The 445,260-nt window shown below is 66.4% G+C and carries 408 protein-coding genes, 1 tRNA gene, 1 other RNA gene and 9 pseudogenes (2 of these 419 only partly in view); 236 read left to right on the top strand and 183 right to left on the bottom strand.

The window, feature by feature from the left end:
* A protein-coding gene (locus ACYJP6_RS03125; RefSeq protein ID WP_459473287.1) for a DUF350 domain-containing protein crosses the window boundary here: on the bottom strand, positions 1 to 169 show its start. It extends 236 nt beyond the left edge of the window; the window shows 169 of its 405 coding nt (coding positions 1–169); it begins with the start codon at positions 167 to 169; its stop codon lies off the left edge, out of view.
* A 190-nt stretch (positions 170 to 359) separates the two neighbouring features.
* On the opposite strand from ACYJP6_RS03125, the gene poxB reads away from it, so the two are divergent.
* Positions 360 to 2,084, top strand: a complete 1,725-nt coding sequence (poxB, locus tag ACYJP6_RS03120) for a ubiquinone-dependent pyruvate dehydrogenase (RefSeq protein ID WP_459473286.1) — start codon at positions 360 to 362, stop codon at positions 2,082 to 2,084.
* A 96-nt stretch (positions 2,085 to 2,180) separates the two neighbouring features.
* Here poxB and ykgO read toward each other — a convergent pair whose 3' ends face one another.
* The 5 genes from ykgO to ACYJP6_RS03095 all read right to left on the bottom strand — a co-directional run bounded on the left by ykgO (position 2,181) and on the right by ACYJP6_RS03095 (position 7,457).
* Positions 2,181 to 2,330, bottom strand: coding sequence for a type B 50S ribosomal protein L36 (ykgO, locus tag ACYJP6_RS03115; RefSeq protein WP_459473284.1), 150 nt, complete (start codon positions 2,328 to 2,330; stop codon positions 2,181 to 2,183).
* A gap of 202 nt (positions 2,331 to 2,532) precedes the next feature.
* Positions 2,533 to 3,264, bottom strand: a complete 732-nt coding sequence (locus ACYJP6_RS03110; protein ID WP_459473282.1) for a substrate-binding periplasmic protein — start codon at positions 3,262 to 3,264, stop codon at positions 2,533 to 2,535.
* Positions 3,261 to 5,126 (bottom strand): GGDEF domain-containing protein, encoded by a 1,866-nt coding sequence (locus tag ACYJP6_RS03105; RefSeq protein WP_459473280.1) that lies wholly within the window; start codon positions 5,124 to 5,126, stop codon positions 3,261 to 3,263. The genes ACYJP6_RS03110 and ACYJP6_RS03105 overlap by 4 nt, the downstream gene beginning before the upstream one ends.
* The gene (locus ACYJP6_RS03100; protein WP_459473278.1) at positions 5,123 to 5,863 is read right to left on the bottom strand and encodes a substrate-binding periplasmic protein; all 741 of its coding nucleotides are present in this window, start codon (positions 5,861 to 5,863) and stop codon (positions 5,123 to 5,125) included. Before ACYJP6_RS03100 ends, ACYJP6_RS03105 begins: the two co-directional genes overlap by 4 nt.
* A 73-nt stretch (positions 5,864 to 5,936) precedes the next feature.
* Positions 5,937 to 7,457, bottom strand: a complete 1,521-nt coding sequence (locus ACYJP6_RS03095; RefSeq protein ID WP_459473277.1) for a sigma 54-interacting transcriptional regulator — start codon at positions 7,455 to 7,457, stop codon at positions 5,937 to 5,939.
* Positions 7,458 to 7,543: 86 nt separating this feature from the next.
* Here ACYJP6_RS03095 and ACYJP6_RS03090 point away from each other — a divergent pair, with 86 nt between their 5' ends.
* The 3 genes from ACYJP6_RS03090 to ACYJP6_RS03080 all read left to right on the top strand — a co-directional run bounded on the left by ACYJP6_RS03090 (position 7,544) and on the right by ACYJP6_RS03080 (position 9,637).
* Entirely contained in the window at positions 7,544 to 7,978 is a 435-nt protein-coding gene (locus ACYJP6_RS03090) for a MarR family winged helix-turn-helix transcriptional regulator (RefSeq protein ID WP_459473275.1), read from the top strand.
* 148 nt (positions 7,979 to 8,126) lie between these two features.
* A complete protein-coding gene (locus tag ACYJP6_RS03085) occupies positions 8,127 to 8,543 on the top strand; it encodes an organic hydroperoxide resistance protein (RefSeq protein WP_459473272.1) in 417 nt (138 codons plus the stop codon).
* A 68-nt stretch (positions 8,544 to 8,611) separates the two neighbouring features.
* Positions 8,612 to 9,637, top strand: a complete 1,026-nt coding sequence (locus tag ACYJP6_RS03080) for an alpha/beta hydrolase (protein ID WP_459473270.1) — start codon at positions 8,612 to 8,614, stop codon at positions 9,635 to 9,637.
* Between the two features lie 48 nt (positions 9,638 to 9,685).
* Here the strand turns inward: ACYJP6_RS03080 and ACYJP6_RS03075 are convergent, their stop codons facing one another.
* Positions 9,686 to 10,594 (bottom strand): LysR family transcriptional regulator, encoded by a 909-nt coding sequence (locus ACYJP6_RS03075; protein ID WP_459473268.1) that lies wholly within the window; start codon positions 10,592 to 10,594, stop codon positions 9,686 to 9,688.
* Positions 10,595 to 10,699: 105 nt separating this feature from the next.
* On the opposite strand from ACYJP6_RS03075, the gene ACYJP6_RS03070 reads away from it, so the two are divergent.
* From ACYJP6_RS03070 to nfsB, 3 genes are read left to right on the top strand one after another with little or no spacing between them, the layout of a single operon-like run.
* The gene (locus ACYJP6_RS03070; protein WP_459473266.1) at positions 10,700 to 11,707 is read left to right on the top strand and encodes a zinc-binding alcohol dehydrogenase family protein; all 1,008 of its coding nucleotides are present in this window, start codon (positions 10,700 to 10,702) and stop codon (positions 11,705 to 11,707) included.
* On the top strand, positions 11,707 to 12,855 hold the full coding sequence (locus tag ACYJP6_RS03065) for an L-dopachrome tautomerase-related protein (RefSeq protein WP_459473265.1): 1,149 nt from the start codon (positions 11,707 to 11,709) through the stop codon (positions 12,853 to 12,855). The genes ACYJP6_RS03070 and ACYJP6_RS03065 overlap by 1 nt, the downstream gene beginning before the upstream one ends.
* A gap of 18 nt (positions 12,856 to 12,873) precedes the next feature.
* Positions 12,874 to 13,521, top strand: coding sequence for an oxygen-insensitive NAD(P)H nitroreductase (gene nfsB, locus ACYJP6_RS03060; RefSeq protein ID WP_459473263.1), 648 nt, complete (start codon positions 12,874 to 12,876; stop codon positions 13,519 to 13,521).
* 608 nt (positions 13,522 to 14,129) lie between these two features.
* Here nfsB and ACYJP6_RS03055 read toward each other — a convergent pair.
* On the bottom strand, positions 14,130 to 15,131 hold the full coding sequence (locus ACYJP6_RS03055) for an LLM class flavin-dependent oxidoreductase (protein ID WP_459473261.1): 1,002 nt from the start codon (positions 15,129 to 15,131) through the stop codon (positions 14,130 to 14,132).
* Positions 15,115 to 15,525 (bottom strand): winged helix-turn-helix transcriptional regulator, encoded by a 411-nt coding sequence (locus ACYJP6_RS03050; protein ID WP_145008383.1) that lies wholly within the window; start codon positions 15,523 to 15,525, stop codon positions 15,115 to 15,117. Before ACYJP6_RS03050 ends, ACYJP6_RS03055 begins: the two co-directional genes overlap by 17 nt.
* A gap of 193 nt (positions 15,526 to 15,718) precedes the next feature.
* Here ACYJP6_RS03050 and betI point away from each other — a divergent pair, with 193 nt between their 5' ends.
* The 3 genes from betI (at position 15,719) to betA (ending at position 19,874) form a co-directional block, all read left to right on the top strand.
* Complete coding sequence (gene betI, locus ACYJP6_RS03045) at positions 15,719 to 16,306, top strand: transcriptional regulator BetI (protein ID WP_145008382.1); 588 nt, start codon at positions 15,719 to 15,721, stop codon at positions 16,304 to 16,306.
* Positions 16,307 to 16,568: 262 nt separating this feature from the next.
* Entirely contained in the window at positions 16,569 to 18,041 is a 1,473-nt protein-coding gene (betB, locus tag ACYJP6_RS03040; RefSeq protein ID WP_459473258.1) for a betaine-aldehyde dehydrogenase, read from the top strand.
* Between the two features lie 90 nt (positions 18,042 to 18,131).
* Positions 18,132 to 19,874: a choline dehydrogenase gene (gene betA / locus ACYJP6_RS03035; RefSeq protein WP_459473255.1), complete on the top strand. Its 1,743-nt coding sequence runs from the start codon at positions 18,132 to 18,134 to the stop codon at positions 19,872 to 19,874.
* A 166-nt stretch (positions 19,875 to 20,040) separates the two neighbouring features.
* Here betA and ACYJP6_RS03030 read toward each other — a convergent pair whose 3' ends face one another.
* Positions 20,041 to 20,388, bottom strand: a complete 348-nt coding sequence (locus tag ACYJP6_RS03030) for a hypothetical protein (protein ID WP_459473254.1) — start codon at positions 20,386 to 20,388, stop codon at positions 20,041 to 20,043.
* 118 nt (positions 20,389 to 20,506) lie between these two features.
* Between ACYJP6_RS03030 and ACYJP6_RS03025 the strand changes: the two genes are divergently transcribed.
* Positions 20,507 to 20,582 (top strand) — tRNA-Thr (locus ACYJP6_RS03025).
* 179 nt (positions 20,583 to 20,761) lie between these two features.
* A complete protein-coding gene (locus ACYJP6_RS03020) occupies positions 20,762 to 22,765 on the top strand; it encodes a DUF4214 domain-containing protein (RefSeq protein WP_459473253.1) in 2,004 nt (667 codons plus the stop codon).
* 42 nt (positions 22,766 to 22,807) lie between these two features.
* Here the strand turns inward: ACYJP6_RS03020 and ACYJP6_RS03015 are convergent, their stop codons facing one another.
* Genes ACYJP6_RS03015 through ACYJP6_RS03005 form a run of 3 tightly spaced genes read right to left on the bottom strand, consistent with a single transcriptional unit; the run spans position 22,808 to position 27,298 of the window.
* Positions 22,808 to 24,199 (bottom strand): TolC family outer membrane protein, encoded by a 1,392-nt coding sequence (locus ACYJP6_RS03015; protein ID WP_459473251.1) that lies wholly within the window; start codon positions 24,197 to 24,199, stop codon positions 22,808 to 22,810.
* 4 nt (positions 24,200 to 24,203) lie between these two features.
* Entirely contained in the window at positions 24,204 to 25,523 is a 1,320-nt protein-coding gene (locus ACYJP6_RS03010) for an HlyD family type I secretion periplasmic adaptor subunit (protein WP_459473249.1), read from the bottom strand.
* Positions 25,520 to 27,298, bottom strand: coding sequence for a type I secretion system permease/ATPase (locus ACYJP6_RS03005; protein WP_459473247.1), 1,779 nt, complete (start codon positions 27,296 to 27,298; stop codon positions 25,520 to 25,522). The genes ACYJP6_RS03010 and ACYJP6_RS03005 overlap by 4 nt, the downstream gene beginning before the upstream one ends.
* 71 nt (positions 27,299 to 27,369) lie before the next feature.
* Between ACYJP6_RS03005 and ACYJP6_RS03000 the strand changes: the two genes are divergently transcribed.
* Positions 27,370 to 28,518, top strand: coding sequence for a right-handed parallel beta-helix repeat-containing protein (locus tag ACYJP6_RS03000; RefSeq protein ID WP_459473245.1), 1,149 nt, complete (start codon positions 27,370 to 27,372; stop codon positions 28,516 to 28,518).
* Here ACYJP6_RS03000 and ACYJP6_RS02995 read toward each other — a convergent pair.
* The 7 genes from ACYJP6_RS02995 to ACYJP6_RS02965 all read right to left on the bottom strand — a co-directional run bounded on the left by ACYJP6_RS02995 (position 28,505) and on the right by ACYJP6_RS02965 (position 39,757).
* Entirely contained in the window at positions 28,505 to 29,713 is a 1,209-nt protein-coding gene (locus ACYJP6_RS02995; protein ID WP_459473243.1) for a hypothetical protein, read from the bottom strand. The two genes, ACYJP6_RS03000 and ACYJP6_RS02995, sit on opposite strands and share 14 nt — an antisense overlap.
* Positions 29,714 to 29,843: 130 nt before the next feature.
* Positions 29,844 to 31,640: a capsular polysaccharide export protein, LipB/KpsS family gene (locus ACYJP6_RS02990; RefSeq protein ID WP_459473241.1), complete on the bottom strand. Its 1,797-nt coding sequence runs from the start codon at positions 31,638 to 31,640 to the stop codon at positions 29,844 to 29,846.
* Position 31,641: 1 nt separating this feature from the next.
* Entirely contained in the window at positions 31,642 to 32,493 is an 852-nt protein-coding gene (locus ACYJP6_RS02985; protein ID WP_459473239.1) for a glycosyltransferase, read from the bottom strand.
* Positions 32,494 to 32,696: 203 nt separating this feature from the next.
* Complete coding sequence (locus tag ACYJP6_RS02980; protein WP_459473237.1) at positions 32,697 to 35,075, bottom strand: glycosyltransferase family 2 protein; 2,379 nt, start codon at positions 35,073 to 35,075, stop codon at positions 32,697 to 32,699.
* Complete coding sequence (locus ACYJP6_RS02975; protein WP_459473235.1) at positions 35,068 to 37,548, bottom strand: glycosyltransferase; 2,481 nt, start codon at positions 37,546 to 37,548, stop codon at positions 35,068 to 35,070. The genes ACYJP6_RS02980 and ACYJP6_RS02975 overlap by 8 nt, the downstream gene beginning before the upstream one ends.
* Positions 37,549 to 37,672: 124 nt before the next feature.
* Positions 37,673 to 38,779, bottom strand: coding sequence for a DUF4214 domain-containing protein (locus ACYJP6_RS02970; RefSeq protein ID WP_459473234.1), 1,107 nt, complete (start codon positions 38,777 to 38,779; stop codon positions 37,673 to 37,675).
* 24 nt (positions 38,780 to 38,803) lie between these two features.
* Positions 38,804 to 39,757, bottom strand: coding sequence for a cell wall-binding repeat 2 family protein (locus ACYJP6_RS02965; RefSeq protein WP_459473232.1), 954 nt, complete (start codon positions 39,755 to 39,757; stop codon positions 38,804 to 38,806).
* Positions 39,758 to 40,006: 249 nt separating this feature from the next.
* On the opposite strand from ACYJP6_RS02965, the gene ACYJP6_RS02960 reads away from it, so the two are divergent.
* On the top strand, positions 40,007 to 41,113 hold the full coding sequence (locus tag ACYJP6_RS02960; RefSeq protein WP_459473433.1) for a glycosyltransferase: 1,107 nt from the start codon (positions 40,007 to 40,009) through the stop codon (positions 41,111 to 41,113).
* A gap of 7 nt (positions 41,114 to 41,120) precedes the next feature.
* Here the strand turns inward: ACYJP6_RS02960 and ACYJP6_RS02955 are convergent, their stop codons facing one another.
* From ACYJP6_RS02955 to gmd, 3 genes are read right to left on the bottom strand one after another with little or no spacing between them, the layout of a single operon-like run.
* The gene (locus ACYJP6_RS02955; protein WP_459473431.1) at positions 41,121 to 42,257 is read right to left on the bottom strand and encodes a glycosyltransferase family 4 protein; all 1,137 of its coding nucleotides are present in this window, start codon (positions 42,255 to 42,257) and stop codon (positions 41,121 to 41,123) included.
* Positions 42,258 to 42,262: 5 nt separating this feature from the next.
* Positions 42,263 to 43,159 carry an NAD-dependent epimerase/dehydratase family protein gene (locus tag ACYJP6_RS02950; protein ID WP_459473231.1) on the bottom strand — a complete coding sequence of 299 codons (897 nt, stop codon included), beginning with the start codon at positions 43,157 to 43,159 and terminating at the stop codon, positions 42,263 to 42,265.
* A gap of 14 nt (positions 43,160 to 43,173) precedes the next feature.
* On the bottom strand, positions 43,174 to 44,205 hold the full coding sequence (gmd, locus tag ACYJP6_RS02945) for a GDP-mannose 4,6-dehydratase (protein WP_459473229.1): 1,032 nt from the start codon (positions 44,203 to 44,205) through the stop codon (positions 43,174 to 43,176).
* 118 nt (positions 44,206 to 44,323) lie between these two features.
* Here gmd and ACYJP6_RS02940 point away from each other — a divergent pair, with 118 nt between their 5' ends.
* Positions 44,324 to 44,722, top strand: coding sequence for a GtrA family protein (locus tag ACYJP6_RS02940; protein ID WP_459473227.1), 399 nt, complete (start codon positions 44,324 to 44,326; stop codon positions 44,720 to 44,722).
* Between the two features lie 66 nt (positions 44,723 to 44,788).
* On the opposite strand, the gene ACYJP6_RS02935 is transcribed toward ACYJP6_RS02940, so the two are convergent.
* The 6 genes from ACYJP6_RS02935 to ACYJP6_RS02910 are packed head-to-tail and all read right to left on the bottom strand — an operon-like array spanning position 44,789 to position 53,394.
* The gene (locus ACYJP6_RS02935; protein ID WP_459473225.1) at positions 44,789 to 46,333 is read right to left on the bottom strand and encodes a hypothetical protein; all 1,545 of its coding nucleotides are present in this window, start codon (positions 46,331 to 46,333) and stop codon (positions 44,789 to 44,791) included.
* Entirely contained in the window at positions 46,320 to 47,297 is a 978-nt protein-coding gene (locus ACYJP6_RS02930) for a glycosyltransferase family 2 protein (RefSeq protein WP_459473223.1), read from the bottom strand. Before ACYJP6_RS02930 ends, ACYJP6_RS02935 begins: the two co-directional genes overlap by 14 nt.
* A 7-nt stretch (positions 47,298 to 47,304) precedes the next feature.
* Entirely contained in the window at positions 47,305 to 49,851 is a 2,547-nt protein-coding gene (locus tag ACYJP6_RS02925; RefSeq protein WP_459473222.1) for a glycosyltransferase family 4 protein, read from the bottom strand.
* Positions 49,851 to 51,386, bottom strand: coding sequence for an FkbM family methyltransferase (locus tag ACYJP6_RS02920; protein ID WP_459473221.1), 1,536 nt, complete (start codon positions 51,384 to 51,386; stop codon positions 49,851 to 49,853). The genes ACYJP6_RS02925 and ACYJP6_RS02920 overlap by 1 nt, the downstream gene beginning before the upstream one ends.
* Complete coding sequence (locus ACYJP6_RS02915) at positions 51,383 to 52,603, bottom strand: ABC transporter ATP-binding protein (protein ID WP_459473219.1); 1,221 nt, start codon at positions 52,601 to 52,603, stop codon at positions 51,383 to 51,385. The genes ACYJP6_RS02920 and ACYJP6_RS02915 overlap by 4 nt, the downstream gene beginning before the upstream one ends.
* Positions 52,600 to 53,394 carry an ABC transporter permease gene (locus ACYJP6_RS02910; protein ID WP_459473217.1) on the bottom strand — a complete coding sequence of 265 codons (795 nt, stop codon included), beginning with the start codon at positions 53,392 to 53,394 and terminating at the stop codon, positions 52,600 to 52,602. The genes ACYJP6_RS02915 and ACYJP6_RS02910 overlap by 4 nt, the downstream gene beginning before the upstream one ends.
* 703 nt (positions 53,395 to 54,097) lie before the next feature.
* Here ACYJP6_RS02910 and ACYJP6_RS02905 point away from each other — a divergent pair.
* Positions 54,098 to 55,756 carry a cellulase family glycosylhydrolase gene (locus ACYJP6_RS02905; protein WP_459473429.1) on the top strand — a complete coding sequence of 553 codons (1,659 nt, stop codon included), beginning with the start codon at positions 54,098 to 54,100 and terminating at the stop codon, positions 55,754 to 55,756.
* A 10-nt stretch (positions 55,757 to 55,766) separates the two neighbouring features.
* Here ACYJP6_RS02905 and ACYJP6_RS02900 read toward each other — a convergent pair whose 3' ends face one another.
* The 4 genes from ACYJP6_RS02900 to ACYJP6_RS02885 form a co-directional block, all read right to left on the bottom strand.
* Positions 55,767 to 56,225, bottom strand: coding sequence for an Lrp/AsnC family transcriptional regulator (locus ACYJP6_RS02900; RefSeq protein WP_459473215.1), 459 nt, complete (start codon positions 56,223 to 56,225; stop codon positions 55,767 to 55,769).
* 59 nt (positions 56,226 to 56,284) lie between these two features.
* Entirely contained in the window at positions 56,285 to 57,616 is a 1,332-nt protein-coding gene (hglS, locus tag ACYJP6_RS02895) for a 2-oxoadipate dioxygenase/decarboxylase HglS (protein ID WP_459473213.1), read from the bottom strand.
* 107 nt (positions 57,617 to 57,723) lie between these two features.
* The gene (locus tag ACYJP6_RS02890) at positions 57,724 to 57,972 is read right to left on the bottom strand and encodes a hypothetical protein (RefSeq protein ID WP_459473210.1); all 249 of its coding nucleotides are present in this window, start codon (positions 57,970 to 57,972) and stop codon (positions 57,724 to 57,726) included.
* A gap of 71 nt (positions 57,973 to 58,043) precedes the next feature.
* Positions 58,044 to 58,247 carry a hypothetical protein gene (locus tag ACYJP6_RS02885; protein WP_459473208.1) on the bottom strand — a complete coding sequence of 68 codons (204 nt, stop codon included), beginning with the start codon at positions 58,245 to 58,247 and terminating at the stop codon, positions 58,044 to 58,046.
* A 197-nt stretch (positions 58,248 to 58,444) separates the two neighbouring features.
* Between ACYJP6_RS02885 and ACYJP6_RS02880 the strand changes: the two genes are divergently transcribed.
* The 12 genes and pseudogenes from ACYJP6_RS02880 (at position 58,445) to ACYJP6_RS02825 (ending at position 69,587) form a co-directional block, all read left to right on the top strand.
* The gene (locus tag ACYJP6_RS02880; RefSeq protein ID WP_459473206.1) at positions 58,445 to 60,259 is read left to right on the top strand and encodes a sensor histidine kinase; all 1,815 of its coding nucleotides are present in this window, start codon (positions 58,445 to 58,447) and stop codon (positions 60,257 to 60,259) included.
* A 32-nt stretch (positions 60,260 to 60,291) separates the two neighbouring features.
* Positions 60,292 to 61,734 carry a sigma-54-dependent transcriptional regulator gene (locus ACYJP6_RS02875; RefSeq protein WP_459473204.1) on the top strand — a complete coding sequence of 481 codons (1,443 nt, stop codon included), beginning with the start codon at positions 60,292 to 60,294 and terminating at the stop codon, positions 61,732 to 61,734.
* A gap of 383 nt (positions 61,735 to 62,117) precedes the next feature.
* A pseudogene (locus ACYJP6_RS02870) lies at positions 62,118 to 63,203 on the top strand (cache domain-containing protein); the annotation flags it as partial.
* Between the two features lie 117 nt (positions 63,204 to 63,320).
* A complete protein-coding gene (locus tag ACYJP6_RS02865) occupies positions 63,321 to 64,058 on the top strand; it encodes a methyl-accepting chemotaxis protein (RefSeq protein ID WP_459473427.1) in 738 nt (245 codons plus the stop codon).
* Positions 64,059 to 64,281: 223 nt separating this feature from the next.
* Entirely contained in the window at positions 64,282 to 65,292 is a 1,011-nt protein-coding gene (locus ACYJP6_RS02860) for an SIS domain-containing protein (protein ID WP_459473425.1), read from the top strand.
* A gap of 214 nt (positions 65,293 to 65,506) precedes the next feature.
* A complete protein-coding gene (locus ACYJP6_RS02855) occupies positions 65,507 to 66,121 on the top strand; it encodes a helix-turn-helix transcriptional regulator (protein WP_459473202.1) in 615 nt (204 codons plus the stop codon).
* The gene (gene csgE / locus ACYJP6_RS02850) at positions 66,118 to 66,501 is read left to right on the top strand and encodes a curli production assembly/transport protein CsgE (RefSeq protein WP_459473200.1); all 384 of its coding nucleotides are present in this window, start codon (positions 66,118 to 66,120) and stop codon (positions 66,499 to 66,501) included. Before ACYJP6_RS02855 ends, csgE begins: the two co-directional genes overlap by 4 nt.
* Entirely contained in the window at positions 66,498 to 66,905 is a 408-nt protein-coding gene (locus ACYJP6_RS02845) for a curli assembly protein CsgF (protein ID WP_459473198.1), read from the top strand. Before csgE ends, ACYJP6_RS02845 begins: the two co-directional genes overlap by 4 nt.
* Before the next feature lie 15 nt (positions 66,906 to 66,920).
* Positions 66,921 to 67,760, top strand: a complete 840-nt coding sequence (locus ACYJP6_RS02840) for a CsgG/HfaB family protein (protein WP_459473196.1) — start codon at positions 66,921 to 66,923, stop codon at positions 67,758 to 67,760.
* Positions 67,761 to 67,867: 107 nt separating this feature from the next.
* Positions 67,868 to 68,314 carry a curli fiber surface-exposed nucleator CsgB gene (locus tag ACYJP6_RS02835; protein ID WP_459473194.1) on the top strand — a complete coding sequence of 149 codons (447 nt, stop codon included), beginning with the start codon at positions 67,868 to 67,870 and terminating at the stop codon, positions 68,312 to 68,314.
* Positions 68,315 to 68,337: 23 nt separating this feature from the next.
* Entirely contained in the window at positions 68,338 to 69,258 is a 921-nt protein-coding gene (locus tag ACYJP6_RS02830; protein WP_459473192.1) for a hypothetical protein, read from the top strand.
* Entirely contained in the window at positions 69,255 to 69,587 is a 333-nt protein-coding gene (locus tag ACYJP6_RS02825; RefSeq protein ID WP_459473189.1) for a hypothetical protein, read from the top strand. Before ACYJP6_RS02830 ends, ACYJP6_RS02825 begins: the two co-directional genes overlap by 4 nt.
* Positions 69,588 to 69,619: 32 nt before the next feature.
* On the opposite strand, the gene ACYJP6_RS02820 is transcribed toward ACYJP6_RS02825, so the two are convergent.
* Complete coding sequence (locus ACYJP6_RS02820) at positions 69,620 to 70,573, bottom strand: homoserine kinase (protein ID WP_459473187.1); 954 nt, start codon at positions 70,571 to 70,573, stop codon at positions 69,620 to 69,622.
* A 62-nt stretch (positions 70,574 to 70,635) separates the two neighbouring features.
* Complete coding sequence (locus tag ACYJP6_RS02815) at positions 70,636 to 70,926, bottom strand: DUF2782 domain-containing protein (RefSeq protein WP_459473185.1); 291 nt, start codon at positions 70,924 to 70,926, stop codon at positions 70,636 to 70,638.
* A 111-nt stretch (positions 70,927 to 71,037) separates the two neighbouring features.
* Between ACYJP6_RS02815 and polA the strand changes: the two genes are divergently transcribed.
* A complete protein-coding gene (gene polA / locus ACYJP6_RS02810; RefSeq protein WP_459473183.1) occupies positions 71,038 to 73,785 on the top strand; it encodes a DNA polymerase I in 2,748 nt (915 codons plus the stop codon).
* Positions 73,786 to 74,055: 270 nt separating this feature from the next.
* Here polA and etfB read toward each other — a convergent pair whose 3' ends face one another.
* From etfB to ACYJP6_RS02775, 7 genes are all read right to left on the bottom strand, one after another.
* Entirely contained in the window at positions 74,056 to 74,856 is an 801-nt protein-coding gene (gene etfB / locus ACYJP6_RS02805) for an electron transfer flavoprotein subunit beta (protein WP_459473181.1), read from the bottom strand.
* Positions 74,846 to 76,081 (bottom strand): electron transfer flavoprotein subunit alpha, encoded by a 1,236-nt coding sequence (etfA, locus tag ACYJP6_RS02800; protein WP_459473179.1) that lies wholly within the window; start codon positions 76,079 to 76,081, stop codon positions 74,846 to 74,848. The genes etfB and etfA overlap by 11 nt, the downstream gene beginning before the upstream one ends.
* Positions 76,082 to 76,256: 175 nt before the next feature.
* Positions 76,257 to 78,248 (bottom strand): dimethylglycine demethylation protein DgcB, encoded by a 1,992-nt coding sequence (dgcB, locus tag ACYJP6_RS02795; RefSeq protein ID WP_459473177.1) that lies wholly within the window; start codon positions 78,246 to 78,248, stop codon positions 76,257 to 76,259.
* 184 nt (positions 78,249 to 78,432) lie between these two features.
* A complete protein-coding gene (gene dgcA / locus ACYJP6_RS02790; RefSeq protein WP_459473175.1) occupies positions 78,433 to 80,493 on the bottom strand; it encodes a dimethylglycine demethylation protein DgcA in 2,061 nt (686 codons plus the stop codon).
* Between the two features lie 102 nt (positions 80,494 to 80,595).
* Positions 80,596 to 81,126 (bottom strand): DUF5943 domain-containing protein, encoded by a 531-nt coding sequence (locus ACYJP6_RS02785; protein WP_459473173.1) that lies wholly within the window; start codon positions 81,124 to 81,126, stop codon positions 80,596 to 80,598.
* 187 nt (positions 81,127 to 81,313) lie between these two features.
* Entirely contained in the window at positions 81,314 to 82,291 is a 978-nt protein-coding gene (locus tag ACYJP6_RS02780) for a dipeptidase (protein WP_027597310.1), read from the bottom strand.
* Between the two features lie 131 nt (positions 82,292 to 82,422).
* Positions 82,423 to 83,421: a GlxA family transcriptional regulator gene (locus tag ACYJP6_RS02775; protein WP_459473171.1), complete on the bottom strand. Its 999-nt coding sequence runs from the start codon at positions 83,419 to 83,421 to the stop codon at positions 82,423 to 82,425.
* A 156-nt stretch (positions 83,422 to 83,577) separates the two neighbouring features.
* On the opposite strand from ACYJP6_RS02775, the gene choX (ACYJP6_RS02770) reads away from it, so the two are divergent.
* From choX (ACYJP6_RS02770) to ACYJP6_RS02740, 7 genes are all read left to right on the top strand, one after another.
* The gene (choX, locus tag ACYJP6_RS02770) at positions 83,578 to 84,510 is read left to right on the top strand and encodes a choline ABC transporter substrate-binding protein (protein WP_459473169.1); all 933 of its coding nucleotides are present in this window, start codon (positions 83,578 to 83,580) and stop codon (positions 84,508 to 84,510) included.
* A gap of 16 nt (positions 84,511 to 84,526) precedes the next feature.
* Complete coding sequence (locus ACYJP6_RS02765) at positions 84,527 to 85,414, top strand: beta-keto acid cleavage family enzyme (RefSeq protein WP_459473167.1); 888 nt, start codon at positions 84,527 to 84,529, stop codon at positions 85,412 to 85,414.
* A complete protein-coding gene (locus ACYJP6_RS02760) occupies positions 85,411 to 86,355 on the top strand; it encodes an L-carnitine dehydrogenase (RefSeq protein WP_459473165.1) in 945 nt (314 codons plus the stop codon). The genes ACYJP6_RS02765 and ACYJP6_RS02760 overlap by 4 nt, the downstream gene beginning before the upstream one ends.
* Positions 86,356 to 86,365: 10 nt before the next feature.
* Entirely contained in the window at positions 86,366 to 86,836 is a 471-nt protein-coding gene (locus tag ACYJP6_RS02755; RefSeq protein ID WP_459473163.1) for a thioesterase family protein, read from the top strand.
* A gap of 226 nt (positions 86,837 to 87,062) precedes the next feature.
* Entirely contained in the window at positions 87,063 to 88,217 is a 1,155-nt protein-coding gene (locus tag ACYJP6_RS02750) for a gamma-butyrobetaine dioxygenase (RefSeq protein ID WP_459473161.1), read from the top strand.
* Positions 88,214 to 89,194 carry an alpha/beta hydrolase gene (locus tag ACYJP6_RS02745; protein WP_459473159.1) on the top strand — a complete coding sequence of 327 codons (981 nt, stop codon included), beginning with the start codon at positions 88,214 to 88,216 and terminating at the stop codon, positions 89,192 to 89,194. Before ACYJP6_RS02750 ends, ACYJP6_RS02745 begins: the two co-directional genes overlap by 4 nt.
* 267 nt (positions 89,195 to 89,461) lie before the next feature.
* Positions 89,462 to 89,710: a hypothetical protein gene (locus tag ACYJP6_RS02740; RefSeq protein WP_459473157.1), complete on the top strand. Its 249-nt coding sequence runs from the start codon at positions 89,462 to 89,464 to the stop codon at positions 89,708 to 89,710.
* 13 nt (positions 89,711 to 89,723) lie between these two features.
* Here the strand turns inward: ACYJP6_RS02740 and ACYJP6_RS02735 are convergent, their stop codons facing one another.
* The 3 genes from ACYJP6_RS02735 to ACYJP6_RS02725 form a co-directional block, all read right to left on the bottom strand.
* A complete protein-coding gene (locus ACYJP6_RS02735; RefSeq protein ID WP_459473155.1) occupies positions 89,724 to 90,515 on the bottom strand; it encodes a phosphatase PAP2 family protein in 792 nt (263 codons plus the stop codon).
* Between the two features lie 104 nt (positions 90,516 to 90,619).
* Complete coding sequence (locus ACYJP6_RS02730) at positions 90,620 to 91,489, bottom strand: alpha/beta fold hydrolase (RefSeq protein ID WP_459473423.1); 870 nt, start codon at positions 91,487 to 91,489, stop codon at positions 90,620 to 90,622.
* 10 nt (positions 91,490 to 91,499) lie between these two features.
* A complete protein-coding gene (locus ACYJP6_RS02725) occupies positions 91,500 to 92,585 on the bottom strand; it encodes a tartrate dehydrogenase (RefSeq protein WP_459473153.1) in 1,086 nt (361 codons plus the stop codon).
* 105 nt (positions 92,586 to 92,690) lie between these two features.
* Between ACYJP6_RS02725 and ACYJP6_RS02720 the strand changes: the two genes are divergently transcribed.
* From ACYJP6_RS02720 to ACYJP6_RS02710, 3 genes are all read left to right on the top strand, one after another.
* Entirely contained in the window at positions 92,691 to 93,587 is an 897-nt protein-coding gene (locus tag ACYJP6_RS02720; protein WP_459473151.1) for a LysR family transcriptional regulator, read from the top strand.
* A 267-nt stretch (positions 93,588 to 93,854) separates the two neighbouring features.
* Entirely contained in the window at positions 93,855 to 94,694 is an 840-nt protein-coding gene (locus ACYJP6_RS02715) for an AraC family transcriptional regulator (protein ID WP_459473149.1), read from the top strand.
* A 46-nt stretch (positions 94,695 to 94,740) separates the two neighbouring features.
* On the top strand, positions 94,741 to 95,325 hold the full coding sequence (locus tag ACYJP6_RS02710) for a LysE family translocator (RefSeq protein ID WP_459473147.1): 585 nt from the start codon (positions 94,741 to 94,743) through the stop codon (positions 95,323 to 95,325).
* Here the strand turns inward: ACYJP6_RS02710 and ACYJP6_RS02705 are convergent.
* Positions 95,322 to 96,230 (bottom strand): LysR substrate-binding domain-containing protein, encoded by a 909-nt coding sequence (locus ACYJP6_RS02705; RefSeq protein ID WP_459473145.1) that lies wholly within the window; start codon positions 96,228 to 96,230, stop codon positions 95,322 to 95,324. The genes ACYJP6_RS02710 and ACYJP6_RS02705 overlap by 4 nt on opposite strands.
* A 110-nt stretch (positions 96,231 to 96,340) precedes the next feature.
* Here ACYJP6_RS02705 and ACYJP6_RS02700 point away from each other — a divergent pair, with 110 nt between their 5' ends.
* Positions 96,341 to 96,943: an FMN-dependent NADH-azoreductase gene (locus ACYJP6_RS02700; protein WP_459473144.1), complete on the top strand. Its 603-nt coding sequence runs from the start codon at positions 96,341 to 96,343 to the stop codon at positions 96,941 to 96,943.
* Between the two features lie 527 nt (positions 96,944 to 97,470).
* On the opposite strand, the gene ACYJP6_RS02695 is transcribed toward ACYJP6_RS02700, so the two are convergent.
* On the bottom strand, positions 97,471 to 98,451 hold the full coding sequence (locus tag ACYJP6_RS02695; protein WP_459473142.1) for an aldo/keto reductase: 981 nt from the start codon (positions 98,449 to 98,451) through the stop codon (positions 97,471 to 97,473).
* Between the two features lie 119 nt (positions 98,452 to 98,570).
* On the opposite strand from ACYJP6_RS02695, the gene ACYJP6_RS02690 reads away from it, so the two are divergent.
* Both ACYJP6_RS02690 and ACYJP6_RS02685 read left to right on the top strand, forming a co-directional pair.
* On the top strand, positions 98,571 to 99,002 hold the full coding sequence (locus ACYJP6_RS02690; protein WP_459473141.1) for an OsmC family protein: 432 nt from the start codon (positions 98,571 to 98,573) through the stop codon (positions 99,000 to 99,002).
* 113 nt (positions 99,003 to 99,115) lie between these two features.
* On the top strand, positions 99,116 to 99,244 hold the full coding sequence (locus tag ACYJP6_RS02685; protein WP_459473140.1) for a hypothetical protein: 129 nt from the start codon (positions 99,116 to 99,118) through the stop codon (positions 99,242 to 99,244).
* A gap of 121 nt (positions 99,245 to 99,365) precedes the next feature.
* On the opposite strand, the gene ACYJP6_RS02680 is transcribed toward ACYJP6_RS02685, so the two are convergent.
* From ACYJP6_RS02680 to ACYJP6_RS02670, 3 genes are all read right to left on the bottom strand, one after another.
* Complete coding sequence (locus tag ACYJP6_RS02680) at positions 99,366 to 99,638, bottom strand: cupin domain-containing protein (RefSeq protein WP_459473138.1); 273 nt, start codon at positions 99,636 to 99,638, stop codon at positions 99,366 to 99,368.
* Between the two features lie 171 nt (positions 99,639 to 99,809).
* Positions 99,810 to 100,043, bottom strand: coding sequence for a hypothetical protein (locus tag ACYJP6_RS02675; RefSeq protein ID WP_459473136.1), 234 nt, complete (start codon positions 100,041 to 100,043; stop codon positions 99,810 to 99,812).
* A gap of 65 nt (positions 100,044 to 100,108) precedes the next feature.
* The gene (locus tag ACYJP6_RS02670; RefSeq protein ID WP_459473134.1) at positions 100,109 to 100,525 is read right to left on the bottom strand and encodes a MarR family winged helix-turn-helix transcriptional regulator; all 417 of its coding nucleotides are present in this window, start codon (positions 100,523 to 100,525) and stop codon (positions 100,109 to 100,111) included.
* A 54-nt stretch (positions 100,526 to 100,579) separates the two neighbouring features.
* Here ACYJP6_RS02670 and ACYJP6_RS02665 point away from each other — a divergent pair, with 54 nt between their 5' ends.
* Both ACYJP6_RS02665 and ACYJP6_RS02660 read left to right on the top strand, forming a co-directional pair.
* Positions 100,580 to 101,374 carry a siderophore-interacting protein gene (locus tag ACYJP6_RS02665; protein ID WP_459473131.1) on the top strand — a complete coding sequence of 265 codons (795 nt, stop codon included), beginning with the start codon at positions 100,580 to 100,582 and terminating at the stop codon, positions 101,372 to 101,374.
* On the top strand, positions 101,371 to 102,717 hold the full coding sequence (locus tag ACYJP6_RS02660) for an MFS transporter (protein WP_459473129.1): 1,347 nt from the start codon (positions 101,371 to 101,373) through the stop codon (positions 102,715 to 102,717). Before ACYJP6_RS02665 ends, ACYJP6_RS02660 begins: the two co-directional genes overlap by 4 nt.
* On the opposite strand, the gene ACYJP6_RS02655 is transcribed toward ACYJP6_RS02660, so the two are convergent.
* Positions 102,714 to 103,838, bottom strand: a complete 1,125-nt coding sequence (locus tag ACYJP6_RS02655; protein ID WP_459473128.1) for an aminopeptidase — start codon at positions 103,836 to 103,838, stop codon at positions 102,714 to 102,716. The genes ACYJP6_RS02660 and ACYJP6_RS02655 overlap by 4 nt on opposite strands.
* Between ACYJP6_RS02655 and ACYJP6_RS02650 the strand changes: the two genes are divergently transcribed.
* On the top strand, positions 103,837 to 104,259 hold the full coding sequence (locus ACYJP6_RS02650) for a PA0061/PA0062 family lipoprotein (protein WP_459473126.1): 423 nt from the start codon (positions 103,837 to 103,839) through the stop codon (positions 104,257 to 104,259). The two genes, ACYJP6_RS02655 and ACYJP6_RS02650, sit on opposite strands and share 2 nt — an antisense overlap.
* 34 nt (positions 104,260 to 104,293) lie before the next feature.
* Complete coding sequence (locus ACYJP6_RS02645) at positions 104,294 to 104,725, top strand: PA0061/PA0062 family lipoprotein (protein ID WP_459473124.1); 432 nt, start codon at positions 104,294 to 104,296, stop codon at positions 104,723 to 104,725.
* 44 nt (positions 104,726 to 104,769) lie between these two features.
* Here ACYJP6_RS02645 and ACYJP6_RS02640 read toward each other — a convergent pair whose 3' ends face one another.
* The gene (locus tag ACYJP6_RS02640; RefSeq protein ID WP_459473122.1) at positions 104,770 to 104,946 is read right to left on the bottom strand and encodes a hypothetical protein; all 177 of its coding nucleotides are present in this window, start codon (positions 104,944 to 104,946) and stop codon (positions 104,770 to 104,772) included.
* Positions 104,947 to 105,049: 103 nt separating this feature from the next.
* Positions 105,050 to 105,280: a DUF1161 domain-containing protein gene (locus ACYJP6_RS02635; protein WP_145008314.1), complete on the bottom strand. Its 231-nt coding sequence runs from the start codon at positions 105,278 to 105,280 to the stop codon at positions 105,050 to 105,052.
* A gap of 147 nt (positions 105,281 to 105,427) precedes the next feature.
* On the opposite strand from ACYJP6_RS02635, the gene ACYJP6_RS02630 reads away from it, so the two are divergent.
* Positions 105,428 to 106,096: a hypothetical protein gene (locus tag ACYJP6_RS02630; protein ID WP_459473120.1), complete on the top strand. Its 669-nt coding sequence runs from the start codon at positions 105,428 to 105,430 to the stop codon at positions 106,094 to 106,096.
* On the opposite strand, the gene ACYJP6_RS02625 is transcribed toward ACYJP6_RS02630, so the two are convergent.
* Positions 106,078 to 107,307 (bottom strand): nucleoside recognition domain-containing protein, encoded by a 1,230-nt coding sequence (locus tag ACYJP6_RS02625; RefSeq protein WP_459473118.1) that lies wholly within the window; start codon positions 107,305 to 107,307, stop codon positions 106,078 to 106,080. The genes ACYJP6_RS02630 and ACYJP6_RS02625 overlap by 19 nt on opposite strands.
* Before the next feature lie 127 nt (positions 107,308 to 107,434).
* On the opposite strand from ACYJP6_RS02625, the gene ACYJP6_RS02620 reads away from it, so the two are divergent.
* The 3 genes from ACYJP6_RS02620 to ubiA all read left to right on the top strand — a co-directional run bounded on the left by ACYJP6_RS02620 (position 107,435) and on the right by ubiA (position 109,569).
* Positions 107,435 to 108,004 (top strand): DUF2780 domain-containing protein, encoded by a 570-nt coding sequence (locus ACYJP6_RS02620; protein WP_459473116.1) that lies wholly within the window; start codon positions 107,435 to 107,437, stop codon positions 108,002 to 108,004.
* A complete protein-coding gene (locus tag ACYJP6_RS02615; RefSeq protein WP_459473115.1) occupies positions 107,988 to 108,545 on the top strand; it encodes a chorismate--pyruvate lyase family protein in 558 nt (185 codons plus the stop codon). The genes ACYJP6_RS02620 and ACYJP6_RS02615 overlap by 17 nt, the downstream gene beginning before the upstream one ends.
* Positions 108,546 to 108,621: 76 nt before the next feature.
* Complete coding sequence (gene ubiA, locus ACYJP6_RS02610) at positions 108,622 to 109,569, top strand: 4-hydroxybenzoate octaprenyltransferase (protein ID WP_459473113.1); 948 nt, start codon at positions 108,622 to 108,624, stop codon at positions 109,567 to 109,569.
* Here ubiA and ACYJP6_RS02605 read toward each other — a convergent pair.
* Both ACYJP6_RS02605 and ACYJP6_RS02600 read right to left on the bottom strand, forming a co-directional pair.
* Positions 109,554 to 110,534, bottom strand: a complete 981-nt coding sequence (locus ACYJP6_RS02605) for a DMT family transporter (RefSeq protein ID WP_459473111.1) — start codon at positions 110,532 to 110,534, stop codon at positions 109,554 to 109,556. The genes ubiA and ACYJP6_RS02605 overlap by 16 nt on opposite strands.
* A 384-nt stretch (positions 110,535 to 110,918) precedes the next feature.
* Positions 110,919 to 111,872: a LysR family transcriptional regulator gene (locus ACYJP6_RS02600; protein WP_459473109.1), complete on the bottom strand. Its 954-nt coding sequence runs from the start codon at positions 111,870 to 111,872 to the stop codon at positions 110,919 to 110,921.
* 247 nt (positions 111,873 to 112,119) lie between these two features.
* Here ACYJP6_RS02600 and ACYJP6_RS02595 point away from each other — a divergent pair, with 247 nt between their 5' ends.
* The 4 genes from ACYJP6_RS02595 to ACYJP6_RS02580 are packed head-to-tail and all read left to right on the top strand — an operon-like array spanning position 112,120 to position 116,875.
* The gene (locus ACYJP6_RS02595; RefSeq protein ID WP_459473107.1) at positions 112,120 to 113,622 is read left to right on the top strand and encodes an efflux transporter outer membrane subunit; all 1,503 of its coding nucleotides are present in this window, start codon (positions 112,120 to 112,122) and stop codon (positions 113,620 to 113,622) included.
* 14 nt (positions 113,623 to 113,636) lie between these two features.
* Entirely contained in the window at positions 113,637 to 115,775 is a 2,139-nt protein-coding gene (locus tag ACYJP6_RS02590; protein ID WP_459473422.1) for an FUSC family protein, read from the top strand.
* On the top strand, positions 115,765 to 115,965 hold the full coding sequence (locus ACYJP6_RS02585) for a DUF1656 domain-containing protein (protein ID WP_459473105.1): 201 nt from the start codon (positions 115,765 to 115,767) through the stop codon (positions 115,963 to 115,965). The genes ACYJP6_RS02590 and ACYJP6_RS02585 overlap by 11 nt, the downstream gene beginning before the upstream one ends.
* Positions 115,966 to 115,975: 10 nt before the next feature.
* The gene (locus tag ACYJP6_RS02580) at positions 115,976 to 116,875 is read left to right on the top strand and encodes an efflux RND transporter periplasmic adaptor subunit (protein ID WP_459473103.1); all 900 of its coding nucleotides are present in this window, start codon (positions 115,976 to 115,978) and stop codon (positions 116,873 to 116,875) included.
* 303 nt (positions 116,876 to 117,178) lie between these two features.
* Here the strand turns inward: ACYJP6_RS02580 and ACYJP6_RS02575 are convergent, their stop codons facing one another.
* The 3 genes from ACYJP6_RS02575 to ACYJP6_RS02565 are packed head-to-tail and all read right to left on the bottom strand — an operon-like array spanning position 117,179 to position 117,859.
* The gene (locus ACYJP6_RS02575; protein ID WP_007160206.1) at positions 117,179 to 117,340 is read right to left on the bottom strand and encodes a DUF1328 domain-containing protein; all 162 of its coding nucleotides are present in this window, start codon (positions 117,338 to 117,340) and stop codon (positions 117,179 to 117,181) included.
* Positions 117,341 to 117,369: 29 nt separating this feature from the next.
* Positions 117,370 to 117,594 carry a hypothetical protein gene (locus ACYJP6_RS02570; protein WP_459473101.1) on the bottom strand — a complete coding sequence of 75 codons (225 nt, stop codon included), beginning with the start codon at positions 117,592 to 117,594 and terminating at the stop codon, positions 117,370 to 117,372.
* A 10-nt stretch (positions 117,595 to 117,604) separates the two neighbouring features.
* The gene (locus ACYJP6_RS02565; protein ID WP_007160204.1) at positions 117,605 to 117,859 is read right to left on the bottom strand and encodes a hypothetical protein; all 255 of its coding nucleotides are present in this window, start codon (positions 117,857 to 117,859) and stop codon (positions 117,605 to 117,607) included.
* Between the two features lie 442 nt (positions 117,860 to 118,301).
* Between ACYJP6_RS02565 and algB the strand changes: the two genes are divergently transcribed.
* Both algB and ACYJP6_RS02555 read left to right on the top strand, forming a co-directional pair.
* Positions 118,302 to 119,651, top strand: a complete 1,350-nt coding sequence (algB, locus tag ACYJP6_RS02560) for a sigma-54-dependent response regulator transcription factor AlgB (RefSeq protein WP_459473099.1) — start codon at positions 118,302 to 118,304, stop codon at positions 119,649 to 119,651.
* Positions 119,648 to 121,438 carry an ATP-binding protein gene (locus tag ACYJP6_RS02555; RefSeq protein ID WP_459473097.1) on the top strand — a complete coding sequence of 597 codons (1,791 nt, stop codon included), beginning with the start codon at positions 119,648 to 119,650 and terminating at the stop codon, positions 121,436 to 121,438. Before algB ends, ACYJP6_RS02555 begins: the two co-directional genes overlap by 4 nt.
* A 492-nt stretch (positions 121,439 to 121,930) precedes the next feature.
* Here ACYJP6_RS02555 and ACYJP6_RS02550 read toward each other — a convergent pair whose 3' ends face one another.
* From ACYJP6_RS02550 to ACYJP6_RS02540, 3 genes are read right to left on the bottom strand one after another with little or no spacing between them, the layout of a single operon-like run.
* Positions 121,931 to 123,403, bottom strand: a complete 1,473-nt coding sequence (locus ACYJP6_RS02550; RefSeq protein ID WP_459473095.1) for an FGGY family carbohydrate kinase — start codon at positions 123,401 to 123,403, stop codon at positions 121,931 to 121,933.
* A gap of 35 nt (positions 123,404 to 123,438) precedes the next feature.
* Entirely contained in the window at positions 123,439 to 124,395 is a 957-nt protein-coding gene (locus ACYJP6_RS02545; protein ID WP_459473094.1) for a transketolase family protein, read from the bottom strand.
* On the bottom strand, positions 124,385 to 125,221 hold the full coding sequence (locus ACYJP6_RS02540; protein ID WP_459473092.1) for a transketolase: 837 nt from the start codon (positions 125,219 to 125,221) through the stop codon (positions 124,385 to 124,387). The genes ACYJP6_RS02545 and ACYJP6_RS02540 overlap by 11 nt, the downstream gene beginning before the upstream one ends.
* 335 nt (positions 125,222 to 125,556) lie before the next feature.
* Between ACYJP6_RS02540 and ACYJP6_RS02535 the strand changes: the two genes are divergently transcribed.
* The 7 genes from ACYJP6_RS02535 (at position 125,557) to ACYJP6_RS02505 (ending at position 133,560) form a co-directional block, all read left to right on the top strand.
* Entirely contained in the window at positions 125,557 to 126,552 is a 996-nt protein-coding gene (locus ACYJP6_RS02535) for an ABC transporter permease (protein WP_459473090.1), read from the top strand.
* A 57-nt stretch (positions 126,553 to 126,609) separates the two neighbouring features.
* Positions 126,610 to 127,542, top strand: a complete 933-nt coding sequence (locus ACYJP6_RS02530) for a substrate-binding domain-containing protein (RefSeq protein WP_459473088.1) — start codon at positions 126,610 to 126,612, stop codon at positions 127,540 to 127,542.
* Between the two features lie 188 nt (positions 127,543 to 127,730).
* The gene (locus ACYJP6_RS02525) at positions 127,731 to 129,236 is read left to right on the top strand and encodes a sugar ABC transporter ATP-binding protein (RefSeq protein ID WP_459473086.1); all 1,506 of its coding nucleotides are present in this window, start codon (positions 127,731 to 127,733) and stop codon (positions 129,234 to 129,236) included.
* A 14-nt stretch (positions 129,237 to 129,250) separates the two neighbouring features.
* Positions 129,251 to 130,015 (top strand): SDR family oxidoreductase, encoded by a 765-nt coding sequence (locus tag ACYJP6_RS02520; protein WP_459473084.1) that lies wholly within the window; start codon positions 129,251 to 129,253, stop codon positions 130,013 to 130,015.
* 55 nt (positions 130,016 to 130,070) lie between these two features.
* Positions 130,071 to 130,871, top strand: coding sequence for an SDR family oxidoreductase (locus tag ACYJP6_RS02515; RefSeq protein WP_459473082.1), 801 nt, complete (start codon positions 130,071 to 130,073; stop codon positions 130,869 to 130,871).
* A gap of 174 nt (positions 130,872 to 131,045) precedes the next feature.
* The gene (locus ACYJP6_RS02510) at positions 131,046 to 131,996 is read left to right on the top strand and encodes a sugar-binding transcriptional regulator (protein ID WP_459473080.1); all 951 of its coding nucleotides are present in this window, start codon (positions 131,046 to 131,048) and stop codon (positions 131,994 to 131,996) included.
* A gap of 139 nt (positions 131,997 to 132,135) precedes the next feature.
* On the top strand, positions 132,136 to 133,560 hold the full coding sequence (locus ACYJP6_RS02505) for an MFS transporter (RefSeq protein WP_459473078.1): 1,425 nt from the start codon (positions 132,136 to 132,138) through the stop codon (positions 133,558 to 133,560).
* An 11-nt stretch (positions 133,561 to 133,571) separates the two neighbouring features.
* Here ACYJP6_RS02505 and ACYJP6_RS02500 read toward each other — a convergent pair.
* From ACYJP6_RS02500 to ACYJP6_RS02490, 3 genes and pseudogenes are all read right to left on the bottom strand, one after another.
* Positions 133,572 to 134,168, bottom strand: a pseudogene (locus tag ACYJP6_RS02500) (methyl-accepting chemotaxis protein); the annotation flags it as partial.
* Between the two features lie 309 nt (positions 134,169 to 134,477).
* Positions 134,478 to 135,239 (bottom strand): annotated as a pseudogene (locus tag ACYJP6_RS02495) (MCP four helix bundle domain-containing protein); the annotation flags it as partial.
* Positions 135,240 to 135,300: 61 nt separating this feature from the next.
* Entirely contained in the window at positions 135,301 to 138,771 is a 3,471-nt protein-coding gene (locus ACYJP6_RS02490; RefSeq protein ID WP_459473076.1) for an acyl-[ACP]--phospholipid O-acyltransferase, read from the bottom strand.
* A 269-nt stretch (positions 138,772 to 139,040) separates the two neighbouring features.
* On the opposite strand from ACYJP6_RS02490, the gene ACYJP6_RS02485 reads away from it, so the two are divergent.
* A complete protein-coding gene (locus tag ACYJP6_RS02485) occupies positions 139,041 to 139,250 on the top strand; it encodes a cold-shock protein (protein WP_007160189.1) in 210 nt (69 codons plus the stop codon).
* A gap of 421 nt (positions 139,251 to 139,671) precedes the next feature.
* Here ACYJP6_RS02485 and pap read toward each other — a convergent pair whose 3' ends face one another.
* Positions 139,672 to 141,156 carry a polyphosphate:AMP phosphotransferase gene (pap, locus tag ACYJP6_RS02480; protein ID WP_459473074.1) on the bottom strand — a complete coding sequence of 495 codons (1,485 nt, stop codon included), beginning with the start codon at positions 141,154 to 141,156 and terminating at the stop codon, positions 139,672 to 139,674.
* A gap of 198 nt (positions 141,157 to 141,354) precedes the next feature.
* Between pap and ACYJP6_RS02475 the strand changes: the two genes are divergently transcribed.
* From ACYJP6_RS02475 to ACYJP6_RS02440, 8 genes are all read left to right on the top strand, one after another.
* The gene (locus tag ACYJP6_RS02475) at positions 141,355 to 142,320 is read left to right on the top strand and encodes a CHAD domain-containing protein (protein ID WP_459473072.1); all 966 of its coding nucleotides are present in this window, start codon (positions 141,355 to 141,357) and stop codon (positions 142,318 to 142,320) included.
* A gap of 74 nt (positions 142,321 to 142,394) precedes the next feature.
* Positions 142,395 to 142,658, top strand: a complete 264-nt coding sequence (locus tag ACYJP6_RS02470; protein WP_459473070.1) for a PepSY domain-containing protein — start codon at positions 142,395 to 142,397, stop codon at positions 142,656 to 142,658.
* 114 nt (positions 142,659 to 142,772) lie between these two features.
* On the top strand, positions 142,773 to 143,612 hold the full coding sequence (locus ACYJP6_RS02465; RefSeq protein ID WP_459473068.1) for an STAS domain-containing protein: 840 nt from the start codon (positions 142,773 to 142,775) through the stop codon (positions 143,610 to 143,612).
* 13 nt (positions 143,613 to 143,625) lie between these two features.
* Positions 143,626 to 144,048, top strand: a complete 423-nt coding sequence (locus ACYJP6_RS02460; protein WP_145008415.1) for an STAS domain-containing protein — start codon at positions 143,626 to 143,628, stop codon at positions 144,046 to 144,048.
* Positions 144,049 to 144,052: 4 nt separating this feature from the next.
* Positions 144,053 to 144,406 carry an ATP-binding protein gene (locus ACYJP6_RS02455; RefSeq protein ID WP_459473066.1) on the top strand — a complete coding sequence of 118 codons (354 nt, stop codon included), beginning with the start codon at positions 144,053 to 144,055 and terminating at the stop codon, positions 144,404 to 144,406.
* A complete protein-coding gene (locus ACYJP6_RS02450; RefSeq protein ID WP_459473064.1) occupies positions 144,403 to 145,383 on the top strand; it encodes a SpoIIE family protein phosphatase in 981 nt (326 codons plus the stop codon). The genes ACYJP6_RS02455 and ACYJP6_RS02450 overlap by 4 nt, the downstream gene beginning before the upstream one ends.
* Positions 145,376 to 147,133, top strand: a complete 1,758-nt coding sequence (locus ACYJP6_RS02445) for an ATP-binding protein (protein WP_459473062.1) — start codon at positions 145,376 to 145,378, stop codon at positions 147,131 to 147,133. Before ACYJP6_RS02450 ends, ACYJP6_RS02445 begins: the two co-directional genes overlap by 8 nt.
* Positions 147,126 to 148,238, top strand: coding sequence for a hybrid sensor histidine kinase/response regulator (locus tag ACYJP6_RS02440; protein ID WP_459473061.1), 1,113 nt, complete (start codon positions 147,126 to 147,128; stop codon positions 148,236 to 148,238). Before ACYJP6_RS02445 ends, ACYJP6_RS02440 begins: the two co-directional genes overlap by 8 nt.
* Before the next feature lie 327 nt (positions 148,239 to 148,565).
* Here the strand turns inward: ACYJP6_RS02440 and ACYJP6_RS02435 are convergent, their stop codons facing one another.
* A complete protein-coding gene (locus ACYJP6_RS02435; protein WP_459473060.1) occupies positions 148,566 to 149,663 on the bottom strand; it encodes an FAD-binding oxidoreductase in 1,098 nt (365 codons plus the stop codon).
* 331 nt (positions 149,664 to 149,994) lie between these two features.
* On the opposite strand from ACYJP6_RS02435, the gene gbcA reads away from it, so the two are divergent.
* The 7 genes and pseudogenes from gbcA (at position 149,995) to ACYJP6_RS02400 (ending at position 156,024) form a co-directional block, all read left to right on the top strand.
* Positions 149,995 to 151,287, top strand: a complete 1,293-nt coding sequence (gene gbcA, locus ACYJP6_RS02430) for a glycine-betaine demethylase subunit GbcA (RefSeq protein WP_459473058.1) — start codon at positions 149,995 to 149,997, stop codon at positions 151,285 to 151,287.
* A 178-nt stretch (positions 151,288 to 151,465) separates the two neighbouring features.
* Positions 151,466 to 151,960 (top strand): annotated as a pseudogene (locus tag ACYJP6_RS02425) (MCP four helix bundle domain-containing protein); the annotation flags it as partial.
* Between the two features lie 75 nt (positions 151,961 to 152,035).
* Positions 152,036 to 153,091 carry a methyl-accepting chemotaxis protein gene (locus ACYJP6_RS02420; RefSeq protein WP_459473419.1) on the top strand — a complete coding sequence of 352 codons (1,056 nt, stop codon included), beginning with the start codon at positions 152,036 to 152,038 and terminating at the stop codon, positions 153,089 to 153,091.
* Between the two features lie 156 nt (positions 153,092 to 153,247).
* Positions 153,248 to 154,018, top strand: a pseudogene (locus tag ACYJP6_RS02415) (MCP four helix bundle domain-containing protein); the annotation flags it as partial.
* Positions 154,001 to 154,873, top strand: a complete 873-nt coding sequence (locus ACYJP6_RS02410; protein WP_459473417.1) for a methyl-accepting chemotaxis protein — start codon at positions 154,001 to 154,003, stop codon at positions 154,871 to 154,873. The pseudogene ACYJP6_RS02415 and the gene ACYJP6_RS02410, both read left to right, overlap by 18 nt.
* A gap of 97 nt (positions 154,874 to 154,970) precedes the next feature.
* Positions 154,971 to 155,603: an HAD hydrolase-like protein gene (locus tag ACYJP6_RS02405; RefSeq protein ID WP_459473057.1), complete on the top strand. Its 633-nt coding sequence runs from the start codon at positions 154,971 to 154,973 to the stop codon at positions 155,601 to 155,603.
* A 10-nt stretch (positions 155,604 to 155,613) separates the two neighbouring features.
* Complete coding sequence (locus ACYJP6_RS02400; RefSeq protein WP_459473055.1) at positions 155,614 to 156,024, top strand: DUF2141 domain-containing protein; 411 nt, start codon at positions 155,614 to 155,616, stop codon at positions 156,022 to 156,024.
* Between the two features lie 731 nt (positions 156,025 to 156,755).
* Here ACYJP6_RS02400 and trpA read toward each other — a convergent pair.
* Together trpA and trpB are read right to left on the bottom strand one after the other, a co-directional pair.
* Entirely contained in the window at positions 156,756 to 157,562 is an 807-nt protein-coding gene (gene trpA / locus ACYJP6_RS02395) for a tryptophan synthase subunit alpha (RefSeq protein ID WP_459473053.1), read from the bottom strand.
* Positions 157,559 to 158,767 carry a tryptophan synthase subunit beta gene (trpB, locus tag ACYJP6_RS02390; protein WP_459473051.1) on the bottom strand — a complete coding sequence of 403 codons (1,209 nt, stop codon included), beginning with the start codon at positions 158,765 to 158,767 and terminating at the stop codon, positions 157,559 to 157,561. Before trpB ends, trpA begins: the two co-directional genes overlap by 4 nt.
* Before the next feature lie 92 nt (positions 158,768 to 158,859).
* Between trpB and ACYJP6_RS02385 the strand changes: the two genes are divergently transcribed.
* The gene (locus ACYJP6_RS02385; protein WP_459473049.1) at positions 158,860 to 159,756 is read left to right on the top strand and encodes a LysR family transcriptional regulator; all 897 of its coding nucleotides are present in this window, start codon (positions 158,860 to 158,862) and stop codon (positions 159,754 to 159,756) included.
* 39 nt (positions 159,757 to 159,795) lie between these two features.
* Here ACYJP6_RS02385 and ACYJP6_RS02380 read toward each other — a convergent pair whose 3' ends face one another.
* The gene (locus tag ACYJP6_RS02380; RefSeq protein WP_145008272.1) at positions 159,796 to 160,119 is read right to left on the bottom strand and encodes an ElaB/YgaM/YqjD family protein; all 324 of its coding nucleotides are present in this window, start codon (positions 160,117 to 160,119) and stop codon (positions 159,796 to 159,798) included.
* A 218-nt stretch (positions 160,120 to 160,337) separates the two neighbouring features.
* On the opposite strand from ACYJP6_RS02380, the gene ACYJP6_RS02375 reads away from it, so the two are divergent.
* Together ACYJP6_RS02375 and ACYJP6_RS02370 are read left to right on the top strand one after the other, a co-directional pair.
* Positions 160,338 to 160,553, top strand: coding sequence for a dodecin (locus ACYJP6_RS02375; RefSeq protein WP_007160169.1), 216 nt, complete (start codon positions 160,338 to 160,340; stop codon positions 160,551 to 160,553).
* A 43-nt stretch (positions 160,554 to 160,596) separates the two neighbouring features.
* Complete coding sequence (locus ACYJP6_RS02370; RefSeq protein ID WP_145008271.1) at positions 160,597 to 160,824, top strand: DUF1161 domain-containing protein; 228 nt, start codon at positions 160,597 to 160,599, stop codon at positions 160,822 to 160,824.
* A 39-nt stretch (positions 160,825 to 160,863) separates the two neighbouring features.
* Here the strand turns inward: ACYJP6_RS02370 and hmpA are convergent, their stop codons facing one another.
* The gene (gene hmpA / locus ACYJP6_RS02365; RefSeq protein WP_459473046.1) at positions 160,864 to 162,033 is read right to left on the bottom strand and encodes an NO-inducible flavohemoprotein; all 1,170 of its coding nucleotides are present in this window, start codon (positions 162,031 to 162,033) and stop codon (positions 160,864 to 160,866) included.
* Between the two features lie 130 nt (positions 162,034 to 162,163).
* On the opposite strand from hmpA, the gene norR reads away from it, so the two are divergent.
* Positions 162,164 to 163,702, top strand: coding sequence for a nitric oxide reductase transcriptional regulator NorR (gene norR, locus ACYJP6_RS02360; protein WP_459473044.1), 1,539 nt, complete (start codon positions 162,164 to 162,166; stop codon positions 163,700 to 163,702).
* A 3-nt stretch (positions 163,703 to 163,705) separates the two neighbouring features.
* On the opposite strand, the gene ACYJP6_RS02355 is transcribed toward norR, so the two are convergent.
* The 3 genes from ACYJP6_RS02355 to ACYJP6_RS02345 form a co-directional block, all read right to left on the bottom strand.
* A complete protein-coding gene (locus tag ACYJP6_RS02355) occupies positions 163,706 to 164,623 on the bottom strand; it encodes a choline ABC transporter substrate-binding protein (RefSeq protein WP_459473042.1) in 918 nt (305 codons plus the stop codon).
* Positions 164,624 to 164,639: 16 nt separating this feature from the next.
* Positions 164,640 to 166,148: a choline-sulfatase gene (gene betC, locus ACYJP6_RS02350; RefSeq protein ID WP_459473040.1), complete on the bottom strand. Its 1,509-nt coding sequence runs from the start codon at positions 166,146 to 166,148 to the stop codon at positions 164,640 to 164,642.
* A 119-nt stretch (positions 166,149 to 166,267) separates the two neighbouring features.
* Positions 166,268 to 167,908: a methyl-accepting chemotaxis protein gene (locus ACYJP6_RS02345; protein WP_459473039.1), complete on the bottom strand. Its 1,641-nt coding sequence runs from the start codon at positions 167,906 to 167,908 to the stop codon at positions 166,268 to 166,270.
* Positions 167,909 to 168,072: 164 nt separating this feature from the next.
* On the opposite strand from ACYJP6_RS02345, the gene ACYJP6_RS02340 reads away from it, so the two are divergent.
* Positions 168,073 to 169,008 carry a choline sulfate utilization transcriptional regulator gene (locus tag ACYJP6_RS02340; protein ID WP_459473037.1) on the top strand — a complete coding sequence of 312 codons (936 nt, stop codon included), beginning with the start codon at positions 168,073 to 168,075 and terminating at the stop codon, positions 169,006 to 169,008.
* A 9-nt stretch (positions 169,009 to 169,017) separates the two neighbouring features.
* Here the strand turns inward: ACYJP6_RS02340 and gloA2 are convergent, their stop codons facing one another.
* Together gloA2 and ACYJP6_RS02330 are read right to left on the bottom strand one after the other, a co-directional pair.
* Positions 169,018 to 169,407, bottom strand: coding sequence for an SMU1112c/YaeR family gloxylase I-like metalloprotein (gene gloA2, locus ACYJP6_RS02335; RefSeq protein WP_459473035.1), 390 nt, complete (start codon positions 169,405 to 169,407; stop codon positions 169,018 to 169,020).
* Positions 169,408 to 169,564: 157 nt separating this feature from the next.
* Positions 169,565 to 170,731 (bottom strand): lactonase family protein, encoded by a 1,167-nt coding sequence (locus ACYJP6_RS02330; RefSeq protein ID WP_459473034.1) that lies wholly within the window; start codon positions 170,729 to 170,731, stop codon positions 169,565 to 169,567.
* Between the two features lie 137 nt (positions 170,732 to 170,868).
* Between ACYJP6_RS02330 and ACYJP6_RS02325 the strand changes: the two genes are divergently transcribed.
* Complete coding sequence (locus ACYJP6_RS02325) at positions 170,869 to 171,885, top strand: zinc-dependent alcohol dehydrogenase family protein (protein WP_459473032.1); 1,017 nt, start codon at positions 170,869 to 170,871, stop codon at positions 171,883 to 171,885.
* Here ACYJP6_RS02325 and ACYJP6_RS02320 read toward each other — a convergent pair.
* From ACYJP6_RS02320 to prlC, 3 genes are all read right to left on the bottom strand, one after another.
* Positions 171,882 to 172,346 (bottom strand): anti-virulence regulator CigR family protein, encoded by a 465-nt coding sequence (locus ACYJP6_RS02320; RefSeq protein WP_459473030.1) that lies wholly within the window; start codon positions 172,344 to 172,346, stop codon positions 171,882 to 171,884. The genes ACYJP6_RS02325 and ACYJP6_RS02320 overlap by 4 nt on opposite strands.
* A gap of 349 nt (positions 172,347 to 172,695) precedes the next feature.
* The gene (locus ACYJP6_RS02315) at positions 172,696 to 172,974 is read right to left on the bottom strand and encodes a YheV family putative zinc ribbon protein (RefSeq protein ID WP_459473029.1); all 279 of its coding nucleotides are present in this window, start codon (positions 172,972 to 172,974) and stop codon (positions 172,696 to 172,698) included.
* Entirely contained in the window at positions 172,971 to 175,067 is a 2,097-nt protein-coding gene (gene prlC / locus ACYJP6_RS02310) for an oligopeptidase A (protein ID WP_459473028.1), read from the bottom strand. Before prlC ends, ACYJP6_RS02315 begins: the two co-directional genes overlap by 4 nt.
* A 44-nt stretch (positions 175,068 to 175,111) precedes the next feature.
* Here prlC and ACYJP6_RS02305 point away from each other — a divergent pair, with 44 nt between their 5' ends.
* Positions 175,112 to 175,663, top strand: a complete 552-nt coding sequence (locus tag ACYJP6_RS02305; RefSeq protein ID WP_459473026.1) for a gamma carbonic anhydrase family protein — start codon at positions 175,112 to 175,114, stop codon at positions 175,661 to 175,663.
* Positions 175,664 to 176,051: 388 nt separating this feature from the next.
* Here the strand turns inward: ACYJP6_RS02305 and ACYJP6_RS02300 are convergent, their stop codons facing one another.
* Positions 176,052 to 176,402 carry a MerR family transcriptional regulator gene (locus ACYJP6_RS02300; protein ID WP_459473024.1) on the bottom strand — a complete coding sequence of 117 codons (351 nt, stop codon included), beginning with the start codon at positions 176,400 to 176,402 and terminating at the stop codon, positions 176,052 to 176,054.
* Positions 176,403 to 176,472: 70 nt separating this feature from the next.
* Here ACYJP6_RS02300 and ACYJP6_RS02295 point away from each other — a divergent pair, with 70 nt between their 5' ends.
* Positions 176,473 to 176,898 (top strand): hypothetical protein, encoded by a 426-nt coding sequence (locus ACYJP6_RS02295; RefSeq protein ID WP_459473023.1) that lies wholly within the window; start codon positions 176,473 to 176,475, stop codon positions 176,896 to 176,898.
* Between the two features lie 197 nt (positions 176,899 to 177,095).
* Here the strand turns inward: ACYJP6_RS02295 and aroE are convergent, their stop codons facing one another.
* Together aroE and hemF are read right to left on the bottom strand one after the other, a co-directional pair.
* Entirely contained in the window at positions 177,096 to 177,911 is an 816-nt protein-coding gene (gene aroE / locus ACYJP6_RS02290; protein ID WP_459473021.1) for a shikimate dehydrogenase, read from the bottom strand.
* Positions 177,912 to 177,915: 4 nt separating this feature from the next.
* On the bottom strand, positions 177,916 to 178,845 hold the full coding sequence (hemF, locus tag ACYJP6_RS02285) for an oxygen-dependent coproporphyrinogen oxidase (protein WP_459473019.1): 930 nt from the start codon (positions 178,843 to 178,845) through the stop codon (positions 177,916 to 177,918).
* Positions 178,846 to 178,962: 117 nt separating this feature from the next.
* On the opposite strand from hemF, the gene ACYJP6_RS02280 reads away from it, so the two are divergent.
* Together ACYJP6_RS02280 and ACYJP6_RS02275 are read left to right on the top strand one after the other, a co-directional pair.
* On the top strand, positions 178,963 to 179,940 hold the full coding sequence (locus ACYJP6_RS02280) for an NADPH:quinone reductase (RefSeq protein ID WP_459473017.1): 978 nt from the start codon (positions 178,963 to 178,965) through the stop codon (positions 179,938 to 179,940).
* Positions 179,941 to 180,099: 159 nt separating this feature from the next.
* Complete coding sequence (locus ACYJP6_RS02275; protein ID WP_459473015.1) at positions 180,100 to 183,486, top strand: PAS domain S-box protein; 3,387 nt, start codon at positions 180,100 to 180,102, stop codon at positions 183,484 to 183,486.
* 2 nt (positions 183,487 to 183,488) lie between these two features.
* On the opposite strand, the gene ACYJP6_RS02270 is transcribed toward ACYJP6_RS02275, so the two are convergent.
* The 3 genes from ACYJP6_RS02270 to ACYJP6_RS02260 form a co-directional block, all read right to left on the bottom strand.
* Positions 183,489 to 184,043 (bottom strand): L-threonylcarbamoyladenylate synthase, encoded by a 555-nt coding sequence (locus tag ACYJP6_RS02270; protein WP_145008253.1) that lies wholly within the window; start codon positions 184,041 to 184,043, stop codon positions 183,489 to 183,491.
* A 64-nt stretch (positions 184,044 to 184,107) separates the two neighbouring features.
* A complete protein-coding gene (gene dprA / locus ACYJP6_RS02265) occupies positions 184,108 to 185,193 on the bottom strand; it encodes a DNA-processing protein DprA (protein ID WP_459473013.1) in 1,086 nt (361 codons plus the stop codon).
* Between the two features lie 54 nt (positions 185,194 to 185,247).
* A complete protein-coding gene (locus ACYJP6_RS02260) occupies positions 185,248 to 186,279 on the bottom strand; it encodes a LysM peptidoglycan-binding domain-containing protein (RefSeq protein ID WP_459473011.1) in 1,032 nt (343 codons plus the stop codon).
* A gap of 231 nt (positions 186,280 to 186,510) precedes the next feature.
* Here ACYJP6_RS02260 and def point away from each other — a divergent pair, with 231 nt between their 5' ends.
* The 4 genes from def to ACYJP6_RS02240 are packed head-to-tail and all read left to right on the top strand — an operon-like array spanning position 186,511 to position 189,647.
* The gene (gene def / locus ACYJP6_RS02255; RefSeq protein WP_145008250.1) at positions 186,511 to 187,017 is read left to right on the top strand and encodes a peptide deformylase; all 507 of its coding nucleotides are present in this window, start codon (positions 186,511 to 186,513) and stop codon (positions 187,015 to 187,017) included.
* Positions 187,018 to 187,075: 58 nt separating this feature from the next.
* Positions 187,076 to 188,020 (top strand): methionyl-tRNA formyltransferase, encoded by a 945-nt coding sequence (fmt, locus tag ACYJP6_RS02250; RefSeq protein WP_459473009.1) that lies wholly within the window; start codon positions 187,076 to 187,078, stop codon positions 188,018 to 188,020.
* Positions 188,017 to 189,318, top strand: coding sequence for a 16S rRNA (cytosine(967)-C(5))-methyltransferase RsmB (gene rsmB / locus ACYJP6_RS02245; RefSeq protein ID WP_459473008.1), 1,302 nt, complete (start codon positions 188,017 to 188,019; stop codon positions 189,316 to 189,318). The genes fmt and rsmB overlap by 4 nt, the downstream gene beginning before the upstream one ends.
* Positions 189,319 to 189,329: 11 nt before the next feature.
* Positions 189,330 to 189,647 carry a tetratricopeptide repeat protein gene (locus tag ACYJP6_RS02240; RefSeq protein WP_459473006.1) on the top strand — a complete coding sequence of 106 codons (318 nt, stop codon included), beginning with the start codon at positions 189,330 to 189,332 and terminating at the stop codon, positions 189,645 to 189,647.
* Here the strand turns inward: ACYJP6_RS02240 and ACYJP6_RS02235 are convergent.
* The 3 genes from ACYJP6_RS02235 to ACYJP6_RS02225 all read right to left on the bottom strand — a co-directional run bounded on the left by ACYJP6_RS02235 (position 189,638) and on the right by ACYJP6_RS02225 (position 191,642).
* Positions 189,638 to 189,910, bottom strand: a complete 273-nt coding sequence (locus tag ACYJP6_RS02235) for a PilZ domain-containing protein (RefSeq protein WP_459473005.1) — start codon at positions 189,908 to 189,910, stop codon at positions 189,638 to 189,640. The genes ACYJP6_RS02240 and ACYJP6_RS02235 overlap by 10 nt on opposite strands.
* Positions 189,911 to 190,080: 170 nt before the next feature.
* Positions 190,081 to 190,968 carry a lysophospholipid acyltransferase gene (locus tag ACYJP6_RS02230; protein ID WP_459473003.1) on the bottom strand — a complete coding sequence of 296 codons (888 nt, stop codon included), beginning with the start codon at positions 190,966 to 190,968 and terminating at the stop codon, positions 190,081 to 190,083.
* A gap of 89 nt (positions 190,969 to 191,057) precedes the next feature.
* Complete coding sequence (locus ACYJP6_RS02225; protein WP_459473001.1) at positions 191,058 to 191,642, bottom strand: DNA-3-methyladenine glycosylase I; 585 nt, start codon at positions 191,640 to 191,642, stop codon at positions 191,058 to 191,060.
* A 389-nt stretch (positions 191,643 to 192,031) separates the two neighbouring features.
* On the opposite strand from ACYJP6_RS02225, the gene glyQ reads away from it, so the two are divergent.
* From glyQ to ACYJP6_RS02205, 4 genes are read left to right on the top strand one after another with little or no spacing between them, the layout of a single operon-like run.
* The gene (gene glyQ / locus ACYJP6_RS02220; RefSeq protein ID WP_459472999.1) at positions 192,032 to 192,997 is read left to right on the top strand and encodes a glycine--tRNA ligase subunit alpha; all 966 of its coding nucleotides are present in this window, start codon (positions 192,032 to 192,034) and stop codon (positions 192,995 to 192,997) included.
* A complete protein-coding gene (gene glyS / locus ACYJP6_RS02215; protein WP_459472997.1) occupies positions 192,997 to 195,054 on the top strand; it encodes a glycine--tRNA ligase subunit beta in 2,058 nt (685 codons plus the stop codon). Before glyQ ends, glyS begins: the two co-directional genes overlap by 1 nt.
* A gap of 3 nt (positions 195,055 to 195,057) precedes the next feature.
* On the top strand, positions 195,058 to 195,600 hold the full coding sequence (gene gmhB, locus ACYJP6_RS02210) for a D-glycero-beta-D-manno-heptose 1,7-bisphosphate 7-phosphatase (RefSeq protein WP_459472995.1): 543 nt from the start codon (positions 195,058 to 195,060) through the stop codon (positions 195,598 to 195,600).
* Positions 195,600 to 196,349, top strand: coding sequence for a lysophospholipid acyltransferase family protein (locus ACYJP6_RS02205; RefSeq protein WP_459472993.1), 750 nt, complete (start codon positions 195,600 to 195,602; stop codon positions 196,347 to 196,349). The genes gmhB and ACYJP6_RS02205 overlap by 1 nt, the downstream gene beginning before the upstream one ends.
* A 386-nt stretch (positions 196,350 to 196,735) precedes the next feature.
* Here ACYJP6_RS02205 and gyrB read toward each other — a convergent pair whose 3' ends face one another.
* From gyrB to dnaA, 4 genes are read right to left on the bottom strand one after another with little or no spacing between them, the layout of a single operon-like run.
* Positions 196,736 to 199,156 carry a DNA topoisomerase (ATP-hydrolyzing) subunit B gene (gyrB, locus tag ACYJP6_RS02200; protein WP_074528998.1) on the bottom strand — a complete coding sequence of 807 codons (2,421 nt, stop codon included), beginning with the start codon at positions 199,154 to 199,156 and terminating at the stop codon, positions 196,736 to 196,738.
* Positions 199,153 to 200,262: a DNA replication/repair protein RecF gene (gene recF, locus ACYJP6_RS02195; protein ID WP_459472992.1), complete on the bottom strand. Its 1,110-nt coding sequence runs from the start codon at positions 200,260 to 200,262 to the stop codon at positions 199,153 to 199,155. Before recF ends, gyrB begins: the two co-directional genes overlap by 4 nt.
* 10 nt (positions 200,263 to 200,272) lie before the next feature.
* Complete coding sequence (dnaN, locus tag ACYJP6_RS02190; protein WP_145008237.1) at positions 200,273 to 201,376, bottom strand: DNA polymerase III subunit beta; 1,104 nt, start codon at positions 201,374 to 201,376, stop codon at positions 200,273 to 200,275.
* 28 nt (positions 201,377 to 201,404) lie between these two features.
* Positions 201,405 to 202,874 carry a chromosomal replication initiator protein DnaA gene (gene dnaA, locus ACYJP6_RS02185; protein ID WP_459472991.1) on the bottom strand — a complete coding sequence of 490 codons (1,470 nt, stop codon included), beginning with the start codon at positions 202,872 to 202,874 and terminating at the stop codon, positions 201,405 to 201,407.
* A gap of 526 nt (positions 202,875 to 203,400) precedes the next feature.
* Between dnaA and rpmH the strand changes: the two genes are divergently transcribed.
* The 22 genes and pseudogenes from rpmH (at position 203,401) to ACYJP6_RS02075 (ending at position 224,337) form a co-directional block, all read left to right on the top strand.
* Complete coding sequence (rpmH, locus tag ACYJP6_RS02180; RefSeq protein WP_007160134.1) at positions 203,401 to 203,535, top strand: 50S ribosomal protein L34; 135 nt, start codon at positions 203,401 to 203,403, stop codon at positions 203,533 to 203,535.
* 12 nt (positions 203,536 to 203,547) lie between these two features.
* Positions 203,548 to 203,949: a ribonuclease P protein component gene (gene rnpA, locus ACYJP6_RS02175; RefSeq protein ID WP_459473415.1), complete on the top strand. Its 402-nt coding sequence runs from the start codon at positions 203,548 to 203,550 to the stop codon at positions 203,947 to 203,949.
* Positions 203,942 to 204,190, top strand: a complete 249-nt coding sequence (yidD, locus tag ACYJP6_RS02170; RefSeq protein WP_459472989.1) for a membrane protein insertion efficiency factor YidD — start codon at positions 203,942 to 203,944, stop codon at positions 204,188 to 204,190. Before rnpA ends, yidD begins: the two co-directional genes overlap by 8 nt.
* A gap of 2 nt (positions 204,191 to 204,192) precedes the next feature.
* Positions 204,193 to 205,908 (top strand): membrane protein insertase YidC, encoded by a 1,716-nt coding sequence (gene yidC / locus ACYJP6_RS02165; RefSeq protein WP_459472987.1) that lies wholly within the window; start codon positions 204,193 to 204,195, stop codon positions 205,906 to 205,908.
* Positions 205,909 to 205,971: 63 nt separating this feature from the next.
* Positions 205,972 to 207,333, top strand: a complete 1,362-nt coding sequence (mnmE, locus tag ACYJP6_RS02160; protein WP_144961076.1) for a tRNA uridine-5-carboxymethylaminomethyl(34) synthesis GTPase MnmE — start codon at positions 205,972 to 205,974, stop codon at positions 207,331 to 207,333.
* A gap of 444 nt (positions 207,334 to 207,777) precedes the next feature.
* The gene (gene mnmG, locus ACYJP6_RS02155) at positions 207,778 to 209,670 is read left to right on the top strand and encodes a tRNA uridine-5-carboxymethylaminomethyl(34) synthesis enzyme MnmG (RefSeq protein ID WP_459472985.1); all 1,893 of its coding nucleotides are present in this window, start codon (positions 207,778 to 207,780) and stop codon (positions 209,668 to 209,670) included.
* A complete protein-coding gene (gene rsmG, locus ACYJP6_RS02150) occupies positions 209,670 to 210,314 on the top strand; it encodes a 16S rRNA (guanine(527)-N(7))-methyltransferase RsmG (protein ID WP_459472983.1) in 645 nt (214 codons plus the stop codon). Before mnmG ends, rsmG begins: the two co-directional genes overlap by 1 nt.
* An 8-nt stretch (positions 210,315 to 210,322) precedes the next feature.
* Entirely contained in the window at positions 210,323 to 211,117 is a 795-nt protein-coding gene (locus ACYJP6_RS02145; protein WP_459472982.1) for a ParA family protein, read from the top strand.
* A gap of 9 nt (positions 211,118 to 211,126) precedes the next feature.
* Positions 211,127 to 211,999, top strand: a complete 873-nt coding sequence (locus ACYJP6_RS02140) for a ParB/RepB/Spo0J family partition protein (RefSeq protein WP_459472980.1) — start codon at positions 211,127 to 211,129, stop codon at positions 211,997 to 211,999.
* Positions 212,000 to 212,145: 146 nt separating this feature from the next.
* Positions 212,146 to 212,550: a F0F1 ATP synthase subunit I gene (locus ACYJP6_RS02135; RefSeq protein WP_459472978.1), complete on the top strand. Its 405-nt coding sequence runs from the start codon at positions 212,146 to 212,148 to the stop codon at positions 212,548 to 212,550.
* Between the two features lie 16 nt (positions 212,551 to 212,566).
* Positions 212,567 to 213,430: a F0F1 ATP synthase subunit A gene (atpB, locus tag ACYJP6_RS02130; protein ID WP_459472976.1), complete on the top strand. Its 864-nt coding sequence runs from the start codon at positions 212,567 to 212,569 to the stop codon at positions 213,428 to 213,430.
* Between the two features lie 139 nt (positions 213,431 to 213,569).
* Positions 213,570 to 213,827 carry a F0F1 ATP synthase subunit C gene (gene atpE, locus ACYJP6_RS02125; RefSeq protein ID WP_003097235.1) on the top strand — a complete coding sequence of 86 codons (258 nt, stop codon included), beginning with the start codon at positions 213,570 to 213,572 and terminating at the stop codon, positions 213,825 to 213,827.
* A 55-nt stretch (positions 213,828 to 213,882) separates the two neighbouring features.
* Entirely contained in the window at positions 213,883 to 214,353 is a 471-nt protein-coding gene (locus ACYJP6_RS02120; protein WP_058761368.1) for a F0F1 ATP synthase subunit B, read from the top strand.
* Positions 214,354 to 214,365: 12 nt separating this feature from the next.
* Entirely contained in the window at positions 214,366 to 214,902 is a 537-nt protein-coding gene (locus ACYJP6_RS02115; RefSeq protein WP_007160121.1) for a F0F1 ATP synthase subunit delta, read from the top strand.
* A gap of 18 nt (positions 214,903 to 214,920) precedes the next feature.
* Positions 214,921 to 216,465 carry a F0F1 ATP synthase subunit alpha gene (gene atpA / locus ACYJP6_RS02110; protein WP_145008227.1) on the top strand — a complete coding sequence of 515 codons (1,545 nt, stop codon included), beginning with the start codon at positions 214,921 to 214,923 and terminating at the stop codon, positions 216,463 to 216,465.
* Positions 216,466 to 216,513: 48 nt separating this feature from the next.
* Positions 216,514 to 217,377, top strand: a complete 864-nt coding sequence (gene atpG / locus ACYJP6_RS02105) for a F0F1 ATP synthase subunit gamma (RefSeq protein WP_059228661.1) — start codon at positions 216,514 to 216,516, stop codon at positions 217,375 to 217,377.
* 30 nt (positions 217,378 to 217,407) lie between these two features.
* Positions 217,408 to 218,784 carry a F0F1 ATP synthase subunit beta gene (gene atpD / locus ACYJP6_RS02100; protein ID WP_140219704.1) on the top strand — a complete coding sequence of 459 codons (1,377 nt, stop codon included), beginning with the start codon at positions 217,408 to 217,410 and terminating at the stop codon, positions 218,782 to 218,784.
* Positions 218,785 to 218,822: 38 nt separating this feature from the next.
* Entirely contained in the window at positions 218,823 to 219,248 is a 426-nt protein-coding gene (locus ACYJP6_RS02095; protein WP_007160117.1) for a F0F1 ATP synthase subunit epsilon, read from the top strand.
* A gap of 155 nt (positions 219,249 to 219,403) precedes the next feature.
* A complete protein-coding gene (gene glmU, locus ACYJP6_RS02090) occupies positions 219,404 to 220,771 on the top strand; it encodes a bifunctional UDP-N-acetylglucosamine diphosphorylase/glucosamine-1-phosphate N-acetyltransferase GlmU (RefSeq protein ID WP_459472970.1) in 1,368 nt (455 codons plus the stop codon).
* Between the two features lie 45 nt (positions 220,772 to 220,816).
* Positions 220,817 to 221,596: pseudogene (locus ACYJP6_RS02085) on the top strand (DeoR/GlpR family DNA-binding transcription regulator); the annotation flags it as partial.
* Positions 221,597 to 221,663: 67 nt separating this feature from the next.
* Positions 221,664 to 223,499: a glutamine--fructose-6-phosphate transaminase (isomerizing) gene (glmS, locus tag ACYJP6_RS02080; protein WP_459472968.1), complete on the top strand. Its 1,836-nt coding sequence runs from the start codon at positions 221,664 to 221,666 to the stop codon at positions 223,497 to 223,499.
* Between the two features lie 202 nt (positions 223,500 to 223,701).
* On the top strand, positions 223,702 to 224,337 hold the full coding sequence (locus tag ACYJP6_RS02075; protein WP_459472966.1) for a LysE family translocator: 636 nt from the start codon (positions 223,702 to 223,704) through the stop codon (positions 224,335 to 224,337).
* Positions 224,338 to 224,379: 42 nt separating this feature from the next.
* On the opposite strand, the gene ACYJP6_RS02070 is transcribed toward ACYJP6_RS02075, so the two are convergent.
* On the bottom strand, positions 224,380 to 224,730 hold the full coding sequence (locus ACYJP6_RS02070; RefSeq protein ID WP_459472964.1) for an NADH:ubiquinone oxidoreductase: 351 nt from the start codon (positions 224,728 to 224,730) through the stop codon (positions 224,380 to 224,382).
* A 51-nt stretch (positions 224,731 to 224,781) separates the two neighbouring features.
* Here ACYJP6_RS02070 and ACYJP6_RS02065 point away from each other — a divergent pair, with 51 nt between their 5' ends.
* Together ACYJP6_RS02065 and ACYJP6_RS02060 are read left to right on the top strand one after the other, a co-directional pair.
* A complete protein-coding gene (locus ACYJP6_RS02065) occupies positions 224,782 to 225,738 on the top strand; it encodes a CobW-like GTP-binding protein (protein WP_459472962.1) in 957 nt (318 codons plus the stop codon).
* A gap of 164 nt (positions 225,739 to 225,902) precedes the next feature.
* Positions 225,903 to 226,841, top strand: coding sequence for an energy transducer TonB (locus ACYJP6_RS02060; RefSeq protein WP_459472960.1), 939 nt, complete (start codon positions 225,903 to 225,905; stop codon positions 226,839 to 226,841).
* Here ACYJP6_RS02060 and ybaL read toward each other — a convergent pair.
* The 5 genes from ybaL to ACYJP6_RS02035 all read right to left on the bottom strand — a co-directional run bounded on the left by ybaL (position 226,838) and on the right by ACYJP6_RS02035 (position 231,441).
* On the bottom strand, positions 226,838 to 228,559 hold the full coding sequence (ybaL, locus tag ACYJP6_RS02055; protein ID WP_459472958.1) for a YbaL family putative K(+) efflux transporter: 1,722 nt from the start codon (positions 228,557 to 228,559) through the stop codon (positions 226,838 to 226,840). The two genes, ACYJP6_RS02060 and ybaL, sit on opposite strands and share 4 nt — an antisense overlap.
* Before the next feature lie 74 nt (positions 228,560 to 228,633).
* Positions 228,634 to 229,116, bottom strand: coding sequence for an acyl-CoA thioesterase (locus ACYJP6_RS02050; protein WP_459472956.1), 483 nt, complete (start codon positions 229,114 to 229,116; stop codon positions 228,634 to 228,636).
* A gap of 61 nt (positions 229,117 to 229,177) precedes the next feature.
* Positions 229,178 to 229,936 (bottom strand): SDR family NAD(P)-dependent oxidoreductase, encoded by a 759-nt coding sequence (locus ACYJP6_RS02045; protein ID WP_145008217.1) that lies wholly within the window; start codon positions 229,934 to 229,936, stop codon positions 229,178 to 229,180.
* Between the two features lie 68 nt (positions 229,937 to 230,004).
* Complete coding sequence (locus tag ACYJP6_RS02040; protein ID WP_145008216.1) at positions 230,005 to 230,406, bottom strand: SMI1/KNR4 family protein; 402 nt, start codon at positions 230,404 to 230,406, stop codon at positions 230,005 to 230,007.
* 177 nt (positions 230,407 to 230,583) lie between these two features.
* Positions 230,584 to 231,441 (bottom strand): Tim44 domain-containing protein, encoded by an 858-nt coding sequence (locus ACYJP6_RS02035; RefSeq protein ID WP_459472954.1) that lies wholly within the window; start codon positions 231,439 to 231,441, stop codon positions 230,584 to 230,586.
* A 270-nt stretch (positions 231,442 to 231,711) separates the two neighbouring features.
* Between ACYJP6_RS02035 and ACYJP6_RS02030 the strand changes: the two genes are divergently transcribed.
* On the top strand, positions 231,712 to 233,472 hold the full coding sequence (locus tag ACYJP6_RS02030) for a cation:proton antiporter (protein ID WP_459472952.1): 1,761 nt from the start codon (positions 231,712 to 231,714) through the stop codon (positions 233,470 to 233,472).
* 426 nt (positions 233,473 to 233,898) lie between these two features.
* Here the strand turns inward: ACYJP6_RS02030 and ACYJP6_RS02025 are convergent, their stop codons facing one another.
* A complete protein-coding gene (locus ACYJP6_RS02025; RefSeq protein WP_459472950.1) occupies positions 233,899 to 234,327 on the bottom strand; it encodes an EamA family transporter in 429 nt (142 codons plus the stop codon).
* A gap of 2 nt (positions 234,328 to 234,329) precedes the next feature.
* Positions 234,330 to 236,498 carry a DNA helicase II gene (gene uvrD / locus ACYJP6_RS02020; RefSeq protein WP_459472948.1) on the bottom strand — a complete coding sequence of 723 codons (2,169 nt, stop codon included), beginning with the start codon at positions 236,496 to 236,498 and terminating at the stop codon, positions 234,330 to 234,332.
* Between the two features lie 270 nt (positions 236,499 to 236,768).
* Here uvrD and hexR point away from each other — a divergent pair, with 270 nt between their 5' ends.
* Positions 236,769 to 237,638, top strand: coding sequence for a transcriptional regulator HexR (hexR, locus tag ACYJP6_RS02015; RefSeq protein ID WP_459472946.1), 870 nt, complete (start codon positions 236,769 to 236,771; stop codon positions 237,636 to 237,638).
* 74 nt (positions 237,639 to 237,712) lie between these two features.
* On the top strand, positions 237,713 to 237,934 hold the full coding sequence (locus ACYJP6_RS02010) for a PA3496 family putative envelope integrity protein (protein WP_459472944.1): 222 nt from the start codon (positions 237,713 to 237,715) through the stop codon (positions 237,932 to 237,934).
* Here the strand turns inward: ACYJP6_RS02010 and ACYJP6_RS02005 are convergent.
* Entirely contained in the window at positions 237,864 to 238,838 is a 975-nt protein-coding gene (locus ACYJP6_RS02005; RefSeq protein WP_459473413.1) for a LysR family transcriptional regulator, read from the bottom strand. The two genes, ACYJP6_RS02010 and ACYJP6_RS02005, sit on opposite strands and share 71 nt — an antisense overlap.
* Positions 238,839 to 238,976: 138 nt before the next feature.
* Between ACYJP6_RS02005 and ACYJP6_RS02000 the strand changes: the two genes are divergently transcribed.
* From ACYJP6_RS02000 to ACYJP6_RS01965, 8 genes are all read left to right on the top strand, one after another.
* The gene (locus ACYJP6_RS02000) at positions 238,977 to 240,392 is read left to right on the top strand and encodes an acetyl-CoA carboxylase biotin carboxylase subunit (protein WP_459472942.1); all 1,416 of its coding nucleotides are present in this window, start codon (positions 238,977 to 238,979) and stop codon (positions 240,390 to 240,392) included.
* 13 nt (positions 240,393 to 240,405) lie between these two features.
* Positions 240,406 to 242,211 carry a sodium-extruding oxaloacetate decarboxylase subunit alpha gene (oadA, locus tag ACYJP6_RS01995; protein ID WP_459472940.1) on the top strand — a complete coding sequence of 602 codons (1,806 nt, stop codon included), beginning with the start codon at positions 240,406 to 240,408 and terminating at the stop codon, positions 242,209 to 242,211.
* Between the two features lie 159 nt (positions 242,212 to 242,370).
* Complete coding sequence (locus ACYJP6_RS01990; RefSeq protein ID WP_459472938.1) at positions 242,371 to 242,493, top strand: hypothetical protein; 123 nt, start codon at positions 242,371 to 242,373, stop codon at positions 242,491 to 242,493.
* 203 nt (positions 242,494 to 242,696) lie between these two features.
* Positions 242,697 to 243,587: a metal ABC transporter substrate-binding protein gene (locus ACYJP6_RS01985; protein WP_459472936.1), complete on the top strand. Its 891-nt coding sequence runs from the start codon at positions 242,697 to 242,699 to the stop codon at positions 243,585 to 243,587.
* Entirely contained in the window at positions 243,584 to 244,354 is a 771-nt protein-coding gene (locus ACYJP6_RS01980) for a metal ABC transporter ATP-binding protein (protein WP_459472934.1), read from the top strand. The genes ACYJP6_RS01985 and ACYJP6_RS01980 overlap by 4 nt, the downstream gene beginning before the upstream one ends.
* Positions 244,354 to 245,208 (top strand): metal ABC transporter permease, encoded by an 855-nt coding sequence (locus ACYJP6_RS01975; RefSeq protein WP_459472933.1) that lies wholly within the window; start codon positions 244,354 to 244,356, stop codon positions 245,206 to 245,208. Before ACYJP6_RS01980 ends, ACYJP6_RS01975 begins: the two co-directional genes overlap by 1 nt.
* Positions 245,208 to 246,053, top strand: coding sequence for a metal ABC transporter permease (locus ACYJP6_RS01970; RefSeq protein ID WP_459472931.1), 846 nt, complete (start codon positions 245,208 to 245,210; stop codon positions 246,051 to 246,053). The genes ACYJP6_RS01975 and ACYJP6_RS01970 overlap by 1 nt, the downstream gene beginning before the upstream one ends.
* A gap of 66 nt (positions 246,054 to 246,119) precedes the next feature.
* Complete coding sequence (locus ACYJP6_RS01965; protein WP_459472930.1) at positions 246,120 to 246,554, top strand: CBS domain-containing protein; 435 nt, start codon at positions 246,120 to 246,122, stop codon at positions 246,552 to 246,554.
* Between the two features lie 76 nt (positions 246,555 to 246,630).
* Here ACYJP6_RS01965 and ACYJP6_RS01960 read toward each other — a convergent pair whose 3' ends face one another.
* From ACYJP6_RS01960 to ACYJP6_RS01950, 3 genes are read right to left on the bottom strand one after another with little or no spacing between them, the layout of a single operon-like run.
* The gene (locus ACYJP6_RS01960; protein ID WP_459472928.1) at positions 246,631 to 247,311 is read right to left on the bottom strand and encodes a GNAT family N-acetyltransferase; all 681 of its coding nucleotides are present in this window, start codon (positions 247,309 to 247,311) and stop codon (positions 246,631 to 246,633) included.
* Positions 247,308 to 247,757: an N-acetyltransferase family protein gene (locus ACYJP6_RS01955; RefSeq protein ID WP_459472926.1), complete on the bottom strand. Its 450-nt coding sequence runs from the start codon at positions 247,755 to 247,757 to the stop codon at positions 247,308 to 247,310. The genes ACYJP6_RS01960 and ACYJP6_RS01955 overlap by 4 nt, the downstream gene beginning before the upstream one ends.
* Positions 247,758 to 247,771: 14 nt before the next feature.
* Positions 247,772 to 248,404 carry an FMN-binding negative transcriptional regulator gene (locus ACYJP6_RS01950; protein WP_459472924.1) on the bottom strand — a complete coding sequence of 211 codons (633 nt, stop codon included), beginning with the start codon at positions 248,402 to 248,404 and terminating at the stop codon, positions 247,772 to 247,774.
* A gap of 92 nt (positions 248,405 to 248,496) precedes the next feature.
* Here ACYJP6_RS01950 and pdxR point away from each other — a divergent pair, with 92 nt between their 5' ends.
* Positions 248,497 to 249,966 (top strand): MocR-like pyridoxine biosynthesis transcription factor PdxR, encoded by a 1,470-nt coding sequence (gene pdxR, locus ACYJP6_RS01945; RefSeq protein WP_459472923.1) that lies wholly within the window; start codon positions 248,497 to 248,499, stop codon positions 249,964 to 249,966.
* Here the strand turns inward: pdxR and ACYJP6_RS01940 are convergent.
* Both ACYJP6_RS01940 and ACYJP6_RS01935 read right to left on the bottom strand, forming a co-directional pair.
* Complete coding sequence (locus tag ACYJP6_RS01940; RefSeq protein WP_459472921.1) at positions 249,914 to 250,720, bottom strand: amino acid ABC transporter permease; 807 nt, start codon at positions 250,718 to 250,720, stop codon at positions 249,914 to 249,916. The genes pdxR and ACYJP6_RS01940 overlap by 53 nt on opposite strands.
* Entirely contained in the window at positions 250,717 to 251,544 is an 828-nt protein-coding gene (locus tag ACYJP6_RS01935) for an ABC transporter substrate-binding protein (RefSeq protein WP_459472919.1), read from the bottom strand. The genes ACYJP6_RS01940 and ACYJP6_RS01935 overlap by 4 nt, the downstream gene beginning before the upstream one ends.
* A 100-nt stretch (positions 251,545 to 251,644) precedes the next feature.
* On the opposite strand from ACYJP6_RS01935, the gene ACYJP6_RS01930 reads away from it, so the two are divergent.
* The gene (locus tag ACYJP6_RS01930) at positions 251,645 to 252,547 is read left to right on the top strand and encodes a homocysteine S-methyltransferase family protein (protein WP_459472917.1); all 903 of its coding nucleotides are present in this window, start codon (positions 251,645 to 251,647) and stop codon (positions 252,545 to 252,547) included.
* 66 nt (positions 252,548 to 252,613) lie between these two features.
* Here ACYJP6_RS01930 and ACYJP6_RS01925 read toward each other — a convergent pair whose 3' ends face one another.
* Positions 252,614 to 253,366 carry an SDR family oxidoreductase gene (locus ACYJP6_RS01925; protein WP_459472915.1) on the bottom strand — a complete coding sequence of 251 codons (753 nt, stop codon included), beginning with the start codon at positions 253,364 to 253,366 and terminating at the stop codon, positions 252,614 to 252,616.
* Positions 253,367 to 253,465: 99 nt separating this feature from the next.
* Between ACYJP6_RS01925 and ACYJP6_RS01920 the strand changes: the two genes are divergently transcribed.
* The 4 genes from ACYJP6_RS01920 to ACYJP6_RS01905 all read left to right on the top strand — a co-directional run bounded on the left by ACYJP6_RS01920 (position 253,466) and on the right by ACYJP6_RS01905 (position 258,686).
* Positions 253,466 to 254,407 carry a LysR family transcriptional regulator gene (locus tag ACYJP6_RS01920; RefSeq protein ID WP_459472913.1) on the top strand — a complete coding sequence of 314 codons (942 nt, stop codon included), beginning with the start codon at positions 253,466 to 253,468 and terminating at the stop codon, positions 254,405 to 254,407.
* A gap of 242 nt (positions 254,408 to 254,649) precedes the next feature.
* Positions 254,650 to 255,984 (top strand): CitMHS family transporter, encoded by a 1,335-nt coding sequence (locus ACYJP6_RS01915; RefSeq protein ID WP_459472911.1) that lies wholly within the window; start codon positions 254,650 to 254,652, stop codon positions 255,982 to 255,984.
* Positions 255,985 to 256,097: 113 nt separating this feature from the next.
* Positions 256,098 to 256,850, top strand: coding sequence for a TerC family protein (locus tag ACYJP6_RS01910; RefSeq protein ID WP_459472909.1), 753 nt, complete (start codon positions 256,098 to 256,100; stop codon positions 256,848 to 256,850).
* A gap of 165 nt (positions 256,851 to 257,015) precedes the next feature.
* The gene (locus ACYJP6_RS01905) at positions 257,016 to 258,686 is read left to right on the top strand and encodes a Na/Pi cotransporter family protein (protein WP_459472907.1); all 1,671 of its coding nucleotides are present in this window, start codon (positions 257,016 to 257,018) and stop codon (positions 258,684 to 258,686) included.
* A gap of 288 nt (positions 258,687 to 258,974) precedes the next feature.
* Here ACYJP6_RS01905 and ampC read toward each other — a convergent pair whose 3' ends face one another.
* Positions 258,975 to 260,135 (bottom strand): class C beta-lactamase, encoded by a 1,161-nt coding sequence (ampC, locus tag ACYJP6_RS01900; protein WP_459472905.1) that lies wholly within the window; start codon positions 260,133 to 260,135, stop codon positions 258,975 to 258,977.
* A gap of 171 nt (positions 260,136 to 260,306) precedes the next feature.
* Between ampC and ACYJP6_RS01895 the strand changes: the two genes are divergently transcribed.
* The gene (locus ACYJP6_RS01895; RefSeq protein ID WP_459472903.1) at positions 260,307 to 261,209 is read left to right on the top strand and encodes a D-hexose-6-phosphate mutarotase; all 903 of its coding nucleotides are present in this window, start codon (positions 260,307 to 260,309) and stop codon (positions 261,207 to 261,209) included.
* A 586-nt stretch (positions 261,210 to 261,795) separates the two neighbouring features.
* On the opposite strand, the gene ACYJP6_RS01890 is transcribed toward ACYJP6_RS01895, so the two are convergent.
* Entirely contained in the window at positions 261,796 to 262,779 is a 984-nt protein-coding gene (locus tag ACYJP6_RS01890; protein ID WP_459472901.1) for an asparaginase, read from the bottom strand.
* Positions 262,780 to 262,866: 87 nt separating this feature from the next.
* Positions 262,867 to 264,321 (bottom strand): alanine/glycine:cation symporter family protein, encoded by a 1,455-nt coding sequence (locus ACYJP6_RS01885; RefSeq protein WP_459472899.1) that lies wholly within the window; start codon positions 264,319 to 264,321, stop codon positions 262,867 to 262,869.
* Between the two features lie 214 nt (positions 264,322 to 264,535).
* On the opposite strand from ACYJP6_RS01885, the gene ACYJP6_RS01880 reads away from it, so the two are divergent.
* A non-coding RNA gene (locus ACYJP6_RS01880) (sX9 sRNA) lies at positions 264,536 to 264,611 on the top strand.
* A 125-nt stretch (positions 264,612 to 264,736) separates the two neighbouring features.
* Positions 264,737 to 265,525 (top strand): helix-turn-helix domain-containing protein, encoded by a 789-nt coding sequence (locus ACYJP6_RS01875; RefSeq protein ID WP_459472897.1) that lies wholly within the window; start codon positions 264,737 to 264,739, stop codon positions 265,523 to 265,525.
* Here the strand turns inward: ACYJP6_RS01875 and ACYJP6_RS01870 are convergent.
* The 3 genes from ACYJP6_RS01870 to ACYJP6_RS01860 all read right to left on the bottom strand — a co-directional run bounded on the left by ACYJP6_RS01870 (position 265,522) and on the right by ACYJP6_RS01860 (position 268,625).
* On the bottom strand, positions 265,522 to 266,730 hold the full coding sequence (locus ACYJP6_RS01870; protein ID WP_459472895.1) for a GGDEF domain-containing protein: 1,209 nt from the start codon (positions 266,728 to 266,730) through the stop codon (positions 265,522 to 265,524). The genes ACYJP6_RS01875 and ACYJP6_RS01870 overlap by 4 nt on opposite strands.
* Positions 266,731 to 266,874: 144 nt before the next feature.
* Positions 266,875 to 267,093: a hypothetical protein gene (locus ACYJP6_RS01865; protein ID WP_459472893.1), complete on the bottom strand. Its 219-nt coding sequence runs from the start codon at positions 267,091 to 267,093 to the stop codon at positions 266,875 to 266,877.
* 98 nt (positions 267,094 to 267,191) lie between these two features.
* Positions 267,192 to 268,625 carry an aspartate ammonia-lyase gene (locus ACYJP6_RS01860; protein ID WP_459472891.1) on the bottom strand — a complete coding sequence of 478 codons (1,434 nt, stop codon included), beginning with the start codon at positions 268,623 to 268,625 and terminating at the stop codon, positions 267,192 to 267,194.
* Between the two features lie 154 nt (positions 268,626 to 268,779).
* Here ACYJP6_RS01860 and ACYJP6_RS01855 point away from each other — a divergent pair, with 154 nt between their 5' ends.
* The 11 genes from ACYJP6_RS01855 (at position 268,780) to ACYJP6_RS01805 (ending at position 278,166) form a co-directional block, all read left to right on the top strand.
* Complete coding sequence (locus ACYJP6_RS01855; protein WP_145008175.1) at positions 268,780 to 269,682, top strand: LysR substrate-binding domain-containing protein; 903 nt, start codon at positions 268,780 to 268,782, stop codon at positions 269,680 to 269,682.
* A 110-nt stretch (positions 269,683 to 269,792) separates the two neighbouring features.
* The gene (locus ACYJP6_RS01850) at positions 269,793 to 270,731 is read left to right on the top strand and encodes a 4-hydroxyproline epimerase (protein ID WP_459472889.1); all 939 of its coding nucleotides are present in this window, start codon (positions 269,793 to 269,795) and stop codon (positions 270,729 to 270,731) included.
* Positions 270,728 to 271,843, top strand: coding sequence for an NAD(P)/FAD-dependent oxidoreductase (locus ACYJP6_RS01845; RefSeq protein WP_459472887.1), 1,116 nt, complete (start codon positions 270,728 to 270,730; stop codon positions 271,841 to 271,843). The genes ACYJP6_RS01850 and ACYJP6_RS01845 overlap by 4 nt, the downstream gene beginning before the upstream one ends.
* Positions 271,837 to 272,073, top strand: coding sequence for a (2Fe-2S)-binding protein (locus tag ACYJP6_RS01840; protein WP_459472885.1), 237 nt, complete (start codon positions 271,837 to 271,839; stop codon positions 272,071 to 272,073). Before ACYJP6_RS01845 ends, ACYJP6_RS01840 begins: the two co-directional genes overlap by 7 nt.
* Positions 272,070 to 273,305, top strand: coding sequence for an FAD-dependent oxidoreductase (locus tag ACYJP6_RS01835; RefSeq protein ID WP_459472883.1), 1,236 nt, complete (start codon positions 272,070 to 272,072; stop codon positions 273,303 to 273,305). Before ACYJP6_RS01840 ends, ACYJP6_RS01835 begins: the two co-directional genes overlap by 4 nt.
* Positions 273,302 to 274,093: an AraC family transcriptional regulator gene (locus tag ACYJP6_RS01830; protein WP_058762282.1), complete on the top strand. Its 792-nt coding sequence runs from the start codon at positions 273,302 to 273,304 to the stop codon at positions 274,091 to 274,093. Before ACYJP6_RS01835 ends, ACYJP6_RS01830 begins: the two co-directional genes overlap by 4 nt.
* Positions 274,090 to 275,010, top strand: a complete 921-nt coding sequence (locus ACYJP6_RS01825; RefSeq protein WP_140219800.1) for a dihydrodipicolinate synthase family protein — start codon at positions 274,090 to 274,092, stop codon at positions 275,008 to 275,010. Before ACYJP6_RS01830 ends, ACYJP6_RS01825 begins: the two co-directional genes overlap by 4 nt.
* 491 nt (positions 275,011 to 275,501) lie before the next feature.
* Positions 275,502 to 275,996, top strand: coding sequence for a 5-(carboxyamino)imidazole ribonucleotide mutase (purE, locus tag ACYJP6_RS01820; RefSeq protein WP_027598658.1), 495 nt, complete (start codon positions 275,502 to 275,504; stop codon positions 275,994 to 275,996).
* Positions 275,993 to 277,075: a 5-(carboxyamino)imidazole ribonucleotide synthase gene (locus tag ACYJP6_RS01815; protein WP_459472880.1), complete on the top strand. Its 1,083-nt coding sequence runs from the start codon at positions 275,993 to 275,995 to the stop codon at positions 277,073 to 277,075. Before purE ends, ACYJP6_RS01815 begins: the two co-directional genes overlap by 4 nt.
* Positions 277,076 to 277,204: 129 nt before the next feature.
* Complete coding sequence (locus ACYJP6_RS01810) at positions 277,205 to 277,453, top strand: GlsB/YeaQ/YmgE family stress response membrane protein (protein ID WP_459472879.1); 249 nt, start codon at positions 277,205 to 277,207, stop codon at positions 277,451 to 277,453.
* Positions 277,454 to 277,617: 164 nt separating this feature from the next.
* The gene (locus ACYJP6_RS01805; RefSeq protein WP_459472877.1) at positions 277,618 to 278,166 is read left to right on the top strand and encodes a DUF3299 domain-containing protein; all 549 of its coding nucleotides are present in this window, start codon (positions 277,618 to 277,620) and stop codon (positions 278,164 to 278,166) included.
* A 110-nt stretch (positions 278,167 to 278,276) separates the two neighbouring features.
* Here the strand turns inward: ACYJP6_RS01805 and ACYJP6_RS01800 are convergent, their stop codons facing one another.
* Positions 278,277 to 278,654 (bottom strand): glutaredoxin family protein, encoded by a 378-nt coding sequence (locus ACYJP6_RS01800; RefSeq protein ID WP_459472875.1) that lies wholly within the window; start codon positions 278,652 to 278,654, stop codon positions 278,277 to 278,279.
* A 140-nt stretch (positions 278,655 to 278,794) separates the two neighbouring features.
* Here ACYJP6_RS01800 and ACYJP6_RS01795 point away from each other — a divergent pair, with 140 nt between their 5' ends.
* Positions 278,795 to 279,478 (top strand): uracil-DNA glycosylase family protein, encoded by a 684-nt coding sequence (locus ACYJP6_RS01795; protein WP_459472873.1) that lies wholly within the window; start codon positions 278,795 to 278,797, stop codon positions 279,476 to 279,478.
* Positions 279,479 to 279,499: 21 nt separating this feature from the next.
* On the opposite strand, the gene radC is transcribed toward ACYJP6_RS01795, so the two are convergent.
* Complete coding sequence (radC, locus tag ACYJP6_RS01790) at positions 279,500 to 280,174, bottom strand: RadC family protein (protein WP_459472871.1); 675 nt, start codon at positions 280,172 to 280,174, stop codon at positions 279,500 to 279,502.
* 137 nt (positions 280,175 to 280,311) lie between these two features.
* On the opposite strand from radC, the gene coaBC reads away from it, so the two are divergent.
* From coaBC to argB, 4 genes are all read left to right on the top strand, one after another.
* On the top strand, positions 280,312 to 281,535 hold the full coding sequence (gene coaBC / locus ACYJP6_RS01785; RefSeq protein ID WP_459472870.1) for a bifunctional phosphopantothenoylcysteine decarboxylase/phosphopantothenate--cysteine ligase CoaBC: 1,224 nt from the start codon (positions 280,312 to 280,314) through the stop codon (positions 281,533 to 281,535).
* The gene (gene dut, locus ACYJP6_RS01780; RefSeq protein ID WP_459472868.1) at positions 281,528 to 281,983 is read left to right on the top strand and encodes a dUTP diphosphatase; all 456 of its coding nucleotides are present in this window, start codon (positions 281,528 to 281,530) and stop codon (positions 281,981 to 281,983) included. The genes coaBC and dut overlap by 8 nt, the downstream gene beginning before the upstream one ends.
* 1,212 nt (positions 281,984 to 283,195) lie before the next feature.
* A complete protein-coding gene (gene algC, locus ACYJP6_RS01775; RefSeq protein ID WP_459473411.1) occupies positions 283,196 to 284,590 on the top strand; it encodes a phosphomannomutase/phosphoglucomutase in 1,395 nt (464 codons plus the stop codon).
* A gap of 74 nt (positions 284,591 to 284,664) precedes the next feature.
* Complete coding sequence (gene argB, locus ACYJP6_RS01770; RefSeq protein ID WP_459472866.1) at positions 284,665 to 285,567, top strand: acetylglutamate kinase; 903 nt, start codon at positions 284,665 to 284,667, stop codon at positions 285,565 to 285,567.
* Between the two features lie 60 nt (positions 285,568 to 285,627).
* Here the strand turns inward: argB and ACYJP6_RS01765 are convergent, their stop codons facing one another.
* The 4 genes from ACYJP6_RS01765 to pyrE form a co-directional block, all read right to left on the bottom strand.
* A complete protein-coding gene (locus ACYJP6_RS01765) occupies positions 285,628 to 286,479 on the bottom strand; it encodes an urea carboxylase-associated family protein (RefSeq protein ID WP_459472864.1) in 852 nt (283 codons plus the stop codon).
* Between the two features lie 15 nt (positions 286,480 to 286,494).
* A complete protein-coding gene (locus tag ACYJP6_RS01760) occupies positions 286,495 to 287,160 on the bottom strand; it encodes a GntR family transcriptional regulator (protein ID WP_459472862.1) in 666 nt (221 codons plus the stop codon).
* A gap of 277 nt (positions 287,161 to 287,437) precedes the next feature.
* On the bottom strand, positions 287,438 to 288,034 hold the full coding sequence (locus ACYJP6_RS01755; protein ID WP_459472860.1) for a DUF4124 domain-containing protein: 597 nt from the start codon (positions 288,032 to 288,034) through the stop codon (positions 287,438 to 287,440).
* Positions 288,035 to 288,050: 16 nt separating this feature from the next.
* Positions 288,051 to 288,692 carry an orotate phosphoribosyltransferase gene (gene pyrE, locus ACYJP6_RS01750; protein ID WP_459472858.1) on the bottom strand — a complete coding sequence of 214 codons (642 nt, stop codon included), beginning with the start codon at positions 288,690 to 288,692 and terminating at the stop codon, positions 288,051 to 288,053.
* Between the two features lie 80 nt (positions 288,693 to 288,772).
* Here pyrE and ACYJP6_RS01745 point away from each other — a divergent pair, with 80 nt between their 5' ends.
* Positions 288,773 to 289,552: an exodeoxyribonuclease III gene (locus ACYJP6_RS01745; RefSeq protein WP_459472856.1), complete on the top strand. Its 780-nt coding sequence runs from the start codon at positions 288,773 to 288,775 to the stop codon at positions 289,550 to 289,552.
* A 58-nt stretch (positions 289,553 to 289,610) separates the two neighbouring features.
* Here ACYJP6_RS01745 and ACYJP6_RS01740 read toward each other — a convergent pair whose 3' ends face one another.
* The 3 genes and pseudogenes from ACYJP6_RS01740 to ACYJP6_RS01730 form a co-directional block, all read right to left on the bottom strand.
* Entirely contained in the window at positions 289,611 to 290,039 is a 429-nt protein-coding gene (locus tag ACYJP6_RS01740; RefSeq protein ID WP_459472854.1) for a universal stress protein, read from the bottom strand.
* A gap of 81 nt (positions 290,040 to 290,120) precedes the next feature.
* Positions 290,121 to 290,597 (bottom strand): annotated as a pseudogene (locus ACYJP6_RS01735) (methyl-accepting chemotaxis protein); the annotation flags it as partial.
* A 111-nt stretch (positions 290,598 to 290,708) separates the two neighbouring features.
* A pseudogene (locus tag ACYJP6_RS01730) lies at positions 290,709 to 291,479 on the bottom strand (PAS domain-containing protein); the annotation flags it as partial.
* Positions 291,480 to 291,694: 215 nt separating this feature from the next.
* Here ACYJP6_RS01730 and glyA point away from each other — a divergent pair.
* From glyA to purU, 6 genes are all read left to right on the top strand, one after another.
* Positions 291,695 to 292,948, top strand: a complete 1,254-nt coding sequence (gene glyA, locus ACYJP6_RS01725) for a serine hydroxymethyltransferase (RefSeq protein WP_459472852.1) — start codon at positions 291,695 to 291,697, stop codon at positions 292,946 to 292,948.
* Positions 292,949 to 293,026: 78 nt separating this feature from the next.
* Complete coding sequence (locus ACYJP6_RS01720) at positions 293,027 to 294,277, top strand: sarcosine oxidase subunit beta family protein (RefSeq protein WP_459472850.1); 1,251 nt, start codon at positions 293,027 to 293,029, stop codon at positions 294,275 to 294,277.
* Positions 294,278 to 294,288: 11 nt separating this feature from the next.
* A complete protein-coding gene (locus tag ACYJP6_RS01715; RefSeq protein WP_459472848.1) occupies positions 294,289 to 294,588 on the top strand; it encodes a sarcosine oxidase subunit delta in 300 nt (99 codons plus the stop codon).
* The gene (locus ACYJP6_RS01710; RefSeq protein WP_459472847.1) at positions 294,585 to 297,605 is read left to right on the top strand and encodes a sarcosine oxidase subunit alpha; all 3,021 of its coding nucleotides are present in this window, start codon (positions 294,585 to 294,587) and stop codon (positions 297,603 to 297,605) included. The genes ACYJP6_RS01715 and ACYJP6_RS01710 overlap by 4 nt, the downstream gene beginning before the upstream one ends.
* Before the next feature lie 14 nt (positions 297,606 to 297,619).
* Positions 297,620 to 298,249, top strand: coding sequence for a sarcosine oxidase subunit gamma (locus ACYJP6_RS01705; protein WP_459472845.1), 630 nt, complete (start codon positions 297,620 to 297,622; stop codon positions 298,247 to 298,249).
* A gap of 99 nt (positions 298,250 to 298,348) precedes the next feature.
* A complete protein-coding gene (gene purU / locus ACYJP6_RS01700) occupies positions 298,349 to 299,206 on the top strand; it encodes a formyltetrahydrofolate deformylase (protein WP_459472843.1) in 858 nt (285 codons plus the stop codon).
* A gap of 799 nt (positions 299,207 to 300,005) precedes the next feature.
* Here the strand turns inward: purU and choV are convergent.
* The 4 genes from choV to choX (ACYJP6_RS01680) all read right to left on the bottom strand — a co-directional run bounded on the left by choV (position 300,006) and on the right by choX (ACYJP6_RS01680) (position 304,350).
* The gene (choV, locus tag ACYJP6_RS01695; protein ID WP_459472841.1) at positions 300,006 to 301,238 is read right to left on the bottom strand and encodes a choline ABC transporter ATP-binding protein; all 1,233 of its coding nucleotides are present in this window, start codon (positions 301,236 to 301,238) and stop codon (positions 300,006 to 300,008) included.
* A gap of 3 nt (positions 301,239 to 301,241) precedes the next feature.
* Positions 301,242 to 302,084: a choline ABC transporter permease subunit gene (choW, locus tag ACYJP6_RS01690; protein ID WP_459472840.1), complete on the bottom strand. Its 843-nt coding sequence runs from the start codon at positions 302,082 to 302,084 to the stop codon at positions 301,242 to 301,244.
* A gap of 116 nt (positions 302,085 to 302,200) precedes the next feature.
* The gene (locus ACYJP6_RS01685) at positions 302,201 to 303,139 is read right to left on the bottom strand and encodes a choline ABC transporter substrate-binding protein (RefSeq protein ID WP_459472838.1); all 939 of its coding nucleotides are present in this window, start codon (positions 303,137 to 303,139) and stop codon (positions 302,201 to 302,203) included.
* Positions 303,140 to 303,408: 269 nt separating this feature from the next.
* The gene (gene choX / locus ACYJP6_RS01680) at positions 303,409 to 304,350 is read right to left on the bottom strand and encodes a choline ABC transporter substrate-binding protein (protein ID WP_459472836.1); all 942 of its coding nucleotides are present in this window, start codon (positions 304,348 to 304,350) and stop codon (positions 303,409 to 303,411) included.
* A gap of 468 nt (positions 304,351 to 304,818) precedes the next feature.
* Here choX (ACYJP6_RS01680) and gbdR point away from each other — a divergent pair, with 468 nt between their 5' ends.
* Complete coding sequence (gene gbdR, locus ACYJP6_RS01675; RefSeq protein WP_145008112.1) at positions 304,819 to 305,916, top strand: choline metabolism transcriptional regulator GbdR; 1,098 nt, start codon at positions 304,819 to 304,821, stop codon at positions 305,914 to 305,916.
* A gap of 15 nt (positions 305,917 to 305,931) precedes the next feature.
* Here the strand turns inward: gbdR and ACYJP6_RS01670 are convergent, their stop codons facing one another.
* From ACYJP6_RS01670 to ACYJP6_RS01660, 3 genes are all read right to left on the bottom strand, one after another.
* Positions 305,932 to 306,717, bottom strand: a complete 786-nt coding sequence (locus ACYJP6_RS01670) for an N-acetylmuramoyl-L-alanine amidase (protein WP_459472834.1) — start codon at positions 306,715 to 306,717, stop codon at positions 305,932 to 305,934.
* Between the two features lie 24 nt (positions 306,718 to 306,741).
* Positions 306,742 to 308,508, bottom strand: a complete 1,767-nt coding sequence (locus ACYJP6_RS01665) for a diguanylate cyclase (protein WP_459472833.1) — start codon at positions 308,506 to 308,508, stop codon at positions 306,742 to 306,744.
* Positions 308,509 to 308,685: 177 nt separating this feature from the next.
* Positions 308,686 to 309,315, bottom strand: a complete 630-nt coding sequence (locus ACYJP6_RS01660) for a thiol:disulfide interchange protein DsbA/DsbL (protein WP_145008106.1) — start codon at positions 309,313 to 309,315, stop codon at positions 308,686 to 308,688.
* 202 nt (positions 309,316 to 309,517) lie between these two features.
* On the opposite strand from ACYJP6_RS01660, the gene yihA reads away from it, so the two are divergent.
* Entirely contained in the window at positions 309,518 to 310,156 is a 639-nt protein-coding gene (gene yihA / locus ACYJP6_RS01655; protein WP_459472831.1) for a ribosome biogenesis GTP-binding protein YihA/YsxC, read from the top strand.
* 187 nt (positions 310,157 to 310,343) lie between these two features.
* Here the strand turns inward: yihA and argC are convergent, their stop codons facing one another.
* Positions 310,344 to 311,297: an N-acetyl-gamma-glutamyl-phosphate reductase gene (gene argC, locus ACYJP6_RS01650; protein ID WP_459472830.1), complete on the bottom strand. Its 954-nt coding sequence runs from the start codon at positions 311,295 to 311,297 to the stop codon at positions 310,344 to 310,346.
* A gap of 260 nt (positions 311,298 to 311,557) precedes the next feature.
* Here argC and ACYJP6_RS01645 point away from each other — a divergent pair, with 260 nt between their 5' ends.
* From ACYJP6_RS01645 to ACYJP6_RS01625, 5 genes are all read left to right on the top strand, one after another.
* Positions 311,558 to 311,767 carry a DUF1127 domain-containing protein gene (locus ACYJP6_RS01645; protein ID WP_459472829.1) on the top strand — a complete coding sequence of 70 codons (210 nt, stop codon included), beginning with the start codon at positions 311,558 to 311,560 and terminating at the stop codon, positions 311,765 to 311,767.
* Between the two features lie 73 nt (positions 311,768 to 311,840).
* On the top strand, positions 311,841 to 312,161 hold the full coding sequence (locus ACYJP6_RS01640; RefSeq protein ID WP_145008100.1) for a DUF2388 domain-containing protein: 321 nt from the start codon (positions 311,841 to 311,843) through the stop codon (positions 312,159 to 312,161).
* 100 nt (positions 312,162 to 312,261) lie between these two features.
* On the top strand, positions 312,262 to 312,561 hold the full coding sequence (locus tag ACYJP6_RS01635; RefSeq protein ID WP_145008098.1) for a DUF2388 domain-containing protein: 300 nt from the start codon (positions 312,262 to 312,264) through the stop codon (positions 312,559 to 312,561).
* 34 nt (positions 312,562 to 312,595) lie between these two features.
* Positions 312,596 to 312,916 (top strand): DUF2388 domain-containing protein, encoded by a 321-nt coding sequence (locus ACYJP6_RS01630; RefSeq protein ID WP_459472826.1) that lies wholly within the window; start codon positions 312,596 to 312,598, stop codon positions 312,914 to 312,916.
* On the top strand, positions 312,913 to 314,874 hold the full coding sequence (locus tag ACYJP6_RS01625) for a DUF7844 domain-containing protein (protein WP_459472824.1): 1,962 nt from the start codon (positions 312,913 to 312,915) through the stop codon (positions 314,872 to 314,874). Before ACYJP6_RS01630 ends, ACYJP6_RS01625 begins: the two co-directional genes overlap by 4 nt.
* Positions 314,875 to 315,249: 375 nt before the next feature.
* Here ACYJP6_RS01625 and ACYJP6_RS01620 read toward each other — a convergent pair whose 3' ends face one another.
* Positions 315,250 to 316,710, bottom strand: coding sequence for a YdgA family protein (locus tag ACYJP6_RS01620; protein WP_459472822.1), 1,461 nt, complete (start codon positions 316,708 to 316,710; stop codon positions 315,250 to 315,252).
* A gap of 274 nt (positions 316,711 to 316,984) precedes the next feature.
* Here ACYJP6_RS01620 and ACYJP6_RS01615 point away from each other — a divergent pair, with 274 nt between their 5' ends.
* Entirely contained in the window at positions 316,985 to 317,668 is a 684-nt protein-coding gene (locus tag ACYJP6_RS01615) for a nucleoside/nucleotide kinase family protein (protein WP_459472820.1), read from the top strand.
* Between the two features lie 42 nt (positions 317,669 to 317,710).
* On the opposite strand, the gene ACYJP6_RS01610 is transcribed toward ACYJP6_RS01615, so the two are convergent.
* The 3 genes from ACYJP6_RS01610 to ACYJP6_RS01600 are packed head-to-tail and all read right to left on the bottom strand — an operon-like array spanning position 317,711 to position 320,526.
* A complete protein-coding gene (locus ACYJP6_RS01610; protein ID WP_459472818.1) occupies positions 317,711 to 318,883 on the bottom strand; it encodes an MFS transporter in 1,173 nt (390 codons plus the stop codon).
* A gap of 51 nt (positions 318,884 to 318,934) precedes the next feature.
* Positions 318,935 to 319,699, bottom strand: a complete 765-nt coding sequence (locus tag ACYJP6_RS01605) for an SDR family oxidoreductase (protein ID WP_459472816.1) — start codon at positions 319,697 to 319,699, stop codon at positions 318,935 to 318,937.
* Between the two features lie 26 nt (positions 319,700 to 319,725).
* Positions 319,726 to 320,526, bottom strand: a complete 801-nt coding sequence (locus ACYJP6_RS01600; protein ID WP_459473409.1) for an SDR family NAD(P)-dependent oxidoreductase — start codon at positions 320,524 to 320,526, stop codon at positions 319,726 to 319,728.
* Between the two features lie 97 nt (positions 320,527 to 320,623).
* On the opposite strand from ACYJP6_RS01600, the gene ACYJP6_RS01595 reads away from it, so the two are divergent.
* Positions 320,624 to 321,571, top strand: coding sequence for a GlxA family transcriptional regulator (locus ACYJP6_RS01595; protein WP_058763110.1), 948 nt, complete (start codon positions 320,624 to 320,626; stop codon positions 321,569 to 321,571).
* 27 nt (positions 321,572 to 321,598) lie between these two features.
* Here ACYJP6_RS01595 and ACYJP6_RS01590 read toward each other — a convergent pair whose 3' ends face one another.
* Positions 321,599 to 322,132 (bottom strand): DUF924 family protein, encoded by a 534-nt coding sequence (locus ACYJP6_RS01590; protein WP_459472814.1) that lies wholly within the window; start codon positions 322,130 to 322,132, stop codon positions 321,599 to 321,601.
* Positions 322,133 to 322,405: 273 nt separating this feature from the next.
* On the opposite strand from ACYJP6_RS01590, the gene ACYJP6_RS01585 reads away from it, so the two are divergent.
* Both ACYJP6_RS01585 and ACYJP6_RS01580 read left to right on the top strand, forming a co-directional pair.
* On the top strand, positions 322,406 to 322,720 hold the full coding sequence (locus tag ACYJP6_RS01585; protein ID WP_459472812.1) for a type II toxin-antitoxin system RelE/ParE family toxin: 315 nt from the start codon (positions 322,406 to 322,408) through the stop codon (positions 322,718 to 322,720).
* Between the two features lie 5 nt (positions 322,721 to 322,725).
* Positions 322,726 to 323,013, top strand: a complete 288-nt coding sequence (locus ACYJP6_RS01580; protein ID WP_459472810.1) for a helix-turn-helix domain-containing protein — start codon at positions 322,726 to 322,728, stop codon at positions 323,011 to 323,013.
* Positions 323,014 to 323,218: 205 nt separating this feature from the next.
* On the opposite strand, the gene ACYJP6_RS01575 is transcribed toward ACYJP6_RS01580, so the two are convergent.
* Both ACYJP6_RS01575 and ACYJP6_RS01570 read right to left on the bottom strand, forming a co-directional pair.
* Positions 323,219 to 323,977: an SDR family oxidoreductase gene (locus ACYJP6_RS01575; RefSeq protein WP_459472808.1), complete on the bottom strand. Its 759-nt coding sequence runs from the start codon at positions 323,975 to 323,977 to the stop codon at positions 323,219 to 323,221.
* Positions 323,978 to 324,208: 231 nt separating this feature from the next.
* The gene (locus tag ACYJP6_RS01570; protein WP_459472806.1) at positions 324,209 to 324,844 is read right to left on the bottom strand and encodes a glutathione S-transferase family protein; all 636 of its coding nucleotides are present in this window, start codon (positions 324,842 to 324,844) and stop codon (positions 324,209 to 324,211) included.
* 76 nt (positions 324,845 to 324,920) lie between these two features.
* Here ACYJP6_RS01570 and ACYJP6_RS01565 point away from each other — a divergent pair, with 76 nt between their 5' ends.
* The 3 genes from ACYJP6_RS01565 to ACYJP6_RS01555 all read left to right on the top strand — a co-directional run bounded on the left by ACYJP6_RS01565 (position 324,921) and on the right by ACYJP6_RS01555 (position 326,974).
* Positions 324,921 to 325,511: a TetR/AcrR family transcriptional regulator gene (locus tag ACYJP6_RS01565; RefSeq protein WP_459472804.1), complete on the top strand. Its 591-nt coding sequence runs from the start codon at positions 324,921 to 324,923 to the stop codon at positions 325,509 to 325,511.
* Between the two features lie 37 nt (positions 325,512 to 325,548).
* Positions 325,549 to 326,034, top strand: a complete 486-nt coding sequence (locus tag ACYJP6_RS01560) for an N-acetyltransferase family protein (protein ID WP_459472802.1) — start codon at positions 325,549 to 325,551, stop codon at positions 326,032 to 326,034.
* Positions 326,035 to 326,104: 70 nt separating this feature from the next.
* A complete protein-coding gene (locus ACYJP6_RS01555) occupies positions 326,105 to 326,974 on the top strand; it encodes a LysR family transcriptional regulator (protein WP_459472800.1) in 870 nt (289 codons plus the stop codon).
* Positions 326,975 to 327,026: 52 nt separating this feature from the next.
* Here ACYJP6_RS01555 and ACYJP6_RS01550 read toward each other — a convergent pair whose 3' ends face one another.
* From ACYJP6_RS01550 to ACYJP6_RS01515, 8 genes are all read right to left on the bottom strand, one after another.
* Positions 327,027 to 328,253, bottom strand: coding sequence for an aspartate aminotransferase family protein (locus ACYJP6_RS01550; RefSeq protein ID WP_459472798.1), 1,227 nt, complete (start codon positions 328,251 to 328,253; stop codon positions 327,027 to 327,029).
* Between the two features lie 27 nt (positions 328,254 to 328,280).
* Complete coding sequence (locus ACYJP6_RS01545; RefSeq protein WP_459472797.1) at positions 328,281 to 329,567, bottom strand: TRAP transporter large permease; 1,287 nt, start codon at positions 329,565 to 329,567, stop codon at positions 328,281 to 328,283.
* Positions 329,564 to 330,058 carry a TRAP transporter small permease gene (locus ACYJP6_RS01540; protein ID WP_459472795.1) on the bottom strand — a complete coding sequence of 165 codons (495 nt, stop codon included), beginning with the start codon at positions 330,056 to 330,058 and terminating at the stop codon, positions 329,564 to 329,566. The genes ACYJP6_RS01545 and ACYJP6_RS01540 overlap by 4 nt, the downstream gene beginning before the upstream one ends.
* Positions 330,059 to 330,061: 3 nt before the next feature.
* Positions 330,062 to 331,063 (bottom strand): TRAP transporter substrate-binding protein, encoded by a 1,002-nt coding sequence (locus tag ACYJP6_RS01535; RefSeq protein ID WP_459472794.1) that lies wholly within the window; start codon positions 331,061 to 331,063, stop codon positions 330,062 to 330,064.
* A 108-nt stretch (positions 331,064 to 331,171) separates the two neighbouring features.
* Positions 331,172 to 332,050 (bottom strand): alpha/beta hydrolase, encoded by an 879-nt coding sequence (locus ACYJP6_RS01530; RefSeq protein ID WP_459472792.1) that lies wholly within the window; start codon positions 332,048 to 332,050, stop codon positions 331,172 to 331,174.
* Positions 332,051 to 332,184: 134 nt separating this feature from the next.
* Positions 332,185 to 332,487 (bottom strand): HigA family addiction module antitoxin, encoded by a 303-nt coding sequence (locus ACYJP6_RS01525; RefSeq protein WP_459472790.1) that lies wholly within the window; start codon positions 332,485 to 332,487, stop codon positions 332,185 to 332,187.
* A gap of 85 nt (positions 332,488 to 332,572) precedes the next feature.
* The gene (locus ACYJP6_RS01520) at positions 332,573 to 332,851 is read right to left on the bottom strand and encodes a type II toxin-antitoxin system RelE/ParE family toxin (RefSeq protein ID WP_459472789.1); all 279 of its coding nucleotides are present in this window, start codon (positions 332,849 to 332,851) and stop codon (positions 332,573 to 332,575) included.
* Between the two features lie 211 nt (positions 332,852 to 333,062).
* The gene (locus tag ACYJP6_RS01515) at positions 333,063 to 333,398 is read right to left on the bottom strand and encodes an I78 family peptidase inhibitor (protein WP_459472787.1); all 336 of its coding nucleotides are present in this window, start codon (positions 333,396 to 333,398) and stop codon (positions 333,063 to 333,065) included.
* Between the two features lie 404 nt (positions 333,399 to 333,802).
* On the opposite strand from ACYJP6_RS01515, the gene ACYJP6_RS01510 reads away from it, so the two are divergent.
* Genes ACYJP6_RS01510 through ACYJP6_RS01495 form a run of 4 tightly spaced genes read left to right on the top strand, consistent with a single transcriptional unit; the run spans position 333,803 to position 338,300 of the window.
* Complete coding sequence (locus ACYJP6_RS01510; RefSeq protein WP_459472785.1) at positions 333,803 to 335,266, top strand: alginate export family protein; 1,464 nt, start codon at positions 333,803 to 333,805, stop codon at positions 335,264 to 335,266.
* Between the two features lie 10 nt (positions 335,267 to 335,276).
* Entirely contained in the window at positions 335,277 to 336,509 is a 1,233-nt protein-coding gene (gene mhpT, locus ACYJP6_RS01505; RefSeq protein ID WP_459472783.1) for a 3-(3-hydroxy-phenyl)propionate transporter MhpT, read from the top strand.
* Positions 336,502 to 337,053 (top strand): DUF3237 domain-containing protein, encoded by a 552-nt coding sequence (locus ACYJP6_RS01500; RefSeq protein ID WP_459472782.1) that lies wholly within the window; start codon positions 336,502 to 336,504, stop codon positions 337,051 to 337,053. The genes mhpT and ACYJP6_RS01500 overlap by 8 nt, the downstream gene beginning before the upstream one ends.
* A 23-nt stretch (positions 337,054 to 337,076) precedes the next feature.
* Positions 337,077 to 338,300, top strand: a complete 1,224-nt coding sequence (locus ACYJP6_RS01495; protein WP_459472780.1) for a thiolase family protein — start codon at positions 337,077 to 337,079, stop codon at positions 338,298 to 338,300.
* A 159-nt stretch (positions 338,301 to 338,459) separates the two neighbouring features.
* Here ACYJP6_RS01495 and ACYJP6_RS01490 read toward each other — a convergent pair whose 3' ends face one another.
* From ACYJP6_RS01490 to ACYJP6_RS01470, 5 genes are all read right to left on the bottom strand, one after another.
* Positions 338,460 to 339,854 (bottom strand): sensor histidine kinase, encoded by a 1,395-nt coding sequence (locus ACYJP6_RS01490; RefSeq protein WP_459472778.1) that lies wholly within the window; start codon positions 339,852 to 339,854, stop codon positions 338,460 to 338,462.
* The gene (locus ACYJP6_RS01485; RefSeq protein WP_459472776.1) at positions 339,851 to 340,528 is read right to left on the bottom strand and encodes a response regulator transcription factor; all 678 of its coding nucleotides are present in this window, start codon (positions 340,526 to 340,528) and stop codon (positions 339,851 to 339,853) included. Before ACYJP6_RS01485 ends, ACYJP6_RS01490 begins: the two co-directional genes overlap by 4 nt.
* A 79-nt stretch (positions 340,529 to 340,607) precedes the next feature.
* Positions 340,608 to 341,159, bottom strand: a complete 552-nt coding sequence (locus ACYJP6_RS01480; protein ID WP_459472774.1) for a chorismate mutase — start codon at positions 341,157 to 341,159, stop codon at positions 340,608 to 340,610.
* A 797-nt stretch (positions 341,160 to 341,956) separates the two neighbouring features.
* On the bottom strand, positions 341,957 to 342,247 hold the full coding sequence (gene zapA, locus ACYJP6_RS01475) for a cell division protein ZapA (RefSeq protein WP_459472772.1): 291 nt from the start codon (positions 342,245 to 342,247) through the stop codon (positions 341,957 to 341,959).
* On the bottom strand, positions 342,244 to 342,534 hold the full coding sequence (locus tag ACYJP6_RS01470) for a hypothetical protein (protein WP_459472770.1): 291 nt from the start codon (positions 342,532 to 342,534) through the stop codon (positions 342,244 to 342,246). The genes zapA and ACYJP6_RS01470 overlap by 4 nt, the downstream gene beginning before the upstream one ends.
* A gap of 298 nt (positions 342,535 to 342,832) precedes the next feature.
* On the opposite strand from ACYJP6_RS01470, the gene arnB reads away from it, so the two are divergent.
* Genes arnB through ACYJP6_RS01425 form a run of 9 tightly spaced genes read left to right on the top strand, consistent with a single transcriptional unit; the run spans position 342,833 to position 353,306 of the window.
* Positions 342,833 to 343,981 (top strand): UDP-4-amino-4-deoxy-L-arabinose aminotransferase, encoded by a 1,149-nt coding sequence (gene arnB / locus ACYJP6_RS01465; RefSeq protein ID WP_459473407.1) that lies wholly within the window; start codon positions 342,833 to 342,835, stop codon positions 343,979 to 343,981.
* Positions 343,978 to 344,967 (top strand): undecaprenyl-phosphate 4-deoxy-4-formamido-L-arabinose transferase, encoded by a 990-nt coding sequence (gene arnC, locus ACYJP6_RS01460; protein ID WP_459472769.1) that lies wholly within the window; start codon positions 343,978 to 343,980, stop codon positions 344,965 to 344,967. The genes arnB and arnC overlap by 4 nt, the downstream gene beginning before the upstream one ends.
* Before the next feature lie 14 nt (positions 344,968 to 344,981).
* Positions 344,982 to 346,961: a bifunctional UDP-4-amino-4-deoxy-L-arabinose formyltransferase/UDP-glucuronic acid oxidase ArnA gene (arnA, locus tag ACYJP6_RS01455; RefSeq protein WP_459472767.1), complete on the top strand. Its 1,980-nt coding sequence runs from the start codon at positions 344,982 to 344,984 to the stop codon at positions 346,959 to 346,961.
* 11 nt (positions 346,962 to 346,972) lie between these two features.
* Complete coding sequence (gene arnD, locus ACYJP6_RS01450) at positions 346,973 to 347,854, top strand: 4-deoxy-4-formamido-L-arabinose-phosphoundecaprenol deformylase (protein ID WP_459473405.1); 882 nt, start codon at positions 346,973 to 346,975, stop codon at positions 347,852 to 347,854.
* Entirely contained in the window at positions 347,851 to 349,494 is a 1,644-nt protein-coding gene (gene arnT, locus ACYJP6_RS01445; protein ID WP_459472765.1) for a lipid IV(A) 4-amino-4-deoxy-L-arabinosyltransferase, read from the top strand. Before arnD ends, arnT begins: the two co-directional genes overlap by 4 nt.
* Entirely contained in the window at positions 349,491 to 349,832 is a 342-nt protein-coding gene (locus tag ACYJP6_RS01440; RefSeq protein ID WP_145008420.1) for an EamA family transporter, read from the top strand. Before arnT ends, ACYJP6_RS01440 begins: the two co-directional genes overlap by 4 nt.
* Positions 349,829 to 350,230 (top strand): 4-amino-4-deoxy-L-arabinose-phosphoundecaprenol flippase subunit ArnF, encoded by a 402-nt coding sequence (gene arnF, locus ACYJP6_RS01435; RefSeq protein ID WP_459472763.1) that lies wholly within the window; start codon positions 349,829 to 349,831, stop codon positions 350,228 to 350,230. The genes ACYJP6_RS01440 and arnF overlap by 4 nt, the downstream gene beginning before the upstream one ends.
* Positions 350,227 to 351,624 carry a UDP-glucose dehydrogenase family protein gene (locus ACYJP6_RS01430; protein WP_459472761.1) on the top strand — a complete coding sequence of 466 codons (1,398 nt, stop codon included), beginning with the start codon at positions 350,227 to 350,229 and terminating at the stop codon, positions 351,622 to 351,624. Before arnF ends, ACYJP6_RS01430 begins: the two co-directional genes overlap by 4 nt.
* Positions 351,625 to 351,635: 11 nt before the next feature.
* A complete protein-coding gene (locus ACYJP6_RS01425) occupies positions 351,636 to 353,306 on the top strand; it encodes a glycosyltransferase family 39 protein (protein WP_459472759.1) in 1,671 nt (556 codons plus the stop codon).
* Between the two features lie 21 nt (positions 353,307 to 353,327).
* Here the strand turns inward: ACYJP6_RS01425 and ACYJP6_RS01420 are convergent, their stop codons facing one another.
* The 3 genes from ACYJP6_RS01420 to ACYJP6_RS01410 all read right to left on the bottom strand — a co-directional run bounded on the left by ACYJP6_RS01420 (position 353,328) and on the right by ACYJP6_RS01410 (position 356,793).
* Positions 353,328 to 354,194 (bottom strand): SMP-30/gluconolactonase/LRE family protein, encoded by an 867-nt coding sequence (locus ACYJP6_RS01420; RefSeq protein ID WP_459472757.1) that lies wholly within the window; start codon positions 354,192 to 354,194, stop codon positions 353,328 to 353,330.
* Between the two features lie 110 nt (positions 354,195 to 354,304).
* Positions 354,305 to 355,486 (bottom strand): M20 aminoacylase family protein, encoded by a 1,182-nt coding sequence (locus ACYJP6_RS01415; RefSeq protein ID WP_459472755.1) that lies wholly within the window; start codon positions 355,484 to 355,486, stop codon positions 354,305 to 354,307.
* 11 nt (positions 355,487 to 355,497) lie between these two features.
* Positions 355,498 to 356,793 carry an MFS transporter gene (locus ACYJP6_RS01410; RefSeq protein ID WP_459472753.1) on the bottom strand — a complete coding sequence of 432 codons (1,296 nt, stop codon included), beginning with the start codon at positions 356,791 to 356,793 and terminating at the stop codon, positions 355,498 to 355,500.
* 266 nt (positions 356,794 to 357,059) lie between these two features.
* Here ACYJP6_RS01410 and ACYJP6_RS01405 point away from each other — a divergent pair, with 266 nt between their 5' ends.
* The 7 genes from ACYJP6_RS01405 to ACYJP6_RS01375 all read left to right on the top strand — a co-directional run bounded on the left by ACYJP6_RS01405 (position 357,060) and on the right by ACYJP6_RS01375 (position 365,892).
* Positions 357,060 to 358,031: a PstS family phosphate ABC transporter substrate-binding protein gene (locus ACYJP6_RS01405; RefSeq protein ID WP_459472751.1), complete on the top strand. Its 972-nt coding sequence runs from the start codon at positions 357,060 to 357,062 to the stop codon at positions 358,029 to 358,031.
* A 94-nt stretch (positions 358,032 to 358,125) separates the two neighbouring features.
* Positions 358,126 to 360,411 (top strand): ABC transporter permease subunit, encoded by a 2,286-nt coding sequence (locus ACYJP6_RS01400; protein WP_459472749.1) that lies wholly within the window; start codon positions 358,126 to 358,128, stop codon positions 360,409 to 360,411.
* A complete protein-coding gene (gene pstA / locus ACYJP6_RS01395; RefSeq protein WP_459472747.1) occupies positions 360,398 to 362,110 on the top strand; it encodes a phosphate ABC transporter permease PstA in 1,713 nt (570 codons plus the stop codon). The genes ACYJP6_RS01400 and pstA overlap by 14 nt, the downstream gene beginning before the upstream one ends.
* A 193-nt stretch (positions 362,111 to 362,303) precedes the next feature.
* A complete protein-coding gene (gene pstB, locus ACYJP6_RS01390; RefSeq protein ID WP_459472745.1) occupies positions 362,304 to 363,131 on the top strand; it encodes a phosphate ABC transporter ATP-binding protein PstB in 828 nt (275 codons plus the stop codon).
* Positions 363,132 to 363,189: 58 nt separating this feature from the next.
* Entirely contained in the window at positions 363,190 to 363,915 is a 726-nt protein-coding gene (phoU, locus tag ACYJP6_RS01385) for a phosphate signaling complex protein PhoU (RefSeq protein WP_145008430.1), read from the top strand.
* Between the two features lie 72 nt (positions 363,916 to 363,987).
* Positions 363,988 to 364,917, top strand: a complete 930-nt coding sequence (locus ACYJP6_RS01380) for a response regulator (protein ID WP_459472742.1) — start codon at positions 363,988 to 363,990, stop codon at positions 364,915 to 364,917.
* A gap of 75 nt (positions 364,918 to 364,992) precedes the next feature.
* A complete protein-coding gene (locus tag ACYJP6_RS01375) occupies positions 364,993 to 365,892 on the top strand; it encodes a peptidoglycan DD-metalloendopeptidase family protein (RefSeq protein WP_459472739.1) in 900 nt (299 codons plus the stop codon).
* A 205-nt stretch (positions 365,893 to 366,097) separates the two neighbouring features.
* Here ACYJP6_RS01375 and ACYJP6_RS01370 read toward each other — a convergent pair whose 3' ends face one another.
* Positions 366,098 to 366,898: a helix-turn-helix domain-containing protein gene (locus ACYJP6_RS01370; protein ID WP_459472738.1), complete on the bottom strand. Its 801-nt coding sequence runs from the start codon at positions 366,896 to 366,898 to the stop codon at positions 366,098 to 366,100.
* Between the two features lie 348 nt (positions 366,899 to 367,246).
* Between ACYJP6_RS01370 and ACYJP6_RS01365 the strand changes: the two genes are divergently transcribed.
* Both ACYJP6_RS01365 and ACYJP6_RS01360 read left to right on the top strand, forming a co-directional pair.
* Positions 367,247 to 368,134 (top strand): M23 family metallopeptidase, encoded by an 888-nt coding sequence (locus ACYJP6_RS01365; protein WP_459472736.1) that lies wholly within the window; start codon positions 367,247 to 367,249, stop codon positions 368,132 to 368,134.
* A 187-nt stretch (positions 368,135 to 368,321) separates the two neighbouring features.
* Positions 368,322 to 370,223 (top strand): sensor domain-containing diguanylate cyclase, encoded by a 1,902-nt coding sequence (locus ACYJP6_RS01360; RefSeq protein ID WP_459472734.1) that lies wholly within the window; start codon positions 368,322 to 368,324, stop codon positions 370,221 to 370,223.
* A 12-nt stretch (positions 370,224 to 370,235) separates the two neighbouring features.
* Here the strand turns inward: ACYJP6_RS01360 and ACYJP6_RS01355 are convergent, their stop codons facing one another.
* Together ACYJP6_RS01355 and glcC are read right to left on the bottom strand one after the other, a co-directional pair.
* Positions 370,236 to 371,600 (bottom strand): hemolysin family protein, encoded by a 1,365-nt coding sequence (locus ACYJP6_RS01355; RefSeq protein WP_145008436.1) that lies wholly within the window; start codon positions 371,598 to 371,600, stop codon positions 370,236 to 370,238.
* A gap of 146 nt (positions 371,601 to 371,746) precedes the next feature.
* Positions 371,747 to 372,514 (bottom strand): transcriptional regulator GlcC, encoded by a 768-nt coding sequence (gene glcC / locus ACYJP6_RS01350; protein ID WP_459472731.1) that lies wholly within the window; start codon positions 372,512 to 372,514, stop codon positions 371,747 to 371,749.
* 208 nt (positions 372,515 to 372,722) lie between these two features.
* On the opposite strand from glcC, the gene glcD reads away from it, so the two are divergent.
* The 8 genes from glcD to ACYJP6_RS01310 all read left to right on the top strand — a co-directional run bounded on the left by glcD (position 372,723) and on the right by ACYJP6_RS01310 (position 382,415).
* Complete coding sequence (gene glcD, locus ACYJP6_RS01345; RefSeq protein ID WP_309758524.1) at positions 372,723 to 374,222, top strand: glycolate oxidase subunit GlcD; 1,500 nt, start codon at positions 372,723 to 372,725, stop codon at positions 374,220 to 374,222.
* On the top strand, positions 374,222 to 375,268 hold the full coding sequence (gene glcE / locus ACYJP6_RS01340) for a glycolate oxidase subunit GlcE (RefSeq protein ID WP_459472729.1): 1,047 nt from the start codon (positions 374,222 to 374,224) through the stop codon (positions 375,266 to 375,268). The genes glcD and glcE overlap by 1 nt, the downstream gene beginning before the upstream one ends.
* 12 nt (positions 375,269 to 375,280) lie before the next feature.
* Complete coding sequence (gene glcF / locus ACYJP6_RS01335; protein ID WP_459472727.1) at positions 375,281 to 376,513, top strand: glycolate oxidase subunit GlcF; 1,233 nt, start codon at positions 375,281 to 375,283, stop codon at positions 376,511 to 376,513.
* Positions 376,514 to 376,527: 14 nt separating this feature from the next.
* Positions 376,528 to 376,932 carry a heme-binding protein gene (locus tag ACYJP6_RS01330; RefSeq protein ID WP_027598097.1) on the top strand — a complete coding sequence of 135 codons (405 nt, stop codon included), beginning with the start codon at positions 376,528 to 376,530 and terminating at the stop codon, positions 376,930 to 376,932.
* A 30-nt stretch (positions 376,933 to 376,962) separates the two neighbouring features.
* On the top strand, positions 376,963 to 379,137 hold the full coding sequence (locus ACYJP6_RS01325; RefSeq protein WP_459472725.1) for a malate synthase G: 2,175 nt from the start codon (positions 376,963 to 376,965) through the stop codon (positions 379,135 to 379,137).
* 156 nt (positions 379,138 to 379,293) lie between these two features.
* Complete coding sequence (gene rpoZ, locus ACYJP6_RS01320; protein ID WP_007161465.1) at positions 379,294 to 379,566, top strand: DNA-directed RNA polymerase subunit omega; 273 nt, start codon at positions 379,294 to 379,296, stop codon at positions 379,564 to 379,566.
* 3 nt (positions 379,567 to 379,569) lie between these two features.
* On the top strand, positions 379,570 to 381,729 hold the full coding sequence (gene spoT, locus ACYJP6_RS01315; protein ID WP_459472724.1) for a bifunctional GTP diphosphokinase/guanosine-3',5'-bis pyrophosphate 3'-pyrophosphohydrolase: 2,160 nt from the start codon (positions 379,570 to 379,572) through the stop codon (positions 381,727 to 381,729).
* 305 nt (positions 381,730 to 382,034) lie between these two features.
* Positions 382,035 to 382,415 carry a RidA family protein gene (locus tag ACYJP6_RS01310; protein WP_271653379.1) on the top strand — a complete coding sequence of 127 codons (381 nt, stop codon included), beginning with the start codon at positions 382,035 to 382,037 and terminating at the stop codon, positions 382,413 to 382,415.
* A 426-nt stretch (positions 382,416 to 382,841) separates the two neighbouring features.
* On the opposite strand, the gene katE is transcribed toward ACYJP6_RS01310, so the two are convergent.
* The gene (gene katE / locus ACYJP6_RS01305; protein ID WP_459472723.1) at positions 382,842 to 384,971 is read right to left on the bottom strand and encodes a catalase HPII; all 2,130 of its coding nucleotides are present in this window, start codon (positions 384,969 to 384,971) and stop codon (positions 382,842 to 382,844) included.
* A 287-nt stretch (positions 384,972 to 385,258) separates the two neighbouring features.
* Here katE and ACYJP6_RS01300 point away from each other — a divergent pair, with 287 nt between their 5' ends.
* The 4 genes from ACYJP6_RS01300 (at position 385,259) to ACYJP6_RS01285 (ending at position 388,741) form a co-directional block, all read left to right on the top strand.
* Complete coding sequence (locus ACYJP6_RS01300; RefSeq protein WP_145008446.1) at positions 385,259 to 386,266, top strand: methionine ABC transporter ATP-binding protein; 1,008 nt, start codon at positions 385,259 to 385,261, stop codon at positions 386,264 to 386,266.
* The gene (locus ACYJP6_RS01295; protein ID WP_007161460.1) at positions 386,266 to 386,931 is read left to right on the top strand and encodes a methionine ABC transporter permease; all 666 of its coding nucleotides are present in this window, start codon (positions 386,266 to 386,268) and stop codon (positions 386,929 to 386,931) included. The genes ACYJP6_RS01300 and ACYJP6_RS01295 overlap by 1 nt, the downstream gene beginning before the upstream one ends.
* Positions 386,932 to 386,970: 39 nt before the next feature.
* Complete coding sequence (locus tag ACYJP6_RS01290) at positions 386,971 to 387,750, top strand: MetQ/NlpA family ABC transporter substrate-binding protein (RefSeq protein ID WP_459473403.1); 780 nt, start codon at positions 386,971 to 386,973, stop codon at positions 387,748 to 387,750.
* A gap of 214 nt (positions 387,751 to 387,964) precedes the next feature.
* Entirely contained in the window at positions 387,965 to 388,741 is a 777-nt protein-coding gene (locus ACYJP6_RS01285) for a MetQ/NlpA family ABC transporter substrate-binding protein (protein WP_459472721.1), read from the top strand.
* Positions 388,742 to 388,806: 65 nt separating this feature from the next.
* On the opposite strand, the gene ACYJP6_RS01280 is transcribed toward ACYJP6_RS01285, so the two are convergent.
* Positions 388,807 to 389,955 (bottom strand): MFS transporter, encoded by a 1,149-nt coding sequence (locus ACYJP6_RS01280; RefSeq protein ID WP_459473402.1) that lies wholly within the window; start codon positions 389,953 to 389,955, stop codon positions 388,807 to 388,809.
* Between the two features lie 166 nt (positions 389,956 to 390,121).
* Here ACYJP6_RS01280 and ACYJP6_RS01275 point away from each other — a divergent pair, with 166 nt between their 5' ends.
* Complete coding sequence (locus ACYJP6_RS01275; protein ID WP_310121872.1) at positions 390,122 to 390,289, top strand: rubredoxin; 168 nt, start codon at positions 390,122 to 390,124, stop codon at positions 390,287 to 390,289.
* 91 nt (positions 390,290 to 390,380) lie between these two features.
* Here the strand turns inward: ACYJP6_RS01275 and ACYJP6_RS01270 are convergent, their stop codons facing one another.
* The 3 genes from ACYJP6_RS01270 to ACYJP6_RS01260 form a co-directional block, all read right to left on the bottom strand.
* The gene (locus ACYJP6_RS01270; RefSeq protein ID WP_145008453.1) at positions 390,381 to 390,656 is read right to left on the bottom strand and encodes an HU family DNA-binding protein; all 276 of its coding nucleotides are present in this window, start codon (positions 390,654 to 390,656) and stop codon (positions 390,381 to 390,383) included.
* Between the two features lie 417 nt (positions 390,657 to 391,073).
* Positions 391,074 to 392,633 (bottom strand): SulP family inorganic anion transporter, encoded by a 1,560-nt coding sequence (locus tag ACYJP6_RS01265; RefSeq protein WP_459472718.1) that lies wholly within the window; start codon positions 392,631 to 392,633, stop codon positions 391,074 to 391,076.
* A 211-nt stretch (positions 392,634 to 392,844) separates the two neighbouring features.
* Entirely contained in the window at positions 392,845 to 393,555 is a 711-nt protein-coding gene (locus tag ACYJP6_RS01260) for a carbonic anhydrase (protein WP_459472715.1), read from the bottom strand.
* Positions 393,556 to 394,155: 600 nt separating this feature from the next.
* On the opposite strand from ACYJP6_RS01260, the pseudogene ACYJP6_RS01255 reads away from it, so the two are divergent.
* Positions 394,156 to 394,992, top strand: a pseudogene (locus ACYJP6_RS01255) (MCP four helix bundle domain-containing protein); the annotation flags it as partial.
* A complete protein-coding gene (locus ACYJP6_RS01250) occupies positions 394,978 to 395,850 on the top strand; it encodes a methyl-accepting chemotaxis protein (RefSeq protein ID WP_459473400.1) in 873 nt (290 codons plus the stop codon). The pseudogene ACYJP6_RS01255 and the gene ACYJP6_RS01250, both read left to right, overlap by 15 nt.
* 245 nt (positions 395,851 to 396,095) lie before the next feature.
* Here ACYJP6_RS01250 and ACYJP6_RS01245 read toward each other — a convergent pair whose 3' ends face one another.
* From ACYJP6_RS01245 to gloA, 3 genes are all read right to left on the bottom strand, one after another.
* The gene (locus ACYJP6_RS01245) at positions 396,096 to 396,218 is read right to left on the bottom strand and encodes a hypothetical protein (RefSeq protein ID WP_260856084.1); all 123 of its coding nucleotides are present in this window, start codon (positions 396,216 to 396,218) and stop codon (positions 396,096 to 396,098) included.
* Positions 396,219 to 396,365: 147 nt separating this feature from the next.
* Positions 396,366 to 397,994, bottom strand: coding sequence for a methyl-accepting chemotaxis protein (locus ACYJP6_RS01240; RefSeq protein WP_459472712.1), 1,629 nt, complete (start codon positions 397,992 to 397,994; stop codon positions 396,366 to 396,368).
* Positions 397,995 to 398,181: 187 nt separating this feature from the next.
* A complete protein-coding gene (gene gloA, locus ACYJP6_RS01235; protein WP_459472710.1) occupies positions 398,182 to 398,706 on the bottom strand; it encodes a lactoylglutathione lyase in 525 nt (174 codons plus the stop codon).
* 245 nt (positions 398,707 to 398,951) lie between these two features.
* On the opposite strand from gloA, the gene ACYJP6_RS01230 reads away from it, so the two are divergent.
* Positions 398,952 to 399,143 (top strand): CsbD family protein, encoded by a 192-nt coding sequence (locus tag ACYJP6_RS01230; protein ID WP_007161448.1) that lies wholly within the window; start codon positions 398,952 to 398,954, stop codon positions 399,141 to 399,143.
* A 52-nt stretch (positions 399,144 to 399,195) separates the two neighbouring features.
* Here the strand turns inward: ACYJP6_RS01230 and ACYJP6_RS01225 are convergent, their stop codons facing one another.
* Positions 399,196 to 399,927 (bottom strand): glutathione S-transferase, encoded by a 732-nt coding sequence (locus ACYJP6_RS01225; protein ID WP_459472707.1) that lies wholly within the window; start codon positions 399,925 to 399,927, stop codon positions 399,196 to 399,198.
* 360 nt (positions 399,928 to 400,287) lie between these two features.
* Between ACYJP6_RS01225 and ACYJP6_RS01220 the strand changes: the two genes are divergently transcribed.
* The 4 genes from ACYJP6_RS01220 to ACYJP6_RS01205 all read left to right on the top strand — a co-directional run bounded on the left by ACYJP6_RS01220 (position 400,288) and on the right by ACYJP6_RS01205 (position 404,371).
* Complete coding sequence (locus ACYJP6_RS01220; RefSeq protein WP_459472706.1) at positions 400,288 to 401,394, top strand: glycosyltransferase; 1,107 nt, start codon at positions 400,288 to 400,290, stop codon at positions 401,392 to 401,394.
* The gene (locus ACYJP6_RS01215) at positions 401,387 to 402,424 is read left to right on the top strand and encodes a hypothetical protein (protein ID WP_459472704.1); all 1,038 of its coding nucleotides are present in this window, start codon (positions 401,387 to 401,389) and stop codon (positions 402,422 to 402,424) included. The genes ACYJP6_RS01220 and ACYJP6_RS01215 overlap by 8 nt, the downstream gene beginning before the upstream one ends.
* On the top strand, positions 402,421 to 403,263 hold the full coding sequence (locus ACYJP6_RS01210; protein WP_459472702.1) for a glycosyltransferase family 2 protein: 843 nt from the start codon (positions 402,421 to 402,423) through the stop codon (positions 403,261 to 403,263). The genes ACYJP6_RS01215 and ACYJP6_RS01210 overlap by 4 nt, the downstream gene beginning before the upstream one ends.
* Positions 403,264 to 403,390: 127 nt before the next feature.
* A complete protein-coding gene (locus tag ACYJP6_RS01205; protein WP_459472700.1) occupies positions 403,391 to 404,371 on the top strand; it encodes a YihY/virulence factor BrkB family protein in 981 nt (326 codons plus the stop codon).
* A gap of 627 nt (positions 404,372 to 404,998) precedes the next feature.
* On the opposite strand, the gene gpmA is transcribed toward ACYJP6_RS01205, so the two are convergent.
* The 3 genes from gpmA to ACYJP6_RS01190 all read right to left on the bottom strand — a co-directional run bounded on the left by gpmA (position 404,999) and on the right by ACYJP6_RS01190 (position 407,452).
* Positions 404,999 to 405,745 carry a 2,3-diphosphoglycerate-dependent phosphoglycerate mutase gene (gpmA, locus tag ACYJP6_RS01200; protein WP_058772319.1) on the bottom strand — a complete coding sequence of 249 codons (747 nt, stop codon included), beginning with the start codon at positions 405,743 to 405,745 and terminating at the stop codon, positions 404,999 to 405,001.
* Between the two features lie 128 nt (positions 405,746 to 405,873).
* On the bottom strand, positions 405,874 to 406,101 hold the full coding sequence (locus ACYJP6_RS01195) for a hypothetical protein (RefSeq protein ID WP_145008465.1): 228 nt from the start codon (positions 406,099 to 406,101) through the stop codon (positions 405,874 to 405,876).
* A gap of 361 nt (positions 406,102 to 406,462) precedes the next feature.
* On the bottom strand, positions 406,463 to 407,452 hold the full coding sequence (locus ACYJP6_RS01190; RefSeq protein WP_459472697.1) for an aldo/keto reductase: 990 nt from the start codon (positions 407,450 to 407,452) through the stop codon (positions 406,463 to 406,465).
* A gap of 101 nt (positions 407,453 to 407,553) precedes the next feature.
* Between ACYJP6_RS01190 and ACYJP6_RS01185 the strand changes: the two genes are divergently transcribed.
* Positions 407,554 to 408,468, top strand: coding sequence for a LysR family transcriptional regulator (locus tag ACYJP6_RS01185; protein WP_459472695.1), 915 nt, complete (start codon positions 407,554 to 407,556; stop codon positions 408,466 to 408,468).
* A 1-nt stretch (position 408,469) separates the two neighbouring features.
* Here ACYJP6_RS01185 and ACYJP6_RS01180 read toward each other — a convergent pair whose 3' ends face one another.
* The 5 genes from ACYJP6_RS01180 to ACYJP6_RS01160 form a co-directional block, all read right to left on the bottom strand.
* A complete protein-coding gene (locus ACYJP6_RS01180; RefSeq protein ID WP_459472693.1) occupies positions 408,470 to 410,059 on the bottom strand; it encodes a gamma-glutamyltransferase family protein in 1,590 nt (529 codons plus the stop codon).
* A 13-nt stretch (positions 410,060 to 410,072) separates the two neighbouring features.
* Complete coding sequence (gene oxlT, locus ACYJP6_RS01175; RefSeq protein ID WP_459472691.1) at positions 410,073 to 411,338, bottom strand: oxalate/formate MFS antiporter; 1,266 nt, start codon at positions 411,336 to 411,338, stop codon at positions 410,073 to 410,075.
* Positions 411,339 to 411,777: 439 nt separating this feature from the next.
* Positions 411,778 to 413,142: a c-type cytochrome gene (locus ACYJP6_RS01170; protein WP_459472689.1), complete on the bottom strand. Its 1,365-nt coding sequence runs from the start codon at positions 413,140 to 413,142 to the stop codon at positions 411,778 to 411,780.
* An 11-nt stretch (positions 413,143 to 413,153) separates the two neighbouring features.
* On the bottom strand, positions 413,154 to 414,941 hold the full coding sequence (locus ACYJP6_RS01165) for a GMC family oxidoreductase (protein WP_459472688.1): 1,788 nt from the start codon (positions 414,939 to 414,941) through the stop codon (positions 413,154 to 413,156).
* A complete protein-coding gene (locus ACYJP6_RS01160) occupies positions 414,941 to 415,672 on the bottom strand; it encodes a gluconate 2-dehydrogenase subunit 3 family protein (RefSeq protein ID WP_459472686.1) in 732 nt (243 codons plus the stop codon). The genes ACYJP6_RS01165 and ACYJP6_RS01160 overlap by 1 nt, the downstream gene beginning before the upstream one ends.
* Positions 415,673 to 416,243: 571 nt before the next feature.
* On the opposite strand from ACYJP6_RS01160, the gene gabP reads away from it, so the two are divergent.
* Together gabP and ACYJP6_RS01150 are read left to right on the top strand one after the other, a co-directional pair.
* Complete coding sequence (gabP, locus tag ACYJP6_RS01155; protein ID WP_459472684.1) at positions 416,244 to 417,632, top strand: GABA permease; 1,389 nt, start codon at positions 416,244 to 416,246, stop codon at positions 417,630 to 417,632.
* Between the two features lie 358 nt (positions 417,633 to 417,990).
* On the top strand, positions 417,991 to 418,200 hold the full coding sequence (locus tag ACYJP6_RS01150; RefSeq protein WP_145008474.1) for a DUF1127 domain-containing protein: 210 nt from the start codon (positions 417,991 to 417,993) through the stop codon (positions 418,198 to 418,200).
* A gap of 129 nt (positions 418,201 to 418,329) precedes the next feature.
* On the opposite strand, the gene ACYJP6_RS01145 is transcribed toward ACYJP6_RS01150, so the two are convergent.
* Positions 418,330 to 418,557, bottom strand: a complete 228-nt coding sequence (locus ACYJP6_RS01145) for a hypothetical protein (RefSeq protein WP_027598123.1) — start codon at positions 418,555 to 418,557, stop codon at positions 418,330 to 418,332.
* A gap of 346 nt (positions 418,558 to 418,903) precedes the next feature.
* Between ACYJP6_RS01145 and ACYJP6_RS01140 the strand changes: the two genes are divergently transcribed.
* The 10 genes from ACYJP6_RS01140 (at position 418,904) to garD (ending at position 433,091) form a co-directional block, all read left to right on the top strand.
* Complete coding sequence (locus tag ACYJP6_RS01140) at positions 418,904 to 419,971, top strand: efflux RND transporter periplasmic adaptor subunit (protein WP_459472681.1); 1,068 nt, start codon at positions 418,904 to 418,906, stop codon at positions 419,969 to 419,971.
* Positions 419,968 to 421,038, top strand: coding sequence for an efflux RND transporter periplasmic adaptor subunit (locus ACYJP6_RS01135; RefSeq protein ID WP_459472679.1), 1,071 nt, complete (start codon positions 419,968 to 419,970; stop codon positions 421,036 to 421,038). The genes ACYJP6_RS01140 and ACYJP6_RS01135 overlap by 4 nt, the downstream gene beginning before the upstream one ends.
* A complete protein-coding gene (locus ACYJP6_RS01130; protein WP_459472678.1) occupies positions 421,035 to 424,085 on the top strand; it encodes an efflux RND transporter permease subunit in 3,051 nt (1,016 codons plus the stop codon). Before ACYJP6_RS01135 ends, ACYJP6_RS01130 begins: the two co-directional genes overlap by 4 nt.
* A gap of 213 nt (positions 424,086 to 424,298) precedes the next feature.
* Entirely contained in the window at positions 424,299 to 425,240 is a 942-nt protein-coding gene (locus ACYJP6_RS01125; RefSeq protein ID WP_459472676.1) for a LysR family transcriptional regulator, read from the top strand.
* A gap of 116 nt (positions 425,241 to 425,356) precedes the next feature.
* Complete coding sequence (locus tag ACYJP6_RS01120; RefSeq protein ID WP_186309238.1) at positions 425,357 to 425,527, top strand: hypothetical protein; 171 nt, start codon at positions 425,357 to 425,359, stop codon at positions 425,525 to 425,527.
* Positions 425,528 to 425,647: 120 nt separating this feature from the next.
* Entirely contained in the window at positions 425,648 to 427,459 is a 1,812-nt protein-coding gene (locus ACYJP6_RS01115; RefSeq protein WP_459472674.1) for an aminopeptidase P family protein, read from the top strand.
* On the top strand, positions 427,456 to 428,496 hold the full coding sequence (locus ACYJP6_RS01110; protein WP_459472672.1) for a threonine aldolase family protein: 1,041 nt from the start codon (positions 427,456 to 427,458) through the stop codon (positions 428,494 to 428,496). The genes ACYJP6_RS01115 and ACYJP6_RS01110 overlap by 4 nt, the downstream gene beginning before the upstream one ends.
* Before the next feature lie 454 nt (positions 428,497 to 428,950).
* A complete protein-coding gene (locus ACYJP6_RS01105) occupies positions 428,951 to 429,988 on the top strand; it encodes a LacI family DNA-binding transcriptional regulator (protein ID WP_459472671.1) in 1,038 nt (345 codons plus the stop codon).
* A gap of 166 nt (positions 429,989 to 430,154) precedes the next feature.
* Positions 430,155 to 431,513, top strand: coding sequence for an MFS transporter (locus tag ACYJP6_RS01100; protein WP_459472668.1), 1,359 nt, complete (start codon positions 430,155 to 430,157; stop codon positions 431,511 to 431,513).
* A 21-nt stretch (positions 431,514 to 431,534) separates the two neighbouring features.
* Positions 431,535 to 433,091 (top strand): galactarate dehydratase, encoded by a 1,557-nt coding sequence (gene garD, locus ACYJP6_RS01095; RefSeq protein ID WP_459472666.1) that lies wholly within the window; start codon positions 431,535 to 431,537, stop codon positions 433,089 to 433,091.
* Positions 433,092 to 433,176: 85 nt separating this feature from the next.
* Here garD and ACYJP6_RS01090 read toward each other — a convergent pair whose 3' ends face one another.
* The 3 genes from ACYJP6_RS01090 to rph all read right to left on the bottom strand — a co-directional run bounded on the left by ACYJP6_RS01090 (position 433,177) and on the right by rph (position 435,855).
* Positions 433,177 to 434,469, bottom strand: coding sequence for a hypothetical protein (locus ACYJP6_RS01090; RefSeq protein ID WP_459472664.1), 1,293 nt, complete (start codon positions 434,467 to 434,469; stop codon positions 433,177 to 433,179).
* A 286-nt stretch (positions 434,470 to 434,755) separates the two neighbouring features.
* Positions 434,756 to 435,118 carry a DUF4870 domain-containing protein gene (locus tag ACYJP6_RS01085; RefSeq protein ID WP_145008484.1) on the bottom strand — a complete coding sequence of 121 codons (363 nt, stop codon included), beginning with the start codon at positions 435,116 to 435,118 and terminating at the stop codon, positions 434,756 to 434,758.
* Positions 435,119 to 435,132: 14 nt separating this feature from the next.
* Entirely contained in the window at positions 435,133 to 435,855 is a 723-nt protein-coding gene (gene rph, locus ACYJP6_RS01080; RefSeq protein ID WP_058791176.1) for a ribonuclease PH, read from the bottom strand.
* Between the two features lie 171 nt (positions 435,856 to 436,026).
* Here rph and ACYJP6_RS01075 point away from each other — a divergent pair, with 171 nt between their 5' ends.
* From ACYJP6_RS01075 to ACYJP6_RS01065, 3 genes are all read left to right on the top strand, one after another.
* Complete coding sequence (locus ACYJP6_RS01075; RefSeq protein WP_459472662.1) at positions 436,027 to 436,887, top strand: YicC/YloC family endoribonuclease; 861 nt, start codon at positions 436,027 to 436,029, stop codon at positions 436,885 to 436,887.
* Between the two features lie 10 nt (positions 436,888 to 436,897).
* Positions 436,898 to 437,518 carry a guanylate kinase gene (gene gmk, locus ACYJP6_RS01070; RefSeq protein ID WP_007161416.1) on the top strand — a complete coding sequence of 207 codons (621 nt, stop codon included), beginning with the start codon at positions 436,898 to 436,900 and terminating at the stop codon, positions 437,516 to 437,518.
* Positions 437,519 to 437,713: 195 nt separating this feature from the next.
* On the top strand, positions 437,714 to 438,766 hold the full coding sequence (locus ACYJP6_RS01065; RefSeq protein WP_459472660.1) for a hypothetical protein: 1,053 nt from the start codon (positions 437,714 to 437,716) through the stop codon (positions 438,764 to 438,766).
* Between the two features lie 42 nt (positions 438,767 to 438,808).
* Here the strand turns inward: ACYJP6_RS01065 and ACYJP6_RS01060 are convergent, their stop codons facing one another.
* The 6 genes from ACYJP6_RS01060 to ACYJP6_RS01035 form a co-directional block, all read right to left on the bottom strand.
* Positions 438,809 to 440,302, bottom strand: a complete 1,494-nt coding sequence (locus ACYJP6_RS01060; RefSeq protein WP_459472659.1) for an aldehyde dehydrogenase — start codon at positions 440,300 to 440,302, stop codon at positions 438,809 to 438,811.
* A 103-nt stretch (positions 440,303 to 440,405) separates the two neighbouring features.
* Positions 440,406 to 441,017, bottom strand: coding sequence for a hypothetical protein (locus tag ACYJP6_RS01055; RefSeq protein ID WP_459472657.1), 612 nt, complete (start codon positions 441,015 to 441,017; stop codon positions 440,406 to 440,408).
* Positions 441,018 to 441,097: 80 nt separating this feature from the next.
* The gene (gene pelG / locus ACYJP6_RS01050) at positions 441,098 to 442,468 is read right to left on the bottom strand and encodes an exopolysaccharide Pel transporter PelG (RefSeq protein WP_459472655.1); all 1,371 of its coding nucleotides are present in this window, start codon (positions 442,466 to 442,468) and stop codon (positions 441,098 to 441,100) included.
* A 1-nt stretch (position 442,469) separates the two neighbouring features.
* Positions 442,470 to 443,993: a GT4 family glycosyltransferase PelF gene (pelF, locus tag ACYJP6_RS01045; protein WP_459472654.1), complete on the bottom strand. Its 1,524-nt coding sequence runs from the start codon at positions 443,991 to 443,993 to the stop codon at positions 442,470 to 442,472.
* Positions 443,990 to 444,979 carry a tetratricopeptide repeat protein gene (locus ACYJP6_RS01040; protein WP_459472653.1) on the bottom strand — a complete coding sequence of 330 codons (990 nt, stop codon included), beginning with the start codon at positions 444,977 to 444,979 and terminating at the stop codon, positions 443,990 to 443,992. Before ACYJP6_RS01040 ends, pelF begins: the two co-directional genes overlap by 4 nt.
* On the bottom strand, positions 444,957 to 445,260 hold the end of the coding sequence (locus tag ACYJP6_RS01035; RefSeq protein WP_459472652.1) for a PelD GGDEF domain-containing protein. Its footprint extends 1,070 nt past the window's final position; 304 of the gene's 1,374 nt are visible here — the last part of the coding sequence; its start codon lies off the right edge, out of view; it ends in the stop codon at positions 444,957 to 444,959. The genes ACYJP6_RS01040 and ACYJP6_RS01035 overlap by 23 nt, the downstream gene beginning before the upstream one ends.

Here is a 445,260-nt window from a genome sequence, read left to right as displayed (position 1 = left end):
GGCTGCCACCGAAGGCCAGGGCCGCGGCGGGCACGTCGGCGCGGATCAGCTGCCATTCGCGGTGCGGCGTGAGCCATGCATAGAGCACGCAGAACAGGCCGAGCAGGGCCAGGGACAGCAGCAGGTAGAGCAGAAAGGCGGGAAAGCCGCTGAGGTAGGCGGACAGCACGGAGACGCTCCTTGTCGATGCAAGCCGGCCGCGATTATCGCCCTAGCGGAGAGGGGCGTGCCGACCGTTCACCCGGCGAAACGGCGAGGCGGTCGCGAACTTCCGCCCCGCTTCGTCGGCCCAAGAGAGCACAACAAGACCTCTACCAAGCGGCTCTGCCTTCCCCCATCCCTTGCCTGGAGTCTTTGTCATGGCTGTGAAAACCGTTGCCGATCTGCTCGTCGCCACCCTCGAAGCCGCTGGTGTGGACACCATCTGGGGCCTGCCGGGCGATTCGCTCAACGGCCTCACCGAAAGCCTGCGCAGCCGGGGACGCATCCGCTGGCGCGGCGTGCGTCACGAAGAAGCCGCGGCCTTCGCCGCCAGCGCCGCCGCCGATACCAGCGGGCGCCTGGCGGTCTGCGCCGGCTCCTGCGGCCCGGGCAACCTGCACCTGATCAACGGCCTATTCGACGCCCAGCGCAGCGGCGCGCCGGTACTGGCCATCGCCGCCCAGATTCCCTCCAGCGAGATCGGCCTCGGCTACTTCCAGGAGACCCACCCGGAACGCCTGTTCCGCGACTGCAGCGATTTCTGCGAGGTGGTCTCCCACCCCGAGCAATTGCCGCGCATCCTCGAGACGGCCATGCGCTCGGCCATCCTCAATCGCTCGGTATCGGTGGTGGTGATTCCCGGCGACGTGGCGCTGGCCGAGGCGCCGATCAAGGAGGTCCAGTGGAGCGAGCCGGTACGCCCGGTGGTGGTACCGCCGGACGCCGAACTGGACGCCCTGGCCGAATTGCTGGCCGGCGAGAAGCGCATCACCCTGCTCTGCGGCGCCGGTTGCGCCGGTGCCCATTCCCAGGTGGTGGCCCTGGCCGAGCGGCTGCAGGCGCCGGTGGTCCACGCCCTGCGCGGCAAGGCCCATATCGAGTATGCCAACCCCTATGGCGTGGGCATGACCGGGCTGATCGGCTTTTCCTCCGGCTATCACGCGCTCAAGGAGTGCGATCTGCTGCTGATGCTGGGCAGCAACTTCCCCTATCGCAACTTCTTCCCGGACCACGGCCGGGTGGTGCAGATCGACCTGCGCGGCGCCCACCTGGGCGTGCGTACCCCGCTGCTCAAGGGGCTGGTGGGTGACGTCCGCGCCACCCTCGATGCCCTGCTGCCGAAACTCCAGCCCAACAGCCACAGCCGCTTCCTGGAAAAGGCCCAGCAGCACTACCGCAAGACCCGCGCCGAATTGGACGACCTGGCCACCGCCACCGCCGATGGCGAGCCGCTGCATCCGCAGTACCTCACCACCCGCGTCAGCGAACTGGCCTCGGCGGATGCCCTCTTCACCTGCGACGTCGGCACCCCCACGGTGTGGGCCGCACGCTATTTGGCGATGAACTTCGAGCGTAAGCTGGCCGGCTCCTTCACCCACGGTTCCATGGCCAACGCCCTGCCCCAGGCCATGGGCCTGCAGGCGGCCTTCCCCGACCGCCAGGTGGTGGCCCTGGCCGGCGATGGCGGCCTGTCCATGCTGCTGGGCGAACTGGCGACCCTGGCCAGCGAGCAGCTGCCGGTCAAGGTCATCGTCTACGACAATGCCACCCTGGGCTTCGTCGCCATGGAGATGAAGGCCGCCGGCATGCTCGACGAGACCACCGACCTGGGCGCCGTCGACTTCGCCCAGGTGGCCGAAGCCTGCGGCGTGCGCGGCTGGAAGGTGGAATCGGCGAGCCTGCTCGACGCTACCCTGGAAGAAGCCTTCGCCCATCCCGGCCCGGCGCTGGTGGATGTGCGCATCGCCAAGCAGGAATTGTCGCTGCCGCCGAAGATCCAGGCCGCCCAGGCCAAGGGCTTCAGCCTCTACATGCTGCGGGCGGTGATGAGCGGCCGTGGCAGCGAGGTGGTGGACCTGGCCAAGACCAACGTGCTGCGCTGAGGGCGCCCCTGAAGACGGCGGCGCGCACCTTTTGACGAGGCGCGCTGCCCGGTACACCCCACCCAGCGCCATGAGATGCCAGGCGCCGTCGCCCGCTCAGCCCTTGCGGCGATTCTTGGCGTTGCCCTGGCGGGCCTTGAAGCGGGGGTTGCTCTTGCAGATCACATAGATCCGCCCGCGGCGCTTGACCACCTGGCAGTCGCGGTGCCGGCGTTTGGCCTGTTTGAGCGAGGCGAGGACTTTCATGAGGCGGCACTCCCTTTTGATATGTAATAACGTTACGTTAATACGAATCAGTCGCAAGGGGAAGTCTTGGCAGAGGAGGATTTGCCGCCGGGTTGTCCTGGCCAACCGGCTGCCTCGCGAGCCGGGGCCACTGATAGCCTTCGGCTGCTGGGGACCAGACGATGCCGTGCGACCGGGCCAGGTCGCACGGCACTAGCGACGACTAGGGCTCGCTCGACTGCTCCAGCAGCCGCGCGACTTCGCCGCTGGCCTTGAGCCTGTCGAAGGCCTCGCGCAGGCGCCCTACCAGGGGGGCCGGGGTGGTCGCGCTGAACGCCATGTACAGCGGCGTATCGAGGTCTTCCAGGGCTGCCAGGCGCTGTAATCCGGGACAGGCGTCGCCAGCGGCCTGACAGAGGTGGGCGGCATCCAGTTCGGGCAGGAGCAAGGCATCCACCTGGCCGCTGAGCAGCCGGCTGAAGTTGTCCTGCTGCTGGCCGGACACCACCAGCCGCTGGAAGCCGAGCGTCTGCAGGTACTGGTGGCGCACGTCGTCCCGCATCACGCCGAGGCGATAGGGCCGCGCGTCGTCGAGACGCTCGATACGGACATCCTCGCGCGTCTTCAGCCGATAGAAGTAGTAGCGCAGGCGCAGCACCTCCCCCACCCACTGGAAGTGGGTTTCGCGGGCCGGGGTTCGGGCGATGAGGTAGATCAGCACCCCCGGCTCGTGCAGCGCCAGATCATAGGCGCGGGCCCAGGGATAGAGTTCCACCCGGTAGTCATCGATACCCGCCTGCACCAGGGTGCGCTCCACCACCGCGGTCGCCGGTCCGCCCACCCGACCGTCGACGATCCGGCTGAAGGAGGTGTCTTCGGTCACCGCGCGGACGGTGGCCGCCTCCACGCTTTGGCCCAGTAGCACCAGCAAGGCGAGCAACACGGGATGCCTCATAGGGATACCTCCTCCTGCAGGTGACAGCTGCGATTGCGTCCCAGGCGCTTGGCCTGGTAGAGCGCCCGGTCGGCAGTACCCATGAGGGTGGCGAAATCGGGAATGTCCGCGTTCAACGCGGCATAGCCAATGCTCAGGGTGACCTGGCCGGCGGCCGTCGATCCGGCATGGACGATCCCCAGCGCCAGCACGGCCCGGCGCAGGCGCTCGGCCATTTCGCCGGCGCCCTCCAGGTCGGTCGCCGGCAGCAGGACCGCGAATTCCTCGCCGCCGATCCGCGCCACGAGATCGCCGGCACGCACCACGACCTGGCGCATGGCGGTGGCCACCTGCCGCAGGCAGAGGTCGCCCTGGGCATGGCCATAGGTGTCGTTGTAGGGCTTGAAGAAGTCGACGTCGCAGACCAGCAGCGAGAGCGGCAGACCGGAGCGCTGGGCGCGGCGAAACTCCACGTGCTCGGTTTCGTCGAAGCAGCGTCGATTGGGCAGTCCGGTGAGCGGATCGCTGAGCGACAGCTCTTCCAGCCGCGCATTGGCGCTACGCAGGGCCTCCTGGGAGGCCAGCAGGTCGCGCAGCTGCGCCTGGTGGTGGGAGGCGTGCAACAGCAGCTGGGTGGTCATGTTGATCAGGGCGCGTTCATCGGTGCGCCAGTCGCCCGCCAGGTCACGCCCGAAGAGCAGCAGCCCGTACTCGTCGTCGGCGGTGCGCAGGTGGACCAGGCCCAGGGCTTCGTTGCCCAGCGCCAGCAAGGGCGCCGCCGCCTCACCGAGGGCGGTGGCCAGCGCTGCGCGACTGGCGAAGATACCGGGTACCTCGGGCTCCAGCAGGGTCTCCAGGCGCTCGCCGCAGTGGGTCGGCAGCGTCATGCCCAGCGCCGGCTCGGCCGCGCCGGACCAGCCCTGGTATAGCCGATACACGGCATCCTGGGCGTGGCGCTTGAACCAGAAGGCCTGCCGCGCGCCCAGGCGCTGGGCCACCTCCTGCAGGCAGACCTGGCAATGCCGGTCGAACTGGTCGCAGGGCGCATTGATCAGCTGGTTGGACAACCCAAGGATGGTCTGCTGGGCCGTCGCCAGCGCCTCGAGCTCCGCGGTTCGCTCGCGCACCCGGTCCGCCAGGCGATCGCGATGGGCGGCCAGCTCTTCCTCGTGACGATGCTGCTGGGCGAGGTAGCCCGCCAGGTTGCCCTGCAGCGTATTGATGCCGCTCACCAGCAGGTCCAGTTCGTCGTGCCGGGCCGGCCGCTGCAGGGCCAGGGGCGCGGCGAGGGTGGCAGCCGTCAACCGCGACAGGTGCCGGGCGATGCGCCGGACGTGCAGGGTCACCAGCCGATTGAAGGCCAGGCTGACCAGACCGGCGAGCAGCAGGGCCAGGATGACCTGGGTCAGCAGGGTGCCGGCCACGCTGTCGCGCAACTCCTTCCAGAGCAGGGGCTCGTTGCCCTGGATGAGCAGGTCGCCGAGCACCTCGCGCCCGCCGGGATAGGGGCTGTAGATCAGCTCGCAGTGCCGACTCGGCGCCAGGCTCGAGGCCACCCAGTCGTCACGCTGGCGGGCCTGGACCTCAACCTCCTTGCCGTGCCCGGCCAGCCGCAGTTCGATGCGCCCTACTGAGGCGACGCGCAGGGCGCCGTCCAGGTGCGCCTGTACCGCGGGCTTGTCCAGTTCCCAGATGGCCTTGGCCAGGGTCGACTGGTACACCTGCTCCAGCAGTTGCAGTTCGGCCTCCATGCCGACACGGTTCTGCTCCCAGATGTTCCAGGTCCGCAGCCCCGCCGTGACCGCGGAAAACAGCAGGCAGAACACCACCGTCATCAGCGCCAGGCGATTACCCAGCGAGCGATGCGTGCGCACGCCGCTCATAGCCAGCGCCGCTGCAGTGCGTCCAGCGTCCCGTCCTGCTGCAGGCTGGCGAAGGCCGCCCGTAGCCGCGCCAATAGCTCGGGCGAGGTATTCAGGCTGGCCGCCAGGTACAGGGGATAGGGTGGCACGCAATAGGCCTGCACCAGATCCCGCCTGGGCTCGTAGCCGGCCTGGCGGGCCAGGTAGTTGGCCACCGCCCGGTTGGCGATCCACAGGTCGACCCGCCCGCCCTTGAGTTTCTCCAGGTTGAGGCTGTAGTGCGCGCTGGACTGCAGCTCGCGCCCGACGGCGAACCCCTGCGCCAGCAGGATGCGCTCGCCGGCATCGCCATTGACCGTGGCGATCTGCCGACCGCGGGCGGCCTCCAGGCTGGCGAAGGGCGGGACGCGCCCCTGCCAGCTGAACAGGCAGAGATTGGTCTCGGTGAGGGGTACCACCCAATCGAACAGCGCCTCTCGCTCGGGCAGCCGCGCCATGGAGAAGATCAGTACGCCGGGGCGTTCCTGGGCCTGGGCGAAGGCGCGGGCCCAGGGCATGACCTGCGGCTCGCCGGCAAGCTCCGCCCGGGCCAGCAGCAGGCGCACCAGTTCGACCGAATAGCCGGTCACCCGGCCATCCGGCTGGACCAGGCTGAACGGTGGATAGTCCTCGGTCACCACCTGGACTTCGCTCGCACGAACAGCCGTGCAGGCCAGCATCAGACCGAGAAATAAGCATTGCAGGAAGTTGCTCGCCACGAAGCCCTCCCGTCCGAGCACGACGTGATCTGAGCTTTATCGGGCTGCACCGATGAAACTTGAAGCCGCCGCGCTAGTCTCGCCGTGGAATGCCGTAGCGGCGCAGGCGCATGGCGATGGCCGAGTGGGAGGTCTGCAGGCGCGCGGCCAACTGGCGGCTGGAGGGATGCTGGGTATAGAGCCGTTCCAGCAGGGCGGCTTCGAAGCCCTGCACGGCCGCCTCCAGGGTACTGACCTCGGTCTCCACCTGCCCCGCCACCGCGGTGCCGGCCAGGTCCAGGTCGTCGACGTCGATCTGGCCGCTTTCGCTGATGGCGGCGGCGCGGAAGAGGATGTTCTGCAACTGGCGGACGTTCCCCGGCCAGGCGTTGCCCAGCAGCACGCCATAGGTGGCCGGGGCCAGCCGACAGGGCGGGCGGCCGATCTGGGCGCAGGCCTGCTGCAGGAAGTGCCGCGCCAGCAGCAGGATGTCCTGGCCGCGCTCGCGCAGCGCCGGCACCTGCAGGCTGAGTACGTTGAGGCGGTAGAAGAGGTCTTCACGAAAGGTCCCGGCGGCCACCATGGCCTGGAGGTCACGATGGGTGGCGGCGAGGATGCGCACGTTGACCTGGGTCTCGTGGGCCCCGCCGACGCGGCGGAAGGTGCCGTCGGAGAGGAATCTCAGCAGCTTGGCCTGCAGGTAGGGCGACATCTCGCCGACTTCGTCGAGGAATACCGTACCCTGGTCGGCCAGCTCCAGCAGCCCCGGCTTGCCGCCGCGCTGGGCGCCGGTGAAGGCGCCTGGGGCGTAGCCGAACAGCTCGCTCTCGGCCAGGCTTTCCGGCAGGGCCGCGCAGTTCAGCGCCAGGAAGGGGGCGTCGCGACGGGCACTGGCGGCATGGCAGGCGCGCGCCACCAGCTCCTTGCCGGTGCCGGTCTCGCCGAGGATCAGCAGGGGGGCTTCGAGGGCCGCCAGGCGCTGCGCGCGGGCCTTGAGGGTGCGGATGGCGGCGCAGTCGCCGAGCAGCGAATCGAAGCCCTCGGGCGTGTCGTGGCGCAGCGCCGACAGCCGGCCGCCGATGCGACTGGGCGCATAGAGAGTCAGCAAGCCGCCGGCCAGGCCGCCCACGGGTTCACCGATGGGGGTGGCGTCCAGCAACAGTGCCTGGCCGCGCAGCACCACCTCGCGCAGCGGCAGGCGAAAGCCCTGGGCCAGCAGTTCGGCGGGCAGCTCGGCATCGTTGAAGAGTTCGGCGAGTGTGTTGCCGGCCCCTTCGCCGGCCAGGGCGGCGAACGCCGGGTTGGCCAGCAGGATGCGGCCCTCGCCATCCACCGCCAGCACCGGATCGGCCATGGCCGCGAGCAGCGCATCGAGCTGCAGGGTGCGCCGCTGGCCGGGCAGGATGTCCACCACCCGGACCGCCTCGACCCCCACCACGGTCAGCAGGGCGGCGCGCAATTCCTCCAGCACCGCGGCGCTCAGGGTCGGCGCATCGATGTAGACGTTGGGCGGCACCATCTCCACCGCGTCCAGGTTGAGGTTGCGCGCACCGAGCAGTGCCAGGACCTCCTGGGTGATACCGACACGGTCGATGAAAGTCACATGGATACGCATGAAAACCGCGGGGTCTGAAGGCGAAAGGCTATGCTACCCAAATGCTCGGGGTAGAATCATTTCTCATTTGCCGTGACGAGACCTCCATGACCAGCAAAGACCCGCTCCTTCTCGATCAGCAGCTCTGCTTCGCGCTGTACTCCACCTCATTGGCCATGACCAAGGTGTACAAGCCGCTGCTCGAGGAGGTGGGCCTGACCTACCCGCAGTACCTGATGATGCTGGTGCTCTGGGAAAACGACCATCTACCGCTCAAGGAGCTGGCGCGCCGGCTGCACCAGGACTCCGGTGCCCTGACCCCGGTCCTCAAGCGCCTGGAGGCCGAAGGCTACGTGACGCGCCAGCGCAGTGCCGAGGACGAGCGCAACCTGTCCATCGAACTCACCGCGCAAGGCCGAACCCTGCGCGAGCGGGCGCGCAAGATCAACGGCACCATCGGCGGCTATTGCGCGCTGGGTGATGCGGAGATGACCGAACTGCGCGAGAACCTCATGGCGCTGCGTTCCAAGCTGGAGCGGTAAAAGCCCGCCACTGCCATTGGTCGCCTGGGCCAAAAAATGTATTTGCGCGATAATAAATATCGCGATAACTTAATTCCGTACCCGGGCCTCCCCTCTCGGTTAACGCCCGACCATTCAGTTATCGCGATACCTAACCCAGGAGCTTGCCATGAACATCCTCTACACCGCTTCCGCCACCAGCACCGGCGGCCGTGACGGCCGTTCCATCAGCAGCGACAAGGCCCTGGACGTGCAGCTGTCCACGCCCAAGGAGCTGGGTGGCGCCGGCGGTACCGGCACCAACCCCGAGCAACTCTTCGCCGCCGGCTATTCGGCCTGCTTCATCGGCGCACTCAAGTTCGTCGGTGCCAAGGAAAAGATCGCCGTCCCGGCTGACGTCAGCGTGACCGCCCAGGTCGGCATCGGCCCGATCCCCACCGGCTTCGCCCTGGACGTCGAGCTGACCATCAGCCTGCCGGGCCTGGAGCGCGCCGTGGCCGAAGACCTGATCGAGAAGGCCCACCAGGTCTGCCCCTACTCCAACGCTACCCGCGGCAACGTGGACGTGCGCCTGACCCTGGCCTGAGGGTCGCGCGCTCCCGGCGCCTCGCCCCGAGGCGCCCGGTCTTTCCCAGTTCGAGGAGTCATCCCGCGATGCGTACCTTCTCTCGTCTGCTCGGTCTTTCCGCCCTCACGCTGGCCCTCGGCAGTGCCTACGCCGCTCCCCAGCCCGACCCGGCCCTGGAGCGCACCACCCAGGGTTTCGTCGACACCCTCAACGCCAGCGGTGGCAAGCCCATCGAGACCCTGACGCCCCAGGATGCCCGCGCCGTCCTGGCGGGTGCCCAAGCCGGCGTCAAGGTCGATCTCTCCGGCGTGAAGACCAGCGAGAAAACCATCCAGGTCGACGGCAAGCCGCTGCAGCTGACCATCGTCCGTCCGGCCAACGCCAAGGGCCAGACCCCCGCCTTCATGTTCTTCCACGGCGGCGGCTGGGTGCTGGGCGACTTCCCCACCCACCAGCGCCTGGTGCGTGACCTGGTGGTGGCCTCCGGTGCCACGGCGGTGTTCGTCAACTACACCCCGAGTCCGGAAGCCCACTTTCCGGTGGCCATCGACCAGGCCTATGCCGCGACCCGCTGGGTCGCCGAGCACGGCAAGGACATCGACGTCGACGGCAGCCGCCTGGCGGTGGCCGGCAACAGCGTCGGTGGCAACATGGCCGCGGTGGTGAGCCTGATGGCCAAGGACCGGGGCACGCCCAAGCTGCGCTATCAGGTGCTGCTGTGGCCGGTGACCGATGCCAGCTTCGACAACGCCTCCTACCAGGCCTATGCCGAAGGCCGCTTCCTCACCCGCAACATGATGAAGTGGTTCTGGGACAACTACACCACCCGCGAAGCCGACCGCGCCAACGTCTACGCCTCGCCGCTGCGCGCCTCGGAGGCACAGCTCAAGGGCCTGCCGCCGGCCCTGGTGCAGACCGCCGAGAACGATGTCCTGCGTGACGAGGGCGAGGCCTATGCGCGCAAGCTCAATGCCGCCGGGGTCGACGTGGTCCAGGTGCGCTACAACGGCATGATCCACGACTACGGACTGCTCAACGCCCTGGCCAAGGTACCCGAGGTCCAGGCCGCCCTGACCCAGGCTGGCCAGCTGCTCAAGCAGCACCTGCAGTAAGGCTCAACGCACGACCCAAGGGCGCCCATAGTGGCGCCCTTTTGCGTTTCAGCCCGGCTCACCGAGGGCGGCGAAGCGTTCCGCCAGCCAGCCGTGCAGCTGGCGAACCGCGGGCGAGAACTGCCGCCGGTGCGGACAGAACAGCTGCAGCGGCAGCGGCTCGCCGGGCTGCTCGGGCAGCAGCCGTACCAGCCGGCCAGTCTGGAGATCGTCGCGCATGTCCATCCAGGACTTGTAGACGATGCCCTCCCCGGCGACGGCCCAGCGTCGTACCACCTCGGCATCGTCGCTTTGCAGGGGTCCGCTGACGGCCACCTGGCGCAGGCCGCCGTCGACCTGCGGAAAGCTCCATTTGTCGTAGGTGCGGCCATGCAGCTGATAGAGCAGGCAGGCGTGCCCGGCCAGGTCGTCCAGGCTGCGCGGCGTACCCTGGCGGGCCAGGTAGGCCGGTGCCGCCGCCAGCAGGCGGTGGTTGTCGGGCGCCAGCGGCAGGGCCACCAGGCTGCCGTCCTGGCTGCGCCCGTAGCGGATGGCGATGTCCACCGGATCGCGATAGACGTCGGCTTGCTGGTCGGAGACATACAGCCGCAGGGTCAGGCCCGGATGGCGCTGGCGAAAGTCCGCCAGCCAGGGCAGCAACAGGTTGCGTCCCAGGTCCGAGGGCGCCGCCACCTGCAGCACGCCACGCAGCTCCGGGCTCTCCCCTTGCAGGCGTTCACGCCCCTCGCGCAGCGTCTCCAACACCTCCCGGGCATAGGGCAGATAGGCCTCGCCCTCGGCGGTGAGCCTCAGGCTGCGGGTCGAACGGGCGAACAGGCGGATGCCCAGGTCGCGCTCCAGCCGGCCGATGGCGGCGCTCACCTGCCCTGGCAACAGGTCTGCCTCGCGGGCCGCGCGGGAAAAGCTGCCGAGGGCGGCGGAGCGCACGAAAAGGCCGAGGTCGTCGAAGCGGATCATTTTCACTCCCATGGTGAAGCTGCTATCCGATTCTGCCGCTTTTTCCGGCACAGAATGAAGACGACCATGGTCCCACGTCTTCTTATCGTACAAAGGAACCCGCCCATGAAAGCCATCGTCCACGGTGACACCAGCCTGCCCGCCAGCGATCCCCGCGCCCTGCAGGACGCCGTGCTGCCCGATCCCACCCCGGAAGCCCATGACCTCCTGGTGGAAGTCCGCGCCGTCTCGGTCAACCCGGTGGACACCAAGGTGCGCCAGGGCCTGGTGCAGCGCGAGTCCAAGGTACTGGGCTGGGACGTCTCCGGCGTGGTTCGCGCGGCAGGCAGCGCGGTCAGCCGCTTCGCCGTGGGTGACGAGGTCTATTACGCCGGCGAACTGTTCCGTCCCGGCTGCAACAGCGAGCTGCACCTGGTGGACGAGCACCTGGCCGGCCACAAGCCCAGGAGCCTGGACCACGCCCAGGCCGCGGCCCTGCCGCTGACCGCCATCACCGCCTGGGAACTGCTGTTCGACCGCCTGGGCGTGGCCGAGGGCGGTGGCGCCGGCCAGCAGTTGCTGGTGATGGGCGCGGCGGGCGGCGTCGGCTCCGTGCTGGTCCAGCTGGCCCGCCAGCTGACCGAGCTGACGGTGATCGGCACCGCCTCGCGCGCCGAAACCCAGGACTGGGTACGGGAGCGTGGCGCCCACCACGTCATCGACCACCACCAGCCGCTGCGCCCCCAGCTGGAAGCCCTGGGCCTGGACGGCGTGACCCTGGTGTCCAGCCTGACCCATACCGATGTGCATTTCGCCCAGTTGGTCGATGTCCTGCGGCCCCAGGGTCGCCTCGGGGTGATCGACGATCCGGCGCAACTCGACGTGGTGCCGATGAAGGCCAAGTCGCTGTCGCTGCACTGGGAACTGATGTTCACCCGCTCGCTGTTCCAGACCCCCGACAAGGTGCGCCAGCACGAGATCCTCGAACGGGTCGCCCAGCTGATCGACCAGGGCACCCTCAAGACCACCCTGGGCGAACACCTGGGCCGCATCGACGCCGCCAACCTGCGCCGTGCCCATGCCCAGCTGGAAAGCCACCAGGCCCGCGGCAAGCTCGTACTGGAGGGCTTCTGATGTCCAGGTTCCACGCCCTCGCCCTGGCGGTCGCCCTAGCCGCGGGTAGCCTGACCGCCCAGGCCGCGCCCCTGCCGCAGGAGCGCAGCCTCGGCCAGTTGGAGCAGGTCTTCGCCTTCCAGGACGCCATGCCCACCGGCGTCACCGTCAGCGAGACCGGCCGGATCTTCGTCAACTACCCGCGCTGGGGCGACCAGGTGCCCTTCACCGTGGCCGAACTCAAGGACGGCCGGGCGGTGCCCTACCCCGACGCCGCGCTGAACGTCGAGACTCCCGGTCAGCCGGCCAAGGGCTTCATCAGCGTGCAGAGCGTGGTCGCCGACGGGCGCGGCCACCTCTGGGTGCTGGACACCGCCGCCCCCGGCTTCGCCGCGCCCAAGGCCGGCGGCGCCAAGTTGGTGGCCATCGACCTCAAAACCAATAAGGTGGTGAAGACCCTGGTCTTTCCGGCCGCGGCGCTCGAACCCAAGAGCTACGTCAACGACGTGCGCTTCGACTTTCGCGTCGGTCGCGCCGGGGTCGCCTATGTCACCGACTCGGCGCCTCCGGGTGGACTCATCGTCCTCGACCTCGCCACCGGCCAGGCCCAGCGCCGCCTGACCGGCGCGCCCCAGGCCAACGTCGATCCCAGCTTCGCCCCGGTGGTGGAAGGCGAGCCGCTGCTGATCCGGCAACCCGACGGCAGCACCAGCCGCCCGGCCATCGCCAGCGATGGCATCGCCCTCGCGCCGGACGGCGGCACCCTCTATTTCAGCCCGCTGTCCAGCCGCCACCTCTATGCCGTGCCCACCGCCCTGCTGCGCGATCCCGCCGCCAGCGAGGCCCAGGTCCGCGCCGGCGTGCAGGACCTCGGCGAGAAAGGCGCCTCCGACGGCCTCGAAGCCGATGCCCAGGGCCGCGTCTATGCCGGTGACTACGAGCACAACGCCATCCGCCAGCGCCAGGCCGATGGCAGCTGGAAGACCCTGGTGCACGATCCCCGTGCGCTCTGGCCCGATACCCTGAGCATCGGCCCGGACGGCTACCTCTACTTCACCGCCAACCAGCTCCACCGCCAGGCCCTGTTCCATAACGGCCAGGACCTGCGCGAAAAACCCTACAGCCTGTTCCGCGTCAAGGTCGACGCGCAGCCGGCCCCTACCCACTGATCCGATCAGGAGTTACCCATGCAGCTGTCCCAGATCGCCCGTACCCGCTACACCACCAAGGCCTTCGACGGCTCCCGCAGTATCCCCGCCGAGCAGGTCGAGGAATTGCTGGAGCTGCTGCGCCAGGCGCCGTCCTCGGTCAACTCCCAGCCCTGGCACTTCGTGGTCGCCGCCAGCGCCGAGGCCAAGGCGCGCATCGCCCAGGGCATGCAGAGCCCCTATAACGAACCCAAGGTGCTACCGGCCTCCCACGTCATCGTGCTGTGCACCCGCCTGGAGATGACCGAAGGCCACCTGGCCCAGGTGCTGGAGCAGGAAGCCCAGGACGGCCGCTTCGCCAAGCCCGAGGCGCGCGCCGCCCAGGACGGCACCCGTCGCCACTTCGTCGACCTGCATCGCCACGAGCGCAAGGACGTGCAGCACTGGATGGAGAAGCAGACCTACCTGGCCCTGGGCACCCTGCTGCTGGGCGCCGCCGCCCTGGGGATCGACGCCACCCCCATGGAAGGCTTCGACGCCAACAGCCTGGACAAGGAACTGGGCCTGCGCGAACAGGGCTACAGCGCCCTGGTGGTGGTCGGCCTGGGCTATCGCGGCGAGAGCGACTTCAATGCCGCCCTGCCCAAGTCCCGCCTGACCCGCGAGCAGGTGTTCACCTTCCTGTAAACCGCCCAGCCTTGTAGCGTGGATAACGGCGCAGCCTTATCCACAGTGCGAACCAGCAGCCGCCAGTGGAAAACGCTGCGCGGTTTTCCACGCTACATACGCGTAGGTTGGGCTGAGCACAGCAAAGCCCAACAAAGGGCAGCAGCCGCCTTCCTGCAGACATGAAAAAGCCGACCGCAAGAAAAGGTCGGCTTTTTCATTTTCGGCCTGTTGGGCTTCGACAATGATGCCGTCTCAACCCAACCTACGGGCTCGCGTAGGTTGGGTTGAGCGCAGCGAAGCCCAACAAAGGGCACAAGCCGCCTTCCTGCAGACATGAAAAAGCCGACCGCTACAAACGGTCGGCTTTTTCGTTTGGACCTGCTGGGCTTCGACGATGGAGCCGTCTCAACCCAACCTACGGGCTCGCGTAGGTTGGGTTGAGCGCAGCGGCGCCCAACAAAGGGCAGCAGCCGCCTTCCTGCAGACATGAAAAAGCCGACCGCTACAAACGGTCGGCTTTTTCGTTTGGACCTGTTGGGCTTCGACGATGATGCCGTCTCAACCCAACCTACGGGGCTCGCGTGGGTTGGGTTGAGCGCAGCGAAGCCCAACAGGCCCGGCTCCCATCAACCGCCCTTCAGATCCGCCAGGATCGAGAAGGCGCGCAGGCGATCCGCCTGTTCGTAGACGTCGCAGGTGAAGATCAGCTCATCGGCATCGGTCTTCTCCAGCAGCAGCTCCAGGCGCTCGCGCACCTTGTCCGGTCCGCCGATCACCGCCATGCCGAGGAAGCTCGATACCGACTCCTTCTCATGGGGCAACCACACCCCATCCATGCTGCGCACCGGCGGTTGCAGGCGCATGGTGTCGCCACGGAACAAGGCCAGGATGCGCTGATAGACGGTGGTGGCCAGGTAGTTGGCCTCGTCGTCGCTATCGGCGGCCACCAAGGGCACCCCGAGCATCACATAGGGCCGGTCGAGCACCTTGGACGGCTTGAAGTTCTCGCGATACAAGCGGATCGCCTCGTGCACGTAGCGCGGCGCGAAGTGCGAGGCGAAGGCATAGGGCAGCCCCTTGGCCGCCGCCAGCTGGGCGCTGAACAGGCTGGAACCCAGCAGCCAGATCGGCACCTCGGTACCCGCACCGGGCATGGCGATCACCGCCTGGCCGGGCTGCTGCGGGCCAAAGTAGTGCTGCAGTTCCTCCACGTCCCGCGGAAAGTCGTCGGAGCTGCCCAGCCGATCGCGGCGCAGGGCGTAGGCGGTGCGCTGATCCGAGCCAGGGGCGCGGCCCAGGCCGAGCTCGATCCGCCCCGGGTACAGCGAGGCCAGGGTGCCGAACTGCTCGGCCACCACCAGGGGCGCATGGTTGGGCAGCATGATGCCGCCCGAGCCCAGGCGCAGGGTGCTGGTGCCCGCGGCCAGATAGCCCAGCAGCACGGCCGTCGCCGAACTGGCGATGCCATCCATGTTGTGGTGCTCGGCCACCCAGTAGCGGGAGAACTTCAGTTGCTCGACATGGCGCGCCAGGTCCAGGGCATTGTGCAGCGCCTGGGCCGCATCGCCATCGTCGCGGATGGGAGCGAGGTCGAGGACCGACAGGGCGGTCTTAGAGAGACGGGTCATCAGGGATCTCCTCGGCGGCCTGATCGTAGGCCGCCCTGTGGCGCTGAATGAGAGGCTGCTTCGCGGAGGCCCAGGTGGCCAGGGCGCCCACCGGCACCATCAGGCTCTGGCCCAGCTCGGTGAGAGCGTATTCCACCTGGGGCGGCTTGGTCGGCGTCACCGTGCGGGACACCAAGCCATCACGCTCCAGCTGGCGCAGGGTGACGCTGAGCATCCGCTGGGAAATGCCGTCGACCCGGCGGCGCAACTCGTTGAAGCGCAGCGGGCCGGGCTCCAGGGTGAAGAGCGTCAATAGCGACCAGGCATCGCCGATCCGGTCCAGCACGTCCCGGATGGGACAGGCATGGGCATGCAGGCGGCGGCGACTGGAGATACGACTGACCACGGCGTCCATGGCGATCCTCGAAGCAGAACTGACTCCAGCCTACGCCTTCCGGGCAGTTATTAAAAGTAACCACCTGTCAGGACTGGTACTGCCGCGCCACCCAGGGCACAATCCAGGAGGCAGTGACCGTTTTTATTGATTGAACGTTCAATAAAAAACAGTTACCCTCGGAGGCTCCTTCCGCCTTCTCAGGAGATGCCCCGTGCCCAAGGTCGGGATGCAGCCCATCCGCCGCTCGCAGCTCATCGCCGCGACCCTCGAAGCCGTCGACGAAGTCGGCATGGGCGACGCCAGTATCGCCTTCATCGCCCGCAAGGCCGGCGTTTCCAACGGCATCATCAGCCACTACTTCCAGGACAAGAACGGCCTGCTCGAAGCCACCATGCGGCACCTGATGAATGCCCTGCGCCAGGCCGTGCGCGAGCGCCGCGCCGCCCTGCCCGGTGACGACCCCGCCGCCAACCTGCGCGCTATCATCCAGGGCAACTTCGACGACACCCAGGTGAGCGGTCCGGCCATGAAGACCTGGCTGGCGTTCTGGGCCACCAGCATGCACCAGCCCAATCTGCGGCGCCTGCAACGCATCAACGACCTGCGCCTCTACTCCAACCTCTGCTGGCAATTCCGCCGCCTGCTGCCCCACGAGCAGGCCCGGGCCTCGGCCAAGGGCCTGGCCGCCATCATCGACGGCCTCTGGCTGCGCGGCGCCCTCTCCGGCGACACCTTCGACACCCAGCAGGCCCTGCAGATCGCCTACGACTACCTGGACCTGCAACTGGCCAAGGCCTGACCCCACTCCCGCCGCTACTGCCCCCTGTCGGCTGACACCGGCGGGGTTCTTCTCCCATCCCTCCCGTTTGCCCCTCCCTGACCGAACCGCTCTGGACCGCCCATCGGCGCGTCTCGCGACGTCCGCGAATTTTTCATTGATTGAACGTTCAATAAAAATTAAGTAGACTGGTTTCATCGCTGGAGCAGAAAGCCTTCGCCTTTCGCTCCCCCTGTGTTCCTCGCGGGTGCCACGGCGCCCGCCCCGTCTTGGGAGATCGTCCATGGCCCGTTTCGCCGAACAGCAGCTGTACATCGGTGGCCGCTATGTCGCCGCCACCGGTGGTGCCACCTTCGAAACCCTGAATCCCGCCACCGGCGAGGTGCTCGCCGTGGTGCAGAGCGCCAGCCGCGCCGACGTGGCCAAGGCGGTTGAAGCCGCTGCCGCCGGCCAGAAGGTCTGGGCCGCGATGACCGCCATGCAGCGCTCGCGCATCCTGCGCAAGGCCGTGGACATCCTTCGTGAGCGCAACGACGAGTTGGCCCTGCTGGAAACCCTGGACACCGGCAAGGCCCTGTCCGAGACCCAGGCCGTGGACATCGTCACCGGCGCCGACGTGCTCGAGTACTACGCCGGCCTGGTCCCGGCCCTGGAAGGCGAGCAGATCCCGCTACGGGAGACCTCCTTCGTCTATACCCGCCGCGAGCCGCTGGGCGTGGTCGCCGGCATCGGCGCCTGGAACTACCCGATCCAGATCGCCCTGTGGAAATCCGCCCCGGCCCTGGCCGCCGGCAACGCCATGATCTTCAAGCCCAGCGAAGTCACCCCCCTGACCGCGCTGAAGCTGGCCGAGATCTACACCGAGGCCGGCTTGCCCGATGGCGTCTTCAACGTGGTGAATGGCGTGGGTCCCGAGGTCGGCGTAGCCCTGACCGAGCACCCCGGCATCGAGAAGATCTCCTTCACCGGTGGCGTCGCCACCGGCAAGAAGGTCATGGCCAGCGCCGCCGGCTCGACCCTCAAGGAAGTCACCATGGAGCTGGGCGGCAAGTCGCCGCTGATCGTCTGTGACGACGCCGACCTGGGGCGCGCCGCCGACATCGCCGTCATGGCCAACTTCTTCAGTTCCGGCCAGGTCTGCACCAACGGCACCCGGGTCTTCGTGCCACAGTCGCTCAAGGCCGACTTCGAGGCCAAGGTGGTGGAGCGGGTCAAGCGCATCAAGCTGGGCGATCCCCTGGCCGCCGAGACCAACTTCGGGCCACTGGTCAGTACCCCGCATCTGGAAAAGGTGCTGGGCTACATCGCCCAGGGCCAGGCGCAAGGCGCCCGCCTGCTGATCGGCGGCGAGCGCGTCAGCCAGGGTGAACTGGCCAAGGGCAACTTCGTCGCCCCCACCGTCTTCACCGACTGCCGCGACGATATGGCCATCGCCCGCGAAGAGATCTTCGGCCCGGTCATGAGCATCCTGGCCTACGCCGACGAGGACGAGGTGGTGCGCCGCGCCAACGACACCGAATTCGGCCTGGCCGCCGGCGTGGTCACCCGTGACCTGGCCCGCGCTCACCGGATCATCCATCGCCTGGAAGCCGGTATCTGCTGGATCAACACCTGGGGCGAATCGGCGGCCGAAATGCCGGTGGGCGGCTACAAACAGTCCGGCGTCGGTCGTGAAAACGGCCTCACCACCCTCGGCCACTACACCCGCATCAAGTCGGTGCAGGTCGAGCTGGGCGACTACGCCTCGATCTTCTAAGCCGCTCACGCAGCGCTTTTCTCCCCTCTCCGCTGGAGAGGGCCCGGGGATGGGGTGACCACCCCACCCACCGTCAGGAGGAGAACTTTCATGGCACACGAATTCGACTACATCGTCATCGGCGCCGGCTCGGCCGGTAACGTCCTCGCCACCCGGCTGACCGAAGACAAGGACGTCACCGTCCTGCTGCTGGAAGCCGGCGGGCCCGACTACCGCCTGGACTTCCGCACCCAGATGCCGGCCGCCCTGGCCTTTCCGCTGCAGGGCAAGAGATACAACTGGGCCTACCAGACCGAGCCCGAGCCGCACATGGACAACCGCCGGATGGAATGCGGCCGCGGCAAGGGCCTGGGTGGCTCCTCGCTGATCAACGGCATGTGCTACATCCGCGGTAACGCCCTGGACTACGACCAGTGGGCCCAGCTCGACGGTCTGGAAGACTGGACCTACCTCGACTGCCTGCCCTACTTCCGCAAGGCCGAGAAGCGTGATGCCGGTGCCAACGACTGGCACGGCGGCGAGGGCCCGGTCTCGGTGACCACCGCCAAGCCGAACACCAATCCGCTGTTCGAAGCCATGGTCGAGGCCGGCGTTCAGGCCGGTTATCCGCGCACCGAAGACCTCAACGGCTACCAGCAGGAAGGCTTCGGCCCGATGGATCGCTTCGTCACCCCGAACGGTCGTCGTTCCAGCACCGCGCGTGGCTATCTGGATCAGGCCAAGGGTCGCCCGAATCTGACCATCGTCACCCACGCCACCACCGATCGCATCCTCTTCGAGGGCAAGCGCGCCAATGGCGTCGCCTACATGAAGGGCGATTCCCTGGAAGCCATCAGCGTGCGCGCCCGTCGTGAAGTCCTGCTCTGCGCCGGCGCCATCGCCTCGCCGCAGATCCTGCAGCGCTCCGGTGTCGGCCCCGCGCCGCTGCTGCGGCGCTTCGACATCCCGCTGGTCCACGACCTGCCCGGCGTCGGCCAGAATCTGCAGGACCACCTGGAAATGTACCTGCAGTACGAGTGCAAGCAGCCGGTCTCCCTGTACCCGGCGCTGAAGTGGTACAACCAGCCGCAGATCGGCCTGGAATGGATGCTCAAGGGGACCGGCCTGGGTGCCAGCAACCACTTCGAGGCGGGCGGCTTCATCCGCTCCAGCGAAGAATTCGACTGGCCCAACATCCAGTACCACTTCCTGCCGATCGCCATCAATTACAACGGCACCAACGCCATCGAGGCCCATGGCTTCCAGGCCCATGTCGGCTCCATGCGTTCGCCCAGCCGTGGCCGCATCGAACTGACCTCGCGCGATCCGCGCCAGCACCCCAGCATCCTGTTCAACTACATGAGCACCGAGCAGGACTGGCGCGAATTCCGCGACGGCATCCGCCTGACCCGCGAGATCATGCAGCAGCCGGCGCTGGACCCCTATCGTGGCGACGAGATCAACCCGGGCCGCGACTGCGTGACCGACGCCCAGCTGGACGCCTTCGTGCGCTCCCACGCCGAGACCGCCTACCACCCGTCCTGCTCCAACAAGATGGGTACCGACGACATGGCAGTGGTCGACGGCGCCGGGCGCGTGCATGGCCTGGAAGGCCTGCGCGTGGTGGACGCCTCCATCATGCCGATCATCGCCACGGGCAACCTCAACGCCCCGACCATCATGATCGCCGAGAAGATCGCCGATAAAATCCGCGGCCGTGCCCCGCTGCCGCGCAGCAACGCCGCCTACTACGTCGCTAACGGCGCCCCGGTCCGAGGTACCCCGCTACGCGACGTCAACGGCCAGCGCGCCGCCGAGCCGGTTCCGCAGCGCCGCAACCAGCCGGCCGCCTGATCCCAGGCAGCCGAACGCAAGAAGGGCGCCCATGGGCGCCCTTCTTCTATCTAGCTTTCTGACTGGCCGCGCTAGCCTGGCCAAGCCAAGCAGCTGCCGGCAGCCCGCTCTTCCCCCCTCTTCCCCTGGGAGAGGGTCGGGGTGAGGGACCGCCCAACGCCTCACCTCACAGACAATCCTTCACCGCCGTCAGAATGGTCCGCGGCCGCAGCGGATTGTTGGCCATCTGCTCGCGCAACTCCACCCGCGTTCCACGTGACGCCGACCCTATATCGATGATCGCCGCCGTAGCGCCCGGCACCTTGCTGTCCACCAGCACGCGCTGGCCACTGTTGCCTTGCGGCTGGACCACCACATGGCGGCCATCCTTCTCCAAGCCGCTCACCAGGCAGGTGCGATAGTCCTCAGCACTCTTGCCCGTGCGCAACTCCATCGGCGGATTGCGCTCGAGGTTCGCCTGGCTAGTACAACCCGCCAGGGCAGCGGCCAGGATGGCCAGGGTCTTCGTTCTCATCAGCGGCTCCTCGCAAGCTCTTCGCTTCATTCTAACCGCCCCTGGCTTACGCCAGCCTTAACCGCCGCACATCCTTGGTTTACAAGGGCTTTTCCATGGCTATAATGGCCTCCCCCTTGCCGGTATAGCTCAGCTGGTAGAGCAACTGACTTGTAATCAGTAGGTCCCGGGTTCGACTCCTGGTGCCGGCACCATCCCATTCCCACGCTAGAATTGCGGATTGCCACCACCGTTAGACTCGGTGACGGGCGAATAGCCTTTCTCTGGCAACCGCCCAGCGGCGCTCTCTACAGGACGAAAGACGGCGGTTCAGGTCTCTGACCTCGCATAGCTCCGTTATTATCTGTAGTAACAGATAACCGGTGGTCACAGCATGAACGTCATTGCCAGTCGTAGCAGCAGCCTGTACCAGCAAATTTGCTACGTCCAATCGGTATTCCCCGACGGCACGGTGATCCGTGGTTCGGGTAGTGTCGTGGGAAGCAATGATGTGCTGACTGCACTCCACGTGGTCTATGACGATGCATACGGAGGCTGGGCAACCCAGGTGAATGTTGTCCCTGGTGCCTACGTCAACTCCACAAGCTTCGCTGCACCCTTCGGCAGCTATGCCGCTTATAGCTGGAGTGGCTACTCGAACAACTGGGACAAGGACGGCAATGGTATTCCGAGCGCGGCGGAATCCAGCCACGATCTGGCATTGCTCAACATGGATGTGAATCTGGGCAGTCTGGTCGGTACGCTCGGCGTATCCACAGCTACCAACGACTTCAATGGAACGCTGCTAGGGTACCCTGCACGAGGAACGGGCTTGATGCAGGATCAAGGGGCCAGTTACTACTATGGTACCGACCCCTATTCCTTCTACTACGTCGGCACTTCTCTCGGACCTGGCGCTTCCGGCGGCCCAATGATCGATACCAGCAGCGGTACGCCTCTACTGCGGGGTGTCCTTTCGGCAGGTGACGCCAGCAATTACAGTTTCTCGTGGTATGCAGCAGTCACCGGCTCCAATGCTGATTGGCTGGCACAAACGGCACAATCCAATGACAGCCTGTTGGGTCAGGCTAGCGCCTACAAACCCCTCGGTGCGGGTATTGTCAGCGGCAGTGGCGCAAGCGATATGTTCTACGAAGGCCGGCTTTCCTACGTAGCGAGTCACACCACTGTCTACGGATACCAGGGGTTGGACACACTCGTCCTGGCTGGCAGCTATGGCGAATACCAGCTGCAAAACCTTACGGGCGGGGCGGGCCTGGAGGTGCAGGACACGATCGCCGGGGTGAGTCTCTCACTTTATGACGTGAACGTTCTGCAATTCACTGATCGTACCCTGTATGTGGTGGACCCGGATCAAGCACAGGTGGCGCGGCTCTATACGGTCTTTGGACGGACCCCGGATACTCAAGGGTTGAATTCTTGGTTGACGAACCATGCCGAGGGAGCCTCGTTCGAGCAGATCGCCAATAGCTTTTACCACTCCCAAGAATTTTCCGGTCTGTACGGCAGCTTCGGTAACCAAGCCTATGCCGCGGCCCTCTATACCACGGTATTAGATAGACAAGCGGATGGAAATGGCCTGGCGTTCTGGACTCAGCAGCTGAACAGTGGCATGGGTCGAGACCAGGTCATGGTCCAATTCACCAACTCAGCGGAAAACATCGATAAAACCCAGGGCAGCACGGGCTTCCTGCACTTACTCGACAACAACGCCTGGACGTCCTCGGATCTGGTCATCCAGCCTGGCTTGGTGCTTGGTAGCAACAACGCCGAGCATCTACAGGAAAGTGCCATAGTGCTGGATGGTAATCGTTCCAGCCAGGTGTTCGGCTATGGCGGTGGCGACGTGCTGACGCTTAATCAGTCATCGACGCATTACGATCGTAGCCTCGCCTCGGGAGATACCACCCTCGTCCTGTCCAATACGGATACCGGCGAGAATCTGTATCTGCACGATATCAACCAGCTTGCCTTTGCCGACCGAAATGTCTTTCTGTTGACCGCCGAACAGGCACAGGTCGCTCGCCTCTACAGCACCCTGGATCGACAGGCCGATTTCGATGGGCTTCAGCATTGGCTTCTTGAGCATAAGGATGGCGTTCCACTCAGCAGCATCGCCAATGCCTTCATGCAGTCCCCTGAGTTTGTCGCCCACAACTCGGCTAGCGACAACAGGACATTTGTCGATCAGCTGTACCACACGATCCTCGATCGAGGTGCAGACGACCAGGGGCTAGCGTCTTGGACAGCCCAGTTGGATCATGGCCTTAGCCGTACCGATCTGGTGCTCGCGCTATGCGAATCGGTCGAGAACCAGGATCTCACTGGCGGAACTCAAGGCTATATCCAGCTGGTGGGGCAGAGTGATTGGGTGTGAAAAGCCGGTCGGGCTCTAAAGGGAGCCCGACGTCCTCCTTGACTAGCCCTTGCTGACCTCTCCCTCCTTCACGCCGGTCTTGCGTTCCTCTCCTGGCATCGGTACCGCGAGCCAACCGTTGATCTTCTGTATGTCGGTATCCCGGAAGCCTCCGCTCCAGCGCAGTAGCACCAGCTGATTGGTGACGAAGTCGTATTGCGCCTGCAGATAATCCCGTCTGGCGCTGTACTCCTGCTGCACCGCGTTGAGTACATCCACAGCGGTAGCCACGCCCAGACCGAGCGAGCGCTCACTGGCGGCGCGCGACTTTATCGCAGAGTTCAGGGCATTGCGCGAAGAGCCGATCTTCGCCAAGTCTGCGGCACTTTTCATATAGGCCGTGCGCGTTTCCTTGACCACTTGCCGGCGGATCGATTCATAGTCCTCTTCAGCGGCATCGCGCGAGCCGTAGGAACTGGCAACACGGGCACTGGTCGAGCCGCCGCTATAGAACGGAATCTGGACGCTGATGGTGGCGGAGTAGGTATTGATCGCGGATGAAGCGATGACATTCTCATAGGCAAAGTCGCTACGTTGTGCGCCAAGACTGAAGTTGATGGTAGGCAGATGTCCTCCCTTAGCCTCGGCAATTCCGTAGTTCGCAGCATCCACAGCGCGCTGTTTCGCTTGAAGAGCCGGATTATTCGCCACCGCCGAGTTTACCCATTGCTCTTCATCACCCTGAGGCATCGCCAATTGAGCGCTTTCGTTCAGTCGCTTGAGCGGCTGATAGACGGCCCGTCCGATCAACTCGGCCAGGGCTTCACGCGTGACCTGAATCTGGTTGCGTGCCTCGATCTCCTGGGTCTTGAGGCTGTCTACCTTGGCTGAAATCTGCAACACGTCGGTGACCGTGCTCATCTGTTTGTCGAACAGGGCCTGGGCACGCTCCAGGTTGCGCTGCGTCGCCTTGCGCTCAGCGGTAACCAGCTCGAGACTGTCTTCCGCCGCCAAGGCGGCGAAATATCGCTGCACGAGATCCGCGGCAGACTGGTTCTTGGCATCCTCGTATTGGGCGCGGTACTGCTCGGTGAGTTGCTCGTAGCGCTTGAAGCCACGCCAGGCAGCGGCGTTATACAGAGCCTGGCTAAGCGTGAGGTTATAGCTTTCTCCGTTGTATCTTAGTTTTTGGGCAGCCTCTTCACGGCGTACCCGACTCGTAGATGCACCACCACTCAACTGCGGCAGCAGTTGACCGAAAGCAGCACGCTCTTGACCCTCTAGATTCTTCACCTCCGCCTCAGCGCCACGGATGCGTGGATCGGAAACCGCGCTGTCCTGGTATAGCTTCCAGAGGTCCACGTAATCCTGGGCACGCGGAGTATCAGCGGTTTGCGCAAGAGCGATACCGCTCCAAGCCAGGACCAGTACGAGGGGAAAGGCTTTAACGATCATTGGCCTATTCCTCGATCATGGAGCGAGCCATTGCATTGCGTGCCGGCTTGAGCAGGTATTGCAGCATGGTGCGAGAGCCCGTATTGATCAGTACGTCCGCAGGCATACCAGGTACCAATTCACGACTACCCAGATCCTTGGCGCCTTGGTCCGTGAGCTTGACCCTACCCAGGTAGTAAGGCGTGCCATCCCGGTCGTTGGTCAGGCGGTCCGCCGACACATAGATCAACTCGCCCTCGATGATGGGCGTGGTGGCATGGCTGAATGCGCTGAAACGCACCTCTGCTTTGCTACCTACCGCTACGCGGTCGATATCCTTGGGCTCGATGTGAGTCTCGACGATCAGCTTGGCGGCATCTGGCACGATATCGAGCAGGTTGGTGCCAGGCTGGACCACACCCCCGATGGTATGTACCGCTAGCCCCATGACCATGCCACTTACCGGCGCCTTGACCTCGGTGCGGTTGAATCTGTCTTGCAATGCGGCCAGGCGCTCACGAGCCTCATAGACCCTTGATTGGGACTCGGCCAGCTTGCTCGCGACGTCCGACTTGAATTTTTGCGTGGTCTGAAGAATCTGCAGGCGCGTCTCACCGATCTGCACCTTGGCCCGCGCGATGGATGATCGATGATCGGCGATCTCCGCCTGCAGCCGAGACAGGTTGCGCTCCTGATCGCGCAGGCGTTCATTGCTGACGAAGCCTTCCTTGAGCAAGGAGCTGAGATCCTTTATCTCGTTGGCATAGGACTTGGCCAGGCTTTCCTTACTGGCGATAACCTCATTGTAGCCGCGAATCTGTTGCTCCAGTTCGGCAGCGCGATTCTTCAATACATCGACCTCACCACGGCGTGCATTGCGGCCAGCGAGAAAAATCTGGCGTTCGCTGGCACGGGCTTCCTGCACCCGCTTGTCCGTGGTGGACAGGTCGCTATCCTTGAAAACCACGTCATCGGCATCATCGCGTTCGGCGATCAGACGGGCCTCCTGGGCCTGAGCCGCAACCAGCTGACTGCGTACCGCTTCCAGCTCCGAAGACGTCTGCGTTGGATCCAGCACCAGCAATACATCGCCAGCGCTCACATCCTGGCCATCATGGACGCGTACCTCGCGAACGATGCCGCCCTCCAAATGCTGTACCGTCTTTCGATAGCTCTCCACTGCCACCTGACCCGAGGCATAGACGGCGCTGTCCAAAGGGGCCAGGGCGGCCCAACCTCCGCCGATACCGAACACCACGAAGAGAATAAGAAACCCCAATCGACGCACGGGCGCATCATCGACCTTGAGGCCCGCCGCCGCGGCTTCTGCATAGACGTCCTTCATGCCGACGTCCCTCCCGATTGGCCTGCGTCTGACTTGGGCGGCAGCGGCGGCGTAGCAGCCGGGGAACCGGCCACTGCTTGAGGACCACCACTTTGCTGGGCCTTGAGCTGGGCCAAGACCTGGTCACGGGCGCCGGACATTACGATCTGCCCCTCGCTCAACACGAGGAGATTATCCACATATGCCAAGGCACTGACTCTGTGGGTAATAATGAACAGCGTCGTGCCCTTCTGCTTGAGCTTGATCAACGCCTCACCCAAGGCTCGCTCGCCGACATCGTCCAGATTGGAATTGGGTTCATCCAGAACTACCAGCTTTGGATCGCCATAGAGCGCTCGGGCCAAACCGACTCTCTGACGTTGGCCACCGGACAAGGCGCCACCTTGCGCGCCAATGACGGTGTCATAGCCTTGGGGTAGGCGGAGAATCATGTCGTGCACACCTGCTAGCCTGGCTGCATCAACGACCTTCTCCGCATTCACCTCGCCAAAGCGCGCGATGTTGTCTGCAATGGAGCCTTCGAAGAGTTCGATGTCTTGAGGGAGATAGCCAAGATGAGGACCAATCGCCGCTCGATCCAACTGGAACATGTCTGCACCATCTAGGCGCACCTTGCCACTCTGAGCTGGCCAAATCCCCAGCAATGCACGAGCTAAAGTAGATTTACCAGCGGCGCTCGCCCCAAGAATTCCCACAGATGCACCAGAGGGAGCTCGGAAAGAAACTCCTTTTATTACAACGTTGTTACTGCCGGGAGGCGTTACTACCACATTTTCGAATGAAAGTTCGCCTTTGGGACTAGGAAGGGCCATCCGCTCAAAGTCCGCAGGGATCTGTGTAAGTACTTCAGAAAGTCGTGAGTATTGACCTCTCGCTGCGACAAAACCCTTCCAATTAGCGATCATTTGATCCACAGGCGCTAATGCTCTACTAGTCAATATAGAGGCAGCTGTCATGACGCCTGCGGTTATTTCGTTGTTTATCACAAGATAAGCGCCTAAACCTAGCATAAAAGACTGCAATAAGAGCCGCCAAGTTCGTGAGGTGGTACCTACTGCCCCCCCCAACTCACTAGCACGAGCTTGCAGAGCAAGAACGCTATAGACTTTTCCCCTCCATCGCGATAAGAGATTAGGTAGCATTCCCATTGCGGATATGATTTCGGCATTACTCAAACTTTTGCTAACAATATTTAGAACTGCGGCATTTTCCTTGTTAGCCATTGCCAAACGGGAACTGGTTAGCTTTTCGTTTGCTAAAGCAAAAATTAAAGAAATTACCGTCCCTAAAATTATCAAATAACCAAACCAAGGATGAAAAAAAAACATGACAGCTATATAAATAGGAATCCAAGGTATATCAAAAAAAGCGAGCAATCCGCTACCCGTAAGGAACTGTCTAAGCGCTGTAAGGTCTGACACTGGCTGAGATGATAAACCTGCATTTCCGGTATAAAGGGCCTGCTTAAAGCTTGCATTGAATACGCGCTTATTCAGTATTATATCAAAACGCATTGAAACCCTAACTAGAACTCTCGACCTGATCCAATCAAGCAATCCATAAGTCACCATCAAGACCACTATGATAATTGTCAACATCAATAGCGTTGTTATACTTCTGCTACTTACTACACGGTCATAAACCTCGAGCATATAGAATGATGGAACTAAAAGTAAAATATTTACGAAGAAGCTAAAAAGCCCAACATAAAAGAAGCTCCTTTTGAATTCTTTTAAAATTGAAAAAAGCTCTGATTTTTCAGGCCTTCCCCTCATAAAGCATCCCCAGACAAAGCTATAAATAAGATTGACAAGAAAAGTGCAAATACATAGAGGTAAATGCATAAATGAAAAAAGAAATAACCGGATTCTTCATCTTCTCCGCCATTACGATGACGAGTCAAGCTACAACTTTTACATCTGTCGAGCAACCCATAAATGAGGCTCAAGCCTGCCTATTACCACCAAAAATCGATGGAAGGATAAGTCTAAAACCAAACTGCACGTATATTGGGTCTTTAATTGTCGACGGCCCAGTCTCATCCTTGGACTGTAGGAACTCCAAAATCTTGGGAAACAAGGATCTTACATACGGCATAACTGTAAACATAGATAGCCAAACAAAGAATATTGAAATTAAAAACTGTAACATCGAGAAATTCCCCAAGAGCGGCATCCTGATAAAATCAACTAATAGTAGTGAAGCACATGTTGAAGAAAATACATTCCCCATTGTCACTGTAAAAGATTCTACTATTAGGTTCAACGGAGACGTTGGTGTATTTTTAGGCAAAGGGGTCAGCAATGTGCTCGTTAAAAATAATGAAATCCTAGGCAATAGAGGGCCAGGTATTTATTTAGAATATGAAAGCAAAAATAATACCATACTAGAAAATAAAATATACAATAATGGCTTGGACCCTAAAGGAAGAAATGAGTGGCCTTATATAAGAGAAGGCATGTCCATAGATTCGTCTGCATATAATTTGATAAAAGGAAATATGTTTTCTAAAAACGGCTATGGTGCAATTTTTTTATACAAAAACTGTGGGGAAAGAAACGGTCCTGCGAGAATCCAGCCCTCTCAGCAAAATTTAATAATATCGAATAAAATTGAAAATGAAATAAATGGCATCTGGGTTGCGCAAAGACAAAGCCAAGATCTGTCGAAAATGCGCTGTAGCGATGGATACTATGCTGAAAATAAATATGCATTGGATAAAGCTCCCAACAACAAAATCATCAAAAATTTAATCGCCGCCACCATAAATCCGATCATCGTAGAAGACGACGATAACGAAGTCGCAGAAAATGAAATTTTCTCAACCGGAAAATTTTGCATAAAAGTTGGAGCAATATACAGGTATACTTATCTTAATCATCCTGTTCAAAACACAATAATCACAGCGAATAAATGCACTTTGGAAAATAATTTACAGGGGAATAACGGCTTTTTGCTAGAGAAAAGTTCCAGCAGTACCATTATAAATGAATAGGCTCCTTTTTAGACAGCGCGACCTCTATAATAAAAAACAGACCCTGTACGGTAGGCATTAATAGTTCACCTATATCAAAATATCTATCCATGCTATCGAACTCTTTAGTCAAAACAGGACTGAGCGATACAGACGCTATCCAGTTTTCGATATTAACAATTCCTGGATCATATTTCGCCAAGGCTGCATGTCTTTTTGATATTACATAGCCTGCCATTAATTCCCAAGGTAGAATTCTTACTTTGTCTTTTAATACCTCAAAGTTCTCTCTGAAATTTAAAAGCGCATAGCCATCAGTAGAAAATAGATTTCTTTTAGTGACAAATAGTATATCGTTAATATCTCCTTCCTTTAGCATAAGGTTTATATTAGAAAAGGACTTATGTTCTATGCGAACACCGTGATCACATAACTTTTTCAGGTTATCCTCTCCCAATATTCTTATTAAGATCTCGAGTGCTATCGAGTCACCACAGATCAAAATATTGCGGCCCTTTTTACTCTCTAATTTTTCTTTTAAAAAAATATCTAGATTCGACTCAAAATCTTTAAATGCCTTATCGGCAGCCGTCACCCAGTTATTCTTAAGCACTAAATTTTTTATAAATTCAAAACCAATAGAAGACGGATGAAGATCCTTGTCTATATATAGCCTTCTAAGATTTTTCAAATCTCCGGAAAAAATATCCATATCGCTTTCAGCACTTGGAATTATTTCCAGAACCAACTCTCTTACATCATAAAGTGGATAACTGTAAGCGTTTTCTTCTAAATATCTTCCGTGAAATCTATCTTCGGCTTGTCGCAGCATAAGAGACCATGGAATTATTACTAACGATTCACCAAAAATAACTTTCCACTTTTTAATGTTCTCTATGCTATGGTTAACCAGCTTTAAATCGTTATGATCTGATATTAACGGCTTTTCAATATTGAGGATATCAGGATAAAAAGAACCGTCTAAATCTTTGTCCTGTACTAAAACTCTATTCCCAAATCTAAAGTCTCCTAAAATTAAAATCACCTGATCGCCAGGAATATATTCCTTCATAAGTCGATCAAAGACATTCTTATTCCAGACTGGTGCACCTCCCAAGCCTATGAAAACCGTAGAATCAAACGGATAGTCCAACCCAGAATTAACAGCATGCTGCCATCGAACAACATGCGAAGGTCCTACAATTATACTTTTCATCACAAAACATCTCTCGAAAAAATTTATGCAAACTCAGTCAATAACATCCATACCTCAAATCAAAAAACATCTCTATCAATTAAGATGTTTCTAAATAAGTATAGAAAACTAGAAAATACCATCCACAGCTTTACTCTTCGTGTATTGCGCCCTCACGCACGACTAGCTTCTTAACAAGGTTTTCGCTGGAGAGTAAATACAAGCATACATCTTCAGAATTTTCCGATATGTCAGCCTCAAATTGGAAGCCACAACGTTCCACTGGTGTGCCTTTCAGCTTCCCACTGAAGCTCGATTTAAGAGACTCACAAACATCTCTTCTAGAGATTACCAAACGGTGTATAGATCGGAAATTTCCGTTTACAGAAACGATAACTCCTACAGGCGGAGTTAAATTTTTATCCAGCGCCCATCCAATGATCTTTGCTTTTTTGTTTTCGCCATAAACTATCTTATCAATGAAACCAAAAAAAGCAGTCTCGTCTATCTGAGCCTGAACCGAAATATCGTCTCTTCCGAGCTTTCCAAAAAACACCACAGTGCCATTTTCTTCCAATATCTCTGCCTTCTGAGACTTTAGATATTCGACACTTCCTACAATATTCGCCAATTCAAATTTTGATGCAATTCGCCTTATAATCAAATCGTATCCAGGCCTAAAGTTGGATAACCAAGCCGACCAAAAATCGCCCGTAGAACCATGGTCTATTCTATTCTCAAAATGAAATTTCAAAATCCTGAACAAGGTATCACCGGACACCAGCTCTGACTTGGGAAAAAGATAGTGCCCGGACATCAAAGAGACCAATCGATCTCGTAGCGACGGATCTACCTCATAAGAATCTATTCTTGAGATATCATCTAAGCTGGCTTTTAAATGACCACCCACATCATATGCAGCATCCCCCATTAAAAATACTTTTTTGCCCATGAGCAAGGCCTCATAGCCTACAGAACTATTTATAGTGCAGACAGCATCTGCATGTACCATAAAGTTCAATGCTCGGGTAGTATTGACCGCCCTATCAAGGACTATAACTCTTTCCCCATATGCTTTAACCATTTTCAGAGCTCTAGACTCCAAGGATAAGTTATGTGCTCTGCTGATTGATCCCGGATGAGGCTTTATAACTACCCCATATCCCTGATCGAGAATACGTGGAACAACTTTTTCTAAAAAATCTACTGGGCCTTTAAACGCGGAATGCTGAAGCGTATTAAGATCATCTGCCAATTGGAGGGGAATGTATACATAGGGCGTCTGAGTCGCGAGTGAATATTCATCTACAACTAAAGTATAAGGAGAGTCTATTATCCCCTTTTTCTTAGGATCGTTTTCTTTTGCCCCCTTGGTGCAAATCCAGGTTTCAGGAGGAACAATATCAACTTTTTCATAAAGATTTTCTGGGAACTTTGTTATTGATGCATTTCCATTTGTTCCTTTAGCATCGAAGTAAATGGTTTCTTCAAAAGGCGGACGAGTTGGACCCAATTCGCCATGTACTACTGCAATATTATGAGCCTCGCAGAATTTTCGTACAGCCCCATTCTCCGCCCACAAAAGAACGAGATCAAACTTATAGAAACCAAATATTCTTTCCAGAATATTATAATATGTATGAGATGCTGCCCCTTGGCCTCTAGTCAATTCTAGCCATTCTTGAATGCTCGATTCATCCCAGCCTCTAGCATAGCCCTCTATCTCAGCACTTTCTGCTACGGTAGGTCTTATACACAGTGTTGATAAATTAGGTTGCTCACTAACCAGCCTGTCTACCACATGATTGTTTGAAAAAAGCCGCAGATTAAATTTAAAGTCGGCCGCTTTCTCGTACAATATATTCCCGAGAAATCCTCCAACACTATAGAACTCCTCATAACTATCCCTAAGAGGATGAGCCTCAATATAAAGCAATATATTTTTCATATTAATTTAAAAACCCATTCACCCAAGATTTTGCTTGTATAGAGATACATGTTTGTTCTTTCACAGCATTTACTGCATCATTCAAAACAGATTGCGACATACCGAGACCACTCATCGAAAAAGCCTCATACCACTGCATCTCGCTTCTACACTTTATCAATAACGGCGATTCGAATTTATCTATATCCGGTATTGGGGAAGCAATTACTCGACAGCCAACCAGCGCCGCTTCAAAAAACTTCAAACCGCTTTTGCAGTCGCTGAAGGCATTGTCTACCAGCGGTGCTAAAACTGCTTCCGCAGTAGCCATTAGCTTTGGGAGTTCATGAAAGCTTACATAATCTACTTTTCTTATTTGGGCTGAATACGGCTGCAATCTCTTAGGTATGGCAATAGGACCCGCCAACAGTAGTTTTGCCTTTGAGTCATCTTGTAGTGCCTGTGCTAATGCATTCTCTATCATTGCGAGATCTGGGTTGTGAGAAGCCGTACCAGGAAAATATGCGAATTTATATTGACGCTTTTTACCCTTCAGTGCTTCGTATACTTGACTACAGATCCCAGCAAATCCTGGATCTACCGCGTTATATATAACCTGACTATTGTTTGGCGAAAATTTTATTTTAACGTGGTCGGAAAGTGGAACAGTAGATGAGCTAAACTGATCAAAACAACCTGCAGCGCCAGCTATCTGGGATAGCGACTTCCTAACCTTTACTACTTCCTCGCCTCTACATTGCACCGCTGGGGTATCAGCGGCATATTCGACTCTAAAATTAAGATCGTCAAAATCTGCAATAATCTTATTTGACTTATAGTTATCACTTAAAAAGTCTACGATATTAGGCGTCATAATTGGTCTATGGAAAACGTAGCGATCGTAGCTCCCTAGACTATCTATGTTGCTTTGAAAAAAGACTTGTGAGGTGCAGTCTGTACGATACCCCATTTTGGAAAGCTCTTGCGCCAAATTAAAGCATCTATAACGTGTAGAAGGATCGAAGAAAGGACGATCTAGCCGCGAGGTGTTGGAAATGAATAACACTGACTGCTTTTTCACAATATTTTCCACCGAATAGATGACGACATTTTCAGCCCCCCATATGGACCGCACGCCCAGTCTGTACTTAGGAATGGGCTGTAAAATTTATCTGGATCTTTCACCGAGCCCCAGTTTTGAAAAAGCGCTCTTTGCTCCCGCATTGCTCTTGCTACCTTTTCAGTAGTCCCATCCTTACCCCTACTCGCCGACTCCGCGTGAATCAATTCCACAAACGGCGTCCAGAGAATCTTCAATCCGAGTTCATTGATGCGCAGGCACATGTCCACGTCGTTGAAGGCGACGGGATGGCGGATTTCGTCCATGCCACCGATCTGCAGATAGAGGTCGCGTCGCAGGATTAGGCAGGCGGTAGTGCAGGCGCTCTGACGACGAGTGAGGTGGTTGAAGCCCAAGTAGCCCGGATCATTGCGCATCCAGTTATTGCCGGTATGGGCGGCCAGGCCGTTGATGCCGATGACGACACCGGCATGCTGGACCATGTCGTTCTTCCACAGCAGCTTGGCGCCTACGGCGCCAACGTCGGGTCGTACGGCCAGGCTTAGCATTTCCTTGAGCCAATCCGGATGCAGGATCTCGATATCGTTATTGATGAGCCCTATGTATTCCCCTGTGGCAAACTCCACACCGACATTGTTCAAGGTGGCGTAGTTGAAGGGATAGGGATGCGGCAGGATGCGTACGCCGCGCCCCTTGAGTTCGTCGAAGTAGGCGAGCGTTTCGGGATCGCTGGTTTGGTTGTCGACGATGATGAGTTCCAGGTCCGGGTAGTCGGTCTGGGTTAGCAGACCCTCCATGCAGGCATGCAGGAGCTTGTAGGCATCCCGGGTAGGGATGATCAGGCTTACCCTGGGCAGACGCTCGGGCAGTGGCCAGTGGGTGCGTAGCGCACCGGCCAGCTTCGGCTGGCGACTCACTCGTGCACCGGGACGCAACTTGTCCACCAGCCAGGCAAGACGCTCCAGACGCTCGGGCTTGCAGAAGTCACACTCGGCAGGAGTAGCTGGGCTGCTGGCACTGCGATGGCTGAGCACTTGGGACACACGGGCGACGGGCAACTCGTCTTGAGCGGTCGCAAGGATCAATGCAGCTAGGACGCCTTCGATATCCCGTGGCAGTTCGGGCGCCGCGTTTAGCAGCCGAACGGCGCGCTGAATGACGTCGCGACCGAACAGGGCACCGGCAGTGAAGAGGTCAGCGCCCAAGTAGAGGTCAAGGTCCCAGCTCGGCTTGAACCAAGGGTTGCTACGCTGGCCATCCGTACCATCCTGATCGCTATCGGCGAAGGCCCAAGCAGCCTGCTTGCCTACCTCTTCCGGCTGCAGAGCCAGCGTCAGTTGATCGAGGGTATGGGGCAGCAGTCGGCTGTCCAATGGCTGGAGCAACACGGCTTCGACCCCCTCCTCTAGTAGCAGCTGCAAGGAGGTAGATACGTCCTCGGGATCGGCGACGGCCTGAGTGAAGGGTCGCAGACGTTGTTGGCTCAGGCTGTCCAGGCAAGCCTGCCGCTCGGTTTCACTGGCTTGCCCATGGAGCAGAACGGCGATCCTGCTACCCGTCACGGCTTGTGGGTACTCAGGTGCGCGCTGGTAGTGAGCGAACCACTCGGGGTAATGGCCGAAGCCGGCGCTACGCGGACAGCGCTGGTCGTAATCGCGCGCCAGGCGAATGAGCAGGTCGCGGGGTGCCGGGTCGGCTTGCTCCGGCCAATGGGCGGCTACCAGGGCGCCGAGTCCTTCGGCATGGCAACACACAGTAATGGGGCTACCCTGCAAGGGGCGGCCCTGATCGTCTTCGATATGCACCTCACGGCGCTCGCCGTCGCCGAACTGCCAGGGCAGTTCCAGGCTGTAGCCGTGATCGGCATCGGCGCGATAGATGAGGGCGGGGTGATGCAGGTCTGCCTGGCACCGGGCGACGATCTGATCGCCCAGGCGAGCTCGAACCTCGACATGACGGCCCGGGGTGGTGTCATCCCAGACCCAGCCGGCCACGACCAAGCCGCCGCCATACCAGACCTGACTGCCCGGTACCTGAGCCTCGGCCTTGCGCGGCTTTTCGTTGGGCAGTACCAGAGCCTCGCCAATCCAGGGACCCTCGTTGGCCAGGCGGATGGCGATACGTCGAGCCCCACTGAGCCAAGCTGGTTGCAACTGGAGGGCGAAGCCGTGAAAGCCGTCACCGGCTAGCGGGTGATGCTGATAGGCATCCGCGCGCACCAAGGCTACGTAAGCCCCATCGATGACTACGTCCAATGCCAGACGCAGGTCAGGCTGGCTAGGATCGAAGGCCCAGCCCTCGAGCACGTTGCCGTGAAGACCCTGGATCTGGCCTTGCACGGTGACCAGGGCGATAGGTTGGGGGAGTTCAGTCATGGAGAAACCTGTCGGGAAGGGCGTCGCTTAGCAGGGCATTCAAGGGCGCGGGCAGCAGACCGAGGGGATGGGCGCCTGCTTCGGTCGCGACCACACCTGCGGGTGCATATAGAGGCAAGGCGGTGTGCCGGGCAATCTGAGGCGCAAACCAGGCACTGGCCGGTGCTGCCTCGAGGCTCAAGGCCAGGGTACAGCCTGCCAAGGCAGGTATCCTGGACCGGGCGATACCAGGTAACTCGATCAGGGGGCTGACATTGCCACTGGCGAGCAGGCTCTTTTCCCAAGGCGTGCGCTCGAGGAGCAGGAAGCGACAGGCCAGCCCCTGCCGGCGACTCAGGCGAACCAGCTGCAACCAGGCCTGGGCGAGGCCTGGATCCGCCAGGGAGTCAGCGATCAGGATATTGCCCAGGCGCGAGGTCGGTGGCTGGTCGAGCGACGCAAAAGGCGCACCCGCCGCCACAGGGACCTGGGGATTGCTCATCAGCAAGGTAGTGGTGAGCGCGGCGAAGGTCACGCGCTGCTCGCTAGCTGCCTCGCGGAAGCCAGTGGCTGGGGAGCAGGTATCGGCGCCCGGATCGATCAGGCGATAGGGCACGCCAAGCCGCGCGGGCAGGGTCTGCAGCGACACAGGACAGCGCTCGGGCTGAATGTAATCCAAGGCTCTAGGCCGCAACCGTTGCAGGTCCGCGATCAGTTGCTCCACGTCTCCGGGTAGACGGTAGTCCAGGAGCACGGGCAGCCCCTGGCCGTGAACCTGCAGGCTGACCTCCAGCTCGGCATCCGTCTGCCGAAAGGCCAGTGCAAAGGCAGGTTCGTCGCCGCCCAGCGCCGCGAGAAGATCGAGCCGGTCGGCCGCGATGATCGTCACGCTGATGTTGGCTGACGCCAGTTGTGCACCGAGTTCGGGGAGTCGCTCGCGCTGCAGGCGCTGACGGTAGGGCTTGAGCGGATCGTGACGATAGAAGCGCTCGAAAGCACGCTCTGCACCGGGATAACGCTGACGCAGGATGGCGTTGTTGAAGGCTACTCGTTCGAGCTTCTCGGCACCGAAGGAAACACCACCCCGATGCGCAACGAAAGCCCGCTGTGCCGCCACGTGCCGCCAGCCCTGGGCCTTGGCTCTGAGGCACCAATCGGTTTCCTCACCGTAACCGCGCTTGAGCTGGATCTCGTCGAGCAGGCCGACCTGCTCCAGCGCGCGACGCTTGATGTAGAAGCAGAAGCCACACCCCACCTCGATCTCGGGCGGCGCCGAGAGGTCGCTGGCGGCCTGGCGATGCAGGACGCGCTGTTCGTCCAGCGTGGGCATGACGTGGCTCTTGCGGCTTTCCGGAAAGCTGAGCAGCTCGCCGTTGTTGCTAAAAGGCGTGGCGGTGGCGACATCGGCTGCGGAGTAGGCCGCTTCGCGCAGCCTGTCCAGCCAGTCATCGCAGACCCGCGCATCGGCGTTCAACCACACCACATCGCGCCCGCGATGCAGGGCCATGCCCCGATTCATGTTACGGATGAAGCCCAGGTTGGCCGGGCTGCGATGGAGCACGATTCGACCCGCCTCGGCCAATTTGCGCAGCGCCTGGCTCAACTCGGCCTCGGGGCTTTCGTCGTCCAGCACCACCACGTTCATCGGGGTCCGATTGGCGTCCAGGCTATCGAGCACACCCTGGATACAGGCAAGCGATGCCTCGCGCCCGCGGTAAATGGGAATAAGCACATCCACGACGGGGTCGATGGATGCTACCGGCGCGTCAACCGGGATAGGCCTTAGGGGTTCAACGGCTGCCAGAGGGCTGCCCAGAACCTCGCTGCCATCCGCCCAGTACAGGCGCACACGCCCGAGCGGAGCAGGCAGACGGAGGCGAATGCCACCATGACGCCCGCCATTGATCGACTTGGCCAGCAGTGGACTGGGTAGGTTGGCGACGATGGTCTTTTGGCGATCACCCAGTTTCAAGGTGAGCTTGACCGGCGTTTGTGGATGCCGGGTATCCAGCGCCCAGCCACGAATTTCCTTGGTGGCAGGATCGAACTCTACGTGCCCCCAACGCCGCGGCGACAGTTGCTGCAATAGCACGGCCAGTTCGTCGGCGCTGCTGACGTAGGGTAGTTGCTCGACCAGTCGCGCCGGTTTGATCCCAGGTAGCGCGATGAGCGCACGCAAGCGCAACAGTCGAACCGCAGGGGTATTACGGGCAGGATTGGCCGGGTCGGCGAGAAAATCGTAGGCCGCTTGGGACTCGCCCTTTTGCAGGAGCACGTGGGCGAGCAGTGCCGCCGTTTCGCCCTGCCGCGCCAAGCTGGCGTTGGCCTCGGCCAAGGCCAGGAAAGCCTGATCCAACGCGCCTCTATTGAGCGCCGCAAGACCGGCAGAGACCAGCGCTACCGGGCGCTGATCGGGAATCTGAAGTGCCAGTTCGAGACGGCGTTGGGCCTCGTCTGACTGTCCGGCCTGGAGCAGAGCCTGATAGTGCTCCATGAGTGTCGATTGGCTCATGGGCAGCGGTCTCCGCGAAAAGCCAGGTGGATCAAAATTACTACCGTTTCAAAAAAGACTTCCGGCCCTAGGGCCGGAAGTCTCGTCTCAGATCAACGAAATATCGTTAGACCTGGCCGGTGATGACGATGACACCCGTGTCAGTGGTTTGAGCTTCGGTAGAACCGATGATGCCAACCGCGACATCGGCACGGCTGTGGCCGGTGGCCAGCTGCTGTGCCCAGAACACCAAGCCTTCGCTGTCCGCGCCACGATCCAGCACGCCTTGGTAGAGGCTCTGGATAAAGGCCGCGTCCGACTGCGAGCCACTGGCGGCGGTGTACTCAGTGGAATTGAGGAAGGACTGGGCGACCTGAGTAACGGTGGCGCCGCCGCTCAGTTGGGCTGTCCATGCCTGGAACCCACTGGAATCCACGTCACGGCCCAGCAGGCCTTCGTAGAAGCGCATGACCGTTGCTTCGTCCTGAGACGCCACTACGGAAATGTTGCCCGCGGAGGTCTCGACCAGCTGGACGTTGGTCAGAGTGGTGGTAGTGGCATCACCATTTGCATTGGTTCCGGTGAAGACCACACTACCGTTGCTTACGGCAGCGGTATAACCGGTACCGGACAGCTGGACTACGTCGAAACCAGTGCCACCGTCAATTTTATCCATGCCCGAACCGGCGTGAATCACATCGTCGCCCGCACCGGTTTTGACGATGTTTTCACCGCCATTCAGGATGATGGTGTCATTGCCACCAGCGGTCGTGATGGTGTCATTGCCAGCCGCAGCATCGATGTGAGTGTTGACGTTGTCATTGACAGTGATGTTGTCATCGCCGGTACCCAGAACGATTACCCGTCCCGCCGCCGCACCCTCGGTGGTAGCACTGGTAGTGGTGGCAGCAGAGCCGAAGGTCGCAGTGACGTTAGCGGGGGTATCGAAGATGAAGGCCGAGGTATTGGCCAGCACCGTCGGGATAGTAACGGTCACATTGGTGCCATCCGCGCCTAGATCGGAGAAGTAAGCCACATCCGGAGTCACGATGTTGCCATTCGAATCGAAGTTCACCGACAGGTTCTTGCCGTTGGAAGTCGACGTAGCGAGCGTGGTGGTGGAGTCATCCAGGTTCAGGATCGACGAAATGGCATTGATGGTCGTGGCGCTCAGAGCGGAGTTCACCAGAGTAGCGTTCAGACTGGCTGCAGAAATGGCGGCATCGTATTGCATGAAGAGAATCTCCTGGGTCGCGCGTCAGCTTGTAACTTGCGCGGATTGAAGCGGGATTTGGGTGAGATCTTCCCTAGGAGACTGGTAGCGGGCAGCGTTCATCTCGATGCGGGCGGTGATCGATACATGTAGAGCGACTAGCTTGGCCTGCCCCTGTTGGGCAGTAACTTCCTGGCCGTCCACGAGGTCTTGCGGAGCACATCCGGCAAAGACCGCCTGGGCATTCAGAACGTATTCGGCGCGGCGCGGCCCGACCAGAGCCATGGCCACCGCGGTGATGGGCGCGCGCTTACCGCGCGACCCTAGAAAATTGCCGCTGAGCACAGCGGGCTGCAACACATCGGCGACCTTGCAGCTATAGGCGATATCCACGCCTTGCGGCTTGTTGGGCCAGATCACAGCGAAGCCTTCGAGACGGGCGTCCTGCTCGACGTTGCCAACCCATTCGTTGGCGGTGACGTCGCCTTGGGCTTGAACGTGGCCTATGAGCTTGATTACGACGGGACTACCGTGGCGCTCCGCACGGGATGCCGCTTCCAGCGCCTTGCTGGCCACGACGGGAGCATGGTGTTGTTCGGAGCGAATGATGTCAGCTGAGGTATCGATACGATCAACGCGCAGATCAACCTTACGTACCGGCAGATCCGCACGCTGATACTCGGTGATGAGCAGGGTACCGGCGCCATTCTTGACGCGCACGATCAGGGTATCGCCGAGACGGGAGAGGGTATTACGGACGACGGTTTCCCCAGGAAAGAAATCAACCGAGCTCTTGCCGATAGGTGCAGGCTGCAGGCTGATGAGGCAGGGCTCCTCCGCGCTATCCTGGGATGCGTATCGAACGATATACATTCCAGGCTCAAGGGTGAGCAGCCGAGTCTTAAATGTGAAGGGTGAATCGTCCATAAGATCCATTCGTTCGTGACCGATGTCCTTGGAAGCCCGGAATAAACACTTCTGGGCCTTGGTCAGGTGCAAACCCTATCACACATTCTGTGTGACCGCGCCAGCTTCTTGACGAGGTCAGGATAAAAGAAAATCACTGAATCTCAACGTCAAATCGTAGCCCGGACACTACCGTTCGGTAGAAAAGTTCAATCGAATTGATAGCAAAAAGCCATGAAAAGGATCGATTAGCGCACAGATCATTGATTCCTAGCATCTAGGTTAAGAACTGCCTACTAGACAGCTGTGCTAGTGTGCCTTCCTTTTGGGTTCGCCTTCGCCATGCGCATTTTGCATGTCTTCAAGACCTATCTGCCCGACACCCATGGCGGCATCGAACACGTCATTCGCCAGATGTGCCTGGCTACGAAAGGCTTCGGAATCGATCATCGAATTCTGACGCTCAGCAAGCATCCCGTCCCGGAACGCGTGGAGGTGGATGGCATTCCTGTCCGGCGTGTCAAACAGGATCTCGACCTGGCTTCGACGGGTCTTTCCTTGAGCGCTTTCCGGGTTTTCGCCGAGGAGACCCGTGCGGTCGACCTGATTCATTTCCATTTTCCCTGGCCGTTCATGGACGTCCTGCAGCTGGCGATACGGCCAGGCAAGCCCTATGTGGTGAGCTATCACTCGGACATCGTCAAGCAGCGCCATCTACTCAAGCTCTATTCACCACTGATGCAAGGCTTCCTGGGCAAGGCGGCCCGCGTGATAGCGGCGACCGAGCCCTATCGCCGGTCCAGCCCCACCCTGCAACGCCTGGGGAGTAAGGTAAGGGTGATTCCCTATGGCCTGGATCCAGCCAGCTATCCCGAGGCGGATCCGCAGCGCATGGCAAGCTGGCGCGGGCGTCTCGGACCGCGCTATTTGCTGTTCGTGGGGGTGTTGCGCTACTACAAGGGACTGCACCTGCTACTCGAAGCGTTACAGGGGCTCGACTATCCGCTGGCCATCGTTGGCGACGGGCCGGAAGGCGAAGCCCTTCGCGCTCAGTGCGAACGGTTGGGCTTGAAGAACTGCCATTTCCTGGGACGTCAGAGTGAAGAAGACCTGGCAGCGCTTTATGCCGGCTGTGAAAGCTTCGTCTTCCCCTCGCATCTGCGCTCCGAGGCCTTTGGCATGGCGCTGCTGGAAGCGGCCATGTACGGCAAGCCCATGCTCAGTTGCGAGATCGGCTCGGGCATGAGCGAGATCAACCTCGACGGTCAGACGGGGATAGGCGTGCCACCGGAGCCTGCGGCTTTGCGCGAGGCGCTGATGACACTGTGGGAGGATGCCGAGCTACGGTCGCGCTACGGGCAAGCCGCCCGGGCACGCTTCGAGGCACATTTCCGCAGCGAGATCATGGCCAGCAAGCTCATCGAGGTCTATCGCGAGGCCCTGGCCTGAGCAGGGCCTAGCGCCCTTGCAGGGCGAGGCGATAAACCTCTAGCGTCCGAGCAGCGCAGGCGTCCCAGGTGTAGTGACGAGCCCGGCGTTCGCCCTCTTCCACTCGCTGGCTCACAGCTAGAGGATCGTCGAGGACTTCGAGCATAGCCTGGGTTATGGCCTTGGAGCCCTGTGGATCGGCTTGCAAGGCCGCCTCGCCGACCACTTCCGGCAGCGACGTGGTGTTGGAGCAGATCACGGGACACCGCGCGGCAAAGGCCTCGATGGCCGGTAGCCCAAAGCCTTCGAACAGCGACATGAATACCAGGGCTGCCGCACTCTGGAGCAAGGCAATGACGTCTGCCTGCGGTAGATATTCCAGCCACTTGCCCTCTCCTCTGGCTTCCAGCGCACGCAACTCCTCGACCAAGGTTTCGGCACGCCAGCCGTTGCGTCCTACCACAACCAGGGGATGCCGCTTGCGCAGTGTCTCTGGTAGTTGGGCATGGGCAGCCAGGACGGCCGCGAGGTTCTTGCGCGGCTGCAGCGTGCCGACGAACAGGAAGAAGCCAGGCTCCAAGCCGTGCTTGCGCAACACCTCCTGGCGCGTGAGCTCGGGTTGCCGAACGAAATACTGGGTATCGACGCCAAGCGGAGTGACATGGACCCGTTCTTCCGCGATGCCGAGCAGCCTGACGATATCTCTCTTGCTGTACTCCGAGATGGTGATGACCTGATCGGCCCAGCCCACACTCTGATTGAACAGCCAGTTCTTCAAGCGGCGCAGCTTGAGCGTGACCCATTCGGGGTGGATCTGCGGAATCAGATCCATCACGCTGGCCACCATGGCGACATTCTTGAGCCGAGGGATATGGTGGTCGGGCGCGTGGAAAATATCGACGTCGCTTGCCAGGCGTTGGTCGACCTTGGAATCGGCACCCAGCAGCGCGTTCTTCAGGACGAACTTGGGGAAATGGGGCGCAAGACTGACCGGCAGCCCGCACTCCAGCGTCGGTGTATGGATGCCGAAGGTGTAGGGCTTGACCTCGACATTTGCGACCGCGGTCAATCCTTTGGATAGCGACTGGGTATAGATACCGATGCCATCGAGATGACCTTTGGCTACACCGGAAGACCAGACCGTAGTGCCCAATCCGACTTTCAAGGCCGTCAACGAACGCCCCCCAGGGCCGCGTAGAGATCCTGGAGCGTCCGCTCCAGAGGAATCAGGTCCCTGCTCCCCACTACCTCGCGCAGGCGTGCGTCACTACCACGGAGCGTAGGAATTTCATTGGCCCGCACAAAGGCCGGATTGACCCTGACTTCTATGGAGTAACCCGCAATGCGCTCCATCATCTCGACGATGATCCGCAGCGCCGTCGCGTTGCCGGAGCAGACATTGACGGGGTTCGAGCGGTAGTCGCTGTCGAGCAATCCCAGATAGGCCTGGGCCAGGTCGCGGACGTCCGAAAAGTCTCGGCTCACATCCAGATTGCCCAGCTCGATCACCCGCTCGCCGCGGGCGAAATGACCGACGATCTTGGGGATGAGGAAGCGCTCATCCTGCCCTGGCCCGGTGTAGTTGAACGGCCGGGTGATGACGATGGGCAGGCGGTCGTACCAGGTGGCGACCATGTGCTCCATGGCCAGTTTGCTGCACGCGTAGTGGTTGACCGGCGCCGGGCAGACCGACTCGTCGATCACCTCGATACCAGGGGTACCATAGATGTTGGCACTACTTGCGATAAGTACCCGCTGTGGTTGACGCTCGAGTGCGCCGAGCGCCTCCAACAAATTCAACGTGCCGAATAGGTTCACCCGGTAAAAGGCTTCCTGATCGGCATGGCCAACAAAGGCCAGTGCCGCCAGATGGATGACCCAATCCGGCTGCGCCTGCGCCACGGCGGCGGCGACGGCCGCCTTGTCGGTGAGATCGCATGCCACGGTGACATCCGCATCGGTAGTACCACTACCGAATCCGACTACCTTGAATCCTCGCGCCTTGAGCGCCTGGATGAGATAGCGTCCTGTGAAACCCGATGCGCCTGTGACCAGAGCGGTTGGCATGCCTATCCCCTTGGTTAGAACGAGAAGCCTTGTTCGTTGCGACGCAGGTCAGCCTCGACCATCATCTGGCACAGTTGTTCCAGGGTCGTCTTGGGCTCCCAGCCCAGCTCACGCTTGGCCTTCTCGGGGTTGCCGATCAGCAGGTCCACTTCGGCGGGGCGGTGGAATTTGGGATTCACGGCGACGATCTTCTTGCCGCTGCGGGTGCAGTAGCCTTCTTCCTTGTCCGCTTCGCCCTTCCATTCCAGCTGGATGTCCACGGCTTTGGCCGCCAGGCTGACGAAGTCCCGTACGGTTTCGGTACGGTTGGTGGCCAGCACGTAGGTGTCGGGCTTGTCGGCCTGCAGCATGCGCCACATGCCCTCGACGTATTCCTTGGCGAAGCCCCAGTCACGCTTGGCGTCGAGGTTGCCCAGCTCCAGCACGTCCAGCTTGCCCAGCTTGATCTTGGCGATGCTGTCGGTGATCTTGCGGGTCACGAACTCACGGCCGCGCAGCGGGGATTCGTGGTTGAAGAGGATGCCGCTGGTGCCGAAGATACCGTAGGACTCGCGGTAGTTGATGGTCATCCAGTGGGCATACAGCTTGGCCACGCCATAGGGGCTGCGCGGATAGAAGGGAGTGCTCTCGATCTGCGGGATGGCCTGGACCTTGCCGAACATCTCCGAGGTGGACGCCTGGTAGAAGCGGATCTTCGGATTGACGATACGGATGGCTTCGAGCAGGTTCACCGGGCCAACGCCGGTGATCTCGGCGGTGGTCACCGGCTGGTCGAAGGACACGCCCACGAAGCTCTGGGCGGCCAGGTTGTAGACCTCGGTGGCTTCGGTGGTCTGCAGCAGGCGGATGCTGGCGGAGAGGTCGGTCAGGTCATACTCGACCAAGTGTAGGTTGGGATGGCCAGCGACACCGACCTCTTCGATACGCCAAAAGTTGACCGAGCTGGTACGGCGGTAGGTGCCATAGACGGTGTAGCCTTTTTCCAGCAGCAGCTGTGCCAGGTAGGCACCGTCCTGACCGGTGATGCCCGTTATAATCGCTCGCATGTTGCCCTTCCGGTGATCGATAAAGTGAGAATGGAGTAGTCTAATACGCTGCTCTTATGACGACAAACCAGCCATAGCGCCGGTATCCGGCGACCATACAACTGACAGAGTCATACGCATGCGCTTCAAGGAAATTTTTGTATTTGGCTTGGTCGGCACTCTGGGATTTCTGGTCGATAGCGGCATTCTCTATTTGCTCAAGGAGCATTGGGGAGTCTACCTAGCGAGGTTGGCCTCCTTCGCTTGCGCCGTTTTTGTGACCTGGGTCTGCAATAGACGTATTACTTTTGGCTCTCGACACAGCGGGAAGAGCCTGCCCAGAGAATTTGCGGAATATCTTGCCTACATGTTGCTGGGCGGAGCCTGCAACTACGGTATCTATTCGGCGCTGGTCGCCAGCTCTGCCGTGGCTCATGAGTACCCGATCCTAGGTGTAGCCGCCGGCAGCCTGGCTGGCATGTTCATAAACTTTTTCAGCGCAAAGTTTTTTCTCTTCAGAAACGCCAAGGCGATGTGACTCCCGTCCTGATCGAGGGTTCCCGGGCGGGGCGTTCTCCAGGCGCCATCGAGCTTCGTCGACCACTCAATCATGACGCAGGCGCGGACTGCCGAGGGTAAAGCCATAACTGGCAGCCCTTACCGTAGTGAGGCTACTCGGAATTGCCACTCTCGGGTCCAACTCCAGTTGTAAACGCCCACCAGGTTGAGTTTGGTTGAAGAGGAGACGAACCCCACCGGGTGCAGGCAGCAAGCGAAAATCACGAATCTTGCGCAACGGCTTATCATCCATCCAGACCTGATGCTCGCCAAAGTACACCGGATTGAAATCTCCCGTGGCCGGCAGGTCGATGAAGTCCACAGGTTCTGACGGCAAAGCCAAAGTCAAACGTTGACCGGCCTGGGCGACTACCGGCACGGTCTCGAATGCAAGCGAAAAGCGGAGAGCGCTGACCAGGAGCGCGACGAAAAGGATCACCGCTGTATGCAGGACGCATTTGCGCCACTGCCCTTCAATTGCCGGCTTCAGAATGGCCTGTAGTGCCAGCCAAGCGAAAAGACCCAGGAAAGGAACGGTCCATTTGAAGTAGTGAATGTTGAGATAGCGCCAGACGCCGTTCGGCAACAGATCTCCGTAGGGAATGTAGAGCGAGAACTGCACCACTACCGCCAATACGACGGCCCGAAGGAGCAGGTCGCCACGCAACAGTGCAAGGACCATTCCGCCAAGGGACAGTAATAACCAAGGATAATGGCTGATTAGCGAGGCACGGGGTTCTAGATAGAGAGACTTCGAATCCACCAGCAGCGACATGGCCTTTTTCGGGAATTCGAGCAGAAAATAACCACTGGCATTAGCGGTAGCGTTGAAGTAGCCACCAAATGGACTACCAAAGACGACATCGTTGAAGCGCAGAAAAAGCCCGACCGACACCAGGGGGCCGACCAGCAGGATGAGGGCCACCAAGACAATATCCACCAGTCGACGACTGACGGCTTGATCTGGCTGCTTGCACCAAGCCAGTAGCAAATAAGCCGGAAAGAATATCCCAGCCAGCAAGGCATCCAGTGGCCGAGCAAGACCCAGGGCACCAAACGCCAGGCTCAACACCAAGCCAAAGCCAAGCAGTGTTCGTCGCGAGCAGAAAGATTGACGCTGTATCCACGACAGTACCAATACCGCGGTAGCGACAGCCGTAATCGTACAGGCGGTAGTCCAAGGAATAACGAAGTTTTCCATGAGCGCCTTGTTGCAATAGACGCTCACCACCAAAATCGCGCAAGCCAATCCGTTGCTTACGTAACGTCGAGCAAAGACGACGAAGCCCAGACAGAACAGTACGAAGGCGAAAAGGTTGATAAAAAAGAAAGGATGGACAGGTAGGAAGCCAAAAAACAGGGAGCCTAGGTAAGGATATAACGGTGGGTAATAGTGATTTCCAGGACTTAGGTTGCCCACGGCAAAGGCCTTGACGGCCAGCATGTACTGTCCTTGGTCGAACCATTCCCACCAACCCAGGGGATGGGAGACATTGTTACCCGGCAGCGATTGATTAGCGAGATAGAACAGGCAGTAGACCAGAACGGCGCTGAGTATCAGCCAGGCATCGAGACGGCTAGACGTTCGCATGAGTAGCCTGTTCCTGAACGGCGCTCGGTGACTTTGCAAAGACAGGAGCCGGGTGGTGAAGATAGGTCAGGCGTTTCAACTCTCGGCGCCCCATGGTCACGGTTTCCAAGATCAGCCCTGCGATGAAGAAGATCATGCCGTTGAGAACCAATCCGGTAGACAGCAGCGCCGTCGGGATACGAGGTACCAGACCCGTCCTCAGGTATTCCGAAAGCAGCGGTGCGGCCAGAATCACGCCTAGGGACATCATCAAGGCCGCCAACAGCGTATAGAACAAGATGGGCCTTTCTACGGCGTAAAGCTTGATTATGGTCCTGAGGATACGAATGCCATCACGATAGGTGTTCAACTTGCTGAACGAGCCCTCGAGACGGGCAAAATAAGGGGTCACGCATTCGCCATAGGGCATGCGCAACTCTAGAGCGTGTACCGTCAACTCCGTTTCGGTCTCAAAACCCGTAGCCAATGCCGGAAACGATTTGACGTAGCGCCGCGAGAACACTCGATATCCTGAAAGCATGTCGCTGAATTTACCGCCGAAGATCCTCCTGACGCAGCCGGTGAGCAGTTTGTTGCCCCAGGTATGACCTGCACGATAGGCCTCTTTCTGCTCGTGCTGACGAACACCTACCACCATATCGAGACGCAACTCCAAAAGTTGGTCGATCATCCTGACCGCACTCTTGGCGTCATAAGTCGCATCGCCATCGACCAATACGTATATGTCGGCATCGATATCGGCAAACATCCGGCGTATGACGTTGCCCTTGCCTTGTAGCGGCACGCTGAAGACCTGCGCTCCGGCTTTGCGTGCCACCTCGATGGTATTGTCCTTGGAATTGTTGTCGTAGACGAATATTTCCGCCTTCGGCAGATAGAGCTTGAAGTCTTCCACGACCTTGCCGATGGATATTCCTTCGTTATAGCAAGGTACCAATACGGCCACCTTGGGATCGCTATGCATACCCACGTCACTGTGCTCCAAAACGCTTATCGTCATTGTGATCTACTATCCAGCGCTTGACCTGTTCGGCACTTTCCTTCCAAGTCAGCCAAGGTAACTTGCTCGAGTCCGGAACTGGCATTTGGGCACCCTTCAGTTGGAGCCAAGTAACGATGCGCTCGGCCAAGGCATCGCCACTTTCCCCCTCGAAATAGAATGCATGGTTGCCAGCAATTTCGCGGAATACGGGGATGTCGCGGGCAATGATAGGCAAGCCGTGCTGAGCTGCTTCGATTAGCGGAAGGCCAAAGCCCTCCCCCTTGGAGCTGAAGATCAGGCTGTCCGCCGTACTGTAGATATCCGTCAGATATTCGTCGCTTATCCCTTTCAGCCAGAACAGCTTGGCCCCCCTCATGGGGTGGGACTCGAGTCGCTCGATGAGAGCATCGACGTTCCAGCCCGCCTGTCCCACCAAAACCAGGTTTACGTCTACACCGCGCTGCCAAAGCACCTCAAAGGCAGCAAGGGTCTGATCGTGCCCCTTGCGTGGTTCTATGGTGCCCACCGACAAAAAAGTCGGTCGCTCACGCAGCCGCGCGAGAACACTTTCGGCATCCTCAGGATAGCCTCGCGTCGGGATGGAGCCTTCCACGTCGGCTCCCAAGTGGAACCAGCCAACCTCCGGTCGTGGGCATCCTTCGGGCAAGTGCTGCGCGAGCCACCGCTGCATGTCGTCAGCCACCGCCGCAGAGATGCAGAGCAGTCCATCATTCTGGGCGATAGCGGTCAGCCAATCCTGATGCAACTCGCCAATGAAGTCGCGGAACACTTCAGGCATGGTGATGGGTAGCAGGTCGTAAACGACGAAGACGACCTTTACGCCAGCATTGCGCATGGCCAGGTGCTCTTCTTGCTGGCGCATCACGACGTGATGCTGCAGGTCCAGACCGAAGAAGACATCGCCGGCCCCGTAATCAATGGCGGTATCTTCGCTGGAATCCAGAGATACGAATTCCGCGAGACTTTCCTTCACGAAGGCATTGGCATGTCGATAGCCACGACTATCCATGGTCGCATATACAGGCTTGACCTCGTATCCCACGGGTGGTGCGACCAGCAACTCTTTGAGAATGCTACGGACGACTCGCTGGATGCCGCTTTTCGAGTCGACGTGGACGAGTTGCGAGATATCCACGAACAACTTTCTGTTCGACCGGGATTGGAAGTTCCTGGCCATGGCGACGGCACAGGCCTTGAGGTCGTCATAGGTAGGCACACCGGTCTCGATGGCAACAACCCGTTCCCGCAGCAGGGACAACGGAGACTCCGACGCCAGCTGCACCGACGTTTCCGCAAGAGTAGCTAACTGCTCGAGCGCATGGATGCAGCGATTGGCAGTAAGGTCCCAGGAAAAACGACCAGATTGCTCAAGACCGCGGCGGATCAATTCTTGACGGAAAATCTCGTCATCCATGACGCGCTCTATCATCTCGGCCATACCCGTCACGTCCAATGGATCGAACAGACTCTCTGGGTTGCCGATAACCTCAGGAATACTAGACCTGTTAGAGCCTATGACGGGCGCACCGCAGCTCATGGCCTCAAGCGCCGGCAATCCGAAACCCTCATGCCAAGAGGGAAACACGAACACCTTACATAAGGTGTAAAGTCCTATCAGCTCATGATCGGTGATGTAACCAGTGAAGATGAGTTCGTGCTCGGCGATGCCAACCCGGGCAGCATGAGCCTTGAATGCGGCGATGCTCTGCTCGGGCATCTTGCCAGCGAGTACCAATTGGTGCGCAGCTCTAGACGGTGCCGACAGGCGAGCATAGGCCTCGATCAGACGCTCAAGGTTCTTGCGAGCATCGGCTCCTCCGGTATAGAGGGCAAAGTCCTTCTGGATGGAGAACTTCTCCAACAGCAACGCCCGGCGCTCAGGCTCCAACACCTGAGGGGCGAATTGCGGATCGGCAGCGGTGGAGATGTTGAATAGGCGCTCCTGCGGCAACCCGATGATCTCTCGTCCCTCACGGCAGGAAGACTCGGAAATACCGAGCCATCCGGTTGCGGCCTGCAGCTGCTCGATCTTGTCCAGATAGAAGTTCTTGAATACCGGGTGGGGATCCAGGTACTGCTCGGGATTCATGAGCGGAATCAGATCATACAGGATGACCGCGGTAGGACAGCTGGGCTGAAAGCGATCGAGGCTAACGATGGCATTGTCCGCCGTACCTTCGAAAAGACTGCAGATCAGCACGACATCCGGCTCTAGGGTAGCAATGAACGCTTCCCTGAGCAGTTCCGCAGCTGCACGTCGCCACTCGTTCCCAGGTAGGCAGGCTGCGGTAGGTTGTGGGCCGTACCAGACCTGGATGGCCGAAGCAGGTAACAAGTCCCTGAACTGCAGGCGGATGGGAAGTATGGTGTCTGCAAACTGTCCGTTGAGCAGCAGGATGAGTTCATGCTCTCCGCGGTTACGGGCGATTCCCTGGGCAAGGGAAAGGCAATAGCGCCCGATGCCCCGGTAGCGGCTCTCGGTCTGGGCGCCCTGCAGATCGAGTACGATGCGCATCAGTTGCTCTCCTTTGGAGGCTTGTTTTCCAGCGCCGACTTGAGGAACTGGTAGTGCTCGCGCGCAGCTACGCTCATCTCTGAAAGATCGGGCTCCAATCCCTGGATATAGTGGTGGGGATCGTGGGGTGGCTGAGAGGCGCGCTGAACCTCATGCAGGAGGTTGTCCCGGGTGGCCATAGCAGCAAGGCGTGCATAAAGTCCCGGGAAACGCCGCAGCAGCGCCGAGGCGCGCTGACGCTGCCCAGGGCGGACCAGCACCTGACGCATCAATCGCATCAACCAAGGACGAAGGGTCTTCTTGGCCGCCAGCCTCAGACCTCCCGGCCGTTGACGAAGGCGCAGTACCTGGTGCCGGGCCTCGCGTAGCGGTCGGGTCAGTCGCCAAGACTGGCTGGCGATCAGCCGCTGATATCGGGCCTGCGCGTCCAACTGCTCGGACCTGTAGCGGGCCAGCTCAGCACTTAGCTGGCGAATGCTTCCAGCGATGTCTCGGTCAGGAGATACCAGCGTCGGGAAGCATTCGCTGAAGATTTGGCGCACGCCTAGTAATTCTTTATCACTCTGCTCCAATTGCGCGAGTTTGAGACCGGATTCCGCCAGCTGTGCCTCTGCACTCTCCAGTCTATGCCTGAGCGTTTCCTGGCCCAGTAAGGACTTCTGTTGCTCTAGCTGGGCCTTCAAATACTCGTTTTCCAAAGCAACGATCTTGATACTCACATCCACATTGCGTTGCTCGGCGTCAGCCAGAGCTTGGGCAAGCTCTTTTCCCTGCTGGGCAAGTTCTTCGCCCCGACGGGCCAACTCGTGGCACCTGTGCGACAGCTCGCCAACTTGCTCCATCACGCTCAAGTGAGCGATTGGCAAGTAGTCATCGAAGACATTGGGAGGGGCGTCGAAGTGGCACTCCAGCTCCGCGCGCTCATCCGCCAGATAAAAGCGATTCAAACCATCGAAATAAACGAACGTGTAACCTTGATTCGTGACGAGATCTTCCCATTCCTCGTGATTCCGCCGCTGCGATAGGGGCTCGGTCGACTCGACCAGGATGATCCAAGGACGAAGTCGCGTGAGGTCGAGGCCAAGCAGGACCTCACGTTCCGCACCCTCGACATCGATCTTGAGGAAATGCACCTCGTCGATTTCCCAGAGGCTGCAAAGGTGCCCTAGGGTATCGACCTGCACTTGCGTCACGCGATGATCGAAGCCCTTTTCTCCATGCCGATCGGCTACGAGCTTGCTGGATGTAGACAGGCCACTGTCAGCCACCTCGTAGAGAGTCATGACACCCTCACGGGAGCCGGCGGCGACCTGCAAATTGATATCGCGCGGACGTGCCTCGCGTAAGCGGTCATGCCACTGCTGCACGGGCTCGACATTGAGGCCATGCCAGCCACGATCGTAGAACGCCTTGGTCACGGAGTGCTCGACCGGATCGTTGGCCCCCACATCTATGTAGAAACCCTTTTCCAGATGTCCGAGCGCGCGCCAAAGAACGACGTCTTCCCGGTTCTGTGCGAATGAAATGAAAGTCATGCCTTGGAAATCTCGATATCCGGATTGAGCCAGTTGCAGCCAGCGAAATAAATCTTGTCGAAGTTAGATACGGTGAATACCAAGGCCAGATCACGCCACTCGTAGTTCGCCGTCAGATGGGTTTCCTTGTCCACCAGCGCCGTCTGCACGGAATAGCTTCCCGGCCCCAGATTTGCCTTGAAGAGGATATCGAAAGTGTAGAGATCCCCTGCGCGGGGCTGCTCGATCGACTGCTGGGTGTACCAGGTATTGGTCCCGTGCATGACTTGGCCGAGACGATCCTTGATGCCATAGCCCAGAACCAAACTGTCCAGATTTCGGTAGACTTTCACCTTGATCTGTAGACGCGCGGGCTCCCCAACATTCAGATGTTCAACTGCCTGGCCTGCTTCGTTATAGAGCGCGATATGCTCAACACGTGCTTCGCCGGTACCAGAGCTGACCTGTACCTTGCCATCTTCGAGCGTCTTGAGCTGTACCGTCGAGTTTTCCTTTTCGGCGATCAGGGCATTGTAGAAATCCATGACCTCTTCCGGGGCGCCATCCTTGATAATGCCCCCTCGCTCCAGCAGGATCGCACGATCACAAAGCGCCTGGATCGAGTCACGGTCGTGGGAAACGATCAGCAGGGTCGTACCCTGCTGCTGGAATTCTCGGATCTTGGCGAAGCTCTTATGTTGAAAATAGCTATCGCCGACCGACAGGGCCTCGTCGACAATAAGAATTTCCGGACGAAACGCAGTAGCCACGGCGAAAGCAACTCGCATCTGCATACCGCTGGAATAGGTGCGAACAGGTTCGTCGAAATAGTCACCTACCTCCGCGAAGGCCTCGATGTTACCCATTTCGCGCTGGACTTGCTCGCCACCGAATCCCATGAGGCCTGCAGCATGCATCACGTTCTGCCGACCGGTGAGTTCGGGGTTAAACCCCATGCCCAGCTCCAAAATGGCAGAGATCCGACCATTGAGCTGGATGCTACCTTCGGTAGGCTGAAGCGTTCCGGTAATCATCTTGAGCAGAGTGCTCTTGCCTGCCCCGTTTTGTCCGACGATGCCGATCGCTTGGCCAGGCTCTACGGTAAAGCTGATGTTGCGCAGCACCCACTTTTCTTCGAGTACTCCACCTTTGAAGCCAAACCAGCGAGCAAAGCGAAACCATTCGGATGCATAGGTCCGATAGGACTTTCCGAGTCCCGATATTTTAAGCAGGCTCATAGTGCATCCACCATCTCTGGACTGGCTCGCCGAAAGACAAACAGGCCAATTAACAACAGCAGACTGGCCACGCAGACCACGGTTAGCAATGCCAGGGAATCGGGCGCGCTATTGAAGACCAGTACTTGGTGATAAGCCTCGATGACGGGTACCAATGGATTCCAGCTCAGATAGGGGCGCAACGTTTCAGGAATGATGCTGGCGGGATAAACAATGGGAGTGAACCAGAATAGCAGTTGCAGGATGATGGGCACGACCTGGCCCACATCCCGTACGAAGACATTTAATACTCCCAGTAGCAAACCGACCCCAGTGGCAAGGGCAATGACAACGAGTGTAAGGGGTAACAACCAAAAGACATTCCATCCCGGATAATGCCCCATCAACAGGAAGACTACCAAGGCTGAAATAAGCAACAGAATATTGTTTAGGGTTGCACTCCCGACGACGATAACCGGCAGAGCTATCTTCGGAAACCTCATTTTCTTCATCAAGTTGCCTTGGTCGATGAAGAGAGTCAGACAGCGCCCTACAATTTCTGAAAACAACGTCCAGCCAAGCGTTCCAGCGACTAGATAGATCGCGTAGGCATACTTGTTCTGAATACCAGGCAGCTTGGCCGAGAGAACGTTCGACAGAATGATGGCATAGATAGCAACCTGGACTAGCGGATTGATAATCATCCACAGGCCACCCAATTTGCTACGAGAAAAGCGAGTCAGGAATTCATTTCGGATAGAAGAAAGGATGAATTCCCGATAAGCGATGACGCTCCTGAACATGCCAAGCATCAATTACCATCCAAATTAGGTTCTGAGTGATGGGAAAACGCATCGTCGCGCCGAGTGATCACTCGCGGCCATCCAGACGTAATGGCTGCGGTCGGCGGCGTGGAGGGAGATAGAGCAGAATGACTGCCATAGGTTCTACCGAACGCTGATCCGACCACCCCTTGATGGTCAGATAGCGGCTCGCGATGCCGACGGTACCCCGCCATGAAGCCGCTGAGGCGGAGGCAGTGAGGTGCAGTTGAAGTGAACATGAGCTCCCTGAAATGCGGATAGGCCTCTGTACAGCCCGGTAGCCTGCATCTAGAGGCTCGGTGGCACCTAAATAACGCGGCGCGTGATGTTAACCCATAGCGTTGGCACTGACCTCCTAAGGGATCGCGCTTTGCGTATTTTCCCCTACGGATTGGCTAGACGTAGCACACGCAGTGGCTTCGGCCCTGCCTGCTCCTACTGCGGTAAGGAGCCGTGGAGTAGCGCACCGTCCATTCGTCGAGCAAGGCTCAAGAAAGCTCCGGTACCAGCAGATATCTCGCTGGTCAGCCCATCACTCCGGTATCTCGCGCCGCAGACTTGCGTGTCGGCGAAGTCGGCCCCCGTGTCGACGCTCGATTCCAGACGTGGCCATGACATTCCAGAATTGACATGGCAGCCCCCACCGATGAGTTATTCGAAGCTCTTGTGCAGTACCCTGGCCATCATCTGCATGGCCAGCGCCCTATGCGCCAAGGTCAAGGCCGAACAGGTCTCGCTGGTCGGCCTCAACCTTTCCGGCGCTGGGTTTGCCTCCCAGGTGCTGCCAGGGATAAATGGCACGAACTATATCTTTCCGGTAGAAGCTCACTTCAGCCAATGGAGCGGCCGGGGAGTGAAACTCATCCGCTTTCCCATCCTATGGGAGCGTCTGCAGCCAACACTGGGTAGCTCATTCGATCCGACCTATGCGGCACTTATTGACCGTACGTTCGGTTACGCCAATAAGTACGGTATGAAGGTCGTCTTGGACGTCCACAATTACATGCGCTATCGCGGCGTGGTGATTGGCACTGGCAATGTCTCCTATGCCGCCTACCAGGACGTCATGGCACGTATTGCCCAGCGCTGGAGTGCTCAGCCTTCGCTGTATGCCTACGACATCATGAACGAACCTCACGACGCCGTGGCTCAATGGTCTGTAGCCGCCCAGTACGGCATCAACGGCGTTCGCTCAGTCGATTCGACCCGGCCGATCATGATCGAAGGCAATGGTTGGGCGGAAGCGACCCGTTGGCCACAATGGAACGACTCCCTGCTTGCCTTGAAGGATCCGGCCAACAATCTGATCTTCCAGGCGCATACCTACTTCGATGGCGAAGGGGGCGGTGGTAACTACGCGGTGACCAGTGCCAGTGCCTATCCGGACGACTACGGTGTCCAGCGGGTGAAGCCTTTCGTCGACTGGCTAAAGAAGAACGGCAAACGCGGCATGATCGGTGAATTCGGGATCCCGGACAGCGATCCGCGTTGGAATGTGATCATGGGCCGGATGCTGGCCTACCTGAAACAGAATTGCATACCAGCGACCTATTGGGCGGCCGGCCCAGGCTGGGCCAATTACAATCTTTCCGTTGAGCCTATCAATGGCGTGGATCGCCCCCAATGGGCCACCCTGAAGGCCTATCTGGATGATTCGAGCTGCACGCAGATCGGCCCCCTATCAAGCACGAATGAAACTGCCACGGCAGTCGACAGCTCCAGCTACGCCAGTACCGTCGCGGGCGTTTATCGTGATTATCTGGGACGAGAGGCCGACCAGGCCGGCCTGACTTTCTGGTCTACCCAAATGGCCAATGGCAGCATGACTCTGGCTGGTGTCATCAATGCCATCGCGGCTAGTGCTGAATATCAGAATCGCGTGACCGTGGAGCGACTTTACCAAAGCTACCTGGGCCGTAGCGCCGATAGCGCAGGTCTTGGCTATTGGGCAGGTCAACTGAACAGTGGCGCCATGACGGTCAATTCCATCGCTGCAGCTTTGATTGGCAGTACCGAGTATCAAGGGAATCTGCAGAATACGGTCAATCAGCTTTACGTCTCCTACCTGGGACGCAATGCCGACCCGTCGGGCCTGAGCACCTGGGCGAAGCAAATTTCTGACGGAGTGATGACCATTGCAGCGGTAAAAGCCTCCATCGCCGGCAGTTCGGAAGGCCAGGGTTACGCTCAATCAAGGATCCAGCAGCTTTATCGAAACTACCTGAGCCGAGAGGCGGACGTGGGTGGACTGAATAATTGGATGTCCCAGGTCACCAGCGGTGCCATGACGCTGGACGATGTTGCCACAGCCATCAAAGGCAGCGCCGAATACCGTAGCCGACAATCCTGACAGAGCTTGCTTAGGCAGCCCCTGCCCCACCCCGCCGATCGATCTTCCGATTTAGGATGATCGACGTCTGCGTCTGCTTCACCCCCTCGAGGTTACCGATGCGGTCGAGCAGCTCGTCGAGCTTTTCGTGGGTGGTGCAGCGCAGGAAGGCCAGGTAGTCGAACTGGCCGCTGACCGAGGAGACTTCCTCTACCTCGATCATCTTTTCCAGCGCGCGGATGATGCCGGCGGTGCTACGGGGCAGGACGCTGATGGCGCAGTAGGCGCGCACGGCGGCCTGTTCCAGTTCGGAGCCCAGGCGCAGGCCGTAGCCCTGGATGATGCCTTCGCGCTCCAGGCGCGCGAGGCGGGTGACTACCGTGGTGCGCGCCAGGCCCAGCTGGCGGGCCAGGGTGGCGTTTGAGGCGCGGGCGTTCTGTTGCAGCAGGTGGATGAGCTGCCAATCGGTCGGATCGAGTTTGGTGAACATCGTGGCTGCCTGCCAGGGGCGGGCGTCGGCGGCTGGCCGCCGACGCGGGAGCCGTCATTCTAGGCGGGTCGGCCGAGGGCAGCCAGGGCGGCGTCCAGGGATTGCTGCTGCTGGCGCTCGTACAGCGCCATCTCGTCGAGCACCGGCGCGCCTAGCGCAGCTTCGAAGACGGCGCGATTGCCGCCGCTCTGGTATTCCTGCTGACTGCCAGCGCCCAGGTTGGACTGGAAGATGCCCGCGGCGCTGACCGGCAGGAAATCTTCGTAGGTGATGGGATCGGCGATGAGCTGGCCAGCGGCGATCAAGGCGTCGGGATCGGCGGTATCCATGGCTGGGTGATTTGCCGTCGCAACGCGATAGCGGAACCAGGCCAGGCCTTGGCGGCGCAGTTCGTCCCAGTCATCCGGCAGATCCTGGAACACTTCCGCTAGGACGGTCGCGTAATCACTGCCGGCCGCCTTGCTGCGCTGGCGGACTTCCTGCAGCAGTTCGTCGTAGCGCTGGCGGCCGGCCGGGGTGAGGGCCACGCCGCGCTGTTCGATCTCGCCGAAGCGTGCCGTGTGCGAACCCTGGACCTCGCGCTGGAACTGGATAGGCTCTTCCAGCGCCTTGAAGCTGGTCTGGCGTAGCAGGATGGGGCACTGGCGACGGGGCGGGCCCTCAATGGTTTCCTTGGGCGCGATGCCGCGGGCGGGCATCTTGGCCTGGACGGCGTCGATGTCGAGGGTGCGCGGGGTCAGGTGGTTGATGTGCGGGCCCTTGAAGCAGACCACGTCGGCGATCAGCCGGTGGGCGTCGTGCAGGCGCTGATACAGACCCGCGTCGACATTGGCTTCGCGGTGCCAGCGGAAGGTCTCCAGGGCTTCCTGGACGAAGACGTCGGCCTCGGCGTCATCCAGGCCACCCTGGGCTTCGGCGCGTTCGATCAGTTCCAGCGCGCCCGGCGTGAAGATACGCCGCTCGGCCAATACCCTTTCGGCCAACTGGCGCAATTCGACGTCCTCGATCAGCTCCAGGCGCAGCAGCGAGGTGAAGACGCGGAAGGGATTGGCCTGCAGGGCCTCAGGCGCTACGGGGCGGAAAGCGGTGGAGTGCACGGGTACGCCGGCCACGCTCAGGTCGTAGTAGCCGACCGGCTGCATGCCCATCACGGCGAATAGCCGCCGCAAGGTGGCCAGCTCTTCGGCCGTACCGACGCGGATGGCGCCATGACGTTCCAGATCCAGGCGTTGCGCAGAGTCCTGGGCGAAGCCCGGTTGGCCGGCATTCACCTCGGCGACCAGCTCCAGCAGGGTGCCGTACTGGGGGACCTCCTGGCGGTACATCGCCGACATCGCCTGGGAGAAACGGGTGCGGATGGCGTCCGGGGAAAGCAGCGATGCGGCGGTCATGGGAGCGGCTCCTGGCTCAGGCTAGAAGCCGATTTCGACATGGCCGCCCGCGCGGCTCAAGCGATCTTTGCTCATCGGATCATTCCCCGGGGGAATGGGCAGATGCCTTAGTGATCCTTGTGCTGGCTCTTGGGCTTCTTCACGTGGTCGCTGCCGGTATCGCTGCCGGAGCCGCCACTGGAGCCATTGTCGGCCGCACCGACGCCGGTGCTAGGCGCCTTTTCCAGGCCATGGGTGCTGGTGGGATCGGGACGCGCGGGCGTCGCCGGAGGGTTGGTCGGGCTGGTCTGGGCCAGGACGGCGCCGGACAGGCCGAGGCCCAGGAAGAGAGCGGGAAGCAGCAGGGTCTTGCGCATGGGACGATTCCTCGACAGCGGATTCACCCCTGTTTAGGCACCTCCCGCCCGGGGAGGTGCCGCGCCGCAGATCAGCTGCCGCTGGTGGTGGCCTTGTGGACGTTCTTGTGCGCCACCTTCTTGTGGTGGGTGGTGGCCTGCTTGCCGGTCTTTGCAGCGGGGGCGCTGGTGCTGGCCCCTGGTGTCGCGGCGGGATCGGCGGGCGCCGTCTGGGCGAAGGCGGCCGAGGTGGCCAGGAGGCCGGCGAGGGTCAGGCAGAGGGTGGTGCTTTTCATGGAAGTCACTCCGTCATTGGCTGATTGCGGAGTCAGTTAGCCGCCTTTCGCCGGAGAAAACCGTGTCCTCCTCCACAGGCGAGACCATTGGTAACAAGATATTTCGGTCGACTGCCAAGGCGTTAACAGTCTGCCGCCCCTTCGCCCGGCGGCGGCCTTGGGCATAATGCAGCGAGTCCCCCTTATCGTAGCCGCGCATGTCCAAAAGCCCTCACCTTCCCAAGCGCCCCCGCTGGAGCAGCCTGCTGCTGCTGGCGCTGGGCCTGACGCTGCTGCTGATCCCGCTGCGTTATGCCGCCCAGCATTATTACGAGGCGCAACTGGCCGAGCAGAACGGCCAGACCCTGGACCTCTACGTCGCCAACCTGCTGGGCACCCTGAGACGCTACGAGGTGCTGCCGGACCTGCTGGGTGATCTGCCGGTACTGCGCAACGCCCTGGAACGCCAGGGGGACCGCAGCGCCCAGGACGCCGCCAGCCAGATGCTGGAGGACATCCGCCAGCGCACCGGGGCGGACGTCATCTACCTGATGCAGGACGATGGCACCTGCCTGGCCAGCTCCAACTATCGCCAGCCAGACACCTTCGTCGGTCGCGACTTCTCCTTCCGGCCCTACTACAAGGCGGCCATGCAGGGGCAGCCCGGGCGCTTCTTCGGCCTCGGCACCACCTCGAGCAAGCGTGGCTACTACTTCGCCGCTGCCGTGCGCGACGGCGAGCGCGCCACCGGCGTGGTGGTGGTCAAGGTGGATCTGGACAGCGCGGAAAAGCTCTGGGGCAACGCGCCCGAGCAACTTCTGGTCACCGACGACCTCGGCGTGGTCATCCTCACCTCCCACGACGCCTGGCGCTTTCGCGCCACCCATCCGCTGGACGAGCGCCAGCGCGAGCAGGTCAACGCCAACCGCCCCTATCCCACCACCAATCCCGCCCCCCTGAGCCTGGCGCCCAACGACTGGCTGACCCAGACCCGGGCACTGGACGAGGTGGGCTGGACGGCGCAGATCCTGGCGCCGCGGGAAATGGCCGAGCGCCAGGTGCGCAGCGCCCTCTACGTCGGGGCGGCGACCCTGCTGGCGCTGCTCCTGCTGCTGGTGGTCATGACCCTGAGACGCCGCCACTTCATCGAGCGCCTGGCGCTGGACGCCCGGGCCAAGCGCGACCTGGAGCTGAACGTGGAAGAGCGCACCCGCGACCTGCAGACGCTCAACGCCCGCCTGCAGCAGGAGGTACACGACCGCGAACAGGCCCAGCGCGAACTCATGCGCGCCCAGGACGAAGCCGTGCAGGCCGGCAAGCTGTCGGCGCTGGGCACCATGTCGGCCAGCATCAGCCACGAACTCAACCAGCCGCTGGCGGCCATCCGCAGCTACACGGAAAACGCCGTCGTATTGCTCGACCATGATCGCCTGGACGATGCCCGCGGCAACCTCAAGCTGATCGGCGAGCTGACCACGCGCATGGCCAACATCATCGCCCACCTCAAGGCCTATGCCCGCGGGGCCCGCCGGGCGCCGGAAAGCGTGGTGCTGCAGGGTGCCCTGGAAGACGCCCTGGCGCTGGTCGCCGCCCGTCGGCGGGCGATGCAGGTGGAGCTGATCCGCGACCTGCCCGATGCGCCACTGTGGGTGCAGGCCGGGGAAACCCGCCTGCGGCAGATCATCAGCAACCTGCTGAGCAACGCCCTCGACGCCCTGGCGGAAAAGACCAGCACCCGCCGCCTGTGGCTGACCACGCGCCTGGACGAACGCGGCGTGACGCTGATCCTGAGGGACAACGGCCCCGGCTTCTCCAGCGAGGCCCTGGCGCGCGCCCACGAACCCTTCTTCACCACCAAGGCCACCGCCCAGGGCCTCGGCCTGGGCCTGGCGATCTGCGATAACCTGTTGCGGACCCTGGGCGGCCACCTGCACCTGTCCAACCATGCCGACGGTGGCGCCGAGGTACGCCTCTACCTGCTGCACGGCAAGCCGGGAGTCGCCTCGGTGCCCCAGGAAGAAGTCCGCGGATGACCGCGCAGCCCCTCTACTCTTAGGTCTTTGTCATGAGCGCCCTGCCCCCCTTCGATCCCGCCAGCCAGATCCTGCTGATCGACGACGACGCCCACCTGCGCCTGGCGCTGAGCCAGACCCTCGACCTGGCCGGCTTCAAGGTGACCGCCCTGGCCGATGCCCGCGAGCTGGAGATGGCCGGGGTGCGCGACTGGCCCGGGGTGGTGGTCAGCGACATCCGCATGCCCGGCATCGATGGCCTGGAATTGCTGGCCCAGCTGCACCAGCGTGATCCCGAGTTGCCGGTGGTGCTGATCACCGGCCATGGCGACGTGCCCCTGGCGGTGCAAGCGATGCGCGCCGGGGCCTACGACTTCCTGGAAAAACCCTTCGCCAACGATGCCCTGATCGACAGCGTGCGCCGCGCCCTGGGTGCCCGCCACCTGGTGCTGGAAAACCGCAGCCTGCGCCTGGCGCTGGCCGAGCGGCAGGAATTGCAGACCCGGCTGATCGGCCAGACCCCGGGCATGGCCCGGCTGCGCGACCAGATCGGCGCCCTGGCCGCGACCCAGGCCGATGTGCTGATCCATGGCGAAACCGGTGCCGGCAAGGAAGTGGTGGCCCGTGCCCTGCACGACCTGTCGAACCGTCGCGACGGTCCCTTCGTCGCCATCAATGCCGGCGCCCTCGCCGAGTCCGTGGTGGAGAGCGAACTCTTCGGCCACGAACAGGGCGCCTTCACCGGCGCCCAGAAGAGACGCATCGGCAAGTTCGAATACGCCAGCGGCGGCACCCTGTTCCTCGACGAGATCGAGAGCATGAGCCTGGACGTCCAGGTCAAGCTGCTGCGCCTGCTGCAGGAGCGCAAGGTCGAGCGGCTGGGCTCCAATCAGCAGATCCCGCTGGACATCCGGGTGGTCGCCGCCACCAAGGAAGACCTGCGCCAGGCCGCCGACCAGGGCCGCTTCCGCGCCGACCTCTACTACCGGCTGAACGTCGCCACCCTGCGCATTCCCGCCCTGCGCGAGCGCAGCGAAGACATCCTGCCGCTGTTCGGTCACTTCGCCCGGGCCGCCGCCGAACGCCATGGCACCCCAGCGCGCGACCCCGATGCCGAGCAGCGCGCTGCCCTGATCGCCCACCGCTGGCCCGGCAACGTGCGCGAATTGCAGAACGCCGCCGAGCGCTTCGCCCTGGGCCTGGACCTGGCCCTGGACAACAGCGCCTATGCCCCCCTGGCGCCCCTGGGGGCGCCACCGGTGGTGCTCGCAGCGGCCCTACCTGCGCCGCCGCCGACGACGGCTGGGCAGGCCGCCGGCCTCGGCGAACAGGTCGAGGCCTTCGAGCGCGACCTCATCCAGCGCGAACTGGCCCGGCCCCACGCCTCCCTGCGCAGCCTCGCCGAAGCCCTGGGCCTGCCGCGCAAGACGCTCTCCGACAAGCTGCGCAAGCACGACCTGCAATTCACCGGCGGCGCGGCGGACGAAGGCGACTAGCGTCGGGCGTTACGCCCTGGGTGCCTCCGGTGTGATCGCTCTGGAGCGCCTCGCGGCTTAGGTCGAGCACATCTCGGTACCCGAGCATCCGAGCGCCCAAGACGGCCCTCGGAAGTGGCCTTGCCCTGCGCCCTACGGGCCCGGTCACCCAGTGTCTCCGGCATGAAGCAGTACCCCGATGTCATCTGGCCACAATATCGGTCACCTCGGGCAAGGCTGCACTGACTTGGGGCCGCTCGAATGGCGGCGCGCTGGCCGCCACCGACGGCAAGGGACCCAGCACGGGGCTTGGACCTCGGCTTCAGACGCTGGCACGACTTTTGTTCAAGGATGAAAAGTTGTCCAAACGGTCATGTTTTTTCGTCTGATTCCCGGGGTTTGTCATGCAGCGCTGGCGCAAGAGTATCCAATTCCAACTGACGGCCAGCATGGGGGCGGCCCTGCTCATCAGCAGCCTGATCATCATCGCCCTCTATGCCTTCGCCCTGAACCGGCTCAGCGATCGCTACCTGGTCGAACAGGCCATGCCGGCCAGCGTCGAGGCCATTCGCAACGACCTGGAGCGCTTGCTCGCCGCTCCGCTGAACGCCGCCACGGCCATCGCCAGCAACACGCTGGTCAGCGACTGGCTCGCCGCTGGGGAAGCGGCCAGCCAGCAAGCGGCCTTCATCCGCTACCTGGCCGACATCAAGACCCGGCAGCAGGCGCTTTCCACCTTCATCGTCGCCAAGGACAGTGGCCACTACTTCACCGACCAGGGCCTCAATCGCACTCTCCTGAGCGGTGCGCCGGAGAATCGCTGGTTCTACGACTTCCTCGACAGCGGCAAGGCGCAGACGCTGGACATCGATGTCGACCAGAGCACCAAGGTCCCGACCCTGTTCATCAACCAGCGCATCGAGCGAGACGGGAAAGCCCTGGGCGTCGCCGGACTCGGCTTCAGCCTGAGCACGCTGTCCGAGCTGATCCGCGAATTCCGCTTCGGCAGTCAGGGACGGGTGTTTCTGGTGAGTGCCGATGGCCGGATCAAGATCCATCCCCAGGCGAGCAGGAACGACGTCACGACCCTGGCCGAGCTGACCGGCGCGGCGCCGGCCCAGGCCCTGCTGAAGGCCGGTGCGGGCCAAGGGGAAACCCTGCAGTTCAGCCGCGACGGCGAAGACTATCTGGCGCTGAGCCGGCCGGTGGCCTCGCTGGGCTGGGTGCTGGTCGGCGAGATTCCCGCGGCCGAGGTGTACGGCCCGGCGCGCCAGACCCTGACGCTCATCGGGGCCATCAGCCTGGCGATCGTCCTGCTCTTCCTGCTGTTCATGGCCTGGATCGCCCGCGGCATCGTCCGGCCGATACGCCAGGTGACGGCGGCGCTGGTGGACATCGGCGGCGGCCAGGGCGATCTCAGCCGGCGCCTGGACGAGCAGCGCGAAAACGAGCTGGGTGACCTCGCCCGCGGCTTCAACCGCTTCATCGAGAGCCTGCGGCAGTTGATCGGCGATGCCCTGCAGACCAGCGAAGAGTTGCGGCGCAGCGTCCGGGGCGTGGCCCAGGTCGTCGACGGGACCGCGACCCGGGCGGTGCGCCAGCAGGAGATGACCGAGACGGTCGCCACCGCCGTGCACGAGATGGGCCTGACGGTCCAGGAGATCGCCCGGAATGCCGCCGAAGCCGCGGAGGTGTCGCACGACACCCAGCAGGAAGCGAGTTCCGCCAGGGCGGTGGTGGGGCAGTCGATCGCCACCATCGAGGGCATGTCGCGGGACATAGGAGCCTCCGCCAGCGTGGTGGAACAGCTGGCTGAGCAGATCACCACGATCGAGCGGATCGCCACCACCATTCGCGGCATTTCCGACCAGACCAACCTGCTGGCCCTCAATGCGGCGATCGAGGCCGCGCGCGCCGGCGAGAGCGGGCGCGGCTTCGCCGTGGTCGCCGATGAGGTACGGACCCTGGCGGGCCGTACCCAAGGCGCGACGGGGGAGATCCAGGCCATCATGGGCCAGTTGCGCACGGGCGCCGCCCAGGCGGTCGCCTCGATACGGGCCGGCCAGGCGGCCACCAGCACCGGCGTGAGGTCCAGCCAGCAGACCGGTGAGTCGCTGAACCGGATCGCCGACCAGGTAGCGGCGCTCGCGGACCGCAATCAACAGGTGGCCACCGCCACCGAGGAACAGAGCTCGGTGACCGAGGACATCAATGTCACCGTCCAGGGCATCGCCGATCTGGCCAAGTCCACCGTCCGCGACGTCCAGGCATGCCATCAGGACTGTCAGGCGCTGAACCGCTACGCCGAGCATCTCGCCACCCAGATGGCGCGCTTCAAGCTCTAGCACGCCGCTCTTCCGGCGGCGCCGATCCGGAGCGCTGCCGGAGAAAGGGCGTGAGCGGAGGATGTTGTCGACGGCCTCGCCACGGGGAAGAGCCTGAACGTCCGTCGCGCGCCGCGAGGGCATCCTAGACCTGGCGGCTCCGCGGCGCTGGTCGGCGACGGGACGGAATGGCAGAGTGGGCAGCATCAGGCCCTAGCTGCAGGAGACCCTCTTGACCTCGCTCATGCTCGAAGAAGCCGCCGCCAGCGGTGCGGCGGTCGCTCGTCAACTGGCGACCATCGACCAGGCCCTGGCGGCGCTGGCCGACGATCTCCGGGCCGACCCGCCGCAACTGGCGCTGACCGTGGCCCGTGGCAGCTCGGACCATGCGGCCAGCTACTTCGCCTACCTGGCCATGGCCCATCTCGGCCTGCCGGTGCTGTCCCTGCCGCCTTCGTTGGTCACCCTGCGCCAGGCGCCGCTGCGCGTCGAGGGCCAGCTCGCCCTGGGCTTTTCCCAGTCGGGTCGCAGTCCGGACCTGATCGAGACGCTCACCGCCCTGGATCGCTATGGCGCCCGTACCGCGGCCCTGGTCAACGAGATCGACTCGCCACTGGCGCTGGCCTGTCGCCACGCCATCGGCGTCCAGGCCGGGCCCGAACGGAGCGTCGCCGCCACCAAGAGCTTCATCGCCACCCTGGCCGCCGCGGCCCGGTTGATCGCCCACTGGCAGCAGGACGAGGCGCTGCTCGCGGCCGGCGTGGCCCTGCCTGCGGCCCTGGATGGCGCCGCGGAGCTGAGCTGGGCGCCGGCCCTGCCGGTACTGCGCGACGCCGAACGCTGCATGGTGGTCGGCCGCGGGCCCGGCTTCGCCATCGCCCAGGAGGCGGCGCTCAAGCTCAAGGAAACCTCGGCGCTGCAGGGCGAGGCCTTCAGCGGCGCGGAATTGCAGCATGGCCCGCTGGCCCTGGTGGAGCGTGGCTATCCGCTGCTGATCTTCGCCCTGCGCGGCCCCGAGCAGGCCGGCCTGCTGCAGCTGGCCCAGGACCTGCGCGGTCGGGGTGCGCGGGTGCTGCTGGCAGCGCCGGACGAGGTCGCCGAACGTGACCTGCCCCTGGCCGTCGCCGGTCATCCCGACCTGGACGGCCTCCTGGCAATCCAGAGTTTCTACCGCATGGCCGCGTTGCTGGCCGAGGCCCGGGGCCAGGACCCGGACCAGCCGCGCCACCTGCGCAAGGTCACCCTGACCCGCTGACGGCGACCGGCGCTCCACCCCAGGGGCGCCGTGGCTCCATCCTTGGAGCTAAGCTCTTGGAGCTAGCAGCGAAACGCCAAGCGGGTGGCAATCTGCCAAGCGGTCCACAGAGCCGTTAAGTCGCTGGAAATCGGTCAATTTTTTCTTGTCGCCCTGCGCGATTTGTCTCAGCGTTCGCGCAACGGATGATGAGGCAGCACATATGGACATGCGCATGGAACCGGCGAGCAAGGTCCGCCTGACGACGGAAAACGTCCTCCTGGCGGAATTGCTCAAACCCTTCCTGGAAGAACGCCACGGTATCGAACTGGCCTGCGGCCAGGCGCTGGATGCGGCCGGCGAGGCCAGCCTGGTGCTGGTCGACCTCGGCAGCGTGCCGGAGGCGCCCCTCGAGCGCTGGCTGGAAAGCCTGGCGCCAACGGTGACGGTGGCCTTTCTCAATGCCACCCACGACCAGGCCCTGCCCTGGATCGAACGCTTTCCCGCCATCCAGGGCGTGTTCGCGCCCCAAGCCAGCCGCGAGCAACTGCTGCAGGGGCTGGGCGCCCTGCTGGCCGGCGAGGACTGGCTGCCCCGCGCCATCCTCGCGCACCTGCTGCGCCGCTCGCGGGAACGCACCAGCAACTCGGCCGATGGCCTGACCCGCCGCGAACGGGAGATCCTGCGGCTGGTAGGCCGTGGCCTGTCCAATGCGGCCATCGGCGAGGCGCTCTGCCTGAGCACCCACACCGTCAAGAGCCACATGCACAACCTGCTGCGCAAGACCGGCGCCGCCAACCGGGCCGAGGCAGCGCTGCGCTTTCATGCCGGCCAGGACCTGCCGGGATGAAGGCGGCCTGGCTGCTGTTCGGCCTGCTGCTGGCCGGACCGCTGCGTGCCGAAGGCGACCTCATCCAGGGGCTGCTGGTGGACAACACCATCTCGCGCTTCGGCCACGACTTCTATCGCCATTTCGCCGACCGCCTCACCGATACCACCGACTTGGACTTCAACCTGGTGGTCCGCGAACGGCCCTCGGCGCGCTGGGGCAGCCTGGTCTGGGTCGAGTACGAGCAGCGGCTGCTGTATCGGCAATTCATTCCGCCGAACAACAGCGAACTCAAGGATGCCGCCTATGCCGCCGCGGACCAGGTCCACGAGGGCATCACCCGCCGTCGCCTGGAAAACCTGCTGCAGGACACTTTCGACATGGATAAGGACGAATTATGACCACGCACGCCTGGCAGGCCCTGCCACTGCTCTGCACCCTGGGGATCGCCTCGGCCACCGCGACCGAGCTGGTCTACACCCCGGTGAACCCGTCCTTCGGCGGCAATCCGCTCAATGGCAGCTACCTACTGAACAACGCCACCGCCCAGGATCGCCACAAGGACCCGGACCTGCGCAGCAGCGCCAGCAGCCAGTCGCCGCTGGAGCGCTTCACCAGCCAGCTGGAATCGCGGCTGCTGTCCCAGGTGCTGACCGACATCAAGGACGGCAACTCGGGCACGCTCTCCACCGACCAGTTCATCGTCAACATCGTCGATGACTCCGGCAACCTCACGGTGCAGATCACCGACCGCGGTACCGGGGAGATTTCGGAAATCTCCGTCAATGGCTTCAACCAACCCTGAGCACGGATGCCGCCCATGAACGCCTCTTCGCTGATCGCGCTCCTCACCGCCGCCCTCGTCCTGGCCGGCTGCGTGCGCGATCCCATGCCCGCCGAACAGAACGCCGCGCCGACCCTGACGCCACGCGCCTCCACCTACTACGACCTGCTGGCGCTGCCGCCACCCAAGGGTCCGCTGGTGGCGGCCGTCTATGGCTTTCGCGACCAGACCGGGCAGTACAAGCCCAATCCGGCCAGCTCCTTCTCCACCGCCGTCACCCAGGGCGCCGGCAGCATGCTGGTGGACGCCCTGCAGGCCAGCGGCTGGTTCGTGGTGCTCGAACGCGAGGGCCTGCAGAACCTGCTGACCGAGCGCAAGATCATCCGCGCCACCCAGAACAAGCCGGACCTGCCGGAAAACCTGCAGCAGGCGCTGCCCTCGCTGCAGGCCGCCAACCTGCTGCTGGAAGGCGGCGTGGTGGCCTACGACACCAACGTGCGCAGCGGGGGCGAAGGGGCGCGCTACCTGGGCATCGGCCTGTCCGAGGAATACCGGGTGGACCAGGTCACGGTGAACCTGCGCGCCATCGACACCCGCAGTGGGCGGGTGCTGGCCAATGTCATGACCTCCAAGACCATCTACTCCATCGGCCGCCAGGCCGGGGTCTTCAAGTTCATCGAATTCAAGAAGCTGCTCGAAGCCGAGTCCGGCTACACCACCAACGAACCGGCGCAGCTGTGCGTGCTCTCGGCCATCGAAGCGGCCGTCGCCCACCTGATCGCCCAGGGCGTGGAGCGGCGCCTGTGGTTGGTGGCGGACGGCCGCGATGCGCGCGATCCGGCGCTGACCAAGTACCTGGAGCCGACCCGGCGCTAGGGCTTAAGCCTGGCGTCGGGCGGGTTTCACTCCCTGGAGCGATAGCGATGGGCCACGCGGCTCCGGACAATGCTTCGCGGAGAATCCATGCAATGACGGTGACAGCCATGCGCAGCCCCTTCGACGGCCTCGCCGTGATCCTCGCCCTGGCGCTCGGCCTGAGCGCGGGCGCATCTGCTGCCGATCTCATGGAAACCGGCGACCTGGGGCAGTTGCCGGTCGCCCAGCGCGACGCCGCCATCCGCCAACTCGGCGTGGGCAACCAGGCGCTCATCGACCAGCGCGGCAGCGCCCTGCTCGGCCATATCGTCCAGAGCGGCGCCGCCCAGGAAGCCAGCCTGCTGCAGGACGGCAGCGACCTGAGCGCCACCATCCTCCAGGGTGGCTACGGCAACCTCGCCCGTATCGAGCAGGTCGGCAGCGGCAACCAGGCCGACATCCTGCAACTGGGCGTCCAGGGCAACGCCCGCATCGAACAGCACGGCTCGGGCCTGTCCAGCCGCATCGTCCAGTACGGAAGCAACCAGAACACGGTGGTACGCCAGTACCGCTGATGGCACTCATGGAGATCAGACAGATGTTTCTACTCAGGCCCCTGGCCGCCCTGACGCTGGCCCTCGTGGCCGCCAACGCCCTCGCCCAGAACAGCACCGCCACCGTCCAGCAGGACGGCAACAGCGGTACCCTCAGCCTCGACCAGAGCGGCCCCGGCAATAGCGCGGCCCTCTATCAGCTGCAAGGCGAAAGCAACCAGATCAGTGTGGTCCAGACCGGTGCCAGCAGCGCCACCGTCACCCAGGGTGGCGATGTCTACGGCTATGCCCAAGGCAACGTGGCGAGCCTGCGCCAGGAGGGCGGCAGCAGCGTCCATACCCTGACCCAGGACGGCTTCGGCAACCAGGCCAGCGTCACCTCGCTGGGCAGCAACAGCGGCACCCTGGTCCAGGCGGCGTCGAGCGCCCAGCTGACCCTGGAGCAGACTGGCGACAACAACCAGGTACGGGTCGACCAGAGCGGCGATGGCGCCGTGGCCACCCTTACCCAGCAAGGCACTGACAACCGTATCGAGTTGACCCAGCAGGGCTATCCTGGTGGCGTGGCCGAGTTGACCCAGCGTGGCCAGGGCAACCTTGCCACCGCCGTCTCTTCCGGCAAGTTCAACGAGCTGTCCTTCACCCAGGACGGCAACCGCAATGAGCTGAAGGTCGACCAGTCGGGTCGCGGCAACCACAGCACCGGCAGCTCCACCGGTGATGACAACCTGGCCAGCTTCAGTGTCCAGGGCGACAGCAACACCACCAGCATCGTGCATAACGGCAATGGCAACGAGGCACGCCTCGACACCAACAGCGCCTACAGCACCGCCACCATCGACCAGCGTGGCGACAGCAACCGCGCGACCATCCTGCAGGCCTCGGCCAACTTCAACAGCTACAACGACAGCGCGCGGATCTCGCAGAACGGCTTCGGCAACAGCGCTATTATCAACCAGCGGTGAAACTCAGCGCCTGGCTGCTCGCGGCCCTTCTGCCCCTCGCGGGCGGTGCCGCGGCCAGCGCCCGTCTGGAGCTGCAGCCGCAACCGGCGGGCGCTCAGGTGGAGCTGTGCTTCGCTGGCGAAGACGCGCCCCTGCGCTACGAACTCATCGTCGAAGTGCACGGCCCGGGGGGCGTCGCCCGCACGCGCCAAGCCGGCGAGGCCAGGGGTGATGGCTGCCCGGTCACCACGCGCCTGGGCGCCGCGCCGGGCAGCCTGATCGAGGCAAGGCTGAGTTGGCAGCGGCACGGCCAGGCGCAGCCGGCCATCGAGCGACGCTTGCAGCTGTAGCTCGGCGCAGAGGTTCCACGTGGAACCCCAGGCTACAGGGTCAGCGGCAATTCCAGGACGACCTGCTGACGCGCAGCCAGACGCTGCTGGAATTCGGCCGGGTCGTGGATCAGTACGTCCTGACCGGCGAAGGCCTGGGCGGCGATCAGCCGCGACAGCCAGAACCTCACGCAGGCGACCCGCAAGAGCACCGGCCACAGCTCGGCTTCCCGCGGCGTGAAGTGGCGGTCGGCGGCATAGGCCGCCAGCAACGCCCGGGCGCGGGGTAGATCCAGCGCGCCGCTCTCGGTGGAGCACCAGTCGTTCACCGTGATGGCGAGGTCATAGAGCATCCAGCCGGAACTGGCGTTGTAGAAGTCGATGACGCCCGACAGCCGCGGGCCGTCGAACATTACGTTGTCGCGGAACAGATCGCCATGCAGGTTGGCTTCGGGCAGCGGCGGCTGCTCGGCCAGCAGGCTGCGAATCTCCGCTAGGGTGCGTTCCAGCAGCGGCTGGGCGGTCGCGTCCAGGGTCGGCGCCAGGCGCTCGCCCTCGGCCAGCATCCAGGCCAGGCCGCGGTCACTGGCGCGTTCGATGCGTTTTTCACCCGCGGTAGCCCGGTGCAGATGGCCCAGCAGGTGGCCGACTTCGCTGCAGTGATGGGGATTGGGCGCACGCTCGTGGCGACCGGCCAGGCGCGGTTGCAGCAGCGCCGGCTTGCCGGCCAGTTCGCGCAGGGCCTGGCCATCCTGGGTGCGCACCGCATAGGGCACCGGCAGGTCGGCGTCGTGGAGGACGTCGAGCAGTTCGATGAAGAAGGGCATCTCCGCCACCGGGCCACGCTCCACCAGGGTCAGGACGAATTCGCCGCCTTCCAGGCTGATGAAGTAGTTGGTGTTTTCCGACCCCTCGGCGATCCCCCGGAAATCCCGCAGCCGGCCCAGGCCATAGGGCGCGAGAAAGGCTTCGAGGGTGGAGCGATCGAGGGGCGTGAAGACGGACATGACGGGGCCTGGCGGAGGAATGTGCGAGCGGCGCGCAGTTTACCGGTCCAGGCGCCTTGCGCCTACCAGCTGAACAGCCGCCAGCTGGGAACGTGCAGGGTCGGCTTGTCGTTGGCGGCGGTGCTGCTGCCGTCGGCGGGCACCAGCTCGTAGGGCGCGCCGTGCTTGGGGATGACGCGGGTGGACTGCAGCACGCCGCGGATCCGCGTTTCCTCGATGGTCTGCTCGCCGGCCTGGTAGCGGATCACCTTGATCTCGTCAGGCAAGGGCTTTTCCCCGGGCGGCAGCGGTTCCGCGGCCTGCACCAGCGGGGCCAGCAGCAACGCGGCGAAGAGGAAGCGACGAGCACCCATGGTAACCTTTGACCTTTTGAACGGAGCGAGTGGTCGATTCTAGAACCCGGCCTTGCCGTCGTCGAGACTGGCCGGACAGACGCCGCACACGCCACGACAAAGGTCCAGACCATGAGCCACGCCCCTCTCGTCCTGGTGGACGGTTCCTCCTACCTCTACCGCGCCTTCCACGCCCTGCCGCCGCTGATGACCTCCACCGGCAAGCCGACCGGCGCGGTGAAGGGCGTGCTGAACATGCTGCTGTCCCTGCGCCGCCAGTACCCGGACAGCCTCTTCGCGGTGGTCTTCGACGCCAAGGGCCCGACCTTCCGCGACGAACTCTTCGCCGACTACAAGGCCCAGCGCCCGGCCATGCCCGACGACCTGCGCAGCCAGGTCGAGCCGCTGCACGCCTGCATCCGCGCCCTGGGCCTGCCGCTGCTGGCCATCGAGGGGGTGGAAGCCGACGACGTCATCGGCACCCTCGCCCGCCACTGCGCCAGCGCCGAGCGCCCGGTGGTGATCTCCACCGGCGACAAGGACATGGCCCAGCTGGTCTGCCCCTACGTCACCCTGGTCAACACCATGAGCGGCAGCGTGCTGGACGTGGAGGGAGTGAAGACCAAGTTCGGCGTGGGTCCGGAGCTGATCATCGACTATCTGGCGCTGATGGGCGACAAGATCGACAACATCCCCGGGGTGCCCGGGGTGGGCGAGAAGACCGCCGCCGGCCTGCTCAATGGCATCGGCGGTGGCCTGGATGTCCTCTATGCCAACCTGGAGGCCGTGGCCGCCCTGCCCCTGCGCGGCGCCAAGTCCCTGGCCGCCAAGCTGGACCAGCATCGCGAGCAGGCCTACCTGTCCTACCAGCTGGCCACCATCAAGCTGGACGTACCGCTGGACCTGACCTTCGACGAACTCAACGTCGGCGAGCCCCATGTGGAAGCCCTGATGGCGCTCTACCAGGAGCTGGAATTCAAGTCCTGGCTGGACGAGCTGATCCGCGACACCAAGCGCCAGGGCGCGCCCCTGCCATTGGCCGAGGACGCCGCCACCACCCAGGTGGAGACCCACTACGACACCGTGCTGGAACAGGCCGACTTCGATGCCTGGCTGGCGCGCCTGCAAGCCGCCGACTGCTTCGCCTTCGACACCGAGACCACCAGCATCGATGCCCAGCGTGCCGACCTGGTCGGGCTGTCCTTCGCCGTGGCGCCGGGCCAGGCCGCCTATGTGCCCCTGGCGCACAGCTACATGGGCGCGCCGACCCAGCTCGATCTGCAGGGGGTGCTGGACGCGCTCAAGCCGCTGCTGGAAGACCCCAAGAAGCTCAAGGTGATGCAGCACGGCAAGTACGACCTCAATGTGCTGGATCGCTACGACATCAGGATCCAGGGCATCGCCTTCGACACCATGCTCGAATCCTATGTACTGGACGCCACCGCCACCCGCCACGACATGGACAGCCTGGCGCTCAAGTACCTGGGCCACAGCACCATCCGCTTCGAGGACATCGCCGGCAAGGGCGCCAAGCAGCTGACCTTCGACCAGATCGCCATCGAGCAGGCCGGCCCCTATGCCGCCGAGGATGCCGACGTCACCCTGCGCCTGCACGAGACCCTCTGGCCCAAGCTGGAGGCCGTGCCGGGCCTGGCGTCGGTGCTGCGCGACATCGAGATGCCGCTGGTGCCGGCGCTGGCACGCATCGAGCGCAACGGCGCCCTGGTCGATTCGGCGCTGCTTGGGGTCCAGAGCCGCGAGCTGGGCGAGAAGATGATCGCCCTGGAAAAGGAGGCCTATGAGCTGGCCGGCCAGGAATTCAACCTGGGCTCGCCCAAGCAGCTGGGCGAGATCCTCTTCGTCAAGCTGGGCCTGCCGGTGGTCAGCAAGACCGCTTCCGGCCAGCCGTCCACCGCCGAGGCGGTGCTGCAGGAACTGGCCGACCAGGACTTCCCGCTGCCCAAGGTGCTGATGCAATACCGGCAGATGAGCAAGCTCAAGAGCACCTATACCGACAAGCTGCCGCAGCAGATCAATCCGCGCACCGGCCGCATCCACACCAGCTACCACCAGGCGGTGACGGCGACCGGCCGGCTGTCTTCCAGCGACCCGAACCTGCAGAACATCCCGATCCGCACCGCCGAGGGCCGGCGCATCCGCCAGGCCTTCGTCGCGCCCCAGGGCTATCGTCTGCTGGCGGCGGACTATTCGCAGATCGAGCTGCGCATCATGGCCCACCTGGCCCAGGACGAGGGCCTGCTGCACGCCTTCCAGAACGACCTGGACGTGCACCGCGCCACCGCCGCCGAGGTGATGGGCGTACCCCTGGAAGAGGTCAGCAACGAAGACCGCCGGCGCGCCAAGGCCATCAACTTCGGCCTGATCTACGGCATGAGCGCCTTCGGCCTGGCCAAGCAGATCGGCGTCGGCCGCGCCGAGGCCCAGGCCTATATCGACCGCTACTTCCAGCGTTATCCGGGCGTGCTGGCCTATATGGAGCGCACCCGCGCCCAGGTGGTGGACCAGGGCTATGTGGAGACCCTCTACGGCCGCCGGCTGTACCTGCCGGACATCCATTCCAAGAACCAGGGTCTGAGACGCGCCGCCGAACGAGCGGCGATCAACGCGCCCATGCAGGGCACCGCAGCGGACATCATCAAGCGCGCCATGATCGCGGTGGATGCCTGGCTGCAGGCGACCCCGGAGCTGGATGCCCGGGTCATCCTGCAGGTGCACGATGAACTGGTGCTAGAGGTGCGCGAAGACCAGGTGGAACGCTTGCGCGAAGGCCTACTGCCGCTGATGAGCGGCGCAGGCGAGCTGGACGTGCCGCTGCTGGTGGAGTCGGGCGTGGGCGGTAACTGGGATGAGGCGCACTGATCAGTGCGCTGAAGGTTGGGCGTGTTGGGCTTCGCAGGGCTCAGCCCAACCTACGGGTCCTGCACGTCGTGGTAGCTCCGTAGCGTGGAAAACGGCGCAGCCTTTTCCACCTGAGGCTTGGATACCGGGGCTTCCCTCACCCTAGCCCTCTCCCAGAGGGAGAGGGGATGGTTTGGAACGTGGCTTCAATATCGTAGCGTGGAAAACGGCGTAGCCTTTTCCACCTTGGGCTCAGGTGCCAAGGGCGCCTTCACCCCAGGGGTTATAGCTTCAGCGCACCACACCCTCCTCGCGCAGCACCTTGAGAATGGCAGCGGCCGCGGCTTCGGGAGCCAAATCCTTTAGGACCTGGCCGCCATCGCCGGAGGCCTTGGCCGTGGCGGCCTTGAAGCGGTCGGCGGCGGTCTTGGCCTTGATCACCTTGAGACGCTTGGGACGGGCCTTGGCCGGTTGCAATTCGCCGTCCTCGAACAGACTGTCCTGCACCACCTCGGTGGTCTCCACCTGCAGCTCGCCACGGCGCGCGGGGCCGAAGGCGCTTTGCCGGGGTGCCGGGGCGGCGCTGTCGACGCTGGCGACGAAGGGCAGGCGTACCCGCAGCCGTCGGCGCTGGCCACGCGGCAGGGCTTGCAGCACGGTCGCCTGGCCACCTTCCACGGCTTCCACCGCGGCGAGGCCGACCACCAGGGGCCAGCCCAGGGTTTCCGCGAGAAGATAGGGCAACAGCCCGGAGCCCTCGCCCGTCTCCGCCTGGCTACCCGTCAGCACCAGGCCGGCACCGATCTCGCGCAGGGTGTCGCCGAGGGCCGGCAGGGCATCGTCGCCCGCCGGCTGCTCCAGTACATGCAAGGCCGGTACGCCCATGCCCAGGTAGCCGCGCAGGGCTTCCTCGGCGGGATCACCGGCGTGCAGCACGCGCAGGCGTGCACCAACCAAGCGCAGGCCGAGTTCCACCGCGCGGGCATCCTGCTCCGCTCGCCGCGCCCGCCCGGAGGTGGGATGGGCACCAACGGAGACCAGAGCGACGACATTGACACCGTCCAGCGACGGCAGCTGCTGCTCAAGCGACATCCTGCAACTCCCCTGCCCGCTGTTGTTCGACCAGCCGCGCCAGCGCCGCGAGGATGGCGTCGCCATCGCCGATCACCGAGAGATCGGCGCGCTTGACCATGTCGCAGCCCGGATTGGTATTGATGGCGATCACCTTGTCGCAACTGGCGATGCCCTGCAGGTGCTGCACGGCGCCGGAGATGCCCACGGCCAGATAGACCCGGGCGGTGACCCAGGTACCGGTGGCGCCGACCTGGCGGTTGCGCGGCATATGGCCGTCGTCCACCGCCACCCGCGAGGCGCCTTCGGTGGCGCCCAGCAGCGCCGCGGTGCTGTGGAACAGGTTCCAGTCACTGATGCCGTTACCACCGGAGAGGATGAATTCGGCCTCGCCCAGGGGGATCTGCATGGGGTCGACAGCGACCGGACCGAGATCCTCGATGCGCGGCAGATGGCGGGCGATGCCGCCGCTCAGCTGCACCGGCAGGACTTCGTGACGGGTCTCGCCGACCGGCTCCGCGCATTCCGGCAGGGCCAGTACCAGGCGCGGCAGTGGCTGCTGCAGATCCTGGCGACCGGCACCGGCACGGCCGGTGGCCAGGCCGTCCTTGACCTGCCAGACCCGGGTGGCGGGCCGTTCGTGCAGGGCCGCGCCCAGGCGCCGGCCCAGTTCGCCACCGCCGCTGCGGCTGTCGGGCAGCAGCCAATGACGCGGCTGCAGTTCGCCATTCACCGCGCGCAGGGCCAGCACCCGCTGCTCGGGGGCATAACCCTGGAACTGTTCGCCCTCCAGATGCAGCAGGCGGTCCACGCCCGCGGTGTCGAAGGCGGTTTCCTTGACCTCGCCGAAGACCACCGCCAGCACGGCGCCCTCGGCACCAGCCAGTTGCCGGGCCAGGCCCAGCAGGTCGCGGTCGTGAGCGGTCAGGCGACCGCTGACCAGGTCGGGGACCACGGCGATGTAGAAGGCCGGCTCGGCGATCCGGTGCAGCGGCAGTTGTTCTTCCACGGCCTGGGACGCGCCACGGCGGCCACCGCCCTGCTGGGCGCCGCTGCGGTCGATCCGCTTGACGCCCTGGGGCCCGACGAAGCCGGCAGCCGCGGCATGGGGATTCTTGCGGACCAGGCCGTTGGGGCCCAGCCAGCGGACTTCGGCATCGGCACTGCTGGCGAGGCTCGCGTGCAGGGGATGCAGACGGTTGCGCGCGATCCACTCGCGGCGCGGATCGCGACGGATGATGCTCATGCTGGGCGCTCCGTTTGGAAATGGCAGGTGAGGTGCGCGGTAGGCCCCTCACCCCAGCCCTCTCCCCCGAGGGGAGAGGGGGTAAAAGCGGTGAACATCGGGACTTGTCTGGCACACCTGATCATCCCCTCTCCCCTCGGGGAGAGGGCTAGGGTGAGGGGGCCATACACCGCGCTCACGACAAGGCCTCCGCCACCGGCCGCCGAGTCGCGGCCGGCTTGCTTTCGACGGGCGCCTCGACGATGGCCTCGGCCACCAGCTCGGCGATGTCCTTGATCTCCGGGCGCGGGGCGACCACGCCTTCCAGCATCAGGGTGCACTGGGGACAGCCCACGGCCACCAGCTCGGCGCCGGTTTCCTTGATATCGGCCATGCGCATGTCGGGGATCCGCTGCTTGCCGGGGATGTCGGTGATAGGGGCGCCGCCGCCGCCGCCGCAGCAACGCGAGCGGAAGCCGGAACGCTCCATCTCCTTGACCGCGATGCCCAGCGCCTTGAGCACCGCGCGCGGCGCCTCGTATTCGCCGTTGTAGCGGCCCAGGTAGCAGGGATCGTGATAGGTGATGGTGGCGCCCTGCTCGGCCAGGGCATGCTGCCCGAGGTGCAGGGTGCCGCGGCTGAGCAGGGTCTCGATGAAGGTGCTGTGGTGCTGCACCTGGTAGTGGCCACCCAGGGCGCCGTATTCGTTCTTGAGCACATGGAAACTGTGCGGATCGCAGGAGACGATGGTCTGGAAGCGATATTTGCTCAGGGTCTCGATGTTGCGCTTGGCCAGTTGCTGGAAGGTCGCCTCGTCACCAAGGCGGCGGGCCACGTCACCGCTGTCGCGCTCCTCCAGGCCGAGCACGGCGAAGTCCACCTTGGCCGCCTTGAGCACCTTGACGAAGGCGCGCAGGGTGCGCTGGTTGCGCATGTCGAAGGCGCCGTCGCCGACCCAGAACAGCACCTCGGCCTGGCCCTTGTCCTTCATCAGCGGCAGATCCAGGTCCGCGGCCCAGTTCAGGCGGCCACCGGGGGCGAAGCCGCCGGGGTTGTCGGTGGCGATGAGATTTTCCAGCACCTCGGCGCCCTTGTTCGGCGTCTCGCCGCGCTCCAGGGTCAGGTGCCGGCGCATGTCGACGATGGCATCGACGTGCTCGATCATCATCGGGCATTCCTCGACGCAGGCACGGCAGGTGGTGCAGGACCAGAGGGTCTCGGCGTCCACCAGGGCCTTGCCCTGACGCGCTACGATCGGCAGGTGCGGCCCTCCGGCATGCTCGCCGACCGGCTTGCCCGGGTAAGGCGAGCCGAAGTAGCGGGCATCGCTGCCGCCCTTGAGGCCGACCACCATGTCCTGGATCAGCTTCTTGGGATTGAGCGGCTGGCCGGCGGCAAAGGCCGGGCACATGGCTTCGCAGCGACCACACTGGACACAGGCGTCGAAGCCGAGCAACTGGTTCCAGGTGAAGTCGGCGGGTTTTTCCACGCCCAGGGGCGCCTGGGGATCGTGCAGGTCCAGCGCCTTGAGGCCGCTGGAGCGCGCGGCGCTGGCGTTGTGCGGGGTGCTGAAGCGCTCGGCGCGACGGTGCCAGGCCAGGTGCAGGGCACCGGCGAAGGCGTGCTTGATGGGGCCGCCCCAGGTCATGCCGAGGAACAGTTCGGACACGCCCCAGGCGACGCCGACCGCCAGTACCGCGGCGAGAATCCAACCACCGAAGTCCGGCGGCAGGATGCCGGCGACCGGCAGGGTGGCGATGAAGAAGCTCGCCGCGAAGGCCAGCAGACTCTTCGGCAGACGCATCCAGGGGCCCTTGGACAGCCGCGCCGGCGGGTTGCGGCGGCGCTTGGCGACGAACAGGGCACCGGTGAACATGCAGACGGTGGCTGCCAGCAGCGCCCAACCGAGGATGCGGCTGTGCAGGCCGAAGCCATGCACCAGGATGGCCAGCAGCGCCGCCAGGACGAAACCGCCGGCGGTGGCCACGTGGGTCTTGGAGATGTACTTGTCGCGGTCGACCACGTGGTGCAGGTCCACCAGGTAGCGGCGCGGCATCTTCAGCAGCCCGCCGACCCAGTCGACCTCGGCCGGACGGCCCTGCCGCCAGAGGCTGAAACGCCGTACGGCACCGATCACGGTGAGGGCCAGGGCGGCGAAGAGCAGGATGGGGAGGATGGTACTGAGCATTGCGAGTCTCCCTACGGGACCTCGGGTGGCGGCGGATCACCTCCTCTCCCTGGGGAGAAAGCCGAGATGGGGAGCCCGCATTCACGCCAAGGCGTCAGCTGGGGCCCCTCACCCCCGCCCTCTCCCTCAGGGAGAGGGGGCTGTCCGTGCCGACCGGACGTTGCGAACCCTCACGGGGCGTGTCTTAGAAGTCCTTGCACAGGCGCAGGGCGTCGTAGATGGCGGCGTGGGTGTTGCGCTGGGCCACGCAATCGCCGATCCGGTAGAGCAGGTAGCCGTTGCCGGCCTCGTTCAACGCCGGCTGCGGCTCGATGGCGAACAGCGCCTCGATGTCCATCTGGCCCTTGTTGCGCGAGTCTTCCTTGAGGGCGTAGTAGAGGCCCTCGTCCGGGCGCACGCCGTTCTCGATGACGATCTGGTCGACCACCCGTTCTTCGCGGGCACCGGTGTATTCGTTCTCCAGCACCGCGACCTTCTTGTCGCCCTCGGCGTAGACCTTTTCCAGCATCAGGTCGCCGGTCATGATCACTTCCTTGGGATAGAGGCTGCGGTAGTAGGTCGGGAAAGTGGTCCCGCCGATGGCCACGCCCGGCTTGATGTCGTCGGTGACGATCTCGACCTGGGCGCCCTTGTCGGCCAGGTAGTCGGCCACCGACATGCCGGTGAATTCGCAGATGGTGTCGTACACCAGCACGTTCTTGCCCGGCTCGACCTTGCCCGAGAGGATGTCCCAGCTGCTGACGACCAGGCCGTCGGCGGCATGCCAGTGGTCGACCTGTTCCAGGAAGGGATGACCGCCGTTGGCCAGGATGACGATGTCCGGGCGCAGGTCGAGGATGGTCGCCGGATCGGCGGCGGTGCCCAGGCGCAGGTCGATGCCCAGGCGCGCCAGTTCCAGCTGGTACCAGCGGGTGATGCCGGCGATCTGGTCGCGCTGCGGGGCGCGGGAGGCCAGGGTGATCTGGCCGCCGAGTTGCTCCTGCTTCTCGAACAGGGTGACGTCATGGCCACGCTCGGCCGAGACGCGCGCCGCTTCCATGCCGGCCGGACCGCCGCCGACGATGACCACCTTGCGCTTGGGCCCGGTGGACTTCTCGATGATGTGCGGCAGGCCCATGTATTCGCGGCTGGTGGCGGCGTTCTGGATGCACAGCACGTCCAGGCCATTGTACTGGCGGTCGATGCAGTAGTTGGCGCCGACGCACTGACGGATCTGGTCGATCTGGCCCATCTTGATCTTGGTGATCAGGTGCGGATCGGCGATGTGGGCGCGGGTCATGCCGACCATGTCGACGTAGCCGCCCTCGAGGATACGGGTGGCCTGGTTCGGGTCCTTGATGTTCTGGGCGTGCAGCACCGGCACGTTGACCACTTCCTTGATGCCCGCGGCCAGGTGCAGGAAGGGCTCCGGCGGATAGGTCATGTTGGGGATGACGTTGGCCAGGGTGTTGTGGGTATCGCAGCCCGAGCCGACCACGCCGATGAAGTCGAGCATGCCGGTGTCGCTGTAGTACTTGGCGATCTGCTTCATGTCGTCGTGGGACAGGCCGTCCGGGTGGAATTCATCCCCGGTGATACGCATGCCCACGCAGAAGTCATCGCCTACTTCGGCGCGCACGGCCTTGAGCACCTCCATGCCGAATCTCATGCGGTTCTCGAAGCTGCCGCCCCACTCGTCGGTACGCTTGTTGACGCGCGGCGACCAGAACTGGTCGATCATGTGCTGGTGCACGGCGGATAGCTCGACGCCGTCCAGGCCGCCGGCCTTGGCGCGACGGGCAGCCTGCGCGAAGTTGCCGATCACCCGCCAGATCTCTTCCGGCTCGATGGTCTTGCAGGTGGCGCGGTGCACGGGCTCGCGGATGCCCGACGGCGACATCAGGGTCGGCCAGTGGCCGCCATCCCAGCGCGAACGGCGACCCATGTGGGTGATCTGGATCATGATCTTGGCGCCGTGCTTGTGCATGGCGTCGGCCAGATTCTGGAAGTGCGGGATGATGCGGTCGGTGGAGAGGTTGACCGAACTCCACCAGTGCTGGGGGCTGTCGATGGCGACCACCGAGGAACCGCCGCAGATGGCCAGGCCGATGCCGCCCTTGGCCTTCTCTTCGTAATACTTGACGTATCTCTCGGTGGTCATGCCGCCGTCGGTGGCATAGACCTCGGCGTGGGCCGTGGAGAGTACGCGGTTGCGGATGGTGAGCTTGCCGATCTGGATCGGCTGGAACATTGCTTCGAAGGCCATGACCTTCTCCTCGATCGGCTGGTGCGTGGTCTGGGCCACGCTCTTGCTCTGGGTGTCGCTGAGGAGGACACGGCCGGGCCGCGGTCCTCCTACGGGCTGTCTTTACAGCGGGCGGGTGACGAACAGGCCGTCGTCATGGCCCTCTTCGGAGCCGCTGTATTCCTGCACGGTGACGGTACGGATGGCGCTGCCCTTGGCGGCCAGGATCTGGTCGATGGCGCCGGAGAACCAGCCGGTGAACATGTAGTCCACCTTGCGGTTGACCTTGCCGTAGACGTAGACGAAGGCGGAGTGCTTGAGCTTGACCTCGGCGTGACCGGTTTCCAGGTCGAGCTTCTGGGTCTCGAACAGGCCCCAGCCGCGTTGCGACAGGCGCTTCATGTAGTGCTCGAATACCGCGGCGCCCTGGAGACCATGGCATTCGGCTTCCTTCTCGCACCAGTGCCAGGCGGACTTGTAGCCGGCCTTGTAGAGGATCTCGGCGTACTTGTCGGCGCCCAGGACTTCTTCGATACCCATGTGGTTGTTGACGAAGAAATGCCGGGGTACGTACAGCATCGGCAGGGCGTCGGTGGTCCAGACGCCGGTTTCGTCGTCGACCTGGATGGGCATTTCGGGGGCGTGGCTGGCCATGTGTGGGGCTCCGATTCGCTAATACGTATCTAAAAAAGGTGTGGGTGAATGCCTGTGGAGCCGTAGCGAGCGCGCCGCTGGCAAGGAGACCCGCAGCGCCAGGTGAGAGCAGTACCGAGGTACGGCGAACCTGGCGCGAGGACGCGACGCCGCTAGCGGTGTGCGCAGTAGGCTCCGGAGGTATTCACTATTCGCCCCAGACTTCGCCGAGGATGCGCATCCAGTTCTCGCCCATGACCTTGCGCACGGTGCGCTCGGGCATGCCGCGCTTGAGCAGGGTCTCGGTCAGGTTGGGGAATTCGCCCACGGTACGGATGCCCAGCGGGTTGACGATCTTGCCGAAGTTGGTCAGGCGGCGGGCGTAGCCCTTGTCGTGGGTCAGCCACTCGAAGAAATCGTGGCCATGGCCCTGGGTGAAGTCGGTGCCAATGCCGATGGAGTCTTCGCCGACCAGGTTCATCACGTACTCGATGGCCTCGGCGTAGTCGTCGATGGTCGAGTCGATGCCCTTGGCCAGGAAGGGGGCGAACATGGTCACGCCGACGAAGCCGCCGTGGTCGGCGATAAACTTGAGTTCCGCGTCCGACTTGTTGCGCGGATGCTCTTTCAGGCCGGACGGCAGGCAGTGGGAGTAGCAGACCGGCTTCTTGGACTCGAGGATGACTTCCTCGCTGGTCTTGGAGCCGACGTGGGAGAGGTCGCACATGATGCCGACGCGGTTCATCTCGGCGACGATCTCGCGACCGAAGCCGGACAGGCCGCCGTCACGCTCGTAGCAGCCGGTGCCCACCAGGTTCTGGGTGTTGTAGCACATCTGCACGATGCCCACGCCGAGCTGCTTGAAGATCTCGACGTAGCCGATCTGGTCTTCGAAGGCATGGGCGTTCTGGAAGCCGAACAGGATGCCGGTCTTGCCCTGGGCCTTGGCCTGGCGGATCTCGGCGGTGGTGCGCACCTGGACCACCAGGTCGCTGCACTCGCGGATCAGTTTCTGGCTGGCGGCGATGTTGTTGACCGTGGCCTGGAAGCCCTCCCACACCGAGACGGTGCAGTTGGCGGCGGTCAGGCCACCCTTGCGCATGTCTTCGAAGAGTTCGCGGTTCCACTTGGCGATGATCAGCCCGTCGATAACGATGCTGTCGGCGTGGAGTTCGGTGGCATTCATGACGGGCTCCGGCGGAAGTCTTGCGCCGGAACGGGTGCCGGCGATTCGAGGCCAGCATAGCCCCGGGGTTCCAGCCGACCGGATGCAAAAACGACAGGGGTATCACCAGAAGCGTCAGCGCCGGGGTCGTCCTAGGCCGGCGGGAGGGCCACGGCCGTCGCCAGGGCGTCCGCCGGCGACGAGCGGCCGGGGTCGCGGCGAGGCCGGTCCTCGCGCGGGCTCAGGCCGAAGCGCTGGCGGTAGCAGCGGGAAAAATAGGAGGCGGATTCGAAACCGCAGGCCAGGGCGACCTCCAGCACGCTGGCGTCACCCTGCTGGAGGAGCTGGCGCGCCTGGTCCAGGCGCAGCTGTAGATAGAAGGTCGAGGGCGTCGTATCCAGATAGAGACGGAACAGTCGCTCCAGCTGGCGGCGGGTCACCTGGATGCCGGCCGCCAGCTCCAGGGTGCCCAGGGGCGTCTCGGTATGCCGCTCCATGCGCTCCACCACGCGGATCAGCTTGCGGTTGGCGATGCCGTAGCGCTGCGCCACCTGCAGGCGCTGGTGCTCGCGTGGGGGTCGGATGCGGCCGAGGACGAATTGCTCGGAGACCTGCACCGCCAGGTCGCTGCCATGGCTGCGCCCGATCAGCTCCAGCAACAGGTCGAGACTGGCCGTGCCGCCGGCGCAGGTGATGCGGCCCCGGTCGATCTCGAACAGCTCGCCGGTGACCTCCAGCTGCGGCCAGGCTTCGCGAAAGGCGGCAACCGCTTCCCAGTGCAGGGTGACTCTATGGCCGTCCAGCAGGCCGGCGCGGGCCAGCACCAGGGTGCCGGTGTCGATGCCGCCCAGGGGATGGCCGTGGCGGGCGACCTGGCGCAGCCAGCTGGCGAGGCCGTCGTCGTAATGGGCCAGGGCCTCGAAGCCGGCCACCACGAACAGGGTGGTGCCGGGGGCCAGGGTCTCTAGTCCGCCATCGACATTGACCGACATGCCGTTGCTGGCGGTCACGGCGGCGCCCTCGCGCCCGAGGATACGCCAGGCATAGCTTCCCGGACGAAAGCGATTGGCCACCCGCAGGGGCTCCAGGGTGGCGATGAAGCCCAGGGCGGAAAAGCCGGGCAGCAGCAGGAAGGCGAAAGACTGCGGCATGGGAGGAGCCTGCTCGGTAACGATTGGCTACTGGCAAGCAAGAAGGTCGCCAGGATGCAAATTCCGGTCGTCGGGCTGCGCATGGTCGCCGAGCGAGGCGCCTAGGGTAGAAGGCACCGGCAGTCATCCTCGGCAAGCCGCCACCAGGAGTTCGCCATGCCTCCCAAGACGCTTTGCTCCACCCTCCTCGCCTGCGGCCTGCTGGCCGCCACCCTCGGCAGCGCCCGGGCCGCCGAGCCCGACAGCTGCCAGACCGTGCGCATGGGCATCGTCGGCTGGACCGACGTGGTCGCCACCAGCGCCCTCGCCGAGGTCATGCTCGAAGGCCTCGGCTACGGGGTCAAGCCGACCACCGCCTCGCAACAGATCATCATGGCGGGCATGGGCAACAAGGACCTCGACGTCTTCCTCGGCTACTGGCAGCCGACCATGCAACCGGTGGTGCAGCCCTTCGTCGACAAGGGCCAGGTCAAGGTGCTGGCCCCGCCGCTGCTGGCCGATGCCCAGTCCACCTTCGCGGTGCCCGACTACGTCTACGAAGGCGGCCTGAAGACCTTCGCCGACATCGCCCGCTTCAAGGACAAGCTCGGCGGCAAGATCTACGGCATCGAGCCGGGCAGCGGCGCCAATCGCGCCACCACCGAGATGATCAAGACCAACAGGTTCGGCCTCAAGGACTTCCAGCTGGTGGAATCCAGCGAGGCAGGCATGCTCAGCGCCGTGCGCCGGGCCGAGAAGCGCCAGGAATGGGTGGTGTTCTTCGGCTGGAAGCCGCACCCGATGAACCTGCAGATCAAGATGCACTACCTCAGCGGCAGCGAGGACATCTTCGGCCCCAACGAAGGCCAGGCCACCGTCTCGGTGGTGACCACCGCGGAATACCCGCAGCGCTGCCCCAATGTCCAGCGTCTGCTGGCGAACATGCACCTGGACAGCGCCGAAGTCAGCGCCGTGATGGCGCCCATCCTGGAGCGCACCGCGCCCAAGGACGCCGCCCGCGCCTGGCTCAAGGAGCATCCGCAGCGTCTCGACGCCTTCCTGCAAGGCGTTACCACCCATGCCGGCCAACCCGCCGCCGTCAAGCTCTGATCGCCAAGGAAAGACCATGAACACCGATGTCATCATTACCTGCGCCCTGACCGGCGCCGGTGATACCGTAGGCCGCAATCCCCATGTTCCCGTTACCCCGGCGCAGATCGCCGAGGCCGCCCTGGAGGCCGCCCGTGCCGGCGCCACCGTGGTGCACGCCCATGTCCGCGATCCCGCCACCGGCAAGCCGAGTCGCGACGTGGCGCTCTATCGCGAGGTGGTCGAGCGTATCCGCGAGGCGGACGTCGACATCATCGTCAACCTCACCGCCGGCATGGGCGGCGACCTGGAGATCGGCCCGGGCGAAACGCCCACCGAATTCGGGCCAGGCTCCGATCTGGTCGGCCCGCTAACCCGCCTGCTGCATATCGAAGAGCTGCGCCCGGACATCTGCACCCTGGACTGCGGCACCCTCAACTTCGGCGATGGCGACTTCATCTATGTCTCCACCCCCGCGCAACTGCGCGCCGGGGCCAAGCGCATCACCGAGCTGGGGGTGAAGGCCGAGCTGGAGATCTTCGACACCGGCCATCTCTGGTTCGCCAAGCAGTTGCTCAAGGAAGGCCTGCTGGAAGACCCGCTGTTCCAGATCTGCCTGGGCATTCCCTGGGGGGCGCCGGCCGACACCACCACCATGAAGGCCATGGTCGACAACCTGCCAGCGGGCGCCTGCTGGGCCGGCTTCGGCATCGGCCGCATGCAGATGCCCATGGCCGCCCAGGCCATGCTGCTGGGCGGCAACGTGCGGGTCGGCCTGGAAGACAACCTCTGGCTGGACCGTGGCGTCCACGCCACCAACGGCAGCCTGGTGGAGCGGGTGACCCAGATCATCGAGCGGCTGGGCGGGCGGGCCCTCAGCCCGGCCGAAGGGCGTCAGAAGATGAAGCTGGGAGGTGCCCGATGAGCGCCGTCTTCGCTGCCCTCGGTACCGGCGTGATCGGTGCCGGCTGGATCGCCCGAGCGCTGGCCCGGGGCCTGGACGTGCGTGCCTGGGACCCGGCGCCCGGTGCCGAGGCCGCCCTGCGTACCCGGCTGGCCAATGCCTGGCCGGCCCTGGAAGCCCAGGGCCTCGCACCGGGTGCCAGCCTGGACCGCCTGACGTTCCATACCGACCTGGAAGAAGCCGTAGCCAGCGCCGACGTCATCCAGGAGAGCGCGCCCGAGCGCCTGGAGCTCAAACGCGATCTGCATGCCCGGGTCAGCCGGGCGGCGCGTGCCGACGCCCTGATCTGCTCCAGCACCTCGGGTCTGCTGCCCAGCGACTTCTATGCCGATGCCGAGCACCCCGAGCGCTGCCTGGTGGGCCATCCCTTCAATCCGGTCTACCTGCTGCCGCTGGTGGAAGTGGTGGGCGGGACCCAGACCTCGGAGGCCAATCTGGCGCGCGCCGAAGCCTTCTATCGCGAGCTGGGCATGCGGCCGCTGCGGGTGCGCAAGGAGGTGCCCGGTTTCATCGCCGACCGCCTGCTCGAAGCCCTGTGGCGCGAGGCGCTGCACCTGGTCAACGACGGCGTCGCCACCACCGGCGAGATCGACGACGCCATCCGCTATGGCGCCGGCCTGCGCTGGTCGTTCATGGGCACCTTCCTCACCTACACCCTGGCCGGCGGCCCGGCGGGCATGCGCCATTTCATGCAGCAATTCGGCCCGGCGCTGAAGCTGCCCTGGACCTACCTGGAAGCCCCGGAGCTGACCGACGGCCTGATCGACGCCGTGGTCGAGGGCACCCAGGCGCAACAGGGCGACCTGGAACTGGCCGCCCTCGAGCGCTATCGCGACGACTGCCTGCTGGCGGTGCAGGCGGCCATCACCGAGTGCAAGGCGCGCCACGGCATCCGGGACTAGGAGAAAGGTCATGTTGATCCATAGCACCACCGTCGCCCCGGATTGGGTCGACTACAACGGCCATCTGCGCGATGCCTACTACCTGCTGATCTTCAGCCACGCCACCGACGCCCTGATGGACGCCATGGGCCTGGACGCCGCCGGCCGCGAAGCCAGTGGGCACTCGCTGTTCACCCTGGAGTGCCATCTCAACTTCCTCCACGAGGTGAAGGCGGATGCCCGGCTGGAAGTACGGGTGAGGTTCCTGGCCCTGGATGCCAAGCGCCTGCACCTGCACTTCGGGCTGTATCGCGAAGGCGAGACCGAGCTGTTGGCCGCCTCCGAGCAGTTGCTGCTGCACGTTGACCTGGCCGGCCCCAAGTCGGCGCCCTTCGCGCCCGCGGTGCACGATTGGCTGGCGACCCGGTTGGCAGCACAGCACGACGAGTCCTGGCCGGAGCACGTGGGGCGGGTCATCGGCCTGCCACCCGCGAGAAAATGACCGGCAGCCCTTGGCGCCTGTTCAAAATCTGCTGCGCGTCGGCCAAACTGCGTTGAAAATGCCCTGGAAGGCCAGCCCCGTCGGAATGCTCATTTACCATTCGTAAACTCGAGCGCGAGTCCGATCCGCTTCCTCAGCCATTTTCGTGGGGCCGCCTAGGCCTTGTTTAGCTCTAGCTCGCGAGATTTTGAACAGGCTCTTAGCAATCCAGCGGAGTCACAGTGACATGAGCGCCATCGCCGACTTCAGTACCTATAAAGTCATCAGCCCGATAGGCAGTGCCCGAGGCGACGATACTCATGTCACCGTTCACTGGCTGGATGGCCGAACCAGTCCTTACCATCTGCTCTGGCTCAGGGACAACTGCCCCTGTCCGCGCTGCGTTTATAGCGTTACCCGCGAACAAATCTTCGAGATAGTGGATATCCCCGAAGATATTCAGGCATCCCGGGTAACCCTCAAGGAGGACGGCAGCCTGGAGATCCTCTGGCACGATGGACACGTCAGTACGTACGACGCTGGCTGGTTACGCGCCCACGCCTATGACGAAGAATCCTTGGCTGAGCAGGAAAGGCTGAGGCCCCGGAAAAAGCTCTGGGACAGCAGCCTGCAGGTGCCCTCCTTCCAGTACGCCGAGATAATGACCGACGATGCAGCGCTACTGTCCTGGCTGATCGAGGTGAGGGACACCGGCCTGTCGCTGCTGCATGGCGTGCCTGTGGAAGAGGGATCTCTGGCCGCGGTGGCGAGACGGATTTCCTTCATCCGGGAATCCAACTTCGGCACGATCTTCAATGTGCAATCCAAGGCCGAGGCGGACAGCAACGCCTACACCGCCTTCAACCTACCGCTACATACCGACCTCCCGACCCGGGAGCTGCAACCGGGGCTGCAATTCCTGCATTGCCTGGTCAACGACGCAAAAGGCGGCAGCAGTACCTTCGTGGACGGCTTCAAGCTCGCTGAAGTCCTGAGAGAAGAGGATCCCGAGTCCTTCGCGATACTCACCACGATACCCGTCGAATTCCGCAATCGCGGGAAGTCTTCCGACTATCGCTATAAGGCACCCATCATCGCCCTGGATGAAAACCAGGAAGTGTCGGAAATTCGCATGGCGAACTTCTTGCGCGGCCCTTTCAGTACCAGCCAGAAAACCATGCCGCTGCTCTACCGCGCCTACCGGCGCTTCATCGCCATGACCCGGGATGATCGCTTCCGCTACCGGCACCGTCTCGCGGCGGGTCAGCTGTGGTGCTTCGACAACAGGAGGGCCCTGCATGCCCGGGATGAATTCGACCCCACCAGCGGCGCGCGTCATTTCCAGGGCTGTTACATCGACCGGGATGAGCTGCATTCCAGAATTCGCGTGCTGCAACGATGAGCCAGCCACCGCTGTCGGCGGACATGGCCGCCTTCGTCCAGGCCAGCCAGGCCTTCGCCACTGACGATCCGGACATCGACGCCCAGCGCCAGGCCTACGCCCGGCTCTGCGCCGCCCTCGCGCCAGCGGACTACCAGGGATTGGCGGTCAGCGATCACCGGGCCGGCGGAGTACCGCTGCGGCTGGTAGCGCCGCAAGAGTCCACCACCGACCGCCCCGCCCTGCTCTATCTGCACGGCGGCGGCTGGATGCTCGGTGACCTGGACTCCCACGGCTTTCTCGCCGCACGCCTGGCGCGGCGGCTGGGGCTGGCCGTCTTGCTGGTGGATTATCGCCTGGCCCCGGAGCATCCCTACCCGGCGGCCCTGGAGGACGCTCTCCAGTCCTGGGATTGGCTGCTGCAGGAGGCCCGCGCGCTGGGGCTGGACGAGATGCGGCTGGCGGTGGCCGGCGACAGCGCTGGTGGCAACCTGGCCGCGGCGCTGTGTCTGGCGCTGCGACAGCAGGGTCGCACCCAGCCCAGGGCGCAGGCGCTGATCTACCCGGCGCTGACGGATCGACTGCTGCCCAGCGAGCGCCGCCAGGCCCGGGCGCCGCTACTCAGCGCCGCCGACTGGCGCGCCTGCCTGAACGGCTATTTGCCCCGCCTGGAGGATCGCCACGATCCCCGGGCGCTACCGCTGCGGACGACGGATTTCACCGGGCTGGCGCCCTGCTTCGTCGCCGTCGCCCGCCGTGATCCCCTGGCCGACCACGGCCGCGCCTACGCCGCGGCCCTGCGCGCGGCGGGCCGTTCGTGCGAGCTATGGGAGGGTGCCGGTCTGCTGCATGGCGCCTTGCGCGCCAAGGGCCCGCGTGCCGAGGCCCTGCGCCTCGCACTGGAGACCTTTCTCGCTCGCCGACTGGCGGCCACTGGATGGCTAGAAGACAAAAAAAAACCTCAACCGCTGGAGACGGAAGAGGTTCAAACGCCCTGATGGGCCTCAGTGTGTAACCTGTGGATTGCACGCTCTGGCAGCGAACAACCCGAAAATGTCGAGGATTGGCGCTATTCTATCGGCGATCCTTCAGTTTGACCCTGCGGCAGATTGTCCGGGCCAGATGTAGTAATAAACCTACATTGCCTGGACGCCGATCGTGCTGCTGTCCAAAAGCGACATCTGGCTATGCACCGACGCCAGACCGGCTTGCCGTCTGCGGTGCCAATGGGAGAATCCCGGCATTCCACCGGAGAGGACAGTGCCATGATGATCGCCGACTTGATCGACCAGGACGACTTCCGCGACCGCCTGCGTGCGCTGGGTTTCAACGTGATGCCCCAGGCAACGGCGGACGAGGCCTGCCGCCAGGCCGTGACGGGACTCAATCAGGAGCGCGCCCAGGCCCTGCGGCAACTGATCCAGGAATTGCTCTCCGGCAGCGCCGCGCTGCTACCGGCGGTACGCCAGGCCATCGACCAGCAATTGCTGCCGGCCCTGGCCCAGTCGCGCTAGAGGTGGCCTGGAACTAGGCCTGCAACAGGCTCAGGCGGCCAAGCAGCGGCAGCCGCGCCAGGCCGCGCAGCGGTGGCGTCAGCAGCCGGTCACCCTGGCGGGCGAACCAGGCGGCCAGGGGCGTGGACAAGCCCAGGCTGGTGACGCTCAGCGCCAGCGCCAGGCCGCCCACATAGTCATCCGAACCCCAATGGGCACCGGCCACCAGGCGCGGCAGCATGAACAGCACCGCCAAGGCGGCGACCAGCAGTCGGCGTCCGCCGCGGGTGAAGTGGGCCATGAACAGGGCCCAGAGCAGCAATACCGAGGCATGGTCGCCGGGAAAGCTGGCACCGGATCTGTCCTTCAATTCCCAACCGTGTTCCAGCCAGGGAAAGCGATCGCTGAGCAGATAGGCGCCCGGCAGCACATCCGATGGGCTGGCGTGTTGCAGGCCCTGGGCCTCGATGCCCTTGGTCAGCAGGGTCCGCACGATCAGCAGGACCACCAGCAGGCCGATGAAAGCCGCCAGCGCCGGCCGTACCTGGGCCGCGGGATAGGCCCAGCCACCCCGGATCAGCAAGGCCAGCAGCACCAGCCCTACCAGGGCATCCACCGGTCTCAGGCTGAAGAAGGTCCAGAGATAGAGCCAGGCCGCGGAGTGTGCCAGGGGAGCGTTGAGCGCGTGGAACAACCCTGCATCGAAGGCCAGCAACTGGGTACGCACGGCGGGCAGCAGCCAGAGCAGTAATAGGCCCATGGCCAGGCCCTGACCCACGGCCAGACGGCGCCAGTGCCAGGTGGAAGTGAAGAGTGGGGCGTCCATCGGGTCCTCGTTTCACGAAAATTTCACGAATAGACCCGCTTTTCCGCTACTACGTCACGTTTTGTTACAACCAGATGACGCAACACTCCTTTGCAGCAGCTGATTCAACCGAGGAACGCCAGGGCTTCCTCCAGCACCAGATCCGGCAGTTCCTCTGCCAGGTAATGCCCGCCCGGCAAGGCCCGGCCACTGACCTGGGTGGCCACCTGGCGCCACTCGGCGAGGGGATCGAAGCAGCGGCCCACGGTGCCCTCGGCACCCCAGAGCACGCGCAAGGGTAATTCCAGGCAGCGGCCGGCATCCAGGTCGGCCTGGTCGTGGGCCAGGTCGATGCCGGCACTGGCGCGATAGTCCTCGCAGATGCCACGGGCCGTACCTGGCAGGCTGAGACAGCGCAGGTACTCGGCCAGCACCTCCGGCGGAAAGGGCGCCAGGCCCGCACTGCGGGTGCCCATCACCCCTTTCAGATAGCCTTCCGGATCGGCCTCGATCAGCCGTTCCGGCAGCGGCGCCGGGCGGATCAGGAAGAACCAGTGCCAGTAGGCGCGGGCGAAGGCCTCGTCGGTCTGGCGATACATGGCCAGGGTCGGGGCGATGTCCAGCAGCATCAGTCGCTCCACCGCCTGCGGATGGTCCAATGCCAGGCGATGGGCGACCCGGGCGCCACGGTCGTGGGCCAGCATGGCGAAGCGCTCATGTCCCAGCAGGCGCATCAGCTCGACGTTATCCCGCGCCAGGGTGCGCTTGCTGTAGGCCTCTTCGCCCGCGGCCGGCTTGGCGCTGTCGCCATAGCCACGCAGGTCGGCGGCCACCACGGTGAAGCGCTCGGCCAGCCGCGGCGCTACCCGATGCCACATGACGTGGGTCTGGGGATGGCCATGGAGCAGCAGCAGCGCCGGGCCGCTGCCGCCAACGCGGCAATTCAACTCGACGCCGTCGACGTCCAGCCGGTGCTGGGCGAATCCCGGAAACAGGCCGTCCATCTCAGGCCAGGGCCGCGGCGATGGCCTGGCCCAGACTCTCGGTGGTGCCCTGGCCGCCGAGGTCGCGAGTCAGGGGCGCCTGTTCCGGGCCCTGGCTCAGCACCGCCTCGATGGCCGCTACCACCGCTGCGCCAGCCTCGGCATGGCCGAGGTGCTCGAGCATCATGGCGCCGCACCAGATCTGGCCAATGGGATTGGCAATGCCCTTGCCGGCGATGTCCGGCGCCGAGCCGTGCACCGGCTCGAACAGGCTGGGGAAATTGCGCTCCGGGTTGATGTTGGCCGAGGGGGCGATGCCGATGGTGCCGGTACAGGCCGGACCCAGGTCGGAGAGGATGTCGCCGAACAGGTTGCTGGCCACCACCACGTCGAACCAGTCCGGGTGCAGGACGAAGTTGGCGGTGAGGATGTCGATGTGGAACTTGTCCACCGCCACCTCGGGATAGGCCTTGGCCATCTCTTCGACGCGCTTGTCCCACCAGGGCATGGTGATGGCGATGCCGTTGGACTTGGTGGCCGAGGTCAGCTTCTGGCGTGGTCGCTGCTGGGCCAGGTCGAAGGCGAACTTGAGGATGCGGTCAGTGCCCTGGCGGGTCATCACCGTTTCCTGGATCACCACCTCGCGCTCGGTGCCTTCGAACATGATGCCACCGACGCTGGAATACTCGCCCTCGGTGTTCTCGCGCACCACATAGAAGTCGATATCGCCCGGCTGGCGATTGGCCAGGGGCGCCTTGACCCCGGGCATCAGCCGGCAGGGCCGCAGGTTGACGTACTGGTCGAAGCGGCGCCGGAACTGCAGCAGCGAGCCCCAGAGGGAGATGTGGTCGGGCACCACGTCCGGCCAGCCGACCGCGCCGAAGTAGAGGGCGTCGTAGCCCTTGAGCGTCTCGAACCAGTCGTCCGGCAGCATCTTGCCGTGGGCCTGGTAGTAGGCAGCGCTGGCGAAATCGAAGTGGTCGAACTGCAAGGCGATGCCGAAACGGCGGGCGGCGGCTTCCAGCACGCGGATACCCTCGGGCATGACTTCCGTGCCGATGCCGTCACCGGCGATGACCGCGATCTTGTGGGGCTGGGACGCTTGCATGGGGATTCTCCGGCAGTTCGAGTGAGAGGGCCCCAGTGTAGTCTCGCGCCGGAGGCGTACAATCCCGCCCCAGGGAAAGCCATTGTTAACCTGGAATCAAGAATCTTGTCTGCCGACGATCTCGCCTTCTTCGTCCGCCTGGCCGGTCATCCCAGCCTGACCGCTGCCGCACGGGAGCTGGGGCTGTCCCTGGCGGCGGTGAGCAAGAGACTCACCGCCCTGGAGCGCCGCCTGGGCGTACAACTGATCCGCCGTACCACGCGGCGGCTGGACCTGACGCCGGAAGGCCTGCGCTATCTGGAAGGTGCCCGGCCGCTGCTGCGGCAGCTGGAGGATCTGGAGGCAGAGGTCGGCCGCCCCGATGCGCCCCTCAGCGGGACGCTCAATCTCAACGCCACCTTTGGATTCGGCCGGCGGCACCTGGCGCCGCTGCTGTCGAATTTCGCGGCGCGCCATCCCCAGCTGGAACTCAATCTGCACCTCTCCAGCCATCCGGTGAATCTGTTGGAAGGCCCGTTCGACCTGGATATCCGCGTCGGCGAGCCGCCGGATGCCCGGGTCATCGCCCATCGCCTGCTCGACAATCGCCGCCTGCTCTGCGCCGCCCCGGCCTACCTGGCCCGCGCCGGGACGCCGGCAAGCGTGGCGGACCTGGCGCGGCACAACTGCCTGGTCTTGCGCCAGGACGCCGGTGACTACGCCGTGTGGCGCTTCACCAAGGCCGGCCAGCACTTCGCCCAGAAGGTGCGCGGCAGCCTGAGCAGCAACGACGGCGAGGTGATGGTGCGCCTGGCGCTGGACGGCCATGGCCTGATCCTGAGATCGGAATGGGACGTGGCCGAGTTGATCGCCAGCGGCGCCCTGGTGCCGGTGCTGACCGATCATGCAGCGCCGGCGGCGGCCATCTATGCGGTGCATCGCCAGCAGCGCCACGTACCGCGACGGATCTCCGAGCTGATCCGCCATCTGGCGCGGGAACTGCCCGCCCGGCTGGGGCGCTAGTGTGGTGTTTCAGACGTTCGCGCAAAAATTGGCGAGTGATTTTTTGACGGTTCGGCGTTCCGACGGTTCGGCGCTCCGCTTGGGCTAGGCGCCGCGACGAGTCATAGCAGGGCTATGGCGAGGAGTGGCAACGCCGCTCAAGCCGAAAAAGCACCGGCAAAATTGTGTAGTCAACTTCTGAAACACCGCACCAGGCTGCACGAATCTTCCAGACCGGCATCAGGTCAGTAACTAGACTGAAAGGCCCGAAAGCCCCCCTCTCTCGCCATGGCCGACGATCACTGGATCCAGCTGCAGCAAGATGCCGAGACCGGTATCGAGACCCTGCGCGCCCATTTCGAGGGCCATGCCTACGATCCGCACTGGCACGACGCCTACCTGGTGGGCTACACCGAGCAGGGCCTGCAGCAATTCCATTGCCGTGGCCAGCGTCATCTGAGTACCCCGGGGCAGGTCTTCCTGCTGGAGCCCGGCGAGTTGCACGACGGCCAGGCGCCGGAGGCCGAGGGCTTCACCTATTCCATGCTCTATCTCGATCCGCAGTGGCTGGGGCGCGAGCTGCAGGGCTTGCATGGCGACGGCCGGCCCCTGGGCGAACCCGGCTTCGCCCGGACCCTGGTGGAGCAAGCCGAGCTGCATCGCGCCGTAGCCTGGGCCCATGAGGTCCTGAGTCGTCCGGAATTGCGCATCGTCCGCCAGAGCGCGCTGGATGCCCTGCTGCTGCGCCTCCTGCCGCAACTGCAATGGCGCGCGCCCCAGGCCGGCGATCCGCGGCTGCCCCAGGTGGCCCTGCGCGCGCGGGACGTCCTGCACGCCTACCATCACGAGGACATCGGCCTGGAAGAACTGGCGCGGGCCTGCGGGGTGGACAGATTCCGCCTGACCCGCGCCTTCAAGGCGGCCTTTGGCCTCGCGCCCCACGCCTATCTGGTGCAACTGCGGCTGTCTCGCGCCCGCCGCCTGCTGGCCGATGGCCTGTCGCCGGCGGACACCGCCGCCGCCCTGGGCTTCGCCGACCAGAGCCATCTGGGTCGCTGGTTCCGCCGCGCCTACGGCCTGACGCCCGCCGCCTACCGCGCGCGCTGCTCGAATCTTCCAGACCGCTAGCGCCGGGGAGGCGACGCTGGAGACTCAGTCCTTCCAGGAGTCCCCCATGTCCCTGTTGCCCTTCCTACTGTTCGCCCTGGTCGCCTCCATCACCCCGGGGCCGACCAATGTCCTCATCCTCGGCCACAGCGCCCGTCATGGCGCCCGGGCCAGTCTGCCGCTGGTGCTGGGCGGCAGCCTGGGCGCGGTGGCCCTGGTGCTGGTGGTGGGCTTCGGCCTTGGCCAGACCCTGGCCCGGCATCCCGACTGGCAACGCGGCCTGGCCTGGGCCGGGGTGCTCTGGCTGAGCTGGCTGGCCTGGCAACTGGCCCGCGCCGGGGCACCGGAAGTGGCGGACGATAGCGCCCGCCTGGGCTTCGGCGGCACCGCCGGCCTGCAGCTGCTCAACCCCAAGAGCTGGAGCATGGCGCTGGCGGTGGTGACCGTCTACGCCGAACCCGGCGTCGATTTGTGGCAGCAGGTGCTAGTGCTGGCCCTGGTGTTCCTGCTGGTGTCCGTGCCCTGCCTGGGCCTCTGGGCGCTGCTCGGCCGGGCCGCAGCGCGCCGCCTGAAATCCACCCGGGCCTGGCGCGGTTTCAACCTGGGGATGGCCGGCTTGCTGCTCGTGTCGGCCTGGGCGACGGTGGTCTAGACCGGTGCTCCGCCGTGAATCTTGAGGCTGGCCTCCAGGTGCTCCAGCCAAGCGCGCACGGCCGGCAACTGACCCCGGCGGTGGGCATAGGCGGCCTGGAGGTGACCGCTGGGGACGGACCAGGCCGGCAGCAACCGCTGCAGGCGACCCTCGTCCAGTTCGGCCTGACAATAGATCAGCGGCAGCGCGGTATAGCCGAGGCCGGCCAAGGCGGCGGTCTTGCGGACGCCGAAGTCATCGATGCCCAGTCGGGCTTCCAGGATCAGCTCGCGCCGTTCGCCCTGGGGGCCCACCAGGCGCAGATGCACCTTGCGATCCACTTCGAGGGCGCCGAGCAGCGGGAGGCCCAGCAGGGCCTCCGGTGAATCCAGGGATCGCCCGGCGAGCAACCCGGGGGTCGCCACCAGCACTACCGCAGCCTGGCGCAGTCGCCGCACTACCAACCCCGGTTCCTCGTCATCGAGGTCCCGTACGCGCAGGGCGACGTCCACCCCTTCGTTGATGATGTCCACCCGCCGGTTCACCAACAGCAGGTCCAGCTGAACCTGGGGATAGCGTGCGAGGAACTGCGTCACCACCTCCGGCAGGTACTGCTGCGCCAGGGCCACCGGGCAGGACACCCGCAGCGGGCCCCGCGGTTCGCTGGACAGGCTGGCGGCGGTTTCGGCGGCACTCTCCGCCTCGCGCAGCAGCGCCTGGCAGTGCACCAGGTAGCGTTCGCCCAGGGTGGTGAGGGTCAGGGTACGGGTGGTGCGCTGCAGCAGGCGGGCACCCAGACGCGTCTCCAACTCGGCGATGCGCCGCGACAGCCGCGACTTGGGAATGCCCAGTAGCCGGCCGGCGGCAGCGAAGCCCCCGGCTTCCACCACCTTGGCGAAGTAGGCGAGATCATTGAGGTCTTGCATGGGCGATTGTCCTATCCATGGGACGATGCATCACATTCTACGGGACTAATCGAGTATTCGACTTATCGCTAGTCTGGACCCATCTCTTCGAACCCTAGAGGACCGTCGCCATGAAACTCCTGCACATCGATTCCAGCATCCTCGGTGATCACTCCGCGTCCCGCGCCCTGAGCGCCAAGGTCGTCGCCGCGCTCAAGGCCAGCCATCCGGAGCTGGACGTGACCTACCACGATCTCGCCCACGATTCGCTGGGCCACTTTTCCGCTGCCAGCCTGGCCGCCGGTGCTACTCCGGCCGAGCAGCGCAGCGCCGAACAGCGCGACGAAGCCGAGCGCAATGCCCGCGCCCTGCAGGAATTCCTCGCCGCCGACGTGCTGGTGCTAGGCGCGCCCATGTACAACTTCACCATCCCGACCCAGCTGAAGGCCTGGATCGACCGCATCACCGTGGCCGGCACCACCTTCCGCTACGGCGAAGCCGGCCCGGAAGGCCTGTGCGGCGGCAAGAAGGCGATCATCGTCGCCACTGCCGGCGGCATCCATGCCGGCAAGCCTACCGGCATCGCCCACGAGGACTACCTGAAGCTGCTGCTGGGCTTCCTCGGCATCACCGACGTCCAGATCGTCCGCGCCGAAGGCCTGGCCTATGGCGACGAAGCCAAGGGCGCCGCCCTGGCCAGCGCCGAGCGCCAGATCGCCGAGCAGTACGCCTGAGTCTGGGCGGCCCTCACCCCCGGCCCCTCTACCCGCGGGAGAGGGGAGCTGACGGCTCCTCGCCCTAGGAGTAGGTGCGGTCCACGAAGTCGGGGTCCGAGTGAAGCGGCCCTCACCCCCAGCCCTCTCCCTAAGGGAGAGGGGAGCTGACAGCTCCTCGCCCTAGGGACAGGTGCAGTCCGCGAAGTCGAGGTCAGAGTGAAGCGGCCTTCACCACCGCCTCTCTCCCTAAAGGAGAGGGAAGCTAACAGCTCCTCGCCCTAGGGACAGGTGCAGTCCGCGAAGTCGAGGTCCGAATGAAAGGGCCTTCACCCTCGTCCCTCTTCCTGAGGGAGCGGGGAGCTAGCGCCCAGAGGTCGAGCTTCGTAGGCACTTGGCTCAGGGGCCTAGCCAAGGCACCGCCCGGCTTTTCCCGTCAGCAGAAGGCCGAGCCTTGTCGGCCCTGGCACCGATATTCATCCAGAGCACCATCCCGCTCCTCCCCCTCTCCCTCTGGGAGAGGGCTGGGGTGAGGGCGACACCACTCCTCAGCTGAATCCCACCACCGGATGCGGCACATAGGGCGCTTCCAGGGCAGCGATCTCTTCATCAGTCAGCTGCAGCTCCAAGGCCGCCACCGCATCGTCCAGATGCTGCGGCTTGGACGCCCCGACGATGGGCGCGTCGATCCCCGGCTTCTGCAGCAGCCAGGCCAGGGCCACCTGGGCGCGGGGTACGCCGCGGGCTTCGGCGATGCGTGCCACGGCCTCGACGATCTGCCGGTCGGAATCCTCGCTGGCGGTATAGAGCGTCTTGCCGTAGGCGTCGCTTTCGGTGCGCGCCGTGCTGGCGTCCCAGTCGCGGGTCAGGCGACCGCGGGCCAGGGGACTCCAGGGAATCACCCCGATGCCGGCATCGCGGCACAGTGGCAGCATCTCCCGCTCCTCTTCGCGATTGAGCAGGTTCACGTGGTTCTGCATGGTGGCGAAAGGCGTCCAGCCGTGGCGCTCGGCGGTATGCAGCGCCTTGGCGAACTGCCAGGCATGCATGCTGCTGGCACCGATGTGCAGCGCCTTGCCGGCCTTGACCACGTCGTGCAGGGCTTCCAGGGTCTCCTCGATGGGTGTCTGGTAGTCCCAGCGATGGATCTGGTAGAGATCGACGTAGTCGGTACCCAGCCGCTGCAGGCTGGCGTCGATGGCGGCGAAGATGGCCTTGCGCGACAGGCCGCCGACGTTGGGCTTGTCGCGCAGCGGGAAGTACACCTTGGTCGCCAGCACGATCTCCTCACGCACGGCGTTGGCCTTGAGGAAGCGGCCGACGATTTCTTCGCTGGTGCCATCGGAATAGCTGTTGGCGGTATCGAAGAGGTTGATCCCCAGGTCCAGCGCCTTCTTCAGCAGCGGCAGGCTCTCGTCTTCCGGCAGGGTCCAGGGGTGGTTGCCCCGTTCGGGGACGCCATAGGTCATGCAGCCGAGGCAAAGGGGCGAAATCTTCAGGCCGGTCCGGCCGAGGTTGCGGTACTTCATGGGGGCCTCCAGAGGTTGTCGACAAGGGTTGACCACGCAGGTCTCGGATCGACTGCAACGAACTTCCCAGCTGCCGTCTGGTTCTAGATGGATTCTCTATCCACAACCGGAGACGCTCCATGACGAAGAAATATGCTTCCGCGGTTTGGCAAGGCGGTCTGAAGGATGGCAAGGGCCATATCAGTACCGAGAGCGGCGCGCTCAAGGACAATGCCTACGGCTTCAACACCCGTTTCGAGGATACCCCGGGGACCAACCCCGAAGAGCTTATCGGCGCGGCCCATGCGGGCTGCTTCTCCATGGCCTTCTCCATGTTGCTGGGCCAGAACGGGCTGACCCCCGAGCGGATCGAGACCAAGGCCGACGTGACCCTCGATAAGGTTGGCGACGGCTTCGAGATCACCACCATCGATCTGACCATGAAGGCCAAGATCCCTGGTGCCACCCAGGAACAGTTCACCACCATCGCCAACCAGGCGAAGGAAGGCTGCCCGGTGTCCAAGGTGCTCAAGGGCGCCAAGATCAACCTGAACGCCACGCTGGAAGGCTAAGGGTCGGGTACTTGCCGGTGCCACCCAGGCACCGGCAATATCGCGTCATGAAGACCGCCAGCACCAGCCTGCCCAGCGGTTAAACTGCTCCGACCCTGCCCTCGGAGACCCAGATGAACGACTCCATCTTCATGGCCCTCTTTTCGGTCCTGGCCCTCCTGCTGCTCGGTGGCGGCGTCTACGGCTGCGTCATCCTCAACCGGCAGCGCAAGGACATCGAGAAGAACGACAGCGAAGGCTGATCCGGACGATACTCAAACGTCCTGACTTCAGCCGCCCAAAGAGTTCTGCGATCCCTCTGCCGCGGTGACCCACAGCAGTGACATCCGGGAGCCGTAGGCCTCAGGCGGTGTCATGCTCCATTCAGGGCTTTCGCCGACCCGCGAGATAGCGCACGCCCTCGGCACCGAACACCTCGGAGTGAGGCTCGTGGGCGGCCAGGTGGAAGACGTCGCCGACGCGATAGAGGCGTTCGCCCTGCTCGGTACGAATGCGCAGGTCCCCGGCGATGACCAGGGCCTTAGCTTCGAAGTCATGAGCATGGGAATCCAGACGGCCATAGGCTTCGCGCTCCACCAGAACCGGCGGCTGGAAGCCCTCACGGGCAAGCTGTTCGCTGAAGGTGGCTCGATCCAAGACAGACTCCGGTCGTGACGGTGGTTGCCTCAAGACTAGAACGGCGGCGCGCTGGCGACCATTGAAAGCCCTCTATCACGGGCCACCGCATAGGCTATGGGCGCCAGCACACCCTGGATAGAGGCTGGGCAGACGCTGGAACCTCGGTCACCCGAGGTTCCACGTGGAGCATCACCGCTCCAGCTTGCGCTCGACCTCGGCGGTCTTCTGCTGGAGTTCTTCCGCCTCCTGCTCCTTGGTCTTGATGTCGGTCGGGGTGATGACCTTGTCGATGCCATCGGTCGGACTCGACTCCGGCTGCTGGATATCCTTCTTCACCACATCCACCGGCCGGCCCGCTTCATCGACGGCGGGTTCGTTGGGCGGGGGCTTGCCCAGATGGGCATCGGAACGCTGGTCGCTCATGGCAACAACTCCTCGGTAGGTTCTCAGATTCGAGCCCAACGACCACCACGGAGTTCGCCAACCACTCAGCGGGGTGTCCGGACCCGCTCCAGGTAGGCCAGCAATTGTCGCTGCTCGGCTGGCGCCAGGGGTGCGAAAACCGCTTCCAGGGCCTGTTGGCGCGGTACCTGGGCGTGCTCCAGCGCCTTACGACCCTGGTCGGTGAGATGCACCAGCAGCGCCCGGCGATCCTGGGGATGGGGTTCGCGCCTGACCAGGCCGTCACGCTCCAGGGCATCGAAGGCATCGGTCAGGGTACGGGGGGCATGGCGCAGCTGTTCGGCGACCTCACCCGGACGGCAGGGCCCCAGTCGTTCCAGCACCATCAGTACCTTATAGCGGGCGAAGGACAGACCGGAGGCCTTGAGCGTCTCATCCAGTTGTTGGCGCATCTGCCGTTTGAGATCCAGCAGGGCCTCGGCGATGGCGGCAGCGGTTGACATACAGATTTCTTGCCTCGAATATAGTGAGGAACCTCAATGAATGGTACCTCTGCAATGGCGACATCTTTTCACAGCCCTGAGGGCGATGCCAGTGCCCGCCACCTATTCCAACGCGTACGCTTCGACCTCAAGCGGCGTTGGGCCACCGTCGTCCGTCGCGAAGATCTGGGCGGCGACCTGCTGCGCCTGACCTTCGGCGGCAGCGACCTGGCCGATTTCCAAAGTGCGGCCTTCGACGAACACGTGAAGCTGTTCGTCCCCGCCGACACCACCCCCATCCGCGCCGCCAGCCCCGAGCAGCTGGTGGGCCGGCACTACACGCCCCGTCACTACGACGCTGCCCGCGGCGAGCTGGCCATCGACTTCTACCTGCATGAAGCCGGGGTGCTGACCACCTGGGCACGCCAGGCGCAGCCCGGTGCCGAGCTGATCATCGGCGGGCCCAAGGGTGCCCTGGTACCGCCGGAAGACTTCGACTGGTATCTGCTGGCCGGCGACGAGACCGCCCTGCCTGCCATCGCCCGGCGCCTGGAGCAGCTGGCCGCTGGCGTACGCGTTCTGGTGATCGCCGAAATCGCCCGACCGGGTCTGGAGATCGCCCTGCCGACCGCGGCGGCGGTCGATCTCCGCTGGGTCTATCGTGAGCAGCAGCCCGAGGCCCTGGTGCAGGCGCTGGAGAATCTGGAACTGCCCACCGGTGAAGGCTATGCCTGGATCGCCGGTGAGGCCGCGCAGGCGCGGGCGGCGCGCCAGGCACTGCTGGCCAAGGGGCTGCCGCGGGACTGGGTCAAGGCCGCCGGCTACTGGAAGCTCGGCGAAAGCGACCAGCACGTGAAGGTCGAGGATTGAGCGTCAGCGCCCCCCTCGCCGACGGCCTGCCACCGCCACGCCGTTACCGTGCGGTCGCCGCCCTGCTGCTGGCCATCAGCATGACGGTGCTGGACAGCGGCATTGCCAACCTGGCGCTGCCCAGCATCGCCGAGGCACTCGACGTCTCGGCCGCGGCGGCGGTCTGGATCGTCAGTGCCTACCAGTTGAGCCTCGTCGCCCTGCTCTTCCCCCTGGCCTCAGTGGCCGAGCGCCTGGGCTTGCGCCCGGTGTTCGCCGCGGGCGTGGGGATCTTCGGCCTGGCCTCTCTGGGCTGCGCCCTGGCCCCGGGCCTTGGCGGGCTGGTGGCGGCCCGCGCCCTACAGGGCGTAGGCGCTGCCGCCATCATGTGCGTCAGCGCGGGGATCGTGCGGCTTTCCTACCCGCGGGATCGTCTGGGTCGCGGCATCGCCGTCAATGCCCTGTGTGTCGCCCTGGGGTCAGCGGCCGCGCCCAGCCTGGGCGCGGCCATCCTCGCCCTGGGCGGCTGGCCCTGGCTGTTCGCGGTCAATGTGCCGGTCGCGCTGCTGATCGGCCTGCTGGTACGCAACCTGCCCGACAGCCCGCGGGCGCACCGGCGACTCGACCCTGTCAGCGTGCTGCTCAATGCCCTGTTGTTCTGCGCGGGCATCGGCGGTCTCGAACGCCTCGGCGGGGCCCCGCTGCAAGGCCTGGCCCTGCTGGTGCTGGCGGCAGCCAGTCTGCTGCTGCTGATCCGCCGCGAACGGGGCTTGGCGGCGCCGCTGCTGCCGGTCGACCTGCTGGGCTTGCCGGCCATGCGTCACTCGGTGCTGGCCTCGGTCTGCTCCTTCGCCGCGCAGATGCTCTGCTTCCTCGCCCTGCCCTTCTATCTGCAGCACCAGTTGGGCCTGGTGCCCCTGCAGGTCGCCCTGCTCATGCTGGCCTGGCCGCTCACCGTGGCGGTGTCGGCGCAGGTGGCCGGACGGCTGGCCGACCGCTATCCACCGCAACGGCTGTGCATGCTGGGCGGCCTGGGGATCGCCCTCGGACTGGCGGCCGCTGCGGTGATGCCGCTGGAACGCTCGACCGCCCTGCTGATCCCCTGCCTGATCGTCGGCGGCATTGGCTTCGGCTTCTTCCAAGTGCCCAACAACAGGATCATGCTCACCGCCGCCCCGGCGGGTCGAAATGGTGCTACCGGCGGCGTCCAGGCCACCGCGCGCCAGACCGGCATGGCCCTGGGCGCCGCGGCCCTGGCGCTGCTGCTGCACCTGGACGCCGGCCTGGCGCCACGGCTGGGGCTGGCCCTGGCGGCGACCCTGGGCCTGGTCGCGGCCTGGTCCAACTGGCGGGCGCCGCGCTAGGGCTGAGCGTTGCGGTCTGCCGCGAGCAGCGCCTGGAGCGCTCGTTCGCGTTCCGCGGCGGGGCGCTCGCCCAGTTGCTGGACTCGGTGGAAGAACGCCGGCCAGTTACCCGGATGCTGGGCATAGAGCGCGGCGAAGGCCGGCACCCACTGCTCGTACAGTCCATAGGGCACCAGCCGGGCATTGTTGAGCGGCTGGCTCATCCAGCCATCGAACCGGCGATCTCCCTGCCAGGCCGGGGTGGCGCGCAGGCGCTGGTAATCGGCCCGCAGTTGCTCGAAGCGGCGTGCCTTGGCGGTACGCATGAGCGCTGGCGGCAACGGGCGGGCATAGAGCCTGGCCAGGTCCTCGCGGGTGCCCAGCAACAGGTCGCGAAATTGCTGGTAGCGGGTCTCGCGTCCCGCATCCGGGGGCGGCAGGCCGCGGCTGGCGCGCCATTGCCTCAGGCCTTCCTGTTCGACGAAGGTGGCATAGGATTCGTTGAAGGCGGTATCGCCCGGCAGATAGAAGCGCTGGTGCGCCAGCTCGTGAAAAATGGTGGCGGCCACCTGGTCGTCGTCCCAGCGCAGCATGCTGCTGAGCAGCGGATCGCTGAACCAGCCCAGCGTCGAATAGGCCGGCACACCACCGACATAGGTGTCCTGGCCCTGGCGGTGCAGGTCGTCGGCCGCCGCTTTGGCCGCGGCCTCCCGGTAGTAGCCCCGATAGGCCACGCAGCCGGCGATGGGGAAGCAATGGGTGGTGGGCCGGGTGGAAAACTCGGCGGTGGCGAAGACATTCCACAGCACGAAGGGCCGCTTGAGTTCGACGAAGCTGCGATAGCTGGCATTGTCCGGCAGGGCCAGTTTGGCACTGGCGAAGCGCCGGGCCGCCGCCGCGGCGGCGAGGCGCTGGCGCAGGACGGCCGGGCGCGACGGATCCGCGATGACCGTCGCAATGGGCTCGCGATCACGGATCAGCGCCCCCTGGCCCTGTACCATCTGGCCGTAGTACCCGACCGAGGTACAACCGCCCAGTCCGATCGCCAGGGACAGCAGCGCCAGCCAGCGGCCGAAGCGTTGCGCAGGCGGGGTGCCTGACTGGGTGGCGCGCCCTTCCCTGCCCGGAGTTGTAGCCGTCATGCGTAGACTGTGCCTGCTGTTGCCTGTGCTGTTCCTAGGTGGCTGTTCCCTGTGGCCCTTGCCCAAGCCCGATCCGGCCCAGGCCTGGATCGATCTGGACAGCGACGGCAAGGCCAAGCTGGAAGCCTTGAGCGCCGATCGCAAGGCACTCGAAGACAAACGCTACTTCCAGGTCTGGCCAGGGAGCCACGACCTGCAGGTACGCTACCAGTTCGAGGTGCAGCCCACCAACATCGGCGCCCAGGTCGCCGATCCGCTCGCGCGCACCTGCCTGGTGACCCTCAACTACAAGGCCTTCGCCGCGGGCGAGCGCTATCGCCTGGAAGCCGGCCAGACCGGTTGGCGGCCCTGGGCGCGCCTCTATGACGAGCACAACCAGGAAGTGGCGCGCAGCACTGCCAGCCGTTGCGGCGACGTGTAGACTCGGCTGATCTTCCCTTCGCGAGTCGCCGTCCATGCGCCTGCGCTTGCTGGCTATCACGCTGCTGCTCGGCGGCTGTACCACCCCACTGCCGCCCGTCGATCCACAGCAGGCGTGGATCGACCTGGTGCTTCGCGAGCCCGCCGTGGGCGCTTCGCTGCTGGCCGAATCCCAGGATGGTCGCCGGCTGGACGACGGCCGCTATTTCCAGCTCGCGCCCGGCCGCCACAGCCTCAAGGTGAGCTATCGCTACGAACTCTATGGCGGGGGCGGCTTCGGCCCACGCTTCGGCTGGAACGAGCCCCTGCAGATCCAGTGCTACCTGGAACTCGACTATGGCGATTTCCAGGCCGGCCGGCGTTATCGCCTGGAAGCCGAGCACACCTTCGGCCAGGGCGAGATCAGCCTCTACGACGGCGAGCGCGAGCTGGTCAGCTCAGAGCGCGGCATCTGCTCGCCCTTCTAGCTGGCCGTGGCCTGCACGTCAGCCGGCTCGGCCTAGCCGGGTGACTAGGCCGGCACGCTGAGCCAGTCGTCCTGGCTTCTGTCCAGGGTGCGGACCGGCGCGGGGCGCCCCTTCTGCTCCCGCAGTTGCCGACTCAGGCGCAGGAAATCCTCGCGTTCCATCCAGCGCGGCGCGGGCTGGGCAAGGGACAGAGCTTGGCGAATCCGGGCGAACGGCGACATGGCATTACCCTCTTGGCTAGATACTGTATGCGCAGACAGTACTAAGCCAAGCGGAACTGTACAAGTATCCAGCGGATAAACGGTCCGCTCGCTGCGCCGAGGCTCAGTCGTTGCGCTGGTAGATGATCTTGTGGGTACCGTTGGCGCAGCTGCCGACCACCATGTTGGGATCCCGCACCTCGGCGTTGGGTACCGCTTCGAGGGTATAGGCGGTCACCCCGGCCGACTGGATCTTCACCTCGATGTCGGCCTTGAGCTGTTCACAGGACAGTGGCTCGGCCAGCACGGACGCGCTCAGCAGGGCGGTGCAGCACAGTAGCGATAGACGCAGCATGGCGAATTTCCTTGGCGTGAGGACCTCCTAGGCTTGGACGCCTGAGCTGTGGCGATGTTCTCAGGGCGGCCCTTTGGCCAGCGAAGCGGTGGAACCCGGCACCCGAACGGTCTTTCCGATGGACATCCCGTCCCGTGAAGAACCTCCATGTTCCAGTGGTTGAAAGACAATTCCCAGGTGCTCACCCTGTTCGCCCAATGCTGCACCCTGGGCGTCTGGATCCTCTATGCCCAGTTGCTGCTCAACAACTACAAGCGCCAGCGCCAGCCCCGGCTGATCATCAACCGCGGTGCCGGCAAGGGTGTGGGGGCCCTCTGCCTGCTGTCGAACATGAGCGCCGAACCGGTGTTCATCAACCAGCTGACGGTGATCCTCAAGACCAATCGCGAGACGCTCTACACCGATGTCACCGACATCCGCGAAAGCGGCCAGGATGACTTCGATCCCGATCTGGTGCTGGGCCAGGCGACCCACCAGGGGCCGCTCAATACCGGCGACTTCACCCACATCGGCACCTTCCAGGGCCTGATCCGCCGGGCCGCCGAGCACAATGGCCTGACCCTGGACAACCATCGCCCACCGGAGGGCTGGGTGTTCGAGGGCATGGAGATCCGCGCCGTGGCCTTCTACGGCTCGGACCACGACCCCATCGGGGTGCGCCGCCGCTTCCGCCTCGGCCAGCACGATGGCGAGTACTGCGCGCTGATCGCCGAGGACTGGCAGACCCAGCAGCTCACCTCACGCCGCCAGCGGCGCATGGTGCAGGACGACTGGATGCGTGAACCGGAGCACCGGACTCAGCCGAAGAACCAGTAGCAGACCAAGATCGACGCCGTCACCCCGGTGAATTCCGCCAGCAGGGCGCACCCCACCGCGTGGCGCGCACGCTGGATGCCCACCGCGCCGAAATACACCGCCAGCACATAGAAGGTGGTCTCGGTGCTGCCCTGGATGGTGGCCGCCACCAGCGCTGGGAAACTGTCCACGCCGTGGGTCTGCATGGTCTCAATCAGCAGGGCGCGCGCGGCGCTGCCGGAGAAGGGCTTGACCAGGGCGGTGGGCAGGGCCTCGACGAAGCGGGTGTCCCAGCCCAGCCAGGTCACCGCGTGGCGGATGCCTTCGAGGATCGCCTCCAGCGCCCCGGAGGCGCGCAGCACCCCCACCGCGCACAGCATGGCCACCAGGTAGGGTAACAGCGACTTGGCGACGTCGAAGCCCTCCTTGGCGCCTTCGACGAAGGCTTCGTAGACCGGCACCTTGCGCAGGGCGCCGAGGATCATGAAGGCCAGGATGATGCCGAACAGGGTCAGGTTGCCGAGCAGCGACGACAGGCCCGCCAGCGCCGTGGCGGTCAGGGTGAAGAGAAAGGCGACGAAGGCGCCGAAGGCCAGGGCGCCACCGCCAATCCAGGCCAGCACCACCGGATCCAGCAGCTTGAGGCGCTGCATGAAGGCCACCGACAGCAGCCCCACCAGGTTGGCGCAGCTGTGCGCCAGCAGGATCGGCAGGAACACCAGGGTCGGATCCGTGGCGCCCTGCTGGGCGCGGTACATGAAGACCGTCACCGGTAGCAGGGTCAGTGAAGAGGCGTTGAGGACCAGGAAGAGGATCTGCGCATTGCTCGCCGTGGTGCTGCTGGGATTGAGCTCCTGCAGGGCGCGCATGGCCTTGAGGCCGATGGGGGTGGCGGCGTTGTCCAGGCCCAGGCCATTGGCGGCGAAGTTGAGGGTGATCAGCCCCAGCGCCGGGTGACCGCGCGGCACCTCGGGCATCAGCCGGGCGAACAGCGGGCCGAGCAGCCGCGACAGGGCATCCACCAGCCCGGCCTTCTCGGCGATGCGCAGGATGCCGAGCCAGAGGGTCAGGGTACCGAACAGCAGCACCATGACCTCCACCGACAGCTTGGCCATGGCGAACAGGCTTTCCACCATGGCGGCGAAGACCCCGGCGTTGCCGGCCACCAGCCACTGGCCGAGGGCGCTGATCGCGGCGACGATGAAGAAGCCCAGCCACAACCCGTTGAGCATCTCTGTTCTCCCGGCAAAACGGCGATGATAACCGTAGCGCCGGGTCCCTGCAGGGACGCCGTTCAGTCTGCGGTCATCGCCGCCGGGTTATCCTCTGGGCTTTCGAGAAAATCGCTGGAGCCCACTCATGCGTCTGCCCGTCCTCACCCTGCCCTTGGTGCTCGCCGCCAGCCCGGTGTTCGCCTTCAACCTCAACGACGCCGTCAACGCCTACAACAGCGCCAATGGCAACAACAACGCCAAGGCTACCGCCGCGGCCGCCGCCACACCCCAGGCCCAGGGCCTGCTGCAGGCGCTGACCACCCAGCTCAAGGTCACCCCGCAACAGGCGGTGGGCGGCACCGGCGCCCTGCTCGGCCTGGCCAAGAACCAGCTGGTGGGCAACGACTACAGCCAGCTGGCCAAGGCCGTGCCGGGCCTGGACCAGCTGGCCGGGGCCAACGCCGCCGGGGGCCTTGCGCAACTCGGCGGCCTGGGCAACCTGCTCGGCGGCGGTGGCCAGGACGCCAAGCAGAGTCCGCTGGGCAGCCTGCTGGGCAATGTCGACAGCCGCCAGGACGTCAACAAGACCTTCAACGCCCTGGGCATGAACAGCGGCATGAGCACCCAGTTCGCCCAGGTGATCCTGGGCTACCTCGGCAAGCAAGGCACCCAGCCGTCCCTGCTGAGCACCCTGGGCAATGTCTGGGGCCTGTGAGCCACAACCGCGCTGGCTGACCCGCGAGGCGGCCAGCCGGGAGGCGGACTATGCCGCGGCACCGCTCGACTGGCTCTACGCCGACCGCGGCTCCCTCACCGAGCGGCTCACCGCCCTCAGCGACGATCGCTTCGCCGTCGAGGTGCTCGCCGAGGGCTGGCAGCCGTTGCGCGCCGATGAGTGCCAGGCGCTGGACGTCCCGCCGGCCAGTCCGGGCTGGGTCCGCGAGGTCTGGCTGCGCGGCCGGGGCGAGGCCTGGGTGTTCGCTCGCAGCGTGGCGGCGCGCAGCGCCCTGGAAGCGGCCGATTTCGACCTGGCCGCCCTGGGCGACCGGCCGCTCGGCCACTGGCTGTTCCAGGCGCCGGCCTTCGTCCGCGGGCCGCTGGAAGCCTGTCGCTATCCGCTGGCCTGGCTGCCCGACGATGCCGAGCGACGTGCCTGCTGGGCCCGCCGCTCGGTGTTCCGCCGCGGGCCCCTGGCGATCCTGGTGAGCGAGGTCTTTCTGCCGGCCTTCTGGCCGCATACCCGACGCGAGTCCTAGCCAGGATCGTCACGACGGCAGCGGCAAGGCGATCTCGCCCTTATAATCGCCGGGCCCTTCGCCATGCAGCCGTCCGATGAAAAAGAACGCTTCCCGCCCTCGTGATCGCCGTCCCGCCGCGCCCCGCAGCCCCGCGCCCAGTGCCCGGGTCATCGCCACGCGCCCCCGTAGCGAAAGGCTCAAGGATTTCATCCAGCTCACCCGGCTGGATCGCCCCATCGGCATCTACCTGCTGCTCTGGCCCACCCTCTGGGCCTTGTGGATTGCCGCCAAGGGCATGCCGAGCCTGAAGAACCTGGTGATCTTCGTGCTCGGCGTGGTGCTGATGCGGTCGGCTGGCTGCGTGATCAACGACTTCGCCGACCGCAACTTCGATGGCCACGTCGCCCGTACCAAGAATCGGCCCCTCGCCACCGGCCGGGTCACGCCCCGGGAGGCGCTGATCCTCTTCGCCGCCCTGGTGCTGATCAGCTTCGGCCTGGTGCTCTGCACCAACGCCACCACCGTCTGGCTGTCCTTCGGCGCCCTCGGCGTGGCGGCGCTCTATCCCTTCATGAAGAGATACACCTACTATCCCCAGGCGGTGCTGGGGGCGGCCTTTTCCTGGGGCATGCCGATGGCCTTCACCGCCGAGACCGGCCAGCTGCCGGCGGAAGCCTGGCTGCTGTTCGTCGCCAACGTGATCTGGACGGTGGGCTACGACACCTACTACGCCATGGCCGACCGCGAGGACGATCTCAAGATCGGGGTGAAATCCACCGCCATCCTCTTCGGCGACGCCGACCGGGTGATCATCGCTACCCTGCAGGGCCTGACCCTGCTCTGCCTGGCGCTGGCCGGCGGCCGCTTCGGCCTAGGCCTGCCGTTCTACCTGGGCCTGGTGGTGGCGGCCGGCTGCTTCGCCTGGGAATTCCACGTCACCCGCGGGCGCGACCCGCAGGTGTGCTTCAAGGCCTTCCTGCACAACCACTGGGCCGGCCTGGCGATCCTGCTGGGGATCATCGCGGACTACGGGCTGCGCTGAGCGGGGGCGCCCGCGGCGGCGTCGGCGACCACCTCCGGCACTGCCTCGGGCTGCGGCGCCGGCACCGCCTTGGCCTTGGACGCCTTGCGGCTCTGCTGCCAGGCCACCGCCAGGCCACTGGCGCAGATGATGAGGATGCCGATCAGCGCGCCGCCGTCCGGCACGTGGCCGAAGACGAAAAAGCCGATGATGCCGGCGGTGACGATCTGCCCGTAGCTGAAGGGCGCCAGCAGCGCCGGCGGCGCATAGCGGAAGGCCTGGGTCAGCAGCAGGTGGCCGGACATGCCGAAGAAGCCGAGCAGCGCCAGCATGCAGCCGTGGCCGAGGGTGGGGATCTCCCAGAAGAAGGGCACCACGCTGCTCAGCACCAGGGTATTGATGATGCCGGTGAGGAAATTGCTGGTGGTGGGGCTGTCGATGCCGCTGAGCAGGCGCGTCAGCAGCTGGTAGAGACCGAAGCAGACCGCCGAGCAGACCGGCAGCAGCACCGCCGGGGTGAACAGCTGGCCACCCGGCCGCACGATGACCAGCACCCCGATGAAGCCAGCCAGCACCGCCGCCCATTGGCTGCGGGTGACGGTCTCCTTGAGCAGCGGCACCGACAGCGCCGTCACCATCAGCGGGGCGAGGAAGTTGACCGCCGTGGCCTCGGCCATCGGCAGGTAGCGCAGCCCGGTGGTGAAGAACAGGCTGCAGCCGATCAGGCACAGCGCCCTGAGCACCTGCAGCCCGGGCCGCTTGGTACGGATCACCGCCAGTCCCGAGCGCGGGATGAAGATACCCATCATCAACAGGGTATGGGAGAGGTAGCGGGCCCAGACCACCATGACCACCGGATAGAAGCCGGACAGGTACTTGGAAAGGGCATCGTGGGAGGCGAACAGCCAGACCGCGAGGCAGATCAGGGCGATGCCCTTGAGCGGCTGGTCGGCGAATCTCAGAGTGGGTCCTGCTGGGGCGCTCATTGGACTCCCGTGGCGCTTGGAGTCTGTCCAAAGTCTGCTGCGCGTCGGCCAAACGTCGTTGAAAATGCCTTCGGAATGCTCATTTACCCTCGTAAACTCCGCTTCCTCAGGCATTTTCGCCTAGTTTGTCTCTAGCTCGCGAGACTTTGCACAGACTCTGACGGCGGTCCCTGACCGCCTGCATGATCCGGCCGTCCTGCACGGCGGTCCGTCGACGTCACCGCCGACTCGGGACATGGACCTCATCGACCGCCAAGCGTGCCGGGAGGAAGCCATCCTGTCGCCCTCGGGACCGCGATACCGGGCGATATTTCAATAGCTTACTAACTATGACCAGGCGCGAGGCGCCGGCTCCCCGAGCTTAGTCCAAGCACCCCGCCAACCTCAATGCGCAGGTCCGCCGACTTCGCTGGCGGCGCGCACGAAGGCTTCGTCGGCGGCCAGCGCCCCGGGGATCTGTTCGCGCAGGTAGGCCACCCAGGTGCGGATCTTGGCATCCAGGTACTGCCGCGAGGCATAGAGCGCATAGGCGTTGAGCCGCTGCAGGCGATAGGCCGGCAGCACCCGCACCAGGCTGCCGTCGCGCAGGCCGTCCACCGCCGAATAGATCGGCAGCACGCCGATGCCGAGGCCTTGGCGCAGGGCCTCGGTCATGGCGTCGCCGGTGTTGACCTGGAACGGGGTCTCGCCGATGCGGAAGGTCTCGGTGCCATCGGGCCCCTCGAATTGCCAGCGATCGAAGGACACCACCGGGCTGATGAATCTCAGGCAGGCGTGGTCGGCCAATTCCGCCGGCGTCCGCGGCTGGCCGTGCTCGCCCAGGTAGGCCGGCGAGGCGCAGAGGATGCTGTAGGTCTGGCCGATCTGCTGGGACACGAAGCCGGAGTCGGGCAGTTCCGCCGCCACCACGATGGCCAGGTCGAAGCCCTCTTCCAGCAGATCGGGAATGCGATTGGCCATGGTCAGGTCGAAGCGCACCTCCGGGTGCAGCTGGCGATAGCCGGCGATGGCGCGGATCACATAGTGCTGGCCGATGCCGGTCATGCTGTGCACCCGCAGCCGACCTTCCGGCCGCGCCTGGGCGTGCCCCGCCTCGGCTTCGGCTTCCTCGACGTAGGCGAGGATCTGCTCGCAACGGGCCAGGTAGCGCTGGCCGGCCTCGGTCAGGGCGATGCGTCTGGTGGTGCGGTGCAGCAGCCGGGTGCGCAGGTGGGTTTCGAGATGGGCCACCGCACGGGAGACGTGCGCGGTGGTGGTCTGCAGCGTCTGGGCCGCGCCGGTGAAGCTGCCGCTCTCCACCACGGCGACGAAAACGCGCATGTTGTGCAGGGTGTCCATGCCGCCTCGAGGATCCGGAAAACCGTCATTCTCCATATTATTTCAGTATGTGAAACAAAGATTCGCGGGTTGGCGCGCTAATCGATTACCGTGGAATTTTATAGAATCGTTAGCAGCCTAATGGTAACGTCCATCGATCGCCCGATCCGGTAGGCGTCCTCTTTCAGTTCCAGCTCATCTCGCCGACCCCACGCCGCCCCTCCAGGCGCGAACTGGCGGTATGGCCCTGTTGCATACGGACCCCCACGTGTCGCCTTTCTCTTGCAGAGCCTGGCCTGGGCTCTCGGTGGTCGCCCTGGCGACCCTGCTGGCCGGGTGCATAGGTACCGGTCACAACGCGCCCCAGGCGCAGCGTCTCGACGATCAAGCGCTGGCCACCGACGCCGCCATCCGCGCCGCCGCCGGCCAGGCCGCCTGGCCCGCGCGCCAGTGGTGGCGCGCCTATGGCGATGCCCAGCTGGATGCCTGGATCACCGACGCCCTGGCGGACAACCCGCGCCTGGCCACGGCCGCCGCCCGGGTGCGCCGCGCCGAGTCTCTCGCCGGCCTCGCTGAATCCCGCGAAGCCCTGCAGGTCGAGGGCAAGGGCGCCTTCAAGCGCTACAGCTGGCCCACCGACGGCTTCTACGGCCCCGGCGAACTGGCCGATCGCACCACCTGGAACAACAACGCCGAGCTAGGGCTGAGCTATGCCCTGGACTTCTGGGGCCGCGAGCGCGACGCCAGCGCCCAGGCGCTGGACCAGGCGCACCAGGCCGCCGCCGAGGTCCGCGCCGCCGAACTGGAGCTGACCGGCAACATCGTCCGCACCTACATCGGTTTCGCCCTGCACCACGACCAGCGCGATATCCTCGCCGCCACCCTGGAGCAGCAGCGCCAGCTGGCGCAGTTGGCCCAGCGGCAACTGGACGGCGGCCTCGGTACCCAGTTCGAGGTCAGCCAGGCGCGCGCCCTGCTGCCCGAGACCGAGCGCCAGCTGGAAGCCCTGGACGAGACCCTGGCGCTGGATCGCAACCAGCTCGCCGCCCTGGCCGGCAAGGGCCCGGGTGCCGGCGCCGGTCTGCAGCGGCCGCGGCTGACCCTGGGCGCGGCGCCGCGCCTGCCCAGCAGCCTGCCCCTGGAACTGGTCGGCAAGCGGCCCGACGTGGTGGCGCGCCGCTGGCAGATCGCCGCGGCGGCCAAGGGCGTGGACGTCGCCCGCGCCAGCTTCTATCCCAACGTCGACCTGGTGGCCAACGTCGGCCAGTTCCTCACCCTGGGCCGACTCAGCGAGATGCTGACCCACGCCAAGACCGGCTCCTTCATCGGTCCCGCCTTTTCCTTGCCGATCTATGACGGCGGCGCCCTGCGCAGCCGCCTCGGCGCGGAATCGGCGGCCTACGACGTGGCGGTCAGCGCCTACAACCAGACCCTGGTGGACGCCCTCAAGGAGATCTCCGACGCCCTGATCAAGGCCGACTCGGCCGCCAAGCAGGCCACTCTCGCCGACCAGGCCAGCCAGGAGGCGCAGCGTACCTACGACATCGCCCGCGAGGCCTTTCGCCGCGGCCTGACCGACTACCTGCACGTGCTCGACGCCCAGACCCGGCTGTTCGCCCAGCAACGCGTCACCGCCCAGGTGCACGCCCTGCGCCTGGCCGCCCAGGCCGGCGCCCTGGTCGCCCTCGGTGGCGGCGCGGACCTCGAACGCGGACCGGCCGACCGAGACCTGGTACCGGCGCGCGTCGCCGTCGAGCGGGCGGCCCGGTGAGCAGTACCGGCGCCATGGCGGCACCGCTGCGCCAGGCCTTTGGCGCCTGGGCGCGCAGCGACGGCAGCCTCTGGCTGTACCAGGCCAAGATGCTGCTCGCCGCCAGCCTGACCCTGTGGCTGGCCATGCGCCTGCAACTGCCGCATCCCAGCTCGGCGGTGATCACCGTCTTCATCGTCATGCAGCCGCAGAGCGGCCAGGTGCTGGCGAAGAGCTTCTACCGGGTCATGGGTACCCTGCTGGGGCTGGCGGTAATGCTGGTACTGATCGGCCTGTTCGCCCAGGAGCGAGTGCCCTTCCTGATCTGCCTGGCGCTGTGGATCGGTCTCTGCGTGGCCGGCTCCGCGCGCTACCGGGACTTTCGCAGCTACGCCTGCATGCTGGCCGGCTACACCGCCGCCCTGATCGGCATTCCCGCCGCGCTCAACGCCGACACCGCCTTCATGTCGGCGGTGATGCGGGTGCTGGCCATCACCCTGGGGGTGCTCTGCAGTGGCGCGGTGAGTGCGGCGGTCTTTCCGCAGACCAGCGCCACCGCCATGCGCGCGGCGCTCTATCGACGCATGGGGGGCTTCGCCGGCCTGGCCGCCGACGTGCTGCGCGGCCGTCTCGACCGCGCCACCCTGGAAGCCGCCGGCGTCCGCCTGGCCGCCGAGGCGGTGGGGTTGGAGAACCTGCGCAGCGCCTCGGCCTTCGAAGACCCGCACATGCGCATGCGCAGCGGCCGCCTGGCGCGGCTGAACGCCGAATTCATGGGCCTGACCACCCGTCTGCATGCCCTGAGCCGGCTGCTCATGCGCCTGCGCGAGCGTGACGCCCAGCTGCCGCTGGCGGCGCTCGAACGACTCTGGGCGCCGTTGCTCGAGCTGTTCGAGGACTGGCGTGGCCAGGCCCTCGACGAAGGTGCCGCGGCAGCCGCCGCCGCGCGCCTGGATCTCCTGCATCAGGGCCTGAGACCGCGCATTCGCGCCCTGCGCGCCGAGTTGCCGCCCTTGGACGAGGTCGATCGGCGGGACTTCGAGACCGCGGTGGAGCTGCTTTTTCGCTTCACCGGTGAATGGCACGACTATCTGCAGACCCACGCCTCCCTGGCTGCCGCACGGCATAGCCGCGAGCAATGGAAGCCGCGTTTCGTCGCCAAGGCCAACGCCCTGGGCGCGGCGGTCACCGGCCTGCGCAGCGCCTTTTTGGTACTGGTGCTGGGCGCCTTCTGGGTCGCCAGCGCCTACCCCAGCGGTGGCATGCTGGCGCTCAACGCCGCGGCCGTCTCGGCGCTGGCCTCGGCCTCGCCGGATCCCAAGCGCACCGCCATGCAGATGGCCGTCGGCGCCGGCGGCGGGGTGCTGCTGGGCTTCTTCCTGACCTTCTTCGTCTTTCCCTGGATCACCGGCCTGCCACTGCTGCTGCTGACCCTGGCGCCGGTGTTCATGCTCGGTACCTGGATCTCCCTGCGGCCGGGCTGGATGGGCTATGGCCTGGGCTGCCTGGTGTTCTTCTGCTTCACCTCGATCCCCGACAATCCGCCGGTCTACGACGCCTATGCCTTCATCAACAACGGCATCGCCGTGGTGCTGTCGATGGTGATCACCGCGGCGGTCTCGGCGGTGCTGCTGCCGCCCAACAGTCCCTGGCTGTGGCGGCGCCTGGAACGCGACCTGCGCCTGCAGCTGGTGCGGGCGGTGAGCGCGCCCCTGCCGCATCTGGCCCCGGCCTTCGAGGGCCAGACCCGCGACCTGCTGAACCAGGCCTATGGCGTCAGCGCCAGCCAGGGCGAAGCCCAGCGCCGCCTGATCGGCTGGGCCTTCTGCGTGCTGGAGATCGGCCATGCGGTGATCGAATTACGCGAGTTGCAGGCGCGCCTGCCCGAGGCGCCGCGCTATGCCGAGGGCAGCCCCTGGCGCCAGGCCATCCGCGTGGTCGGCCGCGCCCTGGTGCGCCTGTTCCTCAAGCCCGGTACCGAGAACCTGCGCCGGGCCCTGGCCGCGGTGGACGCCGCCCTGGCCACGGTGGCGGCGGTGGCCGAACCGCCGCAGCTGCCCTATGACGAGTCGCCTCTGCGCCAGGTGCAGAGCGACCTGCACTTCATCCGCAGCGCCCTGCTCGATCCCCAGGGACCGCTGGCCCGCTACCTCGAGATCCCCCATGCCGCGTGAAATCGCCTTCCATGGCCTCTACCTGCCCACCGTGACGGTGCTGTTCCTGGTCGCCGCCCTGCTCGCCTGGGCGCTGGACCGGGTCCTGGCCGCGGTCGGCCTCTATCGCGTCGTCTGGCATCCGGCGCTGCTGCGCCTGGCCCTCTTCACCTGCCTCTACTGCGCCCTGGCGCTGTGCGTCTATCGCTAGGATTCCTGCCATGATTCTCAAGAAACTCTTCGGCGTGCTCTTCACCCTGCTGGTGGTCTGCCTGGCCCTGAGCCTCGGCCGCCTACTATGGGTGCATTACATGAACGACCCCTGGACCCGGGACGGCCGGGTGCGCGCCGAGGTGATCACCATCGCTCCCGATGTGGCCGGCCTGGTCACCGAGATCGCCGTGCGCGACAACCAGTGGGTCAACAAGGGCGACCTGCTGCTGCAGATCGATCCCGAGCACTACGAGATCGCCGTGCATCAGGCCGAAGCCTCGGTCGCCGCGCGCAAGGCCACCCTGGCCATGCGCCAGCAGAACGCCCGCCGCCGCGCCGACATCGACAGCCTGGTGGTCTCCCGGGAGAATCGCGAGGATGCCAGCAGCGCCGCGCTGGCCGCCGAGGCCGACCTACGCCAGGCCCAGGCCCAACTGGAATCGGCACGGCTCAACCTCAAGCGCACCCGGGTGCTGGCCCCGGTGGACGGCTACGTCACCAACCTGTCGGTGTTCAAGGGTGACTACGCCGCTGCCGGCGCACCCAAGCTCGCCGTCATCGACGCCCACTCGTTCTGGGTCTATGGATATTTCGAAGAGACCAAGCTGCCCCATGTGCAGGTCGGCGCCGCGGCCGAGATGCGCCTGATGAGCGGCCAGGTGCTGCATGGCCACGTGGAAAGCATCGCGCGGGGCATCTACGACCGGGACAATCCCCAGAGCCGTGAACTCACCGCGGACGTCAACCCCACCTTCAACTGGGTCCGCCTGGCCCAGCGCGTACCGGTACGGATCGCCCTGGATCCGGTGGCTGACGGGGTATTGCTGGCGGCAGGCACCACCTGCACCGTGGTACTCGAGGACGCCCGTGGCGAGCGCTCCTGGTGGGATGCCTTCTGGCAGGGCTGAAGGATTTCCTCGGCCCAAAAACGACGACACCCCTGACGCCGGCCGGTATCTCCTATTGGGAATACCTTTCGAATTCAGGGGTGTAATCGTAACCAGCCCAGTCCGCCGCGAGTGCGAAAGTACTCCCTGTACTCTTGGAACCCTCCCGATACGGCAGAGCGTCCCGACCATGTGGCCATCGCGTCCCGTTGTGCGAGACGACTTCGAGGATGCTATTGAACCGGCCTAAGGCTGCAGTTCGATGACAGAGCCTCGGCCGCCGGTCTTTAAGACCGGCGACCCGTTGCGCTCACAGGTTTGGCGTCAGGGACGACGGCGACCCATGAAGAACGACACCACGAACAGCACCAGGAACAGCACGAACAGGATCTTGGCGATACTGGTGGCGGTACCGGCGATACCACCGAAACCCAGGACGCCTGCGATGATCGCGATGATCAGGAAAGTGATAGCCCAGCTCAGCATGGTGTTTCTCCTATGTATTGCAAGTGCACTCAGCGGACGACAGCACCTGTCCAGCGAGCAGTGGTTTTATTAGCGAAATCCTGGGTGTCCAGACTCGCCATCCGTGGTTCCACAGCGGTCAGATCAAGATCCAGACCGTTGAGGTTGTGCGTCTGATTGAGCGCACGACCCATCATCAAAGCACTGAGCAACATCCCCATGCTCACGACCGCAGCTGCAACGAACAACGACATCAACAGCAGCATCCACATCATGGTCGCGATCTCAGAATACCCAGCGGGTCTGCTTCACCAGGCGGTCACCATTGGACTGTGCCGGGATGGCTTTGAGTTCCCCGCGACCTTGGCTGGCCAACGGCTTGGCTGCCGGCACCATGGCCTGGGCAGCGATCCGAGTGGACGCGATGAGTGCCTGTTCGCGGCTGACGTCCTGCCCCTGCGGGGCGGCGACGGCAGCGCTGGCGAAGCAAGCGAAGAGCGCAGTACCTACCAAGTGCTTGCGAAGGGTCTGGCTGATCATCGGGTCTCTCCTGCAATCCGTTGGCCCTAAGGCCGGCTTGCCAAGGAGATTGCAGACTGCGTGCCAGCTTTTCGAAAAGAATTTTTACTATAAAAAACAATGACTTAGTATTTATCGAGAGAGCAGACAGACATGCACCTTGCAAGGTGCAACGCCCGACGCATTGCGTTTTGCATGATGGCCAGGGGCGCTGGCGCCGTCGCCACTGGCCGTTGCTGACCGGTGCAGCGGCAAGAAAGCCCTCGTCGCCCCCTCCTGCTCGGGCAAAAGCCACCTTTTCGGACGATTCCACCAGGCGGATTGCGAACTGCACGATGCCGCCATTCCCCCTGCCGGCTTTCCCATCGGTCCTGCGGATTGCAACTTGCACGATGTATGATGGACTAACTGCCAGCTCGGTCTTTTAGCGCGTTTCGGCCTTTCGGCCTGGAGTCTCTCCGTCATGGAACAAACCAGCGGTCGCATCCTGCTCGTGGACGACGAAGCCGCCATCCTGCGTACCTTTCGCTTCTGCCTGGAGGACGCCGGCTATAGCGTCGCCACGGCCAACAGCGCGGCCCAGGCCGAAGCCCTGCTGCTCCGGCAGGTCTACGACCTCTGCTTCCTGGATCTGCGCCTGGGTGCGGACAACGGCCTGGACGTGCTGCAGCAGATGCGCATCCAGGCGCCCTGGATGCGCGTGGTGATCGTCACCGCCCACTCGGCCATCGACACCGCCGTGGATGCCATGCAGGCCGGCGCCGCCGACTACCTGGTAAAGCCCTGCAGTCCGGACCAGCTGCGCATGGCCGCCGCCAAGCAGCTGGAATTCCGCCAGCTCTCCGCGCGGCTGGAAGCCCTCGAAGGCGAGGTGCGCAAGTCCAGCGCCGGCCTCGATTCGCGCAGTCCGGCGATGATGGGCATCCTAGAAACCGCCCGGCAGGTCGCCACCACCGATGCCAATGTACTGATCCTTGGGGAGTCGGGCTCGGGAAAGGGCGAACTGGCGCGCGCCATCCATGCCTGGAGTCGCCGCGCCAAGAAGACCTTCGTCACCATCAACTGTCCGTCGCTCTCCGCCGACCTGATGGAAAGCGAGATGTTCGGCCATACCCGCGGCGCCTTCACCGGGGCCAGCGAGAGCACCCTCGGCCGGGTCAGCCAGGCGGATGGCGGTACCCTCTTCCTCGACGAGATCGGCGATTTCCCCCTGGCGCTGCAGCCCAAGCTCCTGCGCTTCATCCAGGACAAGGAATACGAGCGCGTCGGCGATCCGGTGACCCGCCGCGCCGACGTGCGCATCCTCGCCGCCACCAACCGCAACCTGGAACAGATGGTGGCGGAAAACGAATTCCGCGAAGACCTGCTCTATCGCCTCAACGTCATAGTGCTCAACCTGCCGCCGCTGCGTGAACGCAAGGAAGACATCGTCGACCTGGCCGAGCGCTTCCTGGCCCGCTTCGTCAAGGACTACAACCGGCCCGCCCACGGCTTCAGCGAGGCGGCGCTGGAAGCCCTGCGCAGCTACGGCTGGCCGGGCAACGTCCGCGAGCTGCGCAACGTCATCGAGCGCGCCAGCATCATCTGCGGCCAGGACCTGGTGGACGTCAATCACCTGGGCCTCGGCGATGGCCCGGCCACTGCCAGCGCCGCCAGCGCGCCACGGGTCGGCGAGGCGCTGAGCCTGGAAGCCCTGGAGCGGGCGCACATCGCCGCGGTGATGGCCACCAGCGAGACCCTCGACCAGGCGGCCAAGACCCTGGGTATCGACGCCTCCACGCTCTATCGAAAACGCAAGCAGTACGGGCTATGAAACTGCCGATCAAGCTGCACACCCGCCTCTTCCTCAGCATCTCCGCCCTGATCGCCGTGGCTCTTATCGGGCTGCTGGTCGGGCTGGTGAGCGTCCTCCACCTGGCCCGCGAGCAGAGCGTCCAGACGCGCAGCAACCTGGACTTCATCAACCTGACGCTGAACATGCGTCAGGAGCTGAGCAACAGCCTGTTCCAGATGCTCGACGGCGCCCCGGATGCGCAGTCCCTGGCGGCGGCCCAGCAGCGCTTCGAGCAGTATCTGCAGCTGGTCCAGGGCGAGATGCGCAAGCCCGAGCAGCTGGCCGTGCTGGAAGACGTCAAGCGTCGCTACGAGCGCTTCGCTGCCTACCTGCAGGCTCCCCCTAGCGGCTATGCCCAGCTGCGCGCCGACCCGGGCTTCCAGGAAACCCTCAACGAGCTGCGCAACCGCATCTACGACCTGCAAAAAAGCTATGTGGTGACCCTGGAACGCATGCAGGACGAGGCCCACGACCGCGCGGTGATCATCGCCCTGCTGCTGGCCATGATCGGCGTAGCCATTCTGGTCACCGGGGTGGTGACGGCCAACGGCATCGCCAAGCGCTTCACCGGGCCCATCGACGGCCTGGCCAAGGCCGCCGAGCGCATTAGCCAGGGCAACTTCGACGTCCAGCTGCCGACCTCGCAGATTGCCGAGTTCACCCTGCTCAGCCGCCGCTTCGGCAACATGGCCCAGGCGCTGCACCGGCTCAGCCAGACCAACGTCGAGGCCCTGGTGGCCGGCCAGCGGCGCCTGCAGGCGGTGCTCGACAGCATCGACTATGGCCTGGTGATCCTCGATCCCCAGGGCAACATCGAGCACGCCAACCCGGTGGCCTGCCGCCAGCTCGGCTGGAACGAGAACCACCTGGGCGAATCCCTGATCGCCGCCCTGGAGCGGCCGGAGATCGAGGCCAGCGTGCAGCGGGTGCTGGCTGGCGGTGCCCTGGATGCGGCGCCCGAAGACCTGGAGATCCGCGTCGACGATGAGATTCGCCTGCTGGCCTGGAGCCTGACGCCGGTGAACCACGCCGATGGCCGTAGCGTCGGCGCGCTCATGGTGCTGCGCGACGTCACCGAGCAGCGCGCCTTCGACCGGGTGCGCAACGAATTCGTCCTGCGCGCCTCCCACGAACTGCGCACCCCGGTCACCGGCATGCACATGGCCTTCGGCCTGCTGCGCGAGCGCCTCAAGGTGGCGCCGGAATCCCGCGAGGCCTATCTGCTGCAGACGGTGGACGAGGAAACCCACCGCCTGGTGCAGCTGATCAACGACCTGCTGGACTATTCGCGCCACCAGAGCGGCCTGCAGCGCCCGGAAAAGCTGCCCAGCGAGATCGGCGACCTGCTGGAAGAAGCCCGCGCCCGCCATGCCGACGAGGCCCGCGAGCGCGATGTCGAATTGAGCGTGGAGTTGCTGCACACGCCGCTGCCGCGGGTCAGCCTGGACCCCAAGCAGCTGGCGCGGGTGTTCGACAACCTGCTGAGCAACGCCCTGCGCCATACCCCGGCAGGCGGGCGGATCGTCATCCAGGCGCTACGCCAGAACGACCAGTTGCTGATGGCGGTGCAGGACAACGGCGAAGGCATCGCCTACGCCCAGCAGGGTCGGGTGTTCGAACCCTTCGTGCAGATCGGCAGCCAGAAAGGCGGCGCCGGCCTGGGCCTGGCGCTGTGCAAGGAAATCATCCGCCAGCACGGTGGCCGCATCGGCGTGGTATCGCGCCCCGGCCAGGGAACGCAGATCTTCATGACCTTGCCGACTTGAGCTAGGCCATACAGGGCCGCCGTAGGTTGGGTTGAGCGCAGCGAAGCCCAACAGTGCCTGAGCGTTTGCCAGCGTTGGGCTTCGACGATAGAGCCGTCTCAACCCAAGCTACGGTCTAGCCCCCTCTCCCTCGGGGAGAGGGTCGGGGTGAGGGCGCCCCTCGCCACGGTATCCCCGTGGAAAAGGCTGCGCCGTTTTCCACGCTACGTGGCCCCTAGGTTGGGCTGAGCGCAGCGAAGCCCAACGGTGTCTCAGCGTTTGCCAACGTTGGGCTTCGACGATAGAGCCTTCTCAACCCAACCTACGGTCTAGTCCCCTCTCCCTCGGGGAGAGGGCAGCATCTAGTCACGATGCCCCAGTGGAAAAGGCTGCGCCGTTTTCCACGCTACGTGGCCCGTAGGTTGGGTTGAGCGTAGCGAAGCCCAACATCAGCCCTAGCGCCGGCCCTGTTGGGCTTCGGCGATGGAGCTGCCTCAACCCAACCTACAGTGTTTACCGCAGCGTCCGCTCCAGCGCCTGGCGCCAGCCGGCATAGAGTTCCAGCACGGCGCTGGCCCGCGGCTCGTAGCGGCGCCGCGGCCGCTCGAGATCGCCGAGCGCCGCGGCGTCCTGCCACCAGCCCAACGCATGGCCGGCCAGGTGGGCGGCGCCCAGGGCTGACACTTCCGGCGAGAGGCTGCAGATCACCGGGCGCTGCAGGAGATCGGCCTGGAATTGCAGCAGCCATTCGTTGCGCGTGGCGCCGCCGTCCACCCAGAGCTCCTCCAGGGGTGTCGGGCTGTCCTGCTGCATGGCATCGAAGACATCGCGGATCTGGTAGGCGATGGCTTCCAGGGCCGCACGCATCAGGTGCGCTCGTCCGCACTTCTCGCTGAGACCGCAGAACAGCCCCCGCGCCTCGGCGCGCCAATGCGGCGCACCGAGCCCCCCGAGTGCCGGGACGAAGTAGACGCCACCGTTGTCCGGCAGCGCCGCGGCTTCGGCGACCAGGGCCTCCAGCTCGCCGGCGCCGCCCAGCAGGCGCGCCGTCCAGCCCACCGCGGCCCCGGTGTGGACGATATTGCCTTCCAGGGCATAGGTCGGGGTGTCACCCAGGCGCCAGGCCAGGGTGGTGGCCAGGCCATGGGCCGAGACCACCGGCGCGGCGATGGGGGTCATCAGCGAGGAACCGGTGCCCAGGGTGGCCTTGACCTTGCCGGGAACGAAGCCACCCTGGCCGAACAGCGCCGCATGGGAGTCGCCGATCATCGCCAGGATCGGCAGGCCACCCGGCAACGGGCCCTGGGCCCGGGTCTCGCCGAAGCAGCCGGCACTGGGCCGGATCTCCGGTAGCGCCGCGCGCGGAATACCGAACAGGGCCAGCAACTGCGGGTCCCAGTCGCCGCCGCGCAGGTCGAGCAACTGGGTGCGGGCGGCGTTGGCCGCGTCGATGAGGAAGCTAGTGCCGCCGCTGAGTTGCCAGAGCAACCAGCTGTCCACGGTACCCAGGCAGATTTCCCCTGCGGCGGCGCGGGCCAGGCCGTTGGGGACCTGGTCGAGCAGCCAGCGCCACTTGCCGGCGGAAAACATCGGGTCCAGTGCCAGGCCGCTGCGCTGCCGGATCAGCTCGCCATGGCCGGCGGCCTGCAGAGCCTCACATTGCGGTTGGGATCTCTTGCACTGCCAACTCACCAGCGGGCCGAGCAGCTGGCCGCTGGCGCGCTCCCAGGCCAGCGCGGATTCGCGCTGGTTGCTGATGGCGATGGCCGCCAGGGGCGCGTCCGTCTGGACCAGGCAGTCACCGATGGCGCCCTGCAGGGCCTGCCAGATGGCCAGGGGATCCTGCTCGGCATAGCCGGCGTGCGGATGCTCGACGGTGAGTGGCCGGGAGCCGCGGGCCACGACGCGGCCGGCGCGATCCACCAGGATCGCCTTGGCATTGGTGGTGCCCTCGTCGAGGGCGAGGATCAGCGGCTCGGCGGCCATAGCAGCTCCTTGTTATTGTTCCGCTACCGCCCGGCTCAGCGCAGGCGCTGTACCGCAGCGACGATACCAGCGGCATCGATGCCGTGCTTGGCGCGGGTCGGCCCGCGGGCTCCAGCGGAGGCGTATTCACCGTCGGCGATGCCCAGGCGGATCAGCGGAATCCCCAGCGCCGCCTCGGCCATCACCTCGGCCACCAGGCTGCCCGCGCCACCGTTGGCATTGTGCTCTTCCACCGTGACCACGCCACCGCGGGCGGCGCAGAGGGCCTCCAGCAAGACCTCGCGCTGCAGGGGGCGGATCGACGACAGGTTGATCACCTGGGCGCTGACGCCCTGCTCGGCCAGCTGGCGGGCGGCGTCCACCGCCTCGTGCACCACCGAACCCAGGGCCACCAGGCTGACGTCATGACCCTGGCGCAGCACATCGACCTGGCCGGGTACGAAGCGATAGTCGGGACCGTGCAGGTCGGGCAGCGCCTTGCCGTCCAGGCGGATATAGACCGGGCCGTCGTGGGCCAGGGCATGCTCGACGATCTGCCGGCATTCGCTGCCATCGGCCGGGGCATAGATCTCGACGTTGCCGAAGCCGCGCATCACCGCGATGTCGTCCAGGCTGTGGTGGGTGCTGGCCAGGGGACCGTAGCTGGTCCCGGCGTTGAGGCCGAACATCTTGACGTTGGACCTGTTGTAGCAGACGTCCACCTTGACCTGCTCGTTGGCGCGGGAGATCAGGAAGGGCGCGGCGTTGCAGGTCACCGCCACCTTGCCGGCGAGGCCCAGGCCGGCGGCCACCCCGACCAGGGTCTGCTCGGCGATGCCGACGTTGACCAGGCGCTCGGGGAAGCGTTTGACGAAGGGGCCGATCTTGGCCGTGGAGGTGGAATCGCTGACCACCGGCACCAGGTCGACGCCGGCGTCCACCGCAGCGATGAAGGCCTCGACCATGACGCTGGCGAGATGGGCTTCGCCCGGGGTCTGGGTATCAGTGGCCATGGTCGAGCTCCTTCAATGCAGCGGCGATCTCGTCGCCCTTGGGCACCCGGTGGTGCCATTCGGGTTTGCCCTCGATGAAGGAAACCCCCTTGCCTTTCACGGTGTTGGCGATCAGTACCTGGGGTTGGCCGCGGTGCTCGCGCAGGGCCTCCAGGTGTTCAACCAGTTGGGCGACGTCGTTGCCATCGCACTCGACCACATGGAAGCCGAAGGCGCGCCATTTCTCGGCCAGGGGCTCCAGCGGCAGGATCTCGGCGGTCGGGCCGGCCAGTTGCAGGCGGTTGTGGTCGACGATCACCGTCAGGTTGTCCAGCCGGTACTTGGCGGCGGTCAGCGCCGACTCCCAGTTGGAGCCCTCGCCCAATTCGCCGTCGCCGGTCAGCACATAGACGCGGCGCGGACTGCCGTCACGCTGAGCGGCCAGGGCGATGCCGGTGGCCACCGGCAGGCCATGGCCGAGGGCACCGGTGTTGAGTTCGATGCCCGGGGTCTTCTGCCGGACCGGGTGACCCGGCAGGTGGGAATCGAAGTGCTGGTAGGTGTCGAGCCATTCCGGCGGAAAGTAGCCGGCTTCGGCCAGGCAGCAGTAGAGCCCGCCCACGCCGTGGCCCTTGCTCTGGATGTAGATGTCGCGCTGGGGATCGGCGAGGCGCTCCGGGGCGACGTCGAGCAGGCGGAAATAGAGGGTGGCGAGGATGTCGGTTTCCGACAGGTCCGCCCCGGTATGACCGCCCGCGGGAGAGGCGGCGTTGAGCTGGATGACGCGCCGGCGGATCAGCCGGGCCTTTTCGCGAATCTGCGCGACGTCGTACTGGAACGGATTCATCAGGCGACCCCCTCGGGTATCCGAAGCTGCGATGGAGCAGACGCCTGCCGAGGTTTCAGTGGGCGTCTTATGAATATTTATTCGTCACTGAAAATATATTTATCATTTAGACCCCAATCCGAAAGGCCGTCAATAGGCGAAAATGGCGCCCAGGGCTTCGCCGCCAGACGGAAATACCTGTCTGGCTAAGGTTTGCTGAGCGATAGGCATTCGGCGACGCGGCAATGAAAAGGCGCTTGACTTCCATCTGGAACAGGCGGAGTCTGAATTAAAAATCAGGCACGCATAAATATTCAGGCGGCCTTACACAAGAACAATAACCCCAGGAGAAGCTCGTGGAAGCCAAAGCCCCGACTGCCTCGCCACCCGCCAAGCCCCTCGCTCGCCTGGCGCTGCGCCTGCCACGCAACGTCGGCGGTCCGCTGATCGGCCTGGCGCTGTTGATCGCCGTGTTCTCCTTCGCCTCGGAGTATTTCTTCTCCGTGCGCAACGCCCTCAACATCCTCGATCAGGTGACGGTGCTCGGCATCCTCGCCATCGGCATGACCCTGGTCATCGTCATCGGCGGCATCGATCTCTCGGTGGGCTCGGTGCTGGCCTTCTCCATGATGCTGCTGGGCTGGCTCTACCAGGACATCGGCTGGCCGCTGGGCCTGGCGATTCCGGCTGCCATCCTCGGTGGCCTGGCCTGCGGCCTGGTCTCGGGGCTGCTCATCGCCCGGGCGCGGCTACCGGCCTTCATCGCCACCCTGACCATGATGTCGGTGGCCCGCGGGCTGGCCAACATCCTCACCGACGGTCGCCAGATCGTCGGCTTCCCGGACTGGTTCACCAGCCTGGCCACGGTGCGGCACTTCGGCTTCCTGTCGGTGACCGTTGGCCTCTTCCTGCTGATGCTGCTGGTGGCCTGGGTCTTCCTGCGCTTCCGCGCCGGCGGCCGCAATCTCTACGCCATGGGCGGCAGCGCCGAGGTGGCGCGCCTTTCGGGCATCAAGGTGCGCACCATCACGATCTGGATCTACGCCCTGAGCGGCGCCCTGGCGGGCCTCGCCGCGGTGGCCATGGCGGCACGCCTGGATTCGTCCCAGCCCAGCGCCGGCCTGTCCCTGGAGCTGGACGCCATCGCCGCAGTGGTGATCGGCGGAGCCAGCCTCAGCGGCGGTGTCGGCAGCGTCGGCGGCACTCTGGTGGGCGTCCTCATCATCGGCGTGCTGCGCAACGGCCTGAACCTGCTGGGGGTCTCGCCCTTCGTGCAGCAGGTGATCATCGGCATCGTCATCGCCCTGGCCGTCACCCTGGATACCCTGCGCCGCCGTAGCGGGCAGCGTTGAGTCAGAACCGCATCGACATCGACACCGCAGTACAACAATAACAACGGAGTGCTTTCCATGCTGACCCCCAAGAAGCTGTTGCTCGGTACCCTGTTCGCCGCCATGACCTGTGCCGGCGCGCTCAATGCCCAGGCCAAGGAACTCACCGTGGGCCTGGCGGTGGCCAACCTACAGGCCGACTTCTTCAACCAGATCAAGCAGGCCGTCGAGGCCGAGGGCAAGGCCAAGGGCATCAAGGTGATCACCGTGGACGCCCAGGGTAATTCGGCGACCCAGGTCAACCAGATCCAGGACCTGATCACCCGCCAGGTCGACGCCCTCATCTACATCCCGGCCGGCGCCACCGCCGCCGGCGTTCCGGTCAAGGCCGCCAAGGCCGCCGGTATCCCGGTGGTGGCGGTCGACCGTAACGCCCCCGATGCGCCCGGCGACACCTTCATCGCCAGCGACAGCGTCGCGGCTGCCCGCACCCTGGCCGAATACGTCGGCAAGGTCACCGGGGGCAAGGGCCGTGTCGCCATCCTCCAGGGCCAGATCGGCACCACCCCGGAAAACGACCGCGCCAAGGGCTTCGCCGAAGGCCTGGCCACCTTTCCCGAGCTGAAGGTGGTCGCCCAGCAGCCCGCCGAGTGGGCCCAGGACAAGGGCTTCGCCGTGGCCCAGGACATGCTCCAGCGTGACCCCAACATCAACGTCTTCTTCGGTCGCGCCGACGCCATGGCTCTGGGCGCCGCCCAGGCGGTCAAGGTGGCCAACCTCGATCATCCGGTGACCATCGTCGGCTTCGACGGCGATGTGGCCGGTCTCAAGGCGGTGGCCGCCGGCACCCTGTCCGCCACCATGACCCAGCAGACCCGCAAGATGGGGCGCATGGCGCTGGAATCGGCGGTGGCGCTCAAGGAAGGCAAGCAGGTGCCCAAGGAACAGCTGCAGGAGGCGATCCTGACCACCAAGGACAATGTCGCCCCCTTCATCGAGAACCATCCGTAACCACGATCTGCTGCGCGACGGCCAGCTGGCATCGACCCCTTCTTCGGACTGCTCATTTACCACTCGTAAACGCCGCGTCCGCAGAGGGGTTCAACGCCGCTTGGCTCTAGCTCGCGAGATCCTGTTGGCTCCTGCACCCGGTGCTTTCCCCGCGGAAGCACCGCGACCGATTCCCCCTCGGAGGCCCCATGTCCGCCGTCATGCCCCTGGAACAGCCCGCGGCCCTCAGCCTGAGAAACATCGGCAAGAAATACGCCGGCATCGAGGTGCTGAGCGGGGTCGACGTCGACATCCAACCGGGTGAGGTCCTGGCCCTGCTCGGTGAGAACGGCGCCGGCAAGTCCACCCTGTCGTCCATCATCGCCGGCCTGGTGCCGCCCGAGGCGGGTGGCCGCATGACTTGGCTCGGCCAGGACTACACCCCGGACTCCCCCGGCGCGGCCCTGGCCGCCGGCATTGGCCTGATCCACCAGGAGATCCGCCTGCTGCCGGAGCTGACCATCGCCGAAAACATGTTCGTCGGCCGCCTGCCCATGCGCGGCGGCCGGATCGACCGCACCTTCATGGAAACCGAGGCCCAGCGCCAGCTGGATCGCCTCGGCCTCAAGGTTCCGGCCACCCGCACCGTGGCCGGCCTCAGCGTGGCGGCCCAGCAACTGGTGGAGATCGCCAAGGCGCTGACCCTCAAGGCGCGCCTGCTGATCCTCGACGAGCCGACCGCGGCCCTGGGTGGCGAGGAGACCGAACTGCTGTTCGCCCAGGTCGAGCGCCTCAAGGCCGAAGGCGTGTCCTTCATCTACATCAGCCATCGCCTGGAAGAGATCGCCCGCATCGCCGACCGGGTGCTGGTCCTGCGCGACGGCCGCCAGATCGCCTTGCATGCCACCGCCCAGGTGCCGGTGCGGCAACTGGTAGAGGAGATGGTCGGGCGCAGCGTCGAGCGCATCTTCCCGGCCCTGGCCACGCCCGGCACGCGCGAGGTGCTGCGGGTGAAAGACCTCAGTTGCCGCGAGATGCCGCTCAAGCACATCGATTTCGCCGTGCGCGCTGGCGAGGTGTTCGGCGTGGCGGGCGTGGTCGGTGCCGGGCGTACCGAACTGGTTCGCGCCATCGCCGGCGCCGCCGAGCAGGTGACCGGCGAGCTGGTGCTGGAAGGCCAGGCCTGCCGTTTCGCCAGCCCCTGCGAGGCGATCCAGGCCGGCATCGTGCTGGTGCCCGAGGATCGCAAGCAGCAGGGCGTGGTGGTCGACCATGCCATCGAGGAAAACCTCATCTATGGCAACACCGACCTGCTCGCCGCCGGCGGCTGGGTCTCGCCCGGCGGCCTGCGCGCCTTCGCCCGCAAGGCGGTGGCCCGCCTCGGCGTCAAGGGCCAGCCGGAACAGGCCATCGCCGCCCTGTCTGGCGGCAACCAGCAGAAGGTGATCATCGCCAAGTGGCTGGCGCGCAATCCCAAGGTCTTCATCCTCGACGAGCCCACCCGCGGCATCGACGTCGGCGCCCGCGCCGCCATCTACCAGGTGATCGCCGAGCTAGCCGCCACCGGCATGGCGGTGATCGTGGTCAGCTCGGATCTCGACGAGGTCCTCGGCCTGTCGCACCGGGTCATGGTGATGAGCCGTGGCCAGCAGATGGGCATTCTCGAACGTGAACAGGCCACTCCGGTGGCCGTGATGGAATTGGCTACCGCCTGACTAGGAGTTCTCTCATGCGTCTCTTCGATCTCGGCGGCCAGACCGCCTTCGTCACCGGTGCCGGCAGCGGCATCGGCCAGGCCATCGCCGTCGGACTCGCCGAGGCCGGCGCCGATGTCGCCTGCTTCGACCTGCCCGGCAGCCGCGACCTGGTCGGCACCGTCGCGCGCATCCAGGCCCATGGCCGCCGCGCCCTGGCCCTGGAAGGCTCGGTGACCAGCGCCGCCGACCTGGCCACCGCGGTGGCGCGTGCCGAGGCCGAACTGGGTCCGCTGAGCCTGGCGGTCAACAGCGCCGGCATCGCCAACGCTCAGCCCGCCGAAGAGCTGGAACTGGAGCGCTGGCAGCGCATGCTCGACATCAACCTCACCGGGGTGATGCTCAGCTGCCAGGCCCAGGCGCGAGTCATGCTGCCACGCGGCAAGGGGGCCATCGTCAACATCGCCTCCATGTCCGGCAGCATCGTCAACCGTGGCCTCCTGCAGGCCCACTACAACACCTCCAAGGCCGGGGTCATCCACCTGACCAAGAGCCTGGCGATGGAATGGGCCGAGCGTGGCATCCGGGTCAACTGCATCAGCCCCGGCTACACCGCCACCCCGATGAACACCCGCCCCGAGGTGGCCGACCAGGTGAAGATCTTCGAGCAGACCACCCCGCTGGGCCGCATGGCCGAGGTGGAGGAAATGGTCGGCCCGGCGATCTTCCTCTGCAGCCCGGCAGCGTCCTTCTGCACCGGGGTGGATCTGATCGTCGACGGTGGTTTCGTCTGCTGGTAACAGTCCGCTGGCGATCACGCACATCGGGTCGCCCATCGTTCTAAGGGGGTTTCACGTGGAACGTCGCTTCGCAGGTCAAACCGTGGTCATCACCGGCGGCTGCCGGGGTATCGGCGAGGGCATCGCCGAGCGCTTCGGGCGCGAGGGCGCCAACCTGGTGCTGGTGTCCAATGCCGAGCGGGTGCACGAGACCGCCGCCCGGCTGGCCGCCAATACCGGTGCCGACATCCTGCCGCTGGTGGTGGATATCACCGACGAGGCAGCGGTCGCCGATCTCTATGCCCAGGCCGAGGCGCGCTTCGGCAGCGTCGACGTCTCGGTGCAGAACGCCGGCGTCATCACCATCGATGCCTTCGACCAGATGCCACGCGCCGACTTCGATCGCATCCTGCAGGTCAATACCACCGGCGTCTGGCTGTGCTGCCGCGAGGCAGCCAAGCGCATGGTCGCCGCCGGGCGTGGTGGGCGCCTGATCAACACCAGCTCCGGCCAGGGTCGCCAGGGCTTCATCTACACGCCGCACTATGCGGCGAGCAAGATGGGCGTCATCGGCATCACCCAGAGCCTGGCCCACGAGCTAGCGCGCCATGGCATCACGGTCAACGCCTTCTGCCCGGGCATCATCGAGAGCGAGATGTGGGACTACAACGACCGGGTCTGGGGCGAGATACTCTCCACCCCCGAGAAGCGCTATGGCCAGGGTGAACTGATGGCCGAGTGGGTCGGCAACATCCCCATGAAGCGCGCCGGCACCCCGGCCGACGTCGCCGGCCTGGTGGCCTTCCTCGCCTCCGCGGACGCGGCCTACATCACCGGCCAGGCGATCAATGTGGACGGCGGCCTGATCATGTCCTGATCGGCATTGGCAGTGCCAAGGGCGCAAAAGCCTTGGCGCTGAGGGGAAGGCTGAGCAAAAATAGCGGGAAAATGCGCCTTTCTAACAGGTACGTGCGTGCTTTTCGGTAGTTCGTCGCGGTCAGGCCGCGCGGCGACCCTGGGCCCGACGTATCCGCTGGTACCGGGAATCTGGATGAGTAACCTCGAAGAACAACGCCTGCTGACCAAGATCGCCTCGCTCTACTATGAGGAAGGGCTCAAGCAGTCGCAGATCTCCGCCCAGCTCGACCTGTCCCAATCCTTCGTCAGCCGCGCCCTGAGCCGCGCGCTCAAGGACGGCATCGTGCGCATCTCGGTGCAGCGGCCACGCAATTTCCACCTGGAGCTGGAGCGCCAGCTGCAGCAGCGCTACGGCATTCGCCAAGCCATCGTGGTGGAGCCCACCGGCGGCGACGAAGAAGCCATCAAGCAGGCCATCGGCTCGGCCGCCGCCCACTACCTGGAAACCAGCGTTACCGAGCGCGACCACATCGGCATCTCCTCCTGGAGCTCCACCATCCGCGCCATGGTCGGCCACATGCACCGTGGCAGCAGTCGCCAGGGGGCGACGGAAGTGGTGCAGCTGCTCGGCGGGGTCGGCAACAAGGGGGCCTTCGAGGCTACCCTGCTGACCCAGCAACTGGCCAACCTGCTCGGCTGCCCGGCCTACCTGCTGCCCTCCCAGAGCATCGAGCAATCGCCCGAGAGTCGCCAGCGCATCCTGCAGCTGGACGAGGTCCGCGAGGTCACCGAGCGCTTCGCCCGGCTGACCGTGGCCCTGGTCGGCATCGGCGAGCTGGAGCCCTCGCAACTGTTGCGCAACAGCGGCAACTACCATGGCGAAGCCATGCTGGAGGTGCTCGCCGCCCGCGGCGCCGTGGGCGACATCTGCCTGAGGTACTTCGACGCCCAGGGCCGCCCGGTGCTGGACGAGAGCGAAGAGACCGTGGTCTCGGTGGACCTGCCGCAACTGCTCAAGATCGATCGCGTCGTCGGTCTCGCCGGTGGTCTGCGCAAGGTCAACGCCATTCGTGGCGCCTTGCAGGGCGGCTATCTGGATGTACTGGTCGTCGATCTGCGCACGGCGCTGGCGCTGATACCCTGATCCGCGCAATCAGCTACCAAGCCAAGGCCTGCAGACGCTGGATCCTGCCGCGCAGAAGCCAAAACAGGGAAATATTTGGCAACATCCACCGGGACCCGAGTCGTAAGCTGTAGGACGACCGTTCCCTGGAAAGCGTCCCATGACCTCCGCTCCACCAGCGTCTTCCGACACTCCCGCCCTGCCCGCTTCCCCACGCGCCGCCGCCCTGTCGGCGCGGCTCGATCGCCTGCCGGCCACGCGCAGCCTGTGGCGCCTGGTAGCCCTACTGTCCATCGGCGGCTTCTTCGAACTCTACGATCTGTTCCAGACCGCCTACATCAGTCCCGGACTGCTGCGCGATGGGCTGTTCCAGACCGGCGCAGCGGGTGTCTTCGGGGTCTCCGACCAGGCGGCCTTCGCCGCGGCCACCTTTCTCGGGCTGTTCGTCGGCGCCAGCGTGCTGAGCCCCTTCGCCGACCGCTACGGACGCCGGGCGGTGTTCACCTGGGCGCTGATCGGCTACACCCTGGCGACCCTGGCCATGGGCCTGCAGACCACGGCGCTGGGGCTGATCGCCCTGAGGTTCGTGGTGGGCATCGGCCTGGGACTGGAGCTGGTCACCATCGATGCCTATCTGTCGGAACTGGTGCCCAAGGCCATGCGCACCTCGGCCTTCGCCTTCGCCTTCTTCATCCAGTTCCTCTCGGTACCGGCGGTGGCCTTGATGTCCTGGTGGCTGGTGCCCCAGGCCCCCCTGGGCGTCTCCGGCTGGCGCTGGGTGGTGCTGTCCAGCGCCCTGTTCGCCCTGTTCATCTGGTGGTTGCGCCAGCGCCTGCCCGAGTCGCCGCGCTGGCTGGCGCAACAGGGTCGGCTGGACGAAGCCGAGCGCGGCGTGGAGCGTCTGGAGGCAGCCTGCCGCGCCGATAGCGGCCAGCCGCTGCCCGCGCCCCAGGAGACGCCGCTGGAACGCCCGGTGGCCGCCGGCTTCGCCGCACTCTGGCGACCGCCCTACCGGCGACGGGTCCTGATGCTGATCGTCTTCAACCTGTTCCAGGCCATCGGCTTCTTCGGCTTCGGCAACTGGCTGCCGGCGCTGCTCTCCGGGCAGGGCGTGAGCCTGACCCACAGCCTGGGCTACGCCTTCGTCATCACCCTCGCCTATCCGCTGGGCCCGCTGTTGTTCGTGCGCGTGGCCAACCGATTCGAGAACAAGTGGCAGATCGTCGGTTCCGCCCTGGGTACCGTGGCGTTCGGCAGCCTCTTCGCCCTGCAGCAGGGCGCCGTGGGACTGATTCTCTGCGGCGTGGGCGTCACCTTCTGCAACGCCTGGCTGACCTTCGCCTTCCATTCCTACCAGGCCGAGCTGTTTCCCACCGCCATCCGCGCCCGGGCGGTGGGCTTCTGCTATTCCTTCAGCCGGCTATCCACGGTCTTCAGCAGCCTGCTGATCGGCGCCCTGCTGGAGCACCTGGGTACGCCCGGCGTGCTGGCGTTCATCGTCGCCAGCATGCTGATCGTGGTGCTGACCATCGGCCTGTTCGGTCCGCGCACCCGCAACCGGGCGCTGGAGGACATCGCCCGCTAGCCCGGCCGGGGTCACAGTCGGAACTGCTGCACCGCGCCGTTCAGGTCACCGGCGAGACGCGCCAGGTCGTTGCTGGCGGCGGCAGTCTGCCCGGCGCCCGCGGCGTTCTGGGTGGACAGGTCGCGGATGCTGGTGAGGTTGCGGTCCACCTCGCGGGCCACCTGGGCCTGCTCCTCGGTGGCGGCGGAAATGCTCAGGTTGCGCTCGGTGATCTGCACGATGTTGCGGCCGATCTCGGCCAGGGCCTCACCGGCGGCGGCGGCGACCTCCAGGCAGGCGCTGGCCTGCTGGTTGCTGGTGGCCATGGCGTTCACCGCCTTGCCCGCCCCGCCCTGGATGGCGCCGATCATGTCTTCGATCTCGCCGGTGGACTGCTGGGTGCGGGCGGCCAGGGCGCGCACCTCGTCGGCGACCACCGCGAAGCCGCGTCCCGCCTCGCCGGCGCGGGCGGCTTCGATGGCGGCGTTGAGCGCCAGCAGGTTGGTCTGCTCGGCGATGCCGCGGATGACGTCGAGCACACCGCTGATGCGCTGGACCTGCCCGGCCAGGCCGTCGATCTCGGTACCGCTGGTGGCCACCGCGGCGTGCAGCGCATGGATGGTCTGCAGGGTCTCCTCGACCCGGTGCTGGCCCAGGTCAGCCGAGACACGGCTGTCCTGGGCGGCGGCGCTGGCGGCGGCGGCGTTGCGGGCTACCTCCTCCACGGCGGCGGTCATCTGGTTGACCGCGGTGGCGGCCTGGGCCAGCTCGTCGTTCTGCCGCTGGATGCCACGCAGACCGCTGGCGGTCACCGTCGACAACTCCTCGGAGGTGGAGGCCAGGGTGTTGGAAGACAGGTTCAGCCGCTCCAGGGTGCCGCGCAGGTTGTCCTGCATGCGCGCCATGGCGGCCAGCAGGCGGCCGGGCTCGTCGCGGCCATCCTGTTCGACCGGACGGCTGAGATCGTTGCTGGCGATGCGCTCGGCCACCGCCAACGCCTTGGCCAGCGGCCCGGTGAGACTGCGGGTGAAGCGCCAGGCCAGCAACAGGGTGCCGGCCAGGGCCGCCAGCATGGCCACCACGGTGATGGTGATGGCAGTGCGGTAGCTGTCGGTGGACGCCGCGGCGAGGCGCACGACCTTGCCGTCGACCAGCGCGGCGAGCTCGGTGACGGTCGCGCTCAGGGCGTCGCCACTGCGGGCCATCTCGCCATCCTGGCCGGTGAGCTTGAGCAGCTCGGCGTCGTTCTGGTCGTCCAGTGCCTTCAGGTAACGCGCCTGGTTGTTCAGGTAGGTGGCCAGCTGGGCCGTCAGCCGCGCATAGGCTTCGCGCCCCTTATCGGTGATCAGCAGCGTCTCGAACTGGCGCACGTGCTTTTCCAGGGTGGCCTTGCCCTCGTCGAGGCTCTTGTGCACGGCCTGGGTCTCGGCATTGGAGGAGGCCAGCATCAGGCCCTGGTTGTGCATGCGCAGGCTCAGCAGGTCGGCGCGGATCTGGCCGATAGTCTGCACGCTCGGAATCACGTTGCCGATGATCTGCTCTTCGCTCTCCTTGATGATGCGATTCTGGCCGAGGGAGAACAGGCCGAGCCCTATGACCAGCAGGGCGAAGAAGCCAAAGGCGACCAGCGCGCGGGGGGCGATGTTGAGAGAGCGTAGCTTCACCGGGGGACACCTCGAAAAGATGGATAGCCCCCTCATGATCGGCAGGACCGCGCCAGGCTTTAGAGCTCTTCCGACGACAGTCCTGTGATCTATTGCCTCAGCTAGACACCTCCTCCGCCAGTTGCTCCTGCGCCAGCCGCTTCGCACCGGCCACGTCCGCCTTGCCGGTGCCCAGTTTCGGCAAGACGTCCACCGCCAGCCAGGCGGAGGGCAACAGCAATCCGCCCACCCCCTGGGCCAGCAGCGTCTTCTCCACCGCCGTGCTGTCCAGCGTGCCGGTGTGCAGCACCACGATGCGCTCGCCCTTCCTTGCATCCGGCAGGTTGACCGCCAGCACCTCGATCTCCGGATCGGTCACCGCCCGTCCCAGGGCCTGCTCCACGGCGCCCAGGCTGACCATCTCGCCGCCGATCTTGGCGAAGCGCGAATAGCGGTCGACGATGGTGAGGAAGCCGTCCTCGTCCAGGCGACCCTGGTCGCCGGTCACGTACCAGCGTTCGCCCTCGATTTCGCGGATGGCCTTGGCGGTGCGCTCGGGATCGTTCAGGTAGCCCTGCATCAGCTGCGGCCCGCCGATCAGCACCATGCCCGCCTCACCGCTGGGCAGTTCGACGAAGCTTTGCGGATCGACGATCTTGAAGCCGGTCCCCGGCAACGGCATGCCCACGGTGCCCAGCTTGCCGCCGCGCTGCACCTGCAGGTAATTGACATCCAGGGCGTCCGGCAGGTTAACCGAGGCCACCGGCGCGGTCTCGGTGGCGCCATAGCCCTCGTAGATGTCCTGGTTGAACTTGAGCTTGAAGGCCTCGCGCACCGTCGGGTCGAGACGCTCGGCGCCGGCCACCACGATACGCAGGCTTTCCAGCATCAGCGGATGCACCTTGGCGTTGCGCACGAACAGGCGCAGGAAGGTCGAGGTGCCACAGAGCACCGTGGCGCGATGGGTGGCCACCGCCTTGGCGATGCCGGCCACGTCGGTCGGATCGGCCTGGCAGGCCACCGGCAGGCCCTCGATCAGCGGCAGGAACTGGGTGACGGTGAGGCCGAAGGCGTGGAACAGCGGCAACGAGGCCATGAAGACATCGTCGTCCTGGGTGTTGAGCACGTCCGAGGTCTGCTTGAGATTGGCCATGATGTTGCGATGGCTGAGCATCACCCCCTTGGGCGTGCCCTCGCTGCCACTGGAGAACAGGATGGCAGCGGTGGCCTCGGGATCATGTGCGCGACTCACCAGCACCTGCAGCATGGCGGTGGGCAGCAGCCGCACCGCCAGCCAGGTGGCGATCAACTCGGCCTTGCCGATGCCAGCGCGGAGCGCCTCCAGATCCACCACCTCGCGTCCGGCGAGCAGCTCGTCCACCGGCAGGCCGCGTTTGCGCAGGCGCTCGAGAAAGCGGCTGGAAGTGTAGACGGTGCGGATCCCCGCCTGGTCCAGCCCCGAGCGCAGCGCCTCGGGGGTCGCGGTGTAGTTGAGATTGACCAGCGTCTTGCCGGCCAGCAGCACCGCCATGTTGGCCAGCATGCCGCCGCTGCTGGTGGGCAGCAGCAAGCCGAGATTGGCCTCGGGACATCGACGCATGCGCCGCGCCAGGCAGGCGGCGCCGGTGAGTGCCTGGGCGGCCTTGAGCGGCGCGCCGAGGTCGTCCATCAGCGCCAGGCCACCGGGCCGCCGCTTGACGCTGGCGACCCAGGCGTCGGCCAGGGACGGCAAGCTCTGCATGTAGCGCTGCCAGGAGCGGATCGACAACTCGAAGATGCGCCGCTTGAGCACATCAGCCGGGGTGTCCTTGGCCAGCGCCTTGCCGAAGGCCACCACCACCTCGCGGTGCAGCGGACTGTCGCGCAGCTCCTTGAGCTTGCTGGAGGAGCGCGAGAACTGGCTGCCCCAGAGCCCACGCAGGTAGAAGGGCACGATCCGCACCTCGGGACCGACCTGCTCGCAGGCCTTTTCGTAGCCGCGCCGGAATTCGCCGAGCTGGCCGGTGCGGCTGATCGCCCCTTCCGGGAACAGGCAGACCACCTCGCCGGCGCGCAGCAAGGCGGCCACCTGCTCCAGCGCCGCCCCGGCGCCACTGCCCTGGGCGATGGGCAGGCAGCCCATGGCCTTGAGGAAGGGCGTCAGGTACCAGCGCTCGTAGATCGATCGGAGCATCACGAAGCGCACCGGCCGCGGGCTGGCGATCTGCACCATGGCCCAGTCGACCCAGCTGATATGGTTGCCCAGCAGCAGGACGCCGCCCTGGGCCGGCAGGTTCTGCAGGCCTTGGACCTGGATGCGGTAGTGGCGGGTGACCATCAGCCCCAGCAGGAAGCGCACCAGGCTCTGCGGCAGCTTCCACACCGTGTAGGCGCCACCGACCAGCGCCACGGCGGCGATCAACAGCAGCAGCCAGCGGCTGTCCAGGCCGAGCAGGGCGATCACCGCGGTGAGCACCAGGAAGCTCAGCATGGCGACGTTCTGCACCCAGTTGTTGGCGGCCAGCACGGTACCCAGCTGGTCCTCGCGGGCATGGAACTGGATCAGCGCATTGAGCGGCACGATGAACAGGCCGCCCATCAGGCCGATGAAGATGAAATTGAGCGCGTGCATCCAGGCCGCGCTGGGCGCCGGCAGCCACCAGAGCCCCAGGGCGATGCCCAGGGCGCCCACCGGGATCAGCCCGGTCTCGATGCGTCCGCGGGATGCGCGGCTGGCCAGCGCCGAGCCGAGGGCGATGCCGATCCCGGCACAGGCCAGGATGCCCTGCAGCAGCAAGACGTTGTCGATGCCCAGGTGGTCCTTGGCATAGGCCGGAAAGCTCGCCAGCAGCACCTGGCCCACCGACCAGAACACCGCGAGGCCAACGATCGACAACCGGATCACCGGATTCGCGCCGATCACCGCCAGGTTGTCCCGGGCGCTGCGCAGCCGCACATAGGCCTGCCAGTCGAAGGGGACCTGCGCCCTCGGTTCCTCGAGCAGCGGCAGCCGATAGAGCAGCGCCACCTCGGCCAGGCTGCAGAGCACCAGCAGCCAACCCAGCGGGGCGATGTCCTGCAGGATGGCGTGGGGCGTGGCCTGGCCCTCGCCCAGGTGCAGCTGGAAGAAGGCGGTGAACACCACGGTGCCGGCGAGGATGGCGATGATGGAATTGGCCTGCACCAGGCCATTGCCCTCGGCCAGCCGCTGCTTGCCGAACAGCGCCTTGATGTAGCCGTACTTGGCCGGCGAGTAGAAGGTCGCCTGGATGGCCAAAAGCAGCGTCATGGCGAAGGCCAGCTCGAACCAGCCGGCGTAGTAGGCCAGGGTGATGCCGAGGGTGATGGCGACCGCCGCCCAGCCACCGAGGCGCAGCACCCGGACCTTGGCGAAGCGATCGGCCACGTGGCCGGAAGGACTGAACAGCAGGATGAAGGGCAGCAGCATCAGGCCGTTGACCAGCGCGGTCAGCACCACCTGGGTGGTGCCGTCGTAGACCTTGAACACGGTGTTCTGGATGACGATCTTGTGACCGAGATCGACGAAGGCGTTGAGAAACACGGCGATCAGGTAGGGCCAGGCCCCCTTGATCCGGTGCAGCTTGTCCATGCGGAGTCTCTTTCGAGCAGGGGAATCCGTAGCCTGAGTGAGACGCCCGGGCAGCGCAAGCCGTGGCCGCCGATCAGCAAATATGCAAATCAGGGCTATACAAGCGCGCGAAAGCGCGTATGGTGTAGGCACTGCTACTGCAATAGTTACTCGATACCTGCTTGATGTTGCTTCATTTTCATCTCCTGGCTCGTCTCACTCTCGCATTACAGTCCCGTTCGCGAATGTCTCGCTGACGTGGTTGTTCCCCCTACATCCTGGAGATACTCATGTCCAATCGTGAAAATGGCACCGTCAAGTGGTTCAACGATGAGAAAGGCTACGGCTTCATCACCCCGGAAAGCGGCGCCGACCTGTTCGTGCACTACCGCTCCATCGAAAGCGCCGGCTTCAAGAGCCTGAGCGAAGGCCAGAAGGTCACTTTCGTGGCTGTCAAAGGCCAGAAGGGTATGCAAGCTGACCAGGTTCAAGTCGTCTAACGACTGATCCGGTTGCAGAAAGGCCCCGCTTCGGCGGGGCTTTTTCGTTTCTGGGGTTTGGGTTTTGCGGAATGGCTCATCGCTCCGCCACAAGGACGATAGCTGCTCAAACCACCTGAAGTCTCAGGCGCGCCCAATGCCCCTTCCAGCAGGGCGAACGCAATCGTTGCGTAAGGGGTCGAGCGGCATGGATGCCGCGAGAGCCGCGAGGGCCATGGAAGGCCCTTCGCGGCGGGCCCCTGGAGCGACGATGGAGAGAGCGGACCCCGGCGCAGCCGGGGCCGGATGGAGGGGCAAGCGTTTTTGCTTACTTTTGTCCGGGGCGCGCAGCCGCGATTGAAAAAAGTGAGTCGCTCGGCGGGGCGAAACCGGGGTGTCCACAAAGCACGACAGTGAGCTGAGCGGCCGCTCCTAGCCCAAATCACCCCTTGTCGTACGCCCGCTCCAACGCCTCATTGAGCGTTCGCAACACCTTCACCCGCGCGAATCTCTTGTCGTTGGCCTCCACCAGCGTCCAGGGCGCGATGGCCGTGCTGGTCTGCACCACCATGTCGTTCACCGCCTGGCTGTAGAGCTCCCACTTGTCGCGGTTGCGCCAGTCGTCCTCGGTGATCTTGAATCTCTTGAAGGGCGTTTCCTCCCGGGCCTTGAACCGCTCCAGCTGGGTGTCCTGGTCGATGGCCAGCCAGAACTTGGCCAGCACGATGCCGGCGTCGCTGAGCTGCTCCTCGAATTCGTTGATCTCGCCGTAGGCGCGTTGCCAGTCGGCCACCGGCGTCAGTTCCTCCACCCGCTCCACTAGCACCCGGCCGTACCAGGAGCGGTCGAAGATGGTGAAGTCGCCCTGCCGCGGGATATGCCGCCAGAAGCGCCAGAGATAGGGCTGGGCCAGTTCCTCGTCACTGGGCGCGGCGACCGGGACGATGCGGTACTGCCGCGGGTCCAGGGCGCCGGTGACGCGGCGGATGGCGCTGCCCTTGCCGGCGGCGTCGTTGCCCTCGAAGGCCGCCACCAGGGCATGGCGGCGATACTTCTTGTCGCGCAACAGGCGGGCCAGGCGCGCCTGTTCGCGGAGCAACTGGTCCTCGTAGTCGCCCTTGTCCAGGCGCTGGCCCAGGTCCAGGGCTTCCAGCACGCCACGGCCATCCACCGGCGACGAGAGGACGGCGGCGGCCTTGCGCTGCTTGCGCGGCTTGCTGGCCAGGGCACGCTGCAGCGCCTTGAGCAGCACGGTACCCACGGTCAGGCTACGAAAGCGCTCGTCGAAGCCGGGTACCACGTGCCAGGGGGCGTAGTCGTGATGGGTCCGCCGTACCACCCGCTCGCCCTGCTTGACGAAGCGGTCGTAGACCTTGGCCTGGCGCCAGTCCAGCGGACTGAGCTGCCAACCCAGGCGTGGATCGTTCTTGAGGTGCTTCAGGCGCTGCTTGAGCTGGTCCTTGGACAGATGGAACCAGAACTTGAGGATCAGCGCGCCCTCGTCGGCGAGCATGCGCTCGAAGCGCTCGGCCTGGTCGATGGCCGCGTCCAGCTCGACCCGGGAGAGTTCCTTGTTGACCCTGCCGTGCAGCATCTGGCTGTACCAGTTGCCGAAGAAGACACCGATCCGGCCCTTGCCCGGCAGGCGTTGCCAGTAGCGCCAGGCGGGCGGATGCAGACGTTCCTCGGCGGTGGGCTGCAGGAAGGTCTCGACGCGGATGAGCCGCGGATCCATCCATTCGTTGAGCAGCTTCACCGTCTCGCCCTTGCCGGCGCCCTCGATGCCATTGATCAGCACGATTACCGGGAAACGGCCCTGCGCCTTGAGTTCGTACTGGGCGGCCAGCAAGGCCTCGCGCAGCTTGGGCAGCTTGGCGTCGTAGGTGGCCTCGTCGAGCAGGTGTTCGTTCTCGGCGGCTTCGAACATCCGGATCTCCTCATGCAGGTGGTCGGGCCACTATAGCCCTTCTGACCGGCCGAGCGGCAGGCGGTGCCCGGCGCGAATTTCCATGACGGCAATATGACGATTAAATGAAATTTGGCATCAACCGCTGTCGTAGCGGTCTTCCCACCGTTACGCTCCCGCGCAATGCGGGTCTGCAGTCCACCTATTGAGGAGAGTTCGATGGCCTTTCGTTTCGATGCGCGGCAACCGGCTGACGAAGAAGTCCGCCGAGTGGTGACGGATCGTCTGGTCCAGGCTGAAGCGTCCCTGGCGAGCGGTACCCCCAAGGGCGTGCACGAGACGCGCAAGCGCCTCAAGGAGTTGCGCGCCCTGCTGCGGCTGCTGCACGGCGCCCTGGGCAAGCGTGCCTTCGCCAGTCGCAATCGGCGCCTGCGCGACCTTGGCCGCGAGCTGTCCTCGCTGCGCGACAGCGCCGCCCTGGTGGAGAGCTGGGACAAGCTGGGCGAATCCGACCGCAAGCGCTTCGCCTCGCCGGCCATGAAGCGCGTGCGCCAGCGGCTGCAGGAGCGCGCCGACCAGCAGACCGCCGCGGCCAGTGGCCATCCTGAATTGCTCGAGGAGCTGGCCAGCCTGCGCGCGGACGTGGCTGGCTGGAAACTCGCCGGGCAGGGTTTCGCCCTCTTCGCCCGCGGCCTGGAAGACAACTACAAGGCCGGGCGCCAGGCGCTCAAGACCGCCCGCGACAAGCCCACCGACGATACCCTGCACGACTGGCGCAAGCGGGTGAAGGACCACTGGTATCACACCCAGCTGCTGGCCGCGGCCTGGCCGGCGGAATTCAAGCAGCGCCAGAAGAGCCTCAAGCGCCTGGCGGAATACCTGGGCGACGATCACGACCTGGCGGTGATGCAGCAGCTGCTGGCGGACGAGCCGGCGCTGTTCGGCGCCAGCAATACCCGCCTGGCCATCGGCGAAAGCCTGGCCCAGCAGCGCGAGCGCCTGCAGCTCAAGGCCTTCGCCCTGGGCCTGCGCCTCTACCTCGACAAGCCCACCGCCCTCGCCGAGCGCTGGCGGGACCTCTGGCGCCTGGCCAGCCGGCCCTATGTGCCGCGCAAGGCCAAGGCCAAGGGCAAGCCGGCGCCCGCCGGGCTGCTGCCCCACCTGGTCGAGGACACGCCGGCCTGATCCCGGGCGAAGCGGGATTTGTCGCGCGTGGTGGTGGTCCAACCCAGGATCCACCACCACGACGAGGTCTCGCGATGAAAGCCACCCTGCTCGCTTCCCTGTTTGCCTGTTCCGTCCTGGCCAGCACCGCCGCCCTGGCCGACCAGCCCGGTGCCGACTGGATGCCGATGAACGACGTCAAGGCCAAGCTCATGGAGCAGGGCTATACCTCGATCAGCAAGATCGAAGCCGATGATGGCCAGTGGGAAGGCGAAGGCATGAAGAAGGACGGCATGAAGTACGACTTCCATGCCGACGCCAAGACCGGCAAGATCACCAAGGAAAAGATGGACATGTGATCACCAGTCGACCGCGCTGTCCCGGCGGGTCGCTGCTGACATCCTCCCTCCCGGTCAGCCCCTCCGTCAGGTCGGCCCGTTCTGGGCCGACCTCGCCGTCATCTAGGAAACCCAATGTACAGTACCGCCCTGGTCGAGTTGCTACGTACCCACGAGCGCACCCTGCTCGACGCCTGGATCGGCGCCCAGCGCGCCGCCGGCATGCGCATCGACCTGCTCGACGAAACCACCATCCTGGCCAATTCCGCCGAGTTGCTGCGGCGCATCACCGTGGCCATCGCCCAGGGCCTGGGCGACCTGCACGAGCCGCACTGGCAGCCGGTGCGGGCGCTGCTGGAGCGCTTCTCCTTCGACCAGAGCCGCGTGGGCCTGACGCCCTCGCAGACGGCGACCTTCGTCTTCTCGCTCAAGGAGCCGCTGTTCACCCTGATCCAGAACGAATGCGACGACCCCCTCGCCGAGATCTGGGCCGCGACCCGGCTGATCGACGGCCTCGGCCTGTACAGCATGGAAAGCTACATGACCGGCCGCGAGACGGTGATCCGCGAGCAGCAGGAAAGCATGCTGGAACTCTCCACCCCGGTGGTGGAGCTGTGGGACGGCATCCTCGCCATCCCGCTGATCGGCGCGCTGGACAGCAACCGCACCCAGGTGGTGATGGAGTCGCTGCTGGAGAAGATCGTCCAGACCGAGTCGGACATCGCCATCATCGACATCACCGGCGTGCCCACCGTGGACACCATGGTCGCCCAGCACCTGCTCAAGACCGTGACCGCCGCGCGGCTCATGGGGGCCCAGTGCATCATCAGCGGTATCCGTCCGCAGATCGCCGCCACCATCGTCCACCTGGGCGTGGAACTCGGCGACGTCATCACCAAGGCCTCCCTGGCCGACGCCTTCCGCCTGGCACTGCGCGAGCAGGGTGTGCGCCTGGCCGCCCCGACCAAGCGCTGAGGACGCCGCCATGATCGACCGGATTCCGATCCTCAAGCTAGGCCCCTTCCTGCTGCTGAGCATCCAGGTGGACATGCACGACCAGCTGGCGCTGGACCTGCAGGAAGACCTCACCGAGCAGATCGTCCGCCACAAGGCCAAGGGCGTGCTCATCGACATCTCGGCGCTGGAGATCGTCGACTCCTTCATCGGCCGGATGCTATCCCACATCGCCCAGGTCTCGCGCATCCTCGACGCCAAGGTGATCGTGGTCGGCATGCAGCCGGCGGTGGCCATCACCCTGGTGGAGCTGGGGCTGTCACTGGAGGGCATCGCCACGGCGCTGAACATGGAAAAGGGCATGCGCCGGCTCGAAGCCATGGTCGCCGCCGACGAATCGCTGGAGGAGTCAGAGGGTGCCGAAGACACAGACGCTTCCCCTCCGCCAGGAGACTGACATCGTGCTGATCCGCCAACAGGTGCGCAAGGTCGCCGAAGCCATTCGCCTGGGGCTGATCTCCCAGACCAAGATCGTCACCGCAGCCAGCGAGATCGCGCGCAACGGCCTGGTCTACGGGCTGGGCGGCGAATGCCTGATCGAGGAGACGGTACGTGCCGGCAAGCCGGCGATCCGCCTGGTGATCCGCGACAACGGCCCGGGTATCGCCGATCTCGAGCGCGCCATGGTCGACGGCTACACCTCGGGCAAGGGCCTGGGGCTGGGGCTGTCCGGCTCGCGCCGGCTGGTGGACGACTTCCACATCGACAGCCGGCCCGGCCAGGGCACCACCGTCGAGCTGTGGAAGTGGCGATGAGCGAGCAGCCGTGCAGCCTGGTGCTGCCGGTCACCACCAGTGTCCATGTCGACGCCGCGCGGCGCGCCCTGGTCCGGCTGGCGAGCACCGTCAGCACCGATGAAACCCTGCTCGGGCGACTGACCATCGTCGCCCAGGAGCTGGGCTACAACCTGGTCCGCCATGCCGGCCACGGCGAACTCCTGGCCACCCTGGGCAACGACGGCGTGCTCGATGTCCTGGCCGTGGATCACGGCCCCGGGATGCATGACGTCGCCCGCTGCCTGACCGACCACTACAGCACCGCCGCCACCCTGGGCGCGGGCCTGGGTGCCATCCGCCGGCAATCCGATGTGTTCGACATCCATTCCCGGCCCGGCCAGGGCACCGTGGTACTGGCGCGCTTTCACCTCGCCGGCGCGCCGCACACCCGGCTGCAGCATGGCGCCCTCTGCACCCCCTATCCCGGCGAACAGGTCTGTGGCGACAGCTGGGCGGTCTCCGGTCGGCGCCTGCTGGTATGCGACGGCCTCGGCCATGGCCAGCAGGCCGCCGCCGCCAGTCGTCGCGCCCGGGAGTTGTTCCTGCACCATGGGGCGCACCTGCCGCTGCAACGGCTGATGGAGAACCTGCACCAGGCGCTGATGGAAACCCGCGGCGCCGCCCTGGCCCTGGCCGAGCTGGACCCCGACCAGGGCCAGGTGAGCTTTTGCGGCATCGGCAACATCGCCGGTCGGTTGCTCGGCGCCAGCGCGCGCAGCCTGGTGTCCAACAACGGCACCCTGGGCTACCGGATCGGCCGGATCCAGACCTTCACCTACCCCTGGACGCCAGGCTCCCTGCTGGTGCTGAACTCCGATGGCCTGACCTCCAAGGTCGGACTGGGCGAGCACAGCGGGTTGGGCGCGCGCCATCCGGCGCTCATCGCAGCGCTGCTGCATCGTGATTTCCGGCGTCCCTCCGACGATGCCACCGTCCTGGTACTCAAGCATGTTTGACGTCTTGCCCCTGCTGACCCTCGCCCTGCGCAGCGAGCAGGACATCGTGCATTGCCGCCAGGCGGCCAAACGCCTGGCCGCGGCCCTGGAGTGGCCGGTACTGGATCAGATCCGCCTGGCCACCGCGGTATCGGAACTGGCGCGCAACATCCACCAGTACGCCGGCAGTGGCCACTTCGACTTCGCCCTGCTGACCGATCCTGACCAGCGGCTGCGCGGCCTGCAGATCCGCGCCCTGGACCAGGGTCCGGGCATCGCCGAGCTGGACGCCATCCGCGCCGGCAGCTATCGCTCCAACACCGGCATGGGCATCGGCCTGCGCGGCGCCCAGCGCCTGTTCGACGACTTCGACCTGCAGACCTCCTCCGCCGGTACCCGGATCACCGCCTGCAAGTACCAGGCGCCGCGGCCGCTGCCCGAGCAGGCCCAGCTGGCCCCGCTGATCGCCGAGCTGCAGGGCGGCGCCGCGCCCGATCCCTACCAGCAGATCCAGTTGCAAAGCGAGGAGCTGTTGCTGACCAACACCGAGCTGCAGCTGCGCCAATCGGAGCTGGAGGTCACCAACAAGGAACTGGAGAACACCAACCAGGGCGTGGTGGCGCTCTACTCGGAACTGGAAAAGGCCACCCAGGAACTCAAGGAGGCGAGCGAGGCGAAGACCCGCTTCTTCTCCAACATGACCCACGAGTTCCGCACCCCGATCAACATCATCGAGAACGTCGCCAAGCTGCTCGCCAGCGGGGTGGACGGCGCGCTCAATACCGAGCAGCAGCGCCAGGTACGCTTCATCAGCGATGCGGCGCTGGAACTGGCCAACCTGGTCAGCGAGCTGCTGGCCCTGGCCGAGGTGCAGTCCGGTCGACTGACCATCGTGCCCCAGCCGTTCCCGCTCGCGCCCTTCATCGAGCGACTCAATCAGTTCGCCACGGCCCTGGCGCCGCGCTATCCCCAGGTCAGCTTCAGCGTCGCCCCGGGGCCCGGCGAGGTGCTGCTGGACACCGACGAGAGCCGGCTATTCCAGGTGCTGCGCAACCTGATCGCCAATGCCTTCAAGTACACCCCCCAGGGTCATGTGCGCATCCAGGTGTTCCAGCCCGACGACGCGACCCTGGAATTCCTGGTGGAGGACAACGGCATCGGCATCGCTGCCGAGGACCAGCAGAAGATCTTCGAGGAATTCGAGCGTATCCGGTCGCCGCACCTGACCCACATCGAAGGCACCGGCCTGGGCCTGCCGCTGGCGCAGCGCCTGGCCGTGCTGCTCAGGGGCGAGCTGACCCTCGACAGCGAAGTCGGTCGCGGCAGTCGCTTCACCCTGCGCCTGCCCCGCCACTACGCCAGCCAGGCGGACACCGGGCAGGAACTCGACCTCAGCGGCCTCACCGTACTGGTGATCGAAGACAACGACGCCGATCGCTACCTGGTCCGGCGCACCCTCGAGCGTCTCAACCCGGTCCTGCTGGAAGCCAACAGCGCCCGCAGCAGCCTGGATCGCCTCAACGCGGTGCGCCCGGACATCATCATCCTCGACCTCGACCTGCCCGACATCAATGGCGAGGACCTGCTCGCCAGCATGGACTGGAGCATGCATCGCCGGGTGCTGATCAACACCGCCCAGCCGCTCGACGCGGCCAGCCAGCAGCGCCTGCAGGACTACTGCCACGCCATCCTGTTCAAGCACGCCCCCGACCACGCCGAGCGGCTGCTCGCCGCGGTCTGCACCCTGGCGCGGAGCCTGACCGATGACTGACGCCCTGCGCCGCATCGTCATCATCGACGACACCGAGGCCAATCGCTACGTCTTGCGCAAGATCCTGGCGACCCAGCCCCACTACCAGGTGCTCGAAGCGGCCAGCGGCGCCAGTGGCTTGCTGTTGATCGACGATGACGTCGAGCTGGTGATCATCGACGTCAACCTGCCGGACACCACCGGCTTCGAGCTGATCCAGGCCATCGAAGGCAAGCGTGGCTGGGGCCGGCTGCCGGCCATCATCAACATCTCGGCCACCTTCGTCTCGGGCAAGGACAAGGCCCAGGGCTTCAACACCGGCGCCCAGGCCTACCTGACCCATCCGATCAACCCGGAAGAGGTACTGGCCACGGTCGGTGCCCTGCTCAAGGCCAGTTCCCGGGTCGGGCACATGGAACAGCAGCGCAACTCGGCCATCGCTCGCAGCGAAGACCTGCAGGCGGAAAAGGTCATGCTCGAGCGCTTCATGAGGTCCCTCAACCACGACCTGCGCTCGCCACTCACCGCCGCCACCATGGTGGTCAACCTGATGCAGCGCAACCCGGCGCGGCGCACCGACGACCTGCTGCAGACCCTGCACGACAACCTGCAGCGCATGAACCAGATGATCACCGATGTCCTCGACATCAGCCACATGAGCCTGGGCGGCGGCGTACGCCTGAGCGGCGATCCGCTGGTGCTGGGCCCGTTGCTGGAAGAGGCCGCGGCCAACCTGCGGCTGCAATTCGGCAACCCGCTCGACCTGCAGCTGGAGACCCCGGGGCTGGAGGTGCTGTGGGACAGATACGCCTTCCTGCGTATCTTCGACAACCTGGTGCTCAACGCTGCCAAGCATGGCCAGACCGGCACACCGATCCAGGTCCGCCAGCGGCTGGTCGATGAGCGGGTGGTGCTGGAGTTGCGCAACCTCGGCCAGTTTCCGGACGAGGTCCTGGCCAACCTGGCGACGCCCTATTTCATCTCCACCCGCAGCGACAAGCGCGGCTGGGGCCTGGGCCTGCCCATCGTCAAGGCGCTCAGCGAGAGCTTCGGCGGCGAGGCGCGCTTCGCCAATGGCGCCGGTGAGGTGGTCATTACCCTGCTCCTGCCGACGCAGATCGCCTAGTACGCCGTAGGTGGGGTTGAGGCGACTTCCTCGCCGAAGCCCAACAGCGCGCAATTGATCTTGGCGATGCTGGGCTTCGCTATGCTCAGCGCCAACCTACGGGAAGTCTCGTAGGTTGGGTTGAGGCGACTTCATCGCCGAAGCCCGACAGCGTGAAATTGATCTTGGCGATGTTGGGCTTCGCTATGCTCAGTGCCACCCTACGGGGAGTCTCGTCGTAGGTTGGGTTGAGGCAGCGCCACCGCCGAAGCCCAACGATACGGGGTTGATCTGGGCAGCGTTGGGCTTCGACGATGAAAACGTCTCAGCCCAACCGACGTCACTCCATCAGAACTCGATCTGCACATCCCCTTGCGGGATGCTGCAGCAAGACAGGATGTAGCCTTCGGCCTCGTCTTCCTCGGTGATGCCGCCGTTGTGGTCCATGACCACCTCACCGCTCTTCTTGAGTACCTTGCAGGTGCCGCAGATGCCCATGCCGCAGGCCTTGGGAATGTGCAGGCCGAGCTTGGCCGCCGCGCCGTGGATGGTCTCGCCGGGGCCGATGCTGACGCTCTTGCCGCTGTCGGTGAAGGAGATCAGGCACTGCGCCTCGAGCGGGATCGGTGGCAGGTCCGCCGCGGCCTCGGCCTGTTCCGCCGCCTCCACCTTGGCTTCCGGCGGCGTCGCGCCGAAGGATTCCTCGTGGTAGCGCGCCATGTCGAAGCCCAGCTCGCGGAGCATGGCCTTGACCGCGTTCATGTAGGGGGTGGGGCCGCAACAGAAGATCTCGCGCTCGCGGAAGTCCGGCGCCATCAGCTCCAGCATGCGCCGGTCGAAGTAGCCGCGGTAGCCGGCCCAGGACTCGCCGTGCTCGGTACGCTCGCACACCATGTTGAGCACGAAGTTGTCGATCCGCGCGGCCATGTGTTCCAGCTCGTGGCGGTAGATGATGTCGCGCGGGGTGCGGGCGCTGTGCACGAAGACCATGTCGACGTTGGCGTTGGTGTCGTAGAACCAGCGTGCCATGGACATCACCGGGGTGATGCCCACACCGCCGGACAGGTAAAGTACCTTGTCGGCGGGATAGTCGATGGCGTTGAACAGCCCGACCGGGCCGTGTACCGCCAGGTTGTCGCCGACCTTCAGGTTGTCGTGCAGCCAGTTGGACACCTGGCCACCCGGCACGCGCTTGACGGTGATGGAGAAGCTGTAGGGCACCGAGGGCGAGCTGGAGATGGTGTAGGAGCGCATCACCTGGCGGCCGCCGATCTCCAGTTCCAGGGTGACGAACTGCCCCGGCTTGAAGAAGTACATCAGCGGGATTTCGGCCGTGAAGCAGAAGGTGCGCACGTCCCAGGTTTCCTGGATGACCTTGACGCAGCGCACGGGGTGGCGGCCATTGGTCCAGGTCTGGGTGGTTACGGGGTTGATGAAGGTATTCATGGCGCACCTCGACTGCCGCTGGGGGCTATTGGCGGCGATTCTGGGAGCGACATCCGACCGTCACTTTCCCAATCGCGACATCCACATGCCGATGGCGACCGGCCCAGCAGTGGCAAGGGCTGGGGCGTCGTGAACAGCGTTGGCCATGTCGCCCATGAGCAAGGCACCCTCCCGGCTCCGGCCCCACACTCCGCCCCAAGCCGAACCCGAAACAGCGCACGACGGGCAACTCTCCGGGTCATTCGGCGGCCCCGCCCCGTCGGCCGACACGCCTTGCAATACCGTGACCAACCACTTTTCGCCACCCGCCGGGTGGCCACGAGGATGTACGATGGACGTCAGCACCTTGAGTTTGGGCGACCCTCTCGATCCGGCCCGCAAGGCCACGGCCGAGATGCTGCGCACCCGCGAGCGCACCTATTCCCTGCCCCAGCCTTTCTACAACGACGAGCGCCTGTTCCAGATCGACATGCAGGAGATCTTCGGCAAGGAATGGCTGATCGCCGGCATGACCTGCGAGATCCCCACCAAGGGCAACTACATCACCCTGCAGATTGGCGACAACCCCATCCTGGTGGTGCGCGGCACCGAGGGCAAGGTCCACGCCTTCCACAACGTCTGCCGCCACCGCGGTTCGCGCCTGTGCGTGAGCGACAAGGGCAAGGTCGCCAAGCTGGTCTGCCCCTACCACCAGTGGACCTACGAGCTGGACGGCCGCCTGCTGTTCGCCGGCACCGAGATGGGCGCCGACTTCAACATGGCCGACTTCAACCTCAAGCCGATCCACGTCAAGACCGCCGGCGGCTACATCTTCATTTCCCTGGCCGACGAACCGCCGGCCATCGACGACTTCCTGCGTACGCTCGAGCACTACATGGAGCCGTACGACATGGAGAACGCCAAGGTCGCGGTACGCACCGACCTGGTCGAGCAGGCCAACTGGAAGCTGGTGCTGGAGAACAACCGCGAGTGCTACCACTGCAGCGGCTCCCACCCCGAGTTGCTGAACACCCTGCTGGAATGGGACGACGTCACCGATCCGCGCGCTTCCCAGGCGTTCAAGGACCAGGTCGCCGCCTGCACCACCCGCTGGGACGCCGACAAGATCCCCTACGCCCACGCCAGCTTCGGCCTGCGCAACCGCATCGTGCGCATGCCGCTGCTCGCCGGTACCGTGTCCATGACCATGGACGGCAAGCCGGGCTGCAAGAAGCTCATGGGGCGGATCACCGATCCGGACCTGGGCTCCATGCGCATCCTGCACCTGCCGCACTCCTGGAACCATTGCATGGGCGATCACATGATCGTCTTCACCGTCTGGCCGCTGGGTCCGACCCAGACCGTGGTGACCACCAAGTGGCTGGTGCACAAGGATGCCGTGGAAGGCGTCGACTACGATCCGGAGAACCTGCGCAAGGTGTGGGATGCCACCAACGACCAGGACCGTCGCCTGGCCGAGGAAAACCAGCGCGGCATCAATTCCAAGGCCTACCAGCCCGGCCCCTACTCCAAGACCTACGAGTTCGGCGTGATCAACTTCATCGACTGGTACAGCGAACGCCTGCTCGACAACCTGGGCGAGGAGCAGCCGGCCACGCACCTGCGCCAGGTCAGCGGCGACTGACACCCGGCTCGTCACCCAGCCCCACCTGAAGCCGCGAGGGCTCCAGGTGGGGCGCCCTCGTCCTGTCGTTTCTCCGCTGCGGTCTTATGCCGCACCCGTCCTAGAGCCTTTTCTTCAAATCTTCATCCAGCGTCGCGACCCTGTTGGCATTCTGCCGTCTTTTCACCTGCAGGCCGTCATGACCCTACGTTCGCTGTCCATCGCTACCCGCAATCTGCTGTGCTTCGGCATCCTCGCAGCCCTTGTCGCCGCTCTCGGCCTGTTCGGCTGGTTCCAGCTGGCGCAGATCCGCGAACTGGGGCACCAGGTGGAACAGCGCCATGTCCCTACCCTCATCGAAACCAACACCCTGAGTCTGCTGTTAGCGCGGACCCGCATCGAGACCCTGCGCCTGCTGGCCATGCCCGATGCCGACAGCCTGGCCAGCACGCGCGCACGCCTGGAGGGCCTGGATACCCAGGTCCAGGCCGTGTTCGAGCATTACCGGCAGGGGGTGCTGTCGCCGCAGAGCCGCCAGGCGCTGGACGAGTTGCGCCAGGTGCACCGGCAATACATGCAGGGCGTACAGCAGCTGGCTACCCTGGCCGGGGCCGGCCAACTCGCCGAGGCGCGACAGGTGGTCCAGCAGAGCATGGCGGCGCTGGGTGGCCGGATGAATACCGGTATCGACACGCTGGGCAACGCCGTCCAGCAGGATATCCGCAGTGCCAGCGCCAGCGCGGATGCCGCCTATGCCCGCTCCACCACCGTGACCTGGCTGGCGATCCTGCTGGCACTGGTCCTCACCGCCCTGCTCGCCTGGCGCCTGACCCGCAGCCTCGCCGGCCCCATCGCCCAGGCCGTGGCCGCCGCGCGCACCATCGCCGCTGGCGACCTGACCCAGCCGCTGGACAGCCGCGGCCACGATGAGGCAGCCCAGTTGCTGCAGGCCATGCAGCAGATGCAGGGCCAGCTGCGCGAGACGCTCGGGCATATCGGCGACTCGGCCGGCCAGCTGGCTTCCGCCGCCGAAGAGATGACCGCGGTCATGCAGGAAAGCGCCCAGGGCCTGCAACAGCAGCACAACGAGATCGAACAGGCGGCCACCGCCGTGACCGAGATGAGCCAGGCGGTCGAGGAAGTCGCCGGCAATGCCGGGTCCACTTCCAGCGAATCGCGGCAGGCGGCGCAGACGGCCGTCCAGGGGCAACGCCAGCTGGGCGATACCCTGGACGCCATCGAGGCCCTCACCGAGCAGGTGCTGAGCGCCAGTCGGCAGGCCCGGGACCTGGAAACCCAGACCCGCGGCATCAGCCAGGTGCTGGACGTCATCCATTCGGTCGCCGAACAGACCAACCTGCTGGCGCTCAACGCCGCCATCGAGGCCGCCCGTGCAGGCGAGGCGGGTCGTGGCTTCGCGGTGGTGGCCGACGAGGTGCGCGCGCTGGCCCAGCGTACCGGCGACTCGACCCGCGAGATCGAGAAGATGATCAGCAGCATCCAGCAGGGCACCGGCCAGACCGTCGATGCCTTGCTGACCAGCGCCGACCAAGCACGTCAAACCCGGGAGCAGGCCCAGGCGGCCAACGCCGGCCTCGCCGCCATCGCCGGGGCGGTCTCCGGCATCGACGCGCGCAACCTGCTGATCGCCAGCGCCGCCGAGCAGCAGGCCCAGGTGGCCCGCGAGGTGGATCGCAACCTGGTGCGCATCCGCGACCTGTCGGTGCAGACCGCCGCAGGCGCCGAGCAGACCCGCGGCGCCAGCCAGCAGCTGGCGGACCTGGCGACGACCCTCAGTGGCCAGGTCCGCCGCTTCCAGTTCTGAAGCCCGCGAAGGCTCTCGACCCGGTGCCTGAAACGTCGCCGGGATACCAGGTCGGCAGCCATCGTTGCATTAGTAATATTTTAAGACGAATGACCTTAAAGTCGCGGCGCGCCTAGCCGTTACAGGGGGCCTCCAATCTCCATCGGGGCTGCCGCCGTGACTTTTCGTTCCTTCTCCCTCGCCATCCGCAGTGTGTTGTGCTTCGGCCTGCTGGCCATCATCGTGGCCAGTCTGGGTCTGTTCGGGCTGCTGCAATTGTCGCAGCTCCGTACCCAGAGCCAGGTGATCGAAACCAACAACGTGCCCAGCATCGTCGAAGCCGACAACCTCGCCCTGCAGCTGGCCCGTACCCGGGTCGAGGTGCTGCGCCTGCTGGCGATCCCGGACGCGGCCACCGTCGCTGCGACGCGCAAGAAGATCGACAGCATAGGTGCCGACGTCGAAGCCGGTTTCGGCCGCTACGAGCGGCTGCTCAGCGGTGATCGCGAGCGCCAGGCCTTCGATGCCCTGCGCCAGATCCATCGCGACTACGGCCGCTACATCGTCCAGCTCGCCGACCTCATCGGTGCCGGCAAGCTCGAGGAGGCGCGCAGCCTGATCCAGACCAACATGGCCCAGCTCGGCGTGCAGATGAACGAACGCACCGAAGCCCTGCGCAAGATCAACCAGGAAGACATCACCGCGGCGTCCCAGCGGTCGGGTGCCACCTATGCCCAGGCCACCTCCATCACCTGGATCGCCATCGGCCTGGCCCTGGCCCTGACCGTGCTGCTGGCCTGGCGCCTGACCCTGAGCATGACCCGCCCCATCGCCGAGGCGGTCCTTGCCGCCCGCACCATCGCCAGCGGTGACCTGACCCAGACCCTGGACACCCGGGGTCATGACGAAGCCGCCCAGCTGCTGCAGGCCATGCAGCAGATGCAGACCAACCTGCGCGACACCCTTGGGCACCTGGGCCACTCCGCTACCCAGCTGGCCTCCGCTGCCGAGGAAATGACCGCGGTGATGCAGGAAAGCGCCCACGGCCTGCAACAGCAGAACAGCGAGATCGAGATGGCCGCCACCGCCGTCACCGAGATGAGCCAGGCGGTGGACGAGGTGGCCGGCAATGCCACCTCGACCTCGACCGAATCGCGCCAGGCCGCCGATACCGCGCGCCAGGGCCAGCGTCAGCTGGGCGATACCCTGGGCGCCATCGAGGTGCTCACCGAGAACGTACTGGGTGCCAGCGAACAGGCGCGCCAGCTGGCCGAGCAGACCCGTAACATTAGCCAGGTGCTGGACGTCATCCGTTCGGTCGCCGAGCAGACCAACCTGCTGGCGCTCAATGCTGCCATCGAAGCCGCCCGCGCCGGCGATGCCGGTCGTGGCTTCGCCGTGGTCGCCGATGAAGTCCGCGCCCTCGCCCACCGCACCGGCGAATCCACCCGCGAGATCGAAGGCATGATCGGCAGCATCCAGCAGGGCACCGGCCAGACCGTCGATGCGCTGCTGACCAGTGCCGACCAGGCGCGCCAGACCCGCGAGCAGGCGCAGTCGGCCAACGCCGCCCTGGCCGCCATCGCCCAGTCGGTATCGGGCATCGACGAGCGCAACCTGGTGATCGCCAGCGCCGCCGAGGAGCAGGCCCAGGTGGCCCGCGAGGTGGACCGCAACCTGGTACGCATCCGCGACCTGTCGGTGCAGACCGCCGCGGGCGCCGAGCAGACCCGCGCCGCCAGCCAGCAGCTTTCCGAGCTGGCCGTGGAGCTGAACGGGCAGATCCGCCGCTTCCGCGTGTGATCTGGCCGGCAGGGACGCCGCTCCTGGCCCTGGACGCGGTGGCAAAACCGGGAGGCGCCCGCTACGCTGGCGCCTTCGCCGGCCGCGTCTTCCCTGCATGAGCTACCGCTACGTCATCTTCGACTTCGACGGCACCCTCGCGGACAGCCTGCCCTTTCTGCTGAGCTGTCTCGGCGAGCTGGCGCGAACCCATGGCTTTCGCCAGCCCGCGCCGGAGGAGTGGCCGCGCTTGCGCGCCGGCTCCCTGACCGGCCTGCTCGACAGCCTGGGCATCCGCCTGTGGCAGGTACCGCGCATCGCCCGCCACTATCGACGCCTGCTGGCCGAGCGCGGGGACCAGGTCGCGCCCTTCGCCGAGATTCCCGCGGCCCTCGCTCGGTTGCAGGCCAGCGGGCTAGCCCTGGGCCTGGCAACGTCCAACTCCGCCGCCGCCGTCCACCAGGTGCTGCCCCAGGCCGGGCGCCTGTTCGGTGCTGGCGAATTCGATATCCCCCTGCTGGGCAAGGCGCGCCGCCTGGCACGCCTGGTCCGGCGCCAGGGTATCGCGCCGGCCGACGCCCTCTATGTCGGCGACGAGCTGCGCGATCTCCAGGCCGCGCGCCACGCCGGGCTGGACTGCGCCGCCGTGGCCTGGGGCTATGGCTGCCCGGCGACACTGCGGGCGCAGCGCCCCGATCTCTTCTTCGAACAGCCGGCCGAGCTGCTGCGGCTGACGCCTCCCTCTTGCTGAAGGAATGCCCATGAAGTCTCTGTTGCTGGTATCCGGTCTCTGTCTGAGTGGTTTGCTGCACGCCGCCGAGTTGCAGGTGCGGGTCGAGACGGTCGACGCCTCGGGTGGCCAGCTGCTACTCGCCGTGTTCGCCAACGAAGAGGCCTGGAAGGAGCATCGGCTGCCGGTCGCCCAGGCCCACCTCGCCGCACAGCCGGGCGCCCAGGAACAGCGCTTCGACCTGCCGCCCGGGCGCTATGCGGTGTCGGTCATCCACGACAGCAACGGCAACAGCACGCTGGACACCAATTTCATCGGCATGCCCACCGAGCAATACGGCTACAGCAACAATCCTCCCTTGCGCATGCGCATGGCCACCTTCGAGGAATGTGCCTTCAACCTACCGGCGGAAGGACTGCGACAACAGGTGACCTTGCGCTAGCCGCAGGCTTCGTACACAGGCTTCCCAACAGAAAATCAACAGAATTATCCACAGCCGCTTTTAGCGCCCATAGGTGAGTCAGCCGTTGAGCAAGAGTGGATAACTCCCTGGTGCCACTCAGGAAAGTCCTTGACTCACCGATCCGGGGCCAGATTGATCATTATTTGATCTATTCTCTGCAGGCCGCGTCATTGCTGGGTTTCAGCACTGAGCGAACATCCTATCCACAGGCCTATGCAGTTCTATTGTGGGTTGTGGAAAACAGTCCATTAAAGATTGATCATTTTTTATACGATCTTCCGCAAGCCTTGCCAAGCCTGGCCTGCAGGTCGAGTCCCACATCTTTTCCACAGGCGCGCACACAGTAGATGTGGGAAAACCAGGCCTTCACCCTCCCGTCTGGTCCCCAAGACGACCCCGTCAAATCTGCTCAATTTTTGAGCAGATTTCGTCTGGCTGTCGCCTAGGAGGTTGCTGACACCTTGCTCAGGGCTTATCCACAGCCTTTACGTTCCAGGCAAGGACGCCGGACTCCGCCGTCGTTCGTCTTTTGACCCCGACGTCCTGTCATCGAGGATTCGATCAACAAGCATCTTGTCCGTGCAAACCTGCTAGGGCAGGCCTTTGCGCCGGAAGCGAACAGACTTTCCACAGGGTTATGCACAGGCTGTAAAGAATCCATACATGAAAAAGGACCGCCTGGGCGGTCCTTTTCGGTGCATCGCCTGGATTCAGCGCGCGGTGCGGACACTCGCCGACAATTGCTTGCACAGGCCGAGCACGCCGTCGATGGCGGCGTCGCTGGATTCGGCCTTGGCGATCTGGTCGACGAAGGCCGAGCCTACTACCACGCCGTCGGCAAGCCGGGCGATGACGCGCGCCTGCTCCGGGGTGCGGATGCCGAAGCCTACCGCCAGGGGCAGGTCGGTGAAGCGGCGCAGGCGGGCCACGGCGGCTTCGACGTGCTCGGTGGTAGCCGAACCGGCACCGGTCACGCCGGCGACGGAAACGTAGTAGACGAACCCCGAACTGGTGTTGAGCACCCGCGGCAGGCGGGCGTCGTCGGTGGTCGGGGTAGTCAGGCGGATGAAGTCGATGCCGGCGGCCTGGGCCGGCAGCGCCAGCTCGGCGTCATGCTCGGGTGGCAGGTCGACCACGATCAGGCCATCCACCCCGGCTTCGGCCGCTTCCGCCAGGAAGCGCTCCATGCCATAACGATGGATGGGGTTGTAGTAGCCCATCAGCACCAGCGGCGTTTCCCGCTCGTCACGGCGGAAATCACGCACCATCTCCAGGGTCTTGGCCAGGTTCTGGCCGCCCTGCAGGGCGCGCAGCGCGGCGGCCTGGATGGCCGGGCCGTCGGCCATGGGATCGGTGAAGGGCATGCCCAGCTCGATGACGTCGGCACCGGCGGCCGGCAAGCCCTTGAGGATGGCCAGGGCAGTGGCGTAATCCGGATCGCCGGCGGTGGTGTAAGTGACCAGGGCGGCGCGGCCCTCGGCCTTCAGCGCGGCGAAGCGGGTTTCCAGGCGGCTCATAGCTTGTCTCCCAGGTGGCTCATCACGGTCTGCATGTCCTTGTCGCCGCGGCCCGAGAGGCAGATCACCATCAGGTGGTCCTTGGGCAGGTGCGGAGCGCGCTTGTAGGCCTCGGCCAGGGCGTGGGCGGTTTCCAGCGCCGGGATGATGCCTTCCAGACGGCAGGTCTGGTGGAAGGCCTTGAGCGCCTCGTCGTCGTTGATCGGCACGTATTCCACGCGCTTCACGTCGTGCAGGTGGGCATGCTCCGGGCCGATGCCGGGATAGTCCAGGCCGGCGGAGATCGAGTGGGCATCGATGATCTGGCCATCGTCATCCTGCAACAGGAAGGTGCGGTTGCCGTGCAGCACCCCCGGGACCCCGCCGTTGAGGCTGGAGGCATGCTTGTCGGTGTCCACGCCGTGACCACCGGCCTCGACGCCGACGATGGCCACCTCGGTGTCATCGAGGAATTCGTGGAACAGGCCCATGGCGTTGGAGCCGCCACCGACGCAGGCGATCAGGCTGTCGGGCAGACGGCCTTCCTTTTCCAGGATCTGGGCGCGGGTCTCGCGACCGATCACCGCCTGGAAGTCACGGACCATAGCCGGATAGGGATGCGGACCGGCCACGGTGCCGATCAGGTAGAAGGTATCGGCGACGTTGGTCACCCAGTCGCGCAGCGCCTCGTTCATGGCGTCCTTGAGGGTGCCGGTACCGGACGTGACCGGAACCACCTCGGCGCCCAGCAGCTTCATGCGGAAGACGTTGGCCTGCTGGCGGTCGATGTCGGTGCTGCCCATGTAGATGACGCAGGGCAGGCCGAAGCGCGCGGCGACGGTCGCGGTGGCCACGCCGTGCATGCCGGCGCCGGTCTCGGCGATGATGCGGGTCTTGCCCATGCGCTTGGCCAGCAGGATCTGGCCGATGCAGTTGTTGATCTTGTGCGCGCCGGTGTGGTTCAGCTCTTCGCGCTTCAGATAGATCTTGGCGCCCCCGAAGTGCTCGGTCAGGCGCTCGGCGAAGTACAGCGGATTGGGCCGACCCACGTAGTCGCGCTGGAAATAGGCCAGCTGGTCGAGGAACGCTGGATCCTGCATGGCGGTTTCGTATTCGTGCTGCAGATCGAGGATCAGCGGCATCAGGGTTTCGGCGACATAGCGGCCACCGAACTGGCCGAACATGCCCTGGGCATCGGGGCCCTGGCGATAAGCGGTCTGGGTCATGGGATTCTCCTGCGAAGATGGAGCTACCTTACCTGCTTGAGTGCCGGTGATAAATCGATAAGATCGCACTGACCCATCAGGAAAACTCACAGATGAGCGATCCCCACGATTTGCCCCCGCTGAACGCCCTGCGCGCCTTCGAAGCCACTGCTCGCCTGGGCGGCATGAGTCGCGCCGGCGACGAGCTGCATGTCACCCATGGCGCCGTGAGTCGCCAGATACGTGCACTGGAGGAACAGCTGGGCGTGGCACTGTTTCGCCGCGAAGGCCGCGGCCTGGCCTTGACCGAAGCCGGCCTGCGGCTGCGTGACGTGAGTGCCGAGACCTTCACCCGACTGCGCGAGGTCTGCGCCGAACTCAAGGCCGGCAGTCGCCAGGGGCCTTTCGTGCTGGGTTGTCCGGGCAGCCTGGTGGCGCGCTGGTTCATTCCGCGGCTGGATCGCCTCAATCGGGACCTGCCGGACCTGCGCCTGCACCTCTCGACCCGTACCGACGATACGCCGCTGGCAGCCGCTGGCCTGGATGCTAGCCTGCTGTTCACCGAGACCGCGCCGCCGCTGGACGTCACTCCCTACCACCTGGCGCCCGAGCGCATCGGTCCGGTGCTGAGTCCCTATTGTCCCGCCTATCTGCACCTCAAGGACGGCGACCTGTCGGCGCTGCTGGCGGAGCCGCTGCTGCACACCCTGTCGCGGCCCCAGGCCTGGCCGCAGTGGTTCGCCACCCAGGGACTGGGACGCCCGGCGCTGACCTACGGGCAGGGCTTCGAGCACCTCTACTATCTGCTGGAGGCGGCATTGTCGGGTTTGGGCGTGGCGATCGCGCCAGAGCCATTGGTAGCGGCGGACTTGAAGGCGGGGCGACTGGTGGCGCCTTGGGGCTTCGCGGCGACCGGTGCGGAGCTGGCGCTGTGGGCGCCGGGTCGACTGGCGGATGAACGGGTGGAGCGGTTGGCGGCCTGGCTCAGGCGGGAGCTGGCCGAGGCCTGATGCCAAAGGCATCCCGCAGGATGCCTTTGCCGGGTGCTATCAGTGGTCGCCGCGCAGCAGCGCCCAGCCGACCAGGATGGTCACGCCCGCAGCGATGCCAACGGTCGCCCAGGGATGTTCGCGAGCTACGCCGCTGGCGGCACGACCGTACTGACGGGTCAGCCGGCGAACGTCGTCATAGACCTCTTCCAGCGAATCGCCCGAATTGTGGAAGGCTTCGCGAGCGGTGCTCTTGAGGGAGCTCAGACCACTGCGGGACTCACGCGCAGCGTTCTTCTTCAGGGATGCCAGCGAGTCGAGCAGGCTGTTGATTTCGTTCTCGATGCTGGCGATGGACGCCTGGTAATCGGTGTTACGGGCCATGACAACCTCCTGGATGGACGGATTCAGGGAATGTGACTACCGAGCCGGTGGAAAGTGCAGCAAAGCCTCGCCCGAGAGCCTGGCCAGTGAACTTATCGGGGCATTCCGCGGCCTGAAATGTCAGTAGCACCCTTCCCGGCGAGTCGACCGCGACACCGGTCAACGCGTTGCCGGCCACCGGCTGCAACGCTCGTCATTGCTGACCCAGGAGACTGTTCATGTCCGATCATCACACCTACAAGAAGCTGGAAATCGTTGGCTCCTCCACCACCAGCGTCGAGGACGCCATCAACAATGCCCTGGCCGAGACCGCCAAGTCGGTGAAGAACCTCGAATGGTTCGAAGTAGGCGAGATCCGCGGGCACATCCAGGATGCCAAGGTAGCCCACTACCAGGTCACCCTGAAGATCGGCTTCCGTATCGAAGCCAGCTGAGTAGATACTCCAGACTTCACCCCTTCGCAAAAGGACAGGCAAGATGCGTAGAGTCGTGATCACCCTCGGTTTGTTGGCCCTGAGCGGCGGCGCCTTCGCCGCTGGTACCTCCTGCGACACGGTCAAGGCCGATATCGATGCCAAGCTGCAGGCCAAGCAGGTCGCTCACTACAGCCTCGAGGTTGTGGACAAGGGCAGCGCCAGCGCCTCCGCCAAGGTGGTGGGCAGCTGCGAAGGCGGTAGCAAGGACATCGTCTACCAGCGTCGCTGACAGGTCTCCCGCTGCCGTCTGGCAGCGGGCCTTGCTGCTCTAGAGATCCGCCGCGGGTCCGAAGAACTCGTGGCGGATCTGTCTTTCCGGTACACCCAACGCCAGCAGATCGCGGCGCACCTGCGCCATGAAGGGTTGTGGACCGAGCACATAGGCGTCCAGGTCGCGCGACTTGGGCAGCCAGCGCTGCAGGCGCACGCGATCCAGCCGTGAGGCGTAGGCTTCTTCGATTCGGGGTTCGCTGTAGCAGAAGTACAGTTGCAGCTGCGGATGATGGGCGGCCTGCTCCTCCAGCCAGTGACCAAAGGCCTGCACCCCGGCGTGCCGGGTGCAATGGATCAGCTGGATCGGCCGTCCGCTGGGCAGCGCTGCCGATACCATGGGCAATAGCGGCGTGATGCCCACGCCACCGGCGATCAGCAGCAGCGGTTTGGACGAGGCTTGCAGGACGAAGTCGCCGGCCGGCGCGAACACCTGGAGCACCAGGCCCTCATGGGCGTCGGCATGCAGGAAGCGCGAGACCACCCCACCCGGTTGCTGCTTGACGCTGATGCGATAGCCACGCCCGAGGCTGGCCGCCGAGATCGAATAGTTGCGCCGGTACTCGATGCCTTCCAGGGTCACGCTCAGCCCCAGATACTGGCCAGGCTGGGCGATGCTGGTCGGCCGGCCATCCACGGGCTCCAGGTAGAAGGAGCTGATTTCCTCGCTTTCCGGCTCGATGCGGGCGATGCGGAACGGCCGGGCTCCGCGCCAGCCGCCCGGCGCCTCGGCCTGGGCCGCATAGCGCTGCTCCTCGGCGCCGATCAGCAGGTTGGCCAGCTGACCGTAGGCCGCCGCCCAGGCCGCGATCACCGCATCGGTCGCCACCTCCGCCCCCAGCACCTCGCGGATACTCTGCAGCAGGGCGATCCCCACCAGTGGATAGTGGTCCGGCTGGACCTGCAAGGAGACGTGCTTGTTGACGATCTGCTCCACCAGCGGCCCCAGGCTTTCCAGGCGGTCGATATGGCGGGCGTACATCAGCACCGCCCGCGCCAGCGCCCGCGCCTGGGCGCCACTGGCCTGGTGGGCGCCGTTGAACAGCGGACGGATCTCGGGATGATCACCCAGCAACTTGGCGTAGAAGTGGCGCGTCAGGGCTTCCCCGCCGGTTTCCAGCAGGGGGACGGTGGCCTTGATGATGGCTCTTTGCTCGGGTGACGGCATGCAGACTGCTCCAGATGGCACTGCCTTGGCCGTATCACGAGTCGTGCCAGCCAAAAAACTGCCCTAGATCAGGCTTTTACCGACGCGACAAGTCATAATGACCAGGTCCGAATGACTTGCCGAGGTCAAATTGACTATCCCAACCCTGCTCGAGGTGATGGTCCCGCTGGTGGCCGATCTGGCCCGGGATCTGCCGGATCAGCAGCGCTATGCCAGCCTCCTCGCGGCCCTGGGCAAGCTGCTGCCCTTCGATGCGGTGGCGCTGTTGCGTCTGGAAGGCGAGGTGCTGGTGCCCCTGGCGGTCCGCGGGCTGAATGCCGACACCTTGGGCCGGCGCTTCAAGGTGGCCGAACACCCGCGCCTGGCGCTATTGCTGGCCAGTCGCACCCCTACCCGCTTCGCCGCCGATTGTGACCTGCCCGATCCCTACGACGGCCTGGTGGAAGGGGTGCACGGACACCTGGAAGTCCACGACTGCCTGGGTTGTCCGCTCTATGTGCAGGATCAGCTCTGGGGCCTGCTGACCCTGGATTCGCTGCGGGCGCAGGATGCCCGCGCCGAGGACCTCACCACCCTCGCCGCCTTCGCCGGGCTGGCCGCCGCCACCGTGGCCGCCGCCGAGCGCATCCGCCAACTCTCGGCGCGCATCGTCAGCGAACACGAGCTGACCGTCGCCTACCAGCAATCGGTGGGTCACCAGCGGCCGCGCGAACTCATCGGCCAGAGCCCGGCCAGCCTGAGGCTACGCCAGGAGATCGAGACCGTGGCGGCCAGCGACCTGACCGTACTCATCACCGGCGAGACCGGCGTCGGCAAGGAGCTGGTGGCCGAAGCGGTGCACGGGCGCTCCCTGCGTCAACAGCGGCCGCTGATCAGCCTCAACTGCGCGGCCCTGCCCGAGGCGCTGGTGGAAAGCGAGTTGTTCGGTCACGTGCGGGGCGCCTTTTCCGGCGCGGTCAGCGAGCGCCGTGGGCGCTTCGAACTGGCCGACGGCGGCACCCTGTTCCTCGACGAGGTTGGCGAGCTGCCCTTGACGGTACAGGCCAAGCTGTTGCGCGTACTGCAGAGCGGTCAGCTGCAGCGGCTGGGCTCGGATCGCGAGCTCACCGTCGATGTGCGCATCCTCGCGGCCACCAATCGCGACCTGGCCGAGGCAGTGCGCGCCGGGCGCTTTCGCGCCGATCTCTATCATCGCCTGAGCGTCTATCCGCTGGCGGTGCCCGCCCTGCGCGAGCGCGGTCGCGACGTGCTGCTGCTGGCCGGCTTCTACCTGGAGCAGAACCGCGCCCGGCTCGGCCTGCGCGGGCTGCGGCTGACCCCGGCGGCGCAGCGAACCCTGCTGGCCTACGACTGGCCGGGCAACGTGCGCGAACTCTCCCACCTGATCAGCCGGGCGGCGCTCAAGGCCCATGCCGGCAGCCAGGAGCGCGGCGGCATCCTGACCCTGGACAGCGATCAGCTCGGCCTGCCCCTCGACACCCTGCCCCTGCCCACTGACGAACCCGCGGTGCTCGCCCCGTCGCTGCGCGAGGCGACCGACGCCTTCCAGCGCCAGACCATCGCCCTGACCCTGGAGCAGCACGGCCAGAATTGGACGCTGGCCGCCGCCGCCCTGGGGCTGGATCGCGCCAACCTCGCCCGCCTGGCGCGCCGGCTCGGGCTCAGGTAGCCATCAGAGCGCCTGCTGTACCGCCGGCAAGGCGGGCTGGCCCTCGCGGGTGGTGACCCCCTGCAGCCAGGGCTCCAGCACCTGGGGATGGGCCTTGAGCCAGGCCTTGGCGGCGGTGTCGTAGCTACCGCCCTTGTCCCGCGCGGCGCTCATGACGGCGTTTTCCATGTCCAGGGTGAACTTCAGGTTGCTCAGCAGCCGGGCCGGATTGGGACACTGCTCGGCATAGCCCTTGCGCGTTAGGGTGTTCACCGTACCGGCGGTGCCGAAGTACTTGTCACCCCCGCTGAGGTACTTGATCGGGTAGTCGACGTTCATGGGATGGGGCGTCCAGCCCAGGAAGACCACCCACTTGTCGCGCTTCACCGCCCGCCCGACCTGGGACAGCATGGCCTGCTCGCTGGACTCCACCAGCTGCCAGCCACCGAGGCCGAATTCGTTGCCCTGGATGATCTTCTGCAACGACTGGTTGGCCGGCGCGCCGGCGCCGATGCCGTAGATCTTCTTGTCGAACTGCTCGGCATGCTTCGCCAGGTCGGCGAAGCTCTTCACCCCGCCGTCCCAGACATAGGTGGGGACCGCCAGGGTGAATTCGGTCCCGGTCAGGTTCTGCGCCAGCTCGGTGACCAGGCCGCTCTTCACGAACTGGTCGTAGTGCGCCTGCTGCGCCGGCATCCAGTTGCCGAGGAAGGCGTCCACCTGCCCATCGCGCAGGCCACCGTAGATGATGGGCACCGCCAGGGTCTCGACCTTGCTCTGATAGCCGAGCGCGCTCAGGACCGCGCCAGTGAGCGCATTGGTGGCGGCGATGTCGCTCCAGCCCGGGTCGGCCAGGCGAACGGTGCCGCAGGCCTGCTCCTCGGCCTGGGCCGACAGGCTGACCAGGGCCAACGTGAACGTAGCGAAGATTCCAGGTTTCATGGCCGTGTTCCTTGGTTCAGGGTTGAGGGAAGCGGGCGCGGCGTTCCAGGTCGTCGAGGTCTATATGGTTGCGCATGTATTGCTGGCTGGCGTCGACGAAGGGCTGGTGATCCCAGCTGGTCCGCTCGCCCTGCGCCAGCGCCGCGGCGACGAAGCGCCGCCGCCGCTGGCTGGCCAGGACCTCGCCGTGCAGGCGCTCGAGGTCCCAGCGCTGGCGCACCTCCGCCTGGAAGGTGGCGAGCAGCTCGGCATAGTCGGCGCTGGCGGCCAGGTTCTCGCGCTCCAGCGGATCGTTCTGCACATCGAACAGCAGCGGCGGATCCAGCTCGCAGTGGATGTACTTGTAGGGACCGCGGCGGATCATCAGCAGCGGGCTGACGGTGCCCTCGGCCAGGTATTCGCCGATGACCTCGTCGTGCCCCTGCCCTCCCTCCAGGTGCGCCAGCAGGGAGCGCCCGTCCAGCGGCAGCTCCGCGGGCAGGCTGCCGCCGGCCAGCTCGACGAAGGTCGGCAGCAGATCCATAGTCGACACCGAGGCCTTGACCCGCGCCGGGGCGAAATGCGCGGGCGCATGGATCAGCAGCGGGACGCGGGCGGCCATCTCGAACCAGTGCATCTTGTACCAGAGTCCGCGCTCGCCGAGCATGTCGCCGTGGTCGCCGGAGAAGACGATCACCGTGTCCTCGGCGAGGCCGCAGTCTTCCAGGGTCTTGAGCAGCTGGCCGATCTGGGCGTCGACGTAGCTGCAGGCGCCGTAGTAGGCCTGGCGGGCATCGCGGATCTTGGCCGCGGGCAGCGGCTTGTCCCAGAGATCGATCACCTTGAGCAGGCGCTGGCTGTGGGGATCCTGCTCGGCCTGGGGGATGGTGGCATCGGGCAGGGGAATGTCGGTCTCGTCATACAGGTCCCAGAATTCCCGGGGGATGGTGTAGGGATCGTGGGGATGGGTCAGGGACACGGTCAGGCAGAAGGGCTTGGCGTCGCCGCGCCGCACATGGTCGTAGAGGTACTGGCGCGCCTTGAAGACCACCTCCTCGTCGAAGTCCAGCTGGTTGGTACGCACGCACGGCCCGGCCTGCAGCACCGAGGACATGTTGTGGTACCAGCTCGGCCGCACCTCGGGTTCATCCCAGTTCACCGCCCAGCCGTAGTCGGCCGGATAGATGTCGCTGGTCAGGCGCTCTTCGTAGCCATGCAGCTGGTCCGGGCCACAGAAGTGCATCTTGCCCGACAGCGCCGTGCGATAGCCGAGGCGGCGCAGATGATGGGCATAGGTGGGGATGTCGGCGGCGAAATCGGCGGCGTTGTCGTAGGCGCCGATCTTCGACGGCAGCTGGCCACTCACCAGGGTGAAGCGCGACGGCGCGCACAGCGGGCTGTTGCAATAGGCCGAGTCGAACACCACGGCCTGTTCAGCCAGGCGTTGCAGGTTCGGCAGCTTGATCGGCGAGGCGGCGTCGTACAGCGGCAGGATGGGCGCCGCCATCTGGTCGGCCATGAGGAAGAGAATGTTGGGCTGCTGCACGAGGGTCTCCTGCCGGGATCAAGTTGACTTATGGGTCCCATGATCGGTAGGAGCTATGACGCGGTAAAGGTCAGCCATGCTGATGCCTCGGATAAGCCAGGCTTATCCGAGGCCGGCCCTCACAGCTGGAAGCGGGCGACCAGCTGGTTGAAGGAGGTGGCCAGGCGCGAGAGGTCCTGACTGGACGCGCTGGTCTGGTTGGCACCGGCGGCGGTCTGGGTCGAGAGATCCTGGATGTTGCTCAGGTTGCGATCCACCTCGCGGGCTACCTGGGCCTGCTCTTCCGCGGCGCTGGCGATCACCAGGTTGCGCTCATTGATGCTGGCCACCGCCTCGGTGATGCGTGCCAGCGCCTGATCGGCGGCCTGGGCGCGCTCCTGGGTGGCCTGGGCCCGGCCCTGGCTGCTGTCCATGGCGCGCACCGCCTGGTCGGCGGTCTGCTGCACGGTGCCGATGATGCCTTCGATCTCGCCGGTGGAGGTCTGGGTCCGGGCGGCCAGGGCGCGGACCTCGTCGGCCACCACGGCGAAGCCGCGGCCCTGCTCGCCGGCGCGGGCCGCTTCGATGGCCGCATTGAGCGCCAGCAGGTTGGTCTGCTCGGCGATGCTGCGGATCACGTCGACCACCTTGCTGATGTCCCTTACCTGGTCGGCCAGCTGCTGCACGGTCTGACTGGAGCTGCCCAGTTCCGCGGTCATCGCGTCGATGGCACCCACCGCCTGCTGTACCTCGCGGCGGCCGGCCTCGGCTTCCTCGGTGGTGGCGTGGGAAGCGGCGGAGGTGGACGCGGCGTTGCGCGCCACTTCCTCGACGGCGCTGGTCATCTGGTTCACTGCGGTAGCCGCCTGCTGGATCTCGTCGTTCTGCCGCACCAGGCCGCGCGAACTCTCGTCGGTCACCGCGGTGAGCTCTTCGGCCGCCGAGGCCAGCTGATCGGAGGCCCCGGCGATTTCCTGCAGGGTATCCTTGAGGTTGCGCTGCATGCCCGCCAGGGCGTCGAGCAGTTGGCCCGGTTCGTCGCGGCGCTGGTTGACCAGGGTCTGGGTCAGGTCACCCGCGGCGATGCGGCGGGCGCTGGCCACGGCCTGGCCAATGGGACCGGTGATGGAGCGGGTGATGAGGATGCCCAGGGCGATGGCCACCACGAAGGCGACCACGATGCCGGAATAGAGCATGAAGTTCGCCTGGTAGGCACTGACGTCGGCTGCCTGGGCCCCTTCGCTGATCTGGCGGTTGTTGGAATCCACCATGATCTTGAGTTCATCCAGAACCCGCTGGTAATTGGTCTGGACCTCGCCATTGAGGAGTTCGTTGACGTGGGCCATGTCGCCCTGCTGCAGGAGCGCCAGGGCCCGCTGGATGCTGGCCTGGTACAGCGGCCAGTCCTTTTCCATCTGATCACCGGCCAGCCGCTCGTCGTCTTCCAGCGGCGTGGCACGGTAGGTGGCGAAGGCCTTCTCGCTGGCCAACTGGTTGGCCTGCATGCGCTCGCGCGCCTGGGCCTGCTGGTTGGCATCGGCACCCACCGCGGCCAGGGACACCAGCCGATAGAGGTCACGATTCTGGGCCACCGCATAGGTGGTGGCAGCATTGGTATTGCTTACCGAGACCAGGTTGTTGGAAAAGGTCAGCTTCAGGCTGTCGGCCAGGGTAGAAACGCCCTGGACACCGAGAAAACCGACGACCAGGGTGATGCAGGCACAGGCAACGAAGGCGGTCAGCAACTTGACCGCCAGACTGGCATTGGCGAATCCATTCATAGCAAGCTCCTGAAATGGATAAGAAAGTAAGGAAAAGGGATCAGCAGCGGATGCTAGAGCGGTTTTATGTGAACTGGTTCACTATTTTTTGTAACAGCTAGCGATGGCTAACGCCTCGATTACCTTTTTCTATCGGCAGCTGATCGAGGATATTTAGGCCGCCCATGACTAACCCTTCGCTGGATAGCCTGCGGATCTTCGCGACCGTGGCCCGCCACCTGAGCTTCACCCTGGCCGCGGTGGAGCTGGGTACCACCCAGCCGGCGGTGAGCCAGCAGATCAAGCGGCTGGAGGCCCAGCTGGATACGCGGCTGTTCGACCGTATCCATCGCGGCATCGCCTTGACCGCGGCCGGCCAGTTGCTCCAGCAGCATGTCGAGGCGGGGCTGGCCAGCATCGATGAGGGCTTGCGCGCCATCACCGCACAGCCTGCCCATGAGGTGCTGCAGGTCGCCACCGACTTCGCCTTCGCGGCTTACTGGCTGCTGCCGCGGCTGCCGCGCTTCCATGCGCGCCATCCCCAGCTCGACGTCAGCCTGATCACCAGTGATCGGCTACCCGTGCTGGGGGCGGAAGTGGATGTGGCCCTGACCTTCGGCGATGGCCGCTTCAAGCACGGCGAGGCCTGGCCGCTGTTTCGCGAGGAGGTCTTTCCGGTGTGCAGTCCGCGGCTGCTGGCGGATCGTTCGGTACCCCTGAGCCACACCCAGCTGGCGCACTGGCCGCTGCTGCACCTGAAGGCCGCGCCCAACAGTCGCTGGTACGACTGGCCAGCCCTGCTGGCGGCGCTCGACTGTCCTGCGCCGGCCAGCAACCAGAACGGCGCCGTGCTCAGCTTCGACAACTACACCCTGGTGATCCAGGCGGCCATCGCCGGCCAGGGCGTGGCCATCGGCTGGCGACACCTGGTCGATGATCTGCTGGCCCAGGACCTGCTGTGCCGGCCGTGCCCGGGCTCGGCGACCTCGGGCTACGGCTATTACGCGGTGTTGCCGCAGCGCAAGCGGCGGCAACGGCTGCTGCAGCCCTTCCTCGACTGGCTGCTGGAAGAGCTGGCAGCGCCGCGCGAGTCCCTGGCCGGGGTACGGCTGGCGACCTGAGCGCAGCGCTCAACGCTCGTAGACTTCCAGCGGCAGATCGTCAGGATCGGCGAAGAAGGTGAATCTCTTGCCGGTCAGCTCGTCGGTGCGGATCGGCTCGGTGACCACCCCATGCCTCTGCAGGTGAGCGACGCAGGCGTCCAGGTCGGCCACGGCGAAGGCCAGGTGGCGCAGGCCCTGGGCCTCCGGGCGCGACGGCCGTGGCGGCGCGTCGGGGAAGGAAAACAACTCCAGCTGGGCGTGCTCGCCCACCGCCAGGTCCAGCTTCCAGGAGCGCCGGGCTTCGCGGTAGGTCTCGGCGATCACCGGCAGGCCGAGGATCTCGGTATAGAAATGCCGGGAGCGTTCATAGTCGGCGCAGATCAGCGCCACGTGGTGCAGACGGTCGAAGAGGGTCATAGGAAGCTGTTCACGATCTCGCGAGCTAGAGCCGAACAGGGCCTCGGGCCCTGCAAAAACACCTGAAAAAGCGCGGTTTACGCGCTGAATGTGCATGACGACCGGCCCGCCGATCCAGGGCGTTGCTGACGCAGGGTGGCCGATCGTGAACAGCTTCTCAGGGTACCGCGACGAATTTGAGGTCAGCCGGCGCGCCCACGTCCAGGCTCTGCAGTTCGTCGCCGAGCTTGCCGCTGTCGGGATCCCGGGCGAAGACCTTGAGCTGGTTGGATTTCTGGTTGGCGACCAGCAGGAAGCGGCCGGACGGATCGATGGCGAACTCCCGCGGCGACAGGCCATTCACCGGATGCCGCTCGACGAAGGTCAGGGTGCCATCGGCGTTCACCGCGAACACCGCCAGCTGGTTGTCGGTGCCACGGCTGGCGACGTAGAGGAAACGGCCATCACCGGACAGGTGCAGCGCCCCGGCGTCACGCTCGCCGGCGAATTCCTGGGGCGTCAGGCTGTAGCTCTGCAACTGGCGCAGCATGCCGTCCTGGTGGGCGAAGGCCATCACCTGGCCGACCAGCTCCAGGGTCAGGTAGGCGTAGCGGCCATCGGCGCTGAACACCAGGTGGCGCGGGCCGCTGCCTTCCGGCACCGGGACGAAGGGGGTCTCCGCCGCCACCAGCGGACGCTCCGGCTGTTGCGGCAGGTAGCGATAGACGAACACCTTGTCGGCCCCCAGATCCGGGGCGAAGACGAAGCGTCCATCGGGGGTGGTGACCGCGGCATGCACATGGCTCGACTGCTGGCGGGCGTGCTGTTCGCTGGGCTGGTGGAATTCGATCTGCGCCACCGGGCTGAGCACCCCGCCGTCCTGGATCGGCAGCACCGCCAGGGAGCCTTCCGGCAGGCTGGAGTAGTTGGCCACGAACAGGTACTTGCCGTCGGTGCTCAGGCTGGAATGAGTCGGCTCGTCACCCAGGCTCTTCACCTGGCTAATCTGCTGCAGCCGGCCATTGCCCGGCTCGAAACGATAGGAGGTGACGCGGCCGATGGTGTCGCCGGTCGAGCCGCGACCGTTCTCGTTGACCGCGAACAGGGTGCGGCCATCGCGGGACAGGGTCAGGAAGGACGGATTGGAGGCCTTGAGAATGCGCAGCGGGCCGTCGATCTGGCCGTTGCGGCTGTTGAAGCGATAGACGTACAGCCCCTGGCTGCTGCCCGAGGTGTAGCTGCCGACCAGCAGGTTGAACAGACCGGGTTCGGCACGGGCGGCGGCGCCGTACCCCAGGAGCAGGGCGAACAGAGCCAGCGGCAGCAGACGGGGCAGAGCTCTCATGGAAAATCCTTGGCGAGCGATTGGCGTTGAGACCGATGGAAGGCGGTCCGGTTTCGTGTCCGCCGGGGAGCACGGCGGGACGCGCGCGGTCGCTATTCTACTGAAAACTGGACTGGCACTGTGCCAGGGAGGTTGCCATGCGTGTCTACATCCTGTCCCGCCCCACCGGCCCCGATGGGCTCGTGCAGGTCGAACGGCCCATTCCAGAGCCTGCCCGCGGCCAGGTGCTGGTACGCATGAAGGCGGCCTCGCTCAACTACCGCGATCTGCTGGTCGCCGAGGGGCGCTATGGTCGCGGTGAGCTGCCGCGGGACCTGGTACCGCTCTCCGACGGTGCCGGCGAGGTGGTCGCGGTCGGCGAGGCGGTGACCCGGGTGGCGGTCGGTGACCGGGTCGCCGGTCTCTTCATGCAGGGCTGGCTGGCCGGCGCCCTGGCGCCCGAATACGCCGGGACCGCCCTGGGCGGAGTACTGGATGGCGTGCTGGCCGACTACGTGCTGTTCGATCAGCAGGGCCTGGTGCGGCTGCCCGAGCACCTGAGCTACGTCCAGGGCGCCACCCTGCCGTGCGCCGCCGTCACCGCCTGGCATGCACTCTTCGCCAGCGCGCGGCCGCTCACCGCTGGCCAGCAGGTACTGCTGCTGGGCACCGGCGGGGTGTCCATGTTCGCCCTGCAGTTCGCTCGCGCCGCCGGCGCCCAGGTGATCCTCACCTCGTCCAGCGATGCCAAGCTGGCCCGGGCGCAGGCCGTGGGCGCCCACGCCACCATCAACTACCGCACCCATCCCGAGTGGCAGGACGAGGTGCTCAGGCTGACCGGTGGGCTGGGGGTCGACCATGTGGTCGAGGTCGGCGGCGCCGGTACCCTGCAACGCTCGGTGCGCGCCACCCGGCCAGGGGGCGCGGTCCATCTGATCGGCGTGCTCAGTACTGGCGACTTCAATCCCATCGCGGTGATGCAGCGCGGCCTGGTCCTGGATGGCATCTTCGTCGGCTCGCGGGAAATGTTCGAGGCGATGAATCGGCTGCTCGCCACGCAACGCCTCGAACCCCTCGTCGATCGAATCTTCGCCTTCGACGAGGCCGCGGCGGCCTATCGCTATCTCGCCGCCCAGCAACACCTTGGCAAGGTGGTGATCAGCCTGGAGGACTAGTCCAGCACGCCCTGCAGGATGGCATAGACCAAGCCAGTGCCGACGGCGATCAGCACCACGTCGGTACCCAGCTGCCGCCACTGGTAGCCGGGATATTCCGGTAGTTGCTGGACGATGCCGGGCGGCAGGGGCCTGCCGTAACCCGCTGGCAGCGGACGCCCGCGTTCCAGGCGCAGCCCCGGCGGCAGGGCCTCACCGCGGCCGATCTGGCCACGCAGGGCCTGGATGCGCTCGCGAGCCGGGCCCAGATCCGGCGGACCGCCCGCACCCGGTCGGGCATCCGCGCGACCTGGCCCACGCGGGTCGTGACCGGGCCCCTTGCCCTGGGGACCACCCGGCCCCTGCCAGGCCGGCCCTCGCGGGCCATGATCCTCGGGACCACCAGGGCCCTGGTCCGGCGGCGCAGCCAGGGCCAGGTTGCCGATCAGACAAAGCGCCACGGCGAGGGGGCGGGTGCGCATGGGGTTCTCCTCATGAGGGACTTCCGGGTCGATTATTCCCTTGGAGTCTGGATAGAGCGAAAAGACTTCCACCTGACTGAGGATTTACCTCTGTGGATAAATCCGGGATAAAAGCGGTATAAATCAGTGCAGAGCCGCCAGGCCTCTTCAGACTCCGAATAAAAATCCTTTATTTTCAACAAATTAAAAAGATGATCGGCTGGCTATCGAATCCAGATTTTGTGGATAACACTTTAGACCCCCCGGCCCGCCAGTCCTGTTTGGCAGCTCATCGAGGGTGAAATTTACCTACCCATGACAAAGCGCCCGCGCCCGGTGGATAACCCGGCGCGGGCGCTTGGACGACCGCTTACTCCTGATCCGGCTTCTTCAGCTTGGGATTGGGAAAGAACTGCACCGGCTGCACCTTGGGATCGGGCTTCTTCGGCTTGAGCGCACTGATGTTGACCCGCGTGGGCAATTCCTTGGGGACCGAATTGCCGCGTTCGTCCAGGGTGTCGCTGTAGCCGCAGGAGACGCATTCGCGATGGGGCGTGCCGGCCTCGGTCCACATCTTCAGGGTGTCCTGCGCCTGGCACGCCGGGCACACGGCGCCGGCGATGAACCTCTTGCGGATCGGCTCGCTCACGCCGCCTCCTCGCTCAGCCCGGAATGGCGGAGCAGGGCATCGATGCTGGGCTCGCGCCCGCGGAAGTCGACGAACAGCACCATCGGCGCCTGGGAACCGCCGCGGGCCAGGATGGCTTCACGGAAGGCCCGTCCGGTCTCGGCGTTGAAGACACCTTCTTCCTCGAACTTGGCGAAGGCATCGGCGGACAGTACCTCGGCCCACTTGTAGCTGTAGTAGCCCGCGGCGTAACCGCCGGCGAAGATGTGCGCGAAGCTGTTGGGGAAGCGATTGTAGGCCGGCGGACGCACCACCGAGATCTCGTCGCGGATGCCTTCCAGCACCTCGCGCACGCTGCGGCCATCGCCATGGCTGGCATGCAGCTCGAAGTCGAACAGCGAGAATTCCAGCTGGCGCAGCATCATCAGGCCGGACTGGAAGTTCTTCGCCGCCAGCATCTTGTCCAGCAGCTCCTGGGGCAGCGGTTCGCCGGTCTCGTAGTGACCGGAGATCAGCGCCAGGCCCTCGGGCTCCCAGCACCAGTTCTCCATGAACTGGCTGGGCAGCTCCACCGCATCCCAGGCCACGCCGTTGATGCCGGAGACGCTGGCATGCTCGACGCGGGTCAGCAGGTGGTGCAGGCCGTGGCCGAATTCGTGGAAGAGGGTGGTCACCTCGTCATGGGTGAGCAGCGCCGGCTTGCCGGGGCTGGCCGGGGTGAAGTTACACACCAGGTAGGCCACCGGATCGATCAGCCGACCCTGGGCATCGCGGCGCTTGTCACGGGCGCCGTCCATCCAGGCACCGCCACGCTTGTTGGCGCGGGCATAGAGATCGAAATAGAAGCGGCCGATGGAGGTGCCGTTTTCCTTGATTTCGAACAGGCGCACGTCCGGATGCCACTTTTCGAAGTCGCGCAACTCGGCGATCTCGATGCCATAGAGCTTCTGCACCGTGGCGAACAGGCCGGACAGCACCTTGTCCACCGGGAACCAGGCACGCACCTCTTCCTGGGACAGCGCATAGCGCTGCTGACGCAGCTTCTCGGCAAAGTAGCCGGTGTCCCAGCTCTGCAGATCCGCCACGCCCTGTTCGGCGGCGAAGGCGCGCAACTCATCCAGATCGCGCTGGGCGAAGGGCTTGGAGCGCACGGCGAGGTCGCGCAGGAAGCCCAGCACCTGGTCGCTGCTCTCGGCCATCTTGGTGGCCAGCGACAATTCGGCGTAGTTGGCGTAGCCCAGCAGGCGCGCCAGCTCCTGGCGCAGGTCGAGCAACTCTTCCATCACCGGGCCGTTGTCGAACTGGCCGGCATTGGGGCCTTGCTCGGAAGCACGGGTGGCATAGGCGGCGTAGACCTCTTCGCGCAGGGCGCGGTCATCGGCGTAGGTCATCACCGCGTAGTAGCTGGGGAATTCCAGGGTCACCAGCCAGCCGTCCAGCTCCTTGGCCTGGGCGGCGGCGGCCAGTTGCGCCTTGGCCGATTCGGGCAGGCCGGCCAGGGCCGCTTCGTCGGTAAGGTGCTTGGTCCAGGCTTGCGTCGCATCGAGCAGCTGGTTGGAGAACTTGCTGCCCAGCTCGGACTTGCGCGCCTGGATGGCGGCATAGCGCTGCTGCTCGGCCGGCGGCAGGTCGATGCCGGACAGGCGGAAGTCGCGCAGGGCGTGTTCCAGGGTGGTCTTCTGACCGACGTCGAAGCCCTTGGCTTCTTCGCTCTCGGCCAGGCGGCTGTAGGCCTGGAACAGGTCCTTGTTCTGGCCGATCTCAGTGGAATAGGCCGACAGCTTGGGCAGGCAGGCCTCGTAAGCGGCGCGTAGCTCGGCGCTGTTGCAGACGGCGTTGAGGTGGCCGATGGGGCTCCAGGCCTGGCCCAGGCGATCGTTCAGCTCGTCCATCGCCAGCACCAGTCCGGCCCAGGTGGGCTGTTCCTTCTGGGTCTCGAGCAGCTTGGCCAGGGCCGCGCGGTTCTCGGCGAGGATGGTGTCGATGGCCGGCTCGACGTGCTCGGGCTTGATGGCGGAAAAGGGCGGCAGGTCGTAGGACTGAAGCAGCGGATTGCTGGCGCTCACGGCGTTCCCCTCGGGGCGATGGCTTTGACAGGTATATATGGAGCCCATCCTAATAGGTCTCAAGACCCTTCCGACGAGAAAAGGTATCTATCGTGACCATAAGGACCTTCCAGGGTAAGACCCCGCAACTGGGCGCAGGCGCCTTCGTCGATGCCACGGCCGTGGTGATCGGCGACGTGACCCTCGGCGCCGACAGCTCGGTCTGGCCGTTGACGGTGATCCGCGGCGACATGCATCTCATCCAGATCGGCGCCCGCACCAGCATCCAGGACGGCAGCGTGCTGCACATCACCCACGCCAGCGCCTTCAATCCGGACGGCTATCCCTTGTTGATCGGCAACGACGTCACCGTCGGCCACCAGGTGACCCTGCACGGCTGCAGCATTGGCGACCGGGTGCTGGTGGGCATGGGCAGCATCGTCATGGACGGCGCCGTGGTGGAAGACGACGTGGTGATCGGCGCCGGCAGCTTGGTGCCCCCAGGCAAGCGGCTGGAAAGCGGCCACCTCTACGTCGGTCGCCCGGTGAAGCAAGTACGGCCATTGGAGGAAAAGGAACGGGCCTTCTTCACCTACAGCGCCGGCAACTACGTGAAGCTCAAGGACCAGCACCTGGCGGAGGGCTATGGGGAGGAGGGGGCTTAGCGTTTGATCGCGGCCATGGCGGTTGCCGATGCGGCCGCTCCTGCGGGTGTGACGCTGTGCTGTCTCATCGCGGCCATGGGCCGCTCCTACGGGGATATACAGCTTCTGTAGGAGCGGTCGCTACGGCGCACCGGTATGGCCGCGATTGACCGTAGGTTGGGTTGAGCGCAGCGAAGCCCAACAGCGTCGCGAACCTAGTGCCGTAGCGTGGAAAACGGCGCAGCCTTTTCCACTCGAGACTTCGGGACGCGAGGCTCGCCCTCACCCCAACCCTCTCCCCGGGGGAGAGGGGGCTATCAGCACGAGTGGTCATCCCCCGCATCTCCAGTCCGATCACGATCAGCCGTTATAACCCAGCCCCAGGAGCGGTCGCGTCGGCCGCGATCTGCTACCCCCGCAGCGGACAGGTCTCCCCCAGCCTTGCCTGGAGCACCCCACGCAACGCCTGCAATTCGTCGATGCGCGCCTCTATGACGCCAAGCTTGTCGCGCAGTAGCTCTCGCAGGTAGGCGTCCGGGTCGGACGCGTGCTCGACCTCGTGCAGGTTGGCAGCGATCTCCTGCAAGCTGAAGCCCAGCCGCTGGGCGGTGCGGATGTAGCCCAGCCATTCCACGGCCTCGGGTGGATAGTCGCGATAGCCGTTGGCCCGCCGCCGCGCCTGGAGCAGTCCCTGGCGCTCGTAGAATCTCAGGGTGTCGCGGCTCAGGCCGGTGGCCTGGGCGAGGGTGCCGATACGCATCCGTTCTCCTTGACCCTGGACCTTACTCCAGGGTCGACACTGGGCTTCCCTCATTCAAGGAAGTCCGTCCATGTGGAAGCTTGCGCCCTATCTGCAGCTGGTCCGGGCCAGCGCCCTCTATGATCTGCTGGTCACCGCGCCCTTCGCCACCCCCTGGAGTCTCGCCTGGCTGTTGCGCCAGCTCGACGCCCTCGGCCAGGCGCTGGGACTCGCACCGCTGCCCGTGTTCCCCCCGGAAGCCCTGTTGCTGGGCAATCTGCTGGGTTCCGTGGTGTGCGTCTGGTCGGTGCTCCGCCTGGCCAGGCCTTCGCTGCTGCTGGGGCGCCACGATGCCGTCGCCAGGGGCCTGTTCGCCCTGTGGATGACTTGGGCGCTGTACCAGGGCGCCAGTCCCTTGCTGGCGGCCTTCCTCGTAGTCGAAATCGGCTTCGGCATCGCCCAGGCGTGGCCCGTCTCTCCGACTTCGCGCAGAAGCCAGCCCCAGTTGGCGGGCTGACCGCGGTCCGTTGGGCTCCGGCGATGGAGCCGCCTCAACCCAACCTACAAGTGATCGCCATGGCTGTCCGCCGATGCGGCCGCTCCTACGGAATACACAGCCTCTGTAGGAGCGGCCCATGGCCGCGATAGCAGCTCACGGCCGCAAACGACCGTAGGTTGGCGCTGAGCGCAGCGAAGCCCAACAGCGTCGAGGGCCTACCCCAACTGCCGCCGCAACTCGGCCAGCACCGGCGCGCTGTCCGGACGCACCCCACGCCAGAGTTCGAAGGCCTCGGCCGCCTGTTCCACCAGCATCCCCAGGCCATCGAGGCTATGGAAGGCACCTTCGTCCAGGGCCCAGCGGTTGAAGGGGGTGAGATCCTTGCCGTACATCATGTCGTAGGTCACCGTCTGCGGACCTATCACCGCCTCCGACAGCGGCGGGCGACCGCCGCCGAGACTGGCCGAGGTGCCGTTGATGATGACGTCGAAGGGCGCTCTCAGGGTGGAGAAGGCCGCCACCTCGATCGTCCCCAGTTCGGCGAACTCCCGCGCCAGTTGCACCGCCTTGAGTTCGGTACGGTTGGCCAGCACCAGCTGGCCGGGGTTGCAGGCCAGCAGCGGCTCCAGCACGCCACGCACGGCGCCGCCGGCGCCCAGCACCAGGACGCGCTGACCGGCCAGCTGCAGACCGGCGTTGACCGTGAGATCCCGCACCAGGCCGGCGCCGTCGGTGTTGTCGCCGAGCAGGCGGCCGTTGGCCTGGCGCTTCAAGGTATTCACCGCCCCGGCACGGCGCGCGCGCGGGGTGAGTTCATCGCACAGCTGGTAGGCCTCTTCCTTGAAGGGCACCGTGACGTTGGCGCCCAGGCCGCTTTGGAAGAAGCTGCGCGCGCTTTCGCTGAAGCCGTCCAGCGGTGCCAGCAGCGGACCGTAGTGCAGGCGCTGGCCGGTCTGGTCGGCGAACAGGCTGTGGATCAGCGGCGACTTGCTGTGGGCGATGGGGTTGCCGAAGACGGCATAGCGATCCATGGGGCTATCCTGCGGACGAGGGTTCGAGCGCGAGCCAGTCGCGGTCGGTGAGGAAGAAATCGGTCAGCCGCGCCTCGGGCGAACCCGGTTCGGGTTTCCAGTCGTAGCCCCAGCGCACCTGCGGCGGCAGCGACATGAGGATGGACTCGGTGCGCCCGCCGGATTGCAGGCCGAACAGGGTACCGCGGTCATAGACCAGGTTGAATTCGACGTAGCGGCCGCGGCGATAGGCCTGAAATTCCCGCTCGGCTTCGCTGTATGGCTGATGACGCCGGCGCTGGACGATGGGCAGGTAGGCCTCGACGAAGGCATCGCCGATGGCGCGCTGGAAGGCGAAGCAGGTATCGAAGTCCCAGTCGTTCAGGTCATCGAAGAACAGCCCGCCGATGCCGCGCGGCTCGCCACGGTGCTTGAGGTGGAAATAGCGATCGCACCAGGCCTTGTAGCGCGGATAGACGTCGGCGCCGAAGGGCGCGCAGGCGTCATGGCAGACCTGGTGCCAGTGCACGCAGTCGGCCTCGTTGCCGTAGTAGGGGGTCAGGTCCAGGCCGCCGCCGAACCACCAGACCGGCGCCTCGCCGGGCTTCTCGGCGAGGAAGAAGCGCACATTGGCGTGGGCGGTGGGGATGTGCGGATTGCGCGGATGCATGACCAGCGAGACGCCCATGGCTTCGAAACTGCGTCCGGCCAGTTCCGGCCGATGGGCGCTGGCCGAGGGCGGCAGGCTGTCGCCATGGACGTGGGAGAAATTCACGCCGCCCTTTTCCAGCACGGCGCCCTCGGCGATCACCCGGGTACGGCCACCGCCGCCGGTCGGCCGGGTCCAGGCGTCTTCGACGAAATGCGCCGCGCCATCCTCGGCTTCCAGTGCGGCGCAGATGCGCTCCTGCAGAGCGAGCAGATAGGCCTTGACGGCCTCCAGGGAGGGATTCATCGCAAGGATTTCCACAACAGGCGGGGAGGGGGAGAGCATAACACTCGCATCCGACCGGTTGACGTGGCCCGCGGTTGCGGCTTGGATGGAGGATCACGCCAACAAGGAACCGACAAGATGGCCCAGCGCATCCAGTTCAGCCGCACCGGTGGTCCCGACGTACTCGAACTCGTGGATTTCGAACCCGCCGCCCCCGGTCCCGACGAGGTGCGGGTGCGCAACCATGCCATCGGCCTCAATTTCATCGAGACCTACTACCGCAGCGGCCTCTATCCACCGCCGTCGCTGCCGTCGGGCCTGGGCACCGAGGGTGCCGGGGTGGTGGAGGCGGTGGGCAGCGGCGTGCAGCGCTTCAAGGCGGGCGATCGGGTGGCCTATGCCACCGGTCCGCTGGGCGCCTATGGCGAGGTCCATGTCCTGCCCGAGCGCCACCTGGTCCACCTGCCGGAAGCGGTGTCCTTCGAGCAGGGCGCCGCGGTCATGCTCAAGGGGCTGACCGTGCAGTACCTCTTGCGCCAGACCTATCCGCTGCAGGCCGGCGATACCGTGCTGTTCCATGCCGCCGCGGGCGGGGTCGGCTCCCTGGCCTGCCAGTGGGCCAAGGCCCTGGGCGTACGCCTGATCGGCACCGCCGGCTCGCCGGAAAAGCTGGAGAAGGCCAAGGCACTGGGCGCCTGGGCGGTGATCGACTATCGAAAGGAAGACGTCCCGGCGCGGGTGCGCGAATTGACCGACGGCGCCAAGGTACCGGTGGTCTACGACGGTGTCGGTAAGGACACCTGGGAGATGTCGCTGGACTGCCTGGCCCCGCGCGGTCTCATGGTCAGCTTCGGCAACGCCTCGGGCGCGGTCACCGGGGTCAACCTGGGCATCCTCTCGCAAAAGGGCTCGCTCTACGTGACCCGCCCGACCCTGGCCACCTACGCCGCCTCGCCCGAGGCGCTGCAGGACATGGCCGATCAATTGTTCGAGCTGATCACCGATGGCCGCATCCAGGTGGACATCGGGCGGCGCTATCCGCTGGCCGAGGTGCAGGAGGCGCATCGGGCGCTATCAGGTCGTGAGACCAGCGGCTCGACCATCCTGCTGCCCTGAGGGACGACCTCTGGGCCGCCGCTTCGGCGAAATCGTGACGGCCATTAAGTTTCCTCAAGCAAGGCGGCACGACGAGGGTAAACGCCGGTCTATCTCGGACAGTCGAGTCCTCACGGACCCGGCGCCCTTCCAAGAATCGGCCGGATCGCTGCCCTCGCCATGCCTATCTCCAGCCCCCTCGCCAGCCTGCTCGACACCGCCACCCACACGGCGTTGATCACCCTGACCGCCGATGGGCGGATCGGGCAGTGGTGTCCGGCCGTCGCCCGGCTGCTCGGCTGGACGGCGCAGGACCGGCTCGGCGAGTCCATCGTCGGCCTGCTGGTACCCGAGCCTCCCGCCGACCAGTGGCTGGCCGCGCTGGAACGCTGCCAGACCCAGGGTCTGCGCCACCGCGATGGCCAGGTGGTGCGTCTCGACCTGCATCTGGTCCCCCTACGCCGGGGCGAAGTCGCGGTGGGCTGGCTGCTGCACGTCTGGCAGGCGCCCGCGACCCGGACGCGCTTTGCCGCTCGGCGCAGCGCCGAGCGGGACCTGCCCCAGCGCCTGCAGGCGCTGGGCGAATGGTCACGCCGGCTGAACGGCACGACCGACCTGGGCGCCTTGCGCCTGTGCGCCACCCAGGCCCTGCGCGATCTCGCCAACGATCCCCAGGCGCGGGTGCTGGGGGCTACGGACGGCGGCGACCCGGCCGCCGATTCGTCACTCATCCCGCTGGGCCCGCCGGCCCAGCCCCTGGGCTATCTGCAGCTGAGCGCGCCGGCCGGCGATGCCGATACCCGCCTGCTGCTGGAGCCCTTGGCCCTGCTGCTCGGCACGTTGCTGGAACGCCAGCGCCAGCGCGATCAGCTGCAGCACCTCGAACAGCGCCTGTCGCTGGAGCAGGGCCTGCTGGCCAGCGTGCTGCAACAGGCGCCGCTGGGGATCTCCATCACCGAAGCGGGCAGCGAGAAGGCGGTGATGCTCAATGACCGCGTCGATGTCCTCCTGGGCAGGTGCCCGGAAGGGGAGACCCTGGACGAGCGCTACCAGGCCATCGGCGCCCTGCACGCCAACGGCCAGCCCTATGCGGTGGACGACTATCCCACGGTACGGGTGCTGCGCAGCGGCCAGGCGGTGGCTCCCGAGTTGATGCGCTACCGTCGTCCCGACGGCAGCATTCGGCTGCTGGAGGTGTCCAGCGCGCCGGTGCGCTCCTCCCATGGCGAAGTCATCGCCTCGGTCACCCTGTTCGATGACGTCCAGCAACGGGTAGACGCCGAGAATGCCCTGCGCGAGCACAGCGCGCGCCTGGCCAGCCTGATCAACCAGGCCGCGGTAGGCATCTGCCAGACCGACGCCTGCGGCCGTATCCTGCTCGCCAATCGGCGCTACTGCGAGCTGCTCGGCCGCAACGAGGTCGGGGTGCTGGAGCAGAGTCTGCAGGCCCAGACCCATGCCGACGACCGAGCCGCGCTGGAACGCAGCCTGGCGACCCTGCGCGACCGGGGTGACAGCTTCAAGCTGGACCAGCGCTTCCTGCGGCCCGACGGTTCGGTGGTCTGGGTCAGCCTGCACGGTTCACCACTGCAGTCGGAGCTCGGCCAGGAACTCTCGGTGAGCCTGGTGGTGGTCGACCTCACCCAGCGCAAGCAGGCCGAGGCGGCGCTGCACCTGTCCAACCAGCGTTTTCGTAATGCCGTGGAAGCGGTCCAGGGGGTAGTCTGGACCACCAACGCCCAGGGTCATCTGTTGGGCGAACAGCCCGCCTGGAGCGCCCTGACCGGCCAGAGCTACGCCCAGTACCAGCGGGAAGGCTGGGCCGACGCCCTGCATCCCGAGGATGCGTCGCGATCCCTGCGCCGCTGGCGCCTTGCCGTGCAGCAACAGGTGAATTTCCACGACGAGCATCGGCTGCGCTGCCGCGACGGCCAGTGGCGCACCTTCAGCGTGCGCGCCCTGCCGATCCGCGAGAACGGCGTGGTCTGCGAATGGGTCGGGGTCCACACCGACGTCAGCGAGATCCGCATGGCCGAACATCGCCTGCGGCGCCTGGCCGAGCTGCTCGAACAGCGCGTCCACGAACGCACCGTCGAACGCGACCGCATGTGGCGGGTGGCCGACGACCTGCTCGGGGTGATCCAGGGCCAACGCTGGCTCAGTCGCAACCCGGCCTGGAGCCGCACCCTGGGCTGGGACGACGAGGAATTGCGCCATCAGCCGCCCACCTCGCTGGAACACCCCGAGGATCCCCCGGTATTCCCGCGCCTGGCCGCGCTGCGCCATGGGGAAGTGCTCAGCGACCTGCCCGGTCGCCTGCGTACCCGCGGCGGCCAGTGGCGCCACATGATGTGGAAGGCCACCGCCGATCACGATGGCCGCATCTATGTGTTCGGCCGCGACATCACCGTCGAGCACGACGCCGCCCTGGCCCTGCAGAATGCCGAGGCGGCGCTGCGCCAGGCGCAGAAGATGGAAGCCATCGGCCACCTCACCGGCGGCATCGCCCATGACTTCAACAACCTGCTCACCGGTATCAGCGGCTCGCTGGAATTGCTCCGCCGGCGCCTCGACCAGGGCCGCCATGACAACCTGCAACGCTACCTGGACACCGCCGAGCAGTCCGCTACCCGCGCCGCCGCCCTGACCCATCGGCTGCTGGCCTTCGCCCGCCGGCAGACCCTGGACCCGCGCCCGGTGGACGTGAACGACCTGATCCTGTCGCTGGAAGAACTGTTCCAGCGCACCCTCGGCGAGCGGATCACCCTGCGCAGTCGTCTCAGCCACCAGCTACCGCCGGCCCGCACCGACACCAACCAGCTGGAGAATGCCCTGCTGAACCTGGTGATCAACGCCCGCGACGCCATGCCCGACGGTGGCCGCCTGACCCTGGAAACCGCCCTCGATCGCCTCACCGACCTGGCCGCCGAGCACGAATTGCCGCCCGGCGACTACGTTCGCCTGACCATCGCCGATACCGGCAGCGGCATGCCGGCCGAGGTGGTGGACCGCGCCTTCGATCCCTTCTTCACCACCAAGCCCATCGGCCAGGGCACCGGCCTGGGCCTGTCCATGCTCTATGGCTTCATCAAGCAATCCGGCGGCCATGTCACCCTGGAAAGCGCACCGGGCATGGGGACCAGGGTCAGCCTGTGGCTGCCCTGTGCCCAGCCCGAGACGCCGGCCGCGGCCACGGAGCCCCAGGCGGCCATCGCCCAGAGCCGCGGCGAACGGCTGCTGCTGGTGGAGGATGATGTCTCGGTACGGTTGCTGCTGCGCGAGATGCTCACCGAGCTGGGCTATCGCGTGCGCACGGCCGCCAGCGCCTCGGCGGCGCTGACCCTGGTCGAGGGTGACCAATCCTGTGATCTGCTGATCACCGACCTCGGCCTGCCGGATCTCGATGGCGCCGAGCTGGCCGAACGCCTGCGCGAGCGCTGGCCGGGGCTACCGGTGCTGTTCGTCAGCGGCCACGTCGAGCGCCCGACGCCCAATGGCGAGCCCTCGCTGGCCAAGCCGTTCCAGATCGATGCCCTGGCGCGGCAACTGCGCCTGTTACTCGACTGAGATCAGGGACGAAAGACCTTGCCGGTCACCAGGTCGCGGATCACGCTGGGATTCTTGCGACCGCCCAGTTCGCCGGTGAGGATGCCGTCCAGGCCGCCCGGGAAGTATTGCTGGACCCTCAGCCGCGTCCGCGCGGCCGGACGGCCGGCCGGGTTGGCCGAGGTGGAGATCAGCGGGCCGGTGAGGGCGCAGAGTTCGCCCACCAGCGGATGCTCGGACACCCGCAGCGCCACGGTGGCGTGGGCACCGGTGACCCAGCCGGGCAGGCGGTTGTGGTGGGGCACCAGCCAGGTGTTCGGGCCTGGCCAGGTGCTGGCCAGCTTGGCCAGGGCCTCTTCCGGCAGGTCGTGGAGCAGGAAGTCGAACTGGCGAATGTTGTCGGCGACCAGGATCAGGCCCTTTTCCATGGGCCGCCGCTTGAGCGTCAGCAGGCGATAGACCGCGGCCTGGTCCCAGGGATCGCAGCCCAGGCCCCAGACGGCCTCGGTGGGATAGGCCAGCACGCCCCCCTCGCGTACGATCCGCGCCGCCTGTCGCACCTGCCAGCTGTTGTGCATCGCCTTGCCTCCGGTAAATCCCTGAAGTCTACCCGAGCCCGTGGCCGATGCCAGTCGTCCGCTCCTAGCCGAGACGACTCCAGCTGCCCTGCCGTGCGGCCACCCGGCCCTCCAGCTCCAGATCGGTCAGACGCGCCAGCACCGCGGGCAGTGGCTGGCCGCTGAGCCGGGCCAATTCCTCGCTGTTGAGCGGGCCGGCAGCCAGATGCCGCAACAGGGGATCTTCCTCCACGGGTGCGAGGGCTGGCGTCGCCGGTAGGCTACGCCAGCCCTGCAGGGCCTCGAGGATGTGCTCCACGCTTTCCACCAGCTGGGCGCCCTCGCGGATCAGCTGGTGGCAACCCCGGGCACCCGGATGATGGATGGAGCCGGGAAGGGCGAACACCTCGCGGCCCTGTTCGGCGGCCAGCCGGGCGGTGATCAGCGAACCGCTGGACGGACTGGCCTCCACCACCAGGGTACCCAGGCTGAGGCCGCTGATGATCCGGTTGCGCCGGGGGAAGTTGGCCGCCTGGGGCGTGCAGTCCAGCGGCAACTCCGAGACCAGCGCCCCGCCTTCGGCCAGCAGCCGCCGGGCCAGGCCCAGGTGTCGCCGGGGATAGAGGTGCAGCAAGCCGGTGCCCAGCACGGCGACCGTGCCGCCGCCGGCATCCAGCGCGCCCTGGTGCGCCGCACCATCGATACCCAGCGCCAGGCCGCTGGTCACGCAGAAGCCGGCCGCCGCCAGGCTATGGGCGAAGCGCCGGGCATTGTCCAGGCCCTGGGCGCTGGCCTGGCGGCTGCCGACCAGGGCCAGCTGGGGCCGCTCGAGCAACTCGGCCCGGCCTTCGACGAAGAGCAGCGGGGGCGGATCGGCGATCTCGGCGAGCAGGGCTGGATAGCGGTCGTCACCCAGGCAGAGCAGCTGGCGCTCGGGCCCGTCCAGCCAGGCCAGGGCGCAGGCGGCGCGCTCGCGGGTCTCGGCGCTGCGCCGGGCATCGGCGGCCACCGCCGGCAGCCGGAGGGCGCGCCAGGCCGCAGCGGGCGCACTCAGCGCCGCGGCGGCACTACCAAAGGCATCCAGCAGCAGGCGCTGGCGTTGGCCGCCGATTTCCGGCAGGGCATGCAGGCGGAGCCGAGCTTCCTGCTCGGCGGGAGAGAGGCTGGCCATGACGGTCGTCCTTGCGCGTGGCCGGTCGCCGTCCTGGCGACCCGGAAGGGGAGGTTAGGGGTTGCGCACCTTGTCCATGATCGCCAGCTGGCGGGTGGCGGTCAGGATCAGGCCGTAGCTGATCTTGTCGTAGGTACGAAAGACCATCAGCAGCCCGGCGCGCTCGTCGGGGATCTTCACCAGCTCGCCGGTGATGCGATCGCGCACCGTCTCGCCGGTCTTGTACACCGCCAGCACATTGCCCTCGGTCAGGCCGTCGCGGGCGCCTTTGTTGAGGGTGACCACGTCGAACTGGCCGACCTGGGTGACACCCCGGGGTACGTCGAGGATCAGGCCGTTGAGCTCGCGGGCCGGTGCGCTGGGCATGAAGGTGGAGTTCACCAGTCGCTCCTCGGTGGGGAACAGCCGGTCGCCCAGGCGGACCTCCTGGGTGGTGCGGGTCAGGCGCAGGGTGGCGATGTCGCCTTCCTGGGCGACCAGGTCGGCGCTGCCGATGAAGTCGCCATTGATGCCGAGGAAGGCGCCGGTCTTGGGATCGACGTAGGTCTTGCCCTGGCGGTAGATACCGAAGGCCGAGACACCCGGCTGCAGCTTGCCGCGCACATAGATGCGATCGCCAGCGCCGCTCACCACGCGCTCGGCGTTGCCGGCCACCACATAGGGCGCCGCCTGGAACTGTTCGGCCGAATCGATGGCGCGGTTCTGCAGCAGGAAGCTGTTGACCGCCTCCAGCGGAATGGCCGGGATGGCTTCGGCGATGGGCGTGCTGCGCACCGTGGGCGACAGCTTGACCGTGCCGCGCGAGGCGCCGCGGTTGAGCTGCAGCCGCGGCTGGCCGTCGACGTAGCTCAGCACCAGGGTATCGCCGGGATAGATGAGGTGGGGATTCTTGATCTGCGGATTGGCCTGCCAGATCTCCGGCCATTCCCAGGGCTTGCTGAGGAATTTGGCGGAGATGTCCCAGAGGGTATCGCCGCGGACCACCGTGTAGCTTTCCGGATGATCCTGGCGCAGGGTAACCGCCGCGTACGCCGACTGCAGGGCGCCCGCTGCGACCAGCAGCAGGGCGAACAAAGATTTCCTCATGCGCCGAATCCCTTTACACTCTTAGCCTTGAAGAACCGTCTTCACGCGAACGTCGGGGAATCGCCCCAGTCGTGCCCTGATCGCCACGTTCGTCGGCACCAGGCAGCGCAGGCGCTCATCCCCGTCGACCGACCTCATCCACCGTGCGGAGCTGCTCCGTGTCGGGTGGATACAACGCTGCGGCATCTTAGCAGCGCCCCTTGACTGTATTCCACAAGTGCCCTCAACGCCATGGCGATCCTAGACATCCTCGAATTTCCCGATCCCCGCCTGCGCACCGTCGCCAAGCCCATCGACACGGTCGACGACGCCCTGCGCCAGACCATCGACGACATGTTCGAGACCATGTACGAAGCGCCCGGCATCGGCCTGGCCGCCACCCAGGTCAACGTCCATCGGCGCCTGGTGGTGATCGACGTCAGTGAAGATAAGAGCGAGCCGCTGGTCTTCATCAACCCGGAAGCCGAGCCGCTCACCCAGGAACTGGGCGAGTACCAGGAAGGCTGCCTGTCGATCCCCGGCTTCTATGAAAAGGTCTGCCGCCCCGAGCGGGTCCGGGTGAAAGCCCTCGACCGTGACGGCCAGCCCTTCGAGCTGGAATGCGACGGCCTGCTGGCGGTGTGCATCCAGCACGAGATCGATCACCTCGACGGCAAGCTGTTCGTCGACTACCTGTCGCCGCTCAAGCGTGATCGCATCAAGAAGAAGCTCGAAAAGCAGCAGCGCCACAAGGCCTGATCGCCCTGGCGGACGGCGTCATCGGCGTCCGCCGCTCGCCCTTTCCGCCAGGTCCGCCATGTCCAGATCCCTTCGCCTCGTCTTCGCCGGAACCCCGGAATTCGCCGCCGTGCACCTGCAGGCGCTGATCAGCGCCGGCTATCCCATCGCCGCCGTCTACACCCAGCCCGACCGCCCCGCCGGGCGCGGCCAGAAGCTGGCCATGAGTCCGGTCAAGCAGCTGGCGCTGGCCCACGGCATCCCCGTCGAACAGCCGCCGACCCTGCGTGATCCCGCGGCCCAGGCCACCCTGGCGGCGCTGGAGCCCGACCTGCTGGTGGTGGTGGCCTACGGCCTGATCCTGCCCCAGGCGGTGCTGGACATCCCGCGCCTGGGTTGCATCAACAGCCATGCCTCGCTGCTGCCGCGCTGGCGCGGCGCGGCGCCCATCCAGCGCGCGCTGGAGGCCGGCGATGCCGAATCCGGGGTCACCGTGATGCGCATGGAAGCCGGCCTGGATACCGGGCCGATGCTGAGCAAGGTGACGACGGCGCTCACCGCCGAAGACACCGGCGGCAGCCTGCATGACCGCCTGGCCGCCCTGGGCGCCGCCGCCGTGGTCGCGGCGTTGCCCGGTCTGGCCGATGGCAGCCTGGCGGGCGAAGTCCAGGACGATGACCTGGCCACCTACGCCCACAAGCTGAACAAGGACGAGGCCCGGCTGGATTGGGAACGTCCCGCCGTGGAGCTGGAGCGGCGCATCCGCGCCTTCGATCCCTGGCCGCTGTGCCATACCGCCCTGGCCGGCGAACCGCTCAAGGTCTGGGCCGCCGAGCTGGCCGAAGGCCAGGGCATCCCCGGCATGGTGCTCGATGCCGACCGCCACGGGCTGCTGGTGGCCTGCGGCGAGGGCGCGCTGCGCCTGACCCGGCTGCAGCTGCCGGGCGGCAAGCCGCTGGGCTTCGCCGATCTCTACAACGCCCGCCGCGAGCGCTTCGCGCCCGGCCAGGTGCTGGGCCTATGAATCCCCGGCTGGCGGCGACCCGCGCCCTGGCGGCGGTACTCGCCGGCCGCGCCTCCCTGGGCAGCAGCCTGCCCGAGCAACTGGCCAAGGTGGAGCCGCGCGACCGCGCCCTGGCCCAGGACCTGGCCTTCGGCACTGCCCGCTGGCAACCGCGGCTGTCCCTGCTGGCGGAAAAGCTGTTGCAGAAGCCCTTCAAGGCCGGCGACCGGGATCTCGAAGCCCTGCTGCTGATCGGTCTCTACCAGCTGTTCTACACCCGCATTCCGGCCCATGCCGCCATCGGCGAGACGGTGGGCTGCGTCGACAAGCTGAAGAAATCCTCGGCCAAGGGCCTGCTCAACGCCGTGCTGCGCCGCGCCCAGCGCGAATACGACAGCCTGCTGCCGGCCCTGGAGCACGACCCGGCGGCGCGCCTGGCCCATCCGCGCTGGCTGCAGAAAGCCCTCAAGGCGCGCTGGCCGGAGCACTGGGAAGCCATCGCCACCGCGAACAACCTGCATCCGCCGCTGATCCTCCGGGTCAATCGGCGCCAGGGCGGTCGCGACGCCTATCTGGCCGAACTGGCTGCCGCCGGTATCGCGGCCGTGCCCTGCACCTTCAGCGCCGACGGCATCCGGCTGTTGCAGCCCCAGGACGTCACCGCCCTGCCGGGCTTCGCCGCGGGGCGCCTGAGCGTGCAGGACGAAGCCGCCCAGCTGGCGGCCGAGCTGCTGGAGCTGGCGCCCGGCCAACGGGTACTGGACGCCTGCGCGGCACCGGGTGGCAAAACCTGTCACCTGCTGGAGCGCGAACCGGGCCTGGCCGAGGTGGTGGCGCTGGACGCCGACGCCGGCCGGCTGCAGCGCGTCGAGCAGAATCTTGCCCGCCTGGGTCTTGCGGCCCGTACCCTGGCCGCCGATGGCCGATCCGTGGCCGACTGGTGGGACGGCAAGCCCTTCCAGCGCATCCTGCTGGACGCCCCCTGCAGCGCCACCGGGGTGATCCGTCGCCATCCGGACATCAAGCTGACCCGCCAGGCCGAAGACATCCCGCCGCTGGTGCAGCTACAGGGCGAATTGCTCGACGCCCTCTGGCCGACCCTGGCGGTAGGCGGCATCCTGCTCTATGCCACCTGTTCGGTACTGCCGGAAGAGAACAGCGACAACCTGGCCGCCTTCCTCGCCCGTACCCCGGGCGCCCGCGAGCTGGACATCCCCGCGCCCTGGGGGATCGCCCAAGCCCATGGCCGCCAGTTGCTGCCCCAGGCGGAAGGCCACGACGGCTTCTATTACGGCAAGTTGATCAAGATCGCCAAGTAGGAGGCTTCGCCATGCTCGAATCCCTGGAAAAGCTGCTCGCCCGCGGCCAGGACAATGCCCTGCTGAGGTTCGGCCTGGGCAAGGGCTACCTGGACGCCGGCGAGCCGGCGCGGGCCATCGAGCACCTGGCGCGCTGCGTGGAATTCGATCCGGCCTATTCGGCGGCCTGGAAGCTGTTGGGCAAGGCCCATGAAGGCAGTGGCGACCTGGCCAGTGCCGCGGCGGCCTGGACGCAAGGCCTGCAGGCAGCGCAAGCCAAGGGCGACAAGCAGGCGGAGAAGGAAATGACGGTATTCCTCAAGCGGCTGGCGCGCCGCGCTCAATCCTGATCGCGCAGGAATTTGAGACCGGCGCCTTCGCCATCGGTACGCATGACCTCCATGTTCACCTTCGGCGCCTCCATCGGCAGGTCGAGCACCTGGCCGATCACCCGGGTGCCGCGCGGTAGCCGGCTCAGCTCGGGATGCACCACATAGACGCCGCCATCGGAGAGATCGCGCGTCTCGCCGACGATCTCGCCATCCGGATAGGAGATCCACAGCCGGCACTTGAGCGGGGTACGGGTATGGTGGCGCTGATCGCGCGAATTCATCGCCTGACTCCCTGGATAGGCGCTCCTTGCAGTCCCCGCAGCTTCCGGCAAAGCCGGGCGCCTGTCAGCCGCGCGCCGACCGAACGGTCCAGGGGATCAGCTGAGCGATCCGGCGCGCAAGGCCGCGCACAGCCAGTCGTCCAGGGCAGAACCCGGGCGTGGCTGGGCGTCTAGTACCACTTTTCCTCGCCCTCCGGGCGATTCTTGAATCTCTTCATGCTCCACATGTACTGGGTCGGATAGCGCCGCACGTAGCCAGCCAGCACCTCGCTCATGGCCGCTACCGAGACCTGCGGATCCGGGTCGTACATGGCCGGGGGCGCGGCTTCCAGGATCACCTTGTAGCCACTGCCATCTTCCAGGCGCACCGCATGGAAGAACACCCCGCGCGCCTTGCCCCGGGCCAGCAGCGAGGGGACGAACTTGCTGGTCAGGGCGGTGGTACCGAGGAAGGGCACGAACAGCCCGGCGCTGCGGCTCGGCTCGGGATCGGCGGGAATGCCCACCGCGCCGCCACGACGGACTTCCTTGATCACGCTGATGATGCCTTCCGGGGTCGAGGGCGCCACCCGGTTGCCCAGTTGCACCCGCTGGCGCTTGAGCAACTCGTCCACCGCCTTCAGCTTGGGCGGCCGGTAGAAGATGATCGGCTTGGCATGGGAGCAGTAGAAGTGGTTGAGCAGCTCCCAATTGCCCAGGTGGCTGGTGATGCCCACCACGCCATCGCCGGAAGCCAGGGCTTCCTGCAGCACATCCATGCCTTCCACCTCGCGCACCAGGCGCAGCGAGCGCTGGGGCGACCAGATCCAGGCGCAGGCGCTTTCGGTCAGGGTCTTGCCAATACCGCGCAGGCACTCGCGCGACAGCCGCTCCAGGCCGGCGGCATCGAGTTCGGGAAAACAGTGGGCGAGATTGATGCGGGTGACGGTGCTGGCGCGAGTCGGCAGCTTCCACATGCACCAGCCGATGAATCCACCCAGGCGCTGAACCATCCGCCAGGGCAGCAGGGCGAAAAGGCGCAGGAAGGCGATCATCAGCGCGCCTTTGAATCTTTCCAAGAGAGGGCTCCTGTCTGAATGCGCCGACAGTTTACCGTCTACGAGCCCCGGAAACGTTAAGAAAGCGTAAGGTTCAGGTTAACCGGCTGCTATACATTCAGCTTTTCATGCAGCTCTGCCGACGGACGGGCCAGGTCGGCGTACCGGTCGCAATCGAGGGTGTGGTCCATCACCAGCCCCATGGCCTGCATGAAGGCATAGCAGATGGTCGGCCCGACGAAGGTGAAACCCGCCTTCTTGAGCGCCTTGCTCATGGCCTCGGCCTCCGGGGTGATCGCCGGGACCTCGCTGCGCTCGCGGAAATGATTGATGCGTGGCGTGCCACCGACGAAGGACCACAGCCAGCCGGCGGGATCTTCGAGCCGGAGCCAGGCCTGGGCATTCTGCCGGGCGGCACGCAGCTTGGCGCGATTACGGATGATGCCCGGGTCCTGCAGCAACGCTTCGATCTCCACATCGGTCAGGCGCGCCAACCGCTCCGGGTCGAAGCCGTGCAGCACCTCGCGATAGCGTTCGCGCTTCTTGAGGATGGTGATCCACGACAGGCCCGCCTGGAAGCCTTCCAGCAGCAGGAATTCGAAGAGCACCGCCGGATCACGCTGGGGCACGCCCCATTCGTGGTCGTGGTAGTCGATGTACAGTGGATCGACGGTACACCAGTAGCAACGCGGCATGGCGAAGACTCGGTCGAGAAGGAAAAGCCTCACCTTAGCGCATTGCCGGGCGGAGGAGACGAGTCCAACAGCCTCATCGGCGGCTACTCCTACAGCGGGTGAGGCTTTTGTAGGAGCGGCCGCATCGGCGGACCGCCCTGGCCGCGATTAAGCGTGATAAAGGCCAGACCCTAGGTTGGGTTGCGACGGCGCTATCGTCGAAGCCCAACATCGCCGGCGCCCCGAGACACTGTTGGGCTTCGCTACGCTCAACCCAACCTACGCCGGACCAGGGTCGCGATAACGGGAGCAGGCACTTTCCCGCCAGGCAGCCCCAAGCCCCCATGCGGTCACCACCGGCTTTCGGCTATACTCCCCGGCTTTTCGTCGCAGCCGAACGGGTATTTTTCGTGAGCCAGTCCAAGCCCACCGTGCGCACCTTCCAAGACTTGATCCTGGCCTTGCAGCAATACTGGGCCGAGCAGGGCTGCGTGGTACTCCAGCCCTATGACATGGAAGTTGGCGCCGGTACCTTCCACACCGCCACCTTCCTGCGCGCCATCGGTCCGGAGACCTGGAACGCAGCCTATGTGCAGCCCAGCCGTCGCCCCACCGACGGCCGCTACGGCGAGAACCCCAATCGCCTGCAGCACTACTACCAGTTCCAGGTGGTGTTGAAGCCCAACCCGGACAACTTCCAGGAGCTCTACCTGGGCTCCCTGGCCGCCATCGGCCTGGATCCGCTGGTGCACGACGTGCGCTTCGTCGAGGACAACTGGGAATCGCCCACCCTGGGCGCCTGGGGTCTCGGCTGGGAAGTCTGGCTCAACGGCATGGAAGTCACCCAGTTCACCTACTTCCAGCAGGCCGGCGGTCTCGAGTGCTATCCGGTGACCGGCGAGATCACCTATGGCCTGGAGCGCCTGGCCATGTACCTGCAGGGCGTGGATTCGGTCTACGACCTGATCTGGGCCGACGGTCCCTTCGGCACCGTGACCTACGGCGACGTCTTCCACCAGAACGAGGTGGAGCAGAGCACCTACAACTTCGAGCACGCCAATGTGCCCAAGCTGTTCGAACTGTTCGACTTCTACGAGTCCGAGGCCAATCGCCTGATCGCCTTGGACCTGCCGTTGCCCACCTACGAGATGGTGCTCAAGGCCTCCCATACCTTCAACCTGCTGGACGCCCGCCGCGCCATCTCGGTGACCGAGCGCCAGCGCTACATCCTGCGCGTGCGTACCCTGGCGCGCAGCGTGGCCCAGGGCTACTTCAAGGCCCGGGCCCGGCTGGGCTTCCCGCTGGCCACCCCTGCGCTGCGTGACGAGGTCCTGGGTCGCGACGATGTCCAAGCGCTGCTCAAGGAGGGCGAATGATGAGCGATTCCCTGGATTTCCTGGTCGAGCTGGGTACCGAAGAACTGCCACCCAAGGCGCTCAAGACCCTCGGCGACAGCTTCCTCGCCGGCATCGAGAAGGGCCTCAAGCAGGCTGGTCTTGGTTACGCCAGCGCCCGCGCCTATGCCGCGCCACGCCGCCTGGCGGTGCTGGTCGAGGCCCTGCAGACCCAGCAGCCCGAACGTAGCGTCAACCTGGACGGCCCGCCGCTCCAGGCCGCCTTCGGCGCCGACGGCCAGCCGACCCAGGCGGCCCTGGGCTTCGCCCGCAAGTGCGGCGTCGACATCAGCGCCATCGACCGTAGCGGTCCCAAGCTGAGATTCTCCCAGAGCATCCCCGGCCAGCCGGCGGCCAGCCTGCTGCCCGGTATCGTCGAAGCCTCCCTGGCCGAGTTGCCGATTCCCAAGCGCATGCGCTGGGCCGCCCGCCGCGAGGAATTCGTGCGTCCGACCCAGTGGCTGGTGATGCTGCTGGGTGACGAGGTCATCGACTGCGAGATCCTCACCCGCCGTGCCGGCCGTGAGTCCCGCGGCCACCGCTTCCATCATCCCGATGCCGTGCGCATCAGCGCCCCGGCCCACTACGCCGCCGACCTGCGCGCCGCCCATGTGCTGGCCGACTTCGCCGAGCGCCGCCAGCTCATCGAATCCCGCGTGGCCGAACTGGCCGCGGCGGAGCAGGGCAGTGCCGTGGTGCCGCCCGCGCTGCTGGACGAGGTGACCGCCCTGGTGGAATGGCCGGTGCCCCTGGTCTGCGCCTTCGAGGAACGCTTCCTCGAGGTGCCCCAGGAAGCCCTCATCACCACCATGCAGGACAATCAGAAGTACTTCTGCCTGCTGGATGCCCAGGGCAAGCTGCTGCCGCGCTTCATCACCGTGGCCAACCTGGAGAGCAAGGACCCGGCGCAGATCGTCAGTGGCAACGAGAAGGTGGTGCGCCCCCGTCTCACCGACGCTGAATTCTTCTTCAAGCAGGACCAGAAGCAGCCGCTGGAAAGCTTCAACGAGCGCCTGAAGAACGTGGTCTTCCAGGCCCAGCTCGGCACCGTCTACGACAAGGCCCAGCGCGTCGCCGCCCTGGCCGCCTTCATCGCCGAGCGCATCGGCGGCGATGCCGAGCGCGCCCACCGCGCCGGTGTGCTCGCCAAGTGCGACCTGGCCACCGAGATGGTTGGCGAATTCCCCGAGATGCAGGGTATCGCCGGCTACTACTACGCCAAGAAGGGCGGCGAAGCCGAGGACGTGGCCCTGGCGCTCAACGAGCAGTACATGCCGCGCGGCGCCGGCGCCGAACTGCCGCAGACCCTGACCGGTGCCGCCGTGGCCCTGGCCGACAAGCTCGACACCCTGGTCGGCATCTTTGGCATCGGCATGCTGCCCACCGGCAGCAAGGATCCCTTCGCCCTGCGTCGCCAGGCGCTGGGCGTGCTGCGCATCCTCATCGAGAAAGGCTTGGAGCTGGACCTGCCGGCCGCCGTGGCCTTCGCCATCGCCGGCTACGGCGAGCGGGTCAAGGCCGCGGGCCTGCAGGAACAGGTTCTGGACTTCGTCTTCGATCGCCTGCGTGCCCGCTACGAAGACGAAGGCATCGACACCGCCGCCTACCTGGCCGTGCGTGCCCTGCGTCCGGCCTCGGCGCTGGACTTCGACCAGCGCGTCCAGGCCGTGCAGGCCTTCCGCCGCCTGCCCGAAGCCGAAGCCCTGGCTGCCGCCAACAAGCGCGTCTCCAACCTGCTCGGCAAGTTCGAAGGCACGGTCGCCACCCAGGCCGATGCCGCGCTGTTCGAGACCGATGCCGAGCGCACCCTGGCCGCGGCCATCGCCGCCGCCGAACGGGACGCCGCGCCCCTCGCCGCGGCCCGCCGCTATCGCGAAGCCCTGGAGCGCCTGGCCAGCCTGCGTGCGCCGGTGGATGCCTTCTTCGACGAGGTGCTGGTCAACGCCGAGGACGAGCGCGTCCGCGCCAATCGCTATGCGCTGCTCGCCCATCTGCGTGGCCTGTTCCTCGGCATCGCCGATATCTCGGTGCTGGGCTAGGGTATGAAGTTGATCGTGCTGGACCGCGACGGTGTCATCAATGTCGATTCCGATGACTACGTGCGCAGCGCCGAGCAGTGGCAACCGCTGCCCGGCAGCCTCGCGGCCATCGCCCGGCTGAAGCGGGCCGGCTGGCAGGTGGCCGTGGCCACCAACCAGTCGGGCCTGGCGCGCGGTTATTTTTCCGCCGAGGAGCTGGCGGCCATGCACGAGAAGCTGCAACGCCTGCTGGCGGAGGAGGGCGGTCAGGTCGACCTGATCCTGCACTGTCCCCATGGCCCGGAAGCCGCCTGCGACTGCCGCAAGCCGCTGCCCGGCCTGTTTCGCGCCATCGCCGACCACTATGGGCGCAACGATCTGGCCGGCGTCCCGGTGGTGGGCGACAGCCTGCGTGACCTGGAAGCCGGTGTGGCCCTCGGCTGCACGCCCTACTTGGTGCGTACCGGCAAGGGCGAACGTACCCTGGCCAAGCCCTTGCCATCCGGCACCCAGGTCTTCGCCGACCTGGCCGCGGTGGCCGACCACCTGCTCGAGGAAGCGCCCTGATGCGGTTCTTGCGTACCCTGTTGTTCTATCTGCTGCTGGGCACCAGCGGCATCCTCTGGTCCTGCGTCAGCCTGCTGATCGCGCCCTTCCTGGCCTATCGCGCCCGCTATCGGCTGGTGGTCAAGGCCTGGACCGGCTTCGCCGTCTGGCTGGCCAAGGTCGTCTGCGGCATCCGTTACGAGATCGAAGGGCTGGAGAACGTCCCGGCGCAACCCTGCGTGATCGTGGCCAACCACCAGAGCACCTGGGAAACCTTCTTCCTCTCCGCCCAGTTCGAGCCCACCTCCCAGGTGATCAAGCGCGAATTGCTGCGGATCCCCTTCTTCGGCTGGGCCTTCTCGCTGCTCAAGCCCATCGCCATCGACCGTGACAACGGCAAGCTGGCCCTGCAGCAGCTGACCGAACAGGGCGGCCGCTACCTGGCCCAGGGCTGCTGGGTGCTGATCTTTCCCCAGGGCACCCGCATCGATTATGGCCAGATGGGCAAGTTCTCCCGCGGTGGCGCCGCCCTGGCCTGCAGCCTGAACGTGCCCATCCTGCCCATCGCCCACGACGCCGGTGCCTATTGGCCCAATCGTTCCTGGATCAAGTCGCCGGGTACCATCAAGGTCAGCATCGGTCCGCTGCTCCATCCCCAGGGCCAGGATCCGCGTGCCATCGTCGATCTCAACAATCGCTGCTTCGCCTTCATCGAGCAGGCCCTCGCGCCCAAGCCCGACACCCCCTCCAGTCAGCGCTGCGTAGCCTGATCGCCAGGCCGCAAGGGCCTGGCGTTTCCCCCGGTTTTCCTCCGATTTCCCACAGACTTATCCACAGCTCATGAGCAGGCTTTGCGCTGAGCCGCTTAAGGGTCTCTTGCGCCAATACCGGGAATTCCACAAGTACCGACAAGCTTATTCCCAGGCTTATCCACAGGCACTTTCGTTATACCCTGTGCCTCTATGCCGCATGGCACGGCCTCTTTGCACACTTTTATGGCATTGCCGAAAAGACACTTAGCAAAACTATCCACAAAACCTTCAGCTATAAGATGAATGGCAACACCCGTCGTGGAACGAAACGGCGAGGCCACCTAGCCAGAATGTTTTCCACAAAAAAGCCCCGCATGGCGGGGCTTGTGCATAACAGCTCTCGATCAGACGTCGAGGTTGGAAACCGCCAGGGCGTTGCTTTCGATGAAGTCGCGACGCGGCTCCACCTGATCGCCCATCAGGGTATTGAAGATCTGGTCGGCGGCGATGGCATCCTCGATGGTCACCTTGAGCATGCGACGCACGTTCGGGTCCATGGTGGTCTCCCACAGCTGATCCGGATTCATCTCGCCCAAGCCCTTATAGCGCTGGATGTTGAATCTCTTGCTGGTCTCGTTCATCAGCCATTCCCAGGCTTCCTTGAAGGTACTGACCGGGCGCCGACGTTCGCCGCGCTTGGCGTAGGCACCTTCTTCCAGAAGATTGTCCAGCTGGGCGGCCAGCTCGGTCACCAGGCGGTAATCGTTGCTGCCGAAGAAGTCCCGGTTGAAGGTGACGTAGCTGGACAGGCCATGGGCGCGGGTCTCGACTTCCGGTAGCCACAGGCTGCGCTCGCGATCCTCGCGCAGGCTGATGGTATAGGTGGTGCCGTTGCGCTCGGCGGTCTTCAGGCGTGCCTCGAAGCCGGCCAGCCACTGGCGCATGGCGGCCTCGTCGCCCAGTTGCTCCAGGCCCACGCGGGGCAGGTACAGCAGGTGCTCGCTGATGTCGGCCGGGTAGAGGCGCGACAGACGCTTGAAGGTCTTCATCACCTGGCGGTAGTTGTTCACCAGCTTCTCGAGTTCCACGCCGGACAGGCCCGGGGCGTTCTCGTTGACGTGCAGGCTGGCTTCCTCGAGGGCGGTCTGGGTCAGGTATTCCTCCATCGCCTCGTCGTCCTTGATGTACTGCTCCTGCTTGCCACGCTTCACCTTGTACAGCGGCGGCTGGGCGATGTAGATGTAGCCACGCTCGATCAGCAGCGGCATCTGGCGGAAGAAGAAGGTCAGCAGCAGGGTACGGATGTGCGAACCGTCCACATCGGCATCGGTCATGATGATGATGTTGTGGTAGCGCAGCTTGTCGATGTTGAATTCTTCGCGGCCGATGCCACAGCCCAGCGCGGTGATCAGGGTGCCCACTTCCTGGGAGGAAAGCATCTTGTCGAAGCGTGCCTTCTCCACGTTGAGGATCTTGCCCTTCAGCGGCAGGATCGCCTGGGTGCGCCGGTTGCGGCCCTGCTTGGCCGAACCACCGGCGGAGTCACCCTCCACGATGTAGAGTTCGGACAGCGCCGGATCCTTCTCCTGGCAGTCCGCCAGCTTGCCCGGCAGGCCGGCGATATCCAGGGCGCCCTTGCGCCGGGTCATCTCCCGCGCCTTGCGCGCCGCTTCACGAGCGCGCGCAGCGTCGATCATCTTGCCGACCACTGCCTTGGCTTCGTTGGGGTTCTCCAGCAGGAAGTCGGAGAAATGCTTGCCCATCTCCTGTTCCACCGCGGTCTTCACCTCGGAGGAGACCAGCTTGTCCTTGGTCTGGGAGGAGAACTTAGGGTCCGGCACCTTGACCGAGATGATGGCGGTCAGGCCTTCGCGGGCATCATCACCGGTGGTGGCGACCTTGAACTTCTTCGCCAGGCCCTCGGCCTCGATGTAGTTGTTCAGGTTACGCGTCAGCGCCGAGCGGAAGCCGGCCAGGTGGGTACCACCGTCGCGCTGGGGAATGTTGTTGGTGAAGCAGAGGATGTTCTCGTTGAAGCTGTCGTTCCACTGCAGGGCCACTTCCACGCCGACGCCATCGTCTTCGCGCTGCACCTGGAAGTGGAATACCTGGTTCACCGCGCTCTTGTTGGTGTTCAGGTAGTCGACGAAGGCACGCAGGCCGCCTTCGTACTTGAACAGCTCTTCCTTGCCGGTGCGCTCGTCGCGCAGCAGGATGCCGACGCCGGAGTTGAGGAAGGACAGCTCGCGGATGCGCTTGGCCAGGATGTCCCAGCTGAACTGGATGTTGTTGAAGGTCGCGGCGGACGGCTTGAAGTGCACCTGGGTACCGGTGCTGTCGGTCTCGCCGATCACCGCCAGGGGGGCCTGGGGCACGCCGTGCACATAGACCTGCTCCCACACCTGGCCGGCGCGGCGAATGGTCAGCCGCAGCTCTTCGGACAGGGCGTTCACCACCGAGACACCTACGCCGTGCAGGCCACCGGAGACCTTGTAGGTGTTGTCGTCGAACTTACCGCCGGCGTGCAGCACGGTCATGATGACCTCGGCCGCCGAGACGCCTTCTTCCTTGTGGATGTCCACCGGGATGCCGCGGCCGTTGTCGCGCACGGTGATGGATTCATCCATGTGGATGGTGATGCTGATCTCGCTGCAGAAACCGGCCAGGGCCTCGTCGATGGAGTTGTCCACCACCTCGAAGACCATGTGGTGCAGGCCGGTGCCGTCATCGGTGTCGCCGATGTACATGCCGGGGCGCTTGCGCACGGCATCCAGTCCCTTCAGCACCTTGATGCTGGAAGAGTCGTAGGTATTGGTCTCGCTCATGCTTGGCTCCCGCTAGTGTGGGTCTGCTTGATATGGCCGTGTTCCACGTGAAACACGCTGACCTCTGTCTCCGGCCGCCAGGCGGCCTGTAGCGTCTCGCGCTCGACACAGGTGATGAAGACTTGGCACTCTAGTGCCTCCAGCAGCCGGCACAGGGCCAGCCGGTGTCCCTCGTCCAGTTCCGAAGGCAGGTCGTCGATGAGATAGACGCACTGGCCTCGCTTGACCTGGTTGACCAGCCGGCCCTGGGCGATGCGCAACGCGCACACCACCAGCTTCTGCTGGCCGCGCGACAGGATGTCCGCCGCATTGTGATTGCCGATGCGAATCCGCAGATCGGCCCGCTGCGGTCCGGCCTGGGTATGCCCCAGCTGCAGGTCCCGCGGCAGACTGTCCGCCAGCACCTCGCGCAAATCGCGCTCGCGATCCCAGCCGCGGTAGTAACTCAGGGTCAGGCCGTCGAGCTGGATCAGCTCGCCCAGCACCGCGGTGAATTCCGGCTTCAGGCGCTGGATATAGGCCTGGCGAAAGCCATCGATCTCGCCGCTGGCCAGGGCCAGTTCCTGATCCCAGGCGGCCTGCGCCGCAGGGTCGATTTTACCACGTCTGAGCCAGTGATTCCGCTGTCTGAGCGCCTTTTGCAGGCGTTGCCACAGCGGCAGAAAACGCTGTTCCTCGTGGAACACGCCCCAGTCGAGAAACTGCCGTCTGATCTTTGGGCTGCCTTCGAGCAGCCGGAAGCCATCGGGGTTGATCAGCTGCAGCGGCAGCACCTCGGCCAGTTGCGCCGCGCTGCGGGCATTCTCGCCATTGATGCGGATCTGGTAGTCGCCCCCACGCTCGCGCTGGATGCCCAGGTTGCAGTCCTGGCCGCCGGGCAGCCGTACCTGGCCGAATACCGTGCAACTGGCCTGCTCGTGCTGGATGACCGGCGCCAGCTTGGTGCTGCGAAAGGAGCGCGCCAGGCCCAGCAGGTGGATGGCTTCCAGCAGGCTGGTCTTGCCGCTGCCGTTGGCCCCGTGCAGCAGGTTGACCCGCGGCGAGGGTTGAAGCGCGACCGCCTGCAGATTGCGCAGGCGGTCGGCGTTGAAGCGGATCAGCGTCATCGAGCGGCGATCAGAGGCGCATCGGCATCACGACATAGGAGGAATCGTCGTTGCCCGCCTCCTGCAACAGCGCACTGCTGCTGGAGTCGGACAGGGTAATGCGCACCTGGTCGGTGGTCATCACGCCGAGCACGTCGAGCAGGTAGCTGACGTTGAAGCCGATCTCCAGGCTGCCACCGTCGTAGTCGACCTGCAGTTCTTCCTCGGCCTCTTCCTGCTCCGGGTTGTTGGCCTGGATCTTCATGAAGCCGTTTTCCAGCTGCAGGCGGATGCCACGGTACTTCTCGTTGGAGAGAATGGCAGTGCGGCTGAAGGCCTCGCGCAGGTGCTGGCGTTCGCCCAGCACCAGCTTGTCGCCATGGCGCGGCAGGACTCGCTCGTAGTCGGGGAACTTGCCGTCCACCAGCTTGGAGGTGAAGGTGAAGTCGCCGGTGGTGGCGCGGATGTGATGCTGACCCAGCACCACGTTGACCGGCTCTTCCGGTTCGGTGAGCAGGCGCGACAGTTCCAGGATGCCCTTGCGCGGCACGATGACCTGGTGCTTCTCGGCTTGGTCGACCTCGGCCTCCAGCATGCACATGGCCAGCCGGTGACCATCGGTGGCCACGGCGCGCAGGCGCCCGGTGCTGGCTTCCAGCAGCATGCCGTTGAGGTAGTAGCGCACGTCCTGCTGGGCCATGGCGAAGCCGGTGCGCTCGATCAGGCGGCGCAGGCGACCCTGGGGAATGCTGAACTTCAGCGAGCCCGGGCCTTCCTCCACGGTGGGGAAGTCATTCGCCGGCAGGGTCGACAGGGTGAAGCGGCTGCGTCCGGAGCGGATCAGCAGCTTCTGCTCCTCGGTGCGGATGTCGATCAGCGCATCGGGCTGCAGGCTCTTGCAGATGTCCATCAGCTTGCGCGCCGGCACGGTGATCTCGCCGGCCTCGGCGGCTTCTTCCAGCTCGACCCGGCCAACCAGCTCGACTTCCAGGTCGGTACCGGTCAGCGACAGCCGCTGGCCTTCCACGACCAGGAGTACGTTGGACAGCACCGGCAGCGTTTGCCGACGTTCCACGACACCGGCCACCAGCTGCAGCGGTTTCAACAGGGCTTCGCGTTGAATGGTGAAATGCATGGTCAGGTCCTTGCCAGGGCCGCGTCCGTCAGGTCGTCAGGGTACGCAGCAGGTTCTTGTAATCCTCGCGAATATCCGCGTCGGATTCCCGAAGTTCGGCGATCTTGCGACAGGCATGCAACACCGTCGTGTGATCGCGTCCGCCAAAGGCGTCGCCGATTTCCGGCAGGCTGTGGTTGGTCAATTCCTTGGACAGCGCCATGGCAACCTGCCGCGGCCGGGCCACCGAACGCGAGCGGCGTTTGGACAGCAGATCGGCGATCTTGATCTTGTAGTACTCGGCCGCGGTGCGCTGGATATTGTCGATGCTGACCAGCTTGTCCTGCAGCGCCAGGAGATCCTTGAGCGATTCGCGGATCAGTTCGATGGTGATGTCGCGGCCCATGAAGTGGGCATGGGCGATCACCCGCTTGAGCGCGCCTTCCAGCTCGCGCACGTTGGAACGGATGCGTTGGGCGATGAAGAAGGCGGCGTCGTGGGGCAGGTCGACCTTGGCCTGGTCGGCCTTCTTCATCAGGATCGCCACCCGCGTCTCCAGCTCCGGCGGTTCCACCGCCACGGTGAGACCCCAGCCGAAGCGCGACTTGAGTCGCTCTTCCAGGCCATCGATCTCCTTGGGATAGCGGTCGCTGGTGAGGATCACCTGTTGTCCACCTTCGAGCAGGGCATTGAAGGTGTGGAAAAACTCTTCCTGCGACCGCTCCTTGCGAGCGAAGAACTGGATATCGTCGATCAGCAGCGCATCCACCGAACGGTAGAAGCGCTTAAATTCGTTGATGGCGTTCAGCTGCAGCGCCTTGACCATGTCGGCGACGAAGCGCTCCGAATGCAGATAGACGATCTTGGCGTTCGGATTGCGCTTGAGCAGGTGATTGCCCACCGCGTGCATCAGGTGGGTCTTACCCAGACCCACGCCCCCATAAAGGAAGAGCGGGTTGTAGCCGTGCTTGGGGTTGTCCGCCACCTGCCAGGCCGCGGCGCGGGCCAGCTGGTTGGACTTGCCCTCGACGAAATTCTCGAAGGTGAAGGTGCGGTTGAGGTAGCTGGTGTGCTTGAGCGCGCCCTCCACCTGCACGGTGCGTTCGGTCCTGACCGCCGGCTCGTCGGCCTCGGCCAGTTCCGCCGTCACGTCTTCCAGGGCGACGCCCGCGGTGACGATATCCGACTGGATAGGTTGCGGCGCCTGCACCGGCGGCGGCAGCGGCGTGCTCTGGCTACTGGGCATCTGCGCCGGACGCGGCTTGTTGCTGCGCTTGCTGCCGATCAACAAGGACAGCACCGGCGCGATGCCGTCGTCGGCATGCTCCTCGAGCAATTCGAGGATTCGACCCAGGTACTTCTCGTTGACCCAGTCGAGCACGAAGCGGTTGGGCGCGAACACCCGCAGCTCATCCCCTTCCGCTTCCACCTGCAGTGGCCGGATCCAGGTATTGAATTGTTGCGAAGGCAGTTCGTCGCGCAGCACATCCACGCAACGTTGCCAGAGTTCGACCGACACAGCGTCTCCCAAGAACTGGAGCGGCCCGGGCGGGCCATGAGCAAACGCCCATTGTATCCCTCCCCACCCGGGTTATCCACATGGTCGCGCAGTTTCCCGGCGAGCAGCTGGCTGGGCAACGAGGCTCGACCCCACGACCGCCAGCTCTGTGGATAACGCCGTCTGACCTCTCTGGACATCCCAGGGCTTTTCGCTGTGGATAATCCTGCTGTGCGTAACAGCCTCGCTTATCCACAGGCTCCACGCAGGCTAGCCACCCCGATCCCACCTGTTGGAAACAACCTTTCCATCCACGCTCGGATCAGGCCCTGTCTGGGCTGCCTCGATCTATCCACAGAAATCGGCTTCACCATACATATTCACTTCAACAGTCTTTTAAAACCTTCTGACCTGTTGATTTTATTTGCCTGGTCGCCGGTCAGCGGGTGTTGGTTGGAAATTGACCTGTCCCCCGGCTTTCTCTAGAATCCCCGGTCTCTTTGCGCGGGGCACTCATGCCTTGCCGCTTTCACCTAGGTAAAAGTCCATGAAACGCACCTTCCAACCCAGCACCCTGAAGCGCGCCCGTGTCCACGGTTTCCGTGCTCGTATGGCAACCAAGAACGGCCGTCAGGTTCTGTCCCGTCGCCGTGCCAAAGGCCGCAAGCGTCTGGCGATCTGATTGCCCGGTCAGGTGGTGAGTCAGGGTTTCGGTCGGGACAGGCGCTTACTGAGCTCCCAACAGTTCCAAGCGGTCTTTGACTCTCCCACCCACAAGGCATCCGGCAAGCACCTGCTGCTGCTCGCCCATGCCAATGGGCTCGACCATTCCCGCCTCGGGCTGGTCATCGGCAAGAAGAGCGTCAAGCTTTCTGTCGAGCGCAATCGCATCAAGCGGGTCATCCGGGATTCCTTCCGTCTGAATCAGGACCGCCTGGGCAGCTTCGATCTGGTCTTCGTCGCCCGCAAGGGACTTGGCGAAGTCGACAATCCCGAATTGCACGATCAGCTGCTGCAACTGTGGAAACGTCTCAATCGCCAGGCGAGCAAGGCCGTTGCCCACCCAATCGACAGTCCCGACGGTGCTCATGCGTAAACCGGCCCTGCTGCTGATTCGCTTCTACCGTTTTGCCATCAGCCCCATGATGGCCAGTCACTGTCGTTTCTATCCGACCTGTTCCGGTTACGCCCTCGAAGCCATCGAGCGCCACGGGCTGCTGCGTGGTGGCTGGCTGACCACACGGCGACTGTGCCGGTGCCATCCCTGGCACTCAGGCGGATATGATCCCGTTCCTCCCGCAAAGAACCCAGCCCCGACCTCTTCGATGGCCGAGTAAACATGGATATCAAGCGCCCGCTACTCATTGCCGCCTTGGCGATCGTGTCCTACACCCTGGTTTTCCAGTGGAACAAGGATTACGGCCAGGCCGATCTGCCCACGGCCAAGACGCAGACCAGCGTCCTGCCGGGCGATACCCCCAACGTGCCCACCGACGTACCGGCGGATGCCAAGGCTGCCGCCCCGGTGGATAACACGGCCGCCCAGCCGAGCACCGCGCTCATCAAGGTGCGTACCGACGTCCTCGACCTGGCCATCGATCCGCGCGGTGGCGACATCGTCCAGCTCGGACTGGTGCAGTATCCCCAGCGCCAGGACCATCCCGACGTTCCCTTCATGCTGTTCGACAACGGCAACGAGCGTCTCTACCTGGCCCAGAGCGGCCTGACCGGCGCCAACGGTCCCGACGCCAACAGCGCCGGTCGCCCGCTGTACAGCTCGGCCAAGTCCAGCTACGTGCTCGCCGATGGCCAGCCGCAGCTGGTGGTGGATCTCAAGTACCAGGCCAATGGGGTCGACTACACCAAGAGATTCACCTTCCACCGTGGCCTGAAGGTCGACTGCTCGGACGCCGAGAAGGCGCAGAAGAAGATCACCTGCATCAACCCGGACGCCTACCAGATCCAGGTCAGCTACCTGATCGACAACCAGAGCGCCAGCGCCTGGAACGGCGTGCTCTATGCCCAGCTCAAGCGGGACAAGAGCGGCGATCCCTCGGCCACCACTGCCACCGGCGTGTCCACCTACCTGGGCGCCGCGGTCGGTACCCCGGCCGAGCCCTACCGCAAGGTGTCCATGAGCGACATGGACAAGAACCGCCTGCAGGAATCCGTGCAGGGCGGCTGGGTCGGTTGGCTGCAGCACTACTTCGTCACCGCCTGGGTGCCGAACAAGGACGAGCAGCACCAGATCACCACCCGCAAGGATGCCCAGGGCAACTACATCGTCGGCTTCACCGGTCCGCAGCTGAGCGTGCCGGCCGGTGGCAAGACGGAGACTTCCCTGACCCTCTACGCCGGTCCGAAGATCCAGGAGCACCTCAAGACCCTGTCCCACGGCCTGGAACTGACCGTCGACTACGGCTTCCTGTGGTTCATCGCCCAGCCGATCTTCTGGCTGCTGCAGCACATCCACAGCATCCTGGGTAACTGGGGCTGGTCGATCATCGTCCTGACCATCATCATCAAGATGCTGTTCTTCCCGCTGTCCGCCGCCAGCTACCGTTCCATGGCGCGCATGCGTGCCGTCGGCCCGCGGCTGCAGGCGCTGAAGGAACAGCATGGCGATGATCGCCAGAAGATGTCCCAGGCGATGATGGAGCTGTACCGCAAGGAGAAGATCAATCCGCTGGGTGGCTGCCTGCCCATCGTGGTGCAGATGCCGGTGTTCCTGGCGCTGTACTGGGTGCTGCTGGAAAGCGTCGAGATGCGCCAGTCGCCCTGGATGTTCTGGATCACCGACCTCTCGGCCAAGGATCCCTTCTTCATCCTGCCGATCATCATGGGCGGCACCATGCTGGTCCAGCAGATGCTCAACCCCGCGCCGCCGGATCCCATGCAGGCCAAGGTGATGAAGATGATGCCCATCGTCTTCACCTTCTTCTTCCTGTGGTTCCCGGCCGGCCTGGTGCTGTACTGGATCGTCAACAACTGCCTGTCGATCCTGCAGCAGTGGTACATTACCCGGAAGATCGAGGCGGCCAGCAAGAAGGCCTGACCCCGCTCACGTTATCCACACGACGCCCCTTGATTGGGGCGTCGTGCTTTCTGGAGGATCGTCATGTCCCTGCCTTCCGACAGCATCGCCGCCATCGCCACCGCCACCGGGCGCGGCGGGGTCGGCATCGTCCGCGTCTCCGGGCCGCTGGCGGCGCCCCTGGCGCGTGCGATCTGCGGCCGCGAACTGCCGCCGCGGCATGCGCACTACGGTAACTTCCTCGCCGCCGACGGCAGCGTGCTGGACGCCGGCATCGCGCTGTTCTTTCCCGGGCCGAATTCCTTCACCGGCGAAGACGTGCTGGAGCTGCAGGGCCATGGCGGCCCGGTGATCCTCGACCTGCTCCTGCGCCGCACCCTGGAAGAAGGCGCACGCCTGGCCCGCCCGGGTGAATTCAGCGAGCGCGCCTTCCTCAACGACAAGCTCGACCTGGCCCAGGCCGAAGCCATCGCTGATCTCATCGAGGCCAGTACCGAACAGGCGGCACGCAATGCCCTGCGCTCGCTGCAGGGCGAGTTTTCCCGGCGGGTGGAAAGCCTGGTCGAGCAGCTCATCCGCCTGCGGATCTACGTCGAGGCGGCCATCGACTTTCCGGAAGAGGAGATCGACTTCCTCGCCGATGGTCGGGTCCAGGGCCTGCTGGAGGGCGTCCAGGCCGAACTGCACCAGGTCCAGCGCGAAGCCAACCGCGGCGCCCTACTGCGCGACGGCATGACCGTGGTAATCGCCGGCCGCCCCAATGCCGGCAAGTCCAGCCTGCTCAATGCCCTGGCCGGGCGTGAGGCCGCCATCGTCACCGACATCGCCGGCACCACCCGCGATGTCCTGCGCGAACATATCCACCTCGACGGCATGCCGCTGCATGTGGTCGATACCGCCGGCTTGCGCGACACCAGCGACCGGGTCGAGCAGATCGGGGTCCAGCGCGCCCTGGATGCCATTGCCGGCGCCGACCGGGTGCTGCTGGTGGTGGACGCCAGCGCTCCGGAAGCCCGGGATCCCCAGGCGCTCTGGCCGGAACTGCTCAGCACCCGGCCGCCGCTGGACAAGCTGACGGTGATCCGCAACAAGGCCGACCTCACCGGTGAGCCCACCGGGCTGCTGGCGACCGAGCCGGTCGAGATCAGTCTCAGCGCCACCGATGGCGCCGGTATCGAAGCCCTGCGCGAGCATCTCAAGGCCTGCATGGGCTTCGAACAGACCACCGAAGGCGGCTTCAGCGCCCGCCGCCGCCATCTGGATGCCCTACAGCGGGCCGCCAGCGCCCTGGACCACGGCTATCGCCAACTCACCCTGGCCGGCTCCGGCGAGCTGCTGGCCGAAGACTTGCGCCAGGCCCAGCAGGTGCTTGGCGAGATCACCGGCGCCTTCAGCTCCGACGACCTGCTCGGGCGCATCTTCTCCAGCTTCTGCATCGGCAAATAGCCTCCCTTCCGCCGTTCCCGGCCTGTGCAACGCAGGCCTTGGCTGTCCTCATCTCCCCTTTCCAGAGCCCTGTTGATAACCCTGCCTGAGGTCTGCCCATAAATCGGTGCACGAACTGTCCATGACTGGCGTTGTGGATAAGCGGGTAAAGGGTCCACAGGATGCTGAGAGCTTGTATTCATCCACAGCACAGGACACACACCAGGTTCAAGTTGTCCCCAGGTCAGGGCTGCCAAGGGCTGCAAAGGCTTATCCACAGCGAAGGGCCTGCATATACATAAGCTCTATATCAGTCCTTTTAAACATTTCTTCCCTATTGTTTATATTGAGCGTCTGCGCTGCCGACTGGTCATTTTTTGGCCAGGACCTCTTCTGCAAGCGGAGTCCAAGCCTTATACTTGCCGGCTTTCCTTCGAATTCCTGCCAACAGGCACGAGGTGCGTGGTGGACTTTCCTTCCCGTTTCGACGTCATCGTGATCGGCGGCGGCCATGCCGGTACCGAAGCGGCCCTGGCGGCCGCTCGCATGGGTGTGCGCACCCTGCTGCTCACGCATAATGTGGAAACTCTCGGCCAGATGAGCTGCAACCCCGCCATCGGCGGCATTGGCAAGAGCCATCTGGTCAAGGAGATCGATGCCCTGGGCGGCGCCATGGCCGCGGCGACGGATCTCGCCGGCATCCAGTTCCGTATTCTCAACAGCCGCAAGGGACCTGCCGTCCGCGCTACCCGCGCCCAGGCCGATCGCGTGCTGTACAAGGCGGCCATCCGCTATACGCTGGAAAACCAGCCGAACCTGTGGATATTCCAGCAGGCCTGCGACGATCTCATCGTCGAGGGCGATCGCGTCGCCGGCGTGATCACCCAGATGGGCCTGAAATTCCATGCGGACAATGTGGTACTGACTGCCGGGACCTTCCTCGGTGGTCTTATCCACATCGGCCTGCAGAACCACAGCGGTGGACGCGCGGGTGATCCGCCGGCCATCGCCCTGGCCCAGCGCCTGCGTGAATTGCCGCTGCGCGTCTCGCGGCTGAAGACCGGCACGCCGCCACGCATCGATGGCCGTTCGGTGGATTTCTCGGTGATGACCGAGCAGCCGGGGGACACGCCGCTGCCGGTGATGTCCTTCCTCGGCAATCGCGAGCAGCATCCGGCGCAGGTCAGCTGCTGGATCACCCACACCAATGCGCGCACCCACGACATCATCCGCGCCAACCTGGATCGTTCGCCCATGTACTCGGGCGTGATCGAAGGGGTAGGGCCGCGCTACTGTCCGTCCATCGAAGACAAGATCCACCGCTTCGCCGACAAGGACAGCCACCAGGTCTTCCTCGAACCCGAGGGCCTGACCACCCACGAGCTCTATCCCAACGGCATCTCCACCTCGCTGCCCTTCGATGTGCAGCTCGAGGTGGTGCGCTCCATGCGCGGCATGGAGAACGCCCATATCCTGCGACCCGGCTACGCCATCGAATACGACTTCTTCGATCCGCGGGATCTCAAGTACAGCCTGGAGACCAAGGTCATTGCCGGCCTGTTCTTCGCCGGCCAGATCAATGGCACCACGGGTTACGAGGAAGCCGGTGCCCAGGGCCTGCTGGCCGGCGCCAACGCCGCGCTGCGCGCCCAGGGCCGCGAGGCCTGGTGTCCGCGCCGCGACGAGGCCTACCTCGGCGTGCTGGTGGACGACCTCATCACCCTGGGCACCCAGGAGCCCTACCGGATGTTCACCTCGCGTGCCGAATACCGGCTGATCCTGCGCGAGGACAACGCCGACCTGCGCATGACCGAGAAGGGCCGCGAGCTGGGCCTGGTGGACGATCAGCGCTGGGCGCTGTTCGAAGCCAAGCGTGAAGGCATCGCCCTGGAAGAACAGCGCCTCAAGGCGACCTGGATCCGTCCGGGCACCCCCCAGGGCGCCGCGGTGGCCGAGCGCTTCGGCACGCCGCTGAACCACGAATACAACCTGCAGAACCTGCTGGCCCGGCCGGAGATCGATTACCCCGGGCTGATGGCCGCGGTGGGCGAGACGCCGGCCGAGGCCCAGGTCGCCGAGCAGATCGAGATCAAGACCAAGTACGCCGGCTACATCGATCGCCAGCAGGACGAGATCCAGCGGCTGCGCGCCAGCGACGCCGTGGCGCTGCCGGCCGAACTCGACTACGCCAGCATCTCCGGCCTGTCCAAGGAGATCCAGCACAAGCTGAGCCAGGCCCGTCCGGAAACCCTGGGCCAGGCCTCGCGCATTCCGGGGGTGACCCCGGCGGCGGTCTCGCTGCTGCTGATCCACCTGAAGAAGCGCAGCGCCGGCCGCAGCCTGGAGCACAGCGCCTGATGGCCAGCGCGATCCAAGCCAAGGAACTGCGCCAGGGCGCCGAGACCCTGGGGGTGGCGCTGTCCGCAGTCGTGGAAGAGCAACTGCTGGGCTACCTGGACCTGCTGGTCAAGTGGAACAAGGCCTACAACCTCACCGCGGTGCGCGATCCGGGCGAGATGGTCTCGCGACACCTGCTGGACAGTCTCAGCATCGTCCCCCACGTGGTGAACGGACGCTGGCTCGACGTCGGCAGCGGCGGCGGCATGCCGGGCATTCCCTTGGCGATCCTCTTCCCCGACTCGCGCTTCACCCTGCTCGATAGCAACGGCAAGAAGACCCGCTTCCTGACCCAGGCCAAGATCGAGCTGGGCCTGGACAATCTCGAGGTGGTCCACGCCCGCGTCGAGGCCTTCCAGCCGGCCACGCCCTTCACCGGCATCGTCTCGCGGGCGTTCAGCGCCATCGACGACTTCGCCAACTGGACGCGGCACCTGGGCGACGACCAAACACAGTGGCTGGCGATGAAGGGGCTGCACCCCGACGACGAGCTGGCCAAGCTACCAGCGGATTTCCGGGTTGCGGCGGCGCACGTCCTCGCGGTTCCCGGTTGCCAAGGCCAGCGGCACTTGCTGATACTGCGCCGCACGATTGGAGAGGGGTAAGGCGGTACATGGCCAAGGTTTACGCGATAGCCAACCAGAAGGGCGGGGTGGGCAAGACCACGACGTGCATCAATCTCGCCGCTTCCCTGGCCGCCACCAACCGGCGCAAGGTGCTGCTGATCGACCTCGATCCCCAGGGTAACGCCACCATGGGCAGCGGGGTGGACAAGCACGCCCTGGAGCATTCGGTGCTCGACGTCCTCACCGGGGCCTGCGGCCTGCTGGACGCCATGCACTTCTCCGAGCACGGCGGCTACCAGCTGCTGCCCTCGAACCGCGACGTCACTGCCGCGGAAGTCGAGCTGCTGGAATTGCCCGGGCGCGAAAGCCGCCTGCGCGACGCCCTGGCGCCGGTGCGGGACAACTACGACTACGTGCTGATCGACTGCCCGCCGTCGCTGTCGATGCTGACCATCAACGGCCTGGTCTCCGCCGATGGCGTGATCATCCCCATGCAGTGCGAGTACTTCGCCCTGGAAGGCCTGACCGACCTGATCGGCAGCATTCAGCACATCGCCCAGCGGCTCAATCCGCAGCTGAAGATCGAAGGCCTGCTGCGCACCATGTTCGATCCACGCATCGGCCTGGCCAACGACGTCGCCGCTCAGCTCAAGCAGCACTTCGGCGACCAGCTGTACGAAACCATCATTCCGCGCAACGTCCGTCTGGCCGAGGCGCCCAGCTACGGGATGCCCGCCCTGGTCTACGACAAGAGTTCCAAGGGGGCCGCGGCCTACCTGGAGCTGGCCAGCGAGCTGGTCAAACGTCAGCGCAAGGCGGCTCGCACCGCCAAGACTGCCTAAGGAATCCCCATGGCTGTGAAGAAACGAGGACTGGGCCGCGGCCTCGATGCCCTGCTCGGCGGTGCCAGCGTCAAGGTCCTGCAGGAGCAGGCCGCCGCCACACCGGTCAGCGAGCTGCAATCGCTACCGGTGGACATCATCCAGCGCGGCAAGTACCAGCCGCGCCGGCACATGGATCCGGCCGCCTTGGAAGAGCTGGCCAACTCCATCCGCGTCCAGGGGCTGATGCAACCCATCGTGGTGCGCGCCATCGGCGAGGGTCGCTACGAGATCATCGCCGGCGAGCGCCGCTGGCGTGCCAGCCAGCAGGCGGGGCTGGACCGTATCCCCGCCCTGGTCCGCGACGTGCCCGACCAGGTCGCCATCGCCCTGGCGCTGATCGAAAACATCCAGCGGCAGAACCTCAACCCGCTGGAAGAGGCCATGGCCCTGCAGCGGTTGCAGGACGAATTCGAGCTGACCCAGGCCCAGGTGGCCGAGGCGGTCGGCAAGTCGCGCTCGGGTGTGACCAACCTGCTGCGCCTGCTGGCCCTGGCCGAAGAGGCCAAGGAACTGCTGGCCAAGGGTGAGCTGGAAATGGGCCATGCCCGGGCGTTGCTCGGCCTGCCCAAGGCCCGCCAGGCCGAAGGGGCGCGGCACGTTGTCGCACGGGGGCTGACGGTCCGCCAGACCGAGGCCCTGGTCCGCCAGTGGCTCAGCGGAGCGGAAGCGGGCGAGAAGGCCGCGGTGGTGGATCCCGACATCAGCCGGCTGGAGCAGCGTCTGGCCGAACGTTTGGGCGCCAACGTGCAGATTCGCCATGGCGAGAAGGGCAAGGGGCAACTGGTGATCCGCTATACCTCTTTGGACGAACTTCAAGGCGTACTGGCGCACATTCGCTGACACAAATGCCTGCAAGGCTGGGCGGCAATCTGTCCGGGGTGGCTTGAACCCCTCCGGACGCGCCCCTATACTTTGCCCGCTTTTTGTCGGCACAAAGCATGCCAGTGAAAACAACTATTAAGCCGACACCAGAGGACTTCGAGCCGATGGAGCGCCGCACGCCCAAACGCCTGCCCTTCCATCACCAGCCTGCCTTTCGCCTGCTGCTCGTCCAACTGGCCGTCGCGTTGTGTGCCGCCGTTGTCTTGTCTTGCTTCGTCGGTAAGGTCGCCGGGTATTCCGGATTGTTGGGCGGGCTGATTGCCTGGCTGCCCAATCTGTATTTTTCGTTCAAGGCGTTCCGCTATCGCGGCGCCCATGCCGCCCAAGCCATCGTCCGCTCTTTCTACGCGGGCGAGGCGGGCAAACTGATTCTCACGGCAGTGCTCTTTGCACTGACGTTTGCCGGGGTAAAACCGCTTTCGGCTCCTGCACTGTTCGGCGTCTACCTGTTGACGCTGATGGTCAATGCCGGCGCGCCCCTGCTACTGAAAAAACCGACTAGACCTTAAGGCATTCGAGGCACACATGGCAGCAGACTCCGCTTCGGGCTACATCCAGCACCACCTGCAGAACCTGACCTATGGTATGCACCCGGTGAACGGCTGGAGCTTCGCCCACACCCCCGCTGAAGCTAAGGAAATGGGCTTCTGGGCCTTCCACCTGGATACCCTCGGCTGGTCGGTCGTGCTGGGTCTGATCTTCCTGGTGCTGTTCCGCAGCGTCGCCAAGAAGGCCACCAGCGGTCAGCCCGGCGGTCTGCAGAACTTCGTCGAGGTGCTGGTCGAGTTCGTCGACGGCAGCGTCCGTGACACCTTCCATGGCAAGAACGCCCTGATCGCGCCCCTGGCCCTGACCATCTTCGTCTGGATCTTCCTGATGAACCTGATGGACCTGGTGCCGGTGGACTGGCTGCCGTCCTTGGCCGGCATGCTGTTCGGCGAGCACACCTACTTCCGCGTGGTGCCGACCACCGACCCGAACGCCACCCTGGGCATGGCCCTGTCGGTGTTCGCCCTGCTGATCTTCTACAGCATCAAGATGAAGGGCATCGGCGGCTTCTTCGGCGAGCTGACCCTGCACCCCTTCAGCAGCAAGAACATGCTGCTGCAGATCATCCTGATCCCGGTCAACTTCCTGCTCGAATTCGTCACCCTGATCGCCAAGCCGATCTCGCTGGCGCTGCGACTGTTCGGCAACATGTATGCTGGCGAGCTGATCTTCATCCTCATCGCCATCATGTTCGCCAATGGCGTGGCGCTGGGTGGCCTGGGCATCGTGCTGCAGTGGGCGTGGGCGGTGTTCCACATCCTCATCATCACCCTGCAGGCCTTCATCTTCATGATGCTGACCATCGTCTACCTGTCGATGGCGCACGAAGAAAGTCACTAAGGAATGGCCCCCGGGCGCTGCTGACGGCGCCCGGAGGCGGTTCTGCCGTGAGTCCCGGCGGGCCCTGTCCGCCGGGTAACTTGGGAAAACTTTTTCGCTTCAACCTTAACCAAGACGACTAAAAAAGTCGGGAGGAAAGATGGAAACTGTAGTTGGTTTGACCGCGATCGCCGTTGCTCTGCTGATTGGCCTGGGCGCTCTGGGTACCGCCATTGGCTTCGGTCTGCTGGGTGGCAAGTTCCTCGAAGGCGCCGCTCGTCAGCCGGAAATGGTTCCGATGCTGCAAGTCAAGATGTTCATCGTCGCCGGTCTGCTCGACGCCGTGACCATGATCGGTGTTGGTATCGCCCTGTTCTTCACCTTCGCTAACCCCTTCGTTGGTCAGATCGCCGGCTGATCACCCTCCCGGGTGTAGGCAGGACTGATGGACAACGAACGAGCGAGGTGTTGGCGTGAACATTAATGCAACCCTGATAGGCCAGTCCGTTGCCTTCTTCATCTTCGTGCTCTTCTGCATGAAGTACGTGTGGCCGCCGATCATCTCGGCGCTGCGTGAGCGTGAGAAGAAGATTGCCGATGGCCTTGACGCTGCCAACCGCGCGGCTCGTGATCTGGAAGTGGCACAGCAGCAAGCCAACCAGAAAGTGAACGAAGCCAAGGGCCAGGCAGCCGAGATCATCGAGCAAGCCAACAAGCGTGCCGCTCAGATCGTCGAGGACGCACAGGCCAAGGCCCGTGCCGAAGGCGACCGGATCAAGGCGCAGGCTCAGGCGGAAATCGAGCAGGAAATCAACAGCGCGAAGGACGCCCTGCGTGCTCGCGTCGGCGTGCTGGCCGTGGCCGGCGCCGAGAAGATCCTCGGATCGACCGTTGATGCCAATGCTCATGCCCAGTTGGTCGACCGACTGGCAGCGGAAATCTAAGCGAGGCCACCAATGGCAGAACTGAACACGCTGGCCCGGCCCTATGCCAAGGCGGCTTTCGAGTTCGCACAGTCCCAGCAGCAGCTGACCCAATGGTCGGCCGCGCTCGGACTGCTCGCCGCGGTATCCCAAGATGGGACCGTGCGCCAGCTGCTTCAGCAGCCGCAGTTGACTGCGGACGCCAAGGCCGGATTGCTCATCGACGTATGTGGCGATCAGCTGGATGCACAGTCCCAGAACTTCGTTCGGACCGTGGCAGAAAACAACCGGATCGACCTGTTCCCGGCCATCGCCGAGATCTACGAGGCGTACAAGGCCGAGCAGGAAAAATCCATCGAGGCGGAAGTCACCAGTGCTTTCGCCCTGAGCGACGAACAGCAAGACAAACTCGCCAAGGCTCTCAGCGCAAGGCTAGGTCGACAAGTGCGACTAAATGCATCCGAGGATGCGAGCCTGATCGGTGGTGTGGTTATCCGCGCCGGCGACTTGGTAATCGATGGCTCCGTTCGCGGCAAGCTCGCGCAACTGGCCGAAGCGTTGAAACCTTGAGTTTGAAGGGGCAGTAGCATGCAGCAACTCAATCCTTCCGAAATTAGTGAAATCATCAAGGGTCGCATCGAGAAACTCGACGTGACCTCGCAAGCCCGCAACGAAGGCACCATCGTCAGCGTCTCCGACGGTATCGTGCGGATCTTCGGTCTGGCCGACGTCATGTACGGCGAAATGATCGAATTCCCCGGCGGCATCTACGGCATGGCACTGAACCTGGAGCAGGACTCCGTCGGCGCCGTGGTCCTGGGTAGCTACCTGGGTCTGGCCGAAGGCATGAGCGCCAAGTGCACCGGCCGCATCCTGGAAGTCCCGGTCGGTCCGGAACTGCTGGGCCGCGTCGTCGACGCCCTGGGCAACCCCATCGATGGCAAAGGTCCGCTGAACGCCAGCGCCTCCGACGCCGTCGAGAAGGTCGCACCGGGCGTGATCTGGCGTCAGTCGGTCGACCAGCCGGTGCAGACCGGCTACAAGGCCGTCGATGCCATGATCCCGGTTGGCCGCGGTCAGCGTGAGCTGATCATCGGTGACCGTCAGATCGGCAAGACCGCCATGGCGATCGATGCCATCATCAACCAGAAGAACAGCGGCATCCGCTGCGTCTACGTCGCCATCGGTCAGAAGCAGTCGACCATCGCCAACGTGGTGCGCAAGCTGGAAGAGAACGGCGCTCTGCACAACACCATCGTGGTGGCAGCCAGTGCGTCCGAATCGGCGGCCCTGCAGTTCCTGGCACCCTACTCGGGTTGCACCATGGGCGAATACTTCCGCGACCGCGGGGAAGACGCCCTGATCGTCTATGACGATCTGTCCAAGCAGGCCGTAGCTTATCGCCAGATCTCCCTGCTGCTGCGTCGTCCGCCGGGCCGTGAAGCCTATCCCGGCGACGTGTTCTATCTCCACAGCCGTCTGCTCGAGCGCGCCTCCCGCGTCTCCGCCGACTACGTCGAGAAGTTCACCAACGGCGCCGTGACCGGCAAGACCGGCTCGCTGACCGCGCTGCCGATCATCGAGACCCAGGCCGGCGACGTGTCCGCCTTCGTTCCGACCAACGTGATCTCCATCACCGACGGCCAGATCTTCCTGGAAGCCGGCCTGTTCAACTCGGGCATCCGCCCGGCGGTCAACGCCGGTGTCTCGGTATCCCGTGTGGGTGGTGCGGCCCAGACCAAGATCATCAAGAAGCTGTCCGGCGGTATCCGTACCGCGCTGGCCCAGTACCGTGAACTGGCGGCCTTCGCCCAGTTCGCCTCGGACCTGGACGAAGCCACCCGCAAGCAGCTCGAGCATGGTCAGCGCGTCACCGAGCTGATGAAGCAGAAGCAGTACGCGCCCATGTCCATCGCCGAGATGTCCCTGAGCCTGTACGCTGCCGAGCGTGGTTTCCTGAGCGACGTGTCCCTGGACAAGATCGGTAGCTTCGAGCAGGCCCTGATCGCCTACTTCAACCGCGATCACGCCGACCTGATGGCCAAGATCAACGTGAAGGGCGACTTCAACGACGAGATCGACGCCGGCATCAAGGCGGGAATCGAGAAGTTCAAGGCCACGCAAACCTGGTAAGCCGCGACGGGGGCGCCAGCCCCCGTTTGCCAACCCGATAGGTGTCACATGGCAGGCGCAAAAGAGATTCGCGGCAAGATCGCGAGCATCAAAAGCACACAGAAGATCACCAGCGCCATGGAAAAGGTTGCGGTCAGCAAGATGCGTAAGGCCCAGGCCCGCATGGCTGCCAGCAAGCCTTATGCCGAGCGCATCCGCGCTGTGATCGGCCACCTGGCCAACGCCAACCCCGAGTACCGCCATGCCTTCATGGTGGAACGCGAGGTCAAGCGCGTCGGTTACATCGTGGTCAGCTCCGATCGGGGTCTGGCCGGTGGTCTGAACACCAACCTGTTCAAGGCTCTGGTCCGCGACATGAGCGACCAGCGCGGCAAGGGTGTGGAAATCGATCTGGCGGTGATCGGGGCCAAGGGTGCCTCCTTCTTCCGCAGCTTCGGCGGCAACGTGGTCGCGGCCATCAGCCACCTCGGCGAAGCCCCGGCGATCGGCGATCTGATCGGCAGCATCAAGGTGATGCTGGATGCCTACCTGGACGGCCGTATCGACCGTCTGTACGTGGTGTCCAACGTCTTCGTCAACACCATGACCCAGAAGCCGACCATCCAGCAGCTGGTTCCGCTGGTGCCGACCGAGGGCGGTGAGCTGCAAGGCAAGCACTGGGACTACCTCTACGAGCCCGACGCCAAGACCCTGCTCGACGGTCTGCTGGTGCGCTACGTGGAATCCCAGGTGTACCAGGCCGTGGTCGAGAACGCTGCCAGTGAACAGGCCGCGCGGATGATCGCGATGAAGAACGCCACCGACAACGCCGGCGATCTCATCAAGGAGCTGCAGCTGGTCTACAACAAGGCTCGCCAGGCTGCGATCACCCAAGAAATTTCGGAAATCGTCGGCGGCGCCGCCGCGGTCTGACGGACAGCTTAAACATTCGAGGAACGCGAAATGAGTAGCGGACGTATCGTACAAATCATCGGCGCCGTGATCGACGTGGAATTCCCGCGCGACGCGGTACCGCGCGTCTTTGACGCCCTCAAGGTGCAGGGTGCCGAAACCACCCTGGAAGTCCAGCAGCAGCTGGGCGACGGCGTGGTCCGTACCATCGCCATGGGTAGCACCGAAGGCCTCAAGCGTGGCCTGGACGTGGGCAACACCGGCGAGGCCATCAAGGTCCCGGTCGGCGTCAAGACCCTCGGCCGCATCATGGACGTGCTGGGCAACCCCATCGACGAAGCCGGCCCCATCGGCGAGGAAGAGCGTTGGGAAATCCACCGCAAGGCCCCGTCCTATGCGGAGCAGGCCGGTGGTAACGATCTGCTGGAAACCGGCATCAAGGTCATCGACCTGGTCTGCCCCTTCGCCAAGGGCGGCAAGGTCGGCCTGTTCGGCGGCGCCGGCGTGGGCAAGACCGTCAACATGATGGAGCTCATCCGTAACATCGCCATCGAGCACAGCGGTTATTCCGTGTTCGCCGGCGTGGGCGAGCGTACCCGTGAAGGGAACGACTTCTACCACGAGATGAAGGACTCCAACGTTCTGGACAAGGTCGCCCTGGTCTATGGCCAGATGAACGAGCCGCCGGGCAACCGTCTGCGCGTGGCCCTGACCGGCCTGACCATGGCCGAGAAATTCCGTGACGAAGGCCGTGACGTCCTGCTGTTCGTCGACAACATCTACCGCTACACCCTGGCCGGTACCGAAGTGTCCGCGCTGCTGGGTCGTATGCCGTCCGCGGTGGGCTACCAGCCGACCCTGGCCGAGGAGATGGGTGTCCTGCAGGAGCGCATCACCTCCACCAAGCTGGGTTCGATCACCTCCGTCCAGGCCGTCTACGTACCTGCGGATGACTTGACCGACCCGTCCCCGGCGACCACCTTCGCCCACCTGGACGCCACCGTGGTTCTGTCCCGTGACATCGCCTCCCTGGGTATCTACCCGGCGGTCGATCCCCTGGACTCCACCTCGCGCCAGCTGGACCCGAACGTGATCGGCCAGGAGCACTACGACACCGCTCGCGGCGTCCAGTACGTGCTGCAGCGCTACAAGGAGCTGAAGGACATCATCGCGATCCTGGGCATGGACGAACTGTCCGAGTCCGACAAGCAGCTGGTATCCCGCGCTCGTAAGATCCAGCGCTTCCTGTCCCAGCCGTTCTTCGTGGCCGAAGTCTTCACCGGTTCGCCCGGCAAGTACGTGTCCCTCAAGGACACCATCGCCGGCTTCTCCGGGATTCTGCGCGGTGACTACGATCACCTGCCGGAGCAGGCGTTCTACATGGTCGGCAGCATCGACGAAGCCATCGAGAAAGCCAAGAAACTGTAACTGCCGCGCCCGGCGACGGGCGCTCTTAGAGGCACGCTATGGCCAAGACAGTCCAATGCGACATCGTCAGCGCGGAAGGGGAAATCTTCTCCGGCGCGGTGGAGATGATCATCGCCCACGGCCACCTGGGTGATCTGGGTATCGCCCCGGGCCATGCGCCGCTGCTCACCGATCTGAAGCCGGGCCCCATTCGCCTGGTCAAGGCCGGGGGTGCCGAGGAGGTGTTCTACATCTCCGGCGGTTTCCTGGAAGTGCAGCCGAATGTCGTCGAAGTGCTGGCCGATACCGCCAGCCGCGCCGGTGACATCGACGAGGCTGCCGCTCTGGAAGCCAAGCAGCGCGCCGAGGCAGCACTGAGCGACAAGGGCACGGAGTTCGACTACACCGCTGCCGCCACTCAGCTCGCCGAAGCCGCCGCCCAGCTGCGCACCATCCAGCAGCTCAAGCGGCAGGCCAAGCGCTAAGCGCAAGGTCAGGCTGTAACGACAAGGGTAGCTTCGGCTACCCTTTTCTTTTGTCGCCCGAAAAGTGGCGCGAAACATTCCGCATGGTCGTCGCACCTGGGTGCTTGTTGCCCTCGCTCGCCGGCCCCTCTCTTTCTCCTGTCTCCGAGGTTCCGATGTCCCTGGAAATCGTCATCCTGGCTGCTGGCCAGGGCACCCGCATGAGATCCGCTCTACCCAAGGTGCTGCATCCCGTGGCCGGTCGCAGCATGCTGGGGCATGTCCTCGACCGCGCCCGCGAGCTGGCGCCAAAGGGTATCCACGTCGTGATCGGCCATGGCGCCGACCAGGTTCGCCAGCAGCTGGCGGCGGACGACGTGAGCTTCGTGCTCCAGGCCGAGCAGCTCGGTACCGGGCATGCGGTGGCCCAGGCGGCGCCGGCGCTGACGGCGGAGCGGGTGCTGATCCTCTATGGCGATGTGCCGCTGATCCAGACCGAGACCCTGCAGCGCCTGCTGCAGCAGGTGGATGACCAGCATCTCGCGCTGCTGACCGTGGAACTGGACGATCCCACCGGCTATGGCCGCATCCTCCGCGACGGCGAGGGGCGGGTGACCGCCATCGTCGAGCACAAGGACGCCAGCGAGGCCCAGCGTGCCATCCGCGAAGGCAACACCGGTATTCTCGCCGTCCCCGGTCACCGCCTGGCGGATTGGCTGGGCCGGCTCTCCAACAGCAACGCCCAGGGCGAGTACTACCTGACCGACGTCATCGCCCTGGCGGTGGCGGACGGCCTGACCATCGCCACCAGCCAGCCGGCGGATGCCATGGAAGTCCAGGGTGCCAACGATCGCCGGCAACTGGCGCAACTGGAGCGTCACTACCAGCTGCGCGCTGCCGAGCGCCTGATGTTGCAGGGCGTGACCCTGCTGGACCCGTTGCGCTTCGACCAGCGTGGCCAGGTCGAGGCCGGGCGGGATGTCTCCATCGACATCAATGTCATCCTCGAAGGCCGAGTGGTGCTGGAAGACGGCGTGGTGATCGGCCCGAATTGCGTGATCAAGGACAGCGTCCTCAAGCGCGGTGCCCTCATCAAGGCCAACAGCCATCTGGACGGCGCGGTGGTCGGGGAGGGCGCCGACGTCGGTCCCTTCGCCCGGCTGCGTCCTGGCAGCGAGCTGGGCAGCAAGGCCCATGTGGGCAATTTCGTCGAGTTGAAGAACGCCCATCTGCAGGACGGCGCCAAGGCCGGCCATCTCACCTACCTGGGCGACGCCAGCATAGGCGCGGGCAGCAACATAGGCGCAGGCACCATCACCTGCAACTATGACGGGGCCAACAAGTTTCGAACCGAAATTGGCGCGGATGTTTTCGTTGGTTCCAACAGCTCGCTGGTGGCTCCGGTCACCTTGGGTGAAGGGGCTACCACGGCGGCAGGATCGGTCATCACTGCCGATGTTCCGGCGGCCGCGCTGGCGCTGGGCCGTGCCCGCCAAGTCAACAAGGTGGGTTGGCAGCGCCCGAAGAAGGCACCCAAGGCTTGACGAATGTCTGCTATTAGGTTTTGATTCGATCCATTATCTTTCGAATCGAAATTTATGACCCGTCGCAATACTGCTCAGCGTCGCCATGCCATCCTCGCCCAGCTCCAGCAGCAGGGCGAGGTCAGCGTCGACGAACTGGCCCGCCAGTTGGAGACCTCCGAGGTCACCATCCGCAAGGACCTGGCCGCCCTCGAGCGCAATGGCCTGCTCTTGCGTCGCTATGGCGGCGCGGTGGCCATGCCCCAGGAATTGCTGGCCGAGGCGCCACCCCAGGCCTCGCCCTGGAAGCAGGCCATCGCCCGGGCCGCCGCCCAGCGTCTGCGTGAGCATGCCCGGATCATCATCGACTGTGGCAGCACCACGGCAGCGCTGATTCCCCAGCTCGACCGTCGCCCCGGGCTGGTGGTCATGACCAATTCCCTGCAGGTGGCCACGGCCCTGCGCGAGCTGGAACAGGAGCCCATGCTGCTGATGACCGGCGGGACCTGGGATCCGCATTCGGAATCCTTCCAGGGCCAGGTCGCCGAGCAGGTGCTGCGTTCCTACGACTTCGACCAGCTGTTCATCGGCGCCGATGGGCTCGACCCCGAACGCGGTACCACCACTTTCAACGAGCACCTGTCGCTGTCGCGCGTCATGGCCGAGGTAGCCCGTGAAGTGGTGGTCATGGCTGAGGCCGATAAGCTGGGCAGGCGGATTCCGAATCTGGAACTACCTTGGGAAAGAGTGGACGTGCTCATCACCGATGAACGCCTCCCGCCTGAGGCGGCCCAGGCGATCGCCAAGCGGGGTGTGCAGGTCGTGCGTGCGGCTGTGGAAAACTAGACAATCAGCTCATCCACAGGCGGCACCGAAAGGTCGCTGTGGATAAGACAGGCAACGGGAGGTAAGCATGTGTGGAATCGTCGGCGCCATTGCCGAGCGTAACATCACCGCCATTCTGGTCGAGGGCCTCAAGCGCCTGGAATACCGCGGCTACGACAGCGCCGGTCTGGCGCTGCTGGATGCCCAGGGCGAGCTGCAGCGGCTGCGCCGCATCGGCAAGGTCAGCGAACTGGAAGCCGGTTTGCTCGCCGATCCCCTGGCGGGCCGCCTGGGGATCGCCCATACCCGCTGGGCCACCCATGGCGCACCCACCGAGGCCAATGCCCACCCGCATTTCTCCCGGGGTGACGTGGCCGTGGTCCACAACGGCATCATCGAGAACCACGAGGCCCTGCGTACCCAGCTCAAGGCCCAGGGCTATGTCTTCACCTCCCAGACCGACACCGAGGTCATCGTCCACCTGTTGCACCTGAAGTTGCAGGACAGCGGCGACCTGACCACGGCGCTCAAGGCAGCGGTCAAGGAGTTGCACGGCGCCTATGGCCTGGCGGCGGTCTGGCGCCAGCAGCCGGATCGCCTGGTGGCGACCCGCAGCGGCAGCCCCCTGGTAATCGGCCTGGGCCTGGGCGAAAACTACCTGGCCTCCGACCAACTGGCCTTGCGCCAGGTGACGGATCGCTTCGTCTACCTGGAGGAGGGCGACGTCGCCGAGATCCGTCTGGATCAGGTCAAGCTCTGGGACGTGAACGGAGCGCCGGTCCAGCGCGAGACGGTGCAGTACCACGAGGGCAGCGAGGCCGCCGACAAGGGCGCCTATCGCCACTTCATGCTCAAGGAGATCCACGAGCAGCCCAGCGTGGTCCAGCGCACCCTGGAAGGGCGCCTGGGCGATGGCCAGGTCCTGCCCGAGGCCTTCGGTCCGTCCGCCGCCGAGCTGTTCGCCAAGGTTCGCCAGGTGCAGATCGTCGCCTGTGGCACCAGCTTCCATGCCGGCTCGGTGGCGCGCTACTGGATCGAGGAGTACGTGGGGATTCCCTGCCAGGTGGAAGTGGCCAGCGAATTCCGCTATCGCCGCGTCGCCGTCAGCCCGGACACCCTGTTCGTCACCATCTCCCAGTCCGGCGAGACGGCCGACACCCTGGCCGCCCTGCGCATGGCCAAGCAATCCGGCTACCTGAGCAGCCTGGCGATCTGCAACGTGGCGACCAGCTCCCTGGTGCGCGAATCCCAGCTGAGCTTCCTGACCCAGGCCGGTCCCGAGATCGGCGTGGCCTCGACCAAGGCCTTCACCACCCAGCTGGTATCGCTGCTCCTGCTGACCCTGAGCCTGGGGCGCTGCCAGCAGCGGCTGGATGCCGGGATCGAGGCCGAGCTGGTAGCGGAGTTGCGCCGGCTGCCGGCGCGGCTGGACGAAGCCCTGGCCATGGACAAGACCGTGGAGAAGCTGGCGGAGTCCTTTGCCGAGAAGCATCACACCCTGTTCCTCGGGCGTGGCGAGCAGTACCCGGTGGCCATGGAGGGCGCGCTCAAGCTCAAGGAGATCTCCTACATCCACGCCGAGGCCTATCCGGCCGGCGAACTCAAGCATGGTCCCCTGGCGCTGGTGGATGCCGACATGCCGGTGGTGACGGTGGCGCCCAACAACGAGCTGCTGGAAAAGCTCAAGTCCAACCTGCAGGAAGTGCGCGCCCGGGGTGGCCAGCTGATCGTCTTCGCCGACGAGCGTGCCGGCTTCGAGCAGGGCGAAGGCACCCGTATCGTGCCCATGCCGCACATCCACGATGCCCTGTCGCCGATCCTCTACACCATCCCCTTGCAGCTGCTGTCCTACCACGTGGCGGTGTTCAAGGGCACCGACGTCGACCAGCCACGCAACCTGGCGAAATCGGTGACCGTGGAATAAACCCAGGTTCCACGTGGAACGCCTGCAGAGCCAAGCCAGTGCGGGGGCCGGTAAGCCGAGGGTACCGTCCCTGGCATGGCCTCCGAGCAAGCTGGGCTCCAGGCACTGGTTGAGGTGTACAGTAGGTCCGAGGGTAGGCGTCCCTGCCTGAGCGCAGGCTACCCCGGTGATTCAAGGAAAGTTGTCCAGGCGAGGTGAAGGGATGTTGCTCCACGATTGGTTGGGTTTCGTCGCAGTCGCCCTGCTGGTTACCCTCACGCCGGGTCCCGGAGTGATCATGGCGCTCTCCAACTCGGTGGCCTACGGGCCGCGGCGGGCGATGCTCGGCTCGATCGGCAATGCCCTTGGCTTGCTGGTGATCTCGACCGCCACCAGTGCCGGGCTGGGGGTGCTGCTGCAAGCCTCGGCTAGCGCCTTCCTGCTGCTCAAGGTACTGGGCGCGAGCTACCTGATCTACCTGGGCTTCCGGCAATGGCAAAGCCGTACCAGCGCCTTTGACGGCCTCGAACAGCCGGCAAGGCGGACGCTGTCCAACCGCAGACTGCTGTTCAACGGTATCCTGGTGGCGCTGACCAACCCCAAGGCGATTCTGTTCTTCGCCGCGTTCCTGCCACAGTTCATCCGCTCGGGCGGTGACTCGCACGCCCAGTTGGGCATTCTCGTCTTGACCTTCGCCGCCTGCTCGATGCTTTCCCATGGCTGCTATGTGATCCTGGCCCGGGTACTCCGGCGCCAGCTCGCCGCGCCCAGTCATGCCCGCCTGATGAACCGACTGTTCGGCGCTTCCTTCGTGGCCTTGGGGGCGAGTTTGTTCACCGTTCAGGCAAAGGTAGCCTGAGTAACGCTCCGGGCTCTCCCCGGCGCTGGATGCTGGAATCCGTCAGGGTACCCGCCAACTGCCCCGGTTCTGCTGGACACAGGCGACGGCGAGGAAACGCCCGTCGCCGGGTTCGCCGTAGTAGTGGATATCCTGTCGATAGGGCACACCCGGGCTGCGGGCACCCTGGCAGATGCCGATCTCGCCCACCGGGCACCGCGCGACGAAGCGGACCTCGGTCTGCTGGCCCTTGAGCTGGGGTTGGCAGAAGCCCTCGTGGAACAATTGGGCGGGGATGTCGATGTTGCTCTGGCAGACCTGCACGTCCACACTGCCCTGGCGACTGCGGATCACGCAGGCATCGGCGAGCGCCAGTGACGGCAACAGGGCCAGGGTAATCAACAGTCGCCGCATTCCAGCCAACCTCCCAGACGAAACCGCCACTCTAGCATTCGACCTTTCGCCATGCGCCTAGCCGATATCAAGACCCATGTGATCGCCGGTCCCCTGGGCGCCGGCAAGACGACCCTGATCCGCCAGCTGTTCGACCAGCGTCCCGATGACGAGCGCTGGGCCATCCTGGTCAACGAATTCGGTCAGATCGGCCTTGATGCAGCGCTCATGACCACCACTGACGACGGCCTAGCCATCGCCGAGGTGCCGGGTGGTTGCCTGTGCTGCGTCCAGGGTGTGCCCCTGCAGGTGGCCCTGACCCGCCTGCTGCGGCGGGCCCGGCCACAGCGGCTGTTCATCGAACCCTCCGGCCTGGGGCATCCGGCCAGTCTCTATCGCCAGCTCCAGGCGCCGCCCTGGGCCGGGGTGCTGACCTTGCAGCCGCTGGTCTGGGTGGTGGATGCCCGGCAACTGGTCGGCGGCCAGCCACTGGCGGCCGACCAGCAACAGGCCCTGAAGCTGGCCGGCCTGCTCGTGCTCAACAAGAGCGAGGACCTGGATCGCACGATGCTGCCTCCGTCGCTGCGCGACCGGCCGCTGTACTGGACCTCGGGGGGCAGGATCACCCTGGAAGACCTGCCAGGGACGACCGCCACCGCGCCAGGAAGCGGTGAGCTACCCGAGCCGGTCGGCACCATGCCACCTCAGGCACTGTTGCTGCCCGGTCGACCGCTGAGATTCAGCCATACGCAGGAAGGGCAGCATGCCCTCGGCTGGCGCTGGCATCCGAGCCATAGCTTCGCAGGTCCCGCGCTGCTGGCCCTGCTGGCGGAGCTCCCGGGTCTGCTGCGGTTGAAGGCCTGCCTGCAGTTGGCAGACGGCTGGCAGGCCTACAACGGGGTCGCCCAGGAGGGACGCTGGGAGCCGACCCTCTGGCGCAGGGACAATCGGTTGGAATTGATCCTGGCGGAAATGCCAGACCTAGAGGCCCTCGAAAAGGGGATACGCGGGACCATTCGCGACATTTGAGGTTGCCAAATTTGTTCGGTTAATGATAATGATTATTAAATTGACTTCCTCTGCGTATAGTTCCCATGGCTCCGACGCCCCTTGCCCGACCTGAACCGACCGTAGTCGCTGAGCGTTCCGACGGCGAACACGTCGAATCCATCCAAGGACCCAACAGGGCCGCCATGGTGGGCGATGTGGAACCGGTCGCCGGGGTCAACGCCAACCGTGGCGAGTCTTCCGCCACCATCCTGTCGTTCCGGATGCCGGAGCGAAACGAAGAGATCCTCACCCCAGCCCTCACCTCGGTTGGGGCCGCCGAGCCGGGTGAACAGCCGCCACGTGGCCGTGGTTGGGGCACTGCCTCTGCCCTGTCGCTGATCATGCATGCCAGCATGGCCGCGGCGCTGTTCCTGGTGGTTCAGACGCCCCCGGAGCTGAAGATCGCCAAGGGCGACGAGCCCATGCAGGTCAGCTTCATCCAGCTGCCCAAGCCGGTGCCGGAGCCACCCGCGCCCACACCGGCACCGCCCGCGCCACCGCCGCCACAACCCGAACCGCCGCCGCCGGAGCCGCCCAAGCCCGTGGAACCGCCGAAACCGCCGAAACCGGTGGAGCCACCCAAGCCGGTGGTGGAAAAGCCCAAACCCAAGCCGAAGCCCAAGCCGGTCGAGCACAGCCAGCAGAAGCCGCTGCCGAAGAAGGTCGAGCCCACGCCTGAACCCGTCGCCGAGGCGGCACCGACACCGGCACCCGCGCCGGCCACCACGGCGGCACCCAGTCAGCCGACACCGGCGGCCGCGCCTCCCGGTCCGCCGAAGACGGCGGGCCTGCCGACCGGTAGCATCGATGACGCCGACATTCGGCCGATCAAGATGACGCCACCGGAGTATCCGGAAATCCTGCGTCGCCGTGGGGTAGGGGGCGAGGTGCGGGTGATGTTCACCGTGACCGCCGACGGGCGCCTCGCCGATATCCAGGTGCTGGAGGCCTCGAATAAGCAGCTGGAACGCGCCGTGCTCGACGTGCTCGGCGAATGGCGCTTCGCGCCGCGGGTATCCGGCGGCCAGATCGTGCCGCGCAAGGCCACCAAGACCTTCAACTTCAAGATCCAGCGCCGCTAGGCCGCGGAGCCTTCGGGCTCCGCCTCGGCCTCGCCGGGCCGTTTCAGGCCCAGGTAGCGGAACATGCCATGGGCGATTTCACGTTCGCCCATGATCACCTCGTCCACGCCATGACTTTCCAGATGCCGGATCTCGTCGTCGTGGTGCGCGCGGGCGAGGATGTGCAGGTCCGGGGCGAGCTCCCTAGCCCGACGGGCGATCTCCGCCGCTTCGAAGCCATTGGGTATCGCCAGCAGCAGCGCCCGCGCTTCCTTGAGTTTGGCCCGGGCCAGCACCTTGTCCTGGGTCGCATTGCCCAGGATGGCCTTGAAGCCCTGCTGCCGTAAGGCCGTGACGTGGTCGGGCTCGTCGGCGATCACGATCAGGGGCGGACCCTCGCCATTCAGACGGTCGCAGATATAGCGTCCCACCCGGCCATAGCCCACCAGCACCAGATGCCCCCTGTGCTGCACGGGATCGGGCTCGTCGTCGTCCAGCTCCGGGGCATGCTTGCCCTTGGCATTGATCAGCCGGCGGCCTTCGCGGCGCTCCATCCAGGGCTGCAGCAGATCGATGCCGTGGAACAGCAGCGGATTGAGGACGATGGAAATGATGGCGGCGGCCAGGATCAGGTCGTGGGCGCCTTGGTCGAGCAGCTTCAGCGACAGCCCGAGGCTGGCGAGGATGAAGGAGAATTCACCGATCTGCGCCAAGCTGGCGGCGATGGTCAGGGCCACGCTGAGCGGACGGCGATAGGCCAGGACGATGAGCGTCGCGGCGATGGATTTGCCGAAGACGATGACCGCCACCGTCGCCAGTACCGCCCAGGGTCGTTCCAGCAGGATCTCCGGATCGAACAGGCAGCCTACCGAGAAGAAGAACAGCACGGCGAAGGCCTCGCGCAGGGGCAGCGAGTTTTCCGCGGCATCGTGGCTGAGCTCCGATTCGTTGAGGACTATGCCGGCGAAGAAGGCACCCAGGGCGAAGGAGACGCCGAACAGCGAGGCCGAGCCATAGGCGATACCCATGGCGATGGCCAGGGTCGCCAGGGTGAAGAGTTCGCGCGAACCGGTGCGCACCACCCGCGCCAGCAGCCAGGGGATGAATCGCCGGCCCACCAGCAGCATCAGGGTGATGAAGGCACCGACCTTGAGCGCGGTGAGGCCCAGTTCCAGCCCCAGACTCTGACCGGGCTCCTCGCCGCCGTCGCCACCCAGGGGCCCGGCCAGGGCCGGCAGGATCACCAGGGCCAGCACCATCAGCAGGTCTTCCACGATCAGCCAGCCCACGGCGATGCGCCCGCGGCGGCTCTCCACCATCTGGCGCTCTTCCAGCGCCCGCAGCAGCACCACGGTACTGGCCACCGACAGGGACAGGCCGAAGACCAGGCCGCTTCCCAGCCCCCAGCCGAGGACATGGCTCACGCCCATGCCCATGAGGGTGGCCACGGCGATCTGGACGATGGCACCGGGGATGGCGATGCGTTTGACCGCCAGCAGGTCCTTGATGGAGAAATGCAGGCCCACGCCGAACATCAGCAGGATGACGCCGATCTCGGTCAGCTCCCTGGACAGTTCAGGGTCGGCGACGAAGCCCGGCGTATAGGGGCCGGCAATGACCCCGGCGAGCAGATAGCCGGCGATCGGTGGCAGCCGCAGGCGAGTGGCCAGGGTGCCGAAGACGAAGGCCAGGACCAGGCCGATCGCCAGGGTGGAAATGAGCGGGGTGTCGTGCGCCATGCGGGCTCCAGGGATTTGGATTGCCAGATCCTGGAGCCGCTGCCGTCGAACGACGGCGACCTAACCGGCAAAACTCAATAGGTTTCCTTGAGTGCCTGATAGCGCTCCTGAAGTTCCCGGCGGATCTGCCGGCGCTGCTGAGCCTGCACGCAACGACGCTTCTCGTCCGCCGTCACCGGTTCGAGCTGGGGAACCGGGCAGGATTTGCCGTTCTCGTCCACCGCTACCATGGTGAAGAAGCAGCTGTTGGTGTGGCGGACCGAACGCTGCTGGATGTTCTCGGTGATGACCTTGACGCCGATTTCCATCGAGGTGGTCCCGGTGTAGTTCACCGAGGCCAGGAAGGTCACCAGTTCACCGACATGCACCGGCTCGCGAAAGATCACCTGGTCCACCGACAGGGTCACCACATAGCGTCCGGCATAGCGGCTGGCACAGGCGTAGGCCACCTCGTCGAGGTGCTTGAGCAGGGCACCGCCATGGACATTGCCGGAGAAATTGGCCAGGTCCGGCGTCATCAGGATGGTCATGCTCAACTGGTGGTTGCCGGCTTCCATGGATGAATCCTCGAGGATAAAAGCGGTAGACGGCGCGCTGGCGCCGTCTGTCACAGCGGGATCAGCGGCCGGCGGACAGGCCGAAGTCGATCGGCAGGTCGGCACCCGAGATGGCGGCGGCCTGGGGTTGGCAGAGGAAATAGACGAACTCGGCCACTTCCTCGGGTTGGATGAAGCGTGCGGTATCACCCTGGGGATAGCGGTTAAGCAGGTTGCGCCGGTAGCCCGCGGGATCGCCGCTGCCATAGTGCGCCGCCTGGAAATCCAGCATGGGGGTATCGATGTCGCCCGGCGAGACGGCATTGACCCGCACGCCGTCGCGGGCGAGCTCCACCGCCAGGTTCTGGCTGAAGAAGCGCACCGCGGCCTTGGCCGCGCCATAGGCCGCCGCACCGGCGATGGGTTGGCGGCCGGCTCCGCTGGCGACGTTGATGATGACGCCGCGGTTTTCCTTGAGGAAGGGGATGGCGGCCGAGCACATGAAGAAAGTGGCCTTGAGGTTGACCGCCATCACCAGGTCGTAGTCCTCCTCGCTGAAGGTCTCCACCTCGCCCTCGCGCCAGATGCCGGCGGCGTTGATCAGGGCATCCAGCCGCCCGGTGCGGGCCAGCACCTTGCTCACCAGCGAGCGGCAGCCCTCGGCGCTGGAAATGTCGGCGGTCACGCTGGAATCCAGGCCCACGATGCCGTTGAGTCCGTGCAGGCCTTCAGCATCGCGGTCAGCCGCGGCGACCCGCCAGCGGCTCTGGGCGAAGCGTTGCGCCAGGGCGCGGCCGAGGCCGCCCGCGGCGCCGGTGATCAGGACGACGGGAGTGCTCATGGGGCATCCTCCAGAGTGATGGCCTTATCCAGACCCAGGCCAGGCGGGGTCGTTCAGTAGCGGCGGCATCAGCTTTCCAGCCAGACGTCGCGGGCCCAGATCCACACCGAATCCCAGGATTCGTCGGTCAGGTCGCCATCTTCCCACAACAGTACCTCGCCTTCCTGGCTGACGCAGTAGTAGCCGTCATCGCTGGCGCAGAGCGGGATGTACTCGCGCGGCAGGCCTTCGTCCCAGGCGGTGGCGGCGACTTCCGGCAGATAGGTATGGGATTGGGGATCGGTGACTGTCACCGGCTCGATGCGGCCGTACACCACATCGCTGACGGTCAGCAGGAATTCGCGGAATTCCGGCGGCAGGCTGATGAGCAGTTCTTCCTCGATTTCGACCAGCAGGTCTTCGTCGGGCAGCTCCAGGGGCACGGGAACGGTTTCGTTTTCTTCACGCAGGCGTTCGATGACGTCTTCCATAGCAGGCCTCTCTCGAAATGCGCACCGGATGGGAAAAGAGGCGCGCAAGGTTAGCAGTTCAGTCCGGGATAACGGCAGCTTCCGCGCGGACTTGATAGCGGTTTCGAGAGATGGTCGGCATCGGCCCGAGACGAAAAAGCCCGGCTTAGAGCCGGGCTTTCGAAGGGTACGCCCGCATCAGGCGTTCTGGCGGATACCGGCCAGCAGCCAGGGCTGGTTCTCGCCCGCCATGCGCTCCATGCGCCAGCTTTCGCTGAACGGCTGGCCCTGGTCGAAGCGCGATTCCTTGGATACACCACTGAAGGTGATGGTGGCGATGGTCTTGCCTTGCAGGTCCTCGACCCCGTCCAGGGTGGCGTTCAGGTTCTCGATGTAGGTGGACTGGAAGCCTTCACCCAGGGCAGCGCGCTCGTCACGCAGCCACTGCAGCATCTGCGGGGTGACGAACTCGGCGATCTTGTCCATCTCGTTGGCGTCCCAGTGCTGCTGGAGGCTCATGAAATGATCGCGACCGGCCGCGACGAAGCGCTCGGCATTGAACCAGCTCGGTGCATTGATCACCGGTGCGGCCCCTGCGGCGGCACCGCCGAACAGACCGCCATTGTTGGGCTGGTTCGGCATCTCGCGCTGCATCGGCGCATGACCGGCAACGGCGGGCTGCGGACCGGCCTGCTGCTTGCGGCGGGCGAGGAGGCGGAAGATCACGAAGGCGATGAGCGCCAGGATCAGGAAGTCGAAGAACTGGAAGCCTTCGAAGCCGTCACCCATGAACATCGAGGCCAGCAGGCCACCGGCGGCGATACCGGCCAGCGGGCCGAGCCAGCGCGAAGCGCCACTGGGACGGGCAGCGGCAGCGGCGCCAGCACCGGCGGCAGGGGCAGCCATGCCCGGCTGCTGCGTCGGCGCGGCCTGGCGGGTCTGGTGGATGGGCGCGGCGCCAGCGGACTTGCCGGCGCCCATGCGTTTGGCATTGGCATCCAGGCTGAGCGTGAGGCCCAGGCACAGGATCATGAAGATGCTCATCAGGCGTTGCATGTGGTGTTCTCTCTGTGAAGAGTCTGGTGTTGGATACATCTTGCGCTGCCCGGTCAAGTACAGCCAGCGTGAATTGTTTCGGTATTTTGCCCTGTCGCGACTCCGGCAAGAGGCCGGAAGCGTCCCCCAAGCGCTCGAAATTTTCCAAGTACATCAATCTATTACAGATTTTTGCAAAATCCGTCACACCGGCGTGCAGGTGCTAGTCTTGGACTCCAGTCAGCGCAGGTGTCGGGAGCCTACCCGGCCCGTCATAGGAGGGCCCGGCCGATGCATGCTCTAGCTTTCATCCAGGACATGGCGGTCATCATGCTGGTGGCCGGGGTGGTGACCATCCTCTTCCACCGCCTCAAGCAGCCCGTGGTCCTGGGTTACATCCTCGCCGGCTTCATCATCGGACCCCACACCCCGCCCTTCGGTCTGATCCACGACGAAGAAAGCATCAAGACCCTCGCCGAGGTGGGGGTCATCTTCCTGATGTTCAGCCTCGGCCTGGAGTTCTCCCTGCGCAAGCTGTTCCGGGTCGGCGCCACGGCCTTCATCGCCGCCTTCCTGGAGATCAGCCTGATGCTCTGGCTGGGCTATCAGGTGGGCCAGCTGTTCGGCTGGTCGCACATGGATTCGCTGTTCCTCGGCGCCATCCTAGCCATCTCCTCGACCACCATCATCGTCAAGGCGCTCAACGAGCTGAAGATGAAGCACGAGCGCTTCGCCCAGCAGATCTTCGGCGTGCTGATCGTCGAGGACATCCTCGGCATCGGCATCATCGCCCTGCTGTCGGGCTTGGCGGTGAGCGGCTCGGTGGAGCCGGGCGCGGTGGCCGCGACCCTGGGCAAGCTGAGCCTGTTCATGATCGTCGCGCTGGTCATCGGCATCCTGCTGGTGCCGCGCCTGCTGGCCTACGTGGCGACCTTCGACAGCAACGAGATGCTGCTGATCACGGTGCTGGGGTTGTGCTTCGGCTTCTGCCTGCTGGTGGCCAAGCTGGAGTACAGCGTGGTATTGGGCGCCTTCCTGATCGGCGCCATCATGGCCGAGTCGCGTCAGCTGCTGAAGATCGAGAAGCTGGTCGAGCCCCTGCGCGACATGTTCAGTGCCATCTTCTTCGTCGCCATCGGCTTGCTGCTCGATCCCAAGGTGCTGATCGAGTACGCCTGGCCGATCACGGTGATCAGCGTCGCCGTGGTGCTGGGCAAGATCCTCGCCTGCAGCCTGGGTACCCTGATCGCCGGCAACGATGGCCGTACCTCGCTGCGGGTCGGCATGGGCCTGGCGCAGATCGGCGAATTCTCCTTCATCATCGCCACCCTGGGCATCACCCTGGGCGTCACCAGCCACTTCCTCTATCCGGTAGCGGTGGCGGTCTCGGCGATCACCACCCTGCTGACGCCCTACCTGATCAAGGCAGCCGATCCCCTGGCCCTGTGGATCGCTCGCTGGCTGCCCCAGCCCCTGCAGCGGGTGCTGGGCATCTATGGCGAATGGCTGCGCAGCATCCAGCCCCAGGGCGAGAAGGCGGTGCTGGCGGGCATGATGAGGCGCATCCTGCTGCAGGTCGGCATCAACCTGTCGCTGGTCATCGCCATCTTCCTCGGCGGCGCCTACTTCGCCAGCGGCCTGGCGGGCTGGCTCAGTACCTGGATCGCCGATCCCGACCAGCAGAAGGCCTGCATCTGGGGCGGGGCGCTGCTGCTGTCGCTGCCCTGCCTGATCGCCGCCTACCGCAAGCTCAAGGCCCTGGCCATGCTGATGGCCGAACTCAGCGTGCGGCAGAACCAGGCCGGTCGCTACACCCAGCCGGTGCGGCGTCTGGTCAGCGAATTGATCCCGCTACTGTCGCTGGCCGGCATCCTGGTACTGCTCGCCGCCCTGAGCAGCAGCATCCTGCCGCGCGGGGAATGGCTGCTGCTGATCGGGCTGGTCGCGGTGGGCGTGATCGCGGTGCTCTGGCGCTGGTTCATCCGGGTGCACTCGCGGCTGCAGATCGCCTTCATCGAGACCCTGGAGCAGGACAAGGGCGGACAGCACTAGGCCGCGTTTCCGCGATCCGAACATTGCCGTGCAGGGATCGACGCGGCAGAATCGCTCTAAGTCGGCCGTTTGAATGAGCGGATCGATGGCAAGGGAATGCGCAATGCAGGAAATGGGCTTGGCCGCTTTCTGCCGTCCGGCAATCTCCCACCGGTGGCCAGGCCCGTTTCCTGCGCCCTTTAAGAGTCTATGCAAAGTTTCGCGAGCTAGAGCAAAACAAGGCGAAACGACCAGCGGGAGTAACAGCCAACGGCTGGCCCGAAGGGTGAGCGCTAGCGAATCAAAGACCCGAGGAAGCGGATCGGACTCGCGCACGAGTTTACGAATGGTAAATGAGCATTCCGACGGGGCCGCCTAGGCGGAGCTGGCCTTCCAGGGGCTTTTCAACGCAGTTTGGCCGACGCGCAGCAAACTTTGTATAAGCTCTCAGGGCCTCCAGGCCAGCAGCAGTACACCCCCGCCAATGGCCGCGATGCCGCACCACTGGCGCAGGTCCAGGCGCTCACCCAGCAGCGTCACGCCGAAGATCGCCACCAGCACCACGCTCAGCTTGTCCACTGGCGCCACCAGCGAGGCTGGCCCCAGCTTGAGTGCCCGGTAATAGCACAGCCAGGACAGCCCGGTGGCCACGCCCGAGAGCAGCAGGAACAGGTAGGTACGGCCGCCGATGCTGGCCAGCGGTTGTGCCTGGCCGGTGGCGGCGACGATGGCCGCCAGTACCACCACGACCACCAGGGTGCGCAGCAGGGTGGCGAAGTCGGCGTTGACGTGAGCCACACCCAGCTTGCCGAAGATGGCGGCGAGGGCGGCGAAGCCCGCCGCCAGCAGCGCCCAGAACAGCCAGGAGGTGGTCATGGCTAGAGCGGTTCGAGCTTGGCGTAGCTCACCATCAGCCACTTGCTGCCTTCGGACTTGAAGTTCACCTGCACCCGCGCATGGGCACCGGAGCCCTCGTAGTTGAGGATGACGCCCTCGCCGAACAGGGCATGCCGCACCGGCTGGCCGAGACTGAAGGTGGTTTCCGGCACCGGCGCCTGGGCGAAGGGACTGGGGCGGCTGCCGGCAAAGGGTTGCTTGACCGCATTGGACAGCCGTACCTCTTGGATGAGGCCGTCCGGTACCTCGCGCACGAAGCGCGAGACCTTGTTGTAGGTCTCGCTGCCGTAGAGCCGACGGGTCTCGGCATAGCTCATCACCAGGCGGCGCATGGCGCGGGTGATGCCCACGTAGGCCAGGCGGCGTTCCTCTTCCAGGCGGCCGGGTTCTTCCAGGCTCATCTTGTGCGGGAACAGGCCTTCTTCCAGACCGGCGAGGAACACCAGGGGGAATTCCAGGCCCTTGGCGCTGTGCAGGGTCATCAGCTGGACGCTGTCCTCGTGGCTGTCGGCCTGGGTGTCGCCGGATTCCAGGGCGGCATGGTCGAGGAAGGCCGCCAAAGGCGTCATCTCCTCGTCACCGCTGAAATCGAAGGAGCGCGCGGCGCTGACCAGTTCTTCCAGGTTCTCCACCCGGGCCTGGCCCTTCTCGCCCTTTTCTTCCTTGTGGAAGGTGACCAGGCCGGTCTGCTCGATGATCTGCTGCACCAGGTTGTGCAGGGACAGGTCCTCGGCCTTGAGCGCCAGGGTGTCGACCAGCTCGACGAAGGCATTGAGCGCCGAGGCGGCGCGACCGGAGACGGCGCGGGCGCCGACCAGGTCGTGCAGGGCCTGCCACAGCGAGGTGTTCTGGGCACGGGCGGCGCTGCGCAGCGCTTCCACGGTCTTCTCGCCGATGCCCCGCGGCGGCACGTTGATCACCCGCTCCAGGGCGGCGTCGTCGTGGCGATGCTGGATCAGCCGCAGGTAGGCCATGGCGTTCTTGATCTCGGCGCGCTCGAAGAATCTCAGGCCGCCATAGATGCGATAGGGGATCTTCTCGCGCAGCAGGGCCTCTTCCAGCACCCGCGACTGGGCGTTGGAGCGGTAGAGGATGGCCATCTCGCTGCGCCGGATTCCCTTCTTGAATTCGCTCTCGATGGTCTCGACGATGTAGCGCGCCTCGTCGTGCTCGTTGAAGCCGGCATAGAGAGTGATGGCGTCGCCTTCGCCGGTGTCGGTCCACAGCTCCTTGCCGAGCCGGCCGAAGTTGTGGGCGATCAGGCCGTTGGCGGCCTTGAGGATGGTGTCGGTGGAGCGGTAGTTCTGCTCCAGGCGGATGATCTCCGCCGAGAAGTCCTCGTTGAACTGCTGGATGTTCTCGATCTTGGCACCGCGCCAGCCATAGATGGACTGGTCGTCGTCGCCCACCACCATGAGGCTCGCGCCATTCTGGGCGAGGTGCTTGAGCCAGGCGTACTGGACGGCGTTGGTGTCCTGGAATTCGTCCACCAGCAGGTGCTGGAAGCGCCGCTGGTAGTGTTCCAGCAAGCTGGGGTTGTTGCGCCAGAGGTCCAGGGCGCGCAACAGCAGCTCGGAGAAGTCGATCACCCCGGCACGGGCGCAGGCCGCCTCGTAGGCTTCGTAGATGCTGCGCATGGTGCTGAGGAAGAGGTCGCCGGCGGCCTGGATGTGCTGCGGCCGCAGGCCCTCGTCCTTCTGGCCGTTGATGAACCACTGCGCCTGGCGCGCCGGCCAGCGCTGCTCGTCGAGGCCCAGCTCGCGGATCACCCGCTTGACGATGCGCTGCTGGTCGTCGCTGTCGAGGATCTGGAAATTCTGCGCCAGGCCCGCTTCCTGCCAATGGGCGCGCAGCAGCCGGTGGGCGAGGCCGTGGAAGGTACCGACCCACATGCCCTGCGGACTCATCCCCAGCAATTGCTCGATGCGGTGGCGCATCTCGGCGGCGGCCTTGTTGGTGAAGGTCACCGAGAGGATGGAGTGCGGCGAGGCGCGCTCGACCTGGATCAGCCAGGCGATGCGGTGCACCAGCACCCGGGTCTTGCCCGAGCCGGCACCGGCCAGGACCAGTTGGCGACCCAGGGGCGCGGCCACGGCCTGGCGCTGGGCATCGTTGAGGGAATTGAGCAGCAGGGAGATGTCGTCATTCATCGCCGCATTCTACCGATGCGGCGAAAGGAGCGCCAAACCAGACGGATAGGAGGCGAGGGCAGGCGGGACGGCCGTATACCACCGCCCAGGACCTGGCGTAGGTTGCCTGGGCGCGCTCCCTGGCCGGGTAGTCGGCAGTGTGGACGACTACCGAAACGCCTGTGACGAGGCCGAAAAAGCCGTGCTGAATCGTAATGACCAAGAGCCTGGCCGACCGTTATGTAGTATAAGTACGACGCACTACATCCGCCCGCTAGCCGAGATACGCCTGTGAACCTCATGCAACACATTGCTCAATCCCGCCACCTGCTGCGCAAGTCGGAGCTCAAGGTCGCCGAGCAGGTCATGGTGGATCCGGCGGCGGTCATGCACAGCTCCATGGCCGATCTCGCCCATAACGTCGGCGTCAGCGAGCCTACCATCGTGCGCTTCTGCCGGGCGATCGGCTGCGACGGCTTCCAGGACCTCAAGCTGCGCCTGGCGCAGAGCCTGGCGGCGGGGGCCAGCTTCGGCCAATTCGCCATCCACGAGAACGATGCGGTGGAGGACTTCAGCCTGAAGATCTTCGACACCACCCTGCATACGCTGATGGACGTGCGCGAGCGGCTGGACATGCGGGCGCTGGAAACGGCCATCGAGGCGATCGCCAAGGCCCAGCGGGTGATGTTCTACGGCTTCGGCGCCTCGGGTTCGGTGGCCAACGACGCCCAGCACAAGTTCTTCCGCCTGCAACTGAGCGCCACCGCCTATTCCGATCCGCACATGCAGGCCATGTCGGCGGCGACCCTGACGCCCTCCGACGCGGCCATCTGCATCTCCCAGTCGGGGCGTTCCAAGGACCTGCTGATCACCGCCAACCTGGTGCGCGACAACGGCGCCGCCCTCATCACCATCTGCCCGGGGCAGACGCCGCTGGCCGACTTGTCCACGGTGAACATCGCCATCGACGTCCACGAGGACACCGACATCTATGTGCCCCTGACCTCGCGCATCGCCCACCTGGTGGTGATCGATGTGCTGGCCATGGGCGTGGCCATGTCGCGCGGGCCGGCGTTGGTCGAGCACCTCAAGAGCGTCAAGCGCAGCTTGCGCAGCCTGCGGCTGTCGTCGAAGTCGAGCAAGCACAGCGACACCCAATAGTCGTCGCGCTGTCGCCAAACCGTCACCTGTTAGGGGGAAGCTGCCCATTCCGATCCCAGCCCGGAGGAATAGGCATGACCGCTCTCGTCCAGGAATCCAGCGTCCGTCTCGACAGCAAGACCCGCAGAAAGCTACAGGATCAGCGGCGGATGAAATTCCGCCGCGCCATCGAGGCCCGTGCCGAGGAGCAGCGGCTCGCCGTGGAGCTCGATGAACTGCTGTTCCTTAATCCGTTGCTGGACGAGCGGCAGGCGCAGCGCCTGCAGCAGGCTCCAGGGCGATACCTAACGCATTGATCAGGCTGCGCTGGCTACGCAGGTAGTCGACGAAGGCCCTGGCCACCGGCGAGAGTGGCTTGCCGCGCGGATGGACCACGCACCAGGAGCGCCGCAGCGGCAGCTCGGCGACGTCCAGTTCGACCAGGCTGCCGGCGACGAGCTCGCTGCGAATGGCCTGGCGCGGCAGCAGGGCCAGGCCCAGGCCGGCACGGACCGCCTCGCGTTGCGCCTCGAAGGCGCCGATTTCCAGCTGCTCGGCGAAGTGTGCCCGTTTCTGCTTGAGATAGTCCTCGCAGGCCTGGCGCGTACCCGAGCCCACTTCGCGCACCAGCAGTGGATAGGCGGTTAGGTCACGCAGGCTCAGGCCGCTGCGTCCCGCCAGGGCATGGCCCGGGCGCGCCACGGCGACGATGGCGTTGTCCAGCAACGGCAGGAATTCCAGGTCCGCGTTGCCCGGCACCCCGGACATCAAGGCCACGTCTTCGCGACTCTCCGTCAGCCGCCGCAGCACCCGCGCATGGTTGCCCACGGTCAGTGCCAGATCGACCTGGGGATGACTGCCGCGAAACTGGCTGAAGAGGTGCGGCGCCAGGTACTGGGCACTGCTCTCCACCCCCAGGCGCAACTGGCCGTGCAGGGCGCCACGCAGGTTCGACAGCTGCATGTCGAGGCTGCCCAGGCGGGCGAAGAGATCGCGCCCGGTCTGGCGCAGCGCCTCGCCGGCCTCGGTGAGGTAGAGGGTGCGGTTGAGGTAGTTGAACAGCGGGGCACCCACCAGCTCCTCGAGCTGGCGCACCTGCAGGCTCACCGCCGGTTGGGTGAGCGCCATGATGTCGGCGGCTCGGCTGTAGGAGCGGGCCTCGCAGACGGCCTCGAATACCTGCAGTTGGCGAAAGGTGAGCCGCATCAACGGCTTGCGCATGGGCATCGACAGCATCCATAAGTGATAACTTATGGAGTATCCAACAATTATTTATTTTCCATAAGGGAAGGCCTGACGTAGTTTCGAGGCACCGGCAATAACAAGCGGCTGCAGACCGCAGCAGACAAGGAGCCAGGTGTGATCAAGAAGATACTCATCGCCAACCGCGGCGAGATCGCCGTGCGGATCGTCCGGGCCTGTGCCGAGATGGGCATTCGTTCGGTGGCGGTCTATTCCGATGCCGATCGCCAAGCGCTCCACGTGAAACGTGCCGACGAAGCCCATGGCATCGGCAGCGATCCGCTCGAGGGCTATCTCAACCCGCGCAAGCTGGTGAACCTCGCCGTGGAGACCGGTTGCGACGCCCTGCATCCCGGCTATGGCTTCCTATCGGAGAACGCCGAGCTGGCGGAAATCTGCGCCCAGCGCGGCATCCGCTTCATCGGGCCGTCCGCCGAGGTGATCCGGCGCATGGGCGACAAGACCGAGGCCCGGCGCAGCATGATCGCCGCTGGAGTGCCCTGCACCCCGGGCACCGAGGGCAACGTGGCGGATCTCGCCGAGGCCCTGCGCGAAGGCGATCGCCTCGGCTACCCGGTGATGCTCAAGGCCACCTCCGGCGGAGGCGGGCGCGGTATCCGCCGCTGCAACTCCCGCGAAGAGCTGGAACAGGCCTATCCGCGGGTGATCTCCGAGGCGACCAAGGCCTTCGGCTCGGCCGAGGTGTTCCTCGAGAAGTGCATCGTCAATCCCAAGCACATCGAGGCGCAGATCCTCGCCGACAGCCATGGCAACACCGTGCACCTGTTCGAGCGCGACTGCTCCATCCAGCGGCGCAACCAGAAGCTGATCGAGATCGCCCCCAGCCCCCAGCTCACTCCCGAGCAGCGCGCCTACATCGGCGACCTGGCGGTGCGCGCGGCCAAGGCGGTGGGCTACGAGAACGCCGGTACCGTGGAATTCCTGCTCGCCGAGGGCGAGGTGTATTTCATGGAGATGAATACCCGGGTGCAGGTGGAGCACACCATCACCGAGGAAATCACCGGCATCGACATCGTTCGCGAGCAGATCCGCATCGCCTCCGGCCTGCCACTGTCCTTCGCCCAGGAAGACGTCCAGCACCGCGGCTTCGCCCTGCAATTCCGCATCAACGCCGAGGATCCGAAGAACAACTTCCTGCCGAGCTTCGGCAAGATCACCCGCTACTACGCGCCGGGTGGTCCGGGCGTGCGCACCGACACCGCCATCTACACCGGCTACGTGATCCCGCCGTACTACGACTCCATGTGCCTGAAGCTGATCGTCTGGGCGCTGACCTGGGAAGAAGCCATGGATCGTGGCCTGCGCGCCCTGGACGACATGCGCGTGCAGGGGGTGAAGACCACCGCGCCCTATTACGAGGCCATCCTGCGCGATCCCGAATTCCGCAGCGGGCGCTTCAATACCAGCTTCGTGGAAAGCCATCCTGAGCTGACCCAGTACTCGATCAAGCGCAACCCGACGCACCTGGCCATCGCCATCGCCGCCGCCATCGCCGCCCACGCCGGTCTGTAAGGACGACAGAACAATGAAAAGCATCCAGATCACCGACACCATCCTGCGCGACGCCCACCAATCGCTGCTGGCGACCCGCATGCGCACCGAAGACATGCTGCCGATCTGTGCCAAGCTCGACCAGGTCGGCTACTGGTCGCTGGAAGTCTGGGGCGGCGCCACCTTCGACGCCTGCGTGCGCTTCCTCAAGGAAGATCCCTGGGAGCGCCTGCGCCAGCTGCGCAAGGCCTTGCCCAATACCCGCCTGCAGATGCTTCTGCGTGGCCAGAACCTGCTGGGCTATCGGCATTACAGCGACGACGTGGTCGAGGCCTTCGTCGAGCGCGCCGCGGCCAATGGCACCGACGTCTTCCGCATCTTCGATGCCATGAACGACGTGCGTAACCTGGAAACCGCCATCCGCGCGGTCAAGGCCACCGGCAAGCACGCCCAGGGCACCCTCTGCTACACCACCAGCCCGGTGCACAGCGTGGCGGCCTTCGTCGACCAGGCGCGGCGCATGGCCGACCTGGGCGTGGATTCCATCGCCATCAAGGACATGGCCGGCCTGCTCACGCCCTATGCCACCGGCGATCTGGTCAAGGCACTCAAGGAGGCCCTGGCGCTGGACGTGGTGGTGCATTCCCACGACACCGCCGGCGTGGCCTCCATGTGCCAGCTCAAGGCGGTGGAGAACGGCGCCGACCGCATCGAGACGGCGATCTCCAGTATGGCTTGGGGCACCAGCCATCCGGGGACCGAATCCATGGTCGCCGCGCTGCGCGATACGCCCTACGACACCGGGCTGGACCTGGAGCTGCTGCAGGAGATCGGGCTGTACTTCCATGCGGTACGCAAGAAGTACCACCAGTTCGAGAGCGAATTCACCGGCGTCGACACCCGGGTGCAGGTCAACCAGGTGCCGGGCGGCATGATCTCCAACCTGGCCAACCAGTTGCGCGAGCAGGGCGCCCTCAATCGCATGAACGAGGTGCTGGAAGAGATTCCGCGGGTGCGCAAGGACCTGGGCTATCCGCCCCTGGTGACCCCGACCTCGCAGATCGTCGGCACCCAGGCCTTCTTCAACGTGCTGGCCGGCGAGCGCTACAAGACCATTACCAACGAGGTGAAGCTCTATCTGCAGGGCCGCTACGGCAAGGCGCCTGGCGAGATCTGCGAGCAGCTGCGCAAGCAGGCCATCGGCCAGGAAGAGGTCATCGACGTCCGCCCCGCCGATCTGCTCAGCCCGGAACTGGCGCGCCTGCGGGCCGACATCGGTGACCTGGCCCAGAGCGAAGAGGACGTCCTGACCTTCGCCATGTTCCCCGACATCGGGCGCAAGTTCCTCGAGGAACGCGCCGCCGGCACCCTGGTGCCGGAAGCCTTGCTGCCCATCCCCAGTGCGGATGGCGTGGCGGCAGTGGGTGGCCAGGGCGTGCCGACCGCCTTCAGCGTGGACGTGCATGGCGAGACCTACCAGGTGGACATCACCGGCATCGGCCTGAAGACCGAGGGCAAGCGGCACTTCTATCTCTCCATCGACGGGGTGCCGGAAGAAGTGGTGTTCGAGGCCAGTGGCGATTTCGTCGCCGAGGGTGGCCAGCGGCGGCGCCAGGCGGAGCGTCCGGGTGATGTCAGCACCACCATGCCGGGCAACATCGTCGAGGTACTGGTGAAGGAGGGCGATCAGGTAAAGGCCGGGCAGGGCGTGCTGGTCACCGAAGCCATGAAGATGGAAACCGAGATCCAGGCGCCCATCGCCGGCACCGTCATCGCGGTACGAGTGGCCAAGGGCGACCGGGTCAATCCGGGTGAAGTCTTGATCGAAATCGAAGGCTGAGATCACTTCGATTTCCCTCGGGGGCCTTTAGGCCCCCTTTTTTATGGGGACTCTCTATCCGTTCGATTGAGAAAAAGCACTAACACCTTCCGATAGGGTCTGCTATTTAATATAGCCATGGCTATAACGATCCCCGGAGGATTCGCGATGCTTAAAGACATGAAGAGACGTGCACTGCAGGGCCTGCTGGACAAGCTGCTCGACCCACGTGCAGAGCGGCGGGTGGCGGACGCCCCGGCAGAACGACCTGCCGCCCCGCTGCGTGGCGCCTTGGCCCTCTGAGCCGCGACGCCGCCTGCCCGCAGGCAATTTGATCCTTCCCCCTCTGCTGATGACGTTCAGGCTCCGCTGACGTCATCACGCCCGTTTTCCCTGACCTTCGCCCCAGACCAGCCTCATCCGCGGTTACAAAGTCTCCGCGCACTCTCGATAGGTTGTGCTATCTAATTTAGCCAAGGCTATACATTTGGCGAGAGGCGAAGCGGATGTTGAAGAACACGAGACGCTGGGCACTGGCGGGCCTGCTGGGCTTGTTGCTCGGCCAGGCCCAGGCCGCCGAGCCGTTCAAGGTGGTCACTACCTTCACGGTGATCGCCGACATGGCGCGCAACGTGGCGGGGGATGCCGCCCGGGTGGAATCCATCACCAAGCCCGGTGCCGAGATCCACAACTACCAGCCCACCCCGGGCGATCTGCTCAAGGCGCGGGATGCCCAGCTGGTGCTGTGGAACGGCCTGAACCTGGAGCTGTGGTTCGAGCGCTTCTTCAGTCGCATGAAGGACGTGCCCAGCGCCGTGGTCTCCCAGGGCATCACACCCATCGCCATCGCCGAGGGGCCTTACGCCGGCAAGCCCAATCCCCATGCCTGGATGTCGCCCACGGCGGCGCTGATCTACGTCGACAACATCCGCGATGCCCTGGTCAAACACGATCCGACCCATGCCGACACCTACAGACGCAACGCCGAAGCCTACAAGGCGCGCATCACCGCGACCCTCGAACCCCTGCGCCAGCAATTGCAGGCGATTCCCGCGCCGCGTCGCTGGCTGGTGTCCAGCGAGGGCGCTTTCAGCTACCTGGCCCGCGACCTGGGGCTCAGGGAGCTCTATCTCTGGCCGATCAACGCCGATGGGCAGGGCACCCCGCAACAGGTACGGCGGGTGATCGAGACGGTACGCGCCGAGCGCATTCCGGCGGTGTTCAGCGAGAGCACGGTGTCCGCCGCGCCGGCCGAGCAGGTGGCGCGGGAGAGCGGCGCGCGCTACGGCGGGGTGCTCTATGTGGATTCCCTCAGCGCCGCCGACGGCCCGGTCCCCACCTACGTCGATCTGCTGCGGGTGACTACCGAGACCCTGGTGCAGGGGTTGGCGCCATGATCGCCCTCGAAGGGATCAGTGTGACCTATCGCAATGGCCATACCGCCTTGCGCGACGCCAGCCTGGTGGTGCCGGGTGGCTCCATCACCGCCCTGGTCGGGGTCAATGGCAGCGGCAAGTCCACCCTGTTCAAGGCGATCATGGGGTTCGTGCCCATCCGCAGCGGCCAGGTGCGGGTCGATGACTTGCCCGTCGCCCAGGCACTCAAGCGCAATCGGATCGCCTACGTCCCCCAGAGCGAAGACGTCGACTGGGACTTTCCGGTACGGGTGGAGGACGTGGTGCTCATGGGGCGTTACGGCCGGATGAATTTCCTGCGCCTGGCGCGGGCTGCCGATCACCAGGCGGTGGACGCCGCCCTGGCCCGGGTAGGGATGACCGAGCTGCGCAAGCGGCAGATCGGTGAACTCTCCGGTGGCCAGAAGAAGCGCGTCTTCCTCGCCCGCGCCCTGGCCCAGGACAGCCGGGTGATCCTCCTGGACGAGCCCTTCACCGGGGTGGACGCTACCTCCGAACGGGCCATCATCGAGTTGCTCCAGGCGCTGCGTGCCGAGGGCCGCGCCATGCTGGTCTCGACCCATGACCTGGCCAGCATCGAGCGCTTCTGCGATCGCACCGTGCTGCTCGACCGTACCGTGCTGGCCCAGGGGCCGACCGCGGAGGTGTTCACCCGGGAAAATCTGGAGCGCACCTTCGGCGGCGCCCTGCGCCTGTTCGATGGCGGCCGCCCGGCGTCGCCAACGCCGCAGTGGCGGGAGCGGGCCTGATGGAAGGGCTGCTCGAACCCCTGGCCTACGGCTACATGAGGAATGCGCTGGGCGCCGCCGCTCTGGTGGGCGGACTCTGCGCCTTTCTTTCCGCCTACCTGATGCTCAAGGGCTGGTCGCTGATCGGCGATGCCCTGTCCCATGCCGTGGTGCCGGGCGTGGCCGGCGCCTACCTGCTGGGGCTGCCGCTGGCCCTGGGCGCTTTCGTCGCCGGCGGCGCGGCGGCGGGGGCCATGCTCGGGCTACGGCAATACACCCGGCTCAAGGAGGACGTCATCATCGGCCTGATCTTCAGCGCCTTCTTCGGCGGCGGCCTGTTCCTGGTGTCCCTGGCGCCGGTGGCGGTGGACATCCAGACCATCGTCTTCGGCAACATCCTGGCCATTACCCCGGAGGCCAGTCGCCAGTTGCTGATCATCGCTGGGGTGTCCCTGCTGGTGTTGCTGCTCAAGTGGCGCGATCTGCTGCTGGTGTTCTTCGACGAAGGCCAGGCACGGGCCTGCGGGCTCAACCCCACCGGGTACCGACTGCTGTTCTTCACCCTGCTGGCGCTGAGTACGGTGGCGGCCATGCAGACGGTGGGCGCCTTCCTGGTCATCGCCCTGGTGGTGACGCCCGGCGCCACGGCCTATCTGCTCAGCGACCGCTTCGCGCGGGTGGTACTGATCAGCGTGGCCATCGGCGTCGGCAGTGGCCTGCTGGGCACCTACCTCAGCTACTTTCTCGATGGCGCCACCGGTGGCTGCGTGGTGGTGCTGCAGACGCTGATCTTCCTGCTGGCCTTCGTGCTGGCGCCACGGCATGGCCTGCTGGCCAACCGGCGGCGGGCGCGGCAGACGGCGGAGGAAGGCTGATGGACTGGCTGCTGCTGACCCTGGACATCGACTTCATGCGCCAGGCGCTGCTGATGGCCGTGCTGGTGGCGATACCCACGGCGCTGCTGTCCTGCTTTCTGGTACTCAAGGGCTGGGCGCTGCTGGGCGATGCCATCGCCCACGCGGTGTTTCCCGGCCTGGTGCTGGCCTCGGCGCTGGGCGCGCCGCTGGTGGCCGGTGCCTTCGTCGCCGGCTTGGGCTGTGCCCTGGCCACCGGTTACCTGAAGCGCCACAGCCGGGTGAAGCAGGACACCCTGATGGGCGTGGTCTTCTCCGGCATGTTCGGCCTGGGGCTGGTGCTGCACGCCCGGCTGGCCACCGACCTGCACCTGGACCACATCCTGCTTGGCGACCTGTTGGGGGTGACGCCAACGGCCTTCTGGCAGATGGCAGTGATCGCCACCCTGGTGGTGCTGGCACTGGCCTGTCGCTGGCGCGACCTGCTGGTGCTGGCCTTCGATGCGGCCCAGGCGCGGGCCCTGGGCCTGCGGGTGGGTCTACTGCACTACGGATTGCTCGGCCTCATCGCCCTGACGGTGGTGGGTGCGCTGCAGGCGGTGGGCATGGTGCCGGTGGTGGCGCTGCTGATCGCACCGGGCGCCACGGCCTTTCTGCTGACCCGCTCCTTCGGCCGGATGCTGCTGGCGGCCACGGCACTGGCGGTGACGGCCGCCCTGGGCGGGGTGCTACTGAGCCTGGCCTGGGACAGCGCGCCGGCGCCGACGATGGTGCTGCTGCTGACGGCGGGCTTCGTGCTGGCCCTGGCATGGCGCCTGTGGCGGGATCGACGTCGCTCGGGCGATAAGGGTGTTCAATCGGCCTGATGTAATCGGCTGACTGGCCCTGCCAGGCGTTCCCGGTCACGCTCGCCTACCCTCAGGAGAACAATCATGAAAACCGTCGCCCAGTTGCTCGCCGCCAAAGCTCAGCAAGACGTCTACACCACCACGCCGGAAGCCTCGGTGCTCGAGGCGCTGCAGCTGATGGCGGACAAGAACGTCGGTGCCCTGCCGGTGGTGCGGGGTAACGAACTGGTCGGCATCGTCAGCGAGCGCGACTATGCGCGCAAGATGGTGCTGCAGGGACGCTCCTCCTATGCCACCCCGGTGAGCACCATCATGACCGCCGCGGTGATCATCATCCTGCCGCAGCAGACGGTCGCCGATTGCCTGGCATTGATGACCGAGCACCGCCTGCGCCACCTGCCGGTGATGGGTAATGGCCGCCTGATCGGCCTGCTGTCCATCGGCGACCTGGTCAAGGAAACCATGATCGAGCAGGCTGCGCTGATCCGCCAGCTGGAAGGCTATATCCGCGGCGAATGAGCCGGCACCAGGCCAGCGCTGAGCGGCGCTGGCCTTCTCCAGGGTAATCCTCGGCTCGCTTGGGCAGCCTAGCGGCCTAGACGGCCGACGCGGCGGCTACGGCCAGGGCGTTGCGTTGCCGGCCCTCGGCATCGAAATTCTCCGCCGCCAGCCAGCGCTGGAAGCCTGCGTCCACGGCGGGCCATTCCCCATCCAGCAGGCTGAACCAGGCGGTGTCGCGATTGCACCCCTTGACCACCCGGTGCTGGCGGAACAGGCCTTCGTAGCGGAAGCCCAGGCGCTCGGCGGCCCGTTTCGAACGGGCGTTGGCGGCGTTGCACTTCCATTCCAGGCGGCGATAGCCGAGGGCGAAGGCTTCCTGCATCAGCAGGTGCACGGCCTCGGTGGCCAGCGGCGTGCGCTGCAGGCGCCCACCGAAGGCGACATGGCCGATCTCGATGCTGCCATGGTCGGGCACGATGCTCATCAGGCTGAGTTGGCCCAGGGCGCGGCCGTCGCGGGGGTCGACCACGGCATAGAACAGCGGATCATCGCCCGGGGCCAGGCTCGCCAGCCAGGTCTGGAAGGCCGCCTGGTCGGCGAAGGGGCCATAGGGCAGGAAGTCCCAGAGCGTCGGATCGGCCTGCTCGCCGGCTTGCAGGGCCTGCCAGAGATCTGCGCCATGGCGCGCCGGATCGAGGGGCTCCAGGCGCACATGGTGGCCTTGCAGTGGGCGAGCCTGGGGTACTCGGGCAGGGGTCCAGGCGAGGTGGGTCATGGGCGCTCTCCCAAGAGCTGACGGTACTGGATGAAGCCGGAGCGCGCAGCGATACGATCGTAGAGCTGGCGCCCCGGATAGTTGGTCTCCTGGGTCAGCCAATGCACCCGGTCGCAGCCGTCCGCTTCGGCACGGGCATAGACGTGTTCGATTAGGGCACGCCCCAGGCCACCGCCACGATGGCCCGCGGCGACATAGAGATCCTGCAGGTAGCAGTAATCGGTCTCGGTCCAGCAGGAGCGGTGATAAATGAAATGCACCAGTCCTAGCGGCCGCTCACCGTCCCAGGCCAGGGCGCCATGGATGGGCTCGTTCGAATCGAGCAGGCGATGCCAGGTACTGGCATAGGTGGTCTCCGGCAGGACGGTCTCGTAGAAGGCCAGATAGGCCTGCCAGAGGTCGTGCCAGACGGCGTGGTCGGCTTCGGCCAGGGGGCGGATGGTCATGGATGGCTCCAGGGTCAGGCGGGAGAGGTGATCAGGGCGGCCAGGGCCTGGTCGCCGGGTACAGGGCTGGCGGCCAGGCCCTGGCGGACGCCCGCGCGGTCGGCGGCGTTGCGATTCTGGCTGAGCTTGGCGATGCCCTGGAGGCTGTCGAGGGGCAGGCGCAGGCCACGAATGGCGCGCAGCAGGCCCTGCAGGTAATCCGCGGGGGCATCCGCGACCTGCCAGGGTTGCGCACGGCCGGCTTCATGCTGGTTGGTGAGCCGCTCCAGTAGCGGCAGCAGGCGCTCGGGCTCGTCGAACACCTCGACGCTGCCGCGGGCGTGCACCGCCTGGTAGTTCCAGGTCGGCACCACCCGCCCATGCTCGGCCTTGCCGGGATAGAAGGAGGGGCTGACATAGGCCTGGGGGCCCTGGAACACCGCCAGTACCCTGCCGGCCCCTGCCAGCGCCTCCGCCTGGGGATTGCTGCGCGCCAGATGACCGTACAGGGTGCCATAGGGACCTTCGTCAGGATCCAGCCAGAGCGGCAGATGGCTGACCAGCGGACCGGCCTCGGTCTGGCTCACCAGCAGTGCCAGGGCGTGTTCCCGCAGGTGCTGGTGCAGCCTGGGCAGGTCGTCGAGACGGAAGGCGGGATTGGGGTACATGGGCGCTATCTCTCCAGCGGCGTCTTGCCATGCTAAGGTCGACTTTGGCTCCCTGTAAGAGCCAATTTTCATGACTTTCAGGGTGCCAATCCATGCTGGGATTCGATCCCTCGGGTCTGCTGCTGAAACCCGGCCAGGGCCTGGCACGGCAGCTTTACCAGGGCCTGCGCGAGCGCATCCTGACCGGTGAGTTGGCCGCCGGAGTGCGCTTGCCGGCCAGTCGCGAACTGGCGCGGTTGCTCGGTATCTCGCGCAATACCGTGACTGCCGCCTACGAGCAACTGCTGGCCGAGGGCTTTCTCGACAGCCGCCTGGGCGACGGCACCTACGTCGCGCCCGTGGCCCAGGCGCTGGTCGCTCCCGGTGATTCGGCCGGGATGACAGCTGCACTGCCGGTCAGCGTGCCGCCGGGAGCGCCGTGCGCCTTTCGGGTCGGCCTGCCGGCGGTGGATCTGTTTCCCTTCGCCACCTGGGCGCGGCTGCAGCAGCGTTTCTGGCGTCAGCCGGAGCCGGCGCTGCTGGGCTATCGCGAACCCGGCGGCGAGCCACGGCTGCGGTGGCTGCTCTGCGCCTATCTGCGCCAGGCGCGCGGCCTGGTCTGCACGCCCGAGCAGATCCTCATCACCACGGGCGCCCAGCAGGCCATCGAGCTGTGCGCCCGGCTGCTGCTGGCGCCCGGGGTACAGGCAGCCATGGAAGACCCCGGCTATCGCGCCGCGGGCCTGGCGTTGCAGAGTGGTGGAGCTCAGCTACAGGGCGTGCCGGTGGATGCTGCCGGGCTCCAGTTGGATCGCCTGGCTGACCATCCGGACTGCCGGCTGGTCTATGTCACCCCCTCGCACCAGTATCCCACCGGCGCGGTACTTTCGCTGCCGCGACGGCTGGCGCTCTTGGACTGGGCGCGGCAGACGGATGGCTGGATCGTAGAGGACGACTACGATGGCGAATACCGCTACCAGGGTGCGCCGCTGGCGCCCCTGGCCGCGCTGGATCGCCATGGCCGGGTGCTCTATGTCGGCACCTTCTCCAAGATCGCCTTTCCCGGCTTGCGGCTGGGCTATCTGGTGGCCCCGCCGGCCCTGGTGCCCGAACTGCTGGCCTTGCAGCGGGCCGGCATCCGCCATCTCGACAGCGCCACCCAGACGGTCATGGCCGACTTCATCGAGCAGGGTCACTTCCAGCGCCACATTCGCCGCATGAGACGCGCCGCGCGCAGTCGCCGCGACGCCCTGCTGGCCGGCTGGCCTACGGTAGCCGGCTGCGCCACGCCGGGCGTCCCGGTTGCCGGCCTGCACCTCTGCCTGCCGGTGGCGAGCCTGGCCCGCGAAGCCGAGCTGGTAGAGCGAGCGGCCGCGGTCGGGGTGGAGCTCAATCCCCTGTCGCGCTATTGGCTACCCGAAGGCCCGACCCCGCCCGACGCCCGCGCCGGACTAGTGCTGGGCTTCGCGGCGGTGCCGGAGGAGCGGATCGGCGAGGCGCTGGCCAGGCTGCGAGGGGCCTGGTCTGACCCTAACGCCCCCGATACGCCTTCCCATAGTGCCTTTCCAGGCGCGACTGCATGAATTCCATCGCCAGCGACAGCAGCCAGTAGAGCACCGCCGCGGTGGTGAGCATTTCCAGGTAGCGATAGCTGGAGCGGCCATAGGACTGGGCGAGGAACATGACTTCCCAGACGCCCATCGCCGAGACCAGGGAGGAATCCTTGAGCATGGAGATGAACTGGCTGGTGGTGGGCGGGATGATGCTGCGCATGGCCTGGGGCAGGGTGACGCGCAAGAAGATCACCCGTGGCGCCAGGCCAAGGGCCAGGGCTGCCTCGCGTTGACCGGCGGGGACGCCGAGCAGGCCGGCGCGGAAGATCTCGCTGAGGTAGGCGCCATAGTTCAGCGACAGGGCGAGGATGCCGGCGCTGATGGCGCCCGGTACTACGCCGATCTGCGGCAGGCCCAGGTAGATCAGCAGGATCTGGATCAGCAGCGGGGTGCCGCGGAAGAAGGAGGTGTAGAAGGTGGCCACGCCGTAGGCCAGGGCGCTGGACGACAGCCGCCCCAGGGCCGCGGCGAAGCCCAGCAGTACCGATACGGCGATGGAGCAGAGACTGAGGAACAGCGTCAGGGCTGCGCCCTGCAGGAAGCCGTTGGGGCCCAGGCGCCAGCCCACCAGGTTGGGCAGGCGCGGCCAGACGCTGGCGAACTTGAGATCGAAACCCAGCACGAAGACCACGCCCCCGGCCAGCAGCGCCAGCCAGGTCAGCCAGACGCGGGTACGAAAGCTCAGCAGGGGGCGGCGCTGGGGCGGCGGTGGGAGGTCACTCATTGGGCTTGGGTGATGTCGGCGCCGATCCACTTCTCGGAGATGCGCTTCAGGGTGCCGTCCTGGCGCAGGCCGTCGATGATCTCGCGCAGCTTGGCGGCGAATTCCGCATCACCCTTCTCGATGGCCACGGCGTTAGGCTCGGCATAGAGCGGGGCGCCGGCCAGCTTGAACTTGCCGTCCTGGGCGATGCGCGGCTGGGCGGTCACCAGGTTGGTCAGCACCGCGTCCAGACGCTTGCCGGTGCCCAGGCCCAGGTCCTGGAAGGCGACGTTGTCGTCGGGGTAGGGCACCACCTGGACGTTGTCGAAGGGATAGCTCAGCGGCTGGTCTTCCTGGCCCTCGATGGTCAGGTCCTTGTTCAGGTAGCTCTCGTAGGAAGAGGCGCTGGTGACGCCGACCTTCTTGCCCGAGAGATCCTTGGCGCCCTGGATGCGGTCGTCACCGGCGTTGACCACGATCACCGCCGGCGAGGCGTAGTAGTTGACCGGGAAATCGAACACCTGGGCGCGCGCCTGGCTGGGGGTCATGGAGCAGATGCAGACGTCGTAGCGACCGCTCCAGCGACCGGCGGCGATCACGTCCCAGGACGGCGTCTCCAGGCGCAGCTTGACGCCCAGCTTGTCGGCCACCGCCTTGGCCACGTCCACGTCGAAGCCTTCCAGCTGGTTCTGGGCATTGAGCTGGGAGAAGGGCGGATAGCTTTCCATGAGCACGTTGACCAGCTCGCCCTTGGCCTTGATGCGATCCAGGGTGGCGCCGGCGGTGGCCGAAGTGGCGACCAGCGCCAGGGTCAGGCCTAAGGCCGATAGCAGAGCGGTTCTCATGAGGGCGTCCTTTGCAAAGGTAGACAGGGCCTGGTATTAGAGAGATATGAGAACCAATATTGAACTCTGTTTTAGTTATAAGGAAAAGTGAAATCCCTCTATGGCCAAGATGAATCTCGTTCTTCTCGATGGTGGCATGGGGCGCGAGCTACAGCGGCGCGGGGCGCCTTTCCGGCAGCCGGAGTGGTCGGCCCTGGCGCTGAGCGAGGCGCCGGAGCAGGTGGAGGCGGTGCATCGCGCCTATATCGAGGCTGGCGCCCAGGTGATCACCAGCAACAGCTATGCGGTGGTGCCCTTCCATATCGGCGAGGCGCGTTTCGCCGCCGAAGGTGAAGCCCTGGCCGCGCGGGCCGGGCAACTGGCGCGGCAGGCGGTGGTGGCCAGCGGTCAGCCGGTGCGGGTGGCGGGATCCCTGCCGCCGCTGTTCGGCTCCTATCGGCCCGACCTGTTCGAGCCGGCGCGGGTGGACGAAGTCCTGCAACCGCTGATCCGCGGCCTGGCGCCCCATGTCGATCTCTGGCTGGCGGAAACCCAGAGTTCGCTGGCGGAGGTACGCGCCATCGCCGCCGGGCTGCCGGACGATGGCAAGCCGCTGTGGCTGTCCTTCACCTTGAAGGACGAAGACGTCGACGAGGTGCCGCGGTTGCGATCCGGCGAACCGGTGGCCGAGGCCGCGCAATTGGCCGTGGAACTGGGCGCTGGAGCCTTGCTGTTTAACTGCAGCCAGCCCGAGGTGATGGCGGCGGCCCTGGATACCGCACGCCAGATCTTCGCTGCGGCAGGTATCGAAATTCCCTTCGGCGCCTATGCCAACGCCTTCCCGCCCCAGCCGGAAGAGGCCACCGCCAACGACGGCCTCGACCCGCTGCGCCCCGACCTCGACCCGCCCGGCTACCTGAGTTTCGCCCAGGACTGGCAGGCGCGTGGCGCGAGCCTGATCGGCGGCTGCTGCGGCATCGGCCCGGAACACATCGCCGTGCTCGATCAGCGGCTGCGCGACTGACGCCAGTCGTAAAAAGCGGACAGCGCCCTGGGCCCTGTCCGCTTTTTTCTTGCCACCACGCGCCGCTCAGACCTGCGCCTGGCCGCCGTCGGCGAACAGCTCGGCACCGTTGACGAAGCTGGAATCGCTGGACGCCAGGAACAAGGCGACCTGGGCGATTTCCTCCGGCTCGCCGACCCGGCCCAGGGGGATCTGGCTGGCCAGGTGGTCCAGCAGGCCCTGTTGCTGGGCGGCATCCGGGCCGGCCAGTTCCACCAGGCCCGGGGTGCGGGTGGCGCCGGGGCTGAGGGTGTTGATGCGGATGCCGCGCCCCTGCAGCTCCAGGATCCAGTTGCGCGCGAAGGCGCGCACGGCGGCCTTTGACGCGGCATAGACGCTGAAGGCCGGGGTGCCGGTGCTGGCGGCGGTGGAACCGGCGAGGATGACCGAGGCCTGGTCCGCCAGCAGCGGCAGGGCCTTCTGCACGGTGAACAGCGTGCCCTTGACGTTGCGGTCGAAGGTATCGTCGTAGTGGGCCTCGGTCACCTCGGCGAGCGGCAGCAGGCTGCCACCCCCGGCGTTGACGTAGAGCACGTCGAGGCGACCGTGCTCGCGGCGGATGCGCTCATAGAGGGTATCGAGCTGGTCCAGTCGCGAGGAGTCCACGGCGATGCCGGTGGCGTTGCCGACCTGGGCGACGGCGGCGTCCAGTTCCGCCTGTCGCCGCCCGGTCAGGATGACGTGGGCGCCTTGCTGGGCGAAAAGCTTGGCGGTGGCCAGGCCGATACCGCTGGTGGCGCCGGTGACGAGGGCGATCTTGTCTGCAAGCTTGAGGGTCATGTCGATTCTCCACGAGGTTGTGTTCAGGTGGAATCAGCCTATCGACCCGCTGATCTTTGCAAAATAGAATGATTTGAAAGTCATCGTTGCAGAAATGAAATGAGCAGATTGCCGGATTTCGAGGGCTTAGCGCTGTTCGCCAAGGTGGCCGAGGAGGGCTCCTTCGCTGCCGCCGCTCGGGTACTGGGGGTATCGGTGGCCACCGTCTCGCGGGCGGTAGCACGGTTGGAAGAGCGGCTGGGCAGCCGCTTGCTCAATCGCACCTCGCGTCAGCTGTCGCTGACCGAATTCGGCCGCGAACTGGCCGTCCGGGCTGGCGAGCTCTATTGCCAGGCGGAAGCGATGGAGAGCGAAGCCCAGGCGCGCGCGGTCCAACCACGTGGCCAGGTACGCCTGGCGGTGCCCATGGCCTTCGGCCTGCGCTGGGTCGCGCCGCTGTTGCCCGACTTGCTGCGCCGCTATCCGCAGCTGACGGTGGATCTGCACCTGTCCGATGCCACCGTCGACCTGGTGGCGGAGGGTTTCGACGCCGCCCTGCGCATCGCCGCCTTGCCCGACTCCTCGCTGGTCGCCCGGCGGCTCTGCGCGGTCAGTCAGCTGCTGGTGGCGGCGCCGGCGTATCTGGCGCACCGCGGCCACCCTGGCCATCCCGCCGAGCTGACCGAGCATGCCTGCCTGAGCTACGCCTACCGGGCGCGCAGCCAGGTATGGCGCTTCACCCACGCCGACGGTCGCGAAGAAAGCGTGCTGCCCCGCGGCCCCTTGCGCGTCACCAATTCCGAGGCCTTGCTACCGGTATTGCTGGAAGGCCTGGCCATCGCCGAGTTGCCGGAGTTCATTGCCAGCGAATACCTGGCCGACGGCCGCCTGGTGCGGTTGCTGCCGGACTGGCACCTGACCCGTGGCGGACTCTATTTCGTGACGCCCTCGGCGCGCAGCCGGCCCACCAAGATCCAGGTGCTCCTGGATTTCTTCGTCGAGCACCTGAGTGCACCCCGCTGGCAGCTGGACGAATCGCACAGGTCCGTGGCGGCTTCGTGACAGCCCGCACCCTCCGCTGGCCACCACGCAAGGCTGGCGAAAGGTTGACCTCTTAGGATCCTCGCAAGACCCGCCCCCGTGAGCGGGCGACGTGCCTACAAAAATAACCAGGATCCTTGCCATGTCGTACCTGTCCCCCCGGGCGTCGCTGCACGCCTCCGTCCCCTGGATTTTCGCCCTCACCGCGCCCCAGCGCCGCGGCTGAACCCTCTCCCTTTCGCGAAATTTCCAGAGGTATTCCCATGCTGACTTTCCTCGGCTTTGCCATGGTCATGACCTTCATGTACCTGATCATGACCAAGCGCCTGTCACCCCTGATCGCCCTGACCATGGTGCCGATCGCCTTCGCCGTGCTGGCCTGGGCGCTGTCCAGCGAATTCGCCAGCCTCGGCCACGTCAAGCTCGACGCCCTCGGCCCGATGATGCTCGACGGTATCCGCAAGCTGGCGCCCACCGGCGTGATGCTGCTGTTCGCCATCCTCTATTTCGCGGTGATGATCGACACCGGCCTGTTCGATCCGGCGGTGCGCTGGATCCTTAAGCTGGTCAAGGGCGATCCGCTTAAGGTGGCCCTGGGTACCGTGTTCCTGACCCTGGTGGTGTCCCTGGACGGCGACGGCTCGACCACCTACATGATTTGCGTGGCCGCCATGTTCCCGCTGTACAAGCGCCTGGGCATGAATCCGCTGATCATGACCTGCCTGATGCTGCTCTCCAGCGGGGTGATGAACCTGACCCCCTGGGGTGGCCCGACCGCCCGCGCCGCCAGTGCCCTGCACGTGGATCCGGCCGACGTCTTCGTGCCCATGATCGCGCCCATGCTGCTGGCCATCGCCTGGCTGTTCTTCCTCGCCTATCTCTACGGGCGTAGTGAGCGCGCGCGCCTGGGCATCCTGCAGATCGGCGATACCGAAGGCGCCAACGTCACCGTGTCCCAGTGCGAGGAAGCCCGCCGGCCGCAGCTGCGCTGGTTCAACGGCCTGCTGACCCTGGCCCTGATGGCAGCCCTGGTGACCGGGGTGCTGCCCATGCCGGTACTGTTCATGATCGCCTTCGGCATCGCCATGATCGTCAACTACCGCTGCCTGAACATGCAGAAGCAGCGCATCGCTGCCCATGCCGAGAACGTGCTGGCGGTGGTCTCGCTGATCTTCGCCGCGGGCATCTTCACCGGCATCCTCTCGGGGACCGGCATGGTCGACGCCATGTCCAAGGGCCTGCTGGCGGTGATCCCGGACGCCCTGGGCCCGTACATGGCGGTGATCACCGCCCTGGTCAGCCTGCCGTTCACCTTCTTCATCTCCAACGATGCCTTCTACTTCGGCGTGCTACCGGTGCTGGCCGAGGCCGCCGCAGCCTATGGCATCAGCCCGGTGGAGATCGCCCGGGCCTCCATCGTCGGCCAGCCCGTGCACCTGCTCAGTCCCCTGGTGCCCTCCACCTACCTGCTGGTAGGCCTGGCCAAGGTGGAATTCGGCGACCACCAGCGCTTCACTCTGAAGTGGGCTACCGTGACCTGCCTGTGCCTGTTGGTCGGAGCTTTGTTACTGGGTGTGTTTCCGCTGTACAGCCGCTAGAGTTTTACCCACTGGACGACTAGCCTTGCCGGCTGTTCGAAAACGGCGTGTCGCCCGACACGCCTTTTCCATTAGAGCGTGCCCTAGACACGCCTTCTACGAGAGGATTTGCAATGGAGTGGTTGACCAACCCGGAAATCTGGGTCGCCTTCTTTACCCTGACGGCCCTGGAGATCGTCCTGGGCATCGACAACATCATCATGATCTCCATCCTGGTCAGCCGCATGCCCAAGCACATGCAGGCGCGGACCCGCTTCTTCGGCCTGGCCCTGGCCATGGTCACCCGTATCCTGCTGCTGCTGTCCATCACCTGGGTGATGCGCCTCACCGCCGACCTGTTCTTCGTCTTCGGCCAGGGCATCTCCGGCCGTGACCTCATCCTCTTCTTCGGTGGCTTGTTCCTGCTGTGGAAGAGCAGCGCCGAGATCTACCACGGCCTGGAAGGCGAGGAAGAGCAGGACGAGGACGCGCCGGCGAAGAAGGGCAGCGGCTTCATCGGCACCATCATCCAGATCGCCATCATCGACATCGTCTTCTCGCTGGACTCGGTGATTACCGCGGTCGGCATGGTCAGCCACGTCCCGGTCATGGTCGCGGCGATCATCGTCGCGGTGCTGGTGATGATGCTGGCGGCCGGGGCCATCAGCACTTTCATCGACAAGCACCCGAGCCTGAAGATGCTGGCGCTGTCCTTCCTGATCGTGGTCGGTACCGTGCTCATCGCCGAAGCCTTCGAGGTTCACGTGCCCAAAGGCTACGTCTACTTCGCCATGGCCTTCTCGCTGGCGGTGGAAGCCATCAACATCCGCCTGCGTGGCAAGGCCAAGGCGCGCGAGGCGGTCAAGCTGCGCAAGGAACAGATCTGAGCCCAGCGGCGGAACCCGACCGGGTCTCCGCCGCCTAATCCAGCAGGTCCCCCGCGAGCCCGAAGGTGCCTCATCTTCGGGCTCGTGCGTCTGTGCAGAACGGTCATTACGATTTTGTGACAAGCTCGCCAGGAGCTCTTGGACACGCGCCGGGAGGGCGCCACGATGCTGACACTGCTCAACCTGCTATCCGCCGTGGCCCTGCTGGTCTGGGGCACCCATATCGTGCGTACCGGCATCCTGCGGGTGTACGGCGCCAGCCTGCGCCGTGTGCTCAGCCGCAGCATGCAGCGCATGCCACTGGCCTTCCTCTCCGGCATCGCCGTCACTGCCCTGGTGCAGAGCAGCAACGCCACCGCGCTGCTGGTGACCTCCTTCGTCGCCCAGGGCCTGGTGCCGCTCACCCCGGCGCTGGCCATCATGCTCGGCGCCGATGTGGGTACCGCGCTGATGGCGCGGGTGCTGACCTTCGACCTGTCCTGGCTGTCGCCGCTGCTGATCTTTCTCGGCGTGGTGTTCTTCCTCGGTCGCAAGCAGACCCGCGCCGGCCAGCTCGGCCGGGTCGCCATCGGCCTGGGCCTGATCATCCTGGCGCTGCAGCTGATCGTCGAGGCGGCCTCGCCCATGACCCACGCCGCCGGGGTTAAGGTGCTGTTCTCCTCGCTGACCGGCGATGAACTGCTCGACGCCCTGACCGGCGCGGTCTTCGCCATGGTCTCCTATTCCAGTCTGGCGGCGGTGCTGCTGACCGCCACCCTGGCCGGCTCCGGGGTCATCTCGCTCAAGGTGGCGCTGTGCCTGGTGGTGGGCGCCAACCTGGGCAGCGGCGTGCTGGCCTTGATGGGCGCGGCCAAGCAGGGTGTGGAAGCGCGGCGGGTGGCGGTGGGCAGCCTGCTGTTCAAACTCGCTGGCTGCATCCTGGTACTGCCCTGGATCGGCCTCTTGGCCGACTGGCTGCAGGGCTACGACTTCAACGAAGCCGAGGTGGTGATCGGCTTCCACGTTGCCTACAACCTGGTGCGCTGCCTGCTGTTCCTGCCCCTCACCGGGCCCCTGGCGCGCTTCTGCACCGCCATGCTGCCGGCCAAGGACAGCGCCGAGACCATCCTGCGCCCGCGCCACCTGGACACCGCGGCGCTGGACACCCCGGCCCTGGCGCTGACCAATGCGTCGCGCGAGCTGCTGCGCATGGGTGATGTCATCGAGCAGATGCTGCAGCACCTGCTGGTGCTGATCAACGCCGGCGACAAGCAGCTGGCTCGGGAGGTGCGCCGCCTCGACGACGACGTCGACGCCCTCTACACGGCGATCAAGCTGTACCTGGCGCGCATGCCCCGCGATGACCTGGACGAGCGCGACAGCCGGCGCTGGGCCGAGACCATCGAACTGGCGATCAATCTGGAGCAGGCCGGCGATCTCATCGAACGCATGGCCAGCGACGTGGAGAGCAAGAAGATCGCCGCCCGGCGTTCCTTCTCGGCCTCCGGCGTGGACGAACTCGCCGCCCTGCACCGGCTGCTGGTCGACAGCCTCAAGCTGTGCCTGTCGGTATATCTGTCCGGCGACCTGGACGCGGCGCGCCGCCTGCGCCGGCTCAAGCAGCGCTTTCGCCTGCTGGAACGGCGTTACGCCCATGCCCACGTCGAGCGGCTGCACCAGCAGGTGGTGGAAAGCTTCGAGACCAGCTCCCTGCACCTGGGTTTGCTCAGCGACATGCGCCGGGTCAACTCGCTGTTCTGCAGCATCGCCCACGGCGTGCTGGAGGCGGCCGATGCCGGTTACGCCACCGAGCACGAATTGCCGGTGGAAGGGCGGGAAGAGGCGGGTGAGGCCTGAGGTTGGGGTCCGTGGGTGAGGCTACGCCGTCATTCACGCTACTGATCTGATCTTGTCAGCGCCAATGAAGTTGAGCGCCACTTCGGATGGCCCCCTCTCCCCTGGGGAGAGGGCTGGGGTGAGGGAGCCCCCTGCTGCGAACTCCCAGTGGAAAAGGCTGCGCCGTTTTCCACGCTACGGTACTGTGCGCCTAAGCCTTATCGCGGGCATGGCGGTCCGCCGATGCTGCCGCTCCTGCAGGGACTCGACGCTTTCGTAGGAGCGGCCCATGGCCGCGATTGGGGTACCTCACTGCACCCTGCTATCGAGCTGCTGCAAGATCCGCCACGCTGCCTCGATCCGCGCCGGGATCGGATAATTGCGATTGGCCAGGATCACCACGCCGATCTGGCGCTCCGGAATGAACAACGCATAGGCGCCGAAGCCGTTGGTGGAGCCGGTCTTGTTCAGCAGCCGTGCGCCGCTGGCAGGCAGCGGCGGATGCTGCCACTCCACTGGCTGCGGTTCCAGCGCCATCGCCGGGGTGTTGCCGGCCAGCAACTGGGTCTTGGCCAGTGGATAGGTGTAGGCCTCCCAGCCCAGGCCCTGGGTCAGGGGGCCGCTGCGGTAGTAGCCCTGCTGGGTGGTGGTGATCGCCTGGGCCAGGGATTTCGGCAAGCGCGAGGGGTTGAGGTTGGCCTCGACGAAGCCGAGCAGATCGCCCGCAGTGGTCTTGATGCCGTAGGCCTCTTCGGCATAGACCCCGGGATTGACCCGCAGTGGCTCGCCGTTCTTGCCGTGGCCCCAGGCGTAGTGCGCCTGTTCGGCCGTCGGCACTTGCAGATAGGTGTGGCTGAGGCCCAGGGGCGTCAGGAGGTGGCGCTGCACCGCCGTGGCGAAGGGCTCGTCCAGACGTTGAGCGGCCAGGGCACCGAACAGGCCGATGCTGGGGTTGGCGTAGAGACGTCGGCTGCCAGCAGGGAAGGGCGGCTGGAAGTCACGGTAGAAGGCAATGGCCTGGTCTTCGCGGGTGACGCTGTCGGGAAACTGCAGCGGCAGACCGCCGGCGCTGTAGGTGGCCAGCTGCAACAGGCTGGCCTGGCCGATGGCACTGCCGGCCAGGGCCGGACGTACTTGCGCCGCCGACTCGTCCAGGCGCAGGCGACCGGTCACCGCGGCATAGGCGCCCAGGGTCGCGGTGTAGGTCTTGCTCAGGGAGCCGATCTCGAACAGGGTGGCGGCGTCCACCGGCTGACCAGTGCGGCGGTCGGCCGTACCGAAGTAGTAGAGCCGGCGCAGGCCGGGCGCGGTGACGCCCACCGCCAGGCCCGGGATGTCCTGCTCGGCCATCACCGTTTTGACGGCTGCCCGTACCCCGTCGTCGAGGCCGGAGACGGCCTGGGCCAGGCCGGGCAAGGCCAGTCCAAGGAGCAGACCGAACGAAAGGTGAGCGCGAGGGAGACGCGACATGGTCAGTCAGTTCCTGAGGGGAAGGGCCTGGCAGTCTAGCCGACCGCTACGCTCGCGGCCTGAGAAGCAGCTAGCTGTGCGAGATTTTGCCCAGGCTGCGGTCTATGCCTGGCTGGAGCCCGGTCATGGACTGGACTACAGTCGCCTCTCACCTTTTCCAGGAGTCATCCCATGTCCGCTGCCCCCCTCGTCGAACAGATCCAACTGGGCCAACTGCCCGTCTGGCGCATCCGCGTCGGCCAGGCCGAAGCCCTGGTGGCCTGCCAGGGCGCCCATGTCCTGCGCTATGGCTTCGACGGCGAGCCGGACATCGTCTGGGGCAATCCGGAAGCCGTGTTCGAGCCCGGCACCCCGATCCGCGGCGGTATCCCGGTCTGCTGGCCCTGGTTCGGCGACCTGCTGAAGAATCCGGCCGCGGTCCAGGCCATGTGCACCACTACCGAGGACGCCCCGGCCCATGGCCTGGCGCGTCAGGTGGCCTGGCAGGCCGGGGGTGTCGAGGTGGACACCCACCGGGTGCGCCTGGACTTCCACCACCGCACCTCCGCCGAGACCACCCCCGGCTGGCCCCATGCCACCGAATTGACTCTGAGCCTGAGCGTCGGCGAGCGCCTGGAGCTGACCCTGAGCGTGCGCAACCTGGAAGATCATCCGCTGGTGGTGAGCCAGGCGCTGCACACCTATTTCGCCGTGAGCGACGTGCGCGAGGTGGGCATCGAGGGCCTGGCCAACGCCGACTACTACGACTGCCTGGACGGCTGGACCCGCAAGCGGCAGAACGGCGAGCCGACCATCACCGCCGAGACCGACCGGGTCTATGTCGGCCTGCCGGCACGCCTGGCGATCCGTGATGCCCAGTGGCAGCGTCGGCTGTTCGTCGAGACCCGCAACAGTCATTCGGCGGTGTTGTGGAATCCCTGGATCGACAAGGCGGCGCGCCTCAGCCAGTTCGCCGACGACGCCTGGCCCGGCATGCTCTGCATCGAGACCGCGCGGGTGATGGACGACGTCCTGACCGTGGCGCCAGGGGCCACGGCCGAGATGGCGGTGAGCCTGTGGCGCGAGGCGCTGTAGGGGCTGGTTAGGCGCTAGGGGCTGCCCTCACCCCGGCCCTCTCCCAGGGGGAGAGGGGGCGTTCAGGGAGAGTTTGGTGCGAAGGGCTGTTGGGCTTCAAGCGCACTCTCACCCGGCATTCTCGCTGAGGGAGAGGAGGCGCGCAGGGGGAATTTGGTGCGCAGGACTTGGGGCTGTCAGGCTTCAAGCGCGCCCTCAACCTGGCCCTTTCCCGGAGGGAGACGGGGCACGCAGGAGGAATTTGGTGCGCAGGACTTGGGGCTGTCAGGCTTCAAGCGCGCCCTCAACCTGGCCCTCTCCCGGAGGGAGAGGGGGCGCGCAGGGGGAGTTTGGTGCGCAGGACTTGGGGCTGTCAGGCTTCAAGCGCACCCTCACCCTGGCCCTCCCTCAGAGGGAGGGGGGATGCTCCGATAGAGGTTGGCGCGGGGTGATGATCGTATCGAGGGCAAGCCTGGATCCAGGCCAGGATGAAGCGGGCGAGTGTGCGGCAGAGGTCACACAGGAGCCCGCACGAAGCCGACCCAAACGCCCCCTCTCTCCCTGGGAGAGGGCCGGGGTGAGGGGGCAGCCGGCACCTAGCCGACGCTCACAACTCCTCGCACAGATTACGCCCGACCCACTCGGCTGCCGCAGCCCGGTCCAGACCGGCGCCGAGCAGGGCGTGCAGCTTGCCCAGGGCCGCCTCACGAGTCATGCCGCGACCCGAGATCACCCCTGCATCGGCCAGGCCGCTGCCAGCGGCATAGGTACCCAATTCCACCGTACCGCGCGCGCCCTGGCTGATGGCGACCACCAGGGTACCCGCGTCGCGTAGCTCGGCGAGGGCGGCGAGAAAGTCGGCGTCGTCCGCCGGGCCGGTGCCGCTGCCGTAGCATTCCAGCACCAGCCCCTGTACGCCACTGCCCATCAGACCGCGCAGGACCGCGCCATCGACACCCGGAAACAGCGGCAGCACCGCCACCCGCACCGGCTGGCGCGGCTGGTCGAAGCGCAGCGCGGCAGGTGCGGCGACGAGGGCGTCACCGCTGCGCGGCCGGGCGCTTGCCACGAAGGCTTTCCAGCCGCTGCTGGCCTGCTTGGTGCAGCGCGCCGCGGGCAGGCGTTCGCCATGGAATTGCACCTGGACTCCCGGCGCCAGTCCGCTGGCGAAGGCGGCGAAGCTGTCGGCCAGGTTGCCGTCGGCGTCGCTGTCCGCCACGCCGGCGGGCAGCATGGAGCCGGTCAGCAGCACCGGAATGGTCAGCCCCAGCAGACGGAAGGCCAGGGCGGCGGCGCTGTAGGCCAGGGTGTCGGTGCCGTGCAGCACCAGCACGCCGCGGCAGGCTGTATCGGTAGCCGCCGCCATGATCGCCTGGGCCATGCGCTCCCAGGCGGCGGGGGTCATGTTGGCGCTGTCGATCAGCGGCAGCAGTTCCTGCAGTCGCCAGGCCGGATTCCCCAGCTCCGGACGGCTGGCCAGCAGGGCCTGGATGCGCGCCTCGAAACCGGCGGCCGGAGCCAGGCCGGCGGCGGTCGCCTGCATGCCGATGGTGCCGCCGGTGTAGAGGATGTGCAGGTAGGGTGAGCTCATGAGGGACTTCCTGATAAGACTGCCCCCACACGGGGTGGGGGCAAGAAAGCGGTCGCGGTCCGGGTCAGGGCGACCCGGTGGCGGCGGTCAGTGCGCCTGGCGAGGCTGGGCGGCGCGGGCTTCGGCGACGGTGTCTTCCAGGCGATCCAGCGCCGGCCAGGCTTGGCGATCAAGGTCCAGGTCGCGGAACTGCTCGGCGTCGAACACCGGCTGGTCGACACCGGCGCGGCGCTGGGCATCGTAGTCGTTGAGCACGCGCATGCCGACCTTGATCAGCAGGGCCAGGGCGATCAGGTTGACGAAGGCCAGGCAGGTCATGGTGATGTCGGCAAAGGCGAACACCGTGGTCAGGTTCTGCATGGAGCCCCAGCAGATCAGCACCAGCACCAGGCCGCGATAGCCGAGCAGCACGGCCTTGCCGCGGCCGAGCAGGTAGCGCAGGCCGTTCTCGCCCAGGTAGATGTTGTAGAGGATGCAGGTGAAGACGAACAGCGACAGCGCCACGCTGATGAAGATGCGGCCCCAGTCGCCGACCACCGCGGCCAGGGAGTTCTGGGTCAGGACGATGCCGTCGCCTTCGAAGCCCGGGGTATAGAAGCCCGACAGCAGGATCAGCAGGGCGGTACAGGTGCAGATGACGAAGGTATCGAGGAAGACACTGAAGGCCTGCACCACGCCCTGGGCGGCCGGGTGCTTGACCGCGGCCACAGCGGCGACGTTGGGCGCCGCGCCCAGGCCTGCTTCGTTGGCGAAGACGCCACGCTTGACGCCCATGGTGATGGCCGCGCCGAGCAGACCGGCGAAGGCCGGCTCCAGGCCAAAGGCGCTCTTGACGATGGTCAACAGGGTGCTGGGCACCAGGTCGATCTGGGTGACGATCACATAGAGGGTGACGGCAATGTAGGCCAGGGTCTTGACCGGCACCAGGATGTCCGAGACCGCGGCGATGCGCTTGATGCCACCGATGAACACCAGGCCCAGTAGCACGGCGAGGGCGATCCCGGTGTATTGCACCGGCAGGCCGAAGGCGTTCTCCAGCGAATGGGTCACGGTGAAGGATTGCAGGCCGACGAAGGCGAAGCCGTAGGTCACCAGCAGCAGGCCCGAGAAGATCAGCGCCATCCAGCGCTTGTTGAGGCCATGCTGGATGTAGTACGCCGGACCACCCACATAGAGGCCGTCGCCGTCGGCGCGCTTGTAGACCTGCGCCAGGGTGCACTCGAAGAAGCTGCTGGCCATGCCCACCAGGGCGGTCACCCACATCCAGAACACCGCACCGGGGCCACCCAGGGTCACGGCCAGGCCGACACCGGCGATATTGCCGGCACCCACGCGGCCAGCCAGGCTGAGCATCAGCGCCTGGAAGGAACTCAGGCCGTCGCCGCTGTTGCGCAGGGATTCCTTGAACACGGTGAACATGTGCGGGAAATGGCGGACCTGCACGAACCGCGAGCGCAGGGTGAAATAGCTGCCCAGGCCGACGATCAGCACGATGAGCACATGGCCGGACAGGAAATCATTGAGCATTTCTAGGTAGTGCATGGAAAATCCTCGAGCATGCTAGTGATGCCCCAAGGCCGGCTCGCACGCCGTGGGGCTATTATTGTGGGATAACCATGCCGGAGCCGGTTCCCGTCATGGGGAGACGACAGGAACGGGCTCTGGCATGGATCGGTCCGCGCGGATCGGGCAGTCGGAGCAGCAACAAAACTACTGCGCGTCCGCCAGGCGGGCGCGTGCAGTGCTCGGAATCCTCATGTACCACTCGTACACTGCGGTTCCTGCGCGCCGCGCGCACCCGCCTGGCAATCGCTCGCTACGTTTTGTTCACTGCTCCGAATCGGACCGGGTGCCTAGGTTCGGCTATCCCACCGGCGTGGACAATTCCGCGCCTCGCTTCAAAATGGCGCGACTTGATGCTAGTTTTCCGGCCGTCTGTCAAGTTCGGGCAGGGTTCATGAGCGACTTTTCCGCCAATCTACAGCTGCTCTGCCAGCATCACCGCTCGATTGCCGCCGTCTGTCGCGCCGTCGGCATCAACCGCGCCCAATTCAATCGCTACCTCAACGGCCAGAGCCGTCCATCGCCCTACAACCTCCAGCGGCTGGCCGCCTTCTTCGCCTTGCCGGTGGCCGATCTGCAGCTGCCGCACCGCCAGTTCGAGGCGCGGCTGGGCGAGCCGGCCGGCCGCGAGGCGGGCTGGGCCGGGCAGACCCTGGCGCTGCTGGCGAGCCGCCAGGAAGGCCTGGCGCGCTACCAGGGCTACTACCTCGAGTACTACCCCTCGTTGTCCACGCCGGGCATGGTGCTCTGCGGCCTGGTACGGCTGTTCGAGGAGCAGGGGGTCTTTCGCTACGTGCGCTTCGAGCGCCTGCGCCGCCAGGGCGAGTCCACCAGCCAGGCGCGCTTTCGCTACCTGGGCCTGGCCATGAGCCTGGAAAGCCGGCTGTTCTTCACCGACTACGAGTCCCTCACCGGCAACGAACTGTCGCAGACGGTGCTGCTGCCCAGCGCGCGCAACCGTATCGACCGGCTCAACGGCCTCAAGCTGGGCGTCAGCGCCTCCGACCGGCGCGAGCCGGCCTGCACCCGGGTGGTCTGGGAGTTTCTGGGCCTGCGACCACAACGCGGCCAGGCCTATGGCCGGGTCGGCCTGTACGACTGGCAGGATGCCCGGCTGGACGACGACCTACGCCAGCGCCTGGGCAGCGCCACGCTGGTCGAGCGGGTCTATCGCCTGGGCTAGGACCGCTCGGCGAGCCTGGTCGGCAGGCGCTTGCCGTCCTCCAGGCAGGCGCGGTCGCGACCGGACTGCTTGGCCCAGTAGAGTTGTCGGTCGGCGGCCTCGATGAGGGCCCCGGCGCAGTCCTGACCCAGGCTGCCGCAGGCACCGCCGATGCTCACGGTTACCCGGGCACCGCCGTCGAGGTTGCCCGGATGGGGAATCTCCAGCTGGCGTACCGCCTTCAGCAGGCGCTGGGCCAGGCGCTCGGCAGTCTCCTCGCAGGGGTGCCGACAGAGAATGGCGAACTCCTCGCCGCCGTAGCGGGCCAGGCAATCGTCCGTGCGCAGCTCACCGGCCAGGGCGGTGGCAACCTGCTGCAGGCAGCGATCCCCGGCCGGATGCCCGTAGCTGTCGTTGAACGCCTTGAAATGGTCGACGTCGATCATCAGCAGCAGCGCTGGCTGGGGCTGATTGCGCGGCGGCGCCGTGGTGAGGGCCTGCATCAGCGCCCGGCGATTGGCCACCCCGGTCAGGGGATCGGTGGCGGATTGCTGTTCCAGGAAGCGATTGGCGGCGGCCAGCTCCTCGTTGCGCAGCCGATCGCGCAGGATCAGCAGATAACCCTGGCGACGGGCCCTTTCCATCCAGAAGTTGGCGAGCAGGGTGAAGACCACGGTGGCGAAGGCGAGGGTGAACACCAGCGAGGCTTCCTCCGTGTTCAGCCGGTGTACCTGGGTCGCCGCCCCTATGGCCAGCAGGGCGACCACGCTGTGCACCGAGGCCTGGCGCAGGGGAGGCGCGATGCAGCTATTGGTGTAGAGGGTCATCAGCGGCAAGGTGGCCAGCCAGAGGGCACGATGGGCCGCGTCGGTGGTGACGATCTCGAACAGCGGTGGCGCATAGGCCAGCAGGCTGGGCAGGATGCCCAGCCACTCGCGCGACGGGTGCTCGGCCGGCATCAGCTTGAGCGCCAGCAACACGGCACCGCCACCCACCACGACCAGGGCGCTGAGCAGGCTGATGACCCAGAAGGCCTCGGTCATCAGGATCCAGTCCCAGACCGAGAAGCTGGCGTAGGCCAGGATGGCGACCGTCAGGCTGATGCGCAGGTGGCGCCGGCGCGAGCGGGCGATATCGCGCTGGTAGTGGCGTTCCAATAGCGGCTCGAAGCGCAGCGCCCAGAACGGGCGAGTCAGCGCTCGGTCCAGCGAGAGAATGAGGGGCATCGTGCCGTACCTGGCAGAAGGATCCGATGGGTCACTTGAGCACAATCAGTCTCTTAGCGCGATAGATGGTTCCCGGAAGGAGAAGAGGAGGCGCCGAATGGTAGCCCTTGGCTACCATTCGGTCCGTTGTGGACCTTCTGGCTTTCAACCTCCGGACTTGATACGACTCCAGGCGCGGGTACGGACCCGCTCGATGGGCCAGGCCACTTGGTGGTTACTCTGCCCTTTATCGACGGAAGCAAGGGACCGGTAGGGCGTCAGCGCCTGGGCCATCAGAGGAACGGCCCGGGCGGGCGTGTCGGCACCCAACTGCTGGAGCACCAGGGACACCAGGTTGAGATTGATCAGACCGGATTGACGCATGCGAACACTCCCCGGGGCGGTGGCAGCCTTCCAAGCAAGAAGGATACCGCGCCCGCGGGGAGTTGCCGGGGTTACCGCTCAGGTCTGGCGTGCGGGGTTCAGACCTTGGCTTTCAGTGGCACCAAACGCGGCGCGATCATGTTTTCCGGGCGCAGGATGTCGTCCAGGGTCGCCTCGTCCAAGAGGTTCTCCTCGCGCACCAGTTCCAGCACGCCGCGACCGCTTTCCAGTGCCGTCTTGGCGATGCGGGTGGAAGTCTCGTAGCCCAGGTAGGGGTTGAGCGCGGTGACCAGGCCGATGGAGTGCTCCACCTGGCGGCGGCAGTGCTCGACGTTAGCGGTGATGCCGGTGATGCAATGCTCGCGCAGCATGTCCATGGCGCGCTGCAGGAGACGGATGGAGTCGAAGATCTTGTAGGCGATCAGGGGCTCCATGACGTTGAGCTGCAGCTGGCCACCCTCGGCCGCCAGGGTCAGGGCCAGGTCGTTGCCGATGATCTCGAAGGCCACTTGGTTGACCGCCTCGGGGATCACCGGATTGACCTTGCCCGGCATGATGGAGCTGCCCGGCTGGCGCGGCGGCAGGTTGATCTCGTTGATGCCGGTGCGCGGACCGCTGGAGAGCAGGCGCAGGTCGTTGCAGATCTTCGACAGCTTCACCGCGGTGCGCTTGAGCATGCCGGAGAACAGCACGAAGGCGCCCATGTCCGAGGTGGCCTCGATCAGGTCGGCGGCCGGCTTGAGCGGCTGGCCGCTGATCTCTGCCAGGCGCTGCACGGCGAGGAGCTGGTAGCCGGGGTCGGCGTTGATGCCGGTGCCGATGGCGGTACCGCCCAGGTTGACCTCGGTGAGCAACTCCGGCGCCAGGCTCTTGAGGCGCGCCAGGTCCTCGCCCAGGGTGGTGGCGAAGGCATGGAATTCCTGACCGAGGGTCATGGGCACCGCGTCCTGCAGCTGGGTGCGACCCATCTTCAGCACCTCGGCGAACTCCACACCCTTGGCGGCGAAGGCGGTGATCAGGCTGTCCAGGCTGGCGAGCAGGGCGTCATGACCGAGCAGCAGGCCCAGGCGGATGGCGGTGGGGTAGGCGTCGTTGGTCGACTGCGCCATGTTGACGTCGTTGTTCGGGTGCAGGTGGCGATACTCGCCCTTGGCGTGGCCGAGGATCTCCAGCGCCACGTTGGCGATCACCTCGTTGGCGTTCATGTTGGTCGAGGTGCCGGCGCCGCCCTGGATCATGTCCACCACGAACTGGTCGTGGAATTCGCCGCGGATGATGCGCGAGCAGGCTTCGTTGATCGCCTGGTGCTTTTCCGCTGGCAGGTGGCCGAGACGGTGGTTGGCGTCGGCCGCGGCCTGCTTGACCATGGCCAGGGCTACCACCAGCTTCGGATAGTGCCCGAGCGGCACGCCGGAAAGGCGGAAGTTCTGCACGGCGCGCAGGGTCTGGATGCCGTAGTAGGCCTCGGCGGGGACGTCGAGAGTACCGAGAAGATCTTTTTCGAGGCGGACGGGTGATGCAGAGTCGGACATGATAGCGTTGGGCTTCGATCAGGCGGCGGGCGCCGCGATGCCTAAGAATCTAGGCCTGCCAGCCGATCTCGGCCAATGCCGATCCGCCAAGCCTCATGCCGGATCGGCATAACTTCCGTTGTGACCTCGTGAGATCCGACGACGTATGGGTGCCATGAACATCGAATTCAAATGGCTGGAAGACTTCGTCGCCCTGGCGGCTACCTACAGTTTTTCCCAGGCCGCCGAGAAGCGCTTCGTCACCCAGCCGGCCTTTAGCCGGCGCATCCGCGCCCTGGAGGAAAGCGTCGGCCTGACGCTGGTGGACAGATCCCACACCCCGGTCAGCCTCACCGAGGCCGGGCAACTGTTCCTGGTCACGGCGCGCAGCGTGGTGGAGCAGCTGGGTGAGACGGTGCGCCACCTGCACCACCTGGAAGGCGGGCAGGGCGAGGTACTGCAATTCGCCGCCGCCCACTCCCTGGCGCTGGGCTTCTTCCCGCAATGGATCGCCGGCCTGCGTGGCCAGGGCCTGGCGCTGGCCAGCCGGCTGGTGGCCACCAACGTCGGCGATGCCATCCACGCCCTGCGCGACGGCGCCTGCGACCTGATGCTGGCCTTCCACGATCCCGACGCCGCCCTGCAGATGGACCCGGAGCTGTTTCCTTCGCTGCACCTGGCGCACACCGCCATGTTGCCGGTCTGCGCCACCGACGGCGAAGGTCGGCCGCTGTTCCAGCTGGACGGGGAGGGCAGCGTGCCGCTGCTGGCCTACAGCGCCGGCGCCTTCCTCGGCCGCTCGGTGAACCTGCTCTTGCGCCAGCGCAAGCTGCGCGCCGTCACTCTCTACGAAACCGCCATGGCCGACAGCCTCAAGACCATGGCGCTGCAGGGCCTTGGCGTGGCCTGGGTGCCGCAGCTGTCGGTGGCGGCCGAACTGGCCCGTGGCGAACTGGCCATTTGCGGCGACGCCGCCTGGCAGGTCGGCCTGGAGATCCGTCTCTACCGTTGTGCCCTGTTGCGCAAGCGGCTGGTGCAGCAGGTCTGGCGCCATCTGGAGAACCAGGGCCGCAGCTGAGGTTTCCGAAGTCACAACTATGCTGATTTCGGCATTTCAATTGCCGACGTCCTGCAAGCCTTTTCGCCGCGCCTGAGCCACACTGAGGACCTCTCTCACGGAGGTCCGCCATGCAGCGCATCCGCGTCATCGACTCCCACACCGGGGGTGAACCCACCCGCCTGGTACTGGACGGTTTTCCCGCTCTCGGCCAGGGCAGCATGGCCGAGCGCCGCAGCCGCCTGGCCAGCGAGCACGATGCCTTCCGCCGCGCCTGCATGCGTGAACCGCGCGGCAACGAGGTGCTGGTAGGGGCGCTGCTCTGCGCGCCGGTATCGCCCGCGGCCAGCGCTGGCGTGGTGTTCTTCAACGAGGTCGGTTACCTCGGCATGTGCGGCCACGGCACCATTGGCCTGGTGGTGTCCCTGGCCCACCTGGGCCGGATCGGTCCGGGCGACCACCTGATCGAGACGCCGGTGGGCGACGTCACCGCCACCCTGCACGAGGACGGCAGCGTCAGCGTGCGCAATGTGCCGGCCTATCGGTTTCGCCAGAGCGTGCAGGTGGACATCCCCGGCCACGGCCTGGTCAGCGGCGACATCGCCTGGGGCGGCAACTGGTTCTTCCTCTGTGCCGATCACGGCCAGCGCATCGCCGCCGACAACCTGGATGGCCTGCTCGCCTTCAGCCTGGCCCTGCGCGGTGCCCTGGAAGCCGCCGGCATCACCGGCGCGCAGGGCGGCCATATCGATCACATCGAACTCTTCGCCGACGACCCGGACGGCGCCGACAGCCGCAGCTACGTCCTTTGTCCGGGCCGCGCCTACGATCGTTCGCCCTGCGGCACCGGCACCAGCGCCAAGCTGGCGTGCCTGGCGGCCGACGGCGATCTCGCCCCTGGTGCCGTCTGGCGTCAGGCCAGTGTCATCGGCAGTCGCTTCGAGGCCCATTATCAGCCCGGTGATGAAGGCCGCATCCTGCCGGTGATCCGCGGCCGCGCCCACGTGATGGCCGAGGCGACCCTGCTGCTGGCCGAAGACGATCCCTTCGCCTGGGGTATCCCGGGGTGAAGCCGGTGGCGGACGTCCTCGTCGTCGGCGGCGGCATCGTCGGCGCCAGTTGCGCCGCGGCCCTGGCCGCGCGCGGCTGCCGCGTGCGGGTGCTGGACGCCGGCCTGCCTGGCGCCTCCGCCGCGGGCATGGGCCACCTGGTGGTGATGGACGACGACCCCGCCGAATTGACCCTGAGCGCCCGCTCCCTGGCGCTCTGGCGCGAGCTGGTGCCGCAGTTGCCGAGCGCCGCTGACTACCGCAACTGCGGCACCCTCTGGCTGGCCCGCGATGCCGCCGAACTCGACCTCATCGAGCAGAAGCGCGCCCGATTGGATGCCCAGGGCATCGCCAACCAGCCGCTTGACGCTGCGGCGACCGCCGCCGCCGAGCCGGCGCTGACCGCCCTGGCCGGTAGCCTTGAGGTATCCGGCGACGGTCTGCTCTATGCCCCGGTGGTGGCCGCCTGGCTGTTGCAGCGCTCGCCCCTGATCGAATTCCAGCGCGCCCGGGTGACCGCCGTCGAAGGCTCGCGCGTGCGCCTGGACGACGGGCGCTGGCTGGCCGCCGACGCCGTGGTGCTCGCCGCCGGTTTGCAAGCCGCCAGTCTCTGCCCGGAGCTGCCGCTGGTGCCCAAGAAGGGGCATCTGCTGATCACCGACCGCTATCCAGGGCAGGTCCGCCACCAGCTAGTGGAGATCGGCTACGGCGCTAGTGCCCACGCCAGCAGCGGTGCCTCGGTGGCCTTCAACGTCCAGCCGCGACCCACCGGCCAGCTCTTGATCGGCTCCTCGCGGCAATTCGAGCGCCCGGATAGGGACGTTGAGCCCGCCGTGGTCGGCCAGTTGCTGCGCCGCGCCCTGGACTTTCTGCCGGGCCTCGCTCATACCAGTCTGATCCGTGGTTGGACCGGCCAGCGTGCCGCCAGCCCCGATGGCTTGCCCTTGATCGGCGCCCATCCCGACCAGCCTGGACTCTGGCTGGCGGTCGGTCACGAAGGCCTGGGCGTCACCACTGCGCCCGCTACTGCGGAAGCCCTAGTCGCCAGTCTGTTCGGCGAACGGCCTGGGTTCCACGTGGAACCCTTCGCGCCCGGTCGTTTCGCGCCCCCCTCGAGGAGCCAGGCATGCTGACCCTCTTCATCGATGGCGAACGCCTGAACGTCCGCCCCGGCAGCCTGCTCACCGCCGCCTTGGCCAGGAGTCGCGATCCCGCCGCGCGCCGCTCGGTAGGCGGTGAAGCCCGGGCGCCCTTTTGCGGCATGGGCGTCTGCCAGGAGTGCCGGGTGCAGGTCGATGGCGTACGCCGCCTGGCCTGCCAGACCCCTTGCCAGGACGGCATGCAGGTGGAGCGACTGCCATGACGACTCAACACTGCGACCTGCTCATCATCGGCGCCGGCCCGGCCGGACTCGCCGCCGCTCGCGCCGCCAGTGGTCGCGGTCTGACCCTGGTGCTGCTGGACGACAATCCCCTGCCCGGTGGCCAGATCTGGCGCGCCCGGGCGGGTCAGGTTGCCGCTGAGGTCGGCCAGCTGCCGGCCGACGTCACCCTGCTCACCCAGACCCGCGTCGCCGCGGTCCTGGGCTCGCACCAGCTGCTGCTGGAAGACGCTCACGGCAGCCGTACCCTGAATTTTGACACCCTGATCCTCTGCACCGGTGCCCGCGAATTACTGCTGCCCTTTCCCGGCTGGACGATGCCCGGCGTGACCGGGGCCGGCGGCTTGCAGGCCTTGATCAAGGGCGGCATGGAGGTCGCCGGTGAGCGCCTCGTCGTCGCCGGCACCGGGCCTTTGCTGCTGGCCAGCGCCGCCACGGCGCGCCAGGCCGGCGCACGAGTAGCCCTGGTCGCCGAGCAGGCCAATCGCCGCGCCGTGCTCGACTTTGGCCTGGGGCTCTGGCGCTGGCCGAACAAGCTGCGCCAGGCGCTGACCCTGGCCACCCCCCGCTATAGTCCCGGCACCTGGGTCGAAGCCGCCCTCGGCACCGACCGCCTCGAAGCCGTGCGCCTGCGCCAGGGCGAACGGCGTTGGGAGATAGCCTGCGACCGCCTGGCCTGTGGCTATGGCCTGGTGCCCAACGTCGAACTGGCCCAAAGCCTGGGCTGCACCACCCTGGACGGCGCCGTGGCCGTGGATGACCTGCAGCGCACCGCTCAGCCGCACATCCTGGCTGCCGGCGAATGCACCGGCATCGGCGGCAACGAACTGGCCCAGGCCACCGGCCGCATCGCCGGCCTGGTCGCCAGCGACCAGCTCGATGCCGCCCGCGCTGCGCAGCCCGAAGCCCGCGCCTGGCGCCGCTTCGCCGCCCAACTGGCTCGCACCTTCGCCCTGAATCCGGCCATCGCCCGCCTGCCCCAGCCGGACACCCTGGTCTGCCGTTGCGAGGACGTCGCCCTCGGCGCCCTGGTCGGCCATGCCGACTGGACCCAGGCCAAGCTGCGCAGTCGCTGTGGCATGGGCGCCTGCCAGGGCCGCATCTGCGGCCAGGCCACCCGCGTCTTGCTCGGCTGGACGCCGCCGGTCCCGCGCTTTCCGCTGCAACCCACCCGTATCGACAGCCTCCTGACCCTGACCGAGGACGACGCATGAACGCCGCCGCCCACCTGGACGCCCTGAGCCGCGCCCGCCCCGCCGACCTGCCCGCGCTGCTCGCCAGCCTGAGCCTGGTGGCGCCGCTGCTCGACGCCATCCCCGGCGTGGTGTTCTTCGTCAAGGACCTGGAGGCGCGCTATGTACTGGTCAACCTGACCTTGGCCCAGCGCTGCGGCTGCGAGAGCGTCGCCGAGTTGCTCGGCAAGACCGCCGAGGAAGTCTTTCCCGCGCCCCTCGGGGGCGCCTATGCCGAACAGGATCGCCGCGTGCTGCGCGAGGGCCTGGCGCTGGACGACCAGCTGGAACTGCACCTCTACGCCGGTCGCACCCCCGGCTGGTGCCTGACCCGCAAGCTGCCGCTGCACGACGCCCAGGGCCGGCTGATGGGCATGGCCGGCATCTCCCACGATCTCCAGGCACCGGCCGCCGATCATCCGGCCCACGCCAAGGTGGCCGAGGTCGATCGCTATCTGCGCGAGCACTATGCCCAGCCGCTTTCGGTGGGCGAACTGAGCCAGCGGGTGGGACTGTCGGTCTCCCAGCTGGAGCGCCAGTGCAAGCGCATCCTGCGTCTCACGCCCCAGCAGCTGCTGCACAAGGCCCGGCTCGACGCCGCCTCGCGCCTGCTGGCCCGCGACCTGCCCGTCACCGAGGTGGCCCTGGCCTGTGGCTACACCGACCACAGCGCCTTCAGCCGCCAGTTCCGCCGTCTCACCGGCCTGTCGCCCCGGCAATACCGCGACTCTCTCAAGCCCCGTTCCCGTCTGGAGGAAACCCCCGCATGAGCACTCCCCGCGTCAACTGGAGCGGCGTCTTTCCCGCCGTCACCACCCAATTCAACGACGACTTCTCGGTCAACCTGGAGAAGACCCACGGCGTGATCAGCAACCTGGTGCGCGATGGCGTCTCCGGCCTGGTGATGTGCGGCACCGTGGGCGAGAACACCTCCCTGACCCTGGAAGAGAAGATCTCCCTGGTGGAAGTGGCCAAGGACGCCGCCGGCGGTCGCGTGCCGGTGATCTGCGGCGTGGCCGAATTCACCAGCCTCAATGCCACCCGCACTGCCCAGGCGGTGGGTCGCGCCGGCGCCGACGGCATCATGCTCATGCCGGCCCTGGTCTACTCGGCCAAGCCCCACGAGACCGCCGCCCACTTCCGCAGCGTGGCCAGCGCCCTCGACCTGCCGCTGATGGTCTACAACAACCCGCCGATCTATAAGAACGACGTCACCCCGGACATCCTCATCTCCCTGGCCGACGTCGACAACATCGTCTGCTTCAAGGATTCCTCCGGCGACACCCGTCGCTTCATCGACGTGCGTAACGAGGTGGGCGACCGCTTCGTGCTCTTCGCCGGTCTCGACGACGTGGTGCTGGAAAGCATCGCCGTGGGCGCCGAGGGCTGGGTCTCGGGCATGTCCAACATCTTCCCCACCGAAGGCGAAACCATCTTCCGCCTGGCCAAGGCCGGCCGCTTCGCCGAAGCCATGCCGCTCTACGAATGGTTCATGCCGCTGCTGCACCTGGACGCCCGCCCGGACCTGGTGCAGTGCATCAAGCTCTGCGAAGAACTCGCCGGCCGCGGCAGCGCCCTGACCCGTCCGCCGCGCCTGGCCCTGCCGGAGGCGGATCGCACCTTCGTCGAACGCCTGATGGCCAAGGCCCTGGAAACCCGTCCGACATTGCCGGACGTGGGGATCTGAGGCGAGCACTGCTCGCGGCCATGGCGGTCCGCCGATGCGGCCGCTCTGTAAACCGCCATGGCCGCGATAGACCGTAGGTTGGGTTGAGACGGCTGCATCGTCGAAGCCCAACGTTGCCCGGGTTCCAAGACGCCGTTGGGCTTCGCTGCGCTCAACCCAACCTACGGTGGCCTGTAGGAGCGGTGGCAACAGAGAACCAAGGGCCGCGATAGACACCCAAGCCCTTATTCCACGCCGATCCATCCCTTCTCCCGCTTGCGGGAGAGGGCTGGGGGGAGGGCGCTCTTCCCCCAATCCCACCTCATTCACCCAATATCTGCCCGCGTTTTTCGCCTTGGATCGCCGTCCATCTCAAAGACGTCACGTTCGGTCTTCCAGCCGACAGGAGTTACCCCTGGCAAGGCGCTCTCCGCCCCGCTTTGGGCTATACTGCCCCGCTCATTTCCCAAGCCACGTCCGCCGCGTGGCTTCTTCATTTCAGAGGCACGACGATGAGCGCACTCGTAGGCGTGATCATGGGCTCCAAGTCCGACTGGTCCACCCTGAGCCACACCGCCGACATGCTGGACAAGCTGGGCATTCCCCACGAAGTGAAGGTGGTCTCCGCCCACCGCACCCCCGATCTGCTGTTCCAGTATGCCGAAGAGGCCGCCGGTCGCGGGATCGAGGTGATCATCGCCGGAGCCGGTGGCGCCGCCCACCTGCCGGGCATGTGCGCCGCCAAGACCCACCTGCCGGTGCTGGGCGTGCCGGTGCAGTCGTCCATGCTCTCGGGCGTCGATTCCCTGCTGTCCATCGTGCAGATGCCCGCCGGCGTACCGGTCGCCACCCTGGCCATCGGCAAGGCTGGCGCCATCAACGCCGCCCTACTGTCCGCCAGCATTCTCGGCGGCAAGTACCCCGAGTACCACGAGCGGCTGAACGCCTTCCGCGAAGAGCAGACCCGCACCGTGCTGGACAACCCCGATCCGAGGGAGCAGGCATGAAGATCGGCGTCATTGGTGGCGGCCAGCTGGGCCGCATGCTCGCCCTGGCCGGCACGCCGCTGGGCATGAACTTCGCCTTCCTCGATCCGGCCCCGGACGCCTGCGCCGCGGCGCTCGGTGAGCACCTGCGCGCCGACTATGGCGACCAGGATCACCTGCGCCAGCTGGCCGACGAGGTCGACCTGGTGACCTTCGAATTCGAGAGCGTCCCGGCCGAGACCGTGGCCTTCCTGTCGCAATTCGTGCCGGTCTATCCGTCCGCCGAAGCCCTGCGCATCGCCCGCGATCGGCTGTTCGAGAAGTCCATGTTCCGCGACCTGGGCATCCCCACCCCGGCCTTCGCCAACATCCTCTCCCAGGCCGACCTGGACGCCGCCGTGGCCCGTATCGGCCTGCCGGCGGTACTCAAGACCCGCACCCTGGGGTACGACGGCAAGGGCCAGAAGGTCCTGCGCCAGCCGGAAGACGTCACCGACGCCTTCGCCGAGCTGGGCAGCGTGCCGCTGCTGCTGGAAGGCTTCGTGCCCTTCAGCGGCGAGGTCTCCCTGGTGACCGTACGCGGTCGTGACGGCGAGGTGGCCTGCTACCCGCTGGTGCACAACACCCACGAGAGCGGCATCCTGCGCCTGTCGGTGGCCAGTTCCGACCATCCGCTGCAGGCCCTGGCCGAAGACTATGCCCGCCGCGTGCTGGAACAGCTCGACTATGTCGGGGTGCTGGCCTTCGAATTCTTCGAGGTCGAGGGCGGCCTCAAGGCCAACGAAATCGCCCCGCGGGTGCACAACTCCGGGCATTGGACCATCGAAGGCGCCGAGTGCAGCCAGTTCGAGAACCACCTGCGCGCCGTGACCGGCCTGCCGCTGGGCTCGACCGCCAAGGTCGGCGAGAGCGCCATGGTCAATTTCATCGGCTCGGTGCCGCCGGTGGCTGCCGTCACTGCCCTGGAAGACTGCCACCTGCACCACTACGGCAAGGCCTTCAAGGCTGGACGCAAGGTTGGCCATGCCACCCTGCGCAGCGCCGATGCCGCGACCCTGCAGACCCGCATCGCCGCCCTGGAAGCGCTGATCCAGGACTGATGCCAGACGGCTTCCGCTGCAGGAAGCCGTTTTCCCCTGAACCTCGGCGGATCACCGGTGGTCGGAGAGTACAACGACGCCTGCTGACCGGCGCCGTCCTTACCAGCACTCAAACAGGGGATTCTTCACATGGGCATCATCGCAACCATCATCATCGGTCTCATCGTCGGCCTGGTTGCCCGCTTCCTGAAGCCGGGCGACGACAGCATGGGCTGGATCATGACCATCATCCTGGGCATCGTCGGCTCCGTGGTCGCCACCTACCTGGGCCAGGCACTGGGCTTCTACCAGGCAGGTCAAGGTGCAGGCTTCATCGGTGCCGTGATCGGTGCCATCATCGTGCTGTTCATCTACGGCATGATCACCAAACGCCGCTAAGCAGCGGCTTCGCTGCGGCGAAGCCCCAGTAGCACAGCGTTTCCGCCCTCGGCGTCGCCAGTCGACCCGGGGGCTTTTTTATGGGCGTTGCGCGCGCAGGCATCGCCAGACTGGACCCCTGGGCCGCCGCGTCGCACACTCGGCCTTTTGCGCCGTACCTGCCCATGCCCAGACTGCTCCTCACCCTGCTGCTCGCCAGCCTGCCGCTGCTGACCCACGCCGCCAAGGGCGAACCGCCGGAAACCAACTGGCTGGACCTGCTCACCGCGGAAGACCGCCGGGCTCTGGAAACCATGCCCGAGATCACCCACAACAGCCCCGAAGCACCCGGCGGCTTCGGTGCACCGGGCGGACTCAAGCAGAAGGACCGGCGCCTGCCCGCGGTGATGCATTCCACCCGTACCGTTGCGGCCCTGAACGGCAAGACCGTGCGGCTGGGCGGTTTTCCGGTACCCCTGGAAAACGACGCCAAGGGCAACTTCCACCAATTCTTCCTGGTGCCCTATCCGGGCGCCTGCATTCACGTCCCGCCACCGCCGCCCAACCAGATCGTGCTGGTGCGCTATCCCAAGGGCGTGCCGCTACCGGACATCTACGAGCCCTACTGGGTCATCGGCACCCTGCACACCGAGGCGGTCGACAACGACCTCGCCCAGGCGTCCTACACCCTGGACGCCAGCAAGGTGCGCAAGGTAGAGGAGAGCGATCTCTGATGCCATAGGTTGGGCTAAGACAGCTCCACCGTCGCAGCCCAACAGCCAGAGGCAGCACCTTAGGGTGGACAACGGCGCAGCCTTGTCCACCAACGATCACACGCTAGACCCTAGGCCGACTGCCGCTCGCCGTAGCGCTGCTCCAGATAGGCGATGATGTCGTCCGACTCGTACATCCAGACGCTCTGATGGCCTTCATCGATGCGCAGGCAGGGCACCTTCACCCGGCCACCGCCCTGTTCCAGCTCGGCGCGCAGCTGCGGGTCCTTCTTGATGTCCTTGAGGCGGATCGGCAGGTTCAGTCGATGCAACGCCCGGCGCGTCTTCACGCAGAAGGGGCAGGCCTGGAATTGATAGAGCGACAGGTTCGCCAGCTCCGCCTCGATGGCTGCCTGGGCCGGCTCGCTGCGCTTGAGCTTGCGTGGCCGGGTCAGCAGATCCAGGCCGACGATCACCTGGCCGAGGCCGTTGCGTAGCAGATTGATCAACGGGATTCACCTTGAGGGTCGTTCGAGCCGGGCAGTCTACCCTATCGCCCCGAGGCTGCCCTCCCGCCAGTCGTTACGGAACGTCACCCGCAGGGCAGGGCTCTACAGCAGGGATTAATTCCTCGATGAGGACCTGTTGCATGCCGCTGTCTTCCGCAGAGCGCGACGCCTTTCGCCAGCTCGCCGCCGATCTTCCGGGTATCGATCTTCCGGTCTATGAACAGTTTGCCAAGGACCCGCTGGACCCCATCATCGGCCTGGGCGATCCCGCGGCCCCGCTGGGCTTCTTCGGCCGCGATCCGGGGCGCGACGAGGTGAAGTACGGCGAGCCCTTCATCGGCAGCGGCGGCCAGATCGCCCGCAAGGTGCTCTATCAGCACCTGTATGGCCAGCCCCCGGCCGACTTCGAGGCCAGCCGCAGCCTGAGCCAGCAATTCTTCTGGGCCAACACCGTGCCCTACAAGCCGCTCGGCAACAAGGCCTGGTCGGAACGGGTGAAGAAGACCTTCCACCCCCTGATGCGTCGCCTGCTGGTGGAGCATTGGCACGGCACCCAGCTCATCACCCTCGGCCGCGAAGCCTTCCTCTGGTTCGGCATCGGCCAATCCAAGGACGAACGCGCCCGCCTGGAAGCCTTCTGGAAGAGCGACCAGCGCTTCGACAGCAGCCTCGAGGTCACCCTGGAAACGGAGGAGGGCAGGCGCAAGACCATGACCCTCTATCCGCTGCCGCATCCGTCGCCGTTGAACCAGACCTGGTACACCAGGTTTCCGGGGTTGCTGGAGCAGCGCCTGGCGCACCTGGAGGTCGGCCTCGGGCATTGAGGCACGCCCTGGCGGCTTCGCTCACAACCAGCCGTATTCCGCCATGGAGACCGGTTCTTCGTCGCCGACGATGAAATGATCCAGCACCCGCACATCCACCAAGGCCAGGGCTTCTCGCAATCGCGCCGTGAGCAGGCGATCGGCCTGACTGGGTTCGGCGACGCCGGAGGGATGGTTGTGGGTGAGGATGACGGCCGCGGCGTTGTGGGCGAGGGCGCGCTTGACCACCTGGCGGGGATAGACGCTGGCGCCGTCGATGGTGCCGTGGAACAGCGCCTCGAAGGCCAGTACCCGGTGGCGGGTGTCGAGGAACAGGCAGCCGAAGACTTCGTGGGGTTCGTGGCGCAGGCGCGCCTTCAGGTAGTCGCGGACCTGTTGCGGGCTTTCCAGCGCCGAATCGCGCCTGAGCCCTTCGGCCAGATGACGACGAGCCATTTCCAGCACGGCCTGCAACTGGCTGAACTTGGCCGGGCCGAGGCCGAGGTGGGTACTGAAGGCGGCGAGATCGGCCTCCAGCAGGGCCCTGAGGCCACCGAATTCACCCAGCAGCTGACGGGCGAGGTCCACCGCGCTGCGACCGGCCACCCCGGTACGCAGGAAGATCGCCAGCAACTCGGCGTCGGTGAGGGCCTGGGCGCCCTGTTCCAGCAGTTTCTCCCGTGGCCGTTCCTGGGCCGGCCAATCCTTGATGCTCATGGGCGCTCCTTGTCTGGCGAGGCGCCTGCGTCCTGCAGGCGCTGTGCTATCTTAACCGCATCATTCGCGGGTGCACGCAGGCCTCGATTGGCCGCGTGAATCCTGCTCTAGACGGTTCGAAAACGGAACAAGGCAATATGCAGCGGCTCCATCGTAAACGCATCGTGCTGGGCGTCGGAGGTGGCATCGCCGCTTACAAGAGCGCCGAGCTGGTGCGCCGACTCAAGGACCAGGGCGCCGAGGTGCGCGTGGTGCTGACCCGCGGCGGGCGTGAATTCATCACGCCGCTGACCCTCCAGGCGCTGTCCGGCCTGCCGGTGCACCTGGATCTGCTGGACCCGGCCGCCGAAGCCGCCATGGGCCACATCGAGCTGGCCCGCTGGGCCGACCTGGTGCTGGTCGCGCCGGCCACCGCCGACGTCATGGCGCGCCTGGCCCAGGGCGTGGCGGACGACCTGCTCACCACCCTGGTGCTGGCCACCGATGCGCGGGTCGCCCTGGCGCCGGCCATGAACCAGGCCATGTGGCGCGATCCGGCCACCCAGGCCAATGCCGAGCTCCTGCGCAGTCGGGGTATCAAGTTGTTTGGCCCGGCCAGTGGCAGCCAGGCCTGCGGCGATGTCGGCCCTGGCCGGATGCTGGAGGCCACCGAGCTGGCCCAGCTTGCCGCGGATTGCTTCCAGCGCCTGGACCTGACCGGTCGCCATGTGGTCATCACCGCCGGCCCGACCCAGGAAAACATCGATCCGGTGCGCTACATCACCAACCACAGCTCCGGCCGCATGGGCTTCGCCCTGGCGGAAGCGGCGGCGGAAGCGGGTGCCCGGGTCAGCCTGGTGAGCGGCCCGGTGCACCTGCCCACCCCGGACCGCGTCGAGCGCATCGACGTGGTCAGCGCCCGCGACATGCTGGCCGCCTGCGAGGCGCTGATGCCCTGCGACGTGCTCATCGCCTCGGCGGCGGTGGCGGACTATCGCCCCGAGGTCATCGCGCCGCACAAGCTGAAGAAGGATCCCACCCGCGGTGATGGCCTGCTGCTGGAGCTGGTGCGCAACCCGGACATCCTCGCCACCCTGGCGGGGCGCCCGGATCGCCCCTTCAGCGTCGGCTTCGCCGCGGAGACCCAGAATCTGCTGGAGTACGCCCAGCGCAAGCTGCGCGACAAGAACCTCGACCTCATCGTCGCCAACGACGTGGCCAACCCGGCCATCGGCTTCAACAGCGAAGACAACGCGGTCACCGTGATCGACCGTGGCCTGCACGAGATCCGCTTCGAGCAGACCAGCAAGGGCAAGATCGCCCGCCAGCTCATCGCCCTGATTTCCACCCATTTGAAAGACACCGCCCAGACCCATGCATAGCCTTCAAGCCAAGATCCTCGACCCGCGCCTGGGGCGCGACTTCCCGTTGCCATCCTATGCCACCCCCGGCTCGGCCGGCCTCGACCTGCGCGCCATGCTGCAGGAGGACCTGGTGCTGGAACCCGGGCAGACCGCGCTGATCCCCACCGGGCTCGCCATCCATGTCGCCGACCCGTCGCTGGCGGCACTGATTTTGCCGCGCTCGGGCCTGGGTCATAAGCACGGCATCGTGCTGGGCAACCTGGTCGGCCTGATCGACTCGGACTACCAGGGCGAACTCATGGTCTCCTGCTGGAACCGCGGCCAGACCACCTTCACCATGAGCGTGGGCGAACGTATCGCCCAGCTGATGCTCGTACCTGTGGTCCAGGCGCACTTCGACATCGTCGACAGCTTCACCGAGACCGAGCGGGGCACCGGCGGCTTCGGCCATTCCGGAACCCGCTGACGCCAGGCACGCAAGGCACGCCGTGACATAAAGGAGAAGAGCGGCATGGCAAGGGGCAAGAACGGCAAGGATGTGCGGAAGGCGGCCCCCCGGGTCGCCGCGTTGCCCGGCATGGGGCCTGGCCTGCTACTGGCGCTCGCCGGCCTGCTGCTGGCGGCGCTGCTGCTGTGGTTCCTGGTGTTGCAGCCGCAGGGCGTGCGCAACCAGGAGCAGCAGGTCGACCAGGCGCTGCAGACCCAGGCCACCTCGCTCAACCAGGTACTGGTAGCCCTCACGCGGCGCCTGCAGGGCGTGGCCGGGGATGCCCTGGTGCTGCAGGCCCTGCAGGGCGACGATCCCGCCGCGCGGACGGCGGCGGAAACCCAGTTGCGCGAGCGACTGGGCGTGGTCGATGTGCTGGTGGTGCCGGCCGGCATGCGCCAGATCGAGGACGATCGCCCCGGCCCCCTCAACTATGCCGTGCTCGACCTGCTCAAGCGCCTGGAAAGCGGCCAGCGCACCCCGCCCGAGGCCTATCGGCTGGGGGATCGCTGGCTGGTCTACAGCGCCCAGCCCATTCGCCGCGGCGATCAGCTGCTGGGCAGCGCCGTGCTGGTGGAAGAACTCTCCGCCGTGCTGCAGAACTGGACGCCGCCGCCGGCCAACGTCGGGCAGTGGCGCCTGCTGCAGCAATTCCCCGGTGGCGGTAGCCAGGTACTGGCCAGCGGCGGTAATCCCGGTGATCCCGCCCTGGCGCGCCGCCTGGGCACTGGCAGTCCGCTCTGGACCCTGGAGTTGGCACCCGCGGCCACCGCCGGGGCGGAGACGCCGCTGGTCGCCCCGCTGGTCGCGCTGCTGCTGGCCCTGTTCGGTCTGCTGGCGGGCTTTTGGCTGTTTTCCCGGGAGCTGTCACGACGGCTCCGTGACGACGTCCGCACTCTTGTGGCCTATGCCGAGGAACTTGAATCCAATCGGATAGCCAAAAGCCCGGCCTTACGCCTGACGCTAATGGAACCCCTGGCCAAGGCGACGGCCCGATTGGCCAGCCAATCGGCCGGGTCGTCGCCGGACCTCTATGCCACGGCCCCCAGTGATGCCGTGGCCAAGACCCTGGCGGAGTTTGCCGACAGAGGCCGCCCTACCCAGAGCGAGCCGCTGTTCCAGACCACCGACATCCTCGATATCAGTATCCTCGACGAAGACCAGGATCTCCTGGGATTGGAGAAACCCCCGATGAGCACTACCCCGCAAGCCCCCCAACTCAACGCCAGCATCTTCCGCGCCTACGACATCCGTGGCGTGGTCGGTGACTCCCTGACCGCCGAAGCCGCCTACTGGATCGGGCGCGCCATCGGCTCGGAGAGCCTGGCACGTGGCGAGCCCAACGTGGCCGTCGGCCGTGACGGCCGGCTGTCCGGCCCGGAACTGGTCGCCCAACTGATCAGGGGCGTGGCCGACAGCGGCGCCAATGTCAGCGACGTCGGCATGGTGCCGACCCCGGTGCTCTACTACGCCGCCAATGTGCTCGAAGGCAAGTCCGGCGTCATGCTGACCGGCAGCCACAACCCGCCGGACTACAACGGCTTCAAGATCGTCATCGCCGGCGAGACCCTGGCCAACGAATCCATCCAGCGCCTGCGCCAGCGCATCGAGACCGGTGACGTGGCGAGCGGCCAGGGCCAGATCCAGCAGGTCGATGTGCTCAAGAGCTACGCCGACTACATCCGCAACGACGTAGTGCTGGCCAAGAAGCTCAAGGTGGTGGTGGACGCCGGCAACGGCGTGGCCGCGGTCAACGCGCCCCAACTGATCGAATCCCTGGGCTGCGAGGTCATCCCGCTGTTCTGCGAGGTGGACGGCAACTTCCCCAACCACCATCCGGATCCGGGCAAGCCCGAGAACCTCGAAGACCTCATCGCCAAGGTCAAGGTAACCGGAGCCGACCTGGGCCTGGCCTTCGACGGCGACGGTGACCGCGTCGGCGTGGTGACCAACGAAGGCAAGATCATCTACCCCGACCAGCTGCTGATGCTGTTCGCCAAGGACGTGGTCTCGCGCAACCCGGGCGCCGACATCATCTTCGACGTCAAGTGCACCCGTCGCCTGAACAACCTCATCGCCGGCTACGGCGGTCGTCCCATCATGTGGAAGACCGGCCACTCGCTGATCAAGAAGAAGATGAAGGAAACCGGCGCCCTGCTGGCCGGCGAGATGAGCGGCCACGTGTTCTTCAAGGAGCGCTGGTTCGGTTTCGACGACGGCATCTACAGCGCCGTGCGTCTGCTGGAGATCCTCAGCCAGGAGAAGGGCAGTGCCCAACAGGTGTTCGATACCTTCCCGGTAGACATCTCCACCCCGGAGATCAATATCCAGGTGACCGAAGAGAACAAGTTCGGCATCATCGAAACCCTGCAGCGCGACGCCCAGTGGGGCGATGCCCAGATCACCACCCTGGACGGCGTCCGCGTCGATTACCAGAACGGTTGGGGCCTGGTGCGTGCGTCCAACACCACGCCGGTGCTGGTGCTGCGCTTCGAGGCGGAAACCCTCGAGGAGCTGGAGCGCATCAAGACGGTGTTCCGCAAGCAGTTGCTGGCGGTGCAGCCGGATCTGAACCTGCCGTTCTGACCCCTGGTCAGCGGTAGCACAGAGGGCGCCTAGGCGCCCTTTGTCTTTTCTATGTCGACCTTGAGAGGTGAGCCATGACCCTGAGCCGCGAGGATGCCTCGCACGTCGCCGAGGTGCTGTCCGAGGCGCTGCCCTATATCCGCCGGTTCGTCGGCAAGACGCTGGTGATCAAGTACGGCGGCAACGCCATGGAGAGCGACGAGCTCAAGGCCGGCTTCGCCCGCGACATCGTGCTGATGAAGGCGGTGGGCATCAACCCGGTGGTGGTGCACGGCGGCGGCCCGCAGATCGGCGACCTGCTCAAGCGCCTGTCCATCGAAAGCCACTTCATCGATGGCATGCGCGTCACCGACGCCCAGACCATGGACGTGGTGGAGATGGTGCTGGGTGGCCAGGTCAACAAGGACATCGTCAACCTGATCAACCGCCATGGCGGCAAGGCCATCGGCCTGACCGGCAAGGACGCGGGCCTGATCCGCGCCACCAAGCTCAAGGTCAGCCGGCAGACGCCGGAAATGACCAAGCCGGAAATCATCGACATCGGCCATGTCGGCGAGGTCACCGGGGTCAACACCGACCTGATCAACATGCTGGTACGCGGCGACTTCATCCCGGTCATCGCCCCCATCGGCGTGGGTCAGGACGGCGAATCCTACAACATCAACGCCGACCTGGTGGCGGGCAAGGTGGCCGAGGCGCTCAAGGCCGAGAAGCTGATGCTGTTGACCAACATCGCCGGCCTGATGGACAAGCAGGGCCAGGTCCTCACGGGGCTGTCCACCGAGCAGGTCAATGGCCTGATCGCCGACGGCACCATCTATGGCGGCATGCTGCCGAAGATCCGTTGCGCCCTGGAAGCGGTGCAGGGCGGCGTGCAGAGCGCCCACATCATCGACGGCCGGGTACCCAACGCGGTGCTGCTGGAGATCTTCACCGACATCGGCGTGGGCACCCTGATCACCAATCGCAAGCGCTGATCCTGCCTCTCGCTAGACCGAAACGGCGCCCCAGGGCGCCGTTTTCATTGTGGCCCGGTCTCACGACTCCCAGCTGGCCTTGGGCAGGGTCAGGCCATGCTGGCCGTCGTAGGCCGCCCGCCTGGGCGACTCCCAGCCTTCCAGCAGGCTGTCCTCGACACGGTAGATCTCCACCCCCAGCGGGCGGCAGACCCGCAGCGGGTCCTCGGCCTCGGGGCCCCACATCGCCAGCGACAGGTCGCCGCCCGGGCAGGTGGACAGGGCGCAGAGCACGTCGATCTCGGCGAAGAATTCCAGGTAGTCGCCGGGCTTGGCCGGGCAGGCCTTCATGAAGTAGAGGTCGTCGTGATTCAGGCCGGTGCACTGGAAGATGTTCAGCACGTCGTGCACGTCGAATTCGGTGAGGCCATGGGGCAGCACCGCGCGGGTCAGGTTCGAGTGGCAGTGGTGGTGGAAATCCTCGCCGGTGAGCATCTTGTTGACGTAGGGGTCGCAGCGGGTGCCGAGCAGGTCGTGCAGGCGGCCGCCGTGTTCGTCGATGCCATAATCCGCCAGGCTGTCGTCGGTGATGGTCAGCAGCGGGCGCAGGAAGGGCAGGTTCGACCAGAGCCGGTCGTAGGTACTGACATGGGCACCCTGCAACTGGCGGGTGCGCGCGGCCCACAGCCGCTCGCGCGGATCGTGGGCGTTCCACACGTTGAAATCACCGACCTGGGGGCCGTGCGGGGCGGTGACGCGGAACAGATGGCCGGCCGGGACCTTCCAGGCGCGGCCGGTGCGGATCGGGACCTCGAACTGCTCGATCAGGGTGCGGGCGTCCTGGCGTTCGCGCAACCGGGCGTAGAAGGCCTGGTCGACCTGCAGGGCGGAACCCTGGGTAGCCTGGTAGGCGGCGGGGTAGTCCTTGTACATGGAAGATCTCCTCGGTCAGAGTGGCTGGGTTGAGCCCAGCAGGTCCAGCAGCTGGTTTTCGGAATCGTCGAGATAGCTGGCCATGGCCTCGGCCGCGTCCTGCGGTCGCCCGGCACTGAGCAGGTCGTGGATCTCGCGGTCGCGCGCTATCCAGGGTCGCTGGAAGTGCGCTTCATCGGGGGCGAGGGAAAACAGCAGGCGCATCTGGGCGGCGACCGTGGCGAAGAATTCGTCGAACAGCGGACTGCGCAGCAGGCCGACGAGGTGCCGATGGAATTGCAGGCTGTGGGTGCCACAGGCGCGCCAGTCTTCGCGGGACTGGGCCAGTTCGGCGGCCTCCAGGGCGTCCAGCATGGGCCCGGACTGAGCGTCGCGCAGCGGCCGGCTGCCGCGGATGGCCTGCAGCTCCAGGGTGCGGCGCACCAGGAAGAGGTCGCGGACCTCAGCCAGGCCCAGGCGGCGCACCATCACGCCGCGGTGGCGGACATAGGTGGCCAGGCCCTCGCGATCCAGTTGGTGCAGGGCCTCGCGAATGGTGTTGCGCGAGGCGTTGTAGGCCTTGACCAGCTCGTTCTCGACCAACGGCGTGCCGGGCAGCAGGCGCCCGCCGATGATGTCTTCGCGCAGCTCGAGCAACAGCTGCGCACCCAGGGCCAGTCCGCCCGTTTCCTTGCCACTCATGGAGAGTCCTTGCCGATCCCCGGCCTGGCGATTCCGCAGGGCAGGAACCGTGCGGATCCTGCCGAGCGACCAGGGCGATGGTCAGATTGTTCAACAATGAATGGCAGAAGCCCTAGCACGGGGCATGCCAGACAGCCGAGCGATTGCCCGGATCAGCTGTCCACGCGTGCCTGGAAAGCCATGGGGCCTTCGAAGGTACCCCTGGTAGAGCTGATCGGGACAGAGACCCGGCACTGTGGAGGACTGGTTGCTCCTACCCAGGCGGGCGTCGGCAGGGCTAGGGGCTCGTATCCTGTGCGGCATCCAGCCGCTGCATGCGCAGCCGATCGGCGTCGAAGGCGGTGCTGGTGCTGCGGCGCAACTCGGCGTAGCGCTGCAGATCGGCCTGGAGCCGCAGCAGATCGGCGGCGGCGGCGTCGAGGCGCGCCCGCAGGTCGTCGGTGAGCGCCTGGCCATTGCGCTGCTGCACCGCGGCCTGCTCCATCAACTGGCCTTGCAGGTGCCGCGCCGACTCCAGGTTGGCCTTCTTGATCTGCATCAGGCCATCCAGCTCCGCCAGCTTGCGCGCCTTGGCCCGGTCGACATCCTCGACGTTGCTGTAGAGCTTGCGCAGCTGGCCATCGGCGACGGCCTGTTGCCGCTCCTGTTGCTGGCGGTCGAGCTCCGCGGCGGGCAACGCCGGCGCGACCCGGCGGATCACCCGGCCCTGTTCGTTGAGCACGTCGTAGCCCTTGCCCGCGTATTCCGGCGGCACGCCCTGGCGGTCGATCACCAGGGTGCCGTTGCGATCCAGATAGCGATACAGCTCGACGGCCTGGCCGGCCAGCGGCAGGGCGAGCAGCAGGAGGCTGGCAGCAGCGCGGCGTACGACCATGGCCGTCTCTCCTCGGCTAGATGCCGTATTGGGCGCGATAGTCCTGCACGGCCGGCAGGTAACGCTTGAGCTCGGCATCCTCGGCCAGGTATTCGAGCACCTGGTCCAGGGCCACGATGCTCAGCACCGGAATGCCGTAGTCGCGCTCGACTTCCTGGATCGCCGACAGCTCGCCGCGCCCACGCTCCTGGCGATTGAGGGCGATGAGCACCCCGGCGGCGCTGGCGCCCTGCGCCTGGATGATCTGCATGACCTCGCGGATGGCGGTGCCGGCGGTGATGACGTCGTCGATGATCAGCGCCTTGCCGGTCAGGGGGGCGCCCACCAGCAGGCCACCTTCGCCGTGATCCTTGGCTTCCTTGCGGTTGAAGCACCAGGGCGTGTCACGGCCATGGTGCTCGGCCAGGGCCACCGCGGTGGCGGCCGCCAGGGGGATGCCCTTGTAGGCCGGGCCGAACAGCACGTCGAACGGCAGGTTGGCCGCGACCAGGGCATCGGCGTAGCAGCGCCCCAGCTCGGCCAGCGCCGAACCGCTGTTGAACAGGCCGGCATTGAAGAAATAGGGGCTGATACGACCCGATTTCAGGGTGAATTCGCCAAAACGCAGAACTCCGCGCTCGATGGCGAAACGAATGAAATTACGCTGATACGCCTGCATATAAGTCCTTGCGCGGCTTGTATTTAGCTAAACCGGTTTAGCTCGGGTATCATACATCCACGATTTTTTGGGGGCCATTTATGCGGATCATCAGCTTGAACGTCAATGGTATTCAGGACGCTGTCGAGCGGGGCCTGTTGCCCTGGCTTAAGGCGCAGAATGCCGACGTGATCTGCTTGCAGGATACCCGCGCCTCTTCCTACGACATGGACGATCCGGCCTATGCGCTGGACGGCTACATCCTCTATGCCTGCGATGCCGAAGTGCCGTCCCAGGGTGGGGTCGCGCTCTATACGCGGGTTCAGCCGAAGGCGGTGATCAGCGGCCTGGGCTTCGAGTCGTGCGATCGCTTCGGCCGTTACCTGCAGGCGGACTTCGACAAGGTCAGCATCGCCAGCCTGTTGCTGCCCTCGGGCAAGCGTGGCGACGAAGACCTGAACATGAAGTTCAAGTTCATGGACGACTTCACCCACTACCTGAACAAGCAGCGCCGCAAGCGTCGCGAGTACATCTACTGCGGCTCGCTGTACGTGGCGCACCAGAAGCAGGACGTGAAGAACTGGCGCGACTGCCAGCAGATCCCCGGCTTCCTCGCCCCCGAGCGGGCCTGGATGGACGAGGTGATCGGCAACATGGGCTACGTGGATGCTCTGCGCGAAGTCAGCCGCGAAGGCGACCAGTTCAGCTGGTGGCCGGACAGCGACCAGGCCGAGCACCTTAACCTGGGCTGGCGCTTCGACTACAACATCCTCACCCCGGGCCTGCGCCGCTTCGTGCGCTCGGCGCGGCTGCCGCGGCAGCCACGCTTCTCCGCGCACGCGCCGCTGATCGTCGACTACGACTGGACCCTGAGCATCTGATCCGCGCGGTATCCGGAAACGAAAAAACCAGCCCGCGGGCTGGTTTTTTGTTGGGCGGCTATTTCACCAGGATCACCGGCAAGGGCACCTGGTGCACCACGCGCTGGGCCACCGAGCCGAGCAGCAGGCCGCTGAGCGAGCCCAGTCCGCGGGTGCCCATGACCAGGGTATCGACCTGCAGCTGCCGCGCCATCTCGCCGATGGTCTTGGCGATGTCGCCGAAGCCGACGTGGGTCTGGGCCTCGATACCGGCTTCCTGCAGTGCCGGGCGGGCCCGCACCAGGAGGTCCTCGGCCTTGTCCCTCAGGCTGCCGCGCCACTCGCGCAGGATGCGCTCGTCGAAGGGCGCGCCGTAGATCTCCGGCTCGTTCTGGACGTTGAGCAGGTGCAATTCCAGCGTCAGACCGGCCTGCACCAGGTCGAGGACATAGCGCAGGGCATTGTCGGCGCTGGGGGAACCATCGTAGGCGACCAGGACAGTGTGCATGGGACTTCTCCACGAGCGGGGTATGTCTTCATGCTAGACCCCGGCTGTCAGAGTCGCTTGATCCCGATCAAGCCCGCGCGCTCAATGCCCCACCCAGTTGCGCGCGCCCTTGGGAATCACCTCGGATTCGTCCAGCTTGCTGGCGAACATGCTCACCGCCTCGACGGCATCGCTGGCGCCGTCGCGGATCTGCACGATCACCGCCCCGGCCTGGTCCGCCAGCTCCACACCCTTGACCGCCCGGCCCTGGGTGCTTTCCATGCTGGCGACGGCCTGCTGGGTTTCGCCGAGGATGCGGCCGATCATCTCGGCGATTTCCGCCGTGGCGCTGCTGGTGCGCCCCGCCAGCTGGCGGACCTCGTCGGCGACCACGGCGAAGCCCCGGCCCTGGTCGCCGGCGCGGGCAGCCTCGATGGCCGCGTTGAGCGCCAGCAGATTGGTCTGGTCGGCGATGCCGCGGATGGTGTTGACGATGGCGGTGATCTGCTCGGAACGCTGGCCCAGCTGGCCGATCACCTCGGCGGACTGGCTGACGTTCTGCGCGATCTCGCGCATCTCGCTGGCGGCGGCCTGGATGATCCGGGTGCCGTGCTCGGCGACCTTCTCGGTCTCGGCGGAGATGTGATAGGCCCGTGAGGCGCTGCGGCCGTCGCTTTCGTGCTTTTCGACCCGCTCGCTGATGTCGCTGGCGTACTTGACCACCTTGTACAGCCGGCCGCTGGCGTCGTACACCGGGTTGTAGCTCGCTTCCAGCCAGACCACCCGGCCGTGCTTGCCAAGGCGCTTGAACTGGCCGCGGAAGAATTCGCCGGCATTGAGGCGGCGCCAGAAGTCGCCGTATTCGCTGCTGTTGACCAGGCCGGGTTCGCAGAACAGTCGATGGTGCTGGCCCTGGATCTCCTTCAGGCTGTAGCCCAGGGTGGCCAGGAAGTTGTCGTTGGCGGTGAGGATGCGTCCCTCCAGGTCGAATTCGATCCGCGCCAGGGCCCGGTCCAGGGCCTTGAGGTTGCTCTGCGCCTCGCTGTCGCGCTCTACCTGCCGGGTGACGTCGAGGGCGTACTTCACCACCTTGGCGATCCTGCCGCTGGCATCGGGCACCGGGTTGTAGCTGGCTTCGAGCCAGAGCGTCCGGCCCTGGGCGTCAAGGCGCTGGAAGGTGCCGGAGACGAAGTCGCCGCGCCCCAGGCGCGCCCAGAAATCGCCATAGTCGCGACCCTGCGCCACGGCGACGGGGCACAGGCGACGGTGATGCTGGCCGACCAGGGCGTCGGCGCCATAGCCGGTCAGCCTGAGGAAGTTGTCGTTGGCGCGCAGGATCGTCCCGTCGAGATCGAACTCGATCACCGCCATCGAGCGTTCCAGCGCCTGGGTCAGGCCCTGGCTGGCGTGCACCTCGGCCTCCAGCCGAGCGATGGTCTTCTTGTGGCGCGCATTGAACATGGCAGAACTCGCTGGCGGGGGGATTGAATGGTCAATCTATCGGCGCGAATCGAAGCGGCTTGATGACGACCGGCGAACGGCATCGTCCGCCGGCTGGATGGCTGTCGCAAACGCGCCGGCCCGGGGCGTAAACAGGCATCTTGGGGGTTGGGGCCAGGCCTACCATCGCCGCCAAGGGGGTGGTTTTCACCGCCACAGACTTTAGGAGCGCCGCGATGTTCAGCAAGCAGGACCAAATCCAGGGCTACGATGACGCGTTGTTCGCCGCCATGGGCGAGGAAGCGCGGCGCCAGGAACATCACCTGGAGCTGATCGCGTCGGAAAACTACACCAGCCAGCGCGTCATGGAAGCCCAGGGCAGCGTGCTGACCAACAAGTACGCCGAAGGCTATCCGGGCAAGCGCTACTACGGTGGTTGCGAGCACGTCGACAAGGTCGAGCAGCTGGCCATCGAGCGCGCCAAGCAGCTGTTCGGCGCCGACTACGCCAACGTCCAGCCGCACTCCGGCTCCCAGGCCAACTCGGCGGTCTACCTGGCGCTGCTGCAGCCGGGCGACACCATCCTCGGCATGAGCCTGGCGCATGGCGGCCACCTGACCCACGGTGCCAAGGTCAGCTCTTCCGGCAAGCTCTACAACGCCGTGCAGTACGGCCTGAACACCGACACCGGCCTGATCGACTACGACGAGGTCGAGCGCCTGGCCCAGGAGCACAAGCCCAAGATGATCGTGGCGGGCTTCTCCGCCTACTCCAAGACCCTGGACTTCCAGCGTTTCCGCGACATCGCCGACAGCGTGGGGGCTCTGCTGTTCGTCGACATGGCCCACGTGGCCGGCCTGGTCGCCGCCGGGGTCTACCCGAACCCGGTGCCCTTCGCCGACGTGGTCACCACCACCACCCACAAGACCCTGCGCGGTCCCCGCGGCGGCCTGATCCTGTGCAAGGCCAACGCCGACATCGAGAAGAAGCTCAACGCCGCGGTGTTCCCGGGCGCCCAGGGCGGCCCGCTGATGCACGTCATCGCCGGCAAGGCAGTGTGCTTCAAGGAGGCCCTGGAGCCGAGCTTCAAGACCTACCAGCAGCAGGTGATCCGGAACGCCCAGGCCATGGCCGGCGTGTTCAAGGCCCGCGGCTTCGACGTGGTCTCCGGCGGTACCGACAACCACCTGTTCCTGGTCAGCCTGATCAAGCAGGGCATCACCGGCAAGGACGCCGACGCCGCCCTGGGGCGCGCCTGCATCACCGTGAACAAGAACGCCGTGCCCAACGATCCCCAGTCGCCCTTCGTGACCTCGGGCCTGCGCATCGGTACCCCGGCGCTGACCACCCGCGGCCTCGGCGTCAGCGAGAGCGAGCGCGTCGCCGGCTGGATCTGCGACATCCTCGACCACCTCGGCGATGCCGACGTGGAAGCCCAGGTGGCGCGCCAGGTAGCCGACCTGTGCCGTGACTATCCGGTGTATCGCTAACCGCCGCGCGTCCGGCCCACCCCTATCCAACCCCTTTCCCCGCCGCGGGGAAGGGGAGTCGTCTGCAGGAGTCTCCAGATGCAACGTTATTCCGGCTTCGGCCTCTTCAAGCACTCCCTGAGCCATCACGAGAACTGGCAGCGGATGTGGCGCACCCCGACGCCCAAGCCGGTCTACGACGTGGTCATCGTCGGCGGTGGCGGCCATGGCCTGGCCACCGCCTACTACCTCGCCAAGCAATTCGGCGTGAAGAACGTCGCGGTGATCGAGAAGGGCTGGCTGGGCGGCGGCAACACCGCGCGCAACACCACCATCGTCCGCTCCAACTACCTGTGGGACGAGTCGGCGCATCTCTACGAGCACGCCATGAAGCTGTGGGAGGGCCTGTCCCAGGACCTTAACTATAACGTCATGTTCTCCCAGCGCGGCGTCTACAACCTCTGCCATACCCTGCAGGACATGCGCGATTCCGAGCGCCGGGTCAGCGCCAACCGCCTCAACGGCGTGGACGGCGAACTGCTCGACACCCGCCAGGTGGCCGAAGAGATTCCCTACCTGGACTGCAGCAAGAACACCCGCTACCCCATCCTCGGCGCCACGGTGCAGCGCCGGGGTGGCGTGGCCCGTCACGACGCCGTGGCCTGGGGCTTCGCCCGCGCCGCCGATGCCCTGGGCGTGGACCTGATCCAGCAGACCGAGGTCACCGGCTTCCGCAAGCAGGATGGCAAGGTGATCGGCGTGGAGACCAACCGTGGCTTCATCGGTGCCCGGCGCGTCGGCGTGGTCACCGCCGGCAACTCCGGGCACATGGCCAAGCTCGCCGGCTTCCGCCTGCCGCTGGAATCCCACCCGCTGCAGGCGCTGGTGTCCGAGCCGATCAAGCCCATCATCGACAGCGTCATCATGTCCAACGCGGTACACGGCTACATCAGCCAGTCCGACAAGGGCGACCTGGTGATCGGCGCCGGTATCGACAGCTGGGTCGGCTACGGCCAGCGCGGTTCCTACCCGGTGATCGAGCACACCCTGCAGGCCATCGTCGAGATGTTCCCGATCCTCTCGCGGGTGCGCATGAACCGCCAGTGGGGCGGCATCGTGGATACCTGCCCGGACGCCTGCCCGATCATCTCCAAGACGCCGGTGGAAAACCTGTTCTTCAACTGCGGCTGGGGTACCGGTGGCTTCAAGGCCACCCCCGGTTCGGGCAACGTCTTCGCGGCGTCGCTCGCCTCCGGCGAGATGCATCCGCTGGCCAAACCCTTCTCCATCGACCGTTTCCACACCGGTGCGCTGATCGACGAACACGGCGCTGCGGCCGTCGCGCACTAAGGAGCCCGAGCATGTTGTACATCCGTTGCCCCCACTGCGGGGAGTTGCGCTCCGAAGAAGAATTCCACGCGGCCGGCGAAGCCCATATCGCCCGCCCCCTGGACCCCGAGGCCTGTAGCGACGCGGAGTGGGGCGACTACATGTTCTTCCGCACCAACCCGCGTGGCCTGCGCCACGAGCTGTGGGTCCACGCCTCGGGTTGCCGCCAGTACTTCAACGCGACCCGCAACACCGAGACCTACGAAATTCTCGAAACCTATCCGATCGGCGAGCGACCCCGCTTCACCGCCGAGCGAGGAGAGCGCACATGAGCCAGGTCCATCGACTCACCCAGGGCGGTCGCCTGGACCGCAGCCAGGCCATCACCTTCACCTTCAACGGCCAGACCTACCAGGGCTTCAAGGGTGACACCCTGGCCTCGGCGCTGCTGGCCAACGGCGTGGACGTGATCGGGCGCAGCTTCAAGTACTCCCGGCCGCGCGGCATCGTCGCCGCCGGTGCCGAAGAACCCAACGCCATCATGCAGATCGGCGCCACCGAGGCCACCCAGGTGCCCAACGTGCGGGCCACCCAGCAGGCGCTGTACCAGGGCCTGGTCTCCGCCAGCACCAACGGCTGGCCGAGCGTGAACAACGACCTCATGGGGATCCTCGGCAAGGTCGGCGGCAAGATGATGCCGCCCGGTTTCTACTACAAGACCTTCATGTATCCGCAGAACCTGTGGATGACCTACGAGAAGTACATCCGCAAGGCCGCCGGCCTCGGCCGGGCGCCGACCCAGGTCGATCCGGACACCTACGACAACTTCAACCAGCACTGCGACGTGCTGGTGGTGGGTGGTGGTGCCGCCGGTCTGGCCGCGGCCCTGGCCGCTGGCCGCAGTGGCGCCCGGGTGATCCTCGCCGACGAGCAGGAAGAATTCGGTGGCAGCCTGCTGGACAGCCGCGAGCGGCTCGATGGCGCCCCGGCGGCCGACTGGGCCGCGAAGGCCGTGGCCGAGCTGCAGGGCCTGGACAACGTGGTGTTGCTGCCGCGCGCCACGGTCAACGGCTACCACGACCACAACTTCCTCACCATCCACGAGCGGCTCACCGACCACCTGGGTGATCGCGCGCCCCATGGCCAGGTGCGTCAGCGCCTGCACCGGGTCCGCGCCACCCGCGTGGTGCTGGCCACCGGCGCCCACGAGCGGCCGCTGGTGTACGCCAACAACGACCTGCCGGGCAACATGGTGGCCGGTGCCGTCTCCACCTACATCCGCCGCTATGCGGTGGCCCCTGGTCAGCGCCTGGTGCTGTCCACCAACAACGACTACGCCTACCGCGTGGCCCTGGACTGGCTCGAAGCCGGTCGCCAAGTGGTGGCCGTCGCCGATGCGCGACCCAATCCGCGCGGCGCCTGGGTCGAGGAAGTGCGCAAGCGTGGCGTGCGCGTGATGGGCGGTACCGCCGTGAGCGAAGCCCGCGGCAATACCCGGGTGACCGGCGCCAAGATCGCCACCATCGACCTGACCGCCTTCCGTACCCTGGGCGGCGGCGAGTGGCTGGACTGCGATCTCATCGCCACCTCCGGCGGCTACAGCCCGGTGGTGCACCTGGCCTCGCACCTGGGCGGTCGTCCACTCTGGCGTGACGACATCCAGGCCTTCGTGCCCGGCCCGGCGCCGCAGAAGCGCCTCTGCGCCGGCGCGGTGAACGGCGTCTTCGCCCTGGGCGACGTCCTCGCCGATGGCTTCGAGGCCGGCGCCACCGCTGCCGCCGAAGCCGGGGCCCAGGTGGTCAGTGGCGAACTGCCCCAGGCCGAATACCGCCAGGAAGAGCCGACCCTGGCCCTGTTCCAGGTGCCCCACGACAAGCCGTCGTCGCGGGCCCCCAAGCAATTCGTCGACCTGCAGAACGATGTGACCGCCGCGGGCATCGAGCTGGCCTGCCGCGAGGGCTTCGAGTCCATCGAGCACGTCAAGCGCTATACCGCCATGGGCTTCGGTACCGACCAGGGCAAGCTGGGCAACATCAACGGCCTGGCCATCGCCGCCCGGGTGCAGAGCAAGGCCATCCCGGAAGTCGGCACCACCATGTTCCGCCCGAACTACACCCCGGTTACCTTCGGCGCCATCGCCGGTCGCCACTGCGGTGCCCTGTTCGAACCCAAGCGCTACACCGCGCTGCACGCCTGGCACCTGAAGCAGGGTGCGCTGTTCGAGGACGTCGGCCAGTGGAAGCGCCCTTGGTACTTCCCCAAGGCGGGCGAGGACCTGCATGCCGCGGTCAACCGCGAGTGCCTGGCCGTACGCCGCAGCGTCGGCCTGCTCGACGCCTCCACCCTCGGCAAGATCGACATCCAGGGCAAGGATGCGCGGGAATTCCTCAACCGCGTCTACACCAACGCCTGGACCAAGCTGGACATCGGCAAGGCGCGCTACGGCCTGATGTGCAAGGAAGACGGCATGGTCTTCGATGACGGCGTCACCGCCTGTCTCGCCGACAACCACTTCCTGATGACCACCACCACCGGCGGCGCGGCACGCGTCTTCGAGTGGCTGGAGCTGTACCACCAGACCGAATGGCCGGAGCTGGAGGTGTACTTCACCTCGGTCACCGACCACTGGGCGACCCTGACCCTGTCCGGCCCCAACAGCCGCAAGCTGCTGGCCAAGCTGACCGACATCGATCTGGACAATGCCGCCTTCCCCTTCATGGCCTGGAAGGAAGGCCAGGTGGGTGGCGTGCCGGCACGGGTGTTCCGCATCTCCTTCACCGGCGAGCTCTCCTACGAGATCAACGTGCCGGCCAACTACGCCATGGGCGTGCTGGAGCAGGTGGTCGCCGCGGGCAAGGAGTTCGACCTCACCCCCTATGGCACCGAGACCATGCACGTGCTGCGCGCGGAGAAGGGCTTCATCATCATCGGCCAGGACACCGATGGTTCGGTCACGCCGCAGGACCTGGGCATGGGCTGGGCGGTGAGCCTGAACAAGAGCTTCTCCTTCATCGGCAAGCGCGGCATGCACCGCCAGGACTGCGTACGAGAGAACCGCAAGCAGCTGGTCGGCCTCAAGCCCCTGGATGCGCGGGATGTCCTGCCGGAAGGCTCGCAGCTGGTATTCGAACGCAACCAGCCGATCCCCATGGACATGGTGGGCCACGTGACCTCCAGCTACCACAGCGCGACCCTGGGTTATGGCATCGCCATGGCCATGGTCAAGGGTGGCCTGGGCCGCATGGGCCAGACCGTCTACGCCCCGCTGGCCGATGGCCGCTACATCGCTGCCGAGATCGTCTCGCCGGTGTTCTACGACCCCAAGGGTGAGCGGCAGAACGTCGCCTAACGAGGAAGCGCCCCATGAACGACATCAATGTGTACGACCAATACTCCGCCAAGGCGCGCGCCGAATCCCCGCTGTTCCACGCCGAGCTGAGCAAGCTCGCCGGCCGGGGCCCGGCCACCGCCGGGGTGACCCTGCGCGAGCGGGCCCTGCTGGGGCACCTGGTGCTGCGGGGCGACGCCCATGACGAAGGCTTCACCGCCGCCGTGCAGGGCGTGGTCGGCCTGGACGTACCCGGTCCGCTGGCGATCACCCAGAAGGGCGAGACCTCGCTGCAGTGGCTCGGCCCGGACGAGTGGCTGCTGGTGGTCCCCGGCGGCACCGAGTTCGCCACCGAGCAGGCGCTGCGCCAGGCCTTGGGCGAGCGCCATGTCGCCATCGTCAACGTCGGTGGCGGCCAGACCCTGGTCGAGCTGAAAGGCCCCAAGGTCCGCGAGGTGCTGATGAAGTCCACCTCCTACGACGTCCACCCGAGCAACTTCCCGGTGGGCAAGGCGGTGGGGACGGTATTCGCCAAGTCGCAACTGGTGATCCGCCACACGGCCGAGGACACCTGGGAGCTGGTGGTGCGCCGCAGCTTCGCCGACTACGTCTGGCTGTGGCTGCAGGACGCGAGTGCCGAGTACGGACTGCGTATCGAAGCCTGATCACGGCTCGCCTCGGTCCCGCTCCAGCGAACCCGACCTGCGTGATGCGCAGGTCGGGTTTTGCAGTTCTGGCTTCATCTTCATGCACAGGAATTCAACATGAGCCGCACGCCCGATACCTGGATTCTCACCGCCCAGAGCCCGAGTCGCCTCGGCACCGTGGACGTGGTCACGCGCTACCTGTTCGAGCAGGGCTGCTACGTCACCCAGCACCACAGCTTCGATGACCGCGAAGCCCAGCGCTTCTTCATCCGGGTGGAATTCCAGGTCCCTGCCGACTTCAACGAGGGCCTGTTCCGCGTTGGTTTGGACCTGCGCTTCACGCCCTTCGACATGACCTTCGAGCTGACCCCGCCGGCCTACCGCGCCAAGGTCGCCATCATGGTCTCCAAGGCGGACCATTGCCTCAACGACCTGCTCTATCGCCAGCGCATCGGCCAGTTGCCCATGGACGTGGTCGCGGTGATCTCCAACCACCCGGACCTGGAGCCCCTGGCCGCCTGGCATGGCATTCCCTATCACCACTTCCCGCTGGACCCGCAGGACAAGCCGGCCCAGGAGGCCAAGGTCTGGCAGGTGCTGCAGGAGACCGGTGCGGAGCTGGTGATCCTCGCCCGCTACATGCAGGTGCTGTCCCCGGAACTGTGCCGCCGCCTCGACGGCTGGGCGATCAACATCCACCACTCGCTGCTGCCGGGCTTCAAGGGCGCACGGCCCTATCACCAGGCCTATGCCAAGGGCGTGAAACTGGTGGGCGCCACCGCGCACTACATCAACAACGACCTCGACGAAGGCCCGATCATCGCCCAGGGCGTCGAACCCGTGGACCACGCCCACTATGCCGAGGACCTGGTCGCCAAAGGGCGGGATATCGAATGCCTGACCCTGGCGCGGGCCGTGGGCTATCACCTGGATCGACGTGTCTTCCTCAATGCCGGGCGCACGGTGGTGCTGTAGGAATCTGTTCACGATCTGCTGCGCGGCGGCCAAACGGCGTTGAGCAGGCCCTGGATCGCCAGCCTGGGCCGGGCGGCCCGGTCGGAATGCTCCTGTACCCCTCGTAAACTCGCGCGCGAGCCCGGTCGAGCGCGAGTCCGGTCCGCTTGTTCAGGCAGTGGATTCGCTAGCGTTCACCCTAGGGGCCAGCCGTTGGCTGTTACTCCCATTGGTCGTTGCGTCTTGTTTGGCTCTTGCTCGCGAGATCCTGAACAGGCTCTTAGCGCGACCATGGCAGTCCCCCCCACTGGGTAGGTGTTGCCATGACCGTAGCGTGGAAAACGGCGCAGCCTTTTCCACTGGCGGCCCTGCGGCACGCCCTCACCCCAGCCCTATCCCAAGGGGAGAGGGGACTAGCCGAGCAGGCATTCATCTCCAGCAGCACCGGCAAGATCATGATCGATCATCGTGCCGCCACCTTGGGAGCTACTATCCTTGCGCGACCGTGGCACGGTCCGTCGCGGTGACCGCTCCTACGGCTACGGGGCGCGCCTGTAGGAGCATCTGCCTCAATCGCGTATCGCGGCCATGGGCCGCTCCTAAGCGCTCGATGTAACCGTAGCAGCGGCCGCATCGGCGGACCGCCATGGCCGCGATAAAGACAGTGGCTACTACAGGTAGATCATATGGCAAGCGCCGGGGGTGGGGTCGTGACCCTGGGGCGTGGCTGTGGGCGCGAGAGCAGGGCGTTGTGGTGGCCGGCAGGAGAGAGGGCCCGGCACCCGCGTCTTTCCAGTAGACGGGGTGCCGGGGCGTGATATCAGCCCGCCTGGGACAGCGTCGAGCGGGCGGCGGGCGGGGCGACGTCTTCGCCGGCCTTTTCCAGATTCTTGCCCAGCAGGGCGTGGTAGAGCTCCTTGTCACCGAGGATGCCGACGGCGCGGCCATCGGTTTCCAGCACCAGCTTGTGGCCGGTGTGATAGCGAATCTCCAGGGCGTCGCGCATGCGGATATCGGCCGGTGCCAGGGTCGGCTGACGTTGCAGGCTGGTGACCGGCATGCCCGGGGTCCAGCGTTGCAGCGCCAGGCTCTCGCCGCCGCGGCGCAGGGCCTTGACCGTCTGGCCATCCAGGGCCAGCCAGATGTCGTGGCTGCGCTCCAGGCAGATCTCGTTGCCTTCGCGGCCGCACTTGTCCAGCCCGCGCATCAGGCTGTAGCCGCTGAGCACGTTGAGCGGGTTGGTGTGGGCGACGAAGGTACGCACGTATTCGTCCGCCGGATTGAGCACGATGTCCTCGGGGCGACCGTGCTGGATGATGCGGCCGTCCTTCATGATGGCGATGTTGGTGCCGATCTTCAGCGCCTCGTCGAGGTCGTGGCTGACGAAGACGATGGTCTTGTTGACCTTGGCCTGCAACTGCAGCAGTTCGTCCTGCAGCTGCTGGCGGATCAGCGGATCGAGGGCGGAGAAGGGCTCGTCCATCAGCAGGATGTCGGCGTCCATGGCCAGGGCGCGGGCCAGGCCGACGCGCTGCTGCATGCCGCCGGAGAGCGAATCGGGCTTCTTGTTGCGCCACTGGGTCAGGCCGACCAGCTCCAGCTTCTCGTCGACCAGCTTCTTGCGCTCGGCGGCCGAGCGGCCCTGCATCTCCAGGCCGAAGCCGACGTTCTCGGCCACGGTCAGCCAGGGCATCAGGGCGAACTTCTGGAACACCATGGCGATGCGGGTGGTGCGCATGTCCTTGAGCACGGCGGGCGAGCAGTTGGCGATGTCCACCTGGCTACCCTGGTGCTCGATCAGCAGCTTGCCACGGCTCACGGTGTTGAGGCCGTTGATGCAGCGCAGCAGGCTGGACTTGCCGGAGCCGGAGAGGCCCATCAGCACGCAGATCTCGCCCTTCTGGACTTCCAGGCAGGCGTCCTCGACGCCCAGCACCTGGCCGGTCTCCTGGAGGATCTCGCTGCGGCCCTTGCCCTGGTCGAGCAGCTCCAGGGCACGCTTGTTCTGCTTGCCGAAGATGACGTCGACGTGTTCGAAACGTATGGCGGTCATGACTTAGTTAACCTCGCGTGGGGCGGGTTGCTTGCACACCCGGTCGAGCAGGATGGCGATCAGGACGATGGACAGGCCGGCTTCGAAGCCCAGGGCGATGTCCGCGGTGTTGAGGGCGTTCACCACCGGCTTGCCGAGGCCATCGGCGCCCACCAGGGCGGCGATCACCACCATGGACAGCGAGAGCATGATGCACTGGGTGATGCCGGCGCCGATGCTGGGCATGGCGTGGGGCAGCTCGATGCGGGTCAGCAGCTGCCAGCGCGAGCAGCCGAAGGCCTTGCCGGCGTCCATCAGCTCGGCGGGGACGTCCTGGATGCCCAGGCAGGTCAGGCGGATCGGTGCGGCCACGGCGAAGACCACCGTGGAGATCAGACCGGGCACCACGCCCAGGCCGAACAGGGTCAGGGTCGGAATCAGGTAGACGAAGGTCGGGACCGTCTGCATCAGGTCCAGGACCGGGCGCAGGCCGGTGTAGAACCAGGGCTTGTGCGCGGCGAGGATGCCCAGCGGCACGCCGATGGCGATGCACACCAGGGTGGCGAAGACCACCTGGGCCAGGGTTTCCATGGTTTCCTGCCAGTAACCCAGGTTGAGGATCAGCAGCAGCGAGGCGAGGGCGAACAGGGTGAGGCCGATGCTACGTTGCAACAGATAGACCCCCACCACGACCAGGCCGATGAAGGCCAGCGGATTGAACCACATCAGGCCGGCGGTGAGGCCGTGGATGAGGCCGGACAGCACGTCGGAGATCTTGTCGAAGACCCCGGCGCCATGCAGCGTCAACCAGTCGATGAAGTCGGCGATCTGCTGGCCGAGAGGGAGTTTGTGGTCTGTGAGTAACATAACGGTGCCCGTCAGGTAGGGGTGGACAGGTCGAAGCACGACGGAAGCCGAGTCGTGCTTCGGCTGTGGCAGTACCCGCCCGAACCGGCGCGGGACAGTCGAATGTTATTGTTCTGTCAGGGTGCCAGGGCGGCCTTGGCCGCTTCCACAGCGGGCTTGCCGTCGCGTGTGGTCACGCCGGCCAGCCACTGGTCGAGCACCTGCGGATGGGCCTTGAGCCACACCTTGGCGGCGGCGCTCGCGGCTTGTTTTTCGTTGAGGACCTTGTCCATCAGCTGGTTTTCCATGTCCAGGGTGAAGGACAGGTTGGTCAGCAGCTTGCCCACGTTGGGGCATTCCTGGACGTAGCCCTTGCGCACGTTGGTGTAGATGGTGGCGCCGCCGTAGTTGGGGCCGAAGACGTCGTCGCCGCCCTCGAGATAGGCCATCTTGAAGCGGGTGTTCATCGGATGGGGTTCCCAGCCGAGGAAGACCACCCACTGCTGGCGCCGCTCGGCGCGCTGGATCTGCGAGAGCATCCCCGCCTCGCTGGATTCCACCAGCTTGAACTTGCCCAGGTCGAAGGTGTTCTTGTCGATCATGCCCTGGATCAGGCGGTTGCCGTCGTTGCCCGGCTCGATCCCGTAGATCTTGCCGTCGAACTTGTCGGCATGCTTGGCGAGGTCGGCGAAGCTCTTGACCCCGGCGTCGTAGACGTACTGGGGCACGGCCAGGGTGTACTTGGCGCCCTCCAGGTTGGCGCGTACGGTCTCGACGCTGCCATTGTCCGCATAGGGCTTGATGTCCGCCGCCATGCTCGGCATCCAGTTGCCGAGGAAGACGTCGATATCCTTGTTCTGCAAGGACTTGTAGGTGACCGGCACGGAGATCATGTTGGTCGTGGTCTGGTAGCCGAGGGCGTGCAGCACCTCGCTGGTCACGGCCGTGGTCACCGTGATGTCGGTCCAGCCGACATCCGCGAAGCGAACCTTGGCGCAGGAAGCCGGCTCGTCTGCCTGAGCAACGAGCGGAGCCAACAGCGCAACACTCAAGAGCCAACGGGAACAACCTTTCATGGACACCTCTCCTTGCGGTTGGCGGGGTACCTTTCGGTGCGCCCCGCGTGTATTTATCTGTAACCCATCCCCCCAGGCTCGCCTACCGCCTGCGTCGCTACCAGTGTACGCGGCGTCGTAACCAGAAGCGGAAATGTCGCATCCAGCGTGAGCCCGGGGGAGGCCCCGGCGAGCGGTAGGCCGTGCCGGCCTGGCCGGGCGGGCCGGGGCTCGTCCGGCGCCCGCTGGTGCCGGCCAGAGGGCCGGAGGCGTGATGCCGAGGCGGGCGCTCAGTTGGCCAGACTGGCCTTGACCGCGGCGCTGCCCGGGGCTCCGCCGGGGGTGGCGACGCCCTTGAGCCAGGCCTCGAGCTGCTCGGGATGTTGCTTGAGCCAGTTGCGCGCGGCGCGGCGTGGGTTGTCCTTTTCGTTGAGCACCCGGTCCATCAGCTGGTTTTCCATAGCCAGGGAAAACACCAGGTTGCCCAGCAGGCGGCCCACGTTGGCGCACTGCTGGGCATAGCCCTTGCGGGTCAGCGTATAGACCGTCGCGCCGCCCTGGTTGGGGCCGAAGTAGTCGTCGCCACCATCGAGGTAGGCCAGCTTGTGGCGGATGTTCATCGGATGCGGCTCCCAGCCCAGGAAGACGATCCACTGGTTGCCCAGCAGTTCCTTCATCCGCACCTGGGTCAGCATGCCTTGCTCGCTGGATTCGTTGAGGGTGAAACCGCCCAGGCCGAAGGCGTTGGTGGCGATCATCTTCTTCACCAGGGCGTTGCCGTCGTTACCGGGTTCGATGCCGTAGAGGGTGTTGCCGAAGCGCTCCGCATGGGTGGCGATGTCGGCGAAGCGCTTGACCCCGGCATCGTAGACGTACTGGGGAACGGCGAGGGTGTAGCGGGCACCCTCCAGGTTGACGTGCAGTCGTTCGACACTGCCCGCCTCGACGTAGGGCTGGCTGATCTTGGTCTGGGCCGGCATCCAGTTGCCGAGGAAGACGTCGGCATCGTTCTTGGCCAGGGCTTCGTAGGTCGCCGGCAGGGGCAGCTTGAGGACCGTGGTGTCGTAGCCCAGGGCGCTGAGCAGGTAGCGGGTCATGGCGTTGGTGACGTCTAGGTCGGACCAGCCGACATCGACGAGGCGGACCTGGCGACAACTCTCGGGCTCTTCTGCCGCCTGCACCGTCGCGCTCAGCAACAGGCCGGACAACCACAGCGCTTGGGCGATCTTCATCCTGGACTCCAAGGGTTCGAGCGGGCTGGGGCCCTGCGCGTTGCACGTACCGGTCCGTTCGGCCGGCGCCGTCGTGGCTTTTCGCCATAAGTGGCCAGAAGGGCGACGGGCGGTCGGCATGACTGACCTACAACCGTGCCGGCTGAGTCGCCTTGCCACATTTTGGCGCGCGTCGGTTACGTCCAGGTGTTACCGCGGGATCGATTCCGGGGCGGGGCCGGGGCCGACAGGTCGGTCTCGGATCAGCGAGGTCGCAATCAAAAACCCCATCTAATCAACGCCATTGGCGGCCACCGAGTGGATGGCGCGTCCCAGACAGCGAGGTTGCGTCGGGGTTCACACAGTTTCGGCATGGGAATTGCGACATGACTTACGTGTCCGCGACACATTTTTCGTTCAGTGTCGTCTGCGGGATTTCATTAGAGCCCAGAAAAAGGGCCTCCAGCCTGCGTGAAGGAGATTCCCACCATGTCGCCCATTCCCACCTCGTCACCGGCCCGTGCGATCCAGTCCATCGGCTTCCTGCTGCTGGACAATTTCACCCTCATCTCCCTGGCTTCGGTCGTGGAGCCGCTGCGCATGGCCAACCAGTTGTCGGGGCGGGAACTGTATCGCTGGTGCACCCTGAGCCTGGACGGCCGGCCGGTACGGGCGAGCGATGGGCTGCAGATCACTCCGGACAGCGCCGTCAGCGCCGCCCCGGCGATGGATATGGTGATCGTCTGCGGCGGCGTGGGCATCCAGCGCAGCGTCTCGCGCGAGCACTGCACCTGGCTGCAGAGCCAGGCGCGCCAGGGGCGCAAGCTGGGCGCGGTGTGCACCGGCAGCTGGGCCCTGGCCCGTGCCGGGCTGCTTGATGGCTACGATTGCAGCGTGCACTGGGAAACCCTGGCGGCGTTGCAGGAAGCCTACCCGCGGGTGGTGCTCAGCACCCGGCTGTTCACCATCGACCGCAACCGCTGCACCGCGTCTGGCGGCACCGCGCCGATGGACATGATGCTGCACCTGATCGGTCGCGAGCACGGCCGCGAGCTGTCGGCCGCCATCTCGGAAATGTTCATCTACGAGCGCATCCGCAACGAGCAGGATCATCAGCGCGTGCCGCTCAAGCACATGCTCGGTACCAATCAGCCCAAGCTGCAGGAGATCGTGGCCTTGATGGAGGCCAACCTCGAAGAGCCCATCGACCTCGACGAGCTGGCGGTCTACGTGGACGTGTCCCGGCGCCAGCTGGAGCGGCTGTTCCAGAAGTACCTGCACTGCTCGCCGTCGCGCTACTACCTCAAGCTGCGCCTGATCCGCGCCCGGCAGCTGCTCAAGCAGACCACCCTGTCGATCATCGAGGTAGCCTCGGTGTGCGGTTTCGTTTCCACCCCGCACTTCTCCAAGTGCTACCGCGAATACTTCGGCATCCCGCCGCGCGACGAGCGCCAGGGCCCGACCATCCAGCAGCCCATCGCGCTAATGCCGCTGTCCCAGGAGCTGTCGCTGATGCCGGCCTCCTCGGCGCTGGCGGCCTTGAGCCAGGCGCAGGGCGAATCGACGTTCGCCAGCGTGCGGCTGTAAGCTGCCTCAGGCCGCCTAGCGCCCGCTGGGCAGGCTGAGCAGCAGCGCAGCCGTCTGCAGATCCGGTTGGCCGTCGAAGCGGCCCGGCCGGTATTTCATCTGGAAGGCACCGATCACGTCGCGGGTGGCCGGGTCGAGTGCCCCGGTGCGGGGTACCGCGTAGCCGATCCGGGCGAGTTGATCCTGGAACCAGGCGGGTGGCGGCAACACGCCGCCCAGGCTGGCCTGGCGCTGGGCGACCACCGCCGGGTCCGGCCAGTTGATCAGCCCGGCAGCGGCCAGGCGTGCCCAGGGGAACAGCGGCCCCGGATCCTGCTTGCGACCGGGCGCTATGTCGCTGTGACCGACGATGGCGCGTCTATCCAGCCTATGCCTTTGCTCGATGTCCTTGAGCAACGGAATCAGCGCCTGGATCTGGGCTTCGCTGAAGGGGTACCACTGGCGTCCGGCCGGGGTCTCGCGGAATCCCAGGTTGACCATCTCGATGCCGATGGAGGTTGAATTCAGCCAGGTACGGCCTTCCCATTCACTGGCGCCGGCGTGCCAGGCGCGGCGATTCTCGTCCACCAGACGGTAGATGGTGCCGTCGGTATCGATCAGGTAGTGGGCGCTGACGCCGGCCTGGGTCAGCAGCTTGAGCGACTGCTGGGAGCCGGCCGCGGTGTAGTGCAGCACGATGTACTGCACGCGGCTGTCCTGGTCGCGGGAGGTGTAGTCGTCGTTGATCCGCGGGCCGCTGGCGCAGCCGGCCAGCAGCAGGCCGCAGAGTAGCCAGGGGAGGAGCTTGAGCAGGTTTCGCACGGGTACCTCGCGAGGATGAAGGAGTCAGGTCACTTCCAGGCGATCGCGTCCGGCGCGCTTGGCGCGGTAGAGCGCCTGGTCGGCACGCTCGAACACGGTATCGGCATCCTCGCCCGGCGCAAAGGCCGCAAGACCGGCGGACAGGGTGACCACCACGCGCTCACCCTTGAAGTGGAAGGGGCAGGCCGCCACCGCGGCGCGCAGCTGCTCGATCAGGGTGGCGCCGCCCGCCAGGGGCGTCGCGCCCAGCAGGAGGACGAATTCCTCGCCGCCGAAACGGGCGATGAAGTCGGTCTTGCGCAGCCGCCGCTGCAATTCGCTGGCGATGATCTTGAGCACCTTGTCGCCGGCCAGGTGGCCGTAGCCGTCGTTGATGCGCTTGAACAGGTCCACGTCGAGCACCGCCATGAGCAGGTCGCCGCCATGGCGTTGCCAGCGCGCCACCTCCAGGTCCAGCCGTTCGCTCCAGGCGGCGCGGTTGGGCAGGCCGGTGAGCGGATCGCACAGCGCCTTCTGCCGCTGCTCTTCCAGGTGACCGCGATACTGCTGGGCCTCCCGTTCCATGCCCGCTACCCGCTCGGTGAGGGCGCTGAGGTGCACGCTGGCTTCCTGTTCGCGGGTCTCGCGCTGGGCCTGCTGCTCCGCCAGGCTGGATAGCAGGCCCTCCAGGCGGGCATCCAGCGACAGCTTGAGGCCGTCGAGGTCGGTCGCCTCCTGCACCTCCGCCTGCAGCTCGTTCACCTGGCCGCGCAGGGCATCGCCAAAGGCCCGTTCCTGGGTCTGGCCATCCGCGCGCTGTACGTGGACGTCCTGCAGGCCGGTCTGGAAGGCGGCGAGGCGCTCGTTGAGCCGCCGCAGGTAGTGCTGGAATTCGCTCTGCCCGGAATGATTGAGGGCCAGTACCAGCACCGACAGGTCGTCGAGCACCGGGACCAGTTCGTACCAGTTCAGGCTGCCCTGGATCCGCTGGCGCAGGTGTTCGGCCTGGGGCTTGTGGCTGTCGGGCAGGGCCAGGTCGTCGAGCAGCCGCAGCAGGGTCGCCTCCAGGTGCGGCGCGATGGCGCTGTAGCCAGGCTCGGGCACCGGGGGCAGGGCATAGGCCGGATCGGCTGGCGTGGCCGGCGCCTCGGCGGCCGGTGCCGCGGGGGTAGGGTCCGGTGGCGACAGCAGGGCGGGCGTCTCCAGCGCGTCTGGCGCAGCGGCCGCCGCCGAGGTGGTGGCTGGCTGAGCGGACCCGGGTGCCGGAGTAGCCTCTTCCGCGGCCTCGCCGCGCCCACCGAGCAGGCGCTGCAACAAGCCGGGGCGGGCCGGTTGCTCGGGGTGCAGCTGGGCCAGGGCCTGTTGCTGCAGGCGGCTGAATTCACCGAGCAGCGCGGGTAGCTCGCCCGGCTGGCCGGCGGCCGCCTGGGCGCGCTTGGCGAAGCCCTTGAGTGTCTTGCGCTGTTCCCGCGGCAACTCCAGGGTCAGCAGCAGGCGGCAGAGTTCGGTGAAGGCCTCGGCCACCTGGCGGGTGCGCGCTTCGCGGCGCTGCTCGGAGTCGAGCACGGTGCGCTCCAGGCGCGGAATCAGCCTGGCGAGCTCGGCGTCGCTGTCGTCACGGCGGAGGATGTCACGCAATTCGACCAGGCAGGCGTCCACCGCCACGTCGTTGCCTTCGGCGGCCAGACTGCTGCGCACCAGGCCGCGGCGCACCAGGTCCAGGCGGTTTTCCCACCGGTTTTCCAGGCGTTCCAGGGTTTCCAGGCTTTCCAGGTACTTGTTTTTCCAGCGTTCGACGTCCGCGCGCTCCATCCGCCTGCTCCAGAGGCTCGAGGGTGGCTGGTAGGCAGGCACGCCGAAGCGGCCAGCCGACCTGATAGTCGCTAGGGTATCGGCCGGGGTGGGGAAAGTTTGAGCAGGACGACCGGAGGCCGCTTGGGCGGGACGAGCTGAGGAGGCGCCGCCGCTGGACGCGGCGGCGGCGAGGGCTTACTTGGCAGCGCGTTCCTTCTGGATCAGGAAGTCGGCGACCTTCAGGGTCTCGTCCGGACCACCCGCGGAGCCCAGGTCGAAGCGGTACTTGCCGTTGACCACCATGGTCGGCACGCCGGTGATCTGGTAGGCCATGGCCAGCTTCTTGTCCTTTTCCACCTGGCCCTTCACGGCGAAGGAGTTGTAGGTGCTGAGGAACTTGTCGCGGTCCACGCCCTGGGTGGCGAGGAAGTCGGCCATCTCCTCGGGAGTGGCCAGCTTCTTGTGTTCCTTGTGGATGGCAGCGAAGACGGCGTCGTGCACCTTGGCTTCCACGCCCATGGCCTCGAGGGTCACGAACAGCTGGCCGTGGACGTTCCAGACGCCCCCGAACATGGCCGGGACGCGCTTGAAGGCGACGTCGTCGGGCAGCTTCTTGGCCCAGGCGTTGAGGGTGGGCTCGAAGGCGTAGCAGTGAGGGCAGCCGTACCAGAACAGCTCAACCACTTCGATCTTGCCGGATTCGGACACCGGAACCGGACTGCTCAGTTCGGTGTACTGCTTGCCGGCCTGGATGTCGTCGGCATGGGCAGCCGCGCCGAACAGACTGGCGGCGGCGAACACGGCGGAGAAAAGCAGGTTGCGCATGGGGCTACTCCTGGAGGATGACACGCCCACCAACCGGGCGTTACGGATTGCGGGCATTGTAGCCGGGTGCAGGGCCGCGCCTAGTCGCCAGGTCGTCGTACGCCGGCCATGTTCAGGCTTCGTTCAGGTTGCCGGCGGGCGCGGTCCTGACCCGGCGCATCCGATATACTGCTGGCTTTGCCGCGCGGTCGCGAGTACGCCCATGTCCAGCTTCAAGAATCCCATCGTCGGTCTATGCCAGCAGGCGTCCTTTCTCATCAGCGCCGCCAAGGTCGACCAGTGCCCGGCCGACAGCGGCCGCGAGGTGGCCTTCGCCGGGCGATCCAACGCCGGCAAGTCCAGTGCGCTCAACACCCTGACCCATGCCAACCTGGCGCGTACCTCCAAGACGCCGGGGCGCACCCAGTTGCTCAACTTCTTCTCCCTCGACGACGAGCGACGCCTGGTGGACCTGCCCGGCTACGGCTACGCCAAGGTGCCGATCCCGCTCAAGCAGCACTGGCAGGAGCATCTGGAAGCCTATCTGAGCAGCCGTCATTCGCTAAGTGGCGTGGTGCTGATGATGGATATCCGCCACCCGCTGACCGAGTTCGACCGCCTGATGCTGGAGTGGGCCCAGGCTAGCTCCATGCCGCTGCACATCCTGCTGACCAAGGCCGACAAGCTGGCCTTCGGCGCCCAGAAGAACGCCCTGCTCAAGGTCCAGCGAGACCTGCGCCAGGGCTGGGGCGAGACGGCCAGCATCCAGTTGTTCTCGGCGCCCAAGCGCCAGGGCGTGGAAGACGCCCAGCGGGTGCTGGCCGCCTGGCTGGGCCTCGACGAGGCCGTTGCCGAGGCATAAAAAAACTCCGGACTTCCATCGGGGGAGGGGAGAAGTCCGGAGTTCAAGACTGGACCGCAAAGGTGGGTCCAGCATCTGCCAACACTAAACAGCAAAGGAGCAGAACGGCTATCCAAGCCATTCAGCAGTTCAGACGGGGCGCCTTGGAAAAGGTTCGCGCCGGCCGAACAGAAAGCCTGCGCCCTGACTAGCGGCCGCTGTTCAGCCCCAGACCCTCGTCGACACCCAGGTGCACGTTCATGCACTGGACCGCGGCGCCGGCGGCGCCCTTGCCCAGGTTATCCAGCCGCGCGACCAGCGTCAGGCGCTCGGCATTGCCGAAGACGAAGAGGTCGGCGCGGTTGGTGTCATTGCTGGCCTGGACATCGAAGAAGCCGTTGTCCAGTTCTTCCTCGGCCGCGACCGGCGCGACGCGAATGAAGGCTTCGCCTTCGTAGTGACGGGCCAGGGCGGCCTGCAGGTCGGCGGCGGTGGTACCCGGGCGCAGCTGGCTGGTGTGCAACGGGATGGTCACCGCCAAGCCCTTGAGGAAGGGGCCGACGATGGGGCTGAATACGGGTGCGGCGGCCAGGCCGCTCTGCACGCGCATTTCCGGCAGGTGCTTGTGGCCCTGGCCCATGGCATAGGGGCGCGGGCTCTGCAGGCGCGCATCGCCACCCGCTTCGTAGGCGGCGATCATCTGCTTGCCGCCACCGCTGTAGCCGGTCAGGGAAAAGGCCGCGAGGGGCGTCTCCGGCGGCAGCAGGCCGGCATCTACCAGCGGGCGGGCCAGCAGGATGAAGGCGCTGGCGTGGCAGCCGGGGTTGGCGATGCGCTTGCTGGCGCGGAGGGCCTCGCGCTGACCCGGGGCCAGCTCGGGCAGGCCGTAGGTCCAGCCGCTGTCGGTGCGGAAGGCGGTGCTGGCGTCGATGATGCAGGTGTTAGGGTTGGTCACCAGGCCGACCGCTTCGCGGGAGGCCGCGTCGGGCAGGCAGAGGAAGGCCACGTCGGCGGCGTTGAGGAAGCGTGCGCGCTCGGCCGGGTCCTTGCGCTTGCTTTCGTCGATGCGCAGCAGCTCGATGTCCGAACGGCCGGTCAGGTAATCCAGCAGGCGCAGGCCGGTGGTACCTTCCTGGCCGTCGACGAAAACTTTGAAGCTCATGGCGGTGCCTCTCGCGGATGGGCGCTGAAAAGCCGATTGTAGCGATTCGGGCAGTTCAGGGGTACGCCGCCCGTGAGGGATACAGCTGGGTTGTCGGCGACCGGCGCAGCGGGATGCGTCAGAGCGGTTCCCTCGCTCCTGAGGGGTACAGATGTATTGATAGCTGTTTTGTACGGGTACAGTAATGCCTGTCTGTAGGTGTTCCGTCCTCCGGTGAACGGCGAAGCTGGGTGCTCCCTGCTGCTCAGCTGGACATCGCCATGGATCACCTCTCCCTCGTTACCCTGCCCAAGCCTCTGCGTAAACGTCACTCCCTACTCGTGCGGTTGCTCGCCCTGTTGGTCCGCTGGCATTTGCGCGCGCGGGGTCGTCGGCAACTGCAGCAGCTGGATGGCCGAGCGCTGGCCGACCTGGGGCTCAACCAGGCGGATCAGTACCGGGAGGGGAGCAAGCCCTTCTGGCGCGAGTGAAATTCCGCGGCGAGGTGCGACTTCCTCGCGTTGGCGGTAGTCTCACTCAAGCCTATCCAGACGGGAGTCACCCATGAAAAGCCTGCACCTGGGCGCCGCTGCGGCGCTGTTCTGCCTGTCCACCGCCGCCTCGGCGTCGAGCTTCTACGTCACCACCGACATCATCGTCAACGCCATCGACGCGACGTCCGATGCCACCTCGGCCATCACCGGATCCTTCAAGAACGACAAGCTGGTGCTCGAAGCCCGCGACGACGCCGCCAGTTTCGTCGGCAGCGCCGGCGATATCCGCGGGGTACGCCTCGAGGCGGCCCTGGACCATTTGCGCAGCCAGGCGCCGGAACTGCGCCAGGCGAGCGATGCGCAGCTGGCGCAGGCCATCGTCGCGCTCTAGATCGGCCTGCCGTGAAACACCCCGCGCGCCGTGCCTGCTAGCCCGGAGCGGGGGGCTGCGTTAGCCTTGGCGACCAACTGCCACCGGAGGGTCGCCATCCATGTATTTCCGCCGTTCTGCCGGGTTGCTGCTCGGTCTCTGCCTCGCCACGCCGGTCCTGGCGTTCGATTCCACCACCGAGGGTCTGGTCAAGACCATCTACAGCACCAGCCAGCTCACCACCGGCCCCTTCCAGAACAAGCTGGTCCTGGCAGCGCGCGACGATGCGGCGGCCTTCGTCGCCACCGATGGCGCCCTGCGTGGCGCGCAGCTGGAAGAAACCCTGAGGGCCCTGCGCGCGGCCGATCCCGGGCTGCACGCCTCCGATCGGGAACTCGCCCAGGCCATTCTGAGTCAGTAGTCCGTTTCAATTCCGTGACATCCCTGGAGTATCCATGCGCCGTTCCCTGCTTATCGCCGCTGCCCTGACCCTGGGCCTTTCGAGCCTGGCTCAGGCCCAGACCCTGGTGGCCACCAGCAACATCGTGGTGCGGGCGCTGCAACGCAGCATCGACTTCACGTCCGATACCACCACCTCCATCCGCGACGCCAAGATGATCCAGGCGGCCCGTGGCGACGCCGCCAGTTTCGTCGCCAGCAACGGCGACATCCGTGGCGTCCAGCTGGAAGAAGCCTTCCGCAGCCTGCGCGACCAGCTCCCGGCCGCCCGTCAGGCCAACGACCTGCAGCTGGCCCAGGCCATCCTCGCACTGTGAGCGGCCGCGCTGGCCGGCTGTGGTTATGGCTGGCCGGCCTCGCCGCCGGCCTGACCCTTGGCGGGGCTCAGGCCGCCCTGCAGCTCGAACTCGATACCCAGGGCCTGACGCCCGCCCAGATCCAGGCGACCCAGCAGCTGCTGGACGAAGCCCAGGCCCTGCTGCCGCCCAAATTCAAGGCGGCGCTGGACGAGCGCATCCCGGTGCACTGGAGCGACAAGCTGCTGGAAGAAGCCTACGGCGAGGCGGATCGGCGCGACCTGTTGCTCAACCGCAAGCTGCTGGCGAGCCTGGTGGACGGCAGCGACACCCGGATCCAGACCGGGCGGCCCCATGGCACCCAGCACCGCGAGCTGCTGGCGACGGTGCTCCATGAACTGACCCATTTCTACGATCGCGAGCGCGTCTGGACCCCCGCACAGCGCCAGCTGATCCTCTCCTGTGGCGGCCTGGGCCTGACCTCCGACCAGTTGCCGCTGAAGTGCCAGGGCCAGGCGGGGCGCAGCTATACCCTGTCCGACGATCCGCGGCTGCTGGACCTGGCCGGCTGGCAGGTGAAGACCCGCAAGCACGGCAATCGCGAGTCGAAGAACCTGTTCATCGCCCGCAGCCCGGATCTCTACGAAGTCACCAACCCGAAGGAATTCGTGGCGGTGAACATGGAGTACTTCCTGCTCGATCCCAGCTATGCCTGTCGGCGACCGGCGCTGCAGCGCTACTTCGCCGAGCATTTCGGCTGGTCGCCCAAGCACGACGCCTGTCCCGGCCGTTACCCCTATCTCAACGCCGGCAACGACTTCGGCGAGGCGCCCCTGGGCTGGCTGGATCCGGAGCGGGTCTATGCGGTGGACTACCTGCTGGCCGAGGGCAACGAGAAGGTCATGAGCCGCTGGGGCCACAGCATGCTGCGCCTGGTGGTCTGCGCCCCCGGCCGCCCGCGTGGCCCGGATTGCCGGTTGGACTTGCAATACCACCTGGTGCTGTCGTTCCGCGCCTTCGTCAACGACGTCCAGCTCTCCAGCTGGCGCGGCCTGACCGGCTCCTATCCGTCGCGGCTGTTCGTGCTGCCGCTGGCCCAGGTGGTGGACGAGTACACCAAGGTGGAGCTGCGCGGCCTGCAATCCGTCCCGCTCAAGCTGACCCGTCCGGAGATCGCCGACTTCCTGGAGCGCACCGCCCAGGTGCACTGGAGCTATGACGGCCAGTACTACTTCGTGACCAACAACTGCGCGGTGGAGACCTTCAAGCTCCTGCATGACGGAGTACCGCGGCTGGCCGAGGCCCAGCTCGACGTCATCACCCCCACCGGACTGATGGATGCCCTGAAGATCAAGGGCCTGGTGGACACCTCGGTACTCGACGATCCGCGTGAGGCCCTGCGCCTGGGCTATCGCTTCGACAGCTTCCGCGAGCGCTTCCAGGCGATGTTCAAGGTGGCCAAGGAGCGCCTGAACCTGCCCCAGGCCGATGTGGAGGCCTGGCTGGCGCTGACCCCGCAACAGCGCCGCGAGCAATTCCAGCGCGCCGACCTGCGCGCCAGCGCGGCGTTGCTGCTCCTGGAGCAGGCAGCCTATCGCCGGGCGTTGCTGCAGGCGCAGACCGAGCTCAAGGATCGCTACCTCGGCCAGGACGCGGTGGACAAGGCGCGCTTCGGCAAGGCCGGTGGCGCCCTGGAGCAGATCCTCAAGGACAGTGGCTACCTGAGCCGCCCGGCCGAGTTGCTCGGCACCCAGGGCTACGGCCTGCCACAGCCGGGCGAATGGGAGCAACTGACCGCCGAGAGCCAGAAGCGCCAGGCCCACCTGCGCAGCCTCAGGGATACGCTCAACAACGAGGTCCGCCAGTTGCTCTCGCCCGAGGCCCGCGATGGCCTGGACCTGACCGAAGCCAACCTCGACCTGCTGGGCAAGCACCTGCGCGAGCTGAACAAGGCGAGTGGTGGGCTGGAGCTGAAGTAGGGCGGTTGGGGTGTTGTTGGGCTTCGCTGCGCTCAACCCAACCTACGGACCTGCGTAGCTTTGGGTTGAGACGGCTCCACCGTCGAAGCCCAACGGGGAGGGCGTGTTGGGCTTCGCTGCGCTCAACCCAACCTACGGACCTGCGTAGGTTGGGTTGAGACGGTTCCATCGTCGAAGCCCAACGGGGAGGGCGTGTTGGGCTTCGCTGCGCTCAACCCAACCTACGGACTTGCGTAGGTTGGGTTGAGACAGTTCCATCGTCGAAGTCCAACGGGGAAGGCGTGTTGGGCTTCGCTGCGCTCAACCCAACCTACGGACCTGCGTAGGTTGGGTTGATACGGCTCCATCGTCGAAGCCCAACGGCCCCAGCATCCGCTAGCGCTTCGGCGCCTTGCCCTGCGGTGGCGTGGGTGCCGGCGGCTGCGGGCGCTCCAGCAGGGCCAGCAGCCGCTCTGGCGGGACTTCCTGGCCGTTGAGGGTCAGGCGGCCCGCCGCGTAGGCCAGCGTGGCCACCAGATCGTCGCCCTCGGCCTTGAGCAGGCCGCTGTTCAGGCCAATGCTGGCCAGGGCTTCGGCGGTGGCACGGGCCTGCTGCTGCAGCGCCGGCTGCGCACTCCCAGCGCCGGCCTGGAACAGGACGGCATCCACCAGGCTGCTGCGCGCCACCGAGAGCTGCGCGTCGAGACGGGACACCATCTGGGCCCCCAGCTGCTCAGGCGTCAGCTCGAAGGTCGCGGGCTTGTCCAACGTCAGGTCCAGGCGCAGATGGTTGCTGCCACTGGGCGTGTCGAGGCGCAGGTCGTCGATCACCAGCTGCGGCCGGGCCGCGAGGACATCGCTGAGGTGCTGCTGCAGGGTCGCCTGGGTGGTCGGATCCAGTCCGGTTTCGGTATCCACCTGCAGGTGCTGCAGCAGGGTATTGAGCTGGGCGAGGGCCGGGCTGTCGAGGTTGGCATAGCGTCCGCTCAGGCTGGCCTTGCCCAGGGTCTGGCCGGCGACGTCGACCCTGCCGAGGCTGGCCGCGAGCGTGCCGGACAGCTGCTGGCCTTGCTGCTGGGTATCGCTCTGCAACTGCAGATCCTGCAGCGCGACCGTCGGCTTGCCGGGCATGGCCACCAGCAGGCGCGCCAGGCGCAGCTGGCCCGGGCCGAGCCAGAAGCCATCGGCGTTGCGCCTGTTGTCGCCGGTCAGGGCGAAGCCTTCCGTCTCCAGCTTGGCCCACCCCTCGGGAGTACGGACATTCAGACTGAATTGTCCCACCGCGCCGTCCAGGCGCAGCTGACGTGCCTCCAGATCGGTACGGAAGGTGGCGTTCAGCCCGGAGAAGGCCACGGCCCCCTGGGGCTGGTCCAGGTGCAGCGCGGCCAGGGCCAACTGGCCGTCGACGCTCTGATCGTAGCCCAGGGTGGCGTCGAGCCGCACGGGTTCGACGCCCTTGGCCAGGGTGAAGAGGTCGGCGGTGAGCGGCGTGCGCGCCAGGGTGAAGCGATTTACCGCCATGACGGGTGCCAGCTGCAGGGAGCTGAGGCGGGTCAGCGGGAAGGGCCCGTGCTGGATAGCGTCCTGCACCTGCAGCACCTCGACGGGCGGACGATCCTCGGCCTGCACGGTTACGCTGAAGGTGGCGGTGCTGCTGAACAGCCCGCGCTGCAGGTCGGCCAACTGGACCTGCAGCGGGTACTCGGGCAATTCCGCCTGCAGGGCCACCTGCGCCTGGCTGGCGGCCTGGCGCAACTCGCCCTCCAGCCGGCTGCCGGTGTACCAGGCGCCACCGACGCCGATGCCGACGGCCACCAGGGCCAGGCCGGCGAGGGTGGTGAGTAGCGGTTTCTTCATGGCGACAAGTCCCTTTGTAGGCATCGCGGGGTGGCCCCCGACGGATCGGAAGCGGAGTGTACGAGAGCGCCGGGCGGATGCCGAGGGGGTGCCCGGCCCTTGGCCAGGTGGCTGGTGGCGGACTGTGACCCCTTTCCGGTGCCGCGGGTCACGAGTCGACGGCTGCGCTGGCGGGTGCTAGCGTGCCGCGATTCCATTCTGCCGGAGAAGGCCCCATGACCGTCCCTGTTCGCTCGCCCGCCAGCCCCTTGGGTTCCTTGCCGAGGACGCCGGCATGAGCAGTCAGCGTCCGGTCGCCGGCCTGCAACTGCCCGCCGAACTCCTGGCCCGCGCCGAGGCGCTGCTGGCCCAGGGTGGTCGCCGCCTGCTGGGCATCGCCGGCACCCCGGGCGCGGGCAAGTCGACGGTGGCCGAACTCCTGGCGGCAGCCTTGGGCGAGCGCGCCGTGGTGGTCCCCATGGACGGCTATCACCTGGCCAACCAGGAGCTGGCCCGCCTGGGTCGGGCCCAGCGCAAGGGTGCGCCGGATACCTTCGACGCCCGCGGCTATCGCGCCCTGCTGCAGCGCCTGAAAGATCCGGTAGCGGGAGAGACCGTCTATGCCCCGCTGTTCAACCGCGAGCTCGAAGAGCCCATCGCCAATGCCATTCCGGTCCACGCCGAGACACAGCTGGTGATCAGCGAGGGCAACTACCTGCTGCTGACCCAGGAACCTTGGCACGATGTGGCCGAGGTGTTCGACGAATGCTGGTACGTGCGCGTCGACCCCGAGGAGCGCCGCGAGCGCCTGATTGCGCGGCACATGCACTTCGGCCGCAGTCGCGCGGACGCCGAGGCCTGGGTGGAGAGTACCGACGAACCCAATGCGCGCCTGATCGACGGGGATCGCGCGCGGGCGGATCTGGTGGTGGAGTGGCGAGATGGGGCGGCCAAGGGAGACGTTCCGCTCGCCGGATGAAACCCCAAAAGGCCCCACGCAGGGGCCTTTTGGCTGGGCCGGTCATGCCGGCTGCGAAAGAGGGACCGCGGCTCGATTGGAGCGCTGCAGGCTGAACAGCGCCAGCAGCAGGAAACCCAGCGATGTCAGCAGCAGCCCTTGGAGGCCGTGACGGGGATACACCTGGCCGGCGACGAAGGTGCCGACGCCGATGCCGCAGAACATAAAGGAGGCAGTCAGCGCCAGGGCGATGCCCCGTACCTCGGCGAGCTGTTCGAGGATGCGTCTTTGCTGGGACGGCCAGAGGATGTCGGTGGCCAACGCCCAGACCACCAGGCCCAGGAGCAGCGCCACGAAGCGGCCCTGGCCAAGGGCCAGGATCGAGAGCGCCAGGGCCAGTAGCAGGAGGCCGCCGAGCAGCAGTCGCTCGGCACTGAAGCGGCGGGCGGCGCGGATCACCAGCAGGTTCCCCAGTACCCCGGCGACCCCCAGCACCGCGAGTGCCAGGGAGACAGCGGCGGCGCTGCCGTGGAAGTCCTGGCGCACGATGGGGGTGAGGAAGGCGTAGGTGGAAAACACCCCGGCGGCGATGAAGAACACCACCAGAAAGGCGTGCAGCGAGTGGGCGGTGGTCAGCAGTCGCGCGACCACGGCCGGGGCGATGCGCTCGCCCGGGACCCGGTCGGGCACCTGCCGGAAGATCAGCCAGGCGGTGAGCAGCCCCAGTCCGCCGATGCCGGCGAACAGCGGGCGCACGCCAAGGGTGGTCGCGACCCAGGCACTCAGCGGCAGACCCACCAGGCTGGCCAGGCTCAGCCCCAGCAGCACCGTGGCGATGGCGCTGCCCTGTTGCTCGCGGCTGACCAGACCGGCGCCCAGCGCGCCCAGCACCGGACCGATGAAGCCGGCGCCCACGCCCATCAGCACCCGGCTGACCAGCAGAATCGGGTAATTGGCTGCGCAGGCGAGCAGCAGGGCGGCCAGGCTGAACAGCAACAGCCCGCCGAGCACCTGGGTCCGCCGCGCCCAATGGCCCAGCAGCATCTGCAGCAGGGGCGCCGCCAGGGCGAAGGTGACACCGAAGAGGCTGAGCAGGTAGGCACTCTGGCTGTCGCTGAGCTGCCACTCGCGGGAAATCGCCTGCAGGCAGCCGACCACCGACAGCGCCCCGACCGCCTGGACGAAGTAGGCCAGGCTCAGGGGCCGCAGGGCCCCGGGCAAAGGAGATGAGGACATGGGAGGCTCCAGGGTGCACGCCGACCGCAGGAGGCGGCCGGCGTGTCGAGGTCAGGCGACGGGGATGGGATTCTCGACCAGCGAGAGGTTGAACTGGTTGATCAGCGCGTGCTCCTGGGGACCGGGGTTGGCGCGCAGCGGCACCACGCGATCCACCAGCACCTCGGTCTCGGCGCTAGCCAGCTTGTCCAGGGTCTCGGCGATGAAGTCGTCGAGGGGCATGGCGCGGCTGTCGCCACTCTTGTGGACCAGGTCGGTGTCCACCCACGGCGGGGCGATCTCCAGCACCTGCACCGAGGTGTCGCGCAGCTGGAAGCGCTGGGACAGGGTGTAGGAGTGCAGGGCCGCCTTGGTGGCCGAGTAGAGCGCCGTGGCCGCCAGCGGCAGGAAGGCCAGCACCGAGGTGTTGTTGATCAGGGTGGCTTCCGGCTGCCGCTTGAGGTGCTCGATGAAGGCGGCGCTCACTCGTACCGGGCCGAGCAGGTTGGTGGTGACCAGCTGCACCGCCTGGGCATCGTCCAGGTTGCCGGCGCCGGCATCATCGAAGGGCATGATGCCGGCGTTGTTGATCACCACGTTCAGACCGGGGTGACGGGCGATGACTTCGGCGGCGACCGCCTTGATCTGCGCCGGGTCGCCGATGTCGAGCAGCACGGTATCCAGGCCGGGATTGGCGGCGGCGATCTCGTCGAGCAACGCCTGGCGGCGGCCGGCGACGATCACCTGGTTACCGCGACGGTGCAGAGCCTCGGCCAGGGCGCGGCCAATGCCGGAGGTGCCGCCGGTGATGAAGACGGTGTTGTCGGTCAGTTTCATGGGGTGTGCTCCTCTCAGGGTCAAGATCAATGGGCGGTGTGATAACGGGGGGCGAGCTGGCGGCTGGACAACTGGTCGGCCATGGCCAGGCGACTGGCTTCGTAGGTCTCCCAGCGAGACAGGTCGTGCAGCGAGGGGATCGAGATGGCGACCTCGCGCTCGAAATCGGCCAGGGCGGCGGCGACCAGGTCGGCCGGGCTCATGACGATGGCGGGATCGAGGTGCTCCAGCGGCAGGCCGCCGCGCTCCCAGAAGTCGGTGGCGGTGGCGCCGGGCAGCACGGCCTGGGCGCGCACGCCGGTCCCGGCCAGCTCGCGCTGCAGGGATTGGGTAAAGGCCGTGACATAGGCCTTGCTGCCGCCGTAGACGCCGTTGAGCAACTCCGGCGCCAGGCTGACGATGGAGGAGATGTTGATGATGGCGCCGTGACCGCGGGCGACGAAGGCCGGTACGGCGGCATAGGTCAACTGGGTGAGGGCGGTGACGTTGAGGGCGATCATCCGCTGCATCTGCGCCGGATCGCTCTGCAGCAGCGGCGTGTGGGTGCCCATCCCGGCGTTGTTGACCACCAGGGTGAGGCTGGCGTCTTCGCGCAGGGTGCGCTCGACCTCGGCGAGGGCGGCGGGGTTGGCCAGGTCGGCCGGCAGGACCTGGACACTCTGGCGGGTGGCGTCGGTCAGGCGCTGGGCGAGGGCGTCCAGGCGCTGGCGATCCCGGGCGACCAGGATCAGGTCGTAGCCACGCTGGGCCAGTTGTTCGGCGTAGTGGGCACCGATGCCGGACGAGGCGCCGGTGATCAGGGCAGTACCTTGCGGGGAGCGGGTCATCATCAGGTCTCCGGGGTGGGTGTGAGGCCATGATGAGCGCGCTGGTCGATGGCGCAAATGACGCTTATAGTCATGTTTTAGGACATGAGACCGGGTCATGCATCGGATCGGCTATGTATTGGGCGAGCGCTTCCAGGTGATGGCGCTGGCGACCCAGAGCGTCTTCGAGTTCGCCAATCTGGTCTTGGGCGAGCCCTTCTATACCCAGGCGATCTTTTCCGAACGGGGCGGTCCGGTGCGCTCCTCGCAGCAGCTGCTGGTGGAGACCGAAGCCCTGGGCACGCCGGGCCGCGCCGATACCTGGTTCATCGTCGGCAACCTGACGCCGCTGGCCACCGAGCCATCGCCGACGCTGCTGGACTTCGTGCGCCAGGCCGGCGCCCAGGCGCGCCGCACCGCGGGGATCTGTACCGGTGGCTTCGCCCTGGCCGCGGCCGGCCTCCTCGATGGGCGCCGGGCCACCACCCACTGGTCCTTCGCCCGGGCTATGCAGGAGCGCTATCCACAGATCCGCGTCGAGGAAGACCGCATCTTCATCGTCGATGGCCCGGTATGGACCTCCGCGGGCATGACCGCCGGCCTGGACCTGGCGCTAGGCATGGTGGAAAAGGACCTGGGCATGGAGGTGGCGCGCTCGGTGGCGCACCGGCTGGTCATGCAGCAATTCCGCTCGGGCGGCCAGACCCAGCATTCGGAGCTGCTGGCCCTGGCGCCCAAGTCGGATCGCATCCAGACGGCCCTGGCCTATGCCCGCCAGCACCTGAACCGTGCCCTGAGCGTCGAGGAGCTGGCCGAGGTGGCTCATCTGAGTCCGCGGCAATTCAGCCGGGTATTTACCGCGGAGACGGGGCAGTCACCGGCCAAGGCCATCGAGGGACTGCGCCTGGAGGCGGCGCGGCTGATGATCGAGCAGACCCGTCATTCGCTGGAAACGGTCGCCCGCGAGACCGGCTTTCGCGATCGTCGCCACCTGCGCGAGGTGTTCGTGCGCGGCTTCGGCGTGCCGCCCCAGATGATCCGCCGCGATGCCCGCCGCCTGGCCTGAACGGCGGGCATCGCTCCGCTGGTCTGTCTAAAAACCGCCGCCCGCCTCCAGCCAGGCCTGCTCGTCCGGCGTATCCAGTCTGCCCAGTGCCCGGTTCCGATGGGGAAAGCGCCCGAAGCGAACGATGACCTCCAAGTGCGCCTGGGCATAGCGGCGGTAGTGCTCGACGCCCAAGGCCTCGAACAGGGCGAGAGAGCGCTGCTGATCGGCCAGGACTTCGGAGTGCTCGAGGGGCAGATAGAAGAAGGCACGCAGCTCGGGGTCGATCTCCAGGTCCAGGCCGGCCTCGATCGCCTGGTGGGCATAGTGCAGGGCCAGGCCATCGCTGGCGAAGGCGTGACCGCTGTGGCGAAAGATATTGCGCGGGATCTGGTCGAGCAGCAGGCACAGCGCCAGGGCCCCTTCGGCACTATCCAGCCAATTCTCGAACTCGCGGCGACTGGCGGCGAAATGTGCGGCTTCGAAGCGCGTGCGGCATTCGGTGTCGAAGGCGGGGCCGCCCTTGAACCACTTACGGCGGCCGGCGGCGCGCCAGAAGGTCACGAGTTCCTGTGGTTGCATGGTGTCTTTCTCCAGTCGATCCAATAGTGCCTGGGCGGCGGTACAGCCCTATGTCAAAGCCTAGATAAAAGAGCCAGGCTGTCGTCGCGGCGTTTCCAAAAGCTAGAAGCCATACGTTTCGGATTTCTCAAGAAATCTATCAGCAGCTCGGCCAGCTCCCGTGCATTCGGGTACGGCGGTTTGAGAACGGCTTGCGAGCGAAGAGGGTACGTCATTGACTCATATGGCCAGCGCTGTATGATCGCAGTACGTCAATGGCGCAGGGATCGCGACATGATCTTCATCGAAACCCCGGTGTTCACGAGGCTCGTCAAAGAGTTGCTTGAGGATGATGCCTACGCTGCCTTCCAACGCGAGCTGGCGCAGAACCCGGCGGCAGGCGATGTCATCAGGGATACCGGCGGCCTACGCAAAATCCGTGTCGCCAGCGGTGGCCATGGCAAGCGTGGCGGCTCTCGGGTGATCTACTATCACTTCGCTGCCGATGCTCGGATTGCCCTGCTACTGATCTACCCCAAGAGCGAGAAGGACGACCTCTCCGTCGAGGACCGAAAAGCCTTGAAGGCCATGATCGAAAGGTGGAGATAAACAGCATGACCAAGTTCCTAGATGACCTCATGGAAAGCGTTACCCAAATGGACGAGATCGTCCGGGGTGAGCGGCAACCTTCCCGTGAGTTCCACGTCGATGCCCTGCAGATCAAGCAGATCCGCAAGAACACCGGACTGAGCCAGGCGCAGTTCGCCAAGAAACTTAATATCGACGTCGGTACGCTGCGTAACTGGGAGCAGAGCCGGCGTGAACCCACTGGGCCGGCGAAGGCCCTGTTAGTGGCGCTCAAGAACGACCCTGTGCATGTACTGGCGGCGCTGGGGGCTTAGTCCGTCGCCGCTGGGTTTGAACTGCCTAAGCGGCAGTAAGTAGATGTCGTAGATAAATGTGGAATGCTGGGATTTCTAAGCCGCTACACATAGTGAGCACTGGGCTCGCCGGTGCGATGCAGACGCTACCTTTCTGAGCTGCTTTGCGCGCGCGGTCTTACCAATTTTTTTGTACCCCATGGCCTACGGCCGTTCCACGTGAAACCTATCCACGCCCCACAAACGGCATCTTGGTCGCCATCACCGTCAGGGTCTGGACGTTGGCGTCCAGCGGCAGGCTGGCCATGTAGCGGACGGCGTCGGCGACATGTTTGACGTCCATGCGCGGTTCCACCGCGGTGCTGCCGTCGGCCTGCAGGACGCCGTTGGCCATGCGTTCGGTCATCTCGGTGGCGGCGTTGCCGATGTCGATCTGACCGCAGGCGATATCGAAGGCGCGGCCGTCCAGGGCCAGGGCCTTGGTCAGGCCAGCCACGGCGTGCTTGGTGGCGGTGTAGGGCGCGCTGAAGGGTCTTGGCGTATGGGCCGAGATGGAGCCGTTGTTGATGATGCGACCGCCGCGCGGGGACTGCTCGCGCATCAGGGCGAAGGCGGCGCGGCTGCAGAGAAAGACGCCGGTGAGATTGGTGTTGACCGCCCGGTGCCAGGCGTCCAGTTCCAGTTCATCGATGGGCACCGCCGGAGCGCCAACGCCGGCATTGTTGAACAGCAGGTCGAGGCGTCCGTAGGTGGCGCGGATGCGGTCGAAGAGCGCCTCGACGCTAGCGGCATCGGTGACATCGCAAGGGACCGCCAGGGCTTCACCGCCCTGCTGGCGGGCTTCTTTCACCAGGGCCTCCAAGGGCTCGGCGCGGCGGGCAGCCAGGACCACGCGAAAGCCGTCCTGCAGCAGGCCGAGGGCGACGGCGCGACCGATACCCTGGGAGGCACCGGTGACGAGGGCGATGGGGCGGGCGGTGGTCATGGGCGATCCTGGTGGCGGATGGGGTGCCTCAAGGCTAGCAGGTCGGGAGGAGATGAGGCAGGCGTCTGGCCGGAGTCTTGGGTGGCCCTCACCCTAGCCCTCTCCCAGGGGGGAGAGGGGATGGTTAGGGTGTTCAGGGTAAGGTTGGTAATCGGGCGGGGAATATGGCGCGTCGATAGTCTTGCCAGCGGCAGCGCGAAGTGATTGCCGCAAGGACAGGGTTCGACTGCCTCAACGTAGCGTGAAGTCGGCCGGTACCAGGATTGCCTGGCCGGACGGTCGCTCCCGCAGGCGGATGAGGTAGGCGGTGAGGCGTGGCCAGGCGGCTAGCCAGCGAGGTTCCGGCAGGCGCTCCAGGTAGTCCAGCATCGGTGCCAGTAGGGCATCGGCGAGGCAGAAGTCGGGCCCACACAGAAAGGCGCTGCCGCCCAGCTGGCGATCGAGCACCGCCAGGGTCGCGCTGACCTCGGCGGCGGCGCGTTCATGTTCTGCATCCGTGAACTGGGGATCCGGCCGGGGCCCGGCGACACGCAGCAGATAGCGGCGGATCAGCCGGGTATCCACCGTGGTAAGCAGAGCACTGGCCCAGGCGTCTTGTTCGGGATCATCGAGGGTATCGGCTGTGGATAGCAGGTGCCGGTCGAGGTAGTGGCAGATGGCAAGGGTCTCGAAGACACGGCGTTCACCGTGCAGCAGCACCGGGACCTGGCCGAAGGGATGCAGCGCCAGATGGGCGTCGCTGCGCCAGGCGACCGGTTGCCCCGCGGGCGCGAGACCACAGGGCAGGTCCAGTCCCCGTTCCAGGCTATAGAGGCGCACGCTGCGTACCAGACTGCTGAAGGCGGGACCGAAGAGATAGGGTGGCATGGGATAGGCTCCTTGCAAAGAAGGCTGCATGCTGGCAAAGGGGACCTTATGTTCAAGAACATAATCTGGAGCAGCCATGGCCTGGCCCCTTGATCAACGCGAGCAGACCCGCCAACGCATTCTCGACAGTGCCGCCCGCCTGTTCGCCCTGAAAGGCTTCGATGCCGTCGGGCTCGACGAGCTGATGGCCGACGCCGGTCTGACGCGCGGCGCCTTCTATCATCACTTTCGCACCAAGACCGACGTCTACGACCAGGCCATCGGCCACGCCGCGCGGGTAGGCAGTGCCCGGCTCGAAGGTCTGGGTAGCGAAGGCCTCGGGCAACTGGTCGAGCATTACCTGAGTCGCGAGCATACCGAGGGCGAAGCGCTGCGTTGTCCGCTGGCCTTTCTGGCGGCGGACGTCACCCACCGGGAGGTCGCCATCCGCGGCAGCTACACGCGCTTTTTCGAAGGCTTCGTACGGCGGCTGGAGCAGGATCTGCCCGGCTCATCGGTACAGCGCCGCAGCCGGGCGCTACAGCTGGCCACCACGCTGATCGGCGGCGTGGCCCTGGCACGGGTGCTTAATGACGAGGGCTTCGCCGAGGAGCTGCTGGCGGCCTGTCGCCAGGGGGCTCACGACGTGCTGGCCGCCGACGTGGATTTGGCAGGCTCGGCGGGCTAGGCGACACTGGTACCTCGCCTCTCAGCCGGAGTCACCCATGCAGATTCGCCCCTTGGCAGCCGCCGATTTCGACCAGGTCTGGCCGCTGATCCAGCAGGTCGTCCAGGCGCAGGAAACCTATGCCTACGATCCCGATATGACCCGCGACGATGCCTGGCGCCTCTGGGTGGAGCTGCCGCGGGCGACCTTCGTCGCCGAGCGCGACGGCCAGATCCTCGGCAGCTACTACCTCAAAGCCAATGCCATGGGCCCAGGCGACCACGTCTGCAACTGTGGCTACATGGTCGCCCCCGCCGCCCGCGGCCAGGGCGTGGCCGGCGCCCTTTGCGAGCACTCGCTGCAGGTGGCCCGCGAGCTGGGCTTTCAGGCCATGCAGTTCAACTCGGTGGTGGCCAGCAACAGCGTGGCGGTACGGCTGTGGCAGAAGCATGGCTTCGAGATCGTCGGCACCCTGCCCAAGGCCTATCGGCATAGGAGCCTGGGGCTGGTGGATTGCTATGTGATGTATCGCTGGCTGGACTGACGACGGCGCGTCACAACGGAACGCAATTTGCCTGACAGAGCCTATCGCCCCGTTATCACGAGTTAGCGCCATGCGCCATTTCGATACCGATGCCCTCGCTACCTTTATCGCGGTGATCGATCACGGCGGCTTCACGGCGGCGGCCGAGCGGATCGGCAAGACCCAGGCGGCGGTGAGTCTGATCGTCAGCCGGCTGGAGGAGCGGGTGGGCAAGCGGCTGCTGGAACGTAGTCGCAAGGGGGTGAGCCTGACCGCCCACGGCGAGATCCTGATGGGCTATGCGCGGCGGATGCTGATCCTGGAAGACGAGGCGCTGTGCGCCCTGGAGTGCAAGCTGGAGGCGACGCGGGTGCGCATCGGCATGCCCGACGACTACCTGGACAGCCTCGGCGCCTGGCTGCTGCAGACCTTCGCCGCGCAGCACCCGGAAATCCAGGTGGAGATCCTCTGCGATTTTTCCAAGCGCCTGGAGCCCCAGGTGCAGGTAGGGGATCTGGATCTGGCCATCGTCACCCGGGAAGCGGGTCGCCCCGTGGGCGAACTGCTCTGCGCAGAAGCCCAGGTATGGTGCAGCGTGGTGGGAAAACGTCCGGAACGGGAGCAGGTGTTGCCGCTGTCGCTATTTGCCGACAGCTGTCGCGCCCGACCGGGCATCCTCGCGGCGCTGGACGAGGCCGGGCGACCCTGGCGCATCGTCTCGTCTTCGTCGCACCTGCCCGGGGTGCTCGCCGCGGTGCGCCTGGGCGCGGCGGTGACGGTGCTGCCAGCGTCGGTGGTTCCCGAGGGCTGGCGGGTGCTGGGGGCGTTCGAGGACTTGCCGCTGCTACCGCACCTGGAGCTGGCGCTGCTGGTACCGTCCGGGGCGCGGCTGAGCACCCGGCGGCTGGCCAATTTCATCCGCGATCGCTATCAGGAGCGGCAGCGCGCTGCGATCGCCTAGGCGTTGTCCGAACAGTCGCCGGGCGCAGGCACCGTTCGGACAAGTCCCATCCCTATGCCCAGGTCTGGGCCACCTCCGTAAAGGCCGCTTCCAGTTCCGCCAGGACCTCATCGTCGTGGGCGAACGTCAGGTACAGGCGGCCGTAGGCGACCGGCATCATCAGGACGCCGCGGGCACGCAGGGCGAAGTGCAGGGCGCGGGTCCATTCGGCATCGACGCTGACCTCTGCCTGGGCGTAGTCGCTGGGCGCCTGGTCGCAATCCCAAGGAGTGAAGACGCTGCCATAGCCGCTGCTGGAAAAGGTCAGACCCTGGGCGGCGAAGGTACTGGCCAGCCGGGCGCGCAGGGCGTCGCCGCGGGCCAGCAGGGCGAAGTAGTCCTGCTGGACCAGCAGCTCCAGGGTGGCGAGCACTGCGGCGCAGGCCGGCGGATTGCCGCTGTAGGTACCGGCACGTATCACCTGGCCACGCTCGAACAGCGCCATGATGGCCGGCTTGCCGAGCAGGGCGGCGACCGGGATACCGCTGCCGATGGCCTTGCCCACCGCCGCTAGGTCGGCGTCCACGCCCAGGTAATGCCCGGTGAGGCCGGCGTGCAGGCGGAAGCCCATCAGCACCTCGTCGAGGATCACCAGGGCGCCATGGCGATGGGCGCGGTCGGTGACGTACTGCAGATAGCCGGGGGCTGGTTCCAGGCAGCCGGCGTTGGCCAGCACCGGTTCCATGAGGATGGCGGCGATGTCGTCGTATTCGGCGAACAGTCGCTCCACGTCGGCGAAGTCGTTGTAGCGCAGCAGCAGCATGCCGTCGCGCTCGGGACGGGCGCCGGTCATGCGCGCGGCCGGTGACTGGGTGTTGCCGAAGGCCACCGGGTCGTACCAGCCGTCGTAAGCCGCGGCGAACTTGACGATGCGGCCGCGGCCGGTGGCGATGCGCGCGGTGCGGCAGGCCAGGTGCACGGCCTCGCTGCCGGTATTGAGGAAGATTACCTGCGACAGGTCACCGCAGCGAGCGGCCAGGGCGGCGGCTGCTGCTTCCTCGCGGGCATGGGCGAAGGAGGGCATGGGGCCTTCGGCCTGGGCCTGGGCGACCGCCTCCAGTACCGGGGGCGGGGCATGGCCGAGCAGGGTGGCGCCAAAGCCCATGGCGGTGTCGAGATAGCGTTGGCCGCGGTCGTCCCAAAGGTAGGCACCCGCGGAGCGGGTGACCCGGAAGGCGTGGCCCTGGAGATCGGGCAGGGCGCGTCCTGCGCTGGAGATGCCACCCACGAGAAAGGTCATGACAGGGGTACTCGGATTGCGGGTTGATCAGTAACCGAGCAGGCGGGGCAACCAGCCGCTCAGGGAAGGGAAGAGCACGAGCAGAGCGACGGCCACGGCGGTGGCGATCCAGAAGGGCACCAGGCGCCAGGACACCTCGCCGATGGACAGCCGGGCGACGTTGCAGACCACGAAGATATTGGTGCCGATCGGCGGGGTGAACAGGCCCCAGCCGAGGGTCACGGTGAAGATCAGGCCGATCTGATAGGGCTCGAAGCCGGCGGCCTTGGCGATGGGTACCAGGATGGGCGCGAGGATGATCATGGCCGGGCCGAGGTCGAGCCAGAAGCCCACCACCTTGAGCGCCAGCACGATCAGCAGCATGGTCAGCAAGGGGCCGGTGTGGAGGTCGACGATCCAGCCGGCCACGGTGTGGGGGACCTGCTCGACGGTGAGGATCCAGCCGAAGGGCATGGCCACCGCCATGATGATCATCACCGAGCCGGTGGTGATCACCGCTTCGTGGAGCGCCGGCAACAGATCGCGCCAGCGCAGTTCGCGATAGACCAGGGCGCCGGCGGCCAGGGCGTAGAGCACCGAGACGGCGGCGGCCTCGGTGGCGGTGGCGAAGCCGCTGACGATGGCGCCGAGCACCAGCACCGGCATCAACAGCGCCGGCAGGGCGTAGCCGAGGTCGCGCAGCAGCTCGCGCAGCGGCAGGCGCTCGTCGACCTTGGGGAAGTTCTCGCGCACCCCGACCACATAGGCGGTGACCATGAAGGTCAGTGCCAGCAGCACCCCAGGGATCAGGCCGGCGACGAACAGGCCGCCGATGGAGGTGTTGGTCAGCACGCCATAGAGGATGAGGATGACGCTGGGTGGCACGATGATGCCCAGGGTGCCGGAGGCGGCGGTGACCGCAGCGGCGAAGGCGCGGGGATAGCCACGTTCTTCCATGGCCGGAATCATCACCTTGGCCACCGCGCCGGTGTCGGCGGTGGCGGAGCCGGTCAGGCCGCCGTAGACGAAGGCGGTGGCCACGTTGACCAGGCCCAGGCCGCCGCGGAAGCGGCCGAGGAAGTGTTCGGCGATGCGCATGATGCGCCGGGTCAGGCCGCCGCGGTTCATCAGCTCGCCGGCCAGCAGGAACAGCGGGATGGAGCTCAGGGTGGCGGAGTCGGCGCCGCGGATGGTCTGCTGGGCGAGCCAGGCCAGGGGCATGCTCAGGTCGCCCACCAGCAGGGCGACGATGCTGGCGCCGGCCATGGCCCAGACGATGGGGATGCCGGTCAGTAGCAGCACGATGAAGGCGAGGAACAGCGCAAGGACGGTCATGCCTGGGGCTCCCGACGGACGAGAACGCGCCATAGCCGGAGCAGGGCGATGACGACGAGCAGGGCGGCGGCGCTGACCAGCGCCAGGGTCATCAGGCCGGAGGGCCAGCGCAGCACCGGAGTCGGTACCCGTCCGGAGCGCTCCAGCACCGCCCAGCCGCTGGTCAGCAGCCAGAGGCTGACCCCCAGCAGCACCAGGCAGCCGAATACCTGCAGGGCGCGCTGGCCGGCCGGCGGCAGGAGCAGCAGGACGCCGACGAAGCGCACGTTCTCGCCACGCAGCTCGGCCAGCACGCAGCCGATGAAGGTGACCCAGACGAAGCTCAGGGCGGCGATCTCGAACGACCACTCGAAGCCGGGCAGGTGGAAGTAGCGCGCCACAACCCCGCCGGTGATGGCGCCGAAAGTAGCGAGGAACAAGAGGACGCCCACGGCCTGCAACAGGCGCTCGGGCCGCGAGGGACGGTGCGGGACGTGGGTCGGATCGCTCATGACTCAGCGGGCCTCGCGCGCGGCGCTGCGGGTCTGGTCGACGAAGGCCTGGCCCCATTCACCGGCGAAGCGGGTGTAGACCGGATCGACCAGGGCCTGGAAGGGCGCGCCGTCGACGCTGTTGACCTGCACGCCCTTGGCCTTGAGTTCGGCGAGGACCTTGGCGTAGGTGGCGTCCAGCTGGCCGCGATACCAGGTCACGGTGTCCTGCGCCGCCTTGCGCAGCGCCGCGCGCTGGGGCTCGCTCAGGCCGTCGTAGGTGTCCCTGTTCATGAACCAGTAGTTGGCCGACCAGATGTAGTTGGACAGTGACAGGTACTTGGCCACCTCGAACCACTTCTGGTCGTAGAAGTCGCGCATTTCCGGCTCGACGCCATCCACCACGCCGGACTGCAGGGCGCTGTAGACCTCGCCGAAGGGGATCGACTGGGCCAGGGCGCCGAGTTGCTTGAGGGTGGCGAGGATCACCGGATTCGGCGGCGTGCGGATCTTCAGGCCGGCGAGGTCGGCCGGGGCGACGATGGGATGCTTGCTGTTGGCGAACTGGCGGAAGCCCGAATCCAGGGCGCCCAGCAGCACGTAGCCGTGGTCCTGGCCGAGGTCTAGCAGGGCCTTGCCCTGGGCACCATCGAGGAAGGCGTGGACGTTGGCCGCGTCGCGGAACAGGAAGGGCAGGGAGACCACGTTGAGGCGTGGATCGATGGCATCCACCGCACCGCCCAGGCCGATGTCGATGGAGCCGTTGCCGACACCTTCGGCGATGGGACCTTCGTCGCCGAGCTGGCCATCGGGGAAGACCTTGACGGTCAACTCGCCCTTGGACTCGGTCTTGAGCTCTTCGGCGAAGCGCTGCACCGCCTGGTTGATCAGGCTGTCGCTGCTGGAGGCGTGGGCCAAGCGCAGGGCGCGGGCGGCGGAGGCGCTCTGCAGGTCGAGCAGACCCAGGGTGGTGGAGAGGGCGATGGCGAGCCAGCTGAGGCGCGCCCGGATCCGGCGTTGCGGCATGGTGCTGCTCCTGAAGGAGGGTGCCGGAAGTGGCGCCCCTGTTCAGGGATACTGCCAAGCTTTGCCGCGGCGCTGGATAAAGATGCGTAATGCTGGGATAAGCGGACCTCAGAAGGTCCCGTGCTCCACCACCCAGCGCAACGAGGCCGGCAGCATGGGGCCGTGGCCGAGGCCCGGGAGGGTCTCGAAGCGCACCTTTAGGCCTGGAACGCGGGCCAGGCGCTCGGCCAGGCGCGGGGTGGCGTCGGCCGGGACCTCGCTCTGGAATTGCGCGGGCAGGTCGTGCTCGTTGCCGCCTTGCAGCAGGGTGAGTTCGGCGGGGTGGCCGCGCAGGCGTTGCGCCAGGGCCTGGTCGTCCTGGGGCAGGGCGTCGGGACTCCACCACAGCGAGGGGCTGACGGCATAGCCGCGGGCGAAGGCGTCCGGCCGGTTGAGCAGGGCGTGGAGCACGAACAGGCCACCCAGGGAGTGTCCCCAGAGCGCGCGCTGGCGGCGGTCGAGGGGTACCTGGCGCGCCACCGCCGGCTCCAGGCGGTCGAGCAGCCAGGCGAGGAAGACGTCGGCGCCGCCGGTGGGCATCTCCCGAAAGCGTTCGCTGGTGGGCCGCGTGGCCGTGTAGTCGAGGACCCGTCCCGGACCATAGATGCGCTTGCCGCCGGCATAGCCCACCGCCACCAATACCGGCGGACGCGGGCGGCGGGCCAGTTCGTCGAGCAATTCGGCGTTCAGGCCACCCAGGGCGGCATTGCCGTCGAGCAGGTAGAGCACCGGATAGCCCGCCGCCGGTGCCGGGGTGGCGGGCCGGGCGATCCATACCTGGTAGTGGCGGGCGCCATCGACGGAGTCCAGCTGTACTTCGCTGAAGGCATAGCTGTGGCCGGGGTGCTCGAGGACGCTGGCGTCCATCGGCTGATCGATGGGGCGGGCCTGGCCTGGAGCGGCCAGGGCCAGCAGCAGCGGCAGGGCCAGCCAGGCAGGCAGGGACATGAGGCGGAGCGAGAGCGACAGCAGGGACATCGGCGAACAAGACTCATTCCAGGTAGACCAAGCAGCCTACCGGGCTCCGCCCGTGGTCGCCATACTGGCGAGGTGTCTTCGCGGCAAGATCAACCGGCCCTCGGTCAGGCGACCTTCAGGGGTTTTACCTGCGCACGAATCTGCTCCCCCTTCGCGATCTCCGCCACGCGCAATTCATAGGTAGCCTGCAGGCCTACCCAGAAACCAGGGGTAGTCTCGAAGGCCGCGGCGAGCCTTAGGGCCATATCGGCAGTCACCCCGCGACGTTCAAGCACGACGTCATTCACCGTGGGAGCCGAGACGCCGAGGGCTCGAGCCAGGGCGGATGCGCTGATACCCAAGGGAGCCAAGTACTCTTCCCGCAGGATCTCGCCGGGATGAACCGGGCGCATTCCGTTGGTCAGCATGACGTTACCTCCATTCATTGTTAGCGAGAGCGGCTTGTGACGCTTGCATCTGCTTGCACCCTTAGCCGGCACGTGGCCGACGATCCTAGTGATAGTCGACTATTTCCACATTGATCGGCCCCTGCGCGGTCCACTCGAAACAGAGGCGCCACTGGTCGTTGATACGGATGCTGTACTGGCCTTTGCGGTTGCCATCCAACTGCTCCAAGCGATTGCCAGGCGGTGACCTGAGGTCTTGCAGCGCTAACGCCTCATTCAGCATCGCCAGCTTGCGCGTCGCTACCTTGGCTATCTGGCTCCACTGCCGATTTTGCCCTGTCGTAAACAGCTCTTCGGTATCGCCGCAGCGAAAACTTCGAATCATCTCGCCTCCTTGCGCGACTCATCGAAAGGCATCTTAACGAGTAACGTTAAGCGTTTCAATTGCTGGCCAAGAAAGGAGAGACCACCGCGGCGCCTGCCTTTCGATCACCTGCTAGGACGGTGCGACTGGCTCGGTAACTGGGTAGGTCTAGGGACGCGACGAGCGATAAGTGCAGGCCATCAGCTCGTCGCGGCACCGGGCATGGACTGGATCAGCCGCAGGTAGCGGTCTGGACGACCAGGCTGGCGCTGGTGGTGATGGTCAGGCGCTGGGAATTGAAGTCCATGGTCATGGGGTCCTGCGGACGGACCACGCGAACGACCTGGGCGCCGGCACGCTGACGGCCTTCCTCGGCCAGCGCCGGGGAGAGCGCCTTGCCGACCAGATCCTGGACCGCATCGGAGTTGCAACGGCCGCTGCTGCTGACGGCGCCACTCGAGGTCGAGGGAGCCGCGGCCGGACTGTCCTGGGTTTCGTGCGAGCCGCAGCCGGCCAGCAGGGTGAAGAGGGCGGCGCCGGCCAGCAGGAAAGGGGTCTTGAAGCTCATGAGTTCGCCTTATCGATCGTGAGAGGAGGAACCTTAACCCGTACGGGCCTCTGCATGGACCCCTCAAGGGCGGGCATTGTTACAAATCGCGAGCCAGCCGACCTTGGTGGTCGAAGACGACCAGCTGTAGTTCGACAACAAAGTTAACAACTATAACGTTCGGTAATCGGCCAAATCCGGGTGGGGAGGCTTGATCCATTTTGGCCATGGACCATCATCGGACCAGGGCCGCATGGCCTCCCACGGTGACGACAACAACAAGAAAGGAACACCTGTCATGACTTCTCGCTCCTTGCGCTACCCGCACGCCCCCAGCTCCCCACCGACCGTCCGATCCGCGCCCATTCAGCACTGATCCCCGCGCCCCGAGGCGCCTTTTTCCTCTTTGCCAGGACGGTCACTCCATGTCTCTTTCGCGCTCGCCCCAGGCCTGCGCACGGGCTCGCTCGTGCCTCGCCTTCGCTTCCCTTGCCTCCCTGCTGGCCAGCCAGGAGGTGCTCGCCGCGCCTTCCACCACCCTGGAAAGCGCCCGGCCCAAGCCGCTCAACAGCCTGGAGGCGGCCCGTCCCTTGCCGCCGGGGCCACCGCGCTGGGCTGAGGACTATCGCTTCCTCGACGATCCGCAAAAGCGCACCGATCCCTTCGATGAGTTGCGCTACCAGCGCCTGGGGGATTCGGCCTGGCTGCAGACCGGTGGCGAGGCGCGCTATCGCTTCGACACCATCCGCAATCCGGTCTTCGGCCGGCGCGGGGTGAATACCGATCACTACATCCAGCAGCGCCTGCAGCTGCACGCCGACCTGCACCTGTTCGACGACGCCCTGCGTACCTTCGTCCAGCTGGAGAACACCCGCGCCTGGAACAAGGCGCTCTATGGCCCCTATGACCAGAGCCGCACCGAGCTGCACCAGGCCTTCATCGACCTCAACACGCCGCTGGCCGGCGGCAAGCTGATGACCCGGGTCGGGCGGCAGGAACTGGGCTATGGCAACCAGGCCTTCGTCACCTACCGCGACGCCCGCAACATCCGCCTCAACTTCGACGGGGTACGCCTGGCCTGGACCCGGCCGGACGGCTACCGACTGGATGCCTTCGGCCTGAGACCCGTGGTGACCGGCGAGGACAGCTTCGACGATGGTTCCAACAACGCGGTCAAGTTCTACGGCCTCTATGGCACCCTGCCGCTGGCCGGGCCGCTCAAGCTGGATGTCTACGGCTTCGGCCTGGAGACCGACCAGCGCACCCTCGATGGCCTGACCGGTGCGGAAAAGCGCTATACCGCCGGCATCCGCCTGTTCGGCAGCGCCGGCAACTGGGACTGGACCTGGGACCTGGCCGGGCAGGGTGGTCATCTGGCCGGGGCGCAGATCCGCGCCTGGGGCCTGAGCAGCGAGACCGGCTATCGCCTGGGTGGCGCCTGGAAACCCCGGCTGGCGCTGCGGGTGGACGCGGCCAGCGGTGACCACGGCCTGGGCGATGACCGCGTCGGCACCTTCGATCCGCTCTATCCGAAGAACGGCTTCTATGGCGACTCCGGCCTCACCACCCTGGCCAACCTCTATCTGGTCGGCCCCTTGCTGACCCTGGCGCCACGGCCGACCCTGCAGCTGGAGAGCGGCCTATTCGGCGTCTGGCGGCAGAGCACCGAGGATGGCGTCTACCTGCCGGGCATGACCACGGTGCCGGGCACCGTCGCCAGTTCGGCGCGCAAGACCGGTACCCTCTGGCGCAACAACCTGCGCTGGATGCCCACCGCCAACCTGACCCTGGACCTGGAGTACAGCTACTTCGAGGCTGGCGCCGCCGTGCGCCAGGCCGATGGCGACGACACCAGCTTCCTGATGGTCGCCACTACCTTCCGCTTCTGAGGAGTCCGCCATGCGCCTGCTTTCGACCGCCCCGCCCGGGGCCCGCCTGACCCTCGTGCTGTGCTTCATCGTCGCCCTGCTGGAAGGCATGGACCTCCAGGCCATGGGCATCGCCGCCCCGGCCATGGCCAAGGTCTTCGGCTTCCAGCCGGGACAGATGGGCCTGGTGTTCAGCGCCAGCATCCTCGGCCTGCTGCCCGGGGCCTTCATCGGCGGCTGGTGCGCCGATCGCATCGGTCGCAAGAAGGTGCTGATCGCCTGCGTGCTGATCTTCGGCGTCTTCTCGGTGGCCACCGCCCACGTCTGGAGTCTGGAGAGCCTGCTGCTGGCGCGGCTGCTCACCGGTATCGGCCTGGGTGGCGCCTTGCCGAATTTGATCGCGCTATCCGCCGAATCGGTGGACGAGCGCGCCCGGGCCACGGCGGTCAGCCTGATGTACTGCGGCGTGCCCCTGGGCGGCGCCCTGGCGGCGGTGGTGGGGCTGCTGGACGTCGGCCGCTGGCAGACGGTGTTCTATGTCGGCGGCCTGGCGCCGCTGCTGGTGGCGCCGCTGCTCGGCCGCTACCTGGTGGAGACCGCCGGCTTTCTCCGTGGCCGTGGCGCCGCACCGGCGGGTGGAGCGGGCAGGGCCTGGCTGGACGCGGTGCCGCTGTCGACTACCCTGCTGTTGTGGCTGGGCTATTTCTTCACCCTCACGGTGATGTACATGCTGCTCAACTGGCTGCCCTCGCTGCTGGTGGGGCAGGGCTTCAGCCGCGGCCAGGCGGTAGGGGTGCAGATCCTTTTCAACCTCGGCGGCGGCATCGGCTCGGTGCTGTTCGGCCTGCTCATGGACCGCTGGCGGCCGCGGCTGACGGTGCTGGCCATCTACTTGGGCATCCTGCTCGGCCTCGCCGGGCTGGGCTTGGCCAAGGCCTATCCGCTGGTGGCCCTGGCCGGTTTCGCCGCCGGGCTGTTCGTGGTCGGCGGTCAGCTGGTGCTCTATGCCCTGGCGCCGCAACTCTATCCGGCGGCGGTGCGGGCCACCGGCACCGGCGCGGCGGTGGCCGTGGGTCGCCTGGGTGCCATGGCCGGTCCCCTGCTGGCCGGCCAGGTGCTGGCCCTGGGCGGTGGCGCGGCGACCCTGGTGGTGGCCACTACCCCGGCGGTGCTGGTGGCAGCGGGCGCGGTGCTGGCCCTGCTGCAACGCCGCGCGCCGGCCCCGGCGGCCACGCCCAACGCGGAGGCACCCGGCCATGCGTAGTCTGCTGCTCGTCACCCTGTGGCTGCTGAGCGGCCTGGCCCGGGCGGCCGCGGTGGACGGTGATCCGGCCACCGCCACGCCGCCACCGCTGCAACTGGAGCCGTTGGCGCGCTTCGAGGTGGCCCTCGACGCCCCGGTGTGGGAATTGGGCCAGACCAGCGACCTGGGCAAGCGACGCATCATCCCCATCACCGGCGGTCGCTTCGACGGCCAGCGCCTGCGCGGGCGGATCCTCAACAACGGTGCCGACTGGCAGGTGGTGACCGCCGATGGCCTGGCCATCATCGACACCCGCTACCTGCTGCAGACCGACGACGGTGCCCTGATCTACCTGCAGACCAAGGGCTATCGCTACGGCCCGCCGGAGGTGATGCGCGAGCTGGCCGCCGGCAAGCCGGTGGATCCGCGGCGCTACTTCTTCCGCGTCACCCTGACCTTCGAGACCGCCGCCCCGGCCTATGCCTGGCTCAACCGCGCCCTGGGCGTGGGCAGCGCCATGCGCCTGGGCAAGGCGGTGGTCTACGACGCCTATCTGTTGCACTAGCGGAGCGCCCGATGCCGATTGGAATGAGTGCCTTGTACGAGGACGTGCTGCTGCTGGACGGCGTGCGCACGCCCTGGACCGACCTGAATGGCGCCCTGGGCCAGGTGTCGCCCACCGACCTGGGCATCGTCGTGGCCCGGGCGCTGCTGGCGCGGGGGCACGAGGCCGCGGCGGTGGACTCGGTGCTGGCCGGCTGCGTGGCCCAGGCCAGCTTCGATGCCTATCTGCTGCCGCGCCACATCGGCCTCTATGCCGGGGTGCCCGAGTCGGTGCCGGCGCTGCTGGTGCAGCGCGTCTGCGGTACCGGCCTGGAGCTGCTGCGCCAGGCCAGTGACCAGTTGCAGAGCGGCCAGGCCAGTCGGGTGCTGTGCGTGGCGGCCGAGTCCATGACCCGCAACCCCATCGCCGCCTACACCCACCGCAACGGCTTTCGCCTCGGCGCACCGGTGGAGTTCCACGATTTCCTCTGGGAGGCACTGAAGGATCCGGCGGCCGGGCTGGACATGCTCGGTACCGCCGAGCGGCTGGCGCAGCGGCATGGCCTGGACCGGGAGGCCGTGGATGCCTGGGCGCTGCGCAGTTTCGAGCGCGCGCTGGCGGCCCAGCGCCAGGGCTGGTTTCGCGAGGAAATCGTGCCGGTGGCGGCAGCGCGTTTCGCACCCGCCGGCCTGGCCCCACGGGAGTTGCGCCTGCCGCGGGGCTGCGCGGTGGTCGAGCGCGACAGCCATCCCCGCGAGACCTCGCGGGACGCCCTGGCGCGCCTGACGCCGGTACACGAGGGTGGCGTCCAGACCGCTGGCAACAGCTGCGCGGTCGCCGATGGGGCAGCGGCCGTGCTGCTGGCGCGGGGTACGGACGCCGCACCGGAGCGGGCGCTGGCCTGGGTGCGGGGGAGCTGCGTGGTGGGGGTGGCGCCCGAATTCATGGGCAGCGGTCCGGTGCCGGCCATCCAGGGCCTGCTCGACCGCGCCGGCCTGCCGCTGGCGGCCATCGACCGCCTGGAGATCAACGAGGCCCAGGGCGCCCAGCTGCTGGCGGTGCAACGTACCCTGGAGCTGGACCCGGCACGGTTGAACGTACATGGCGGGTCCATCGCCCTCGGCCATCCGCTGGCGGCTACCGGCCTGCGCCTGGCCATCACCCTGGCCCGGCAGCTGCGCGCCGAGGGGCTCAGGTATGGGGTGGCGGCGGTGTGCATCGGCGGCGGGCAAGGCATGGCGGTGTTGCTGGAGAATCCGGGGCGTTAGGGGGGAGGCTGGGCCTGTTGGGCTTCGCTGTGCTCAGCCCAACCTACGGGGGGGCAGGGTGCGCCGGATTACCCCCTCTCCCTTGGGGAGAGGGTTGGGGTGAGGGTGGTGCGCAGGTCTGGCCGCAGCCTGTTGGGCTTCGCTGCGTTCAGCGCCAACCTACGAGGCCTCCGCCGGCGGCACGGCCAGCGGCGGGAAATGGATGGCCACGCGCAGGCCGCGCCCGCTGGTGGCAGTCGCCAACTCGATGCCGGCGTCGTGGGCGGTGGCGATGTCGCGGACGATGGCCAGGCCCAGGCCGGTACCGTGGATGCCGCTGTCGAGACGGTAGAAGCGCTCGAAGATGCGTTCGCGCTCGGCCTCGGGGATTCCCGGACCATCGTCTTCGACTTCGAGGACGGTCGCGCCGGCCTGGCCGTGCAGCCGTACCGTGACCTGGCCGCCCCTGGGGGTATACCTCAGGGCGTTGTCCACCAGGTTGTCGAGCAGGTCGCGCAGCTGGAAGGCGTTGCCCAGTACCGTCTGCGGCTGCAGCTCGTAGCCCAGGTCGATGCCGTGGCGGTCGGCCTCGGCCAGCTGGCTGGGGATGGCTTCGCCGATCAATTCGTCCAGGCGCATGGGCGCACGGGGTGGACTTTCCAGCCGGGCGGTGGCGGCGCGGGCCAGGGTCAGCAGCTGGTTGGTCTGGCGCGTCATGCGCTCGGTAGCGGCCTGGAGTTGCGCCAGGGCGGCGGCGCTTTCGGCATCGCCGGCGTGGCGCTGGCGCAGCCATTGGGTCAGGGTGCTGATACCTGCCAGCGGGGTGCGCAGCTGGTGGGCCATGTCGTCGAGGAAGGCTCGCTGGTTGCGCGCGCCCTCGCGGATACGCAGCAGCAGGCCGTTGAGTGCGGTGACGAAGGTGCCCAGCTCACGCGGCGCGCCTTCTTCACGCAGGGGGGCGAGGTCATCGTAATGACGGCTGTCGAGCTGGCGCTCCAGGCGCTCCAGGGGTCTCAGGCCGCGCCGCACCGCCCACAGCAGCTGGGCGGCGATGAGCAGGGCGACGAGGATCTGTACCACCACCAGAGTCAGCACCATGCGCTGCAGGGCTGCGGTGTGGCGACTCAGGGTCTGGGCGACGCTGGCCACCACGGGCTGGCCGGCGACGTTGCCCAGGCGGCCGACCATGAACACCGAGCGGTCGTTGATGCGGCTGCGCAGGGCGGTGGTGTGGCCGTCACGCATCTCCTCGGTGATCTCCTGGACCGGCATGGCGGCATCGCCGAACAGCAGCCGGCCGTCGAGGGTGCGGACGGCCAGCCAGACGTGGTCATGGCTGTTGTGGCGCAGCAGGTAGTCCACCTCGGTGGGCAGCCACAGCTTGCCGTTGCCATCCATGTACAGCTGTTCCAGCAGCAGGATCGCGGAGTCGGTGAGGTCGCCATCCAGGGCGCTGAACGCCGGCTTGCGGGCGAACTGATAGCTGATCACCGCGCCGCCGAGGTTGACCAGGAGCACCGGCAGCACCAGCCATTTCAGCAGACGCCGGCGCAGGCTGGGCGCGGTCGGCGTCATGGCGCCGCCTCCTCCAGGCGATAGCCGAAGCCGCGCACGGTGCGGATGCCGACGCCGGAGTCGGCCAGTTTCAGGCGCAGGCGCGAGACATAGACCTCCACGGCGTTATGGGTCAGGTCCTCGCTGCCCCAGGGGGCCAGGGCGTCGATGATCTGCTGCTTGGAGACCACCTTGCCGGCCTGGCGCAGCAGGTGTTCGAGTACCGCCCACTCGCGGGCCGAGAGGTCCAGCGGGGTTTCGCCGAGGCGCGCCTGGTGGGCGGCGGTGTCGAGGCGCAGCGTGCCGAGGGCCAAGTCGGCGGTGTTCTGGCCACCGGCGCGACGGGCCAGCGCCTTGATCCGCGCCACCAGCTCGGGCACGGCGAAGGGCTTGACCAGATAGTCGTCGGCGCCCACCTCGAAACCGTGCACCCGGTCGTCGATGGCGTCGCGGGCGGTGAGCAGCAGCACCGGCTGGTCGCTGCCGCGCTGGCGCAGGCGCCGCACCACCTCGAAACCGTCCAGCCCACCGGGCAGGCCGATGTCCAGCACCACCACGGCGAAGCGGGTGGTACGCAGCCAGGCGTCGGCCTCGGCGCCGCTGCGCAGCAGGTCGACCTGCATGCCATGGCCTTCCAGTACGCGGCGGATGCCATCGGCCAGGGTGGCATCGTCCTCGACGAGCAGGATGTGCATGGGAGTGTCCTTAGCGCCTGGCGATCCAGGTCAGTTGCAATGCAGTGTGGCCGATGCGCAGCCGATTAGGTACCGACGCTCAGTGGGGCAGGGCGCAGAAATCGCCCAGCGCCCGCAGCAGCGCCAGGCGGTGGAGGTCGTCGGGCTTGGCCGTGACGAGGTGAGCGCTCAGGGCGCGGTCGAGCTGGGCGGGGCAGTCCTTGGCCGCACGCAGGTCGCCGGTGGCGGCGAGCCCGGCGAGCAGCTGGGTCTGCAGGGTGTCGAGGCGGGTCCTGAGTCCGGCCAGGTCCGGCGTGGTGGCCGGTAGCGGTCGGGTACCGCGGCGCCAGGCGTCGAGCAGGCCGTATTGCACCAGCTTGTTGGCTTCCATCTGGGCGGCGAAGAAGGTCTGGGCGGTGGCTGGATCGAGGGCGGCACCCTGGGCGGCCTGGCCGACGCTGTCGAGCACCTGGCGCTCGCGGACCTCGTCCAGCACCGGCTTGCCCGAGTCGTGCTTGCTGCGGGCGACCTGGTCGGCCACCGCCAGCCGCTGGGCCATGGCATCCAGCAGCGCGGGCAGGGGCGCCGGGGCGGCCTGGGCACCCAGGGCGAGACCGAACAGCGGAATGGCGAGCCAGCGAACACCCGACATGACGAGCTCCAGGGCAGGGGAAAGGGTTCCGAAGCTCGCACGGGGCGGCGAAGGGGTCAAGATGGCCGGGGCAGGGCGGTTGGTTGGGTGGTGTGGGGTGGGCGCGGTGTAGGTGGGTGGAGACGGCTCCAGCGTCGAAGCCCAAGGCAGTGGAGGCGAATGCACGTGGGCGGTTTCAAGCAGGGTGGTCCCCTCACCCCAACCCTCTCCCAAGGGGAGAGGGGGAGGAGCGGTGTGGCATGGGGATGCGGGGGTAGGTTGGGTTGAGACGGCTCTATCGTCGAAGCCCAACGTAGGGGAGCCGAATGCATGCTGGTGGGCGCGAGCGGAGCGGTACCCTCACCCCAGCCCTCTCCCAAAGGGAGAGGGGGCGGAGAGGTGTGGCATGGGGATGCGGGGGTAGGTTGGGTTGAGACGGCTCTATCGTCGAAGCCCAACGTAGGGGAGCCGAATGCATGCTGGTGGGCGCGAGCGGAGCGCCAGCCCTCTCCCGAAGGGAGAGGGGGCGGAGCGGTGTGGCGTGGGGATGCGGACGTAGGTTGGGTTGAGACGGCTTCATCGTCGAAGCCCAACGTAGGGGAGTCGAATGCATGCTGGTGGGCGCGAGCGGAGTGGTCCCCTCACCCCAGCCCTCTCCCAAGGGGAGAGGGGGTGGAGCGGTGCGGGTGCCGTGCCGCCGTGGATGAGGCTACGCCGTCATCCACCCTACGGCTCCCGAGGGGGGGAACGGAGTGGTGGGGGAGTTGGGAGCGCTTCCCTCACCCAGGCCTCTCCCGGGGGAGAGGGGCCAGGAGCCGCTAAGCGTCCTGCGCCGCGCGGACTTCGGCGGTGAGGGCCTGGAGGCGGGTGTCGAGGGCGCTCAGGGCGCCGGCGTCGGCGGCGGTGTCCAGGCTCAGGCGCAGGGCGGCGAGGACCAGCAGTTCGGTGGCGTCACCGCGGCGGCGGTCGCCCTGGATGGTCACCAGTTCGTCGCGCAGGCGGGCGGCGGCCTGTTGCAGGGCCGCGCGGTCGCCTTCGGCCACCTTGAAGCGGTAGCGGCGACCGAGCACCTCCACCTCGTCGTCGGCGCCCGGGCTGGCGGTCTTCACTCGACGCTGGCCGCGTGGCGCTGCGCGGCGTCAGCGGCCACCGCCTGCTCGGCGGACGGTGCGGCCGGCGCTCCGGCGGACAGCAGGGCCAGCAGGCTTTCCACCCGCTGACGGGTACTGGCGCCAGCCTCTTCCTGTTCCATCAGGCCCAGTTGCAGGGTGTCGTTTTCTTCGCGCGCGGCTTGCAGGGCCTGTTCCAGTTCCTGGGTCCGGGCGGTCAGGCGCTGGTTGCGTTGCAGCAGGTCGCGGATCGCGGTTTCCAGTTCGCTCAGGGTCTTGTCCAGCATGGGCGCGGTCGTCTCTCGTGTCAGGTTCGGGGCTGCCGCGGGCGGCAGGGGCTGCATTCTAGGCTGCCGGGCGACCATCGGCACCCCCTACGTCGCGCGCTAACCCGTTGTTTTGCCAAGGGGTTCACGAGGGTGACCGGTGAGCCGACCGGCTGTCAGGCAGTTGTCAGGTTGCGCTAAGGGGGCCGTAAGGCAGTCCCCCTTAGCCTGGGCTCATCGCGTCGGGTGTCCATGCCGGCGCCCCCTCTCCGGATGAGCCGCCATGACCGATCTGTCCCAGAGCTCCGCCCCGCGTCAGCTGGATGAGCCTTTCCTGCCGTTCTCCCGCCCGAGCATCGGTGCCGAGGAAGTCGCCGCGGTGAGCCAGGTGCTCACCTCGGGCTGGATCACCACCGGGCCCCAGGCCAACCTGCTGGAAGAGCGCTTCGCCGCCTCGGTGGGCGCCGCCCATGCGGTGGCCCTGTGCTCGGCCACCGCCGCCATGCACGTGACCCTGCTGGCGCTGGACATCGGCCCGGGCGACGAGGTGATCACCCCCTCGCTGACCTGGGTGTCGACCGCCAACATGATCACCCTGATCGGTGCCACGCCGGTGTTCGTCGATGTCGACCGCGATACCCTGATGGTCTCGGCCGATCAGGTGGCCGCCGCCATCACCCCGCGCACCAAGGCCATCGTCCCGGTGCACTACGCCGGCGCCAGTTGCGACCTGGCGCCGCTGCGCGCCCTGGCCCGCAAGCATGGCGTGGCGCTGATCGAGGACGCCGCCCACGCCGCCGGCACCCGCTACCAGGGCGAGCCCATCGGCCAGCGCGGCACGGCCATCTTCAGCTTCCACGCCATCAAGAATCTGACCTGCGCCGAAGGCGGCATGCTGGTGACCGACGACGCCACCCTGGCCGAGCGGGTACGCCGGCTGAAATTCCACGGCCTGGCGGTGGATGCCTTCGACCGTCATGCCCTGGGCCGCAAGCCCCAGGCGCAGGTGCAGGAGCCCGGCTTCAAGTACAACCTCTCGGACATCCATGCCGTCCTGGCGCTGGTGCAGCTGGACCGCCTGGGCGACATCAACAGCCGCCGCCGGCTGCTGGCCCAGGCCTACACCCAGCGCCTGGCCGCCCTGCCGGTCGCGCCTCTGGCGCTGCCCGACTACGCCCAGACCCACGCTTGGCACCTCTACATCCTGCGCATCTGCCCCGAGCGCTGCGGGCTGGATCGCGAGGCCTTCATGGCCGGCCTCAAGGCGCGCGGCATCGGCACCGGCATCCATTTCACCGCCACCCACCTGCACCCCTGGTACCGCGAGCGCTGGCCCGAGCTGGCGCTGCCCAACAGCGAATGGAATTCGGCACGGCTGTGCTCCATCCCGCTGTTCCCCGACATGACCCTCGCCGACGTCGACCGCGTGGTCGGCGCCATCGAAGACCTGCTGGAGAAAGGCGCATGAAGCCCTATGCCATCGACCGGGTATCCGTGGTGATCCCCGTCTACAACGAAGAAGCCAGCCTGCCGGAACTGCTGCGGCGTACCCGCGCCGCCTGCCGCCTGCTGGATTGCCAGGTGGAGATCATCCTGGTCGACGACGGCAGCCGCGATCGCAGCGCCGACCTGCTGCGCCAGGCCGCCAGCGAGCCGGACAGTCCCGTCGTCGCGGTGCTGCTCAATCGCAACTACGGCCAGCACTCGGCGATCCTCGCCGGCTTCGAGCAGGCCAGAGGCGACCTGATCATCACCCTGGACGCCGATCTGCAGAATCCGCCGGAAGAGATCCCGCGCCTGGTGCATACCGCCGCCCAGGGCTACGACGTGGTCGGTACCGTGCGCCAGCAGCGCCAGGATTCCTACCTGCGCACCTTGCCGTCGCGGCTGATCAATCGCGCCGTGCAGCGCTCCACCGGCGTCGCCATGCGCGACTACGGCTGCATGCTGCGCGCCTATCGCCGCCAGGTGGTGCAGTCGATGCTGGCCTGCCATGAGCGCAGCACCTTCATCCCGATCCTGGCCAACAGCTTCGCCCGCCACACCACCGAGATCGAGGTGGCCCACGCCGAGCGCGAGCACGGGGATTCCAAGTACGGCTTCCTCAAGCTGATCAACCTGATGTTCGACCTGCTGACCTGCATGACCACCACCCCGCTGCGGCTGCTCAGCCTGTTCGGCGGTGGCCTGGCGCTGTTCGGCTTCGCCTTCGCCGCCCTGCTGCTGTTCCTGCGCCTGACCCATGGCGCCGAGTGGGCGGCCGACGGCGTGTTCTCGCTGTTCGCCATCTTGTTCATCTTCACTGGCGCCCAGTTCGTCGGCCTCGGTCTGCTCGGCGAGTACCTCGGCCGGGTGTACCACGACGTCCGTGCCCGCCCCCGGTTCCACGTGGAACAAGTGGTGAGCGCCGCTACCGTTTCCCCTTCGCCGGCGCCGCTGCGCCAGGTCCAGTAACAGGAAAGCCCCTGATGAAAACCGCCATCGTCTTCGCCTACCACGACATCGGCTGCGCCGGCCTCGCCGCGCTGATCCAGGCCGGCTATCCCATCGCCGCCGTCTTCACCCATCCCGACGATCCGGGCGAGAACCGCTTCTTCGGCTCGGTGGCCCAGCTCTGCGCCCGCCACGGCATCCCGGTGCACGCTCCGGAAGACGTCAACCACCCGCTGTGGGTAGAGCGCATCCGCGCCCTGGAGCCGGACTTCATCTTCTCCTTCTACTACCGCAACCTGCTGTCCGAGGACGTGCTGGCCTGCGCCAAGCGTGGCGCCTACAACCTGCACGGCTCGCTGCTGCCGCGCTACCGCGGTCGCGCCCCGGCCAACTGGGTGCTGGTCAACGGCGAGAGCGAGACCGGCGTGACCCTGCACCGCATGGTCAAGCGTGCCGACGCCGGCGCCATCGTCGCCCAGCAGCGCGTCGCCATCGCTGCCGATGACACCGCCCTGACCCTGCATGCCAAGCTGCGCGAAGCCAGCCAGGAGCTCCTACGCGATGCCCTGCCGGCGCTGGCCGCCGGTACCCTGGAGGAGCGCGAGCAGGACGAAAGCCAGGCCACCACCTTCGGCCGCCGCAGCGCCGCCGATGGCGAGCTGGAGTGGAGCCGTCCGGCCGTGGAACTGGGCAACCTGGTGCGCGCCGTGACCCAGCCCTATCCGGGCGCCTTCGGCTGGATCGGCGATCGCAAGCTGATCGTCTGGAGCGCCCAGGCGCGCCAGGAAAGCCATGCCCAGACCCCGGGCAGCGTGCTGAGCCTGGAACCCCTGCGCATCGCCTGCGGCGAGGGAGTCCTGGAAATCCAGGCCGGCCAGCTGGGCGACAACGGCCTGTATCTCGCCGGTCCTCAGCTGGCCCGCGAAGCCGGCCTGGTGGCCGGTGCCCGCCTGCATCGCCAGGATCGCCGCGCCAAGCGCCGCACCCGGGTGCTGATCCTCGGCGTCAACGGCTTTATCGGCAACCACCTCTCCGAGCGCCTGCTGGCTGACGGCAACTACGAGGTCCATGGCCTGGACATCGGCTCCGATGCCATCGAGCGGCTCAAGACCAACCCGCATTTCCACTATGTGGAAGGCGACATCTCCATCCATACCGAGTGGCTGGAATACCACATCAAGAAGTGCGACGTGGTGCTGCCGCTGGTGGCCATCGCCACTCCCATCGAATACACCCGCAACCCGCTGCGCGTGTTCGAGCTGGATTTCGAGGAAAACCTCAAGATCGTTCGCCACTGCGTGAAGTACGGAAAGCGCGTGATCTTCCCGTCCACCTCCGAGGTGTACGGCATGTGCCAGGACGAGCGCTTCGACGAAGACCGCTCCAACCTGGTGGTCGGCCCGATCAACAAGCAGCGCTGGATCTATTCGGTCTCCAAGCAGCTGCTCGACCGGGTCATCTGGGCCTATGGCGCCAAGGGCCTGAAATTCACCCTGTTCCGTCCCTTCAACTGGATGGGCCCGCGCCTGGACCGCCTGGATTCCGCGCGCATCGGCAGCTCCCGCGCCATTACCCAGCTGATCCTCAACCTGGTGGAAGGCACCCCGATCAAGCTGGTCGACGGTGGCGCCCAGAAGCGCTGCTTCACCGACGTCGACGACGGCATCGAGGCGCTGTTCCGCATCATCGAGAACCAGGGCGGTCGCTGCGACGGCCAGATCGTCAACATCGGCAACCCGGACAACGAAGCGAGCATCCGCGAGCTGGCCGAGGAGCTGCTGGCCCAGTTCGAGGCCCATCCGCTGCGCCACGAGTTCCCGCCCTTCGCCGGCTTCCGCGAGGTGGAGAGCAAGAGCTTCTATGGCGACGGCTACCAGGACGTGGCCCACCGCAAGCCCAGCGTGGAGAACGCCCGCCGCCTGATCGACTGGCAGCCGACCACCGCCATGGCCGCCACCGTCGGCAAGACGCTGGACTTCTTCCTGCGCGAAGCCATGGCGCAGCGGGAGGCCTGATGAAAGCCCTGATCCCGGCCAGCCTGCGCATCGACGTGGACACCTATCGCGGTACCCGCGAAGGGGTACCGCGGCTGCTCGACCTGCTGGACGAAGCCGGGGTCAAGGCCACCTTCTTCTTCAGCGTCGGTCCGGACAACATGGGGCGCCACCTGTGGCGCCTGGTGAAGCCCACCTTCCTGTGGAAGATGCTCCGTTCCAAGGCCGCCAGCCTCTATGGCTGGGACATCCTGCTGGCCGGCACCGCCTGGCCGGGTCGGCCCATCGGTCGCGACCTCGGCCACCTGATGCGCGAGACCCGCGCGCGTGGCCATGAGGTCGGCCTGCACGCCTGGGATCACCACGCCTGGCAAGCCCACACCGGCAGCTGGAGTCTGGAGCGCCTGGGCGAGGAATTCGGCCGCGGCCTGCAGGCGCTGGAAGACATCCTCGGCGCCAAGGTCGACTGCTCCGCCGCCGCCGGCTGGCGCGCCGATCCGCGGGTGGTGCTGGCCAAGGAAACCTTCGGCCTGCGCTACAACAGCGATTGTCGCGGCAGCGCCCTGTTCCGCCCGCGGCTGGGCAACGGCGGCCATGGCACTCCCCAGGTGCCGGTGGACATGCCGACCTTCGACGAGGTGGTCGGCCCCGAGCTCGCCGCCGCCAACTGGAACGACTACCTGCTCAAGCTGTTCCGCCCCGGCGCGCTGAATGTCTACACCCTGCACGCCGAGGTGGAAGGCATCGCCTTCGCCGAGGACTTCCGCCGCCTGCTCAAGGCCGCGCAGGAGCAGGGCGTGCTCTTCCTGACCCTCGGCGATCGCCTGCCGACCGATCCGCGGCAACTGCCGGCGGGCAATCTGGTCCGCGGCAGCCTGGCCGGGCGCCAGGGTTGGCTGGGCGTGCAAGCATGACCAGGCGCCGCCTGCTGATGCTGTTGCCGCTGGCGCTGCTGGCCTATGTGCTGCCGCTGGGCTGGCGCGGCCTGTGGATCCCGGACGAGTCGCGCTACGCGCAGATCGCCCAGGAACTCTGGCGCCGCGGCGATTGGGTGGTGCCGCACTTCCTTGGCCTGCCCTATTTCGAGAAGCCCATCGGTGGCTACTGGACGCAGGCCATCGCCCAGGCCTGGCTCGGCGATTCCCTGCTCAGCGTGCGCCTGGTGCCGCTGCTGGCCAGCCTCGCCACCGCCGCCCTGGTGGTGCGCCTGACCCGGCTGATCTGGCAGGACCGCCCCCTGGCGCTGCTGGCCGGGGTGCTCTATCTCTCCTGCGTGGCCGTGGCCGGCCTGGCCACTTACGTGACCCTGGATGCCCAGTTCGCCTTCTGGATGGCCCTAGCGCTGCTCGCCCTCTGGCAGGCCCAGGCCGCCGAGAGCCGGGGCGCAGCCCTGGGCCAGTGGGCACTGCTGGGGCTGGCCTGCGGGTGCGGCCTGCTGACCAAGGGCTTTCTCGCCCTGGTGTTGCCGGTGCTGCTGGCCGTGCCCTTCTTCATCCTGCAAGGCCGCCTGGGCGAATTGCTCTGCCGTGGCCCCCTGGCGGTGCTGGTGGCGGTGCTGGTAGTGGCGCCCTGGGCGCTGCTGGTGGCCCATCGCGATCCGGACTTCTGGAATTTCTTCTTCTGGCACGAGCACATCCAGCGTTTCGCCGGCCAGGACGCCCAGCACGAGCGGCCGTTCTGGTTCTACGGCCCGGTGCTGCTGCTGGCCATCCTGCCCTGGGCGGGGCTCCTGCCGCGCACCCTGGGGCGCACCTGGCAGGAGCGGCGTCACCGCGGGACCGCCTTCCTCGGCATCGCCGTGGTCGGCCAGCTGCTGTTCTTCAGCCTCAGCCGCGGCAAGCTGCCCACCTACCTGCTGCCGACCCTGGCGGCGCTGGTGCCGCTGCTGGCGCGCACCCTGCTGGAGGCCCAGCGCCGCGGCGCCACCGGTGCCCTGCGCCTGAACGGCCTGTGCAACCTGCTGCTGGGCCTGGCCGGCCTGACGGCCCTGCTGGTCTATGGCGGCCGACTCTATGAGGCCGGCGAGGGCCTGACTCGCGCCCTGGCCCTGCTGGCACCCCTGGCCCTGCTGCTGGCCGGGCTGGCCGCCTTGGTCTGGCCGCGCCGTACCCTGCTGGCACCGGCCCTGGCGCTCTGGGTGCTGCTGCCGCTGCTGTCCATCGCCCTGCCCAACGGCATGGTCGACAACAAGCTGCCGAGCACCTTCATCCAGGCCCAGCTCGGTCATTTCAAGAGCGCCGGCCTGCTGGTCAGCAACGACCTCGGCGTGGCCGCCAGCCTGGCCTGGGCCACCCACCGCGACGACGTGGTGCTGGTCGGCGGTCCGGGCGAACTCAAGTACGGCTTCGCCCGCGAGCCCGCCAGCGGTCGCCTGATCGAGGAACGCGACCTGGCCGCCTGGCTCGCCGCCCACCGCGACGCCGGCCCGGTCGCCATCCTGCTGCGGGTGGACGGTCCCAGCGATCGCCAGCTGCTCGACAGCCTGCCCGAGCCCGGCGAGAGCATCGCCAGCGAGCGGCTGGTGCTGCTGGTCTATCCGAGGCTGACACCGTGAGCGCCGTCGACGGGCTGCTGATCGCCCTGGTGATCCTGCTCACCAGCGCCGGCCAACTGGGCCAGAAGCGCGCGGTGGCCGCCGGCAACGCCCTGGCCGCGCGCCTGCGCTCGCCCTGGCTGTGGGGTGCCCTGGTCTGCCTGGGGCTGGCTCTGCTGGTGTGGTGCGCGGTGCTGCAGCGGGTGCCGGTGGGCGTCGCCTATCCCTTGCTGTCGCTCAACACCCTGGCGGTGACCCTGCTGGCCCGGCTGGTGTTCGGCGAAGTGGTGGACGGCCGCGCCTGGTGCGGCTGCCTGTGCATCGTCGCCGGCGCGGCGCTGCTGGGCGGCCAGCTATGAACGGCCTGTTCCCGCTCGGCCTGAGCATCCTGCTCACCACCCTGGCGCAACTTTCCCTGCGCGCCGCCCTGGTGCGGCTGCCGGCCATGGCCAGCTGGATCGGCGCGCCCGAGTCGCTGCTGAGTACGGCCGGCCTGCTGCTGGGCCTGGGCATCGCCTGCTACGGGTTGTCGCTGCTGGCCTGGCTGGCCGCCCTGGCGCGCCTGCCGCTAGGTCGCGCCTATGCGGCGCTCGGCCTTTCCTACGTCTTCGTCCACCTCGGCGCGGCCTGGCTCCCGGGCGCCGCCGAATCCTTCACCCCCTGGAAAACCCTGGGCGTCGCGCTGGTCGTGGCCGGCGTCGCCCTCGTCGGCGGGCCCCGGCCCACCGCTGCTCCCACCTTGAGGAATACCCTATGAACATCAGCGTTTTCGGCATCGGCTACGTGGGCCTGGTGCAAGCCGCCGTGCTGGCGGAAGTCGGTCACCAGGTGGTGTGCATGGACATCGATCACGCCAAGATCGAGAAGCTCAAGCGTGGCGAGGTGACCCTCTACGAGCCGGGCCTGGAAGAACTGGTGCTCAGCAACCTGGCCGCCGGCCGCCTGGTGTTCACCCATGACGCCGCCGAGGCCGTGGCCCATGGCGCCGTGCAGTTCATCGCCGTGGGCACGCCGCCGGCCGCCGATGGCTCGGCCGATCTGTCCGCCGTCTTCGCCGTGGCCGAGAGCATCGCCCGGCTGCGGCGCGAGCCGCTGATCGGCCAGCCGGTGTCGCGCGATCCGCTGCTGGTGGTGAACAAGTCCACCGTGCCGGTGGGCACCGGCGACCGCGTCCGCGCGCTGATCCACGAGGTGCTGGCGGAAGAGGGCCGGACCCTGCACGTGGAGGTGGTCTCCAACCCGGAATTCCTCAAGGAAGGCGCCGCCATCGCCGACTGCAAGAAGCCCGACCGCATCGTGGTGGGCACCGACTCGCCGGTGGCGCGCGACGTGATGCGCGAACTCTATGCGCCCTTCAACCGCAACCATGACCGCATCCAGTGCATGGACCTGCGCAGCGCCGAGCTGGCCAAGTACGCCGCCAACAGCCTGCTGGCGGTGAAGATCAGCTTCATCAACCAGATCGCCGAGCTGGCCGAGCGCGTCGGTGCCGACATCGAGGCGGTGCGCCAGGCCATCGGCGCCGATCCACGCATCGGCCACCACTTCATCTACCCGGGTTGCGGCTACGGCGGCTCCTGCTTCCCCAAGGACCTGCAGGCGCTGATCCGCACCGGCGAGGAAAACGCCGTGGAGCTGGACCTGCTGCGCGCCGTGGAAGCCATCAACGTGCGCCAGAAGACCAAGCTGTTCGAGCGCATCCACACCTACTTCGACGGCGATCTCAAGGGCCGCACCTTCGCCCTTTGGGGCCTGGCGTTCAAGCCCAACACCGATGACATGCGCGATGCGCCCAGCCGGGTGCTGATGGAAGCCCTTTGGGCGGCCGGGGCCAAGGTCCGGGCCTTCGACCCGGTGGCCATGGCCGAGGCCCAGCGCCTCTATGGCCACGACGAGCGCCTGGCGCTGATGGGCACGCCCGAGGCCGCCCTGGTCGGGGCCGATGCCCTGGTGATCTGCACCGAGTGGCAGCAGTTCAAGGCGCCGGACTTCGACCTCATCGCCCGCCAGCTCAACCAGCCGGTGATCTTCGACGGTCGCAACCTGTTCGATCCCGAGCGCATGGAGCGCCGCGGCTTCGAGTATTTCGCCATCGGCCGCGGCGCCGCCCTGAGCGGTCCCCAGGTCACCCGCCGCGTGGACGCCGCCTGATGGTCTCGCCCATGCCCCTGGCCCCGCGCAGCACGCCGCTGGCCGCCCTCCCGGCGGCCAACCGGTTGCGCCGGGAAAGCCTGCTGCTCGGCCTGGTCGCCACGCTGCTGTTCACCCTCGGCATCTGGAACCAGGCGCCCCAGGGCTTCGACGGCCGCTGGGCGGTGTTCCTCAATGAAATGTTCCGCCATGGCCCGAGCTTCTTCGCTACCACCTATGGCCAGCCCTACCCGGACTATCCCGGCACCGCCACCTGGCTGAGCTGGCTGGCGGCGCGGGTGATCGGCGCGCCCAACCACCTGGCCAATGTCCTGCCCACCGCCCTGGCCTCGGCCGCGGTGCTGGCGCTGACCTACCGGCTGTTGGCCGACACCCGCCGCGCCTGGGCGCTGCTCACGGTGCTGCTGGTGGCCCTGACCCCGCAGTGGCTGGAAAAGGCCCGCGCGGTCTGCCTGGACCAGCTGGTCGCCCTGGTGGTGCTGCTGTGCTTCTACCTGTTGTACAGCGCCGATCGCGACGCTCGCCCGCTGCGCCGCCTGCTGGTGCTGCCGCTGTTCGCCCTGGGCTTCGCCATCCGCGGCCCGCTGGGCCTGATCGAACCCTGCGGGGTGGTCTGCCTCTACTGGCTGGTGGTCGCCTGGGGCGAGCCGGCGCGCCGCGCCTTCGCCCTGCAACGGCTGGTCGGCTATGGCCTGGCCGGCCTGGCGCTGCTCGCCCTCAGCTGGTGGTCGCTGATGCAGCTGGCGCATTACGAGGGCGGGGCGGACTTCGCCGCCGAGGTCTGGCACATGCAGGTCACCGGGCGCCTGGACGAGAGCGGCAAGCCGTTCTGGTTCTATCTGCAGCTGGGGCTGTATCGCTACCTGCCGGTGCTGCCGCTGGCACTGCTGGTGCTGGTGGCCGAGCGCCGCCACCTGCTGGCCTGGCCGCACACCGCCCAGCGCCGCCTGCTGCTGGGCCTGGCCGGCAGCGGCCTGCTGATCCTGGTCGGGCTGTCGATCCCGCACTTCAAGCGCGCCTACTACGTGGTGCCCATGGTGCCCTTCCTGGCCGCCATCGCCGCCCATGGCCTGCTGCGCGCGCAAGGCTGGTTCCGCCGGGTCGTTCCGGTCTATACGGGGCTGGTACTGGCGCTGCCCGGGTTGGCCCTGGTGGCCCTGCTGGTCTGCCGGCACCTCTGGGAGCGCCACGGCTACTGGCCGGACGTTTCCCTGGCGCTGCTGGTGCCGCTCTTCGTCGCCCTGCAGCTCGCCGCCCTGGTCGGCTGGCGGCGCCTGACCGGCACCCGCCGGCTGCTGACCCTGAGCGCCCTGGCGCTGGCGGCCCAGTGGCTGATGCTGATGGCGGTGGTGGAGCCGGCCCAGGACCTGCAGTACGACACCCGTGGCTTCGTCCAGCAGGTGGAAGGGCTGCGCCAGGCGCAGCCGGGACCGCTGGTGTTCTTCGGCCTCGGCCAGGACAGCTGGGCGATCCGCTACATGATGAACCTGGACCACGACGAGCAGCCGCTCTTCGTCGCCCGGCCGCAGGCCGCCGACCTGGCCCACCTGCCGGCCGGTGCCTGGGTCATCCTGGCCCGCGAAGACCGTGGCCTGCTGGCCGGCACGCCCTTGGCCGATCGGCAACCGGTGCTGGAACGCCGCCTCAACGGCAACCCCTGCCTGGTGTACCAGCTGCCGTGACGACTCCGGGGCCGACCGCTGTCAGCGGTCGGCCCCGGGTTGCCGATAGAGTTCGAGAATCCGCTTGCGCCCCTGTTCGGCGACCAGATAGTGACCGTCGCCGCGGGCGATCAGGGTCTGCGCCGAGCGCAGGTGCGCGAGCACCGTGACCAGGCGCCCGTTGGGTTGCAGCAGCAGGACGCGGGCGCCGTGGGTGGCGTCCTCGGTGATCCACAGGCCGTCGGCCGAGCACTGCACGAAGCCCGGCGCGTCGAGACCCGAAGCGACCAGGGTATCGGTCCCTCCGGGCTGCCACTGCCTGACCCAGCCCTTGGCCTTTTCGGTGTAGAACAACCGGCCATCCGGGCAGCGCGCCACCCCTTCGCCTTCCTCCAGGCCCTCGCGCAACACCTGCAGTTCCCGACGTTCCGGCTGGTAGCTGAGCAGGCGGCCGCGGGGCAGGTCCTCGATGGCATAGAGGGTCTGGCCGTCGGTGGCCACACCCTCGACGTCATTGCCGTCGAACAGCGGCTCGGCATGACCATCGCGCAGCCAGAAGACCGGGAAGCTACCGCCTTCCTGGCTGACCACCAGCCCGCCGTCGAACAGCACCAGGCCATCCGGCTTGGACAGTTCGCCCAGCACCGGCTGGCGTTCGCCCGTGGGCAGTAGCCGCAGCAGGCTGCCGCGGCGGCTGGAGAATTCCTCGGTGACGAACAGGCTGCCATCGGCCGCCAGGGCCAGGGCGCTGACCATGGGGATGTCCGTGGCGAACTCGCGATAACCCCAGCCCTCGGCGGCGCTGACCGGGTGGAAGTGCCGCCAGGCCGGATAGGCGAAGCCGAACGCGACCACGGCGACGCCCAGCGCCAGGCCCTGGCGCCAGCCTGGGCGCGGAATACGTCGCATGGCGACCTCTTTGACCTAAGGAGACAGCCGCGCAGCCTAACCGGCGGCGCGTGAAGATTCCGTCACTGGCGCGCCCTCGGCAGGGCGGCCAGCGGGGCAGGGCAGCGCCATCAGGCGATGAGGAAGGCCTCGGTCAGCTTGACCCAGTAGCGCGCGCCGACCGGCAGCAGGGCGTCGTTGAAGTCATAGGCCGGGTTGTGCAGGTTGGCGCTCGGGCCATTGCCGACGAACAGGTAGCAGCCGGGTACCTGCTGCAGCATGTAGGCGAAGTCCTCGCTGGCCGGGATGGGCGCGAAGGGGTACAGGGCGTCGGCGCCGAAGTGGTCGATGGCCACCTGGCGGGCGAAGGCGGTGGGGCCGTCGTGGTTGACCAGTACCGGATAGCCGCGCTGGTAGTCCAGCTCGGCGGTGGCGCCGAAGCTTTCCGCCTGGGCGCGGACCAGGGCGCCGATGCGCTGCTCCAGCAGGTCGCGGGTGCTGTCCTGGAAGGCGCGGATGGTCAGTTTCATCTCCACCGTGTCGGGGATGACGTTGGAGGCCTCGCCGCCGTGGATGCTGCCCACGGTGATCACCGCCGTATCCAGCGGCGCCACGTTGCGCGAGACAACGGTCTGCAGCGCCATCACCGTGGCCGCGCTGGCGACGATGGGATCGACCGCCTTGTCCGGCACTGCGCCGTGGCCGCCCTGGCCGCGGATGCGCAGGAGGGCGGTGTCGGACGAGGCCATGGCGGCGCCGTCGACAAAGCAGAACTTGCCCGTCGGCACGCCGGGCATGTTGTGCAGGCCGAACACCTGGTCGCAGGGAAACAGCTCGAATAGGCCGTCCTGCATCATCTTCAGGGCGCCGCCCAGGCCTTCCTCGGCCGGCTGGAAGATCAGGTGCAGGGTGCCGTCGAAGGCACGGGTCTCGGCCAGGCAGCGAGCGGCGGTGAGCAGGGTGGTGGTATGGCCGTCATGACCACAGGCGTGCATACGGCCGGGATGCTGGCTGGCGTAGTCGAGCCCGGTGGTCTCCAGGATCGGCAGGGCGTCCATGTCGGCGCGGATGCCCAGCACCTTGCTGCCACTGCCGGCGCGCAGGGTGCCGACCACCCCGGTGCCGCCCAGGCCGCGATGGACCTCGTAGCCCCAGCCGGCGAGGGCGGCGGCCACCAGGTCGCTGGTGCGCTGTTCCTGGTAACCCAGTTCGGGATGGCGATGGATGTCGCGGCGCAGGGCGACCATTTCCGGCAGGTAGCCGGCGATATGACGGGCGGTGGCGTCTTGATCCGCAGCGGTGGCGAAACTCATGGCGGTCTCTCTCAATCCAGGTGGCGTTCGGGATAACTCATCAGGGCCAACCATCCTATCAGCAGCATGGCGATCAGGTACCAGGCCGGGGCGAGCGGACTGCCGCTGGCCTGGATCAGCCAGGTGGCGATGAACTGGGCGGTGCCGCCGAATAGCGTCACCGCCAGGGCGTAGGTCATGGCGAGGCCGGTGGCGCGCACCGGGCGCGGCAGGCCGGCGAGGATCAGCAGCAGCCCGGCGGTCATGTTGACGCTCATGGCGGTGATCACCACGAAGCGGGCGGCGAAGGCCAGGCCCTGGGTGGTGGGGTCGTTCAGCCAGACGAAGGCCGGATAGATGCCCAGCACGGCCACCGCCAGGCTGACCAGGGCCACCGGCTTGTAGCGCCCGTAGCGGTCCAGCAGCAGCCCGGCGGCCAGGGCGGCGACCATCTGCACGGCGCTGGAGGCCACCCCGGCGAGGTAGGCGCTGGTGGCCGGCAGGCCGACGATGCGGGTCATGTAGGTGGGCATGTAGAACTGCATCAGGTAGGTCAGCAGGGTGGCCGACATCACGATCAACAGCCCCAGGCCGAAGCGCCGCGGGTGCTCGCGCAGGAAGGCCCGCACCGGACCGCCTTCGGCCGCGCCGGCGCCGCTCCAGGTCTCGTCCACCTGGCGGCGGATATAGAGGCCGACCGGGATGATCAGCAGGCCGACCAGGAAGGGGATGCGCCAGCCCCAGGCGTGCAGGTCGGCTTCGGACAGGCTGCGGGTGAGCAGGGCGCCCAGCGCCGCGCCGAGCAGGGCGCTGCCGCCCTGGCTGATGACCTGCCAGCTGACGTGGAAGCCGCGGCGGCCGGGGCTGGCCGCTTCCAGCAGTAGGGTGGTGGCAGCGCCGATCTCGCCACCCGCCGAGAAGCCCTGCAGCAAGCGGCCCAGCAGCAGGATCAAGGGCGCGGCCAGGCCGATCTGGGCGTGGGTCGGGGTGAGGGCGATCAGGGCGCTGCCCAGGCCCATCAGCGAGATGGTCAGCAGCATGGCCTGCTTGCGGCCGTGACGGTCGGCGTAGGCGCCCAGCACCATGCTGCCCAGGGGCCGCATGACGAAGCCGACGCCGAACACCCCGACCGCCATCAGCAGCGAGCCATAGGGCGTATCCGAGGGGAAGTACAGCTGGCCAATGATGGCGGCGAAGAAGCTGAACACGGTGAAATCGAACATCTCCAGACCGTTGCCGAGGCTGGCGGCGGCGATCAGCCGGGCGCGCGAGGGCGCGGCGACCGGCGCGGCGGTCGGGGTGGCGGACGTCGGAAGGGCCTGGGCCATGGTGCGTTCCTCTGGTTCAGGTGAATGCTTAGCTATGCAAGTAGTGGTCCGGCCCGGCCAGTCCCTGTGCCAGAGGCGTCGGGAGGCAACGAGTGGCGGGTCCTTGCGCCAGCCTAGTGCACGGCGCTCCTGTCTGCCGCCTGACTGAACGCCTTCCCGCGGCTGGCGAGCCTTCATAAATCCGTCACAATGCCCGCCTAAAGTGCCAGCTCGCGCCTGAGCGTCGCCGGCCAGGCCCGTCTTTTCCATCCCGCGAGGAATCCGGCATGCATCTCAAAGGCCCGCTGACCGCGCTGGCGCTCGTCCTGGCCCTGGGCGGCCCGACCGCCCGCGCCGCAGGCGTCGACCCGGCCATCCCCGAGTATCAGCCGGTGAGCGGGGTCTCCGGCAACCTGTCGAGCGTGGGCTCCGACACCCTGGCCAACCTGATGACGCTCTGGGCCGAGCGCTACAAGCGCGCCTACCCCAATCTCAACATCCAGATCCAGGCGGCCGGCTCGTCTACCGCGCCACCGGCGCTCACCGAGGGCACCGCCAGCATCGGGCCCATGAGTCGCAAGATGAAGGATGCCGAGCTGCAGGCCTTCGAGCAGCGCTTCGGCTACCCGCCCACCGCCGTACCGGTGGCCATCGACGCCCTGGCGATCTTCGTGCACAAGGACAATCCGTTGCAGCGCCTGACCCTGGAACAGGTCGATGCGATCTTCTCCAGCACCCGGCTGTGCGGCGGCCCGCACGAACTCAAGACCTGGGGCGACCTGGGCCTGACCGGCGACTGGGCCAGGCGCCCGATCCAGAGATTCGGCCGCAATTCGGTATCGGGTACTTACGGCTACTTCAAGGAGGCGGCGCTCTGCCGCGGCGACTTCCGCGCCAACGTCAGCGAGCAGCCGGGTTCGGCCTCGGTGGTCCAGGCCATCAGCCAGTCCCTGGGCGGCATCGGCTACTCCGGCATCGGCTACCAGACCGCCAGTGTTCATACTCTGGCCCTGGCCCGCCAGGGCACCACCGACTACGTCGAGGACAACCAGGAGAACACCCTGTCCGGCCGTTATCCCCTGGCACGTTACCTCTACGTCTATGTGAACAAGGCCCCCAACCGGCCGCTCAATCCGCTGGAAGGCGAATTCCTGCGGCTAATCCTCTCGCGCAGCGGCCAGGAGGCGGTGATCAAGGACGGCTATATCCCCTTGCCGACCGCGGTGGTGCAGCAGTCGCTGAAGACCCTGGGCTACTGAGCGGCAGGCGCCCTGCGCCCGTCGCCGGCGTAGCGCCGGCGGCTGCCCATTCGCTGTAACCTTTCTGTCACACGACGTGATTAGGCTCTGCGCCATGAAACCCCCGGTACCCCCGTCCCCGCCCGATCCTCGCGGCCCCGCTCGGCTGGACTTCAACACGCCTGCGCTACGCCGGCGGCGCCGGTGGCGGGCCCTGCAGGACCGGCTGGTACGCTCCTCGGTGCTGGTCGGGGGGCTCGCCGTGCTGGCGACCATCACCCTGATCTTCTTCTACCTCGCCTATGTGGTGCTGCCCTTGCTGCGGGGCGCCAGCCTCCAGGCGCAGCCCTTGCCCCAGCCCACCTGGCTGGCCGCGGCCGGTGCCCCGCTGCTGCTGGGCATCGACGAGCAGAATCGCCTCGGCCTGCACCTCTCCCAGTCCGGCGAGGCGGTGTTCTTCACCCTGACCGACGGCCAGCCGGTGATGCGCGAACGCCTGCCGCTGCCGCCCGGGGTGACCATCACCAGCCAGGCCCAGGATGCCCCGCGCGGGTTGCTCGCCCTGGGCCTCTCCGACGGGCGCGTGCTGGTGGCGCACAAGCGCTACGTGTCCCGCTATCCCCAGGGCACCCGGGTCATCACCCCGGAGCTGGACTTCCCCTATGGACGGGCGCCCCTCGACCTGGGCGCCGAGCCCGTCGCCCTCGATCGCGTGGCCATCGTCGGCGACGACGACCAGCTGGTGCTGGCCGGCGCCCAGGGCAATCGGGTGACGGCCCTGCGCCTCGCCGGCCTGGCGCCCGCGGTGAGCGGTGGCGAAACCACCCGAGTACGCACCTCGACCGTGCTCGGTCCGCTCAACGCCGCGGCCAAGGCGATCTACCTCGATGGCCGCGGCCGCTGGCTCTATGCCCTCAACGGGCGCGCCCAGGTGGATGTCTTCGACCTGCGCGATGGCAGCCTCAACGGTCACTACAAGCTGCTCGAGGCGGCCGACGACGAGGTCACCGCCAGCGCCCAGCTGCTCGGTGGCGTGTCGCTGCTGGTGGGTACCGCCAAGGGCGGGATCGCCCAGTGGTTCCTGGTCCGCGGCCAGGATGGCGAGCCGGTGCTGAGACATATCCGCAGCTTCCAGCTGGGCGCGGCCCCCATCGTGCAGCTGGTTCCCGAACAGCGGCGCAAGGGCTTCCTGGCGCTGGACGCCGCCGGCGAGCTGGGGGTCTTCCACAGCACCGCCGGACGCACCCTGCTGCGCACGCAGATCGCGGCGGGGCCCGGGATGCTGGCGCTGTCGCCGCGCGCCGATCGGCTGCTGCTGGAAGCCGACGGTCGCCTGCTCGGCTTCACCCTGGACAATCCGCACCCGGAAGTCTCCTGGGCGGCGCTGTGGGAGAAGGTCTGGTACGAGAACTACGAGGCGCCGGCGCGGGTCTGGCAGTCCAGTGCGGCGACCGCCGATTTCGAGCCCAAGCTGAGCCTGGCGCCGCTGACCTTCGGTACCCTCAAGGCGGCCTTCTACGCCATGCTGTTCGCCGCGCCCCTGGCCATCGCCGCGGCCATCTACACCGCCTACTTCATGGCGCCGCGCATGAGGCGCACGGTCAAGCCGGTGATCGAGTTGATGGAGGCCCTGCCCACGGTGATCCTCGGCTTCTTCGCCGGGTTGTTCCTCGCGCCCTTCGTGGAAAATCACCTGCCCGGGCTGTTCAGCCTGTTGCTGCTCCTGCCGCTGGCCATCCTGGGCGCCGGCTACGGCTGGTCGCGGCTGCCGCTGACCCTGCGCGAGCGGCTGCCCGAGGGCTGGGAAAGCCTGCTGCTGCTGCCGGTGGTGCTGCTGACCACGGCCTCCGCCCTGGCGCTCAGCCCCTGGCTGGAGAGCCTGCTGTTCGCCGGCGACCTGCGCCTCTGGCTGAGCCAGGAACTGGGCATCGCCTACGACCAGCGCAATGCCCTGATCGTCGGCCTGGCCATGGGCTTCGCCGTCATTCCCAACATCTTCTCCATCGCCGAGGACGCCATCTACAGCGTGCCGCGCAGCCTGACCCTGGGCTCGCTGGCGCTCGGCGCCACGCCCTGGCAGACCCTGACGCGGGTGGTGCTGCTCACCGCCAGCCCGGGCATCTTCTCGGCGCTGATGATCGGCCTGGGCCGCGCCGTGGGCGAGACCATGATCGTGCTCATGGCCACCGGCAACACCCCGATCATGGACGCCAACCTGTTCGAGGGCATGCGGACCCTGGCGGCCAACATCGCCGTGGAGATGCCCGAATCCGAGGTGGGCGGTACCCATTACCGGCTGCTGTTCCTGGCCGCGCTGGTACTGCTCAGCTTCACCTTCCTGCTGAACACCCTGGCCGAGCTGATTCGCCAGCGGCTGAGGAAAAGATATGCGGCGCTCTGAGCGGGGGCTACCGCCAGGGCAGGGCAGCGCGCCCCGGCGCGCCCTGCAGCCGTGGCTGCGCGCCGGCATCCCCGGCGTCTGGTTGAGCGCGGGCGCCGTGGCCATCGCCGTGCTCATGACCCTGGGCCTGATCGGCATCATCGCCGTCCGCGGCCTGGCGCACTTCTGGCCGGCCGAGGTGGTGCAGGGGCGTTATGCGCCGCCGGGGCTGGAGGCACGGCTGGTGCTGGGCGAGGTGGTGCAGCGGGAAAGGGTACCGGCGGAGCGCCTGCGCGGCGTCGGGGTAGCGCTGCCGGCCGGCACCGGCGACAGCCTGAGCCGCGAACTCTTCAAGCTGGGCAACCGCGACCTCTACGGCAGCGACTTCGTCTGGCTGATCGGCGACTGGCTGCAGGATCGCCGCGTCCCCCGCGACGTCCTGGTCCTGGAACGCCGCGAGTGGGGCAACTTCTACGGCTATGCGGTGGAGGTGCGCGAAGAGGGACGCCAGGTCGCCAGGGGCGCCGCGGCCCTGCCCGAGCTGCAACGCCGGCTGCAGCGCACCCAGGCGCTGAGCGAGCGGCTGGAACGGTTGGAGAAACAGGACATCGGTGGCGTCAACTACGCCCTGGAACGGTTGCGCCTGGAAGGCCGCTCCCTGCAGCTGGAAGGCCGGCTCGACGCCGCCGCCCAGGCCGATCTCGCCGCCCGCCGCGCCGAGCTGGAGGCGCGCTATGGCGAGCTGGAAGACCAGCTGGCCAGCCTGCGCCAGGAGCAGCGGCGCGACAGCGTGGTGGTGCGTGACGTCGAGGGCCGCACCCTGGAACTCAACCTCGCCCGCGTGGTGCGCGCCTACCAGCCCAACGCCATGGGCCTGGACGCCAAGCTGGGCTTCTACGGCACCAAGCTCTGGGAATTCCTCAGCGCCGATCCGCGCGAGGCCAATACCGAGGGCGGCGTCTTCCCGGCCATCTTCGGCACCGTGATGATGACCCTGCTGATGGCGGTGATCGTCACCCCCTTCGGCGTCATCGCCGCCATCTACCTGCGTGAATATGCCCGGCAAGGCCTGTTGACCCGCATCATCCGCATCGCGGTCAACAACCTCGCCGGGGTGCCGGCCATCGTCTACGGCGTCTTCGGCCTCGGTTTCTTCGTCTATGTGCTGGGCGGCTCCCTGGACCAGCTGTTCTTCCGCGCCAGCCTGCCCACGCCAACCTTCGGCACCCCGGGCCTGCTGTGGGCCTCGCTGACCCTGGCGATCCTCGCCGTGCCGGTGGTGATCGTCGCCACCGAAGAGGGGCTGGCGCGGATTCCCCGCAGCATCCGCGAGGGCTCCCTGGCGCTGGGCGCGACCCAGGCCGAGACCCTGTGGAAGGTGGTGCTGCCGCTGGCCAGCCCGGCGATGCTGACCGGACTGATCCTGGCCGTGGCCCGCGCCGCCGGCGAGGTGGCGCCGCTGATGCTGGTGGGGGTGGTCAAGCTGGCACCGGCGCTGCCGCTGGACGGCAACTACCCCTATCTGCACCTGGAGCAGAAGATCATGCACCTCGGCTTCCACATCTACGACGTCGGCTTCCAGAGCCCCAACGTGGAAGCCGCCCGCCCGCTGGTCTACGCCACCGCCCTGCTGCTGGTGCTGGTGATCGCCGGGCTGAACCTGTCCGCCGTGTTCCTGCGCAACCGGTTGCGCGAAAAGTATCGGCTACTGGAAGACTAGTATGGTGCTTCAGAAGTTAACTACACGATTTTGGCGGCGCTTTTTCGGCGTGGACGGCGTTGCCACTCCTCACCATAGCCCTGCTATGACTCGTCGCGGCGCCTGGCCCCCATCGGAGCGCCGAATCGCCAAAAATCACTCGCCAAATCTCGTGCGAACTTCTGAAGCACCATACTAGCGCCGAGGAGAACCCATGCCTTCCGATTCCTCCATCTTCAGAACCGCCGCCGCCTACGCGGCCAGCGCCACGTCCGCGGCGAGCGAAGGTGGCGTGGCGCTGTCGGTGCCACGGCTCAACCTGTTCTATGGCAAGAAGCAGGTGTTGCAGGACATCGCCCTGGAGATCCCGCGCCAGCGGGTCACCGCCTTCATCGGCCCCAGCGGCTGTGGCAAGTCGACCCTGCTGCGCTGCTTCAATCGCCTCAACGACCTGGTCGAAGACTGCCGCATCGACGGCGAGATCCTACTCGACGGCCAGAACATCTACGCCCGCGGCACCGAGATCGCCGAATTGCGCCGGCGGGTGGGCATGGTGTTCCAGAAGCCCAATCCCTTTCCCAAGAGCATCTACGAGAACGTGGTCTACGGCCTGCGCATCCAGGGCATCAAGCAGAAGCGGGTGCTCGACGAGGCGGTGGAATGGGCGCTGCAGGCCGCGGCGCTGTGGGCCGAGGTCAAGGATCGCCTGCACGAGTCGGCCCTGGGCCTCTCCGGCGGCCAGCAGCAGCGCCTGGTGATCGCCCGCACCATCGCCGTGCAGCCCGACGTGCTGCTGCTCGACGAACCCTGCTCGGCGCTGGATCCCATCTCCACCCTCAAGGTGGAAGAGCTGATCCACGAGCTGAAACAGCGCTACACCATCGTCATCGTCACCCACAACATGCAGCAGGCGGCGCGGGTCTCCGACTACACCGCCTTCATGTACATGGGCCAGCTGGTCGAACACGGCGACACCGACACCCTCTTCACCAACCCGGCGAAGCGGCAGACCGAAGACTACATCACCGGCCGCTACGGCTAGTTCCAGGCAGGCCGGTGCCCCACCCGGCGACTCGCTCCTCTCAGGCAGGACTGACAGCATGATCAACAAAGACGGTCACACGCAGCACATCTCCCAGCAATACAACGTCGAACTGGAAGAGGTCCGCAGCCACCTGCTGGCCATGGGCGGTCTGGTGGAAAAGCAGGTCAGCGACGCCGTGCGCGCGGTGATCGACGCCGACGCCGGCCTCGCGCGCCAGGTGCGCACCATCGACGACCAGATCGACATCATGGAGCGCGGCATCGACGAGGAATGCCTGCGCATCCTCGCCCGGCGCCAGCCGGCGGCCTCCGACCTGCGGCTGATCATCAGCATCTCCAAGTCGGTGATCGACCTGGAGCGCATCGGCGACGAAGCCTCCAAGATCGCCCGCCGCGCCATCGAGCTGACCGAGGACGGCGAGGCCCCGCGTGGCTACGTCGAGGTGCGCCACATCGGCGAGCAGGTGCGCAAGATGGTCCACCAGGCGCTGGACGCCTTCGCCCGCTTCGATGCCGAGCTGGCGCTCTCGGTGGCCCAGTACGACAAGCTGATCGACCGCGAATACAAGTCGGCCCTGCGCGAGCTGGCCACCTACATGATGGAAGACCCGCGTTCCATTTCCCGGGTGCTGAGCATCATCTGGGTGCTGCGTTCCCTGGAGCGGGTCGGCGACCATGCGCGCAACATCGCCGAGCTGGTGATCTACCTGGTGCAGGGCACCGACGTTCGCCACATGGGCCTCAAGCGCATGGCCGAAGAGGTCAACCGGTCGCGCGAATGATCCGTCCGGTCGCTCCCCGGGTGGCGTCCCGGAGCCGCCTGCTATGCTGCAAGACTTGGCATGGAGTGACCGATGAGCAAGTTGAACGTACTGGTGGTGGACGACGCCCCCTTCATCCGCGATCTGATCAAGAAAGGCCTGCGCAACCTGTTTCCCGGGCTCGTGGTGGACGAGGCGGCCGATGGTCGTCGCGCCCAGACGATGCTCGGCAAGCAGCGCTTCGACCTCATCCTCTGTGACTGGGAGATGCCCGGCATGACCGGCCTGGAACTGCTGTCCTGGTTCCGTGCCCAGCCGGCCCACCAGGGCGTGCCCTTCATCATGGTCACCAGCCGCGGTGACAAGGAAAACGTCGTCCAGGCCATCCAGGCCGGCGTCTCCGACTACATGGGCAAGCCGTTCTCCAACGAGCAACTGGCCGCCAAGGTCAAGAAGGCCCTGCAACGCACCGGCAAGCTCGCCGAGCTGCAGGCCGGCGCCCAGCCCCGTCCGGCCACCGGGTTCGCCAACGATTCCCTGGGCGCCCTGACCGGCAACCGTGCCGACGTGGTCCAGCCAACGCCGACGGCATCCCCGGCGCCGTCGCCGGCTGCCAGCTCCAGCGCCGCCCTGCTGACCGGCGCCGCGCCGCCTCCGCCGGCCCGGGGCAAGGCCGCGGCCGCCAACTTCGGCCAGGGCCAGCTGCGCCTGCCCGAGGCCAGCATGGCCTGCCTGATCAAGGCGATCAGCATCAAGGAAGCCCTGCTGGTGGTGCGCCGTGGCGACCCGCTGCCGCAGATCCTGGAAACCGCCGTGCTCGACCTGGAGCAGGGCGAAGACGGCAGCGACGTGGCGCGCCTCAACGGCTACCTGCACTCGCTCAGCGCGGTGGAAGCGACGCCGGCCAGCGAGTGGGTGCAGGTCAACTTCCGCTTCATCGACCGTGACCCGGCCAAGCTCGACTACCTGTCGCGGCTGATCGCCAAGGGCACCGCCCAGCGGCACTACGTGCCGGGCGCCTGAGGAACGGCGGCCATGCTGGGGCTGGCACGGAGACTGCTTCGCTGCGCCTTACCGCGGATTCCTGACGCCCTGCCCATGCCCTTCGTCCGTCACCTGCTGCTGCTCACCTTCGCCCTGGCCGGCCCCGCCTTGGCGGCGCCCATCTACAAGTACGTGGATGCCCACGGCGTGGTCACCTACACCGACAAGGCGCAGAAGGGCGCCAAGGTGATGACTTTCAGCGACGATCCCATCGAGCGGCTGGACCAGCGGGTCAAGCTGCAGCCGCGCCACTATGCCGGCGGCACGGTGCTGGAGGTGCGCAACGACAGCTTCCTGCCGGTGACCGTCACCCTGCGCCTGTCCGCCCTGCAGAATGTCAGCGGCGTGGGCGAGGCGCCCATCCGCAAGGTGTTGCCGGCGCGCAGCCTGACGCGCCTGGCGACCCTGATCGCGCCCGATCCGAGCCGGCCGCAGCGCTACACCCCCCAGCTCACCACCCTGATGGGCAGTGCCACCCCGGTCTTCGCCTCCGGCTTCGCCTATCCGCTGCCCTGGCTCGGCGGGCCCTTCAACGTCAGCCAGGGCGCCGGCGGCGGCTTCAGCCACAACACGCCCAAGAGCCGCTATGCGGTGGACATCGCCATGCCCGAGGGCACGCCCATCGTGGTCTCCCGCGCGGGCCAGGTGGTGGAGGTGGAGAACGCCCAGGATGGCCGCGGCAACCACCCCTCCGGCAACTTCGTGCGGATCCTCCACGACGACGGCACCATGAGCGTCTACCTGCACCTGCAGCGGGGCTCGATCAAGGTCAGTGAAGGCCAGTGGGTACGCCCCGGCCAGGCCCTGGCGTCCTCGGGCAACACCGGGCGCAGCACCGGGCCGCACCTGCACTTCGTGGTCCAGCGCAACACCGGCGAGGCCGTCGAATCCATACCCTTCCGCTTCGCCCAGGCGGTGGACAGCCTGCCCAACTTCGCCGTCGGCGGACCTTGAGAGCCTGTTCAAAGGCTGCTGCGCGTCGGCCAAGCGGCGTCGAAAAGCCCCTGGAAGGCCAGCCCCTTTACCCTCTGTAGACTCGCGCGCGAGCCCGGTCGAGCGCGAGTCTGATCCGCTTCCTCAGCGCTTTTCGTGGGGCCGCCTGGGCCTTGTTTGGCTCTAGCTCGCGCGCCTTCGAGCAGGCGCTTGCCCTTGCCTGGTTTCAGCCCTGGGCGTCGAGATACTCGCTGGGCGAGACGCCCAGCACCCGGCGAAACATCCGGGTGAAGGCCGAGGGCGAGGCGTAGCCCAGGTCCAGCGCCACCCGGGTGACCGGTTCACCGGCGGCCAGCCGTGGCAGCGCCAGCATCAGCCGGGTGTGCTGGCGCCAGGTGGAGAAGCTGGTGCCGGTCTCCTTGAGAAACAGCCGCGCCAGGCTGCGCGAGCAGAGATGCAGCTGCTGCGCCCAGGTCGCCAGCGCCGTATCGTCGGCCGGATCGGCGTGCAGGCTGGTCTGGATGGCCCGCAGGCGGCGGTCGGCCAACGCCGGCAGGTGCAGGGCGGTCTCTTCGAGAAACACCAGTTCCGCCAGCATCAGCGCCCGCACATGGCCGCCCAGTTCGGCCGCGCCATAGGAAGCGCCGCCCCGCCGCAGGCACCGCAGCAATTCGCGCAGCAGTGGCGAGATGAGCACCATGCTGGTGGCCGCCTGGGGGTAGGGCAGGTCGCTCGGCAAGTCGATGATCACCACCTGCAGGGTGGCCTCGCCATTGGCCCGGGCCTGGTGTTCGATGCGCGGCGGAATCCAGATCGCCTGCTTGGGCGGAACGTACCAGACCCCTTCCTGGGTGGTGACCTCCAGCACGCCGTTGACCGTGTACATCAGGTGCGCCTGGTCATGCACATGCGGCGGCCACACCTGGCCATGAGCGAAGGTGTTGAGCTGGGACACCAGCGGCCCGGCGGGCGGGACGGGCGCATCCGCAGCCACGCTCCGCGACGGGTCTATTGTCTGTTCCTGCATAACAGCTGTCCGTTTCGGTTGGGCAGGGTCAAGGTGCTAGCGCCTAACCTGCAGCACTATGGCCGGAGCATCGGGCGCGCCCAGGAGTGATCCTTCTACGCGCCGAAAACCTGCCTCTTGCGGGAGTGTCGCACAGAACACCTGCCGCTTGGCTGACCCGCCTGAACCGTCAGGCTTGAATTTGAACTACCGTCCGATCGGTGGCAGCGTGGTACAGGGATTTGAGTACCACGCTTTTTTATTCGCACGGCGCTTTGCCAGCGGCTTCACAAAGCCGCGGTTTGGGCATCGCCCAGCCAGCACGGCTTTGTTAGTTTCGGTCCTTGCCCATCATGGTGGCCCTATGCCATGGACCGACGCCTGACCGCCCTGATCTCCTGCCTGACCCTCGCCCTGGCCTTGCCCGTCGCCCTGCCCGCGGCCGAGGCGGCGACCCTGACCAACGCCTCCACCAAGAGCCAGGCCCGCAAGGGGCAGGTCAAGCTCAAGGTGCGCAATGCCAGCGAAGGCCGCGTCTTCGAGGTACGCAACGATTTCGACGTGCCCGTGCGGGTCGAGCTGCGTCTGCAGCGTACCGTCAACGTGGCCGGTGCCGAACGGCCGATCCGCCAGGTGGTGGCGCCGCGCTCCACCGTGCAGCTGGCGGTGATCCGCAAGCGCCAGCAGGGCTTCCCCATGCACTTCGACCAGGCGTTCAGCTACAGCCCGCAGTTGCCGGCCGGCCCCCTGCCGCCGTTGGCCGACAGCGTGGCGGACGGTACCAGCAGCGGTGCTGGCTACGGCTATGCCTGGCCCTGGCGCCAGGGGATCTACTACGTGACCCAGGGTGCGGGTGGCGACTTCAGCCACAACACGCCCAAGGGCCGCTATGCGGTGGACATCGCCATGCCCGAGGGCACGCCGATCAGCGCAGCGCGGGCCGGTACCGTGGTCGACGTGGAGAACGGCCAGTTCGGCCACGGTCCCAATCCTTCGGGCAACTTCGTGCGCATCGCCCACGAGGACGGTAGCCAGAGCGCCTACCTGCACCTGCGTCGCGGCTCGGTGAAGGTCCGCCCCGGCGAGCGCGTGGAAGTGGGCACCCCGCTGGCGGAATCGGGCAATACCGGGCGCAGCACCGGCCCCCATTTGCACTTCGTGGTGCAGGCCCACGAGGGGGGCGAAATGGTGTCCATTCCCTTCCGCTTCGCCCGTCCGCTGGCGGCACTGCCCAACATGGCGCTGCGCGACCGCTGAGTCCTGAGCCGACCGCTTCGCCGCTGCAGCGTCGCCGCCTATCCGGTCGGCGACCGCACGCCTTGTCGCGGTCAGAAAGCCATTGCCAGGAATGGGGCGGGTGGCGTTATGCTATCACCTGTCGTCTCGTCTAGCCCGCTGGTTCCTCAGCTGCCTACCCCTCTCTCCAGGCCGTGGATGCCGTCCCATGAATGGACTCTTAGCCGCCTTGCGCGCCTGTGGGCGTAACCGGCTGTTCTGCCTGCTGGTACTGCTGCTGGTCGCCCTCGACTGCCGGGCACAGGCGCTGCAGCTCGAGGATCCGACCCACACCTACGATCCGCGGCCGGTGCTGGAGATCCTCAAGGCGCCGGCCAGCCTGAGCTTCGCCGAGGCCGCCGCCCGGCCGCGCGATGCGGACCAGGGTTGGCACGCTCCCGGCGTCCTGGAAACGCTGCTCCACGATGGGCGCCAGGGGCTCTGGCTGCGCTTTCGCGTCCAGGGTCGCGGCGACCAGGCCTGGTGGCTGATTCCCCGGTGGCCGGTGCTGGATAACCTCGACCTGCGCACGCGTGGCGCCGATGGTACCTGGGGGGCCCTGCAACAGAGCGGCCTGGCGCTGCCGGTGGCACAGCGGGCGCTGCCCGGGCGTCAGCTGATGTTCGCCCTGGCACCCGCCGCCGGAGCGGTGGAGGAGGTCTATCTGCGGCTGGACTCCCGCGAGAGCTTCGTGCTGCCCCTGCGGCTGATGACGCCCGCCACCTATCTGGTCCAGGCGCAGCGGGATGCCTGGCTGATCGGCGGCTTCTTCGGCTGCCTGTTCACCATCCTGCTGCTGACCCTGAGCCTGTGGAGCTTCGGCCGGCGCTCGGGCTTCGGCTGGTACGCCCTCTATCTGCTGAGCGTCATCGGCTACCAGGCGGTGACCACCGGCTATGGGGGCTGGCTGCTCTGGCCGGACAGCCCGGCCTTCGCCCTGCGCGCCCATGTGGCCTTCGCTGCGCTGTGCTTCCTCAGCGCGGGGCTGTTCGTCCGCTACCTGCTCAGTCTTTACCACAGCGAGCCCTGGATCGACCTCGGCAATCGCCTGTTGATCGGCTACTGGAGCCTGAACCTGGTCATCGCGCTGGCCTGGCCGCAACTGCTGAGTTTCCAGGGGCTGCTCGGCATGATGGCCCTGAGTTGCCTGGTCCTGCTGGGTACCACCACCCACCTGGCGCTGCGCGGCAGTCGCATGGCCCGGTGGTTCAGCGTGGCCTGGGGCCTGCTGCTGCTGGGCAGCCTGGTGCAGTTGCTGGCGGTCGCCGGCTGGCTGTCCCCGGGCAGCCCGGCCTTCCACGGCCAGATGCTCGGCTTCGTCCTGGGTTTCCTGATGCTCTCCTTCGGCCTCACCGAAGGCCTCAGCCGGCAGCGGCGCGAACGGATCGAGGCGCAGCGCCAGGCGCTGGAAGCCTCCAGCGCCCTGGCGCGGGAGCGCGAAGCCTCCTTCGTCGAGCTGGAACTGCGGGTAGCGCTGCGCACCGTGGAACTGCAGCAGGCCAAGGCCGCCCTGGAGCGACTGAACCACGAGCTGCTGCACCAGAGCCAGACCGATCCCCTGACCGGCCTCAGCAATCGCCGCCACTTCGAGCGCGTCTTCCAGCAGGAGATCCGGCGCGCCACCCGGGCCGAGGTGCCGCTGGCGGTGCTGCTGGTGGACGTCGATCACTTCAAGACGGTTAACGATACCCATGGCCATACCCTGGGCGACGAATGCCTGAGGTGCGTGGCCGAGTTGCTGCGGCGACACGCCCAGCGCGCGGGGGAGGTGGCGGCGCGCTACGGCGGCGAGGAATTCGTCATCGCCCTGCCGGGCAGCGCCCTGCTGGCGGCCCAGGCGCTGGCGGAGCGGATCCGCCAGGAGGTGGCCGAGCTGGAGTTGCAGAGCGAGCAGGGACTGTTGCGGCCGACCGTCAGCATCGGCGTGGCGGTGGCCGTGCCGAGCAACCTCGAACATGGCCTGGGCCTGCTGGAGGACGCCGACCGGGCGCTCTACGCGGCCAAGCGCGCGGGGCGCAACCGGGTCTGCCTGAGCGATGGCCTGCCGGGGCTGTGGAGCGGACGCGGCTGAGGCCGCGCCCGGTCAGCGCTCTTCCGGCTGGCGCCGGCGGGCGTCCCTGGGGTCCAGCTTGATGACCTTGGCCAGCACGATCTTCGGCCCCTTCATCTTCTTGACGATGATACGCAGGCCCTCGGCCTCCAGCACCGTCTCCTCTTCGGGGACGCGCTTCAGGCTGTCGTAGATCAGGCCGGCCAGGGTCTCGGCCTCGACGTGGTCCAGATCGATGCCGAGCAGTCGCTCGACCTTGAACAGCGGGGTGTCGCCCCGCACCAGCAGCTTGCCCGGCTGGTAGGCGACCACGCCGCGCTCGGTCTTACGGTGCTCGTCCTGGATGTCGCCCACCAGCACCTCGAGCACGTCCTCCATGGTCAGGAAGCCGATCACCTTGTGGTCGGCTTCCTCCACCAGCACGAAGTGCGCGCCGCCACGGCGGAACTGCTCCAGCAACTCGGACAGCGGCATGTGCTTGGTCACCCGCTCCAGCGGATGCACCAGGTCGTCGAGGTCGAAGGAGGCGGCTTCGCTGTCCAGGCCGGCGATGGCCAGCAGCAGGTCCTTGATGTGCAGCACCCCGGTGAAGGTCTCGCTGTCTTCGTCGTAGACCGGGTAGCGGCTGTACTTGGAGCGGCGGATCTGGGTGAGGATCTCGTCCAGGCTGGCCTTGCTGTCCAGGTAGATGAGGTCTTCGCGGGAATTGGCCCAGTCCACCACTTCCAGTTCGCCCAGCTCCACGGCCGAGGCCAGCACCCGGCTGTCCGGATCGGTGGCGCGGTTGGAGTGCAGGATCAGCTTGAGTTCGTCGCGGCTGTAGTGGTGCTCGTGGTGGGCGCCCGGCTCGCCCTGGCCGGCGATGCGCAGGATGCCGTTGGCGCTGGCGTTGAGCAGCCAGATGGCCGGGTACATCAGCCAGTAGAAGAGATACAGCGGCACCGCCGTCCACAGCGACAGCAGGTCGGGCTTGCGGATGGCCCAGGACTTGGGCGCCAGCTCGCCGACCACGATGTGCAGGTAGGAGATGATGAAGAAGGCGGTGAAGAAGGCGATGCCGTGGATCACCTCGGGGCTGCTGACGCCGACGGCGGTGAGCAGGGGTTCGAGCAGTTCGGCGAAGGCCGGCTCACCGACCCAGCCCAGGCCCAGGGAGGCCAGGGTGATGCCGAGCTGGCAGGCGGACAGGTAGGCGTCGAGCTGGTGGTGCACCTTCTTGAGGATGCGCCCGCGCCAGCCGTGCTTCTTGGCGATGGCCTCCACGCGGGTGGCGCGCAGCTTGACCATGGCGAACTCGGCGGCGACGAAGAAGCCGTTGAGCAGCACGAGGAAGAAAGCGAAGAACACGAGGCCGAGATCGGCGATCAACGTCGAGGAAAAACTGGTGGAAGGGTCCATTAGGGCCGGGAACTGGAAAAAGGTCGCCTAAGCATGGGGGCGGGGCAGGGCAGTTGCAAGATGTTGCGTCCGCCGGCGGAGCAGGTCGTCGGACGTGCGGCCCGCCAGGCGCTCTGGCGCGGGCCACCGCCGCGCGGGCTGCGCCGCTAGGTCCAGCCCTCCAGACGCATGGTCGCCCGCACTAGGCGCTGCTCCTCCTGCTCGATCTCGCGCAGGCTGTCGCGAACGCTGTGGATGTGCTCGCGGGCGGCGGCGTGGGCCTCGTCGGGCAGGCGCTGGCTCACGGCCGCATAGAGGCGGGCGTGCTGGGCATCGATCTCCTGGCGCTGCGGCGGGCGATGGTAGAGGTTGGCGATGCAGGCGAACACCGACCCCAGCAGCAGCTCGTTGAGCGATTGCAGGGTGTGCACCAGCACCGGGTTGTGCGAGGCCTCGCTGATCGCCAGGTGGAAGGCGTGGTCGAGGCGGGCGTGGGCTTCTGCGGACAGGTTGGCCAGGTCCTGGGCAGCGGCGCAGAGCTCCTCGTAGCGCCGGCCGATCAGCACCAGGTCGGCGGTGGTGGCGCGCAGCGCGGCCAGGCGCGCCGCCTCGCCTTCCAGCAGGGCGCGTACCTCCAGCAGGTCGTAGAGGGTGCGTGGCTGGCTGCTGAACAGGTGCAGCAGGGGATTCTCCGCCGCCGGTGCGGCCAGGCGGGCGACGAAGCTGCCCTGGCCGTGGCGCGTCTCGATGATGCCGCGGGCGCGCAGTAGGCCCAGGCCCTCGCGCAGGGCGGTGCGGGAGACGCCGAGCTTGTCGCACAGGCGGCGTTCGGAGGGCAGCGGCTGGCCGACCTTGAGCACCCCGTCCACCACCAGGCGTTCGATCTGCTGGCTGACGTTCTCGGCGACGGGAAGGCGGGCGGTGGCGACGGACATGGCGGCTTCCTGCTGGTATGACCACGAGAGTTCAGGCTAGTGAGCCACTGGCTGAAGTGGCCGTCAAGCCTCATGCAGCGGCCTAGTCCTTTGGTCGAAGAGGCTGCAAAAACTGGTATGACCAGTGCCCTGGGCGATGGACGTATCGGCAGCAGTCGGGGTACAACCAGGTCTCTTCAGCCAGAACAACAACAATGGCGGTTACCTGATGAGCCTGGTCTACGATGAACGTCTCGACGGCGCCTTGCCCCGCCCGGACAAGGCGCAGTTGCTGCAGCGCCTGCGCGCCGAGTTGCCCGAGCACTGCCTGCTGCACGCCCGGGAAGACCTCAAGCCCTACGAATGCGATGGCCTGGCGGCCTATCGCACCACGCCGCTGCTGGTGGTCCTGCCGGAGACGGTGGAACAGGTGCAGGCGACCCTGCGCCTCTGCCATGAGCTGAAGGTGCCGCTGGTTGCCCGGGGCGCCGGCACCGGCCTCTCCGGGGGTGCCCTGCCGCTGGAGCAGGGCGTACTGCTGGTGATGGCGCGCTTCAACCGTATCCTCGAAGTGGACCCCGATGGCCGCCGCGCCCGGGTGCAGCCGGGGGTACGCAATCTGGCCATCTCCCAGGCCGCGGCGCCCCACGACCTCTACTACGCGCCCGATCCCTCGTCGCAGATCGCCTGCTCCATTGGCGGCAACGTGGCCGAGAACGCCGGCGGCGTGCACTGCCTGAAATACGGGCTGACCGTGCACAACGTGCTGGCGGTGGAGATCGTCACCCTGGAGGGCGAGCGCCTGACCCTGGGCAGCGCGGCGCTGGACAGCCCCGGCTTCGACCTGCTGGCGCTGTTCACCGGCTCCGAGGGCCTGCTCGGGGTGGTGGTGGAGGTGACCGTCAAGCTGTTGCCCAAGCCGCCCTGCGCCCGGGTGGTCATGGCCAGCTTCGCCGATGTCGAGCGCGCCGGCGCGGCGGTGGCGGACATCATCGCCGCCGGCATCATCCCCGGCGGCCTGGAGATGATGGACAACCTGACCCTGAGAGCCGCCGAGGACTTCATCCACGCCGGCTACCCGGTGGACGCCGCGGCCATCCTGCTTTGCGAACTGGACGGGGTGGAGGCCGACGTGGCCGCCGACATCGAACGGGTCAGCGCCCTGCTGGCCGCCGCCGGCGCCACCGAGATCCGCCTGGCCCGCGACGAAGCCGAGCGGCAGAAATTCTGGGCCGGGCGCAAGAACGCCTTTCCCGCGGTGGGGCGGCTGTCGCCCGACTACTACTGCATGGACGGCACCATTCCCCGCCGCGCCCTGCCCGAGGTGCTGCGCGGCATCGAGGCGCTGTCGGCGGAATACGGCCTGGCGGTGGGCAACGTCTTCCATGCCGGCGACGGCAACCTGCACCCGCTGATCCTCTTCGATGCCAATCGGCCCGGCGAGCTGGAGCAGGCCGAGGCCCTGGGTGGGCGCATCCTCGACCTCTGCGTGGCGGTGGGCGGCACCATCACCGGCGAACACGGCGTCGGTCGCGAGAAGATCAATGCCATGTGCACCCAGTTCCAGCCGGGCGAGCTGACCTTTTTCCACGCGGTGAAGGCCGCCTTCGATGCCCCCGGGCTGCTCAATCCCGGCAAGAACGTGCCGACCCTGCATCGCTGCGCCGAATTCGGCGGCCTGCACGTGCACCACGGCCAGTTGCCCCACCCCGAACTGGAGCGCTTCTGATGGATAGCCTGGAATTGCTCCTCGACCAGGTCCGCGAGGCCCTGGTCCGCCACCAGCCGCTGCGCATCCACGGCGGCGACACCAAGGCCCACCTGGGCCGCCCGGTAGCCGGCGAGCCGCTGGATGTCAGCGGCCACCGCGGCCTGGTGCGCTACGACCCCACCGAGCTGGTGGCCACGGTGCGCACCGGCACGCCGCTGGCCGAACTCAACGCCGCCCTGGCCGAACAGGGCCAGATGCTGCCCTGCGAACCGCCACGGCTGGGGGAGGGCGCCACCGTCGGCGGCACCCTGGCCTGTGGCCTTTCCGGTCCGCGGCGGCCCTGGTCCGGCAGCCTGCGCGATTTCGTCCTGGGCACCCGCTTGATCACCGGCACCGGCGAGCACCTGAGATTCGGCGGCGAGGTGATGAAGAATGTCGCCGGCTACGACGTCTCCCGGCTGCTGGCCGGCAGCCAGGGTTGCCTGGGGGTGATCACCGAGGTGTCCTTCAAGGTGCTGCCCAAGCCCCGCTGCAGCCAGAGCCTGAGCCTGGAGCTGGACGCCGAGCGCGCCCTGCAGCGCCTCGCCGTCTGGGGCCGCGAAGCCCTGCCGATCTCCGCCGCCTGCCATGACGGCCAACACCTGCACCTGCGCCTGGAAGGCGGCGAGGGCTCGGTGCGCTCGGCCGTCGATCGCCTGGGTGGTGACGCCCTCGCCGAGTCCTTCTGGGAAGATCTCAACGAGCAGCGCCTGGCCTTCTTCGCCGGACCCGCGCCCCTGTGGCGGCTGTCGGTGCCGGTCAACAGCCCCTTGCTCGAGCTGCCCGGCACCCGCCTGCTGGATTGGGGCGGCGCCCAGTACTGGCTCAAGAGCGATGCCCCGGCCACGGTCGTGCGCGAGATCGCCGAGCGGGCTGGCGGCCAGGCGCTCTGCTATGCCCCGGACGCCGAGCGCGAGGCCCAGCATCCGCTGCCGGCCGCGCTGCTGGACTACCACCGCCGCCTCAAGGCGCGCCTGGACCCCCAGGGGATCTTCAATCCGGGTCGGCTGTACGCCGGGCTGTAAGGGGAAGACGTCATGCAAACCAATCTGAGTCCCGCCGCCCGTGAACTGCCCCGCGCCGCCGACGCCGAGCGGGTGCTGCGCAGCTGCGTGCACTGTGGCTTCTGCAATGCCACCTGCCCGACCTACCAGTTGCTCGGCGACGAGCTGGACGGTCCGCGTGGCCGTATCTACCTGATCAAGGGCATGCTCGAAGGCGGCGAGGTCAGCGAGAAGACCCGCGAGCACCTCGACCGCTGCCTGACCTGTCGCAATTGCGAGACCACCTGCCCCTCGGGCGTGTCCTACCACGAATTGCTCGATGTCGGCCGCGCCGAGGTGGAGCGCCGGGTGCCGCGGCCGCTGGGCCAGCGCCTGCTGCGCGCCGGCCTGCGCCAGGTACTGCCGCAGCCGCGGCTGTTCGGGGCGCTGCTGAAAAGCGGCCAGGCGCTGAAGCCGCTGCTGCCGGCCAGCGTCCAGGCCAAGTTGCCGACGCGCATCGCCGCCCCCGGCGAGCGACCCGCGCCGCGCCATGCCCGGCGCATGCTGATCCTCGAAGGCTGCGTGCAGCCGGGGCTGTCACCCAATACCAATGCCGCCGCCGCACGGGTGCTGGATCGCCTCGGCATCAGCCTGGAAGCCGCGCCCCGCGCCGGCTGCTGCGGTGCGGTGGACTACCACCTCAACGCCCAGGACGCCGGCCTCGACCGCGCCCGGCGTAACATCGACGCCTGGTGGCCGGCGCTGCAGGCCGGTGCCGAGGCCATCATCCAGACCGCCAGCGGCTGCGGCGCCTTCGTCAAGGAGTACGCCAGCCTGCTCAAGGACGATCCGGCCTATGCCGCCAAGGCGCGGGAAGTCTCGGCGCGCACCCGTGACCTGGTGGAGGTGCTGCGCGAGCTGCCACTGGAAGAACTGCGCCTGGCCAACACTCCGCGGCTGGCCTTCCATTGCCCTTGCACCCTGCAGCACGCCCAGCGCCTGGGCGGCGCCGTGGAGGGCGTGCTGCAGCGCCTCGGCTTCCCCCTGGCGCCGGTGCCGGACGGCCACCTCTGCTGCGGCTCGGCCGGCACCTATTCGCTGACCCAGCCGGACTTGTCGCGCCGGCTGCGCGACGCCAAGCTCGACGCCCTGGAGAGCGGCCGGCCGGAGGTGATCGCCACCGCCAACATCGGCTGCCAGAGCCATCTCGACGGCGCCGGGCGCACCCCGGTGCGCCACTGGATCGAAATCCTCGACGCGGCCCTGGCCGCCCCGACCCAACCCTGAACCCTGGAGGCCCCATGAAGACCAAAGCCGTGCTCACCCTCGCCGAGATCGACACCCTGCTGGCCGCCGGCCGCGCCGAAGCCGAGCGCCAGGGCTGGGCCGTGTGCATCGCCGTGGCCGACGACGGCGGTCATCCGCTGGCCCTGCTGCGCCTGGATGGCGCCGCACCCAACAGCGCCTACATCGCTCCGGAGAAGGCCCGCAGCGCCGCCCTGGCGCGCAAGGAGTCCAAGGTGCTGGAGGAGATGATCAACAACGGCCGCACCGCCTTCCTCAGCGCGCCACTGATGCAGGGCATGCTCGAAGGCGGGGTGCCCATCCTGGTGGACGGCCAGGTGGTAGGCGCCGTCGGCGTCTCGGGCGTCAAGGCGCCGGAAGATGCCCAGGTCGCCAAAGCGGCCATTGCCGCGCTCAACTGAATTCACAGCTTCATATCAAGGAAAGCCATCATGACCGACCGTACTACCCTGGGCCGCCTGCAGGTGGCCACCGAGCTGCAGCGCTTCATCGACGAGGAAGTGCTGCCCGGCACCGGGCTCGACATCGCCGCCTTCTGGTCGGGCGTGGACCAGCTGGTGCACGAGCTGGCGCCGCGAAATCGCGAGCTGCTGGCCGAGCGTGAGCGCCTGCAGGTGGAGCTGGACAACTGGCACAGCGCCCATCCCGGCCCGGTCACCGACCTGGCCGCCTACCAGAGCTTCCTAGAGGGTATCGGCTATCTGCAGCCGGTGCCCGGCCAGGTGCAGGCCTCGACCTCCGGCGTCGACCGCGAGATCGCCGAGCAGGCCGGTCCGCAGCTGGTGGTGCCGGTGCTCAACGCCCGCTACGCCCTGAACGCCGCCAATGCCCGCTGGGGTTCGCTGTACGACGCCCTCTACGGCACCGATGCCCTGCCCGAGACCGACGGCGCCGAGCGCGGCAAGGGCTACAACCCTGCCCGCGGCGCCAAGGTGGTGGCCTTCGCCCGCCAGGTGCTGGATGGCGTGGCGCCCCTGGCCGGCGGTTCGCACAAGGACGCCACCGCCTACCGGGTGCAGGACGGCCGCCTGGTGGTGGACCTCAAGAGCGGTACCAGCGAACTGGCCGATCCGGCCGCCTTCGTCGGCTACCAGGGCGATGCCGCGGCACCTTCGGCGGTGCTGCTGCGCCACAACGGCCTGCACCTGGAGATCCAGATCGACCGCGACAGCGCCATCGGCAAGACCGACGCCGCCGGGGTCAAGGACCTGCTGATGGAGGCTGCGGTCAGCACCATCATGGACCTGGAGGACTCCATCGCCGCGGTGGACGCCGCCGACAAGGTGCTGGCCTATCGCAACTGGCTGGGCCTGATGAAGGGCGACCTGGCCGAGGAAGTCAGCAAGGGCGGCGAGACCTTTATCCGTCGGCTCAACCCGGATCGCGAATACCAGGGCGCCAATGGCCAGCCGCTGACCCTGCACGGGCGCTCGCTGCTGTTCATCCGCAACGTCGGCCACCTGATGACCAACCCGGCGGTGCTGCTGGACGACGGGCGCGAGATCCCCGAAGGCATCCTCGACGCCGTGGTCACCGTGACCATCGCGATGCACGACCTCAAGCGCCAGGGCAATTCTCGCAGCGGCTCGGTGTACATCGTCAAACCCAAGATGCACGGCCCGGCCGAGGTGGCCTTCGCCGTCCAGCTGTTCGACCGTGTCGAGGCCCTGCTGGGGCTGCCGGCCAACACCGTCAAGCTGGGCATCATGGACGAGGAGCGCCGCACCAGCGTCAACCTCAAGGCCTGCATCGCCGCCGCGGCGGCGCGGGTGGCCTTCATCAACACCGGCTTCCTCGACCGCACCGGCGACGAGATGCACACCGCCATGCTGGCCGGGCCCATGCTGCGCAAGGGCGACATGAAGACCTCCAAGTGGATCACCGCCTACGAGCGCAACAACGTGCTGGTCGGCCTGGCCTGTGGCCTGCGTGGCAAGGCGCAGATCGGCAAGGGCATGTGGGCCATGCCCGACCTGATGGCGGCCATGCTGGAGCAGAAGATCGGTCATCCCAAGGCCGGCGCCAACACCGCCTGGGTACCGTCGCCCACCGCCGCCGTGCTGCACGCCCTGCATTACCACCAGGTCAACGTCCAGCAGGTACAGCAGGAGCTGGAACGCAGCGACGTCGACGCTGCCCGCGGCGAATTGCTCGCCGGCCTGCTCAGCGTGCCGGTGGCCGAGTCGCCGGACTGGTCCGCCGAGGCCATCCAGCAGGAGCTGGACAATAACTGCCAGGGCATCCTCGGCTACGTGGTGCGCTGGGTCGACCAGGGCGTGGGCTGCTCCAAGGTGCCCGACATCCATGACGTCGGCCTGATGGAAGACCGCGCCACCCTGCGCATCTCCAGCCAGCACATCGCCAACTGGCTGCACCATGGCGTGGTCAGCGCCGAGCAGGTGGACGAGACGCTGCAGCGCATGGCCAAGGTGGTCGACGGCCAGAATGCCGGCGACGCCCTCTACGAGCCCATGGCCGGCCACTTCGATAGCTCCTACGCCTACCGCGCCGCCCGCGACCTCATCTTCAAGGGCCGCGAGCAGCCTAGCGGCTACACCGAGCCGCTGCTGCACGCCTGGCGGTTGAAGAAGAAAGCCGGCGCCTGATAGTGGTCTTGGGTTCCCGTCCATGCTGGGCGGGAACCCGTTCTGCCGATGGCCTGACCACTGGTGCCCCGACCACCGCCTCTTCCCTTGCCACTGGCGAATTTTTATACTATCTGGTCCCCCGTTCCCGGGATCATCATCGCCACGAGGAAGACCATGGCCCGCGTTACTGTCGAAGACTGCCTGGACAACGTAGACAACCGATTCGAGCTGGTCATGCTCGCCACCAAGCGCTCGCGCCAGCTGGCCACCGGCGGCAAGGAGCCCAAGGTACCGTGGGACAATGACAAGCCCACCGTCGTCGCCCTGCGCGAGATCGCCGAAGGCCTGGTCGACGAAGAAGTCATCCGTCTGGACGACATCGTCGAAGAAGAGCCGCTGTTCGCCGCCTTCGAAGTCAACGAAGAAGCGGACGGCGAGGCCCTCTAAGCCATGGCCGCCGAGCCTGCGCGTAGTGACGTCCGCCCGACCGGCATCGACCTGCTGGCCGAGCGTCTGGCGGACTACCTGACCCCCGACCAGGTCAATCTGGTCAGGCGGGCCTACTACTACGCCGAGCAGGCTCACGACGGGCAGCGCCGCCGCAGCGGCGAGCCCTATGTCACCCATCCGCTGGCGGTCGCCAACATCCTCGCCGACATGCACATGGACCATCAGAGCCTGATGGCGGCCATGCTGCACGACGTGATCGAGGACACCGGCATCGCCAAGGAAGCCCTCGCCGGCCAGTTCGGCGAGACGGTGGCGGAGCTGGTGGACGGGGTCAGCAAGCTGACCCAGATGAAGTTCGAGACCAAGGCCGAAGCCCAGGCGGAGAACTTCCAGAAGATGACCATGGCGATGTCCAAGGACATCCGCGTCATCCTGGTCAAGCTGGCCGACCGGCTGCACAACATGCGCACCCTGGACGCCATGCCGCCGGACAAGAGCCGGCGCATCGCCAAGGAAACCCTGGAAATCTACGCGCCCATCGCCAACCGGCTGGGCATGCACGATTTCTACGTGGAATTCGAGGACCTGGGTTTTCGCGCCATGCACCCGATGCGCGCCGAGCGTATCCAGCGGGCGGTCAAGACCGCGCGGGGCAATCGCCGCGAGATCCTCGGCAAGATCCAGGAATCCCTGGCCAACTGCCTGGCCCGCGACGGCCTCGACGGCGAGGTGGTCGGCCGCGAGAAGCACCTGCACAGCATCTACCAGAAGATGCGCGGCAAGCGGAAGTCGTTCAACGAGATCATGGACGTCTACGGCTTCCGCATCATCGTCGACAAGGTCGACACCTGCTACCGGGTGCTCGGCGCGGTGCACAATCTCTACAAGCCGTTCCCGGGGCGCTTCAAGGACTACATCGCCATCCCCAAGGCCAACGGCTACCAGTCGCTGCATACCACCCTGTTCGGCATGCACGGCGTGCCCATCGAGATCCAGATCCGCACCCGCGAGATGGAAGAGATGGCCAACAACGGCATCGCCGCCCATGGCCTGTACAAGGCCGGGGGCGACGAGCCGCGCGCCAGCCACCTGCGCGCCCGCCAGTGGGTCAAGGGCATCCTCGAGTTGCAACAACGCGCGGGCAACTCCCTGGAATTCATCGAGAACGTGAAGATCGACCTCTTCCCCGACGAGGTCTACGTCTTCACCCCCAAGGGTCGCATCATGGAGCTGCCCAAGGGCTCCACAGCCGTGGACTTCGCCTATGCGGTGCACACCGACGTCGGCAACAGCTGCATCGCCTGCCGCATCAACCGCCGCCTGGCGCCGCTGTCGCAACCGCTGGGTAGTGGCGAGACGGTGGAGATCGTCACCGCGCCCGGCGCCCGGCCCAACCCGGCCTGGCTCAACTTCGTGGTCACCGGCAAGGCGCGCACCAACATCCGCCATGCACTCAAGCAGCAGCGTCGCTCCGAGTCCATCAGCCTCGGCGAGCGCCTGCTGAACAAGGCGCTGTCCGGCTTCGGTACCCAGCTCTCCAAGATCTCGCCGATGCGCATCCTCTCGGTGCTCGGCGAATACAAGGGCGTGGTGCTGGAAGACCTGCTCGAAGAGATCGGCCTGGGCAATCGCATGGCCTATGTGGTGGCGCGGCGCCTGGTGTCCGGCAGCGAGCAGGAAGAGCCGCTGGAACCCCAGGCCAGCACTACGCCCCAGGGGCCGCTGGCGATCCGTGGCACCGAAGGCCTGGTGATCAGCTACGCCAAGTGCTGCACGCCGATTCCCGGCGACCCCATCGTCGGCCACCTCTCGGCGGGCAAGGGCATGGTCATCCACCTGGAAAATTGCCGGAACATCGCCGAATTCCGGCACAACAGCGAAAAGTGCATCGTGCTCAACTGGGCCAAGGACGTCACCGGCGAATTCAGCGTCGAGTTGCGCGTCCAGCTGGAGCACCAGCGCGGCCTGATCGCCATGCTGGCCAACCACGTCACCGCGGTGGACGCCAATGTCGAGAAGATCGGCATGAACGAGCGCGATGGTCGAGTCAGCGTGGTCCAGCTGGTGGTCAGCGTGCGTGACCGCGTCCATCTGGCGCGGGTGATCAAGAAGCTGCGTACCCTCAAGGGCGTGGCCGGTATCACCCGAGTTCGCAGCTGAGAACCTGCTAACGATCTGCTGCGCGTCGGCCAAACGGCGTTGAAAATGCCCTGGAAGGCCAGCCCCGCCTGGGCGGCCCCGTCGCAATGCTCATTTACCACTCGTAAACTCGAGCGCGAGTCCGATCCGCTTCCTCAGGCATTTGATTCGCTGGCGCTCACCCTTCGGGCCAGCCTTTGGCTGTTACTCCCGTTGGTCGTTGCGCCTTGTTTGTCTCTAGCTCGCGCGATCGTGAACAGGTTTTGAGGTTGCAGCGACTCACCACCGGCTTGCAGAATCGGGCCTTTCCCGCACAGGAGCGACCCATGAGCAAGCAAGTGATCCACACCGACAAGGCGCCCGCCGCCATTGGTACCTACTCCCAGGCGATCAAGGTCGGTGACACCGTCTATCTCTCCGGGCAGATCCCGCTCAATCCGACCAGCATGGAGCTGGTGGATGGCTTCGAAGCCCAGGTGGTGCAGGTCTTCGAGAACCTCAAGGCCGTTGCCGAAGCCGCTGGTGGTTCGCTGGCCGATATCGTCAAGCTGAACATCTTCCTGATCGACCTGGCGCACTTCGCCACCGTCAACGAGATCATGGGCCGCTACTTCCAGCAGCCCTATCCCGCCCGCGCCGCCATCGGCGTGGCCGCGCTGCCGAAGGGCTCGCAGGTGGAAATGGACGGGGTGCTGGTGCTGGGTTGATCCCGGCACAGGAATCGTAGGTTGGGTTGAGCGCAGCGAAGCCCAACAACAGCGCACGCTGTCAGCTCCGTTTTATTGGGCTTCGAAGATGGAGCCGTCTCAACCCAACCTACAAAACCGAGTCTGGTGCAGGATCCGTAGGTTGGGTTGAGCGCAGCGAAGCCCAACAACAGCGCACACTGTCAGCTCCGTTTTGTTGGGCTTCGAAGATGGAGCCGTCTCAACCCAACCTACAAAACCGAGTCTGGTGCAGGATCCGTAGGTTGGGTTGAGCGCAGCGAAGCCCAACAACAGCGCACGTTGCCAGCTCCGCTCTGTTGGGCTTCGACGGTGGAGCCGTCTCAACCCAACCTACGGCTCCGATCCTGCTCCAAACGAAAAAAGCCGACCGTCTCGCGACGGTCGGCTTTTTTCATGCCTGCTTGCTTAGGCCGGAATGGACTTGATCTTCGGCATCCGCGCCCAGCAGCGATGCTTGGCGATGGCGGCGAAGAAGTCCTGCTGCACCGCCTTGAAGTCGCTACCGGTCAGCAGCGCCTCGTCGGGGCTCAGGTAGACCGCCTTGAGCAACTGCTCGGCTTCGCCAGTGAGGGCGATGGCCTTGAGGTGCTTGTAGGCTTCCAGCAGGTAGTGCTTGATCACGCCGTCGTCGAGCATGGCCTTGACGCTCTCGGCGCCGCCCGGGACATAGACCGCGTCCAGCGCCACCGAAGGCATGCCCTCGGCCGAGCCGTCCACGGCGACTTCGCTGCCGTCGGCGGCCTTGACCGGGCCGGCGGTGGGGCCGAGCACCTTGACGTGGGCGCCTTCGGCCTTGAGCGCCTGCTTGATGGCGTCCACTTCGCTGGTGATGACGCCGTCACCCACCAGCACCGCCACCTTGAAGCCCTTGATGTTGCCGGACAGCAGGTTGAGCTGGCTCAATGCCGGCGACTTGTCGATGGAGATCTGGCGCGGCTGCACGGTGGGGGCGGTGGGCGGGGTCACGCCGACCTTCTTGGCCACCTTCTGCGCCAATTCCAGATCGATGTTGGCAAGGATCTCGTTGACTTGACGTTCGCGAATCCACATCCGCTCGACCTTGCCCAGCTCGAAACTGTAGGCGTCGGCGACGTGGGCCTGTTCGGCCTCCGACAGGCTGTTGTAGAACAGCGTGGCCTGGGAGAAATGGTCGCCGAAGGACTCGCTGCGCTCGCGCACCTTGTAGCCATCGATGCGCTCGTAATAGCTCTCGAAGCCACCATCCTGGGACGCCGGCGGGGTTTCCTTGGGCCAGCCGCCGTCGATGGAGTTGGGCTCGTAGGAGGCGCGACCCTTGTCGATGGTCATGCGGTACTTGGCGTCACGCTGGCCATTATGGTTCGGCACCACCGGGCGGTTGACCGGCAGTTCGTGGAAGTTCGGCCCGCCCAGACGGCTGATCTGAGTGTCGGTGTAGGAAAACAGCCGGCCCTGCAGTAGGGGGTCGTTGCTGAAGTCGATACCGGGCACGATATGACCGGGGCAGAAGGCCACCTGCTCGGTCTCGGCGAAGTAGTTGTCCGGGTTGCGGTTGAGCACCAGCTTACCCAGCGGGGTGATGGGCACCAGCTCTTCGGGAATGATCTTGGTGGCGTCGAGGATGTCCCAGTCGAACTTGTGCTCGTCTTCCTCGGGAATGATCTGCACGCCGAATTCCCACTCGGGATAGTCGCCAGCCTCGATGGCTTCCCAGAGGTCGCGACGGTGGGCATCGGTGTCCTTGCCGGCCAGCTTCTGGGCTTCGTCCCACACCAGGGAGCGCACGCCACCGGCGGGCTTCAGGTGGATCTTGACGAAGACGCCCTTGCCCGCGGTGTTGATCATGCGGAAGGTGTGGATGCCGAAGCCCTGCATGCTGCGCAGGTTCACCGGGATGGCGCGGTCGGTCATGGTCCAGAGCACCATGTGCGCCGACTCGGGCACCAGGGAGACGAAGTCCCAGAAGGTGTCGTGGGCGCTGCCGCCGGTGGGGATCTCGTTGTGCGGCTCGGGTTTCACCGCATGGACGAAGTCCGGAAACTTGATGGCGTCCTGGATGAAGAAGACCGGCATGTTGTTGCCGACCATGTCCCAGTTGCCTTCCTCGGTGTAGAACTTGATGGCGAAGCCGCGCACGTCGCGTACGGTATCGCCGGAGCCGCGCGGGCCCTGCACGGTGGAGAAGCGCACGAACACCGGGGTCTGGTGGTTGGGGTCGCGGAAGAGGGCGGCCTTGGTCAGGTCGGACCAGTCCTGGTAGGGCTGGAAGTAGCCGTAGGCACCAGTGCCCCGGGCATGGACGATGCGCTCCGGGATGCGTTCGTGGTCGAAGTGGGTGATCTTCTCCCGCATGATGAAGTCTTCGAGCAGGGAAGGACCGCGGGTGCCGGCGCGCAGGGAATTCTGGTTGTCGGCGATCTTCACGCCGTGGTTGGTGCGCAGTGCCTGGCCGGTGGCATCGGAGCGGAATTGTTCCAGTTGCTCGAGCTTCTTCGAGGTGTTCTGGCGATCCAGGGTGTCGGTACCGGCGAGTTCACTCTTGGGGGGCGTAGCCATGGAAAGTCCTCATCAGGCGCCTGGAGGGCGCTCTTTGCGTCCCCTACGGAATGTGGGGCGAATTCAGGCAGTCCTGTAGTGACTCACCCGTGCGCTTCGGTGTTCCGTTGGGCTGATGCGAAGCGACGGGCTGTTTCGCCGGCCGTGGACAGCGTTCTTATCGGTGGCCATATGCCTTTATTGGCTGAGCATCCGATAACAAGTGCTAAGCAGATATAAGCGCGCACGTTAAACTGCGCGCCGGGATCACCCTCCCGTTGTCTGACGATGCCCACAAGGTTCTTCCATTGATCGAATTCCAAGCTGTCCACAAGACGTACCGCACGCGCGGTCGCGAGGTCGCGGCGCTCCAGCCGGTCGACCTGAGGATCGAAGCCGGCGAGATCTTCGGCCTGATCGGCCATTCCGGCGCCGGCAAGAGCACCCTGCTGCGCCTGATCAACCGCCTCGAAGCCCCCAGTGGCGGTCGCTTGCAGGTCGATGGCGCCGAGGTCACCACCCTGGGCTCGACCGAGCTGCGTGATTTTCGCCGCCGCATCGGCATGATCTTCCAGCACTTCAACCTGCTCTCGTCCAAGACCGTGGCGGCCAACGTGGCCCTGCCACTGGAACTGGCCGGCGGGCGCTCGCGGGCGCAGATCGCCCAGCGCGTCGAGGAGCTGCTGGCGCGGGTCGGCCTCTCCGACCAGGCACGCAAGTATCCGGCGCAACTCTCCGGCGGCCAGAAGCAGCGCGTCGGCATCGCCCGCGCCCTGGCCACCGAGCCGAAGATCCTGCTCTGCGACGAGGCCACCAGCGCCCTCGACCCCCAGACCACCGCCCAGGTACTGCAACTGCTGGCCGAGCTCAATCGCGAGCTGGGGCTGACCATCGTGCTGATCACCCACGAGATGGACGTGATCCGCCGCGTCTGCGACCGCGTCGCCGTGCTCGATGGCGGCGCCGTGGTGGAGCAGGGCACCGTGGCCGATGTCTTCCTGCATCCGCAGCACCCCACTACCCGCCGCTTCGTCTTCGAGGCCGAGCATCAGGACGAGGCCGACCTGGCCGACGCCTATGCCCATGTCGAAGGCCGCATCCTGCGCCTGACCTTCCGCGGCGAGGCCACCTATGCACCCCTGCTGGGCCATGTCGCCCGGGAGACCGGTGTGGACTACAGCATTCTCGGCGGTCGCATCGACCGCATCCGGGACGAGCCCTATGGCCAGCTCACCATCGCCCTGGTGGGCGGTGACCTGGACGCCGCCCTGGCTCGCTTCCAGGCCGCCGACGTCACCGTGGAGGTCCTGCGCTGATGGACGAACTCTTCACCAACATCGACTGGGCCGAGATCTGGCAGGCGACCCAGGACACCCTGGCCATGCTCGGCTGGTCCATGCTCTTCACCCTGATCCTCGGGCTGCCGCTGGGCGTGCTGCTGTTTCTCACCAGCCGCCGCCAGCTACTGGAGCAGCCGCTGGTCTACGGCATCCTGTCCTTCGTGGTCAACGTGCTGCGCTCGGTGCCCTTCATCATCCTCTTGATCCTGATGATCCCCATCACGGTCTGGCTGATCGGCACCTCCCTGGGCGTCGAGGGGGCCATCCCGCCGCTGGTGGTGGGCGCCGCGCCCTTCTTCGCCCGGCTGGTGGAGACCGCCCTGCGCGAGGTCGACCGCGGCATCATCGAGGCCACCCAGGCCATGGGCGCCAGCCTCTGGCAGATCGTCACCCGCACCCTGCTGCCCGAGGCCCTGCCCGGGCTGATCGCGGCCACCACCGTCACCGCCATCGCCCTGGTGTCCTACACCGCCATGGCCGGGGTGATCGGCGGCGGCGGCCTCGGCGATCTGGCCATCCGTTTCGGCTACCAGCGCTTCCAGACCGACGTCATGGTGGTCACGGTGCTCTTGCTGCTGGTGCTGGTCCAGGTACTGCAGATGGTCGGCGATAGGCTCGTCGCCCATTTCAGTCGTCGCTGATCCCACCCGAAGGTTCATACAAGGAAAATCCAGATGTCGCTGAAACGTACCCTGCTGTCCCTGGCCTTCGGCCTGAGCGTTGCCGCCGCTGCCCAGGCCGAGACCCTGACCGTCGCGGTCAATCCGGTTCCCCACGCGGAGATCCTGGAATTCATCAAGCCGCAGCTGGCCAAGGAAGGAGTGGACCTGAAGATCAAGGTCTTCACCGACTACATCCAGCCCGATCGCCAGACCGATCAGAAGCAGGTGGATGCCAACTACTTCCAGACCAAGCCCTATTACGCCAGCTACAAGAAGAGCAACCCGAGCAGCGACCAGGTGCCGGTGGTGGCGGTGCACGTCGAGCCCTTCGGTGCCTACTCGCAGAAGATCAAGGACATCAAGGAGCTCAAGGACGGCGCCACCGTGGCCATCCCCAACGACCCGAGCAACTCCGGTCGCGCCCTGCTGCTGATCGCCAAGCAGGGCCTGATCACCCTGAAGGATCCGAGCAACGTCACCGCCACCCCGCGTGACATCGTCGAAAATCCCAAGCACCTCAAGTTCAAGGAACTGGAAGCCGCGACCCTGCCGCGCGTGCTCAACCAGGTCGACCTGGCGCTGATCAACGCCAACTACGCCCTGGAAGCCAAGCTGGTGCCGACCAAGGACGCCATCTTCATCGAGAGCGGTGAGTCGCCCTACGCCAACCTGCTCTACACCCGCGCCGACAAGGCCAACGACCCGGCCATCCAGAAGCTGGCCAAGGCCCTGACCACCCCCGAGGTGAAGCAATTCATCGAGAAGAAGTATCAGGGCGCCGTCGTTCCCGCGTTCTAAGAATCTGTTCACGATCTGCTGCGCGTCGGTCAAACGGCGTTGAAAATGCCTTCGGAATGCTCATTTACCACTCGTAAACTCCGCTTCCTCAGGCCTTTTCGCCTTGTTTGTCTCTAGCTCGCGAGACCGTGAACAGCTTCTACGCCTTAGCTCCACCCGCCGCCGGCACGCGCCAGACGCGCCGGCGGTTCCACCCCCGCCTTAGGAAACTGCCATGAAGAAACTGCTCGCCACCGCCGCCCTGCTGGCCGCCGGCCTGACCGCCCACGCCGCCGAGACCCTCAGCGTCGCCGCGACCCCGGTACCCCACGCCGAGATCCTCGAATTCGTCAAACCCCAGCTGGCCAAGGAAGGGGTGGACCTGCAGATCAAGGTCTTCACCGACTACGTGCAGCCCAACCTGCAGGTGGCCCAGAAGCGCCTGGACGCCAACTTCTTCCAGCACCAGCCCTACCTGGATGAATTCAACAAGAGCCGCGGTACCGACCTGGTGACCGTCGCCCAGGTGCACGTCGAGCCCTTCGGCATCTATTCGCAGAAGATCAAGCAGCTCGCCGAAGTCCGCGACGGCGCCGTCGTGGCCATCCCCAGCGACGCCACCAACGGCGGCCGCGCCCTCCTGCTGCTGGAAAAGGCCGGGCTGATCAAGCTCAAGGACAGCGCCAACATCCTCGCTACGCCCAAGGACATCGCCGAGAATCCGAAGCACCTGAAGTTCAAGGAGCTGGAAGCCGCCACCCTGCCGCGCGTGCTGAATCAGGTCGACCTGGCGCTGATCAACACCAACTACGCCCTGGAAGCCAAGCTCAACCCGACCCAGGACGCCCTGCTGCTGGAAGGCAAGGAATCGCCCTATGCCAACATCCTGGTCGCCCGTCCGGACAACAAGGACAGCGACGCCGTGCAGAAGCTGGCCAAGGCGCTGAACACCCCGGCGGTGAAGCAATTCATCGAAGAGAAATATCAGGGCGCCGTGGTCCCGGCGTTCTGATCGGTATTCGCGCCACGAGAAACGCCGGCCCAGGGCCGGCGTTTTTCATGGGGTCAGCGACGCTATCAGCCCGCCGATTCCATCCCCGCCGGCTCGCTCCCCCGGCGCCCGATGATCACCAGCAGCACCACGGCGCCCGCCGCCATCAGCAGTGGCAGGGCGTGGCCGGTGAGCCACTGGCTGGCGGCGCCGGTGACCAGCGGGCCGACCAGGCAGCCGAGGCCCCAGAGCTGGGCGATGCAGGCGTTGGCTCCGACCAGTTCGGCATCGCGGTAGCGCTCGCCTACCAGGATCAAGGCCAGGGTGAACAGGCCGCCGGCGGTGGCGCCGAATAGCACCAGCAAGGGCCAGACACCCGGGGTATGCAGCAGCAGTGGCAGGGCCAGGCTGACCGCCAGCAGACCCAGGGCGCAGCCGAGGAACAGCCCCTGGCGCGAGAGGCGGTCGGCGAGCAGGCCCAGCGGCAGTTGCAACAGGGCGTCGCCCACCACCACGGCGCTGACCATGTACAGCGCCAGCTGCTGGCCGAAGCCCTGGTTCAGGGCATAGACCGGCAGCAGGGTGAGGATCATCGCCTCGAAGCAGGCGAACAGCGCCACCGCCCAGGCGATGGCCGGTGCGCCGCGGCAGAAGTGGAGCAGGGCGCGCCAGGCCGCGCCATGGCTCCCGGCCGCGGGTGCCCCCTGGCGGCCGAGCAACAGGATGGCGCCGCCGAGCATGAGCAGGGCGCCCAGCCAGAAGCCCTGGTCGCCTTCAGTGCCCAGCACCCCCAGGAGCAGCGGTCCGGCCAGCTGGCTGAGGGCGTAGCTGCTGCCATAGAGGGCCACCAGGCGACCGCGCCAGCGGTCGGTGATGACCTGGTTCATCCAGCTTTCGCCGAGCACGAAGACCAGGGTGAGGATGGCGCCGAGGGCCAGGCGCAGGATCAGCCAAAGCGCGTAGCTGGGTAGCAGCGACAGCAGGATCAGGGAGGCGGCGCCGCTCACCAGGCAGAGCTGCATCAGCCGTGGGGTGCCGACTCGCGCGGCCAGGCGCCCGGCCAGGCTGGCGCCGGTGAGGATGCCGAGGGCCGGCGAGGCCGCCATGGCACCGATGGCGAAGCTGCCGTAGCCCCAGCTTTCCAGGCGCAGGGAAACCAGCGGCATCGACAGGCCGATGGCCAGGCCCACGCTGATCACACTGCCCAGGACGGCGAAATAGGTGGCCCAGGGCATGGGCGAGGACGAGGCATTCATAGTGTGGCAGCTTACCTGATGAAACCAGCCATGAGCGGTTGGCGCGGGAGCACCGGCTGCCGGATGGCAGGGGCGTGCGGTTGGCCTTTGCCGGGCTTTCGCGTAGCGTGCGCGCTACCTTAAGCCGGTTGAGAGACATAAGAACATGCGGAAATGGCAGTGCATCGTGTGCGGCTATATCTATGACGAGGCCTTGGGTTGGCCGGACGACGGCATCGCCCCGGGAACGCGCTGGGAAGATGTGCCCGAGGATTGGCTGTGCCCGGATTGTGGCGTGGGCAAGGGTGACTTCGAGATGATCGAGATCGCCTGATCCCGCTGTGCCGCCGCTCCCGGGTGGCAAAAAAAAGGCATCGCAGGAGCGATGCCTTCTGGCTGCAGCGGCCATCCCTGCCGCGTGATCCTCAGCCTTCGATGCTGTCCTTCAGGGCCTTGCCTGGCTTGAACGCCACCGTGTTGCTCGCACGAATCTTGACCGGTTCGCCGGTCTGGGGATTCTTTCCCATGCGGGCACCGCGGTGACGCGGCAGGAAGGTACCGAAGCCGACCAGCGTCACGCTGTCCTTGCGGTGCAGCGCATTCGCGATCTCGTCCAGCAGCGTGTTGAGCACGACGTTGGCTTGTTCCTTAGGAAGTCCGACTTTTTCAGCGATCACATTCGCCAGTTCAGGCTTGCGCATAGCTACCTCTCTTGGAGTCATTTTTAGCGGTGCGGGCCTCGCATGGCTTTCCTGGCAAAGCGATTCCCCCGAGATAGAGGGTGGCCCGACACAAAGAGCGTTGGTGCGACAAAAGTCGAACCAGATGCCGTTATAAGGCAAAGCTGAGGCAAGCGAAAGTTAATTAGCAGACTATTAGCTATTCGTAGGATGACTGACGCGAACTTCGCCGACTGCCCGGCATTTTGCTAGTCGCCAGTGGACAGTTTTGTCCGCAACGTGATGGGTGGGGGAGGCGGGGTGGCGGGGTGGCCAGCGGCTCTAGCGGGCACCTGTTGGCGACCCGATGTGGGTGACGCTGGCGATGATCCCAGGCGGGGATCCGGCAGGAAGAGGTCAGACCACCGGAGCACCGCCTGGGCGCTCCGGTGGCGGTGATCAGGCGGGTGCCTGGACCGGCATCACGGGTTGGCTCGCGGGGGCCTGGCCTTCCAGGCGCCGCTCCAGCGCCTTGGGTTCGATCACCAGGCGCATGCCGTTGCTGGCCTGGGTCCGGCCCCAGTCCTCCAGCAGCTCCATGCAGGCATGGTCGATGTAGGAGACGCGATCCAGTGGCACGTGGAGGGTGGTACCGGGCTTGACCTGCTCCAGTACCTTGGTCAGCTGGGGTACGCGCAGGAAGGTGGCGGCCCCCACCAGGCGCAATTCGGCCTGTTGCGGATCGTCCTCGCGGTAATTGAGGCTGATCTTGAGTTGCGCCGCCTTGACCGCCAGGAAGGCGATCGACAGCCCGAAGCCCACCAGCACCCCGGTCAGCAGGTCGGTGGCGACGATCATCAGCGCGGTGAGGGCATAGATGATCATCGGGGAGCGGCCATAGCGCTTGAGGCCGGACAGCGACTTGGGATCGGCCAGCTTGACGCCGGTGAACACCAGCACCCCCGCCAGGCTCGCCACCGGCACCAGCTTGAGCACGAAGGGCAGGGCGGCGACGAAGGCCAGCAGCCAGAGACCGTGGAAAATGGTGGAGGCGCGGCTGGTAGCGCCGGCCTGGACATTGGCCGAGCTGCGCACGATGACACCGGTCATCGGCAGGGCGCCGACGGCGCCGCACAGCAGGTTGCCCACGCCCTGGGCGCCCAGCTCACGGTCGAAATGCGAGCGCGGTCCGGTATGCATGCGGTCCACCGCGGCGGCGGAGAGCAGGGTCTCGGCGCTGGCGATGAAGGCCAGGGCCAGGGCGGCCACCACCAGTTCGGCGTTGGCCAGCATGCCGAGGTCGGCGAAGGTCACCCAGTCGATGGCGTCGGCCAGGTTGTTGGGTACCTCCACGCGCCGGATGTCCAGCGCCAGCCAGAGACTGGCCAGGGTCGCCAGGGTCACGCCGATCAGGGCACCGGGCAGGAAGCGCAGGGTCGGCGGACGGAATTTCTCCCACAGCCACATGCTGGCGATGGTCAGCAGGCCGATCAGCGCCGCCTGGGCCCCCGTGCCGCTGCCGTCGCTCTGGCTGGCGGCGTGCAGGGCGGCGCCGGGGAAGGCCAGCAGGTTGGACAGCCCCGACGCGGCGGGCTTGGCGTCGAGCATCACGTGCAACTGGGAGAGCACGATGAGGATGCCGATCCCGGCCAGCATGCCGTAGACCACCGCGGGCGAGGTGACGCGGAACCAGGCACCCAGACGGGTGAAGCCGGCGATGAGTTGCAGCAGGCCGGCGAGCAGCAGCACCGGGCCCAGGGCCTCGATGCCGTGCCGGTTGATCAGGTCGAACACCAGCACCACCAGGCCGGCGGCCGGACCGCTGACCTGCAGCGGCGAGCCGGCGAGGAAGCCGACCACCAGGCCACCGATGATGCCGGTGATGATGCCCTTGGCCGGCGGCATGCCGGACGCGATGGCGATGCCCATGCACAGCGGCAGGGCGACCAGAAACACCACGAGTGAGGCCAGGGCGTCGCGCGACAGGCTGCGCCCCGGGGGCTGTTGATTGGCAAGCATGGTCCTAGTCCTCCAGCGACTCGGGATGAAGCGGTGCCTAGGCGTCATATCACGTCATATGACACCGGCCGGTTTCAGGCAGCGATGAAAAAGGTGGGCGGCCCCGATGGAGCCCCAGGTGGGTACGCCCTGCGCGGTGCGCTGTTATGGGCCGCCGGGTCGCTGGACCCGGCGGCAGGCTGCCGTCCGCAGGCCGGACGGCAGCGGCGGATCAGGCCGGCTGCAGGCGCGGGCGCGGGGTGGCGACCGGCATGTTCTCGCCATCCAGCGGCAGGAAGCGTTCCTGCTGGGCGTCGTACGCCTTGATCTCGCTGGTCTCGATGGAATAGACCCAGCCATGGATCTGCAACTGGCCGCTGGCCAGGCGCGAGGCCACGGACGGGTGGGTGCGCAGGTGGACCAGCTGGGCGACGACGTTTTCCTCGGTCAAAAAGCCCAGGGTGCCGCCGTGGCCGCAGTCGCAATGGCCGTGGTCCTCGACCACGGTGCGGGCGACCTCGGCATGGCGCAGCCAGACCTTTACCGTCGGCATCTTTTCCAGCGGATCGGGGTTGAGGACCGCCTTCATGGCGCCGCAATCGGAGTGGCCGCAGATGATGATGTGCTTCACGCCCAGGGCCACGACCGCATATTCGATGGCGGTGGAAACGCCACCGTTCATCTGGCCGTAGGGCGGTACCACGTTGCCGACGTTACGGGTGACGAACAGATCGCCCGGCGAGCTCTGGGTGATCAGCTCGGGAACGATCCGCGAGTCGGCACAGGTGATGAACATGGCCTTGGGCGACTGCGCACTGGCGAGCTTCTTGAACAGCGCTTCCTGTTCTGGAAAGACATCTTGGCGGAAACGCTTGAAACCATCGACCAGCTGCAGGAGGGCCTCGTCGGGTGCGCCGAAGGTGGTATCCGTGTTATCGCTCATCTGTTTCTGACCTCTTCTCAAGTACGCAATGGCAGCGCAAGCGCTGGTTAGTGGCTAGACGCCCCCAGGCATCGCTTCGATACGCTCCGGTCTTCTGTGGACGCGGTCGCTTCGTTATCGGGCGATCCATCGCGTGTTCGGGCGGCGTCCTGGCACCCCGTGTGGCAGCTTGGTGGAAACAACCTTAATCCACGCTGAAAGAATCTCTCGTGACCGACAACGGAGAAGATATTTCAAACTTATACTGAGATCATCCCGCCATTATCGCTACACGATCAAAGAATTTAGCACTTTTATCGGCACGAACCCGGCAGTTCGCCGCCGGTTCGCGCCGTTCGCCGTGAAAAAAACGTGAATTGCGCTACTCAAAAGGATTTCCTTGGCGATCAGGGGCTTGCGAGAGATGTTCGAAAATGTGAACGCAATGCCGCTGGCGGACATTGCCGGCTTTTCCCGCCTTTTCGCTGTAGTCTGTGCGCTGCGGCACAGTGCCGCAGTGCAAAACTTTCGCCTGCCTTTCAATAGCTCCAATGGGCTATAGGACAGGGGTTTGCGGCTTTTGCTCTACCGCTGCGCCGCGCGCCGACCAAAGTCGCGCCGATGTGCGGCCTCAGGATCGGCGCCCGCTGGTCGATAGGGGGAGCTTTCCAGGCTCAACGGAAACTCTCCATGTCCCTTCGCAATCTGTCCATCGCCCACCGCGCCACGCTCGGTTTCGCCTTCATCGGCCTGTTGCTGCTCCTGCTGGGCGGCACCGCCCTGGTCAAGATGAACGACATCCGTGCCTCGGGCCTCGCCATCGAGGACCGCGCCATGCCCCGCGTCGCCGCGCTCGACGAACTGACCGCCCTGACCCTGCGCCTGCGGGTGCTCTCCTATCGTCTGCTGCTCAACCGCGAGCCGGAGATCATCGCCAAGACCCAGGCGCTGTTCCAGCAACGCAACGGCCAGATGCGCGCCGCCCAGCAGCGTTACGAAGCCCTGATCCAGTCCCCGGAAGAGCGCACCGCCTACGCCCGCTACGGGCAGCTGATCGCCCAGTACGACGGCCTGCAGCAGCGCATGCTGGCCTTCTCCGCCGCCGACCAGCTGGAGCCGCTGCGACAGCTGCTCAACGAAGACCTGCTGGCCAACTCCGACGCGGTGAACACCGTGCTCCGGCAGCTCACCGACCTGGTCGACCAGCAGACCGCCGCCGCCAACGCCCTGTCGGCCCAGGACTATCGCCATGCCATCCAGTGGCTGGTGCTGCTGCTGGCCGCCACCGCGCTGCTGACGCTGGTCTTCGCCTGGCTGCTGATCCGCAGCATCACCCAGCCCATCGCCCGGGCGGTGAAGGCGGCCGAGGTGATCGCCACGGGCGACCTCACCGAGGACATCCACGCCGAAGGCCGCGATGAGGCCGCCCGGCTGCTGCAGGCCATGAAGACCATGCAGGGACAGCTGCGCCTGACGCTGCAGGGCATCCTCGGTTCGGCCACTCAGCTCGCTTCGGCGGCGGAAGAGCTCAATGCCGTGACCGATGAATCCAGTCGCGGCCTGCAACGCCAGAACGCCGAGATCGAGCAGGCCGCCACGGCGGTGACCCAGATGTCGTCGGCGGTGGACGAGGTGGCGCGCAATGCCGTCAATACCTCCCAGGCTTCCCAGGAGTCCGCCGGCACCGCCCGGGACGGTCGCGATCTGGTCCAGGAAACCGTGGGCGCCATCGCCGCCATGAGCGACGACGTCCAGCATGGCGCCACCCTGGTGGGCGACCTGGCGATGCAGGTCAACGACATCGGCAAGGTGCTGGACGTGATCCGCAGCGTGGCCGAGCAGACCAATCTGCTGGCGCTCAATGCCGCCATCGAGGCCGCGCGGGCCGGCGAGGCCGGTCGCGGCTTCGCCGTGGTGGCCGACGAGGTGCGGGCGCTGGCCCATCGCACCCAGGAATCGACCCGCGAGATCGAGACCTCCATCGGCACCATCCAGCAGGGTACCGGTCAGGCCGTGGCGGCCATGCGCAGCAGTACCGAGCGCGCCCAGTCCACCCTGGAGGTGGCGCGGGGCGCCGGCAGTGCCCTGGAGCGTATCCATGGCGCCATCGGCGGCATCAACGAACGCAACCTAGTCATCGCCAGCGCTGCGGAAGAGCAGGCCCAGGTGGCCCGCGAAGTGGACCGTAACCTGGTGAACATCCGTGAGCTGTCGATCCAGACCGCCGCGGGTGCCGAGCAATCCAGCGCGGCCAGCGCCGAGCTGTCGCGGCTGGCGATCGACCTCAATGGCCTGGTGGCGCGCTTCCGGCTGTAGGCGCTGGGCCACCGTCCCGCCCGCTAGCGCCGGGCAAGGCCCTGGCGGCATCGGCAAGCTGGTCGCGGAAGCGGAGCGGAGTCGCACCCGGGGTTAACCCGGTAGCCGAGAGGGGCGACGGTGCCCTCGGGTGCGGCTGGCGATCCAGGTCAGTTTCAACGCGGCGTGGTCGACGCTCGGCCGCCTTGGCTCAGGCGCCGAGTGGACGGCGGCGGCGCCTGGGGCGCCGCCGCCGGAGCACGGCTTCAGTTCGGTGACAGCAGTTGCAGGACCGCGGTCAACGCCAGCAGCAGGCCGAGCGGTGTGAGCACCGCGGACAGCAACAGGGACAGCGCCTTGCCGGCGCCGGGACGCAGAGTGGTCGGCATGACGATTCTCTCAGGCTCGGGAAGGAGTCGGGAGCCACAGGGCTCCGCAGGAGGAATTGTCCCCCAGCCAGGGCATAGCGTCATGTCAAGAAAGCGCAAAGGTGCGTAAAGCCCGGTGTGATAAAGCGTCACACCGGACCCCGCCGATCAGACCCGGAAACGCGCCGCCAGGCCGTGGATTTCGTGGGTCAGCTCGGCCAGTTGTCGACTGGAGCTCTCGATCTGGTCCGCGCCGCGCTTGGAGACGCTGGCCAGCTCGCGGATGTTGATCAGGTTGCGATCCACCTCGCGGGCCACCTGGGCCTGCTCCTCGGCGGCACTGGCGATCACCAGGTTACGCTCGTTGATGTCGCCGATGGCGGTGAAGATGAGTTCCAGGCTCTGGCCGGTGCGCTCGGTGGTCTGCAAGGTGGTACTGGCCAGGCTGTTGCTGCGCTGGATGGCCGCCACCGCCGAACCGGTACCGGCCTGGATGTTGCCGATCATCTGTTCGATTTCCAGGGTCGACTCGCGGGTGCGCTGGGCGAGGCCGCGGACCTCGTCGGCCACCACGGCGAAGCCGCGCCCGGCATCGCCGGCCCGGGCCGCCTCGATGGCGGCGTTGAGCGCCAGCAGGTTGGTCTGCTCGGACACCGCGCGGATGACGTCCAGCACCTTGCCGATCTGGTTGGCCTGCTGCGCCAGGCTGGCGATGACCCCTTCACTCTCCTTGACCGTGCCCTGCATGCTCTGCAGCTCGTCGAGCACCTGGGCCACCTGGCTGCGATTGCCGCTGGCCAGGCGATCGGATTCGCGCGCGGTGTCCGAGGTGGAGGCCGCGTTGCGGGCCACCTCTTCCACGGCCGTGGTCATCTCGGTCACCGCGGTCACGGCCTGCTCCAGCTCCTGCTGCTGCTGGTTGAGGGTACGATTGCTCTCGGCGGTCACCTGGCCGAGTTCCTGGGCCGCGGCATCGAGCCGCTCGGCGGTGCGGTTGAGCTGGGTCAGGGTGTCGCGCTGGCGGGTCTGCAGGATGGCGAGGCCGGCGAACAGCTGGCCGATCTCGTCCTGGCTGCGCACCTGGATGTGGCGGGTCAGGTCGCCCTCGCTCATGGCGGCGAAGTGCTCGCCAGCCTCGCGCAGCGGCGTCAGTACCCGGCGGGCGATGAACCAGCCGGAGAGCACCGCCAGCAGCAGAGTCAGGCCGACCAGCAACAGGGTGCCCAGCTCGGCCTGCAATACCCGGCTGTCCGAGGCGGCCAGGGTGGCGTCGATGCGCCCGTTGATCTCGTCGGTGAAGACCTTGCGCGTATCGGCGAAGGCGGTGCTGGCGTCCTTGGCTCCATCGCTGATACGGATGTAGCCCGGCAGGTCGCCGGCGCGACAGGCCTTGATCTGATTTTCGACGATGAGCTTGTAGGCATCGAAGGCCTTGAGCATGGCCTCGATCTGCCCGCGCAGCTTGGGTTCCTGGGCACTCGCCAGCATCTCGGTGATCAGCGTACGGGCGATGTCCAGGCGCTCCAGCGCCAGTACCGTCCCCTTCTCGGCCTTGGCAGTCTCGCCATTGACGCGGTCGAGCATGGCGGTATGGGAGTTGGCACTCGCCCGGCTGATCCAGGTGGCCGCGTTGTTGACCTTGTCGAGCTGGTCCATGGTCAGACTATCCAGCTCGCGAAGCTGTTGGGCACTGGTGCGCGCGCTGACCCAGCCATAGACACACGCCAGTAACAGGCAGGCGACGAACAGGCTGAGCACACTGTACATCCCGGTACGAATTCTTGTTGTTCTAGGCATTGCCGGCTTCCTTATGGCGGCATACGGCAGGGGTGCAGTACGCCTTTCGTATAGCTTTTCGCCAGCTGTACGCCAAAGCTTTAACCAGCGTCGATGGCAAGGAGCCAGTCGGTACCAGTTGCGCGCCGAGAAGTCGTCGGATGTGTGTGCGGGAGGGTAGGCCCGACGGACGTCGGGCCCGGGGGGATCAGGACAGCGGGGTGAACTGGATGATTTCGACCCAGTAGCCGTCGGGGTCCTTGATGAAGGCGATTTCCTTCATGCTGCCGTCGGTCAGGCGCTTCTGGAAGGTCACGCCCAGTTGCTCGAAGCGCTCGCAGGCGGCGCGGATGTCCGGGACCGCCACGCAGGTGTGGCCGAAGCCGCGCGGATCGCTGTTGCCATCGTGGTAGCTGAAGTCGGCGTCGTTCTCGGTGCCGTGGTTGTGGGTCAGCTCGAGGATGCCGGGGGTGGACCGGCGCCAGCGCTGGAAGGCTTGCGGATCTTCCGGTACCTGGCTGCGATCGACCAAGGCGAGGAAGGTCAGGCTGAACTTGGCATCGGGGAAGTCGCGGTGATCGACCACGGTGAACCCCAGGACGCGAGTATAGAAGTCCAGCGAGGTTTCGAGATTCTTGACCCTCAGCATGGTGTGGTTGAAGACGAACTCGCGGGTGGCGGCGTCCGGCTGGGCGGTAACGCCCGGCAGGTTATCGAATTGGCTCAGCGACATCAGGATTCTCCGGTGAGGGTGTGGAAATTGGAGAGACCACCCCGCGTAACGTTCCCGCAGGGAGGGGCGCCGCCGGCGGTCGCTCACGAAAAAGGCAGGAAGTCTAAAGGCTCCAGCTAGCCTTTCCCAAACCCACCTTGATCGCCGTTGCCGCTGCGCTCTGCGACGAATGGTCGAAACCGCAGCGCTAGAGCAGCAGTCGGATTTGGTAAGCGCACTGCCTGTGCGATCCCAAGGAGACTGATATGAGCAGCACCAGCGACAAGATCAAGGGTACCGCCAAAGAAGTGGCCGGCAAGGTCAAGCAAGGCGTTGGCGAAGCCACCGACAACTCCCGCATGAAAGGCGAGGGCCGTGCCCAGGAAGCCGAAGGCAAACTGCAAAAGAACGTCGGCAAGGGCAAGGAAGCGGTCAAGAACACCATCGACCGCGCCTAAGTCCTGACTCTGCTGGAAAAGGCCGCCCTCGGGCGGCCTTTTCTTTTGCCGGTCAGGCCGGGTCCAGCTCCGGATAGTGACGGAAGATCCCGTTCTCGCTGAACGGCAGGCGCCGGGGCGAGACGAGATAGGCGGCGATGCGGGGCAGGGCGGCCACCCGCTCGGCCACGGCCAGCACCCGCGGGATGTCCGGCGCCAGGCGCCGCATGGCATTGGGGAAGGCGTAGGTCAGCCCGGCCACCACCTGGAACAGCGACAGGTCGACATAGGAGCGGCGGTCGCCTACCAGCCAGGTGTCACCGGCCGGGTTGTAACCCAGCACCCGCTCGAAATAACTCAGGTAGGTACGGATGCGTTCCCCGGCGAACGCCTTGGCGCGACGTTGTGCCTCGGCCTGCTGCTCTTCGTAGGTCAGGGCGATGGCTACCGGATGATGGACGTCATGGGCCTCGGCGGTGAGGTCGGTGATGGTCAGCTGCAGGCCGTGCACCCAGAACTGGGACTCCTCGTCGGCCGGTACCAGGTCCAGCCGCGGCCCCAGGTACTGGAGGATGTTTGCGACATGGGAGATGACCTCGTCGCCGGCCTTCAGGAAGGGCGGGGCGAAGGGCGGACGGCGGGTCTTGCCGCCCTGCAGGTAGGCATCCATGGCAGGAACGCCGAGCCTCTCGGCTTCCGGCGCATTGCCGACGTCGAGGTAGTCCGCGCCGGCCTCCTCGAGCGCCAGCCGGACGAATTCGCCGCGGCCCTGGATGCTGGGCCAGTAGTGCAGTTCGTAACGCATGGGCACCTCCATCGTCTGCAGGTTGTTCGATCCTGGAGGGCTGACTCCTGCCCGGGTTCGAAGGTTTGCCCCACCTGCAGCTTTCACGACGAAGCGCACAACCAATTCCTGTCGCTGAGACTCCTATCAACCAGCGACTAGCGATAAGAGCCTGTTCAAAGGCTGGCGAGCTAGAGCCAAACAAGGCCTGGGCGGCCCCGCGAAGACACCTGAGGAAGCGGACCGGGCTCGCGTGCGAGTTTACGAGTGGTAAATGAGCATTGCGACGGGGCCGCCTAGGCGGGGCTGGCCTTCCAGGGCCTCTTCAACGCGGTTTGGCCGACGCGCAGCAGACTTTGAGCAAGCTCTGAGGACGGTGGGATGACGGGGCACCAGCAGGCGGACGGTTCCATGCACATAGGTATTCTCACCCACGTGAAACACCCGGTACGCCAGCCTTTCGCCGGCGGCCTGGAGGCCTTCACCTACGACATCACCCTGCAACTACGCGAGCGCGGCCATGACGTGACGCTGTTCGCCAGCTCGGCTTCGGCACCCGAGCTGAACGTGGTGCCCATCCTCGACGATGGAAACTACGGCGCGGATGGCTGCCGCCGCAAGCGCAACGTGCTGAGTTCCGAGTATCTCGACGAGCACCATGGCTATCTCGACTGCCTGCAGCGAATCGACAGCTACGGCTTCGACGTCATCTTCAACAACGCCCTGCACTATGTGCCGATCACCATGTCCGGGCTGATTCGCACGCCCATGCTCACCGTGCTGCACACCCCGCCGTTCTTCGAGCTGATCAACGCCATCGGTGAGCTGCACAGGCGCGGAGGCGGCCATTACTGCACCGTATCCCAGGCCAATGCCGACAGCTGGGCGCACCTGGCGCCGGCCTGCCATGTGATCCCCAACGGCATAGATCTCGACGCCTGGCGCCCGGGCACGGCGCCGGTGGGTAACCATGCGCTCTGGTTCGGTCGGCTGGTGCCCGACAAGGGGCCGCACCTGGCGCTGGATGCCGCGCGGGAAGCGGGGGTGCCCTTGCGCCTGGCCGGCCAGGCCACCGACGAACGCTATTTCCGCCAGGAGATCGAGCCGCGGCTGGGTGAGCAGGCGGTCTATCTCGGCCACCTGGACCGTACCGCCCTGGCCGCCGAAGTGGCCCAGGCGCGCGCCTGCCTGGTCACGCCCTGCTGGGACGAACCCTTCGGCCTCATCGTCGCCGAATCCCTGGCCTGTGGCACGCCGGTGGCCGCCTTCGCCCGCGGCGCCCTGCCGGAACTGCTCAGCGCCGAGACCGGTGCCCTGGCGCCACCTGGCGACGTGCCCGCCCTGGCGGCGGCGCTGCGCGAGGCCTTGTCGCTGTCGCGTGAGGCCTGCAGGGCGCGCGCCGAGGCCCAGTGGAGCCAACACCTGATGATCGATCGCTACGAGTCCCTGCTCGCCGCTGTCGCCGCCGGGCGGGTAGCCCGTGGCTGAGCTAAGCATCGGTTACTACGCCCACCATCACGGCGCCGGTCATGTGACCCGCGCCCTGGCCATTGCCGCGGCCTGCGACGGCCCCCTGACCCTGTTCGGCAGTCGCTTGCCTGCGTCCGTGGACCTGACCAACGTCGAACTCTGCCCGCTGCCGGCCGATGTGGCGCCCGGTGTGGAGGGCGAGGCCTTCGCCTGTCTGCACTATGCCCCGCTCGGGGTGGCGGGCCTGCGCGAGCGCATGGGTGCGCTGGTAGACTGGTTCCGCCGCGCCTGGCCCTGCCTGCTGGTGGTCGACGTCTCGGTCGAGGTGGCCTTGCTGGCGCGCCTGTGTGGCGTCCCGACCCTCTATCTGCGCCAGCGCGGCAGTCGTTTCGATGCGGCCCATGAACTGGCCTATGCCACCGCCAGCCGCCTGCTGGCGCCCTATCCGGAAAGCCTCGAAGAACCTGACACACCCGTCGCCTGGCGCGCCAAGACCTGCTATGCGGGCAGCCTGTCGCGCTACGCCGGGCGGCCAGGCGCGGCGCAGCGCGAGCCCCGGACGGTCACGGTCATCGCCGGCCATGGCGGTACCGCGTTCAGCCGCGCGCGCCTGGCCGCCGCCGCGCGGACCTGTCCCGACTGGCAGTGGACGGTCCTGGGCCCGGTAGCGGACGACGCCACGCCGGCCCTGGCTAACCTGACTTTCGCCGGCAGTGTCGCCGACCCCGCGCCCTGGCTGACCAGGGCCGAGGTGGTGGTCGGCTCCGCCGGCGACAGCCTGGTGGCGGAGCTCGCCGATCTGCGCTGCCGCTTCGTCTGCCTGCCGGACGCCCGCCCCTTCGACGAGCAACTGTCCACCGGCCGGCTGCTGGCCGCCCAGGGCCTGGCGATCACCTGCGAAACCTGGCCCGCCGCGGGCGACTGGCCGGGCTTGCTGAGCGCGGCGCGCCAGCTGGATCCGCAGCGTTGGGCACAGGTGAGCGACGGCGAGGGCGCCCGCCGCGCCGCCGCCTGCATCCAGGCCGTCGCCCGGGAGGTGCTGGCATGATCGTCCTGACCCTGGTCCACGGCCGCGAGCGGCAACTGGCCAACCTCATCCGCGGCCTGGAGCTGGCGCCCACGCCACCCGCCGCCCTGGTGGTGGTACAGATGAACGAGGCGCCGCGCGCGCTGCACAGCGCGCGCTTTCCGATCCAGGTGCTCGGCGTCACCGGCGACGGCATCCTGCCCCTGGCCGCGGCGCGCAATGCCGCCGTGGCCGCCGCGCCCGGTGAGGAGCTGGTGTTTCTCGACGTGGATTGCATTCCCGCGCCCGCCTTGCTCGACGGCTATCGCCAGGCGCTGGCCGCGCGCCCCGAGGCCCTGCAACAGGGCCTGGTCCACTACCTGCCGGCCGGGATCGCCGAAGGCGACTGGACGCCCGCGGAGTTGCTGGCGACGGGTGTGGTCCATCCGCTGCACCGGGACAGGCCCGCCGGGACCGCCATTCCCCATCCGCTGTTCTGGTCGCTGAACTTCGCCTGCCGCCGCGCCACCTTCCAGCGCATCGGCGGCTTCGACGAAGGCTATCGCGGCTATGGTGGCGAGGACACCGACTTCGCCTTTCGCGCCCGGGAAGCGGGGGTGCCCGTATATCAGGCCGACGCCCGGGCCTTCCACCAGTACCACCCCACCTACCATCCGCCGCTCAATCACTTCGCCAGCATCCTGGCGAACGCCCGGCGCTTCCAGGCGCGCTGGGGCGTATGGCCCATGGACGGCTGGCTGCGCGACTTTGCCGCCGCTGGCTACATCCGTTTCGATGAGAGCCGCGGGATAGAGGAGCTCAGGACGCCCAGTGCCGCTGAGATCGCCGCCTGCCGGGACACCGCCGGGTCAGGCTTCTGACTGCGCGGCGCAACCAACCCGGCCAGCGCTACTCTGAAGGTAGGGCTGGTCTGCAAAGCCACCGGGCGTAGGCCTCTGCAGATCGCCTCCAGCCATTCGTCTCGAGGAACGTTCGTCAGGAGCCGCCATGTCCTTGTTTGCCTTCAGCCTGCGCGGCGTTTCGCCGTTCACCCTCATCAAGCGTGCCGTCCAGGAATTCGTCGCCGACGACATGCCGACCTATGCGGCGGCGCTGGCCTACCAGATGCTGTTCTCGCTGTTTCCCTTCCTGCTGTTCCTCATCGCCCTGATCGGTTTCCTGCACCTGCCGGACTTCTTCACCTTCCTGCGGGAACAGGCCGCCTACCTGCTGCCGGTCACCGCGCTGGATACCGTCAACCCCATCATCGACCAGTTGCAGACGCAGAAGGGCGGCCTGCTGTCCTTCAGTATCATCGTCGCGCTGTGGTCCGCCTCGGGTGGTTTCCGCTCGCTGATGACGGCCATGAACAGCGCCTACGACGTAGTGGAGAGCCGCCCCGCCTGGAAACGCATTCCCCTGTCGGTACTGCACACCATAGGCCTTGCCGGCCTGCTGCTCAGCGCCGCGGCCTTGATGGTGCTCGGGCCCCAGGTGATGAACTGGTTGGCCGCCTACGTCGGCCTGGAAGACTACATGGTGACCCTCTGGGCGCTGATCCGCTGGCCGTTGGCGGTGTTCATCCTGATGATCGCCGTGGCCGCGCTCTACTACGTCACCCCGGACGTGAAGCAGAGTTTCCGCTTCATCACCCCCGGCTCGGCCCTTGCCGTGGTGGTCTGGATCCTGGCCTCCCTGGGCTTTGGCTACTACGTGCAGAACTTCGCCAACTACAACGCCACCTACGGCAGCATCGGCGCCATCATCGTGCTGCTGCTGTATTTCTACCTGTCTTCGGCAGTGCTGCTGTTCGGCGCGGAGATCAATGCGGTGATCGAGCACCACAGCGACGAGGGCAAGGAAAAGGGCGAGAAGACGCCGGGTGACGGCGGCGTGGAAGGCGACGAGGAAATCCAGGCGGCCCAGGCGGAGGAAGAAGGCGTGGTGGGTGAAGCGCGGGTGGTGCAACGACCCGGCGGTCGTACCTGAGACGTAGGGTGGATAACGGCGCCAGCCTTATCCACCGTCTACCGGCGACCGTTATTGTGAAAAACGCCAGGTGGTTTTCCACGCTGCGGGTCCGGGCTTTCGGACTATCGCAGCCATGGTCGCCATGGACCGTAGGTTGGGCTGAGACGGCTTCATCGTCGAAGCCCAACAGTGCCGCCATCCCGAGGTCAGGCCTGTTGGGCTTCGCTACGCTCAACCCAACCTACGGCGCCCCGCAGGAGCGGCCGCATCGGCGGACCGCCATGGCCGCCTTATCGCAGCCATGGTCGCCATGGACCGTAGGTTGGGCTGAGACGGCTTCATCGTCGAAGCCCAACAGTGCCGCCACCCCGAGGTAGGCCTGTTGGGCTTCGCTACGCTCAACCTAACCTACGGCACCCCTAGAAGCGGCCGCATCGGCGGACCGCCATGGCCGTCTTATCGCAGCCATGGTCGCAATGGACCGTAGGTTGGGCTGAGACGGCTTCATCGTCGAAGCCCAACGGTGCCGCCACTCCGAGGTCAGGCCTGCTGGGCTTCGCTACGCTCAACCCAACCTACGGTGCCCCTAGGAGCGGCCGCATCGGCAGACCGCCATGGCCGCGATTGACGCAGGACAAGAACGCCTTACTTCGCCTTGCCCTGATTGGCCACCGCGGCCATCTTGGCGGCGACCTCGTCCGGGTCGGCCAGGTAGTAGTGCTTGGTGGGCTTCAGGTTATCGTCGAACTCGTACACCAGCGGCACGCCGTTGGGGATGTTGAGGCTGACGATGTCGCTGTCGGAGATGTTGTCCAGGTACTTGATCAGGGCGCGCATGGAGTTGCCATGGGCGACTACCAGCACGCGCTGGCCACTGCGGATGGCCGGGGCCAGGACTTCGTTCCAGTAGGGCAGGACGCGCTCGACGCAATCCTTGAGGCATTCGGTGCGCGGCACCTGATCCAGCGACAGACCGGCGTAGCGCGGATCGGCGGCCAGCGCCTTTTGCTCTTCGACGCTCTGCTCGGGCGGCGGCACGTCGTAGCTGCGGCGCCACACCAGCACCTGCTCCTCGCCGTACTTGGCCGCTGTCTCGGACTTGTTCAGCCCGGTCAGGCCGCCATAGTGACGCTCGTTGAGGCGCCAGTCGCTCACCACCGGCAGCCACATCTGGTCCATGCCTTCCTGGACGTGCCACAAGGTACGGACGGCGCGCTTGAGCACCGACACGTGGGCCACGTCGAAGAGGAAGCCGGCGTCCTTGAGCGCCTGGCCGCCTTCGTGGGCCTCGCGGATCCCCTGCTCGGTCAGATCCACGTCCGCCCAGCCACTGAAGCGGTTTTCCAGGTTCCACGCCGACTGGCCATGGCGGATGAATACGACTTGCGACATGCGACCTCCATCTTGGGATTCATTGTTTGGCTCACGCCTACGCGAAGCTGTGCCAAACATACCGCAGATGGAGGCTGCCGGCATGGGCATCACGGAATCCGTGATGCGTCCGGCACTCGTAGCGCGTCTCAGGCCGCGAGGGCGCGGCGGGTGCGCTCGATGACGCGTTCCAGCCCGGCGGCGGCACTGTACTGCTCGGGATAGAGGCGCTCGCTGCGGCAGGCTACGCCACGCTCGTCGACCACGGTGAAGCTGAAGCCGCCCTTGCGCGAAGCCGGGGTGGTGATGCATTGGAACGGCGCGAAGGCCGCCTGGAGGTGTTGCATGGCCGCGATGGCCTGGTTTTGAATGTTCATACGACTATCCTTGGGATCCACGCTCAGTCGGCGCGGTGAAATGACTCCAGCAACCTCGTGCCCATGACGGCCGACGGCTGAATCTCTGGCTGGAGGAAGGCAGCGTGTGGGCGAGAGGCCCAGGCATGCAGGTAAGTACTTGGGAAGGCAGGCAACCGGCGGGCACGAGATTCAGAGGCCGCGGCGGCAGATCCTGAGCAATCGAGGGGATCGGAACGATCCGGATGACGCTGATTTCGCGCTGCTACTACGAGCGGAAAGGCGTCCGGCGATTGGGGTCAGCTTGGTACTAACCCGTTCAAGCTAGCAGGATCGATGCCAAGGGTGCAAGCCCGTCGGTCGGCGACGGGCTTGGCGGTCACTAACGCTCGACGAGTTGCATCCAGGCCGCCGGATAGCGGGTACCGGCCACCTGCTCCGGGGTGAACAGGCGATCCAGTTCGGCATTCTCCGCTGCGCTCAATCGCACCTCGAGCGCGGCGAGATTCTCCAGCAGGTAGCGTCGCCGCCGGGTACCCGGGATGGGCACGATGTCCTCGCCCTGGGCCAGTACCCAGGCCAGGGCCACCTGCCCGGGCGTCACCCTCTTGGCCTCGGCCAGGACCCGTACCCGCTCCACCAGCTCCAGGTTGCGCTGGAAGTTCTCGCCCTGGAAGCGCGGACTCAGCCGGCGATAGTCATCCGCGGCGAAATCCTCCGGTGACTTCAGGGCACCGGTGAGAAAGCCCCGGCCCAGGGGACTGTAGGCCACCAAGGCTACGCCCAGCTCGCGGCAGGTGGCGAGGATGCCGTGCTCCAGCGGATCGCGTGACCACAGCGAGAATTCGCTCTGCAGGGCGGCGATGGGGTGGACTTGCTGGGCACGCCTGAGGGTATCACTGGACGCCTCGCTCAGCCCCAGGTAACGCACCTTGCCGGCCTGCACCAGCTCGGCCATGGCGCCCACGGTTTCTTCGATGGGCACCTCCGGGTCGACCCGGTGCTGGTAGTAGAGGTCGAGATACTCGACCCCCAGCCGGCGCAGACTGCCTTCCACCGCCTGGCGCACATAGTCGGGCCGGCCATTCACCCCGCGGGCAGTGGGATCGGCACTGCGCACCAGGCCGAACTTGGTCGCCAGGAACACCCGCTCGCGGCGCCCGCGCAGGGCCCGGCCGAGCAGTTCTTCGTTACGGTGCGGTCCGTAGGCGTCGGCGGTATCCAGCAGGGTCATCCCCTGCTCCAGCGCCAGGTCCAGGGTGGCGAGGGCCTCGGTCTCGTCCGTCGCGCCATAGAACTCGCTCATGCCCATGCAGCCCAGGCCCAGGGCGGATACCAGCGGGCCATCGCGGCCCAGTCGTCGTTGCAGCATGACGTTTTCCTCTCGATGGATGACCCGGTCAGCCTAGGTATTGAGCGATGATGAACAAAGGTGCTATCTGGGCAGACAGTATTCGCGTGGACTGAATAATCTTGGATCGTCTGGCAGCCATGCGCGGCTTCGTCCGCATCGTCGAGCGCCGTTCCTTCACCCGGGCCGCGGCCGACCTGGGCCTGTCTCCGGCCATGGCGACCCTGCTGGTGCAACAGCTGGAAGCCCACCTGGGCGTCACGCTGCTGCACCGCACCACCCGCCGGGTCAGCCCGACTTTGGACGGCGCCGCCTACTACGAGCGCTGCGTCGGGTGGCTGGCCGAGTTGGACGACATCGAGGCGGCCTTCAGTCAGCGGCGCCGACAGCCGCGCGGACGACTGCGTATCGACCTGCCGAGCAGCCTGGGGCGGGTGCTGGTGATGCCCGCCCTGCCGGACTTCTGCCAGCGCTATCCGGACCTGGAGTTGGTGATCAGCGCCGACGATCGGCCGGTGGACGTCATCGGCGAGGGCATCGATTGCGTACTGCGCGGCGGTCCGGTGCACGACGAGGGCTTGGCGGTGCGCGCGCTGGGCGCCCTGGTGCAGATCACCTGCGCCAGTCCGGACTATCTCGAACGGCAGGGCCTGCCCGAGGGCCTGGACGACCTGGGCGGGCACCAACTGGTGCACTACCGCTCGCTGCGCAGCGGCCGCCGACTGCCCTTCGAATTCTGCCAGGCGGGCGAGATCCGGCGGCTGGAGCCCGGCGGTCGCCTGGCGGTCAGTGGTGCCGATCTCTACGTCGGCGCCGCCCTGGCCGGACTCGGGCTGATCCAGGCGCCGCTCTATCACCTGGCCGCGCACCTGGCGGCCGGGCGCCTGCAAGAGGTGCTGCCCGACCAGCGTCCGCCGGGCCTGCCGCTGGCGGCGGTCTATCCCCTGGCCAGCCAGACCTCGCCACGGGTGCGGGCCTGGGTGGAGTGGCTGGAGGAGGTATTTACTGCGGTCGATCCAGCCTGGTTGCAGCGCTGAGCTAGTAGCCCGCCGCCGCCCCGTTGCTGCGCGGATCGAAGGCCCCCTCGAACAGCCCGTTGGCATGACGCACCGCCGCGCCCGCGTGGCCCATGGTTTCGCTGAAGGGCGGCAGCAACTCCACCTCGTGGCCCAGGGCGCGCAATTCCTCGATCACCGTGGCGGGGAAGCGACTCTCCAGCTTGAGGTTGTCGCTGCTCTCGCCCCAGGTACGGCCCAGCAACCAGCGCGGGGCGGTGATCGCCTCCTGCAGGCGCTGGCCGAACACCGCATAGCGGCTGAACACCGCCGCCTGGGTCTGGGGCTGGCCGTCGCCGCCCATGGTGCCGTAGACCAGGGTCCGGCCATCGGCCAGGCGGGCGGCGGCGGGGTTGAGGGTATGGAAGGGTTGCTTGCCCGGCGCCAGGGCCAGGATGTGCGCGGGGTCCAGGCTGAAGGAGGCGCCGCGGTTCTGCCAGTTGAGGCCGCTGTCCGGCAGCACCACGCCACTGCCGAACTCATGGTAGATGCTCTGGATGAAGGACACCGCCAGGCCGTTGCCGTCGATCACGCCCATCCAGATGGTGTCGCCCGGCCCCTTGCCGCGGCCCCAGGGGCGGGCCCGCTGCGGGTCGATCTGGCCGGCCAGGTCGGCGAGCCAGGAGGGCTCCAGGCAGGCCTGGGGATCGAGGGTCATGTGCGCCGGGTCGGTGATGTGCTCGTCGCGCACCTTGAACGCCAGCTTGGTGGCTTCCACCAGGGTGTGGACGTGGGCGCTGCCATCAGCCGTGCAGCCGCCGAGGCCGGCGTGATCGGCGAGGCCGAGGATCAGCTGGGAGACCAGGCCCTGGGATGGCGGGGCGAGGTTGTAGACACTGCCCGCGCTGTGGGCGAGGTGCAGCGGCGTGACCCGCCTGGCGCGGTAGGCCGCCAGGTCGGCGGCGGTGACCGGGGCGCCCAGCGCAGCCAGATCGGCGGCGATGCGGGCGGCCAGGTCGCCGCGATAGAAGTCATCCAGGCCGCGCTCCGCCAGCTGGCGCAGGGTGGCCGCCAGGCGCGGCTGGGTGAACAGGGCGCCTTCGGCGGGGACGGCGCCGTCGGGCAGGAAGGTCGCGGCGAAGCCGGGAAGGGCTTCCAGTTCGGCGCGCTTGGCCAGGGTCGCCAGGTGCTGGGAACCGGTCACCGGGATGCCGGCCTCGGCGTAGTGGATGGCATCGGCCAGCAGGCGCGGCAGCGGCAGGCGCCCGCCGAATTCCGCGGCCACCTCCAGGGCGGCCTGCCAGCCGCCGACGGTCCCGGCCACGGTGAGGGCGGCGCGCGGACCGCGGGTCGGGATGGCGTTCAGGTCGGCATAGGCGGCCAGGGTCGCGCCGCTGCCGGCCGGGCCGCTGGCATCGAGGGCGATGGGCTCGCCCTCGGGCGGCACGATCAGCCAGAAGCCATCACCGCCCAGCCCGTTCATGTGCGGATAGACCACGGCGATACTGGCCGCGGCGGCGACCATGGCCTCCACGGCATTGCCGCCTTCGCGCAGGACCGCCAGGGCGGACTGCGCCGCCAGGCTGTGGGGGGCAACGGCGATGCCGCGGGCGGCGACGGTGGTGTTGAGCATGGGGTTTCCCTCGTTAGCGGGCGTGACGGGCCAGCCAGCGCTGGCGCAGGCGCTTGAGCACCAGCAGGGCCAGGGCGGCGGTGATGAGATCGAAGGCGATGGCGGTGGCGAATACCGGCAGCCAGCTGCCGCTGGACTGGTGCAGCAGCGCCGCGACCGGTCCGCCGAAGATCGAGCCGATGCCCTGGGCCATGTACAGGAAACCGTAGTTGGTGGTGGCGTGGCGGGTGCCGAAGGTGTCGGTGAGGGTCGAGGGGAACAGCGAGAAGATCTCGCCCCAGCCGAGGAAGACGACACCCGACAGCAGCACGAAGAGCACCGGGTTGTCGCTGGTCAGCAGCCAGAGGGTCATGGCGATGCCTTCGAAGCAGAAGGCGAAGGCCATGGTGTTCTCGCGACCCCAGCGATCGGAGATCCAGCCGAACAGCGGGCGGGTCAGGCCATTGCAGACGCGGTCGATGGTCATGGCCAGCGGCAGGGCGGCCATGCCGAACACCATCACCTCGGTCATGCCGAAATCCTTGGCGAAGCTGGCCATCTGCGAGGTGACCATCAGGCCCGAGGTGGACATCAGGGTGAACATGAGGAACATCAGCCAGAACAGCGGCGTCTTGAGCATGGCCTTGGGCGCGATGTCCGGAGCCGTGCCGACCTCGGCTGCCAGGACCTTGGCCGGCGCCGGCGGCTGGCGCAGGAACTGGGCGGCGAGCAGGCCGACGATGCCCAGCACCACGCCGAAGGTGACCAGGGTGGTTTCCAGCCCCAGGCTCTTCAGGCTGTTGGCGATGGGAAAGGTGGTGACCATGGCGCCCATGCCGTAACCGGCCGCCACGGCGCCGGCGGCGAGGCCGCGGCGATCGGGAAACCAGCGCACCATTAGCCCGACGACGCCGACGTAGACGATGCCGGTGCCGAGGCCACCGAGCACGCCGTAGGTCAGGTAGAGACTGGCGAGGCTGTCGGCGCGACTGGCCAGGATCCAGCTCAGGCCGCTGAGGGCGCAGCCGCAGGCGATCAGCTTGCGGATGCCGAAGCGGTCGACCAGGAAGCCCTGGACCGGCGAGAAGAAGGTCTGCAGGACGATCAGCAGTGAGAAGGTGACCTGCAGCGAGGCCAGGCCGGAGCCGAGCTTGGCGCTCAGCGGGCCGGTGAACAGCGTCCAGACGTACTGGGGGCTGGAAATCGCCATCATGCAGAGGACGCCGGCGCACAGCTGGAACCAGCGCGAGGTAGCGGAGACGACGGGGGTCGAGGTCGCGATGAGCGGCTTGGTGGTCATCGGGTGCAATCCTGTCAGGGCAAGACGAGTGAGGGCAGGATGGCAAGGGATGCAGCGATCATCGTTATGGGCTACGACTGCGAAGACTGGGGGGTCGCGTCGGCCGGCTTTTCCAGAAAGTAGCACCCGCGAAGTCCGTCGGACTCACGCCAAAAGCCCAAGGCATAGCGCGAAACGGACAAGTACGAGATGCGCCTGTGCGCGCGATGACTACCCGGGAGCGCCGAAAGCATCCGGCCTAAGGAACCTGGTGAAAGGGTGCCGGCGGTCTAGGGCGGGGCCTAGGGGGTGGCCCCAGGCCGGGAGCGACGGCCTGCCAGCCGTGGACGGAAAGCAGCGGGTTAGTCGCGACCACCCGTCGGTCGCGGTCAGTCGCTGCAGAACCCGCCAGGCGCCCGCCGCCGCGTCGGGCGCCTGCGGCAGGTCGCCGGGTGCGGGATCAGTGAGCCCCGGCCGGGGTATCGCCGCCGGCGGTCGCGGGTACCGGTTGCCGATGGCCGAAGGCCTGGCCGAGGTCGTCGCCCGAGGTGGTGCGATTGTCGTCGGTGCGCCATTTGGCGACGTCGGCGGCGCTGACTGGTGGGGCGTCGTTGCCCCAGCTGGCGCGGATGAAGCTGACCACGTCGGCCACCTGGGCATCGTCCAGGCGCCAGCCGAAGGGCGGCATGACGATCATCGAGGGCGCGGTGTGCAGACCGGGCAGGGTGCCGCCCTTGAGCACTATGTTGATCAGCGAGCTGGCATCGGCGGTGCGCAACACCGGATTGCCGGCCAGCGCCGGGAACACCCGGTCGTAGCCCTGGCCGTCGGTGCGGTGGCAGGCGGCGCAGTTATCGACATAGACCTGGGCACCGCGGGCGCTGTCGTCGCCGCGCCAGAGCGCCGCGGCGGCGCGACCGTCGGCCTGGAAGGGCGCATCCTGCGGATCCTTCGGCGGCAGGGTCTTGAGGTAGCGGGCGATGGCGAGCAGGTCGGCGTCGCTCAGGTACTGCAGGCTGTGCTGTACCACCTCGGTCATGCCGCCGAACACGGCGCTGTCGGCGGAGCGACCGGTCTTGAGGAACTGCACCAGCTGCTCCTCGCTCCAGCGGCCCAGGCCGTCGCGCTGGTCGCCGCGCAGGTTCTTGGCGATCCAGCCTTCCAGGGGCGCGCTGCCCGCGAGGAAGTCCTTGCCATCGGCGGGGGAGAGCGCCTTCTCCTGCATGGTGAGGGCGCGCGGGGTATGGCAGGCGCCGCAATGGCCGAGGCCTTCCACCAGGTAGGCGCCACGCGCCACCACCGGGTCCTGGTCCGGGGCCGGCTGGAATTGCACCACCGCGGGGGCGAACAGCTGGCGCCAGATCGCCAGGGGCCAGCGCATGGACAGCGGCCAGGGGATGTCGCTGTCGCGATTGGCCTGAGCCACCGGGGTCACGCCGTGCATGAAGTAGGCATAGAGGGCGTGCATGTCGCCCTCGCTGACCCGGGCGTAGGAGGGGTAGGGCATGGCCGGGTAGAGGGTATGGCCCTCCCTGGCGATGCCCTGGCGGATGGCGGCGTCGAAGTCGGCGAAGCTGTAGTCGCCGATGCCGGTCTGCCGATCCGGGGTGATGTTGGTGGAATAGAGGGTGCCGATGGGCGTCTGCATGGGCAGGCCGCCGGCGAAGGGCTGGCCACCCGGCGCCGTGTGGCAGGCCACGCAGTCACCGGCACGCGCCAGGTATTCGCCTTTCTTGATCAATGCCGGGTCAGTGTCGTCGGCGGCCTGGACGCCCAGGGTCAGGCCGGCGCCCAGCAGCAGGGTCGCGAGGGTACGGAAGATCATGGGCGCGCCTCTCATACCTGCACCAGCGGGCCGGGGTTCTTCAGGTACTGTTCGCGGATGGCCCGCGCCGACCAGTAGGTCAGGGCCGCCACCAGGCCGGTGGGGTTGTAGCCCAGGCCCTGGGGAAAGGCCGAGGCACCCGGCACGAAGACGTTGTGCACGTCCCAGCTCTGCAGGTAGCGATTCACCGCGCTGGTCTTGGGATCGGTGCCCATGATGGCGCCACCGTTCAGGTGGGTGGTCTGGTAGCTGGCGGTGTTGAAGTGGCCGCCGAAATCCTTGACCGCGACGCTGATGTGCTCGGGACTCATGGCCTCGGCGATCTTCTTCATCTTGGCCGCCATGAAGCGGGTCATGCGGATGTCGTTGTCCTTCCAGTCGAAGGTCATGCGCAGCAGCGGCTGGCCGTAGGCGTCCCTGTAGGTGGGGTCCAGGTCCAGGTAGTTGTCGCGATAGGACTGGTGCGCACCATGGGCGTCCATCGACAGCTGGTGGTTGTAGTAGCCGGCCTGGGCCTTTTTCCAGGCGCTGCCCCACTGCGGCGTGCCGGGCGGATTGGCCGCCCCGGCGATGGGCCGGGTGCCGGCCTGGTTGACCCACATGGGCGAGCCGCCGACGAAGCCGTGGGGGCCGTGGTCGAAGTTGTCGGCGTTGAAATCGTCCACCGCCACGCCATTGCCGCCGGCGCCGATGAAGGGATTTGTGTGGTGCTGATCCTTGCGGAAGAAGGCCTTGATGGTGGCCATGTTCTGGTAGGCGAAGTTGCGGCCGACCACGCCCTCGCCGGTCTTGGGATCATAGGGCTGGCCGATGCCCGAGAGCAGCATCAGGCGCACGTTGTTGAACTGGAAGGCGGCGAGGATGACGATATCGGCCGGCTGTTCCAGCTCCTGGCCCTGGGCATCCAGGTAGGTCACCCCGGTGGCCTTCTTGCCGGTACTGTCCAGGTTCACCTTCAGCACATGGGCCCGGCTGCGCAACTCGAAGCGCGGCTCCTGCTTGAGCGCCGGCAGGATGTTCAGATTTGGCGAGGCCTTGGAATACATGTAGCAGACGTAGCCGCTGCAGTAGCCGCAGAAGTTGCAGGGCCCCATCTGGCAGCCGTAGGGGTTGGTGTAGGGCCCCGAGGTGTTGGCCGAAGGCAGGTTGTAGGGGTGATAGCCCACGTCGCGCGCGGCCTTTTCGAACAGCTGCGCCGAGACGGTGTTCTTCTGCGCCGGCAGCGGGAAGTCGCTGGAGCGATCCGCGGCATAGGGATTGCCGCCCTTGCCGTCGCCCACCACCTGGCCCTTGATCGTCCAGGCGGTGCCCGAGGTACCGAACACCTTCTCGGCGAAGTCGAAGTAGGGCTCCAGCTCGGCGTAGCTGACGCCGAAGTCCTGGATGGTCATGCCCTCGGGGATGAATTTCTTGCCGTAGCGCTCTTCATAGTGGCTGCGCAGGCGCAGTTCCACCGGATCGACGCGGAAGTGCACGCCGGACCAGTGCAGGCCGGCGCCGCCCACGCCATCGCCAGGCAGGAAGACGCCCAGCTGCCGGTTGGGCAGGGCGACGTCGTTGACGCTGTGGCGGATGGTGACGGTTTCCTTGGAGACGTCGACGAACAGCTTCTTGCGGATGCTGTAGGTGAGTTCGTCGATCACCTGGGGATAGGAGCCATCGGGATAGGTGTCCCGGTAGCTGCCGCGTTCCAGGGCCACCACGTCCAGTCCGGCCTCGGTCAGCTCCTTGGCCATGATGGCGCCGGTCCAGCCGAAGCCGACGATCACCACGTTCTTGCTGGGCAATACCTTGGCCATCAGCCGCGCTCCCCGCGAATGGAGACTGGCGGCAGCGGATAGCGTTCGTCGCGCTCCACCCAGTCCATGAAGTCGGCGCGGGCACCGGGGAAATTCACCAGCTTCCAGCCGACCAGTTGCTTGTTGCCGCCATGCAGCGGATCGCAATAGAAGCCTTCCTTGGTGTTCTGCAGCAGCTGGGCGAAGAACAGCTTGGCCGGCACGCCGTCCAGCGGGGCGTCACCGCTTTCCAGGGCCTTGAGCGCCTCGTCCTGCTGGGCGGGTGCGAGTTCGGCGAAGGCCTTGCCCTGCTGCTGACCCGTCCAGCGATCCACCGCGGCGATGCCCAGGCGATAGAGGTCCTGGGGCACCAGGCGACTCTGGTAGCCCATTTCCGGCGCGGCATCCGCGGCGAAGGGGCCCTGCATGTACCAGAGGCCACCGCGGGCATAGGCGGTCTGCATCTGGCGGTCGATGAATTCCGGCGCGCCGGCTTCCAGGGCCCCCGGGCCGAGATCGTCCGCCGGGATCAGCCGGGCCACCGCGGCCTGCACGAAGGCCCATTCCTCGGCGGTGAAGAACACCGGCTGATAGTGGTCGGCACGCGGGCTGCTGCCGGGCTTGTCCACCGGGGTCGAGGCGGCTAGGCCGAGGCTCGGCGTGGCACTGCCCGCCAGGGCCACCACGGGAATCAGGCTAAGGGACTTGCGCAGGAAGTCGCGACGGGCCGGAACAGAGTCGTCTGCGGACATGGTCAGGGTCTCATCAGGTGCCCGACGTGGAACCGCAGGGCTTATGGTTAGCTAGCTAATATGTTGGAATATTACCAACATCCGCCGGCCGCCGTTACATTTTGTCGCAGCTGTGCAGAGGCCCGGCAGCCTCGCAAGTTCCCGTCTGACGGGCATCGGTCGTGAAAAGGCTCTGGTGGGCCTTCCGTACAGCTCACCAAAGACGCCGAAAGGGCCTGGTCAGTACCGGTCAGGTGGGATTCGTTCCTGCTTTCATCACCCTTGTTCCCTTGCCGGGGCGCAAGGGAATAAGCCGAGAAGCGGGTGAAAGTTACCTAAGGTTCCACCGAGTTAAGCACCATAACGGTGCGAGTTGCACCAAGTGATACCTAACGAAGCAAGCGCTAGCGACGCTGACGGGCGCAAAAAATCGCTTTGTACATCATATGCGTAGCGCGATACCCGGCGAGAACGCCGCTTTTTCGCCGCTTTGCGCGAATTCTTGCACCCTTTGAGTTCGTTTTGTGCCGATTTCAGCGAGGGTGGCGCGCAAGTTGCACTTGGGAGGCTTTCCGTTGTCAGGTAACACCTTATGTCCAACGCAGAATGCAGCCTCTCCCCGGCGCTCAAACCGCGCCATGTGACCATGTTGTCCATCGCTGGTGTGATCGGTGCCGGCCTGTTCGTCGGCTCCGGCCATGCCATCGCCGCCGCCGGCCCTGCCGTACTGCTGGCCTATGCCCTGGCGGGTACCCTGGTGGTGCTGGTCATGCGCATGCTGGGTGAGATGGCCGTCGCCTCGCCCGATACCGGCTCCTTCTCCTCCTATGCCCAGCAGGGCATCGGTCGCTGGGCCGGCTTCACCATCGGCTGGCTGTACTGGTGGTTCTGGGTGCTGGTGATCCCGCTGGAGGCCGTGGCCGCCGCCGCCATCCTCAACGCCTGGTTCCCGGCCGTCGCCACCTGGCAGTTCGCCCTGGTCATCACCGGCATCCTGACCGTGACCAACCTGTTCAGCGTCGCCAAGTACGGCGAGTTCGAATTCTGGTTCGCGCTGCTCAAGGTGATCGCCATCGTCGCCTTCATCGCCCTGGGCGCAGCCGCGCTGGTCGGCGCCCTGCCAGGTCGTGAAGTCAGTGGCCTGAGCAATCTCATGGCCCACACCGGCGGCTTCATGCCCAATGGCTTCGGCGCCGTCCTCGGCGCCCTGCTGACCACCATGTTCAGCTTCATGGGCACCGAGATCGTCACCATCGCCGCGGCCGAGTCCAAGGATCCGTCGCGGCAGATCAGCAAGGCCACCAACTCGGTGATCTGGCGGATCGCGCTGTTCTACCTGGTCTCCATCTTCCTGGTGGTGTCCATGGTGCCCTGGAACGACGCCCAGCTGCCGCTGGTGGGCTCCTACCAGCGCGCCCTGGAAGTGCTATCGATCCCCAATGCCAAGCTGATCGTCGACTGCGTGGTGCTGGTCGCCGTCGCCAGCTGCCTGAACTCGGCGCTCTACACCGCCTCGCGCATGCTCTATTCGCTGGCCCGGCGCGGCGATGCCCCGGCCAAGCTGGGTCGTGCCTCCAGCACCGGCGTGCCGCGTGCGGCAGTGCTGGCCAGTACCGCCGTGGGCTTCCTGACCACCATCGCCAACTACACCATGCCCGAGGCGGTGTTCAGCTTCCTGCTTTCCACCTCCGGCGCCGTCGCCCTGCTGGTGTACCTGGTGATCGCCGTGACCCAGCTGCGCCTGAGACGCAAGCTGATCGCCCGTGGCGAACAGCTTGAGTTCCGCATGTGGCTGTTCCCCTGGCTGACCTGGGCGGTGATCGTCTTCATCGTCGGGGCCCTGAGCGTGATGCTGTTCAGCGAGGCGCACCGCTTCGAGATCCTGGCGACAGGGCTGCTGGCGCTGGTGGTGGTGGCCATCGGTACCTGGGTGGGGCGGCGCCAGCCCCAGGCGCCGGCCATGGCGGCCGCCGTACGCTGATGTCCTGGCGCTCCCGGCGCGGCAGCCGCCGTGCTGGGAGCGCACCCTCATGGGGCAAAAAAGGGTCATGCGGCTGGACAGCAGCCGTGGTAACAGGTAGAACAGCACCCTGTTCAGTGCCTCGCAACGGAACTGTACAGGCCTGATGTACCCTGCTGTTCCCTCTGGTAACCGAAAAATGCACTGCAATGGTGCATGACGTTACAGAATGACCCATATTGCAGCAGTACAGTTGCAATTGTGTGCCGAGTGACCCGCGAACCTTTCCTTGGACTGTTACTGGTGGTAGCACTCGCCTGGCGAGACAATGGCGCCATTCGATGACCAGTACCCGTCACAAGCGGGAAGGAAAGCCACCATGGAACGCACCTTCAGTTCCTCGCTGTACAACGCCAAACCCAGCAGCCGTGTACCCGCTGCCCTGCGTGTGATCTCCACCCTGTCCACCTGGCAGCGTCGGATCGCCAGCCGCAACGAACTGGCTCGTCTGGATGCTCGTATGCTGGCCGATGCCGGTATCACCGAAGCCCAGCGTTACCAGGAAATGCACAAGCCGTTCTGGCGCTAAGCCCGGCTGCTGCAAAGCTTCCTCAGACCCCGCCACGGCGGGGTTTGTCTTGTCTGGCGGTCCATCGTCCAGGCAGCAAAAAGCCCCGGCATGCCGGGGCTTTTTCGTTTCCGCCCGAACGGGTCGGAGTTACTGCATGTTGTTCTGGTTGCGAGCGTCGACCTTGTTGGGCTTGTCGCTCTTGAAGGGCACCTCGGCAGCGCCGTCGGCACCACCCTTCACGGTGGTCTTGCCCGGCACCTCGGTGGTGGCGGAGCCGTTCACGGCCGTGGCGCTCTTGGAGGTTTCGGCCGCGAAGACACCCGTGGCCATCGACAGCATCACAGCAGCGGTAGAGGTGATCAGCAGCTTTTTCATGAGTATCGGCCTCGTCGAAATAAACCTGTGAATCTGGTTGGGCCCGGTCCAGGATGGAGGCGGGCATCAGCTGCGAACGGGCAGGTCCACAGCGCACAGTGCAGTTGACTACCGCCCGGAATGCCGGGTTCCAGGGCATTTGTGAACATTTGTGGGTGGGTTTGCCCGGTGTGGGCCGCGCTTTTGCGCCCGTCTCGGTCGTAGCGCTTCCCAAGCGCTGCCGCGCGCCGGACAATCCCCTGACGAACCCCCTGCCGCGGGCGTGGTCAGTTCGCAGATCGCGCCTCTTCCACCGATAAGGACAATCATGAGGGCTCACCGCTTTTCTGCTTCCCTCTGCCAGGCAATGACTGCCCTGACCCTGCTGGCCCTGTTACCGGGCTGTTCCCAGGAGCACCCACCGACCGTGGAGCTGGCACGGGTGGTGGTGATCCAGCTGAGTCCGGTGAACGACACCCAGCGCTATCCCTTCACCGGTGACATCCAGGCCCGGGTCCAGGCGCCGCTCGGCTTCCGGGTGAGCGGCAAGATCAGCGAGCGGCTGGCGGACGTGGGCGACCGGGTGCGCGCGGGTCAGGTGCTGGCCCGCCTGGATCCCCAGGACCTGCGCAACAACCTGGCCGCGGCCCAGGCGCAGGTGGAGGCCCAGGAGGCCCGCGCCCGCCTGGCCCGCATCGACTTCGAGCGCCAGGCCGCGCTGCTGCCCAAGGGCTACACCAGTCGCAGCCAGTACGATCAGGCGCAGGCGACCCTCGACGGTGCGCGCAGCGCCTTGCAGACCGCCACGGCCCAGCGCGACGATGCACGCAAGCAGCTGGGCTATACCGAACTGCGGGCCAGCGCCGCGGGCGTGCTCACCGCGCGCCACGCCGAGGCGGGGCAGGTGGTGCAGGCCGGTGCGGCGATCTTCGACCTGGCGGTGAGCGGCGAACTCGACGCCGTCTTCGATCTATACGAATCCCTCGCCCGCGAGCTGAAGCTCGGCCAGACCCTGCCCGTCAGCCTGCAGGCGCAACCCGCGGTGACGACCCAGGGCACCCTGCGCGAGATCGCGCCGACGGTGGCCAGCAGCGGGACGGTGCGGGTGAAGGTGCAGCTCGACCAGCCCCCTGCCGGCATGACCCTCGGTGCGGTGGTCAATGCCCAGGTGGCCGGCGCGGCGGGGCAGGGCTTCGCCTTGCCATGGACGGCGCTGAACGGTACCACCGACCAGCCGGCCGCCTGGCGCCTGAACGAGGATGGCCGGGTCAGCCTGCAGCCGCTGCGCATCGAGCGCTATACCCGCGACAGCATCTTCGTGACCGAAGGCCTCAAGGCCGGTGACCGCGTCGTGGTCGCCGGTGGCCAGGCCCTCAGCCCCGGGCAGCGGGTCGAACTCGCCGAGCGCTCCGCCTTCAACGAGGTGCGGCCATGAAGTCCCTGTTGCCGCTCTGCCTGCTGCTGGCCGTGGCCGGTTGTTCCGACGACGAGGCACCGCCGCCGCCGGTGCGTCCGGTGGCCACCGTCACCCTGAGCGCCCCGCCCGCGCCGCGCGAGGTGTTCGCCGGCAGCATCCAGGCGCGCTACGAAAGCGTGCTGGGCTTTCGCGTCGGCGGACGCACGACCCGGCGTCTGCTGGACGTCGGCGAGCCGGTCCGGCGCGGCCAGTTGCTGGCGGCGCTGGATCCCACCGACCAGGACAATGCCCTGCGCAGTCGCCAAGGCCAGACCGCCGACGCCCAGGCGCAATGGCGCGATGCCAGCAACGATGCCAGGCGCCAGCAGCAGCTGTTCGATCAGGGCGTGGGCTCGCGCTCCCAGTTGGACCAGGCGCTGACCCGGCTGCATACCCTGGAGGCCGCCCGCGAGCAGGCCCAGAGCGCCGAGCGTCAGGCCCGCGACCAGCGCAACTACGCCGAGCTCTACAGCGATTTCGAGGGCGTTATCACCGCCTGGCAGGCCGAGGTCGGCCAGGTGGTCTCCGCCGGCCAGCCCGTGGTCCGGGTCGCCCGGCCCGACATCCGCGAGGCGGTGCTGGACCTGCCGGCGTCGGCCATCGGCCATCTGCAACCGGAGCGTCAGCTAACGGTGCGGATGGCGCTGGATCCGGCGGTTGCGGTCAGCGGCAAGGTCCGCGAGATCGAGCCCCAGGCGGATGCCACCACCCGTACCCGGCGGGTCCGTCTCACCCTGGACCAGCCGCCGGCGGCGCTGCGCATCGGTACCCTGGTGCAGGGCGAGCTGGAACTGCCATCGACCGCCGGCCTGGCGCTGCCGGTGCAGGCGCTGCGGCGCCAGGGCGACCAGGCGTCGGTCTGGGTGGTAGAGGGCAAGGGCGAGCAGGCGCAGGTGCGCCGGCGCGCGGTACAGGTCATCCGCGAGGCCGATGGCCAGGTGTGGATCGGTAGCGGCCTGAGGGTCGGTGAGCGCGTAGTGGTAGCGGGCGTCAACAGTCTCGAGGAGGGGCAGCGGGTGAAGGATCAGGAGGGCGCTCGGCCATGAAAGGCTTCAACCTGTCGGACTGGGCGCTACGCCACCAATCCTTCGTCTGGTACCTGATGTTCGTCGCCCTGCTGATGGGCGTGTTCTCCTACATGAAGCTGGGACGCGAGGAAGACCCCTCCTTCGCCATCAAGACCATGGTCATCCAGACCCGCTGGCCGGGGGCGACTACCGAGGAGACCCTGCGCCAGGTCACCGAGCGGGTGGAGAAGAAGCTCGAGGAACTGGATTCCCTCGACTACACCAAGAGCTTCACCCGGCCGGGGCAATCCACGGTATTCGTCTATCTGCGCGACACCACCCCGGCCAAGGCGATTCCCGACATCTGGTACCAGGTGCGCAAGAAGATCGCGGACATCCAGGGCGAATTCCCCCAGGGCATCCAGGGCCCGGCCTTCAACGACGAATTCGGCGACGTCTTCGGCAGCATCTATGCCTTCACCGGCGACGGCTTCAGCATGCGCCAGCTGCGCGATCAGGTGGAGCAGGTGCGTCGCGAGATCCGCAGTGTGCCGGGCATCGGCAAGGTGCAGGTGCTCGGTGCGGAGAACGAGGTCATCTACCTGGACTTCTCCACCCGCAAGCTGGCTGCCCTGGGGCTGGACCAGCGCCAGGTGATGCAGAGCCTGCAGCAGCAGAACGCCGTGACGCCGTCGGGGACCATCGAGTCCGGGGCCGAGCGGATCAGCGTGAGAACCAGCGGCGAATTCCGCTCCACCGCCGATCTCGCCGCGGTCAACCTGCGCATCGACGACCGCTTCTACCGCCTCACCGACCTGGCCGACATCCGCAGCGGCTATGCCGATCCGCCGAGTTCGCTGTTCCGCTACAACGGGCGGCCAGCCATCGGCCTGGCTATCGCCATGAGCAGTGGCGGCAACATCCAGACCTTCGGTGCGGCCCTCACCGAGAAGATGCAGGAGCTTACCGGCGACCTCCCGGTGGGCATCGGTGTGCACGTGGTCTCCAATCAGGCGCAGGTGGTGGAGAAGGCCGTCGGCGGCTTTACTCGGGCGCTGTTCGAGGCGGTCATCATCGTGCTGGTGGTGAGCTTCATCAGCCTCGGCGTGCGCGCTGGCCTGGTGGTGGCGCTCTCCATCCCCCTGACCCTGGCGCTGGTGTTCGTCTTCATGGAGTACAGCGGCATCACCATGCAGCGGATCTCCCTGGGCGCCCTGATCATCGCCCTGGGCCTGCTGGTGGACGACGCTATGATCACCGTGGAGATGATGGTGACCAAGCGCGAGGAGGGCGAGTCGTTGCACCGTTCGGCGACCTTCGCCTACGAGTCCACCGCCTTTCCCATGCTCACCGGCACCCTGGTGACGGTGGCCGGCTTCGTGCCCATCGGCCTCAATTCCAGCAGCGCCGGCCAGTACACCTTCACCCTGTTCGCGGTGATCGCGGTGGCCCTGTTGCTGTCCTGGATCGTGGCGGTGTTCTTTTCGCCGGTGATCGGCGTGCACATCCTGCCGAAGAAGGTGAAGCCCAAGGACCATGATCAGCCCGGCCGCCTGGCGCGCTGGTCCGACAACCTATTGCTGGGCGCCATGCGCCACCGCTGGCTGACCATCCTCCTCACGGTGCTGCTGTTCGCTGCGGCGCTGTTCGCCATGAAGTTCGTGCAGAACCAATTCTTCCCATCCTCGGATCGACCCGAGCTGCTGATCGACTTCAACCTGCCGCAGAACGCTTCCCTCGACGCCACCCGCGCCCAGATGGACAGGTTCGAGAAGACCCTCGCCGACGATCCGGACGTGGACCACTGGAGCTCCTATGTCGGCCAGGGGGCGGTGCGTTTCTACCTGCCGCTGGACCAGCAGCTGGAGAATCCCTTCTACGGCCAGGTCATCCTGGTGGCCAAGGACCTGGAGGCGCGCAATCGCCTGCTGCCTAAGCTCAAGCAGCGGCTGCGCCAGGACTTCGTCGGCCTGTCCGGCTACGTCCAGCCGCTGGAGATGGGCCCGCCGGTGGGCCGGCCGATCCAATACCGCATCAGCGGTCCAGACGTCGCCGAGGTGCGTCGCCAGGCCCTGGCGCTGGCCAGCGTGCTGGGCAAGAGTCCGCAACTGGGCGACTTCCTCTACGACTGGAACGAGCCGGCGCGGATGCTCAAGGTGGAGGTCAACCAGGACAAGGCGCGGCAGCTGGGCTTCTCCTCCCAGGACGTGGCGCAGATCCTCAATGGCGTGGTGACCGGTACCCCGGTGACCCAGGTGCGTGACGACATCTACCTGGTCAACGTGGTGGCGCGCGCCAGCGAGGCCGAGCGGCGCTCGGTGGAGACCTTGGAAAACCTGCAGATCATGACCCCCCAGGGCATCGCGGTACCGCTCAAGGCCTTCGCCCGCATCGACTACGCCCTGGAGCAGCCGCTGGTGTGGCGGCGCGATCGTCTGCCCACCATTACCCTCAAGGCCTCGATCCTCGGTGACATCCTGGCGCCCGACCTGGTCAAGCAGCTGCAGCCGGACGTCGACGCCTTCATCGCCAAGCTGCCGCCGCGCTACCACGTGGCGGTGGGGGGCACGGTGGAGGAGAGCAGCAAGGCCCAGGGCCCCATCGCCGAGGTGGTGCCGCTGATGCTGTTCCTCATGGCCACCTTCCTGATGATCCAGCTGCACAGCATCCGCAAGCTGTTCCTGGTGGCGAGCGTGGCCCCCCTCGGGCTCATCGGCGTGGTACTGGGGCTGATCCCTTTCGGCCAGCCGCTGGGCTTCGTCGCCATCCTCGGGGTGCTGGCGCTGATCGGCATCATCATCCGCAACTCGGTGATCCTGGTGACCCAGATCGATGCCTTCGAACGCGACGGTCGCTCGCCCTGGGACGCCGTGGTGGAAGCCACTCGGCATCGCCGCCGGCCGATCCTGCTGACCGCCGCGGCGGCCAGCCTGGGCATGATCCCCATCGCCCGGGAAGTGTTCTGGGGGCCCATGGCCTACGCCATGATCGGCGGCATCGTGGCCGCCACGCTGCTGACCCTGCTGTTCCTGCCGGCGCTCTACGTCGCCAGCTATCGCATCCGCGAGCCACGCCGTGAGGGCTAAGGCGCAGGCAAAAAAAACGACCTCCTGGCGGAGGTCTTCGTTGAAGACATCTGCCAGGAGGCCGCAAGGAGCTATCCAAGGAGCCACTGCCGGAGGGAAGGATTCGCGCGGTCAGCAAGTCGAATCCACAGCAGCTCACCGCACCACTATCGGGCGTCCAGATTTTTCAATAAAGTGACGCCTTGACGAAACTCCATTGCGAAAAAGGCAATAATGGATATTTTCCAAGGCATGCGCATCTTCGTCCGGGTGGTGGACCTGGGCAGCCTCACGGCCGCCGCCCATACCCTCGACCTGTCCACTGCGCAGGTGTCGCGCCTGCTCGCCGAGCTGGAAAGCCACCTGCAGACACGCCTGCTGCACCGCACCACGCGGCGCTTGGCGCTGACCGAGGCCGGCGAACGCTACCTGGAACGCTGCCGGCGCATCCTGCAGGACGTCGGCGAAGCCGAGGCCGAGGCCAGCGGTGCGCACCTCAAGCCCCATGGCCATCTGCGCCTGCATTCCATGACCGGCCTCGGCACCCAGCTGCTGGCACCCCTGGTATCGCGCTTCTGCGCGCGCTATCCCCAGGTGGAGATCGTCATGAACCTCTCGCAGAACCATCCGGCGCTGCTGGAGGACGGCCATGACATCGCCATCACCCTGGACACCGAGCTGGCCGATTCGGACTTCGTCGCCCAGCGCCTGGGCGGGGTCTACAGCGTGGTCTGCGCCGCGCCCAGCTACCTGGCGCGGCGGCCGGCGCCCCAGGTGCCGGCTGATCTGGCCGAGCACGACTGCCTGCGCCTGCTCGATCCGAATTTCTCCGAACGCTGGGTCTTCGCGGGCCCCGAAGGCGAGCAGCAGGTCGCCCCGCGCTACGTCTTCCAGGTCAACGTCGCCGAGGCCCTGGCCAGCGTGGCGCGGCAGGGCATGGGGATCTGCCTGCTGCCCAGCTACATCGCGGTCAACTACCTGAGAGACGGCAGCCTGGTGCGGTTGCTGCCCAACTTCCGCCTGCGCGAGCGCAACATCCATGCGCTCTATCCCTCGCGGCGCTTCCTCGATGCCAAGATCAAGACCTGGATCGACTTCCTCAAGGAAGAGCTGCCGGAGCGCCTGCAACTGGAGAACCTGGTGCTGGAGGATCAGCGCTACTGGGCCAAGGACTAGCTGGCGCTGTTGCAGCTTCTGTAACAGTGATTTAGTTAGCATGCTATTTATTAGGCTGCGTTCATTGCCTAGAATGGTCCCGTACCCCGATGAACACATCCCCCGAGGAGTTCGCCATGAAACGTTCTCTGTCCGCCCTGTTGCTGACCCTTGCCACCCTGACCGCCGCCCAGTTCGCCGCTGCCGACGACAATCCCAGCCTGCGCTACAAACTGGTCGATCAGAATCACGCCGCCATGCAGCACTACGGCGACCAGTCCGCTCCCGCCGCCAACGTGCGTCGCTGAGCCGCTCCGCTTTCGAAAGACCACCCCTCTTTGCTCCTTTGGTCTTTCTCCGCCGCACCCATCGGGTGCGGCTTTTTTATATCTGCGGCACACTGAGCCCCTGACCTTGTCGAGGTGCCCATGACCGCCACTTCCGCTCAACGACTCGCCCGCCTGCGCGCCTTCCTGGCCGAGCAGGGCGCCGATGCCTGCCTGATCCCCAGCGCCGATCCGCACCTGTCTGAATACCTGCCCGAACACTGGCAGGGACGGGCCTGGCTGTCCGGTTTCACCGGCTCCGCCGGCCTGCTGCTGGTGACGCGCGACGCCGCCGGCGTCTGGACCGACAGCCGCTACTGGGAGCAGGCCGCCCGTGAGCTGGACGGCAGCGGCATCGACCTGATGAAGCAGGTGGCCAGCCAGCCCCAGGGCCACCTGCACTGGCTCGCGGCCCAGGTACCCGAAGGTGGCACCGTGCTGGTGGACGGCCAGGTGCTGTCCCTGGGTGCGGCCGCCGCGCTACGTCGCATCCTCGAGCCGAAGCACATCCAGCTGCGTACCGATCAGGATCCGCTGGCGGCGATCTGGCCCGAGCGCCCGGCGTTGCCGGCCGCGCCGGTCTTCGTGCACGCGCCGCCCTATGCGCCCCAATCACGCAGCGCCAAGCTCGCCCAGGTACGTCAGGCCATGGCCGAGGCGGGCGCGGACTGGCATTTCATCTCCTCGCTGGACGACCTCGCCTGGCTGCTCAACCTGCGTGGCGCGGACGTCCCCTACAACCCGGTGTTCCTCGCCCACCTGCTGCTGGGCCGGGACAGCTGCCAGCTGTTCATCGATCTGGCCAAGGTGCCGGCCGAGATCCGCTCGACGCTGGCAGCGGACGGCGTGACCCTGGTCGACTACGGCCAGGCGGCCCCAGAACTGGGGCGGCTGCCGGCGGGTAGCACCCTGCTGGTGGATCCGGCGCGCGTCACCCTCGGGCTGGTCGAGGCTGCACCCGCGGGCGTCAAGCGCCTGGAGCAGATCAATCCGTCCACCCTGTTCAAGGCCTGCAAGACCGCCGAGGAAGTGGCCCAGGTACGCACCGCCATGGAAGAGGACGGCGCGGCGCTGTGCGTCTTCTTCGCCCGGTTCGAAGCGGCCCTGGCCCGTGGCGAGCGCCTCACCGAGCTGACCGTGGACGACTGGCTGAGCGAGGCGCGGGCGGCGCGGCCCAACTTCGTCTCCCTGAGCTTCGCCACCATCGCCGGCTTCAACGCCGGTGGCGCCCTGCCGCACTACCGGGCGACCGAGGAGGCCCATGCCGAGCTCCAGGGCGATGGCCTGTTGCTGATCGACAGCGGCGGCCAGTACCTGGGCGGCACCACCGACATTACCCGGGTGGTGCCCATAGGTACGCCCAACGCGGCGCAGAAGCGTGACTTCACCCTGGTGCTCAAGGGCATGCTGGCGCTGTCGCGGGCGCGCTTTCCCGCCGGCGTCGCCGCGCCCATGCTCGACGCCCTGGCGCGCGAGCCGATCTGGGCCGCCGGCATCGACTACGGCCATGGCACCGGCCATGGCGTGGGCTACTTCCTCAACGTGCACGAAGGGCCGCAGTCGATTTCCTTCTATGCCACGGTCACCCCGCACCATGTCCTGCGCGAGGGCATGATCACCTCCAACGAACCGGGCATCTATCGCCCCGGCCAGTGGGGCGTGCGGCTGGAGAACCTGCTGCTGTGCACCCGCGCGGAAACCACCGAATTCGGTGACTTTCTCGCCTTCGAAACCCTGACCCTCTGCCCGCTGGATACCCGCTGCCTGGATCTCGCCCTGCTGCGCGCCGACGAGCTGGACTGGCTCGACGGCTATCACGCCGAGGTCCGCCGGCGCGTCCTGCCGTTGCTGGAGGGCGCCGCGCGCGACTGGTTGCTGGCGCGTACCGAACCCGTCGCGAGGACCGCCCCATGAGCAGCAACGCCCAGCAATTCGCCAGTGACAACTACTCCGGCATCTGCCCGGAAGCCTGGGCCGCCATGGCCGCGGCCAACGTCGGCCACGAGACCGCCTATGGCAACGACACCTGGACGGCCCGCGCCGCCGATCGCTTTCGCCAGCTGTTCGAGACCGACTGCGAGGTGTTCTTCGCCTTCAACGGCACCGCGGCCAATTCCCTGGCCCTGGCCGCCCTGTGCCAGAGCTATCACAGCGTGATCTGCGCCGACACCGCCCACGTCGAGACCGACGAGTGCGGCGCCCCGGAATTCTTCTCCAACGGCTCCAAGCTGCTGCTGGCACCCTCGCACCACGGCAAGCTGACGCCGGGCGCCATCCAGCAGATCGCCACCAAGCGCGCCGACATCCACTTTCCCAAGCCGCGCGCGGTGACCGTCACCCAGGCCACCGAGGTGGGCACCCTCTATGGGCTGCACGAGCTGCAGGCCATCAGCGCCACCTGCCGCGACCTCGGCCTGCACCTGCACATGGACGGCTCGCGCTTCTCCAACGCCGTGGCCGGCCTGGGTTGTACTCCGGCCGAGGTAACCTGGAAGGCCGGTGTCGACGTGCTCTGCTTTGGCGGTACCAAGAGCGGCATGGCGGTGGGGGAGGCGATCCTGTTCTTCAACCGCGACCTGGCCGAGGACTTCGAATACCGCTGCAAGCAGGCCGGCCAGTTGGCGTCCAAGATGAGATTCCTCTCCGCGCCCTGGCTCGGCGTGCTGGAGAACGACACCTGGCTGCGCCACGCCCGCCACGCCAACGCCATGGCCCGGCTGCTCGCCGAGCGGGTCCGCGACGTACCCGGGGTGGACTTCATGTTCCCGGTAGAGGCCAACTCGGTGTTCCTGCAACTCTCGGAGCCAGCGCTGGACTTCCTGCGCGGTCGCGGCTGGCGCTTCTACACCTTCATCGGCAGCGGCGGGGCGCGCTTCATGTGTTCCTGGGACACCGAGGAAGCCCGGGTGCTGGAGCTGGCGGCGGATATTCGCACGGCGATGGGCGGGTAGGGCGCAGCGCGGCCACGGGCCGCTCCTGCAAAAGCATCACCCTATGTAGGAGCGGCCCATGGCCGCGATAAGTTCGGTACGGACGACCGCATCGGCGGACCGCCATGGCCACGCTTAACGGATCATGGCGCCGTTCGTCCGCTCATTTTTCAACTCGACGTGGAAAACGTTGATGCGGTTTTCCATCCTAGGTTTCCTGATGCGTGGGTGGATGACGGCGCAGTCTCATCCACCATTAACCCGCCCCCAAAGGCGAAAAGGCTGCGCGGTTTGTGCTCTCCATCGCGGCCATGGGCCGCTCCTACAGATCCCATAAGGGCGACCGCATCGGCGGAACGCCATGGCCGCGATGAGCTATCAGCCGCACCTCCATGCCACGATGAGTTTCTGGCCTGGGGACGCCGCCCGCACCAACCGTTACCATGGCCGATCTCTCCCTCGTTCCCAGCGATTCATGGCCAAGAAGCCCAGCAAACCCACCCTTGCCACGGTCACTCCTGCCGCGCCAACCCTCATCGACGTGGCGCGGGTCGCCGGGGTGTCACCGATCACCGTGTCCCGGGCGCTGAATCGGCCGGAGATCGTCAGCGAGGCGGCGCGGGAGAAGGTGCTGGCGGCGGTGCAGGCCACCGGCTATGTGCCCAATCTGCTGGCCGGCGGCCTGGCGTCCAAGCGCAGTCGCCTGGTGGCGCTGTTCGTGCCGACCATCGTCCACTCGATCTTCGCCGAGACGGTGCAGGCGCTCATGGGCCGCCTGGCTCAGTCCGGCTACCAGACCCTGCTGGGCCTGACCGGCTACAGCGCCGAGCAGGAAGAACGACTGCTGGCCGCCGTGCTGGGGCGCAAGCCCGACGGCATCGTGCTGACCGGCACCCTGCACACCTCGGCCAGTCGCCAGCGCCTGGCCCAAGCCGGCATCCCGGTGGTGGAGTCCTGGGACCTGGGCGAGGACCCCCTGGACATGCAGGTGGGTTTCTCCCACGAGGCCGTGGGTCGCGCCCAGGCGGATCATCTGTACGCCCGTGGCTATCGGCGCTTCGCCCTGGTCTCGGTGGACGATCCCCGCGCCCTGCGCCGCTGCCGGAGCCTGGTCGCGCGGTTGGATGAGCTGGGCCTGCCGACGCCCGCGGTGGAAATCCTGCCGGCCCCCGCCCTGGTGGAATCCGGTCGGGCCGGCTTGCGCCAGCTGCTGGCGGGCGCCGAGGCCTTCGAGGTGGTGGTCTGCAGCTCGGATACCGTCGCCCAGGGCGTGATGGCGGAAGCCGCCAGTCGGGGGCTGCGTCTGCCCGAGGACCTGGCGGTACTGGGCTTCGGCAATCTCTCCAGTGCGGCCCAGATGCATCCCGCGCTGTCGTCGGTGAGCGTCGAGGGCGATCGCATGGGCACCCTGGCGGCGGAGGCGCTGTTGCAGCGCTTCACCGAGGGCGAGCGCGCCGGCGAGGCAGTACGCATCGACACCGGCTTCCACATCATCGACCGTGCCACGACCTGACCATCGGCCTGCAAGTCGTTAGACGTCGTACTTGTTTGATTGCGCAATCATGGCTTAGTCTTGGCTTACCGCCAGGACTGCCATGAATTGACGCCTCATTATATGATTGCGCAATCATCGAGCAGTCTGCGCCTTCAATAACAACAATCGCGCAAGAGGGATCCCCATGGATGCCACAAGACCTACCCGGGTGCGTTACCTGATCCTGTTGATGCTGTTCGTGGTCACTACCATCAACTACGCGGACCGCGCCACCATTGCCATCGCCGGCTCCAGCCTGCAGAAGGACCTCGGCATCAGCGCCGTGACCCTGGGCTACATCTTCTCCGCCTTCGGCTGGGCCTATGTGGCCGGGCAGATTCCCGGTGGCTGGCTGCTGGATCGCTTCGGTTCGAAGAAAGTCTATGCCGGCAGCATCTTCTTCTGGTCGTTCTTCACCCTGCTGCAGGGGCTGGTCGGCGGCCTGCCGGTGGCCTGGGCGGTGACCACCCTATTCCTGCTGAGATTCCTGGTCGGCCTGGCCGAGGCGCCGTCCTTCCCGGGCAATGCGCGCATCGTCGCCGCCTGGTTTCCCACCGCCGAACGCGGCACCGCCTCGGCGATCTTCAACTCGGCGCAGTATTTCGCCACCGCGCTGTTCGCGCCGATCATGGGCGGCATCGTCTTCCACTTCGGCTGGGAGCACGTCTTCGTCATCATGGGCGCCCTCGGCATCCTGTTCTCCCTGGCCTGGCTGAAATTCATCCACAACCCCAAGGAGCATCCGCGCATCGACGCCGCGGAGCTGGCGTACATCCGCGACAACGGCGGCCTGGTGGACATGGACAACAGCGCCCGCCAAGGCGATGGCGGCCCCAAGTGGCACTACATCACCCAGTTGCTGACCAATCGCATGATGCTCGGCGTCTACCTGGGCCAGTACTGCATCAACGCCATCACCTACTTCTTCCTGACCTGGTTCCCGGTATACCTGGTGCAGGAGCGCGGCATGACCATCCTCAAGGCCGGCTTCATCGCCTCGCTGCCAGCCATCTGCGGCTTCATCGGTGGCGTGCTCGGCGGGGTGATCTCCGACTACCTGCTGCGCCGCGGCCATTCCCTGACCTTCGCCCGCAAGCTGCCCATCGTCTGCGGCCTGCTGCTCTCCACCAGCATGATCTTCTGCAACTACGTCGACGCCGACTGGATGGTGGTGGGCTTCATGACCCTGGCCTTCTTCGGCAAGGGCATCGGCGCCCTCGGCTGGGCGGTGGTGGCGGATACCTCGCCCAAGCAGATCGCCGGCCTGTCCGGTGGCCTATTCAACACCTTCGGCAACCTGGCTTCCATCACCACCCCCATCGTCATCGGCTATCTCATCGCCGCCACCGGCTCCTTCAAGTGGGCGCTGGTCTATGTCGGCGCCAATGCCCTGGTGGCGGTGTTCAGCTACCTGTTCATCGTCGGCCGCATCCAGCGCGTCGAGCTGCGTACCGCCGATGGCGAACTCCTGGGTGCCCCCCAGCCTGACCCGGCCCGGGCCTGAGCCCCGGCAGAGGATAAGAACATGAACCTGATCGTTCACCGTGATTCGCCGCGCTACATCAAGCTCCACCCCCAGGACAACGTCGGGGTGGTGGTCAACGAACCCGGCGTGGCCGCCGGCACCGCCTTCGCCGACGGCCTGACCACGGTCGAGGCCATTCCCCAGAGTCACAAGGTCTCCCTGGTGGATCTCGCGGCGGGCGCCGCGGTGGTGCGCTATGGCGAGGTCATCGGCTACGCCCTGCAGGACGTTCCCGCCGGCAGCTGGATCACCGAAGCCCTGCTGCGCATGCCGGAGCCGCCGGCGCTGGACAACCTGCCCAAGGCCACCGCGCCCGGCCAGGTCGGCGAACCCCTGGAAGGCTATACCTTCGAGGGGTTCCGCAATCCGGACGGCAGCGTCGGCACCCGCAACATCCTGGCGGTGACCACCACCGTACAGTGCGTGGTGGGGGTGCTGGACCACTGCGTGGAGCGGGTGCGCAAGGAGATCCTGCCGCGCTACCCCCATGTCGACGACGTGGTACCGCTGTCCCACAGCTACGGCTGCGGCGTGGCCATCAATGCACCCGACGCGGTGATTCCGATCCGTACCCTGCACAACATCAGCCGCAATCCCAACTTCGGCGGCCAGGCGCTGGTCATCGGCCTGGGCTGCGAGAAGCTGCAGGCCAGCCAGCTGATGCCGGGCGACGACCTCACGGCCGGGCAGGACGAAGAGGCCTGGCTGTTCCGCCTGCAGGATTCGGCCAACGGCTTCGCCGGCATGGTCGAGCAGATCATGGGGCTGATCGAGGCCCGCCTGGAGCTGCTCGACCAGCGCCGCCGCGAGACGGTGCCGGCGTCCGAGCTGGTGGTGGGCATGCAGTGCGGCGGCAGCGACGCCTTCTCCGGCATCACCGCCAACCCGGCCCTGGGCGTGGCCGCCGACCTGCTGGTGCGGGCCGGCGCCACGGTGATGTTCTCCGAGAACACCGAGGTACGCGACGGCATCCACCTGCTGACCCCGCGCGCCGCCACCCCGGCGGTGGCCGACGCCCTGATCCGCGAGATGGACTGGTACGACCGCTACCTGGAGCGGGGCATGGCCGATCGCAGCGCTAATACCACCCCTGGTAACAAGAAGGGCGGGCTGAATAACATCGTCGAAAAGGCCATGGGGTCGATCGCCAAGTCGGGTACCAGCCCCATCGCCGGGGTCATAGCACCCGGCGAGAAGATCCGCGGCAAGGGCCTGTACTTCGCCGCCACCCCGGCCAGCGACTTCATCTGCGGCACCCTGCAACTGGCCGCGGGCATGAACCTGCACATCTTCACCACCGGTCGCGGCACCCCCTATGGCCTGTCCATGGTGCCGGTGATCAAGGTCTCGACCCGCACCCAGCTGGCCGAGCGCTGGCCCGATCTGATCGACATCGATGCCGGGCGGGTGGTGAGCGGGCGGCTGTCGCTGGAGGAGATGGGCTGGGAGATCTTCCAGTGCTACCTGGACGTGGCCAGCGGCCGGCGCCAGACCTGGGCCGAGCGCCATCGCCTGCACAACGACCTCGCGCTGTTCAATCCGGCGCCGGTGACCTGATCCCGGCGGCAACGAAAAAGGGCCGATCCCATGGGGATCGGCCCTTTTTTATGTGGCGATGTCAGGCTGTCGCGGCGTGGCGCGCTCAGTCGGCCAGGGTGCTACCGCTGACCGGCCGCAGGCGCTGCTGGCCGTCGTCTTCCGCATCACGCATCAGCACGTAGCCGAGGATGATGCCGACGAAGAGGTTGCCGACGCCGATATCGAAGAGGTCGGTGGTCCAGCCGATCAGGCAGAGGCAGAAGGCGATGGCCAGCAGAGTGTGGCTGAGGCGATCGGGCGCGGTGTGCAGGCGGATGAACACCGGTAGCTGCAGGGCATAGCCGAGGATGCCGACGACCCCGAACACGCACCAGAGATAGACGACGCTGCTGTCGCTGGTGACGAAGAGATCGATCCCCGGGACGGGGAAGGCGGCCATGGAGCTGCCGAACAGGCCGAAGCCGGCGCCTTCCACCGTCCAGCCGTGGCGGCTCATCTCCGCGACGACATTGGGCCAGGTGTTGACCAGGCGGTCGTAGAAGGAGGCCAGGCCGCTGTCGCTCATCACCACCAGCGGATCGAAATCGCGGACCAGGCCGAGCACCGGCAGCAGCATGCCACCCACCACGGCCAGCAGGATCAGGGCGTAGGTCGGCCACTGGAAGCGGCGGGTGACCATCAGCACCAGGGTGAAGGCGAAGGCGGCGGCGGGCGCCTTGCTGGTGGTGAGCAGGATGCCGAAGAAGCCGATCAGGGCGACCACCAGCCAGAGCGTCTTGGAGCGGGCGAATTGCGCCAGGAACAGGCAGTAGACGGCGATGAGCGCCGCCAGCACGTTGGATACCCGGGCGAAGCCGGCGATGCGGTCCTCTTCACCGGCGACCCACTGGGTATTGCCGGCGATGTCGTTGCCGCCCAGGTTGTAGCTGTAGCCCTTCCAAGGCACCGCGGTGAACTTGTCCAGGGCGATGCCGATCAGGCAGGCGATCAGCAGCAGGAACATGGCCCGCGCCAGCAGTCGGCGCTGCTTGAGCAGCTCACGGCCGCAGAGCAGGCCGAACAGCAGCGGACTGTAGACGAACAGCGAGAACAGCACGTTGTTGAAGGTGCCGCCATGCAGCAGGGCGAGGGCGGCGTAGGCGAGGCCGGCGAGCAGCCCGACCCAGATCACCCGGGGGATCTTGACGGTGGCCAGCTGCAAGGCGAACAGCGCCAGGCAGGCGATCTTGGGCAGGTAGACCAGCGCCGAGGCACCGACCATGTCCAGGGCATAGCGCAGAAAGCCGGAAAAGGTCTCGACGAACAGCAGGCCGATGGCCGTCCACACCATGAGGGTGGAATAGCGCCATTCGAGCACGCGCTGGAAGGCGGAGGGGGAGGCGGTGGCAACCGTCATGATGATCATCCCTGTTGTGCTGCCGATGGCGGGGTGGGCCACCAGTCCTGACGTGAGCAGCGAGGACCGCCAGGACACGCCACCTTGGCGTTACCGACGGACTGCTGAGGCGAAAGCGTAGAAGGCGGGCACGCTACCGCCCGCGACCGTCGACGACGGGCACGAGCGGAAACGCGAGAAGTAAGCCGAAGGGATGATAGCGGAGGCCTTGAGGCGCCTGTCAAACGGCGCCGGGCCTAGCGGAAATCCTCAACGCGGGAATCGGAAGCAGGCCACAAATAAGGCCTTACTTGACCATCCGCCAGGTCAGGGGATAGCGGTAGTCGCGGCCCTGGTTGGCCTTGATGCCGGCGATCACCGTCAGCACGAAGGCCACGCAGGCCACCAGCAGCATCAGCGGAAAGCCGATCAGTACCCATACCAGCAGCCAGCAGATCATGTGCACCAGGGTGACGGTGAGCTGGAAGTTCAGCGCCTCCTTGCCCTGGCGGTCGATGAAGGGATCGTCCTCGCGCTTGAACTGCCAGACCACCAGCGGCCCTATGACGTTGCCGATGAAGGGCACCACGAAGCCGAAGAAGGCGGCGTAGTGGCAGAGCATGGCCCAGCGCCGGGCATCGGCGCTGGGGGCGGGGACGAGGTCATGCATGATCTGGGCTTCCGTTACTCGCCGCGCAGGGCGGCTTGCTGGATCTCGAACAGGTCGCGCAGGCCACCCTGGGCCAGTTCGAGCATGGCGTTGAGCTCGGCCGGCTGGAAGGGGGCGCCCTCGGCGGTACCCTGGACTTCGATGAAGCCGCCGGCGTCGGTCATGATCACATTGAGATCGGTCTCGGCGGCGGAGTCTTCCAGGTAGTCCAGGTCCAGCACCGGGGTGCCCTGGTAGATGCCCACGGAAATGGCGGCCACCATCTGCTTGAGCGGATTGCCCTTGAGGTTGCCCCGGCGCTTGAGCGCGCCGAGGGCGTCGACCAGGGCGACGCAGGCACCGGTCACCGAGGCGGTGCGCGTACCGCCATCGGCCTGGATCACGTCGCAGTCGATATAGATGGTGTTCTCGCCCAGCTTGGACAGGTCGACGGCGGCGCGCAGCGAGCGACCGATCAGCCGCTGGATCTCCAGCGTCCGGCCACCCTGCTTGCCCTTGGCGGCTTCGCGCTGATTCCGCTCGCCGGTCGCACGCGGCAGCATGCCGTATTCGGCGGTGAGCCAGCCCTGGCCCTTGCCCTTGAGAAAGCGCGGTACCCCGGCCTCGACGCTGGCGGTGCAGATCACCTTGGTATCGCCGAACTCCACCAGGACCGAACCCTCGGCGTGCTTGGTGTACTGACGGGTGATGCGGATGGGGCGCAGCTGATCGGCGGCGCGGCCACTGGGACGCTTCATTGGGGGCTTCCTGTAAGGCATAGAAATCAGGGCCCATAGTATAGGCAGCGCCCGGTTCGTGCACACGGATGCATTGGGCGCCCCGATCAGGTGCGCTAGAATCGTGCGTTTTACGCGCGGGAGGGGCCGGATCGCTCCGGCTCCCGCCCGTCGCCAGACGAGGATCCTGCCATGGTGCACAGCATGACGGCGTTCGCCCGGGTCGAGCGACCGGGGCCCCAGGGCACCCTGAGTTGGGAGCTGCGCTCCGTCAACCACCGCTACCTGGAACCGCACCTGCGCCTGCCCGAGACCTGCCGTGACGCCGAGTCCGGGGTGCGCGAAGCGCTGCGCCGGCGGCTGTCGCGCGGCAAGGTGGAGTGCGTGCTGCGCGAAGAGCGCGACGAAGCGGCCGGCCTGCGCGTCGACGCCCGGCGCGCGGCTCAGCTGGTGTCGGCCGCCGAAGACGTCGCCGCCCTGATCGCCCGGCCGGCCAAGCTCGATCCCCTGGCCGTGCTGGCCTGGCCCGGCGTGCTGGTCGGGGCCGAGGTGGATGACGCCGAGCGCCGGGCGCAGGTGCTGGCGCTGTTCGACGCGGCGCTGGACGAGTTGCTGGAAGGCCGGCTACGCGAGGGTCGGGAGCTGAGTCGCCTGATCGAGGAGCGGCTGGTCCAGGTGCTGGCGGAAGTCGCGACGCTCCGTGCCCTGCTGCCCGAGCTGCTGGCGCTGCAGCGGCGGCGTATCCTCGAGCGCTGCGCCGAGGCGGGGGTCGAGTTCGAGCCGGCGCGGCTGGAGCAGGAACTGGTGCTGCTGGCGCAAAAGAGCGACGTGGCCGAGGAGCTGGATCGCCTGGAGACCCATGTGGCCGAGGTGCGGCGGGTCCTGGCCGGCAAGGGCGCGGCCGGGCGGCGCCTGGACTTCCTCATGCAGGAGCTCAACCGCGAGGCCAATACCCTGGGCTCCAAGGCCATCGATGCCCGTGCCTCCCAGGCGGCCATCAATCTCAAGGTGCTCATCGAACAGATGCGTGAGCAAGTGCAGAACATCGAATAGGCGGACTTCCATGACAGCCCTTCCCGGCACCCTCTACATCGTTTCCGCGCCTTCCGGCGCCGGCAAGACCAGCCTGGTCAAGGCCCTGCTGGATGCCCTGCCCGACATCCGCGTGTCGGTCTCCCACACCACCCGCGCCATGCGCCCGGGCGAGGCCGACGGGGTGAACTACCACTTCGTCGACTGTGCGACCTTCACCAACCTGCTCGAGCACGGCGACTTCCTCGAACACGCCGAGGTGTTCGGCAACTACTACGGCACCTCCCAGGCGGCCCTGGAGCGCACCCTCGCCGAGGGTCACGACCTGATCCTGGAAATCGACTGGCAAGGCGCCCAACAGGTCCGCCGCAAGCTGCCCCACGCCCAGTCGATCTTCATCCTGCCGCCGAGCCAGGCGGCCCTGCGCCAGCGCCTGGACAACCGCGGCCAGGACAGCGCCGAGATCATCGAGCGCCGCATGCGCGAGGCGGTGAGCGAGATGAGTCACTACGTCGAGTACGACTACCTGATCATCAACGATGACTTCGCCAGCGCCCTGGAGGATCTCAAGTCGATCTTCCGCACCCGCCAGCTGCGCCTGGATCGCCAGCAGCGCCGGCACGACGACCTGCTGGTGGATCTACTAGGCTGAGCCTCGGTCATCCATTGGGACGCTAGTCGAAACCGCTCCTTGGATGGATGGCAATCTCTCGTCGGCTCGTCACACTCCAAGGCTGAGCCGCCTTCGCGCGGCTCTTTCGTTGCAGTGCGGTCGACGCCGGTCTCCAGCCGGATTCGCGAGCAGTCGCCCTGCGGTCGCTAGAAGCCACCGGAGCGGAAGACTGTCATGAAGACCCATACCCTGCTGGCGGCCGTGCTCGCCGGCCTCACCCTGTCGGCCTTGGCCGTCGAGCAAACCACCACCCTGACCCAGACCGGCAACGACAACCAGGCCACCCTGAATCAGAGCGGCGGGCGCGCCAGCACCATCGAGCAGGTACAGAGTGGCGCTGGCAATCGCGCCAGCGTCGAGCAGCGCCAGGCGTTCGGTGCCCAGGCGCTTGTCAAACAGGCGTCCAGCGGCAATAGCCTGCAGATCCTTCAGGAGGGCAGCGGCCAGCAGGTCAGGGTCAGCCAGCTGGACAATGGCAACCATCTCGCCGAGATCGTGCAGACTGGTGGCGGCGCCGGGAATACTCTGGAGCTGGAGCAGTCGGGCAATGCGGCCTCGGCCTATCTGAGCCAGGCGGGCGATCTCAACGTCTACAGCGTGCGCCAGCTGGGTTTCGGCGGCAACGAGTTGCGCGCGACCACCACGGGCGATGCCAACCGCCTGACGGTGGAGCAGCGCAGTGGCGGGCTGGCGGAGGTGGTGCAGGTCGGCAACGGTAACGTCTTGCAGCTGACCCAGAACGTCTCCTTCGCCGGGGGCACGGCCAGCTTGCAGCAGCGTGGCGATGGCAATGGCGCGGCGGCGGAGCAGCAGACCAGTCGCTACCGCAGCGCGCTGGCGCTGACCCAGGCGGGGAACGGCAACCAGGCGAGCCTGTCGCAGCGCGCCGGCTTCAGCGATCTGACCTTCACTCAGCAGGGCAATGACAACCAGCTGAGCGCGACCCAAGCCGGACTGGAGGCGCGGATCGCCGGCACCAGCACGGGTGACGGCAACCGGGCGGTCTTCCTGCAGGACGGCTTCGAGGTAGGCGCCGAGATCCAGCAGCAGGGTAACGGCAACCTGGTATCCATCACCCAGAACACGGTACCGGACAGCTTCACCGGCGCCAGCGCCTTCATCGGCCAGACCGGCGATGCCAACTCGGCGGTGATCGACCAGGTAGGCTCCACGGCGCGGATCAACCAGAGCGGCTTCGGCAACCAGGCGACGGTCTACCAGCGCTGAACGGCCGGAGGCTGGCCCTGGCCGGGCCAGCCTGCCGAGGGCTTACAGCTTGATCCAGGTCGCCTTGAGCTCGGTGTACTTGTCGAAGGCGTGCAGGGACTTGTCGCGGCCGTTGCCGGACTGCTTGAAGCCGCCGAAGGGTGCGGTCATGTCGCCGCCGTCGTACTGGTTGACCCAGACGCTGCCGGCGCGCAGGGCGCGGGCGGTTTTGTGGGCCTTGGAGATGTCGCGGGTCCAGACCGCGGCGGCCAGGCCGTATTGGGTGTCGTTGGCGATCTGCACGGCTTCCTCGGCGGTGTCGAAGGTGATCACCGAGAGCACCGGGCCGAAGATCTCTTCCCGGGCGATCTTCATGGCGTTGCTGACGCCGTCGAAGATGGTCGGCTCGACATAGACGCCACCGGTCTCTTCCAGGGTGCGCTTGCCTCCGGCCACCAGGGTGGCGCCTTCGGCATGGCCGGCCTCGATGTAGCGCAGCACGGTCTCCAGCTGGGTGGTGTCCACTAGGGCGCCGACGTTGGTCTCGGGCTCCAGGGCATGGCCGGGCTTCCAGCCCTTGAGGGCCTCGATCACCAGCGGCAGGAATTGGTCCTTGATGGAGCGTTCCACCAGCAGGCGCGAGCCGGCGGTGCAGACCTCGCCCTGGTTGAAGGCGATGCCGCTGGCGGCGGCCGCCGCGGCGTCCTCGAGGTCGGGGGCGTCGGCGAAGACGATGTTGGGGCTCTTGCCACCCGCCTCCAGCCAGACCCGCTTCATGTTGGATTCGCCGGAATAGGCCAGCAGTTGCTTGGCCACCCGGGTGGAGCCGGTGAAGACGATGGTGTCGACGTCGGGGTGCAGGCCCAGGGCCTTGCCGACGGTGTGGCCATAGCCCGGCAGCACGTTGAACACGCCGGCGGGAATGCCGGCCTGCTGCGCCAGCTGGGCGACGCGGATGGCGGTCAGCGGCGATTTTTCCGAGGGCTTGAGCACCACCGAGTTGCCGGTGGCCAGGGCCGGGCCGAGTTTCCAGCAGGCCATCATCAGCGGGAAGTTCCAGGGCACCACGGCGGCGACCACGCCGACCGGTTCGCGGGTGACCAGGCCCAGTTGGTCGTGGGGCGTGGGCGCGACTTCGTCGTAGAGCTTGTCGATGGCCTCGGCGCTCCAGCGGATGGCGTTGGCCGAGCCGGGCACGTCGATGCCGAAGGAGTCGGCGATGGGCTTGCCCATGTCCAGGGTTTCCAGCAGCGCCAGCTCCTCGGCATTGGCCAGCAGCAGGTCGGCGAAGCGGATCAGCACGCGCTTGCGCTGGGCCGGGGCCAGGTGCGCCCAGGTGCCTTGCTGGAAGGCGGCGCGGGCAGCGGCCACGGCCAGGTCGGCGTCGGCGGCGTCACAGCTGGCGACCTTGGCGAGGAAGCGCCCGTCCACCGGGCTCAGGCAATCGAAGGTGGCGCCCGAGAGGGCTTCGACATAGGCGCCGTCGATGAAGGCGCGACCTTCCAGGGTGAGACCTTGGAAGCGCTGCTCCCACTCGGCGCGGCTGGGCAAGCTCATGGGTGACTCCTCGCTAATGGCGGTGAGCAGCCACCCTAAACCGGGCTGGAAGGGTTATCAATATATTTGACACTCGGCCGGCAAAAGCGGCGAAACGTGCGTTTTATCGAACGCTGCGTTGCCGTTGGCGACTCCGCGTCAGGGCGCTGGGCACGCCCGCGAGGGGCGCGCGGCCCTGGCGTGGCTGGAAGCACTGGCGGGTCAGGGGCGGCTCGACGCTGGCGTCCAGGTCGTCGAGCCAGCCGTCCACCGCATCTTCCAGCGCCGCGACGGTGAGCTGGCCCAGCACCTGATGGGCGATGAGATTGCCCAGGCTGGGGGTCGCCGGCGCACGGGCCGCGCCCCACCAGGCGGCGAATCTGTCCTGCAGGCCGTCGAGCAGGCGATGGACGCGGTAGGCGGCGGCGAGCAGCGCCAGGCTGGCGGAGGGTGCCTGGGCCAGGGCGGCTGGGGCGAAACCGGCCAGGGCACGTTCCAGCACCCCCGCCAGGGGCGCCTCGAAGGCCACCGCCCGCGCCTGCTGCAGCAGGGCGTCGAGGGCGTCGGGCACCTTGTCGACGTAGGCGCTGGCGAAGCGCTCCAGCGCCGGGCCGCGGCTGGCGCCGTCGGCCGCGGTGCGCGCCGCCTGGTCGGCGAAGGTGCGGCTGGCCTCGCCACTGTCCCGAGCGCGCACCTGGGTGGTCTGGATCACGAGGCGCAAGGCGGCGGTATTCATGGCAGGGTCCTGCAGGGATGAGCTGCTTTGGACGTTCCCACCCGAGCCGGGTCACACCGTTCGTCCGGTGCCGGCGGCCCTCAGTGCCGCAGCATGAAGGTGTCGTATTCCAGGTCGTCCAGCACCCGGTCCAGGCGGTGCAGGCCGAGCAGCACGCAACAGGCCAGGGAGACGGTGAAGCCGTAGCCGAAGAAGCTCGGGCCCAGCTCGATGCTCAGCAGGGTCAGCGCCAGGTTGAGGCCGAGGAACAGGGTGCAGAGCATCAGCACGGTGTCGCGTCGGTCGAGGTAGAAGAAGACGTTGAGCAGCGCCATGAACACCACCTGGATGCTCACCCCCACCACGTCGATGTAGAACAGCGGCAGGTAGTAGTGCGACATGCCGAGCCAGGCCAGCAGCTGCGGAGCCAGCAGGAACACCAGCACCAGGGTCAGGCCCTGGACCTTGCAGATCTCCAGCAGGCCCTGGCGGATGGCCAGGATCATCTGTTCCTTGAGCTGGCCGATGTGCTGCAGGGTCTCGCCACCGCGGACCGCGTTGAACACCCGTTCGTACCATTCGGCGAAGTCGGTCTCGATGCGCACCAGGAACACCGCCATGCCGGGGATGATGGCGAGGTAGGCGAGGAAGATCGGCAGGTCGTAGAGGATGGAGGCGCGCAGCGGGCCGATGACGGCGTCGGAGGTCAGGGGATCGAACCAGAAGACGAATTTGTCGACCCAGATGCCCAGGTTGTAGAAGAGCCCCGTCACCAGCAGGCTGACGAAGATCTGCTTGCGGTCGAGGAAGTCGAAGGCCACCAGGCGCTCGGCCGGGTACTCGCGGATGATGTCGTAGAGGAACATGAACAGCAGGGCGGCATGACCCAGCAGCAGGGCCATCAGCAGGCCGTTCATGCCGAGGAAGCGCAGCACGAAGGCCGCGGCGATCATGATGGCGTAGCCCAGCGTCATTACCACCAGGATGCGATTGTAGGCCTTCATCCCGGACAGGAAGATGATCACCAGCCAGAGGTCGCAGAGGGTGACGAAGTTGGCCAGCACCAGCAGCCGGTAGGCGAACGGCTGGTCGAACAGCGTGGCCAGCAGCAAAAAGCCCAGTCCGCCGGCCACCAGGGTGACCAGGAGCAGGATGCCTACCAGGTTGGGCAGGATGCTGGCCTGCTTTTCCTCGAACAGCCGGTCGGAGACGAAGCGGGTGAAGTACAGCTGCAGGCCGCCGGTGAGGATCAGCGAGCTGGCCATGAGGTAGGTCACCGTGACCAGGAACTGGCGGATCAGCACGCTGGGGGTGACGATGCCGGTGGCCAGCACGCCGATCAGCATGACGCTGATGATCGACAGCACCCAGGGGCCGGAGCTGATCAGGCCGGCGTAGACGTAGGCGCGCAGGGTGGCGGTGTAGGAGTCGCGCGCGAGGATCTTGCGCAGTTCGAAGCCGATGCCGGCCATGTCAGACGATCCCCCCGATGGCATCCTGGTAGAGCTCGCGATAGCGTTCCAGCATCAGCGGCTCGGTGTAGTAGCGATTGACCCGGGCGAGGCCAGTGCGTTGCGCGGCCTGCCAGCGGCCAGGGTTGCGCAGCAGGGCGAGGATGGCGCGGGCGGTGGCCTGGGGATCGGCGATGGCGACCACGCTGCCGCCGGTGCCCAGGGCGCGGTCCTCGGGCGTCGAGCCTTCGATCAGTTCGCGGCAGGAGCCGACGTCGCTGCTCACCACCGGCACCCCGGCGGCCCAGCCTTCGAGGATCACCAGTGGCTGGGCCTCGCTGATGGAGGTCAGCACCATCAGCCCGAGCTTGGGCAGGATGTCGCCGATCTTCTGGAAACCGAGGAATTTGACCTTGCCGTCCAGGCCCAGGCTGGTGACCAGGCTATGGCATTCGGCGGCGTATTCCTCGTCTTCGTCCTCGGGGCCGACCACCCAGGCCTCGGCCTCGGGCATGGCGCTGATCACCCCGCGCATGGCGCGGATGAAGGTCTTGACGTCCTTGATCGGCACCACCCGGCCGAGCAGCCCGACCACCGGCGGCACGCCCTCGGGGCGCCGCTCCAGGGCGTCCTGCCACTGGGTGAGGCTGATGCCGTTGGGGATCACCCGGCAGCGCGTCGGATCGGCGCCGTCCTGGATCTGCCGGCGGCGATTGCCGTCGTAGAGCGATATGATCGGGTTGGCGGCCTTGTAGGTGAGCAGGCCGATGCGTTCGAAGAAGCGGATCCACAGCCGGCGAATGTAGCTGACGTCCACGTCCAGGCCGGTGCGCAGGGCCTCGTCCGGGCCTTCGGCGATCCACTTGGCCTGGGCCAGGTCGATCTTGCGCTCCTTGGTGTAGATGCCGTGCTCGCTGAGCAGGAAGTTGCAGCCCCAGCGCCGTTGCAGGATGGCGCCGAGCATGCCGGCGTAGCCGGTGGAGATGGAGTGGATCATCCGCGGACGGGGCAGGCGGCGGGCGGCCTCGGCCAGCATCAGCAAGGGCGCCTGCATGGCGCGCAGGGTCCAGAGGTAGTCGACGAAGGAGGGGTCGGTGCAATAGCGCTCGTAACCCTCAGTGATGGCCTCCCAGCTGGCACGGCTGTACATGAAGTCGTCCAGGGTCACGCTGCCCTGGGCGAAGGCGTCCACCAGGGCGTCGCCCTGGGCGGCGCTGGGTTCGTCGGGGTGGTGGAGGAAGGCGTGCAGGTCGCGCAGCAGCTGCACCGGTGCCTGCCGCCGCGGGCTGATGGGCGCGGCCTTGGGTACCCAGGAGCCGGCGAGGAAGTGTTCCTCGATGTGCACCACGTTGGGCGGGATGGTGTAGTGGCGCTTCTCGTAGTTCTCGCGCTGGCCGCCGATGAAGAACACCGAGAAGGTCAGCTCCGGCAGGCCGAGGATCAGCTGGTTGACCCAACTCGACACCCCGCCGCGCACATAGGGCCAGGTGCCCTCCAGCAGCAGGCAGACATCGGGGGTGACGGTGGCGGCAGGGGCGTCTTTCATAACCAGTACTTCACCAGGGCGGCAAACGGCGGCCGCTTCTTCAGATCCGCCGGCAGGCTGTCGAGCAGCGCCGGGATGACCGTGTAATCACGGCGCAGGAAGGCGATCTCGGCGCGGAAGGGCGCCAGCTGGGCCGGTGGCACGCCGGCCGCCTCGGCCGCCTGGAAGAACTCCAGGGCCCGCTCCGGCTCGCCCTGCTCGAGGGCGATACGCCCGGCCAGGATGCGCAGCTCGTCGTTCTCCTCGCCGGCCAGGGCCAGTTCGATGTGTTCGCGGGCCTGGCCGAGCACGTGGCGCAGGACGCTGCCCTGGGCCAGGCCCAGGTAGGCCAGTTCCCAGTAGCCGCGGGCCAGGGTGCCGTGCAGCGCCGGCTGGCGCTCCGCCGGCGTGCTGGCCAGCTCGCCGAGCTGGGTCTCGATGCGCTGGTTGATCTGGCTTTCCTGCTGGTCGAGCATCGAATAGGCGAGCAGTCGCACGTCGTCGGCCGGATCGCGCAGGGCCAGCTTGAGGATGGGGATGGCGTCGCGCCCCGGCATGCGGCGGGTGGCGAACAGGGCGGTCAGCCGCTTGTCGGTGCTGGGCGCGTGGCGCAGCACGTCCTGCAGGCCGCCGTCGCTGAACAGCATCTCCTCGCGGCGCTCCAGCGGGCGGAACGGCAGGTTCGGTACGCTGCGCGCCTCCCAGGCGATCTCGCGTCTCTTGCGCGGCAGGTAGAGCGCCGGGAAGACCGCGGCGATCACTCCGGCCGCGCCCACCAGCGGGATGAAGAAGGCCAGGGCGAAGAGGAACAGCGGGCTCCAGGGCAGCGGTCGCTGGTAGCGCCGGGGCAGCAGCAGCCAGGCACCGCCGGCCAGCAGGGCACTGCCGGCCGCATGGGCGGTGGCGAAGGCCAGGGCGGCGGCCGCCACCGGCAGGTTGGCGAACAGGAGCGCCCAGCTGCTGGCCTCGAAGGCGAAGGCGCCGCTAAACAGCCACTTGCTGTTCATGCAGGCCACACTCGTTGAACAGGAAGACGCGCAGCTCCTGGGCGCGGGTCTTGGGCAGCAGCTCGTGCTCGTGGCTGCGCACGCCCAGGCCCTCCAGGGTGCTGTCCTGGCCGTAGCGCTCGGCCAGCAGCTGGCGCAGGCGCCGGCGATAGCCTTCCAGGCCGTCGGAGGAGGTCAGCGGCAGGAGCACCAGCAGGCAGGCATGGCCGGCGCCATTGGTCAGGCGCAGTTGCAGGTCGAGACCGCGGCGACTGCCTTCCAGCAGCGCCAGGGCGCGCTCG

The organism is Pseudomonas sp. No.117 (assembly GCF_054558395.1).
The sequence above is the reverse complement of the archived record's forward strand: the minus strand, read 5'-3'. Positions and strand labels throughout refer to the sequence as shown.

Excerpts from the sequence above, each read along its gene's own strand:
- poxB (WP_459473286.1), top strand. The coding sequence starts at position 360 with ATGGCTGTGAAAACCGTTGCCGATCTGCTCGTCGCCACCCTCGAAGCC.
- ykgO (WP_459473284.1), bottom strand. The coding sequence starts at position 2,330 with ATGAAAGTCCTCGCCTCGCTCAAACAGGCCAAACGCCGGCACCGCGAC.
- ACYJP6_RS03110 (WP_459473282.1), bottom strand. The coding sequence starts at position 3,264 with ATGAGGCATCCCGTGTTGCTCGCCTTGCTGGTGCTACTGGGCCAAAGC.
- ACYJP6_RS03105 (WP_459473280.1), bottom strand. The coding sequence starts at position 5,126 with ATGAGCGGCGTGCGCACGCATCGCTCGCTGGGTAATCGCCTGGCGCTG.
- ACYJP6_RS03095 (WP_459473277.1), bottom strand. The coding sequence starts at position 7,457 with ATGCGTATCCATGTGACTTTCATCGACCGTGTCGGTATCACCCAGGAG.
- ACYJP6_RS03090 (WP_459473275.1), top strand. The coding sequence starts at position 7,544 with ATGACCAGCAAAGACCCGCTCCTTCTCGATCAGCAGCTCTGCTTCGCG.
- ACYJP6_RS03085 (WP_459473272.1), top strand. The coding sequence starts at position 8,127 with ATGAACATCCTCTACACCGCTTCCGCCACCAGCACCGGCGGCCGTGAC.
- ACYJP6_RS03080 (WP_459473270.1), top strand. The coding sequence starts at position 8,612 with ATGCGTACCTTCTCTCGTCTGCTCGGTCTTTCCGCCCTCACGCTGGCC.
- ACYJP6_RS03075 (WP_459473268.1), bottom strand. The coding sequence starts at position 10,594 with ATGATCCGCTTCGACGACCTCGGCCTTTTCGTGCGCTCCGCCGCCCTC.
- ACYJP6_RS03070 (WP_459473266.1), top strand. The coding sequence starts at position 10,700 with ATGAAAGCCATCGTCCACGGTGACACCAGCCTGCCCGCCAGCGATCCC.
- ACYJP6_RS03065 (WP_459473265.1), top strand. The coding sequence starts at position 11,707 with ATGTCCAGGTTCCACGCCCTCGCCCTGGCGGTCGCCCTAGCCGCGGGT.
- nfsB (WP_459473263.1), top strand. The coding sequence starts at position 12,874 with ATGCAGCTGTCCCAGATCGCCCGTACCCGCTACACCACCAAGGCCTTC.
- ACYJP6_RS03055 (WP_459473261.1), bottom strand. The coding sequence starts at position 15,131 with ATGACCCGTCTCTCTAAGACCGCCCTGTCGGTCCTCGACCTCGCTCCC.
- ACYJP6_RS03050 (WP_145008383.1), bottom strand. The coding sequence starts at position 15,525 with ATGGACGCCGTGGTCAGTCGTATCTCCAGTCGCCGCCGCCTGCATGCC.
- betB (WP_459473258.1), top strand. The coding sequence starts at position 16,569 with ATGGCCCGTTTCGCCGAACAGCAGCTGTACATCGGTGGCCGCTATGTC.
- betA (WP_459473255.1), top strand. The coding sequence starts at position 18,132 with ATGGCACACGAATTCGACTACATCGTCATCGGCGCCGGCTCGGCCGGT.
- ACYJP6_RS03030 (WP_459473254.1), bottom strand. The coding sequence starts at position 20,388 with ATGAGAACGAAGACCCTGGCCATCCTGGCCGCTGCCCTGGCGGGTTGT.
- ACYJP6_RS03020 (WP_459473253.1), top strand. The coding sequence starts at position 20,762 with ATGAACGTCATTGCCAGTCGTAGCAGCAGCCTGTACCAGCAAATTTGC.
- ACYJP6_RS03015 (WP_459473251.1), bottom strand. The coding sequence starts at position 24,199 with ATGATCGTTAAAGCCTTTCCCCTCGTACTGGTCCTGGCTTGGAGCGGT.
- ACYJP6_RS03010 (WP_459473249.1), bottom strand. The coding sequence starts at position 25,523 with ATGAAGGACGTCTATGCAGAAGCCGCGGCGGCGGGCCTCAAGGTCGAT.
- ACYJP6_RS03005 (WP_459473247.1), bottom strand. The coding sequence starts at position 27,298 with ATGAGGGGAAGGCCTGAAAAATCAGAGCTTTTTTCAATTTTAAAAGAA.
- ACYJP6_RS03000 (WP_459473245.1), top strand. The coding sequence starts at position 27,370 with ATGAAAAAAGAAATAACCGGATTCTTCATCTTCTCCGCCATTACGATG.
- ACYJP6_RS02995 (WP_459473243.1), bottom strand. The coding sequence starts at position 29,713 with ATGAAAAGTATAATTGTAGGACCTTCGCATGTTGTTCGATGGCAGCAT.
- ACYJP6_RS02990 (WP_459473241.1), bottom strand. The coding sequence starts at position 31,640 with ATGAAAAATATATTGCTTTATATTGAGGCTCATCCTCTTAGGGATAGT.
- ACYJP6_RS02985 (WP_459473239.1), bottom strand. The coding sequence starts at position 32,493 with ATGACGCCTAATATCGTAGACTTTTTAAGTGATAACTATAAGTCAAAT.
- ACYJP6_RS02980 (WP_459473237.1), bottom strand. The coding sequence starts at position 35,075 with ATGACTGAACTCCCCCAACCTATCGCCCTGGTCACCGTGCAAGGCCAG.
- ACYJP6_RS02975 (WP_459473235.1), bottom strand. The coding sequence starts at position 37,548 with ATGGAGCACTATCAGGCTCTGCTCCAGGCCGGACAGTCAGACGAGGCC.
- ACYJP6_RS02970 (WP_459473234.1), bottom strand. The coding sequence starts at position 38,779 with ATGCAATACGATGCCGCCATTTCTGCAGCCAGTCTGAACGCTACTCTG.
- ACYJP6_RS02960 (WP_459473433.1), top strand. The coding sequence starts at position 40,007 with ATGCGCATTTTGCATGTCTTCAAGACCTATCTGCCCGACACCCATGGC.
- ACYJP6_RS02950 (WP_459473231.1), bottom strand. The coding sequence starts at position 43,159 with ATGCCAACCGCTCTGGTCACAGGCGCATCGGGTTTCACAGGACGCTAT.
- gmd (WP_459473229.1), bottom strand. The coding sequence starts at position 44,205 with ATGCGAGCGATTATAACGGGCATCACCGGTCAGGACGGTGCCTACCTG.
- ACYJP6_RS02940 (WP_459473227.1), top strand. The coding sequence starts at position 44,324 with ATGCGCTTCAAGGAAATTTTTGTATTTGGCTTGGTCGGCACTCTGGGA.
- ACYJP6_RS02935 (WP_459473225.1), bottom strand. The coding sequence starts at position 46,333 with ATGCGAACGTCTAGCCGTCTCGATGCCTGGCTGATACTCAGCGCCGTT.
- ACYJP6_RS02930 (WP_459473223.1), bottom strand. The coding sequence starts at position 47,297 with ATGCATAGCGATCCCAAGGTGGCCGTATTGGTACCTTGCTATAACGAA.
- ACYJP6_RS02925 (WP_459473222.1), bottom strand. The coding sequence starts at position 49,851 with ATGCGCATCGTACTCGATCTGCAGGGCGCCCAGACCGAGAGCCGCTAC.
- ACYJP6_RS02920 (WP_459473221.1), bottom strand. The coding sequence starts at position 51,386 with ATGACTTTCATTTCATTCGCACAGAACCGGGAAGACGTCGTTCTTTGG.
- ACYJP6_RS02915 (WP_459473219.1), bottom strand. The coding sequence starts at position 52,603 with ATGAGCCTGCTTAAAATATCGGGACTCGGAAAGTCCTATCGGACCTAT.
- ACYJP6_RS02910 (WP_459473217.1), bottom strand. The coding sequence starts at position 53,394 with ATGCTTGGCATGTTCAGGAGCGTCATCGCTTATCGGGAATTCATCCTT.
- ACYJP6_RS02905 (WP_459473429.1), top strand. The coding sequence starts at position 54,098 with ATGGCCAGCGCCCTATGCGCCAAGGTCAAGGCCGAACAGGTCTCGCTG.
- ACYJP6_RS02900 (WP_459473215.1), bottom strand. The coding sequence starts at position 56,225 with ATGTTCACCAAACTCGATCCGACCGATTGGCAGCTCATCCACCTGCTG.
- hglS (WP_459473213.1), bottom strand. The coding sequence starts at position 57,616 with ATGACCGCCGCATCGCTGCTTTCCCCGGACGCCATCCGCACCCGTTTC.
- ACYJP6_RS02890 (WP_459473210.1), bottom strand. The coding sequence starts at position 57,972 with ATGCGCAAGACCCTGCTGCTTCCCGCTCTCTTCCTGGGCCTCGGCCTG.
- ACYJP6_RS02885 (WP_459473208.1), bottom strand. The coding sequence starts at position 58,247 with ATGAAAAGCACCACCCTCTGCCTGACCCTCGCCGGCCTCCTGGCCACC.
- ACYJP6_RS02880 (WP_459473206.1), top strand. The coding sequence starts at position 58,445 with ATGTCCAAAAGCCCTCACCTTCCCAAGCGCCCCCGCTGGAGCAGCCTG.
- ACYJP6_RS02875 (WP_459473204.1), top strand. The coding sequence starts at position 60,292 with ATGAGCGCCCTGCCCCCCTTCGATCCCGCCAGCCAGATCCTGCTGATC.
- ACYJP6_RS02865 (WP_459473427.1), top strand. The coding sequence starts at position 63,321 with ATGACCGAGACGGTCGCCACCGCCGTGCACGAGATGGGCCTGACGGTC.
- ACYJP6_RS02860 (WP_459473425.1), top strand. The coding sequence starts at position 64,282 with ATGCTCGAAGAAGCCGCCGCCAGCGGTGCGGCGGTCGCTCGTCAACTG.
- ACYJP6_RS02855 (WP_459473202.1), top strand. The coding sequence starts at position 65,507 with ATGGAACCGGCGAGCAAGGTCCGCCTGACGACGGAAAACGTCCTCCTG.
- csgE (WP_459473200.1), top strand. The coding sequence starts at position 66,118 with ATGAAGGCGGCCTGGCTGCTGTTCGGCCTGCTGCTGGCCGGACCGCTG.
- ACYJP6_RS02845 (WP_459473198.1), top strand. The coding sequence starts at position 66,498 with ATGACCACGCACGCCTGGCAGGCCCTGCCACTGCTCTGCACCCTGGGG.
- ACYJP6_RS02840 (WP_459473196.1), top strand. The coding sequence starts at position 66,921 with ATGAACGCCTCTTCGCTGATCGCGCTCCTCACCGCCGCCCTCGTCCTG.
- ACYJP6_RS02835 (WP_459473194.1), top strand. The coding sequence starts at position 67,868 with ATGCGCAGCCCCTTCGACGGCCTCGCCGTGATCCTCGCCCTGGCGCTC.
- ACYJP6_RS02830 (WP_459473192.1), top strand. The coding sequence starts at position 68,338 with ATGTTTCTACTCAGGCCCCTGGCCGCCCTGACGCTGGCCCTCGTGGCC.
- ACYJP6_RS02820 (WP_459473187.1), bottom strand. The coding sequence starts at position 70,573 with ATGTCCGTCTTCACGCCCCTCGATCGCTCCACCCTCGAAGCCTTTCTC.
- ACYJP6_RS02815 (WP_459473185.1), bottom strand. The coding sequence starts at position 70,926 with ATGGGTGCTCGTCGCTTCCTCTTCGCCGCGTTGCTGCTGGCCCCGCTG.
- polA (WP_459473183.1), top strand. The coding sequence starts at position 71,038 with ATGAGCCACGCCCCTCTCGTCCTGGTGGACGGTTCCTCCTACCTCTAC.
- etfB (WP_459473181.1), bottom strand. The coding sequence starts at position 74,856 with ATGTCGCTTGAGCAGCAGCTGCCGTCGCTGGACGGTGTCAATGTCGTC.
- etfA (WP_459473179.1), bottom strand. The coding sequence starts at position 76,081 with ATGAGCATCATCCGTCGCGATCCGCGCCGCGAGTGGATCGCGCGCAAC.
- dgcB (WP_459473177.1), bottom strand. The coding sequence starts at position 78,248 with ATGCTCAGTACCATCCTCCCCATCCTGCTCTTCGCCGCCCTGGCCCTC.
- dgcA (WP_459473175.1), bottom strand. The coding sequence starts at position 80,493 with ATGGCCTTCGAAGCAATGTTCCAGCCGATCCAGATCGGCAAGCTCACC.
- ACYJP6_RS02785 (WP_459473173.1), bottom strand. The coding sequence starts at position 81,126 with ATGGCCAGCCACGCCCCCGAAATGCCCATCCAGGTCGACGACGAAACC.
- ACYJP6_RS02780 (WP_027597310.1), bottom strand. The coding sequence starts at position 82,291 with ATGAATGCCACCGAACTCCACGCCGACAGCATCGTTATCGACGGGCTG.
- ACYJP6_RS02775 (WP_459473171.1), bottom strand. The coding sequence starts at position 83,421 with ATGCCGCAGTCTTTCGCCTTCCTGCTGCTGCCCGGCTTTTCCGCCCTG.
- choX (WP_459473169.1), top strand. The coding sequence starts at position 83,578 with ATGCCTCCCAAGACGCTTTGCTCCACCCTCCTCGCCTGCGGCCTGCTG.
- ACYJP6_RS02765 (WP_459473167.1), top strand. The coding sequence starts at position 84,527 with ATGAACACCGATGTCATCATTACCTGCGCCCTGACCGGCGCCGGTGAT.
- ACYJP6_RS02760 (WP_459473165.1), top strand. The coding sequence starts at position 85,411 with ATGAGCGCCGTCTTCGCTGCCCTCGGTACCGGCGTGATCGGTGCCGGC.
- ACYJP6_RS02755 (WP_459473163.1), top strand. The coding sequence starts at position 86,366 with ATGTTGATCCATAGCACCACCGTCGCCCCGGATTGGGTCGACTACAAC.
- ACYJP6_RS02750 (WP_459473161.1), top strand. The coding sequence starts at position 87,063 with ATGAGCGCCATCGCCGACTTCAGTACCTATAAAGTCATCAGCCCGATA.
- ACYJP6_RS02745 (WP_459473159.1), top strand. The coding sequence starts at position 88,214 with ATGAGCCAGCCACCGCTGTCGGCGGACATGGCCGCCTTCGTCCAGGCC.
- ACYJP6_RS02740 (WP_459473157.1), top strand. The coding sequence starts at position 89,462 with ATGATGATCGCCGACTTGATCGACCAGGACGACTTCCGCGACCGCCTG.
- ACYJP6_RS02735 (WP_459473155.1), bottom strand. The coding sequence starts at position 90,515 with ATGGACGCCCCACTCTTCACTTCCACCTGGCACTGGCGCCGTCTGGCC.
- ACYJP6_RS02725 (WP_459473153.1), bottom strand. The coding sequence starts at position 92,585 with ATGCAAGCGTCCCAGCCCCACAAGATCGCGGTCATCGCCGGTGACGGC.
- ACYJP6_RS02715 (WP_459473149.1), top strand. The coding sequence starts at position 93,855 with ATGGCCGACGATCACTGGATCCAGCTGCAGCAAGATGCCGAGACCGGT.
- ACYJP6_RS02710 (WP_459473147.1), top strand. The coding sequence starts at position 94,741 with ATGTCCCTGTTGCCCTTCCTACTGTTCGCCCTGGTCGCCTCCATCACC.
- ACYJP6_RS02705 (WP_459473145.1), bottom strand. The coding sequence starts at position 96,230 with ATGCAAGACCTCAATGATCTCGCCTACTTCGCCAAGGTGGTGGAAGCC.
- ACYJP6_RS02700 (WP_459473144.1), top strand. The coding sequence starts at position 96,341 with ATGAAACTCCTGCACATCGATTCCAGCATCCTCGGTGATCACTCCGCG.
- ACYJP6_RS02695 (WP_459473142.1), bottom strand. The coding sequence starts at position 98,451 with ATGAAGTACCGCAACCTCGGCCGGACCGGCCTGAAGATTTCGCCCCTT.
- ACYJP6_RS02690 (WP_459473141.1), top strand. The coding sequence starts at position 98,571 with ATGACGAAGAAATATGCTTCCGCGGTTTGGCAAGGCGGTCTGAAGGAT.
- ACYJP6_RS02685 (WP_459473140.1), top strand. The coding sequence starts at position 99,116 with ATGAACGACTCCATCTTCATGGCCCTCTTTTCGGTCCTGGCCCTCCTG.
- ACYJP6_RS02675 (WP_459473136.1), bottom strand. The coding sequence starts at position 100,043 with ATGAGCGACCAGCGTTCCGATGCCCATCTGGGCAAGCCCCCGCCCAAC.
- ACYJP6_RS02670 (WP_459473134.1), bottom strand. The coding sequence starts at position 100,525 with ATGTCAACCGCTGCCGCCATCGCCGAGGCCCTGCTGGATCTCAAACGG.
- ACYJP6_RS02665 (WP_459473131.1), top strand. The coding sequence starts at position 100,580 with ATGGCGACATCTTTTCACAGCCCTGAGGGCGATGCCAGTGCCCGCCAC.
- ACYJP6_RS02650 (WP_459473126.1), top strand. The coding sequence starts at position 103,837 with ATGCGTAGACTGTGCCTGCTGTTGCCTGTGCTGTTCCTAGGTGGCTGT.
- ACYJP6_RS02655 (WP_459473128.1), bottom strand. The coding sequence starts at position 103,838 with ATGACGGCTACAACTCCGGGCAGGGAAGGGCGCGCCACCCAGTCAGGC.
- ACYJP6_RS02645 (WP_459473124.1), top strand. The coding sequence starts at position 104,294 with ATGCGCCTGCGCTTGCTGGCTATCACGCTGCTGCTCGGCGGCTGTACC.
- ACYJP6_RS02640 (WP_459473122.1), bottom strand. The coding sequence starts at position 104,946 with ATGTCGCCGTTCGCCCGGATTCGCCAAGCTCTGTCCCTTGCCCAGCCC.
- ACYJP6_RS02635 (WP_145008314.1), bottom strand. The coding sequence starts at position 105,280 with ATGCTGCGTCTATCGCTACTGTGCTGCACCGCCCTGCTGAGCGCGTCC.
- ACYJP6_RS02630 (WP_459473120.1), top strand. The coding sequence starts at position 105,428 with ATGTTCCAGTGGTTGAAAGACAATTCCCAGGTGCTCACCCTGTTCGCC.
- ACYJP6_RS02625 (WP_459473118.1), bottom strand. The coding sequence starts at position 107,307 with ATGCTCAACGGGTTGTGGCTGGGCTTCTTCATCGTCGCCGCGATCAGC.
- ACYJP6_RS02620 (WP_459473116.1), top strand. The coding sequence starts at position 107,435 with ATGCGTCTGCCCGTCCTCACCCTGCCCTTGGTGCTCGCCGCCAGCCCG.
- ACYJP6_RS02615 (WP_459473115.1), top strand. The coding sequence starts at position 107,988 with ATGTCTGGGGCCTGTGAGCCACAACCGCGCTGGCTGACCCGCGAGGCG.
- ubiA (WP_459473113.1), top strand. The coding sequence starts at position 108,622 with ATGAAAAAGAACGCTTCCCGCCCTCGTGATCGCCGTCCCGCCGCGCCC.
- ACYJP6_RS02605 (WP_459473111.1), bottom strand. The coding sequence starts at position 110,534 with ATGAGCGCCCCAGCAGGACCCACTCTGAGATTCGCCGACCAGCCGCTC.
- ACYJP6_RS02600 (WP_459473109.1), bottom strand. The coding sequence starts at position 111,872 with ATGGACACCCTGCACAACATGCGCGTTTTCGTCGCCGTGGTGGAGAGC.
- ACYJP6_RS02590 (WP_459473422.1), top strand. The coding sequence starts at position 113,637 with ATGGCGGCACCGCTGCGCCAGGCCTTTGGCGCCTGGGCGCGCAGCGAC.
- ACYJP6_RS02585 (WP_459473105.1), top strand. The coding sequence starts at position 115,765 with ATGCCGCGTGAAATCGCCTTCCATGGCCTCTACCTGCCCACCGTGACG.
- ACYJP6_RS02580 (WP_459473103.1), top strand. The coding sequence starts at position 115,976 with ATGATTCTCAAGAAACTCTTCGGCGTGCTCTTCACCCTGCTGGTGGTC.
- ACYJP6_RS02575 (WP_007160206.1), bottom strand. The coding sequence starts at position 117,340 with ATGCTGAGCTGGGCTATCACTTTCCTGATCATCGCGATCATCGCAGGC.
- ACYJP6_RS02570 (WP_459473101.1), bottom strand. The coding sequence starts at position 117,594 with ATGATGTGGATGCTGCTGTTGATGTCGTTGTTCGTTGCAGCTGCGGTC.
- ACYJP6_RS02565 (WP_007160204.1), bottom strand. The coding sequence starts at position 117,859 with ATGATCAGCCAGACCCTTCGCAAGCACTTGGTAGGTACTGCGCTCTTC.
- algB (WP_459473099.1), top strand. The coding sequence starts at position 118,302 with ATGGAACAAACCAGCGGTCGCATCCTGCTCGTGGACGACGAAGCCGCC.
- ACYJP6_RS02555 (WP_459473097.1), top strand. The coding sequence starts at position 119,648 with ATGAAACTGCCGATCAAGCTGCACACCCGCCTCTTCCTCAGCATCTCC.
- ACYJP6_RS02550 (WP_459473095.1), bottom strand. The coding sequence starts at position 123,403 with ATGGCCGCCGAGCCGCTGATCCTCGCCCTCGACGAGGGCACCACCAAT.
- ACYJP6_RS02545 (WP_459473094.1), bottom strand. The coding sequence starts at position 124,395 with ATGGCCACTGATACCCAGACCCCGGGCGAAGCCCATCTCGCCAGCGTC.
- ACYJP6_RS02540 (WP_459473092.1), bottom strand. The coding sequence starts at position 125,221 with ATGAATCCGTTCCAGTACGACGTCGCGCAGATTCGCGAAAAGGCCCGG.
- ACYJP6_RS02530 (WP_459473088.1), top strand. The coding sequence starts at position 126,610 with ATGCTGACCCCCAAGAAGCTGTTGCTCGGTACCCTGTTCGCCGCCATG.
- ACYJP6_RS02525 (WP_459473086.1), top strand. The coding sequence starts at position 127,731 with ATGTCCGCCGTCATGCCCCTGGAACAGCCCGCGGCCCTCAGCCTGAGA.
- ACYJP6_RS02520 (WP_459473084.1), top strand. The coding sequence starts at position 129,251 with ATGCGTCTCTTCGATCTCGGCGGCCAGACCGCCTTCGTCACCGGTGCC.
- ACYJP6_RS02510 (WP_459473080.1), top strand. The coding sequence starts at position 131,046 with ATGAGTAACCTCGAAGAACAACGCCTGCTGACCAAGATCGCCTCGCTC.
- ACYJP6_RS02505 (WP_459473078.1), top strand. The coding sequence starts at position 132,136 with ATGACCTCCGCTCCACCAGCGTCTTCCGACACTCCCGCCCTGCCCGCT.
- ACYJP6_RS02490 (WP_459473076.1), bottom strand. The coding sequence starts at position 138,771 with ATGGACAAGCTGCACCGGATCAAGGGGGCCTGGCCCTACCTGATCGCC.
- ACYJP6_RS02485 (WP_007160189.1), top strand. The coding sequence starts at position 139,041 with ATGTCCAATCGTGAAAATGGCACCGTCAAGTGGTTCAACGATGAGAAA.
- pap (WP_459473074.1), bottom strand. The coding sequence starts at position 141,156 with ATGTTCGAAGCCGCCGAGAACGAACACCTGCTCGACGAGGCCACCTAC.
- ACYJP6_RS02475 (WP_459473072.1), top strand. The coding sequence starts at position 141,355 with ATGGCCTTTCGTTTCGATGCGCGGCAACCGGCTGACGAAGAAGTCCGC.
- ACYJP6_RS02470 (WP_459473070.1), top strand. The coding sequence starts at position 142,395 with ATGAAAGCCACCCTGCTCGCTTCCCTGTTTGCCTGTTCCGTCCTGGCC.
- ACYJP6_RS02465 (WP_459473068.1), top strand. The coding sequence starts at position 142,773 with ATGTACAGTACCGCCCTGGTCGAGTTGCTACGTACCCACGAGCGCACC.
- ACYJP6_RS02450 (WP_459473064.1), top strand. The coding sequence starts at position 144,403 with ATGAGCGAGCAGCCGTGCAGCCTGGTGCTGCCGGTCACCACCAGTGTC.
- ACYJP6_RS02445 (WP_459473062.1), top strand. The coding sequence starts at position 145,376 with ATGTTTGACGTCTTGCCCCTGCTGACCCTCGCCCTGCGCAGCGAGCAG.
- ACYJP6_RS02440 (WP_459473061.1), top strand. The coding sequence starts at position 147,126 with ATGACTGACGCCCTGCGCCGCATCGTCATCATCGACGACACCGAGGCC.
- ACYJP6_RS02435 (WP_459473060.1), bottom strand. The coding sequence starts at position 149,663 with ATGAATACCTTCATCAACCCCGTAACCACCCAGACCTGGACCAATGGC.
- gbcA (WP_459473058.1), top strand. The coding sequence starts at position 149,995 with ATGGACGTCAGCACCTTGAGTTTGGGCGACCCTCTCGATCCGGCCCGC.
- ACYJP6_RS02410 (WP_459473417.1), top strand. The coding sequence starts at position 154,001 with ATGCAGCAGATGCAGACCAACCTGCGCGACACCCTTGGGCACCTGGGC.
- ACYJP6_RS02405 (WP_459473057.1), top strand. The coding sequence starts at position 154,971 with ATGAGCTACCGCTACGTCATCTTCGACTTCGACGGCACCCTCGCGGAC.
- ACYJP6_RS02400 (WP_459473055.1), top strand. The coding sequence starts at position 155,614 with ATGAAGTCTCTGTTGCTGGTATCCGGTCTCTGTCTGAGTGGTTTGCTG.
- trpA (WP_459473053.1), bottom strand. The coding sequence starts at position 157,562 with ATGAGCCGCCTGGAAACCCGCTTCGCCGCGCTGAAGGCCGAGGGCCGC.
- trpB (WP_459473051.1), bottom strand. The coding sequence starts at position 158,767 with ATGACCCAGACCGCTTATCGCCAGGGCCCCGATGCCCAGGGCATGTTC.
- ACYJP6_RS02385 (WP_459473049.1), top strand. The coding sequence starts at position 158,860 with ATGAGCGATCCCCACGATTTGCCCCCGCTGAACGCCCTGCGCGCCTTC.
- ACYJP6_RS02380 (WP_145008272.1), bottom strand. The coding sequence starts at position 160,119 with ATGGCCCGTAACACCGATTACCAGGCGTCCATCGCCAGCATCGAGAAC.
- ACYJP6_RS02375 (WP_007160169.1), top strand. The coding sequence starts at position 160,338 with ATGTCCGATCATCACACCTACAAGAAGCTGGAAATCGTTGGCTCCTCC.
- ACYJP6_RS02370 (WP_145008271.1), top strand. The coding sequence starts at position 160,597 with ATGCGTAGAGTCGTGATCACCCTCGGTTTGTTGGCCCTGAGCGGCGGC.
- hmpA (WP_459473046.1), bottom strand. The coding sequence starts at position 162,033 with ATGCCGTCACCCGAGCAAAGAGCCATCATCAAGGCCACCGTCCCCCTG.
- ACYJP6_RS02355 (WP_459473042.1), bottom strand. The coding sequence starts at position 164,623 with ATGAAACCTGGAATCTTCGCTACGTTCACGTTGGCCCTGGTCAGCCTG.
- ACYJP6_RS02345 (WP_459473039.1), bottom strand. The coding sequence starts at position 167,908 with ATGAATGGATTCGCCAATGCCAGTCTGGCGGTCAAGTTGCTGACCGCC.
- ACYJP6_RS02340 (WP_459473037.1), top strand. The coding sequence starts at position 168,073 with ATGACTAACCCTTCGCTGGATAGCCTGCGGATCTTCGCGACCGTGGCC.
- gloA2 (WP_459473035.1), bottom strand. The coding sequence starts at position 169,407 with ATGACCCTCTTCGACCGTCTGCACCACGTGGCGCTGATCTGCGCCGAC.
- ACYJP6_RS02330 (WP_459473034.1), bottom strand. The coding sequence starts at position 170,731 with ATGAGAGCTCTGCCCCGTCTGCTGCCGCTGGCTCTGTTCGCCCTGCTC.
- ACYJP6_RS02325 (WP_459473032.1), top strand. The coding sequence starts at position 170,869 with ATGCGTGTCTACATCCTGTCCCGCCCCACCGGCCCCGATGGGCTCGTG.
- ACYJP6_RS02320 (WP_459473030.1), bottom strand. The coding sequence starts at position 172,346 with ATGCGCACCCGCCCCCTCGCCGTGGCGCTTTGTCTGATCGGCAACCTG.
- prlC (WP_459473028.1), bottom strand. The coding sequence starts at position 175,067 with ATGGGCTCCATATATACCTGTCAAAGCCATCGCCCCGAGGGGAACGCC.
- ACYJP6_RS02300 (WP_459473024.1), bottom strand. The coding sequence starts at position 176,402 with ATGCGTATCGGCACCCTCGCCCAGGCCACCGGCCTGAGCCGCGACACC.
- ACYJP6_RS02295 (WP_459473023.1), top strand. The coding sequence starts at position 176,473 with ATGTGGAAGCTTGCGCCCTATCTGCAGCTGGTCCGGGCCAGCGCCCTC.
- aroE (WP_459473021.1), bottom strand. The coding sequence starts at position 177,911 with ATGGATCGCTATGCCGTCTTCGGCAACCCCATCGCCCACAGCAAGTCG.
- hemF (WP_459473019.1), bottom strand. The coding sequence starts at position 178,845 with ATGAATCCCTCCCTGGAGGCCGTCAAGGCCTATCTGCTCGCTCTGCAG.
- ACYJP6_RS02280 (WP_459473017.1), top strand. The coding sequence starts at position 178,963 with ATGGCCCAGCGCATCCAGTTCAGCCGCACCGGTGGTCCCGACGTACTC.
- ACYJP6_RS02275 (WP_459473015.1), top strand. The coding sequence starts at position 180,100 with ATGCCTATCTCCAGCCCCCTCGCCAGCCTGCTCGACACCGCCACCCAC.
- ACYJP6_RS02270 (WP_145008253.1), bottom strand. The coding sequence starts at position 184,043 with ATGCACAACAGCTGGCAGGTGCGACAGGCGGCGCGGATCGTACGCGAG.
- dprA (WP_459473013.1), bottom strand. The coding sequence starts at position 185,193 with ATGGCCAGCCTCTCTCCCGCCGAGCAGGAAGCTCGGCTCCGCCTGCAT.
- ACYJP6_RS02260 (WP_459473011.1), bottom strand. The coding sequence starts at position 186,279 with ATGAGGAAATCTTTGTTCGCCCTGCTGCTGGTCGCAGCGGGCGCCCTG.
- def (WP_145008250.1), top strand. The coding sequence starts at position 186,511 with ATGGCGATCCTAGACATCCTCGAATTTCCCGATCCCCGCCTGCGCACC.
- fmt (WP_459473009.1), top strand. The coding sequence starts at position 187,076 with ATGTCCAGATCCCTTCGCCTCGTCTTCGCCGGAACCCCGGAATTCGCC.
- rsmB (WP_459473008.1), top strand. The coding sequence starts at position 188,017 with ATGAATCCCCGGCTGGCGGCGACCCGCGCCCTGGCGGCGGTACTCGCC.
- ACYJP6_RS02240 (WP_459473006.1), top strand. The coding sequence starts at position 189,330 with ATGCTCGAATCCCTGGAAAAGCTGCTCGCCCGCGGCCAGGACAATGCC.
- ACYJP6_RS02235 (WP_459473005.1), bottom strand. The coding sequence starts at position 189,910 with ATGAATTCGCGCGATCAGCGCCACCATACCCGTACCCCGCTCAAGTGC.
- ACYJP6_RS02225 (WP_459473001.1), bottom strand. The coding sequence starts at position 191,642 with ATGCCGCGTTGCTACTGGTGTACCGTCGATCCACTGTACATCGACTAC.
- glyS (WP_459472997.1), top strand. The coding sequence starts at position 192,997 with ATGAGCGATTCCCTGGATTTCCTGGTCGAGCTGGGTACCGAAGAACTG.
- gmhB (WP_459472995.1), top strand. The coding sequence starts at position 195,058 with ATGAAGTTGATCGTGCTGGACCGCGACGGTGTCATCAATGTCGATTCC.
- ACYJP6_RS02205 (WP_459472993.1), top strand. The coding sequence starts at position 195,600 with ATGCGGTTCTTGCGTACCCTGTTGTTCTATCTGCTGCTGGGCACCAGC.
- gyrB (WP_074528998.1), bottom strand. The coding sequence starts at position 199,156 with ATGAGCGAGACCAATACCTACGACTCTTCCAGCATCAAGGTGCTGAAG.
- recF (WP_459472992.1), bottom strand. The coding sequence starts at position 200,262 with ATGACGCTGATCCGCTTCAACGCCGACCGCCTGCGCAATCTGCAGGCG.
- dnaN (WP_145008237.1), bottom strand. The coding sequence starts at position 201,376 with ATGCATTTCACCATTCAACGCGAAGCCCTGTTGAAACCGCTGCAGCTG.
- rpmH (WP_007160134.1), top strand. The coding sequence starts at position 203,401 with ATGAAACGCACCTTCCAACCCAGCACCCTGAAGCGCGCCCGTGTCCAC.
- yidD (WP_459472989.1), top strand. The coding sequence starts at position 203,942 with ATGCGTAAACCGGCCCTGCTGCTGATTCGCTTCTACCGTTTTGCCATC.
- yidC (WP_459472987.1), top strand. The coding sequence starts at position 204,193 with ATGGATATCAAGCGCCCGCTACTCATTGCCGCCTTGGCGATCGTGTCC.
- mnmE (WP_144961076.1), top strand. The coding sequence starts at position 205,972 with ATGTCCCTGCCTTCCGACAGCATCGCCGCCATCGCCACCGCCACCGGG.
- rsmG (WP_459472983.1), top strand. The coding sequence starts at position 209,670 with ATGGCCAGCGCGATCCAAGCCAAGGAACTGCGCCAGGGCGCCGAGACC.
- ACYJP6_RS02145 (WP_459472982.1), top strand. The coding sequence starts at position 210,323 with ATGGCCAAGGTTTACGCGATAGCCAACCAGAAGGGCGGGGTGGGCAAG.
- ACYJP6_RS02140 (WP_459472980.1), top strand. The coding sequence starts at position 211,127 with ATGGCTGTGAAGAAACGAGGACTGGGCCGCGGCCTCGATGCCCTGCTC.
- ACYJP6_RS02135 (WP_459472978.1), top strand. The coding sequence starts at position 212,146 with ATGGAGCGCCGCACGCCCAAACGCCTGCCCTTCCATCACCAGCCTGCC.
- atpB (WP_459472976.1), top strand. The coding sequence starts at position 212,567 with ATGGCAGCAGACTCCGCTTCGGGCTACATCCAGCACCACCTGCAGAAC.
- atpE (WP_003097235.1), top strand. The coding sequence starts at position 213,570 with ATGGAAACTGTAGTTGGTTTGACCGCGATCGCCGTTGCTCTGCTGATT.
- ACYJP6_RS02115 (WP_007160121.1), top strand. The coding sequence starts at position 214,366 with ATGGCAGAACTGAACACGCTGGCCCGGCCCTATGCCAAGGCGGCTTTC.
- atpA (WP_145008227.1), top strand. The coding sequence starts at position 214,921 with ATGCAGCAACTCAATCCTTCCGAAATTAGTGAAATCATCAAGGGTCGC.
- atpG (WP_059228661.1), top strand. The coding sequence starts at position 216,514 with ATGGCAGGCGCAAAAGAGATTCGCGGCAAGATCGCGAGCATCAAAAGC.
- atpD (WP_140219704.1), top strand. The coding sequence starts at position 217,408 with ATGAGTAGCGGACGTATCGTACAAATCATCGGCGCCGTGATCGACGTG.
- ACYJP6_RS02095 (WP_007160117.1), top strand. The coding sequence starts at position 218,823 with ATGGCCAAGACAGTCCAATGCGACATCGTCAGCGCGGAAGGGGAAATC.
- glmU (WP_459472970.1), top strand. The coding sequence starts at position 219,404 with ATGTCCCTGGAAATCGTCATCCTGGCTGCTGGCCAGGGCACCCGCATG.
- glmS (WP_459472968.1), top strand. The coding sequence starts at position 221,664 with ATGTGTGGAATCGTCGGCGCCATTGCCGAGCGTAACATCACCGCCATT.
- ACYJP6_RS02075 (WP_459472966.1), top strand. The coding sequence starts at position 223,702 with ATGTTGCTCCACGATTGGTTGGGTTTCGTCGCAGTCGCCCTGCTGGTT.
- ACYJP6_RS02070 (WP_459472964.1), bottom strand. The coding sequence starts at position 224,730 with ATGCGGCGACTGTTGATTACCCTGGCCCTGTTGCCGTCACTGGCGCTC.
- ACYJP6_RS02065 (WP_459472962.1), top strand. The coding sequence starts at position 224,782 with ATGCGCCTAGCCGATATCAAGACCCATGTGATCGCCGGTCCCCTGGGC.
- ACYJP6_RS02060 (WP_459472960.1), top strand. The coding sequence starts at position 225,903 with ATGGTGGGCGATGTGGAACCGGTCGCCGGGGTCAACGCCAACCGTGGC.
- ybaL (WP_459472958.1), bottom strand. The coding sequence starts at position 228,559 with ATGGCGCACGACACCCCGCTCATTTCCACCCTGGCGATCGGCCTGGTC.
- ACYJP6_RS02050 (WP_459472956.1), bottom strand. The coding sequence starts at position 229,116 with ATGGAAGCCGGCAACCACCAGTTGAGCATGACCATCCTGATGACGCCG.
- ACYJP6_RS02045 (WP_145008217.1), bottom strand. The coding sequence starts at position 229,936 with ATGAGCACTCCCGTCGTCCTGATCACCGGCGCCGCGGGCGGCCTCGGC.
- ACYJP6_RS02040 (WP_145008216.1), bottom strand. The coding sequence starts at position 230,406 with ATGGAAGACGTCATCGAACGCCTGCGTGAAGAAAACGAAACCGTTCCC.
- ACYJP6_RS02035 (WP_459472954.1), bottom strand. The coding sequence starts at position 231,441 with ATGCAACGCCTGATGAGCATCTTCATGATCCTGTGCCTGGGCCTCACG.
- ACYJP6_RS02030 (WP_459472952.1), top strand. The coding sequence starts at position 231,712 with ATGCATGCTCTAGCTTTCATCCAGGACATGGCGGTCATCATGCTGGTG.
- ACYJP6_RS02025 (WP_459472950.1), bottom strand. The coding sequence starts at position 234,327 with ATGACCACCTCCTGGCTGTTCTGGGCGCTGCTGGCGGCGGGCTTCGCC.
- uvrD (WP_459472948.1), bottom strand. The coding sequence starts at position 236,498 with ATGAATGACGACATCTCCCTGCTGCTCAATTCCCTCAACGATGCCCAG.
- ACYJP6_RS02010 (WP_459472944.1), top strand. The coding sequence starts at position 237,713 with ATGACCGCTCTCGTCCAGGAATCCAGCGTCCGTCTCGACAGCAAGACC.
- ACYJP6_RS02005 (WP_459473413.1), bottom strand. The coding sequence starts at position 238,838 with ATGCGCAAGCCGTTGATGCGGCTCACCTTTCGCCAACTGCAGGTATTC.
- oadA (WP_459472940.1), top strand. The coding sequence starts at position 240,406 with ATGAAAAGCATCCAGATCACCGACACCATCCTGCGCGACGCCCACCAA.
- ACYJP6_RS01990 (WP_459472938.1), top strand. The coding sequence starts at position 242,371 with ATGAAGAGACGTGCACTGCAGGGCCTGCTGGACAAGCTGCTCGACCCA.
- ACYJP6_RS01985 (WP_459472936.1), top strand. The coding sequence starts at position 242,697 with ATGTTGAAGAACACGAGACGCTGGGCACTGGCGGGCCTGCTGGGCTTG.
- ACYJP6_RS01980 (WP_459472934.1), top strand. The coding sequence starts at position 243,584 with ATGATCGCCCTCGAAGGGATCAGTGTGACCTATCGCAATGGCCATACC.
- ACYJP6_RS01975 (WP_459472933.1), top strand. The coding sequence starts at position 244,354 with ATGGAAGGGCTGCTCGAACCCCTGGCCTACGGCTACATGAGGAATGCG.
- ACYJP6_RS01970 (WP_459472931.1), top strand. The coding sequence starts at position 245,208 with ATGGACTGGCTGCTGCTGACCCTGGACATCGACTTCATGCGCCAGGCG.
- ACYJP6_RS01965 (WP_459472930.1), top strand. The coding sequence starts at position 246,120 with ATGAAAACCGTCGCCCAGTTGCTCGCCGCCAAAGCTCAGCAAGACGTC.
- ACYJP6_RS01960 (WP_459472928.1), bottom strand. The coding sequence starts at position 247,311 with ATGACCCACCTCGCCTGGACCCCTGCCCGAGTACCCCAGGCTCGCCCA.
- ACYJP6_RS01955 (WP_459472926.1), bottom strand. The coding sequence starts at position 247,757 with ATGACCATCCGCCCCCTGGCCGAAGCCGACCACGCCGTCTGGCACGAC.
- ACYJP6_RS01950 (WP_459472924.1), bottom strand. The coding sequence starts at position 248,404 with ATGTACCCCAATCCCGCCTTCCGTCTCGACGACCTGCCCAGGCTGCAC.
- pdxR (WP_459472923.1), top strand. The coding sequence starts at position 248,497 with ATGCTGGGATTCGATCCCTCGGGTCTGCTGCTGAAACCCGGCCAGGGC.
- ACYJP6_RS01940 (WP_459472921.1), bottom strand. The coding sequence starts at position 250,720 with ATGAGTGACCTCCCACCGCCGCCCCAGCGCCGCCCCCTGCTGAGCTTT.
- ACYJP6_RS01935 (WP_459472919.1), bottom strand. The coding sequence starts at position 251,544 with ATGAGAACCGCTCTGCTATCGGCCTTAGGCCTGACCCTGGCGCTGGTC.
- ACYJP6_RS01930 (WP_459472917.1), top strand. The coding sequence starts at position 251,645 with ATGGCCAAGATGAATCTCGTTCTTCTCGATGGTGGCATGGGGCGCGAG.
- ACYJP6_RS01925 (WP_459472915.1), bottom strand. The coding sequence starts at position 253,366 with ATGACCCTCAAGCTTGCAGACAAGATCGCCCTCGTCACCGGCGCCACC.
- ACYJP6_RS01920 (WP_459472913.1), top strand. The coding sequence starts at position 253,466 with ATGAGCAGATTGCCGGATTTCGAGGGCTTAGCGCTGTTCGCCAAGGTG.
- ACYJP6_RS01915 (WP_459472911.1), top strand. The coding sequence starts at position 254,650 with ATGCTGACTTTCCTCGGCTTTGCCATGGTCATGACCTTCATGTACCTG.
- ACYJP6_RS01910 (WP_459472909.1), top strand. The coding sequence starts at position 256,098 with ATGGAGTGGTTGACCAACCCGGAAATCTGGGTCGCCTTCTTTACCCTG.
- ACYJP6_RS01905 (WP_459472907.1), top strand. The coding sequence starts at position 257,016 with ATGCTGACACTGCTCAACCTGCTATCCGCCGTGGCCCTGCTGGTCTGG.
- ampC (WP_459472905.1), bottom strand. The coding sequence starts at position 260,135 with ATGTCGCGTCTCCCTCGCGCTCACCTTTCGTTCGGTCTGCTCCTTGGA.
- ACYJP6_RS01895 (WP_459472903.1), top strand. The coding sequence starts at position 260,307 with ATGTCCGCTGCCCCCCTCGTCGAACAGATCCAACTGGGCCAACTGCCC.
- ACYJP6_RS01890 (WP_459472901.1), bottom strand. The coding sequence starts at position 262,779 with ATGAGCTCACCCTACCTGCACATCCTCTACACCGGCGGCACCATCGGC.
- ACYJP6_RS01885 (WP_459472899.1), bottom strand. The coding sequence starts at position 264,321 with ATGCACTACCTAGAAATGCTCAATGATTTCCTGTCCGGCCATGTGCTC.
- ACYJP6_RS01875 (WP_459472897.1), top strand. The coding sequence starts at position 264,737 with ATGAGCGACTTTTCCGCCAATCTACAGCTGCTCTGCCAGCATCACCGC.
- ACYJP6_RS01870 (WP_459472895.1), bottom strand. The coding sequence starts at position 266,730 with ATGCCCCTCATTCTCTCGCTGGACCGAGCGCTGACTCGCCCGTTCTGG.
- ACYJP6_RS01865 (WP_459472893.1), bottom strand. The coding sequence starts at position 267,093 with ATGCGTCAATCCGGTCTGATCAATCTCAACCTGGTGTCCCTGGTGCTC.
- ACYJP6_RS01860 (WP_459472891.1), bottom strand. The coding sequence starts at position 268,625 with ATGTCCGACTCTGCATCACCCGTCCGCCTCGAAAAAGATCTTCTCGGT.
- ACYJP6_RS01855 (WP_145008175.1), top strand. The coding sequence starts at position 268,780 with ATGAACATCGAATTCAAATGGCTGGAAGACTTCGTCGCCCTGGCGGCT.
- ACYJP6_RS01850 (WP_459472889.1), top strand. The coding sequence starts at position 269,793 with ATGCAGCGCATCCGCGTCATCGACTCCCACACCGGGGGTGAACCCACC.
- ACYJP6_RS01840 (WP_459472885.1), top strand. The coding sequence starts at position 271,837 with ATGCTGACCCTCTTCATCGATGGCGAACGCCTGAACGTCCGCCCCGGC.
- ACYJP6_RS01835 (WP_459472883.1), top strand. The coding sequence starts at position 272,070 with ATGACGACTCAACACTGCGACCTGCTCATCATCGGCGCCGGCCCGGCC.
- ACYJP6_RS01830 (WP_058762282.1), top strand. The coding sequence starts at position 273,302 with ATGAACGCCGCCGCCCACCTGGACGCCCTGAGCCGCGCCCGCCCCGCC.
- ACYJP6_RS01825 (WP_140219800.1), top strand. The coding sequence starts at position 274,090 with ATGAGCACTCCCCGCGTCAACTGGAGCGGCGTCTTTCCCGCCGTCACC.
- purE (WP_027598658.1), top strand. The coding sequence starts at position 275,502 with ATGAGCGCACTCGTAGGCGTGATCATGGGCTCCAAGTCCGACTGGTCC.
- ACYJP6_RS01815 (WP_459472880.1), top strand. The coding sequence starts at position 275,993 with ATGAAGATCGGCGTCATTGGTGGCGGCCAGCTGGGCCGCATGCTCGCC.
- ACYJP6_RS01810 (WP_459472879.1), top strand. The coding sequence starts at position 277,205 with ATGGGCATCATCGCAACCATCATCATCGGTCTCATCGTCGGCCTGGTT.
- ACYJP6_RS01805 (WP_459472877.1), top strand. The coding sequence starts at position 277,618 with ATGCCCAGACTGCTCCTCACCCTGCTGCTCGCCAGCCTGCCGCTGCTG.
- ACYJP6_RS01795 (WP_459472873.1), top strand. The coding sequence starts at position 278,795 with ATGCCGCTGTCTTCCGCAGAGCGCGACGCCTTTCGCCAGCTCGCCGCC.
- radC (WP_459472871.1), bottom strand. The coding sequence starts at position 280,174 with ATGAGCATCAAGGATTGGCCGGCCCAGGAACGGCCACGGGAGAAACTG.
- coaBC (WP_459472870.1), top strand. The coding sequence starts at position 280,312 with ATGCAGCGGCTCCATCGTAAACGCATCGTGCTGGGCGTCGGAGGTGGC.
- dut (WP_459472868.1), top strand. The coding sequence starts at position 281,528 with ATGCATAGCCTTCAAGCCAAGATCCTCGACCCGCGCCTGGGGCGCGAC.
- algC (WP_459473411.1), top strand. The coding sequence starts at position 283,196 with ATGAGCACTACCCCGCAAGCCCCCCAACTCAACGCCAGCATCTTCCGC.
- argB (WP_459472866.1), top strand. The coding sequence starts at position 284,665 with ATGACCCTGAGCCGCGAGGATGCCTCGCACGTCGCCGAGGTGCTGTCC.
- ACYJP6_RS01765 (WP_459472864.1), bottom strand. The coding sequence starts at position 286,479 with ATGTACAAGGACTACCCCGCCGCCTACCAGGCTACCCAGGGTTCCGCC.
- ACYJP6_RS01760 (WP_459472862.1), bottom strand. The coding sequence starts at position 287,160 with ATGAGTGGCAAGGAAACGGGCGGACTGGCCCTGGGTGCGCAGCTGTTG.
- ACYJP6_RS01755 (WP_459472860.1), bottom strand. The coding sequence starts at position 288,034 with ATGGTCGTACGCCGCGCTGCTGCCAGCCTCCTGCTGCTCGCCCTGCCG.
- pyrE (WP_459472858.1), bottom strand. The coding sequence starts at position 288,692 with ATGCAGGCGTATCAGCGTAATTTCATTCGTTTCGCCATCGAGCGCGGA.
- ACYJP6_RS01745 (WP_459472856.1), top strand. The coding sequence starts at position 288,773 with ATGCGGATCATCAGCTTGAACGTCAATGGTATTCAGGACGCTGTCGAG.
- ACYJP6_RS01740 (WP_459472854.1), bottom strand. The coding sequence starts at position 290,039 with ATGCACACTGTCCTGGTCGCCTACGATGGTTCCCCCAGCGCCGACAAT.
- glyA (WP_459472852.1), top strand. The coding sequence starts at position 291,695 with ATGTTCAGCAAGCAGGACCAAATCCAGGGCTACGATGACGCGTTGTTC.
- ACYJP6_RS01720 (WP_459472850.1), top strand. The coding sequence starts at position 293,027 with ATGCAACGTTATTCCGGCTTCGGCCTCTTCAAGCACTCCCTGAGCCAT.
- ACYJP6_RS01715 (WP_459472848.1), top strand. The coding sequence starts at position 294,289 with ATGTTGTACATCCGTTGCCCCCACTGCGGGGAGTTGCGCTCCGAAGAA.
- ACYJP6_RS01710 (WP_459472847.1), top strand. The coding sequence starts at position 294,585 with ATGAGCCAGGTCCATCGACTCACCCAGGGCGGTCGCCTGGACCGCAGC.
- ACYJP6_RS01705 (WP_459472845.1), top strand. The coding sequence starts at position 297,620 with ATGAACGACATCAATGTGTACGACCAATACTCCGCCAAGGCGCGCGCC.
- purU (WP_459472843.1), top strand. The coding sequence starts at position 298,349 with ATGAGCCGCACGCCCGATACCTGGATTCTCACCGCCCAGAGCCCGAGT.
- choV (WP_459472841.1), bottom strand. The coding sequence starts at position 301,238 with ATGACCGCCATACGTTTCGAACACGTCGACGTCATCTTCGGCAAGCAG.
- choW (WP_459472840.1), bottom strand. The coding sequence starts at position 302,084 with ATGTTACTCACAGACCACAAACTCCCTCTCGGCCAGCAGATCGCCGAC.
- ACYJP6_RS01685 (WP_459472838.1), bottom strand. The coding sequence starts at position 303,139 with ATGAAAGGTTGTTCCCGTTGGCTCTTGAGTGTTGCGCTGTTGGCTCCG.
- choX (WP_459472836.1), bottom strand. The coding sequence starts at position 304,350 with ATGAAGATCGCCCAAGCGCTGTGGTTGTCCGGCCTGTTGCTGAGCGCG.
- gbdR (WP_145008112.1), top strand. The coding sequence starts at position 304,819 with ATGTCGCCCATTCCCACCTCGTCACCGGCCCGTGCGATCCAGTCCATC.
- ACYJP6_RS01665 (WP_459472833.1), bottom strand. The coding sequence starts at position 308,508 with ATGGAGCGCGCGGACGTCGAACGCTGGAAAAACAAGTACCTGGAAAGC.
- ACYJP6_RS01660 (WP_145008106.1), bottom strand. The coding sequence starts at position 309,315 with ATGCGCAACCTGCTTTTCTCCGCCGTGTTCGCCGCCGCCAGTCTGTTC.
- yihA (WP_459472831.1), top strand. The coding sequence starts at position 309,518 with ATGTCCAGCTTCAAGAATCCCATCGTCGGTCTATGCCAGCAGGCGTCC.
- argC (WP_459472830.1), bottom strand. The coding sequence starts at position 311,297 with ATGAGCTTCAAAGTTTTCGTCGACGGCCAGGAAGGTACCACCGGCCTG.
- ACYJP6_RS01645 (WP_459472829.1), top strand. The coding sequence starts at position 311,558 with ATGGATCACCTCTCCCTCGTTACCCTGCCCAAGCCTCTGCGTAAACGT.
- ACYJP6_RS01640 (WP_145008100.1), top strand. The coding sequence starts at position 311,841 with ATGAAAAGCCTGCACCTGGGCGCCGCTGCGGCGCTGTTCTGCCTGTCC.
- ACYJP6_RS01635 (WP_145008098.1), top strand. The coding sequence starts at position 312,262 with ATGTATTTCCGCCGTTCTGCCGGGTTGCTGCTCGGTCTCTGCCTCGCC.
- ACYJP6_RS01630 (WP_459472826.1), top strand. The coding sequence starts at position 312,596 with ATGCGCCGTTCCCTGCTTATCGCCGCTGCCCTGACCCTGGGCCTTTCG.
- ACYJP6_RS01620 (WP_459472822.1), bottom strand. The coding sequence starts at position 316,710 with ATGAAGAAACCGCTACTCACCACCCTCGCCGGCCTGGCCCTGGTGGCC.
- ACYJP6_RS01615 (WP_459472820.1), top strand. The coding sequence starts at position 316,985 with ATGAGCAGTCAGCGTCCGGTCGCCGGCCTGCAACTGCCCGCCGAACTC.
- ACYJP6_RS01610 (WP_459472818.1), bottom strand. The coding sequence starts at position 318,883 with ATGTCCTCATCTCCTTTGCCCGGGGCCCTGCGGCCCCTGAGCCTGGCC.
- ACYJP6_RS01605 (WP_459472816.1), bottom strand. The coding sequence starts at position 319,699 with ATGAAACTGACCGACAACACCGTCTTCATCACCGGCGGCACCTCCGGC.
- ACYJP6_RS01600 (WP_459473409.1), bottom strand. The coding sequence starts at position 320,526 with ATGACCCGCTCCCCGCAAGGTACTGCCCTGATCACCGGCGCCTCGTCC.
- ACYJP6_RS01595 (WP_058763110.1), top strand. The coding sequence starts at position 320,624 with ATGCATCGGATCGGCTATGTATTGGGCGAGCGCTTCCAGGTGATGGCG.
- ACYJP6_RS01590 (WP_459472814.1), bottom strand. The coding sequence starts at position 322,132 with ATGCAACCACAGGAACTCGTGACCTTCTGGCGCGCCGCCGGCCGCCGT.
- ACYJP6_RS01585 (WP_459472812.1), top strand. The coding sequence starts at position 322,406 with ATGATCTTCATCGAAACCCCGGTGTTCACGAGGCTCGTCAAAGAGTTG.
- ACYJP6_RS01580 (WP_459472810.1), top strand. The coding sequence starts at position 322,726 with ATGACCAAGTTCCTAGATGACCTCATGGAAAGCGTTACCCAAATGGAC.
- ACYJP6_RS01575 (WP_459472808.1), bottom strand. The coding sequence starts at position 323,977 with ATGACCACCGCCCGCCCCATCGCCCTCGTCACCGGTGCCTCCCAGGGT.
- ACYJP6_RS01570 (WP_459472806.1), bottom strand. The coding sequence starts at position 324,844 with ATGCCACCCTATCTCTTCGGTCCCGCCTTCAGCAGTCTGGTACGCAGC.
- ACYJP6_RS01565 (WP_459472804.1), top strand. The coding sequence starts at position 324,921 with ATGGCCTGGCCCCTTGATCAACGCGAGCAGACCCGCCAACGCATTCTC.
- ACYJP6_RS01560 (WP_459472802.1), top strand. The coding sequence starts at position 325,549 with ATGCAGATTCGCCCCTTGGCAGCCGCCGATTTCGACCAGGTCTGGCCG.
- ACYJP6_RS01555 (WP_459472800.1), top strand. The coding sequence starts at position 326,105 with ATGCGCCATTTCGATACCGATGCCCTCGCTACCTTTATCGCGGTGATC.
- ACYJP6_RS01550 (WP_459472798.1), bottom strand. The coding sequence starts at position 328,253 with ATGACCTTTCTCGTGGGTGGCATCTCCAGCGCAGGACGCGCCCTGCCC.
- ACYJP6_RS01545 (WP_459472797.1), bottom strand. The coding sequence starts at position 329,567 with ATGACCGTCCTTGCGCTGTTCCTCGCCTTCATCGTGCTGCTACTGACC.
- ACYJP6_RS01540 (WP_459472795.1), bottom strand. The coding sequence starts at position 330,058 with ATGAGCGATCCGACCCACGTCCCGCACCGTCCCTCGCGGCCCGAGCGC.
- ACYJP6_RS01535 (WP_459472794.1), bottom strand. The coding sequence starts at position 331,063 with ATGCCGCAACGCCGGATCCGGGCGCGCCTCAGCTGGCTCGCCATCGCC.
- ACYJP6_RS01530 (WP_459472792.1), bottom strand. The coding sequence starts at position 332,050 with ATGTCCCTGCCTGCCTGGCTGGCCCTGCCGCTGCTGCTGGCCCTGGCC.
- ACYJP6_RS01525 (WP_459472790.1), bottom strand. The coding sequence starts at position 332,487 with ATGCTGACCAACGGAATGCGCCCGGTTCATCCCGGCGAGATCCTGCGG.
- ACYJP6_RS01520 (WP_459472789.1), bottom strand. The coding sequence starts at position 332,851 with ATGATTCGAAGTTTTCGCTGCGGCGATACCGAAGAGCTGTTTACGACA.
- ACYJP6_RS01515 (WP_459472787.1), bottom strand. The coding sequence starts at position 333,398 with ATGAGCTTCAAGACCCCTTTCCTGCTGGCCGGCGCCGCCCTCTTCACC.
- ACYJP6_RS01510 (WP_459472785.1), top strand. The coding sequence starts at position 333,803 with ATGTCTCTTTCGCGCTCGCCCCAGGCCTGCGCACGGGCTCGCTCGTGC.
- mhpT (WP_459472783.1), top strand. The coding sequence starts at position 335,277 with ATGCGCCTGCTTTCGACCGCCCCGCCCGGGGCCCGCCTGACCCTCGTG.
- ACYJP6_RS01500 (WP_459472782.1), top strand. The coding sequence starts at position 336,502 with ATGCGTAGTCTGCTGCTCGTCACCCTGTGGCTGCTGAGCGGCCTGGCC.
- ACYJP6_RS01495 (WP_459472780.1), top strand. The coding sequence starts at position 337,077 with ATGAGTGCCTTGTACGAGGACGTGCTGCTGCTGGACGGCGTGCGCACG.
- ACYJP6_RS01490 (WP_459472778.1), bottom strand. The coding sequence starts at position 339,854 with ATGACGCCGACCGCGCCCAGCCTGCGCCGGCGTCTGCTGAAATGGCTG.
- ACYJP6_RS01485 (WP_459472776.1), bottom strand. The coding sequence starts at position 340,528 with ATGCACATCCTGCTCGTCGAGGACGATGCCACCCTGGCCGATGGCATC.
- ACYJP6_RS01480 (WP_459472774.1), bottom strand. The coding sequence starts at position 341,159 with ATGTCGGGTGTTCGCTGGCTCGCCATTCCGCTGTTCGGTCTCGCCCTG.
- ACYJP6_RS01470 (WP_459472770.1), bottom strand. The coding sequence starts at position 342,534 with ATGCTGGACAAGACCCTGAGCGAACTGGAAACCGCGATCCGCGACCTG.
- arnC (WP_459472769.1), top strand. The coding sequence starts at position 343,978 with ATGAAGCCCTATGCCATCGACCGGGTATCCGTGGTGATCCCCGTCTAC.
- arnA (WP_459472767.1), top strand. The coding sequence starts at position 344,982 with ATGAAAACCGCCATCGTCTTCGCCTACCACGACATCGGCTGCGCCGGC.
- arnT (WP_459472765.1), top strand. The coding sequence starts at position 347,851 with ATGACCAGGCGCCGCCTGCTGATGCTGTTGCCGCTGGCGCTGCTGGCC.
- arnF (WP_459472763.1), top strand. The coding sequence starts at position 349,829 with ATGAACGGCCTGTTCCCGCTCGGCCTGAGCATCCTGCTCACCACCCTG.
- ACYJP6_RS01430 (WP_459472761.1), top strand. The coding sequence starts at position 350,227 with ATGAACATCAGCGTTTTCGGCATCGGCTACGTGGGCCTGGTGCAAGCC.
- ACYJP6_RS01425 (WP_459472759.1), top strand. The coding sequence starts at position 351,636 with ATGCCCCTGGCCCCGCGCAGCACGCCGCTGGCCGCCCTCCCGGCGGCC.
- ACYJP6_RS01420 (WP_459472757.1), bottom strand. The coding sequence starts at position 354,194 with ATGCGACGTATTCCGCGCCCAGGCTGGCGCCAGGGCCTGGCGCTGGGC.
- ACYJP6_RS01415 (WP_459472755.1), bottom strand. The coding sequence starts at position 355,486 with ATGAGTTTCGCCACCGCTGCGGATCAAGACGCCACCGCCCGTCATATC.
- ACYJP6_RS01410 (WP_459472753.1), bottom strand. The coding sequence starts at position 356,793 with ATGGCCCAGGCCCTTCCGACGTCCGCCACCCCGACCGCCGCGCCGGTC.
- ACYJP6_RS01405 (WP_459472751.1), top strand. The coding sequence starts at position 357,060 with ATGCATCTCAAAGGCCCGCTGACCGCGCTGGCGCTCGTCCTGGCCCTG.
- ACYJP6_RS01400 (WP_459472749.1), top strand. The coding sequence starts at position 358,126 with ATGAAACCCCCGGTACCCCCGTCCCCGCCCGATCCTCGCGGCCCCGCT.
- pstA (WP_459472747.1), top strand. The coding sequence starts at position 360,398 with ATGCGGCGCTCTGAGCGGGGGCTACCGCCAGGGCAGGGCAGCGCGCCC.
- pstB (WP_459472745.1), top strand. The coding sequence starts at position 362,304 with ATGCCTTCCGATTCCTCCATCTTCAGAACCGCCGCCGCCTACGCGGCC.
- phoU (WP_145008430.1), top strand. The coding sequence starts at position 363,190 with ATGATCAACAAAGACGGTCACACGCAGCACATCTCCCAGCAATACAAC.
- ACYJP6_RS01380 (WP_459472742.1), top strand. The coding sequence starts at position 363,988 with ATGAGCAAGTTGAACGTACTGGTGGTGGACGACGCCCCCTTCATCCGC.
- ACYJP6_RS01375 (WP_459472739.1), top strand. The coding sequence starts at position 364,993 with ATGCCCTTCGTCCGTCACCTGCTGCTGCTCACCTTCGCCCTGGCCGGC.
- ACYJP6_RS01370 (WP_459472738.1), bottom strand. The coding sequence starts at position 366,898 with ATGCAGGAACAGACAATAGACCCGTCGCGGAGCGTGGCTGCGGATGCG.
- ACYJP6_RS01365 (WP_459472736.1), top strand. The coding sequence starts at position 367,247 with ATGGACCGACGCCTGACCGCCCTGATCTCCTGCCTGACCCTCGCCCTG.
- ACYJP6_RS01360 (WP_459472734.1), top strand. The coding sequence starts at position 368,322 with ATGAATGGACTCTTAGCCGCCTTGCGCGCCTGTGGGCGTAACCGGCTG.
- ACYJP6_RS01355 (WP_145008436.1), bottom strand. The coding sequence starts at position 371,600 with ATGGACCCTTCCACCAGTTTTTCCTCGACGTTGATCGCCGATCTCGGC.
- glcC (WP_459472731.1), bottom strand. The coding sequence starts at position 372,514 with ATGTCCGTCGCCACCGCCCGCCTTCCCGTCGCCGAGAACGTCAGCCAG.
- glcD (WP_309758524.1), top strand. The coding sequence starts at position 372,723 with ATGAGCCTGGTCTACGATGAACGTCTCGACGGCGCCTTGCCCCGCCCG.
- glcE (WP_459472729.1), top strand. The coding sequence starts at position 374,222 with ATGGATAGCCTGGAATTGCTCCTCGACCAGGTCCGCGAGGCCCTGGTC.
- glcF (WP_459472727.1), top strand. The coding sequence starts at position 375,281 with ATGCAAACCAATCTGAGTCCCGCCGCCCGTGAACTGCCCCGCGCCGCC.
- ACYJP6_RS01330 (WP_027598097.1), top strand. The coding sequence starts at position 376,528 with ATGAAGACCAAAGCCGTGCTCACCCTCGCCGAGATCGACACCCTGCTG.
- ACYJP6_RS01325 (WP_459472725.1), top strand. The coding sequence starts at position 376,963 with ATGACCGACCGTACTACCCTGGGCCGCCTGCAGGTGGCCACCGAGCTG.
- rpoZ (WP_007161465.1), top strand. The coding sequence starts at position 379,294 with ATGGCCCGCGTTACTGTCGAAGACTGCCTGGACAACGTAGACAACCGA.
- spoT (WP_459472724.1), top strand. The coding sequence starts at position 379,570 with ATGGCCGCCGAGCCTGCGCGTAGTGACGTCCGCCCGACCGGCATCGAC.
- ACYJP6_RS01310 (WP_271653379.1), top strand. The coding sequence starts at position 382,035 with ATGAGCAAGCAAGTGATCCACACCGACAAGGCGCCCGCCGCCATTGGT.
- katE (WP_459472723.1), bottom strand. The coding sequence starts at position 384,971 with ATGGCTACGCCCCCCAAGAGTGAACTCGCCGGTACCGACACCCTGGAT.
- ACYJP6_RS01295 (WP_007161460.1), top strand. The coding sequence starts at position 386,266 with ATGGACGAACTCTTCACCAACATCGACTGGGCCGAGATCTGGCAGGCG.
- ACYJP6_RS01285 (WP_459472721.1), top strand. The coding sequence starts at position 387,965 with ATGAAGAAACTGCTCGCCACCGCCGCCCTGCTGGCCGCCGGCCTGACC.
- ACYJP6_RS01280 (WP_459473402.1), bottom strand. The coding sequence starts at position 389,955 with ATGCCCTGGGCCACCTATTTCGCCGTCCTGGGCAGTGTGATCAGCGTG.
- ACYJP6_RS01275 (WP_310121872.1), top strand. The coding sequence starts at position 390,122 with ATGCGGAAATGGCAGTGCATCGTGTGCGGCTATATCTATGACGAGGCC.
- ACYJP6_RS01270 (WP_145008453.1), bottom strand. The coding sequence starts at position 390,656 with ATGCGCAAGCCTGAACTGGCGAATGTGATCGCTGAAAAAGTCGGACTT.
- ACYJP6_RS01265 (WP_459472718.1), bottom strand. The coding sequence starts at position 392,633 with ATGCTTGCCAATCAACAGCCCCCGGGGCGCAGCCTGTCGCGCGACGCC.
- ACYJP6_RS01260 (WP_459472715.1), bottom strand. The coding sequence starts at position 393,555 with ATGAGCGATAACACGGATACCACCTTCGGCGCACCCGACGAGGCCCTC.
- ACYJP6_RS01250 (WP_459473400.1), top strand. The coding sequence starts at position 394,978 with ATGAAGACCATGCAGGGACAGCTGCGCCTGACGCTGCAGGGCATCCTC.
- ACYJP6_RS01245 (WP_260856084.1), bottom strand. The coding sequence starts at position 396,218 with ATGCCGACCACTCTGCGTCCCGGCGCCGGCAAGGCGCTGTCCCTGTTG.
- ACYJP6_RS01240 (WP_459472712.1), bottom strand. The coding sequence starts at position 397,994 with ATGCCTAGAACAACAAGAATTCGTACCGGGATGTACAGTGTGCTCAGC.
- gloA (WP_459472710.1), bottom strand. The coding sequence starts at position 398,706 with ATGTCGCTGAGCCAATTCGATAACCTGCCGGGCGTTACCGCCCAGCCG.
- ACYJP6_RS01230 (WP_007161448.1), top strand. The coding sequence starts at position 398,952 with ATGAGCAGCACCAGCGACAAGATCAAGGGTACCGCCAAAGAAGTGGCC.
- ACYJP6_RS01225 (WP_459472707.1), bottom strand. The coding sequence starts at position 399,927 with ATGCGTTACGAACTGCACTACTGGCCCAGCATCCAGGGCCGCGGCGAA.
- ACYJP6_RS01220 (WP_459472706.1), top strand. The coding sequence starts at position 400,288 with ATGACGGGGCACCAGCAGGCGGACGGTTCCATGCACATAGGTATTCTC.
- ACYJP6_RS01210 (WP_459472702.1), top strand. The coding sequence starts at position 402,421 with ATGATCGTCCTGACCCTGGTCCACGGCCGCGAGCGGCAACTGGCCAAC.
- ACYJP6_RS01205 (WP_459472700.1), top strand. The coding sequence starts at position 403,391 with ATGTCCTTGTTTGCCTTCAGCCTGCGCGGCGTTTCGCCGTTCACCCTC.
- gpmA (WP_058772319.1), bottom strand. The coding sequence starts at position 405,745 with ATGTCGCAAGTCGTATTCATCCGCCATGGCCAGTCGGCGTGGAACCTG.
- ACYJP6_RS01195 (WP_145008465.1), bottom strand. The coding sequence starts at position 406,101 with ATGAACATTCAAAACCAGGCCATCGCGGCCATGCAACACCTCCAGGCG.
- ACYJP6_RS01190 (WP_459472697.1), bottom strand. The coding sequence starts at position 407,452 with ATGCTGCAACGACGACTGGGCCGCGATGGCCCGCTGGTATCCGCCCTG.
- ACYJP6_RS01180 (WP_459472693.1), bottom strand. The coding sequence starts at position 410,059 with ATGCTCAACACCACCGTCGCCGCCCGCGGCATCGCCGTTGCCCCCCAC.
- oxlT (WP_459472691.1), bottom strand. The coding sequence starts at position 411,338 with ATGACCACCAAGCCGCTCATCGCGACCTCGACCCCCGTCGTCTCCGCT.
- ACYJP6_RS01170 (WP_459472689.1), bottom strand. The coding sequence starts at position 413,142 with ATGATCTTCCGTACCCTCGCGACCCTGCTGCTGGGCGCCGGCCTGACC.
- ACYJP6_RS01165 (WP_459472688.1), bottom strand. The coding sequence starts at position 414,941 with ATGGCCAAGGTATTGCCCAGCAAGAACGTGGTGATCGTCGGCTTCGGC.
- ACYJP6_RS01160 (WP_459472686.1), bottom strand. The coding sequence starts at position 415,672 with ATGTCCGCAGACGACTCTGTTCCGGCCCGTCGCGACTTCCTGCGCAAG.
- gabP (WP_459472684.1), top strand. The coding sequence starts at position 416,244 with ATGTCCAACGCAGAATGCAGCCTCTCCCCGGCGCTCAAACCGCGCCAT.
- ACYJP6_RS01150 (WP_145008474.1), top strand. The coding sequence starts at position 417,991 with ATGGAACGCACCTTCAGTTCCTCGCTGTACAACGCCAAACCCAGCAGC.
- ACYJP6_RS01145 (WP_027598123.1), bottom strand. The coding sequence starts at position 418,557 with ATGAAAAAGCTGCTGATCACCTCTACCGCTGCTGTGATGCTGTCGATG.
- ACYJP6_RS01140 (WP_459472681.1), top strand. The coding sequence starts at position 418,904 with ATGACTGCCCTGACCCTGCTGGCCCTGTTACCGGGCTGTTCCCAGGAG.
- ACYJP6_RS01135 (WP_459472679.1), top strand. The coding sequence starts at position 419,968 with ATGAAGTCCCTGTTGCCGCTCTGCCTGCTGCTGGCCGTGGCCGGTTGT.
- ACYJP6_RS01130 (WP_459472678.1), top strand. The coding sequence starts at position 421,035 with ATGAAAGGCTTCAACCTGTCGGACTGGGCGCTACGCCACCAATCCTTC.
- ACYJP6_RS01125 (WP_459472676.1), top strand. The coding sequence starts at position 424,299 with ATGGATATTTTCCAAGGCATGCGCATCTTCGTCCGGGTGGTGGACCTG.
- ACYJP6_RS01120 (WP_186309238.1), top strand. The coding sequence starts at position 425,357 with ATGAAACGTTCTCTGTCCGCCCTGTTGCTGACCCTTGCCACCCTGACC.
- ACYJP6_RS01115 (WP_459472674.1), top strand. The coding sequence starts at position 425,648 with ATGACCGCCACTTCCGCTCAACGACTCGCCCGCCTGCGCGCCTTCCTG.
- ACYJP6_RS01110 (WP_459472672.1), top strand. The coding sequence starts at position 427,456 with ATGAGCAGCAACGCCCAGCAATTCGCCAGTGACAACTACTCCGGCATC.
- ACYJP6_RS01105 (WP_459472671.1), top strand. The coding sequence starts at position 428,951 with ATGGCCAAGAAGCCCAGCAAACCCACCCTTGCCACGGTCACTCCTGCC.
- ACYJP6_RS01100 (WP_459472668.1), top strand. The coding sequence starts at position 430,155 with ATGGATGCCACAAGACCTACCCGGGTGCGTTACCTGATCCTGTTGATG.
- garD (WP_459472666.1), top strand. The coding sequence starts at position 431,535 with ATGAACCTGATCGTTCACCGTGATTCGCCGCGCTACATCAAGCTCCAC.
- ACYJP6_RS01090 (WP_459472664.1), bottom strand. The coding sequence starts at position 434,469 with ATGACGGTTGCCACCGCCTCCCCCTCCGCCTTCCAGCGCGTGCTCGAA.
- ACYJP6_RS01085 (WP_145008484.1), bottom strand. The coding sequence starts at position 435,118 with ATGCATGACCTCGTCCCCGCCCCCAGCGCCGATGCCCGGCGCTGGGCC.
- rph (WP_058791176.1), bottom strand. The coding sequence starts at position 435,855 with ATGAAGCGTCCCAGTGGCCGCGCCGCCGATCAGCTGCGCCCCATCCGC.
- ACYJP6_RS01075 (WP_459472662.1), top strand. The coding sequence starts at position 436,027 with ATGGTGCACAGCATGACGGCGTTCGCCCGGGTCGAGCGACCGGGGCCC.
- gmk (WP_007161416.1), top strand. The coding sequence starts at position 436,898 with ATGACAGCCCTTCCCGGCACCCTCTACATCGTTTCCGCGCCTTCCGGC.
- ACYJP6_RS01065 (WP_459472660.1), top strand. The coding sequence starts at position 437,714 with ATGAAGACCCATACCCTGCTGGCGGCCGTGCTCGCCGGCCTCACCCTG.
- ACYJP6_RS01060 (WP_459472659.1), bottom strand. The coding sequence starts at position 440,302 with ATGAGCTTGCCCAGCCGCGCCGAGTGGGAGCAGCGCTTCCAAGGTCTC.
- ACYJP6_RS01055 (WP_459472657.1), bottom strand. The coding sequence starts at position 441,017 with ATGAATACCGCCGCCTTGCGCCTCGTGATCCAGACCACCCAGGTGCGC.
- pelG (WP_459472655.1), bottom strand. The coding sequence starts at position 442,468 with ATGGCCGGCATCGGCTTCGAACTGCGCAAGATCCTCGCGCGCGACTCC.
- pelF (WP_459472654.1), bottom strand. The coding sequence starts at position 443,993 with ATGAAAGACGCCCCTGCCGCCACCGTCACCCCCGATGTCTGCCTGCTG.
- ACYJP6_RS01040 (WP_459472653.1), bottom strand. The coding sequence starts at position 444,979 with ATGAACAGCAAGTGGCTGTTTAGCGGCGCCTTCGCCTTCGAGGCCAGC.